Origin of the sequence: Sulfitobacter sp. 1A12056 (assembly GCF_043558125.1) — a bacterium.
Taxonomy (GTDB): Bacteria; Pseudomonadota; Alphaproteobacteria; order Rhodobacterales; family Rhodobacteraceae; genus Sulfitobacter; species Sulfitobacter faviae.
Genome location: NZ_JBIFFY010000002.1, coordinates 385,313 through 764,966, shown reverse-complemented (window position 1 = coordinate 764,966; position 379,654 = coordinate 385,313). Strand labels below are relative to the sequence as shown.

Below are 379,654 nucleotides of genomic sequence, written 5' to 3'. Positions count from 1 at the left end.
CCTCTAAAACCAGCTATAGATCGTAGACTTGGTAGGCCGTTACCCCACCAACTATCTAATCTAACGCGGGCCGATCCTTCTCCGATAAATCTTTCCCCCGAAGGGCGTATGCGGTATTACTCACCGTTTCCAGTGGCTATTCCGCAGAGAAGGGCACGTTCCCACGCGTTACTAACCCGTCCGCCGCTAGACCCGAAGGTCTCGCTCGACTTGCATGTGTTAGGCCTGCCGCCAGCGTTCGTTCTGAGCCAGGATCAAACTCTCAAGTTGAAACGCATTGCTGCGTATCCTTGACGTCGAACCTCTGCACATCGACCTACATCCATTACTGAAAGATGCAGACCATTCTCTGCTTGTTGTGCTTCAGCTACAAAGTAGCGAAAGCCGTCCAAACAGTGAAGCTGACACTCTATCATCGGGCCGAAACCCTAAGAGCGCGATATACAGACGTTGATCCATCGAATGAACCAAACCGCCCACATATCTCTTCAGATATCAAATTTTCAAACAGCGTTGAGACAAAAGAAACTGAGATGCGCCCTAACTTCTTGGCGCGCCCCGCCTCTAATACCTCGAATTCTTATCCGCCTCGTGATCCGAACCACCGCGTCTCCGCTGCCGTCCGCCCCGTCTGGCGCCCCAGCGGTGCGTCTCAGCGCCGCCGGTAGAGGGGGTTCTAAGGTGAGTGGGACAAAGCCGCAAGCCGTTTTTTGAAGTTTTGTGCAGTTTTTGTGAAAGCCTTATAAAAGCCCTTCAGAACAGTGATTTATGGCATGCGAGACACTGCAGAGGTTAACGTAACCCCCCCTAATATGCCGCCGTTATGTTAACGCCATCAGTTATCCACATGCCACAGCCCGGAATCGCGCGTTTCAGACGCGTGAATCACGACCCTTGTTGCCCCTTCCGAGTCGCCCATCCCCGCGGGCCTTTCTGCCAAAGGCCCCCAAACGGCAGCCGATAGATCAAAAGCCCCGCGACAAGGCCGGCATAGACCAACGGCTCCAGCTGAAACCCTTTCGCCAGCCATAGGAAATGTAGGGCTGCCAAGAGCGCTGCTACATAGGTCAGCCGGTGGAGCTTGCGCCAACGCGCCCCCAGCTTCCGCAGCGACCAGTTGTTGGATGTGGCCGCCAGCGGCACAAGGCAGAGGAACCCCGCCATGCCGATGGTGATATAGGGCCGTTTGAGAATATCCGCCCAGATACGCGACAGCCCTTGCACGTCGAGCAGCGCCCAGACAGTCAGATGCGCCAGCGCATAGACGAAGGTCATCACACCGAGCGCCCGGCGAAAGCGCAGCAGATTCACCCCAAACACCCGGCGCAACGGGGTGATCGCCAGACCGGCGATCAGCAGGCGCAGCGCCCATAGACCATAGAGGTGTTCGAGCCCCTTTACCGGATCGCGCCCCAGCCCGCCGGTGAGCCCTTGGTAAAAGAACCACGGGATGGGTAGGGCCAGCAAAAGATAGACCACCCAAACCGGAATGCGGCGGGTGGCCCTGTTCAGGGCATCGGCCAGGCGCGTCATGCTGCGGCCACGCCAGACTGAGGCGCTTGGGCGAAAGGACGGGGCATATATATCGCGGCAGGCATCAGAAGTTCGCCGTCAGGTCCATACCCTCGTAAAGCGACGCCACCTCTTCTTCGTAGCCGTTGAACATCAGCGTCGGCTGGCGCCGTGCGAAGAGCCCGCCGCCGATGGGGCGCTCATCGGCCTGCGACCAACGCGGATGGCTGACCTTGGGGTTCACGTTGCTGTAAAAACCATATTCTCGCGGCGCGGCCTTGTTCCAACTGGTGGGCGGCTGCGCGTCGGTGAGCGTGATGCGCACCACGGATTTGATGGATTTATACCCGTATTTCCACGGCACGACCAACCGCAGCGGCGCGCCGTTCTGGTTCGGGATGTCTTTGCCATAGATGCCGGTGGCCATGATCGTCAGCGGGTGCATCGCCTCATCCAGCCGCAGCCCTTCAACATAGGGCCAGTCAAGCACGGGGAAACGCAGGCCCGGCATCTCTTCGGGGCGGTAGGCGGTTTCAAAAGCCACGTATTTCGCGCCGGATTGCACCCCGGCCATATTGAGCAGATCGGCCAGTTCGAATCCGTTCCACGGCACCACCATCGACCACGCCTCGACACAGCGCAGCCGGTAGATGCGCTCTTCGATGGTCATCGCCTTCATGATATCCTCGAAAGCGTAGTCGCCGGGCTTGTCGACCATGCCCGCGATGGTCACGGTCCAAGGGGCGGTCGTCAGCGCGCCTGCGTATTTCGCGGGATCGTCCTTACCAGTGCCGAACTCGTAGTAATTGTTGTATTGGGTGATGTCTTCGTAGTTATTCGGGGTCAGCCCCTCTTGGGCCGCGGCCCCCTGCCCCAGCCCGGCAAGGCCCAGCCCCGCCATCGCACCGCCCATGATCTGCCGCCGGTTGAGGTATTGCGCCTCGTCGGTCACGTCACGGTCCGTCAGTCGATTGATCCAGCGATTGGCCATTTCAGCGCTCCCTACTATACTCATGCAAAGTTAGCGCCCGCCGGAAGCCATACCAAATCCTTTCGCCCGGATTTCAGCCAGCACACCGGAATGTCAGGCGCCGTTATTCAAAGGAGTGCCGCCATGATCCGTTTTCTTTTCGCCGCCGGTCTGATTTGGGCCAGCGCCGCCCAAGCGGATGAGATGGTCACCTATACCACCGACCAGAGCTTTGGTGATGTGACCTTCGGGGTGGAGAACGCGATCCTGAACCAAGGGCTCATCCCCGAGAACGTCAGCCATGTCGGTGAGATGCTCGACCGCACCCGCGCCGATGTCGGGTCGGACGTGGTGCTGTTCGAGGCGGCGGAGGTGTTCAGCTTTTGCTCGGCCGCGCTGTCGCGCAAGGTGATGGAGGCGGATGTGATGAACATCGGCTTTTGCCCCTACGACATTTTCGTCATGCAATTGCCCGAGAGTGACGAAGTGACCATCGGCTACCGCGCTTTCCCCGACGGCGCGATGCAAGAGGTGCAAAGCCTGCTGGACGAGATCGTGAAAGAGGCGATTGGAGAGTAGGTCCCCTTCCAGATTAAAAAAGGGCCGGAAAATCCGGCCCTTCTCTTCATCGCATAACGGTTAGTGCACCGTTGCGTCATCCGGCTTGGGCCGGTTTGATGCGGCCACTTGATCGCCGATGATCAACCCATCGGCCCCGGCGCGGACGGTGACGGTATCGCCATCCTTCACATCCCCGGCCAAGAGCATCTCGGCCAACGGATCCTGCACGGTGCGCTGGATCACCCGCTTCAAAGGACGCGCCCCGAAGACCGGGTCATAACCCTCATCCGCCAACCACTTGCGCGCGGCCTCATCCAGATCGAGCGTGATCTTCCGCCCGGCCAGCCGTTTGAGCAGCCGTGCCATCTGAATATCGACGATCCCGTCCATATCCGCACGGCCCAGACGGTCAAAGATGATCGTCTCGTCCAGACGGTTCAGGAACTCCGGCCGGAAATGCGCCCGGACCGCATCCATCACGTCACGCTTGGCCGCCGCCATATCGCCGCCCTCGGGCAGTTGGCTCAGCGCCTGCGCCCCGAGGTTGGAGGTCAGCACGATCAACGTCTGTTTGAAGTCAACCGTGCGGCCCTGACCATCGGTCAGCACACCATCGTCGAGCACCTGCAAGAGCACGTTGAAGACATCGGGATGCGCCTTTTCGACCTCATCGAAGAGCACGACCTGATAGGGCCGGCGCCGCACCGCTTCGGTCAGCACACCGCCTTCGTCATAGCCGACATAGCCCGGAGGGGCACCGATCAGACGGGCCACGGCATGTTTCTCCATAAACTCCGACATGTCGATGCGCACCATCGCATTGTCATCGTCAAAGAGGAACTCGGCCACGGCCTTGGTCAGCTCGGTCTTGCCCACACCGGTCGGCCCGAGGAAGAGGAAGCTGCCCAACGGGCGATTCTCATCGTTGAGCCCTGCCCGCGCGCGGCGCACCGCATTCGCCACGGCCTTCACGGCGGCGTTCTGCCCGATCACCCGATCATGCAACTGCTCTTCCATTCGCAGCAGCTTGTCGCGCTCACCCTCAAGCATTTTGCCCGCCGGGATGCCTGTCCAACGCTCGACGACGGAGGCAATCTGGTCGGGGCGCACGGCCTCTTCGACCATCATGTCATCCTCGCGGCCCTCGGCAGCTTCAAGGTCGCGTTCCAACTGCGGGATCACGCCATAAGATAGCTCGCCCGCGCGCGCGAGGTTGCCTTCGCGTTTCGCGATGTCGAGTTCGGCTCGCGCTTGGTCGAGCTTCTCCTTGATGTCACGCGCGCCGGCCAGCTTGTCACGCTCGGCCTGCCACTGCGCTGTCATCTCGGCGCTGCGGTCTTGCAGATCGCTCAGGTCTTTCTGCAAAGCCTCCAACCGATCCTTGGACGCGGCATCGTCTTCTTTCTTCAGCGCTTCGGCCTCGATCTGAAGTTGCAGGATCTGACGGTCCAGCGCATCCAGTTCTTCAGGCTTGCTATCGACCTCCATCCGCAGACGGCTTGCCGCCTCGTCCATCAGGTCGATCGCCTTGTCGGGCAGGAAACGGTCGGTGATGTAGCGATGGCTGAGCGTCGCCGCCGCGACCAGCGCGGTGTCGCTGATGCGCACGCCGTGGTGCAGCTCATACTTCTCTTTAATACCGCGCAGGATCGAGACAGTGTCTTCCACCGTCGGCTCCTGCACGATCACCGGCTGGAACCGCCGCGCGAGCGCCGCGTCCTTCTCGACATATTTGCGGTACTCTTCGAGCGTGGTGGCACCGACACAGTGCAGCTCACCCCGCGCCAGCGCAGGTTTCAGCAGGTTCGACGCATCCATCGCGCCATCGGCCTTACCGGCACCGACCAGCGTGTGCATCTCGTCGATGAAGAGGATCACCTCGCCCGCGGCTTCGGTCACCTCGGTTAGCACGGCTTTCAAACGCTCTTCGAACTCACCGCGGTATTTCGCGCCAGCGATCAGCGCGCCCATGTCGAGCGCGAGCAAACGCTTGTTGCGCAGGGATTCAGGCACGTCACCATGCACGATGCGCAGCGCCAAGCCTTCGGCGATGGCGGTCTTACCGACGCCGGGCTCACCGATCAGCACCGGGTTGTTCTTGGTGCGGCGGCTCAGCACCTGCATGGCGCGGCGGATCTCTTCGTCCCGGCCAATGATCGGGTCGATCTTGCCCTCTTCGGCCCGCGCGGTCAGGTCGAGGCTGTACTTCTCCAGCGCCTCATAGTTGTCTTCGGCAGTGGCGCTGTCGGCCTTGCGGCCCTTGCGCACATCATTGATGGCGGCATTAAGCCCTTGGGCGGTCACCTGCCCCGCTTCTAGCGCCGTCTTTGCGCCGGATTTCACCATGCAAAGCGCGGTCAGAATGCGCTCGACAGTGACGAAACTATCGCCTGCTTTCTTGGCAATCGCTTCGGCCTCGGCCAGCACCTTGGCGGTGGTGCCGTCCAGATAGACCTGCCCCGCATCGCCGGTGACTTTCGGGATCTTGCCAAGCGCCAGGTCAAGCGCCTGCACCACGCGCGCCCCGTCGCCGCCCGACGCGGCAATCAGATTCCGCGCAAGCCCTTGGTCGTCGTCCAGCAGTGCTTTGAGGACATGTTCCGGGGCGAGCCGCTGGTGGCTTTCCCGTGTTGCAATGGTCTGCGCCGCCTGAATGAAGCCGCGCGATCTTTCCGTGAACTTGCTTAAGTCCATGGGTCTCTCCTTTTCTACAAGCGCTCTAAAATGCCGCGCCCGATATGTGGCACGCGGCGGTCTGAGCCTCGGTATCAATTTGGGAAGCGGTGCTGCCGGTTCAAGACCATCCAGATGCAAAATACCGCCGAGAGCGGCGCCGCCAATAGGAAGAAATCAGCCAATAAGGCAAAAATACGGCAATTTTGAGACATAAAATACATCTCTATGTTACTGATATAAATACATTGTTAACCTTTATCCACAGAAGCTGTAACCATAATGAAACCATTTTGCCGCCTCTCGCGTTTACCCAGCAGAGGAGAGCAGGACGAAGCAGCCTGCCAAGGTTCAGAAGAACGCAAGAGGTGAAACGATGCAGACGCGCCCGATCCAGTTGACAGATGTCACCTATAATGCGGCCACTCAGTGTTTCGAAGCGCTGGTGACCGTCCAAGACGGGGAGCAGCTGCGCCGTTACGCCTGCGCCATCGATGCCCCGATCACCATGTCATACCACGATGCCGCCGACGGGCTGTCCCGTCAGGCGCTTCGCCGTCACGCACAAAAGCGTGGCCTGAGTTCCGATGTTCTGCGCCACGTCCCCGCACAGCGGGCCGGACGCCGCAGCTTCGACCCGCTGCGTTGGCTGGAAGAGGTCATGCACCTCCCCGGTCGCGACGCGGCTTGACCCCCTTCCGCGCGGCGCCTGCCTGCCGCGCGGCTGCCCGCGGACCTGCCGCCACCTCATCTGTCCCGATGTGGCGTTCCGCAAACCAGAGACCAGTGCCTGCCTGCTAAGTCTCTGATCACTTGGCCCGGACCCGCTCAGCGGTGTTCGGGCCTCTTTTTTGCGCCCTCCCCGCATGAATGATGGACTTGCCCCGCGCCGCGGCGTAGGTCAAAGCCGTTTGAAATTTGGCAGGAGCCCTCGCATGTCTGATGACCGTCTGATTGTCGCCCTTGATGTTCCCCATGCGGTCGCGGGGCTGGAACTGGCCGAAAAGCTCGGCGATGCCGTGGGCTTTTACAAAATCGGCCTGGGCATGCTGACCGGCGGCGGCTTGGCCTTGGCCAATGAGCTGAGGCAAGAGCATGGCAAGCGCATCTTCCTCGATATGAAACTCTTTGACATCGGCGCCACTGTAGAGGCGGCAGTGCGGGGCCTTGCGCAGTTCGATCTGGATTTCCTGACCGTCCACGGCGACCCGCATGTGGTGGCTGCGGCCAAACAGGGGGCCGCGGGCACCGATATGAAAATCCTAGCCGTCACCATCCTCACCTCGCTGGACCGCGCCGATCTTGACGCTGCGCTGATCCAGCCGGGCGATCTGGGCGATCTGGTGCTGACCCGCGCAGGCCGGGCGCTGGACGCGGGCGCGGATGGGGTCATCGCCTCCCCCCAAGAAGCCGCCGCGATCCGCGCCCTGCCCGAAGCGCGCGGCAAGCTGATCGTCACCCCCGGCGTGCGCCCCCAAGGGGCTTCATTGGGCGACCAGAAACGCGTCGCCACACCAGGGCAGGCCATCGCGGACGGGGCCGATCACATCGTGGTAGGCCGCCCGATCTGGCAGGCCGAAGACCCGGCCGCCGCCGCCCGCGCCGTGCTTCAGGAAATTTCCGAAGGTTAACAACGGGCTCGCCCCCGCCTGTAGCAAATCGACCACAGAGCGCTGACATGCGCCGCGAGCGCTTCCATCAACGTTAGGCGAAAACCGCCTCACATGTTATGTTGAACTCAGGTGATACTCCCCGACGAACTGGTTCTTCCTGATGTTCGTCACCTCCCCCCGCTCACGCAGGCGGGGGGCCTTTATTTGCCCGAAACCTTCGTGTCCGCAAGATAGACCCGCAAGCGGTCCTGAAAGGCGGGCACGGCGCGGGGATGGTTGAGAAACTCCGCCACGGTCATCAAGCGCCAGCGCTGCCCCTCGTCGCCAAAGACGATCTGGGCCTCTGCCTCGGCAGGCAAGCGCGCGACGAAGAACCATTTGATCCGCCCGCCCTCGTCAAAGCTGCCCTCCCAGATTACGGCATCTTCAGGCACCACGATCCCCAGTTCTTCGCGGCATTCGCGCAGGGCGCAGGCCAGCGGGGTCTCCTCCCCCTCGCGCCCCCCGCCGGGAAAATCCCAGTGATCGGCAAAGAGCAGCCCCGGCAGATCGTCGCGCAGGATCACGGCCAACTTCTCCCCAAGGTAGAGCGCGAGCTTTGCGCCATCAAAGACCATGTTCAATCCCTCGCGATCTGGTTAGAATCGTCGCCCGAACCCTGCCCTCCCGGTGTACCCATGGCTACCCTCTGTCGCGATTGTCTGACTGAAATCCCGCCGTCGCGGCGCTGTCCGCGCTGCGGCAGTCCGCGCGTGCTGTCCCACCCGGAACTCTTTGACCTCTCCATCGCCCATATGGATTGCGACGCCTTCTATGCCTCGGTCGAAAAACGGGACAATCCCGAACTCGCGGGCAAACCCGTCATCATCGGCGGGGGGCGGCGCGGGGTCGTGTCGACCGCCTGCTATGTCGCGCGCATTCGCGGCGTGCGCTCCGCCATGCCGATGTTTCAGGCGCTCAAGCTTTGCCCCGAGGCGGTGATCATCAAGCCGCGGATGGAAGTCTATGTCGAAGCCTCCCGCGCGATCCGCCAGATGATGGAAGAGATGACCCCGGCAATCGAGCCGCTGTCGCTGGACGAAGCCTTTCTCGATATGACCGGCACCGCGCGGCTGCATGGCCAGCCCCCGGCGATGATGCTGGCGCGGCTTGTGCGGCGGATGAAGACCGAACTGGGGCTGACCGGCTCCATCGGGCTGAGCCACAACAAGTTTCTGGCCAAAGTCGCCTCGGACCTCGACAAGCCGCATGGGTTTTCCGTCATCGGCGCGGGGGAAACGGCGGACTTTCTGCGCGACAAACCGGTGGGCATGATCTGGGGCGTCGGTGCCGCCACCCAGACCGCACTGGAAAAGGCCGGCATCCGCAGCTTTTCCGATCTCTTGCGGTGGGAACAGACCGATCTCATCGCGCGCTTTGGCAGCATGGGGGACCGGCTGTGGCATCTGGCACGGGGCCAAGACACCCGCCGCGTCTCTCGCCACCGCCCGGTGAAGTCGATCAGTAATGAAACGACATTCTCCGACGATACGGGCGATGCAGAGATTCTGGACGGCCATATCTGGCGTTTGGCAGAAAAGGTGGCGGACCGCGCCAAGGCGAAAGAGATGGCGGGCCGGGTGGTGACGCTCAAGCTCAAACGCGCCGATCATACCGTCCTGTCGCGCCGCCTCTCGCTGCATGATCCGACCCAATTGGCCGACCGGATTTACCGCACCGCCCGCGCCCTCTTCGACCAAGTCGATCACCAAAGCGCCTATCGGCTGATCGGCGTGGGCCTCTCCGAACTGTCGGGCGCCGAGGGGGCGGATATGGCGGGCGATCTGCTCGACCCCGGCGCGGCACAACGCAGCCGCGCGGAACGCGCCGCCGATAGCATCCGCAGCCGTTTTGGTGAAAAGGCCATCGTCAAAGGCCGCGCGCTGCGCTGAGCCTACTCCGCGGCGAGCGGAAGCCGCTCCTGCCCGATCTGGGCCACCTCGGCCACGACGCGTTGCAACGCCGCCTGTACCGCCTCGAAAGCGCCATTGGGGCGAATCAACCGCTCGTTCATGTAAAGCGCACGATCGATCTCGACCTGCACTGCATGTTGCCCGCGCGACGGGCGGCCATAGGCTTGGGTGATATAGGCCCCCGCGAAGGGCGAATTGCGCGTCACGACGAAGCCCGCATCGACGAAAGCCGCTTCGATCCGGTCGACCACCTCGCCCCCCGCCGCCGCGCCGAAACGGTCCCCCAGCACGACATCGGGCCGCCGCATCCCGCCGCGGGCCACGCCGTCCATCGCCTCATGCGGCATGGAATGGCAATCGACCAGCACCGCTTGGCCATGGCGGCGATGGGCCCCGCTCAGCAACTCCTGCAATTTGGCGTGATAGGGCCGCCAGTAGCTGTCGATTCGCAACTGCGCCTCTTCTTGGGTCAGTTTGCCGCGATAAATTGCCCGGCCATTGGCCACCACACGGGGAATCACCCCCAGCCCCGAAGCCACGCGCGGGTTGTGCCCCTGCCGCGGAATGCCTTCGATGACCGACGGATCGAGTTCCTCCGGCGCGCGGTTAAGGTCGATATAGGCCCGCGGTGCCCCTGCCTTGATAAAAGAAGCGCCATGCAGCGGTGCGCAGTCGAACAAGAGATCAACAAAGGCATCCTCGGACGACCGGATCGCATGTTCATCCAAAACCGACCGCCGCAGGAAAGACGCCGCATAATCCCGCCCCGAATGAGGCGACGCAAAGACCACGCAGGAGTGGTTTCGGTCCGGATGCAGTACTTCGTAAGCGGTCATCGGCATAATAAATTCCTCTAAGTCGAACATAGCGTGTTTATTCCGCGCCAAAAGCCCTTGATCCCGCCGCCGACTCCTTTTATAGGACCCCAACGGCGCGAAATTTCGCGCCCCATTTAGTTTTGGGGCCGATATGGAAACGCTGAAAAGTGGGTGATTAGCTCAGCGGTAGAGCACTTCGTTGACATCGAAGGGGTCACTGGTTCGATCCCAGTATCGCCCACCATTTATTCATCGACCCGCCCTTGGCGGGTTGCCCGCAACCCAGGCGCTGGCCCGCGCCACGACATGAGGAGACGACCATGAAGGTTCGCAATTCGCTCCGCTCGCTCAAGAATCGGCATCGCGATTGCCGTGTTGTGCGTCGCAAAGGCCGCGTTTACGTCATCAACAAGACGCAGCGCCGGTTCAAAGCCCGTCAGGGCTGAGCTTCGCAGCTTTGTAGAATTAAAGGCCGCTCCTTCCGGGGGCGGCCTTTTTCGTTGCGGATAACTGCTTGCAACCCCGGCTCAAAACCCCACCTTCAAGGCAGGCTTGAATAACAAGGAAAACCATCATGTCGGACACGCCCGAATATACGCCCCCCAAAGTTTGGAAATGGGAATCAGAGAGCGGCGGCAAATTCGCCAGCACCAATCGGCCCATCGCCGGCGCGACCCATGACAAGGAGCTGCCGGTCGGCGAACACCCCTTCCAGCTTTACTCCCTCGCCACGCCCAACGGGGTCAAAGTCACGGTGATGTTCGAAGAGCTGCTGGCGGCGGGCCACAAAGCGGCGGAATATGACGCCTGGTTGATTGATATCTCCGAGGGCGATCAGTTCGGCTCGGGCTTTGTTGAAGTGAATCCCAACTCGAAAATTCCCGCGCTGATGGACCGTTCCGGCGAGACCCCGCAGCGGGTCTTCGAATCGGGGGCGATCCTGCTCTATCTCGCCGAGAAGTTCGGCGCCTTCCTGCCCCAAGACCCCGCCCGTCGGACCGAGGCGCTCTCGTGGCTCTTCTGGCAGATGGGCAGCGCGCCCTACCTCGGCGGCGGCTTTGGCCATTTCTATGCCTATGCGCCTGAGAAGTTCGAATACCCCATCAACCGCTTCGCGATGGAGACCAAGCGCCAGCTTGACGTGATGGACAAGCATCTGGCCGAGCATGAATATTTCGCCGATGAATACTCCATCGCCGATATGGCGATCTGGAGCTGGTATGGGCAGCTGGTTCTCGGTCGGCTCTACGCCGCGGCGGAATTCCTCGATGTGACCTCTTACAAGAACGTCATGCGTTGGGCCGAGGCGATTGACGCGCGCCCTGCCGTGACGCGGGGCCGGATGGTCAACCGTGCCTTCGGCGATGACCTGTCGATGCAATTGCACGAGCGTCACGACGCCAGCGATTTCGACACCAAGACCCAAGACAAGATCGGCAGCAAAGACTGACCACGCAGCCCCCCGGCCCGGCTTGGCCGGGGGCTTTCCAACCAATTCTGGCGGAATTGGTTGCAGGAAAGGGTGAAATCTGTTTCTTACTGTTTCAGTCAAGTTATCCCAATGGAACAGGACCCTGATATGACCTTCTGCAAAACATCGACTGCCGCCGCCGCGCTGATGGCGCTGGCCCTTCCTGCGCTGGCCGATGGCGAGTTGAACCTCTACTCTTCGCGTCACTACGACACCGATGAGCGGCTCTACTCCGACTTTACCGAAGCGACCGGCATCACCATCAACCGCATCGAAGGCAAGGCCGACGAACTGCTGGCGCGCATTGAAGCCGAAGGCGCGAACTCCCCCGCCGACGTCCTGCTGACCGTGGACACCAGCCGCCTCAAGCGCGCCAAGGACTTGGGCCTGCTGCAAGCCGTCGAGAGCGAGACGCTGGAAGAGCGCATCCCCTCGAACCTGCAAGACGACGACAACCAGTGGTTCGGCCTGTCGCAGCGCGCGCGGATCATCTTCTTCAACAAAGAGACGATGGACAACCCGCCCAAGACCTACATGGACCTTGCCGATCCGGCGTACAAAGGTCAGGTCTGCATCCGGTCCTCGACCAACACCTACAACCAGACCCTGCTGGCCTCCATCGTGACCCATGAGGGCGAAGAAGCCGCGACCGAATGGGCGCAGGGCGTGGTCGACAACATGGCGCGCGCCCCGCAGGGCGGCGACACCGACCAGCTGCGCGGCATCGTTTCCGGTGAGTGCGACATCGCGGTCTCCAACAGCTACTATTTCGCCCGTGCGATCCGCACCGATGTCGATGGCGTCAGCGCCGATATCGGCAAGATCGGCGTGATCTGGCCGGATCAGGAAGGCAACGGCGCGCATATGAACCTCTCGGGCGGCGGTGTGGCCAAGAACGCGCCGAACCGTGAGAACGCGGTGAAATTCCTTGAGTATCTCGCCTCGGATCAGGCGCAGGTCTACTTCTCGGCGGGCAACGACGAATTCCCCACCGTGGAAGGCGTGGAACTGGCCGACAGCGTGAAACAGTTGGGTGAATTCAAAGCCGACGACGTGAACCTGTCGGACGTGGCCGAGAACATCGGCACCGCGCAGAAGATCTTTAATTCGGTCGGCTGGGAATAATCAGCACGACAATCGCGCAGGAGGCGGGCTTTCAGGCCCGCCTTTTTTTTGTTGGACAAAGCCTGCATCGAACGCCCCGCCCGGCGGCACGCCGGGCATCGCCCTCCCTCCCCCCCGGAGGGCGATTTTGCAACGCTGGGTCCTGACGCAGGGCCTGCGCCTTTGGCAATGACATTGCAGAAAGCAGGCCGATCATCGCCCCCCAGGGAGGGCGCTGCCCTCATCGTTCCCGGCCCGGAATCAAGCCGCAGGCGCCGGGCCATCGCCTGCCCGTCCCCACGGGGAGGCGATTTGGTGAGGCTCGATCCGACCTGGAGAGCTCACATCACGGCTGTGAGATAAAGTGGCACGAAGGCACGTTAGGATCGCCACCCCACGGGCAGGCGCTGGCCCTCGAATTCTACCGCTGCCGCCCCACCTGACGGCAGATCAGGATCACCGGCAGCAACCCCATCGCCACGATCACCAAGCTCGGCACCGCGGCCCCGTTCAACCGCTCATCACTCGCCAACCGATACGCCTGCACCGCAAGCGTGTCATAGTTGAACGGCCGCATGATCAGCGTCGCGGGCAGTTCCTTCATCACGTCGACGAAGACGATCAGCAGCGCGGTCAGCAGGCTGGGCGCGAGGATCGGCAGATGCACCCGGCGCAAAGTACCCAGGGGCGTCTGCCCCAGCGAGCGCGCAGCGGCGTCCATATTAGCATGCACCATGGACTGCCCGCCCTCGTAGGCGCCAAGCGCCGCGGCGAGGAAGCGCACCAGATAGGCCAGCACCAACAGCCAGATCGACCCGGTGATCAGAAGCCCGGTGGAAATGTCGAAGGTCTCACGCATCCAGGCGTCGAGCGCGTTGTCGAAGGCCGCGAAAGGCACCAGCAGTCCCACCGCGATCACCCCGCCCGGCACCGCGTAGCCAAGCCGCGCCACATAGGCCGCGCCCTGCGAGACCCGTCCCGGGCGCAGCCGCCGGTAGAACCCCACACTGATCGCCGCCAGCACCGTCAGCACCGCCGCGACCCCCGCAAGCGTCACCGAATTGCGCAGGAAACCGAGGTAGCGCGGGCTGAACAGGCTCTGCTCACTGTCGAGCCCCATGGTCACGAGGATCACCACCGGCAGCACCGCCCCGAAGAGCACCGGCACCCCGCAAAGCACGATCGCCGCCGCGGCCTGCCAGCCCTTCAACTCGGCCGGCGGCGCGGACTGGGTCCGGCGCGCGGGGTCGTGATACTTGGCCTTGCCCCGCTGTGCGCGCTCCAGCATCGCCAGCAGCAAGGCGAAACTCAGCAGGCAAAGCGCCAATTGCGCCGCCGCCGCGCGGTCGAACATCGAAAACCAGCTGGTGTAGATGCCGGTGGCGAAGGTCTGCACGCCGAAATAGGCCACGGTGCCGAAATCGGCGATGGTCTCCATCACCGCCAGCAGCACACCCCCGGCAATCGCGGGTCGGGCCAGCGGCAGGCTGACCTTGAAGAACGCGGCCCATGCGCTGGAGCCGAGCGCGCGGGCGGCCAGAAAGGTCGTCCCGCTCTGCTGCAGGAAGGCGGCGCGCGCCAGCAGATAAACATAGGGATAAAGCACCAACACAAGCATCGCCGCCGCCCCGCCGAGCGAGCGGATCTCAGGGAACCAGTAATCGCGCGGCCCCCAGCCGGTGACGTCGCGCAGCACCGTCTGGACGATGCCGGGATGGTCCAGCACATGGGTATAGGCATAGGCCAGCACATAGGCCGGGAAGGCCAGCGGCAGCACCAGCGCAATCTCCAGAAACTTCGCCCCCGGAAAACGCGTCATCGTGACCAGCCACGCGGCCCCCACACCGATGGCGAAGGTGCCTAGAGAGACCAGCAGCACCAAGAGCAATGTCGTCACCGTGTAGCGCCCCAGCACCGTGTCGATCAGGTGCTGCACCGTCTCCGTCCCGCCGCTGAGGGCGGCGATCAGCACCGCCAGCATCGGCAGCGCACAGAAAACGGCCACGGTCAGGGCAACGCCCGATAGCGCGCGCAGCCCGTCGCGGGCGCGGCGCAGATGGGGCGTCTCGGTGGAGGCGGCGTTCAGCGTCATGCGCCCTATTTCGACGATTTCACTCGGAAATGCCAGAGGGCGCGACGCCGCGCCTCAGTCGTAGCTGCGGGTATCCTCGATCACCAGCCCGTCGCGCGGCAGGCTGCCGGGGGCGACCAGTTCGACCCGGCCCTTGAGCTTGAGCAGATCGGCCACGGATTGGGCATAGGCGTCCTTATCCTCTCCGGCGGTCTCGATCTGCACCGTCATGACATCGGCCTCGCCTTCGCGGCTGGCGATGACGCGGGCCTTCTCGATCTCGTCGTGCTGGGCGACCAGCGCCGCCACCTGCTCGGGCCGGACGAACATGCCCTTGATCTTGGTGGTCTGATCGGCGCGGCCCATCCAGCCCTTGATCCGCATGTTGGTGCGCCCGCAGGGGCTTTCGCCCTCCAGCACGGCACTGAGATCGCCGGTGGCGAAACGGATAAGCGGGTAGTCGGGGTTCAACGTGGTGACCACGACCTCGCCGACCTCGCCGGGAGCCACGGGAATGCCGGTGCCGGGGGTGACGATCTCGACGATGACCTGTTCATCGACGATGAGCCCCTCCATCGCAGGGCTTTCATAGGCGATATTGCCCAGATCCGCCGTGGCATAGGATTGCAGGCAGGTGATGCCGCGCTCTTGATAAAAGGCGCGCAGGCTGGGGAACAGGGCCCCGCCGCCGACCGCCGCCTTGGTGATGTTCAGCGTCACCCCCATGGCATCGGCCTTCTCGAGAATCACCTTCAGGTAATCCGGCGTGCCGGCATAGGCGGTGGAGCCCACGTCCCGCGCGGCGGTGACCTGAAGTTCGGTCTGGCCGGTGCCCGCGGGCAGCACGGTGGCCCCCACGGCCCGCGCGCCGGACTCGAAGATCATGCCAGCGGGGGTCAGGTGGTAGCCAAAGCAATTGTGCACCACGTCGCCCGCGCCAATTCCGGCAGCATGCAAAAAGCGCCCCATGCGCCACCAGTCGGGATCGTTGCTCGACGGCTCATAAATCGGACCGGGCGACTGGAAGACATGGGAGAAGTCATGCACCGGCTTGGTGGTGAAGCCACCGAAGGGCGGCTGGCCCGCCTGCGCCTTGCCCAGTTCAGATTTGCGCAAAACCGGCAGATCGGCCAGCGCTTCGGCGGAGGTGATCTGCGCGGCATCAATCCCCTTTAGCGTGTCACCATAGCCCGGCAAGCTCTGCGCGCGGGCGATCTGCTGCGGCAGAGCCTGCGCCAGATCGGCCGCCCGTTGGCCGGCGCTGCGGGTTTCCAGATCGTCGAAATGGGGCTTGGTCAGCATCCCTGTCACTTTCCTGCTATGGCATCACTGGAGAGGGCATAGGCCCGCTCAGGTCTCGTCTTGGTCTTTCCTTCGGGTCCGGGGGGCCGGCTTAGCTGAGCCAGCGCTTGCGGCGGCGGTAGCTGCGCACGTCGCGGAAGCTTTTGCGGCCTTCGTCGGACATGCCGAGGTAGAATTCCTTCACGTCTTGGTTCTCGCGCAGGTCCTTGGCGGGGCCGTCCATCACCACGCGCCCGGATTCGAGGATGTAGCCGTAATGCGCGAAACGCAGGGCGACGTTGGTGTTCTGCTCGGCCAGCAGGAAGGTCACGCCCTCCTGTTCGTTCACCGATTTCACAATCTCGAAGATCTGCTCCACCAGTTGCGGCGCCAGACCCATCGACGGCTCGTCCAGCAGGATCGTCTCGGGCCGCGACATCAGCGCGCGGCCGATGGCGCACATCTGCTGCTCGCCGCCCGAGGTATATCCGGCCTGGCTACGGCGGCGCTCCTTCAGACGGGGGAAATAATTATAGACCATCTCAAGGTCCTGCTGGATCGCGGCATTGCCGTCGCTGCGCGTGTAAGCGCCGGTGAGCAGGTTTTCCTCGATGGTGAGGTGCTCAAAACAGTGCCGGCCTTCCATGACCTGTACGACCCCCTGTTTCACGATCTCGGCGGGGTCCTGATGCTGGATCGCGCCGCCGCGGTACTTGATCGAGCCCTTGGTAACCTCGCCACGTTCCGAGGCCAGCAGCCCCGAGATCGCCTTGAGCGTTGTCGTCTTGCCCGCGCCATTGCCGCCCAGAAGCGCGGTGATGCCGCCCTTGGGCACGTTCAGGCTGACGCCCTTCAGCACGAGGATGACGTGGTTGTAGATCACCTCGATATTGTTGACCTCGAGCAGGTTGTCGACTGCGACGTCATTGGTGTTGGCGGCATCCAGCATGGGCATGACCTTTCTTGGGGTTCGAAGATGTCCCCGGCCACCCCCAAGGTGGCCGGGAGCAGGGTTCTTAGCAGTTGCCCTCGATGGCGTTTTCCTCGGCATAGGCCGAGCTGTCGGCATCGATCAGCGGCTGGATCACTTCCTGATCCGACTGCATGAAGTCCGACACGAGGTTCCACTCCTTGGCCTCGGCATCCCATTGCGTCACGGCCACGAAGCCTTCGCCGCCGTGGTTCTCACAAGAGACGCTGAACTCAGGCCCGAAGTCCGGCAGGCCAAGCGCCGCCATCTTCTCTTCGGTGATCTCAAGCTGCTCCATCCCGTCGCGCATTTGGCCGCTGGTGATGTCGGTCACGCCGTGGATTTCCTGCGCGGTGCGCGCGGCCTCGGCCACCAGCATCGCGGCGTAGATGCCACGGTTGTACAGAACAGAGCCGACCTGATCGCCTGCGCCCGCGGCCTTGCCCGCATCGACAACGTATTCCTGAAGGTCGTCATAGAGCGGGTAATCGGAACCGACATTGTGGAAGGTCAGCGCCTTGTAGCCATCGGCCTTGGCGCCCGCGGCCAGCACGTCGTTCTCAGAGCCGGACCACCAGATGCCGATGAACTTGTCCATCGGAAAGCGGATGTTGGCGGCTTCCTGAACGGCAACTTGGTTCATCACGCCCCAGCCGTACATGATCACATAGTCGGGCTTGTCACGGCGGATTTGCAGCCACTGTGATTTCTGCTCCTGACCGGGGTGGTCAACGGGCACTTCCTTCAGCTCAAAACCATGTTTCTTGCTCAGTTCCTGCAGGGTGCGGATCGGCTCCTTGCCATAGGCGGAGTTGTGATAGACCAGCGCGATCTTCTTCCCCTCAAGGCTGCCGCCCTCCTGCTCCATGATGTGTTTCACCGCGACCGAAGCGCCGTCCCAGTAGTTGGCCGGGAAGTTGAAGACGTGGCTGAAGACATCACCGTTCTTGGCCGAGGTACGGCCCAAACCGGAGGTCAGCATCGAGATGTCATCGGCGGTGACTTTGGGGATCAACTGGTAAGTGATGCCGGTCGAGAGCGGCTGGTACACCAACGCGCCTTCACCCTTGGTGGATTCGTAGCATTCCACGCCCTTCTCGGTGTTATAGGCGGTCTCGCATTCCGGGACGCGGATAGGCTCGCCACCGATGCCGCCGTCACGCTCGTTGAGCAGGGTGAAGTAATCGGCATAGCCGTCGGCGAAGGGGATGCCGCCCGCGGCATAGGGCCCGGTGCGATAGCTCAGCGACGGAAAGACAAGGTCCGCCATCACGGGGCTTGCGGCCATCAGGCCAACTACGGCCAGAGTTCCCAGTTTGTATTTCATCGGTGTTTCCTCCCTTGGATTGTCCGACTTGGGTGTTTGGGCCGGGTTTCCTCCCTCCGGCCTCGCTTTTCATGGCTCCCGCCTAGTGCGGGAAGGGCCACAATCTCAGTTTTTCCTTGGCCACGCGCCACAACTGCGCCAGCCCGTGCGGCTCTGCGATCAGGAAGACCACGATCAGTCCGCCCACGATCACCAGCTGCAGATGCGCCACGATATCCGTGGGCCAGCCCAGCCAGTCGACGCCGACGATCTTGAGCAAGACAGGCAAGAGCACGAGGAACGCCGCCCCGGCAAAGCTACCGAAGATGCTGCCCAAGCCCCCGATGATGATCATGAAGAGCACGAGGAACGACTTGTTGATGCCAAAGGCTTCGCCCACTTCGACCGCGCCCAGATAGATCGAGAAGAAGAGCGCGCCGGAGATGCCGATGAAGAAGGAGCTGACCGCAAAGGCCGTGAGCTTGGCGCGCAACGGGTTCACCCCGATGATCTCGGCGGCGATGTCCATGTCGCGGATGGCCATCCACTTGCGGCCCACCGAGCCGCGCGTCAGGTTGCGTGCCACCAGCGCCGAGCCCACAGTGAAGATCAGGCAGAACATATAGGTCGCCCAGGCTTCGGTATTGGGGCCGGTGATCAGGATGCCAAAGGTGTCCCGCTCGGGCGCGCTGATCTGGCCGGAGGCGGAGTAGTTGTAGAACCACGGCACCCGGTTAAACAGCCACACAAGGAAGAACTGCGCCGCCAGAGTCGCCACGGCGAGGTAAAAGCCCTTGATCCGCAAGCTCGGCAGACCAAAGAGCGCTCCCACGGCGGCGGTGATGCCGCCCGCCAGCAGGATGTGGATGAACATGCTGACCTCGGGCATGGCCGTCATCAGCTTGTAGCAGGCATAGGCCCCCACCGCCATGAAGCCCCCGGTGCCGAGGCTCACCTGCCCGCAATAGCCCACGAGGATGTTCAGCCCGATCGCCGCGATGGCGTAGATCAGGAAGGGCAGGAACAGCGAGTTCACCCAGTAGTCGTTGACCACGAAGGGCACGACAAAAACCGCGATGAACAGCACCAGATAGTAGCGGTACCGGTCGAACCGGATCGGGAAGGTCTGCTGGTCCTGGGCGTAGGATGTGTTGAAATCGCCCGCTTCACGATAGAACATTAGACTGCTTTCCCTTCTGCGGTAGTCATTTGCACTGCACTTGCCTGCAATGCCGTGCCATAGGGTGCGCGCGCGCCGCGCACCAAGCCGTTATCAAACCCGTTCAATGATCTTCTCCCCGAACAGGCCCTGCGGGCGGAAGACAAGAAAGACCAGCGCCAGCATGTAAGCGAACCAGTTCTCGGTCGCGCCGCCAAGGAAGGGGGCGCCGATCAGGAACTCAAACAACTTCTCGCCCACGCCGATGATCAGACCGCCGACGATGGCGCCGGGGATCGAGGTGAAGCCGCCCAGCATCAGCACCGGCAGCGCCTTCAGCGCGATGAGCGAGAGCGAGAACTGCACGCCCGACTTGGCACCCCACATGATGCCTGCAACCAGCGCCACGAAACCCGCGAGCGACCAGACGAGGATCCAGATGAAGTTCAGCGAGACACCGACCGAAAGCGCGGCCTGATGGTCATCCGCCACGGCGCGCATGGCGCGGCCCTGCTTGGTGTATTGCGCGAACATCACCAGCCCGATCACGAGCACCGCCGCGACGATGGAGGCCACGATATCGAGGTTGTCGATGAAAAAGCCGTAGCCGGTGGCGTTATAGGTGAATTCGTCGATCCAGACGTTGATGCCCTGCGGCAGGCCGACGTCTAGCGTCTTGATCTCGGAACCCCACATCAGGTCGCCCACCCCTTCGAGGAAATAGGCCAGACCGATGGTCGCCATGAAAAGGATGATCGGCTCTTGCCCCACAAGGTAGCGAAAGACGAAACGCTGCACGCAATAGGCCAGCACGATCATCACGACCATGGTCAGCACGATGGCAAGGAACGCCGGAATGTGCCAGCCGAAGTGATGCACCTCGGTGCCAAGGATCGCGTTGATCAGATGGCCGAAAGGCACCTGCCCTTCCATGATCCCCACCAGCGTCAGCGCGGCGAAAAGCGCCATGACGCCTTGGGCGTAGTTGAAGATGCCAGAAGCCTTGTAGATCAGCACGAAGCCAAGCGCCACGAGCGCGTAAAGCACCCCGGCCATCAGCCCGTTGAGAAAGACCTCGATCGTAAACGCCAGTTGCTCAGGCATCATTGGCCCTCCCCAAAGTCAGAACGGCAGTGTCGTTGCGGGTGATCAAACGGGCCTCAGTCATGGGCCACCCCCAGATAGGCGTCGATCACCTCTTGGTTGTTGCGCACCTCGTCGGGCGAGCCGTCGCCGATCTTGCGGCCGTAATCCATCACGACCACGCGGTCGGACAGGTCCATGACCACGCCCATGTCGTGTTCGATCAGCGCGATGGTGGTGCCGAACTCGTCGTTCACGTCGAGGATGAAGCGGCTCATGTCCTCTTTCTCTTCGACGTTCATGCCGGCCATCGGCTCGTCCAGCAGCAGGATCGTGGGCTCAGCGGCCAGCGCGCGGGCCAGTTCGACCCGTTTTTTCAGACCGTAGGGCAGCCGCGCCACGGGTGTCTTGCGGATCGCCTGAATTTCCAGAAAGTCGATGACCTTTTCGGCGATTTCACGGTTCTCGATCTCTTCGCGCTCGGCTGCGCCTTTCCAGAAGGACTGCGCCAGCATCCCGGTCTTCATCTGCGTCAGACGCCCCGTCATCACGTTGTCGAGCACCGACATGCCCTCGAACAGCGCGATGTTCTGGAAGGTCCGGGCGATGCCCTGCTGGGCCACCTGATAGGGTTTCATCGGGGGCCGCTTGGCGCCCTTGTACCAGACCTCCCCCTCCTGCGGGACGTAGAAGCCGCTGATCACGTTCAGCATCGAGGACTTGCCCGCCCCGTTCGGCCCGATGATCGCGCGGATCTCGCCCTCGCGGATGTCGAAGGAAATATCCTTGATCGCCTCCACGCCACCGAAGCGCAGCGTAATGTTCTTCATCTCCATCACCGTCGGGCCGATGGTGCGGCCGTCGTCGGTGACATAGCTGTCAGCCTGATCTTTCACGCTGTCCCTTTCCATAGTTCCCGCCTGTCCGGCGCTGGCCGCGCTCATTCCGCTGCCATCCGGCGGCTGACCGGCTGCACCGCGGCGTCGCGAATTTCGAGCGTCGCCTTGATCGAACCCTTGCGCCCGTCCTCATAGGTCACTTCCGTCTCGGTGCTGACCTTGTCGGAGCCGTCATAGAGTGCGGTGATGATGTCGGCGTATTTCTCTTCGATGATCTTGCGGCGCACCTTGCGGGTCCGGGTCAGCTCGCCATCGTCGGCGTCGAGTTCCTTGTGCAGCACGACAAAGCGGTGCACCTGACAGCCCGAGAGCATCTCGTCCTCGGCGACCGAGCGGTTCACCTCCTCCACATGGGACTGGATCGTGTCCATCACCTGCGGATGCCGCGCCAGTTCCTGATAGGAGGCGTAGCCGATGTTGTTGCGCTCGGCCCAGTTGCCCACCGCCGTCAGGTCGATGTTGATAAAGGCGGTGCATTCGGTGCGCTGGTTGCCGAAGACCACGGCCTCAAGGATGTTGGGGAAGAACTTGAGTTTGTTTTCCACGTATTTCGGCGCGAACAGGCTGCCGTCGGCCATCTGGCCCACGTCCTTGGCGCGGTCGATGATGCGCAGATGGCCCGAGCTTTCCTCGATGAAACCCGCGTCGCCGGTGGCGACCCAGCCTTCCGGGTCCTTGGTGTCGGCGGTGCTTTCGGGGTTCTTGTAGTATTCCACGAAGACGCCCGGCGAACGGTAGAAGACTTCGCCATTGTCGGCGATCTTCAACTCCACCCCGGGGCAGGTCACGCCCACGGTATCGCTGCGCACTTCGCCATCGGGCTGCGCGGTGATGAAGACCGTCGCCTCGGTCTGGCCGTAGAGCTGCTTCAGGTTGATGCCGAGCGAGCGGTAGAAATCGAAGATTTCCGGCCCGATCGCTTCACCGGCGGTATAGCCGACGCGCACGCGGCTGAAGCCGAGCGTGTTCTTCAGCGGGCCATAGATCATCAACTCGCCCAACGCGTATTTCGCGCGGTCCCAAGCGGACACTTTCTTGCCGTCCAGAATGGCGGGGCCGACCTTGCGGGCATGGGCCATGAAGGTGTCGAAGAGCCACTTCTTGAACCGGCTCGCGTCCTCCATACGGATCATGACGGAGGTCAGCTGCGTCTCGAAGACACGCGGCGGGGCGAAGTAATAGGTCGGCCCGATTTCGCGCAGATCGACATGCATCGTGTCGGCGCTTTCGGGGCAGTTGGTGCAGAAACCCGTCCAGAGCGCCTGACCCACGGAGAAGATAAAGTCCCCCACCCATGCCATCGGCAGATAGGCAAGAATCTCGTCATTGCGCTTGAGGTCGTCGAACTCCGACGACGACTTCGCCGTCTCGATCACGTTGCGGTTGCTCAGCACGACGCCCTTGGGCTTGCCGGTGGTGCCCGAAGTATAGAGCATCACGCCGGTCGAATCGTAATCCAGCTTGGCCTGACGCGCCTCCAACTCGGCGATATGCTTTTCGCGGTTGGCGCGGCCCATCTCCTGCACGGCGGTATATTGGTCGAGCTTGGAATGGTCGTATTTGCGCAGGCCGCGCGGGTCGAGGTAGATCATCCGCTCGAAGTCGGGCAGTTGGTCCTGCACTTCGATGATCTTGTCGACCTGCTCCTGATCGCCCACCACGGCAAGGCGCGCGCCGCAGTGGCCCATGACATAGGCCATCTCTTCGGCATTGGCGTCCTGATAGAGCGGCACCGGCACGGCCCCGGCCATCTGCGCGGCCATCATCGCCCAGTAGAGATAGGGACGGTTGCGCCCAATGATGGCGACGAAATCGCCCTCGTTCAGCCCCAGTTCCAGAAACCCGAGGGCCAGCGCCTCGACCTCGTCGCGGGTCTGCGACCAGGTCCAGCTTTGCCAGATCCCGTATTCCTTCTCCCGGTAAGCGGGGGCGTTTGCGAATTCACTTGCGTTGCGGTGCAACAGCGCCGGCACGGACTGAGGTCCGTCGGCACGCGTCAGCGGCTTGGCCAAATTGTCTTCCTCCCATGCCCGCCCTCCCCGGCGGGTTCGATCACTTGTGCGATTCTATGATCCCACAAGTGACGTTCTCTTTTTTGTGGAGGTCAACTTTTTCCTGATCTTTTCCGAATTCTAACGAATTGTTACAGCGCCCCCGCGCCGCATTTTCCGCTAGTCGATCCCGTTGGCGCGCTGCACTTCGCGCACATAGGTCACGATGGATTCCACCTCTGCCGGGGTAATCCCTTCGACCGGGGGCATATTGCCGAAAGACCAGTGATGCTGGCGCACGCCATTGGTGGCCGCGACCATGAAAGATGCATCGCCGTGATGGCTGGGTTCATAGATCTTGTGGATCAGCGGCGGACCAACCCCCTCGCGCCCGGCAGCGTTGACCCCGTGGCAGGCGGCGCATTGCGCCTCGAACGCCCGCGCGCCGATCTGCGCGGGGCCGCTCAGGCTCTCCGGCACGGTGACCTTCACCATGGCCGCGCTGCTGGCAGCGGGGGCCGGGGCCTCTTCGGCCTGCCACCAGATATACCCGCCTGCCAAGACCAGTGCCGCCGCTGCGCCTGCTCCGATTTTCTTGTTCATGCTCTGCCTTTCCGGTTTCCATTCGGCGCGCTTCTCGGGGCCTCCAGCGCAAGAAGGTCAAGCGCGATTTACGCGCGGCTCTTTGCCTTTCGCCCGCGCGATGCTAGCCCTATGCGAAAGGATGCCGATGCAGATCACCGACGACCAAACCAAAGCGCTGACCAATGCCGGTCTAAACCTGATCGCTCAGGCGCTGACCATCTATGACAGCGACCTTCGGCTCGCGGTCTGCAACGCCCCGTTTCAATCCATGTTCGACCTGCCGGACCGGCTGGTGACCCCCGGCGCGCCCTTCGAGGATACGATCCGCCATCTGGCTGGCACCGGCGAGTATGGCGAGGTGGGGGATGTCGACGCCTTCGTGGCCGAACGGGTGGAACAGGCCCGCGCCTTCGTGCCGCATTACATGGAGCGGACCCGCTCGAACGGGCGCACCATCAGTGTCGAAGGCTCGCCCCTGCCACAGGGCGGCTGGGTCACCGTCTATACCGACATCACCAACACCAAGCGGCAAGAAGCGCTGTTGCGCGCACGGTCGGACGCGCTGAGCGATCAACTGCTGTCCCATGCCGAACAACTGGCCGCCACGAACCGCCAGTTGGAGGCGACGATTACCGCGCTGGAAGAGGCCAAGCGGCAGGTCACCGAAAGCGAGGCCCGCACCCGGCTCACGACCGAGATGATGCCCGCCCATATCGCCCATGTCGACGCGAGCGGACATTACATCTACTCCAACCGCCGGCTCAGCAGCGTGATGCCGGGGCGGCCCAGCAACATCTACGGGCTGCATATCAGTGACGCGCTTGGGGCGGCGGCCTATGCGCGGATCAAGCCCGCGCTGACCCAAGCCTATGCGGGCAGCCCGGCGGTGATCGAATTCACCCATGATGAATCCGCCCGCCGCATTCGCGGTGCCTTTACCCCCGATGGGCGCGGCGGGGTCTATATCCTGTCGATGGACATCACCGAAGAGACCCAGACCCGCGTCGCCCTGCAACAGACGCTGAAACGCGAGTTGGCCTCGCGGATGATCTCTGGGCTGGCGCATGACTTCTCAAACCTTTTGACGATCATCCTCGGCATGCAATCGAAACTCGCCCGGCTGCCCGACATGCCGCCACAAGCGGGCGAATTGGTCGAAGGCACCTTGGCCGCCGCACGGCGGGGCGGCACGCTGCTCAGCTCCATCGCTGATGTGACCGAACCCCGCGCCCTGCGCCCCGTGGCCACCGACCCCGCCGCTTTGCTGAGTGAGCTTTCGACCCTCGCCGCCCCCACCCTGCCGCCGAAATGCGCGCTGGTGGTGCACAATGACGTGCCCGAGGGCGCGGTGCTGCTCGACAAAGGCCGGGTGCAGGATGCGCTGTTGAACCTCATCCTCAACGCCCGTGATGCCTGCGGCGCGCGGGGCACCATCACGCTGACCCAACGGCTGGTGCATAACACATGGATCGAATGGGTGATCCACGACACCGGGCCGGGCTTTGCGCCCTCGGCGCTGGAACGCGGGGTCGAGCCCTTCTTTACCACCAAGGGCAGCGAGGGCTCCGGGCTGGGCCTGTCGATGGTCTATGATATGACCAAATCCTCAGGCGGCGATCTGCGGCTGAGCAATGCGCCCGAGGGCGGCGCGCAGATCAGCCTGCGCCTGCCCTACCGGGTCGCCGTGCCCGCCACCACCGGGCTGGTGCTGCTGGTCGAGGACACCACCGATATCCGTGCCGTGGTGCGCGACATGCTCATGGATCAGGGCCATTCGGTGATCGAGGCGACCAGCGCGGATGAGGCCACCGCCCTCATCGCCGATCTGCCTGACATCGCGCTGGTGCTGTCGGACATTCAGCTTTCGGGCGAGGGCACCGGGATCGACCTTGCCCGCCGCGTCGGCAGCAGCCTGCCGCTCTTGCTGATGACCTCCCTGCCCCCCGATCACCCGCTTTTCGTCGAGGCGCAGACCCTCGCGCCGGTGCTGCGCAAACCCTTTGAAAAAGACGATCTGCAAGCCTTGATCGCCCCATTGAAAGCCACCGCCCCATGAGCCGTGATACCGCCCCGCGCCCGCTGGTCACCATTCTGGATGACGAACCCGAGATCCGGCAGATGCTGTCGGACACGTTGCAGGAAGCGGGCTTCGACACGCTCAGCTTTGGCCGCGCGCGGGCCTTTGAGGCCGCATTGGCCAGCCATACGCCCGATGTCTGCCTTGTCGATCTGTCGCTGCCCGACACCGACGGGCTGACGCTGGTGCACCGTCTGGCGCTTGAGCAGGGCGCCATCGTGATAATCATCTCGGGCCGCGCGCAGGTGCAGGACCGTGTCACGGGGCTGGAACTTGGCGCCGACGACTACATCATCAAACCCTTCGACCCGGCCGAGGTCGTGGCCCGCATCCGCGCCCGCCTGCGCAGCGCCAAGCCGACGCCGCAGGCCGGCACCACGGCGCGGTTCAACGGCTGGACCGCGCATTTCGACCGCTATGTGCTACAGGACGCCTCGGGCGCCGAGGTCACCTTCTCCCATGCCGAGGGCGAGGTGCTGCGGCTCTTCCTCGACGCCCCGAAACGGCTGATCAGCCGCGCGCAGATGCAAGAAAGCCTCGGCGGCGTCGCCTCTGAAAGTTTCGACCGGGCGATGGACGTGCGCATCTCGCGGCTGCGCACGAAGCTTGGCGAAGACCCGAAGAACCCGCAGTTGATCAAGACGATCTACGGCGCGGGCTATATCTTCCTCGGCGATGTGGACTGGGACTGAGCGCGTTTAAAGCGCCGCCACCGCCCGCCCCAGCACCTCGACTGCCGCGACCAAATCGGCCTCATCCGTGTCTTCTTCGAAGGCATGGCTGATCCCGTTGATCGACGGCGCGAACAGCATCGCCACCGGCATCAGCCGCGCCACATTGGTCGCGTCATGCAGCGCACCCGAGGGCATCTTGCGCCATTTGCCGGGGGCCACGGCTTCAGCCGCCTCCGCCAGCGCATCGCGCAGCCGCGCGTCCATGGCAACCGGCTCCAGCCCCAGCATCGGGCCAAAGCTCAGGTCCATCCCGCGTGTCTGGGCCACCTCTTCGGCGGTCTCTCGGATGACCTTCTCCATCCGCCCCAGACGGTCACTGTCGCCATCGCGCCATTGCATGGAGAACACGGCCTTGCCCGGCACGATGGACGAAGCATTGGGGTGCAGGCTGACGTGGCCGATGGTCCAGACGGTGCTCGGCGTCACCACATTGCGCAGCCGGTCGTTCAACAGACTGTTAAACTCCGACACCGCCTGAAACGCATCGCGCCGCACCGCCATCGGAGTGGTGCCCGCGTGGTTCTGCTGGCCCTCAAAGGTCACCTTCATATCGCGGATGCCGACGATGTCGCTGACCACACCGATCTGCTCACCGCTGTCATCCAGCGTCGGCCCCTGTTCGATGTGCAACTCGATATAGCCGGTGAACTGCGCGGGATCGACGGGGCCGGTGACCATACCCGCCATCGCGCGGCGCGCCTCGGCCAAGCTGACCCCGGCGTCGTCGGTAAAGCCATCGGCCTCGGCCTGATCCAAAGCGCCGGACCAGACCGTCGAACCGGTGGTCACGCCAAAGCGCCCCTCTTCATCCTGAAAGGACACGACCGAGACCGCAGGCCCTCCGGCCTCACCCGCCGCGCGGGCGACTTCAAGCGCGGCGATCACGCCCAAAGCCCCATCAAGCCAGCCGCCTTCGGGCTGGCTGTCGGAATGCGACCCCAACAGGATCGACGGCCCCTCGGCCAAGCCAAAGAGGTTGCCCATCGCGTCGACCTCGACCTTCAGCCCCGCATCGCGCATCCGCCCAGCAAGCCATTCGCGCGCCTCCACATCGGCGGCGGAATAGGCCGGGCGCACCACGCCCTTGCCGACACCCGCAGCGCCGATGGCGCGCAGATCGTGCAGGTCTTTCAAAAATCGGGCGGCATCAATCTTCATTCTTCCAAACTTTCCTTACTCGGCGGCGACGGCCCCTTTCGCCGCCTCCACCCTGACGGCAGAGAACTTAAACTCCGGGATCTTGCCGTAGGGGTCAACTGCTGGATTTGTCAGGATATTCGCCGCCGCTTCGACATAGGCGAAGGGCAGGAAAACCATGTCGGGCGCCACGGCGCGATCCGCACGGGCCATGATCTCGATACTGCCGCGTTTGGTTGACAGCCGCACATGCTCCCCCGGGGTCACGCCAAGGCGGCGCAGGGTCGAGGGGTGGAGCGAGCAATTCGCCTCCGGCTCCAGTCCGTCGAGCACCTTGGAGCGCCGGGTCATCGAGCCGGTGTGCCAATGTTCCAACTGGCGCCCAGTGGTCAGGATCATCGGATAGGCGTCATCCGGCGCGTCATCCGGGGCCACGATCGCGGCGGGGGTGAATTTGGCGCGGCCTTCGGGCCGGGGGAACCCCTCGCTAAAGACAATGGCCTGCCCGGGATCGTTTTCGCTGAGCGACGGGTAGGTCACCGCATTTTCCTGCGCCAGCCGGTCCCATGTGATATTGTCGAGCGAGGCCATGTTGCACTTCATCTCGGCAAAGACCTCAGCCGGGCTTTCGTAGGACCAGCCCAGCCCCAGCCGCTTGGCCAGTTCCACTTCGATCCACCAATCCTCGCGCGCCTCGCCGGGTGGAGTCACGGCCGGGCGGCCCATCTGTACTTGCCGGTTGGTGTTGGTCACCGTGCCGGTTTTTTCCGCGAAGGCCGAGGCGGGCAGGATCACGTCGGCGTAGTTTGCCGTTTCGGTCAGGAAGATGTCCTGCACCACGAGGTGGTCGAGCTTGGCAAGGGCAGCGCGGGCATGCGCCACGTCCGGGTCCGACATGGCCGGGTTCTCGCCCAGCACATACATCGCCTTGATGTCGCCGTCATGCACCGCATCCATGATCTCGGTCACCGTGAGACCCTTCTCGGCGCTAAAATCGCCTGAGCCCCAAACTTCGGTGAAAGCCGAGCGCACCCCGTCGTCGCCGACGGGCTGGTAATCGGGCAGGAACATCGGGATGAGGCCCGCGTCCGAGGCGCCCTGCACGTTGTTCTGCCCGCGCAAAGGGTGCAGCCCGGTGCCGGGACGGCCGACATGGCCGGTCATCAGCGCCAGAGAAATCAGGCAACGCGAATTGTCGGTGCCGTGGATGTGCTGGCTCACCCCCATGCCCCAGAAAATCATCCCCGCCTTGGCCCCGGCAAAGATGCGCGCCACGTCGCGCAGCACCTCGGCCTCGATGCCGCAGACGGCGGCCATGGCCTCGGGCGGGAAGTCCTTCAGATGCGCCTTCTCGGCCTCCCAATTCTCGGTATAGGCTTTGATGTATTGCTCATCATAGAGACCTTCCTCCACGATCACATGCATGATCGCGTTCAGCATCGCCACGTCGGTACCGGGGCGGAATTGCAGCATATGCGACGCAAACCGGCGCAGGCCCTGCCCGCGCGGGTCCATGACGATGAGCTTGCCGCCGCGCTTGGTGAACTGCTTGAAATAGGTCGCAGCGACGGGGTGGTTCTCCACCGGGTTGGCACCGATCACGATGGCCACATCGGCGTTCTCAATCTCGTTGAAGGTGGCGGTGACCGCGCCGCTCCCGACATTCTCCATCAGCGCCGCGACTGAGGAGGCGTGACACAGCCGCGTGCAGTGGTCGACGTTGTTGTGGCCAAACCCCTGCCGGACCATCTTCTGGAACAGATAGGCTTCCTCATTGGTGCATTTGGCACTGCCGAAGCCCGCCACCTCGCGGCCGCGCCCTTTCAGGCCCTTGGCGGCAAAATCCAGCGCCTCGTCCCATGTCGCCTCGCGGAACACCTCGCCCCAGTTGCCCGGATCGACGTTCAGTTCCTTGGCGGGCGCGTCGTCGCGGCGGATCAGCGGCGTGGTCAGGCGGTGATCGTGGTGGATGTAGTCGAAGCCAAAGCGCCCCTTGACGCAGAGCCGCCCCTCGTTGGCCGGGCCGTTGATGCCTTCGACATATTTGACCTTGTTGTCCTTCACCTTGAGCGAGATCTGGCAGCCGACGCCGCAGAAGGGGCAGACGCTGGCGACCTCATTGTCAAAGTCGGCAGAGTCACCGACCTGCGCCTCGTCGACCACGCTTGCGGGCATCAGCGCCCCCGTCGGGCAAGCCTGCACGCATTCGCCGCAGGCCACGCAGGTCGAGGCACCCATGGGATCGTCGATGTCGAAGACCGGATAGGCGTCATGGCCGCGTCCCGCCATGCCGATCACGTCGTTGACCTGCACCTCACGGCAAGCGCGAACGCAAAGGTTGCACTGGATACAGGCGTCGAGGTTCACGCGCATGGCGACATGGCTGTCGTCCAAAAGCGGCACGCGGTCGCGCTCCAACTTGGGAAAACGGCTTTCCTCTACGCCATTCAGCGCCGCCATCTCGCGCATGTGGCTCGACTTGTCATGCGCCACGTCCTGCGCAGGCTGGTCCGCCAGCAGCAATTCCATCACCATCTTGCGCGCATTCTCGGCCCGGGCGTTGTTGGTGGTGACGACCATCCCCTCGGCAGGTTCGCGGATGCACGACGCCGCCAGCACACGCTCGCCCTCGATCTCAACCATACAGGCGCGGCAATTGCCATCGGGGCGGTAGCCGGGGGCGGGTTTGTGGCACAGATGCGGGATTTTCAAACCCCGACCGTTGGCGACCTCCCAAATGGTCATGCCGGCCTCGGCCTCGACGGTCTGCCCATCAAGCGTGAATGTGATCCTCTCGGCCATGGCTGCCCCCTCCCCTTGGCTATTGCCCAAACTATAGGCAAAATCCGGCGCTTGTCAGGGGCCAATCCCGACACCCCGTCACGGATAAACGCCGCGCCAGCGCATTGCGGCGCATTGCATTGTATGGCCCGACAAGCTGCCCTATCACTTGGGCGAACAGTGAAAGCCATTTGATGTCCCACATTACCCTGATCCGCCACGGCCAAGCCAATTCCATCGCCAAGGACGAGCTGAGCTATGATCAACTCAGCCCGCTTGGCCATGAGCAAGCCGCGTGGCTGGGCGACCATCTGCGCCAGAGCGAGACCTACCACACAAGGCTCTATACCGGCACGTTGACCCGCCATATCGAAACGGCGGAGGGGATGAACACCGGGCTTGAGCCGATCCGCGACGCGCGGTTGAACGAGCTGGAGTATTTCACCCTCGCCAACTTGATGGAGCAGCAGCACAAGGTGCCCTTCCCCCGTGAGGGCGAGTTCGTGCACCACCTGCCGCAGGTCTTTGACTATTGGAAAGCGGGCAAGCTTGCCGATACGCCAGAGACCTATGAAAGCTTCGAGACGCGGGTGCAATCCGTCCTCGCCGAGATCGCCGAGGGCGAAGGCCCGGCGCTGGTGGTGACCTCGGGCGGGCTGATCTCTCTAGCGATGGCGCAGGCGATGGGCGTCGGGATTCCGGCGATGGCGCGGCTGGCGCTGGCGATCATGCATACTTCGATGCACCGGCTCTTTCCCATCGGCGGGCATTGGTCGCCGGTGCTGTTCAACGCGGTGCCGCATCTTGACCGGCCCGACCGCCGCCTTGCACAAACGCATATGTAACCCCTCGCCCGCGAAAGGCTGACCCATGCTGAAACTTCACTACGCCCCCGGCACGATCTCGGTCGCCGTTGCTATCGCCCTCGAAGAAGCGGGGCTGCCCTATGAGCCGGTGAAGGTCGATTTCGCCAGCGCCGAACAGACCGCCGCACCCTATCTGGCGCTGAACCCCAAGGGCCGCGTGCCGACCCTCGTGACCGAACCGGGCAGCGCCCTGACCGAGACCGGCGCGCTTTTGGACTATGTCGCCGCCCGCGCGCCCGATGCGGGGCTGGTCCCTCCCGACCCTGAACGCGCGGCGCATATGCGCGGGGTGATGTACTACCTCGCCTCGACCATGCATGTGGCCCACGCGCATAAAATGCGCGGCCACCGCTGGGCCGATCAGCAATCGAGTTTTGACGATATGAAAGCCAAGGTGCCGCAGACCATGGCCGATTGCGCCGCCTATATCGAGAATCACGCCTTTAGGGGTGACTTCGTGGCGGGTGATGCCCTGTCGCTGGCCGATCCCTATCTCTTTGTCGTCTCGGGGTGGCTGGCCGGTGACGGGGTCGACCGTGCGGCCTACCCACGGCTCGACGCCTTCGCCGCCCGGATGGAAGACCGCGACAGCGTCAAGGCCATGCGCGCGAAAGGATTCTTGGCATGACCCACCTATGGCTCCGCGCCGAGCAGCGCGACAATGAGACCCGCACCGGGCTGACGCCCGAAGGGGCCGCCGCGCTGATCGCATCCGGCACGAAGGTGAGCATCGAAGACAGTGACAGCCGCGTGATCCCCACCGCCGCCTATGCGCGGGCGGGGTGCGAGATCGTTCCGGCCCATAGCTGGCCCGAGGCCCCGCGCGATGCGGTGATCTTTGGCCTCAAGGAACTGCCCGAAGACGGCACGCCCCTGCCGCATACGCACATCATGTTCGGCCATGCCTACAAGGGCCAATCCTCGGGCCGCAAACTACTAGAGCGGTTCAAGGCCGGCGGCGGCGCGCTGCTGGATTTGGAGTACCTGACCGATGACGATGGCCGCCGCGTTGCCGCCTTTGGCTATTGGGCGGGCTTTGCGGGGGCAGCCGTCTCGGTCAAATGCCGCATCGCGCAGCTGCGCGGAGAGACCTGCGGGCCGGTTGCGCCCTACGCTAACGCCGAAGCGCTGAAAGCCGCATTGAGCAAAGAACTCGCCCAAGTCGACGCGAGCGGCGACCGCGCGCTCGTGATCGGGGCCTTGGGCCGGGTGGGACGCGGGGCGAGCGATCTTTGCGCGGCACTTGGCATCCCCGTCACCGGTTGGGACATGGCAGAGACCGCCCACGGCGGACCCTTCCCCGAAATCCTCGACCACGCCTATTTCTTCAACTGCATCCTCGCAGGGCCAGACACCCCCGCCTTCGTCCGCCCCGATGCCCCTCAGGCCGAGCGCGCCCTGCGCGTGATCGGCGACATCGCCTGCGACCCCGACAGCGCCTTCAACCCGGTGCAGGTCTATGACCGCGCGACCACTTGGGCGGAGCCAGCGCTGCGCGTGCATGACGCGCCGCCGCTGGATGTCATGGCCATCGACAACCTGCCATCCATGCTGCCGCGCGAAAGCTCAGAGGATTTCGCGGGCCAGTTGCTGCCGACCCTGCAGGCGCTGTCAAAGACGGATCATGCCGTCTGGCAACGTGCGCGAGTTCTGTTCGATCAGCATGTCGCCGAGGTCTGACCTTCAGGAAAAGAACCGGTAATACAGCCAATCCGGCAGGAAGCGCCCCAAACGGAACAGCAGTGAGAAGCCGTAAGGGAAGTCCAGTTTAAAACTGTCCCTGTTCATATGCTCGAAGACACGGCGCGCGGCGTCATCGGGCTCCATCAAAAAGGGCATCTTGAAATCGTTCTTGTCGGTCAACTGGGTCTTGATAAAGCCCGGGTTGATCGCCTGCACCTGCACGCCGGTCTTGCGCAGATCGGCATGCATGCATTCCGCCAGCGACAGCGTCGCCGCCTTGGAGGCCGTATAACCGATGGAGCCGGGCAGCCCGCGATAGGCGGTCAGGCTGGAGGTGATGACGATATGCCCATGATCGCGGTCGACCATCTGCGGCACCACCTGCCCCAAGACACGCATCAAGCCGGTGAAGTTCACATCGGCCATCGTTACCCCATGTTTCGCGTCCCAATCCTGTGCGCCAAAGGGCCAATAGGCCCCCGCCAGATAGACCAGCCCGTCGATCGGCCCCACGTCCTTGGCGGCCTGTGCGACGTCTTCGTCATCGGTCACATCCATGACCCGCACCCGTGCCCGCCCCGGCAGCGCCTGCGCGAGTTCGGTCAGCTTATCTTCGGACCGGGCAGAAAGGATCACCTCGGCCCCGGTGCGGCTGAGTTGATGCGCCAGTGCCGCGCCAAGCCCGTCGCTCGCGCCCACCAGCCAATAGGTCTTGCCTTGCCAGTCTTTCATCTTTCCTCCGCCGGTCGCAGGGTGGCGACCAATTCTGCTACTTTGATCCCGAACTTCCGAAACTGGCTGCGATTGACGATGGTGCCATCGGGGGTGAGATACATCCAATCGACGGTTTTCAGCACATGGCTGCCCAGTTCCTCGGGCAGTTGGATACGATAGCGCAACTGCAATGTCGGACCAGCCTGAACGCCCTGCCCCACCCCGATCACATCCGGCGCAGTGCTGGTGAAACGTCCATTCTCGCCCAGTGTCACAGTCCATTCGCGCTGCTGACGCGAGCCATCGTTATAGCGAAAACTCTCGGCCACGGTGGCGACATCGCCCTCCCAAGACACGTCGAACTTGGCCGTGAAACTGCTGGTGACCCGACCAAGGGGGCCGAAAATCACGCCCTCGCAGATCATCTCATCGCGCAGATGCAAACGCAGGTCGAAGACGGGGAAGGAATCCACATAGTCGCTGGGCGATTGGCCGTGAAACTCCCCCAACCGGCGGCGCAGGAAGGTGAGCAATAGACCAAGGCCCAGCCCGACAGCGATAAAGATTAGCGGCTCTGTCACGATGTCTCCACGTCTTTTGCACCGGCGAGAAGAGCAATCGCCAGCAATTTCAGGGCGCAAGGTACACCGGCATAGAACCAGATCAACAGGGAGATGGATGTGTCGGAACTGGTCCCCGTTGCGGTCTGCAACCCTGCACTTTCTAAGGCGGGAAGTAGGGCCGCCGCCGCGAAAGCCAAGGTCAGTTTGGACACGAAAGACCAAAGGCCAAAGCCTTCGGCCGCCGAGGGAGAGATCTGCGCCATGCGGCTGGCGAACATGGCAGGCAGCAGAGTCAGGTCGGCTCCCAAGACCGCGCCGGAAGCCAGACAGACCAAGGCGAACAGCACTACATCCCCCGGACCCAGAAACAGCGCCCCGCCGAAAGCGGCGATGCCCAAGGCCATCGCTGCCAAGAGCACCCGGCGCGGGCCGTGGCGTTCGGCCAGCATCCCCCAAAGCGGTGCTGCCGCCGCCGCCGCGATGAAAAACAGCAGCAAGAGCGGCCCCTCCCATCCCGGTGCCTCAAGCGCCAGTTCGACGTAGAAGAGAAACAGGGTTGAGGTCACGGCGACCGGGGCGGCATTGACCAGTGCGATTAGCAACAGCCGCCGCGCCTGCGCGTCGCGCAAGACGGTGCCGAAACCGCCCGCGCTCGGCAGCCCCGCTGCCCGCCACTCCCCGCGCATCGCGACCGTGGCCCAAAGCGCCAAAACCGCGAAGCCCACCGCGAAACCGGCAAAGGGGCGATCCAGCGCCAAGCCCAACAGCAGGGGCGCAACCGAGGCCAGACAAACGCCCAAAAGTGCCCCGGTCTCGCGCCATCGGGCTAACGTCAAATGTCCGGCTCCCGGCAGGCTGTCGGCCTTGGCCACCCCTTGGGCATAGAAACAGATGGTCAGAAAGCTGAAGGCCGAGAAGACCAGCGTCAGCATCAGGGCGAACCACAGCACGGGCGCCATCGGCGCGGGCACCGCGAAAAGCCCCAGCATCGCCAGCGCCATCACCGCCCCCGCCACCGTCACCGCCAGCCCGCGTTTGTGGCGGAGTGCTTGTGCCAGCCACCCGAGTGCCGGGTCTTGCACCACGTCCAACAGCCGCAGACCAAAAAGGACAGAGCCAAGTGCCGTCAGCGAAACCCCGTATTCATCGACATAGAACTTCGGCGCGTGAATGTAGATCGGCAGCCCCGCCGCGGCGAGCAATGCGGCGAAAAGCGCATAGGCGGGCAGCCGGGCCGCGCGCGCCCTCATCGCCCGCCCGCGCCATGGGCCGCATCGCAGGAAACCTCGACCTGCGGTGCCTCGGGGCGGTTGCGGAACCCCGCCCCCTTGAGCCAGAGTTTCAGCGCCTGCCAATGGATCAACGCCAGCACCCGCCGCGCCCCAAAGGGGCGGCGCAGCAGCGACCAGAGGATACGGCCATTCGTCAGCGGCGCACGCGGCCCGGTCAACGTGGCGATCAACCCGTTCTCCCCATCCGTGAAATCGATCCAGATGCCGATCCGCTCAGCACTGATGTCAAAGCGAAAGACATAGCCGCCCGAGATGTCCTGAAAGGGCGAGACATGCATGAGCTTTGCGGCCCGCAAGCGATCCTCGGGCGCGATGGGGCGCAGATCGGGGTGATGGCAGAGATAGGAATGCCGGTCACCATAGGTATTCGTAACCTCGGCAATCACGGCGATCAGCGCATCATCGGCCCGACGGCAGAGCCAAAAGCTGACCGGGTTGAAGACATGGCCCAGCACCCGCGGCTGCGCCAAAAGTTCGATCTGTGCGACCCCGGTGATGTCATGCGCGGCCAGGACATCGCGCACCCAAGAGGCCCCGCGCCCCTGCCCCGGCGCGCCGCCGTGGTCGCTGTCGTGCAGGCTGGTCACATTTCCACCATTGCGGGCGAAAAGCGCAGGCGTCGCCAGCGCCTCGGCCTCGGCGTCGCAGATCACATAGTCGACCGAATAGCGGAAACGGTTCTCGACCGCGCCCTTGCGGCCATGGAAGGTCTGGCCGCGGATATGATCGACCTGTGCCGTCACTCCGCCGCCAAGGGCGCCGCCCGCGCGGCTTGCATCCGTTCGACCACATCCACCGCGCTGGCCAGCCCGTCTTCGTGGAAACCATTGCGCAGCCATGCCCCGCAGAACCATGTGTTATGGCTGCCGTTGAAGGCGCGTACCTCGTCCTGCGCGCCCAAGGCGGCAAGGTCATAGACCGGATGGCGCAGGGTCACTTGGTCATAGATCAACTCCTCGCGGATGGTGCGTTTGGTGTTGAGCGTGACAAAATGCGGGTCGTCCTGCGGGATCGGTTGCAGCGAGTTCATCCAATAGGTCAGGTCGATCCGGTCGGACTTCTGCTCGCGATCCTCGGTATAGACCCACGATGCCCAAGTGGAGCGCCGCTTGGGCATGATTTTGGCATCGGCATGCAGCACGATGTCATTGGGCTGGTAGCGGATGGCGCCGAGGGCGCGTTGTTCGGCCTCCGTCGGATCGGAAAGAATCGCCAGCGTGTCGTCGGAATGGGTGGCAAAGATCACCTCGTCGAAGGCCTCCCACTCCCCGCCATAGGCGCGGACCTCGGCCCCCTGCGCCGTGCGGCGCACCGCCTGCACAGGGCTGTCGGTACGCAGGTCGACACCTTTGGCGCGCAGGGCACTCTCCAACCGGTCGACATATTGGCGCGAGCCGCCCTTTACCGTGTACCACTGGTGCTGACCGGAATAATTCAGCAGCGCGTGGTTCTCGAAGAAATTGACCATGGCATGGGCGGGAAAATCCATGATCTTTTCCGTCGGCGTAGACCAGATCGCGCCCGACAGGGGCGACAGGTAGAAGTCGCGGAAATATGGCCCGGTGCCCAGCTGGTCGAGAAACTCCGCGATGGTCATCGACGGGTCACGCGATACGGCCAGCGCGTTCTTGTTAAAATGCAGAATGTCCCGCAGCATTCGCAGGAAAGGCGGGCTGAACATATTGCGTTTCTGAGCGAAGACCGCGTTGAAATTGGTCAGCGCATATTCCAGCCGCCCGCCATCGATCGACGCGCCAAAGCTCATGTTCGAGGGCACGACCGGCACGTCCAACTCCGCAAAGAGCGCCGCAAGATGCGGGTAGTTGGCATAGTTGAACACGATGAAACCGGTATCGACCGGCTGATCGCCATTCTTGCCCGCGATCACCGTCCGCGCATGGCCGCCGATCTTGGCCCCCGCCTCATAGAGGGTGACGCGGTCCGCAGGTGCCAGCATATGCGCCGCCCCCATGCCGGAAATCCCGCCGCCGATCACGGCGACACGCCGCCCAAGCGGCTGTGGGGGGAGGGTACTGTCGTTCAGAGCTTCGAAAGGCATAGGCGTCCTGCTTTGGTCCGGAACTTTGGATATGGGGCACCCACGGGTAAAGGGGAGTTAAAGTTGCAGCGCCCGATAGATTTTCTTGGAAAATGCACGCAGCACCGCGACCACGTTCAAAGGCCCTTGGAGGGCACTAGGACAGCAGGCTGTCGAGCGCCGCTTGCCCGCGGCTGAGTTGGCCCAAATAGCTGTCGGTGTCGATATTGGCCCCGCAGACGATCACGCCGACCCGCCGCCCTGACAGTTGCCCGCGCAGGGGGCCGAGCGCCCCCGCCATCGCGGCCCCGGCGGCAGGTTCCACCGCCAGTTTCGCCGCCTGTTGCAGCACCACCATCCCAGCACAGATCGCATCGTCGCTGACCGTGACCACATCATCGACATAGACCGCGCAAAGCGCATGGCCGAAAGGCAGCGCCATTGGCGGCCCAAGGCTGTCGGCGATCGTGTTGACCTGAGGAATGGTCACCGGCGCACCGGAGGCGAGGCTTTGCGACATGCTGTCGGCGCCCTCGGGCTCCACGCCATAGACCCGACAAGCGGGGTTGATCGCCTTGACCGCGGCGGCGACACCGCTGATCAGCCCGCCACCGCCGACCGAGACGACGACCGCGTCCAAATCCGCCACCTGCGTCATCAGTTCCAGCCCCACCCCGGCGGTGCCGAGCGAGGTGTGCAGCCCCTCGAAAGGATGGATAAAGAACCGCCCCTCTTCGCGCACCAACCGCTCGGCCTCGGCAAAGGTCTCTTGCCCGGCGGGTTTCAGGATGACCTCAGCCCCGGTGGCACGGGCGAGGGCGACGCGAAAGGGGTTGGCATTGTCCTGCATCACCACCTTGGCGCTGATGCCAAGCTTGGCCGCGGCCCAGCCTGCGGCAATGGCGTGGTTGCCCGCGCTGGCCGCGGTGATCCCGCGCCCGCGGGTGTCATCGTCAAGCTGTCGCGCCACCGACAGCGCGCCGCGGGCCTTGAAGGTGCCGGTATGCTGAAAACACTCCAGTTTGAGCGCGACCCGCGCGCCGCCCAGCACCTCGTCGACCATGGGAGAAGACAGCGTCACCACCGGCGTTTGCAAGATATCGCTGCGCAACGCAGCGGCCCGCGTCTGCATCGCCTCCAGCGTCATCCCGGTAATGTCTACGTCGTTCATTCAGCCGTTCCCTTCGGGTGTCCTTAGGGGAACAATAGCCTCGGTTTTGGCTTCTGCCAGCTCTTCGAAGTCGAAATTATGCAAGCGCCCCGCGCGTTTGGCGGCTTTTTCGCTGCTGACCTTGATCTCTTCCACGTCCCGTCGGGCTTGGGTGAAATGCCGATCAAGGTTGCCCACCCGCGTCGCCAGACGTTCGACATCCTTGTTCAGATTGCCCAACTCTTTGCGGATCGCGCCTGCCTGTTCGCGCATCCGCGCGTCCTTCAGGATCGCACGCATGGTGTTGAGCGTGGCCATGCAGGTGGTCGGGCTGACGATCCAGACGCGTTTCTCAAAGCCTTCGCGCACGAGTTCGGAAAAATTTGCGTGCAACTCGGCATAGACCGCCTCGGAGGGCAGGAACATCAAGGCGCCTTCCGCCGTCTCCCCCTCCAGAATGTATTTGTCGGCGATGGCATTGAGGTGCACCCGCACGGCGGTTTTCATCTGTTGAGCGGCGGCGCGGGTCTCGGCTTCGGTCTTGGCGCGGCGCAGGGCCTCATAGGCTTCCAACGGGAATTTACTGTCGATCACGATCGGGCCCGGAGGATTGGGCAGATGGATCAGGCAATCGGGCCGCTTGCCGTTGCTGAGCGTGGCTTGCAGCGAATAGCTGTCCGAGGGCAGGGCTTTCGACACGATATCGCGCAACTGGATTTCACCAAAGGATCCGCGCGTTTGCTTGTTGCTCAGAATGTCTTGCAGCGACAGCACGTCGCCCGACAGTTTGGTGATATTGTCCTGCGCCTTGTCGATGGAGGCGAGCCGCTCCTGCAATTGCGCAAGGCTGGAGGTGGTGCGTTTGGACGAGCCGTGCAGCGTCTCGGTCATGCGCTGCTGCATCTCGGCCAGCGAGCGGGCCGAGCGGGCGGCGTTGTCGGCCAGACGGTCCTGCATCTGCTGCTGCACATAGGCCAGCCGCGCTTCCATCGTCTGCATCATCTGCGCTTGGGTATTGCTTTGCGTGTCCGAGACCATTTGCAAGCCACCCCGCAACTGCTCCTGCCCCTGCCCCAACTGCTGCACATGGCCGCCAAGCACGCGCATCTGCTGTGCCAAGGGGGCGGCGACCCGGGCCGACCGACCCGCCGCGCGCACCGCCATGATCAGCAGGATGACGATGAGAAACAGCAGCCCCGCCCCCGCGAGCGCCGCGAGAGTCACAGGGTCAGACAGGGTCAAAGTCGCGCCGCCAAGCTCCATCAGGTGCGCCCGAAAAGCCGTTCGATGTCCGCCAGTTTAAGCTCGACATAGGTGGGCCGCCCGTGGTTGCACTGGCCGGAATGCGGCGTCGCCTCCATCTCGCGCAAAAGCGCGTTCATCTCTTCGGCGCGCATCCAGCGGCCCGAGCGGATCGAGCCGTGACAAGCCACCCGGCTCAGGATTGCTTCGATCTTGGCCTGAACGATGTTGCTGCTCTCGCCCTCAGCCAACTCATCGAGCACGTCGAGGATGAGCGCACGCGCGTTGACGGTGCCGAGGATCGCAGGCGTCTCGCGCACCGCGATGGCGCTGCCGCCGAAGGCTTCGATGCCAAGGCCGAGTTTCGCCAGTTCCTCCGCCAGTTCCAGCAGCCGCGCGCAGTCATTGGCGGACAGTTCGACGATCTCGGGGATCAGCAACGCTTGGGCCGCGACGCCGTTCTCGTTCATCTGCCGTTTGAGTTTCTCATAGACCAGCCGCTCATGCGCCGCATGCTGATCGACGATGACCATGCCATTGGCGGTCTGGGCGATGATGTAATTTTCGTGCACCTGCCCCCGCGCGGTGCCAAGCGGGTAATCGGGGGTGGGCGCGGCCTCTTCCGCTTCGGGGGCGGCGGCATGGCTCGGCGCGGGGGTCTCGGGCAGCGGCGTGCCCTCCACCCGGCCCCAAACGCCTGCGGTCTCGGCAAAGCCCGGGGCCTGCGCCTGATAGGCGGCCTCCCGCGCGGCGGGGCTGGGGCGGTCCATGCCGGCGCGGTCCATCTGGTAGACCCGCGCGCCCTGCGGCTCGGGTTGCATCGCGCCCAAGGTCGCCTGCGCCACGGTGGTCGAGGCACGGTGGCCCGCTTCAGCCAGCGCGTGGCGCAGGGCCGAGACGATCAGCCCGCGCGCCAACCCCGGATCGCGAAAGCGCACTTCGGATTTCGCGGGATGCACGTTCACATCGACCAGCGTCGGCGGGCATTCCACGAAAAGCGCCGCTGCCGGGTGACGGTCGCGGCTGAGGAAATCGAAATAGGCGCCGCGCAGGGCGCCCGTCAGCAGCTTATCCCGCACCGGGCGGCCATTCACGAAGAGATATTGCGCCACGGCAGAGCCGCGCGAGTAGGTCGGCAGGGCAGCGAAACCGGTCAGATGCAGCCCCTCGCGCATCGCATCAATAGGCAGGGCATTCTCGGCAAACTCGCGGCCCAGCACCTGCGCCAGACGCCCATGCAGCGCGTCGAAAAGATCGCCCTGCTCGGCCTCAGCACGGAACACATCGCGGCCTTTACCGTCGCCCGACACATCGCGCAGCACAAAACGCACAAAGGGCTCGGCCATGGCAAGGCGCTTGATGACATCGCCGATCGCCTGCGCCTCGGCCCGGTCGGTACGCAGGAATTTGAGCCGCGCAGGCGTGGCGAAGAACAGATCGCGCAGGGTGACGATGGTGCCGCCGTTCAACGCCGCCGGGCGCACCTCGCCCATGCGGCCGCCGTCGACGGTGATCTCGGCCCCGTCGAACCCAGCCGCGCGGCTGGTGATCGTGAGCCGTCCGACAGCGCCGAGCGACGGCAGCGCCTCGCCGCGGAAGCCGAAGGTGTGGATATCCAGCAGGTCGGAACCGTCGATTTTAGAGGTCGCATGACGCGACAGGGCCAGCGGCAAATCTTCGGGCGCGATGCCGCAGCCATCGTCCGTCACCCGGATCATCGTCTTGCCGCCATCGGCATATTCCACGGTGATGCGCCGCGCGCCCGCGTCGATGGCGTTCTCGACCAATTCCTTGACCGCCGAAGCGGGACGTTCGACCACCTCCCCCGCGGCAATCCGGTTGATCGCGGAATCGTCCAATTGACGGATGACGGGGCGATTTTCGCTTATATTGGGGGTCGGGCTGGGCATACCGCAAGACCTAGCATGGCGGCTTTTGATTCTGCCAGATGTGAATGCGTCTATCAGAGCCGGGTATCAGAGGTTCTGGGGAAAGTCAGCGGACCGCCGCCAAAGGTGGGGCGATCCGCTGCTGGGTCGGCTACTCGGCGCACTGGTGCTTTTGTTATTCCGGTCTTATCAGAGCGGCGGGCGACCCGGGTACAAGTCGTCTCCGGCGGAGCTTGCCACCTGTATAGACGCAGGACGAATCACAGGTCAAAGCAAAAGCGAATCAGTCGCCGATAAAACGAATCGTTGCGATTCGGTTAAGCGGCGGGCGCGGCGGCACCTCTATGCCGATGCGGCCCCATCACTGCCGCGGCGCCAAGGATCAGCCCTGAGACAGTCGCGATCATCCCCGCCGCCGAGACCGAATCCCGCAGCCCAATCCACAGCGGCCCGTAACCTGCCAAGACATAGCCCAAAATCGCGGCCACCGTGGCAAAACCCACCGACCATGCGATCTGATGCTCCAGCCGGTTGGTCATCATCCGCGCGGCAGCGGGCGGGCAGATGAACATGGCGATCACGATGATGCTGCCCACCGCGTCAAAGGCGGCCACGGCGGCAATGGCGGCAACGATCACCAGCCCGAGGCCCAAGGGGCCGGTCTTCATCCCGATGGTGCGGGCAAAGCCTTCGTCGAATGTGCTGATCTTGAGCGGACGCCAGAACACCGCCGTGAAAAGCGCCACGAAAAGAAACGTGATCGCCATGCGCGGCAGCTCCACCGGGATGGTCGCCAGCGCCTCGGGGTCGAGCAGCGACCCCCAGCCGGTCGCATCCAGCCAGATCAGGCTTTCGAGGTTGCCATAAAGCGCATGTTCCACGTCGAGATGCACGTTGCTGGTGTCGGATTGTTCCAGCAGCAGCACGCCGCCCGCGAACATCGCGGTAAAGACCACGCCCATGGCCGCGCCGGATTCGATCTTGCCCAAACGCCGCACGCCTTCGATGGCCAGCACGGCGACCAGCGCCGCGCCCGCCGCGCCCAGCAGCATCGGCCAAGTGCTGACCACACCGGTCAGCAGGAACGCCACGACGATCCCCGGCAGCACCACATGGCTGATCGCGTCACCGATCAGCGCTTGGCGGCGCAGGACAAGGAAGTTCCCCGGCAAGGCGCAGGCCACCGCCACGAAGATGCCCGTCAGCATCGGCACCAAGGACAGGGGGACGAATTCGGAACCGTTCATGCCATCACCCCGCCGCGCATGTCGATGCGGCTGTCGATTTCGCGGATTTGGTCGGCGGTCAGCACCGTCTCAATGGGGGTCAGACCGTCATATTGCTGGGCCGCCGCCTCGTAAGCTGGATCGCGGCGGATCAGTTGCCAGCGGGTTTCATCGCGCAGCGCCTTGGCCGCGCGGCCCCGGCCCGCCTTGGTGGCGACCCCATCGGGCAGGGCGTAGCCCTCGGCCCGCAGCAGGCGGAGGGTAAGTTGTTCGTAGATCGGCTGCCCATGGGCCAAGGCCAAGAGCCCCTGCCGCAGATGGACCCGACGCTGATAGCGCCGATGCCGCAGTAGCGCCGACAGCGCCCCGCGCCCCGGTGCCAACAGCAGCGACAGCGCAAAGAGCGCGAAGCCCACCAGAACGATGATCGGTCCCGTCGGCAGGTTCGGCTGCGCCGCCGACAGCGCCGCGCCGATATAGGCCGCGATGCCGCCGAGCGCGCCCGAGATCAGCACCACATGGTCGGTCCGCTCGCTCCAGAACCGGGCTGTCACGGGCGGGATGATCAGCAGCGCTACGATCAGGATCAGCCCCACGATCTTGAGCCCGACCACCGTCACGGCCAGCACCAGCCCCATCATCGCCAGATCCGTGCGCGGCACGTTCTGCCCGATGGCGGTGCCATATTCGGGATCGAAAGAGGCCAGCGTCAGCGGGCGGCGCAAGAGCAGCACCAGCGCCAGCGTCAGCGCCGCCGCCACGGCGATGATCAGCGCATCGCTGCGCAGCATCCCGGCGGTGGAGCCCAAAAGGAAATCCTCCAGCCCCGCCTGACGCCCCGCGCTCATGGTTTGGATCACCGTGAGCAGCACGATGCCAAGGCCAAAGAAAACCGACAGGACCGAACCGATGGCCGCATCCTCGGCCAGTCGCGTGCGGTTGCTGAGCCATGAGACCAAGAGCAGCCCCACCCCCGCCGACAGCGCAGCCCCCAGCAGCAGGCCGATCAGGTTGCGCCCATCGCCGCCCAAAGCGACCATCACCATGAAGGCCAGCGCCACGCCGGGCAGTGTCGCATGCGAAATCGCATCGCTCACCAACGCCCGTTTGCGCAGAAACAAAAAGGTGCCGCCGACGCCTGCCGCCATGCCCAAAAGCGTGGCCCCCAGCGTCACCAGCGTGGCGTTATAGCCCAGTTGCAGTGTCAGCGCGTCCCAGATCATGACAACTGCAAAGCATCCATCTGCGCGCCTGCCAAACGCCCGCCATAGGCGTCTTGCAGGTGGTTGGACTTGAAGACCTCAGCGACACTGCCTTCGGCGACGCGGTGGGTGTTGATCAGGAAGACATTGTCGAAATACTCAGGCACCGTGGACAGATCATGATGCACGGCGACGACCGTCTTGCCCGCATCCCGCAGGGATTTAAGCACCGCGATGATCGCCTTTTCCGTCGCCGCATCGACCCCGGCAAAGGGTTCGTCGAGCAGGTAGAGATCCGCATCCTGCGCCAAGGCCCGCGCAAGGAACACCCGCTGCTGCTGGCCGCCCGAGAGTTGGCCGATCTGGCGGGTGGCGAAATCCTCCATCCCGACGCGGGCCAGACAATCGGCGGCGCGGGCGCGGTGTACGGGGCGGATGCGGCCCAGAAGGCCCAGTTGCGGGTAAAGCCCCATCAGCACCACGTCGATCACGCGGGTTGGGAAGTCCCAATCCACGCTCGCACGCTGCGGCACATAGGCGATGCGGTGGCGCTGCTCGGCCACCGGCTTGCCATAGACGGTGGCGGTGCCCGCCAGCGGGGTAAGGATGCCCAAAGCGGCCTTGAGCAGCGTCGATTTCCCCGCCCCGTTCGGCCCGATGATCGCCGTCATCTTGCCCGGCGCGACGGTCATATCGACCGAAAAGACCGCAGGCTTCTGCCCGTAGGATACGGTCATCCCACGCACGGCGAGCGGGCTGTCGGCGCGGGCGGTCGGCGCGGTCTCACGCGTGCTGGCGATTTCGAGTGTCATGGATCAGCTTCCCTGTGCCAGCTTGCCGGTCATCCCGCCCGCATCCACCGGCGCGCCGAGCGCGCGGGCGATGGTGGTGACGTTGTGATCGATCATACCGATATAAGTGCCCTCATAGCTGCCGGGTTCCCCCATGGCGTCACTATAGAGCGACCCGCCGATCACGACCTCATGGCCGCGCGCCGCCGCGCCTTCGACCAGTGCGCGCATGTTACGGTCGGACACCGAGGTTTCGACGAAAACCGCGCCGATCTCGCGTTCGACAAGCTCATCGACGAGCGAAGAGATGCGATTGAGCCCTGCCTCGCTGTTGGTCGAGATGCCTTGAATGCCGATCACCTCGAAGCCGAAGGCGCGCCCGAAGTAGCTGAAAGCATCATGCGCCGTGACCAAGACGCGCTGGCCTTCGGGCACCTGCGCCACGGTCTCGGCGGCATAGGCGGCGAGTTGGTCCAGTTCCGCGCGGTAGGTCTTGGCATTCGCGGCAAAGGTCTCGACCCCCGCCGGATGTGCTTCGCTCAGCGCGCGGGTCACCTCATCCACCACGGCGGTCCAAGTGTTGGGGTCCATCCAGACATGCGGGTCATAGCGGCCCTCGTAATCCGGGTGGCTGAGCAGCCCCTCCCTGGGCAGGGCTTCGGCCACGGCGATCACGGCGCGTTTGCGGCCCAGATCCTCAAAGAACCGCTCCATCTGCGCTTCAAGGTAAAGGCCGTGCCAGAGCACCAGATCGGCCCGCGTCAGCGCCACGATGTCGCTGCGCGTCTGGCGGTAGCTGTGCGGATCGACGCCCGACCCCATGAGCGAGCGGACCTCCACCAGATCGCCACCAATCCGCCGGGCGGCGTCGGCGATCATGCCGGTGGTCGCAACGACGTTGAGCTTTGGAGCGGCAAAGGCGGCGGGCGCGGCCCCGAGCAGGGCAAATGCGCTCAGGCTGCCGATCAAAGCGGTGCGGCGGGACGGGCGAAACGGATCAGATGCATGTGTCATGGAGGTATTAGTGAGAACGATTCTCAATTAAGTCAACATTTGAGAATGGTTCTCATTAACAATTTCCGCATTTCGCCTGTTTTTCAGGCATTCGACCGGTGACGCGGGGTTAGCGTCGCTTGCTTTGGCCCCTGCCCCATGCCATTTTGCGCGCCAGACCAAACCGGAGAGACCCCGATGGCCACCCAGACGACCCCGCAGCACCGTGAGACAGAAACCGACGCGCCGGGCCATCTGCCCCAGGTCACCGAACCCCGCGTCGAACCGATGCCGCTTGATATGGATTGGCTGCGCTCGGTGCAGGCGAATACCTCGGCGATCGAACGCCGCGCCGCCGCCCTGCCCGCCCGCCGTTCGCTGAAAAAGGACCACCAAGCCGCGTGGCTGCTGCGCGCGGTGACCTGTATCGACCTGACGACCCTTTCGGGCGACGACACCGCACGCCGGGTCGAGCGGCTTTGCGCCAAGGCGCGCCAACCGATTGCGCCCGATCTGCTCGAGGCGCTTGGCATGGCGCCGATCACCACCGGCGCGGTCTGCGTCTATCACGAGATGATCCCCGCCGCGCGGCGCGCGCTGGAGGGCACGAACATTCCCATCGCCGCCGTCTCAACCGGCTTCCCAGCGGGGCTGTCGCCCTTGGAACTGCGCATTCGCGAGATCGAAATGAGCGTCGAGGCCGGGGCGAGCGAGATCGACATCGTGATCTCGCGCCGTCATGTGCTCTCAGGCGACTGGCAGGCGCTTTACGATGAGATGCGCGCCTTCCGCGAGGCCTGCGGCGAGGCCCATGTGAAGGCGATCCTCGCCACCGGCGAATTGGGCTCGCTGCGCAATGTGGCGCGGGCGTCGCTGGTTTGCATGATGGCCGGGGCCGATTTCATCAAGACCTCGACCGGCAAGGAAAGTGTTAACGCCACCCTGCCCGTGAGCCTCGTCATGATCCGCGCGATCCGCGAGTATTATGCGCGCACCGGCGTGCGCGTGGGCTACAAGCCCGCGGGCGGCATCTCGAAGGCCAAGGATGCGATCACCTATCTGGCACTGATGAAGGAAGAGCTGGGCGACCGTTGGTTGCAGCCTGACCTGTTCCGCTTTGGGGCGTCCTCGCTCTTGGGCGATATCGAGCGGCAGTTGGAGCATCACGTGACCGGCAATTATTCGGCGGCTTACCGCCACGCGACCGCCTGAGCCCGTTGCAGGCTGCGGGAAGGTATTTGGAAAAGGATGAAGGCATGAGCGTGTCCGACATATTCGAAAGCATGGAATACGGGCCAGCCCCGGAATCGGCGGCAGATGCGCTGGCGTGGATCGTCGATCAGGGCGGGCGGTTTGGCCATTTCATCGATGGCGCCTTCACTGCGCCGGCGGCGGGGTTTGACAGCACGAACCCGGCGACGGGTGAGGTCTTGGCCAGTCTAACGCAGGCGTCGCAGGGCGATGTGGATGCCGCCGTGAAGGCGGCGCGCAAGGCGCAGCCCAAGTGGGAGAAGCTTGGCGGCCATGGCCGGGCGCGGCATATCTATGCGCTGGCGCGGCTGTTGCAGAAACACGCGCGGTTGTTTGCGGTCTTGGAGGTCTTGGACAACGGCAAGCCCATTCGCGAGGCGCGCGATATCGACGTGCCCTTGGCGCAGCGGCATTTCTATTATCACGCGGGCATGGCGCAGTTGATGGAGAGCGAGTTGCCCGATGCGCAGGCGCTTGGGGTTTGCGGGCAGATCATCCCGTGGAACTTCCCCCTGCTGATGCTGGCGTGGAAGATCGCGCCCGCGCTTGCGATGGGCAATACCGTGGTGTTGAAACCTGCGGAATACACTTCGCTGACCGCGCTTTTGTTTGCCGATATCTGCCGTCAGGCTGGGCTGCCCAAGGGTGTGGTCAATATCGTGACGGGCGATGGCACCGTGGGCGAGATGATCGTCGGCCATGACGATATCGACAAGATTGCCTTTACCGGCTCCACCGCCGTAGGCCGCCGCATTCGCGAGGCGACGGCGGGGTCCGGCAAGGCGCTGACCTTGGAGTTGGGTGGCAAATCGCCTTACATCGTTTTCGACGATGCCGATTTGGACAGCGCCGTCGAAGGGCTGGTCGATGCGATCTGGTTCAATCAGGGGCAGGTCTGCTGTGCCGGGTCGCGCTTGCTGGTGCATGAGCCGGTCGCGGATCGGTTTTATGCCAAGCTGCGCGCGCGGATGGAGAAGCTGCGCGTTGGCGACCCCTTGGACAAAAGCATCGATGTGGGCGCGCTGGTCGACCCGGTGCAATACAAGCGCGTGAGCGAGATGGTCGAGGCCAATACCGCCGGTGAGCGTTTCGTGACGCCGGGGGAGATGCCGGAGAATGGCTGTTTCTATCCGCCGACGCTGATCACCGGGCTGAACCCGGCGGATCGGCTGATGCAGGAAGAGATTTTTGGGCCTGTGCTGGTCTCCACCACCTTCCGCACGCCCGGCGAGGCGGTGCAGCTGGCCAATAACACGCGCTACGGTCTGGCGGCGACGGTCTGGACCGAGAATGTGAACCTTGCCCTCGACATCGCGCCGAAGTTGGAGACCGGGATCGTTTGGGTCAATGGCACCAATATGATGGATGCCGCAGCCGGGTTCGGCGGCAAGCGTGAAAGCGGCTTTGGCCGCGAGGGCGGTTGGGAAGGTCTGGCGGGCTATACCAAGCCCAAGACGGCGCGGAAGCCTTTGAAGGAGATCGAAGCCTTCTCAGGTGAGGGTGTGCCGGAGGATGGGATCGACCGGACTGCGAAGCTCTATATCGGTGGCAAACAGGCGCGGCCCGATGGCGGCTATTCCGCGCCGGTTTGGGGCAAGTCGGGCGGTCTGTTGGGGCATGTGAGCCTCGCCAACCGCAAAGACCTGCGCAATGCGGTCGAGGCGGCGCATGCGGCGAAGGACTGGTCGAAAACCACCGGCCATCTGCGGGCGCAGATCCTGTACTACATTGCCGAGAACCTTTCCGCACGGGGGGATGAATTCGCAGCACGTCTGGATGCGATGCAGGGCACGAAGACGGGCCGTAGGGAGGTCGATGCGGCCATCGACCGGCTTTTCACCTATGCCGCTTGGGCCGATAAATACGACGGTCAGGTGCACAGCGTGCCGATCCGCGGCGTGGCGCTGGCGATGAAGGAACCCGTGGGTGTGATCGGCGCGCTTTGCCCTGCCGAGGCGCCTTTGCTGGGGCTGATCTCTTGCATGGCCCCCGCCATCGCCATGGGCAACCGGGTGATCCTCTCGGCGTCCGAGCCCTTCCCGCTGGCGGCGACGGACTTCGTTCAGGTGCTCGAAACCTCGGACGTGCCTGGGGGCGTGGTGAATATCCTGACCGGGCCGCAGGGGGATCTGGCCGAAGCGATGGCGCGTCATATGGATGTGGATGCGGTCTGGTCCTTCGGCGCCGCAGCGCTTTCCGGCATTGTCGAGAAAGGGGCCGCGGGCAACATCAAACGCAGCTGGGTCAACCATGGCATGGCGCGGGATTGGTTCGGGGCCGAGGGCGCGGGGCGCGACTTCCTGCAGGCCGCGACCGAGGTCAAGAATATCTGGGTGCCCTACGGCGAATAACGCCCACTGCCCGGCCTAAGCAGAAGCGCCGCCCCCTTTCGGGAGCGGCGTTTTTTTCATTCCTGCGCTGTGTCTGCGGCCTCTAGCCCTTCGGGCTGGCCGACGACAACGAAATGCAGGTTTTCGGGCTCCAACAGCTCGGCAGCGACGCGTTTGACGTCTTTGAGGGTGACCGCCTCGACCCTGTCGTTGCGGGTGGCGATATAGTCGGTCGGCAGGCCAAGCATCTGCATCCCGACGAGGATGTTGGCAATGGGCGTATTCCCATCGAAGCGCAGCGGATAGGCGCCGGTGATATAGGTTTTGGCGGCGTCCAATTCCTCTTGCGTGATGCCTTCGGCGGCGGCCTTGGCCCATTCGGCGCGGATCATCTCGATCGCTTCGGCGATGCGGTCATTGGCCGAACTGACGGAGCCGAGATAGGTCTCGGCCAGATCGCGTGGGGCGAGGTAGGAATAGACGCCGTAGGTCAGGCCACGTTTCTCGCGCACCTCGGTCATCAGCCGGGATTCGAAACCGCCGCCACCGAGGACGTGGTTCAGCACCGTCGCGGTGAACCAATCGGGATCGTCCTGCGCGAGGCCGGGCTGACCAAAGAGCGCGACGGATTGCGGCGTGGCGAAATCGACGACCGTGGTGCCACTGGGGATATCGACCTCGGCCCGGGGCGGCATCGGCGCGCCTTCGGCGGGCAGCCCCCCCAGCAGTCTGTCGAGCATTTGGCCCAATTCCTCGGGTGTGATGTCGCCCACCGCGCCGACGATGATGCGGTCCCGCGCCAGCACCGCGCGATGCGCGGCGAGCAGATCGTCACGGGTCAGGCCCGCGACGCTTTCCAATGTGCCGTTCAGCGAACTGCCATAGGGGTGATCCCCAAAGGCGATCCGGTCAAAGGTCTGTTGGGCGATTTTGTTGGGGTCTTTCTGGTTCGACTGGATGTTCGAAATCACTTGGCCGCGCACCCGCTCAATGGCGTCTTCGTCGAAACGCGGCTCCTGAAGGGCCGCGCGCAGAAGGTCGATCGAGGGCGCGCGGTTCTCGGTCAGGAAACGTGCGGACACGGAAAGCGCATCGTCAGAGACATCAAAGCTGAGGTTCGTGGCCAGCGCTTCGGTCGCGCGGCTGAAGGCGCGGGCGTCCATCTCGCCCGCCCCTTCTTCCAAGAGGCCGGTCATCAGGTTGATCGCGCCGCGTTTGCCGGGGGCATCGAGAGACGCGCCGCCACGGAAACGGATTTCGAGTGCCACGAAGGGGATCGAGTGTTCCTCGACCAGCCAAGCGGTGATGCCGCCGGGGCTGGTCACCTCCTGAATATCGATCTCGGCGCGGGCGGGGAGTGCGGCAATTACCGTCAGGATCAGGGCGTAGATCAGTCTCATTGCGCGTCCTCCTTCATCAGCCAGCCGGTGACCGATGCGCGTTTGTCGAACAGGTCGCGGGCGGCCTGCATGATGTCCTCGGCGGTGACGGCCTGAAGCACATCGGGCCAGACCTGCACGTCTTCGACCGTGAGGCCGATGGCGAGGGCCGAGCCATAACGATGCGCCACGCGGTCCGCGTCGTCGCGGGCGTAGATTTGATCGGCGCGCAACTGCGCCTTGAGACGATCAAGGTGTTCCGGGTCCACACCGGCCTCCATAAACTGCGCGAGCGCCTCGTCCAGCGCCTCTTCGGCCTGTTGCAGGCTGACGCCGGGCACGGGCAGCACGACGAGGTCAAAAGTCGTGTCGTCCAGCGTGTCGGCCTTGTAGAAGGCGCCGGTGTAATTGGCGATCTGCGCATCGAATTGCAGTTTCTCGGCAAGGTAGGACGTGGTGCCGCCGCCCAGCAATTCGCTGAGCAGCAAGAGCGCCGCCGCTTCCTCCTGTTCGCCGCTGTCACGTTCTTGGGCAAGATAGGAGCGGCGGACATAGGGCTGGGCCACGCGGGCGTCTTTGTAGATCAACCGGCGCTCCGCGATCTGGGGCGGCTCTTCGGTGCGCAGGCGTTCCGGCAAGGCGGGGTTGGCGGGGATTTGGCCATAGGTGGCCTCGGCCAGTTCGCGCACCTCTTCCGGCGTCACATCGCCCGAGACTACGAGGATGGCGTTATTGGGCGAGTAGTAGAGTTCATAGAACGACAGCGCATCTTCGAGGTCCAGCTCCTCCATCTCATGTTTCCAGCCGATGATCGGCACGCCGTAGCGGTGATTGAGATATTGCGCGGCGTTGATTTGTTCACTGAACAGCGCGGCGGGGTTGTTCTCGGTCCGCTGGTTGCGCTCTTCGAGGATCACATCGCGTTCGGTTTCGATGTTTTCGGGGGTCAAACGGATGTTCTTCATCCGGTCGGCCTCCATCTCCATCATCAGGCCAAGGCGGTCTGCCGCGACGCGCTGGTAATAGGCGGTGTAATCGTAGCTGGTGAAAGCGTTGTCGCGCCCGCCGTTGGCCGCCACCGTGGCGGAAAATTCGCCCGCTTCCAGCTTGTCGGTAGCTTTGAACAGCAGGTGTTCAAGGAAATGCGCCACGCCCGATGACCCTTTGGGTTCATCAGCCGAGCCTGCGCGGTACCAGACCATCTGCTGCACGACCGGGGCGCGGTGGTCTTCGACGACCACGACCTCCATGCCGTTATCAAGGGTGAAATGGGTGACCGCTTCGTTCTCGGTCTGCCCCGCCTGCGCGGCGGGAGCTGTGAAGAGCGTCGCCACCAGGGCCGCCATCATCGGCAGTCGGATCATTGCTTACCTCGAAATATATCGCCTCTCGCATTACCTACGCGGTCTGGCGCTACTTTCAAGAAGCCTAGCGAAAACGTGTGTCCTGCGGCGGGTAGGACGGCGTGCGTCCGCCTGCCTTGCGCCAGCGCTCCGCCTCGCTATGGGCGTCGAGGATCATGCGCTTGTAGGCTTGGCCGTAGCGGTCAACCGGCACGATACGGAATTGGGTGAAACGGCCCTTGCGCTTGCGGAATTCCGCGTCGGCCTCGGCCAAGCTCTCACGGATGCCGGGCTGCACGCCCATCCGGCCCGCATGTTGGACCAGCGCCGCATCCCCCGCCGGGATGCCAGCAGAGGTATCCAAACGCCCGCCGAATGCCGCCACCCCTTCGGCCACCGCCGAGCGGTCGGTCAGGTTCGCCTGCCCCGGCGCCGGCGTGGGCAGGGTGTTCAAGTTGTCGGGGCGTTCCAGCGGCTTGACCGGTTGGATCAGGAACTCATCGGGCCCTTCAGAAGTCGGCTGCAAATCGCGAAGGCCCTGATTGCTGCAGGCGGCGAGGGCCAGCGGGATCAAGCTGATGAGGGCAATGCGGCGCATGGTGTCTCCTTTCGGGGTCTGCTTGTTCAATATCGCAGGCAAGCGGGCAATGTCACTGACCTTTTTTGCCCCGGCGCTTGGGCGCGCTTTTCGGCTCTCCGGTAAAGAGGATCAGCCCCAAGGCCCCGGCAAAGATAAAGACATCCGCCAAGTTGTAGACGAAAGGGTTGTTGATGCCGCAGCAGGAGTTGTTCAGGAAATCGAGCACATAGCCGTAGATCAGCCGGTCCGCCACATTCGCCTGCGCCCCGCCGACCAGCAGGCCACCGCTGAGCTGCGCCCAACGCCCATGCGGGCTGCGCCAGAGCCATAGGGTGACGCCCGCGCAGATCACTAGCGCCACCACGATCAGCACCCATTGGCTCATGTCGCCGCCAAGGCCAAAGTTGATGCCCCGGTTTTCCCCGTAGCGGAAATTCAGCACCGGCGGCAGCACGTCGATGGAGCGGACACGCGCCAGTTCCATCATGTGAATGACCACGTATTTGCTGATCTGGTCGATCAGAAAGGCCACGAAGGCCGCGATGCCGAATGTCCGCATGGGACTCCCCTTCGTTTAGTGCCGGAAGTGGCGCATGCCGGTGAAGACCATGGCAAGCCCCGCCTCATCCGCCGCTGCGATCACCTCGTCATCGCGCATGGAGCCGCCGGGCTGGATCAGCGCCGTGGCACCGGCCTCAGCGGCGGTGATGAGGCCGTCCGCGAAGGGGAAGAAGGCATCAGAGGCCACGACCGAACCCTGCGTCAGGGGGGCGTCGATGTCCATCACCTCGGCCATGTCTTGGGCCTTGCGCGCGGCGATGCGGGTGCTGTCCACGCGGCTCATCTGGCCCGCGCCCACGCCCACGGTGGCGCCGTCCTTGACGTAGATGATGGCGTTAGACTTGACGTGTTTCGCCACGGTCCAGGCAAAGAGCATGTCATCGAGTTCTTGATCCGATGGCTTGCGCTTGGTCACGACTTTCAGATCATCGCGCGTGATGCGGCCTACGTCCTTGTCCTGCACAAGGAAGCCGCCCGAGACCTGCCGCACCGCCAGTTCGGCAGCGGTCGGATCGGCGAGGCCTTCGGTGGTCAGCAGGCGCAGGTTCTTTTTGGCGGCGAAGATGCGTTTGGCATCCTCATCCGCGCCGGGGGCGATGACGACCTCGGTGAAGATCGCGGCGATGGCCTCTGCTGTCGGCCCGTCCAGCGGCTGATTCAACGCGATGATGCCGCCGAAGGCCGAGGTGCGGTCACAGTCGAAGGCGCGTGTGTAGGCTTCCAGCAGCGTCTCGCCCCGGGCCACACCGCAGGGGTTGGCGTGTTTGATGATGGCGCAGGCGGGGCCGTCCTTGGGGTCGAACTCGCTAACCAGCGCAAAGGCCGCGTCGGTGTCGTTGATGTTGTTATAGGACAGCTCCTTGCCCTGATGCTGCACCGCGTTGGCCAGACCGGGGGCGTTCGAGCCATCGGTGTAGAAGGCCGCCTGCTGATGCGGGTTCTCGCCATAGCGCAGGGTCTGGGCCAACGTGCCGCCAAAGGTGCGGCGGCGCGGCGTGGCCTCGACCTGCGCGGCCATCCATGTGCTGACGGCGGTGTCATAGGCGGCGGTGCGGGCATAGGCGGTCTGCGCGAGACGCTGGCGCAGGGCGTAAGAGGTCTGGCCGTCGTTGGCCTCCAGCTCCGCGATGACCTCGGCGTAATCCTCGACATCCACCACCACATTGACGAAACCGTGGTTCTTCGCCGCCGAGCGGATCATCGCCGGGCCGCCAATGTCGATGTTCTCGATCACCTCGGCGTATTCCGCGCCCTTGGCGACGGTTTCCTCGAAGGGGTAGAGGTTCACCACCACCAGATCGATCGCGCCGATGTTGTGTTCGTTCATCGCGCCGACGTGTTCGTCATTGTCGCGCAGGGCCAACAGACCGCCGTGCACGACCGGATGCAGCGTTTTCACGCGCCCGTCCATCATTTCGGGAAAGCCGGTCACATCGGCTACATCCAGAACCTCCAGCCCCGCGTCGCGCAGCGCTTTCGCGGTGCCGCCGGTGCTGAGCAATTCGACGCCCCGCGCCGCCAAAGCCTTGCCAAGGTCCAAAAGACCGGTCTTGTCGGATACGGAAAGCAGGGCGCGTTTGATGGGATAGAGGTCGGGCATGGGGCTGGTTCCTTGGTCAGTCTTCATCAGCATAGGGATCGTCGATCGACAAATCTCGCACGCCAATCGCAGTTTCCTGCGCTTTTGACAACGACCAGCGCACCCGCGTGGCATAGTTCATGGCATAGCCCGAGAGCACGATCTGCTGCGCGGCGCGCGGTTTCAGACGGGTTGTCTCAAGGTAAACCCCCGGTTCCAAAGACAGATTATGCGTGCCGTCATGGCGAAACACCCAAATCTCCCCGCTTTTCAGCGCCATTGAGATCGCAGCCCCGCCAAGGTCCAACGTGGCATCCACATCCGGGTGCAGGTGAAACCGGATATCGAAGGCGACCCCCTTTGACTGGGCGGCGTTCAGCACTTTGTCAAAACGCCGCTTCTCCGCCCCCTCGATCGCCAGCAGCATATCCTCCCCCGAAAGGCCGCGCCCGTCTGCGGTCAGCTCAAGCCGCCGCGCATGGGTCAGCCCGTGGCTGCGCAGATAGGCGTCATGCGCGCCTTCGAAACGCAGCCCATCCGCCGCCTCTCCGATCTCGACGGGCACATGGCGCGGGCCCGCGATCAGCGCCTCCGCCCCGCTATGCGGATCAGGCTCCGCCAGTCGCGCGCTGGAATGGCCGACGAGCGACAGGGCCGAATGCGACGGCGTGGCCCGCCCCGCCCGCCGCCACTCTAGCCCGAAGGACGCGCCGGAGCCGCAATTCACCACCAAGGGCCGCCGCCCCGAGGTCAGCTCGAATGCCAATGTCGAGGCATGGGCGTTGGTCGAGGCCGCACCGCTTGGCGGGGCTGCCGCATCGACGATCACGCTGGTGCGGCCTGCGGACAGTCTTGCAAAGCCCATGGCCAGCCCATCGGGCTGCCGCGTCCTGACTTTGGCCGCCGCCAGCGCGTGGTCCAGCCAGCCCTCCATGCCGCGCCCGCCGCCGTGAAACCGCGCCAACGCCCCATCCGCATGGCGTAGGCTGCGCAGGGTCGGCGCGATGCGCTCGATCGCGGTCAGATGCTCTTTGGGCGCGCTGCGGCCCGCATCGCTCAGCGCGGCGGCGGCCCATGTCAGCAGGGTGAAGACCGCCAGCAGTTCCTCGGGATTGCGCGTGGGCAGCCCCCCCTCGGCATCGATCTGGCTGGCGCATTCCCGGGCGAGGGCCTTGACCGCCGGATCGGCCAGTTCGGCCAGCCCCTCCAGCGACAGGCTGGCATAGATCAGCCCGGCCAGCGCCTCAAAACGCGGCAGGCCAGGGGCCGCCCCGCGCCAGCGTTTCGACAGGAACCGGGTCTGCTGTTCAAGGGATCGGTAGAAGGCATCGCTCTGCTCGGTCTCCGTCCCCCGCAGCATGAAAAGCGCGTGATTGATCCACCGGATCAGCCGCCGCCCGGTTAGCGCCGGGGTCCAGCCCGGCCCCTGCCCGCGCCCGAAACGGTCTATCCAGCCCCAAAGCCACGCCTGCGCCGCCCCCCGCGCCCGCGCATCGCCCACGGCAGCGAGGTCATCGAGCCACGCAAAACCGTGCAGTTCCGCAGCAAATGCGGGGTCAGGCGGGCTAAGGTCCCACATGGCGGCTTGCGGCGCGGTCAGCAGGCTGCCGGCAAAGAGGTAATTGCCCGCCATCAACTGCCGCCCCCGCGCGAAAGAGCCGATGGTGCGCGGCTCGGGCGAGGAGGTGAACGCGACGACCCGCCCTCGGCCCCGGGTCGCACGCCAAGCGTGCCAGCGGTTCAGAAACCGCGCCCTGCGAGCCATGACGCTGGAAAGATTAATCATATCAAGCTGCCCCTGACGCTCTGCTGGCGTTTGGCGGCAGCATAACCGCGGCCCCACAATGAGTCACCGGATTTTCCCCGCGCGGCGGAGGATCGGCGGGGAACCGACGCTTGCCACCGCGCGGCGGCGCGGCCTAAACAGGAACACCCCAAGCGGAGCCGCCGATGATCGCCAGCCTGATGATGTACCTGCGCCCCGAGACCGCCGAGGCGACAGGGCGCTACTGGGCCATGATCCGTGACGCCCTGCGCGCGCAGGGCATCCCGGCCCCGGAAAGGCTGAGCAATGATGCCGAGGAATTCGCCGTCTGGACAGCGCCCGACCTCACCTTATCCCAGACCTGCGGGATGCCTTACCGCCTGTGGCTGCATGACCGTGTCACGCTGATCGGCACGCCGGACTTTGGCGTCGAAGGCTGCCCGCCGGGGTATTACAACAGCGTTTTCGTGGTCCGCGCCAATGATCCCCGTGAAACAATTTCCGATTTCCACGCGGCGCGCTTCACCTACAACCAGACGTTCTCGCAATCAGGCTATGCCGCCCCTTACGCGCATTGCCGGGCGCGGGGCTTTTGGTTTGCAAAGCGTAGCCAAAGCCACGGTCACCGCGCCTCGGCCAAGGCTGTGGCCGAGGGACGCGCGGATATCGCGGCGCTGGATGCGGTGTCTTGGCGGCTGATCGAAAGCCATGACGCTTTCGCGGGTGACCTGCGGGTGCTGGAACGCACGGCCCCGACCCCCGGCCTGCCCTATATTGCGGCGGCGGATGCCGATGCGGCGGCAATAACCGCGGCGGCGCGCGCGGCCATTGCCGGGCTCACGGCAGCAGATGCCGCCACGCTAGGGCTCCGCGGCCTCATAGACATCCCGAAAGCGGCCTATCTCGTCGTCCCCTCCCCGCCCGACGGGGCGTGAGGGTCAGCCCTTGCGCAGGCAGGCAATGTAGAACCCGTCCATCCCACCTTGATCGGCCCAGAAATCGGGGCGCAGCCGCAGCCCGCCCTCTTCGGTGTGCCAATCGGCCTCGACGCCGGGCACCTCCAGCGCAGCGGTGTCGACGGTCATATCGCCATGCCGCTCCAAGGCTTCGTCGACCTGCACTTCGCCCTCGTCCGGCAGCAGGCTACAGGTGCAGAACACCAGCCGCCCGCCGGGCTTGAGCAGGCTCCACGCGTGGTCGATCAACTCGGATTGCAACTCGATCAGATCACCGAATTCCGATCCGTCTTTGGCATAAGGCAGGTCCGGGTGGCGGCGGATGGTGCCGGTGGCGGAGCAGGGCGCGTCCAGCAGAATGGCGTCGAATGTGCCCTGCACGGCGCGCGCGTCTTTGGTCAGCGTCTTGGCCTTCAGCCCGACGCGGGCGAGGTTTTCCTTCACCCGCTGCATCCGGGGGTGCGACTGGTCAACGGCGGTGACGACCGCCCCCGCGGCGGCCAGTTGCATCGTCTTGCCGCCCGGCGCGGCGCAGAGGTCCAGCACCGTCTCGCCCTCCTTGGGCGCCAGCACCCGCACCGGGATCGCGGCGGCGGCATCTTGCACCCACCAATCGCCCTCGGCAAAACCCGGCATGGTTGAGACCTGCCCGGCATCTGTCACCCGGACGGAGCCTGTCGGCAGCAGTGTGCCCCCCACGGCCTCTGCCAAAGCGGCGGCGTCGCCCTTGGCGGTCAGATCAAGCGGTGCGCCCGCGAAATGCGCCTGTTCCATCGCGGCCATGGCATCGGTGCCCCAAGCTTCGGCCAGCGGTCCGCGCAGCCATTTCGGCAGGCGCGGCGCGCGCAGGGCATCCCACGCCTCGGGCCCCTGAGCGGCGATCTTGCGCAGCACGGCGTTGGTCAGCCCCTTGAGATGGCTCAGCGTGCGGTGTTGCGAGACGAGGTTCACCATCGCATTCACCACCCCATGCGCGGCCCCGCCCTGACAAAGCTCAACCGTGCCGACCCGCAGCACATTGCGCACGGTCAGCGGCGGTGCCTTTTGCAGGTGCTTTTGCAGCAACCGATCCGCCCGCTCCAACCCGCGCAGCGTGTCCTGCGCCAAACGCTGCGCCCGGGCCCGATCATCGGGGGGCAGCTTGTCCAGCGCGCCCGCGGCAAGAAGCTCGGACATCAGCCGCGGCTCATCGTCCAAAATCTGATCCAGCAGATAAACCGCGCTTCTGCGGGCCTGAACGCCTGTGTCTGCCATGGTCATATCCTATCTGGGTCTGGCTTGAGGGGTTGCCGGGTTGTCTGGGCCAGCGGGCGACGTATATCAAGGGAGAACTTGGCTCAAGAGGACCATGATGCCCGATCAACGCCCCATTCCCGACAGCAAACCCGGCCCTGATCCCACGCCCAGCCCCGCGCCGGACCTGCCCCCGCAACCCAAACCGGGGCCGAAACCGATCCCCGACACACCGCAAGACCCAACGCCGGCCCCCGGCCCCGATCTGCCTGCCGCCGCCCAGCGCGCCTTGGCCGAGGCTGCCGCCCGGCGTGAGGCGGCAGCCGCGCTCGACATGCCCACCGAACTTGGCGGGCGCGATGGGCCAGAGCCTGTGCGCTATGGCGATTGGGAGAAGAAGGGCATCGCTGTCGATTTCTAAGCGCTTCAGCGCAGGGTCAGCACTGCCGACTCCCCCGCGCCCCTGTCGGAGGTAAAGCGGAGTTTCGCGCCATCGCGGGCGACCAATTGGCAGTTATAGCCCAGCTCCTTGCCGCCCCAGACCAGCGTGCGGCAGAAATAACCGTCTTGCCACGACCACTTGCCGGTCACCTCCCAAACCGCACCCTTGCCGGAAATGACCCCGCCGGAGGTGACCCGCAGATCGACCAGCGGGCGGGTCAGGCGCTTGCCATTCACCGCCGCGACGAAGTCCGACTTGCTCTGGATACGGGCATATTCCGCCGCAGCGGGCAGACCGACTGACACCAGTATCGCTGTCACGGCCAGTGCAAAGGTAATCTTCATCGAAACCTCCCTTGGGGTGAGTTGCCTGAGGCACTCACGTAGCCAAGGAAGGTAAAGTTTCAGAAAATCTGTTTGCGCCTCAGCCCTTCAGGCCAAGCACGTCCAACATGTCATATTCCCCCGGCGCTTTGCCCTGCCCCCAAAGCGCGGCCTTGAGCGCCCCGCGGGCGAAAAGCGCACGGTCCGAGGCGACGTGGCGCAGGATGATCCGCTCTCCGGCGGCGGCGAACATCACGTCATGTTCGCCCACGATATCGCCGCCCCGGATCGCGGTGAACCCGATATCGCCCTTTTGCCGCGCGCCGGTGATCCCATCGCGGCCCCGGTCCGAAACATCCGCCAGTTTGACACCGCGCCCTTCGGCAGCGGCTTCGCCCAGCATCAATGCGGTGCCCGAGGGGGCATCGACTTTCTGATTGTGGTGCGATTCGATGATCTCAATGTCGTAATCCACGTCCAGCGCAGCGGCGACCTGCCGGGTGAGCTGCGTCAGCAGGTTCACGCCGAGGCTCATGTTCCCCGCACGGACGATGACGGCCCCCTGTTCGGCAGCGGGGGCAAGCTGGGCGATTTCATCTTCGGTCATGCCGGTGGTGCCGATGACATGGACGATCCCGCCCTTGGCGGCCTCACCGGCAAAAGCGATGGTGGCCTGCGGCGCGGTGAAGTCGATGACGGCCTGCACCTTGCCAAAAGCCTCTGCCGCATTGTCCGTCACGGTCACGCCCGAGGCCGTGCCGCCCATCGCCTCGCCCAGATCGCGGCCAATCCAATCATGGCCCGGACGCTCCAGCGCGGCGGCCAGATGCATTTTCTCGCTGGCGTTGATCTCACGGATCAACATTTGGCCCATGCGGCCAGAGGCGCCGGTGACGGCAATGCCGGGGGTCTGTGTCATACTCGGTCTCCTGCGGTTCTGGCCGTGACTGGCAGGGCCGGTTTAGCCCGTCGCGGAGCGCTTGGCAAAGTGCAACCGAAGCCTTAGATGGGGGGCATGGCAAAGAACAAGTTTCATGAGGGCCCCGGCCCGTCGCAACGACAACTCCGCGTGGGCGAAACCGTCCGCCGCGCCTTGTCAGATGTCCTCGCACGCGGGGATGTGCATGACACCGATCTCAATCGGATGTCGATCACCGTGGGCGAGGTGCGCATCTCTCCCGACCTCAAGATCGCCACGGCCTATGTGCTGCCCTTGGGCGGGGAGGGTCAGGATGAGGTTCTCAAACTGCTGGCCCGCAACAAAAGCGAATTGCGCCGTCAGGTCGCCAAGAAACTGACGCTCAAGTTCTCGCCCGATCTGCGCTTTCAGTTGGACCAGACCTTTGACCGGATGGACGACACCCGCCGCATGCTGAACCAAGAGGTGGTGCGCCGCGATGCGGATGCCCCCGATCACGATGATGCGGGCGACAGCGCCGACGGCGCGCCGGACCAGTGATCCGCGCGGGTCTGATCGCATTCGCGCTAATCGCGCTGAAAGGCACGCCTGCGGATGCTGCCGAATGTCGCAACATCACCTTCGACGGCAGTTCCTACACGATCTGCGAAGTCGATCTGGAGCGGGACGACCTGCGGCTTTTCCTCAACGACGAGGCGGGCGCGCCCTATGGGTTCTTCGGCTCGCTTGACGAGGCGCTGAAAGCGCAGGGGCTGCGGCTTGGCTTTGCCATGAACGCGGGCATGTACCACGAAGACCGCTCTCCGGTTGGGCATTACATCGAAGAAGGGGTCGAGACGCGCGGCGTGATCGACAACGCGGGCCCCGGCAATTTCGGCCTGCTGCCCAATGGTGTCTTCTGCCTACGCGAGGGCCGCGCCGATGTGATCGAGACCAAGCGCTATCTCAAGGCCAAGCCGAACTGCCGTTTCGCCACGCAATCCGGCCCGATGTTGGTGATAGACGGGGCGCTGCACCCGCGTTTCCTGCCCGACAGCACCTCGCGCTATATCCGAAACGGGGTTGGCACAACGGCAGATGGCAAACGCGCGGTTTTCGCGATTTCCAACGATGTGGTCACCTTTCACGAATTCGCCCGGCTCTACCGGGATGAATTGGACCTGCCTAACGCGCTGTATTTCGACGGCAATATCTCGCGGCTGCGCGCACCCGGTCTGCGTCGCAGCGGGGCGGGCTTTACCACCTTGGGGCCGATCGTGGGCATCGTGACGCCCGCAAAGTAAGCTTTTCCCCGCTTGGGGGCTGGGCAGGGCGGCGCGGCTCCGATAGAGGGCAGCACCACAAAAGCGAAGGGGCAAGACATGGCACGCAAACGCAAGGGTCGCGATATTTCTGGTTGGCTGGTGGTGGACAAACCCGCTGGCCCCACCTCGACCGCCGTGGTCAACAAGGTCCGTTGGGCGCTGGAGGCCAAGAAGGCGGGCCACGCAGGCACGCTCGACCCCGAAGCGACCGGCGTTCTGGCCATCGCCTTGGGCGAAGCGACCAAGACCGTGCCCTATATCACCGACGCGCTCAAAGCCTATGAGTTCACCGTACGTTTGGGGATCGCCACCAATACCGACGACGCCGAAGGCGAAGCCATCGGCACCTCTGACCTGCGCCCCGATGACGCCGCGATCAAGGATGCGCTGAACGGCTTTATCGGTGACATTCAGCAGGTGCCGCCGCAGTTCTCCGCCGTGAAGATCGACGGCCAACGCGCCTATAAACGCGCCCGCGACGGCGAAGAGATGGAGATCGCCGCCCGCCCCCTATGGGTGGAAAGCCTGCTGCTGGTCGACCGCCCCGATGCCGATCATGTCACGCTTGAAATGGTCTGCGGCAAGGGCGGCTATGTCCGCTCCATCGCGCGCGATCTGGGGCAGAAGCTTGGCTGTCTCGGCCACGTCCGCGAATTGCGCCGCACATGGTCCGGCCCGTTCGAGGCAGGCAACGCCCTGACGCTGGCGCAGGTGGACGAACTGGCCCGGACACCGGAACTCGACACCTATCTGTTGCCGCTGGCCGAAGGGCTCGCCGACCTGCCCGAGGTCAAAGCCACCCCCGAAGGCGCCACCCGCCTGCGCAACGGCAACCCCGGCATGGTCATCGCCCATGACGTGGAATATGGCGATGAATGCTGGGCCTCGCTCGACGGGCAGCCTGTCGCCGTGGGCCGCTTCAAGGCGGGGGAGCTGCACCCGAGCCGGGTGTTCAACCTGTCGTCGGACGCGAATGAGGGCTGAATGGCCCTAATTACCCGCAGCCACACCAAGGGCGACGCCCCTTCGACCGCGGTCTACTCGCCCTGCGAGCAATACCGCTACAGCCTTACCCGGTTCTGGGAGCCAGGCGCGCCGCGGGTGATGTTCGTGATGCTGAACCCTTCCACCGCGACCGAGGTGCAGAACGACCCGACGGTCGAGCGCTGCGAGCGTCGGGCGCGGGTGCTGGGGCTTTGGCGGCTTCCGGGTGACCAATATCTTCGCCTTCCGCGCCACCGACCCGCGCGACATGCGCGCAGCGGCCGATCCCATCGGCCCCGACAATGACGCCACGCTGGTCGAAGGGGCCGATTGGGCCGACCGCATCATCGCCGCTTGGGGCGTGCATGGCGCCCATCTCGACCGCGGTCTCGCCGTCGCGGCTCGGCTGGCTGAGGGGGCGAAACCGCTCTACCACCTCGGCCTCTCCAAAGCCGGGCATCCGCGCCATCCGCTTTACCTGCCCTACACCCAAGAGCCGGTTCTGTGGCAGCCCGAGCCCCCGGCGCGGGCAGGCATTCGTTAACCATTTCCCCGCTATTCCTTTGATTTTACAGCCACGACATGCCCTTTTGAAGCTGGGACGATGTGTGGGGCATCAAGCAATCAACGGGTGGAACTGCGGATGTTGTGGCTGGCTGGGGTAATGGGTCTGATGGCGGTCGGCGCCGTCACTTTCGTGGAAATCGAAACGCCGTCGGAGGACGAGCTGCCGGATGGGGACAGCCCGGGCGGTGGCGGCACCACCACGGTCGGAGATATCCTGTCGGGCAGCGATGACGGTGAGACGGTGGAGGGCGGCCCCGGCGACGACCATCTTGGCGGCTACGGCGGGGATGACCTGCTTCGTGGCGGCGGCGGGGATGATGACCTACACGGCCACGGCGGCAATGACACGCTCCAAGGTGGCGCGGGCGGCGACATCCTGCATGGCAATGACGGGGATGACGACCTTTTTGGCGGCGCGGGCAACGACAGCCTCTTTGGCCACAATGACGATGACTTTCTCTATGGCGGGGCGGGCGATGACGCGCTGCATGGCTCTGCCGGTGATGACCTGCTTGAGGGCGAGGCTGGTGATGACGCCCTTCAAGGCGGGCTTGGCGACGATGCGCTGCGCGGCGGCGCGGGCGTGGATACGCTCTTTGGCGGCTGGGGCGACGACACGCTCACCGGGGCCGATGACCAACAAAGCCCCGATTTCCTGAACGGCGGCGGCGGCGACGACCTGATCATCGCGGGCGCCGGGGATGTGGTGACCTCGGGCGACGGCACCGATCAAATCGCCTTGGGGGACTGGATCGGCCAAGGCGGGGCGGCGCAGATCACGGACTACCACGCGGCGGACGATTCGCTGCTCTTTGTCTGGGACGACAGCAGCGCGGGCGGGGCGGAGCCGCCGCTTTCCATCCTGCCCGACCCGGAGGATGCAGGCCAAACCCTCGTCCTGCTGGACGATATCATCGTCGCACGGGTGGCGGGGGACAGCGTCACGCTGGACGATATCGCGCTGATCCCGCTCTCTGCAGCCTTCGACCTCGGCCTCGCGGCCTAAGGCGGGGCGGAGCCCATGCGCAAATCACCCTTTGCCAAAGGCGAAAATTCCTCCTATACGCCCCCATCGCCTGCTGATTCCGTCAGCGGGTGATATCTCCATGGGCCTGCGCTGGACGACATCCCGGCCTGCGCCATCCATTTTAACTCTTTTCGAAAGGAGACCCCGATGTCGATCACTGCTGAAGAAAAAGCAAAAGTCATGAAAGAATTCGGCACCAAAGAAGGCGACACCGGTTCGCCCGAAGTTCAGGTTGCCATTCTGACCTCGCGCATCACCACGCTGACCGAGCACTTCAAGACCCACAAGAAAGACAACCACGGCCGCCGTGGTCTTTTGAAAATGGTCGCGACGCGCCGCAAGCTGCTGGATTACGTTAAGGCCAAAGACGAGTCCCGCTATCAGGACCTGATCAAACGCCTCGGCCTGCGCCGCTAATCGCGCGCAAGCCGCCGGAAGTTCCGGTGACAGGACGACCAAAACCTCCCGGCCCCGCCGGGAGGTTTTTTGTTGCGCGCAGACCGGGGCGCGCTGCGGCGGAGAGAACCCGCCGCTTATGGCCCCGAGGCGACAGAACACTTCCCATTTGCCATGAAAACATGTATGCCCGCGCAATCTGAAATCCGGCGCCCGGACTCCAGCGCCTGAAAAAGAAGATACCGGAGTCAGGGGCAATACGGCCCCTATGCAATGGCCAATGGGCCAAAAAGGAAACGTAGATGTTTAATGTAACGAAAAAATCGATCCAGTGGGGCGAAGAGACGCTGACACTGGAAACCGGTAAGGTTGCCCGTCAGGCGGACGGGTCGGTGATTGCCACGCTGGGTGAGACCAGCGTCATGGCCAACGTGACGTATGCACGTCAGCAAAAGCCCGGGCAGGACTTCTTCCCCCTGACCGTGCACTACCAAGAGAAATACTATGCCGCCGGTAAAGTACCGGGTGGCTTCTTCAAGCGTGAGGCCCGCCCCACCGAGAAGGAAACCCTGACCGCGCGTCTGATCGACCGTCCGATCCGCCCGCTCTTCGTCCCCGGCTTCAAAAACGAAGTTCTGGTGATGTGCACCGTGTTGAGCCACGATCTGGTCAACGACCCCGACATGGTCGCCATGATCGCCGCCTCCGCCGCGCTGACGCTCTCGGGCGCGCCCTTCATGGGTCCGATCGCGGGCTGCCGTGTGGGCTATGAGGGTGGCGACTATGTGTTGAACCCGACCATCGACGACATGCAAGACCTGCGCCTGAACCCCGACCAGCGCCTCGACCTCGTGGTCGCGGGCACCAAGGACGCGGTGATGATGGTCGAATCCGAAGCCTATGAGCTGTCGGAAGAGGAAATGCTGGGCGCCGTGAAATTCGCGCATGAGCAGATCCAGCCGGTCATCGACCTGATCATCGATCTGGCCGAAGAAGCCGCGAAAGAGCCTTTCGACTTCCAGCCCGACGACTATTCGGACCTGTCGGCAGCCGTGAAAGCCGCTGGCGAAGACGAAATGCGTGCCGCTTTCGCGATCGTAGACAAGCAAGAGCGCACCGCCGCCGTTGCCGCCGCCCGCGAAACCATTAAGAGCAAGCTCACCGAAGAGCAGCTTGAGGACAAGAACCTCAGCTCCGCGATGAAGGGCCTTGAGGCCAGCATCCTGCGCGGCGACGTGGTGAAAACCGGCAAGCGTATCGACGGTCGTCGCACCGACGAAATTCGTGACATCGTGGCCGAAACCGGCATCCTGCCACGGACCCACGGTTCGGCGCTGTTCACCCGTGGTGAAACGCAAGGTCTCGTCGTGACCACGCTCGGCACCGGCGACGATGAGCAGTTCATCGACGCGCTACACGGCAACTTCAAATCGAACTTCCTGCTGCACTATAACTTCCCGCCCTACTCGGTCGGCGAAGTGGGTCGCGTGGGCCCTCCCGGACGCCGCGAAGTCGGCCACGGCAAGCTCGCATGGCGCGCCCTGCAGGCGGTTCTGCCCGCGGCAACGGACTTCCCCTACACCATCCGTCTGGTCTCCGAGATCACCGAATCCAACGGCTCTTCTTCGATGGCATCGGTCTGCGGTGGCTCCCTGTCCATGATGGACGCGGGCGTGCCGCTGAAATCGGCCGTGGCCGGTGTGGCGATGGGTCTGATCCTCGAAGATGACGGCTCCTACGCGATCCTGTCGGACATCCTGGGTGACGAAGACCACCTCGGCGACATGGACTTCAAGGTCGCGGGCACCGAAGCCGGCATCACCTCGCTGCAGATGGACATCAAGGTCGCAGGCATCACGCCCGAGATCATGGAGAAAGCCCTGGCACAAGCCAAAGAAGGCCGTATCCACATCCTCGGCGAGATGAACAAGGCGATTTCGGGTGCCGCGGACTTCTCCGTTCACGCGCCGCGTATCGAGACCATGCAAATCCCGACCGATAAGATCCGCGAAGTGATCGGCTCGGGCGGTAAGGTGATCCGCGAGATCGTCGAGGTTTCCGGCGCCAAGGTCGACATCAACGACGAAGGCACCATCAAGATCGCCAGCCCCAACGGCGAAGCGATCAAGAAAGCCTATGACATGATCTATTCGATCGTGGCCGAGCCCGAAGAAGGTGCCATCTACACCGGCACCGTCGTGAAGATCGTCGATTTCGGCGCCTTCGTGAACTTCTTCGGCAAGCGCGACGGTCTGGTGCATGTCTCCCAGATCGAAAACCGCCGCCTGAACCACCCTTCGGACGTTCTGAAGGAAGGTCAGGAAGTGAAAGTCAAGCTTCTGGGCTTCGACGATCGCGGCAAGGTACGCCTGTCGATGAAAGTCGTCGATCAGGAGACCGGCGAAGAGATCACTGCCGAGAAGAAAGAAGCGGCAGAGGGTTAATCAAAACCTGCTGCGGACCCTCACCGGGGTCCGCAGTTTCCCCTCAGGGCAGTACGAGACATGCGCGCAGAAAATCTGGTCACGATTTGCATCACCATGGGGCTGCGCCCCGATGTCTTGCAACAAACGCTCGAAAGCCTCGGCCCCGAGCTGCGCAAGCTCCCGATCATTGGCATCAACGACTTCGGCGATGCCGAAACGAGCGCGGTCTTCGACCAGCTCTGCCCTCATGGGCAACGCATCGATCTGGGCAAACAGGTCGGCCACCACCCCGCCGTCGACGCCATGTATGCCAAGGTGCGCACGCCTTATGTCTTTCACATGGAAGACGATTGGGAATTCACCCGCCACGATTTTTTAGATGACGCCCTGCGCTTGCTAGAGGCCCATCCCGATGTCTCTTCGGTCTGTTTCCGCGACACCGATAACTTCTTCATCGAAGATGCGGCCCGCGCCCAGATCGTCACCGAAGAATGCGCCGGCATCCCCTATGCCCGGATGGATGCGCTCAGCCCCAAATGGTACGGCTATACCTTCAATCCGCATTTGGCCCCGCTTTCCCTTTGGAAAGAGGTCGGCGGCTTCAGCGGTTTCAAACGCGAAAGCCACATCTCGCGCCAATTGCGCAAACAGGGTAAATTCACCGCTTTCATGAAACCCGGCGCTTGCCAGCACATCGGGTTTGTCAGCGTCGCCCACAAACCGCCCTCCGCTTTCAAACGGTTCAAGAACTGGCTGCGCGGGCGGCCCACCCCCAAAGTTTAACCCGTATAAGCCTGTCATCGCCCCGCGCGCCGCAGGAATGAGGTCACATCGATGTCACAGCGCCCAAAGGGATTCGTCATCAATCTGGCCGCCTCCCCCCAGCGACTGGACAGTGCGAAGGCCGAACTGGACGCCGCACAGATCGAGGCGGTCCGCGTGGATGCCTTCGACGGGCGCGAGATCGATCTGGCCCAATTCGCCCCCTATGACGATCGCAAGGCCCGGCGTTTCATGGGCCGGTCGATGACCCAAGGCGAGGTCGGCTGCTACGTCTCGCACCAACGTGCCGCCGCCGCCTTCCTAGAGAGCGGGGATGAGCTTGGTTTCGTCTTCGAAGATGACATCGCCCTGGAACCCACGTTCAGAACCGTCGTGCCAGAGCTGATAGAATGGCTGCGCCCCCGCACCGATTGGCACTGCGTAAACCTGGGCGCGACCCGTTTGAAAATCACCACCCCCATGGCCGAAGTCGCCGGCATTCCGGTGCTCCGCGCTCATTACTTTCCGATGCTCGCCCACGCGCTGATCTGGAACCGTGCCGGGGCCGAGACGTTCCTCGCCGCCTCCGAACCTATCTTCTGCCCCGCCGATAACATGCTCAGACAGGTCCTCACGCGCTCCGACATGGGGCTGGCCACGGCCCAAAGCCTCGTCACAGCAGGCCGGTTCGACAGTGACATTTCCGCTCGCTCTGGAGGGAACAGAGGGCAATACCGGCGCTCCGCCCTCTATGGCCTGCGCAAACAGCGTAGGTTACTATATGAAAAAGCGATGGCTTTCGCCCATAAGCTCGGCCATCGCTAAGGGCACATCAGCCCGGCAGCTGCGCTTTGCGCAAATAGGGCAACACCGTCTTAAACGCCCCGAACTTCGCCTTGGCGTCCTCATCCGACACCGTCGCGGGGATGATCACATCCTCACCCACCTGCCAATCCGCAGGCGTGGCCACAGCGTTCTTCGCCGCCGTTTGCAACCCGTCCAACGCCCGCAGAACCTCGGCAAAATTCCGGCCCACGTTCATCGGATAGGTCATGCTCAGCTTCAACTGCTTATCCGGCCCGATGATGAAAACCGACCGCACCGTGGCGCTGTCATTGGGCGTGCGGCCATCGGGCAGATAGGCCTCCGCAGGCAGCATATCAAAGGCTTTCGACACTTCCAGCCCCGCATCCGCGATGATCGGGAAACCGGCCTCGGCGCCTGCAACCTTCTCGATATCGCCCTTCCACTTCTTATGCTCTTCAACACCGTCGACACTGACGCCGATCACCTTGGTGCCGCGCTTTTCCCATTCCTCGGAAAGCCGCGCCACGGCGCCGAACTCGGTGGTGCAAACAGGGGTGAAATCCTTGGGGTGGGAGAACAGGATCGCCCAATTGTCACCGACGAACTCATGCAGGGAAAATCTGCCCTGATCGGTTTCGACTGTAAGATCGGGAATAGTGTCGTTGATACGCAAGCCCATGATATCCTCCGGGTCAATCTGTGAACAGATAGGTCAGAGGTAATCGCAAACCCCGCCGGTTTCACCCCCCGATCGCCACAAAGCACAACTTCACCGCAGCGCCACGGCCCCCCTTCCCCTTCATCCTTTCTCAAATACCAATCCCGCCCCCACCTCACGGCGCAAGGCCGGGCACGGAGCGCAACTCAAAAAGGCGCCTTGGCCCGCACCTTCGTCGATGCGCCACCCTGCGGATGATTGAACCGCAATTCCTCGCTATGCAGCATCAACCGCGGAAAATCCCGCGCGGGCCCCGTGGCATAGAAAGGGTCGCCCAAAATCGGATGCCCAAGCGCCAGCATATGCACGCGCAGCTGATGGCTGCGCCCGGTCTTGGGGAACAGCCGGAGGCGCGCAGTCTCCCCATCGTTCTTGACCATCTTCCAATCGGTCTGCGCAGGCTTCCCGGTCTCATGGCAGACCATCTGCCGGGGGCGGTTGGGCCAATCGACGATCAGCGGCAGATCGACACCGCCGGATTTCTCCGCTGGCACCCCCCAGACCCGCGCGACATAGGTCTTGCGCGTCATACGCTTTTCGAACTGCAACCCAAGGTGACGCTGCGCATGGGGCGTCAGGGCAAAGATCATCACGCCCGAGGTGTCGCGATCCAGCCGGTGCACCAGCAGCGCTTGAGGAAAGACCGCCTGCACCCGCGTGATCAGGCAATCGGCCAGATGTTCGCCCTTGCCCGGCACGCTGAGCAGCCCCGAAGGTTTGTCGACCAGCAGAACTTCAGCATCTTCATGCAGAATGACCAACGGGTCCTGCGGCGGGTTATATTCGCTATCCATGGCTCCCCCTCGCAGATGCAGCCCCGCGGATCAAGCGGGGGCGATGCCGTCAGGCGACGGCGGCGAAACTATCCTTGAGGATCGCGCTCAGCGCATCGGCATCGGCTTGGGTGAAAGCGTTTGGCTGGTCGCTGTCGATGTCGAAAACGCCCAGCAACTCCCCCGCGCCGTTCCAGACCGGCAGCACCAATTCCGAACGTGTCGAGGAGGCGCAGGCGATATGGCCCGGGAAGGCGTCGACATCCTCGACCAATTGCACCTCGCCCGTGCGCGCCGCGGCCCCGCAGACCCCGCGCGAAAAGGGGATCACCAGACAGCCGTGCCCGCCTTGATAAGGGCCGATCTTCAGCAATTCGGGCGCGGTCACCCGGTAAAAGCCCGTCCAGTCAAAGCGGTCATCCGCGTGATGCACTTCGCAGGCGATGGTGGCCATCAGGGCCACGGCATCGTCTTCGCCCTCGGTCAGGGCGGCGATGGTCTTGGCGAGGGTTTGGTAGTCGACGGTCATGGGGATACTCATATTGCAGACGGGAAAAGGGAGGCGGACCGCCTCTCCCATAAATACTCTAGTTGGCCCGTAGGATCAGGGGCGTTCGATCGCAATCGCGGTGCCTTCGCCACCACCGATGCAGATCGCCGCGACACCACGCTTCAGCCCGCGCTTTTCCAGCGCGTTCAACAGGGTCACCATGATCCGCGCGCCCGAGGCACCGATGGGATGGCCAAGCGCGCAGGCGCCGCCGTTGACGTTTACGATGTCATGCGAGAGGTCCATTTCATGCATGAAAGCCAGCGGCACAACGGCGAAGGCTTCGTTGACCTCCCACAGATCGACGTCCTCTTTCTTCCAACCGATCCGCTCCAGCAGTTTCTGCGCCGCAGGGACAGGTGCCGTGGTGAACAGCCCCGGCGCTTGGGCGTGGCTGGCGTGGCCGACAATGCGGGCGCGGATGGTCTGGCCGCGGGTCTTGGCAGTCTCCTCATCCGCCAGCACCAGCGCCGCCGCCCCATCTGAAATCGACGAAGAATTCGCGGCCGTCACCGTGCCGCCCTCGCGGAAGGCCGGTTTTAGCTGGGGGATCTTCTCGGGCCGGGCGCTGGCGGGCTGTTCGTCGGCGCTGACCGTCGTGCTGCCGCGGCGCGAGGTGACCTCGACCGGGGCAATCTCATCCGCGAAGGCGCCGCTTTCCTGCGCCTCGATGGCGCGCGACAGAGAGGCCAGCGCATAGTCGTCCTGCGTCTCGCGGGTGAACTGGAAGCGTTCGGCGCAATCTTCGGCAAAGGTGCCCATCAGGCGGCCCTTGTCATAGGCGTCTTCCAACCCGTCGAGGAACATGTGGTCGATCACCTGACCGTGGCCGAGCCGCGCGCCGCCGCGCATCTTGGGCAGGACGTAGGGCGCGTTCGTCATGCTTTCCATGCCGCCCGCGACCATCACATCGGTATGACCAAGCGCGATCTGGTCAAAGGCCATCATCGCCGCCTTCATGCCCGAGCCGCACATCTTGTTCAGCGTCGTGGCGGGCACCTCTTCGCTCAGACCGGCTTTGAACCCGGCCTGACGCGCGGGGGCTTGGCCCTGGCCTGCGGGCAGCACGCAGCCCATCAGCACCTCTTGCACCTCGGCAGGATCCGTCTTGCCCAAGGCCGCCTTGATCGCGCTGCCGCCCAATTCCGCGGCGGTCAGCCCTTCAAAGGCCCCTTGGAAACCGCCCATCGGGGTTCTGGCTGCACCGGTTATCACGACATTGCGCATCACGTTCTCCTAGAGTTGCACCGCATACCAGTTGGTAAGGTTTTACGGTTAATCACGTCTCGAACTTCAAAGTCTTGGGGCATGTCTATGGAAGTTTCCGCCAAAACAGAAGACCGCTTTTGCGTGGTCAGCGTGCTGCATGACCGGATCGACGCCGCCGCGGCGCTGGAGTTCAAGGATGCGTTGCGCCGTGCCGCGGCCCATGCGCCGCCGGTGGTGATCCTTGATCTACACCGGGTCAATTTCATTGATTCCAGCGGGCTCGGCGCGATCGTGGCGGCGATGAAACATCTGGCGCCGCAGCGCGCGCTGGTGCTGGCCGGGCTGACCCCGGCGGTGGAAAAGGTCTTTACCCTCACCCGGATGGATAGGGTCTTTGGCATTTTCCACTCGCTTGACGCCGCCCTCACCGCGCATCGAGAATAGCGCGATGCGGCTCTCCGCCGCGCGGTCCGCGCTCTGCCCGTTCGAGATCACCGTTCACAGCGGCCCGCAGGCCGCGCGGGAGGCGCTCACGCTTTTGCTAGACGCGCTCAGCTGCCTTTCGCTCGGGGCCGAGGAGGTCTGCGTGGTGCGTTTGGTGGTCGCCGAAATGCTGAACAATATCGTCGAACACGCCTACCCCGACCCGCACCACCCCGGCCCCATCCATATCGCCTGCCATCACGCGCCCGACGGCCTGCACCTTGCCGTGTCGGACGAAGGGCTGCCGATGCCCGACCTGCAAGTGCCCTTGGGCCTGCCGCAGGAGATCGACCGCCCGGTTTGCGACCTGCCCGAAGGCGGCTTTGGCTGGTTCCTGATCCGCGATCTGGCGAAAGACCTGACGTATCGCCGCTTGGCCCAAGAGAACCGAATCGACCTGCGGCTCCCGGTTGGCTTACCGCCGCGTTAACATCTGCGGCAGCGCGTCCCGCATATTTCCCAAAACGGCCCCGCTGGGATCACAATTGCGCCTTGGTTGCCGGTCATAAACGGGGCTGTAGCTGCATATGGCTTCCCTCGGTGCCGTGTTTAATAGCCCCCACCCAGTACGCGGTGCCGAGGAACTTTCCCCCGCATTGGCAGAACCGAGATCTCCGTCTAGGGTCGCGCTGACGTAATTCAGCGAGGGGCAGCACATGCGCGATTTTCACCTTCCCGGCCGGTCACCGGTCTTGGCCACCAACGGCATCTGCGCCACATCGCATCCGCTGGCGGCGCGGGCGGCGGTCGATATCCTTGCGCGGGGCGGCAACGCGATGGACGCGGCCGTCGCCGGGGCGGTGTTGCTCGGCATTTGCGAGCCGCAGATGACCGGGATCGGCGGCGACTGTTTCGTGCTCTACTCCCCGGCGGGGAGCGAGGAGGTCCATGCCCTTAACGGGTCCGGCTGCGCGCCAGCGGCGCTGGATGCCGCGAAACTGCGGGACCGAGGCGAGCAGACGGTGCCACTGCGCTCGGCGGATGCCGTGACCATCCCCACAGCCATCGACGCCTTCTGCCAGCTCTCCGAAAGCGCCGGCAAACTGGGGTTGGACGCCCTGCTCGCCCCCGCAGTCCACTACGCCGAGGCGGGGGTGCCCGTCGCCCCGCGCGTCGCCTTTGACTGGGCCACCGATGGCGGCACCCTTCAGGGGCGCGCGCGGGATCACTTCCTCATCAACGGCAAAACGCCCCGCACCGGCGACATCTTCCGCGCGCCGGGACAGGCCGAAGTGCTGCGCCGCGTGGCCGCGCAGGGCCGCGATGCCTTCTACACCGGAGAGATCGCCGAGGACATGATCGCCACCTTGCAGGCCGCAGGCGGCAGCCACAGCGCCGCGGATTTCGCCAAGGCCCACGCCGAGGTCACGACGCCCGTGTCAGGCCAGTACAAAGACCTTGAAGTGGTCGAACATCCGCCCAACGGCCAAGGGGCGACCGCCCTGTTGCTGATGAATATCCTTAATCACTTCGACATCGCCGGGATGGACCCGCTGGGGGCCGAGCGGCTGCATATCGAAGCCGAGGCAACCAAACTGGCCTATGACGCGCGCAACCGCTTTCTGGCCGACCCGGACCACACCACCCGGCTTGACCACATGCTGGCGCCTGAAACCGCCCGCGCCCTTGCGGCCCTGATCGACCCCAAACGCGCCATGGCCGCCGCCGCCCCGATCAGCGAGGCGGTGCATAAAGACACGATCTATATCACCGTGGTCGACGGCGACGGCATGTCGGTCTCGCTCATCTATTCGATCTTCCACGGCTTCGGTTCTGGCATCGCCTCGGACAAGTTCGGCATCCTGCTGCAAAACCGTGGCGCGGGTTTCACATTGGAGGAAGGCCACCCGAATGAGCTGAAAGGCGGCAAACGCCCGATGCATACGATCATCCCCGGCATGATCCGCGAGAATGGCCGGGTGACCATGCCCTTTGGCGTGATGGGCGGGGCCTATCAGCCCTGCGGCCACGCGCGCTTTGCCTCGAACCTCACCGATTTCGACATGGACGTTCAAAGCGCCATCGACGCGCCGCGCGCCTTTGCCGATGGGCAGGTGATGAAGGTCGAACGCGGCTTTGGTGGCGATGTGCGCCAAACCTTGAGCGATCTGGGCCATAGGGTCGAAGTGCCCGAAACGGCGATCGGCGGGGCACAGGCGATCCGCATCCGCGAAGATGGCGTGCTGGAAGGTGCGAGCGATCCGCGCAAGGACGGCTGCGCCTTGGGCTATTGATGAAAACGTCTGGCGGGCTGGCAACGGCCCGCCTGGCTCAGTTCATCTGGAAGTGCAGCGGATAGGCACCGTCGGTGAAGGGGCCAAACAGATCGGGGATGTCGGGGTGATCTACAGGCTCCCCCGAATAATCGGCCACGAGGTTCTGCTCCGACACATAGGCCACATAGTAGCTCTGATCGTTCTCGGCCAAGAGATGATAGAACGGCTGATCTTTCACCGGCCGGTTCTCTTCGGGAATCGCCTCATACCATTCTTCGGTGTTGGCGAATTCCGGGTCGACGTCAAAAATCACGCCCCGAAAGGGATGCTTCTTGTGACGGACAATCTGCCCGAGGTGATATTTTGCGCGTGTTCGTATCATAACATGCTGCCCCTACCCCTCGACGGTAGCCCTTTCAAGGGGCTTTTGTCCAATCACAGCGGCTGTGCGCGGGGAAACAGACTGTGAACGCCGCGCCGACAGTGGGTTTCCGGCGGCATCATAGCTGGGGATCAACCGCTTTGCTGCATTTCCGCGAAATACCGCCTGCGCGGAGCCGCATGGTCAGCGCAATACCGCCCAGCAAACCGAGCATTTTCCCAATTTAGTGATGTGATGGAGGGGGTGAATCGGTTAAACTCCTCCGAAAAAACGACCCTAATAAAAAACGAGAGGCGAGAGGCAGATGACCAAGCATTTTTGCGCAATGATGATCGTACTGCTGGTGGCATCCTGCGGCGGCGGGCCTCAAACGGCCCCGCGTGATCTGGATAACGCCTGCACGATCCTGAAAGAGCACCCCGACTACCTGCGCGCATTCCGCGCGACCGAGCGGAAATGGGGTGTCCCCATCCACGTCCAAATGGCCACTATCCACCAAGAGAGCAAATTCGTGGCGGATGCCCGGACGCCGTTCAAATATGTGCTGGGCGTGATTCCGATGGGCCGCCAATCCAGCGCCTTTGGCTATTCGCAGGCTTTGGACGCGACATGGGATGAGTATCTGGAGTCCGAGGGCCGCTGGCGCGCCAAACGCGACCGGATTCGCGACGCGAGCGATTTCATGGGCTGGTACATGAACCTGACGCGGGAGCGGAACGGCGTCTCCCTGCATGACGCCCGCAACCAATACCTCGCCTATCACGAGGGCCACACCGGTTTTGCCCGCAAGAGCTATAACAGCAAGGCGTGGCTGGTCGGGGTCGCGGGCAAGGTCGATTCCCGCGCCAAACTCTATCAACGGCAGATCGCCGGTTGCCGTCTGGGCCGCTGGTAAACCCGCTTACTCCAATGCAAACCGCCCCGGCCTGATCAGCCGGGGCGTTTTTCGTTTCAATAGGGCCGCTTAGCGTCTGCCGCCTGCCCGTGCGCCCGCGGTGTCGAACAGGCTGTTAGAGATATTGCCCCCCACCTGCATGTCACCCAACACAACGGTCGTGGCGCTGCCGTTGCCATCGTTGATGATCCACTGACGCAGCTGCACCGGGTTGCCGGTAAACTTCATCTGGATGTTGCCATATTGCGGGTTGGCGGGGTCTTGGGCCGTGACCGTGGTGGCGGTGCCGTCATAGCTGTGCCCCGTCACCATCTTGGCGCGGCCCAAATTGACGTTGTCGGCCAAGATGATCGACAGCGGTGTTCGCGCCAGCGGATAGGTCTCAGCCGGTTGGTTCGACTTCTTGTCGTAGATCACGACCGTATTCGCCCCCGCGACGACCAGCCCGGAATCCGGCGCGTTATATTCGAAACGTACCTTGCCGGGGCGTTTGATATAGATCGTGCCCGTGCTGATCGACCCGTCATCGTTGATCTGGGTAAAGTCGCCCTTGGCGGTGCGAAGCTGGTTCAGATAGCCCGAAATCTCATTCAGCGACAGTTGCTGCGCCGCCGCCGCGAGGGGGGCTGATACGGCCAGTCCAACCGCCAGAATCGCAGAAGTAAGTTTACGCATGTTGTTCGTCCTGTGTTGCCTCACGTTCAGACATAGGGCGGGTGGCCGTGATATTCGATATCAGGGGGCGGTTTTTCGCTATCGCCCGCCCTGCCCCATAAAAAAAACACCGCCGGGAGGGTGGCCCGGCGGTGTTTCTGATTGTCGCCCCCAAGAGGGGGGGGGGGAGAGGTCGCCCTATGCCTGTTCCGGCACCAGAATCTCACGCTTGCCAACATGGTTCGCCGGTGAGACCAGCCCCTCTTCCTCCATCTGCTCGACCAGACGCGCGGCTTTGTTATAGCCGATCGCCAGTTTGCGCTGAATGTAAGAGGTGGAGCATTTGCGGTCTTTGATCACAACCTGCACGGCGGTGTCATAAAGCGCGTCTTCGCTATCGGTATTGCCGCCAAGGCCCAGCACCGCGTCGATGTTGCTTTCCTTTTCCTCGGACGGCCCTTCGACCACGCCCGAGACATAATCCGGCTCGCCGAATTGCTTGAGGTGGTTGACGATCTCTTCGACCTCTTCGTCGCTGACGAAGGGGCCGTGGCAGCGGGTGATCTTGGCACCGCCCGCCATATACAGCATGTCGCCCATGCCCAAGAGTTGCTCGGCCCCCATCTCGCCCAAGATAGTGCGGCTGTCGATTTTCGATGTCACTTGGAAGGAAATCCGCGTGGGGAAGTTCGCCTTGATCGTGCCCGTAATCACGTCGACCGAAGGGCGCTGTGTGGCCATGATCAGGTGGATGCCGGAGGCCCGCGCCATCTGTGCCAGACGCTGGATGCAGGCTTCGATCTCCTTGCCTGCGACCATCATCAGGTCGGCCATCTCGTCGACGATGACGACGATATAGGGCAGCGCCTCGGGGGTGTTTTCCTCGGTCTCAAAGATCGGCTCGCCGGTGTCCTCGTCGAAACCGGTCTGCACGGTGCGCGAGAACATCTCGCCCTTGGCCAGCGCTTCGCGGACGCGGCCGTTGTAGCCTTCGATGTTGCGCACGCCCATTTTGGACATCTTGCGATAGCGTTCTTCCATCTCGCCCACGACCCATTTCAGCGCCACGACGGCCTTCTTGGGGTCGGTGACGACCGGGCTCAGCAGATGCGGGATGCCGTCATAGACCGACAGTTCCAGCATCTTGGGGTCGATCATGATCATCCGGCATTCCTGCGGTGTCAGCTTGTAGAGCAGCGACAGGATCATCGTGTTGATCGCCACGGATTTACCAGAGCCGGTAGTACCGGCGATCAGCAGGTGGGGCATTTTCGCAAGGTTGGCGACGACCGGATCACCGCCGATGTCCTTGCCAAGCGCCAGCGGCAGGCGGTGGTTGCCATCGCCGAAATCGCGGCTTGAGAGGATCTCGCGCAGGATCACCTTCTCGCGGTTCTCGTTGGGCAGTTCGATGCCGATCACCGAGCGGCCCGGCACGGTGGAGACGCGCGCCGAAAGGGCGGCCATGGAGCGCGCGATGTCGTCTGCCAGACCGATCACGCGGCTGGCTTTGAGACCGGGCGCGGGTTCGAGTTCGTACATTGTGACGACGGGGCCGGGGCGCACGGCGACGATCTCACCTTTCACGCCGTAGTCGTCGAGCACGGTTTCCAGCATCCGCGCGTTTTCCTCCAACGCCTCGTCGCTGAGGTGCAGGCGCTGCACGCTTTCGGGGCTTTCCAGAAGGCTCAGCGGCGGCAGTTCAAACCCGGGGTGCGTGTCGTCGAAGGTCAGGGTGGGCTGCGCTTCGACCTGCGCCTGTTTCGAGGGCTGGACGGGTTTGCGGGCGGGCTGCTGCACCACTTTGCGCGGCTCCGCCACGGGGATCTTCATCGCCTCAGGCGCGGGCGCCTGCTGCAACGGCAGGGTCTCAGACGCCACAGTGTCTTCGTAGGGCGCGGCCATCGGCGCCTGCGCTGCCGGTTCCTGAACCATCGGCTCGGGCGCCGGGGCGGGTGCGGGTGCGGGCTGGGCCTGCGGCCTGCGCAGCAGCGGCTCGGGGCGCAGGGTGGCCGGTTCGGCGGTCAAGGGCGGCTCGGCACGCAGCCCGGCGGGCTGGGCGGCGGGCTGGCTGGTGTTCAGCACCAGCGGGTCCGGCCCACGGCCCCGGCCCTTGGTCAGCGGCGCGGTCGTCGGCGTGTGGATCGCATTGGCATGGCGCACGCGGTTCTTGATGACATCGGCGATCTTGCTTTTGATGCGCTCTTCGCCCGGTGTCTCATCCACGATGGCGTCGCTGTAGGTCTCGATCAGTTCCGGCTCGGGCATGTCGTCTTCGGGTTCGGGCCGTTTGATCAGCCCGGGCATCCGACCGAACAGGCTGCGCGGTTCGGCTTCCGGCTCGGCCACCGGGGCGTGCTGCGCGGCATAGCTCTGTTCGGCTTCCTGCGCGGCCCAGGCTTCGGCGTCTTCGGCTTCCTGACGGCGGCGCTCACGACGTTCGGCCTGACGGGCCGAGAGGTTCTGCGCGGCCACGACGGCCCCATTGGCGCCACGGCCCAGAAGCGTCATCAGCCCGGCATAGGCCATGATCAGACCGACCAGCAGGAACCGCGCGATGCGGAACAGCTCGGCCTTGGTAAAGCCCAAGACGAAGGCGCCCAACGCGAGAATTGCAACCCCCATCAAAAGCGACATCAGCTTGACCGTCAGGGTCGAGCCGATGGGCAGGATCGTCAGCAGCGCGCCCATGACGGTATCGCCAAACAGCCCGCCCAGACCAAAGCTATGGGTCAGCAGCCATTCCTGACCGGGGGCCAGTGTGGCTGCATAGATGGCCCCAAGGGCGACGGCGATGGGGGCAAAGATCAGCCGCCCGAGGGCGCGGTCATCGCCCTGATGCAGCGCGAAACGTCCGCCCCAGAACAGCAGGACGATGGCGATGCCCCAAGCGCCCCAACCGACAATCATGAACAGCGGCGCGGCGATGGAGGCACCGATCCGGCCCATCCAGTTCTGCACCGGCGCATCGGTTGAGACCATCCAGTTGGGATCGTCGGGCGTGTAGCTGCCGATCATCATGGCGGCCATGATGCCCAGCATGATCAGCGCCAGCCCCAGCAGTTCACGACCGCGCTTTTCGATTGCCTCGGCCATGTTGCTGTCTAGCAATGGATCGCGTCCCCGTGTCTGATATGCCATGTCGTCCCTCGCTTATGCCGAATACAGACAATCGCGGATCGCTTCCAATCCGCGCGTCGTTTCGTCTTTTGGGGCCACCAAGGCGACCCGAATGTAATTCTGCCCGGGGTTCCCCCCGGCGACGTTCTGCGCCAGATAGCTGCCGGGCAGCACCCGCACGCCGGTCTCGCGCCAGAGTTTCAGCGCCGCGGCCTCGTCATCCTCGACCGGAAGCCAGAGGAAGAACCCCGCCTCGGGGCTCACATAGCCCGGCACATTGCCAAAGATGCGGTCGGCGATGGCGTATTTCTCTTGGTAGAGCGCGCGGTTCTCTTCCACATGCGCCTCATCCGCCCAAACGGCGGCGGCGGCCTGCTGCAAGGGCAGCGGCAGCGGCGCGCCCGCGTAGTTGCGCAACTGTTTGATCTGGCGCATCGTCTCGGCCCCGCTGGCGGCAAAGCCCGACCGCAGCCCCGGCAGGTTCGAGCGTTTCGACAGCGAATGAAAGATCACCACGCGGTTGCGGCCGGTGCCCAATTCTTTGACCACCTCCAGTGCCCCGGTGGGTGGCGTGTCGCGGTAGATCTCGGAATAGCATTCATCGGCGAAGATCAGGAAATCATACTTCTCGGCCAGCGCGATCAGATCGGCCCAGTAATCGCGCGAGGCGACAACGCCCTGCGGATTGGCAGGGGAGCAGAGATAGGCCGCCGTAGTCCGGCGCAGCACCTCTTCAGGCAGGCTGGCGAAATCTGGCAAATGCCCGGTCTCGGCAGTGGCGGGCACCATGATCGGGTCCGCCTCACCGGAAATCGCGCCGATCATATAGACTTGGTAGAAGGGGTTCGGCATCAGGATGGCCGATTTCTCCCCATTCTTGGTGGGCGGACAAAGCGCGATGACGGCGTTATAGAGCCCCTCGCGCGTGCCGTTCAGGGCCATCACCTCGCTGTCGGGGTCCATTTCGACCCCGTAGCGTCGCGCGATCCATGCCGCGATGGCCGCGCGCAATTCGGGCGAACCGTCGTTCGGCGGGTATTTGTTGAACCCTGCGGCGTGTTTCGTGATCTCATCGGTCACCCAAGCCGGAAACGCATGTTTCGGCTCGCCGATGGTCATATGGATCGGCGTGCCGCCGCCCTCATGCCCGTCAAGCAATGCGCGCAGGCGCGGCCACACGTGGGCCGGAAGGTTCGAAAACCGCTCGGTATACATCATCAAAACTGCCTCGGATCGGGATCATTCGCGCCCCGTTTGCCCCAAGGTACCCAAGGGCGCCTCTCCCGTCCAGAAAAACCGGGGAGTTTTGCCGCCCTTGTGGCTTTTCGGTCGTGCGCTGTTATGCCTCGCGCAGGGCCGCTTCAGCCGCTGCACCAAGGCGCAAAAGCTGTTCCTCGGCATTCGGAGCAACCATCAAAGAAATGCCGCAAGACGGCGCGCCCGTGGGCAACGTAAGCGCGCAAAGCCCCATGAGATTCGCGACTCGCGTGTTGCGCAGGGACAGGAGATTCTGCGCGAGGTAATAGTCGTGATCGCTGTTCAGCCGCTCGATGTTCGGCGGCAGCATGGGTGCTGTCGGCACGAGCACCGCGTCATAGCCCGCCACGGCCCGGTCATAGCCTGCCCGCGCCAGATCGAGCTTGGCCCAAGCGGCGACGTAATCGGGGCCGGAGAATCCCTTACCCAACCGGAAACGCTCAAGAATTTCGCTGAACATCGCTTCCGGGTCGGCTTCGATCACATCGCGCCACAACCCATAGGCTTCGGTGGTGTAGAGACAGGAACTCAGCGGCATCGCCTCTTCGACTTCGGGCACGGCGATTTCATCTACCGTGGCACCGGCCTCTCGCAACCGCGCCACCGCCGCGTCAAAAGCGGCCTTGGGCTCATCGGAAAGCTCATCCATGACAACATTGGTCAGAACCGCGAAACGGCAGCCCTCTAACTCGCTCTCTTGCAGATCGGCAGACTTGCCCCCCTCCAAGGCGGCAAGCAGTAGCGCCGCATCTTCGACCGAACGGCAAAGCGGGCCAACCGTGTCGAACTTCGCCGCGAGCGGCACAGTCCCGGCAAGGGACACGCGGCCCGCGGTGGTCTTGAGCCCCACCAGATCGTTCCACGCCGCCGGGATGCGCACCGACCCGCCAGTATCCGACCCGATCGCCGCCGCCGCCAAGCCAAAGGCAACCGAGGCCGCCGCGCCTGAGGACGACCCGCCCGAGACGCTGTCCGGCTCGTTCACGCAGGGCGGTGTGGCGGTGCTGGGGTTGTGCCCAAGGCCCGAGAAGGCCAATTCGCTCATATGCGTCTTGCCCAAGCAGACCAGCCCCAAGGCCGTCGCGCTGGCGAGCACTTCGGCGTCGCTCTCTGGCACCCGGCCTTCCAGCAGTTTAGAGCCCGCCTCGGTGGCGGTTCCGGCGGTATCGAAGAGGTCTTTCCAAGAGATCGGCACCCCGTCGAGCGGCGACAGGCGCTGGCCGTCGCGGGCACGTTCAGCCGCGGCGGCGGCTTCGGCGCGGGCGCGGTCAGGGGTGACGCGGGCATAGATACGGTCGCGCATCGGATGTGCGTCGATGGCATCGAGATAGGCATCGCAAAGCGCCACCGGGTCGATATCGCCCGCCGCGATCCCGCGCCCCAAATCCGCCGCCGTCATATCCAACCATTCTTGCATGTCATGCCCCTTACCGCTGTTCTTGGCGAACCTAGCGACCGTTCGGCGCATGGACAATCCCCGCGCGCAGGTCATATCTAGGGCCATGGATTTTGACCACGATATCGCGATCATCGGCGGGGGGCTAAACGGCCCCTCCCTTGCCTTGGCCCTCAGCCGCGCGGGATTGCGCGTGGCCGTGATTGACGCCCAGCCCGCACAAACGTTTGAGAACGCCGCCTTCGATGGGCGCGCCTATGCGCTGGCGCTCACCTCGGTCAGGTTGATGGAAGGCATCGGCATCTGGCCCGACATCGCGGATGACGCCCAACCGATGCTTGAGATCAAGGTCACCGATGGGCGTGCCGGCACCGGCCCCTCGCCCATGTTCATGCATTTCGATCATGCCGAGATCGAAGAAGGCCCGATGGGTCAGATGGTCGAAGACCGCCACCTGCGCCGCGCGCTGCTGAAAGCGGCTGCCGCCGATCCGGCGATCACCATGATGAACGACACCCGCGTCACGGGTCAGACAGTAACGCCGACCGGCATCACCCTGACGCTTGAGGGCGGCAAGAGCCTGCGCGCGCGCTTGGCCGTAGGGGCCGATGGCCGCGGCAGCGGCACGGCGGAACGCGCGGGCATCAAGCGTGTCGCATGGTCCTATGGCCAGACGGCGCTGGTCTGCGTGGTGGATCATGAAAAGCCGCACCACGGCATCGCGCATCAATTCTTCATGCCCCCCGGCCCGCTGGCGATCCTGCCGCTGACCGGCAATCGCTCCCTCATCGTTTGGAGCGAAGCCAGCGCCAATGCCACCGCGATCAACGCCCTGCCGGATGCGCAATACCTTGAGGTGCTGCGCCCGCGCTTTGGCAGTTTTTTGGGGGAGCTTTCGCTGACCGGCCCGCGCTACAGCTATCCGCTGGGCTTGTCGCTGGCCCATTCCATGACCGCCCCGCGCGTGGCGCTTTTGGGCGACGCGGCCCATGGGGTGCATCCCATCGCCGGTCAGGGGTTGAACGCAGGTCTGCGCGATGTGGCGGCCTTGGCCGAGGTGATTGCCGATGCGGTTCGCCGGGGCGAAGACCCCGGAAACGACGCGGTCCTCGCGCGCTATCAGGAATGGCGGCGCTTCGACAATGCCAGCCTCGCGCTGGCGACCGACAGTTTCAACCGACTGTTTTCAAACGATAATGCGCTTTTGCGGTTGGCCCGCGATATGGGCATGGCCGCGATCAACGCCCTGCCCGGCCTGCGCCGAACCTTTATCCGCGAAGCCGCAGGGCTGACGGGCGAACTGCCCCGGTTGATGCGTGGCAAGCCCCTGTAACGGAGCGGCGGGGCGTTACAGCCTCCGCGCTTCGTCCGGCAGCATGACGGGAATGCCGTTGCGAATCGGATAGGCCAGACCGGCGGCTTTCGACACCAGCTCTTGCTTTTCCGCATCATAGGTCAGCGTCGTCTGGGTGCGCGGGCAAATCAATGCCTCCAGCATCCGGCGATCGAATTGAACGGTCGCATCCGTCATTGCATCAACCCCTCTTCCTGACCGCCACGCATCGCGAATTCGATCAATGTCACCAATGTCTCCCGCCGGGTCTCCAGCGAAGGCGCTTCCAGCAGCGCCTGTTTATCCTCGGCCTCGAATTCCAGCATCATCGACAGGGAGTTGATGAGCAACTCATCTTCGGCGTCTTTCAACGTGTCCCAATCGGCGGAAAGGCCGCGGCTGTCGAAATAGCGCCCCAGAAGGTCAAGAAATCGCGCCCGGTCAAAGCTGTCGTCGACCTCATCCTCGCCCAGATCGCGGTCAAAGCCCGACCAGTTCACATCGCAGCGGCGATAGGGGGAGAAACCCTCGATTTCCTCCACCACGCGAAAGCGCGAGACGCCGCCAAGGGTCACCATATAGCGGCCATCCTCGGTCTCGGAAAACTGGGTGATGCGGCCTGCGCAGCCGATCTGGTGCAGCCCGTGGCCGTCGCGGCCGGGCAATTCGTTGGGCTGGACCATGCCGATCAACCGCGTGTCGGTCTTGAGCGCGTCTTCGATCATCTGAAGATAGCGCGGCTCGAAGATATGCAGCGGCAGCCGTGAGCGGGGCAGCAGCAGCGCCCCTGCCAACGGAAAGATCGCAATAGTCTTGGGCAGTTCTGCTGGCTTGATCATGACAAGGGACTTAGCGCGACCGACGCCTCAGGCAAATATCATTGATGACAGTTTGCGACGGCCATTCAGCACCACCGGATCATTGGGCTTAAGTGCTTCGAAAATAGTGAAAAGTTGCGTCTTGGCAGCGCCTTCGTTCCACTCCCGATCGCGGCGGAAAAGCTCCAGCAGGTGGTCGACGGCAGCCTCGGCATTGTCATGGGCATAGAGCGCTTGGGCCAAATCGAAGCGCGCCTGATGGTCGTCGGGGTTGGCCTCGACCTTCTCGGTCAACTCGGCCACGGGGCCGGCATCGGCGGCCTGATGCGCCAGTTGCAACTGGGCATGGGCAGCTTCGAGTTCGGGGGCTTTGGAGATTTCGATCGGCGCGCCGTTCAGCAGGGCTTCGGCCTGATCCAATGCGCCCATGGCGATGTGAGACCGAACCATGCCGCCATAGGCAGGCGCGTTCATCGGGTCTTCTTCGAGAATCGCGGCAAAGGTCTGCACCGCGTCGGTGGCGGCCCCTTCGGACAGCATCTCTTCGGCGGCGGCGACGGCATCGGCCAGCGTGTCACCGGGCGCTTCGCCGCCCCCCGCTTTTACCACACGGTCGACGAAGGCCTTGATCTCGGACTGCGGCAGCGCGCCTTGGAAACCGTCGACCGGCTGACCTTTGTAGAAGGCATAGACCGTGGGAATGGACTGGATCTGCAACTGACCGGCGATGTTCTGGGCCTGATCGACATCGACCTTTACCATCTTCACCGCGCCCTTGGCCGCGCGGACGGCGTCCTCCAACATCGGGCCAAGCGTCTTGCAAGGGCCGCACCATGGCGCCCAAAAATCAACGATGACCGGCACCGTTTGCGAGGCGTCGACGACGTCGGCCATGAAGGTCGCTTCGGTCGTGTCCTTGATCAGATCGGCATCCGCGGGGGCGGCGGTGGAAAGGTTCAGGTCGGTCATATCGTTATCCTCGCTAATCGCGTTTGGCCTTATATGGACGTGCAGGGTCGCGATTCAAAGGTCAAAACTGGCAAAAACCGGCGCGTGGTCGCTGGGTTTCTCCCAACCGCGCGCGTCGCGGACGATATGGCTGGAGTGCCCGGCCTGCGCGATATCCGATGTGGCCCAGATATGATCGAGCCTGCGGCCCTTGTCGGCGGCATCCCAATCGGCGGCGCGGTAGGACCACCAGCTATAGAGTTTGCCCTCCGGCACATCCTGCCGCGTGATGTCGACCCAATTGCCCGCATCCTGCATCGCGCCAAGCGCTTCGACCTCGACCGGGGTGTGGCTGACGATCTTTAGCAGCTTCTTATGATCCCAAACGTCATCCTCACGCGGGGCGATGTTGAGGTCCCCCACAAGGATCGACTTTTCGGGCTTGTCGCCATGGAACCAGTCGCGCATCTCAGAGAGGTAATCGAGCTTTTGGCCAAACTTCTCATTGATCTCGCGGTCGGGTTTGTCGCCGCCTGCGGGGACGTAGAAGTTGTGGATCGTCGCGCCGTTCTCCAGCTTGGCCGCCACATGGCGGGCGTGGCCCAGCATGGCGAAATCCTGATCGCCCGCATCCACCAGCGGCAGCTTCGACAGGATCGCCACGCCGTTATAGCCCTTCTGCCCCCGAGCGACCATATGGGTGTAGCCCGCCGCCTTGAAGGCCTCGACCGGGATTTTATCCACGGGGCTTTTGCATTCCTGCAGGCACAGAACATCCGGACCGTGTTCGGCCAGCAGTTTCAGCACCAAAGGCTCGCGCAGGCGGACGGAGTTGATGTTCCAAGTGGCGAGGGTAAAGGACATGGGGGAGGCTCCGGTCTGGGGGTGGTTCGGCACAGTAACGCGGGCGGCGCGGGGGTGCCATGCGGAAATGGGGCTTCCTTGCGGTGAGGGCCATCGTCCACGGCTTGATTTCGGTCCGGGGTGACGATCTCCCCCCCCCACCCCTCAAAAAAAGACCGGGCACAAAGGCCCGGCCAGTCCAACAGGGAGGTATGTACCTTTACCCGGGTACAAAAGTCGGGCTTCAAACCGAGGTGCGGGTCATGAAAACCCCGCCTCTCAGGTATTCCAACCACGGGGGTCGGATTTGGTTCCCGGTTTTTATGCCATCAGGCGATAGCCACCGGATTCCGTCACCAGCAAACGGGCGTTCGAGGGGTCAGGCTCGATCTTCTGCCGCAGGCGGTAGATATGGGTTTCAAGCGTATGGGTCGTGACGCCTGCGTTATAGCCCCAAACCTCATGCAGCAGCACATCGCGCGGCACCACACCGTCATTGGAGCGGTAGAGGAACTTGAGGATATTGGTCTCTTTCTCGGTCAGACGCACCTTGCGGTCGTCCTCCGTGGTAAGCACCTTCATCGCGGGTTTGAACGTATAGGGCCCGAGCTGGAACACCGCATCTTCGGACTGTTCATGCTGGCGCAGCTGCGCGCGGATGCGGGCCAGAAGGACGGGAAATTTGAACGGTTTGGTGACATAGTCATTCGCCCCGGCATCAAGGCCGAGGATCGTGTCGGCATCGGTGTCATGGCCCGTCAGCATCAGGATCGGGCTTTTCACCCCCTGTTTGCGCATCAGGCGACACAACTCGCGGCCATCGGTATCGGGCAGGCCCACGTCAAGGATGATGAGATCGTAAAGCGCCTCTTTCGCCTTGGTCATCGCCTCGGTGCCATTGGCCGCTTCGAAGACGTCGAAATCCTCGGTCATGATCAACTGCTCGCTCAGCGCTTCGCGCAGGTCATCATCGTCATCGACAAGCAGGATTTTCTTAAGCTGGGCCATCTGTCTCTCCGTCTGTTGCCTCATACATGCGCCTTGGGCGGGGCCCGGACAAGGGATGTGACCACTGTCTCACAGCCTCGTGTCAACAAAGCGTGAAATGTTTCAATTCCTTGCAATATAACCTAGATAGACGGGGAAGCCTTTGCGGAGTTGCAACAAACCATGAGTTTCGCCCCGGACATCACCGAACAACTGGCGCGTGCGCGGGCCGATCTGCGCATGGGCGTGCCCGTGGTTCTGGCGGATGGGGCGCAGGCCGCCCTCGTGCTGGCAGCGGAGACGCTGACCGCGCAACGCCTTGCCGATGTGCTGGCCTTGGGCGGTGCGCCGGTGCTGGCGATCACGGCGCGGCGGGCCGAAACGCTCAAGGCGCGGGCCTATGATGGCCAGCTTGCCCGCGTGCTGCTGCCTGAGGGGGCGACACCTGCTTGGGTGCAAAGCATCGCCGATCCGGCGGATGACCTGCGCGCGCCGATGAAAGGGCCACTTCAGACCGCGCGGGGTGGCGATACGGCGGCCCATCGCGCCGCGATTGATTTGGTGAAAGCCGCGCGGATGCTGCCCGCCGCACTGGTGCTTGATCTGCCGCAGGGGGCCGATTTCGCGCGGACGCATGGTTTGACCTTGATCGACCTCACCGCCGCCGCCCCGATCCTTGCCGAGCGCAGCGCGCTGCATCCGGTGGTGAACGCGCGCCTGCCGATGGAGGTTTCCGAGGCCGGGCGCCTGCATATCTTCCGCCCCGAGGATGGCGGCGAGGAGCATTACGCCATCGAAATCGGCCGCCCTGTCCGCGACACGCCGGTGCTTTGCCGCCTGCATTCGGCCTGTTTCACCGGTGACCTGATGGGCAGCCTGAAATGCGACTGCGGCCCACAACTACGCGCCGCGCTGGCGCAGATGGGCGGCGAAGGGCATGGCGTGCTTTTGTACCTCAACCAAGAGGGCCGCGGCATCGGTCTTGCCAATAAGATGCGCGCCTATTCCTTGCAGGATCAGGGCTTTGACACGGTCGAAGCCAATCACCGGCTGGGGTTCGAGGATGACGAACGCGACTTCCGCCTCGGCGCCGACATCCTACGCTCGATGGGGTTCTCCGCCGTGCGCCTGCTGACCAACAACCCGCGCAAGGTGGGCATGATGGAGCAAAGCGGCATCGCCGTGAGCGAGCGTGTCCCGCTGGCCGTGGGCGAGAACCGCCACAACAGCGCCTATCTGGCCACCAAAGCCGCGAAATCGGGGCATCTGCTATGACCCCGAATGACATGGTTCTAACGCCCACGGGGCTGCGGTTTCAGGGGCGGCGCTATGCCTGTAGCATCGGCAAGGGTGGGCTGACCGATGACAAACGCGAGGGCGATGGCGCCACGCCACGCGGGGCGCATCGTCTGGTGGGGATGCTCTACCGGCCCGACCGCATCCCGGCGCCAAGCGCTTGGGCCCAGCCGATCGGTCCGGGCGATCTGTGGTCAGATGCCAGCGGCCAGCCCGACTACAACCATCGCGTCCGCGCCCCCTACCCCCATAGTCATGAGGCCCTGCGCCGCGCCGATCCGCTTTATGATCTGGTGATCCTGACCGATTGGAACTGGCCCGACGCCGCGGCAGGGCGCGGCTCCGCGATCTTTATCCATCAGTGGCGGCGGCCCGGCTATCCGACCGAAGGGTGCATCGCCTTTGCACGGAACGACCTACATGAAATCGCCGCGTGCGTGGGCCCGGCGACGCGGCTGATTATCCGCTAACCCTTTCGCCGAAGATGGCGGAGCCGACGCGCACATGGGTCGCCCCAAGTGCGATGGCCTGCTCAAAATCACCGCTCATGCCCATCGACAGGCCGCTCAGATCGTTGCGCGCAGCGATCTTGGCCAGCAAGGCGAAATGCAGGGACGGCGCCTCATCCACCGGCGGAATGCACATCAGCCCCTTGATCGGCAGGTCAAGCGCGCGACACTCGGCGATGAACGCATCCGCGTCGCGGGGCATCACGCCCGCCTTCTGCTCTTCCTCGCCCGTATTCACCTGAATAAAGAGGTCGGGACAGCGGCCAATCTCCTGCGCCAGCCGCGCGATGGTCTTGGCCAGTTTGGGGCGGTCGACCGTGTGGATCGCCTCGGCCAGTTCCACCGCCTGCCGGACCTTGTTGCTTTGCAATGGGCCGATGATGTGCAGGTCGATCCCGTCAAAATCCTCGCGAAAACCGGGCCATTTGGCCGCCGCCTCTTGCACGCGGTTCTCTCCGAAAGAGCGGTGCCCCTCTTCCAAGACCGCACGCACACGCGCATCGGGCTGAACCTTACTGACGGCGATCAGCTTGACCGATCCTGCCGCGCGGCTAGCTTCGGCCTCGGCTTTCGAGATGCGGTTTTGGATGTCGCTCAGACTCATTTTCGGCCCTCCATGTCAGGCGCGCAGAAAACAACAGCCTTGAGTAAAAGAAAAGGGGCAGACCGAAAGGCCTGCCCCAATATTCAGAGTATGTCGTTCAACTTAGAAGTTGAAGCGAACACCCATGTCGGCAACGGTGTCGCCGTCGAACTGCTTAACCACACCGCCGCGCAGCGAGGTGCCGCCGCCCAAGTCGTGGTTGAAGTCGATGCCGTAGCCGGTGTCGTCTTCTGTGCCGCCGTCGTTGTCAGCAACATAGACTTCGATGTCTGTTGCAGCGCCTACGTCGAAGCGGCCAGCCAGAACAACGCGGTCACCACCGGTGCCGTTATCAGCATAGGCGAGAGTTACGTCTGCGATGCCGAAGGAACCGCCAGCTGTCGCTGTCCACTCGGTGTCGCTTGCCGCGTCGGAGTCTTGGCCACCAACTGCGAAGGTCCAGCCGCTCCATGTGTAAGCAACGTAACCAGCAACGCGGTCGTTGATGTCGGAAGCCGACACGTGCACTGCCAGATCACCAGCGGAGTAAAGGACTTCAACGCCGTTGGAGCCAGCTGCACCGTTACCGCCAGAGGAATACTGGTCGCCACGGTCATCAAACGCAGTGTAGTCATAGCCCAGACCGGTCAGACCCATGTCGACGGGGTACTGACCCGGCATGGATTCCAGAGCGCCGAAGATGTTACCAACGCCAACTTCGAAGCCACCGGTGCGAGCGAAGAAACGCACACCGTTGATGCCTGTACCGGCAGGACCACCGCTTGTGGTCACGTCGTCAGCTGTACCGTAAACACCATCAGGGCCTTTGGCGACGTTCACGTTGTCGTCAGAGTTGTTCTGCTGGATGCGCATACGCGCACCGAAGACAACGCCAGCGTCGGACTCAGCTGTCGCGTCGATCTGCAGGCGCAGACGCGAAGTAACGTCTGTGTCGCTGTCGCCACCAGTGGAGTCGTTGTCGTTGTACATGATACCGAAACGGCCGTAGCCGCCGAATGTCACGTCTGCTGCTGCTACACCGGCGGTCGCAACCAGGGCTGTTGTAGCGAAGAGAACTTTTTTCATGAGTTTTCCCTCGGTTTGAATTCATATGCCCAGACCGGGGAATCCGGTAAGGGTATGCAGGCTGTTTGCCCCCAATCCCCTGCACTTGGCAAGGTTCACGGCCTCCCCACCCGCAATGTCGCCGGGGTTGGTGCAGCTATGCCACAGTTCCTTCACCCCAGGGCCGCGGCTTTGCCTATGGCGGCGCCCGATGCCGCGCAGCGCGCTCCTATGACATAGACCTTGCCGATAAGGGCCTGCTTGGATAGACCGGAGCGCAAACAGGCAAAGGAAAGCTGCAATGGCCCTTCGTACCGCTTGCAAGATGGCAATCTCCGTTCTGGCGCTCAGCGCGCTGACCGCCTGTGGCGGGAGCTTTGGCAGCCCGGCCACAGATCGGCCGGATCAATACACCAATCCGAACAACCCCAATAACATTGAGACCAACCCCGACAATACGATCTGGTCGATCTTTAACCGCAAGAACACAGACACCAGTGTTTCGGTGAACAAATACCTCTGGTCGGCCTCGCTCGAAGTGCTGAACTTCCTGCCTGTGCAATCGGTCGATCCTTTCACCGGGGTGATCGTCACAGGCTATGGCACCCCGCCGGGCGGTGGCCGCGCCTATCGCGCGACCGTTCTGATCGACGATCCGGCGCTTGATGCACGCTCGCTCAATGTGGCGCTGCAATCTTCGGGCGGCCAGCCCGTGGCACGGGCCACCACCCGCGCGGTCGAGGATGCGATCCTCAGCCGAGCGCGGGAGATGCGCGTGTCCGACAGCAAATTCTGAGCCCGCTTAACTCAACACCGTTCCAACGCCGGGCCTTGTGAAAACAGCAGCCCGGCGTTTTTCATGTCACGAAGGTCCCCTCATGCCCCGCTATACCCCCGCCGAGATCGAAGCCCGCTGGCAGCAAGCCTGGGAAAAGGACGGCATTTTTCAGGCCGTTCGCAACGCTGACAAGCCGAAATACTATGTGCTTGAGATGTTCCCCTACCCCTCGGGGCGCATCCACATGGGCCATGTGCGCAACTACACGATGGGCGACGTGATCGCGCGCTACAAGATCGCGACCGGGCATAACGTGCTGCACCCGATGGGCTGGGACGCCTTCGGCATGCCCGCCGAGAACGCCGCCATGGCCATCGGCGGCCACCCGGCGGATTGGACCTATGACAACATCGCCGAGATGAAGAAGCAGATGAAGCCCTTGGGCCTCAGCATCGACTGGAGCCGCGAGATCGCCACCTGCCATCCCGGCTACTACGGCCAGCAGCAGGCGCTGTTTTTGGACTTCCTCGAGAAGGGTCTGGTCTACCGCAAGAACGCCGTGGTGAACTGGGACCCGGTCGACATGACCGTGCTTGCCAACGAGCAGGTCGAGAACGGCTGCGGCTGGCGCTCCGGCGCGCCGGTGGAGCGGCGCGAGCTGACGCAGTGGTTCTTCAAGATCTCCGACCACTCCGAAGAGTTGCTCTCGGCACTCGACAGCCTCGACAACTGGCCTGCCAAGGTAAAGCTGATGCAGGCCAACTGGATCGGCAAGTCGCGCGGGTTGCAATTTGCCTTCTCGACCATCGAAGCGCCCGAGGGCTTTGACCGGATCGAGGTCTATACCACCCGCCCCGACACGCTGCTTGGCGCTTCCTTCGTCGGCATCTCGCCCGACCATCCGCTCGCCAAGACGCTGGAGCGCGACGACGAAGCGGTGGCCGCATTCTGCGCCGAATGCCGCAAGGGCGGCACCACCGAGGAAGCGATCGAGACCGCCGAGAAGCTCGGGATGGACACTGGCATCCGCGTCCGCCACCCCTTCGACACGGCCCATGAACTGCCCGTCTATATCGCCAACTTCATCCTGATGGACTATGGCACCGGCGCGATCTTCGGTTGCCCGGGCCATGACCCGCGCGACTTCGAGTTCGCCACGAAATACGACCTGCCGATCATCTCGACCTTCCTGCCGTCCGAGGATGCCGCGCCCGAGCTGGACGCCGCTTTCGTCCCGCCGAAGACCGAAAAGGTGTTCTACAACCGGGGCTTCGCGGGCGACCAGTGGCAAACCGGCGAAGAGGGTGTCGACGCCGCCATCGCCTTTTGCGAGGAAAACGGAATCGGCCACGGCGTCACCAAATACCGCCTGCGCGACTGGGGCCTCTCGCGCCAGCGCTACTGGGGCTGCCCGATTCCTGTGGTGCATTGCAACGACTGCGGCGTGGTGCCCGAAAAGAAAGAAAACCTGCCGATCGAGCTTCCTTACGACGTCAGCTTCGACACGCCGGGCAACCCGCTCGACCGCCACCCGACATGGCGCAACTGCGCCTGTCCCGCCTGCGGCAAGGACGCCCTGCGCGAGACCGACACGATGGACACTTTCGTCGACAGCTCGTGGTATTTCGCCCGTTTCACCGCGCCGCGTGCCGAGACGCCGACCGTCATGGAAGACGCGCAATACTGGATGAACGTCGATCAATATATCGGCGGCATCGAGCATGCGATTCTGCATCTGCTCTACTCGCGTTTCTTTGCCCGTGCGATGCAGATCACCGGCCACCTGCCCGAAAGCGCGGTGGAGCCGTTTGACGCGCTCTTCACCCAAGGCATGGTGACCCACGAGATCTACCAGACCCGCGACGATAATGGCCGCCCGGTCTATCACCTCCCCGAAGAGGTGACCGAGGGCAAATTGGTAGATGGCACCGAGGTTGAGATCATCCCCTCCGCCAAGATGTCGAAGTCCAAGAAGAACGTCGTCGACCCGCTGCACATCATTTCGAACTACGGTGCCGATACTGCGCGTTGGTTCGTGCTGAGCGATTCGCCCCCCGAGCGGGACGTGGAATGGACCGCCTCTGGCGCGGAAGCCGCCTATAAACATCTCTCGCGCGTGTGGAACATCTGTGACCGCGTGGCCGAGATGGACCGCGAGTCGGCGGGCTCGGGCGACGACGAGTTGCTGCGCGCCATGCATAAGACGATCCATGACGTGACCATGGGCATCGAATCCTTTGGCTTTAACGCCGCGATTGCCAAGCTCTATGCCTTCACCGCGACCTTGCAGAAGTCCAAGGCGGGCTACGCCGCGCAACGCGAAGCGATCATGACGCTGGCGCAGCTCATGTCGCCGATGACCCCGCACCTGTCGGAAGACATTTGGGCGCATCAGGGCGGCGAAGGGCTGATCGCCAAGGCCCCATGGCCCAAAGCGGATGAGAAGATGCTGGTCGACGACACCGTGACCCTGCCCATCCAGATCAACGGCAAACGCCGAGCCGAAATTCAGGTGCCCGCCGATATGCCGAAGGAAGAGGTTGAAAAAACCGCGCTGGCGCATGAAGCTGTCATTCGAACGCTGGACGGGGCCACGCCGAAAAAGGTCATCGTCGTGCCCGGACGGATTGTGAATGTCGTTGCCTAAGACCACCCATATGCGCCGCTGCTTCCTGCTGGCCCTGCCCCTACTGGCGCTTGCCGCCTGCGGGTTCGAGCCGGTCTATGGACCCGGCGGCGCGGGCACGGCATTGCAAAACCGCGTGCTGGTGGACGCGCCGGAAGACCGCTTTGGCTATTTTCTGGTGCGCGAGGTGGAAAGCCGCCTTGGCCGCGCCGCCACCCCCCGCTGGGGGCTCGCCCTGACCACCACCACGGTCGAAGACGGGCTGGCCATCGACAGCGAAGGCAACACACGGCGCTACAACCTCGTGGGCACAACCGCCTATGCGCTGCGTGACCTCGACAGCGGGCAGATCGTGACCTCGGGCAAGGTCGAAAGCTTCACCGGCTATTCCGCCACCGGCACCACCGTGGCGACCCGCGCGGCGGAACTGGACGCGCAGGAACGTCTGATGACCATCCTCGCGGACCTCGTGATTAGCCGCCTCTATGCGGCCGACCTGCCCCAATGAAACTGACCCCGCGCGAGGCGAAACCCTATTTCGCGCGGCCCGATCCCGCGCGCACGGGGCTGTTGATCTATGGCAGCGACGCGATGCGCGTGGCGCTGAAGCGGCAGGAATTCCTGAAAAACCTGCTCGGCCCCAATGCCGAAGAGGAAATGCGCCTCAGCCGGATGCCCGCGGGCGAATTGCGCCGCGACCCGGCGATGCTGCTGGATGCGATCAAGGCGGTGGGCTTCTTCCCCGGTCCGCGTGCCGCGTTGGTGGAAGAGGCGAATGACAATATCGCGAAAATCCTGCTCGACGCGCTCAAGGAATGGCAGCCGGGCGATGCGCAGATCGTGGTCACCGGGGGCGATCTCAAGAAGACCTCCAAAGTGCTGAAGGCGTTCGAGACCCACCCCAACGCCTTTGCCACCGCGATTTACGACAACCCGCCCGACCGGGCCGAGATCGAGCAGATGCTGAAGGACGCGAAGCTCACGCCTGAGGCCGACGCCATGGCCGCCCTGACCGATCTGGCCCGCACCCTCGACCCCGGCGATTTCCGGCAAACGCTGGAGAAGATCACGCTTTATAAACTGGGCGACAGCACTCCCATCGGCCTTGATGACATCGCCGCCTGCGCCCCCACCTCGACCGAGGCCGAGGTGGACGACATCCTGCATGTGGTGGCCGAGACCCGCGCCGCCGAGATCGGCCCGGTGATGAGCAAGCTGCAAGGCCAAGGCGTGAATCCGGTGACCCTGACCATCATGGCGACCCGGCATTTCCGCACCCTCTACCGCATCGCCGCCAACCCCGGCGCGCCGATCTACGGCGTGCGCGACCGCGACCGCGCCATGCGCCAAGCCCGCAACTGGGGCGCAGTGAAGTTGGAAACCGCGCTGGCGGTGCTGACCGAGACCGACCTAAAGCTGCGCTCCGCAGGCCAGCACGCCCCGGCGTTAGCGTTGGTCGAACGGGCCTTTATCCGTCTGGCGATGCTGGGCGCACAACGTTGATTTTGGGAGAGGAAATTCAATGTACACAGTCATCGGCGGCACCAAGACCCGCGCCTTTCGCGTCATGTGGATGCTCGAAGAATTGGGCCAGCCCTACGATTTGAACCCCGCCGCGCCCCGCTCGGAAGAGGCACGCAAATACAACCCTTCGGGCAAGATCCCGGCGCTGGTGGATGGCGATGAGGTGCTGACTGATTCCGTCGCGATCATGACCTATCTCGCCGACAAACATGGCGCGCTTACCGCCCCTGCCGGAACCCCCGCGCGGGCGCGGCAAGACGCGATGACCTTTTGGCTGATCGATGAGTTCGACGCGATACTTTGGGCCGCGGCAAAACACAGTTTCGTCTTTCCCGAGGAAGCCCGCGTACCCGCGATCAAGGACAGCCTAAAGGCCGAGTTCGAACGCGCGGCCAGCACCCTGTCGGGACGCCTTGAGGGGCCGTTCCTGATGGGCGATCAGATCACCCTGCCCGACCTTCTGGCCGTGCATTGCATCAATTGGTCGATCGGCGCGAAGTTTCCGCGGGTGGATGACAAGCTGAACCTATGGGCAAAAACCCTGCGCGAACGCCCGGCCTTCAACGCCGCGATGACCAAGGAAAACGGCTAACGCCCGGCCCAGTCCGCCGCATGGCGGCCCGCCCAATGGCCGGTCGCCAGACAACCGTTGATCAGATAGCCGCCCGTGGGCGCTTCCCAATCGAGCATTTCCCCGGCGGCAAAGACGCCCGGCACCTCGCGCAGCATCAGCCCTGCATCCAGCGCGTCGAGCCGTATCCCCCCCGCCGTCGAAATCGCCTCACCCATCGGGCGCAGCCCGGCGTGGGCGATGGGCAGGTCTTTCAGCAAGGCGGCCAGCGCCTCGGCCTCCTGCGGCAGCGGGCGCGCCATCTCTTGCAGCAGTGCGATCTGGGCGGGGCTGAGCTTCAGCCGTTTGCGCAGATGGTTGGCCTGACTGTCCTTGCAGCGCGGTTTTGCCAGACGCGCCGCCACCTCGCGGACCTGCAAGTCCGGCAGCAAATCAAGCGTCAGCGGATGCCCCTCGCGCAGCCCGCGCGAGACGCTGTAGATGCCGCCCCCCTCCAGCCCGCGAGCCGAGATCACCGCCTCCCCGCGCGAGCGGTAGGGGCCCGCGCGCCACGCCACCCCTTTCAGCGCCGCGCCGAAATGGCGGGTCATATGCGCGGACCAATCGACCAACAGCCCGACATTGGCCGGAGCAAAATCCTGAAGGGCCACGCCGCGCGCCGCCAGCAGGTGCGCCCATTCGCCGGTGGCGCCAAGCCGCCGCCAACTCGCGCCGCCAAGGGCCAGCACCGTCACATCGGCCTCGACCAATTCCCGCCCGGCGGGCGTATCGAAGGTGAATGCGTCCCCCTCCCAGCCCCGCCAGTGCCAGCGGGTGTTGATCGTCACCCCGCCTTCAGCCAGCCGCGCGAGCCATGCCCGCAGCAGCGGAGAGGCTTTCATCGCCCGGGGGAAAACCCGCCCGGTGGAGCCGGTAAAGACCTCCTGTCCCAGCCCTTCGGCCCAGTCCTGCACCGCTTGGGCATCGAAAGCCTCCAGCATCGGGCGCAAGGCAGGCTGCGCTTCTTCATAGGCGGCGAGGAAGGGGGCCAAGGGCTCGGACTTGGTCAGGTTCAACCCGGATTTGCCCGCCATCAAGAACTTGCGCCCGACCGAGGGTTTCGCCTCGCAAAGCGTGACCGACAGCCCCGCCTGTGCCATGACCTCTGCCGCCATCAGCCCCGCCGGGCCGCCCCCGATGACCAAGGCGCGGGTCACGCGGCGCGCCCTTGGGTCTGCTTGTCTGACGGGGAAGCCATGGGCCTGTCCTTGCCTTAGGGAGGATTTGACACATCCTCTTGCCTGCCGTGGCCCTGCAATGCAAGCGAAAGGGAGGACCGTGACCCAAGGCGAAACCGTGCCACATTGCCCGCTCTGCCACCGGCCCATCCCTGAGGACGTGCCGCAGAGCCTGCATCACCTGATCCCCAAGCTGCGCGGCGGCAAGGGCGGGCCGACGGTGCTGATGCATCACATCTGCCACCGAGAGGTGCACGCCGCCCTGACCGAGACCGAACTGGCGCGGCACTACAACACGCCCGAAGCGCTGCGCAGCCACCCGCGGCTCGCCAAATTCGCCGCATGGGTGGCGAAACGCCCGCCGGGCTTCCGCTCCAAAGTGCCCGGAGGCACGCGCAAACGTTAAGCGGGGCCGCACATCCGTTTGATTTCCTGCGCGACGTCCGGACTTGCCGCCACTGTGTCGGCGGCCAGCGCCTGCGCGTGTTCCTGCACCTCCTCCGCCGCGACGATGCGGTCGATCAGGCCAAAACGCAGCGCCTCCTCCGCCGTGATCTTCTGCCCGCCCATCAGCAAAAGCTTGGTCCGCGCAGGGCCGATCAGCGCCGCCATCCGCGCCGGGTCAGAGGGCTGCGGCAGGAAGCCCAGCTTCATCACCGGATAGAAGAACTTCGCCCCCGGCACCGCGATGCGCAGATCACAGGCCAGCGCCATGCCCATCGCACCGCCCGCCAACGTGCCGTTGAGCGCGGCGATGCTCAACCCCGGCAAGGCGGCCACCGCGCCCGACAGACGCTCCCAAACATCCGATTTCGCAAGGCCCGCGCGGGCTTCGTCCAGATCGGCCCCGGCGCTGAACACCTTGCCGCGCCCGGTCAGGATCACCGCGCGGGCGGCCTGCGCCTCTTCCATGATCTCGGCCAATTCGACCAGCATGGCATGGGTCAGGGAATTGGCCTTGTCGGGGCGGTTGATCGTGACGGTCCAGATGTCGCCCGCGCGGTCAAGCTCGATCATATCAGGCCCACCGCCTTGCGGATGCCTTCGTCGCGCAGGGAAATCTCATCACCCAAGAAACGATCCGCCTCCGGGCCGCACATCCACAGCAGCGCGCGGGCGGGCCAATCGGCGGGGATATGCACGTCCCAATCCAACTGGCTGACCGGGTTCACGCCGCTGTCCTTGATGTCGCGCTGCATGTCGGTGGCCACGGTGCCGGGAGACAGGCCGATGGCGCGGATGCCGTTCCCGCCCTCTTCGTGGTGCAGACACTGGGTCAGCATATTCGCCGCCGCCTTGGACGCGCAGTAATGGCTCCACGCCTCGACCGGGTTATGCGCCGCGCCCGAAGAGATCGTCAGCACCGTGCCGCCGCCGTTTTCCTTCATCAAGGGCAGCGCCGCGCGCATGCCGTGGAAGACCCCCGTGACATTGATGTTGATCGCCTTCGCCCAATCCGCGGGATCGGCCTCTCCCATGAGCGAAATCGGGTCGATCACGCCTGCGTTGTTGATCAGCACGTCGAGGCCACCAAAGGCCCGGCGCGTGGTCTCGACCGCCGAGGTCATCTCGTTATAGCGGGTCACGTCGCAGGGGATGGCGATGGCCTGTTTGCCCAACTCTCCGGCCAATTCGGCGATGGCATCCTGACTGCGCGCCAACAGGGCGACATTGCCGCCCGCCTCGGCGAACACACGCGCGGCGGCGGCGCCGATGCCCCGGCTGGCGCCGGTAATCATGATCGTCTTGCCTGTCATGTCCATGGGGGATCCTTCCGCTTGTTTTGTACATTGCTTGAGGGCTGTGGTAATCTGCCGATCAACCCGGGTCCAGCCTCGCATCGCTTGACCCTGCGCGGGGATTGGCAGACCCTATGCGTAACTCATTGCCGAAAAGGATTTTCCGATGTCTCGCATTTCCACCGCGTCGCTGTTCCTCGCCCTGCCGGTCACGCTGGCTTCGACGCCCCTCTGGGCCGATCTGACCCCTTCCGACGTCTGGGGCGATTGGCGCCAGTATATGGAGAGCATGGGCTATGAGGTCGAGGCAAGCGAAGCCTTCAACGGCGATGACCTGACCGTCAGCGATGTGACCCTGAAAATGGACATGGCCGAAGAGGGCGGCGATTTCTCCATGTCGCTCGGCACGCTGAGCTTTGCGCCCGAAGGTGACGGAGCGGTCAATATCCGCATGCCCACCGTCATGCCGATGACGATCAACGTCGCGCCCGAAACGGCGGAGGATGAACCGGTGTCGATGGTGTTGAACTACGCCCAGACCGCGCCGGTGATGCGCGCCAGCGGCAGCGCCGAGGCACTGCAATACGACTATGCCGCCGACAGCATCTCTCTCACGCTGGCCGGGCTCAAGGTGGGTGAGCAAAGCTATACCGAGGAAGAAGCCAAGTTCACGCTGATCGGCACCGGTGTCAGCAGCCGGACCGAGATGACCGGGACCGAGACGCGCCGCTATGACCAATCGGGCCGCATCGACAGCCTGCAATATGACGTGGTTATGAAAACCCCCGAAGACCCGGCCCGCGTTGCCGTCACGGGCGGGGTCGATCAGGTGGTCTTTGACGGCAGCGGCACGCTGCCGATGATCGACGCAGGCGCCGACGTGGCCGCGATGATGCGCGAAGGTCTTGCCTTCGACGGCAGCTTTACAGCAGGCGCGGGCCGCACCGACATGCAGGTTTCCGACCCCGAGAATGGGGAGTTTCAACTGATCTCAAGCTCGACCGGGGCAAAGCTCGGCGTAGCCATGGGGCCGGAGGGGCTTTCCTATGACGGCGGCCAGCAGGACATCGAGGTCAGCGTGACCGCCGCCGACATGCCCTTCCCGATCCAGTTCAGCATGGCAGAAAGCGCCTTTAACCTCAAAATGCCGGTATTGAAGTCCGAAGAGCCGCAGGATTTCGCTTTTGGCGTCACACTCGACCGTTTTGAGATGTCGGACATGATCTGGGGCATCTTCGACCCCACCGGCCAATTGCCCCGCGACCCGGCGACCTTGGTCGTGGACCTGTCGGGCAAGGCCAAACTGCTGTTCGAACTGATGGACCCCGAAGTCACCGCCACCATGGGCGATGAGGCACCGGGCGAGATTCACGCGCTGAACGTGAACGAAGTGTCGCTGGACGTGGCCGGGGCCGAGTTCGACGCCTCGGGCGCGATCACCTTTGACAATGACGATATGCAAACCGTGCCCGGCATGCCGAAACCCGTGGGCGCACTGGATCTGTCGCTGGTCGGCGGCGTGGCCCTGCTCGACAAACTGGTGGCGATGGGCCTCGTGCCGCAGGATCAGGCGATGGGCGCGCGGATGATGATGGGCCTCTTCACCGTACCGGGCGAGGGCGAAGATTCCCTGACCTCCAGAATTGAGTTCACCGAAGAGGGCGGCATCCTCGCCAACGGTCAGCAGATCAAATAACCGGCGGCGCGGCCCTGCGCCGCGCCTGCCTTATCTGGGAAAATAGAGCCCAGCCCTTGCCCCCTGCGGGGCGGGGGATTACCCCTTTTCCAACCCCAAAAGGAGCCAGACCATGCCAGACGCCCTTGATGCATTGACCAAGTCCCTCCTTCACGCGGCCACCAAGGCCGGGGCGGATGCGGCCGATGCCATGGCGATCACGGCAAGCTCTGTCTCGATCGAAGTGCGCGGCGGGGCGCTGGAACAGGCCGAACGCTCCGAAGGAACGGACATCGGGCTGCGGGTCTTCGTCGGCCAACGTTCGGCCAATGTCTCGGCCTCCGACACGTCCTCGCGCACGATCGAAGAGATGGCCGAACGCGCCGTCGCCATGGCCCGAGAAGCGCCCGAAGACCCTTATTCCGGGCTGGCCGATCCCGATCAACTCTCACCCCGCCGCGATGCCGACGGGCTGGAGCTTTGCGACCCCACGCCCGAACCCTCCCCCGAAGCCCTGCAAGAGGACGCCGCCCGCGCCGAAGCCGCCGCGCTGGCCGTCAAAGGGGTCAGCCAAGTGCAATCGGCGGGCGCGGGCTATGGCGCGCAAGAGATTTACCTTGCCGCGACAAACGGGTTCGAGGGCGGCTATGCCCGCAGCGAACGCGGGCTGTCCTGTGTCGCCATCGCAGGCAGCGGCACCGGGATGGAGCGGGACTACGACGGCGACAGCCGCATCTTTCAGGCCGATCTGCGCGACGCGCAGGAGATCGGCACACGCGCCGGCGAACGCGCGCTGGCGCGGCTCGACGCCCGCAAGCCCCCCACCGGCAGCTACCCGGTGCTGTTCGACGAACGCATCGCCGCCTCGCTGATCGGGCACCTCTTAGGGGCGATCAACGGTCAGGCGATTGCGCGCGGCGCGTCCTTCCTGCGCGATGCTAAGGGCGAGCAGGTGCTGCCCGAAGCCCTGTCCTTGATCGAAGACCCGACCCGCATCCGCGCCACCGGCTCGCGCCCCTTTGACGCCGAAGGGCTGCCGACCCAGCGGCGGGCCATCGTCGACAAAGGCATCTTGCAAGATTGGACGCTCGACCTCGCCACCGCCCGCAAGCTGGAACTCAGCCCCACCGGCAACGCCGCGCGCGGCCCCGGCTCTGGCCCGCAGCCGTCGAACTGGAACATCGCGCTGACCCAAGGGGAGGCCAGCCGCGACGATCTGATCGCCGAGATGGGTACGGGGCTATTGGTGACCTCCATGATCGGCAGCACGATCAACCCCAACACAGGCGACTATTCGCGCGGCGCCTCGGGCCTCTGGGTTGAGAAGGGTGAGATCACCCATGCGATCAACGAATGCACCATCGCGGGCAACCTGCGTGACATGCTGCGGGCGATGATCCCCGCTAATGACGCGCGGACGCATCTTAGCCGCGTCGTGCCTTCGCTGCTGGTGCCGGGAATGACCCTTGCCGGTGCCTGAGGACGATCTTTCCCTCCTGATCGACGCCGCCCGCAAGGCAGGTGCCGTGGCGCGCGGCTTTGTCGGGGCCACGGCGAAACGCTGGGACAAGCCCGATAACGCAGGCCCGGTGACCGAAGCCGATCTGGCGGTGAACGATCTGCTGCTGTCGGAGTTGCGCGGCGCGCGGCCCGACTATGGCTGGCTGTCTGAGGAGACGGAGGACAATACCGACCGGCTGAGGCATGAGCGGGTCTTCATCATCGACCCGATCGACGGCACCCGCAGCTTTGTCGAAGGGTCCGACACTTGGGCGCATTCGCTGGCGGTGGCCGAGGGCGGCACGGTGACGGCGGCGGTGGTCTATCTGCCGATGCGCGACATGCTCTATGCCGCGCACCGGGGCGGTGGGGCCACGTTGAACGGCGCGCCGATCCGCACCTCCGAGGTGGGCAGGCTGGCCGAGGCGACCGTGCTTGCCGCGCGGCCCGCGCTGGTGGCCGAACGCTGGCACGGCGGCGCGGCACCGGTGTTCAAACGCAGCTACCGCCCCTCGCTGGCCTACCGTATGGCGCTGGTGGCCGATGCCTCTTTCGACGCGATGATCACCCTGCGCCGCACATGGGAATGGGACATTGCCGCCGGCACGTTGATCGTGGCCGAAGCGGGCGGCAGTTGCACCACCGCCACGGGCGCGCCGCTTAGGTTCAACAACCCGGACCCGCGCGTCGATGGCATCGTGGCGGGTGGCCCCTCGGTGCAGCGCGCGCTGATCGACGCCCTTGCGTGACCGGCCTCATCTGCTAGGCACTATGCGCAGCACCGCAGCTTTGACAGATCAAAGGACAGCTCCATGACCCAACGCCTGCACCTTGTTTTCGGTGGCGAACTTGTCGATCCGACCAAGAACGCGTTCAAGAATGTCGACGACATCCATATCGTCGGGATCTTCCCTAATTACGCCAGCGCCTATGACGCATGGAAATCCGAAGCGCATCGCACCGTGGATAACGCGCATATGCGCTATTACATCGCCCATCTGCACCGCCTGCGCGACGAAGAGACATCGGCCTCGCCCACCGAAGAGCTGGAATAAACCACCATGGCGGCGCGGTCGCTGGGGCTTGCAGCCTATCGCGCCCTCGTGCGCCGGGGCGGGGCCGAAGACGCGCCGCCCTACGCCCCCCGCCCCGAGGGGGAGCTGGTCTGGATGCATGCCGCCGAAGCGGGCAACGTGCTGGCCGTGCTCGACCTCGCCAAACGGTTCATGGCGATGCGCGACCGGGCCGCGGTGCTGGTCACCCTCTCGGAAAGCGCGGCGGCCCAAGAGCTGCCCACGCCCGAGACGCGCGATCTGTTCATCCTCCCCGCCCCCAGCGAACACCCCGACAATGTGGCGCGCTTCCTTGGCCATTGGCGGCCCGATTTCTGCCTGTGGACATGGGGCGGGCTGAGGCCCAACCTCGTGTTGGAGACCGCAGGGCGCGGTTGCCCCATGATGATGATCGACGCCGACAGCGCCGGTTTCGATGGCCGCCGCGACCGCTGGCTGCCCGATGTGACGCGGCAGTTGCTGGCGGCTTTCGATCAGGTGCTGGCCCGTTCCCCCGCCGTGCTGCGCCGTCTCGTGCAACTGGGCCTGCCGCGCAATAAGGGGCAGGTGACCTCGCCGCTGTTGGCAGGCGGTCAGGCGCTGCGCTGCGCGGAATCGGATTTGGCGGATATGTCGGCCTGCCTTGTCGGGCGTCCGGTTTGGTATGCGACGCAGGTTTTGACCGAAGAGATACCCGTCATTCTCACTGCCCATCGCCAAGCGCTGCGCCTCTCGCATCGGTTGCTGCTTATCCTGCACACCCATGATTACCCGACCGCCGATATCGCCCATGAGCGCGCCCGCGCGCGGGGGTTCACCACGATGCGGTGGGGCGATGACCCCTACCCCGACGAGACGACGCAGGTCATGGTGGCGGACGATCCGGGCGACCGGGGGCTGTTCTTTCGGGTGGCGCCGGTGTCTTTCCTCGGATCTTCGCTGGTCTCGGGCCACGGCGGCTGCGACCCGTTCGAGGCCGCGGCACTTGGCTCGGCGGTGCTTTACGGCCCCAAGGTGCGCAACTTCCTGCCCTCTTACGGGCGGCTCGCCACGGCGGGGGCGGCGCGGATCGTGAATGACGCGGGCGCGCTCGGCAATGCGGTGTCGCGCTTGATCGCGCCGGATCAAGCGGCCACGATGGCCCATGCGGGCTGGGACGTGATCAGCGAAGGGGCCGAACTGGCCGATAGGGTGATTGAAATGGTGCAAGACCGGCTCGATGAACAAGCGGGAGCATCCGATGCGCGCGCCTGATTTCTGGCATCTGCCCCGCCCCGACTGGCGCGCGCGGTTGTTGCAACCTCTGGGCGCGCTTTATGCCACGGCCAGCGCGCGGCGGCTGGCGGGCGGCAGGCCGCTGCGGTTGGGGGTGCCGGTGATCTGCGTCGGCAACATCAACGCAGGCGGCACCGGCAAGACGCCCACGGTGATGGCGGTGCTGCAATATCTGCTGGAGCGCGGCCATCGCCCGCATGTCGTCTCTCGCGGCTATGGTGGCACGCTAGAGGGGCCGGTGCGGGTCGACCCCCTGCAGCACAGCGCCGAGGAGGTCGGGGACGAGCCACTGCTGCTCGCCGCCTTTGCGGATGTCTGGGTCGCCCGGGATCGCGCAGCGGGTGCGCAGGCCGCCGAAGCTGCGGGGGCCACGGTGGTGGTGCTGGATGACGGTTTTCAAAACCCCGCGCTGGTGCAGGACCTGAGCATCGTCGTGGTAGATGCGGTCAAAGGGTTCGGCAACGGCCTCTGCCTGCCTGCTGGCCCGTTGCGGGAGCCTGTCGCGGCGGGGCTGGCGCGGGCCGATCTCTTGCTCTCTATCGGGGATGAGGCGGCGCAGGCGCGCTTTGCGAAACGGCTGCCTAAGACGGACCTGCCCCATGCGCGCGCCGAACTCGCGCCGCTGCAAACCGGAATGGATTGGTCGGGTTCCCAAGTGCTCGCCTTTGCAGGCATCGGCCATCCCGAGAAGTTTTTCGCCACGCTGCGCGGGCTGGGGGCGACGATCCTCCACGCCGAGGCACTGGAGGATCACCAGCCGCTGACATCGCGGCTGATGTTGCGGCTGGAGGCCGAGGCCGCGATGCGCGGCGCACAGCTTGTCACCACCGAGAAAGACGCGGTGCGCCTGCCGATTGAGTTCCGCGCCAAGGTGCTGACCCTGCCGGTGCGCCTTTCCCTGCCCGAAGGCAACGCGCTGCATGCAGCGCTGGACAGGCTGCCACCGCCTTAGGCCTTGTTGTCTTCGCCCAGTTTCGGCGCGGGCCGGTGCAGCGAAAGCTCGGCCCCCGAAAAGGTGAAGGGCGAGCGCAGCCCCGGCACACCGTCCAGTTCAATCTGCATGCCCCGCGCCACGACCTGCGGATCGGCCATGACATCGGCCATGTCGTTGATCGGCCCGGCAGGCACGCCATGCGCCTCGCAGGCGGCAAGCAGATCATCACGGCTGCGCAGACGGGTGGCCCCGGTCAGGCGGCGGATCATCTCGGGCCGGTTGGCGACCCGGTCGGCGTTCTTGAGGTACTCCGGCGCGGTGGCCATGTCATCCAGCCCCAGCAACTGACACAGGCGTTGGTACTGCCCGTCATTGCCCGTGGCGATGATGAGATGGCCGTCGGAACACTCAAACACCTCATAGGGCGTCAGGTTGGGGTGGGCGTTGCCCATCCGCGTCGGCGCCTTGCCGGTGGTCAGATAGTTCATCGCCTGATTGCCGGTGATCGCCACGGCGCAATCAAGCAGGGCCATGTCGATATGCTGGCCCACGCCGGTTTGGTGGCGCTGGTGAACGGCGGCCAAAATCGCGGTGCTGGCATAGACCCCGGTAAAGATATCGGTGATCGCCATGCCGGATTTCTGCGGCTGGCCGTCCGGCTCTCCGGTGATCGACATCAGGCCGGACATGCCTTGGATGATGAAATCATAACCCGCGCGATGGGCATAAGGCCCGGTATGGCCGAACCCCGTGATCGAACAATAGATCAGTTTCGGGAACTGCGCAGACAGGCTGGCATAGTCCAACCCGTATTTCGCCAATCCCCCGGTCTTGAAATTTTCGATCAGGATATCCGCATCGGCCAAAAGCTCTTTGACCTGCGCCTGACCTTCCTCAGTGCGAAAATCCACGGTGACCGAGGCTTTGCCCCGGTTGGTTGAGTGGAAATAGGAAGCGGTGACATCCTCATCCCGGGTGACGAAGGGTGGCCCCCATTGGCGGGTGTCATCCCCCGCCGGGCTTTCCACTTTAATCACCTCGCATCCGAGGTCCGACAGTGTCTGACCGGCCCAAGGGCCAGCCAGAACACGCGCCAATTCGACGACTTTCAGTCCTGCAAGCGGTGCGGTCATTAGCCAGCCAGCGCTTCGTCGAGGATTTCCTTCATGTCTGCATAGGACATGTTGGAGTGTTTCTTGCCGTCGATGACAAAGCTCGGCGTGCTTGAGATGTCATCCTCTTTGGCGTTTGCGGTGTACCATGCCACCAGCGCCTCGGCCTTTTCGCCGTCTTTCAGGCATTCATCCAGCGTCTCGTTATCGAGCCCGGCCAGACGGCCAATCTTGCGCAGCTCATCGACGATGGCGGCAGGCTCGCCCGCGCGGGTCCATTCGCTTTGCGATTTGTAGATCAGGTCAGCGATGCCAAAGAACTTCTCCTGCCCGCCGCAGCGCGCCACCATGGAGGCCCAGAGACCGTAGCGATCGAAATAGACTTCGCGGTAGATGAACTTGACCTTGCCGCTGTCGATGTAACCGGCCTTCAGCTTTTTGAAGGTGTCGTTGTGGAAGGTCGCGCAATGCGGGCAGGTGAAAGAGGCGTATTCGACAACCGTCACCGGCGCGTTCTCATCACCCAAGACCATTTCGGTGATGCCGGAGGTGTCGACTTCGCCCTCGGTCGTTTGCGCGTTCGCAGCGCCGACGAAGGGGGTCAGCGCAGTGCTGCCGAGGGGGGCCGAGCCAAAGCTGCTGGCAGCGAACCAGCCGCCGACGCCGAGGGTGGCAAGACCGCCAAGGATTACGTTTCTGCGATTCATAGGATGTTCCTTCCGTTTGACCAGCTATCAGATCGTCAGCTTTGGTTCTTGTTCAATATGTTCTCGCCCAGACGTGCAAGGGCCTCGCGCAGCCCCTCATCGGCCACCGGCTTGGCGGCTTCGGCTGCTTTTTGTTGCAACGCGGGGTTGGGGCGGGGCTTCTCGCCCTTGGGCTTGTGATCGAAAGCGACGCGCCCCTCGGCAAAGCCGGTCGCCGCCGTTTGGGTGATCCGCACCCGCGCGATGGCGTTGTAGCCATAGACCGCGTTGACCCGCGCGCGCAGTTGCTCTTTCTGCATTTCCAGCATGGGCGCATTGGCCCCGGTGGTCAGCAGGGTCAGGGTGGCACCGATGCCCTCCTTGCGGCCATAGCTGACCTCGACAGGGCGCGAGATGGCGGCAGTGGCCTCGCCCGCGATCTCGGCCCAATGGGTCAGCAGACGCGATTGCGCAAAGCCGCGCGTCTCGCTCGCCTTGCGGATCTGTTGCGAGAGCAGGCTGTTGGTGCGTTTGAACCCTTTTGTAGTCGTACGACGTGGCGGCATGGCTTTGTTTCCCGAATGTGCTGACATACATAACCATTTGCCCCAGCGTCACCAGCCCCCGACCCGTCGAAAGGCCTAAACATTGCGTGAGAAAACCCGCGTCAGCGAGCTGCCGCCGATCCTGCTAGAGTGGTACGACACCCATGCCCGCGCCCTGCCATGGCGGGTGCCGCCACAGGACCGGATCGCCGGGGTCATGCCCGACCCCTACCGCATCTGGCTGAGCGAGGTCATGTTGCAGCAGACCACCGTGGCCGCGGTAAAGGATTACTTCGCACGGTTCACCGCCCGCTGGCCGGATGTCGCCGCCCTCGCCGCTGCCGAGGATGCCGATGTGATGGCCGAATGGGCCGGGCTTGGCTATTACGCGCGCGCCCGCAACCTGCTCAAATGCGCGCGGGTGGTGGTGGATGAGCATGGCGGTAATTTCCCCGCGGATCACGACGCGCTGCTGAAACTGCCGGGGATCGGGCCCTATACGGCGGCGGCGATTGCCTCTATCGCCTTCGATCTGCCCCATGCGGTGCTCGACGGCAATGTGGAGCGGGTGATGGCGCGGGTCTATGACATCCACACGCCCCTGCCCGCCGCCAAGCCCGAGCTGATGGCCCGGGCCGCCGCGCTGACCCCGGCGGCTCGCCCCGGCGACTATGCCCAAGCGGTGATGGATCTGGGCGCCACGATCTGCACCCCGAAATCCCCCGCCTGCGGCATCTGCCCTTGGCGCGATCCCTGCGCCGCGCGGGCGGAAGGCACGGCAGCGCTCTTGCCCAAGAAGACGCCGAAGAAACCGAAACCCATCCGTCACGGCACGGTCTATCTGGCAGAGCGCGAGGATGGTGCATGGCTACTAGAGACGCGGCCCGAAAAGGGGCTGCTTGGCGGTATGCTCGGCTGGCCCGGCTCCGACTGGGTCGACACGTCAGAGCCGCGCCCGGAAGGCACACCGCCCTTGGCCGCCGATTGGCGCGCCCTGCCCGGCGAGGTGCGCCACACCTTCACCCATTTCCATCTGATGCTGACGGTGCAGCACGCGCGGGTCGGCCATGACAGCCGTCCCGAAAGCGGTGAATTCATCGGCCAGAACCAGTTCCGCCCCAGCGATCTGCCCACCGTGATGCGCAAAGCCTTCGACCTCGCGCGCTAGCGCCGCGTCAGGCTTTGTGCATCGGGCAAACTGCGGTATATCTGGCGCGCAACTATGAGGTGCCCCATGGCCAACCGCATCATCGCCGCCCAAGACCTCGCCCGTCTGTCGCGCGCCCTGCCTTTCTGGATGTCCCTGCTGCTGATCCCGCTGGCGTGGTTCTGTGCGGTGCAGGGCGGCTGGACCATCGCACTGCTGCCGCTGGTGACATGGTATCTGTTTTCGATGCTCGACGCGGTGCTGGGGCTGAACCTCGACAACGCCGATCTGGAGGCGACGGAGGATGATCTTTATTGGTACCGCCTCGTCACCCTGCTCTGGACCCCGCTGCAATTCCTGACCGTCTTTGGCCTGATCTACTACGCCACACGCGCCGGGCATCTGGACACGGCAGAGCGGATCTTTCTGTTCTTCGGCGTCGGCGTCATCACCGGCACCATCGGGATCAACTACAGCCATGAGCTGATGCACCAACGCAACAAGACCGAACGGCGGCTGGCGGATATCCTGCTGGCCATGGTGCTTTATTCGCATTTCCGGTCAGAGCATCTGCTGGTGCACCACCGCCATGTCGGCACCCCGCGTGACACGGTGACGGCGCGCTACAACGAAGGGTTTCATCGTTTCTACCCCCGCGTGCTGCGCGAGTCGCTGACCTCGGCCTTCCAAGCGGAGAAGAACATGCTGGCCCGCAAGGGGCTGCCCTGGACCGATCCGGGCAATCCCTTTTTCAAGTACTGGGCGCTGCAAGCCACCTTTTTGCTGCTGGCGCTAATCTTGGGCGGTTGGAGCGGGCTGGGCCTGTTCCTTGTCCAAGCCGGGGTGGCGATCTGGCAATTGGAACTGGTCAATTACATCGAACACTACGGGCTGACGCGTAAACATCTAGGCGGCGGAAAATATGAACATGTCCAGCCACGCCATTCGTGGAACGCGGCGCATAAGGCCAGCAACTGGCTGCTGATCAACCTGCAACGCCATTCCGATCACCATTACAAACCCGACCGGCGTTTTCCGGTCTTGCAGACCTATGGCACGGGCGATGCGCCGCAGCTTCCTTACGGCTATCCGGTGATGACCATGGCCGCCATGGTGCCGCCGCTGTGGCGGCGCGTCATGAACCCGCGGGTGCGCAAATGGCGCGAGATGTATTACCCCGAGATCACCGATTGGAAAGCCTACAACAAGGCCAGCAATCCCCTGCCCCGGCTCTGAACACGGCAACGCAAAGTTAAACTTTGCCTGCCAGAAAAGCTGCGATTGTTACCAGTGGAGTGGTATTGATGCAGCACCAACAAACGCCCGCGCGGGCGGCCTATGATGGCACCTGTCTGATCGTCGAAGACAGTGAGTTTGACCGAGAAAGACTGCGCCGCGTTCTGGCCCGCGCCTATGGCGGGATGCAGGTCGAATTCGCCCCCAGCATCGAAGCGGCACGCCGGGCGCTCAGCGCCGGGGACAAGGCGCTGATCCTGCTCGACAACAACTTGCCCGATGGGCTGGGCGCGAATTTCGCGCTGGAACTGGCCTGTGATCATCGCCACGCCCAAACCCCCGTCATCATGCTCAGCGATTGGCCCTCTCCGGTCATGTGGGAGAAAGCCGCCTCTGCCGGGGTGCTTTATGTGGTGAATAAATGCGATTTCGATGCCAGCTACCTCGCCGCTGCGCTGCGCGCGCTTCAGGGCCGCAACCGGCAGATGCATTAGGCCAGCCTCACAGGCTGATTCAAAAAAAACCCCGCCATCGGGCGGGGTCAAGGTAGGCACCCGTGTGCATGCCCCTCACGCAGAGGGGCCACGGGTGCCGGCGGTGTTCGATTATCCGGGGTGGATCAGTTCGCCATCTCGGCTCTGATCTGCTGACGCAGAATGTCGATGGGGACATTCTTGCCGTCTTTCTTGTAGCACCAATAGGTCCAGCCGTTGCAGCTGGGGGCTTTCTCATAGGCGGCGCCCACCTGATGGATCGACCCTTTGACATCGCTGCCGATCAAGGTGCCATCGGCGCGGACCTTGGCCTTGTGGCGTCCATTCATGGAATAAAGGTTCTCGCCCGGGCGCAGCATGCCGCGCTCGACCAACTGCCCGAAGGGCACGCGCGGCTCGGCGCGTTTGGAGGTGGTGGTTTGCAGCGCTTCGTTGTCGAACTTGCGCACCATCGAGATCCGCTTTTCAGCAACCTTGCGATAGGCTTCCTCACGTTCGATGCCGATGAAATCGCGGCCCAGCATCTTGGCCACGGCGCCGGTGGTGCCGGTGCCGAAGAACGGGTCGAGGATCACGTCGCCGGGGTTGGTCGAACCGACAAGGATGCGGTGCAGCAGGCTTTCGGGTTTTTGCGTCGGATGCGCTTTCTCGCCTGCCTCATCCTTCAAACGCTCATGGCCGGTGCAGATCGGCAGCACCCAATCGCTGCGCATCTGGATGCCTTCGTTCAGCGCCTTCAGCGCCTCATAGTTAAAGGTGTATTTGCTGTTCTCGCTCTTGCCCGCCCAGATCATCGTCTCATGGGCATTGGTGAAACGCTTGCCACGGAAGTTCGGCATCGGGTTGGACTTGCGCCAGACCACGTCGTTAAGGATCCAGAAGCCTTGATCCTGAAGCGCGGCACCGACGCGGAAAATGTTGTGGTAGCTGCCGATCACCCAGATTGCGCCATCGGGCTTGAGCAGACGCCGCGCGGCTTTCAGCCAGGCGCGGGTGAATTCGTCATAGGCTTTGAAGCTGGCGAATTGGTCCCACTCGTCATCAACTGCATCGACCTTGGAGTTGTCGGGGCGATGCAAATCACCTCGCAACTGCAAGTTGTAGGGCGGATCCGCGAAGATCAGATCCACCGATTCTGCTGGGAGGGCGTTCATTGCCTCAATGCAATCGCCCGCAACAATAGTGTTCAAGGGAAGCGCCGCGGCGCCCTTTGTCATCGTTTTCATATCTCTGCCTCATTACCCGGCGCTTAAGCGCTCATTGGTTGTGGATAAAATGAGCCATCAGAGAATCGTGGTCAATTTCTTTTTTGAATCAATCGGTTAACAAATTGGCTTGATACAAGATATTGTGTACCGGTTTGAACAAACGTCTATGGTGTGGGGTGACACCAAGATCCTGCAGGGCGGCGATGTGGCTTTTCGAGCCATAGCCCATATTGGTTTCCCAGCCGTAACCCGGATGCTGTTGCGCCAAATCCACCATGAGGTTATCGCGCACGGTTTTCGCAACGATAGAAGCCGCCGAGATCGACAGACAGCGCGCATCGCCCTTCACCACAGGTTGCGCGGGCAGCGCCAAATCACGCGGAAGCATATTGCCGTCGATCAGCGCATAGTCCGCTTTGCAGGCCAAACCGGCCAAGGCGCGGGTCATGGCCAGATGGCTGGCACGCAAGATGTTGTGTTCCTCGATCTCTTCGACCGTGGCATGGGCCACGCAGACCACGGCGACCGACATGATCTCTTCATAGAGCCGCTCACGGGCGCGGGCGGTCAGTTTCTTGGAATCGTTCAGCCCCTCGGGGATCTCCCCTTCGGTAAAGACCACCGCGGCAGCTGTGACCGGCCCGGCCAAGGGGCCACGGCCTACTTCGTCGACTCCGGCGATGGTGCGAAAGCCGCGTGCAGCCGCGCCGCGTTCAAGATCATAGTCAGGTATCATGGGGCTGGTGAAACCGCATGCGCCCAAAAGGTGCAACAAAAAAGAGAAAGGGGAGGCGCCCGAACACCCCCCCTTTCAAAACCCGAGCGACAGGGACGTGCCGCTCGGTCAAGGCACGCCGGATTTACCGACGCGCCAAGCTGTAACCCGAGTCGCGCAGACAGCGGGCGTCATAGCCGTAGCGCGCGCCCTCGGCGGTACTGACGCGTTTGGCGCAGTAGCGGGGCAGGCGATCGGCATAGGAGTAATTCTTTTCAAGGCAAGGTTCGCCAAACATCATGACCTTGCCCTCATCGCCCTCATAGCTGCGGAAGCACTGCTGCGGCAGCAGTTTGCGGTCCACCCGGTCCGGCAGGGGGCGCACTTCGCGCTCAGGGTACGTGGTACGGTCGCGCTCAGGGCGGGACCAGTCGTCGCGGCGCGGCGCGGGGCGCGGATCGACATAGGGGCGCGGATGGGGCCGTTTGGAAACCGTGGGATAATAACGGGGCGCCTCATAGACCGGCGCGGCACGGCGGCGGGTGACCGTCTCACGCTCCTCGCGCTCTTTCTTGTTGTCGTAGATCATCTTGCCCACGATCGCGACACCGGCAATCGCGGCAAGCGTGCGCAGCACCTCTTTTTCATCGGCAGCAGCCGGGCGGGCGCCAAAGGCAGTGATGGCAACCGACAGGGCGGCGATGGTAGCAATGAACTTGCGGTACATGGGTCTGGTCCCTTCTCGTTATCGGCGCGTTTCGCTGCGCCCTTGATCCTCTGCGGCCATAACTCGGGGGCCGCGTATCGGTTCGTGTGTCTGTTGGTGCCACCAAATTGGGATGAGGGCCAAAGACAGGCAATAACAGGGGGTCGTTATCCAATAACAAGGCGCTCAAAACGCCTTGGTTATTGAATATCAGCGGGTGAAAGCGCATTAAAAACATATGAAAAACCCATGTCTCTCATTGCTGACCGCGCTGGCGGTCATTCTGGCCCTGCCCGCCGCGGCAACGGCTGGATGCTTTGCCGATTACAAGGCCAAGCAAGACAATCCGCTGCGCCTTCACTATGGTGTGGCGCAGATCTCCGGGGCCTGTGAGCCAGCCTCCGCCGAAACCGAACTCACGCCGCGTCTTGCAGCGGAGGGCTGGACATTGTTGAATGTGCTGTCTGTTTTCGGGGACGAAGGCTTGGATCAAAGGAAAGACAGTGCAGGAACATTCTACCTCCGCTTCTGACATGCGCAGATTTGGCGGGCGTTTCGTGATCGGTGGCATCGCCGCCGTGGTCGCCGTGCTTTTGGTCGGGGCGCTTGTGCTGCTCTGGGCGCTGCCGGATGCGAACGTCTTTAACGCCCGGGTTGAGCGGATCTTTATCGATAATGACGATCTGACCACCCAGGCCGAGATCAAGCTGCTGGAAATCCTCGCCCAGTCCGGCACCGCCTTTTCCGAGACCTTGGCCAGCTACCGTATCGTGATCGTGGTGCTCTTGGTCTTTGCCAGCGCCATGCTGGTCGCGGCGATGGTGTTTCTGTTTATGCTGATCGGCTTCAACCGTCGCATGGCCCAGATTGAGCGGACGGGCATTCAAGTGAACTCTCTGCTGATCAGCCGGGAAGAGAATACCGTCTATCTCAACAACCTCGGCTTCAAACTGACCACCGCCGCGATGGAGACGATGTCGGTCCTTGCCGAGGCGCGGATGGATGATGACGTGCTCTCAGGCTCCGAGATCGAAGGCATGATCTCGGGCCGCAGCCCTGCCGACTGTGATGAGGCCGCGGGCGCCACGCGGATCAAACGCCTGCGCGACACGCTTGGCAACCAGCTGGTGTCGGAACTGCTGGTCAAGAACATCGCCCGCCGCGGCTATATGCTGGCGATCAACAAGGACGTGATCAAGGTTCTCTGACCCCGGCAAAGCACCGCCCTGCCCCGCCCGCGCGCGGCTGGCCCTAGCCAATGCCCCGCAGGCACGTTAAATGGCGTCAAATTAAATTGGACAGACTGGAGTAATCAAATGGGTTATCGCGTCGCCGTCGTCGGTGCCACAGGCAATGTGGGCCGTGAAATGTTGAACATCCTTGCGGAGCGTCAGTTCCCCGTGGACGAGATCGTGGCCCTTGCCAGCCGCCGTTCACTCGGGACCGAGATCACCTTCGGGGACAAGACCCTTAAGACCAAAGACCTCGACACTTTCGATTTCACTGGCTGGGACATGGCGCTTTTCGCCGTGGGCTCTGAAGCGACCAAGAAATACGCGCCTGCCGCTGCCAAAGCGGGTTGCGTGGTGATCGATAACTCTTCGCTCTACCGCTACGACAACGAAGTGCCGCTGATCGTGCCGGAGGTGAACCCCGAAGACGTGCACGGTTATTCCAAGAAGAACATCATCGCCAACCCCAACTGCTCCACCGCGCAGATGGTCGTGGCGCTGAAGCCGCTGCATGACCGCGCCAAGATCAAGCGCGTCGTGGTCAGCACCTACCAGTCGGTTTCCGGCTCGGGCAAAGAGGCCATCGACGAGCTTTGGGACCAGACCAAATCGGTCTACAACCCGACCGACAATTACGAGGCCAAGGTCTATCCCAAGCAGATCGCCTTTAACGTGATTCCGCATATCGACGTCTTCCTCGAAGACGGTTCGACCAAGGAAGAATGGAAGATGGTCGCTGAGACCAAGAAGATCGTCGACCCGTCGATCAAGGTCACCGCGACCTGCGTGCGCGTGCCGGTTTTCGTGGGCCATGCGGAATCGATCAACATCGAATTCGAAGACCACCTCGATGAGGCCGAAGCCCGCGACATCCTGCGCGAAGCGCCGGGCATCATGGTGATCGACAAGCGCGAAGACGGCGGCTACGTCACGCCGGTGGAATGCGTCGGCGATTTCGCCACCTTCATCAGCCGCATCCGTCAGGACAGCACCATCGACAACGGCATCAACCTGTGGTGCGTCAGCGACAACCTGCGCAAGGGTGCCGCCCTGAACGCCGTGCAGATCGCCGAGCTGCTGGGCCGCGAAGTGCTGAAAAAGGGCTGAGGTTCAGCCCCAGCTTAGGAATAAGAAAGGGGGCCAAGCGGCCCCCTTTTTCGTCTCTGCCATCTGTCTGCGCAAGCGTCAGACCGGCTCGAATTTCTGCGCCTTGGCGTCATAATATTCCAAGCTGCCCTCGCCGATGTCGGTCCACAGGCCGTGCAGGCTCAGCGTGCCGTCTTCGACCTTTTCCTTGATCCACGGGAAGGTCATCAGGTTTTCGAGCGAGGTTAGCACCGCCTGACGCTCCAGCAAAAGCTGCTGCTCTGCCGGGTCTTCGACCTTTTCCACCGTCTCGTATTTCGGGCGCAGCAGGTCCATCCAGCGGCCCACGAAACTGTCTTGGTTCTCAAGCTCGGGCGCGTTGCCTTTGCACATTTCGATGCAGCCCGCCACGCCGCCGCAACTGGAATGGCCCAGCACGATCAGATGCGCGACCTTCAGCGCGTTGACGGCATATTCCACCGCCGCCGAGGTGCCGTGCTGCTTGCCATCCGGCTCATAGGGCGGGACAAGGTTGGCGATGTTGCGGTGGATAAAGAACTCCCCCTGATCCGCCCCGAAGATCGAGGTCACATGCACGCGGCTGTCGCAGCAGGAGATCACCATCGCACGCGGGCGCTGCCCCTCGGCGGCCAATCGGCGATACCATGTTTGGTTCTCGGCATAGCCGGTCGCCTTCCACCCCTGATAGCGTTGCAACAGATACGACGGCAGAGCCTTGGCCTTGTCCATGTGTAAACGTCCCCTAATGCGAAATGCGGTTTTAGCGCAGATAGCGCAAATGCCATACGAATTCGAGAGAAAAGGCACAATCATCGCAACCCTTTGCACACCTTCACGCGCCATATTGCCCCTGAGGCCGTGGGGGCGTTTGAAGGATGTTAGCAATGCAACTTATGCAAATTCGCCCGACCGAACAGGTCTGCGTCGATCAAGAGCGGCTGGCGCTGCTCTACACACAACTGGGTGAGGTGGGGGCCGAAGATGTTCTCTGCCGCGCGATGGAGGAATTGGCCCTGCGCCTGTCCCATTGCAAAAGGCTCCATGAGGGCCAAGATCGCGCCGGCCTGCGCAAAAGCGTGCACCGCCTGATCGCCATCGCCGATCAAATCGGCATGGCGCTCGTCGCCCGGGTGGCGGCGGATGTGATGGTCTGTATCGACGACGGGGATGACATCGCCACCGCGGCCACGCTCTCGCGGCTGCTGCGCAGCGGGGAACGGTCACTGACCGCAATATGGGACTTGCCCGAGATCACGATCTGATCGCTTGCGGGTGGCGAAGGAAAAGGTAGGCTGCGCGCAAATCCAGATTTGCAAAGGTTTGTCATGTCCGCCGAATTCGCCACCCCCTCCGCCAATGCCCTGCCGCTTCATGTCTTGAGCGAGACCGCGCTTGAAGGCTGGCTTGCCGATCAGCCCGGCGCGGTGCAGGCATGGGTAAAGGCCAGCGGCTTTGTGGGCGGCCTTGGTCAGGCGCTTGTCGTGCCGGGTGCCGAGGGCGCGCCGGTGATGGCACTGGCGGGCTACGGGTCCGAAGCTGCCCGCCGCAGGGGCCGGTTTCACCTCGCCGCCGCTGCAGCCAAGCTTCCTGGCGGGGACTACCGGATCGAAAGCGGCCTGCCCGATGATCAGGCGGCGACAGAGGCGCTTGGTTGGCTGCTGGCGGGCTATCGTTTCGACCGCTACCGCGACCAGCCTGCGCTGACCGCCCGCCTTGTCGCGCCCGAGGGGGTCGACGCCGAACAGATCACCGCGCTGGCCACGGGTGAGATGCTGACCCGCGACCTGATCAACACGCCCGCCTCCGACATGGGGCCGCCCGACCTTGAAGCCGCCGCGCGCAACCTGGCCGAGCGGCATGACGCGCAGATCGAGGTGACAACCGGCGATGCCCTGCTGGAAAACAACCTGCCGATGATCCACACCGTGGGCCGCGCCGCCGACCGCGCGCCGCGGCTGATCGACATGACATGGGGCAACGCTGGGCCAAAGCTGACGTTGGTGGGGAAAGGCGTCTGTTTCGACACCGGCGGGCTGAACCTGAAGCCCGGCGCCTCGATGGCGCTGATGAAAAAGGACATGGGCGGGGCCGCCGCCGTGCTGGGGCTGGCGCATATGATCATGGCCACCGGCATGGAGGTGCAGCTTCGCGTGCTGATCCCGGCGGTTGAGAACTCCGTCTCGGGCAATGCCTTCCGCCCCGGCGACATCCTGACCTCGCGCAAGGGGCTGACGGTTGAGATCAACAACACCGATGCCGAAGGGCGTTTGGTGCTGGCCGATGCGCTGGCGCTGGCGGATGAGGACAAGCCCGATCAGATTATCTCAATGGCGACGCTGACCGGGGCCGCGCGGGCGGCCGTGGGGCCGGACCTTGCGCCCTATTACAGTGACGACGCCGCCTTCGTCTCGGCCTTGGAAAGCGCCGCTGCCGGGTCAGCCGATCCGGTCTGGCGGATGCCATTCCACGACGCCTACGAGGCGCTGATCGAGCCCGGCATCGCCGACCTCGACAACGCGCCCAAGGGCGGCTTTGCCGGGTCGATCACCGCCGCGCTCTTCCTGCGCCGCTTTGTGACCGACAGCAAATACGCGCATTTCGACATCTACGGCTGGCAACCTGCCGACGCCCCCGCCCGCCCAAAAGGCGGCACCGGCCAAGGCACCCGCGCGATCTATGCCGCCCTGCCCGCCTTGCTGAAACCATGAGCGATCCGCGTCTCACCCCGGACCCGGCACTGGCGACCCAGAACCGCCCCGCGCAGGTGGCGGTGCCGGTGGCCGACCTCTGCCGCCGCCCTGACGGGCCACGCGACCGGCAGTTGTTGTTCGGCGAGCAGATGACCGTACTTCATGAGGCGTCGGGCTGGGCCTATGTGCAGGCCGAGAAGGACGGCTATTGCGGGCATGTTCTGCAAAGCACCCTCAGCACCCCGCGCAGCGCCACCCACCGCGTCTGCGTGCCTGCCACCCATGCCTATCGCGACGCCGATCTGAAATCGCCGGACCTGCTGAGCCTCAGCTACGGTGCGCGCGTCACCGTCACGGCAGAGACCAAGGATTTCGCCGAAACCCCGCAGGGGCACATTCCGCGGGGCCATCTTGCCCCCGTCGAGAGCCGAGAGGCCGACCCGGCGCAGATCGCGGCGCTGTTCATTGGCACGCCCTATCTCTGGGGCGGGAATAGCCGTTGGGGGATCGATTGTTCGGGCCTTGTTCAAGCGGCGCTGCTGGCCTGCGGCATCCCCTGCCCCGGTGACAGCGACCAGCAAGAAAAGACGGTGGGCGCCCCCGTCAGCGATGCCTATCAGCGCAATGATCTGTTGTTCTGGAAAGGCCATGTCGCGCTGGTGGTGGACGGCGAGACGATGATCCACGCCAATGCCCACGCCATGGCCGTGAGCTATGAAAACATCGTCGAGGCCATCGCCCGGATCAAAGCGGGCGGTGACGGCCCGGTGACGGCACATCGCCGGCCCGGCGTTTAATCTACTGCACGGATCAGCTTGCGCTCCAACACGCGCAGCACGGCCTTCAGGTCATGGCCCCGGCGCAGCACCTGCCCGCCGGTGCCCACCACCGCATACATCCCCTGCCGGTTGCGCAGCTTGGGCCGCTTTTCGATCCGGTAAAGCGGTATCTCAGCCGTGCGGCGAAAGACCGAAAAAACGGCCACGTCCTTAAGGTGCGAAATCCCATAGTCCCGCCACTCCCCCGCCGCGACCATACGCCCGTAGAGCGATAGGATCAGCGACAGTTCGGTGCGGTGGAAAGCGACCTGTTCGGCAGGGCGCTCGAAAGCCGTGATTGGCGATGGGGGCTCTATGCTCATGGCTTTACAGTTGACCCTGACGGGGGCCAAATCAAGCCCTGAGATGGCCGAAAGCGCGGCTCAAAATTTCTTGAAAGCGTTACAGAATTGTGCAACCAATCTTGAAACTGAAACACAAAGGCATGACGGAATGACCCCAGACGCCCGCGCCCGCAAATGTGCCGAGGTGATGTTCGCCCGAGATCCCGCCTCGGCCGGATTGGGCATGAGGATCGACGAGGTCACCCCCGGCGGCGCGGTTTTGTCGATGTCGGTGCGCCCGGAGATGCTGAACGGGCATGGGATTTGCCACGGCGGTTTCATCTTTACGCTGGCCGACAGCGCCTTTGCCTTTGCCTGCAACAGCTACAACCAGACCACTGTCGCCCAGCAGAACCAGATCACCTATCTCAGCCCCGGCCAGCCGGAGGAGCGGCTGACTGCCACCGCACGCGAAGTGTCGCGCAGCGGTCGGTCGGGCATCTATGACGTGACCGTCACGGGCGAGGATGACCGTGTCGTGGCCCTGTTTCGCGGGCTGTCCCGCAGCATTAAAGGCCAGCTATTTACCGAGGAGGAGCCGACCTGATGAAAGACCTGACCCCCGCGAAGGATACGCTCGACCCGATTGAGATCGCCAGCCGGGACGAGATCAGCGCCCTGCAATTGGACCGACTGAAATGGTCCCTGCGCCATGCCTATGACAACGTGCCCTTCTACAAGCAAAGCTTCGACGATGCGGGCGTGCATCCCGATGATCTGAAACAGCTTTCCGATCTTTCGCGCTTTCCCTTCACGGTGAAGACTGACCTGCGTGACAATTACCCCTTTGGCATGTTCGCCGTGCCGCGCGATCAAGTGGCGCGCATTCACGCGTCCTCCGGCACCACCGGGCAGCCGACCGTCGTGGGCTATACCAAGGACGATCTGGCGAACTGGGGGCAAGTCGTCGCCCGCTCCCTGCGCGCGGCGGGGATGCGCCCGGGCGACATGCTGCACAATGCCTATGGCTATGGGCTGTTCACCGGCGGCTTGGGCATCCACCTCGGCGCCGATGCGCTTGGCCTGTCGACCGTGCCGATCTCGGGCGGGATGACCCCGCGCCAAGTGCGCCTGATCGAAGATTTCCAGCCCAAGGGCATCACGGTCACCCCGTCCTATGCCCTGTCGATCCTCGATGAATACGCCAAACAAGGCATCGACCCGCGTCAATCCTCGCTTGAGGTCGGCATCTTCGGCGCAGAGCCCTGGACCAACGCCATGCGGTTGGAAATTGAACAGGCCTTTGACATGCATGCCGTCGATATCTACGGCCTCAGCGAAGTCATGGGGCCGGGCGTGTCGATGGAATGTGTGGAGACCAAAGACGGGCTGCACATCTGGGAGGATCACTTCTACCCCGAGATCATCAACCCCGAGACGGGCGCCCCGGTCGAGGATGGCGAAATGGGCGAGTTGGTCTTCACCTCGCTCACGAAACAGGCCTTCCCGATCATTCGCTACCGCACCCGCGACCTCACCCGTTTGCTGGCGGGCACCGCGCGTTCCATGCGGCGGATGGAAAAGGTGACCGGGCGCAGCGACGACATGATCATCCTGCGCGGCGTTAACGTCTTCCCCACCCAGATCGAAGAGGCGCTGATGGCCACGCCGGGCTTGGCTCCGCATTTCCAGATCGAACTCTCGCGCCCCGACCGGATGGATCAGATGCGCGTGCTGTGTGAATGCGCTGACGCCAGCGTCACGACCGATGCCCGGGCTGCTGCGATCAAAGCGCTGTCGGCACAGATCAAACAGACCGTCGGCATTTCGGTCACGGTTGAGGTGATGGATGTGGGCGGCGTTGCCCGGTCAGAGGGCAAAGCCGTGCGCATTCTCGACAATCGGCCAAAGGGCTAGGGGCACACCCTAGCCGCAGGTGACCTTGGCGATTTTCCCCTCCGCGTCCAACACGATGTTGGTGCGGTTGGGGTTGGCATCCATGGTCACCGGGTCGCCCTCGGTATAAACGCGCTTGGGCTCGGAAACGATGCTCGCCGCCGACTTCGGGCGGCCGATCAGCCCCCACCAACTGCCTTCTTTGCAGGTGTCGATCGGGCGCTCGGCGGCGGCAAGCTCTTCTTGCCCGTCATCTTCAGAGGGGCTGGAGCTGTCGTTCACCGCGTTCACGACCGACTCCGGCAGCGGTTTGGGCTTGGCCGGACTGCTGGGGGTTTCGGACCGCGCCGGGGCCTCGGGCTCCGGCGATGGCGGCGGCGGTGGGGGTGTGGTGGCCGCAGGCGCGGGGGCCGGGATCGGGTTCTGCACCGGCGCTGTCGACAATTCAGCGCATCCGGCCAGCACTAGGGGTGCCAAGAAAACTACTCTCATATTCCAAACCTCGTTCTTCGCGTGGCGTCCATCCCGCAACAGGTAGCGCCCTGACCCGCCCCGCCAAGGGCCGAGCGCTTTGCCCTTGCCGGAACCCGCCGATAGGACTGCTGGGGCGGCGAGATCACGGAGCCGCCCGGGGCGTTCCCGCTGGCCGCAACCCCATGAGCGCGCGGGTGACGTCGATCGGTTCAGCCAAGGCCCAAGCCCTTGCCCCATTGCACCCCAAGGGCGGGCTGGCTAATGCTTGACCCATGGTCGCGATCTTCCTGAAAACCCTGCCGTTCTTTGCGCTGATCGGCCTTGGCTACTGGGCCGGGCGCACGCGGTTTTTCTCTGCCGAAGCGACGGCCTATCTCACCAAATTCGTCTTCTACTTCGCCCTCTCGGCGATGCTGTTCCGTTTTTCCGCCAATCTGTCCTTGGCCGAGGTCTGGGACAGCCGCCTTGTTGCCGCCTACCTCTGGGGGACGGCCTTCGTCTATGCCATCGCCAGCCTCGTCGGTTTTTTGCGCGGGCTCGATGTGGCCACCAATGGGATCGAGGCGCAATGCGCCGTGATCGGCAACACCGGCTTTCTGGGCGTGCCGATGCTGACGCTGCTCTTAGGGCCGGATGCCATCGGCCCCGTGCTGCTGGCGCTGACCGTCGACATGATCATCTTTTCCAGCCTCATCGTGATCCTGATCACCGGCTCCCGCGAGGGGCAATTGCGGCTGGCGACACTCAAAACCGTCGGGATCGGCCTGCTGAAAAACCCGATGATCGTGGCCATCACGCTGGGGTTCCTCTGGTCCGGCTTCGGCATCCCGATCCCGGTGCCGCTGAACGAATTTCTGGCCATCCTCGGCGGCGCTGCCACCCCCGGTGCGCTGTTCGCCATTGGCGCCTCGCTGGCTTCAAAATCCGCCGAACGGATCGAGATCGCGGGCTGGCTGACTTTCTGCAAGCTGGTGCTGCACCCGCTCTTCGTGGCCTTTGGCGCGCTGTTTCTCTTCGGCGTCGACCCGTATAAAGCCGGGGTCATCATCGCCACGGCCTCCCTCCCGGTCGCGGGCAATGTCTATATGCTCGCCCAACACTACGGCGTCGCCCCTCAGCGGGTCTCTGCCGCCATTCTCGTTTCAACCACGGTCAGTATCGTGACCGTCAGCCTTGTCGTAGGCTGGGTCTCGGCCCTGTGACACACTCAAGTTCGAAAGGAACGCTGCCATGAAAACCATCTCGGAAAACGCCTGTTTCGGTGGCACGCAGGGGGTCTACTCCCAAGCCTCCGACTCCTGCGGCTGCGACATGACATTCGGCCTGTTTCTCCCTGCCGAGGCGCAGGACGGCCCGGTCCCGGTGCTGTGGTATCTCTCGGGCCTGACCTGCACCCATGAGAACGCCATGACCAAGGCCGGCGCGCAGGCTTGGGCCGCGGAACACGGCATCGCGCTGGTCTTCCCCGACACCTCCCCGCGGGGTGAAGCTGTGGCCGATGACGACGCTTACGACCTTGGCAAAGGCGCGGGGTTCTATGTGGACGCGACCCAAGACCCTTGGGCGGCGCACTACCAGATGTGGGATTATCTGGCCGAGGAGCTGCCCGCCCTGCTGGCCGAGAATTTCGCCCTCGATATGGAGCGTCAAGGCATCACCGGCCACTCCATGGGCGGGCACGGCGCGCTGACGCTGGCGATGAACCTGCCGGGGCGTTTCCTCTCGGTCTCGGCCTTCGCACCGATCACCCATCCGACGGCGAGCGACTGGGGCAAAAAGCAACTCACCGCCTATCTCGGGGCCGACGAGAGCACATGGACGAAACACGACAGTACGCTCCTGATGCGCGAAAAGGGCTTCGACGGGCCGGTGCTGATCGACCAAGGGGCGAGCGACCAGTTCCTCGACCTCTTGATGCCCGAAGCGCTGGCCGAGGCCATGGCGGCAAAACGTCAGCAGGGCAGCTTCCGCATGCAGCCGGGCTATGACCACAGCTATTTCTTCGTGGCGAGCTTCATGGAGGATCACGTCGCCTTCCATGCCGACGCGCTCTACGCGGGCTGAGCCATGACCGCGCTCTACATCGACGCCGACGCCTGCCCCGTGAAGGCCGAGGCCGAGCGGGTGGCGACCCGGCACAAGATCAAGATGTTCCTTGTCTCCAACGGCGGGCTGCGCCTGTCGCAGAATCCGCTGGTGGAGGTGGTGATCGTGCCCGACGGGCCCGATGTGGCCGACATGTGGATCGCCGAGCGTTGCGGGCCGGGCGACGTGGTGGTCACCGGGGACATCCCGTTGGCCGCCAAATGCGTCGAAGCGGGCGCAAGGGTGCTGAAACACAATGGCGAGGCGCTGACCGCGCGCAATATCGGCAACGTGCTGGCCACCCGCGACCTGATGGCCGACCTGCGCGCCGCCGACCCCTTTCGCCAAGGCGGCGGCAAGGGGTTTACAAAGGCCGACCGCTCCCGTTTCCTCGAAGCATTGGAGCGGGAACTGCGCGCGGCGGCGCGGGGGTAGCCCCGCGTTAAGCAATTGTTAGGGCAAGTGATATGACACCACAGGCGGTCGTTTTCGACATCGGCAACGTATTGATCGAATGGCAACCGGAGCGGTTTTACGACAGTGTCATCGGCGAAGATCGCCGCCGCGCCATGTTCGACGCCGTGGACCTGCACGGCATGAACGACCGCGTCGACAGCGGCGAGAATTTCCGCGACACGATCTATGCCATGGCCGAGGCGACGCCTGAGTGGGGCGATGAAATCCGCCTCTGGCACGACCGCTGGATCGAGATGGCCGCCCCGGTGATCGACCACTCCCTGCGGTTGAAGAATGCGCTGCAAGCGCGCGGCGTCCCGGTCTTCTCGCTCACCAACTTCGGCATCCAAAGCTATGATCTGGCCGCGACCCATTACCCTTTCCTGCGCGAGTTCGACCGTGATTTCATTTCCGGCCACCTCGGCATGATCAAACCCGCGCCCTCAATCTACGAGGCCGTGGAAAAGGGCAGCGACCTGCCGCCCGAGGCCCTGCTCTTCACCGACGACCGCGCCGACAACATCGCCGCCGCTGCTGCGCGGGGCTGGCAAACCCATCATTTTACCGGGCCGCAGGGCTGGGCCGACCGTCTGGTCGCCGCAGGCCTGCTGACCCGCGAGGAGGCCGCATGACCGACATCCCGAACATCTCCTTCGAGGCGGGGGAGGCGCTGCTGGATTGGATCGCGCTCACCGACGCGCTGGCCGCGGGCCACGACCTGCCGAAGGCCGAGATCGGCGACACCTTCCTCTATCGTGGCAAGGACACGCTTCTAAGCCGCGCGGCGTGGATCGACGGGCTGGGCATCGCCGTCAAATCCGCCACGATCTTCCCCGGCAACCCGGACCGCGAGGTGCCGATGGTCAACGGCGGCGTCTCGCTTTTCGATGATGTCACAGGCACACTCTCCGCCATCGTGGACTTCCACCTTGTCACCAAGTGGAAGACCGCGGGCGACAGCCTCTTGGCCGCGCGCCGCCTTGCCCGACCGGACAGCGAGAACATCCTGATCGTCGGCGCGGGCACTCAAGGTCGGGCGCTGCACGCCGCCTATTCCGCGGCCTTCCCGCAGGCGCGCTTCACGGTCTGGAACCGGACGCCCAAGAACGCCGAGGCGATGGCCGCAGAGCTCAAGATCAACGTGGCGACCGATCTGGAGCAGGCCGTGCGCGCCGCAGATATCGTCACCTCCGCCACCATGTCGACCGACCCGCTGATCGAGGGCGATTGGTTGCAGCCCGGCCAGCACCTCGATCTCATCGGCGCCTACCGCCCCGACATGCGCGAGGTGGACGACACGGCGCTGCTGCGCGCCCGCGTCTTCGTCGACAGTTTCGACACCACCATCGGCCATATCGGAGAGATCAACATCCCGCTTGAGGCAGGCACCATCACCCGCGATCACCTGATCGCGGATTATTACGATCTGGCTGCCTTCACCCGGCAGAGCGATGACGAAATCACCCTCTTCAAGAACGGTGGCGGCGCACATCTGGACCTGATGACCGCCAACCACATCCTCGAACGCTGGCGCGCGCGTTAAGCGGTCACCAGCCCCTCGAGCCGTTTCTCGCGGATCGGCAGATGCACCACGGCGCTAAACGCGCCCACGGCCACGCCAACCCACCAGACGGCGGTGTAGCTGCCGTAGATGTCGTACATCCGCCCGCCCAGCCAGACGCCGAGGAAACTGCCCAGCTGGTGGCTGAAAAAGACGATCCCGTAAAGCGTGCCCATGTAGCGCAGCCCGTAGATATGCGCGACGAGGCCGGAGGTCAGCGGCACCGTGGCGAGCCAGAGCGCGCCCATCCCCACAGAGAACAGGATCACCGTCATCGGCGTGATCGGGAACATGATGAAGGCCGCCGCGATCACCGTGCGCCCGACATAGATCCCCGCCAGCAGGTATTTCTTGGAATAACGCTTGCCCGCCCAACCCGCCAGCAGCGTGCCCGCGATATTGGCCAGTCCAATCAGCGAGATCGCCACCGCGCCAAGCGCCGAGGTGGTGGTGATGCCGATGTTGTGCAGCACGCCCCCGGCAAGGATCGGACCACACACCTCGGTCACGAAAGCCGGGAAATGCGCGGTGATGAAGGCGAGTTGGTAGCCGCAGGAAAAGAAGCCCAGAAAGATCAGCGTATAGGAGGGATCGCGGAAGGCCTTGCCGAGGATCTGGCCCATTGATTCCTCAAGCTCCGCGCGGCTTGCCATCGCGGGCGCGCGCATCATCGGCAAGGTGAGCAGCATCAACAGGATCACCCCCGCGAAGCTGACGAAGGTCATCTGCCATGATATGAAGCTTAGCATCCATTCCGCCACTGGCGCGCCGAAGACTTGGCCCGCGCTGCCCGCCGCCGTGGCGATGGCCAGCGCCATCGAGCGGTTCTCGTCAGACGCCGCGCGCCCCACCACGGCGAGGATCACGCCAAAGCCAGTACCCGCGATGCCGAAGCCCACGAGCCAGGCATAGGTCTGATGCTCGATCGGCGTTGCGGAGTTGGCCGACAGGAGCAGCCCCACGGCGTAGACCACCGCCCCGATGATAATCGCCCGCCTATCGCCAATCTTCTCGGCCAGCGCGCCAAAGATCGGCTGCCCGATGCCCCAGGCGAGGTTCTGGATCGCGATGGCGAGGGAGAATTCACTGCGCGCCCATGCGAATTCCTCGGCAATGGGGATCTGGAACACGCCGAAGGAGGCCCGCACGGCGAAGCTGACCATGATGATGATACATCCGACCATCAGGACCGGGGTGAACAGGGGCGCGCGGCTTTGCATGGAAGTGTTCCTTTCCGCGGCAGATTATGGGTTTCCCGGGCGTCGTCAATCGGACATCTCCAAAGACTGGCCAGCCCGCCCGCGCTGCCGTAAACCCTATTCAACAAAGCAAACGGGATCCCCCATGGACGAGATCGACAATAAGATCATCGCAGAACTGCGGCGCGACGCGCGCATGTCCTATTCCGCGCTGGCCGCCACCACCGGCCTGTCGCGGGTGACGGTGCGGGCGCGGGTGGAACGTCTGGTCAGCTCGGGCGCGATTTTGGGCTTCACGCTGATCTTGAAAGAGGACATGCGGCACAGCCCGATCCGCGGCCATACGCTCTTGGCCATCGAAGGGGCGGGCACCGACCGGATCAAACGCATTCTTGCGGGCATGCCCGCGGTGCAGGCAATCCATGCGACCAATGGCAAATGGGATTTGATTGTAGAGACGGGGACAGAGACCGTCGAAGAACTCGACAGCGTGTTGGGCCAAATTCGCCGGATTCAGGGGGTAAGCTCAAGCGAGACGAACCTGCTGCTGGCCACCCAGATGACGGTCACGACCTAGGCTATTGCACCGAGAGAACGACCACCTCGACCCGCCGGTTCTGTTCGCGCCCCGCTTCGGTCAGGTTGCTGTCGCGCGGCGCGAGATAGCCAGCGCCCTGCGCCTCCAGCCGGCCGGGGGCCACGTCATAGCGCTCAACCAACCGATCCCGCACCGCCTCTGCCCGCCTGCGCGACAAGGCGGTATTGGCGTCCAAACTGCCCACCGCATCAGTATGACCGACCAGCGCCACCCGCAGACCCGGCTCTGCCTTGAGCAATTCGGCAAGCCGCGCGAGGGTCGCAAAGGGGCCGGGGCCAAGCGCGGAGGTGCCGGTCTCGAACTCCAAACGGTTGAGCACCAGATGCCCCTCGGCCTTCAGCACCGCCGCGAAATCCTCCGTGGCGGTGGCAAGCGGCACCGCGCCGGTTGGGGCGGGCGTGACGGGGGGGGTGCCGTCTTCCGGCGCATCCCCGCTGCGGGCTTGGATGATCTGCACATAGGCCGAGGTCGCCGCCGTGCTGGCAAGGATGCTGATCGCCTCGGTCGGTGTGCCATCCTCATCTCGCCGCAGGGCGGTGATGAAGTGGAAGGCGCGCAGGTTCACATACATGTTCGGCCCCGGCAGCACCTCTATCGCAAAGCGGAAATCGAACCCACCGCACTCCCGCGCGGCGCAGTCGAGCACGATGTCAAAGCCCGCCCCTTCAAGTTGCCGCCGCAGGGGGCGCATCACTTGCAAGGCGGTCAGCCCCGGCGTGTCCATCCGCCAAGCGGCGCGGCGCACGTCGCCATCGACATGGACCCGCGCCACCTGCCCTTCGGCATAGACACCCACGGGCGCAGCGTAGCGATCCGGCGCGGTGTTGCGTTCCGCCGTCAGCCGCGCGGTGCTGGGCAGCGCCAGTTCAAGCGCCGCCGCCGGGGCCGCCAGCAGCATCCCGGCCAGAGCCGCCGCGACGCGCGCCCGGATCATCGCGCCTGCGCGTGGTAATCGTCGTTCGGGCGCATGTCGGTGGCGCTGGCCACCCGGTTGGTCATGTTAAAGAAACCCGCCACGCTGGCGATGTCAAAGATGTCACGGTCGGTGAAGCCTACGTCGCGCAGCGCCTGACGGTCGGCTTCTTCGACCTTGGCGCTGGCCTCGGTCAGCTTGACGGCGAAATCCAACATGGCGCGTTGTTTGGCGCTGATCTTGGCCACGCGGTAGTTCATCACCAGCGCCTCGCCCAACTGCGGATCGCCCGACATTTCGCGCACCGCCGCCCCATGGGCCACAAGGCAATAGTAGCATTTGTTGACCGAAGACACCGCCACCGCGATCATCTCACGCTCAAGCTTGCTGAGCGCGCTGTCGCCCAGCATCAGATCGTTATACATGCCGGTAAAGGCGTTCAGCTTGTCGATGTCAAAGGCATAGGCCCGCAGCACATTGGGCACCATCCCGAGCTTTTCCTGACAGACATCGAAATACTTCTGCGTCGCCTCGGGCAGCGGATCGACCATCGGCAGATCAAGGGCGGTGGGCATGTCGTTGGCCATGGGCTTATCCTTCACTCGGTGCTTTGACGGTAATGATAGTGCCCGACCGGGGCAAAGCCCAGCTTGGCATAGAGCGCCTGCGCGCGGGTATTGGTATCGACGCAGAGCACCGACAGCCGCGCGGCCCCCTGCGCCTGCCCCCAATGGGCGGCGGCCCGCATCAGCCAAGTCGCCACGCCTTGGCGTTGTTGATGGGGCAGCACCTCGACCGCGTGGACCATGCAGATGTCCTCGTGCACTCCAGCAAAGGCGACGCCCGCGGGTTTCTCGTTCCAGCGGGCAAGGATGCCGGTCTTGGTTGCGGCCCGGTCCATCACGGCAAGGCGCGCGGGGCCGACCCCGCCGGCGGCCCAGACCTCGGCCATGATCGCCAGCGGCTCCCAGATGCAAAAGGCGGTGACCGGGGGCATCGGTATATCGGTGAGGCGAGTGATCGGCAGGCTCAGCACTGTGACCGGATCGACCACGTCGTAGCCCCGTGCGGCTAACAGCGCGTCGAGGTCATCTTCCCCGGCGCGCACCATGAACAGCGGGCGCTGGTCCATCTCGCGCATCGCCGCTTCGGCGGTCGGAATGTCGGCGTCGGTTATCGCTCCGCGCGCCGTCGCCGCCGAGACGCGTTTGCCGCCGCCCTGCCCTTCGCGCAGTATCCATGGGCCGTGCTCAAAGCGCCGCGCAGCGGGCCATGTCGCGTCGCCCGCGTCGAAAAACGCCTGCGCCTCGCTCATGCGAAGGCGGCCTTGAGCTTGGCCATTGCGGCTTCGACCATCCCCGGATCGCTGCCCCGGATCACCACATGCGCGCCAAAGACACCGTCCTTTTGAAACGGGTAGCTGCCCATCGACAAATGCGGATATTCCTCGGCCAGCGCCCCCAGCGGCCCGGCGATATCGCCTTCGCCCCGGTCGATGCGCAGGGTCTCACTGATCAGCGGCTGGCCCCCGATCAGCCCCGGCAAGACACTGGCGACCATGGCTTGAAACACCGCAGGTACCCCGGCCATTACATGCACGTTTTCGACGATGAACCCCGGCGCGGCAGAGACCGGGTTCTCGATCAGCGCGGCGCCTTCAGGGATGCGCGCCATGCGCAGGCGCGCCGCGTTCATCTCGGTCCCCGCGCGGGCGTAATGTTCCGCCAAAATCTCGCGCGCATCGTCGCGCACGTCGATGTCGCGGTTAAAGGCGGCGGCGATGCAATCGGCGGTGATGTCATCATGGGTCGGCCCGATCCCGCCCGAGGTGAAGACATGGGTATAGGCCGACGACAGCGCCTGCACGGCGGCGATGATCGCCCCATGATCGTCCGAGACCACGCGCACTTCGCGCAGGTCGATCCCCACTTTCGTCAACTCCCCCGCAAGGTGATGCATATTGCTGTCACGGGTCCGGCCCGAGAGGATTTCGTCGCCGATCACGATCATCGCGGCGGTGGGGTTTGACATGGGGCGGCTCCTTGAGGATGGCGTCCCTTCGGTATAGGCCGCGCCCCATGCGCTTTCAAACCCAACTTGTCCCCGCCCGGCTGATCCGCCGCTACAAACGCTTTCTGGCCGATTGCAGGCTGGAGGAGACGGACGAAGAGGTGGTGGCCCATTGCGCCAACCCCGGCTCGATGATGGGGCTGGCGGAACCGGGCAGCCGCATCTGGCTGGAGCCGAACGACGATCCAAAGAAAAAGCTGAACTACGGCTGGCGGTTGGTGGACCATGAGAACGGCCATTTCACCGGCGTCGACACCGCCCTGCCGAACCGCGCGATGAAGGCGGCGTTGATCGCGGGTGAAGTCGCGCCACTTGCCGCCTATACCGAGGTGCGACCGGAGGTGAAATACGGCGAAAACTCCCGCATCGACTTCCTGCTCAGCGGCAATGGCCTGCCCGATGCCTATGTCGAGGTGAAATCCGTCACCCTGTCACGCGAAACCGGGCTGGCCGAATTCCCCGACAGCGTGACCGCCCGCGGGGCGAAACATCTGGGCGAGTTGGCGCGGATGGCGCAGGCCGGGCACCGCGCCGTGCTGCTCTATCTGGTGCAGCGCACCGATTGCTCGCAGATGCGCCTCGCTGCCGATATCGACCCGACCTATGCCGCCGCCTCCCAAGCCGCGCGGGCGGCGGGGCTGGAAATCTACGCCATCGGCACCCATATCACGCCCCAAGCCGTCACACTGGCGCAACCGATCCCCTTCGCGGGCTGAGCCGCTCTGGCCCTCGCCCGAAAGCCACGTTAAGTAGGAGCGAACACAAGCATGGAGAGAGCGGTGAACAACGCACACCGAGGCCGCCAGACGCGTGACGGCATTCGCATTTACGAGCCTTCCGATCATGCCGGGATGCAGGCAGCGGGCCGTCTCGCCGCCACCATCCTTGACGAGATCGCAGAGCATGTCTTCCCCGGTCAAACCACCGGAGAGTTGGACCGCCTGATCGAAGAGAAGGTCAACGCCGCCGGGGCGAAATCCGCCACCATTGGCTACAAGGGCTACAAACACGCCAGCTGCATCTCGGTGAACCATGTGGTCTGCCACGGGATCCCCAGCGACAAGAAGCTGAAAGACGGCGACATCCTGAACATCGACGTGACCGTCATCGTCGATGGCTGGTTCGGCGATACCAGCCGCATGTATGTGGCGGGCAAACTTTCGCGCAAGGCCGAGCGGCTGATCAACGTGACCCACGACAGCCTGATGCGCGGGATCGAAGCGGTGAAGCCGGGCAATACCTTTGGTGACATCGGCCACGCGATCCAGACATTCGTCGAAGGCCACCGCATGTCGGTCGTGACCGACTTCTGCGGCCATGGACTGGGGCAAGTCTTTCACGCGCCGCCCAACGTGCTGCACTATGGCCGCCCCGGCACCGGTGCTGTGCTTGAGCCAGGCATGTTCTTTACCATCGAGCCGATGGTGAACCTTGGCCGGGCCGAGACCAAGACCCTCGCCGACGATTGGACCGCCGTCACCCGCGACAAATCCCTCTCGGCACAGTTTGAACATTCGGTCGGCGTGACCGAAGACGGGGTGGAGATCTTCACCCTCTCGCCCGGTGGTTTGTTCCACCCGACCTACAAGACTGACTAAATGCGGCGGGGGCACGGCCCCCGCCCGCCTATGCGTCGATGGCAACCAAATGGTTGTCCCACGCGCGCTTGGCCGTGGTCAGCCGCGACAGCGTCGCCTCTTGCAGCGACAGGATACCGCCCAGCCCATCCGTAGCCACGAAGCCCCCGCGGCCCGGTGCCAGCCCGCAGACATCCGCGCGGCGATGGCTGGCGAGGAAAGAACCTTTGTTGTCAAAGACATGCAGCCGCCCGCCGCGCGGTGACGTGATCCCGACCGCCCCGCCATCGGCGGCAAATGCCACGCTGCCCGCGTAGCCCTGCATCGCGATTTGCTCGGCCAGATCGGCCTCGGCCAAGATCGGCTCTTCCCCGCGCCGATGCAGACCCAGCAGCGGCACGCCGTCGCCCGGTTCCCCCTGCCATTGCATCGCAAAGGCCACCTGCCCGTCCGGCGCCAAGGCCAGATGACGGATCGAATTTTTATGCAGGCCATCGGGCAGCGGAACCTGCTCCAGCACTTCGCCCGAGAGGCTGACATAAGACAGATTGGGCCGCATCACATCAATGTTCAACTTCTCCCGCCCGCTGTCGGGATGGGTGCGGATGCCGCCATTGGCCACGACCAGCACATCCTCGGCCCAGCGGCGGATTTCATGGGGGCCGACCCCGCCCGAGGCGATCTCTCCGATCCGGGCATAGCCCTTGTCGCGGGACCACAGGCCGATGCGCCCTTCGCCGCTGTCGATGTCATTCTCGCTGGTGGCGAGGATGGTCCCGCCTTGCAAAAATGCCCCATGCCCGTAGAAATGCCGCCCCTCTGGCGCGTCGAGCCGATGGGCCACACGGCCCTTCTCGCAGTCGATCACCAGCGCGAAACGTCCCGGGCGGCGGGCAAAGGCGACCGCCTCGGCCGCGGTGGGATGGGCGGCGGCGGCATGGCCCCGGTCGGGCAGCGGAATACGGAAAATGTCGTGGCCGGTCCCGTCCAGCCCGAAAAGCGCATAGGCCCCCGAAGGATCACGCGCGGCGGCAAGGTAGACGGGGCTCCCGGCGGCGGCCCAGCCCATCGCCGGCAGGCTCGACGCGGCGGCGATACCGGCGAGGAAATGGCGGCGCGAGGGCATCAATCCCCATCCGCCGAGTTGAACCCGACCGAGACGCCAAGCGCCGGGGCGATCTCTGCCCCCACCGCCTCGGAAATGGCGCGCACATCGTTTTGCAGCGCTTCGACCCGGATACGGCTGATCGGATCGGCCACCCCGGCAAAAACGGGGTCTTCCAATGCACGCGCGGCGCTCAATGCGCGGTCGAATGCGGCATCGGTCTTGGGGGTGGGCGCGTCCGACAGGGTGTCGGCCAGACCGTGCAGCGCTTCGAGGGACAGGACCACATTGCGCAGGCTACGACCCGAACGGCGGGCCTCCGCCACCTGCGGCTTGGGGGCGTCGAAGCTGCCCGTCGGGCGCCCCAAACGTTGGTCGGCGACGAAGTCCAGCCCGGTTGCCAAAGCCGTATAGAGCCCCTGAGACGCCTCGCGCGGGCTGAGGAAACGGCTGTTGTCCGCCTCTCCGGCGCTGCTCAGCGTGGCGGCGAAATCTTCACGCCATGCGGTGTCGACCTCCCGCGCCAGTTCCGCCAGATCGGCCGCCATCGCGCGGGCCAGTGCGCAGCTATAGCTGTCAGCCTCGTAGCCCGCGAAGTCATCGTCATAAAGCAGCCGTTCCAGCGCAAAGAGCCCACGCGCGGCGATGGAGACTTCGGCGTAATCACCGCTTGTCGCAATCGGGTCTTCTTCGGCCACCATCCGCGCCACGCTCCGCCCCACCATGCCGCGCGTGTCGGGCCAAAAGGCGATGGCCAGCCCGCGCCCGTCCTCTTCCAACGGTCCAAGGGTCAGATGCGCGATGCCCATCCATGCGTCGAAGGCCTCCTGATAGGCCGGGCGCAGGGCGGCATCGGTGCAATCGGCCTGCGCCGCCGTGTCGAGGTCCGCCGTGGCCGTGGCGAAACGGGCGGTGCCGGGCAACGCGTGATCTTGGATCACCTCCTCTACCCCGGCGAGGGCGGGGGCGGCGGTCAGAAGGAATGTGGCGGTCAGCAGGCTGCGCATCAGAGGCTCTCCAGATAGCGGATCAGGGCGTCACGGTCGGCTTTGGGCATGTCGACCACGGCATCGCGGGCGGGCTGGGCTTCGCCGCCGTGCCAGAGCACCGCTTCGAGCAGCGACCGCGCCCGCCCATCGTGCAGGAATTGGGTATGGCCGTTGACCTGTTCGGTCAAGCCGATGCCCCAGAGCGGCGCGGTGCGCCATTCGCGCCCGTTCGCGCGGCCCTCGGGGCGGTTGTCGGCCAGCCCTTCGCCCATGTCATGGAGCAAAAGATCGGTCATCGGCCAGATCAGCTGAAAGCTCTGCTCGGGCTGGTCCTCCAGCCGTTCGGTCACGAATTTCGGCTGGTGGCAGGAGGTGCAGCCGACCTCATGGAACACCGCCTTGCCGCGCAGCACCTCAGGCGCGCCGACATCGCGGCGGGCGGGCACGGCAAGGTTGCGGCTGTAGAAGGTCACCAGATCCAGCCCCTCGGCGTCGATCTCGGTGCCACGGTCGTCACCATCCCCATGGGGTGCCGCGCGGCAGGCGGTCTGCTCTGCCGTGCAATCGCCCCATGCCGCGTCGAAAATGGGGGAGGAAATGCCAATGTCGCCTGCAAAGGCGCTGGCGGACTGCTCGCGGATCGTCGGCGCCCCGGCTTTCCAGCCGAAACGGCCCAGCATCGGACGCGCATGTTCAAAGGACCAGACGATCTGCGCCCGGCCCGAGATGCCATCGCCATCGGCGTCCTCCGGGTCGGCCAGCGCCAAGATATCGGCCGCTGGGATCGCCTCCAACAGGCCCAAGCCGATCATCGGCGGGGCGACGCGGGGGCTGAGCATCGCGCCGTCGGCCAAGGGGCCATAGCCGAGGTCTTCGGCACTGTAGGTCGGGCGGCGCAAACTGGCGGTCTCCCCCTCCGAGAGCGCGACTTCCACCTCTTCATAACGCACGCCGAGACGGTACTCCGCCGGATGGCCCGCCACCCCGAAATCCTGCAATTGCCCACCATAGACCGGATCGGGCCGCGTGCGCGGGGTCTCATCCCCGACCGAGAGCAGGAAGGCTTCGATCTCGCTCATCGCCTCTTCGGGGGGCGTGGGAACCGAGATGCGCAGGAACATCGACACCGCGTCATCCTTGGCCCCCTCGGGCGGATGGCCGCGCCCGTCTTTCAGGTGGCAGCGCTGGCAGGAACGCGCGTTGAAAAGCGGCCCCAGCCCGTCAGAGGCCAGCGTCGACGAGGGCGAAGAGACCCAAAGCTTTTTGAACAGCCCATTGCCGACCTTGAAATCCAACTCCCGCTCGAAAGGAATGTTGCCCGAAGGCAGCGAAAACGCATCGGCATTGCCGCGCGGGCTGACCGTGGCGGCCCCTGCGGGGTTCGTCTCAAAGGGTTCGGGCTTGTCGAAATCGGTCGCGGGGGCGGTGACCTTGGCGATCCGGGCGGCCTCTTCCGCGGTGCGGGGGATCACCTTCAGATGCGGTTCCTCCAAGGCTTGCGGGGCGGCGGCGGCCATGCTCGCGGCGGCCACCGTGAGCATCGGAATAAGGAATCGCATGGGGAATGCCTTGGATAAGCGGCAGGCCCGAAACCGGGCCTGCCTGTCGCGGTTACTTGCTGTCGTCTGTCGGCTTGGCCTGAAGCTGACCATAGACGGCCTCGCCCAGTTCCGCCTGAAGCGCCAGTTGGGTTTCGAGGAAGTCGATATGCCCTTCCTCATCGGCGATCAATTCTTCGAACAGGTTCTTCGAGACATAATCGCCCACCTGATCGCAGTGATTGCGCGCTTCGATATAGAGGGTGCGGGCCTCATGCTCGGCGGCGAGATCGGCCTCCAGACATTCCTTGACCGTCTCACCGATACGCAGCGCGTCCAGCTTTTGCAGGTTGGGGTGCCCTTCGAGGAAGATGATCCGCTCGATCAGCTTGTCGGCGTGGTTCATCTCTTCGATGCTTTCCTCGCGCGATTTATCGGCAAGCCGACCATAGCCCCAGTCTTCTTGCAGGCGGTAATGCAGCCAATACTGGCTGACCGCCGTCAATTCGCTGCGCAATGCAGCGTTGAGATATTCGATGACCTTGTCGTCGCCCTTCATGAACCTGTCTCCTTGTTTGGTTTCGCCTGACGTAGAGTGGTTTTCAGCACAGGCACGGAAAAGTTGCCATTTCCGCGCATGGTAGACAAGAACAGAGGCATGCAGCCCCCACAATCGGCCGCTTTGCCCAAGGCGCGGTAGACTTTACCGGCCGTGATGACCGTGCGTGCGTCAGAGGCCCGCATCCAGTCGATGGCATTGTTGATGTCGCGATCGGTGATGTTCTGACAGTGACAAACAATCATGGTGTTGCGTATTCCTTGGCTGGCCCCGGGCCGCGACACGCGCGGCCCGGGGGAAAGTTTAGGATTACTGGAAGACGGCCTCCGGCGCGTCGAGGCTGTCGGAGCCTTCAAAGGCGATCTCGTCACCGCCCAGAGCCGTCACCGCGCGTTCAATGGCGCGGGTCTGGTTCACAAGCGCGTCGACCGCGCCCATGATCAGTGCCTCGCCCTCGGCATTGCCGCGCTCAAGCATCATGTCATAGCTGAAACCCGCTTCGGCGGCGGTCTTGATCTGGCCCAGCTCCACCATGGAAGCGTTCAGCTTGGCGCGCAGGTCTTCATCGACACCCGCGTCGGCGCTGGCCACCAGATCGGACAGCGACGCGCCCGAGACCACACGCCCATCGACGCGCAGGTATTCGCCCAGATAGACGTTCCGCACACCCAACCCGTCGTAGTAGTGGCTGTTGTGGGTGTTGTCCGAGAAGCAGTCGTGCTCTTCCTCGGGGTCGTTGAGCATGACGCCCAGCTTCATCCGCTCCCCGGCCTGTTCGCCGTAGGAGAGCGAGCCCATGCCGGTCAGGATCGCGTCGATCCCGGCGTCTTCGTCGGCCAGCACGGTGGCGCGTGCCTCACCGCCTTCGGCCCATTGACCGGCCATCCATTCCAGATCGCTGACCAAGAGATCGGTGGCGGCCTTGAGGTATTGCCCACGGCGGTCGCAATTGCCGCCGGTGCAGTCGTCGCCCGCTGCGTAATCGGTCCAAGGACGGTCACCCGCGCCGTGGTCGGTGCCGTTCAGGTCTTGGCCCCAAAGCAGGAATTCGATGGCATGGTAGCCGGTGGCGACATTGGCCTCGACCGCGCCCGCCTCCTGCAACTGCCCTTCGAGCAGTTCTGGCGTGATCTCGGTGGCGTCCACCTCTTCCCCGCCAAGCGTGAATGTCGGGTTGGCGATGACGTTCAGAACCGCCAGTTGGTTCTCATCCGTCTCACCGCCATAGGAGGCGTCGACATAGTCGATCAGACCTTCGTCCAGCGGCCATGCGTTTACCTTGCCTTCCCAGTCATCGACGATGGCATTGCCAAAGCGGAACACCTCGGTCTGCTGGTAGGGCACGCGGGCGGCCAGCCATGCGGTTTTCGCGGCCTGAAGCGCCTCCGCAGAGGGGGAGGCGATCAGCGTCTCGACGGCGGCTTGCAGGGTCTGCGCGGTGGTCAGGCTGTCTTCGTATCCGGCCTGCGCGATGTCGGCATAGGTGTCCAGCACCTCGGCCTTGCCTTGGGCGAATGCCGGGGCGGCGGCGAATGTGATCAGCGCAATGGCCGTGGACGCTTTGAGGCGCATCGGATGTCCTTCCTTGAAAATCACCATGGTCCCGACACAGGGCGTATCGGGCCTTCGGGCAATAGGTGACTTATTTTGTCGGAAAATACAAGGTACAACCTCACGCGGGCTGAACCTAGGGACCCCCGTTAGGTGGTGGCCCTTTCCAACAGGGTCACATGGGTATCGCCATATTTGCGCGTGTCGATCCCGGCGAATCCCTCAGGCGCCTGCATGGGGGCGCTTTCTTCCCAGACGACCATCGCCCCGGGGGCGAGCCAGCCACCTTCGGCCGCCGCGACAAGCGCCTTTTGCCCCATGGACTTGCCATAGGGCGGGTCGAGAAAGACTAGACCGAAAGCCGCCTGCGTCCACGGCCCCAGCCGCGTGGCATCGTGGCGCAGCAATTGGGTGTCTGCCGCCGCGTCCAGCTTGCGCATATTCTCCCCGATCAGCCGCTGCCCGCTGCGGCCATTCTCGACGAAACAAACCGACGCGGCCCCGCGCGACAGCGCCTCAAACCCAAGCGCGCCGGTGCCTGCAAAAAGGTCCAGCACCCGCGCGCCTTCGATTACGTCGTGATGGGTCAGCATCGAAAAAAGGCTCTCGCGCACCCGGTCCGAGGTCGGGCGCAGATGCGCCCCGGCGTCGCCCTTGCCAAGTGCCGCCAGCGGGCGGCCCCGGTATTTTCCAGCGATGATCCTCATGCCCGCAGCAGCGCCTTGAGGTCCGTCTCGGGGTCCGCGACCAAGGCGGGGTCGGGCGATTTGCCCGCCTCAATCAACCGTTTGCCGACCATATAGCCCCGTGGATCATTTGCGGCATCGACGGCCAGCAAAGTCTCACCGCGGTAATACCAGAAGGACGCACTGCCCTCGCCCCGGCGGGTGACGACGCGGTCATAGCCTGTGTTCAGCCCGGCGATTTGCAGTTTCACATCATATTGGTCAGACCAGAACCACGGTTTGGCGACATATTCCTTGCCCGCGCCGAGGATGTTTTCGGCCACGACCTCGGCCTGATCGATGGCGTTCGGCACGCTTTCTAGACGGATGCGCCCGCCGCGATAGGGGAATGAGGTGCAGTCCCCCGCCGCCCAGATGCCGGGCAGGTTCGCGCGCCCCTGCGCGTCAACCTTGATGCCGTTGTCGATCTCGACCCCCGCGCTGGCGGCCAGCGCGATGTCGGGCTCGATGCCGACGCCGGTGATGACGAAATCGGCGGCGATCTCTGTCCCGTCGCTCAGCCGTGCGCCGGTGACATGGCCCTCACCCAAAAGCCCCTCCAGCCCCACCCCTTCGCGCAGGCGTACGCCGTAGCTTTCGTGCAGGGCGCGGAAATAATCGCTGGTCTCCGGCGCCGCGACCCGTCGCAGGATCCGGTCGGCCATTTCCACCAGCGTGACCTCAAGCCCCAGCTTGGCCGCGACCGCCGCCGCCTCCAGCCCGATATAACCGCCGCCGACGATCAGCACCTTCGCGCCCTTGACGAAACGCGGGGCCATGGCATCGACATCCGCCAGATCGCGCACGGTAAAGACACCCTCCAGCGCCCCGCCGATCGCGGCGGGCAAGCGGCGCGGGATCGAGCCGGTGGCGAGCACCAGTTCGTCATAGGCGACAGCGCCGTCGGAGGTGCTCAGCACCCGCGCCTCAGGGTCAATCGCCGTGACGCGGCAGTCGGTTTTCAGCGTGATCCCTTGATCGGCGTAGAATGCCTCGGGCCGGAGCAAGAGACGCTCTTGGCTCATCTCCCCCAGCAGGTAGCCTTTGGACAGGGGCGGGCGTTGGTAAGGGGGGCACGGCTCGCCGCCGATGAGGGTGATTTTCCCCTCGAACCCGCCGCTCCGCAGTTTTGCCACGCATGACGCCCCCGCCTGCCCGGCTCCGATCACCACCACATGCTGCATCTGCCATCCCCCGATTGATCTGGTCTCGGTCGCGGTCAAAGCCTATATCTGGCCCCAAGACAACCGCAATGACAGGAGAGGCTATCCCATGACGATTTCTCAAGGTTCGACACTGCCGGACGCGAAACTGGTTCAGATGGGCGCCGACGGGCCCGAGCCGGTGCAGATGGCCGACAAGGTCAAAGGCCGCAAAGTGGTGATCTTTGCCGTGCCGGGCGCCTTCACGCCGACTTGCCACTCTGCCCATGTGCCCAGCTTCGTGCGCACCAAGGATCAGTTCGACGCCAAGGGCGTGGATGAGGTGATCTGCATCTCCTGCAATGATCCTTTCGTGATGAAGGCTTGGGGCGAGGCGACCGGCGCGACAGAGGCCGGGATCACCATGCTCGCCGATGCCAGCAGCGCGTTCACCCGCGCCATCGGCATGGAGTTCGACGCCGAGGGCGCCGGGCTGGTGGGCCGGTCCAAACGCTATGCGATGCTGGTCGAAGACGGTAAGGTCACGCTCTGGCAGCCCGAAGAAAGCGCAGGCACCTGCGAGATTTCCGGCGGTGAAGCGTTGCTGGATAATATGTAAAGTGAAGGGCAGCGACTGAGCGGATCAGGCGCTGCCCTTCCAACGATCCGCCCGGTGGCACACCGGGCATCGCCCGCCCTCCCCCCGGAGGGCGATTTTGCAAGGGTCTGGCAGACGGAACCTCAATTTAGGGTGAACCGGCCCGCCATACAGCGAGCCCCTCATCGCCCCGCAGGGAGGGCGATGCCCTTCTTTTCAGCAGGCAACGCCCTTCAGACGCCTTACTCCGCCGCCTGAACGATCGTGCGCGTGGGGAAGGGGATATCCACCCCGCCCTCATCCAGCGCCTCTTTAACCTTGCGGGTCATATCGGCCTTGAAGGCAAAGTAATCATCCGCGCTGCACCAGACCCGCACAAGGAAATCCACCGAACTGTCGTTGAGGTTGTTCACCTGAATGAAGGGCTCGGGGTCCGTATGCGCGCGCTCATCGGACATGATCGTGCTGCGGATGATATCCTCGGCGGTCTTGAGGTTCGCGCCATAGCCCACACCAAAGGTCCACTCCGCCCGGCGCGTCGGGTTGACGGAATAGTTGGTGATCACATTGCCCCAAACCTCGGAGTTCGGCACGATGACCTGCACGTTGCTGAGATCGGCGAGAACCGTGTAGTTCAGGTTGATCTGTTTGATCGTCCCCATCTCGCCCGCGATCACAACGAAATCGCCGATCTTGATGGGGCGGAACAGGATCAGCATGACCCCCGCGGCCACGTTCGACAGGGTGCCTTGCAGGGCCAGACCAATCGCCAGACCCGCGGCACCAATGACCGCCACGACCGAGGTCGTTTTGACCCCGAAAGTGTTGAGCACGAACAGAACAGTGAAGCCCAGCACCACATAGCGCACGATGGAAGCCAGAAATTCGAACAGCATCTCATCAAGGTGTTTGTGCCGCTTGCCAAGGTTCTCAACCCGGTGCTGCAGCCAACTGGAGATGATCCACCCCAGCAGCAGAATGGCAATCGCGGCGATCACCGACCCCGCCGCGCTGGCCAAGAACTCCAGCGTCAGCAGATCGGCAACTGTCTTGCCCTGCCACAACTCGGTTTCAAACAAATCTTGCATCCGGTCTCTCCGTCAGTCTTTACCGGCCCCAAAGAGACCATCCATCTTACGCGCCAGCTTCGCGTCGAGCGAGCTGAGCCCATCCACGTCATGGGTGATCAACGTTACCTCCACCCGGTTGTAAACGTTGCTCCATTCCGGATGGTGATTCCATTTTTCCGCCCAAATAGCCACCCTTGCCATCCAGCCAAAGGCATCGGCGAAATCACTGAACTTGAACGTCTTGTGGATCGCATCCCGGCCTTCCACCATCTCCCAGCCCGTGTTGAACAGCGGCTGAAGCAGGGTCTTGCGGGTTTCGATGCTCAATCTCTCGGTCATTCTTGTTCCTCGATCGTCGTCTTTTTGAAAGGTCCGTAGTCGGTCAGCACGCTGATCTCTTCGTCCACGGCGTCGCGTTCGGCCTGCAAATACTCCCCCACGGCGGCGGCAAAGCCCGGATCGCGCATCCAATGCAGCGACCATGTGGGCGAAGGCAAATAGCCCCGCGCGAGCTTGTGTTCGCCCTGCGCGCCTGCCTCGACACGGGCAAGCCCATGGGTAATGGCGAAATCCATGGCGCGATAATAGCACAGTTCGAAATGCAAAAAGGGGTGGTGTTCGGTACAGCCCCAGTAGCGGCCAAAGAGCGTCTCGCGCCCGATGAAGTTGAGCGCCCCGGCCACCCAACGCCCGTCACGTTCGGCCAGCACCAATGCAATATCGTCACGCAGGCTTTCCTGCGCATGGTCAAAAAATTCCCGCGTGAGATAGGGTGAGCCCCATTTCCGCGCGCCGGTGTCTTGGTAGAACTGCCAAAAGGCATCCCAATGTTCCGGCTCAATCCGATCTCCGGTGAACGTGTGGATCCTGCCGCCGAAATCCTGCGCCTGCGCGCGTTCCTTGCGGATGTTCTTGCGCTTGCGCGAGGACAGGCTGGCGAGGAACCCGTCGAAATCCGCATAGTCGCGGTTGTGCCAATGGAACTGCTGGCTTTTGCGGCTCATCAAGCCGAGTTCTTCGGCCCGCGCGACTTCGCCCTCGGTGCAAAAGGTCACATGCAGCGACGACAGCGCGTTGTTGTCGGTCAGCTGCACCGCGCCTTGAACCAGCGCGGCGGTGCCCGCCTCTTCGAACCCGGGCCGCAGCAGAAAACGCCGCCCGGTGGCGGGGGTATGCGGCACCGCGATCTGGAGTTTCGGGTAATAGCGCCCGCCCGCGCGTTCATAGGCATGGGCCCAGTTGTGGTCGAAGATATATTCGCCTTGGCTGTGCGATTTGGCATACATCGGCGCGACGGCGATCACTTGGCCTGCGATCCGCGCCACCAGATACTGCGGCTGCCAACCGGTGCCGGGGCCGACCGAGCCGCTGCGCTCAAGCGCCGAAAGGAAGCGATAGGTGGTGAAAGGATCGCGCGGACGGCCCCCATCCGCAGCCTCGGGACAGGCGCAGGCGTCCCAATCCTCTTGGCCGATCTGCGCCAATTCCGGCACCACGGTAATCTCGATTTCCTGCGCGTTCATCTGAGCCTTGCCTGCCTTGCGTCCTATGTGTGGCCTCGGCCTCGCGGATCAAGGGCGCGGGCGCGGCAGATAGTCCTCAAAGGTCACGTTCTGCGCCACCTGACGCGCGATTTCTTCCTCCGCTAGGCTGCGGATCGTCCAGCAGAGCACCGCCGCCCCTTCGGCCTTGAGTTCAGCCACACGCGGGCGGCTCAGATCGTCGGCCTCATGGCTGATGAAACTAGACCCGCTGTCGGCGTAATCGGGAATCTCGCGCAGCCGGTCGCAGGTCGCGGCGGGCAGCGGCCATTCATCGGGGCGATAGGCGCTGGTGGTCAGACCGCGCGGCACCTCGGGCAAAAGCCGGGCCAGCGCGCGCACCGAATGCGGGTTGAAGGACATGACCGCCAGATCACCGCGGTAGCGGCCAAGCAGTTCCGCCGCGGCGGCCTCAAGCGCACCAACATCGGGCCCCATGGCACCGTCCTGATCCTTGAACTCCACCAAGAGCGGCACGCGCCCGGCAACGAGGTCGAGGATGTCCTCAAGCGTCGGAATCCCCTCATCACCGCCCATCAGCGGGACCGCGGCGAGGGCGCTCGCATCGCGCAGCCGAACCGCGCCCTGCTCTGCCGTCAGCCGTTCCAACCCGTAATCGTGGAACACCATCGGCTTGCCATCGGCGCTGAGTTGCAGGTCGATCTCGATACCCAGCCCCGCATCGACAGCCGCGCATACGGCGGCGCGGCTGTTTTCGGGCCGTCCAGCGGCGAGGTCATGCAGCGCGCGATGCGCCAGCGGAATGTTCAAAAAGGCGGCAGAAAGGGTCATTCGATCTCAAAGATGCCTTCGATTTCGACGGCGACACCCAGCGGCAGCGACGCGGCAGAGACCGCCGAACGGGCGTGACGGCCCGCATCGCCCAACGCCTCGACCATGAAGTCAGAGGCGCCGTTGATCACCTTGGGCTGGTCAGTGAAATCGGCGGTGGAGTTCACGAAGCCGGTCAGTTTCACCACACGTTTGAGCCGGTCCAGATCGCCATCACAAGCGGCGCGGACCTGCGCCAGAAGGCTCAGCGCACAGCTGCGCGCGGCGGCGGCACCGGCGTCGACATCCATATCGGCGCCCAAACGCCCGGTGATCAACCCATCCGGCCCGCTGGAGATCTGGCCCGAGACATAGACGGTATTGCCGGTGACCACGAAGGGCACGTAGTTCGCGGCGGGTGCGGGCGCGTCGGGCAGGGTGATGCCGAGATCGGCAAGGCGGGCGGTCAGGGACATGACGGGCTTCCTTTGGTTGCGGTTCTGGGCGGACGCTAACCGCCAGCCGCGCCAAGGGAAAGCCCCTTTGCCACCTGCCCCGCCTCAGCTTTCGCGGAAGGCGCGGGCGAAATAGTCGGCCATCGGTTTCAGCAAATAGGCCATAGGAGAGCGCTCCCCGGTGCGGATGAAAGCCTCAACCGGCATGCCGGGGAGGAGGATGGTGCCTTCCTCCAGCTTATCCGTCTCACCGGGGTTCAGCGCGATCTCGGCCCGGTAATAGCTCTGACCGGTGGCGTCATCTTCGATGGAATCGGCAGAGACCTGCAAGACCTTGCCCACCAGTTCCGGCGTGGTGCGCTGGTTCAGCGCCGAAAGACGCAGGTTGACCTCTTGGCCCACGGCGACCTGATCGATGTGAATGGTCTGCACCTGCGAGGCGATGATCAGCGGACGGTCCTGCGGAACGAGATACATCAGCGGCTCCGCCGCGCGCACGACGGAACGCGGGGTTTGCACCTGCATGCCATAGATCACGCCGGATACCGGCGCGCGGATATCAAGGCGGTCGATCTCGGCCCTCAGCGCGCGGCGTTGCTCGGCCATCTCCAACTCACGGTAGCGCAGATCGCGCAGTTGGGTGATCGCCTCTTCCCGTCCGGCGGAGCGCAGTTTGAGCCGTTCGATGTCGATCTCGGTCACCCGCTCTTGCGACTGGGCCTTTTGCGCCGACAGCTCTCCGATCTGGCCGCGCAGGCGGGCCTGTTCGCGCATGAGGGTCAGCACGGCAGAAGCCTGCGTCAGACCCCGGTCCAGCAGCGATTGCTGATTGGCCAATTCCTCTTCAATCAGCTCCAACTGCCGCGAAAGCGCGGCCTCCTGCGCGTCGACCCCGCGGATTTGTGCGTTGATCTGCGCCCGGCGTTTGCCCAATTGCTCAAGCTCTTGCGCCACGCTGACGCGGCGCGCGTCAAAAAGGTTGCGCTGCCCGTCCACCAATTCCTGCACGTCAGGGTTCGTCGCCCCGGCTGATAGCAACTCTTCGTCAAATGTGACCGTCTCGACCTCGTCGCGCTGCGCCTCTAGCCGTCCCCGGCGGGCCATAAGCTCGTAAAGCTGCCCCTCGACGATGGCCAATTGCGAGGTCAACTGCTCCGCATCCAGCCGCAGCAGCACATCCCCGGCAGCGACGCTGTCGCCCTCATCTACAAGGATGTCGGCCACCACGCCGCCGGTCTCATGCTGGACGATCTGCCGGTTGCGGTCGACTTCGATCCTGCCCGAGGCCACGACCGCCCCGGCGATTTGGCTGGTCACCGCCCATGTGCCGAAACCACCGAAAAGCAGGAGCAGCCCGATGAACCCAAGGATCAGGGGCCGCCTCGCCGACCAGCGCTTGTCCTCGCGGGCGTTCATACCACGCCCCCCGAGCGCGCGGGCGCTTTCTGGATCTCGCGGTGGTTTTGCACCATCCCGGCCAGCACCTCATCCTTGGGGCCAAAGGCTTTGCGCATGCCGTTATCCAGCACCAGCAGCGTGTCGCATTCCTGAATGGCTGCCGGGCGATGCGCCATGATCAGCACGGACCGCCCGCTGGCCTTCATCTGCCGGATCGCGTGGTTCAGCGCCTGAGAGCCGGTATTGTCGAGGTTCGAGTTCGGCTCATCCAGCACGACGATCACCGGGTCATCATAAAGCGCCCGCGCCAGCCCGATCCGCTGCATCTGCCCGCCCGAAAGCCGCACCTGCCCCGCGCGGATGGGCGTGTCATAGCCTTGCGGGAATTCGAGGATCATCTCATGGGCCGCCGCCATCTTGGCCGCCTTGACCACTTTGGCGTCGTCAGGATTGGGGGAGAGCCGGGCGATATTCTCGGCAATGGTGCCATCGAACAGCTGAACGCGCTGCGGCAGATATCCGATATGCCGCCCCAAGGTCTCGCTCCCGTAATGCTCCAGCGCGGCCCCGTCGAGGCGGATAGACCCGCCCGCAGGCGGCCAGACCCCGGTGAGCGTGCGGGCCAAGGTCGATTTCCCCGCCCCCGAGGGGCCGATCACGCCAACCGCCTGCCCCGGCTCAACGGTGAAGTTGATCGACTTGAGCGCCGCCTGTTTCTCACCCGGTGCCACCACGGTCAGCGCCTTGGCGGCGAGTTTTGCCTTTGGCTGTGGTAGGGCGGTGCGCGCGGGCTCCTCGCCCACCGCACCCAGAAGCTGTGCCAGATTGGCCCAACCGGCCCGGCCCCGCTGCACCACCGGCCATTGGTTCAACGCCAGTTCCACCGGCGCCAGCGCCCGGCCCAAGAGGATTGAGCCTGCGATCATCGCGCCCGGCGTCATCTGGTTTTTCAAGACCAGCCAAGCGCCGAGGCCCAGCATGGCGGATTGCAGAAACAACCGCAGCGTCTTGGTCATCGCGGTAAAGGTGCCGCCCACGTCGGTCGATTTCACCTGCTGCGCCAGCGCCTGCCCCCGGGCCTGCTGCCAGCGGGTAAAGGCGGCATCGCGCATGCCCATGGCCTGCACCATCTCGGCCTCGACCCTGATCTGGCCCGACATGGCATCCGCCGCCTGCCCCGAGATGCCAGCCCGGGCTTGGCTTTCGCGCGACAGCATTTGATTGGCCACCGCGATTGCCACCAGCACGGCGGCACCGCCCAAGGCCAGCCAGCCCAACATCGGGTGGAACAAGAAGATCGCGGCAAAGAAGATCGGCGTCCATGGCGCGTCAAAGGCGGCCATCAGCACCGGGGAGGTCATGAGGCGCTGCACGGCTTCGAGATCGGCAAGGCCCGCGTTGGTTTTCACATCCGGGGTCACGGCGGATTTGCGCACCACCGCGTCGAACACCCGCCGGTCGAGATCGGATTGAAACCGCGCCCCCACCCGCGCCATGATCCGACCGCGCGTGTAATCCAAAAGCCCCATCACCGCATAGAGAAAGACGACGAGAACCGAGAGGGCGATCAGCGTTTCCTCTGACCCTGAGCCGAGCACGCGGTCATAGACCTGCAACATATAGAGCGGGCCGGTGAGCATGAGCATATTGGCAAAAAGGCTGAACAAGGCCACCGCCCAATAAAGCCCGCGGCTGCGCCTGCGCACGCGACGCAGCTCGGACAGCCCCCTGTTCACCACATCGCTTTGCATCAAACCCCTTCAACGCTGCCCGCCACGCGCGCAGCACCTTCCCGCCTTTGGGGAATTGATACTGAGTTTAACAACCCAATGCTATTGATTTTTCGGCCCGCCCCCGACCGTCTCAGCGGTCGAGGAAGTTCGGCGCGGGCGCGCTGGCCCCGCTGCCGCTGCTGCCGCCGCCAAAGATATCGCGCAGAACCCTGTCGATCACATTGTCCGCGCCGCCGCCTTGGCTGCCACCGCCTTGGGGTTGCGGCTGTGGCTGCGGTTCGGGCTGTGCCTCGCTCAGGTTGCTGGGCGGGGCGGGCGCCTGCATCGGCAACTCCTTGAGGGGCATCCCCTCATGCACGCGGCTCATGGTTTCGCGCCAGATCTCGGCGGGCAGGCCACCGCCCGTGACCCCGGTGAGCGGCGTGTTGTCGTCATAGCCCATCCAGACCCCGGCAACATAATCCGCCGAGAAGCCGACGAACCAAGCATCCTTGTTGGCCGAGGTGGTGCCGGTCTTGCCCGCCAATTGCCGCCCGCCAAACTTGGCGCGCTGGCCGGTCCCTTCAGAGATCACCTTTTCCATCATATAGACCAACTGGCGTGCGGCATCTTCTTGGATCACACGTTCGTTGATGCCGCCCCCGGTGCCCATCAGCGGCTCCGTCTCGCCCAGAAGGCGCAGGTCGACCAACCCATAGGGCGTCACCGATGAGCCGCCGTTGAGGATACCGGCATAGGCGCCGGTCATTTCAAGCAGGGTGCTCTCCGATGCGCCAAGCGCCAGTGCCGGGCCGGCGGCCAGATCGCTTTTGATGCCGAACTGCGTGGCGACCGAACTCACCGTTTCGCGGCCCACGCTTTCCGAGACTTTTACCGCCGGAATGTTCAGCGAGCTTTTCAGCGCCTCGGTCAGGGTCACCGGCCCCTTGAAACTCTTGGTGTAGTTCTTGGGGCACCATTGCCCCGAGCCGGGAATGTTCAGGCAATAGGGCTCATCCACGATGATGTCATTGGGCGAATAGCCCAGATCGAGCGCCGCGGCATAGATGAAGGGTTTGAAGGCCGAGCCGGTCTGACGCATCGCCTGCGTGGCGCGGTTGAAGGCGCCCGCGACCTTGGTCTTGCGTCCGCCCACAAGCGCACGCACCGCACCATCAGAAGACATCACCACGATCGCCGCCTGCGCCTTGGAGCCTTCGCGGACCTTGTTCTCAAACACCCATTTCAAACCTTCCTCGGCCGCGCGCTGGATGCGCTGATCGAGGGTGGTCTTGATGATCACGTCTTCTGTGGTGTTGCGGGTAAAGAATTCCGGCCCCGAGGACATGACCCAGTCGGCGAAATAACCGCCCGCCTCGGCCTCTGCCGCCTCGGACAATTGTGCGGGGTTGGCGATGGCCTCATCAGCCTCGGCGGCAGAGAGATAGCCCTGCTCTTCCATCAGGCGGATCACCGTGGCGGCGCGGCTTTGTGACCGGTCCAGATTGTTGGTGGGCGAAAGCGTCGTGGGCGCGGTCAAAAGACCGGCCAGCATCGCGCCTTCCGCGGGCGAGAGGGCGGCTGCGGGCTTGCCGAAGAACCGCTGCGCCGCGGCCTCTGCCCCAAAGGCACCGCCGCCCATATAGGCGCGGTTAAGGTAGATCGAGAGGATGTCGTTCTTGGTGTATTTCAGCTCCATCGCGATGGCAAAAAGCGCTTCCTTGGCCTTGCGACCCAAGGACGAACGACGGCATTCCGCCTCATATTCCTTTTCCGTCATGCCGCTGCTGGGGTCATAGGGCTCCCCCAGACAAAGCAGTTTGGCTGTCTGCTGGGTGATGGTCGAGCCGCCGTGGCCGGAAAGCGGCCCGCGCCCCTCGCTCAGGTTGATGCGCACAGCCGAGGCGATGCCCCGCGGGCTGACGCCCAGATGGCGATAGAATCGCTTGTCCTCGGTGGCGATGACCGCGTTTCTCAGATGTTTGGAGACCGATTCCGCCGAGACCACGCCGCCAAACTGGTCGCCGCGCCATGCAAAGACCTCTCCCTCACGGTCAAGCATCGTGACAGAGCCGCGCGCGCGGCCATCCAACAACGCTTCGAGGGGCGGGATCGTGGTGTAGATATAGCCAACGGCCAAGGCGAGGACGAGGAAGACCACAAGGCTGACACGCCATGTGATCGTCCAGATCAAGCGCCAGATCCAGCGGGCGAGGCCCGCAAAGAAACCGATGATACCGCCGCGCCGGGGGCGTTTGGGACGGGCGGCTTTGCGGCGGGCGGGCGCGGCCTTGCGCGTGGCCGGTTTGCCCCGCGCGGCGGTCTTGGCCTTGGGTTTGGCCTTACCGGGATACCGCTTGTCGGCCACCAAAGGGCGTTTGCGCTTGTTCTTGTCGGTCATAATATCGCCTGCTCGGCCCTATTTTTCGCCACTTTAGCCTGACTGCAGCGGTTTGTTTAGCGCTGCAAGGTCCAATCGGCGTCAAATGTCTGATTAATTTATAGGCAGATTCCAGCCTGCGCCCGCTTTTTAGGCGGCACTGCCACGCAATGGCGCAAATATGGCAGGCAAACCTGTCCAAGAGCGCCCGATATCCGGTTTTCTCATGCTGCACGGGCAGCCGCCCGCTTCGGTAAGCACGCATTCGGACCCGCAGACAGGAAACGACCATATGAAACCCATCTTAATACTTCCCCTTGCAGCGGCGGTCAGCGCCCTGCCCGGGCTGGCGCTGGCACAGGACGCGGAATACGCGACGCTGGCGGATACGACCTTCATCTTCAACACCCTGCTTTTCCTGATCGGCGGTTTCCTCGTCTTCTGGATGGCCGCGGGTTTCGCCATGCTGGAAGCCGGGCTTGTCCGCTCCAAGAACGTCACCACGCAGTTGACCAAGAACATGGGCCTCTTTGCGCTTGCCGCGGTCATGTATTGGCTGGTGGGCTATAACATCATGTATCCCGGTGACGGCAATTGGATCATGGAAGGCGTCTTTGGCACCTTCGCGACCAAGGACATCAAGACCGAGATCGACGCGGGCGGCTATTCCAATGCCTCCGACTTCTTCTTTCAGTTGATGTTCTGCGCCACCACCGCCTCCATCGTGTCGGGTGCGCTGGCCGAGCGGATCAAGCTTTGGCCCTTCCTGATCTTCGTGGTCGTGCTGACCGGCTTCATCTACCCGATCGAAGCGTCCTGGCAGTGGGGCGGCGGTTTCCTTTCCGCCATGGGCTTCAGCGACTTCGCCGGCTCGACCCTCGTGCACGCCGCTGGTGGCTTTGCCGCCCTCGCCGGGGCCATCGTCCTGGGGCCGCGTTTGGGTAAATACGGCAAGGATGGCCGCGTTGTGCCGATGCCGGGTTCCAACCTTGCCCTCGCCACTTTGGGCACGTTCATCCTGTGGATGGGCTGGTTCGGCTTTAACGGTGCGTCGCAGCTTGCCATGGGCACCATCGAAGACGTGGACGCCGTGGCGCAGATCTTTGCCAACACCAACATGGCCGCTGCCGCCGGTGCCGTCGCTGCGCTGATCCTGACGCAGGTGATGTACAAAAAGGTCGACCTGACCATGGTGCTGAACGGCGCGCTGGCGGGCCTTGTTTCGATCACCGCAGGGCCGCTTGACCCGACGCTGTTTGGTGCGCTTTGGATCGGTGCCGTGGGCGGTGTCATCGTGGTGCTGACCGTGCCGATGCTCGACAAGTTCAAGATCGACGATGTGGTCGGCGCGATCCCGGTTCACCTGATCGCCGGTTTCTGGGGCACGCTGGTCGTGCCGGTCTATACCGAAGGTACATCCTTCGTCACACAGATCATCGGCTTTGCCGCGGTTGGCCTCTTTGTCTTCATCGTCAGCTTCGTCGTCTGGCTGATCCTGAAAGCCGCCGGTGGCATCCGGGTCAGCGAAGAGGCCGAGATCACCGGTCTGGACATGTCGGAACTGGGCATGGAAGCCTACCCCGAGTTCGCCAAGGGCTAAGCCCCGGCGACATCGCCAAACAATCGACCGCCCGGCCCGCAATGGCCGGGCGGTTTGCGTTAGGCCACTAGAGGTAAAGAAATCGTAAAGGTCGTGCCGACACCCGGGGCGCTCACATAACGGATGCTGCCCCCGTGCCGGTCCAGAATCTGCCGGGTGATATGCATTCCCAGACCGCTGCCATAGGCGACCTTGGTGTCGGAGCCATCGACCTGCGAAAAAGGCGCAAAGACCTGCTCCTCCGCGCCCGGCGGGATGCCACAGCCGCTGTCGCTGACTTGCACCAGCGCCATGCCCTCGGATTGCTGAAGGCTGACCTCCACCTGACCGCCCGGGGCAGAGAATTTCACCGCGTTCGACAACACATTGCCAAAGACCTGCCCCAACCGCTCGGCATCGGCTTGGACCGTCAGCACCGTCTCGGGCATCTCGCAGCGGAAGCGTATATCCTTCTCCGGTTGCAGGCTCTCCGCCCGGGCCACAGCCTTTTGCACCAGCGGGGCGAGAGCGGCAGGGTGCAGGTCGATGCTGAACTCGGCACTGCTGAGGCTTTGGGTGTCGATCAAATCATTGACCAAGGTCGTCAGCGTCTCGGAGCTGCCCGTGGCCTTTGCCAGCAGACGCGCCTTTTGCGCATCGCTCATCTTGGCCCCACCCTGCGACAACAAGCCAAGCGCGCCGTTGATGACCGTCAGCGGGGTGCGCAGCTCATGGCTGACCGTGGCGAGGAACTGCGCCTGCATCTGCTCGGCGGCGATGGCCTTTTCGGCGGCAATCTTTTGCACGGTCACATCCAAAAGCGCCACGGCCCAGCCCACCTGTTTTTGCCCCGCCCCCAGAGAAATCGCATGGGCGCGCACGGCGAAATGGCGGTGGCCCAGTTGGATATCGGTCACATCGGGCAGGCTGCCATGGGCCGCGAGATAGCGGATGATCGGCCCCAACTCCCCAAAAGCGCTCAGCGGGGCCTCGGGGTCGGCCTCCCGACGCAAGAGGTCGGCGGCGGCTGGATTGGTCTCAATCGCGGCGCCGCTCGGGTCGACCACAAAAACCGGATCGGTGCTGTTGTAGAACAACAGCTCGCGCGCGATTGCGTTCACGTCGATCCAGCGGTTATCGGCCACCAGCCAGACCACCAGCGTCAGCGAAAGCGCGAATGAGAAAGGCGTCGGATCGGTATTGAACAGGGTGATGCCGCCCAAGATATAGGCCAGATTGGCCACCATGGGGATCAGCGTCGCGGCAAAAAGCTTGAGGAAAAAGCTGCGCACCGCCGGGTTGGCCGAACGCACCGCCCGCCCCGCCACGACCGCCGCCGCCATGATGACCATGTAAAGATAGGTGATCGCGATGAAGAACAGCGGGCCGTGGTCGGATTGGACATAGGCTCCGTCTTCGCTCAGCAACCACTTGGTTTCGGGGCCATAGAATGTCTCATGCCAACCGCTCGTCACCGCCGCGAGGGTGATGAGCGCAGGCGCAAGCCCCGCGCAGAGCGGCACCAGCCATCGCGGCACCTTGGCCCCAAGCGCATATTCATAGAGGAAGAAAGCCCAGAAGGTCGGCAGCAGCGCAAAGCCGATCCACGCCCAACGGCTGACCCCAAAGGCGCAGGCGGCAGAGGTGGCGGAAAGTTCGACCCCGACCGACAGAAGCCAGAGGTCCATGGCCAAAATGGCCAGCAAAAACCAATGCTTACCGGGTAGGCTGCTGTGCCCGCGCACCCAATAGCCCAACACGGTGACAAGCGTGGCTGTCACGATCACCAGCTCTACCGCTGGCAAGCTCACATCTAAGCGGATGCACTGTAGGAATGATTCTAAAATTGGCCCGACCCTGAGTTTTCACTCAAGCTATCCAAACATGCCATTTCGACCAAGTTTTGATTAAAAGAGGCCAGAATAGAGGCATAGGGCGATTGTTCCGCAACAATCGAAGGCTGACCGGGCCGCGACATGCGCGGCCCGGAGCGCGATTAGATACCGACGTCGATGATCGCACGAGCAAGGATCGGCACGCTGTTTTGGTTCAGCCCGGCAATGTTCATACGGCTGTCGCCGACCATATAGATGCCATGTTTCTCACGCAGCGCGTCGACCTTATCCGGCGTGGTGCCAAGGCGCGAGAACATGCCCCGATGCTGGGCGAGGAAGCCAAAGCGGTCCGATCCGGAGAGTTTCTGCAACTCACCCGCCAGTTGCTCACGCAGACCCAGCATGGCGTTGCGAACATCCTCAAGCTCGGCCATCCAATCGGCCTTGAGTTCGTCATCGGTCAGGATGGTCGACACGATCCGCGCGCCGTGATCAGGCGGGAAGCTGTAGTTCTGGCGGTTGAGGAAGGCCAAAGTGGCTTGGTTCAGCCCCTGGGCCGCCTCGACAGCCACCAGCATCAGGATGCCGGTCCGCTCGCGGTAGATGCCGAAGTTCTTAGAGCAGCTTGCCGCGATCAGGCATTCCGGCACCGAAGCGGCCACTTTGCGCGTCGCAGCGGCATCCGCTTCCAGCCCGTCGCCAAAGCCCTGATAGGCGATGTCGATCATCGGCACGGCACCGGTGCTTTGCAGCGCTTCGATCACCGCGTCCCATTCCGCGCTGTTGAGGTTCGCGCCCGTGGGGTTATGGCAGCAGCCGTGCAGCAGGACCACATCGCCTTTCTTGGCGGTCTTGAGGTCTTCGATCATGCCATCGAAGTTCACGCCGCCGGTCGCGCTGTCGAAATAGCGGTAGTTCACCACTTCCATGCTCAGATAGGACAGGATCGACAGGTGGTTCGGCCATGTTGGATCAGAGACGAAAACGCGCGCTTCGGGGTTGGCCATACGCACCAGTTCGAATGCCTGACGCACGGCACCTGTGCCCCCGGGGGTGGCGGCGGCGGCAATCGCGCCGCGCGGGACGGCATCGCCCAGAACGAGCGCAGCCATCGCATTGGTATAGGTCGGATCACCTGCAAGACCGGTGTAGACCTTGGTGTCTTGGTTTTCCCAGATGCGCTGCTCGGCGGCTTTGACGGCGCGCATCACCGGGGTGTTGCCGCTGGCGTCTTTGTAGACACCGACGCCGAGGTCGATCTTCGTGTCGCGCGGGTCTTCGCGGTAGGCCTGTACAAGGGCGAGGATCTTATCGGCGGGTTGCGCCTTGAGCGTCTCGAACATGGGGTTCTCCGGTTGGAAGGTAACGGTAAAGGATTAAGCCGCGCCGGTGGCCACGGGCACGGTGGGGAACATGCCCCATTCCGCCCATGAGCCATCGTAGAGCGACCATTTGCGGTGGCCCAGCCGCTCCAGCGCCAGCGCCAGCACGGCGGCGGTGATGCCCGACCCGCAGGAGGTGATGACGGGTTTCGACAGGTCCACGCCCGCCGCCTCGAAAATGGCGCGGGTCTCTTCGGGGGTTTTCATCGTCTTGTCGTCGTTGAGCAATTCGGTGAAGGGCACGTTGCGCGCGCCGGGAATATGGCCTGCGCGCAGCCCCTCGCGCGGTTCAGGCGCATCGCCGCGGAAACGTGCGGCGGCACGGGCGTCGACGATCTGCGGATCGCCGAGTTTGGAGGCATGGGCCACCTGTGTCACATCGCGCACCAATTGGTTCTGGAAACGCACGGTCATATGGCGGTCGCGCGGCACGGGGGGCATGTCTTCGGTCTCGCGACCCTCGGCCTGCCATTTCGGCAACCCGCCATCCAGCACGGCGACATTCTCTTGCCCCATCAGGCGGAACAGCCACCAGACCCGCGCGGCGGACATCAGCCCTGCGCCGTCATAGACCACCACCTGATGCCCGTCACCCACACCCATGGCGCGCAGCCGCGACATGAATTTCTCGATCGGCGGGGCCATATGCGGCAGGTCCGAACGCGCATCCGAGATATCGTCGATGTTAAAGAACCGCGCGCCGGGGATGTGCGCGGCATCATACTCCGCCTTCGGATCGCGCCCGGTGTCGGGCAGATACCACGAGGCATCAAGGATGCGCAGGTCCGGGTCTTTCAGATGCTGAGCCAACCAATCGGTTGAAACCAATGTCTTGGGATCGTCGGCCATGGGGGCCTCCTTCGTCGCGGGCGTTGCCCATGCCTATAACCGGCGGGGGATGCTGGCAAGTGGAAGGGGGGGATGAGAGGTGCAAGGAGGGCCATCCCCTGCCCGTGGGGTGAAGATGCTACGGGCTGTTGGCACCACTTTATGGTTCAGCTTTGATGTGTGCCGTCAAGGAGGCGCCCGCCTCACCAAATCGCCAGCCCGGTCGCACCAAAGGTGCGCCTAGTATATTCTGACACGCCTTTGGCGTGACGGGCGGGCAGGCGATGGCCCGGCGCCTACGGCTTGATTCCGGGCCTGCCCCGCGTCTTACCCGTGATCTTTCAGCAACCGCTGCTTCTGCCGCGACCAATCGCGCTTGGCCGCCGTCTCGCGCTTGTCGTGCAGCTTCTTACCCTTGGCCACGCCGATCTTGATCTTGGCCATGCCGCGATGGTTGAAATACATCACCAAAGGCACCAACGTCATGCCCTTGCGCTGCGTCGCGTTCCACAGATCGGCCAATTCCTTGCGGCTGACCAGCAGTTTGCGCCGGCGCCGTTCTTCATGCTGAAAGGTCTTGGCCTGTTTGTAGGGCGCCACATAGGAGTTCACCAACCACAGTTCGCCATCCTCTACGGCAGCGTAACTCTCGGCAATATTCGCCCCGCCTTCGCGTAGGGATTTCACCTCGGATCCCTCAAGGATAATACCGCATTCGATATCTTCTTCGATCGCGTAATCAAACCGCGCGCGGCGGTTTTCGGCGATCACCTTGTAATTCGGATCGGATTTGGAACTGGATTTGACCTGTGACATGCCAAAGCATGTAGAGCGCCCCCCGCCCCGGTGCAAGATGCTGCCGCTCAGTCACCGAGTTTGGCGTGCACCTCATCCAAATCGATCTCCCCTAGGGGTTGCTTATTGCCGGGGTTGTCGAAGTCATATTTGAACAGATCGAAGTCGCGCTTGTAGATCTCGCGCATCAGATGCATCGACAGATCGTCAAAGTAATCCTCGACCGGATGCGCCCGCTTGGGCCCATGGCCCTCGCTCTCGTTAAAGCGCGGGATCGCCGCCAGATCGACGGGGTGCGGCGTGTCCACGGCATCAAGCACCTGCTGCATCCCATCGTTGAACCGCTCGGTCCAGAAGATCTGGTCGTAGGTGCCGCCATTGACGATAAAGGTGCTGACATGGCCCGAGACCGCCGACCAGTGAATGTCCGGGTCCATTGGCCGCCGCCAACGAATGGTATCGCGGGCAAACAGCAGGAACCGCCGGAAGCTCGCAATCTGGTCGAACTCCTCCTTGCCGTCCTCACCGCCCACGTCGATCCCGTATTTCTGCACCAGCAGCGGCACCAGATTGCCGCGATAGCGCCGCCCGTTGCGCTGAATGCCGCAAATCTTGTCAAAGAAAGACGACAGAATCCGCGTGTAAGGGTTGCGCACACAGGTAAAGGCATAGGACTTGCACGCCGTCACATTCTCGGTGATCGGCCCCTGCGACCCATCCAAAGCCCATTTATGAATGCCTGATTTGGCATCATGGATGTCGCCGTCAAAAAATTCGCCATGATCGGAATAATACATGATCTGGCCGATGGTCGAACAGGCGCATTTTGGCACCACGCGGTACACCATGCTTTCACTTTCCGTCATCCATGTTCCGGGAAAACCCATGCGCGTCCTGCCTCCTGCTGGCGCTGGCTGTTTTAAGCAACAGTCAGACCTCGGTGCAAAAAAGCAAAGAAATGCTGTTTATTCAATCGGTCTTCAGGATTAACTAGGAAGGTGATCCACGACAAAAGGCCGATGCAAGCGGGCCGCGACAAGGACATTCGGTATCCTGCATGGCGAAAATTGCCTATATCCTGCTGTGCCACAAGGATCCGGAGGCCATTATCCGGCAAGCCGAGCGGCTGACCGCGGTGGGCGATTACATGGCGATCCATTTCGACGCCTCCGCCAGCGCCGAAGACTACGCCCAGATCACCGCGGCCCTGCGCGACAACCCCAACGTCGCCTTCCCGCACAAACGCACCCGCTGTGGCTGGGGCGAATGGTCACTGGTGCAAGCCACGCTCGACACGCTCACCGCCGCGATGGAAGCCTTCCCGCGCGCCACGCATTTCTACCTGCTCTCCGGCGATTGCATGGCGATCAAATCCGCCGAATACGCGCATCGGTTCCTTGATGAGACTGACGCGGATTTCATCGAAAGCGTGGATTACTTCGAAAGCGATTGGATCAAGACCGGCTGGAAAGAAGAGCGGCTGATCTATCGCCATTGGTTCAACGAACGCACGCAGCGCAAACGCTTCTACGCAATGTTCGAGGCGCAAAAGCGTCTTGGCCTGACCCGCAAGATCCCTGCCGACCTTCAGGTGCAGATCGGCAGCCAATGGTGGTGCCTGCGCCGCCGCACCGTCGAGGCGCTGATGGCATTCAGCCACGAACGCCCCGATGTCATCCGCTTTTTCCGCAGCACGTGGATCCCGGATGAGACCTTCTTTCAAACCCTCGTGCGCCACCTCGTCCCCGAAGGGGAAATCGCCAATCGCAGCCTGACCTTCCTGCTGTTTTCCGACTACGGCATGCCGGTCACCTTCTACAATGACCACTATGACCTGCTGCTCGGCCAGAACCACCTCTTCGCCCGCAAAATCAGCCCCGAGGCACTGGACCTCAAACGCCGCCTCGGCCTGCTCTACGCCGCCCAAGGGGTGCCTTTCCAGATCAGCGACGAAGGCCGCAACCTGTTCGAATTCCTCACCGCGCGGGGCCGCATTGGCCGCCGCTTCGCCCCCCGCTTTTGGGAGAGGGAATCCAGCCTTGGCCGCGAGCGTGAACTGCTGATCATCATCGCCAAGAAATGGCATGTGGCAAAACGGCTCGTGGGGCGGATACGCCAGCAAACCGGCCTCCCGGCGGTGGATTTCCTCTTCAACGAAGAAGACACCCCCCTGCCCGACCTCGGCGGCATTCAAACCACGCTGGAAAAACGCACCCGCCACCGCCGCGCCCTAATGCGGATGCTCTACGACTACTACGACAGCACGCGGCTGATCGTCTGCATCGACACGTCGAACCTCGACCTGCTGCGCGATTTCGCCTCGGACCGCGCGCAGGTGCGCATGCTCGAAGTCGAATGCAAACTGACCGACACCTATCTCAGCGGCCACGCCCGGCGCATCGGCCTGAGCGGCGCGCAAACATCGCAAGAAAACCTGTCCCGCCTGCTCCCCACGATCCGCGGGAACATGCTGCATGAGGTCGACCAAATCCGCGACGCCCAATTCGCAAACTACAGCCGCCTCTCCGAATACGCCAACCCCGAAACCAACGCCGCGACCCTCGCCCATTTCCTCAAGGTGACCGAAGACGAGGCCCGCGCGATCGTCCAGCCCGCAGGCCTCTTCGCAGATTAGCGCCGCCCGCCCCTACCGTCTGGAACGGCCCCCCGCGCCAAGCGTTGAACTAAGAACGCCGCCACGCGGCCCGACGCACCACAACGCAAGAGGTTTTTCCATGAAACGTAAGTTCACCGCCCTCGCCACATCGCTCCTGCTCGCCCCCGCAGCCCTCTTCGCGCAAGAGACCGCCCCCGAGGCCGAGCGGATCAGCATGTCCCAAGCCATTAAATCCGCGCAAAGCAGCATCGATGGCGGCGTGCTGGAAGCCGAGATCGAAACCGAAGGCGACGGGCTGGTCTATGAGATCGACCTCGTCCGCGGCGAATCCGTGTACGAAGTCACCGTCAACGCCGCCACCGGCGATGTGATGAAGCAGTCCGAAGAGCAGCTCACAAGCTTCCTCAGCGGCCTCTTCCAAGAGGATGAGTTGCGCGCCGCTGGCACGGCCCGCGATGTGCTGATGACCGCACTGACCGAGCTGGAAGGCCAAGACGGCACATGGATCGAGGAAGTCTCACTCGACGATGAAGATGACCGCATGGTTTATGAAGTCGAACTGACCGACGCCACCGGCGAACGCGAACTATTGATCGACGCCACCACCGGCGAAATCACCCCCGACGACTAACCCAGCCAAAGGTGCGGCCGCCTCTACCGGCCGCACCCCCCTATCTTCATCCTTTCTCAAATACCCTGCACCACACCGGCCCCAAACGCCTCACCAGCGTTTGACGCGCCGACCTAACCCCGCCCGCCCGAGATCAGATCCACAGGATCGATCCCGCGCTTCTCCGCACTGGCACGCACCGCCTCGCGCAAGGCCGCGCTTCGTTCCAGCAGGCGGCGGAACCGGTCCTCGTCCAGAACCAAAAGCGTGGTCGGCGCGATGGCGCGCACATCCACCCGACGGACGCGGTTCGTCAGGATGGCCATCTGGCCGAACATCTCCCCCCGCCCCAAACGCCAAGTCTGACCCGCGCTTTCCAATTCGACAGCACCTGAGGCGATGAAAAACACGCTGCGCGCGGGGCTTTCCTTGCGCAAAACAACGTCGCCGATATCGACATAGCGGGTCTTGAGCGCCCGGCTCAGCCGTTTGAGCGCGCCCTCCTGCAGATCCGCAAACAGCGGAAACTGCTCGATGAAAGCACCGCGCCGCACGGCGAGGTCAAGGCCCGGGCGCCCCTCTGCCGCGGTGCGCCGGGTCGCCAGTTCCTGCATCAAGGCGGTATAGACCTCGGCCCCAAAGAGACCGTCTTCGCGCATCAATGTATATTCGCGCTCTTCCAAACGCAGTGCCGTGCGGCGGATGAAACGCCGTTCCAACTCCTCAGCATAGCCGGGATACTGCAAGCGCAGCCCCTCCAGCGCGGTCTCAATCCCTTCGATGCGGCGCGCCAGAAGGTCGTGCAGCAATTCCGCCACCCGCCGCCCGTGGATGCGGCGAATGCGGCCATCGATGAAAGTGCCCAGATCCCGCAGGATCAACCGTTGCGACAGCAGCATTTCAAAGCGGTCCGCCGTCATCCGCGCCAGCGGCCCCGACACGCCGTAGCGCCCGTGCAGCACCGCCGCCGCGCGAAATGTGCGCCCATAGGCCACGCTGCGCCGCGCCGCGCGTTGATAGCCGCTGCGTCCTTGGGTCCGCGCCCCTTCGATCAGCCGGTCCGCATCCGAGAGCACCAGATCGGCCATCCGCGCCGAGATCGTCCGCTCGCGCACCCGCGCGAGGATCGTGTCACGCTCATGCCCCGCCAGCGCGATCAGCCCAAGCGCGATGCGGTCGCGGTCGAGGATATCGGTCGCTTCCTCCGCGGTCTTGACCGCTGTCTCAAGCCGTTCGCCAAACCGTTTCGCTTCGGAGCGCACGATGTCGCGGTTCAGGTCGTAATTCTCGGTCGTTTGGGCCACGTCCTCGCGCACGGTCTGCAGGGCCACGGCGATGACCTGACGCGACAGCGCGTGATCGATGGGCGAGAGTTGATCGAGCCCTAATCGTCCGATGATCCAACGCAGCGTCGTACCCTGGGCCAGCAGGGTGAAGAGCGTGAAGCCCGTGGCCAAGATACCCACGATCCGCTGAATATCATCCGGCACCCGCACGCTTTCCGTCACCGCCAGCGCCAGTGCCAGCGTGACCGCCCCGCGCAAGCCTCCCCAAAGGATCGCCACCCGGTAGGGCCGCTCGACCAAGGGCGAAAGCTTGGCCGCGGTCAGCAGGGGCAGCAGCCCGAAAAGGACCACCGCGCGGGCGAAAATGGCAGCCACCACCACGACGGCGATAAGAAAGAAATCTTCTAGCCGGACTTCTTCCAACAGCCGGGGGATCAGCAGTGCTGCGAGGATAAAGATCAGCGCCCCCGCCCAATGGGCCAGCACGTCCCAAAGCTCGCGCAGGTTGGTCAACGCCTGTGGCGGCAGCCGCCCCGGCGCGGTGAGGTTCAGCGTCAACCCCGCCGCCACCACGGCGATGACCCCCGAAGCGCCGACGCTTTGCTCGGCGACGATATAGGCCAGATAGGGCAGCGCGACCGAGATCGACTGTTGCGCCAATTCATGCCGCGCAAACAGCGCCATGACCCAAACCGCGATCCGCGCGCCGAGCCAGCCCACCAACGCCCCGCCTGCGATCAGCATCGGGAATTGCGCAAGCGCGCTGCCCAGTTCCGGGTCGGGAATGCCCAGCATGACATAGCCCATGAACAGACCGAAAAGCGCGATGGCGGCGGCATCGTTCAGCAGGCTTTCGCCTTCAATGATCCGCGCGAGCCGCCGCGGGGCCGAGATCGAGCGGAAGATCGAGACCACCGCCGAAGGGTCCGTGGTCGAGACAATCGCCCCGATCAGCAGGCAGGCCGCCAGCGGAATGGCACTCACCCAAAACAGCGCGTAGCCGATGCTGACGGTCGCCACCACCACGGCCACCACGGCCAACACCAGAATGGGCACCCAGTCGTCGACCATGCGCCGCAAGTTCATGCCCAATGTCGCCTGAAACAGCAGCGTCGGCAGGAAGACATAAAGAAAGACGTTCGACCGGATCGGCAGCCCCAGAATGGCCGCCGCCACCGGGTTCAACGCATCCGTCAAATCGGTGCGCAGAAAAAAGATCGCCGAAGCCCCGATGAGGATGCCAACGACCGCCAAGATCACGCTGAACGGCAGTCGCAATCGCGCGGCCAAAGGCTCGGCCAAGCCGATGACGACAAAGAGCGACGCGATGACCGTGGTGACGAGGATGATGTCCATATAGGATGGAATACCAGAATTTAGCTGAATGCGGGGCGCTTCTTGCCCCGCTCAGCGCCTGCAGTTCGTGGTGAGGTTATTTGCGCGCGCGCCGTTCGGCCCTCCAGCGGGCAAAGCGGCCCCGGCGCGCGGCGATGTCATCCTCGATCGCCTCGATCTTGGGGTCCAACCGCGCCCGGCGGAACCGCCGCCAGCGCACCCAGATCGCATAGAACAGCGCCGCGGAGAGGGTCAGCACGATGATGGTCACGAAGGGGATGCCCTTGCTCGCTTCCGGCCCCTCGACCGGGCGGAGCGAAATGGCATTGGGGTAGATCGACAACAGCTCACTGCGCCAGCCATAGTGTTTCAGCGCGTAATACTGCGGCGCGCCGGTGGTGCTGCGGGCATCGGCTGCCTCGGCCTGAAGGTTGGCGGTGTCGAACTTGAAATAGGGCGGCCAGCCCCAGCCGGTGTCTTCGTTGCGGTAGACCATGACATCGCCCTTGGCCCGGCGGGTCTGGATGAAAAAGACATCGCGGTTGACCGCCTGCCCCGCGCTATCGGTTGATGAGCCGGACCAGAAGATCGAATTGTTGCCGAAGTCGATCCGCTTTTCATAGGTGTCCGTGACGCGGACGATATCGGTCTGCGGCAGGGTATAGTGGAAGAATGCCCCCACCAGCACCCAGACGGTCACCCAGAACACCCATTTAACGATTCTCATCTTCGGCCCTTTCCATTAGGTCGCGCGGCCGGACAGGGGCCTTTGCCCTTCTGACATAGTGTTTCCGCGGCACTGCGGCAAATGCCTTACGCGCAATAAGGCGAGGCATTTGCCGCAAAATGCGGACCTTAGCTGCCCAACAGCGCTTTGGTCAGGTCGCTGTCCGGCTCTGACAGCGGATCGATCACGTCGAAATGGTGCTTGCCCTCGGCCACCACATGTTTCGCGCCCCAACTGCGGGCGAAATTCTCGGCCTGTTCGAGGAAGGCGGGCCGCTCCGCCGCGCCGACCCAAACGGTCACATCCACACCATGGGGCGGGGTCATCTTGATCGGGCTTTCAGCGGCGGCTTCGGCCTCATCCAGCCGCAGGGTGTCGTTCATTTCGGTTTGCAACAAGGGCGCCAGATCCGCCACGGGGGAGATCGGCACGATCCGCGTGATCCGGTCGCGCACCTCGGCTCCCAGCAGCAGCGGGTCGGTCATGCGGGCCACCAAATGCCCCCCCGCCGAATGGCCCGACAACACGATGGTGCCCTGCGTGCGGTTCGCCACTTCGGTCAGCGCCGCGGCGATCTGGGTGGAAATCTCGGAAATACGCACCTCGGGGCAAAGGTCATAGGACGGCACCGCCACGGCATAGCCCCGCGCCAAAGAACCGGCGGCCAGATGCGACCAATAGCTCTTATCGAAAGCCTTCCAATAGCCGCCATGCACGAAGACCGCCGTGCCGCGCGAGACACCCTCGGGCTGGAAGAAGTCGAACTTTTGACGGTCCGAAGGGCCATAGCGCACGTTAAGCTGCGCCCGCGCCCCCAATGACGCGCGGAATGCCTCTGCCTCCTTTTCCCAGCGGGGCGGAAAGCCGTCGGCCCCGTCGATATAGGCAGCGTTTGCATAGGCGTCATCTAGCATCATTTGGGTCTCCCACCCCGGATTTGATCAAACTCAACTGGACAATCATACTCGTTGTTGCTTTGGAGGCTATAGAGAATAGCGGAGAGATGACATGACTGATGCTAAGACGGATCTGAAATCACTGCTGAAAGACCCCAGCCTGCTTGAAACCCGCGCCTATATCGGCGGCCAATGGGTCGAAGGCGACGACGGTACATTTGACGTGACCAATCCCGCGCGGGGCGATGTCATCGCACAGGTCGCCGACCTCAGCCGCGCGCAGGTCGCGGGCGCGATTGCCCAAGCCGAGAAGGCGCAAAAAGACTGGGGCGCTTGGACTGGCAAGGAACGCGCCGCCGTGCTGCGCAAATGGTTCGACCTGATGATGGAGAACCAAGACGATCTGGGCACCATTCTCACCGCCGAACAGGGCAAGCCGGTGGCCGAAGCCAAGGGCGAGATCGCCTATGGCGCCTCCTTCATCGAATTCTTCGGCGAAGAGGCCAAGCGCGTCTACGGCGAGATGATCCCCGGCCACCAGCGTGACAAGCGCATCATGGTCATGAAACAGCCCATCGGCGTCGCGGCCTCGATCACCCCGTGGAACTTCCCCAACGCGATGATCACCCGCAAAGCCGCGCCAGCGCTGGCGGCGGGCTGTTCCTTTGTGGCGCGTCCGGCGGCAGAGACTCCGCTCTCGGCCATCGTCATGGGTGTGCTCGCGGAACGCGCAGGGATCCCGGCGGGCGTGTTCAACGTGGTGCCATCCTCCTCCTCCTCCGCCGTGGGCAAGGAGTTCTGCGAGAACCCCGCCGTGCGCAAGCTGACGTTCACCGGCTCGACCGAGGTGGGGCGCATCCTGCTGAAACAGGCCGCCGATCAGGTGATGAAATGTTCGATGGAACTGGGCGGCAATGCGCCCTTCATCGTCTTCGACGACGCCGATCTCGACGCGGCGGTCGAGGGCGCGATCATGTGCAAGTTCCGCAACAACGGCCAGACCTGCGTCTGCGCGAACCGGATCTATGTGCAGGCGGGCGTCTATGACGCCTTCGCGGCCAAGCTGAAGGACCGCGTGAGCCAGATGAAGGTCGGCGACGGGCTGGAAGAAGGCACCGATCTGGGCCCGCTCATCAACCCCGAGGCGTCGGATAAGGTGCAAGAGCATATCAAGGATGCAGTCGACAACGGCGCGGAAATCATTCTGGGCAACGCCAAGGACGACATGGGCGGGAACTTCTTCGGACCCACCATCGTGACCGGCGTGACGCAGGACATGAAGGTCGCCAAGGAAGAGACCTTCGGCCCCCTCGCGCCGCTCTTCAAGTTCGAGGATGTGGACGACGTGATCGCCATGGCCAACGACACGATCTTCGGCCTTGCCTCCTATTTCTATGCCAAGGACCTCAGCCGCGTCTACAAGGTGGCCGAGGCGCTGGAATATGGCATCGTCGGCGTCAACACCGGCATCATCTCGACCGAGCTTGCGCCCTTTGGCGGGGTCAAGCAATCCGGCCTTGGGCGCGAAGGATCGCACCACGGGATCGAAGACTATCTTGAGATGAAATACGTCTGCCTGTCGGTCTAAGCACCGGCGGAAGTTAAAGAAACGGGGCGTGCCATGGCGCGCCCCGTTTTGCCTCGGGCTATTGCGTCAGCCGGTCCTGTGCCAGCATCCGGCGCTCCGCCTGCGAAAGATGCGAGATCGCCTGCGCGACATCACCTTCGCAACGCTGCAACGCCCGACACCACAGCCGATGCGCCGAACGAGGCGACCACGGCAGCGCCGCCTGCGCCAGCCATGCCCGCAGGGGCGGCGGCAGTTGGTCAAAGGCTGCCATCGGGTTCCCCTGACGCCGCCGCTGTTTCAGCCCGCTGCGCAGGTTTCGCTTTTTGCCAGTCATGCCGCGGGCCGCCCTTAATGCGCCTGCATATCCGCCGCGATCTCAGACGCGCTCAGCTCGGCGGGGAAATAGGTCGGCCAGTTGGTCAACTCTTCCAAAACCTCGGCGCGGTCGTCGCCCCAGTAGAGGTGATAGTGATCGGCCTTTTGCGGCGCGATGATATGGTCGCTGAATTGGATATATTCCGGCGCTTCGGCATCGCCGCCCTCTTTGGCAAAGACATAGCGCACGCCGCGGTTGCCCTTCTTGTAGGTCAGCACCTCATAACCATCGCTGGCATAGCGCCCTTGCACCGGATCACCGTCCCGGAAGAAGGTCACGGCATTACCGTCGATGGTGATGCGGTCCACATCGGTGGCATAGCCAACCTCGTAATAGGCCTTGTACTCCGCCGCCGTCTTGTCGCCGTGTTCGGCCTTATCCTGCATCACCGCGTCCAGCGCGCCCTGCTGCAACAGCGGGTAGACCGATTGCCAGTCGCCCGCCCAATCCGACAAGGGCCGATCCTTGATCTGCGCGTCGTCAAAGTAGCCATTGTAGATGTCGTTCTGGTCGTGGGCGTGGTCATGCGCATGGGAATGATCGTGGTCATGCGATGCCTCTTTCGTCTCAGCCAAGACCGGGGCCGAAAGGGCAAGGCCCGCGCTCAGCGTCAGGAAGAATAGCGGGGATGCGGATGTTTGGGGCATGTCGTTCTCCGTGGTTTGGCCTGCGTCATGATTCGATATGTTATATCATAACCAACGCGGAGTAGCCCTGTCCCGGAGAGTTTGCAACCCGATGGCCGCCAGCCCGAACACGAAAAAGCCGACAGCACTTTCATGCTGCCGGCCTTCGGGCGGGGGAGAGATACGCCCTGGGGTGACCCGTCTTAGTTGGTCCGGGTCTGCGCCGCGCCGTCCGCATTCACTTGCTGGGACAGAGCCGCGGCGAATTCTTCGCCCGTCATGCCGATGAGCAGCTGGCCATCGGCGTCGACATCTTGGTCGATCTGCACGACCGCACGGTCGCTATCGGCGGCGAATTCCTCGGCCAGATCGATGGAATAGCGCATGGAACCGTCCGCTTGCGGCTCTGCGTTCGAGATGGTGCCGATGACCGTATCATCTGAGGCGACGGCCACGGTGCTGCCATCCAACGCGATATCGGCATCCGTATCAATGTCCGAGGTCGCGGTTTGGTCGATGGACTGTTCGGTGGTCAGGGTGCCATTCGCCTCGGCCCCGGCTGTGGTGTCCAATTCCGTGCCCGCCAGATCGGCGGTCGCATCGGTGCCGACACCCGCGTCCAGGGTCTGTGCGGCGACTGGGGCCGCCATAAGAGCGGCGACAGCCGTGGTCAGGGAAAGCTTGCGTAGGGAATTTGCATAGGTCGTCATGGTTCTTCCTTTCATTGCGCGTGCGGTACTCTGCACGCTGTTGTCCGGGCACGCCTGCCCGGTCCCCCACTCAACCCGACAGCTTTTGCTTGGTTTCACCCCGCCCCCCCGCGCAGCAGAAAGCCGCCGTTTTCGCCCCTAGGCTTCGGCAGATATTCACCCACGAACGGGTCGAGCTTGGGAGGCGACCGCCCACAAAAAAGGCCCGCCAAAAGCGGGCCTTCGCATAGCGCTTGAACGGTTGCGCTTAGTTCACGGATTTGGCGTCAACCACGTCCTTGTCGATCGCCTTCACCTCGGAAGAGATGGTGATCTGGCGCGGTTTCAGGGCCTCGGGCACCTGACGCTCAAGCTCGATATGCAGCATGCCATTGGCATGGGCCGCGCCGATGACCTGAACGTGGTCCGCCAGATGGAAGCGACGCTCAAAGGCGCGGGTGGCGATGCCACGGTGCAGATAGGTCTTGGCCTCATCCTCATCCGCCTTGCGGGCCGAAACGATCAGCGCCTTCTCACGCACTTCGACGCTCAGATCGCTATCCGAGAAACCGGCGACGGCGATCGAGATGCGATAGGCATCGTTGTCGAGCTTTTCGATATTGTAGGGGGGATAGCTGGGGGTGGCCCCATCATTTGTCAGAACCCGGTCCATCATGTTGGCGATCTGGTCGAAACCAACGCTGGAGCGGTAAAGGGGTGCGAAATCAAAGCTACGCATGTGTTCATCCTCATCAGTGAGCGATTGACATATCGGGCCTTCCACCATTGGACAGACCCGGTTTTTCAAGCGCCGAAGCCCTATTGAGGCACCTCGGCAAAGCTCATTTGGGAAAGGGGTTGCGCGCTTTCAAGTCCTGCCGCGCAGAATTACGGGCGGATGAATTTCGCCCCGGTGCCGCGCTCTTCGCCGACGCGGATGCGCTTGCCTGCGGGGTTGGAATCCAGAAACACGCCCTTGCCCGCCACCAGTTCCGCTTGCAGCAGCGCCAAAGGCGCGCCAAGCGCGGTGCCGAGCGAGACCTGCGCGCCCTCGACCTCGGCCTTGGCCGAAACGACAGAGACGATATGTGCCTCGCCTGCGACGAAGCTAAAGATCGGCGCGCCGCTAGAGCCGAAATCGACCGCGCAGGAGGTCACCAATACCCCCTCTTGCTGGGCCAGCACCTTGCAGACCTCCTGCAAAGACGGTGCCTCGGCCCGGTCGCGGGCATAGCTGACCACGCCTACACGGTCGCCGGGGCGCGGACGCGCGGCGGTGCCGAAGGGGCGGATGGTGGTGTTGCGGATCGGGCGGGAGAGTTCCAGAAGCGCTAGATCATTGCGCACCCGGCCCGAGGAGACCTCACCGTCATAGACGTAATCGGGATGCACCACGGCGCGGCGAATGTCGCGGTAGGCCCCGGCGCGGCCATTGCGCCAACCGGCGAGGAACTGCACCTCACCATGGTCGATCCGGGCCTTGGTTTCGCGGTCAAACAGGCAATGCGCGGCGGTCAGCACCAGACGCGGGGCGATCAGCGTGCCGGTGCAAAAGCCGGTCCCACCGATGTCGAGACGGCCCACCGCCTCCCAAGCGGCGGCATCCACACCGTTGTCGAGCGCTTTGAGCGCGCTGTCTTGGGCCAGCGCCGCCGTGGCAAGGGTAAAGACGCCGAAGATAGCCGCCAACAATTGTCGCAAAATGCACCTCAAAACCATGTTTACTTGGCGGATATAGGGGAGTTGCGGCGAAAATACGGCGCAGGCTTAACGCAAACGCGGCACCTGCGCAGGCGCGTCGGGATCACGGCTGAGCGCGGGTGGTTTTGGCCCACCGCAGGCCCAATCGAGCAGTTCGACGCTATGCACCACCGGCACCCCGCTGCCCGATCCGATCTGCATCATGCAGCCGATATTGCCCGCCGCGATCACATCCGGTGATTTAGCCTCCAAGGTCTTGATCTTGCGCTCTTTCAGCTTGGCCGAAATCTCGGGCTGCATCAGATTGTAGGTGCCCGCCGAGCCGCAGCAGAGGTGACTGTCCGCCGGTTCCACCACCGTGTATCCCGCCTGTTTCAGCAGGGTCTTCGGCGTGGCCTTGATCTGTTGCCCATGTTGCAGCGAGCAGGCCGCGTGATAGGCGACGACCATGCCCGGCGCTGCCGGTTCGGCGAAGGGCAAGTCGAGCTCCGCCAGCAGTTCCGTCACATCCTTCGCAAGGGCCGAGACACGCGCCGCATCCTCTGCCAGCGGGTCATTGCGGAACATATGGCCGTAATCCTTGACCGTGGTGCCGCAGCCCGAGGTGTTGATCACAATGGCATCTAAGCCCTTGCCGTCCATCTCGGCCCGCCATGCGCGGATGTTGCGGGCGGCGTGGGCGTGGCTCTCATCGGTCTTGCCCATGTGATGGGTCAGCGCGCCGCAACAGCCCGCCCCGTGGGCCACCACCACCTCGCAGCCCGCGCGGGTTAGCAGCCGGATCGTGGCGTCGTTAATATCGGTGTTCAGCGCCTTTTGGGCGCAGCCGGTCATCAGGGCCACCCGGCGCAGCGGCTTGCCCTTAGCCGGAAAGCTCTGCGGGTCGTCGTTGCGGCTGACCGGGGGGACCGTCTTGGGCGCCATCTCCAGCATGACGCGCAGCCGCGCGTCGGGCATCAGCCGGGCAAAAGGCCGCCCGATCTTGGCCCCGAGCAGCGCAAGCCGAAAGCGTGTGGGATAGGGCAGAATCCGCGCCAGCATCCAGCGCAGGGCGCGTTCGCCCATGGGGCGTTTGTAGCGTTCCTCGATATAAGCGCGGGCGTGATCGACCAGATGCATGTAATGCACCCCCGAGGGGCAGGTCGTCATACAAGCGAGGCAAGAGAGGCAGCGGTCGATATGCTGAACCGTCTTTGGATCCGGGTCGCGGTCGTTCTCCAGCATGTCCTTGATCAGGTAGATGCGTCCGCGCGGGCTGTCCAACTCATCGCCCAAGACCTGATAGGTCGGGCAGGTCGCCGTGCAAAAGCCGCAGTGCACACAGGCGCGCAGAATCTCATTGCTGCGCTGCGTGTAAGGATCCTGCAACTGCTCAGGGGTAAAGGTGGTTTGCATGGCGGCTCCGTTCCTATGTGCTGCGCATCAGATTGGCGAGGACGAGACCGAACCACGGCACCGTCGTGCCCACGGCCCCCAGCACCCCGCTCCACCGGCGCATCGCCGGGCGCGGATCGGCCCGGCGCAGCGCTTGGATCACCAGCGCAATCACCCCGATCCAAGCGGCCCAGAGCGCCAAGGCGATGGCCCCCAACAGCCAAGCGCTGTCGCTCCAATAGCGCGTCAGACCATAGCGCAGGGCAAGCGCGATCAGAAAGGTCGCTAGCACCATCGCCGCCAAGGCACGGATGGCCCTAAGCGAAGGCGGCACGGCGATCAGCGCCTTGAACAGAAACGGGCCAATCAGAAAGACGATGAGGAAGACCAGCACCAAAGTCATGCGCTGAGGGCCAAGGCTTCGGCGTTAAACAGGCCACGGGGGTCGAACTTGGCCCGGAGCCCCGCCGTCAACCGCGCCACCCCCGGCGCTTCGGGTTCCTGTCGTGGCAGCGCCCCCGCCGCCTCGGCCCGCAACAAGGTCGCGTGGCCGTCATATTGCCCCAAGCGCGCGCGCAGGTCCGTGCCGGGGGCCATGCGCAGCCATAGCAGCCCCCCGGCCCAATCATAGAGCCGCACCTCCGCTCCGGCTTTTGCCGCAAGCGCCGGGGCCTCGGTCGGGCGGCAGTGCAGGCGCCAGACATCGCCCGCCGCCCCATGGAAGGGCGCCACATCTCGCAGATCCCGCCAGAGGGTCTCTGAGCTACCTTCTGCAAGCACTTCAATCTCGCCCCCCGTGGCGGCGAGCAAATCCTTCAACCGCCCGATCCGGTAGCTGACCGAGGTCTCGAACCCCTCCAACCGCAGGACCGTCCGCCCCTGCGCCGGGTCATGGGCCGCGCCGGTCACCTCGAAGGGGCTGCGCATGGCCAGCGCCATCGCGGCGATGGCAGCGGGGTCGTCCAGCCCGGACAGCACGAGCGTCGCGCTGGTTTCAGGTTTCGGGAGCACCTTTAGCGAGACTTCGGTCAACGCGCCCAAGGTGCCCTGCGACCCGGCCATCAGCTTGACCAGATCATAGCCGGTGACGTTCTTCATCACCCGGCCCCCGTTCTTGATGATGGCCCCCTGCCCATCGACGAACCGCACCCCCAAAAGAAAATCCCGCGCGGCCCCAACGGCAAGCCGCCGCGGGCCACTGACATTGGCGGCAAAGACCCCGCCGATGGTCGGCGTGCCGCTGCGGCCCATGAGCGCGCGGTGGTCCATCGGTTCAAAGGCCAGCCGCTGGCCCTCGGCGGCCAAAGCGGCTTCGATCTCGGAGACCGGCGTGCCCGCCTGCGCGACCAGCGTCAGCGCGCCCGGCTCGTAAAGGGTGATCCCCCGCAAACCGGCAAGCGACAGTGCCGCACCCGGCCCCGCCATGCCGCGCGTATCCCCGCCGCGCAGGGAGAGGGGCGCATCAGCGGCACGGATCGCCTCGGCCAGTTCCGCCTCGGAAGTCACCGTCACGCCGCCACCGATGCGCCGCTGCCGCGCCGCCCTTCCGTCACGTCGAGGGGGAAGACCTTGGCCGGGTTCAGCAGCCATGCCGGGTCGAAGACATCCTTCACCATCAATTGCGCCTCTAGATCCGCGGGGGCGTATTGCTCATGCATCAGATCGCGCTTTTCGATCCCGACCCCATGCTCCCCGGTCAGGCAACCGCCCGCTTCGACGCAGAGCCGCAGGATGTCGGCGCCAAAGGCCTCGCATTTCTCCAGATCGCCGGGTTTGTTGGCGTCAAACAGGATCAGCGGGTGCATATTGCCGTCGCCCGCATGAAAAACATTGCCGACCTTGAGGCCATAGTCATCGGACATCTCACCGATGCGGCGCAGCACCATGGGCAGCTCATTCACCGGGATGGTGCCATCGAGGCACATGTAGTCGTTGATCTGCCCCATCGCGCCAAAGGCGGACTTGCGGCCCAGCCAGATCGCGGCGCTTTCCTCGGCGCTGGTGCTTTCGCGCAGTTCCACCGGGTTGTGGCGGCGGGCAATCTCGGTGATCAGGGTCAGCTGGTGGTCGATCTCTGCGTCGGAGCCTTCGACCTCGACGATCAGCAGCGCCTCGCACATCGGGTAGCCTGCATGGGCGAAAGCCTCCGTCGCCTCGATGCAGGGGCGGTCCATGAATTCGATCGCCACGGGCAAGACGCCGGCCTTGATGATGTCGCTGACGCAGGCCCCGGCGACGGCGTTGTCGTCGAAGCCCATGAGCACGGGCCGCGCGCCTTCGGGTTTGGGCAGGATGCGCAGGGTGGCTTCGGTCACCACGCCCAACTGCCCCTCGGAGCCGCAGATCACGCCCAAAAGGTCCAGCCCGCCCGCGTCCATATAACCGCCGCCGATCTCGACCACTTCGCCGTCCATCATGACCATGGTGACGCCCAAGAGGTTGTTGGTGGTGACCCCGTATTTCAGACAATGCGCCCCGCCCGAGTTCATCGCGATATTGCCCGCGATGGCACAGGCCAACTGGCTGGAGGGGTCGGGCGCGTAGAAGAAGCCGTCTTCCTCCACCGCGCCGGTGACGCTGAGGTTGGTGCGCCCGGTCTGCACGCGCATCAGACGGTTGTCGTAATCGACCTCAAGCACCTCGGCCATGCGCGCCACCCCCAGCACCACGCTATCAGCGGTGGGCAAGGCTCCTCCGGCAAGCGAGGTGCCCGAGCCGCGCGGCACCACCGGCACGCCCTCCTCATGGCAGATTGCCAGAATGGACGAGACTTCTTCGGTACTGGCAGGCAGGGTCACGGCCAGAGGAGGGCATTTATAGGCCGTCAGCGCGTCACATTCATAGGCGCGGGTCTCATGCGCATCGTCGATCACGGCATCGCGGGGCAGCGCCGCACGCAGCCGCGCCACGACACGCGCCTTGCGCGCAATGATCCCGGCATCGGGTGTTGGCATCTGCATTGCGGTCCCTCCTCTGGCCCGCAGCATAGAACCTATGGCGCGGGCTTGGCCAGTTTGCCGCGCGCTTGGTGCAATTGCACCACTAAATTGCGGCTTCAGGGTGAATTGCACCGGGCCCAACTTCCGCCTACCTTGGAACCTTTCCGAAATGCGCTATATTCAGTTCGTTGTTTTATTGGTGTCCCATGTTCAAACGTAGCCTCATTCTCGCCTTCTTGGCCTTTGCCGCGCCGGGTTTCGCCGATCCGCCCGCCATTCTGAATGTCACGGTCGATCGACAGGGCGATTTGTGGAAGTTTGACGTCACCATCCGGCACAACGACAGTGGCTGGGACCACTATGCCGACGCTTGGCGCATTCTGGACCCCGATGGGAAACCCTTGGGCACCCGCAATCTGGCACATCCGCATGTGAAAGAGCAGCCCTTCACCCGCTCGCTTTCTGGCGTGCGCATCCCCGAAGGGATGACAGAGGTCAGCATTCAGGCGCGCGACAGCGTCAGTGGCTGGTCTTCGGAATTGGTGACGATCCCGCTGCCCTGACCTGCGCCCTTTCAGACCCGGTGATAAGGCCCGCCCGAGAGGATCGCGGCGGCGCGGTAAAGCTGTTCGGCCAGCATGACCCGCACCAGCATATGCGGCCAGACCATCTTGCCAAAAGAGAGTGCATGATCCGCCTCTGCCCGCAGGCTGGGGTCGATGCCATCGGCGGCGCCGATGACAAAGGCCAAATCCCCCCGCCCGGCGTCACGCCAATTGCCAAGCCGTTCGGCGAATGCGGGGGAGGTTTCGACCTTGCCGCGTTCATCCAAGACGCAGATCACCGCCCCTTGGGGGATCGCGCGCCGTAGCAGCACGGCTTCGGCGGCCATGCCGCCGTTCTTCTTGTCTTCCATCTCGACCACGCGCGCGGGGCCAAGGCCCAGACCGCGCCCGGTCCGGTCGAACCGGGTCAGATAATCATCGACAAGGGTTTTTTCCGGACCGGCGCGAAGCCGGCCCATGGCACAGATGTGAACCCGCATGACCTAGGCCCGCAAAGCGGGATCAGTGCGGTGCCGCTGTGGCCGCGTCGTCGCCGCCCAGCCACATCTTTTCAAGCTGGTAGAATTCACGCACTTCGGGCCGGAAGACATGCACGACAACGTCGCCTGTGTCGATCAAGACCCAGTCGCCGGTTTCACGGCCTTCCATCTTGGACGTGCGTCCGGTGGCGTCTTTGACGGCCTGCGCCAGCTTTTCCGAGATCGCCGAAACCTGCCGCGTGGAGCGGCCCGAGCAGATCACCATATAGTCGCCGATGGCTGTCTTGCCGCGCAGATCGATCTGCACGATATCTTCGGCCTTGTCGTCATTCAGCGAGGAAAGGATAAGCGCCAGCAGGTCGTCGCTGGTTGCGATTTGCGAGGCGGCAGTCATTGCAGCCCCATGGTCAGCAGCCTGCGCTGCGTCAACGTTAAGAGACAGGACATTGTCCTCCTTCGTAAATAGCACCATCAATGCTGAACGCTTGCCCCGGTGCCGAGCAGCCCCAATTTAGCGACCCGGGGTTTATTTTTCAATGGATCGCGTAGCCATAGCGTTAACCACGGCGCAAATCCCCGCTCACTCAGGCATATCCCGCGATGCCGCGGCGCGCGACAGGGCCAGTTGACTGTCTTCGATGACTTTTACCTCGCGCTGCGGGAAGGGGATGGAGATGCCGTGTTCCTTGAAAGCATCCCAAAGCGCCAGATAGACATTGCCGCGAATATTGGTCAGCCCGCCGGTCGGATCCTTGATCCAGAAGCGCAGGATGTAATCCACCGACGAATCGCCAAAGCCCACGATATGGCAAACCGGGGCCTTGTAGCTCAGCACCCGGTCGACGCCCTTGGCCGCCTCCACCGCCAGTTTGCGCACCAGATGCGGATCGTCGGAATAGGCCGTGCCGAAATAGATATCGAGCCGCACAAAGTCATTGGAGTGGGACCAGTTCACCACCTGCCCGGTGATTAGGTCCTCGTTCGGGATCAGGTATTCCTTACCGTCCCGCGTCACCACAGATGCATAGCGCGCGCCGAGCGTTTGGATCCAGCCAAAGGTCTCGCCCAGACTGATCACATCGCCGGGCTTGATCGACTTGTCGAGCAGGATGATCACGCCCGAGACGAGGTTCGACACCACCTTTTGTAGACCGAAACCGAGGCCCACGCCGATCGCACCCGACAGCACCGCAAGACCAGTCAGGTCGATCCCCACCGCCCGCACACCGATGAAGAACGCGAGCCCGTAGAGCAGGATTTGAACCCCCTTCACGGCCAGCACCTGCATGGAGGGGCTGATGTCTTCGTTCTTGCGGATCGTCGCGGCGGTGGTCGTGCTGACCAGCCGCGCCATGGTCAAAAGCGCGCCGACAACCACCAGCGCGGTCAGAATGGTCAGCACCGAGAGGCGGAATTCGCCCACAGTCAGCGCGACCCCGTCCAGAAACAGGGCCACATCATCGGCGACGTTTAGCATGTAGAGCGTGGCATAGATCCACAGCCCCCATGTCACCATGCGCCGCAAGGGACGGTTGCGCACCAGACGCGCGGCGAAAGCGATGCCCACATAGATCGCCGCCAGCGTCGCCGCCAAACCGATGAGATAGGACCGTGACGGCCAAGTCACGTTTTGCATCACCTGATAAAGCAGCCCCGCCAGCAAAGCGAACCAGATCAACCCCAATCGTCGCTTGACCTGCACCACCACGCGCAATTGCCACTTGGACCAGCCTTCGCGGGAGCGGACCCAGTTTTGCAACATCACGCCGGTGACCCGGTGCAACACCCACGCCAACGCCACCAAGGCCAGCAGGATCAGGATTTGGTTTTGCCGCCAGCCGGGGCTCAGAATGCTTTCCCCAAAGCCGAGCACCCCATCGAACAAAGCCTGAAGCGACAGCAGGAAGTTCGAAAACGGGTGGCTTTCAGGGATCATGGTCGGCCTTCGCAGCTAGGGAGGATCACGGTCGCACAGGCTGTGCGCCGGGGCAAGATGACCCGCAGCCTACCCCCTGCCTCCAAGACGATCACGACACCTTGCGAGACTCGCTCAGGCTCTATATCCCTTGCCCCATGATACTGGTGTTTGATCTTTGCGACCGTGCGCGTCTGCGCGAACGCTTTTTCGGCGCGACGCATAGCGTTCTGGCGCGACTATAAGCCACCCCTCTCAGCCACACCCATAGCCATTCCAAACCACGGGAGAGGACCATCATGTCCCCCAAGACGCTTTACGATAAAATCTGGGACGCTCATGTCGTCCACGAAGCCGATGACGGCACTTGCTTGCTTTATATCGACCGTCACCTCGTCCACGAAGTGACCAGCCCACAGGCCTTTGAAGGGCTGCGCATGTCGGGCCGCACCGTGCGCGCCCCGGACAAGACCATCGCCGTGCCGGATCACAACGTGCCGACCACCGAGGGCCGCGAAGACCCCGAAGCGATGACCGAAGACAGCCGCATTCAGGTCTCGGCCCTCGACAAGAATGCGCGCGAGTTCGGCGTGCATTACTACCCGGTGTCGGACATCCGTCAGGGCATCGTGCATATCGTGGGCCCCGAGCAAGGCTGGACCCTGCCCGGCATGACCGTCGTCTGCGGCGACAGCCACACCGCGACCCACGGCGCCTTTGGCGCACTGGCCCACGGCATCGGCACCTCCGAGGTCGAGCACGTCCTTGCCACCCAGACGCTGATCCAGCGCAAGGGCAAGAACATGAAGGTCGAGATCACCGGCAAGCTGCGCCCCGGCGTCACGGCTAAGGACATCACCCTTTCCGTCATCGGCGCCACCGGCACCGCGGGCGGCACCGGCTACGTCATCGAATACTGCGGCGAAGCGATCCGCGATCTGTCGATGGAAGGCCGCATGACCGTCTGCAACATGGCGATCGAAGGCGGCGCACGCGCGGGCCTGATCGCGCCCGACGAAAAGACCTTCGAGTATTGCAAAGGCCGCCCCCACGCCCCGAAAGGCGCACAATGGGAAGCGGCGATGGACTGGTGGAAAACACTCTTCTCCGACGAAGACGCCCATTGGGACAAGGTCGTCACGCTGAAAGGCGAAGACATCGCACCTGTCGTCACATGGGGCACCTCGCCCGAAGACGTGCTGCCAATTGACGCCACCGTGCCCGCGCCCGAAGACTTCAAAGGCGGCAAGGTCGATGCGGTGAAACGTGCGCTGGAGTATATGGACCTGAAACCGGGTCAGAAACTCACCGATATCGAGATCGACACGGTCTTCATCGGTTCCTGCACCAATGGTCGCATTGAAGACCTGCGCGCCGCTGCCGAAGTGCTGAAAGGCAAGAAGATCAAGGACGGTCTGCGTGCGATGGTCGTGCCCGGCTCGGGTCTCGTCCGCGCACAGGCCGAGGAAGAAGGGCTGGCGGATATCTTCCGCGAGGCCGGTTTCGAATGGCGTCTGGCGGGTTGCTCCATGTGTCTGGCGATGAACCCCGACCAGCTTGCCCCCGGCGAACGCTGCGCGGCCACGTCGAACCGCAACTTCGAGGGGCGTCAGGGCTATAAGGGCCGCACGCATCTCGTGTCCCCCGGCATGGCCGCAGCCGCCGCACTCACCGGTCACCTGACCGACGTGCGCGAACTGGCGTGAGCGACCGGGGCATGGATACCGGGCGGGTTGCGCAGGGTTCAGTTGGCCGTGCGCAGCTCGCTGCCGGACTTCAGCACTTCGCTGCCGTCGTCCAGTTCGATCTTATAGGCCGGTTCTTCATCGCTCGCCTTGCGGGTCACCTCGCTGCCTTGCAGCTTCAGCGTGATCTCTTGCGTGTATTTCTTGACGATCTTGCCGGTCCCGGTGCCATTGCCCCAGTCCCATTCCACTTTCGTGCCGGTTTGGTACGACATGCCATGCCCTCCTGATACCCCATTTGCCTAGAACGCGCCGGTCGGCGGCGCGGTTCCCGCACTCTCCGAAGGATACCCCGATGGAAAAGTTTACAGAAATCACCGGCACCGCGGCCCCCATGCCGCTGGTGAACATCGACACCGACATGATCATCCCCAAGGTCTTTCTCAAGACGATCAAACGCTCCGGCCTTGGCGTGAACCTGTTCGACGAAATGCGCTATGACCGCGAAGGCAACGAGATCCCCGATTTCGTGCTGAACAAACCGCAATACCGCGACGCGCAGATCCTTGTCGCGGGCGACAACTTCGGCTGTGGCTCTTCGCGCGAACACGCGCCTTGGGCGATCAAAGACTTCGGCATCCGCTGCGTCATCGCGCCCAGCTTTGCCGACATTTTTTACAACAACTGCTTCAAGAACGGCATCCTGCCCATTGCCCTGCCGCAAGAGCAGGTCGACGTGCTGATGAAAGACGCCGAAAAGGGATCGAACGCGCGAATGACCATCGATCTGGAAGGCCAGACCGTGACCACCTCAGATGGTGAGACATTCCCCTTCGAAGTGGACGCCTTCAAAAAGCACTGCCTTCTCAACGGGCTGGACGACATCGGCCTTACGCTCGAAAAAGGTGCCGCGATCGACAGCTACGAGGATTCGCTGGGCCAAAGCCGCCCTTGGGTCTAACGCCCGGCCTGCATGATCAAACTTGTGGGCGCAAACCGCGCGCCCACAAGATGTTGCCGCCTGCCATCAAACCGCCACGGAATTGATGCAAGAAGGCACCACCCCCTCCCTCAAAATACCCCAGTATCCTGCTCTTCTCTCCGCGGAGCCTTGAGGCACGTGCGGAAAGAAGGCAAAAATTGGACCAGAATGAGGCACACCCCATCAACCGGGGGCATCAAGTTGGAACAAGCACGCGGCATCGTATCGCGGCTGGCCAGTTTGAAAGGGCAGAGCAGTGATCGGACGAATGACAGGCGCGGCGACGCGTGGCCTATTGGTGGCGCTATTGATTGCCATCCCGGCGCTTCTCTTGCCGGGGGCCGATGCGGAATCCAGCCAGATCACCGTGCTGCTCGCCTGTATCGCGGCGATCCTGACCTTCATGGAATACAACGCCCGCCAGCCCGGCATCGTCGAATTCCGCGACGCCCCGCCTTTCAATCGGCTGCGCTTCATCAGCCTGCTCTTCACGATCCTCGTGTTGTCGCTTATCGCGCGGGGTCAAACGGCCCCCACCCTGCTGACCGGCGCGCTCACCGCGCTTGGCACGATACTGGGCAATGCGCTTGATTTCCCCTATTCCCCGGTGCGTCTTGTGGTGCTGATGATGCCCGCCGACGCCCCTCTCGAGGCGGTCAACCTGATCCGCACAGCGGCGGGTCTGGCCTATCTGGTCTCGCTCATCGCATTGGCGACCTTCGTGGTGCTGGTGCGCGTCATGGGCTGGCCCGCGCGCCAAGGCGCCTTCAACGTCTGGGTGAATCTGCCGCTTTTCGATCCAACCGCTGGGGGCGATGTGCTCTACCGGCTGCAACGGGACGCGCGGATCAACATCGCGCTTGGCTTCCTTCTGCCCTTCTTCATCCCCGCAGTGGTCAAGGCCACCGCCGATCTGCTAGATCCGATCTCACTGAGCAATCATCAAACCATGATCTGGACAATAAGCGCATGGGCATTCCTTCCGGCCAGTATGATCATGCGCGGCATCGCCATGGGGCGGGTGGCCGAGATGATTCACGACAAACGCCGCCGCGCCTACGCCGAAGCGCATATGCAGGCCGCCTGATCCGCTTCCTGCTGGCGCTGCTCCTGCTGACCGGCACCGCGCAGGCCGAACCGCTGCGCATTGCCACCTTCAACACCGAATTGTCGCGCAAGGGGCCGGGCCTGCTCCTGCGCGACATCCTGCGCGGGAATGACCCTGCCGTCGCCTCCGTGATCGAAACCATCGCCAGCGCCGATCCCGATATCATCGCGCTACAAGGCATCGACTACGATCTCGAACAGGCCGCCCTCAATGCCCTCGCCGATGCGCTTACCGCCGCGGGCGCGCCCTATCCCCACCGCTTCGCCGCGCCGCCCAATGCAGGCCGCCAAAGCGGCGTCGACCTCGACGGTGACGGCAAGCTCGGCACCCCCCGTGACGCCCAAGGCTATGGCCGCTTCTTCGGCCAAGGCGCCATGGCGATCCTCTCACGCCACCCGATCCAAGAGGGCGGGTTCCAAGATTTCAGTACCCTCCTTTGGCGCGACCTCCCAGATACACTCTACCCGATGATCGACGGCGCCCCCTTCGCGGGGGTGGAGGCCCAGGCCACGCAGCGCCTCTCCTCCAACGGCCACTGGTCCCTGCCGATCCAAACCCCGGAGGGCCCCGTCACGCTGCTGACCTACCACGCCACCCCGCCGGTCTTCGACGGCCCCGAAGACCGCAATGGCCGCCGCAACCATGACGAAACCATCTTCTGGCTCCACCACCTCGCCGGAAAGATCGGTACGCCCCCGTCACCCCCCTTCGTCCTGCTGGGCGACGCCAATCTCGACCCGCAGCGCGGCGACGGGCGCGGAGAAGCCATTGCCGCCCTCCTCTCCCATCCTGCGCTGCAAGACCCCCTGCCGCACCGCCCCACGGTCAACTGGCCCCAAACCGGCCCGATGCGCGTCGACTACATCCTGCCCTCCCGCCACTGGGAAACCAGTGACGCTGGCCTCATCTGGCCCAAGGGCGAAAGCGCCAGCCGCCATGCCCTCGTCTGGGTCGACCTCACCCGCTGACGCCCCCTATCTTGACCCTCCGGAACCCGCAGGCTACCCAATCTCCAACCGTATTTTCAGGAGTTTCCAATGGCCAACCCATCCTTGCTCATCCTCCCCGGCGACGGCATCGGCCCCGAGGTCATGGCGCAGGTCACGCGCATCATCGACTGGTTCGGCGAAAAGCGCGATCTGGCCTTCGATGTAGAGCATGATCTGGTCGGCGGCGCGGCCTATGACAAACACGGCACCCCGCTACATGATGACACGATGGCCCGCGCCCTCGAAGTCGACGCCGTGCTGCTGGGCGCCGTGGGCGGCCCGAAATACGACGACCTCGACTTCTCCGTGAAACCAGAACGCGGCCTGCTCCGCCTGCGCAAGGAAATGGACCTCTTCTCCAACCTGCGCCCGGCACAATGCTTTGACGCGCTTGCCGATTTCTCCTCGCTGAAAAAAGACGTGGTCGCGGGCCTCGACATCATGATCGTGCGCGAACTCACCTCCGGCGTCTATTTCGGTGAGCCGCGCGGCATCTTCGAGGAAGGCAACGAACGCGTCGGCATCAACACGCAGCGCTACACCGAAAGCGAGATCGAGCGTGTCGCCCGCTCCGCTTTTGAGCTCGCCCGCCGCCGCGGCAACAAAGTCTGCTCCATGGAGAAAGCCAACGTCATGGAAAGCGGCATCCTGTGGCGCGAAGTCACCCAACGGGTGCGCGACGCCGAATACCCGGATGTCGAACTCAGCCACATGTATGCCGACAATGGCGCCATGCAGCTCGTGCGCGCACCCAAACAGTTCGACGTGATCGTCACCGACAACCTCTTCGGCGACATCCTCAGTGACTGCGCCGCCATGCTGACCGGCAGTCTGGGCATGCTGCCCTCGGCCAGCCTTGGCGCACCCAATGCCGATGGCCGCCCAAAGGCCCTCTACGAGCCCGTCCACGGCTCCGCCCCCGACATCGCGGGCCAAGGCAAAGCCAACCCGATCGCCTGTATCCTCAGTTTCGCCATGGCGCTGCGCTACTCCTTCGACCAAGGCGAAGAAGCCGCCCGTCTGGAAAAAGCCGTCGAACGCGCGCTGGCCGATGGCGCCCGCACCCCCGACTTGATGGGCCCCGAAGGCGGCACCCCCATCACGACCGAGGGAATGGGCGACGCCATCCTCAAAGCCCTCGACGCCAGCCTATAAGAAACTAAGGCGGGGTCTCACGCCCCGCCCCTTCCCCTTCATCCTTTCTCAAATACCCTCGGGGGAGCAGCCGCAGGCTGCGGGGGCAGCGCCCCCAATTCCCCCCGCTTCCCCCAAACGCCACGCAAAATCCCTGCAACTGACCAATTGCCAAACCCGCCAAGCTGCGCTATTGCGCTCCACATCGGTCGGGCTGTAGCGCAGCCTGGTAGCGCACCTGCTTCGGGAGCAGGGGGTCGGAGGTTCGAATCCTCTCAGCCCGACCAGATACCCCCCACACCTCCCTCGGCTCAAAACTCGGGTCACTGCGAACCGCTCAGCCGTAGACCTTGAGCAGCATCCAAACCCCCATGCCCAGCATCATGACGTTCTCGGTGAGCGAGACGAACCCAAGTGGGACATTGCTCGACCCGCCGACGCAGGCGCATTTCAGCTCGCGTTTGTCGACATAGACCGCCTTGATGACCGAAACCGCGCCAATTGCGCCGATCACGATCGCCACGGGGGCCGAGAGCCAGGTCAGCGCCCCGGCGGTCATCAGAATACCCGCCAGCGCCTCCCCGAATGGATAGACCTTGCCATAGGGCACCCACCGCTGGGCCAGCAGGTCGTAGTTCAGAAACATCGTCGAAAAGCTCTCAATATCCTGCAACTTTTGAACGGCGAGGAAACACATGGAGATCGAGATGAACCACTCGAAAGCCCGAAGTGTGAAGATGTTGCCGAATGCATACCAAGAGAGTCCCAGTGCCATCAGGAAGGCCACGCCGAAAATAGCGACAACGGGCTGATAGCTGGTGTCCGATTGCTCTTCCTTGGGCTTGTCCAAACCTAAATGCACGCGCAGATCGTCGTAACCGCCGATCCGCTCCCCCTCGATGAAAGTCTGCGGCGTGGTCTCCACACCCTCTTTCGCCATGAAGGCATCGGTCTCCTCGCGGGTCGTGAGGTGGTGATCTTCGACGTGGTAGCCCTGCCGCTTCAGCAGGTCTTTGGATTTCAACCCGAAGGGACAGAGGTGCTGTTCCATCACCATCCGGTAGAGTTTCGCGGTCTTGCCCTGTCCTTCGGCCATCCTAGCCTCCTTTTGCCTTTTCGAACGACATCTCAAAGGAGGAACAAGTTTCCAGCGCAGGAGAGTTCCGCAAAGGGGTGATTTAGGTCAACCGGCAACCCGGCGCAGCACCACAGGCGCGATGCCGCTCAGGCCAGTTTGCCCAGATGCGCGGCAGGGATCGTGACGGTCCAAGTCAGGGCGTTTTCGCTGGTCACCGTTTCCGCCGCGCCATTAACCATCGCGGGGGCCAATACGGAGAGAACCTTGCTCCCGAAACCGGTGGCTTTCTTGGCAGAGGGGTCAATGGTGATGCCGGTCTCGATCCACTGGAAACGCAGCCCGCCCTTTTCGGTATGGGACCAGTGGCATTGGATATCGCCGCAGCCGTCGCTCATCACCCCGTATTTCGTGGAATTCGTCGCCAGTTCATGCAGCGCCATGCCGATCAGTTGCAACGCCTGCGGTCCCAAAGCGACAGAGGGGCCATCCACATCCACCGCCTTGGCCTGCAAATGCAGGAACGGGTCCAACTGCGCGCGCACCAGTTCGGCCAGATCCACCGAAGACCAGCCGCCATCGACCAGCAAATCGGTGGACCGGGCCAGCGCCTGAATACGGGCCCCGAAGGACTTGTTGAACTCCGCGAGAGAGGCCGCCGAACTCGCCGTTTGACGCTGCATCGCTGTGACCAGAGAAAGCATGTTCTTGGCCCGGTGGATGACCTCACGCGAGACGAGATCGCGCACCTCTTCGGCCTTGCGCGTCGCAGTCACATCATGGTGGATGTTCGAGATCGAGACGATATCCCCCGAAAGCGTCCGAATGGGCGTGCAGGCGATGGTAACATGGCGCTCGGTGCCGTCCTTGGCCACGCGCACCGCATTGAATTGGCGCAGCTTGCCGGCCATGATCTGATCGCGATACTCAAGCACCCGCGTCGGCCAATCCGGCGGATACAAAAGCTCGACCGACTGGCCCAAAGCCTCCTCTTCCGTATAGCCGTAGAGCCGCTCGGCTGCCGGATTCCAGCTGATGATGCGGCCTTCCATGTCATAGGTCAGGATCGCTTCGGCCGTGGTGGCCACGAGGGCAGCAAAGGTTTCCGCCTGCACATGGGCACGTTCGATATCGTCATGGGCCATGCGGCGCGTCGTGACATTGCGGTGCTGCAACAGCAGGCAGGGCGCGCCTTGGATCGTCAGGCGGTTGGCGTTGAGTTGAAACCAGCGCCGCACCCCCGGCCCATCGCAGGGGTATTCCCCCTCAAAGGAAGTCCCGGTTTTCATCGCTTGGCGCAGCCCCTCCAGAACCGTTTCCGCCTGCACCACGGCACCCATGGCCGCCGCTTCGCAGATGTCAAAGTAATTGGCACCGACGTAATGCGTTCCGGTATCGCCGCCGTTCTCTTCGCAAAACAGTTTCCACGCCATATTGACCGCGACAATCTTGCCGGTGGCGTCAAGAATGACCACCTCATCGGTCATCGCCTCGATCAATTCATAATGGCTGGCGTCGAGCGTGACGCTTTGGGTGCTTTTCAACATAGCCCCACCATAGCGCGAATTCGGCATTGTCTAAAGTTAACTTAGGTTTAATCGTTAAGGCCAAAGTCCTTATTTTATCGGCTTTTGGCGGAAACCCTCCTGCCTCAGCGGCGGCTGCCCGCCCGCCAACGCGTCAGGCTTGCAATCCGCGCAAATTCTGAAATAAGCCCCGCCATCCGGTCGCAGCCTACCCGGACATCAAAACAAGGGCCCCAAAATGAAAACACTTGTCATCTGCTCAGGCGGACTCGATTCCGTGTCGCTTGCGCATATCACAGCCGAGGTGCACCACCTCACCCGGCTCGTCTCCTTCGACTATGGCCAGCGTCACCGCAAAGAGGTCGATTTCGCCCGGGCGGCGGCCGAACGATTGGGCGTGCCGTTTCACCTGATCGACATGCGCGGGATCGGTGCGGCGCTATCGGGCTCCGCCCTGACCGACGATATCGACGTGCCCGATGGGCTTTACGCCGAAGACACGATGAAGATCACAGTCGTGCCGAACCGCAATGCGATCATGCTGTCGATCGGCTTTGGCATTGCCGCCGCGCAGGGGGACGAGGCCGTGGCCACTGCCGTGCATGGCGGCGATCACTTCATCTATCCCGACTGCCGCCCCGGTTTCACCCGCGCCTTCGATGCGATGCAGCAGGCCGCGCTCGACGGCTATGCCGACGTGCGGCTGCACACGCCCTTCGTCGAGCACAGCAAGGCCGAGATCGTCCGCCAAGGCGCGCAGCACGGCACTCCCTTCGCTGAGACGTGGTCCTGCTACAAGGGCGGCACGGTCCATTGCGGGCGCTGCGGCACCTGTGTCGAACGGCGCGAAGCCTTTCATCTGGCCGAGGTCACAGACCCCACAGTCTACGCCGACCCCGACTATTGGACCACGGCCCTCGCCGCACGGGAGGAAGGCTGATGTTCCGCATTCGCAAGGAATTCCACTTCTCCGCCAGCCACCAGTTGAGCCACCTGCCAGACGATCATCAATGCGCGCGGCTGCATGGGCATAATTACATCGTCGTGGTCGAACTGACCGCCGAGACACTCAATGCCGATGGTTTCGTGCGCGATTACCACGACTTGAAACCGCTCAAGACCTATATCGACGATCACTTCGACCACCGGCATCTGAACGATGTGCTGGACGGCCCCTCCACCGCCGAGAACATGGCGAAACATTTCCACGACTGGTGCGCCGCCCGCTGGCCCGAGACCTCTGCCGTGCTGGTCAGCGAGACCCCGAAAACATGGGCGGAATACCGGCCATGACCCTGCGCATTGCCGAGATTTTCGGCCCCACCATTCAGGGCGAAGGAGCGCTGATCGGGGAGCCGACAGTATTCGTTCGCGCGGGCGGCTGTGACTATCGGTGCAGCTGGTGCGACAGCCTGCATGCCGTCGACAGCCAGTACCGCCATAGCTGGACCCTCATGTCGACCGAGGACATCTGGCGCCGGATCCGCAAGCTTTCCAAAGACCAGCCGCTGACCGTCTCCCTCTCGGGCGGCAATCCGGCGATACAGGATTTCGGCCCGCTGATCCGCATGGGCAAGGCCGCGGGCTATCGCTTCGCCTGTGAGACCCAAGGCTCCATCGCGCGGCCATGGTTTGCCGATCTCGATACGCTTGTGCTCTCCCCCAAGCCGCCATCAAGCGGTGAGCGTGTCGACTGGGACGCATTCGACGCCTGCCGGACCCTCGGCGCGCAGGCGCGGCAGCAGGTGATGAAGATCGTGATCTTTGACGAGATCGACTACCATTGGGCGCGCGAAGTGCATGCCCATCACCTCGATATCCCGCTCTACCTTCAACCCGGCAACCCCGAGGTCGATCCCGCCACGCCGGTGGACCCGCAGGCGCTGGCCGACCGTTTGGGCTGGCTAACCGAGCTTGCCATGACCGATCACTGGTTCGCCCCCCGTATCCTGCCGCAACTTCATGTCCTGATCTGGGGCAACAAGCGCGGCGTCTGACCGATGGAGACCCCATGTCCGACGACATCTACAGCAATCTTAAACAGCTCGGCGGCGAAACCCGCATCCCCGCCAGCCCCGAAGAGGCCGAGCTTGAGCGGGTGCCGAACCCGCAGGCCGATGTGGCCTATAACGTGCGCTTCACCGCGCCGGAGTTCACCTCGCTTTGCCCGATGACCGGCCAGCCCGACTTTGCCCATCTGGTGATCGACTATGTGCCCGGCCCGTGGCTGGTGGAATCGAAATCGCTCAAGCTGTTTCTGACCTCCTTCCGCAATCACGGCGCCTTTCATGAGGATTGCACCATCTCCATCGCCCGCCGCTTGGCTGAATTCCTTGCCCCGCAATGGCTGCGGATCGGCGGCTATTGGTATCCGCGCGGCGGCATTCCCATCGACGTCTTCTGGCAAACCGGCCCCCTGCCCGAGGGCGTCTGGATCCCCGATCAAGGGGTGCCGCCTTACCGCGGGCGCGGCTGAGGGGTGTCATCCACCGCATCGCAGTCGGGGCGCGCAGCCACCCACGCGCGCCCCTTTCCCGGTGAAAACCGTGTGTTTTAGATCACAATCTCTTCAGCAACTGCCTTCTTCCTTGAACCTCTAGCGGAGAAAGGCCGTTAGTCTCTCATACACGCATACGACCCTGCCCCGCGCAGAGAGGTCAACCACGGAGCGACCACATGCTGACAAGACGTCATTTCATTCAGACCACCACGGCGCTATTTTCCAGCGCGATTGCCACCCCCCTGATGGCCCGCACGCGCCCAAGCGCGGCAGAGAAGGCCGCATGGGATGCCCAGGTCACCCCGGCGGGCTTTGACCCGGCGACGAGCAACCCTTGGGGCGTCCACCCGCGCTTCTTGCCGCAGCGCGTCGTGGCGAATGACAACCTGCGCGTCGGTGACATCCACGTCGATGCGGTGGCACGCTATATCTATCATATTGAAGAGGGCGGCACCGCCATGCGCTACGGCGTGGCGATCGCGCGTGGCAATCTCTATGAGCCCGGCACCTATACGATCAAGCGCAAGGCGCAATGGCCGCATTGGACGCCCACCCAAAACATGATCAAGCGCGATCCCGAGCTTTACGCGGGCCTTGAAGACGGCGTGCCGCCCGGCCCGGAAAACCCCCTCGGCTCGCGGGCACTTTACCTCTTTGAAGGGAACCGCGACACCTATCTGCGCATCCACGGCACCCCGCAGCCACAAAGCATTGGGGGCCGGGCAAGCTCAGGCTGTGTGCGGATGATCATGGCGCATATCAACCAGCTCTACCCGAATGTGCAGACCGGCTCGACGGCCTATCTCTACTCGGCGGAAGAAAGCGTTGTTGCCAGCAGCTAAGCTGGAACGAATAACGGGGGCCGTTTGGCAGCCCCCGTTTCTATGTCAGGCTTGGCGTTTGGTGCAGATCGGATTGCCACCCACCGCCCGCAGCGGCACCAGCGTCGTCTCGACCGGGCCGTTGTGCTGATACCAATAGCAGCCATCCTCCGGCAGCAACCGCGCCGTCGACAGATCTTGGTTCGGCGCGGCAAGGCTCACCACCGCCTCTGGCAGATTGCCCACACGGGCCGAGCCGCCCTGCGGCCCACTCGCCGGTACCGTACACCCGGCAACGGCCAGCAAGGCCGCCCCGATCACGAAAGTTCCTGTTTTCATCAAAGCCTCTGCCATTCCTGATTATATCTGGGGCAATCTGACAGACCGGATGGGGATTTCAAGGCACAAGGGGGTAAGGATGGTCGACAGCCCCCTACGCGCCGAATGGCGACCCCGGCAGGATTCGAACCTGCAACCTGCCCCTTAGGAGGGGTTAAGAGTAACCAGTAACTACGAAGGAAATCAACCAGTTAACTATCAATAGGATAGTTATGCACGGATTTTACACGGGCTTAGAAGTCGTATTTCCCCAAAAGATAAATGGGCCCTATCGAGAACTTCAGATGATCCTCAAGTTCATCAACCGGAACTCCATTGCTTGCTTAGATACGTTAAAATCTTTGGCCATCTCCGAGACAAACGCATCCTTTGACAATCCAACCTTGCCGCTTGGTTTACGATGCTTATCGGCGAGTACCTTTGCGTACTGCCGCACCATCTCGCTCGGCATCAGCAGTTGAGCGGCGAACTGGTTAGCCTCACGCTCTTCTGCAGAAATCTTTCCATCGCGATAGAATTGTACCGGACCATCCCGAAACTCTTCTGCCTTCTCACGATCAGTGTAAGATGGTAGCATATGCTTGAACAAGTGTCCGAGCTCATGGCTAAGGGTGAAACGTCGGCGCTGCTCACTATCTAGAGGGTTGATCCAGATATCTGCAGTCGAACGATCTTTCGACCACAATATTGTGCCAGACAAACCCATCATATCGAAGTCAAAGTCCTCACGCACAGTGACCCCTAGGAAGTCCACTAACTTATCTAAGTTGACAGGAGGCTTCTCAATCCCCGCGTCCTTAAGAAGCTCACTGGGATGGTATGGGCGATCTCTATCAAATAGTTCCTGTCTCATCTGGTCCCCGGATTAATTCGGTGCTTCTTCAAACTGTAAAGGGCCGTGGCTGCTGTCGTTATCTTTACCACATTTTTCGGCTACCGTCCGATCTATAAGCTCTTCGAGGTTTTCTCTGAACTTAGGATTTTGCATTACAAAAGATATGTTATCGACTACATCTTCGTACAATAGTGAGTGAACAGTATCTTCGATCTCTTCAATAATGTTATTCTTTTCCCCGTTTGTCTCACTCGAACTAAGCTTTTTGACGAGGCGATCAGCTGTCTTACCTAGAATATCTTGTGTAACCCACCAAGTCGCGAACGAAGCTGCTAGACCTAGCACGGTGATCAAGATAGCTGAAGCGGACAAGTAAGACTGACTGGCATCAATCGCGGCTTCCGCTGCCGCTAAAGTGGCACTTGAGGCGTCTAAGTTTCGATCTGCCACGGCAAGGACATTGGAAATCTCCATCAGCGAGTCTGTAAGTTCGCGTTTCACAGCCTCGACTTCAGACCTTAACCCATCAAGTCTAGCGACCTCCACCTCGACTTGATGCAGCTCTTCGCGCAGAGCTTCGAGCTTCTCCGTAAGTCGTAGCTGTTCACTTGATGCTGAGACTTGCCCATCTAGACCTGTACCCCGCTCCAGAGGTCTTTCACCGATGTTTGCAGTTTGACCTAATGCGAATGTGCTTAAACTCAACAAGGTGGCCAAAGATGCCAGAATTCTAATCATATTAACTATCCGTCCAACAAGGTAGAATGACTGACTCGCCTTATGGGTGAGAAGGGAGTGCCGCGATTTCTCCCTGTTGGGCCGATTGGTGTCAACGTCGACCTCTCTAACCTAAACTACGCGACTTGCCCCAAGCCCAATTTTAGCCCGGACCCTCAGAAATTAGCCTGCCGTGTTCTAGCTCGACGAGATGTGTCGTGACCGGCCCCTATGTTGGGAACCGACCATGCTCCTATTTTCGAGTGTGAATATTGGGTAGTGGATGTAATGCGAGCAGGCGGAGACTTAAGTGACTGCACGGATTTTGCACGGATTTGCACAGAATGAGCTGCGAAATCATATTAAAATGCAGCAAATTCCATTAAAAGGTCACGGCCTCACAACTGCCGGGAACGCCGTTTTATCACTACAAATCAAACCCTTACTGGCGACCCCGGCAGGATTCGAACCTGCAACCTGCCCCTTAGGAGGGGGCTGCTCTATCCAGTTGAGCCACGGGGCCGACAGGCTTGGGTTTAGCGCAAGCGTCTGGCGATGTCATCGGCAGATTGGCAACCGAATGACTGCGCCTCGCAGCAGGGCTGCGGCAATGCTTGATCGCGCCTCCCGCTTCGCGCTACCTATGGGTGAGGCAAACAGGAAAACCAAATTGACCACACCCCCCAAACGTCCGTTGACCCTGCGTGATGTGTCCGATGCTTGCGGCGTTTCCGAGATGACGGTCAGCCGCGTCCTGCGCAAACGCGGCGACGTGTCGGAGGCCACCCGCAATCGCGTTCTCGCCGCCGCCAAGGCGCTTGGCTATGTGCCCAACCAGATCGCCGGATCGCTGGCCAGCCAGCGCGTGAACCTTGTGGCGGTCGTGATCCCTTCACTGGGCAATATGGTGTTCCCCGAAGTCCTGAACGGCATCAACCAAGTGCTCGAAGACACGCCGCTGCAGCCAGTCGTGGGGGTGACGGACTACTTGCCCGAGAAGGAAGAGCGGGTGCTTTATGAGATGCTCTCATGGCGGCCCTCGGGGGTGATCATCGCGGGGTTGGAGCATTCCGACGCCACCCGCGCCATGCTGCGCAATGCGGGCATTCCGGTGGTCGAGATCATGGACACCGACGGCAAACCCGTCGATGCGATGGTGGGGATTTCGCACCGCCGCGCCGGGCGCGAGATGGCGCAGGCGATCCTGCGCGAGGGCTATGAGCGCATTGGCTTCATGGGCACGAAAATGCCCCTCGACCACCGCGCGCGCAAACGGTTCGAGGGCTTTACCGAAGGGCTCGCCAAAGCGGGGGTCGAGATCGAAGACCGGGCCTTTTACTCCGGCGGCTCCGCGCTGGCCAAGGGGCGCGAGATGACGCAAGAGATGCTCGAACGCTCGCCCGACCTTGATTTCCTCTATTACTCCAACGACATGATCGGTGCGGGCGGGCTGCTGCATCTGATCGACCAAGGCATCGACATTCCCGGTCAGATCGGCCTTGCCGGGTTCAACAACGTCGAGCTGCTGCAAGGTCTGCCGCGTCAATTAGCGACGATGGACGCTTGCCGGAACGAGATCGGTCAGGCCGCGGCGCGGATCATCCTCAACCAGACCCAGCCCGAGCCGGACCCGGAAATGCAAACCCAGATCACCCTGACGCCAACACTGTCGCTGGGCGATACCCTCCGCCGCCGCCGTCAGGGGTGAGCCGTCCAAGGCTCGGCAATGCCGCCGCGCGGCGGTTGTTTCTGGCGCGTCACCTGCTGTCGGACCCGCCGCAGGGCCCGGCCAAGGGTGCGGCGTTGCTCAAGCTGATTCATGATCTGGGCTTTGTGCAACTCGACAGCATCAACACGGTGGCGCGGGCGCATGATCTGATCCTGTTCGCCCGCCGTCCGCGCTATCGCCCCGCTGCGCTCAAGCGGCTTTATGAAAAAGACCGGGCGCTGTTTGAGCATTGGACCCATGACGCCGCCGTCATCCCGATGGAATTCTACCCGCAATGGCATCTGCGCCGAACCCGCGATGCGGCCAAGCTGCTGGGCCGCTGGAAGGATTGGCAGCGGCACGACTTCGAAACACAGATGCAAAACGTGCTCGCGCAGGTCCGGGCCGAGGGCAGTGTCACCTCATCCGACGTGGGCCGCGACGAGCCGCGCAGCAGCGGGGGCTGGTGGCAATGGCATCCGTCGAAAACCGCGCTGGAGTATCTGTGGCGCAGCGGCGCGCTGGCTGTGACCGGGCGCGAGGGGTTTCGCAAGTGCTATGACCTGACCGAGCGGGTGGTCCCCGCCGCGCTGCGCGACCCGGCGCATGCCCCCGACATAGAGCAGACGATCGACTGGTGCTGCGATCAGGCGCTGGCGCGCTTGGGTTTTGCCACGGCAGGGGAATTGGCCGCCTTCTGGGCCCATATCTCCCCCGCCGAGGCGCGCGGCTGGTGCGCGGCAGAACAAGCCGCGGGGCGGCTGGAGGAGATCGACATTGAGGCCGCCGACGGCAGCCTGCGCCCCGCCTTTGCCCGCCCCGGCTGGGCCGATGACCCCGCCCTGACCCGCGAACCGCCCAAACGGCTCCGGGTGCTTAGCCCCTTCGACCCCGCCCTGCGCGACCGCAAACGCGCCGCCCGGCTTTTCGGTTTCGACTACCGGATCGAGGTCTTCGTGCCCGACGCGCAGCGCGAATACGGCTATTATGTCTTTCCGCTGCTACAGGGCGACAGGCTGGTGGGACGGGTCGATATGAAGGCGCATCGCGATCTGGACGTCTTGCGCGTCACCGCGCTCTGGCCCGAACGCGGGGTTCGCTGGGGCAAGGGGCGGCAAGCGGCCTTCGAGGCAGAGTTGCAACGCCTCCTCCCGCTGGCCGGGGTGCGCCAGGTCAGCTTCACCGACGGTTGGCTGCGCGTGCCGCATTAGTCGAAACGGGGTGGCAGCAGCCCTGCGTGAAACCAGTTGAGATAGCTGTGGATCGAATGCACGGGCCGCCCGGTCGCCGCCGCGATGTCGGAGGCATATGGCACCATATTCGTGCATTCCAAAAGGATCGCGCCGACATCCGCGTGGGCCTCCACCAACCGCTGCGCTGCCTGCACCATCTCGGCCCGCGCCTGCGCCACGTCGAGGTCGGGCAGATTGCCGAGGATCGTTCGGGCGAAGCCGCTGCCCTCCATCCCCACCACCGGGCTGCCCTCGGGCACCCCCGCCTTGCGCAGATGGGCGGGCGAAAGCGTTGCGGCGGAGATCGTCAAGATGCCCACCCTTTGCCCCGGCGGCAGGCAGGCGGCGATCTGCCCCGCCTGCTCCAACGCCGAGGCAGCAACAGGCACGCCCAGCGCTTCGGCGAGGCGAGGCCGGATCAGCGCCAAGAACCCGCAGGTGGTGGCAATGCCGGTGCAGCCTTCGGCGATCAAGTCGCGCCCCGCGGCGATGAAAGCCTGCACGAAGGGCTCGATATCGTCGCACACAATCGCTTCGGGCGTGGCCCCCGGCACCACGGCGTAGCGCACCGGGAAATCCCAGCTGCCCGCATGGCCGACATCCCCCAGAATGCGCGGAAACCGCGTGTCCAGCATGAGTATTCCCAGCCGCGCGCCCGTCTCGTTTGTCATATGCCCTCCGTTTGGGCGCAGGGTGCCTTTGCGGGCAGGGCGAGACAAGCGAAACCCTAACGATGACATTTTATCAGCATTTTGTTGACGTGGTGATTTTTTGTGTAAAAGATGCCCTAAAGGAAACAAGCCATGACCCAACGCGAAATCGAAAGCCGCCACCCATGAGCCAGCATGTCGTCGTTATCGGCGCCGGGATTGTCGGCGTCTCTGCTGCGATCTGGCTGCGCCGGGCCGGGGCGGAGGTGACACTGGTCGACCGGGCCGAGCCGGGGCGCGGCACCTCGCATGGCAATGGTGGCGTGCTGGCGGCGGCGGGCGTCGCGCCGGTGACCGGGCCGGGCCTGCTGCGCAAATCGCCGGGGATGCTGCGCGACCCCGAGTTTCCGCTGTTCCTGCGCTGGCCCTATCTGCCCCGCCTACTGCCATGGCTGCGCCGCTACATGGCCCACGCCAATGACCACGATACCCGCCGCATCTCTGCCGGGTTGGCTCCCATCGTGAGCGACAGCGTGGCGCAGCACAAAGCCCTCTGCGCCGATCTGGGGCTGGAGGACTGGGTCCGCGACAGCGACTACTGCTTTGCCTATACCAACCGCGCGGCCTTTGAGGCTGAAGCCTACACTTGGGCGCTGCGCCGCGAGGCGGGTTTCGAGCCGGAAATCATCGAAGGCGGCGCGGTCAGGGAATTCGACCCGGCCTATGGCCCGCAGATCACCTGCATCGCACGGCTGGCCGACCACGGCTTCATCGCCGACCCCGGCGGCTATGTCCGGGCTTTGGCCAAAGCCTTCGAGGGGATGGGCGGCACCATCCGACAGGCCGAGGTGCAGGACGTGGCGATCACCGACGAGGAGGTCACTTCGGTCCTCACCGATCAAGGCCCCCTGCCCTGCGATGACGTGCTGCTGGCCACAGGCGTCTGGTCGAAACCGCTCATGCGCAAACTGGGGATCAACGTGCCGCTGGAATCCGAACGCGGCTACCACATCGTCTTCAAGGATGCCGAAGGCGGCCCATCGCGCCCCACCATGATGGCGGCGGGCAAATTTGTCGCCACGCCCATGGCCGAAGGGCTGCGCTGTGCCGGGATCGTCGAGTTCGGCGGGTTAGAAGCGGGCGCGTCCAAAGCCCCACTGGCGCTGCTGCGCCGTCAGGCCAAGGCCGCCTTTCCACATCTCACCGCCACGGAAGAGATCGAATGGCTGGGGCACCGACCCGCCCCCAGCGACTCGCTGCCCCTGATCGGGCAGATCGGGACGAGCCGGGTCTACACTGCCTTCGGGCACCATCACATCGGGTTGACGGGCGGGCCGAAAACGGGCCGACTGATCGCCGGATTGATCACGGGGCAGACGCCAAACACGGATCTGACCCCGTATCACCCCCAACGCTTCGACGGATGACGCCAAGCGTGGGACTGCAACAACAAGGGAGAAACCATATGACACTGACAGCAAGACTGATGGCCGGCGCGGCGATGACCGCCCTGACGCTGGGCACCGCCATGCCCGCCTTCGCGGCCGAGAAATGGGACATGCCGATGGCCTATTCGGCCTCGAACTTCCACTCCGAGAACGGTGTGCAATTCGCCGAATGCGTGGGCGAGAAGACCGGCGGCGAGATCGAGATCACCGTGCATCCGGGCGGCGCCCTCTTTGCTGGCGCGGACATCAAGCGCGCGATCCAGACCGGGCAGGTCCAACTGGGCGAGCGTCTGCTCTCCGGTCACCAGAACGAGAACGCGGTCTTCGGCTTTGACTCCATCCCCTTCCTCGCGCCCTCTTTCGAGGCCAGCGCCCAGCTTTGGGAAGCCGCCAAGCCCAAGGTTGAATCCGTGTTGGAAGAGCAAAACCTCGTCCTGCTCTATAACGTGCCATGGCCGCCCCAAGGGCTCTACTTCAAGAAAGAAGTAGACTCGGTCGAGGACATGAAGGGCGTGAAATTCCGCTCTTACAACAACACCACCGCGCGTCTGGCGGAACTGACCGGCATGTCGCCCGTCACCATTGAGGCCGCCGAAGTCAGCCAAGCCTTCGCCACCGGTGTCGCGGAATCGATGATTTCTTCGGGTGCCACCGGCTATGACCAGAAGGTCTGGGAAAGCCTCACGCATTTCTACGAAGTCGACGCATGGCTGCCGCGCAACTATGTGATGATCAACGCCGATGTCTGGGCCGAAGTCTCGGACGCCAACAAAGAGGCGATCACCACCTGCGCGACCGAGGCCGAAGAGCGTGGCCTGCAAGCGTCGAAGGACTACACCCAGTTCACCTATGATGGGCTGCGCGAAGGCGGCATGAACGTGGAACCGGCCAGCGAAGAGCTGATGTCCGGCCTGCGCGAAGTGGGTGAGACCATGACGCAAGAATGGCTCGAAGCCGCGGGCGAAGACGGTCAGGCGATCGTCGACGACTACAAGGCGATGCAGTAATCACGAAACCTGCGGCGGCCCGTCACCCGGGCCGCCGTTCTCGTGCCCGGGCATGATTTGACGGAGGGAGAGCCGCATGAAGGCGCTGCGCAGACTATTGGACGGGCTATATACCGGGGCGGGGGCGCTTGCCGCGCTCTGTCTGGTGGCCATCCTTACCTTGATCGTGGCCCAGATGGTCGCCCGTTGGACCGGCAATGTCTTTCCGGGCGCTGCCAGCTATGCGGGCTATGCCATGGCCGGGGCCAGTTTCCTCGCCTTCGCCAATGCGCTCAACCGCGGCTCGCATATCCGCGTGTCGATCCTGCTTAACGCGCTGAGCGCGGGCGGAAAGCGGCTGCTGGATATCTGGTGTTTCGCCGTGGCGGCGGCGGTCGCGTGGTATTTCACCTATTACGCCTATTGGTTCGTCTACTGGTCGTGGAAGTTCAACGAGGTCAGCCAAGACCAAGACGCCACCGCACTCTGGATACCGCAATCCGTCATGGTCATCGGCGGCGGCATCCTTGCCATCGCACTGACCGACAATCTTCTGCATCTCATCTTCAAGGGCGACCACCGCGTCACCCGTGACCTAGTCGATCAAAGCTTCGGGGAATGACGCCATGACCGAGATCTATGCCATTACCCTGTTTTTGATCGTTCTCTTCTTCCTGCTCGGCACCGGTGTCTGGGTCGGGCTCGCCCTGATGGGCGTGGCTTGGGTCGGGATGGAGCTTTTCACCACCCGACCCGTGGGCGACGCCATGATCACCACGATCTGGGCCAGTTCCTCAAGCTGGACGCTGACCGCGCTGCCGCTCTTTGTCTGGATGGGCGAAATCCTCTACCGCACGCGGCTGTCGCAGGACATGTTCCGCGGGCTGTCGCCTTGGCTCGCGAAACTGCCGGGCGGGCTGGTGCATACCAATATCGTCGGCTGCACGGTCTTTGCCGCCGTCTCGGGCTCTTCCGCCGCGACGCTCACCACCGTAGGCAAGATGTCGATCCCCGAGCTGCGCGCGCGCAACTATCCTGAAAAGATGATCATCGGCACACTGGCGGGTGCGGCCACGCTGGGGCTGATGATCCCGCCGTCGCTGGCGCTGATCGTCTACGGCGTGACGGTGAACGAAAGCATCACCAAACTCTTCTTCGCGGGCGTCCTGCCCGGGCTACTGCTGGCGCTAATGTTCATGGGCTATGTCGCCGTCACCAGCATGCTGTCGAAGGATTGGAACCCCGATGCGGAGACCGGGATGAGCTTTGGCGAAAAGCTGCGCAATTCGCGCTTCCTGCTGCCGGTCTTTGCGCTGATCACGGTCGTGATCGGGTCCATGTACCTCGGCTTTGCCACGGCGACCGAAGCCGCCGCCATCGGGGTCATCGGCTCACTGACACTGGCGCTGTTCCAAGGTTCGCTGAACTGGCACAGCTTCCGCGAGAGCCTGATGGGGGCGATGCGCACCTCTGCGATGATCGCACTGATCCTTGCGGGCGCGGCCTTCCTGAAACTGTCGATGGGTTTCACCGGCCTGCCCCGCGCCCTGGCCGATGGGATCGCCGCGATGGAGCTGTCCCGTTTCGAGCTTCTGATGGCGCTCTTGGTCTTCTACATCGTGCTGGGCATGTTCCTCGACGGTATCTCCTCGGTCGTGCTGACCATGGCGGTGGTCGAGCCAATGGTGCGCAGCGCGGGCATCGATCTGATCTGGTTTGGCATCTTCGTGGTCGTGGTCGTTGAAATGGCGCAGATCACCCCCCCGATTGGCTTTAACCTCTTCGTGCTGCAAGGCATGACCAACCACGAGATGGGCTATATCACCAAGGCCGCGCTGCCGATGTTCGCGATCATGGTCTTCATGGTCTTCGTGCTGATCTGGTTCCCCGAAGTGGCCACATGGCTGCCCGAAAACCTGCGCAGCGCACCGGTTTAGCGGTGAAGGGCCATGCGCTATATGCTGAGACTGGCCTCGCGCCATGCGCGGGCCTGCCTGATCGTCGGGCTGCTGGCGGGGCTGGCCCTGCCCAGCCTTGCGGCGGCGCTGGCCGGGTGGTTGCCGCAGATGGTGGCGGCGCTGCTGACGATCACCGCGCTCAGGATCGGGCACCGCGCGGCCCTTGGTGCAGTGCGCGATCTCATCTGGGGGCTGGCCTCGGTGCTGGCCTTGCAGACGCTGCTGCCCCTGTTGCTGCTGGGGGGCTTCGTGCTGGTCGGGCTGGGGCAGACCCCTGCGGCACTGGCCGTGACCCTTGCCGCGGCGGCCCCGGCGCTGACGGGCAGCGTGAACCTCGCCCTGTTGATGCGGCTCGACGCGGGGCGGATGATGCAGCTGATGGTGTTGGGCACCGCCGCCTTTCCCCTGACCGTCTTGCCGGTGCTGGCGGCCCTGCCGCAACTCGGCCCGGCTTCGGAAATCGCGCTTGCCGCCCTGCGGCTCTTGGCGGTGATCCTTGGCGCGACGGGGCTGGGCTTTGCCCTGCGTCATGTCTTTCTGCTTCATCCCACCCCGCGCCAGACCGAGGCGCTGGATGGCGCGTCGGTGCTGGCCTTCTCGGTCATCGTGGTGGGATTGATGGCGGCGCTGAACCCCGCGCTGCGCAGCGATCCATGGGCCGTGGCGGGCTGGACGGGGCTGGCCTTCGCCCTGAGCTATCTGTTGCAGGCGGGCACGTTGCTGCTGACCCGGCGCGGCCCGCTGCGCGCCGTGGCCGGACCACTGGCGATCGGCGCGGGCAACCGCAATATCGCGCTGTTTCTCGTGGCGCTGCCTGCGGATGCCATCGCGCCGTTGATGATCTTTATCGGCTGCTGGCAACTGCCGATGTATCTGACCCCGGTGCTGCTGCCGCGCCTTTACGAAAGGATGCTTCGCAATGACTGACTGGCCCCGCATCCGCAGTGTCGGCCTCTCCGGCCTATTGGTCACCTTTGCCGAGAAGATGTCCGAACCCGCCAACCGCGCCGCCCTCGCCTTTCGCGCGGCGGTAGAGGAACAGGACTGGCCCGAGGTGAGCGAGACGAGCACCTCGCTGGTGTCGACCTTCGTGCAATTCGAGGTCTCCCAAGAGGCCATCACCACGATGACCGACCGCCTGCGCGGACTGCTCGAAACCCGCGACTGGTTCGCCGAAGCCCTCCCCGCCGGGCGCAGCCTGTGGCATGTGCCCACGGTCTATGGCACCGACCTCGCCCCGCAGTTGGAGGAGGCCGCCGAGGCCGCGGGCCTCGACCCCGACGCGGCCATTGCGGAACTGTCGCAGGCGCGGGTGCGGGTGCTGACCATCGGCTTCGCGCCCGGCCAGCCCTACATGGGCGAACTGCCCCCGCATTGGGACATCCCGCGCCAGCAGGGGCTGACGAAATCGGTGCCACCGGGGTCGCTCGTCGTAGCGATCCGGCAGTTGATCATCTTCACCAATGCCTCCCCCACCGGCTGGCGGCACATCGGCCAGACGGCTTTTCGCACCTTCCGCCCGGGCAGCGATATGCCCTTTCCGCTGTCGCCGGGCGATGAGCTGATATTCCCCTCCATCACCCGGCAAGAGTTCGACCGCATCGCCGATGACCCCACCGGCGGCGCGGAGCGGGAGGCGCTGACATGAGCGGCACGCTGACCATCCTTCAAGCCGGTCCGGCCATGACCATCCAAGACCTTGGTCGCCCCGGCTATCGCGCCGTTGGCCTGACCCACGGCGGCGCGGCGGACCCGACCGCCCTGCACGAAGGGGCCGCCCTGCTGGGGCAAGATCCGAACAGCGCGGCTCTGGAGATCGCCGGGAGCGGCGGCAGTTTCGAGGTCGATCAGGACACCCGCATCGCCCTGACCGGGGCGCAGATGCAGGTGAGCATCGACGGCGAGCCGGTCGCCTGGAACGCCAGCCACCTCCTGCCCGCAGGGGCGAAACTCACCATCGGCGGCGCGCGGGACGGGGCCTATGGCTACCTCCATGTCGGCGGCGGGCTTGACGTGGCGCCGGTGATGAACGCGCGCGCCAGCCATCTGGCCGCTGGCATCGGCGCGCTGCTGCAAAGTGGTGAGACTCTGCCGCTAGGGGTCGATAAGGGCGGTGAGGCGAACCTCACCCTGGCCCGCGACAGCCGGTTCGGGGCCGAGCGGGTGCGCATCGTCGCCTCCATGCAGACCGATGCCTTCGACGAGGCAACCCGCCAGCGGTTCACCGAAACGACCTTTCGCCGTGATCCGCGCGCCAACCGCATGGGCGCACGGATGGATCATGACGGCGAAGGTTTTGCCACCGGCGGGCAGTTGACCATCGTGTCCGAAGTCATCACCCCCGGCGACATCCAGATCACCGGCGACGGCGCGCCCTTCGTGCTGATGTGCGAATGCCAGACCACCGGCGGCTACCCCCGCATCGGCACGGTGATCCCCTGCGACCTGCCGATCGTCGCACAGGCGCAGCCGGGTGCTGCGCTGCACTTCGCGTTCGTCGACCTCGACGAAGCGCTGGCCGCCGAGACGCGCCACCGCGCTGACCTCGCTGCCCTGCCCAAGCGCCGCCAGCCGCTGTTGCGCGACCCGGCGCGGATTCGCGACCTTTTGGGCTATCAACTGATCTCCGGCGTGGTTTCAGCCACTGCCGACCCCTTCGAGAAGGAGCAGACATGACCACCGTCGATCTCAACGCAGACATGGGCGAAAGCTTTGGCCCTTGGAAAATGGGCGACGACGCGGCGCTTCTGCGCGTCGTGACCTCGGCCAATATCGCCTGTGGCGGGCATGCGGGCGACGCCGATGTCATGGCGGCGACGATGCGCATGGCGCATGAAAACGGCGTCGGCATCGGCGCGCATCCGGGGTTCATGGACCTCGCCGGTTTTGGCCGCAACCGCCTCTCGGTGCCGCGCGGCACCTTGCAGAATCAGATCCGCTATCAGGTCGCCGCGAGCGTCGGCATGGCCCGGAGCGTCGGCGCTGAGGTACGCCACCTGAAACTGCACGGCGCGCTGGCGAATATGGCGTCGGAGGATGAGGAACTGGCCCGCGACCTCTATGAGGCAGCGCTGAGCGTGGCACCCGACCTCATCGTCATGGTGCTGGCCGCCACGGCGCAGGAACGGGCGGTGCGCTCACTGGGCTGCAAATGGGCCGGGGAGATTTTCGCCGACCGCGCCTATAACGACGACGCGACGCTGGTCGACCGCAGCAAGCCCGGTGCGGTGATCCACGATGCGGAAGCGGCAGCGGCGCGGATGGTTGAAATGGTGAAGGCAGGCGCGATCATCACCGAGAGCGGCAAGCACATCCCCAGCCGGATCGACACGATCTGCCTGCATGGCGACACCGCAGAGGCCGTTCAAATCGCAACCGCCGTCCGCAAGGGTTTGCAGGACGGCGGCGTGACTTTGGCAAAGTTCAGCGGCAGCGTTTAACTGCGCACCAGCTTTTCATAGTCCAAGGCGATCTCACGGGTCAGCGCGCCGACCTCAAAGTTCCAGTCGCCGATCTGACCCACCGGGGTCACTTCGGCGGCGGTGCCGGTGAGCCAGCACTGCTCGAAACCTTCCAGTTCCTCGGGCATGATGTGGCGCTCGTGGACCTTGATGTTTTTCTCGCGCAGCATGTCGATCACGGTCTGCCGGGTGATGCCGTTGAGGAAGCAATCGGGCGTCGGCGTGTGCACTTCGCCATCCTTGACGAAGAAGATATTCGCGCCTGTCGCCTCGGCCACATAGCCGCGGTAGTCATACATCATCGCGTCCGAGCAGCCCTTCGCCTCGGCCGCATGTTTGGACATGGTGCAGATCATATAGAGACCCGCCGCTTTGGCATGGCTCGGGATCGTCTCGGGCGAGGGGCGCTTCCACTTGGAGATGTCGAGCTTGGCGCCCTTCATCTTGGCGTCACCGTAATAGGCCCCCCATTCCCAAGCCGCGATGGCCATGCGAACCGGGTTGCGGGCCGAGGCGACACCCATGTCTTCGCCCACACCGCGCCAAGCGACCGCACGCACATAGGCGTCTTCCAGACCCGAGGCGGCGAGGACTTCGGCCTTGGCAGCTTCGATCTCATCAATGGTGTAGGGGATCTCAAAGTCGATCATCTCAGCCGAGCGCTTGAGCCGCTCCGAATGCTCGCGGCTTTTGAAGATTTTGCCGTTATAGGCGCGCTCGCCCTCGAACACCGAAGACGCATAGTGCATCGCATGGGTCAGGATGTGGACATTGGCCTCACGCCAATCCACCATTTCGCCATCCATCCAGATGTGCCCATCCCGGTTGTCATATCCGCCTGCCATGGTGTTTCCCCTCCAAATGACGCGCTATCTTTTCAAAAATTGCGCAACAATCGGCAGATGCAGACATTTAATTGCGCAAAACACGAGATTCGATAGCCTTTCACTATTGGAATGTCAACAACGCTGACGTAAACTGATCCCCAACAGGCCCGAGAGAGAATGAGACATACTATGGCGGACGGGCGCATGATGGCCCCTAGCAGCGGCGACAGCCTGCTGTTTTTGACGGACGAACAACTGCGGCAGGGGATCGAGGCGATGTTCTTTGCCTATCGCGGTTTCACTGCCGATCCCGACCGGATTCTGGCCGATATGGCCTATGGCCGCGCGCATCACCGCGCCATCCACTTCATCAACCGCGCCCCTGGCACGACGGTGAACAACCTGCTCAATATCCTTGGGGTCACGAAACAATCGCTCAACCGTGTCTTGCGCACGTTGATCGCCGATGGTCTGGTGCAGAGCAAGGTTGGCCGCAATGACAAGCGCGAGCGGCACCTGTTCCTGACCGACGAGGGTCGCAAGCTGGAACAGGAGCTATCAGACGCTCAGCGCGCGCGCATGCGGTTGGCCTTTCGCACCGCCGGACCCGAAGCCGTGGCCGGTTTCAGAACGGTATTGGAGGCCATGATGGACCCCGAAATGCGCCAGAGCTTTGACCGGCTGCGCGAAAGCGCCCCATGAACGATCTCGACCCGCACCTGCTGGTCGTCGACGACGATGAGCGGATCCGCAGCCTGTTGAAGAAGTTCCTGATGCGGAACGGCTTTCTGGTCAGCACGGCCCGCGATGCGGCCCATGCACGGCGGGTGCTGGCGGGGTTGGAATTCGACCTCATCGTGCTTGACGTGATGATGCCCGGCGAAGACGGCATGGCGCTGACCTGCTCTTTGCGCGAAACCCTGCAAACGCCAATACTGTTACTGACTGCCAAGGGCGAGACCGACAACCGCATCGAAGGGTTGGAGGCCGGGGCGGATGATTACCTGCCCAAACCCTTCGAGCCCAAGGAACTGCTGCTGCGCATCAACGCGATCCTGCGCCGTATGCCAGACACCTCTGCCGCCGATGCCGCGCCAAAAGTGCTGTCGCTCGGCGTAATCCGCTATGACATGGAGCGGGGCGAGATGTGGCAGGGCGACGATCTGGTACGCCTCACCGCGACCGAAGTGCAGCTGATGAAGATTTTCGCCGCGCAGCCCGGTGTCGCGCTCAGCCGGTCCAAACTGGTTGAAGAATTGGGCCGCGACCGTGGGCAAGCGCAGGAACGCGCGGTGGACGTCCAGATCACCCGCCTGCGCCGCAAGATCGAGAGCGATCCGAAACAGCCGCAATATCTGCAAACCGTGCGCGGCGCGGGCTATATGCTGGCGCCGGACTGACCCGGCCCTTTCAGCGAAACACATAGGTAAAATTCATGGGGCCAGCCCGCTGGCAATGCGCGGCGCGAAGTTCTATTGTCGCGCGAAATTCCGAAAACGAGGCGCGCAATGTCCGACACACCCGTAGAAGAGATGAACTTTGAGACCGCCATGGCCGAGCTTGAGAAAGTCTTGGGCCAGCTTGAAAACGGCAATGTCGCATTGGACGAAAGCATCGCGCTTTACGAACGCGGGGCCAAGCTTAAGGCGCGCTGCGAGACCAAGCTGAAAGAAGCTGAAGAGAAGGTCGCCGCGATCACGCTTGACGGCGATGGCAACCCGAATGGGCTGAAACCCGTCGAAGGGCTTTGACCGCCCACATGCAAGAGACCACCCCCCATCCCTTGGCAGAGGCGCTTGCCCATGCCCGCGATCTGGCGCAAGCGCAGATCGACGCAGCACTCGGCGCGCATGACGGCCCGGTGGCCGAGGCGATGCGCTATGCCTGCGGCGGCGGCAAGGGGCTGCGCGGCTTTCTGGTGATCGAATCCGCCCGGCTGCATGGCATCGCCCCCGGCATGGCCGCCCCTGCGGCGGCAGCCATCGAGGCGCTGCACGCCTATTCGCTGGTGCATGACGACCTGCCCTGCATGGACGACGACGATCTGCGCCGGGGCCAGCCCACGGTGCACCGCAAATGGGACGAGGCCACCGCCGTTCTGGCCGGTGACGCGCTGCAAACGCTGGCCTTTGAACTGCTCGGCAAAGCGCCCTGCCCGGCGGAGGCACGTCTGACCTTGATGACCAGCCTCGCCCAAGCGGCAGGCGTCGGTGGCATGGTCGGGGGGCAAGCGCTGGACATCGCCGCCGAAACCGCCCCCGCCCCGCTGTCGCTGGCCGAGATCACGGCGCTTCAGGCGGGCAAGACCGGTGCCTTGATCGAATGGTCCGCCATGGCCGGGCCCCGGATGGCCGGTGCTGATGCCACCGCCCTTGGGACTTACGCCAAACACCTCGGCCTCGCCTTTCAGATCGCCGATGACATTCTCGATGTCGAAGGCGACGCTGAAACGGTGGGCAAGGCGGTCGGCAAGGACGACGCGGCGGGCAAGGCCACTTTCGTGTCCCACCTTGGGCTGGCCGGGGCCAAGACCCGCGCCGCCGAATTGGTGGACATGGCCTGCGACGCCCTATCTGAATATGGACCAGAGGCGCAGAGCTTGCGAGCCGCTGCCGCCTTCGTTATTGCCCGCGACAGCTAGCCGGGCGGCACATGCGCCAATGCGGCACCAGAGAGGCCCCGATGAGTGACAAACCCGCCACACCCCTGCTTGATCAGGTCACCCGCCCTGCGGACCTGAAACACCTGTCCGATGCCGAACTGACCCAAGTCGCCCGCGAACTGCGGGCCGAGACGATCTCGGCCGTGTCGGAAACCGGCGGGCATCTCGGCGCGGGACTGGGCGTGGTGGAACTGACCGTGGCGCTGCACGCGGTTTTCGACACCCCGCGCGACAAGATCATCTGGGACGTGAGCCACCAATGCTACCCGCATAAGATCCTCACCGAACGCCGCGACCGCATCCGCAGCCTGCGCATGAAGGACGGGCTATCGGGTTTCACCAAACGCAGCGAATCCCCCTACGACCCCTTTGGCGCGGCGCATAGCTCGACCTCGATCTCAGCCGCGCTCGGCTTTGCCGTGGGCCGCGATTTAGGCGGTGTGATCCCCGAAGGCTTGGGCGATGCGATTGCCGTGATCGGGGATGGCGCGATGAGCGCGGGCATGGCCTATGAGGCGCTCAACAACGCGGGTGATCTGAAAAAACGCCTGATCGTCATCCTCAACGACAACGAGATGTCCATCGCCCCGCCGGTGGGCGCGATGTCGAGCTACCTCAGCCGCCTCTACGCCGAAGCGCCGTTTCAGGACTTCAAAGCCGCCGCCAAAGGCGCGGTGAGCCTGCTGCCCGAGCCCTTCCGCGAGGGGGCCAAACGGGCCAAGGATATGCTCAAAGGCATGGCCGTGGGCGGCACGCTGTTTGAGAACCTCGGGTTTTCTTACCTCGGGCCGATCAACGGGCATGACATGGACCAGTTGCTGCCAGTGCTGCGCACCGTCCATCAACGCGCGACCGGGCCGATCCTGATCCACATCCAGACGCAAAAGGGCAAGGGCTACGGCCCCGCCGAAGCCGCGCGGGATCGCGGCCATGCCACGGCCAAGTTCAACGTGGTGACGGGCGAGCAAAAGAAAGCCCCCTCCAACGCGCCGAGCTACACCCGCGTTTTCGCCGACAGCCTGCTGGCCGAGGCCGCCGAGGACGACAAAATCTGCGCCGTGACTGCCGCCATGCCCGATGGCACCGGCCTTGACCTTTTCGCCGAACGCTACCCCAGCCGCTGCTTCGACGTGGGCATCGCCGAGCAGCATGGCGTGACCTTCTGCGCGGGTCTCGCCGCGGCGGGGATGAAACCCTTCTGCGCGATGTATTCCACCTTCCTCCAACGCGGCTACGACCAAGTCGTGCATGATGTGGCAATCCAGCGCCTGCCGGTGCGTTTCGCCATCGACCGCGCGGGGCTCGTGGGCGCCGACGGGCCGACCCATGCGGGCGCCTTCGACGTGGCCTTCCTCGCCAACCTGCCGGGTTTCGTGGTCATGGCCGCCGCCGATGAGGCCGAGTTGCGCCATATGGTCGCCACAGCCGCCGCCCATGACGACGGCCCCATCGCCTTCCGCTATCCGCGCGGCGAAGGGCGCGGGGTTGAGATGCCAGAGCGTGGCACCCCGCTGGAAATCGGCAAGGGCCGGATGATCCAAGAGGGCAGCAAGGTCGCGCTTTTGTCCTTCGGCACCCGTTTGGAAGAGGTCGAGAAGGCCGCCGAACAGCTTCGAGCCAAGGGCATCACCCCCACCATCGCCGATGCCCGCTTCGCCAAGCCGCTGGACCGTGAGATGATCCTCAAGCTCGCCCATGACCACGAGGCGCTGATCACCATCGAAGAGGGGGCAGTCGGCGGCTTCGGCAGCCATGTCGCACAGCTGCTGGCGGATGAGGCGGTGTTCGACAAGGGGCTCAAGTTCCGCTCCATGGTGCTGCCCGATACCTTCATCGATCAGGCCAGCCCGGCGGATATGTATGCCGTGGCGGGGATGAACGCCGAACAGATCACCGCCAAGGTGCTTGAGGTGTTGGGCATTGGCGACTTGGACGCGCAGCGCGCCTAACTTGCGGCGGTCAGCACCAGCAGGCCGCCCGCGACCAACGTAATCGCCACGCAGAGATAGCCCAAAAGCACGAAGAGCCCGTCGCGGGTGAATAGCCCGAAAGCCAACAGCGCCACGGTGCCCGCCCCGAGCGACGACATCATCGGCAGCACCTCCATGAAGGGCCAGCCGAGCGGGATGATCGTGACCACGACAAGTGTGATGAACCGCATCGGCCCGGTGGTGAGAAACTGAAGGCGCGGCTTGCAACGCCCGTCGACGAAAGCGCAAGGGCGGCGCAGAAAGCGCACGCAGCCGCTCAACCGATGGCCTGCCACCTCGCGCCGCAACAGAAATCGCGGCATCCATAGCCTGCGCCGCCCAGTCACCGCCTGCACGGCCAGCAGGATGATTGTCACCGCCGCAAGGGTCGAGACGCCGGGAATGCCCGACAGGGGTGAGACCAGCAGCAAGGCGACGATCAGGATCAGAGGGGTGATCGAACGGTCGCCGATCTCATGCAGCACGTCGTTGATCGACACCGCCTCCTTCTCTGCCGCGCGCTCCATGCTATCCAGCAGATAGGCCAACGTATGTTCGTCTTGACGCATTCAATGCCTCTGGCGGTGCCTCGGATTCAGTCTTCCGCCTCCAGCAGCGCGGCCAGACCAGAGCGGTAATCGGGATAGATCGGTTGCCAGCCCAACGCCGCCTTGGCGTGATCGTTCCGGACCTTCTTGCTCTCCGCGTAAAAGCTGCGAGCCATGGGGGTCATCTCGGCCTTGTCGAAGTCCACCGCCGGGGGCAAGGGCAGGCCCAAAAGCGCGGCGGCATGGCCGATCACATCCTGCGGCGGGGCGGGATCATCGTCACAAAGGTTATAGATCGCCCCCGGCTGCGGCTTGGCCAGCGACAGGTCCAAGGCTTGGGCGATATCCTCCACATGAATACGCGAGAAGACCTGCCCGGGCTTGATGATGCGCCGCGCCGTGCCTTTGCGCACCTTGGCGAATGGCCCGCGCCCGGGGCCGTAGATGCCCGCGAGCCGGAAGATATGCAGCGGCAAGCCGGGGATCGCGCCCCATGCCGCCTCGGCCTGCACCCGCGCCGCGCCGCGCCGGGTGGAGGGGGTGAGCGGTGTCGCCTCATCCACCCAATCGCCCCCGTGGTCGCCGTAGACGCCGGTGGTCGACAGATAGCCGACCCACCGCAAATGGGGGGCCGCTGCGGTGATTTCATCCTGCAAATCCAGCAGAACCGGATCCCCCTCCGGCCCCGGCCCGGCAGAGACCAATAGGTTGGGAACCTCTTGCAAAAGCGCAGACAGATCGCTGCCGGGCCAGAGCATGGGCTCCACCCCCGACGCTGCGATCTCATCCAGTTTTTCGCGGCTGCGGGTCGTGCCGATGATGCGCCAGCCCTGCGGGAGCAACCGGGCCGCCAAGGCCCGCGCGCTATAGCCATGGCCAAGGGAAAGAAGCGTTTTATCCATACCGCCAAAGTGGCCCGCTTGGGCCGCAACCACAAGCGGCAAGCGGTGGATTTACTCTTTCAGGAGGTAACAAAACCAATTCTTAGCACATACGCCCAGCGGCGTCTCCCCCGACGCCTGCAAACCTCAACCTCGGCTGAAGAAGTTCTGGACGGTTTGCAGCATCAGGGCAAAGTCAAAACAGATGCTTTGATGGCGCTGATAGATCAGATCAAGCTGGGCCTTGCGCGGGACGCAGGTGCGACAATAGACACGATCGGTCTCTGCCGCGGTCTCGCAGCGTGACAGCAGCCGTTCTTCATGTTTGTGAAAGCGGATCGTGGCCAGACCGGTCACGCCGGGCCGGGATTTCAGGACGTCGGCATAGACCTCGGGGAAACGCTCAACATATTCGCGCAGCGGCGGGCGGGGGCCGACAAAGCTCAGATCTCCGCGCAGGATGTTCCACAGCTGAGGAAACTCATCCAAGCGCCGTGCCCTGAGCCATGCGCCCGTGGGGGTGATCCGCGCGGTCTTGTTGCCGCCCGACACGCCCTGGTCCTCTTCTGCCACGGTCATCGTGCGCAGTTTCCAAAGCTTGAAACTCTCTTCCGGCGTTTTCATCCGTTCGGCCACATGGAAAAGTGGCCGCCCCTCTTTGACCAGCAGCCAGACCAGCAACCCCAGCAGGATCGGCCCCAAGATGATGACGAGCAGGCTGGCGAAGAACAGATCGAAAATGCGCTTGCGCCAAGTCATTGATGGGTCTTCATCGTTTATTCATATCCTGCTGCCATTCATGCACCAAACCGGCGGGCGTTTGAGTTTCTGGCGTGAAATCGACGTGGCGTTCAAGTGCATTCGTATCCAGCCGCACCTCGGGAATGGCAGCGGCAGGGGCGGGTTTGGGCTCCCACGCCAGCCCCGCCGCATCCAGCAACGCGCCCATTTCCACCGCGCCGGGGGCCGCGATGTTCAGAATGGGCGGCAGTTTGTCTGCTCGGTAGAGCGCGTGCAGCACCCGCGCCAAGGTCACCGGCCCGATGTAACTGCGGCTTGGTGTGCGACCATCGGGGAAGCGATCAATCTGCATGCCTGGTCGCCAGCCCCCGAGAATCGCATCCGCCCCCGCTACGTTGCCAATCCGCAGCGCGGTGACTGCGGTCTCGCTCTGCGCCTTATGCACCGCCCTTTCCATCGCAAGCTTCTGTCGGCCGTAGTCCGACAGCGGGGCACAGGACAGATCCTCCCACAGCGGGCCATTCTTTGCCCCATAAACCCTTGCCGATGAGGCGACGAGAAGCTGCGGGACCCCCGCCGTTTCTGCCAGTTTCAGCGCAGCTAAGGCGAGGGTCGCGTTATCTTCCAAGGCAGCACCCCCAGCCCCCGCCCGGGCTGGCGTCACACCCGCCAAAGAGATGATCGCTCTTGCCCCACGCGCGGCTGCGAGGGCCGCGTCGCTTGGGCTCTCTTCTGCATCTGGCAAATCGAAATCATAAAAACCGGGCCGCGGCTCTCTCGACTGGCTGCGCAGCGCCTCCGGCTCTGGCCAATGACGGCGCAGCATGCCGCCCAGCCGCCCCGTCGCGCCAAGCAAAAGCACATCGCCAGATGCCACCCCCCTGCCCGAAGCCGCATTGCCCATTGAAATCATTGACGCCATAGGTTCAGTCATTATCCTGCCGAATTAGAATTGTAATCATAGGCCGCGCAGGCAGCATTCTGCGAGACCCCTTATTTTACATTAGACATTGATCAAATACCCCGGTTTGCCGGCAAAACATTCGGAAGCGATGCGCATCTTATGAAGCACTTCAGCAAGCTGTTCCTCTCGATCCTGCTGGCATCCTCTCTTGCCGCCTGCGCGAGCCTTCCGCGCGGTGCCGCCATTCAGAAAGAGGTGACACGGGCGGCGGAGACTCCAGATGCGGATATCGCTGTCTATCCGGTGACCCATGCCTTTCTGCCCCATGTTGCCCAATGGCCCCGAACCGATAGTAAGCGCCATAGTTGGATCGGTGCCAGCCGGGGGTCAAATGCCCAAGTCATCCGCCCCGGCGATCGGCTGGACCTCTTGGTCTGGGACAGCGGCGATAACTCCTTGCTGACCTCTCCGGCTCAACAAGTCGCCACACTGCCCGGCATTCGCGTCTCGGAAAGCGGGACCATCTTCATGCCCTATATCGGCAAGGTCAAAGTCTCTGGCCGCACTCCGGATTCGGCCCGTCAATTGCTTCAACGGCAGCTTGAGGGGATCGTGCCCTCCGCACAGGTGCAACTGGCGATGACCGAAGGACGCGGCAATTCGGTGGACCTCGTGGGCGGGGTGAACAAGCCCGGCAACATCCTGATGCCGGACAACAACTTCACCGTTCTCGCCGCAATCTCGGCTGGCGGCGGCGTGCTCTCCAGTATCGAAAACCCGCAGGTCAAACTGCTGCGCGGCGCCAATATCTATACCACCTCGATCGACCGGCTTTACGAGAACCCAAGCCTTGATACCCGGCTGATCGGGGGCGATAAGCTGATCATCGAAGATGACCGCCGCTACTTCCTGTCGCTGGGTGCCGCCGGGCGGGAGGCACAGTTTCCCTTCAACCGCGACGAAGTCTCGGCGCTGGATGCATTGGCAATCATCGGCGGGGTGAACGAATCCCGCGCCGATCCCGAAGGCATCCTGATCCTGCGCGAATACCCCGCCAGCGCGGTGAGTGCGGGCGTGCGCGGCCCGCGCCGCAGGCGGGTGGTGTTCACGCTGGACCTGACCACATCCGACGGGCTGTTCTCGGCGCGGAATTTCCACATTCAATCCGGCGATCTGGTGCTCGCGACGGAAAGCCCGCTGTCGGACACCCGCACCATTCTGGGCCTTGTCGGTTCGGTCTTCGGGCTGGTGAATACCGCCGGAAACCTCAGCAACTGACCCTAGCCTATCCGCTTGCCCTCGGGCACCAATGCGTTGATCTGCGCAAGGTGTTCGGGCAGGCAGCGGGTCAGGAAATCATAATTCTCAACCACATGGGCTCGCGCCGCCGGGCCGAGATGGGCGTGATCCTGCGGACGGGCGAGCACCTCTACCACCTGCGCTGCCAGCGCATCGGGGTCGAAGAAATCCACCAGCAGGCCGGTTTCACCGTGGGTCACGGCCTCGCGCACCGGGGCCACATCAGAGGCGACGATCGTGGCCTGCATCGACATGGCTTCCAGCAAGGACCAAGACAGCACGAAGGGCATCGTCAGATAGATGTGACAGCGGCTGATCTGCACGAGCTTCTTGAAGTCGGGATAGGGCACTTTGCCCACGAAATGCACGCGGTCCCAATCGACCCGATCCTGCAACTCCGCCGCCATCTCTCCGCGCAGACCGCCGGGGTGATCGCTCTGTTTGCCGTAGGAGACCTCATTGCCGCCGACGATCACCACCCGTGCATTGGGCCGCTCAGCCAAGATACGCGGCAGGGCGCGCATCATCGTGTGAAAACCGCGGGTCTTTTCCAGATTGCGCGCGACATAGGTGATGATCTCATCCTCGCGCGTGACGGGCCGCGCCAAACGCCCCAGACGCAGGCTCACATCCGGGTCGGGCAAAAGCTGATCGGTGCGGATGCCGTCGTGACAGACATAGAGCTTGTGGTGAAAGCTCTCGGGAAAACGGTCGCGCTGCCAATAGGTCGGGCAATGGCCCAGATCGACGGTTTCGATATTGGCCAGCGGTACGATGTTGCGGGCATGGTTGAGGTAGGGCGCATGGGCCGAGATTTTCTCGGCAGGGTCAAAGCCCACCATGCCGCCGGTCATGTTATAGTAATACTCGAAATAACCGATGATCGGCACATCCGGCCAAAGCTGTTTGAAGAAACTCAACTCCCCCCAACCGACGTGGCCGATGATGATGTCGGGGCGAAACCCCTCTCGCGTTTCGATCTGCTGGGCGGCGTTGACGGCGCCGAACCCATTGCCTGAGGCTTCCTCCCAAATGCGCGAGAGACCATAGGCCTTCTCGTCGGGGCGGTGATGGGGGCGGTAGACACGGGTTTCGACCCCCGGCAACTGCGGCGCATTTTGACGTTGGGTCAGAAAATAAATGCGATGCCCGCCCGTCTGCGCCAGCCATTGTATCAATTCCCGGTATTGGCCGGGCATGTTCTGGTGCACAAAGAGAAAATTCATATAATCGTTCCGTAAAAGCCTTGCGCGCCAGTTAGCCGCAAGCGGCGCGCTCTGGCAACATCGCGCGCCCTTTCCGATGGCGTGATCGCTTGAACCTCCCCCGGCCCTATGTCACCTTTGGACATGACAGATAAAACGTTCCCCTCTTGGCCCGATGTGGCCGCGCAATTGGTCGAGGTCGCCGCCGGACGGCGCGCGGCCGACACGATCATCACCGGCGGCACATGGGTGAATGTGCACACCCGCGAATGCCTGCCCGACCATGACATCGCCATCGCCGCCGGGCGCATCGCCTTTGTCGGTCCCGACGCCGGCCATTGCCGGGGCGAGAGCACCCGCATCATCGAGGCCAAGGGCCGCTACATGGCCCCCGGCCTTTGCGACGGACATATGCATATCGAGAGCACCATGCTCACCCCCGCCGAGTTCGCCCGCGCCGTGATCCCGCATGGCACCACCTCGGCCTTCACCGACCCGCATGAGATCGCCAATGTGCTGGGCCTCGACGGCGTGCGCATGATGCATGATGAGGCGCTGATGCAGCCCATCAACATCTTCACGCAGATGCCCTCCTGCGCGCCCTCCGCCCCGGGGCTGGAGACCACGGGTTTTGAGATCACCGCCGAGGATGTGGCTGAGGCGATGACATGGCCCGGCATCGTGGGTCTGGGCGAGATGATGAACTTTCCGGGCGTCAGCAACGCCGATCCGCAGATGCTGGCCGAGATCGCCGCCACGCAACGCGCGAACAAGACCGTGGGCGGGCATTACGCCTCGCCCGACCTTGGCCCCGCCTTCGCCGCCTATGTGGCCGGTGGCCCGGCGGACGATCACGAGGGCACCTGCGAGGCCGACGCCGTGGCGCGGATGCGGCAGGGCATGCGCTCAATGATCCGGCTCGGCTCCGCGTGGTACGACGTAAAGACCCAGATCACCGCGATTACCGAGAAAGGGCTCGATCCGCGCAACATGATCCTGTGCACCGATGACAGCCACTCGGGCACCATCACCAACGAGGGCCACATGAACCGCGTGCTGCGCCATGCCATCGACTGCGGCTGCGACCCGCTGGTGGCGCTGCAGATGGCGACGCTCAACACCGCCACGCATTTCGGGCTGGAGCGCGAAATCGGCTCGCTCACCCCCGGTCGCCGCGCCGACGTGATCCTGACCTCGGACCTTGTCTCTTTCCCGGTCGAGACGGTGATCGCCCGCGGCGAGGTGGTGGCACAAGATGGCCAATGCCTAGTCGACTGCCCGCATTACGACTGGCCCGGCAGCGCGCGCAACACCGTGAACATGGCGCGCGACCTCGTGGCGGCGGACTTCGACATCCCCGCCCCCGAGGGCGCCAATGCCGTCACCGCCAATGTCATCGGCGTGGTCGAGAACCAGGCCCCGACCCGGGCGCTGAAGTTCGAACTGCCGGTGACCGAAGGCCGCGTACAGGGCACCGGCGAGGTCTGCCAGATCGCGCTGGTCGAGCGCCACCGCGCCACCGGCACGGTGACCAACGCCTTCGTCTCGGGCTTCGGCTACGAGGGGAGCATGGCGATGGCCTCGACCGTGGCGCATGACAGCCACCATATGATCGTCGTCGGCACCGATGCCGAGGAGATGGCCCGCGCCGCCAACCGCCTGCGTGAGGTGGGCGGTGGCATCACCATCTTCCGCGAAGGCGAAGAACTGGCGCTGGTCGCCCTGCCGATCGCCGGTCTGATGTCCGACCGCCCCGCCGCCGAGGTCGCCGCCGATGCCGAAGCCCTCGTTCAGGCGATGATCGACTGTGGCTGCAAGCTGAACAACGCCTATATGCAGCACTCGCTGCTGGCCCTCGTCGTGATCCCGGAGCTTCGGATCTCGGACCTCGGGCTGGTCGATGTGCAAAAATTTGAAATCATACCTTTGTTAGAGCCGCAAACATGACAACGATCCTGACCCCGGACACCCCGAACCCGGAAAGCTTCCGCGATGCGACCGCTGCCGTGGACCGTCTGACCGAACTCTATCAGCAGGCCACCACCTTCCTGCGGGAGTCTTTTGCCAAGGCGATGGAGAGCTCGGCCCCCGATGCCCGCGTCCGCGCCTTTTACCCTGAGCTGCGGTTTCGCACTTCCTCCTATGCGCATGTGGATACGCGGCTGTCTTTCGGGCATGTCTCCTCTCCCGGCACTTTTGCCGCGACGATCACCCGGCCCGATCTGTTTCGGAACTACCTGATCCAGCAAATCGGCCTGTTGATCGAAAACCACGACCAGCCGGTGATTGTCGGCCCTTCGACCACGCCGATCCCGGTGCATTTCGCCATGTCCGGCGACAACGCGCTGAACGTGCCGCAGGAGGGGGCGGCGGACTTCACCCTGCGCGATGTCTTTGACGTGCCGGATTTGTCGACCACCAATGACGATATCGTCAACGGCACCTATGTGCCCGAGGATGACGTGCGCCCGCTTGCACCCTTCACTGCGCAGCGGGTCGATTACTCCCTCGCGCGGCTGGCGCATTACACGGCCACGGATCCTGAGCATTTCCAGACCCATGTGCTGTTCACCAACTACCAGTTCTATGTGACGGAGTTCGAGCAATACGCCCGCGAGATGTTGCGCGACCCGGAAAGCGGCTATACCGCCTTCGTCTCGACCGGCAATGCCGAGATCACCGACCCCGATGCGCCCTTGGCCGAAACGCTGAAGACGCCGCAGATGCCGACCTATCACCTCAAGCGGGCGGATGGGTCGGGTATCACGCTGGTCAACATCGGCGTCGGGCCTTCTAACGCCAAGACCGCAACCGACCATATCGCCGTGCTGCGCCCCCATGCCTGGCTGATGGTCGGCCACTGCGCCGGTCTGCGCAACACGCAGGCTTTGGGTGATTTCGTGCTGGCGCATGGCTACCTGCGCGAGGATCACGTGCTGGATGACGACCTGCCGGTCTGGGTGCCGATCCCGGCGCTGGCCGAGATCCAGATCGCGCTGGAGCAATCGGTCGCGCAGGTCACCCAGCTTGAGGGCTATGAGCTGAAACGCATCATGCGCACCGGCACCGTCGCCACCATCGACAACCGCAATTGGGAACTGCGCGACCAGTCCGGCCCGGTGCAACGGCTGAGCCAGTCCCGCGCCGTGGCGCTGGATATGGAAAGCGCCACCATCGCCGCCAATGGCTATCGCTTCCGGGTGCCCTATGGCACGCTGCTATGCGTGTCGGACAAACCGCTGCATGGGGAGTTGAAACTGCCCGGCATGGCCTCGGACTTCTACAAAACCCAAGTCGCCCGCCATCTGATGATCGGCATCCGCGCCATGGAGTTGCTGCGCCGCATGCCGCTGGAGCGGATCCACAGCCGGAAACTTCGGTCCTTCGACGAAACGGCGTTCCTATAGGGCTGGAAACAGCGGAAAATCGCATGTTTTCGCGTTTATAGCGCCACAATTCGTTGTGTTATCCCACAACATACCGTTACATTCCGGCCATGAGGCCCTAAAAAGCGGGCAGTCTAAGGAGAATAAAATGGCAAAACCGATGACCAAGACCCAGCTCGTTGCTGCTCTGGCAGAAGAGATGGACACCGACAAGAAATCCGCAGGCGCAGCGCTCGACGCCGTTTGCAACCTGATCACCCGTGAAGTGTCCGCCGGCGGTGCCGTGACCCTGCCGGGCGTTGGCAAAATCTATTGCCGTGAGCGCCCCGAGCGGATGGTCCGCAACCCCGCCACTGGCGAACAGTTCAAGAAAGACGCCGACAAAGTGGTCAAGATGACCATCGCGAAGGCGCTGAAGGACAGCGTGAACGAGTAAGCCTTGGGCTGAGCGTTTACGAAAGGGTCGTCTTCGGGCGGCCCTTTTTTGTTGGGGGATTGATGGAGGGCCATCGCCTCCGGCTTGATTCCGGACCGGGTGGCATATCCCACCAAACCCACCTTGCCCTCCCCCTTCAAACCCGCCATTCCTTAGCAAGTTCAGCACAGGGGGCATTTTATGGACATCCGCGCAATTCTCATGGGGCTGGCCTTTGCCGTGATGTGGTCCTCGGCCTTCACCTCGGCCCGCATCATCGTGATGGACGCCTCGCCCCTGCTGGCCCTTTCCCTGCGCTACCTGATCTCGGGCCTGATCGGCGTTGGCATCGCGCTGGCCTTGGGGCAAAGCTGGCGCCTCACCCCCGCGCAATGGCGGGCGACGATCATCTTCGGCGTGCTGCAAAACGCGGTCTACCTCGGCCTGAACTTCATCGCCATGCAAACCATCGAGGCGTCCCTCGCCGCGATTATCGCCTCTACCATGCCGCTGCTCGTCGGCTTCGCCGCTTGGGCCTTCTTGGGTGAAAAACTGCGCCCTCTAGGCGTCGCAGGGCTGTTCGCCGGTGTCATCGGCGTCGCCATCATCATGGGCGCGCGCTTGGGCGGGCAAGTAGACCTCTATGGCCTCATCCTCTGCGCCATCGGCGTTGTGGCCCTCACTGCTGCCACCCTGCTGGTGCGCGGCGCGACCTCGGGCGGCAACTTCCTGATGGTCGTGGGCCTGCAAATGCTCGTCGGTTGCGTCGCCCTCTCCATCGCCACCGCGCTGTTCGAAACGCCCCGGATCGACCCCAGCCTGCGCCTGACGCTCGCCTTCGCCTATACCTGCCTCGTGCCCGGGCTTGCCGCCACCGTGGTCTGGTTCTGGCTGGTCAACCGCATCGGTGCCACAAGGGCGGCGACCTTTCACTTCCTCAACCCCTTCTTCGGCGTGGCCATCGCAGCCCTGCTGCTGGGCGAAACGCTGGGGCCGCGCGACATCCTTGGCGTCGCGATCATCGCGGGCGGCATCCTCGCCGTTCAAATCTCGCGCCAGCGCAGGGCATAACGCCAGTGTGAGCCGGACCCCCTTTGAATTTCACCGCCACACCCCATCTAATAGGCCAAGCCCATGAACGGAGGACGCCATGCCCCAATACGAGAAAACCAACGCCGCGATTGACGCGCTGAGCCCCGAAGAATTCCACGTCACGCAGCGCAACGGCACCGAACGCCCCGGCACCGGCAAGTACCTCGACAACAAGGAACCGGGCATCTACGTCGACATCGTTTCGGGCGAGCCGCTGTTTGCCTCCTCGGACAAATATGAAAGCGGCTGCGGCTGGCCGAGCTTCACCAAACCGATCGAGCCTGCCTACGTTGAAGAGTTGGAAGACGCCTCGCTCGGCATGGTCCGCACGGAAGTGCGCAGCAAACACGGCGACAGCCACCTCGGCCATGTCTTCCCCGATGGCCCGCCCGACCGGGGCGGGCTGCGCTATTGCATCAATTCCGCCTCCCTGCGCTTCATCCACCGTGACGACATGGAAGCCGAAGGCTATGGCGAATATCTCAACCAAGTGGAGAATGTGACATGACAACCGAACGCGCAGTATTGGCCGGAGGCTGCTTCTGGGGCATGCAGGACCTGATCCGCCGCCGCCCCGGTGTGGTCTCGACCCGCGTCGGCTATACCGGCGGCGACGTGCCTAATGCGACCTACCGCAACCACGGCACCCATGCCGAAGGGATTGAGATCATATTCGACCCCGAGAAGACCTCTTACCGCGAGTTGCTGGAGTTCTTCTTTCAGATCCACGACCCGACCACGGTGAACCGTCAGGGCAACGACATCGGGATGAGCTACCGTTCGGCGATCTACTATGTGAACGACGAACAGAAAGCCGTGGCCGAAGACACCATCGCCGATGTCGAAGCCTCCGGCCTCTGGCCCGGCAAGGTGGTGACCGAGGTTGAGCCGGTGGGCGACTTCTGGGAGGCCGAGCCCGAGCATCAGGACTATCTTGAGCGGCTGCCCAACGGCTATACCTGCCACTTCCCGCGCGCCGATTGGGTCCTGCCCAAACGCGACGCCGCAGAATGAACCGCAGCCCCCGGCCCCGCGCCGGGGGCTAGCCCACCGCCACCCGAGGGCGGCCCGAAGCTTCGACGGTCAGCGCGGCCTCGACTAACACTTCCCGCCCTTCGACATCCGCCAGACGAATATCCCGCGTCACATGGCACTCGATCTCTGCCGCTCCGGCTGACTGGGCGCGCGCACGAGCGGCTTCGGTCAAAGCGCGCTCCCCATGGGCCAAGGCCCGTTCAGCGGTCGGAAAATCCTGCGGCCCATCGGCAAGGTGAAGGCGAAACACCCCTTCGTTCGGAACGGTAATGGTTGCACTCTCGCGCATGATCACCCGCCCCACCACCGCGCCGATGGCATTGGCGACATGAGCGTTCGCGGGCAGGATCATCTCACTGCCCAGCCTTTCGCCCACCGCCGGGTAGTAGGTCGCCGCCGAGGCGCCCAGCCCCACCATAGGTAAGTTCAGCCCCGCATCGATCCGCAGCACGCCGCGATGGCCCGAGAGGCCGCGCTGCATCAGCACATGGCGCGCCAGAACCTCTGGCGGCAGGTCGAAACCGGGTGTTTCTTCGGCAAATGCGGTCTCTAACAGGGCCAAGGTCGTCTGGTCGGTCAATCGGTCGAGGATGATCTGAGCGAGGTCATCAGGATCAGGACAGAACCGCATCCCCGACCCGCCGCGCTTGCGCCCGAACAGGGTCAGCGCCTTGCGCGCGGCACCGGCATCCCATGCGCAAAGATGCCCCGCCACATGGCTCGCATCCGTGGGCGTCACCCCCGCCAGTTGCACCAGCCCCCGCGCCACCAGCCGCGCCAAAGCGCTTTGGTCGACCCGGTTCCGCAGCACATCGCCCAAGGGCCAAACGTCGCTGCCGATCCGGTCCAGCAGGACCAAGTCGCGCGGGGCCAGACCTTCGGCCCCCTGCCCCTCTACGGCACGGACAAAGCGACCGTCATGCTCTGACACCACGCTGCGGCGCAGCTGCGCGTCCAAGGCGTTATGCACCACCTCCGGCGCGTCGACCGCAATGAGAGAGATCGGCAGCAGGCGCTTCGGCCCAAGGGTCACGCCTGCGGTTAGACCCTGAGACGTGAAATGCACCTCGCTGTCGCCGCCCAGCCCGTGGGTGCGCATCGCGACCGCCTCGACCATGGTTCGATAGGGACCGACCTGCGCGCCTGCCGGGTCAATCGCTGGGCGACCGTCGCGCAATAGGGCCACATCGGTCGTCGTGCCGCCGATATCCGATACCAGTGCCGTCTCTGCCCCGGTCAACCAGCGTGCGCCCACCAGCGACGCCGCAGGGCCGCTGAGGATGGTCTCGATGGGCCGTTCGCGGGCCTGTGCGCTCGACATCAGGGCGCCATCGCCGCGCACCACCATCAAAGGCGCGTCGATGCCTAGACGGCGCAGCTCATCCTCTGCTCGCCCAATCAGCCGGTCGATCATGCCGATCAGCCGCGCGTTCAACAGCGCCGTAAGCGCCCGTTTCGGCCCGTTCAGCTTGGCCGAAAGACTGTGAGAGGCCGAGACGGGGCGCCCCGTAACCTTTGCGACCAGTTCTGCGACACGCTGCTCATGCGCGGGGTTGCGCGTGGCAAATTGGCTGGCCACGGCAAAGCCGCTGACCTCGGCCTTATGCGTCTCTAAAAAGGCGATCAGGGCCGGTTCGTCTAGCGGCGCCGCCTCTGCCCCCGCGTGATCATGCCCGCCGGAGAGCAGCAGACAAGGGTCGCCCCGCAGCGCCTCCGACAGCCCATGCGCTTCAAGATCCGCCGCACGAAACCCGACATAGATCAAGGCGACGCGCCCGCCCTGCCCCTCGACCAGCGCATTGGTCGCCAGCGTGGTAGAGAGGGAGGCCATGGCGATCTCTTCCGCCGCCACGCCGGATTGCGCCAAAACCGCGCTGACCGCCTTGCCGACGCCGACGGCCAGATCGGCACGGGTCGTCAGCGCCTTGGCGGTGGCGATCACCTCTGTCTCATCGCGGATCAGCACCGCATCCGTATAGGTGCCGCCCGTGTCGACGCCCAATAACACCGCCATGGGCGTGCCTCCTATGCCAAACGCGCTGCGGCCCAACGCGCGGCCTCGGCCACGGTGGGATCAGCGTCTTCGGTCAAAGATTGCGCCACAGGTCGCAGCCCCGCCAGCCCGGAATTGCCGATGGCATAGAGCACGTTGCGCACGAAACGATCCCGCCCGATCCGTTTGATCGGAGAGCCGGAATAGCGCGCGCGGAAAGCGGTATCGTCAAGGCCCGCAAGCTCGGCCAGATCGGCGGGCTGCACTGCCGGACCGTGATAGCGCATATCGCTGGCCGCCACGGCGAACTTGTTCCACGGGCAAGCGGCAAGGCAGTCATCACAGCCATAAATCCGGTTGCCCATCTTCTCGCGCAGGTCCAGATCGACCGGCCCTTTATGTTCGATCGTCAGATAGGAAATGCAACGCCGCGCGTCGAGTTGATAGGGCGCGGGGAAGGCATCCGTGGGACAAGCCTCAAGACAGGCCCGGCAAGAGCCGCAGTGGTCCACCTCCCGGGCGTCGGGCGGCAGATTGAGGGTGGTGAAAACAGAGCCTAAAAAAGCCCAATTGCCGAACTTCCGGCTAAGCAGGTTGGTGTGTTTGCCCTGCCAACCGAGCCCCGCCGCCTGCGCGAGCGCCTTTTCCGGCACCGGGGCGGTATCGACGAAGACCTTCACCTCCGGATCGAGCGCGCGGGCCTCTTCCATAAGCCAGCGGGCCAGCCGCTTCAGCCGTTTCTTGACGATATCGTGGTAATCGCGCCCCTGTGCGTAGACCGAAATCCCGCCCTTGTCGGGATGCTCCAACACCGCGCGGGGGTCATGTTCGGGGGTGTAGCTTTCGGCCAGCATGATGACGGACCGCGCCTCGGGCCAGAGGGCGGCGGGATTGCCGCGCCAATGCATCCGCTCTTCCATCCAGCCCATCTGCCCGTGAAACCCGGCCTCGACAAATCGGGCGAGCCGTTCGGGCACTTCGGGCACGTCTTGGGGGCGGCAAATGCGGCAGGCGACAAAGCCTTCCTCAAGCGCCCGGGCCACCACCCGCGCCTTCAGAGCCTCCGGCCCGATCTCGGCGCGGGGGCGGGCAGGCATCAGAAGTCGAGGTTGTTGTAATGCAGCGGAGGCGGGAAGCCCGGCAGTTGATCGGCGAGGATCGAGCGGAAAGCCGGGCGCGACTTGATCTTGGCGTACCAATCCTTGACCACGTCAGAGCGGTTCCAATCCACGTCTGAGATATAGTCGAGCGAGGACAGATGCGCGGCGGCGGCGAAATCGGCCAGCGTCATCACGTCGCCCGCCAGCCAGCGGCGGTGATCCAGCAGCCACGCCATGTAATCAAGGTGATATTTGATCGCCTTGGCGCCGGCTTTCACGTTCTTGCTGTCCGGGTAGCCCTGTTTGGTGACCTTCTTGTTGACCCGCTCATAGAGCAGTTTCGAGGTCACCTCGTCGTGGAATTTGTCGTCGAACCAACTGACCAGCCGACGCACTTCCAAACGCTGCACCGGGTCGCTGGGCAGCAAGGATGCCTCTGGACGGGTCTCTTCGATATATTCACAAATCGCGGCGCTTTCGGCCATCATGATCCCGTCGAGCCGCAGCACAGGCACCTTGCCCGCCGGGTTGCGACGCAGGAAATCGGGGTCTTGCTCCCAATAGCGCTCCTCGACCAGTTCCACCTCGATCTTCTTCTCCCCAAGGCTAAGCCGCACCTTGCGACAGAAGGGGGACAAAGGAACGTGAAACAAGCGAGCCGTCATATAAAGTCCGTGTGGTTAAAGGGATTGCACTCTTCCATGCCTGCTGGCGCGGGGATTTTCAACTCTCGAAACAGGCGGCGCGACCGTCCGCGCGGATGGTCGCCGCCCCGTCCATGATCTGGGCCGTGCGCTTGCGGGTAAAGTCACCGGGGCGCGAGGCGGAACGCTCTTTCGGGTCGGGTAGGATCGCGGCAAGGCGGGCGGCCTGCGTGGCGCTCAGGTCTGCCGCCGCGACGCCAAAGTAATGCGGCGCCGCCGCCCCGACGCCAAAGACACCTTCGTCGAACTCGGCCACATTCAGATAGACCTCGATGATCCGCCGCTTGGGCCAGAGGGTTTCGACCAGCGGGGTCATCCCGGCCTCAAGCGCTTTGCGCAGCCACGACCGGCCATGCCAGAGGTAGACGTTCTTGACCGTCTGCTGGCTGATCGTCGACGCCCCGCGGGCCGACCCGTTTTCGATCGCGGTCCGAATGGCCTGCATGTCAAAGCCCCAGTGATTGCAGAAATTCGCATCCTCCGCCGCCACGGCGGCGCGGGCCATCACGGGCGCGATCTGTTCCAGCGGCACCCAGTCCCGCTGCACCCCGCCCAGACGGCGCGATTCCGAGAACATGTAGAAACCCGTGGGTGGATTGACGAAGCGGAATAGCAGCACCAACAGCACCGCCAAGAGAAAGGCCAGCGCCAAGGCGCGCAAGGCCCAACGGCGCGCGCGTTTCTTGAGCGAGGGGCTACTCTTGCTCGATTTCTTACCCTTGGGGGCGGTCTTTTTCCGTGTCGCCATGGATCAGCTATAGGCCGTCTGCGGGATTTTGTGAACGGCTCTCACGCGCGGTGATCTCTTGGGCGAGGTAGGCCCCGATCCGGGCAGAGCCTCGGGCCGAGGGGTGCACATTGTCGCGAGCGAAGAGCCCGCGATCCCCCCGGTCGATCACATCTTCGGAATCGACGAAATGGACCCCGGGGCGGCGCGCAGCGAAGCGGGCGATGCGGGATTCGATTTCGACCAGATCATCACGGCAGCCCGCGAAGGCGCCCGAACCGGAGCCTGCGTAATACCCCATCCACATGACCTGCGCGCCGGTCTGAGCGCGGAGGCGTTGCAGGAAGGCAGGGATGCTACCGCTTTGACCATCCGGCGCGATCAACGCATCGACGGCGGCTCCGCAGGCGCCACAGCCGCAATCGGCGTTCAGGTCATTCGCGCTGCCATTGACCACCACCCAGTTCCAGCGCCCGCCGGGGAACTGCTGCTGGATGTCAAAGCCGACGGCGGAGGCCACGGTCGAGGCATTGTCGAACTGAGCACCCGGCACGGCGCGGCTGGTGACGTTGCGACCCGTTTGACTGGCGATGACATCAGGGATGGCCCGACCCCCGTTCCACGCCATGATGGAGTCGCCCAAGACGAGGATGTCACCCCCGCCGCGCGGGGCGGTGTCGGTGCAAGCGGCAAGGCCGGTGACTAAGGCGAGGGCGATCAGAATTTTATGCATGGAGTCCTCCGATGCGGAGGAGGTAGCGCATCCCGTTCCGTCTACCACCCCGGCCCGGAAGCAAGCCGATGGCCCTCCCCGCGCGACCGGAGCCGCGCGGGGCAAAGATTACTCCGCCGGAACCGCGGCTTCTTCCACGCTGAGCGGCGCGGGCAGATGCACCAACATCTCCTTCGGGCAAACCTGCAAGAAGTTGTGCTTCTCGGTCTCCCAATGCTGAAGGATATCGGCGGCCTTGCGGCTCTTGGTCTCGGCGACATGGCGTTCCAGCAGACCGTGCAACTGATCGAGCCAATGATCGACGCTGACTGGGCATGTCACGATGGTCTCGGCGTTCATCAACTTATGGGCCGAGCCTTCGGGATCATAGAGATAGGCCATCCCCCCGGTCATCCCGGCAGCGAAGTTCGCGCCGATTTCACCAAGGATCACCGCCACACCGCCGGTCATATATTCGCACCCGTTGCTGCCGCAGCCTTCGATCACCACATGCGCGCCCGAGTTGCGCACAGCAAAACGCTCGCCCGCCCGGCCCGCGGCAAAGAGATAGCCCGCCGTCGCACCATAAAGCACCGTGTTGCCGATGATCGTATTCTCCGACGCCACCACGGGGCTCGCCATCGAAGGCCGCACCACGATCGTGCCGCCCGACAGACCCTTGCCGACATAGTCATTGGCATCGCCCGAGACTTCGAGCTTGAGCCCGGGCGCCGCGAAGGCCCCCAGCGACTGCCCAGCCGAGCCGGTCAGCTTCACCGTCAGGTGGTCCGGTTGCAACGAATTGCGCATCCCGAAGCGCTTGACGATATGGCTCGACACCCGCGTGCCGACGGTCCGATGGGTGTTTTGGACGGCATAGGACAGTTGCATCTTCTCACCGTCCTCAAGGAAGCGCGCGGCATCGCGGACGATCTGCGCGTCCAGCGTGTCGAGCACGACCTGACGCGGCTTGTCGCGGTCATAGACGTTCTCATTCGCGCCATCGACGGTGATCAACAGCGGGTTCAGGTCGAGATCATCAAGGTGCGCCGAGCCTCGGCTAACCTGCGTCAGCAGGTCGGCGCGGCCGATCACTTCATCAAGGCTGCGCGCCCCGATGGAGGCGAGGATTTCCCGCACCTCCTGCGCGTAGAAGGTGATGAGGTTAACGACCTTATCCGCATTGCCGGTGAACTTGCCGCGCAGCGCTTCGTCCTGCGTGCAGACGCCGACGGGGCAGGTGTTGGACTGGCACTGGCGCACCATGATGCAGCCCATGGCGATGAGTGCGGCGGTGCCGATGCCATATTCCTCGGCCCCCATCATCGCCGCCATGACGATGTCGCGCCCGGTGCGCAGCCCGCCGTCGGTGCGCAGCGTCACCCGATCGCGCAGGTTGTTCATCGATAGAACCTGATGCGCCTCAGTGAGGCCCATCTCCCACGGCAGACCCGCATATTTGATCGAGGTCGCAGGCGATGCCCCGGTGCCGCCATTATGGCCCGAAATCAGGATGATGTCGGCCTTGGCCTTGGCGACGCCGGCAGCAATTGTACCAACACCACTCGAAGCGACGAGCTTAACGGTTACCTTGCAGCGCGGGTTGATCTGCTTGAGGTCGTAGATCAACTGCGCGAGGTCTTCGATCGAGTAGATATCATGGTGCGGCGGGGGCGAAATCAGGGTCACCCCCTTCGTCGAATGCCGCAGCCGTGCGATCAGGTCGGTGACCTTCATGCCCGGAAGCTGGCCGCCCTCACCGGGCTTGGCGCCCTGCGCGACCTTGATCTCCAACTCTTCGCACTGGTTCAGATACTCCGCCGTCACGCCGAAACGGCCCGAGGCGACCTGTTTGATCTTGGCCGAGGGGTTGTCACCATTGGCCTCCGGCACGAAATGCGCCGGATCTTCGCCGCCCTCGCCGCTGTCGGATTTGGCGCCGATGCGGTTCATCGCCACGTTCAGTGTCTTGTGCGCCTCGGGCGACAGCGCCCCCAGCGACATGCCCGGCGTTACGAAACGCTTGCGGATTGAGGTGATGCTTTCCACCTCCTCCAACGGCACCGGGTTGCCGCGCGGCTTGATGTCCAAAAGGTCGCGCAGATGGATCGGCGGATTGCTCTGCATCTTTTTCGAATACTGCTGCCACATCTGGTAGGACGCTTTGTTGCAGGCCATTTGCAGCATATGCATGCTGCTCGCCTCCCAAGCGTGTTTCTCACCCGAGCGGCGCAGCTTGTAGAAGCCACCGATGGGCATCACGACCCCGTCGCCCTGCCAGCCCTTGGCGTGGACTTCCTCGGCCTTGCGTTGGATACCGACGACACCGATGCCCGAGATGCGGCTGGTCATGCCGGGGAAGTATTCGGCACACATGGCACGGGACAGGCCCACTGCCTCGAAGTTCAGACCACCGCGATAGGACGAGATCACGGAAATCCCCATCTTCGCCATGATCTTGAGCAGACCTTGGTCAATCGCCTCACGGTATTTCTGCACCGCCTGCGTCAGGGTCATGTCCAGCAATCCGCGCTCAATCCGATCGGCGAGGGAATCCTCGGCCAGATAGGCGTTAACGACCGTGGCACCGCAGCCGACCAGCACGGCGAAGTAATGCGGATCGACACATTCCGCCGAACGCACGTTAAGCGAGGTAAAGGTCCGCAACCCCTTGCGCACGAGATGGCTGTGCACCGCGCTGGTGGCAAGGATCATCGGCATCGCCACGCGGTCAGCACCGCTGTGCTGATCGGTCAGCACCAGATGCCCCGCGCCCGAGCGCACGGCGTCTTCCGCCTCGGCCCGGATGCGCGCCAGACCGGCGCTCAGATTGCCGTTGCCGGGCTCGAAAGTGCAGTCGATGGTGACGGTATGCACCTTGAACTGGGCCATCAGCTCATCGAACTGCGCATTGCCCACAAAGGGGCTGTCGAGCACGATGATCTCGGTCTGGGAGCTGTCTTCGTCGAGCACGTTCTTGAGGTTGCCGAACCGTGTCTTGAGGCTCATCACCCGGAATTCGCGCAAGGAGTCGATTGGCGGATTGGTGACTTGGCTGAAGTTCTGGCGGAAGAAATGGCTCAGTGGGCGGTACTGGCCGCTGAGCACCGCCGAGGGCGTGTCGTCGCCCATCGAGGCCAGCGTTTCCTTGCCGTCCTCGGCCATCGGCGCGAGGATCTGTTCCAATTCTTCGATGGTATAGCCCGCGGCCACCTGACGGCGGCGCAACTCGGCCCCTTCGAACAGCGGTTTTTCGGTGACACCGGCAAGGACGCCATCCATCTCGGTGATCTTGCCGACCCATTCGCCGAAGGGCTGGTTGGCGGCCAGTTTGTTTTTGATTTCAGTGTCATGGAAGAGTTTGCCCTCTGCCATATCCACCGCGATAATCTGCCCGGGGCCAAGCGCGCCCTTGGCCACGACGCGCGCCTCGTCCAGCGGCACCATCCCGGCCTCGGACCCGGCGATCAACATGCCGTCCGAGGTTTCGACATAGCGCATCGGGCGCAGCCCGTTGCGGTCAAGCCCGGCACAGACCCAGCGGCCATCGGTCATCGCTAGGGCGGCGGGGCCGTCCCAAGGCTCCATGACGGAGTTGCAATAGGAATACATGTCGCGCCATGCCTGCGGCAGTTCCACGGCCTGTTTGGACCAGGATTCCGGCACCAACATCGTCTTGGCCATCGGCGCGGAGCGGCCCGCGCGCACCAGCACTTCGAAGACCGAGTCGAGTGCCGCGGAGTCGCTGGAGCCGGAGGCCACGATCGGCTTGATGTCCTCGGCCATCTCGCCAAAGGTCGCGCTCGCCATGCGGATCTCATGGCTCTTCATCCAGTTCATGTTGCCCTTGAGGGTGTTGATCTCACCGTTATGGGCCAACATGCGGAAGGGCTGCGCCAGCCACCACTGCGGGAAAGTGTTGGTGGAATAGCGCTGGTGATAGATCGCGAAAGCGCTGATGAATTTGTCGTCCTTTAGGTCGGGATAGAACTCCGCCACCTGTTCGGCCAGCATCATGCCCTTGTAGATGATCGAACGGCAGGACATCGAAGCGATATACATCTGCGGCACCTGCGCCGCGATGGCGGCTTTCTCGATGCGGCGGCGGATGACGTAGAGCTCACGCTCAAAAGTCTCTTCATCCACGCCCTTGGCGTTGGAGATCAGGATCTGCTCAATCTCGGGCCTGGTCGCATTGGCCTTTTCACCCAGCACCGAGATGTCGACCGGCACATGCCGCCAGCCATAGATGTAGTAACCCATGCGGAGAACTTCGGTCTCCACGATGGTCCGGCAGGTCTCTTGCGCGGCGAAATTGGTGCGCGGCAGGAAGACTTGGCCCACGGCGATCAACTCGTCCTCACGCGGGGTGTGGCCGGTGCGGCGGACTTGTTCATAGAAGAAGGGGACGGGGATCTGCACATGGATGCCCGCGCCATCGCCGGTCATGCCGTCGGCGTCGACCGCGCCGCGGTGCCAGATCGCCTTGAGCGCGTTGATCCCGTTGACCACAACCTCGCGGGTCTTTTCGCCATTGATGTTGACCACAAGGCCCACGCCGCAGGAGGAATGCTCTTCCTCGAAACTATACATGCCCTTTTCGGCCATCATCGCGCGTTTGGCTTCTTCGCGGGCCACCCAGGCGTCATCATATTTGGTCATGGCTTGGTTCCTTCCACAAACGCCGCAAATCCTGCTTTGACTTGGGCCTTGGTTTTATTCTCGTGCGCTGCGGCAAAGGCAGGGCCGTCGGGCGTCACGTCTATTTCACTCTTGGTCTCGGGCAGCGCCGCAGGGGGCGGGGCGGCAGGCCGCCCCGATACCATCACTCCGCCGCGATGCGCTGCGCGCCGTTGAAATCGTCAAGGATGGCCTGCGCGCAGTCGCGCCCGTCCTTGATCGCCCAAACCACAAGGCTCGCCCCGCGCACGATGTCGCCCACGGCATAGACCCCGTCGAGCGCGGTCGCCCCGGTGACGTAATCGGCCTTGATCGTGCCCCAGCGGTTGACCGGCAGCTCCGGCTCGTTCCAAAGCGTCGGCAGGTCTTCGGGCTCAAAGCCGAGGGCCATGATCACCATGTCGGCTTCTTCGACATAGTCGGCGCCTTCGATCACCTCAGGCGACTGGCGCCCGGTCACGTCAGGCGCGCCGAGGCGCATCTTTTGCACCATCACACCGGTCACCGGATCGCCGACGAAGCCTTTGGGCGCGCTCAGCCATTCAAAGATCACGCCCTCTTCCTCGGCGTTTTGCACCTCGCGCTGACTGCCCGGCATATTGGCCCGGTCACGGCGGTAGAGGCATTTGACGCTTTCCGCACCTTGTCGGATTGAGGTGCGCACACAGTCCATCGCGGTGTCGCCGCCGCCGATGACGACGACTTTCTTGCCCGCGGCATTCAGACGGCCATTCTCGAATTCTTCGACCGTGTCGCCAAAGCTCTTGCGGTTGGAGGCGGTGAGGAAGTCGATCGCCCGCTCCACGCCGAAACCACCCACGCCGGGGGCTTCGATCTCACGGGTTTTGTAGACGCCGGTGGCGATGATCACGGCGTCATGCTTGCCCCGGATCGCGCCAAAGCTGATGTCGACACCGACATCGCAGTTCAACTCAAAGGTCACGCCGCCTTCGGCCAACTGCGCATTGCGGCGCTCAACCACGTCTTTCTCAAGCTTGAAGCCGGGAATGCCATAGGTCAGCAAGCCGCCGGCCCGGTCGTAGCGGTCATAGATGGTGACCTGCACGCCCGCGCGGCGCAGCATATCCGCCGCCGCCAGACCGCCCGGGCCTGCGCCGATGATGCCGACACTTTCGGGCCGTTCTTCGCGCGGGGCGGCGGGTTTGACCCAGCCCTGCTCCCAAGCGGTATCGGTGATGTATTTCTCGATCGAGCCGATGGTGACGGTGCCATGGCCCGACTGTTCGATCACGCAGTTGCCTTCGCAGAGGCGGTCCTGCGGGCAGATACGGCCACAGATCTCGGGGAAGGTGTTGGTGGCCTGGCTGATCTCATAGGCTTCTTGCAGACGCCCCTCGGCGGTCAGGCGCAGCCAGTCGGGGATGTTGTTGTGCAGGGGGCAATGGGTCTGGCAATAGGGCACGCCGCATTGGCTGCACCGGCTCGACTGCTCTGCCGCTTTGGCATCCGCATATTCAGCGTAAATTTCATCGAAATCCGTCCGGCGCAAATCGGGCGGGCGTTTTTCGGGCATATCCCGCGCAACGTCTGTAAATTTTAGCATGACCTGCTTCGCCATATACCCGTTCCTTCGACAAATTCCGTCAGGAGGCTCGTATACGAGAGCGCCAAAGTAAATAAAAGACACCAATGCTGACCTATTTACTTCTTTCCGAGCAAATGGGAGGCTCGGCCATCATTTTTATGCATCATTTAAGGTCCGATGCGGACCTACCCACTAAAACCCAGCCCAAAGCGCGAGGATAACCACCCCGCCCACAAGGATTCGCCACCACCCGAAAAGCGCATAGCCATAGCGGCTGATGTAATCGAGCACCCAACGCACCACGAAAACGGCAGAGATAAAGGCCATGGCGAAGCCCACGGCAATCTCCCCCATGGCCGAGGCATCCAGCACATCGCGGTTCTTATAGATGTCATAGGCGAAAGCGCCCGCCATCGTCGGCATCGAAAGAAAGAAAGAGAACTCCGCCGCAGCACGTTTGCTGGCCCCCAACAACAAAGCCCCGACGATCGTCGCGCCCGACCGCGAAGTGCCCGGCACCATGGCGAGACATTGGATCACCCCAATCTTAAACGCCATGGAAAGCGGGAATTTGGTCGCGTCGGAATGGGTCGGCGCTGGTGCGATGCGGTCTACGATCAACAGCACCACCCCGCCCAGCACCAACATGACGGCAATCAGCAATGGCGTCTCGAAAAGGACCGTTTTGATAAAGTCATGCGCCAAAACGCCGATCACGACCGCTGGCAGGAAGGCCAACAGCACCGACCAGATAAACCGCCGCGCCTGCGGATCATGGGGTGCTGCCGAGAAGACCGCCCAAAGCCGCGCGGAATAGACCGTCAAGATCGCGAGCACCGCGCCCAATTGGATCACGACCTCAAAGGTTCGTCCGGCGCTTTCGAAACCCAGAAAATGACCGGCCAACAAAAGATGCCCGGTCGAAGATACGGGGATGAACTCTGTCAGCCCCTCCAGCAAACCCAGAAAGGCGGCGATCAGAGTGGTCGATTGTTCCATTATCCCTGCCGCAGGTTACGTGCCGATGCTTTGATGGCGTCATATTGCCCCGAGGGCCGGAACCGCCAGAGATAGTCGGGGAGCACCGCATCCATCGCGGTGGGGGTGATGTCAAGCTCGGCAAAGCCGCGCGCGTCTTCCGCTACGACATTGTCCTTGCGCAGGTTCTTGACCTGATCGCGGGTCAGCATCTTGTTGGTGAACAGCCCCAAGGTAGCCGTCTGCACCATATCGAACCCGAAGGCGACGATTTTGGCGAGGAACCACGGCATGTTGAGCACCAACCGACGGCGGTGAATCACCTTAAGCATGCGCTGCATCAACCCGCGGAAGGTATCCACATCGGGACCGCCGAGTTCATAGACGCCCGAAGCGACCTGCCCCTCCAGTGCTTTTTCCGCCGCCTTGGCCACGTCATCGACGAACACCGGCTGGAACCGGGTCGAGGCACCGGCGACCGGCAGGATCGGGCCGCTGCGGGTCATGCCTGCAAAACGGTTAAAGAATTCATCCTCTGGCCCGAACATGATCGAGGGTCGCAGGATCACGGCATGGGGCATATGTTTGAGAATGGCCGCCTCGCCCTCGCCTTTGGTGCGGGCATAGTCGCTCTCGGCCTCCATATCCGCGCCGATAGCAGAGACATGGACGAAATGACCGATCCCTTCGGCGGCGGCCATGCGGGCGATACGCTCGGCCCCTTCGGATTGCACGGCGTCAAAGCTGTTCTTGCCGGTCTCGACCAGAATGCCCACGCAGTTCACCACCGCATCCGCGCCGCGCAGCGCGTCGGCCACGGAGCCATCGTTGCGGATGTTGCACAAAACAGGTTCGACCTGGCCGACCACACCATAGGTCCGCACAAAGAGCGCCTCGTTGGGATGGCGCACCGCCACCCGCACCCGCCAACCAGCTCTGGCCATGCGATACGCGATATAGCGTCCGACAAACCCCGAACCGCCATAAATCGTGACCAGCTTAGACATTCTGCCGCTCCTGTAGATAAATTCTCTGACAGGATGTACCCGCGCGCCGCCCCTGTCACAAGGCCAAACCCCCGGTTGCAGCGCCTCGCGTGCAGGATTTTCCGATTTTCGCATAAATTGCGATTGACAGTCACCCGGCTGAGCCTTAGAGCACCCCACACGATACGTGCCCAGGTGGCGGAATGGTAGACGCGCTAGCTTCAGGTGCTAGTACTGGCAACGGTGTGGAGGTTCGAGTCCTCTCCTGGGCACCATAATTCCGAGATAAGCGATTGAAAAATATACGCGTCTTGTGCGCCATTGAAATCCAATCCACCCCCCAGTCCCCCTTGTGTAAGCTGGATACCTAGGCGCGACGAATTTTTTACATCTTGATATTTTCCGCTGAGAGCACGAGTTTGCACCCAATGGCGCAGAAACTCCCCCTCTTTGACCTTTATATCGATGACTCGGGAACACGGCATCCGGACCATGCCGAACCGACAAGCAAATCCGGCGATTGGTTCAGCTTGGGTGGAGTGCTACTTAAGAATGAAAAAGATGCGCAAGCGCGAAAGCTTCACGCTGAGTTCATGCGTAAATGGAAGCTGGAAGGGCCACTCCATTCCGTGAAAATCCGCCATCGCTCAGGGATCTTTTCTTGGCTATCCAACAGCACCCCAGCAGAAGTCTCTGAATTTTTCCATGATCTCGACCACTTGGTTACCAGTTTTCCCGGCGTCGGCATGGCTTGCGTAATAGATAGGCCGGGGTATCACGACCGGTACTATGAGAAACATGGTCGCCAACGCTGGCAGTTATGCAAAACCGCCTTCACCGTCATTTGCGAGCGGGCAGCGAAATACGCGGCACAAGAAGGTCGCAGAATTCGGCTATTTGTCGAAGAGACCGACAAAAAGTCTGATTATTTGATAAGGGAATACTTCAAAGGGCTGAAGACAGAAGGCATGCCATTCTCACCCCAAAGCTCGGAGAAGTACTCACCTCTGAGCGCAGAAGAACTCAACTTTCGCCTGCTAGACTTGAAGTTCAAACGAAAATCGTCTCCGCCAATGCAGATGGCCGACCTATACCTGTATCCCATCTGCCGCTCTGGATACGATCAGAAGTACCGCCCCTTCCACCTCATGAAAGAGAACCAAAAAGTCATAGACTGCCTGCTAAGCGAAGAAGAGCGCCTAACGCTCGGGATCAAATTCAGCTGCTTCCCAGAAAAGCAAAAAGGGCCCCAAAAGGACCCTTAAGCCAGCCTCCAATCGGAGACCTCCTAGGCACTGCCTGACTTGAAATATAGACTACGGAATCAGATAGTCAATCTTCATAGCGTGGGTTGACCGGAAAAATCTTCTAAAGTCAAGGGCTAACCTACATTCTGTATAGGTAGGCAAAGTGACAACTATATCTGTCGGGTTAGTAAGGCGAGATGCGAAACCCCGGGGGAACACAATGCCGTCCGCGTAGCTCGAGACGGTTTGGTGAGCCCGACCTAAGCGAGGCCACTACTTTATGACCACCAGCGATGATCAGCCTCGTCCTGACTGATTGGCCACTTGCGGAAGCCCTTCAGGCCCTAGCTTAGGTATCTTTTGGCTTGCCACCTAACAGGGACACTATGCCAGTAACAAAGTGCCCTATCCAGCTAGTTTCCGACCACTCACCGGTCAGCAAGACCCGCAAGAGCAACGCAATCACCATAATGCCAAAAATGAGAAGTAGTGTCGCGACAACTCCAAGCTCTATCAGCACAAATGACAAGCTAACTAAGGCTACGGTCGCCAGCATCAGGGCGGAGATCACGCCGAAACGATAGCTCCCGTGCTCGCGTTTGTCGAAACGGTCTTTTTGTTTAACTACTATTCTTGCTAACTCTGGGTCCGTTTGCGCAAGTCTGTTCAATGAATCTATTTCATTTGAATGAAGGTGTAGGGAATCGATGTTGAGGATGCGGGTATCATGACCCGAACCCTGACTGTTTCCCGAATTGCCTTGATCAACCGGCTCGCTTGACATGCCAGCTTGAGCCACCCTTGCGCTCAACTACAATCTTTTGGGTCTTTGACTTCGGAGTTTCAGTGGGGGATTTAGTTCGACCCACGGCGCCATTTGCAGCGTCGCGGAGAGGCTTCAGGGTTAGGACTTCCGTCACCCCACGCGAAAACGCGGATCGACTCACAGAGACCATCTCAGACATTTCGGTTCCTCTCTCTCACAGATGCTTTTGGCGCATCTACATTCTTGGACTCAATATAGTAAATAACGTATAAGCTTTCCAACAGTTCACAGAAATTTCATCACTAACTGTTGTAGTGTGGTCGGCGAGTTCCCTGCGTTTCTTCTTATATGATCACGGACGTTCGCCCGTGTCCATCTTTTCGAAGCCCAGATGACGAGAGCAAGCGACTACCAGCGGCGGCTCGGAAGGGAACGACCGAAGATCAAACCACTTGAAGCGCGTCCCATCCGCATTGCGCTGGTCGCCCATAACGATTTGCGGAGAGTTCACCCGGTTGCGGATGAGCGCGGCTCGGAACGCCCTCAGGTCGATCAGCCACCAAGCCTCTAAGCCCGTCTGGTCGGCGTTGGAATGTCCGTAGAACATCCAGTCGCCATTGCCGTTCACAATCTTGGAAAGCTCCGTCTGAGCACCAGATGCCACTGCCGAGCGTATGGTGAACTGGTAGGGGTAACGCTGTGCATAGCCGGGACGCCTTACCCGTGCCGCAACGCGCATGTCGCGGGCATCAAGCATCATGAGGTCGGTGGCTTGGATATGGTCAAATGGGTCGGTAGCGGTTTCCAACAGGTAGCTGCCGATCAGTTGCTTTATCTCAGGCAAGAACCTGTCGGACCAGTTCCGGTTGTTGGTGTAGCAGTTCATTTCTGACAGTCTCCAATGCGGCCCCCACCGCGTTGCCCACGCCCCGGCAGAGGGGCGCAGGCGGGTTCGTTAGGCCTTGGCCCGCAGGTATCTAATCACGGCCTTCTGAGCGCGCGGATACTGCTCACACAGCAATTCACCGGCGCAGTCCTCGACACACCATTCCAGCATGGCGGCGGCATCTGCGTCTGACTTCGGCTCAAAGCACGAAATGCGTTCAGCAAGCCATTCGATGTTTTGATCAAGCTCGGCCAGTTCGGCAGGTTCACCAGCCTCCCCGTCAGGTAGCTTTTGCATCAGCGCGTCTCTGGTGTGTTTGGCAGCCTTCCATTTATCCAGCAGCTGCACGGCACCTGTTCTCTGGCTGGCGTCCTGTTCTAGGCGCTCACCCCTCAGCTCAACCAGTTCAAGGGTACTGATTAGGTCGCCCACCATGTTTCCGGCCAGCTTGACCGTGTGCGCTGTTGCCTCTCCGTCTCCCGGTTGCTCGGGCGCGTTCCCTTCAAGGGAGCGCACACAAACGCGCAGAATGCTGCTGAGGTCGTATGCGTTGGAGATTGCGGCTGCGAGGTTCGTGTTCATTGGTTCGCCTCCAGTTGCGCTTTCCGTGCGTTAGGGGTGGCATCCACCAGACTGGACAAGTCAGCGGCCAAGCGCTCGCTCTTGCTGATCACCTCTTGTGCCAAGGCATGAGCGGCGTTTGATGCAGGGGATGACACGCTTTCGGATTCACTGACCAGAAGCTCGAGGCCCTGCAATAAGCCGTGCAAAAAGATTGCGTCGAATTCGACATCGGCCAGCAAGGGGGCTTTGGGCTTGCGATGGGTCGGACCATTCCCCAAGAGCGCCCAGTCGAGCGTCAGGTGGTGCTTGTCGCAGTAATCGATGATTTCCCGGCTTGGTGCGCCATCTGCGCTTAGGATCATTGAAGGCGCGGTATCCCCTGCACTCTCTGCGAATTGGTTGAGCCGGAAGCGGATTGTTTCAAGGTCGTTCATGGTAATCTCCTTTGGTTTCAACTGACGGGGGATCAGCCCCGCCAAGCTTGCGTGTTCAGGCGCGGTATTCGTGGACAACCCCATCAACCGCGATGCGTGAAATGGTCGCCAGATTGACGGAGCGTGGCGCGTGAGCCTTCGCATCCCATACCGGCAGCAGATGAGGGTGGCGGGCTTTGCGCGTCTGTACGGCCTGTTTCCCGGCCTCTGTGGCAGCATCGCCTTTGGCATGGCGCTGCAAGGTCGCGGGCTGGACCTGCATGGTGCGCTCTGTGCCGTCGGCTTTGGTGAATGTGACAGCGCAGAAGCGGCCACCGGCGGAGGCGATCAGGTCACGCTTGGCGGCGTAGTCTGGGGCAGCGGCCTCATGCTCCTGTGCGGCTCTCAGAGCAGCGCGTAGGACGCCAATGCGGGCATAGTCGGGCTGCTCCCAATGGGTCTTGCTTTCGAGGATGGCAATCTCGCTTTGAATGCGGGTGACTTCGGGCGATGCCTGCTCCTGCTTTTCCTGTCGCGCTTCCATTGCCCGTTCGTGCTTGGCATTGGCCCATGCAGCTTTCAGGGCGCGGCGCATGATCACCCGGAACCCGTAGAGAGCCACCTTAGCTTTGCGGACAATTTCCCAAGCGGCGATCATGATTGCTTTGCGATTGTATTGGGCTGCGGTTGTCATGTTTCAAATCCCTTGCCTTGCTTAACTGGATAGCCCATAATTAGGCTATTAGCATAGTGCTGTCAACCTATTATTAGGCTAATAGCACATTACACACAGGAGTATCCATGTCCGACAGCATCACGCCCTTGCAAATTAGACTCGCAAAAGCCGCTCTCGGCCTTTCGAATCCTGCATTGTCAGAAGCAACGGGTCTCAATCGGAACACTATTAACGCCGCCGAAAAGGTTGGGGGGAACCCGAGCCGCTCCACGCGAATCCAACTGCGGCAATATTTCGAAGGGCAGGGCGTTATATTTGTACCCAAAAACGGTGGGCCTGAAGGGATACGTTTTGCTGAGGAAGGTTTGGGGCCGGATACCAAGGGTAAAGGGAAGGACTGACATTGCCATCATCGACAGCCCGCTGAGCCAGTCGCTCATCGTGGAGGGGCATTACTTCGACATCAGGATTTATCGCGGGGAGGAAACCCTCTGGACGTTGGAGGTGGTCAACGCGAAGGCAACCAGCTTTGTATGGGACGAGCTATTTCCCACGGATGAGGATGCACTTGGTGCGGCACTGGCGGACTTTGAGACCAGCCCGGTAGAAGATTTCCTTGGCTGATGAAAACGGCCCCGGCAGCGGATTCATTGCTGAGAAAGTATGGTGATCAAACAGCCTGTGTGCGGAGGCCAATCAATAAATCAGTCGGCTTCTCCCCGTTACACCCGAGTTTGAGTACGACAAGACCGGAGGAATGTAACACAACACCGGAAGCGGGATTTCTCCAATGTTGCGATACTTTTCTGCGGTGTTTTGCTAACTAGTTTCCGGAAATGTGTTGCTGGCTCGAACAATGGATTCCGTCAGGAGCACCCATGGCATCACGGTAGGCATTAGAACCCGCCCGGCTAACCCAGTTTACTAACTTACTTGATCATGGCCGACTTAATCTGCGCGCCCAAAGTCATCGGATCGAACGGCTTTGCAATGATTTCTTTGGCTCCAGTAGCTAATAGCTCGGCGCAACTCCCCGAACTCACGCGGGCAGTCATGAAGATTGCAGGAACATCTTTGAGGCTCGGAATCGCCCAGAGCTTCTCCAAGGTTTCCGGACCAGTCCAACCCGGCATCATCACGTCGAGCAGAAAGACGTCCGGTATGAACTGCTCTATCGCGAGAAGCGCATCTTTTCCGGATGAACAGCTGACGACATCAAAATCATCAGAAAGCTCCAGAGACAGTTTGGTTAATTCGAGAATATCCGCCTCGTCATCAACGTGTAGGAGTTTGATCATAAGGCAGTCCAGTCTTTTGGTGGCGCGTCATGCTTCGCAGCCCCCTTCTATAGCCACTATCGTGCAAGTTGTGGAGGACATAGCCGGTATGATCTGAGAGGGTAGCAGCGCAATCGACTAGGTCAGGCTAGGTATTAGGCCGCTTCCTTCAACGACTGAGATGTTTCTCTCGGGAGTGACAGGGTGAATACACTGCCCACACCTACTTCACTGCTTACGTCGATGCTTCCATCTTCCAGCCGAGCGAGCTCTCTCGCGACCGATAGGCCGAGGCCGGTCCCGGCAGCACTGCGCGACGACGAAAGGTCGGCTTGATGGAATGCTTCAAAGATTCTCTCGAGTTCATGGTTTTCGATGCCCGAGCCGGTGTCCCGGACATCTATATGAACCTTCTCTTTTGACACGGTGACTGCCACTGACACTTTACCCGAATCGGTGAACTTGATCGCATTTCCCATCAAATTTATGATGATCTGTCGTGTGCGAGTCACATCCGCGACCATAAGACAGGAAGGAATTTCAGCCTCCAATTCCAATCCCTTTTGCTCGGTCAGAATTTTCATTTGGTCGATAACTGGGTCGAGAACCTCTTTTACGTCACAAATCTCTGGGTCGACCTCAAGCCGACCGGTCTCCATTTTAGCGTAGTCGAGCAACTGGTTGACCAAGAAGAGAAGATGTTCGCCAGACCTCGATATTTTTTCCATTCCAGTCGTTGCGGATTGCAGCAGTTCATCGACATTGCCTTTGACAAGCTCCGCATCAATATCCTGCTGTTGGAGAATGACATCCAGTCGCTTCGCAGGAGGCATCTGGCTCAGGTTTTTGCCGAGCCGTGCATAGCCCAAAATGACGGTCAAAGGCGTTCTTAACTCATGACTCACTATGCTCATGAAATTCACTTTAGCGCGATCCGCAGCTTCGGCTTCTCTCCTAGCCTGCTTAAGGGCTTGTATATCGATGAGTGCTTGCTGTTCACGGGCCTCTAGTTCACGAGACACCCGCAACAAGCGGCGGACAATCAACAGGAGGAAGATACCGCCAGTCAGTCCTACCGCCAACAGCATCGGCAATATCTTCGCAAACAGGTCTGCTGCTGGTCGCTCAGGGTTCCAGACGAGCCATGAAAGAACCTCGCCAGATGGTCCTTTCAAAGGCACACCCGCCAACTCTTCGGTCGGCGAGGCGGCTTTGAAGGCGATACCTTCAAGCTCTACGGGTAAGCCAATCTCCTGAGCAAGTGGCCCGTCGATGTAACGCACAGCCACATGCAGGTATTCAGTACCCGGAAGCTGCCTAATGTTGCCCGAGTCAGAGATGATAGGCACAACGCTGACGATGGCCACTTGGTCGTCGAACTTAAGCGGCGCAACAACGGCGACCTCAGCGAGCGCTTCATAAGGATTGTCCTGTCCTAGGCTGGCTTTCGCCATGACATCCTGAAGCCTTGCTACGAGTGGTACAATAAAATCGGCGCGTTTGGAAAAAGCTTCAGGTGCACGGATCTTTCCGGACACAGAGGCAAATAGAGCATCACCCCTGCTATTAAGCACATAATTTTCATGATGCCCGAAGTAGTCCTGCATCCAACCGCCCAGATTTTCATTCATCCACTTTTCGTCACGAGCAGCAACATTCTCCACGGCGTCATCCCAAACAGTTGCGCTCTGCTGTTGTTGCGGAATAGCAGCAATCGCCTCCGCAAGATTTCGAGAGGCAAAACGTTCTTCTCGAGCGAGAGCAGTGGCATCTCCTAACCTGATCGCGTTTGCTCCGACGAGAATAAGGCTCAGCAAGCCTGCACCGAATACGATGAAGAGGGCGCTAGCTATCTGCAATGAGAGTTTGTTTTGGTTGGTTGGCATGGAAATATATACTTACACGTGCGTTTAAATATTGATTTGCAAAAGCGGCGAGGCCGTTCCGGCAAACCAAATACCGGTGGATTGGCACTGGCGGCTCAGGGGCGCATAAATAGTAATTGTGACCAATTTGCGGCCATGAGTTCTAAGTGTCAGCTGGATCGTCGTTGATCTGCTCTGTAGGACGAAAGGTGCCTAGATTAGACACTTTCAGCGCTATCTCGCCAAGCGATAAGAGCACCCCGGAACCAAGGCACCCATTCGAAGTTCTAGCTCTACCCTGCCCGTATCCCTATGGGCAGAATGAAGGAGGAACCACTATGCAAATGAATATGAAATCCCTGATGTCCGTCCTAATGGCGACGACAGTTTCTACAGCGGCATTCGCTCAGACAGCTAGCACAGATGGGGCCGCTGATGTTGGTGCCAGCGTGGGAGCGGGCGCTGACGTTAGTGCAGGAACCAGCGGCAGCTCTGGCGCTGGCAGCAGTGTAGGCGCAGATGTTTCCACTAATGCGGCTGGTAATACAACAGCTTCAGCGCAGGGCAACTCAAATGGTCAGAGCCTGAACTATGGGCAGCTGATCTCCGCTCTCCAGACTTCCGACGTGTCTGCCGACGTTGTGTCCGGCCTTGACGCAGAAGCCGAGGCGACAATTACGCTGCTATCTGAGTTGAAAGGTGAAGCTGCCGAGAACGCAAGTGCTTTGGACAATGCTCTGAGCAAGCAAGAAGATGGCATTGCTGACCTGCGCACGGAAATTGAAGCGAACGCAGAGTTGATGTCCGCGCTGGAAGCCGAAGGATATTCGGTTGATCAAGTTGTCGCCGTGAACTCTGCCAACTCCGGTGAGATTACCTTGGTTGTAGACGACAGCCAGTAATGCTGGCTCCGTCCCCTCACTCCTAACAACCGAGGTATTGTTACGCCACGCTGCAATGTAGCGTGGCGTTTCCGCACCCTTGCTCAATAACAACAGATGCGAGGAAAACTCAGCTCAGGTAACAGCCGATCCGATAGCTGGTTAATTTTGCCCCTAGCGCTGTATTTCCCCTGTTATAACAGCAGTCAGCACCCGCTATTTCCCGTTAGAAAACGGTCGTTGGCAGCGCTCGAACTCGGATCGACATACCTTCTCCGCGTCGGCCAGCCCAGCTTGTAACTCAGCTATCATCGTATCGGGCCAATGGTCTGCCAGCGCGCCATAGACCGTCCATGCGATACAGCTTTGATAATCAGCAAAGCTTTCCGACTTCTTGGCGAGGTTTTTGCCCACTTCATCCAGCGCAACGGCCTGCACCGTCTGGCGTATCATTTCCACTCGGTCGGGGCGCATTGGGCGTTGGAAGGGTTCCTGTCCTTCATATCTCATTGCAGCTTATCCTTGCTTTGGAAGTGACGGCACCCCATGCTGGTGCCAACCAACGGAGGTCGTACCCATGAAACATTGGAACACCGAACTGACCGTTGGCATCGTCGGCTTGTGGGCCGTCGGTGCCGGTCTTTTATGGCCTGCGGCATGGCCTTACTTGGCGGGCTGCATAGGCGCTTCATGGATCTACGCTATTGTGGCTGTGCGGCGCTCTGGGCGAGCAAGGAAGAGATCATTGCACGTGTCTCGTCCTGACTAGTTCGCTTCTTGGCAACCGGCCCCCCGTTGCGGACCAAGCTACCCAAGTCAGAGACAGCGCGTTTTGTCGCTAGTTCAGCCCCTCCTTTCGCAGCCATCGCGGCAAGTGAAGGTATGGCTAGAAGGGGGTTTGCTGAACTCGCTGCGCCCGCAAGCATACCCCCGCCCGCCATTGCGGGGAGCGTACCCGAGGTGGGTGAGAACCGCCCCAGCATACGAAGTGCGTTCTGTGTTGTTGTACCGCGAACGATGCTTTCCATCGCCTTGATTTCTTCCGTGCTGTAGTTGCGCTTCTTGCGAGGATCATCAAGAATCTGCCGAATGTTCTGGCGGATTGCATTGACCTCATTGCCGCCCGTCCCACTGGTCGCCGCCCGGTTCTCAGCTTTGTATAGCCGCTGGTCAATGTCTTCGCTTTTCTTGATGCGTCGGGTCATGTCCCGACCTTCTCGCAGAGATGCCACCGCAGAAGTAGGGTCGCCGCCTGTCACGTCATCAGGCGAAAGATTGTCGAGGTATCGCGTAATCTCATCTTTCATGCCCATCCCGATGCTGCTTTCACTCGGGTCAATCGCCCCGGCAACATCGCGTCCGACAAGGCGGCGTGATTTCTCAACCTCCGCGATACGGGGCGTCATCATTTGTTTGATCTTATCAGCAGTACGGGATGCCTTAGGGGCAAGGTACGGGTCCATTCCATCGCGCGCGGAGCGTTCAGAAATGGTCTCCTGTAGGCGCTGGGTGGATTCCGGGGTCAACTGCGCCGGAGACGCCTCAACAGCCCTGTACGCGGCGCTCTGGCGCTCTTTGAGTTCATCTATGGTCGGGGCCTTGGCTCCGGGCCGCAGGCTGCGCGCTGCGCCGACAGGGGTAAGCCCACCAATTATGGACGCAATCATGTCTGCTGTTTCGTTGCCGGGGGCTACTTCCTGCACAGCTTGACCGGCTGCACCCGCGCCAACTGCGCTCGCCGCTTCTGTTGCCCCAAGCGCAAGGGGTGCCTTAGCTCCCCGCATAGCGGCACCGCCGGGAATTGCCATCGCACCTGCCTCCTGGCCAATGCGCCGACCAAACCGCTGTCCAGTAGTCTGTGGCTGCCTGTCGGAGATTGTGGGGGCCAAAAGGTTCAGGAATGTCTCGCTCCCACCAACTGGGCTTTCAATTCGGCTGCCTTGAGTGATTTGGGCGTTGGGGTCGGGCTCAGGAAAACCGTCCGGCCCTGCGACCATTTCAGGCGCGTATTGTGGCGTTGCGAACATACCATTGATGAGGCTAGTCGCTGCATCAACGGGAAAACCCAGCGCAGAACCGATGCCCTCGTTCACACCGCTCATGGACTGTTCAACCATGTTGGTTTGCGGGGCCGATGTCCTAGCGGCTCGCGCTGCCTCGATAAGAGAAGCCAAATCGCCGCCACCCTTCTGGCTGCGCTCCACAGCTTTCTGAGCAACGATTTCTTGTAGCGTCATGGTTTGCTCTTTGCTTCCTTGCGCCGCCATTGCCTCGGCCTCAAGGATTGCGATGATTTCTTCATCGGTCAAACCACCCTGTTGCCGTCTTGCCTGCTGTGCAAGCTCATTCATTTCGTTACCCATATCCGTGCCTTCCATTTGTTGCCAAATACCGCGCGACCCCGCACGGGCTTTCGTTAATCACGACCCCAGCCACCGCCAAAGAAGCTTGGGAAGGGGCTTTTCTGCTTATTCAGCCCGAACATACTGGATTGGCCGAAGTTGAATGGCCCGTCCCCTTGCGACGCTGTAGAAGATGCGCTTTCCGCAGCCCGGCTAAAAAGCGCGTTGCCGTCTTTTCTCGCCTTGCTCTCAAACTGATCCATCTTCCGTTTCTGCATGCCCGCGACTACACCCGTCGCCAACTGCCCAAACCCCTGCCCAACGCTTTGAGCCTGACCCATATTGCCAATCATCGACGCGATAAGTTTGCGCCTCTGATCGAGCATGTCCGGCGTGCTATTCGGATTGATGGAAAGGTCAAAAAAGCTCCTTCCGCTGTTATTATCGAACATGTTTGTCACCTCTTCCTTCTGTCTCGAAAATGCAGCTTAGACTCATGATTATATTATCAAAAATGGGATTCTGTGTCACTGTTTTTCACCTTGAACTTGCTCCTGCTCCAACAGATTCTCGACCCTCGCGCGGAACGCGTCGGCGCTTTCATCGGGGAGGCGCGAGACGTCATCGCGCACCTTACCCCTCAGGAGGATTGCAACCTGCGGATCGGGCAAAACTGCCGGGTCTTTGGACATGGCGCAGAGGTAGATGCAGTTCGGCTGCACCGCCGCGCTCAAGCCGCTCTCGTTTTCGATTTTCTTTAGTCGAGTCAGTAGCGTCATCTGCTTGCCTCCAATGCCGTTATCCGGCGCTCAATCTCTGTGGTTTCCAAGGTGCGGCGGAACTGCTCGACCACGGCCATGACGGTCGCAGCCTCCAGCGGTGTGACGTCACCCTCTGCGATTGCTTTGAGAATGGCTCTTGCGGCCTTCGCTGCGTCCTCTGCCGTTTCAATCTCCGGCAGGGCAAAAGATACCGGCGCATCCTTGCGGGCAGGCGCGATCCGGTCGAGACAGAGGCGCAGAGCCGTGACATCCCCTTCCAGCGCCTTGTCTATGGCTGCCTGCGTCAAGGCCTCCTGCTGACCCTCCAGCATCGCCTCAATGGCCTGTGTGACCTTGTGGCGTGATCCTTTGGGTTTGCCGGGATTACCGGGTGCGAATGTACCGTCAGCGTTCCGGCCTTCCGTTTTCGCGCCGCTGTTTCGGTTGTCGCTCTTACTCATAGTACATGCCCTTTCTGAGAATGTGTGCGGGGTCTGAACCCGGCGATTTGCTCCGCCACCTCAGGGAGACCACCAAGCGCTCCACCACCACCCTCCCCCCCTTTAGGGGGAGGGGTGGTGTAGCAGTGGTGCAGGGGGGTATTTGCTCCACCTCGCTCCACCACTGTTTTAGGGGTGGTGTAGCAGTTCATTCGGATGCCCATTCACCGACCTCCAAGCAGGGCCGAGTGCGTCTGTTTCCGTCGATGATCGGCGACTTGATGAGCGCCCCGGAATGCAGCCAAGCCTCGATCATTCTCCTGATCCGACGCCTGTCATTCGTAGCGTCCAGCCCCAGCACCTCGGCAACGATCACCCCGGCCCAATCCTTGCCCGACTGATCCGAGTAGCGCGGAAGCTTGCCCTCAATGGCATGCTGTACTGCCAGCAGGTCTTTGCTAGTGAAGCCGTCGAAGGTATCCGGCCATTCCCAGACTTCGGCCACACCGACGCTTTCCCCGTTTGCCAATTCGACAGAGGCCATGCGCCGCCATGTGCGCTTGCCCACGGGGGCGAGATTGGACTTGTCGCGGGTCACGGTGAAATAGGTGGTGAGGTCATCAGGCAGGATGCCCGCTTGCTCTCTCTCGTCCGCTGTCATGCGGTTGAGTACCCGCCCAGACCGTGCAGCCGCCAGAAGAGCAGAACCGCCCCTGCTGTCCTCTGTTGTCGCTTCTACGCCGTTGGTCTTGCGGGTATGATGAACCAGTTCAATTGCGCAGTTACACCGGTCCGCCAGACGCGCCCATTCCTTGGCGATGAGATCAATGGCGACATTGTCATTCTCACCCGCCTGATGAGACGACACGAACGGGTCAACAATCATCACGTCAATCTGCCGTTCAGCAATTTCCCGCGCTAGCTCCTCAATCTCAGGCTTTACGATTACGACGCCTTCACGGGTCTGCATGGCAGTGCAAAGCTCGCGCTCGCGACCGGTATCAACGAACAACCGCCCTTCGACCTCGTCAGGCTGCACATTATGGTGCTGCATGGCCGCTGTAATGCGCAGATTCATCTCATCGCGCGGGTCTTCGAGATTATAGAGCCAGACGTTCAAGCCTTTGGCGGTCCATTCCCCCAGCAGTTCCCGCTCAGAAACCATTGCCAGCCCCTCAACGATGGTCAGAGAGGACTTGCCCACCCCACCGGGGGCAACCGTCACGGCGACCTGTTTGCGCAGAAGGTGCCGCCCATAGACCCACGGGCGGCGGGGCAGGCTACTGGGGTCCTGCCAGATGTAAGGCGTCGGCAAGCGGTGAGTGCCGGACAGATGTTCAGACCGGTGCTGATCCAGTTGCACTGCCATTGCTGTGAAATCGCGCGTCAAGCTGCCAGCCTCCCCTGAACGAAGTCGAGGAAGGCCGCTTGGCGCTCGTAGGGCATCGCCTTGAAGCTGGCGAGGCAATAGGCCTCCCGCTCATCAGGTGCCGCCATATCAGCCCAGAATGCTGCCTCGTCCATGTGGTTGAACAGGGGGGCGATGGGTTGCCCCGCTGCCGAGGGAATAGCGCCTCCCAGCGCCGCTTCTGCGACAGCCTTCGCATCCTGTGGCAGCAAAGCTTTGAGCGCCACATAGGCCAACGCGGCCCGCTCTGTCGTGTTGAGACGGGCGCGCAGGATGGCGGAAAGGCCAAGCCACGCGTCGAGGTCATCCAGCAGGAGGCAGTATCCCAGCGACCGGGATACGCTATCGATACGGTAGGCGGTGCGGTTGACCGAGGCGCTATGGCCCCGGTCGTTCGCGGGCATATGCAACCCGTCCATCAAACGCCCTCCCCGTAGTGCAGGCCAGCCACGAGGCGGGCTTGGGTAGCGGTCAGGCCATAGAGGCGTTGCAAGCGGACAATCTGGATTTTAAGGGCCATAATCACGCTGCACCCCCATCGATCCGGCGCACGCTGCCGCTGAGAAAATACACCCCGAATTTGGCCCGGTCTGTCGCGGTATCGTTTGAGTACATCTCTTTCGTGATCGGCACCCCGTAGTCACGGCGCAGGATGCACACCCGGTCAGAGATGCGCACCGGGCTGGCGCAGTAAACAGGTTGCTGGATCAGCGCATCAAGGATGATCCGATTGCCCTTTGCCAACGTGAAGGTCTTTGTTGTCCCGTCTTCGGCCACGACCTCATAGCGGGCCGGAGCGGTGCCTTTGGGCATGTCGCTCCACTTCTCGACGCGCAGAGCGTTTGCGGGTGGGCGGTCGGTGCTGACACCGAAGTCTGTTTTGATGTTCATTGCCGTTTTCCTTTCTTGTTGAAAGGACCGGCCAAACGCGCTATCTCTTGTTCACCGCTGAAAAGAAATTTCGCCCCGGCTCGTCCTCGTACGGCTGGGGTTTTCTTTTAGGCGGCGTGCTGTTGGGCAGAGGCGATTGCGTCATCTACTGCGCTTTCAACCCAGTACAGGCGGCTGCCAATTTTGATCGGTGCGGGGATGCGTTTCTCATCGACGTCGCGATAGAGTGAGGACCGCGAGCGGCCACCCATCTTTTCGGAGAGTTGGTTCAGATTGAGATATTTCATGCTTCGCTCCATGATTACACATGGGCTAAGATGGCATACCGTCCCCTCAGGTATCAGGGTGGAGGCCGCAACTACGCACCCCCTGACTTCCTGTAAGCGTCCGCGTGATCTAAGTATTCAGCATTAAGAAGCGAAGGAATGTGCATCGTTTCAGGCGAAGCGAATTCCGGCGGAACACGCCAAGGGTTCCATGAGGTCTGTGGATCAAGATGGTCTGCGAGGAAACCCTGAATGCAGGCTGACATGGCTAAAAAATCGTTGAACCTTTCCGAACTTTCAAACATTCCGAGATACAAGTCAGGATACGCTATCATTGCCGCCCAGAAGTGGGAAACATTACCAAAATCCTTAAACGCTTCTCGGACTGATCGTTTTGATAGCGGAAGGCCATACTTGAACTCAGCGTCAGTGTCTCCAGCGAACTTTTCAATTAAGTGCATAGCTCGCGTCAAACTGACACGACGTTGATTCGCAAAGAGTTCCGTCATGGCCAAAGCAATATGACCAGATAGTTCAGCTTGCTTTTGTTTGTTGCGCGCGCTGTTTATGATCAATCTCGCGACAGCCGAGTGGTCCGTGAAATCGCCACTCTCTACACCAATCGCATCTTTACTGATTACGTGGGCAAAGTGGTGGGCGCTCCGGATATCTGATGGGAAGTTCATATATCCCAGCAAGATGAACTCCTGGCTGATGCTTCCCTGAAGAGAATAATTGCCAACGGGGAGATACCTCACCTCGCTTTTGCTTTCAGACTTGTTAGTCATGGCACCGCCCCTCGATCCAGCTATCCACAGCGCTTTGCCGCCAGCCGATGGCGCGAACGCCCAACTTGGTAGCCTTCGGGAAGTCGTCCCGATCCATCATCCGGTAAATCGTGGACCTGCTGAGACCTGTCACCTCCTGTACGTCCCGGCAGCGTAGAATTTTATCAGTCATCGTTATCTCTTTGTTAAATGAATGATGCCATTCATACCGGCACTTGGTTTCTACAAGATTTAAGATACGGGAATCAGGCAATTTTAATCACCTTGCTGGCGTTCTTGCCGGTAACTTGGTCCGCCCAGCGCGACATTAGCGGACGGCGGCGCTCCAGCAGGTCAGTACGGCGGTAGGACCGCTTGACCTTGTTGCCATCGACATGCGCCAATGACGTTTCAACAACCACTTCGGGTACGTCGGTGGTTTCTTCGCACCAAGTCTTGAAGCTTGATCGGAACCCATGCGGACGAGCCTCCAACCCCTGCCGCTCCATATGGCGGCTCATCGCTGCATCCGAAATTACTCCTTTCCGAGCACCGGGGAACAGGTATCCATCCCGCGCCAGCGGCTTCGCCAGTTCTATTACGGCGAGAGCCTCTTTCGATAGCGGCACTCGAAAATCGGTTACAGCACCCACCTGCCCTTTCATGTTATCTTCGGGTACGGTCCATACGTCGCCTTCAATTTGATCCAAATGACAAAAGCGAACTCCATATGACCGAACCGTTGTTAGGATCAGCAAGCGCAATGCAAGATGGGTGGGCGTCTGCTCAGCAAGGCTTTTGTAGAAGGCTGGCACCTCTGGCCAAGGCATGTAGGGAATGTTCTTCGCCTTGTGACGCGACTTCCCCAGCAGCGCTTTCGCCTTCATGATTGCCTGAAGATCCACATTGAGGCCCATCGCCGCCGCATGTTCTAGCGTGATGTTCAAGCGGTTCATTGCTTTGCGGGCTGTGTCCGCCTTCTCATGCCAGATGGGTTCTAGTGCGTTCTTGATATCCTGCTGGTCGATTTCCTCGACGGGAACCTTACCGATTTTAGGGAGCACATGCAGCTCAAGCGGTGAAAACCAGCGACCAGCCTTGCCGTCACCCTTCAGCTGCGACTTACGAGCTTCGAACGCCTCTTGAGCAACAGAGGCCAGCGTGTGATCTTGCCTCTCTGCCAAGCGCCGCTGCCGGTCACGCTCTTTAATCGGGTCTTTGCCCTCTCGGACCACCGCCCGCCACTTCTCTGCCGCCGCTCTCGCTTCTTTCAAGGAAACAGCCTGAAGGTTGCCGATACCCATCTCACGCCGTCGCCCATGAACAGTAACACGCAGCACCCACTGAGCGCCGCCATCTTCGCGCTTTACCAGCCAAAGCCCTCCCCCGTCTGAGTACTTGCCGGGAGAGGCGGTTCTGACCTTAGCCGAAGAAAGCTTGTTCAATGCCGCCAAATTCCTATCCCCCTCTCAATCCACCCCTATATGTAGCATAGCATGGGACCGGATGAAACAGGATGATACAACCAAACACAGTAAAAACAGCGGTTTGGAGATTTAGTGAAACGGGCTGACACTAGATGATACGTTAGTTCAATGCCTCTCCTGGGCACCATATTCCCCGACAGATGATTGACTAAAGATCAGGCCTTAAACGGCCCCGACGCACCATCCCTTCGGGGCGCTGCGACCCGCCGGTCACGCACGGCCCTATTGGGCGCGGACACCCGCGTTTTGCAGGCAAAGCTGTAGCCGCGTAGCAAGCTCGGCCAGGCTGAAAGGCTTTTTCAAACAATCGCTTGCCCCCGCCGCCAAAGCGCGGCGCAGCAGATCGGCGTCTTTCCGGGTCGAGATCATGACGACCGGTATGCCCCGATAGAACGGCAAGCCCCTGACATGGCTACAGAACTCAAGCCCATCCATCGCGGGCATCATGAAATCTGTGATGATCACATCCGTCGCGATCCGCTTCTGCGTCAGCGCGACCAGAGCTTGGGCGGGGCAGCCATAATCTGCCACGCAGGAAAACCCGACCTCGGCGAGGGACGCTTGGATGAACTGTCGCGCGATTTCAGAATCGTCGATAACGATTGCATTCCAGTTCATTACGCCCCGCCTTACACTTTAATCACGCCCCAAGGGTCACCCTAGTGGTGAGAGACTTAATATGACGTGAATGCTTAAATGCGTTTGCCGACGAACATCGCCGAGTCGGAACGCACGCAGGCGATCTCACCCCTTTGCCAGATAAGCTCCCCCTGCGCGGTCGCGTATTTGCCCATGCTGACGCAGGCGGTGATCGGGGTGATTTCGGTAACGGCTTGTGCGGCGTCGAAACTGTTGCTGAACTGAATGGACATGGCTTGTGCTCCTGAGTTGACTTGCCTCAACCTTCACACATCTCGCCGCGCAATGCCTGCTGACGTCGGGATAAGCGCCCTATTCTAAGGTATAGAGCGCCCCACCCCCGGCTGCGGTTAATGCCTGTTCAGCAGCTTTTGGTACTTCGATACAAAGAGATGCGCACCCTTCATCTTTTGCGTCACCCAATCGCCCGCGGTGAAGAGCATCAAAAAGCTATTGCCGCGCACCGGCCCCAAAGGCAGCAGAATCGGTGCCTCCGCGCCCCAAGGGCGATAGGTTTTCATATCCGCCAGCTTGCGGCCCGTGATCAGCCCGGTGAGGGTCTTTCTCAGCCAAGGCAACTGCCGGCTGACCGCGACGATGGTCATATTGTCCCCGGGGTCTGCCACATCCCCCGCGGCAAAGACATTGGGCAAGGTCGAGGGGCGCAGATAGCCGTCGGTCTTGATCCGCTCCGCGGCGGTGACCTCGGCCCCCGGCAGGTTCTTCAACAATTCAGAGGCGGCGCGCGCGCCCAAAACGGGGAAGATCAGATCGAAACTCCGCGCCGCCCCGCCATCGAGGGTGAGGCTGCCCGCATGCGGCTCTGTCATGGAGGCGAGCCCTTCGGCCTTCTTGCCGAGGATCAGTTCCACCCCGGCGCGTTTCAGCTTCCTGCCCAGCGACGCGCCGAGGCTGTCGGGCTTTCCTGCGAAAAGCTTGTCGTCTTTCGTGATCAGGGTGATCTTCTTGTCGGGCATGGCATGGGCGATCTCACCGGCAAGTTCGACCCCGACAGCACCCGCACCGATGATGCCCACCGTCTTGGCCGCGAGCAATTTCTCACGCGTCTCTTGGTTCGCGGCCCGCAGCCCGTCGATATCTGCGCCCTTGGGCTTGAACGGCGTCGCATAGTCCGAGCCGGTGGCGACGACGATGTAATCCGCCTCGACCCGCGTGCCGTCCTCCAGCGTGACACCCTCGCCATCGACACCAGTCGCCCGCGCCGCAACAACGCGGCCCCGTTTCAGCAACCGGTCATATGGGATCAGCGATTCCTCAACCAAACTGGGCTGCACCACGGCGCGGATCATCGCGGAGGCATGTACGAAATGGCTGCGCGGCTCGATCAAGGTCACCTCGGCGATCTGGTCCATCGCCTTGGCCAGTTCGGCCCCCAGATAGCCGCCCCCTACGATTGCGATACGCTTGCCCATCGGTGCCTCTCCTTTTGATCGGTTTCGCCTGCCGGACAGTCTGCCCGCGTGGTCAGCTTTCTACATAGGTGCTCTATCACCGATTTCTCGCCGAACGTGGCGAAAGCCGCCGATCTTGCCATCACCGGGGGCTAAATGCCCATGCGATAAGCGCCGGGAAGGGCGCGATTCTCTTAAATGGTGCAACATATTGTTTAGAATCATCGCACCTGTTTAACTCCCCCCAGCGACAGGGAGAGCCGCGACACAATGAAAGACACCAAAGCAGAGACTTTTCTGCGTTTCGATAACGTCAAGAAGAGCTACGATCAGGAAAATCTCGTCGTCAAAGGCTTCGACATGGATGTGCAGGAGGGGGAGTTCATCACCCTTCTTGGCCCCTCGGGCTCGGGCAAGACCACCGTATTGATGATGCTGGCGGGGTTTGAGAGCGTCACCTCAGGCGATATCGCGATCAATGGCCGGTCGATCAACAAGACCGCGCCGAACAAGCGCAACATCGGCATGGTGTTCCAGAACTACGCGCTGTTCCCGCATATGACCGTGGCCGAAAACCTCGCCTATCCGCTGAGCGTGCGGAAAATGCCCAAGGCGGATATCAAAGAGCGTGTGGCCGAGTATCTGTCGCTGGTCGAGCTTTCGGCCTTTGGCGACCGTCGCCCCGGGCAACTTTCGGGCGGGCAACGGCAGCGCGTGGCGCTGGCCCGCGCGATGATCTTCCAGCCGACGCTCATCCTGATGGACGAACCTCTGGGCGCGCTCGACAAGAACCTGCGCGAGCAGATGCAATTCGAGATCACTCGCCTGCACAAGCAGATCGGCTTTACCGTCATCTACGTGACCCACGACCAGACCGAAGCGCTGTCGATGTCCGACCGGATCGCCGTCTTCAACGACGGTGTGGTGCAGCAATGCGCCCCGCCCGCGGAATTGTACGAGCGCCCGGTGAATGCCTTCGTGGCCGAGTTCATCGGCGAGAACAACTTCGTGCAGGGCCGCGTCACCCGGATCGAGGGCGATGTCGCCAAGGTCGAGACCGATACCGGCACGATCACCACGCAAACTTCCGAAGGGCTGACCGAAGGCGCGCAATGCCGCGTCTCGATCCGTCCCGAGAAACTGTTCATTCACCCCACAACCCATGCCCATGACAACGCGCTGACGGCGACTTTCGTCACGCGCATCTATGTGGGCGATTTCATCCGCTATTATTTCCGCCTGCCGGACGGCACCGACATTATCGTCAAAGTGCTCAACGACCTGTCCGCGCCCGAGTTCGAAGAGGGCGCGACGGCGCAGCTGTTGTCCCTGACGAAAGACTGCATCGCCTTTGCCAATTAAGGGCGACCGGGGGCAAACCGGGGCCCCGCATAAAACCTGGACATGACAAGGAGAGACCGATGAAGAAGCATCTGAGTTATCTGGCCACCGCGGCGCTGATCGCCAGCCCCGCCTTGGCCGAGGATCTGACGGTGACGTCCTTTGGCGGGGCCTATGGCGCCGCACAGATGGAACATATGATCCAACCCTATATGGATAAATCCGGCACCAACATCCTGTTCGAAGACTACGGCGGCGGCGTGGCCGAGATGAAGGCGCAGGTCGAGGCGGGCAACATCCTGTGGGATGTCGTCGACATCGAAGTGATCGACCTCGAACGCGCCTGTGCCGAGGGCTATCTGGAAGTGATCGACCAATCGGTTCTGCCCGATGGCGACGATGGCACCCCGGCGGCGGATGACTTCATCGATGACGCGCTGGCCAATGAATGCGGCGTGGGCAATATCGTCTGGTCCGTCGTCTTCGCCGTGAACACCGAGAACGGCGAAGGCCCCAAAACCATCGAAGACTTCTTTGACACCGAGGCGTTCCCCGGCAAACGCGGTTTGCGCAAGCGGCCTCAGGTCAACATGGAATGGGCGTTGCTGGCCGATGGCGTCGCCCCGGAAGAGGTCTATGAGGTGTTGGCCACCGAAGAGGGGCAGAAACGCGCCTTTGCCAAGCTCGACACCATCAAGGACGACATCACTTGGTACGACAGCTGGTCGCAGGCCCCCGTGCTGCTGAACGACGGCGGGGCGACCATGGTGCAATCCGCCAATGGCCGCATCTTCGCCGCGATCAAGGACGATGGCGCGCCCTTCGAGATCGTCTGGGACAGCCACATCTATGACCTCGACGTTTGGGCCATCATGAAAGGCACAGAGAAGAAAGAAGAGGCGATGGAGTTCATCAAATTCGCCACTGGCACCGTGCCGCTCTCGGGCATGCAGGACGTGGCCTATGGCCCGACCCGCGCCTCTGCCCAAGCGCTGCTGCCCGAGGACGTGAAACAAGACCTGCCCACCGCGCATCTTGACGAAGGTGTCAAAGCCGATGGCATCTTCTGGGCCGACTATGGCGAGACGTTGGGCGAGAAGTTCAACGAATGGCTGCTGCAATAAGCCCCCCGCCCCGCGCCTGACCGGGCGCGGGGCACCCAACCCCTATAGATGAGTAACCGCGTGTCCAGTCTCACTTCCCAAGACGCCGCCAACGCCCGTCGCCAAATGCGCAGACGCCGCCTGCAGGCGTTTCTTTTCGTGGTGCCGCTGCTGCTCTTCATCCTTTTCGCCTTTGTCGCACCGATCACCACGATGCTGTTCCGCAGCGTCTACAACCCCACCGTGGCCGAACTGGTGCCCGAAACGCTGGAGATGCTCGAAGACTGGGAGGGCGAAAGCCTGCCCGACACGGCGGTCATCACCCAGATGGCCATCGACATGAAGCGCATGGCAAACAACCGCACCTCCGGCAGGTTCGCCGATGAGATCAACCGCGCCCTGCCGGGCATGTCGAGCGTCATCAAATCCACCGCCCGGGGCCTGCGCCGCGCCGAGGACGCCGAGCTTGCCGCCAATGGCGCCGAGATGCTGCTGGAAAAGAACGACCGTTGGGCCAAGCCCGCCACTTGGCGCGCGATCCGCAGCGCCGGGCAAGTCTATACGTCGAGCTACTACCTCACCGCTGTCGATATGGAATACGACTCCGAAGGGGACATCGTCCAACGCGACACACAGATCTACAAACAGCTCTACACCAAGACGCTGAAGATGGCGCTGATCATCACCGGGCTGACGATGCTGCTGGGCTATCCGCTGGCTTTCTACATGTCGCAGGCCAGCCCCGCGACGGCGAACTTCCTGATGGTCTTTGTCCTGCTGCCCTTTTGGACCTCGCTGCTGGTGCGCACCACCGCCTGGATCGCGCTGCTGCAGGCCGGGGGCGTGGTGAACTCCTCCCTCATCTGGGCGGGGCTGATCGATGAGCCGATCGAGCTGCTCTACAACGAATTCTCCACCATCCTCGCCATGACCCACATCCTGCTGCCCTTCATGGTGCTGCCGCTCTACGCGGTGATGCGCGGGATCGATTCGAGCTTCATGCGCGCGGCGATCTCGATGGGGTCGAACCCCATCGGCGCGTGGTACAAGATCTACCTACCGATGAGCCTGCCGGGCCTTTCTGCGGGGGCGCTCTTGGTCTTCATCATCTCGGTGGGCTACTACATCACCCCCGCGCTGGTTGGCGGCACCGATGGGCAGATGATCTCCAACATCATCGCCTTCCACATGCAGGTGTCCAACAACTGGGAGCTGGCGGCGGCCTTGGGTTCGCTCCTGCTAATCCTGATCCTCGTTCTCTACTGGCTGTTCGACCGTTTCGTCGGCACCGACAACCTCAAGCTAGGATGACGTCATGAGCCCATTGCCCGACTATTACACGATCTGGCACAAGGCAGGGCATTACGGCCTGCGCGTCATGGCCGCGCTGGTGCTCATCTTCCTGATGCTGCCGATCCTCGTGATCATGCCGTTGTCGTTCAACGCCGAGCCGTTCTTTACCTTCACGCAAGGCATGCTGTCGCTCGACCCCGACGCCTATTCGACGCGCTGGTATCAAGAGATCGTGGACGACCAGAAATGGCGAATCGCGATCCGCAACTCCTTTCTCGTGGGCATCGCGGCGGCCAGCATCGCCACGGTGCTCGGCACGCTGGCGGCGGTGGGCCTCGCCTCGCCATGGATGCCGTTCAAACGGGTGATCACAGCGCTGCTGCTTTCGCCGATGATCGTGCCGCTGATCATCATCGCGGCGGGCATGTTCTTCTTCTACACCCAGTTCAACCTCGTAGGCACATTCACTGGCCTCATCATCGCCCATGCCGCACTTGGCGTGCCCTTCGTGATCATCACCGTCACCGCCACACTCAGCGGCTTTGACCGCTCTCTCTTCGTTGCGGGGCTGAGCCTCGGTGCCTCTCCGATCAAGGTGTTCTGGGACGTGGTGATTCCGCTCATCCGCCCCGGCGTGATCTCGGGCGGGCTTTTTGCCTTCGTGACCTCCTTCGACGAGGTGGTGCTGGTGCTCTTCCTTGCAGGGCCAGAGCAGCGCACGATTCCACGGCAGATGTTCTCGGGCCTGCGCGAGCAGATCAACCCGACGATTCTGGCGGTGGCGACGCTGCTGGTGGTGCTCTCGGCGACGATGCTTTTTGTGCTGGAAGCCCTGCGCCGACGCTCGGCCCGGCTGCGCGGTCAGGAATAGGCGAAACCGCCTGGGGGGCGGCACCAAACACCTGATCCATAACCATTTAAGGAGGGGGTGAGTGGTGAGCCGTGATGGGTTCGAACCATCGACCTACTGATTAAAAGTCAGTTGCTCTACCAACTGAGCTAACGGCCCACTAGGCGGGTAACTAGAAATTACGGGCGGCAGGGTCAAGCCCTTAATTACGAAAATCTTGCGAGATGCTGGATTAGTTTTCATGCCGGGGTTATATGCGCCGAATGTACAGCGATCAGACCCCCGGATTGCCCTTCATGAAGATGCATGGGCTTGGCAATGATTTCGTCGTGTTCGATGCACGCGCGGAAGGAATCGAAGTGACCCCGGCGATGGCACAGGCCATCGGGCACCGGCAATTTGGCGTGGGATTCGATCAGCTTGCGGTGATCACGCGCGGGACGGGCGACGCGCATTTGACCTTTTACAACAGCGACGGCTCCCTTTCTGCCGCCTGCGGCAACGCCACCCGCTGCATCGCGCGCTATCTGATGGACGACACAGGCCGCGATTCGCTGCATCTGACTACAGCACGCGGCGATCTGGCAGCGAAAGACGCCGGGGGTGGCCTGACCTCCGTCAACATGAGCCACCCGCAGCTAAAGTGGGACGAGGTGCCGCTGGCGCGCGAGATGGACACGCTGCACCTGCCGATCGACGGCGATCCGACAGCGACCGGCATGGGCAACCCGCATTGCACCTTCTTCGTCGCGGATGCCGAGGCCGTGAACCTCTCCGACCTCGGCCCCCGCGCCGAGCATGACCCGCTCTACCCTGAGCGCACCAACGTGCAGGTCGCGCAGATCGTCGGGCCGGACCATATCCGCATGCGCGTCTGGGAGCGTGGCGTCGGCGTAACGCTGGCCTCGGGTTCCTCCTCCTGCGCCACCGCCGTAGCCGCCGCGCGCCGGGGCCTCACGGGCCGCGCCGTGCGCATCGACCTCGACGGGGGCACGCTGCATATCGACTGGCGCGAGGATGGCGTCTGGATGACCGGGCCGACGATGCATGTCTTTTCCGGCACCCTCACCCCCGCATTTCTGGAGAGTCTGACATGAGCGCCCCGATTTTCAGCACCATGGGCTGCCGCCTCAACGCCTATGAGACCGAGGCGATGAAAGAACTCGCCGAACAGGCGGGCCTTGAGAACGCCGTGGTGGTCAATACCTGCGCGGTCACGGCCGAGGCGGTCCGCAAGGCCCGTCAGGACATCCGCAAGCTGCGCAAGGCACATCCCGGGGCGCGGCTGATCGTGACCGGCTGCGCGGCCCAGACCGAGCCCGAGACCTTTAACGCCATGCCTGAGGTCGATGCCGTGATCGGCAACACCGAGAAGATGCAGGGTGCGACATGGCAGGGCATGGCCGCCGATTTCATCGGCGAGACTGAGACCGTACAGGTCGACGACATCATGTCGGTGACCGAAACCGCGGGCCATCTGATCGACGGGTTCGGCACCCGCAGCCGCGCCTATGTGCAGGTCCAGAACGGCTGCGATCACCGCTGTACCTTCTGCATCATTCCTTACGGCCGTGGCAATTCGCGCTCGGTGCCCGCGGGCGTGGTGGTGGACCAGATCAAGCGGCTGGTAGACAAGGGCTTTAACGAGGTTGTGCTGACCGGGGTCGATCTGACCTCTTGGGGCGCCGATTTGCCGGCGACGCCGAAGCTCGGCGACTTGGTGATGCGCATCCTGAAGCTGGTACCCGACCTGCCGCGTCTGCGGATTTCCTCGATCGATTCGATCGAGGTGGACGAGAACCTGATGCAGGCCATCGCCACCGAGCCGCGTTTGATGCCGCATCTGCACCTGTCGCTGCAGCATGGCGACGACATGATCCTCAAGCGCATGAAGCGCAGGCACCTGCGCGACGATGCGATCCGCTTTGCCCAAGAGGCCCGCGCGTTGCGCCCCGACATGACCTTCGGTGCGGACATCATCGCTGGCTTCCCGACCGAGACCGAGGCGATGTTCGAGAACTCGCTGAAACTGGTCGAGGAATGCGACCTGACATGGCTGCATGTCTTCCCCTACTCCGCCCGTCCCGGCACCCCTGCGGCGCGGATGCCCGCGGTGAATGGTGCGGCGATCAAGGAGCGTGCCGCACGGTTGCGGGCGGCTGGCGAGCGGCAGGTGCAACGGCATCTGGAGGCGCAGGTCGGGCGCACACATGACGTGTTGATGGAGAACCCCCACATGGGCCGCACGGCGCAGTTCACCGAGGTGAGCTTTGCCTCGCCGCAGGTTGAGGGGGAGATCGTGCAGGCCGAGATCACCGGGATTTCAGGCAATCAGCTGACCGCCTGAAAACGGCTGCTCTGCAGCGCGGAGGGCATTGCCCTCCCTGGGGGGCGATGGAACGAGACTGCGGTCGGAATGGCTGCCGTACTCGAAACGACTCCGCATCATGAAACCTCGCCAAATCGCCCTCCGGGGGGGGGGGGAGGGCGATGCCCGCTGTGCCACCGGGCGGAACCTGTTGAGAGGTTCTAGGTCCAATGGCCGCCATCATAACGCATGGCCACAAAAAAGGGCGCCGGTTTCCCGGCGCCCTTCTCATTTCCAAAAGCCGTGGCCCGATCAGCCGTCCTTGCGACGGTTCTTGACCGGTGCCCAGAGCTTTTTGTTGGTCAGGTACAGCAGCACCGACAGCAGACCCAGCAGCACGACCCCGGCAAAGCCAGCCTGCTTGCGCGCGCCCAGCTTGGGCTCGGCGGTCCACATCAGGAAGGCAGAGACATCTTCGGCCATGTGCTGCACGTCGTTGGCATGCTCATCCGCGAACTCGACCAGCTCATCCGACAACGGGGGCGCCATGGCGATCCAGCCGCCCGGGAAGACAGTGTTCTCATAAAGAACCGTGCCCGCTTGCTCTTTCTCTTCGCCTGTGTAGCCGGCCAGAAGTGCGGTGATATACTCCGGCCCGCCGATCCCTTTGAGGAACTGGTTGATGCCCAAACCGTAGGGGCCGTGGAACGCGGCGCGTTTCTTGGCCATCAGCGAGAGGTCAGGTGCGTTCGGCAGGTTGGAGCCGGGGAAGTGGTCAACCGGGGTGCCGGGGCGGGTGTCGTCCAGCTCGGCGTCATAGACGTCATAGCCTTTGGCGTATTCGATCACCTGCTCTTCGGGCATGTTCGGACCGGTTTCGTCCGACAATGTCCGCATCGCGACATACTCCAGACCGTGGCAGGCCGCGCAAACCTCGGTGTAGATCTGCAGACCGCGCTGGAGCTGGTTTACGTCGTAACCGCCGAACGGACCATCGAAAGAGAAATCGATGTTGTCGATATGCGGTGTGGCGTGGGAATCGTCACCCTGATCGTCGTCACCGGCGTGATCTTCAGCGGCAGTTTCCTCGCCGTGGTCTTCCGCTTCCATGACACCCACGTTGGGGTCATCACTATGCGCCTGACCGGCAACATCGTCTTCGGCGATCACTTCGTTTTCAGCGTTTTCCTCGGCTGTCGATTGCGCTTCGTCCGTGGCTTCGACTTCCTCGGCAGGCGCTTCTTCGGCGTCTTCGGCAGAAACCTCTTCGGGCGCTTCCTCGGTGGCAGCATCCTCAGTGGCGGTTTCTTCGGCCGGGGCCTCTTCCGCTACTGGTGCTTCCTCGGCAGGCGCCGTTTCAGCCGGAGCTTCTTCGGTTGTCGCCTCTTCAGTTGGTGCGTCATCAACCGGAGCCTCGGCAGCAGGTGCCTCTTCGGTTGCGGTGTCCTCAGCAGGGGCTGCCTCAACCGCGGGTTCGTCAGCCGGGGCCGCGTCGACCTCGGGTTCGGCTGCGGGCGCGTCAGTTTCAGCAGGTGCCTCTTCCGCCGCTGGCGCTTCAGCAGGCGCGGTTTCGGCTTCGGCCTCCGGCGTTTCCGCCGGAGTTGTTAGCAGTTCTTCTTCTGTCGCTGTGTCCTGCGCCAGCACCGCCGTCCCCGGCAGGGCAAGGCCCAGAGTTACCACGGCAGAAAGGAGGTTGGTCTTCATCATGGTCATGATCCTTATTCCGCCGGGTTCACAAGCGTCTTGGTGCCGCCTGCCTTCGGCGCGTAATGCGCGTCAAAGTCGGCTTCGATGGTTTCAGGCTGCGCCAGCGGCTTCTCGATCACGCCCAAGAGGGGCAGGATCACGAGGAAGTAGGCGAACCAATAGGCCGAAGCGATCAGTGAGAAGCTCGCATAGGGCTCTTCTGCGGGCATCGCACCCAGCCACATCAGGGCGAAGAAGTCGATCACCAGCAGAGCGAACCACCATTTGAACATCGGACGATACCGGCCCGAACGTACAGAGGATGTGTCCAGCCATGGCACCAGCGCCATCACGGCAATCGCACCGAACATCGCCAGCACGCCGAAGAACTTGGCGTCGATGATGCCACCGGTCACGAAGGACGCGATCTGCACAACCCAAACCTCAGAGGTGAAGGCCCGCAGGATCGCGTAGAAAGGCAGGAAGTACCATTCCGGCACGATGTGTGCAGGCGTCGCCAGAGCGTTGGCTTCGATGTAGTTGTCCGGGTGGCCCAGATAGTTCGGCATGAAGCCAACAACCGCGAAGAACAGCGTCAGGATCACGGCCAGCGCGAACAAGTCCTTGATCACGAAGTAGGGCCAGAACGGCAGCGTGTCTTTCTTGGCGTCTTCCTTCGAGGTGCGGCGCACTTCGACCCCGGTGGGGTTGTTATTGCCGGTCGTGTGGAAGGCCCAGATGTGGAGAACCACAAGGCCCGCAATTACGAAGGGCAGCAGATAGTGCAACGAGAAGAAGCGGTTCAGCGTCGCGTTATCAACGGCAGGTCCACCCAGCAGGAATGTCTGCAGTGTTTCACCGACGAAGGGCACCGCGCCAAAGAGGCCGGTAATCACGGTCGCGCCCCAGAAGGACATCTGACCCCAAGGCAGAACGTAGCCCATAAAGCCGGTGGCCATCATCAGCAGATAGATCAACATGCCGATGATCCATGTGATCTCACGCGGGGCTTTATAGGAGCCATAGTAGAGACCACGGAAAATATGCGCATAGACCGCGATAAAGAACAGCGACGCGCCGTTCATATGCAGATAGCGGATCATATAGCCGCCGTTCACGTTGCGCATGATGTGCTCAACCGACGAGAAGGCCAGATCGACATGCGGCGTGTAGTGCATCACCAGAACGATGCCGGTGATGATCTGCAGTGCCAGACAGAAAGTCAGCACGATGCCCCAGATCCACATCCAGTTCAGGTTCTTGGGCGTGGGGATCATCAATGTGTCGTACAACAGGCCAACGATGGGAAGGCGGCGGTGCAGCCACTTTTCGCCGTTCGAATTCGGCTCGTAATGGTCGTGAGGAATTCCAGACATCTCTCTTCCGCTCCCTTAACCCAGTTTGATCGTGGACTCGTCCACGAATTCGGCGACAGGCACCGGCAAGTTGCGCGGAGCCGGCCCTTTACGGATGCGGCCCGCGGTATCGTAGTGCGACCCGTGGCAGGGGCAGAACCAGCCGCCAAAGTCGCCAGCATCACCCAAGGGCACGCAGCCGAGGTGTGTGCAAACGCCCATCTGAACCAGCCACTCGCCGCTTTCGTCCAAGGCGCGGTTGGCATCCGTGGCGGGCACGTCGCCGCCCAGGTTGGCGTTCTGCGCGATGGGGTCAGGCAGGCTGGACACGTCAACAGCGCTTGCTTCTTCGATCTCGGCCTCGGTGCGGCGGCGAATGAACACGGGCTTGCCCAGCCATTTCACGGTCAGCTGCGTCCCGACTTCGACGCCGGACACGTCCACACGGATGGACGACAGCGCCTTTACGTCGGCAGAGGGGTTCATCTGGTTGACCAGCGGCCAGACGGCGGCACCAACGGCGACGGCACCTGTACCGGCTGTCGCGTAATACAGGAAATCCCTCCGGGTGCCTGCGTGTTCTTCTGCTTGGGACACGGGTTTACTCCAATTCTTGGCCGACTTTGGCCGACAGACATAGGGGTGGCGTCACCTTGCCACCTGACTTCTCGCCGCTATCTACCGGGATGGACCGCGCCCGTCCAGATGTCAAAGCCGCGCATCTTGGATCAACCGCGCCACAACGCGGCAAAAATACCGCGATTGTGGCAATATCATTACGGCGCGCTTACTGCGGCGGCGCGGTATGGGTCATCGCGGGGCGCGAATCAAAGGCATCGAACCATGCCGCCAGATCGGGGTTTCCGGCCCGCCAATCCCGCGCAGCATGGCGAAAATCGATATATCCCAAGGCGCAGCCAAGCGCGATTTGCCCCATGTCCAAAGGCCCGGCCAAATGTGCAGCCCATTGATTGTTAAGCGTCTTACAGGCCCGATCGACCTTGCCCCACTGGCCTTCGACCCATTCCGACATGCGTTTATCTTCGGGGCGCAGCTTGCCCTCATAGACCATGGCGAGCGCAGCATCGAGCATCCCATCCGCCGTGGCCTCCAGCGTCAAAGTGTCCCACCTGCTTGTGCCTTGGGGGTAAAGCCCCGCCCCGGCGCGGTCATCCAAATAGGCGCAGATCACCCGGCTGTCGTACAGCGTACAGCCGTCTGGCCGCTCCAGCGCGGGCACTTTGGTCAGCGGGTTGCGCGCGGCAAAGCCCTCCGCCGGGGCCAGCGGCGTGCCCGATGTCGGCTCCAGCGCGACATCGTCAAGCTGGCCGGTCTCATGCAGCAGCACCATGACCTTGCGGACATAGGGCGAGGTTGGAGAATAAAATAGTTTCACGTGAAGTCCCCCCTTGGTTGCCCGCACTATTCAACGGCGCCGCGCCAGACGCAACGGCGATCACGCCCCGCGCATCAGAGCCGCCATCACCGCCGGATCCGTGCCGAACCCATGCGCCGCCATCTGCTCCGCCGCCGCGAGACGCACGGCCTCATCCTTGTTCTGTCCCAGCTTCCATGTGCCGTCGACCCCGGTGACGCGGAACTGGCAAGGCACGATCATCCGCAGCATCTTGTCCCGCGCCTCGGGGGTCATCTTGTCCATCTTCCACGGGGTCTTCGGGGCCAGCCGCGCCTCATACACCGCCGATTGCCGCGCCAGCAGATCCGGCAGTTCCTCTGCCGGGCGCAGCACCAGCGTGCCGGTCAGATGCACGGCAACATAGTTCCATGTCGGCACCTGATCCTCGGTCCCGTACCAGTCGGGCGAGACATAGCTGTCGGCCCCCGTTACGGCCAAACGCACCGGCTGCGGGGTTTTCAGCGCCCGCGCGATGGGGTTCGAGCGCACCAAATGCAACTCGGCCAAATCCCCGGCGTCGTTCAGGATGAAGGGCACATGCGCCATCAACGGTCCCTCTGCCCCGTTGATCGCCAGAACGCCAAAACCGGTGTCACGAGCAAAGGCAAGGTTTCGGTCGCGGCCCTCTTTGCGGTAGATCGGATTGGGGTGCATGGTGCCTCCTATGCGTTTCTTTTGGTATTGCAGAGCCTTGCGCAACTTGGCAACCTGACATCATTCTCAGGGCGGGGCGAAATTCCCCACCGGCGGTAAGCGGTCCCCCGCAAGCCCGCGAGCGGCCTTTTCGAAGGTGTCAGCAGATCTGGTGCGACTCCAGAGCCGACGGTCACAGTCCGGATGAAAGAGAATGCGAACAAAGACGGGGGCGAAGCCCCGGTCGTTGCGCGTGATCGCCTTGGGTGGACGTGTCTGAACCTAAAGGAGATCACCATGACACAAGAACGTTCCGCCCGTTTCGCCTTTGTGCGTGCAAGCTGGCATGCGGATATCGTCGACCGCGCCTATGACGGGTTTACCGAAGTTATCGACGCCGCACAGGTCGACAGTTTTGCCGTTCCCGGGGCCTTTGAACTGCCGCTCATGGCGCAGCGTCTGGCCAAGACCGGGCACTACGACGCCGTGATCTGCGCGGCCTTCGTGGTGGATGGCGGCATTTACCGGCATGACTTCGTGGCGCAGACGGTGGTCGATGGGCTGATGCGCGTGGGGCTGGACTGTGACCTGCCGGTGCTGTCGGTCTCGCTCACACCGCACCACTATCAGGAAACGGATCATCACAACGCGATCTACCGCGATCATTTCGTCACCAAGGGGCGCGAGGCCGCGCAGGCCGCTCTTGGCATGACCCAAGCGCTGGAGACGTTTTCTTCAAATGAAAACGGCGCGGAAATTTCAAAAATTTCCGCCGCCTAGCCGAGATAGGCGCGCAAGGCCGGGGGCGGGTTGTCGAGCAATTCCGCCGCCGGTCCCGGCGCATGGGCGCGCCCGCCTTCGACAAAGATCACCTCATCCGCGATGCGGCGCACGTCATCGGGGGCATGGGTCACCATGATCAGCCCCGCGCCGGTCTCACGGGCGAGGTCTTGGACCAAATCCAGCATCTCCACCCGCAGCGCCGGGCCGAGCGCGGCGAAGGGCTCATCCAACAGCATCCATGGCCGCGCCTGTACCAGCACCCGCGCCAGCGCCACGCGGCTTTGCTGCCCGCCCGACAGCGCGCCCGGGCGTTTGGCGGCGTGATCGCTGAGCCCCACCCGCGCGAGGGCGGCATCGACCGCCTCCCGGTCCGCTGCTTTCAGCCGCAGGTCGGGGCGCAGGCCAAGGCCGACGTTCTGCCGCACGGTGAGATGTGGGAACAGGTTATTATCCTGAAACAGCATCGTCATGCCGCGCTGGCCGGGATGTTGATCCGTGATCTCCTCCCCCTCCTGCAGCAGCCGCCCCGCTGCCACCGGCACGAACCCACAGATTGCCGCCAGCAGGGTCGACTTGCCCGACCCGGAGGGGCCGATCACCGCGTAGTTGCGCCCCTGCGCCAGTGTCATATCGGCCACGAGGGAGAACTCGCCCCGCTCAATGCGCATGTCTTCAAGCGTCAGCATGCCAGCGCCCCCATTTGTCGCAGATGAAAAACACCGCCAGCGCCAAGACCAGCAAAAGCAGCGCTGCGCCCGCCGCGGCCTCCATCCGGTAGGCGCCCATCAGACGATACATCTGCAAGGGCAGCGTCGCACGCTCCTGATCGGCGAAAAGCGCGATCACGCCGAGATCCCCCACCGACAGCGCCCCCGTCAGCCCGGCGGCAAAGCCCAATTGCGGGCGCAGACGCGGCAGGACCAGCAACCGCCACAGCGCCCAACCCGTCATGCCGAGGATCTGGGTCAGGGGGCCATAATCCTTCAAGGTCTCGCGCAGGCGCGGCACCAGAATGCGCAGCACGAAAGGCAGCGCCATCAGCGCGTTGACCAAGGCGGTGACCGGCAGGCTCAGCCGTGCGGGGTCCAGCACCGGGTTGATCAGGATGAACCACCCCGTGCCAATCATCAGCGGAGAGGCCGCAAGCCCCATCAGGCCAATCGCCTCCACCCCGCCACGCCGCCGGGTAGCAATCCAGCCTGCCATCGGCAGCGCCAGCAGGGCCAGCACCGCCACGCTCAACCCCGCCACCAGAATGCTATTCCCGGAGGCCTGCCAGACCGAGGCAGGCAGTTCCGCGACCCCCGCCAGCCCGCGCAGCACCACGGCCCCCAGCGGCAGCAGCAAGAACAGCGCAGCGAGCGCGATCACCAGCCCGTCTAATGCCCGCTGCGCGCCGCCCCGCGCATCCCAGCGGCGCAGGGGGCGGTCCAACCCGCCGCCCAAGCTGATCGGCGGGATCAGCCAAAGCGCCGCCACCGCCGCCACACCCGCGACCACAAGCTGCACCACCGACAAAAGCGCCGCCCGCCCCAGGTCAAAATCAAACCGAAACGCCTGATAGATCGCCAATTCGATCGTCGTCGCCCGCGGCCCACCGCCCAGCGTCAAAGCCACGGCAAAACTGGTCAGGCAGATCACGAATATCAGCGCCGCCACGCCGGGCAGCACCTGCCGCAGCATTGGCCATTCCAGCGCCAGAAACAGCGCCCGCGGCGTCATCTGAAGCTGCCCCGCGAGCCGAAACCGCTCAGAAGGGATGCTCTGCCAGCCCTGCAGCAAAAGCCGCGTCGCCAGCGGCAGGTTGAAGAAGACATGCGCCAGAACCACGCCATGCAGCCCGTAGATCGACACCGGCGGCAGGCCAAGAGCCGCGCCAAATTGGTTCAGCACGCCCGACCGGCCAAAGACCGTCAGCAGCCCCAGCACCGCCACGATCACCGGCAGAATGAAAGGCGCGCCCAGCAACGTGATCAGCGCGCCGCGCCCCCAAAACCGCCGCCGCGCCAGCGCCCGCGCCACCGGCACGGCCAGCAGCACCGAAAGCACCGCCGACCAAACCGCCTGTGTCGCGGTAAACCGCACCGCCGCCCAATCCGCCGGGCCGAGCCCCGCACCCACATCGGCCGCCGCGAAGACGGCGACCAAAGCGGCAAGGATCAGCCCCGCGACTAGCGCGGCGGCGAAAAGCCCCGTCTTGCCGCTTAACGCGACAGCGCGGTCAGCCATTCGTCCAAAGCCTCCTCACGGAGCGCGGGGACCTCGTCGTTCGGCACTAACAGCGCCTTGTCGGGCTGGATCATGCCCTCGAACCCTGCGGGCAGACCGCCTTCGGGCGTCACGGCGGGATACATCCAGTTGGTCGTCGGCAGCACCGATTGCGCGGCATCAGAGACGAGGTATTGCAAGAACCGATCCGCCAGTTCCGGCTGATCCGACCCGGCAAGCTTCCCCGCCACTTCGATCTGCATGTAATGGCCCTCGTCGAACAGCGCCGCGGTCTTGCTGTCGTCCTCCTCCGCGATCAGGTGATAGGCCGGAGAGGTGGTGTAGCTCAGCACCATGTCGGCCTCGCCTTCGAGGAAGAGACCGTAGGCTTCGGACCACCCTTTGGTCACGGTCACGACATTGTCGGCCAGCCCCGCCCAAATCTCGGGCGCCTCATCGCCATAGGCCGCTTTGACCCACATCAGCAGCCCCAAACCGGGCGTCGAAGAGCGCGGGTCTTGGATCACGATTTTCAGATCGCTCTCGGTCAGCGCTTTGAAATTACCGGGCGCGTCCAGATCGGTGCCGTGGACAAAAGCGAAATAGCCCCAGTCATAGGGCACGAAAACTTCGTCTTCCCAAGTGATCGGCAGGTCATAGTCGGCCTGCAACCCGCTCGGCGCGAACAGTTCGGTCTCTTTCGCGGCGGCGACAAGGCTGGTGTCCAGCCCCAGCACGATATCCGCGTCGGACCGTGTGCCTTCAAGCTTGAGCCGCGCCAGCAAAGCCGCGCCATCGCCCATGCCGACGAATTTCAGATCGCAGCCGCATTCGGCCTCGAACCCCTCTTCGATGGCCGGGCCCGGCCCCCATTCGGTGACGAAACTGTCGTAGGTATAGACCGTCAATTCAGGCGTCTCGGCCCATGTGGCCGATGCGCCCATGACGCCCGCAGCAAGTGTAAGATACTTCATCGCATCCTCCTTTTGCGGCGAAAGGTAAAAGGTGGATGTCTGTCCTGACCTTCCCTCCGCCGGTGTTAACCGGTTCAGGTTCAACGGGTCCGCACAGCATGCGCATCTCAGCCCAAAGGCCCCCCGAGGTAGCGTCAGGGGTAGATCGGACCTGCACAATTGGCAAGGCAAATCCCCTTGAGGCAGGGCGCTGCCCCGGCTAAGGGTTTGACAACAGGAGGTCCGCCCATGTCGATCAACAGCTTTGGCCATCTTTACCGGGTCACCACATGGGGCGAGAGCCACGGGCCCGCCCTTGGGGCGACCATCGACGGCTGCCCACCCGGCGTGCCGATTGACGAAGGCATGATCCAGCAGTGGCTCGACAAGCGCAAACCGGGCCAGAACAAATACACCACGCAGCGGCGTGAGGCGGATGAGGTCCGGATCCTGTCGGGCACCTTCGAAGGGGTCACCACCGGCACGCCCGTGCAGCTGATGATCGAGAACACCGATCAACGCTCGAAAGACTACGGCGACATCAAGGACAAGTTCCGCCCCGGTCACGCCGACATCACCTATTTCCAGAAATACGGCATCCGCGACTATCGCGGGGGTGGCCGTTCCTCGGCCCGGGAGACCGCCGCGCGGGTGGCGGCGGGCGGTCTGGCGCGTGAGGCGATCAAGGCGCTGGCGCCGGAGCTTCAGATCACCGGCTACATGGTGCAAATGGGGCCGCATAAGATTGACCGCGATGCGTTCGATTGGGACCAAATCGACCAAAACCCCTTTTGGGTGCCGGATGCCAAGGCAGCGGCGGACTGGGCCGACTACCTCGACGGGCTGCGCAAATCGGGCAGCAGCGTCGGCGCGATCATCGAAGTGACGGCGCGCGGCGTGCCTGCGGGTCTCGGCGCGCCGGTCTATGGCAAGCTCGACACCGATCTGGCCGCCGCGATGATGAGCATCAATGCCGTCAAGGGCGTGGAGATCGGCGAGGGCATGTCGGCGGCGATGCTGACCGGCGAATTGAACGCCGATGAGATCACCATGGGGCCGGATGGGCCGGAATATTCCTCGAACCACGCGGGCGGCATCTTGGGCGGGATCAGCACCGGGCAGGATGTGGTGCTGCGCTTCGCGGTGAAGCCGACCTCCAGCATCCTGACCACGCGGCGCACAATCACGAAACAGGGCGAAGAGACCGAGATCATCACCAAGGGCCGCCACGATCCTTGCGTCGGCATCCGCGCGGTGCCGGTGGGCGAGGCGATGATGGCCTGCGTGCTGCTGGATCACCTGCTGCTGCATCGCGGACAGATTGGTCAGAACCGCGGCATAATTGGCCCCGAGGCGTGAGGATCAAAGCATGAAAGTCGATGATTTCTCCGCCCGCCCCGCCCTTGGTGTCGGACTGAAAATCACGGCGATCCTGCTTTTCACCTGCATGTCCGCGATCATCAAATCGCTGGCCGACGATGTCCCCGCCGGGGAGTCGGTCTTCTTCCGCTCCTTCTTTGCCATTCCAGTGATCCTGATCTGGCTGGCGCAGCGCGGCAAACTGAAAAGCGGGCTAAAGACGCAAAACCCGATGGGCCATGTCTGGCGCGGGCTCTTCGGCACCACGGCGATGGGGCTGACCTTTACCGGCCTCGGCCTGCTGCCCCTGCCCGAGGTCACGGCCATCGGCTTTGCCACACCGATTTTCACCGTCATCCTCGCTGCCGTGTTGCTGGGCGAGAAAATCCGGCTGATCCGCGTGAGTGCCGTGGCGATTGGGCTGGTGGGCGTAATGATCATCCTCTGGCCGCGCTTCACCAGCATCGGCACGATGGAGCAGACGGCCACCATCGGCGCGCTGCTGATCCTGATGGCGACCATGGTGCGCAGCCTTGTGCAGATCCACATTCGCCAGTTGGTGCAAAGCGAAGACACCGCAGCCATCGTGTTCTATTTCTCGGCCACCGCGTCGATTCTGGCGCTTTTCACCCTGCCCTTCGGCTGGGTCATCCCCGATCTGCAAACCTTTGGCCTGCTGGTCCTTGCCGGGTTGATCGGCGGGGTGGCGCAGATCCTGATCACCTCGGCCTACCGCTTTGGCTCAGCCTCGATGCTGGCGCCCTATGACTATACCTCGATGCTTTTCGCCATTCTGCTGGGCTATGTCTTCTTTGCCGAACTGCCCACGATGATGATGCTGGCGGGCGCGGCGCTGGTGATCAGCGCGGGCGCGTTGGTGATCTGGCGCGAGCGGCAGTTGGGGATGGAGCGGGGCAAGGCGCGGTCTGTCACCGATCCCAAAGCGTGATCGAATGCGGGCTTTCGCCTGACCAATCCTCTGCCTATGGTGCCCCGAAACCGGATAGAGGAGATGACCGATGAGCGACGCGGATCCGAAAGATCACAAGGAAAAGATGCAGCAGCGTCAGGCCGAACAGCGCGCCAAGGTGGCCGAGTTGCAAGACCCCGAGAAGGGTCTGGTGCTGGTCCATACCGGCCCGGGCAAGGGCAAATCCTCTTCCGCTTTCGGCGTGGTGGTGCGCGCGCTTGGCTGGAAGCAGCGCGTGGGTGTGGTGCAGTTCATCAAGGGCAAATGGAAAACTGGCGAACGATTGTTCTTTGAACGGTTGGACGAGGTGACATGGCACACGATGGGCGAAGGCTTCACTTGGGACACCCAAGACCGCAACCGCGACATCGCCGCCGCCGAAGCCGCATTTGGCAAGGCGCGCGAGATGATGGAGAGCGGGGAATATGACCTTGTGGTGATGGATGAGATCAACATCGCCATCCGCTATGAATACCTCAAGATCGAAGATGTGATCGCCGGGCTCGACGCGCGTGACAAGCGCACCGCCGTGGTGCTGACAGGCCGCGACGCCCGGCCCGAGCTTTGTGACTATGCCGATCTGGTGACCGAAATGTCCGAGGTCAAACACCCGTTCAAAGCGGGCATCAAAGCACAGCGCGGCGTCGACTACTGAAACGAAAAGGATCGCCCGCTTCGGGGCGATCCTCCCACTGTGCCATGCAGAGGGCGCTTAGATCGCCGCTCCCTTGGGGTCGAGCGTCACCGAGTAAAGCTCGGTATCGGCGCGGTCCATCAGACGCACTTTCATCTGCTGGGTCTTGGCGTCGATATCGACCAAGCCAAAAAATTGCAGACCGGCGGAGGGCGGCAGGTTCACCTGACCTTCTTCGGGCGCTTTGACGTATTTCAACTCAGGGCCAAAGGTGCCGTCCAATTCGTTCGGGCCGAAGGTGCCGGCGTGCAGCGGGCCCGAGACGAACTCCCAGAACGGGTCAAAGTCCTGAAACTGCGCCTTGTCGGGGTTGTAGTAATGCGCGGCGGTGTAATGCACATCCGCCGTGAACCAGACCACGTTGTCGATCTGCGCGGTCTTGATGAAACGCAGCAGCCCCGCGATCTCTTGCTCGCGGCCTTTGGCGGCACCATTGTCGCCATTGGCAACCGCCTCGGCCCCGCCACCGACGACCAGACCGATGGGCATGTCGCAGGCGATGACCTTCCATGTGGCCGCCGAATTGGTCAGCTCCCGCTTGAGCCATGCCATCTGCTCGGCCCCGAGGATATCGGTGGCCTGCGACATCTCGGTCTGCATGTTCTCGCTGTTCGGCCCCCGGTAGCTGCGCAGGTCGAGGAAGAAGACATCCAGCATCGGACCGTAGTTGATCTTGCGGTAGACCCGGCCCGGCTCGGCAGGAGTGATGCGCAGCGGGGTCATCTCATGGAAGGCCTGCGAAGCGCGCGCGGCGAGGACATGGATCGACTTCTCGCTATAGCGGTCGTCTTCCATCAGGCTGCGCGACGAGGACCAGTTGTTCACGACTTCATGGTCGTCCCATTGCATGAAGGTCGGCACATGGGCGTTCATCTCACGCACATGGTCGTCCATCAGGTTGTATTTCCACTGGCCGCGGTATTCGTCCAGCGTCTCGGCCACCTTGCGTTTCTCGTCGATGATGGTGGTGTTCTTCCACATCGTGCCATCGTCAAGCTGGACCTCATCCTCAAGCGGGCCATCGGCATAGATGGTGTCACCGGAATGCAGGAAGAAGTCGGGGCGGTGTTTGGCCATGGTCGCATAGGTGCGCATGCCCTCATCGTCGATGCCCCAGCCCTGACCGGCGGTGTCACCGGACCAAGCAAAGCGCACGTCGCGGCGCGCGGTGGGCGCGGTGCGGAACTGGCCGATGATCGGCTCGGAAGTGGCGTTGATGTCGCTCAGGTCCGCAGCGGTGAAGCGGTAAAAGATATCCTGATCCGAGGGCAGCCCTTCGACCAGACGTTTCACCGCCAGATCGTGGTTCGGCAGCGCGTTCATCGGTGCAAGCTGGCGCGCGTTGGCAAAGCTTTCGGTGGTGGAGATTTCGACCTGCACCCGCGCCGGGCGGTCAGTGCGGGTCCAGATCATGCCGGACTGCGTGTCGACATCGCCCGATTGCACCCCATGGGTAAACACCGGGCGCGAGGCCGCGCGGCTGAGGCTGGGCATGGCAAGGCTTGCGGCAAAGGCGGTGGAGCCCGCCAGCACAGCGCGACGGGTCGGGCGGATCAGTTTGGTCATCTTGAGCTTCCTCTGAGGGTGGCGATGGCGGCACAGAACCCCCGGCGCGTGACAGAGCGCCGACAGCGGCGTGACTCTTTGGCAAAGCTTTGGTGACAGGACGGTGACGTGTTACCAAAATCCGTACCCTATTTTCATTCCGTAACATTTTGATTGAACCGAATCGCCCCGATGTGTAGATTACGGTGCAACAACAGGAGACCCCCATGCAGGCATTCATCTGCGACGCGCAGCGCACCCCCATTGGCCGTTACGGCGGCGCCCTCTCTTCGGTTCGCGCCGATGATCTGGCCGCCGTGCCGCTGAAAGCGCTGATGGAGCGGAACCCTTCCGTCGATTGGGCGCGGGTCGATGACGTGATCATGGGCTGCGCCAATCAGGCAGGCGAAGACAACCGCAACGTGGCGCGTATGGCGTCGCTATTGGCTGGCCTGCCGGTGGACGTGCCGGGCGCCACGATCAACCGTCTCTGCGCCAGCGGGATGGACGCCGTGGGCGCTGCCGCTCGGGCGATCCGCGCGGGCGATATGGATCTGGCCATCGCCGGCGGGATCGAAAGCATGTCGCGCGCGCCCTTCGTGATGCCCAAGGCCGAGACCGCCTTTTCGCGCAGCAACGCCGTCTATGACACCACCATCGGCTGGCGCTTCGTAAACCCGAAGATGAAGGCACAGTTCGGCGTGGATTCCATGCCCGAGACCGCCGACAACGTCGCCGCCGATTATGACGTGTCGCGCGAAGATCAGGACGCCTTCGCCGCACGTAGCCAAGAACGCTATGCCGCCGCCGCCGAGAAGGGCATCTTCGCCGAAGAAATCGCCCCGGTCACCATCCCGCAGCGCAAGGGCGAGGACATCGTCGTCGACAGCGACGAACACCCCCGCCCTGGCACCACGCTGGAGAAACTGGGCAAGCTGCGCGGCATCAACGGCGCCGACCTGACCGTGACCGCCGGCAATGCCTCGGGCGTGAACGACGGTGCCGCGGCGATGCTGCTCGCCTCCGAGGCCGGCGTGAAGGACCACGGCCTTGCCCCCATCGCCCGCGTTGTGGCCATGTCCGCGGCGGGCGTCGAGCCGCGCGTCATGGGCATCGGCCCGATCCCGGCGGTGCGCAGGGTGCTGGACCGCGCGGGCCTCACGATTGAGCAGATGGACGTGATCGAGCTTAACGAAGCCTTCGCGAGCCAGGGCCTCGCCACCCTGCGCGCGCTTGGCGTGCCGGACGACGCAGCACATGTAAATGCCAACGGCGGCGCGATTGCCATCGGCCACCCTCTGGGCATGTCCGGCGCGCGTCTGGTGATGACGGCGGCGCTGCAGCTCAAGCGGACGGGCGGCAAATACGCGCTATGTACCATGTGTGTGGGCGTGGGACAGGGCGTTGCCCTGATCCTCGAAAACGCAGGCTGACACTTCTTTCCTCGAAAGGAACGGACCGATGTATGCACAGATGATCAAATCCACCGGCAAGGGCGTCAAATCCCTCGACGAGATGGACCCCGACGAGCGCGCCTTTCAGGAACGCATCGACGCGGGCGGCAAGATCGAGCCCAAGGACTGGATGCCCGACGGCTATCGCAAGAACCTGATCCGCCAGATCGGACAGCATGCGCATTCCGAGATCGTGGGCCAATTGCCGGAAGGCAACTGGATCACCCGCGCCCCGACGTTGGAGCGCAAGGCGATCCTTCTGGCCAAGGTGCAGGACGAGGCTGGCCACGGCCTCTACCTCTACTGCGCGGCGGAAACGCTGGGCGTGACCCGCGACCAGATGACCCGCGACCTCCTTTCCGGGAAGATGAAGTATTCCTCGATCTTCAACTATCCCACGCTGACATGGGCCGACATGGGCGCCGTGGGCTGGCTGGTCGATGGTGCCGCGATCATGAATCAGGTGCCGCTGCAGCGCACCTCCTATGGGCCCTACGCCCGCGCCATGGTCCGCATCTGCAAAGAAGAAAGCTTCCACCAGCGCCAGGGCTTCGACATCATGATGAAGATGGCCAATGGCACGCCCGCCCAGCGCAAGATGGCGCAGGACGCGCTCAACCGCTTCTGGTTCCCGGCGCTGATGATGTTCGGCCCCTCGGACAAGGACTCGGTCCATTCCGCGCAGTCGATGGCGTGGAAGATCAAGATGAACACCAATGACGAGCTGCGTCAGAAGTTCGTCGACGAGACCGTGCCGCAGGCCGAGTACCTCGGCCTCACGATCCCCGACGAGACGCTGAAGTTCAACGAAGAGACCGGCCACTACGACTTTGCCGAGCCGGATTGGGAAGAGTTCTTTCAGGTGCTCAAGGGCAATGGCCCCTGCAACACCGAACGGCTGGCGGCGCGCAACAAGGCCTGGGACGAAGGCCGTTGGGTGCGCGAGGGTCTTCTGGCCCATGCCGAGAAAAAGCGCAGCAGACAAATGGCAGCGGAGTAAGCGACATGAGCAGCCCTGAATCCAGCGAATACGAAGGCACCGAGACCGCCCCCCACGGCGACGCACGGCCCACCGAATGGCCCCTGTGGGAGATCTTCATCCGCGGCCAGCACGGGCTGAGCCACCGCCATGTCGGCAGCCTGCATGCGGCGGATGCGGAAATGGCGATCAAGAACGCCCGCGATGTCTACACCCGCCGCAACGAAGGCGTGAGCATCTGGGCGGTCGAGGCCAGCGCCATCGCTGCCTCCTCCCCCGAGGAGAAAGGCGCGCTTTATGAGCCTGCCAATGACAAGGTCTACCGCCACCCGACCTTCTACGACATTCCCGACGAAGTGGGGGCGATGTGAGCGGCAGCGATACCAAGTTCGAATTTCTCTGCCGGATGGGCGACAACGCGCTGGTGCTGGGCCATCGCGTCTCGGAATGGTGCGGCGTGGCGCCGGTGCTGGAAGAGGACATCGCGCTGGCCAATGTGGCGCTCGACCTGATCGGCCAGACCCAATTGTGGCTGGGTCTGGCGGGCGAGGTTGAGGGCGAAGGCCGCGACGCCGACAAGCTCGCCTTTCACCGCGATGTTTGGGATTTTCGCAATGTCCTGCTGGTCGAACAGCCCAACGGCGATTTCGGCCAGACCATGATGCGGCAGTTCCTGTTTGACGCTTGGCATCTGGCGCAGCTGACCGCGCTGATCGACTCCAGCGACAAGGAGATCGCCGCCATCGCCGAGAAATCAGCGAAAGAGGTGACTTATCATTTGGAGCGGTCCTCGGACACGGTAATCGGCCTTGGTGACGGGACCGAGGAAAGCCACCGCCGGATGCAGGCGGCGCTTGACCTGCTTTGGCCCTATGTGGGCGAAATGTTCATCAGCGATGATGTCGACGCCGCCATGGCCGAAGCCGGTATCGCCCCCGATCCGGCGAGCATGCGCAAAAGCTATGACCAACTGGTCGGCGACACGCTGGCGGCGGCGACCCTCAGTAAGCCCGAGGACGACTTTGCCCATAGGGGCGGGAAAAGCGGCGCGCGGCACAGCGAACATCTGGGCCATATGCTGACCCAGATGCAGTGGCTGCAACGCGCCTACCCGGACGCCACATGGTGAAACCCGCCCCCCACAGCCGGCCCGCCCCCGCGCCGGTGCCGGGGGTGGTGCGCGGGTCCCCCTCGCGCGGCCCCGCCAGCGGCGAGAAGCCGTCGGTCAAGACGGTCTGGGCGTGGCTCTCCGCGATCCCGGACCCCGAGATCCCGGCGATTTCGCTCACCGATCTGGGCATCATCCGCGATGTGGCATGGCAGGGCGACACGCTGGTCGTCACCATCACACCGACCTATTCGGGCTGCCCGGCTACCAGCATCATCAACCTCGACATCGAGACGGCGCTGCACGGCCACGGGATCGAAAAGCTGGAGTTGAAACGCCAGCTCTCCCCGCCTTGGACCACCGAATGGATGAGTGACACCGGCCGCGCCAAGCTTGAAGCCTACGGCATCGCGCCGCCGCGCCCCGCCGGCGGGCCGCAGCACTGCCCGCACTGCCAATCGAAAGCGGTGGAGCGGATCAGCCAGTTCGGCTCGACCCCCTGCAAGGCGCAATGGCGGTGCTTGGACTGCCTTGAACCCTTTGACTATTTCAAATGTATCTGAGGCCCCGATGAGCCAGTTCCACCCCCTCACCGTCACCGACATTCATCACACCATCCGCGATGCCGTGGTGCTGACGCTGAAGCCGGAAGACCCCGACGCCTTCGCCTTCACACAAGGCCAGTACCTGACCTTCAAGCAGGATTTCGACGGCACCGAGCTGCGCCGCAACTATTCGATCTGCGCAGGTCTGGACGATGGCGAGTTAAAGGTCGGGATCAAGCGCGTCGATGGCGGGGCCTTTTCGACCTATGCCAATACCGAGCTCAAGGTCGGCGACGTGCTGCACGCCATGCCGCCGCAGGGCAAGTTCTTCACCCCGATCGAACCGGAGGTTGCCAAGAACTACCTCGGCTTCGCGGGCGGCTCGGGCATCACCCCGGTACTGTCGATCCTGAAGACGGTGTTGAAACGCGAGCCGCAGTCGACCTTCACGCTGGTCTATGCCAACCGTGCGGTGAACACGATCATGTTCCGCGAGGAACTCGAAGACCTCAAGAACCGCTACATGGGCCGCCTGACGGTGATCCATATCCTCGAATCCGGGCAGGACATGGAGCTTTTCGAGGGCCGCGTCGATCAGGACAAATGCGACGCGCTGTTCAAGCACTGGATCCAGATCGACTCCATCGACACCGCCTTCATCTGCGGGCCGGAGCCGATGATGCTGGCCATCGCCGAGGCGCTGAAGACCAATGGGCTGACCGACGAGCAGATCAAGTTCGAACTCTTCAGCGAAAGCCAGCAGGGCCGTTTGGCGAAACAGGAAATGGCCAAACGCAGCGAGGGCCAGAAGGGCACCGAGATCACCGTCATCATCGACGGCGCGCGGCGCAGCTTCACCATGCAGAAGGGCCAGTCGGTCCTCGAAGCGGCGCTGGAGAACGGACAGGAGGCGCCGTTTTCCTGCAAGGCCGGGGTCTGTTCGACCTGCATGGGCAAGGTGCTGGAAGGCGAGGTCGAGATGATCTCGAACCACGCGCTGGAGGATTACGAGGTCGAACGCGGCTACGTGCTGACCTGCCAGTCCTACCCGCTGAGCGACAAACTCACCATCGACTACGACACCCACTGAAGGAGCCGACATGCGCGATATCCACAGTTACGCCGCCGGCGAATGGCTGGCCCCCGGGGCCGGCGCCCGCAACATCGCCAGCGCCATTACCGGCGAGGTGATCGCGCAGGCAGGCAACGACGCGCTGGACGCGGGCGCCATGCTGGGCTTCGCCCGCGAGCACGGCGGCCCCGCCTTGCGAGCCATGACCTTCCACGACCGCGCGCGCATGCTGAAGGCGCTGGCGCTGCACCTGATGGAGCACAAACAGGCGCTCTATGACCTGAGCTACGACACCGGCGCGACGCTGTCAGACCACAAGATCGACGTGGATGGCGGCATCGGCACCATGCTGGTCTTCGCTTCCAAGGGCCGGCGCGAGATGCCGGATGCGCATGTCTACCTCGACGGCGCGCCCGAACAACTGGGCCGCGAGGGGCAGTTCATGGGCCGCCACATCTGCACCCCGCTGCAGGGCGTCGCGGTGCATATCAACGCCTTCAACTTCCCCGTCTGGGGCATGTTGGAGAAGCTCGCCCCCACCCTGCTGGCCGGCGTGCCGGCGATCGTGAAACCGGCCACCGCCACCTGCTACGTGACCGAACATTGCGTGCGGCTGATGCTGGACAGCGGGCTGCTGCCGAAGGGTGCTTTGCAATTCGTGAGCGGCGGCTTGGGCGACATGCTCGACCTGCTTGGTTGTCAGGATGCCGTGGCCTTCACCGGCTCCGCCGACACCGCGCTGAAGCTGCGTGGCAATCCGAAGCTCATGGAAAATTCTGTGCGCTTCACCTCTGAACAAGACAGCCTCAACGCCTCCGTCCTCGGCCCTGATGCCGTGCCGGGGACGCCCGAATTCGACCTTTTCGTCAAGGAAGTGCAGCGCGAGATGACCGCCAAGGCGGGGCAGAAATGCACCGCCATCCGCCGCATCATGGTGCCGCAGGCGCAGGTCGACGCGGTGATCGCGGCGCTCTCCGAGCGTCTCGCCAAGACCACCATCGGCGATCCCCGCGCCGAGGACACGCGCATGGGCGCACTGGTCTCGGGCAGCCAGAAACGCGACGTGCTGGAAAAGGTCGGGCTGCTGAGCGCCGAGGCCGAGCGGGTCTTCGGCGACCCCGACAACTTCACCGTGAAGGGTGCCGACCGCGACAAGGGCGCCTTTCTGCCGCCGATGCTGTTCCACTGCGCCGATCCCGATGCCGCCGAGCGCGTGCATGACACCGAGGCTTTCGGCCCGGTTTCCACCCTCATGCCCTACCGCGATCTCGCCCATGCGAGCGCGCTTCTGAACCGCGGCCAAGGCTCGCTCGTTGCCTCCATCATCACCAACGATGGTGAAGTCGCGCGCGAGTTGACCATGGGCTCTGCAGCCTTTCACGGGCGGCTCTACTTCAACAACCGCAAGTCGATGGCCGAGGCCACGGGCCACGGCTCGCCGCTGCCGCATATGGTGCATGGCGGGCCGGGTCGCGCAGGCGGCGGCGAAGAACTGGGCGGCGTGCGCGGCGTGATGCATTACATGCAGCGCACCGCTGTGCAGGGCAGCCCCGACATCCTCACCGCCATCGGCAAGCAATGGGTGCCCGGCGCCGAGGAGATCAGCGACCGCGCCCACCCCTTCACTCGCCGCTTTACCGAGCTTGATCTGGGCGAGACTTTCCATTCGCCCAGCCGCGAAGTCACGCTCGAGGATATCGAGACCTTCGCCCATTTCACCGGCGATACCTTCTATGCCCACATGGATGACGAGGCCGCCGCCGCGAACCCCTTCTTCCCGGGGCGCGTGGCCCATGGCTACCTGCTGCTGAGCTATGCCGCGGGCCTCTTCGTGCAGCCCGACCCCGGTCCGGTGCTGGCCAACACCGGCCTCGACAACCTGCGCTTCCTTGAACCGGTCTCGGCGGGTGACAGCATCAAGGTGCGGCTCTCGGTCAAGCACAAGACGCCGCGCAACGAGGAATACGGCGAGGTCCGCTGGCATGTGACCCTCACCAACCAGCGTGCGGAGGCGGTAGCCGAATACGACCTGCTGACGATGAATGCCGTCTGACCACGCCCCCTCGGTCGTCGCGGCACTCGCTGGCCTTGGCGGTCAGCGGGTTTGGTCGCTGATGGTTAGCCTTTTCGGCGATCTGGCGCAGGGACAGGGTAATGCGATCGACGGACCGGTGCTGTCGCAAATCATGGCCGCGCTCGACGTGCGGCCCGAGGCAAGCCGCGTGGCGCTGCACCGGCTGCGCAATGATGGCTGGCTACAGTCGCACAAGGTGGGGCGGATCAGCCAGCACAGCCTGACCGCCCAAGGCCGCGCGGAAAGCGCAGCCGCCAGTCCGCGCATCTACGCCGCGCCCCCAGACCTGACGGAGCCTTGGCAGATGGTCGTGACCGAGGAGAACGCGCGCGAGACCGACAGCGCCTTGCGAGAGGCGGGGTTCATCGCCGCCCTGCCCCGCGCCTATGTCGGGCGGGCCGTGAGCGCGGCCCCCACGGGATCCCTTGCCCTGCCCGGCACGCCACCGCCCGAGTGGCTGCGCCGCGCAGTGGAACCCGCCGAGCTTGAGGCTGACTATGACGCACTCTTGGCCGCGCTCACGGCCTTGGATGCCGAGCTTCCCGCGCCAAAGCAACTCACCCCCTTGGACGTCGCGGTCTTGCGCTGCCTGATCGTGCACAACTGGCGGCGATTGGTGCTAAAGCATCCTGCTCTGCCCGGCGGGCTGATCCGCCCCGAGTGGCCCGGCTACCGCTGCCATCTGCTGGTCGACCGCCTTCTGCGCCGCTACCCGCGCCCCGCACTGCAGGATCTGGCCACCGCCTGACGCGGCGCAAAGCCCTGCTTTCCCATGCCGGACAAGCAGGATATAGACGTGCTCATGACAAATTTCCTCTATCAGAACGACCTGCCGAATGACCTCGACCTTGGGCCGATGGTCGCGATTGATTGCGAAACGATGGGGCTGCATCCGCATCGCGACCGGCTCTGTGTCGTGCAGCTTTCGGGCGGCGATGGTCACGCGCATCTGGTGCAGGTCGCCAAGGGCCAGACCGAGGCGCCGAACCTCTGCGCACTGCTGGAGAACCCTCATGTGCTGAAGCTGTTCCACTATGGCCGCTTCGACATTGCCGCGATGCTCAACACCTTTGGCGCCACCGCGACGCCGGTCTATTGCACCAAGATCGCCAGCCGATTGGTGCGCACCTATACCGACCGGCACGGGCTGGCGAAGCTTTGCCAAGAACTTCTGAGCGTCGATATCTCGAAACAGCAGCAATCCAGCGATTGGGGGGCCGAAGAGCTGACCCAAGCGCAGATCGACTATGCCGCCTCTGACGTGCTTTACCTGCACCGGCTGCGCGATGAACTTAACAAACGCCTGATACGCGAAGGCCGGATGGACATGGCGCAGGCCTGTTTCGATTTCCTGCCGATGCGCGCGCGGCTGGATCTGGAGGGATGGCCGGACACGGACATCTTCGCACACGCATGAACACACCTTTCCTCGACACCGCCCGCCGGGTGATCCGCTGCGAAGCCGACGCGCTGACGCTCTTGGCCGACAGCCTTGATGACCGCTTTCGCGCCGCGGTTGACCTGATGCGCACCTGCAAGGGCCGCGTGATCGTCACCGGCATCGGCAAATCGGGCCATATCGGCAACAAGATCGCGGCGACGCTGGCCTCCACCGGCACGCCCGCGCAATTCGTCCACCCGGCCGAAGCGAGCCACGGCGATCTGGGCATGATCACAGCCGCCGATGTGGTGCTGGCGATTTCCAACTCGGGCGAAGCGCCGGAGCTTGCCAACCTCATCGCCTATTCGCGTCGCTATGCCATTCCGCTCATCGGCATCACCAGCCGCCCCGAAAGCAGCCTTGGCCGCCATAGCGACGTGGTGCTCGAACTGCCCCGCACGGCAGAGGCTTGCGGCACCGGCGTGGTGCCCACCACCTCGACCACGCTGACGCTGGCGATGGGCGATGCCGTGGCCGTGGCGCTGATGGAGAACCGCGCCTTCACCGCCGAGCATTTCCGTGACTTCCACCCCGGCGGCAAGCTGGGCGCAAGGCTGAGCCGCGTGGCCGATCTGATGCATGTCGGCGATAAGCTGCCACTGGTCACCGCCGACGCCCCGATGCCCGAGGCGCTGAGCGAGATCAGCCGCAAGGGCTTTGGCGTGGTCTGCGTCACCGATGCGGAAGGCGCGCTGGCCGGGATCATTACCATGGGTGACCTCGCCCGGCATCTGGATGGCTTGATGACCATGACCGCCCGCGACGTCATGACCCCCGGGCCCGTGACCATCACCCCCGACGAATTGGCCGAAAAGGCCGTGGGCGTGATGAACAGCCGCAAGATCACCTGCCTTATCGTGACCGACCCCGCGCAGAACGACGGCAAATCGCCCATCGGGCTGCTGCATATCCACGACTGCCTGCGCGTCGGGCTGGGGTGACGCGGGATGAAGGGGGATCGCCACTCTCGCGTCGTGTCGTGGCTGAAAGTGCTCTTTCCGCTGATCGCGCTGGCGCTGCTATCGACCCTGTTCCTGCTGTCGCGCGCGATTGAACCGCAGGCCGTGATCCCTTTCGCGGACAAAGAGGTTCAAGAACGGCTGCGCGACCAGCAGATCACCGGCCCTTTCTATTCCGGCACCACGGCGGATGGCGATCTGATCTCTTTCTCTGCCGAAAAGCTGACCACCCCGGGCGGGGAGACCGGCACCAATGAGGCCGAAGAGATTGAGGCCACGCTGGACCTAGAAGGCGGCTCCAAAATCACGCTGCACTCCAACAGCGGGCGGTTCGACACTGGGGCTGAGGAGGCGGAACTGGCGGGCGATGTGCGGGTTAGCACCTCAACCGGCTACGAAATCCTGTCCGAGCGCATGATCTCGAACCTCACCACGCTGGACCTGCAATCGCCCGGTCCGGTGCGCGCCACCAGCCCCGCGGGCGAGATCACCGCCGGAAGCATGGCCATCACCAACCGGCAGAACAGCGCCGGATCGCAATTGCTTTTCACAAAGGGTGTGAAACTGATATACACGCCGCAAGCAACGAAAGAGTAACTGCCTTGAGACATTTGTTTATTTTGATGCTGCCGCTGTTTTTCGCGCTGCAGGCCGCCCCTGTCTCTGCACAATCTGCCAATGTCGCCTTCGGCGCGCTTGAGCAAGACACCAGCCAACCCGTCGAAGTGACCGCCGATAACCTGTCGGTCGACAATGCAACGGGCACCGCCGTCTTTACGGGCAATGTTTTGATTTCTCAGGGCGAAATGACCCTCTCCGCCGGGAAGGTCGAGGTCGTCTATCGCGCCTCGGATCAGGGCATCGCCAAGCTGGCGGCCACCGGCGGCGTGGTCTTGGTCGCGGGTGAGGACGCCGCTGAATCGCAGCGCGCCGACTACGACATCGACGCAGGCACCTTGGTAATGCGCGGCGATGTGCTGATGACCCAAGGCCCCAGTGCGCTGAGCGCGCAGGAAATGACGGTGAACCTGAACGACGGCACGGCGCAGATGTCGGGCGGCGTGAAGACCATTTTGCAGCCCGGCAGCGACAACTGATGCCGCCTGAACTGAAAGTCGCCGGGGGCGATTCCGGCCTGCGCATTCAGCATCTGCGCAAGTCTTACCGCAAGAAAGCGGTGATCCGCGACTTTTCGATGGCGCTTGACCGGGGGGAGGTCGTGGCGCTTTTGGGGCCGAACGGCTCGGGCAAGACGACCACTTTCTACGCGGTGGCCGGTCTGGTCACGCCCGAGGGCGGGCGCGTTACCGTGGACGGCAAAGATGTGACCACCCTGCCCATGTACCGCCGCGCGCAGCTTGGCATCGGCTATCTGCCGCAGGAGATGAGCATTTTTCGCGGGCTGTCGGTGCAAGACAACATCAGCGCGATCCTCGATATCCGGGTCAAACACCGCCACCAGCGCCGCGAACGGCTGGAAGAGTTGCTGACCGAATTTTCCATCGAACACCTCCGCCGCGCACCTGCCCTGGCGCTATCAGGCGGGGAGCGGCGCCGGGTGGAAATCGCCCGCTGTCTGGCCGCTAACCCGAACTATCTGCTGCTTGATGAACCCTTCGCCGGGGTCGATCCGATCTCGGTCGGGGACATTCGGCAACTGGTTGCCGACCTCAAGAAACGCGGCATCGGGGTGCTGATCACCGACCACAATGTGCGCGAAACCCTAGAGATCGTGGACCGCGCCTATATCCTGCATGAGGGCAAAGTTCTGATGTCCGGAACGCCCGAAGAAGTTGTGCAAAACGAGAATGTGCGCCGCGTCTACCTTGGCGATAATTTCCGTATTTCCTAAGACTTAGCGCGTTTTTCCGGGCCTGCCAGCCCTCGGCGAAGCCTTGCTCGCATGATGCGGAAAACCGCTCTGATTCTAGCGATAAAAGGATGGCGCGCGCATTGGCGCCATTGACTTTCAAACCGAAACGCGGCCTCATTGAGCTATGGTGACATCGCGTTCCTGTTTGATCCTGCATCGCCCTTCCCGCGAAGGAACGGTCAAAATCATCCTGGTCGCAGCGCCATTCCTCCATATCTGAAAGTTGTCGCGCTCCACGCATGTGGACCGTTTGGCAATGTTCGGAACAAGAAAGACAAGGAGACGATATGCGGTATCAGATCAGTGGCAAACAGATCGACATTGGCGACGCGCTTCGGACACATGTCCGGACCGAACTGGACGAGGCGGTCAGCAAATATGCCGAACGCCCGACAGATGCGATGGTGGTGTTTTCCAAAACGGGCCACGAATTTGCCTGCGAGGCGACCGTGCATCTTTCCACCGGTCTCAATGCGTCGGCCAAGGCCAAGGCGACAGAGATCTATGCCGCCTTCGACAGCTGCTGCGAAAAGATGGAAAAACAGCTGCGCCGCTATAAGCGCCGCCTGAAAGACCATCACAAAGAACGCGCCGAACCGGTTGAACTTCTGGGGGCGTCCTCCTATATCCTCGCGTCAGACAGCGATTCAGATGCGCAGGAACCTGATACCCTCCAACCCATGATCATTGCGGAGATGCAGACGAAGGTGCCAACTTTGTCTGTCGGCGAAGCGGTGATGCAAATGGAATTGTCAGGCGATCCGGTGCTATTGTTTCGCAAGGAAGGCCAGGAAGGGATGAATGTCGTGTACCGCCGCGAAGACGGCAACATCGGCTGGATCGACCCTTCGTAACCCACGGCGGTAACTTCCGCCACAGAGCAGGGCGAGCGGAATGGATTTCGGCAAACTCCTCAAGCCAGAGGCCGTGAAGGTTTTGACTTCGGCTTCGAGCAAGAAGCGTCTGATGCAGGATATCGGCGAACTCGCCCAGCAAGCCTATGGGCTGCCGGCCGGCCAAGTAGTAGATGCGCTGATGACGCGCGAAACCCTCGGGCCGACCGGTGTCGGCCATGGCGTTGCCCTGCCCCACGCGCGGATGGACGGGATCGACAAGGTCGTCGGTGCCTTCGTCTTGCTGGACAAGCCGATTGATTTCTCCTCGGTCGACCGGCAACCGGTCGACGTGGCCTTTGCCCTCTTCGCCCCCGAAGATGCGGGGGTGGAGCACCTCAAAGCGCTGGCACTGGTGGCCCGCACGCTGCGCGACACCAGCATCTGCACCAAGCTGCGGTCGAACCCCGACCCGGCCACGCTTTACACGATCCTGACCGAAGACAAGGCCGATAAGGCGGCTTGATTTTGGGCCGCTTGATCTTGGGCCGCCTGATCTTGCGCTAGACGGCGACCGGCTCCGGCGGGGTCGGCTCGGCGCGTTTCGCTTTCTTCTCTCCCAGCATCAACATCGCCGGTGTCACCACCAGCGTCAGCACGGTGGCGACCACCAGACCGCCCGCGATGGCCGAGCTCAGCTCGGTCCACCATTGGGTGGAAGGCGCGCCATAGACGATCTCGCGCGTGAAGAAGTTGATGTTGAGGCCGATCACCATGGGCATCAGGCCAAGCGCCGTGGTGACCGACGTCAGCACCACGGGCCGCAAACGCTGCGCCCCGGTGCGCAGCGCTGCCTCTAGCGGCGACAGCCCCAGTTTCTTGAGGTCGTTATAGGTGTCAATCAGAACGATATTGTTGTTCACCACGATCCCCGCCAGCGCGATCACCCCGATGCCGCCCATGACCACCCCGAAGGGCCGTCCGGTGATCAGCAGGCCAAAAAGCACCCCGGCGATCGAAAAGACAATGGCCGACATGACGACAAAGGCTTGGTAGAAGCTGTTGAACTGGATCACGAGGATCACGAACATCAGGAAAATCGCGGTGATGAAGGCGCCGACGAGGAAGATCATCGATTCCTGCTGGTCCTCCGCCTCCCCAGCGAAGGAGGCTTCGACACCCGGCGGCAAGTCCATCGCATCAATCGCGCTGCGCAGCGCGACGGTCTGGTCGTTCACCAAGACGCCCGGCGCGACATTGGCCTCGATCGTCACCACCCGCTCTTGATCCACCCGCGTGATCGTGCCGGTCCGCGGACTCGGCTCGAAAGTCACAAAGTTCGAGATCGGCACCAGCCCTGCGGAGGTCGGCACGCGCAGCGATTGCAACTCTTCCAGCGTGCGCTCATCGGAGGGGAAGCGCACGTTGATGTCGATGGAGCCTTCGGCATCGTCAGGCCGGTAATCCGCGACCGTGATGCCCCGTGTCAGTAGTTGCACCGCCTGCCCCAGGGTCGAGATATCGGCCCCGAACCGCGCGGCCTCGGACCGGTTCACGGCGATGCGCCATTCCACCCCCGGCAGAGGGCGCGAGTCGGTCACATCGGTGAAACCGCCGATATCGGCCATCTTCTCGCGAATCTGATCCACCACCTGCTGCTGCACCTGCGGGTCATGCGCCTCGATCCGCAAATTGACGGGTTTGCCCGCCGAGGGGCCGTTCGAGGCGGTCTGCACCTGCACGTCGATCCCCGGAATGGCCGCCATCTCGGTCCGGATTTCCTCGCCAATGATGGCGGCGGGGCGGCGTTCGTCCCATTCGGTGAACTCAACCTGAATGGTGCCGATCAAATCCGCGCTGTCGCGGTTGCTGCTGCCGGTGCGGGCATAGACGCTGGCGATCTCGTCATAAGCAAAGAGGCGCTGCTCGACCTGCCGCACCAGCGCGTCTTGTTCGTAAATCGAGAAATTGTCCCGCGCGCGCACCTGCACCTGCGCAAAATCAGGCTCTACATCGGGGAAAAAGGTGATGCCGTTGCCGAATTGCGCATAGGCCGTAAAGCCGCCCATCAGCATAGAGATGGCAAGGATCAGGGTCATCCACGGGCGCAGGATGGCGAATTGCAGCAGTTTGACATAGCCGCCGGTAAAGCCCTTCAGGTCACGCGGGTCGCCCTGTTCAGCGGCATGGAGCGTCGCCTTATCCTTGGCCGATTGCGGGGGCCGCTTGCCAATGATCCCGCCGACCACGGGGATAAAGACCAGCGCCATGAAAAGCGATGCGGTCAGGGTCAGGATCACCGTGATGGGCAGAAATTTCATGAACTCCCCCACCGTGCCGGTCCAGAACAGCAGCGGGAAGAACACGCTGAGCGTCGTCGCCGTGGAGGCGATGATCGGCCATGCCATGCGTTTGGCGGCATGGGCATAGGCGGCGCGGGGCGAATGCCCCTCTTGTAGGCGGCGGTCGGCCAGTTCGGTGGTCACGATGGCCCCGTCCACCAGCATCCCCACCACAAGGATCAGCGAAAACAACACGACGAGGTTCATCGTATAGCCCATGACCCAAAGCGCCGTGACCCCGGCCAAGAAGGCCCCCGGAATGGCCAAGCCCACCAGCAGGGCCGAGCGGACGCCCAAGGCCCAGACAATCACGATCATCACAAGGATGACCGCCGCGATGACATTGGCCTCAAGATCGCTGAGCATGTCTTGGACCTGCTCGGATTCGTCTTGGGTGTATTTGACGGTGATGCTGTCGGGCCATTCCGCGCGCATCTCGTCGATCAACTCCCGCACCGCCGCGACTGTCTCGATAATATTCGCGCCCGAGCGTTTCTTGATCTCAAGTGCCAGCGCGGGCTGGCCGTCGATCCGGGCGAAGCCGGTCGGGTCTTTGAAGGTTCGGCGGATCGTGGCGACATCGGCAAAGGTCACGACCGTATCGCCGCGCACCTTGATCGGCAGAGACATAACGTCTTCGACATTCTCGATCAGCCCCGGCACCTTGAGCACCAGCCGCCCCGCGCCGCTTTCAATCGCCCCCGCCGCGATCAGGCGGTTGTTGCGGTTGATCTGGCTGATCAGCTCTTCGAAAGAGATGTTATAGGTCTCAAAGACCGTAGGGTCGATCAGCACCTCCAAAAGCTCGGTCCGCTCCCCCCCGACATCGACTTCAAGCACGCCGGACAGCCCTTCGATCGCGTCCTTCAACTCTTCGGAAATGGAGTTGAGCGTCCGTTCCGGCACCGGGCCGGAGAGGATCGCGGTTAGGATCGGGAAAAGCGCCGTGTTGATCTCGGTCACGACCGGGTCGGTGGCGTCTTCGGGCAGGTCCGACTTGGCACGGTCCACGCCCTCGCGCACCTTGTCGAGCGCCTCATCGGAATCGAACCCCGGCTCGAACTCCAACTGCACCGAAGCATGGCCTTCGGCCCCGTTCGAGGTGATCTGCTTCAGCCCGGTGATGGCGCTAAGTTCGGTCTCAAGCGGTTCCACGAGCAGCCGCTCGCTGTCCTCGGGTGAGATTCCCTCAAGAGAGGTCGAGACATAAAGCGTCGGGATCGGAATTTCGGGCGAGCTTTCCTTGGGAATGCCGACATAGGCATAGGCCCCGACGGCCAAGATCATCACCAAGCTCAGGATCACCACGCGGGCGCGGCTGAAAGCGGCGTCGATCAGCGTGTTCATTCCACCTGCTCCGGCTGGGCGGCTTCGGCGCTACCGGTGATCTGGCCATCTCCGGTCGGTTGTTCTTCCAACTCGTCAATCTCTGGCACGCCCGCCATGGGCTGCGCTTGATCTTCGCTTTCGCCGCTGGTTTCGGGCTGCGGATTGACCGTCTCGCCATCATTCACGAAACCCTGCCCGATGGTGATGATCTGGGCCTCATCCGGCAGGCCCGCGATCCAGATACCATCGGTCTGGGCCCGCACAATGGCGATCTTGTTGAACACGACCTTATTGTCACCGTTCACCGTTTTGACGCCCAAGGTACCATTGGTGTCCAAGGACAGGATCGCCGGAGAGACGAAATGCGCGCGGGTCTCGCCCGTAGGGATGCGCACGCGGGCCGAAATGCCTGCGGGAATCGCCCCATCGGCGTTTTCGACCCTGACTTCGGCGGTAAAGGTCCGGGTTTCGGCGCTGGCACTGCTGGAGACGAACTGCACCTTGCCCTGCGCCTCTGTCCCGGTGATGAAGACGACCTCGGCATCTTGCCCTTCTTCGATGTCTTTGAGCGATTGCTGCGGCACCTGCACTTGGATCGTCAGTGGCGTGTTGTCGACCAGCCGCGCGATTTCCTCACCGGTCGACACGAACTCTCCGGCTGAGATGTCCAACATCTCCAACCGGCCGGGAAATGGGGCGCGGATTTCGGTGTTGTTCAGCGCCTCTTCGGCGGCAGTGACCGAGGCTTGAGCGGCGGCCAAGGTCGCGCGCGCTTGGCTCACGCGGTCCACGGTCGAGACGCCGCGGTCCAGCAGCGCTTGGGCATTGTCGTATTCGCGCTGTGCGCGGCTCAATTCCTCACGCGCGCGGGCCAGATCGGAATCGCGCGCCGTGGTGCTGAGCCGCGCGATCAACGCGCCCGCTTCGACCGCATCGCCCTTGGCGACCAGCACCTCGGCAATCTCCCCACCCGCTTCGGCGCGGACCATCGTATCGCGGTCCGGCAGGGCCTGCCCTTCGGCCACGAAGACCTGCGTCACGCTATCCGCCTGAGAGCCGCGCACGGCCACCGTCACCGCTTCGGGAGCAATGGGCGCAGGCGCGGCTTCTTCGGTCTCTTCGGAGGGGATAATATAGCCGCTGCCCATCCAAAGAGCGATCAACAGCGCGATCCCACCGGCGATGAACTTCGACCGTTTCGAGCCGGCATCGCTGTCGAATGAAAGCGTCTGGCGCTCTTGAGATGTGTCACTCATTGATCGAACTCCATCACCGCGACCCCGTGATCGGGCCGCGCGTCAATTCTTGGGCTTGCTCACCCGGGTTGCTACGTCATCAAGCGCGGCGCTGATCGTGTCATAGAAGGCGGCGAAAGTATCGAGCCTTTCGCGCACCCCTTCGGCCTCCTCGGGCAGCTTGCGGATCGTATCGTTAATCTCGGATTTGGCGTGGCGAGTCCCTGCCAGCGCGTATTTCGTCATTGCGGCATAGGCGTCATCGGCGAGTTGGAAGTAGTCCTGCCGGTCGCCGGTCTTGTTCACACGCCGGATCAACCCCCGCTCTTCGAGCAGGCGAATGGAAGTGCTGATTGTGGCGCGGCTGACGGAAAGGCGGCGCGACAGCGCGCCAAAGGCAATCGGCTCGCCCTCGAAAACCAACATCGCAAAGACCTGCCCTGCCATGCGCGGCAACCCCTCGCCCATGGCGACGACGCCCATGCGGGTGATGAAGTCATCGCGGACTTGGTCGATTTGGTCAGTGCTATCCATCATTCCCCGTCCACGGCAGGCGCGTTGACGGTAGATAGACAGGGCGGGGCACAAATCAAGACTATTCAGAATTTTCCGAACAGACGGAACAACGCGCGTCGCCGGTAGCCCCGGCGCTCGACCCTACTTCAACCCGTTCCGGGCGATATAGCGGGCCAGATCAAGGACGAGTTGCCCCCGCGCCGCGGCGATGGCGTTTGCGCCACCTTCGGGATTGAACGGCACGCTGAGGTCAAACAGGCCCGACCGCTCCCGCCGGTCATCGCGGACGGCCACGAAATACTGACCGGAGGCGCGGAACTCCCCCGCTTCGGTGGCCACCAGTTCGGCAAAGCGCACTTCGAGGCTGGCATCGGGGAAGGCTTCGAACGGCCAAGGCTCGGATGCGATGCGCCGCCCCGTCATCCGCGCAAGGTTCTGGCTAAGCTCCAGCGCCACGGCCCGTTCGGGCGCATCGGCCCAAAGCACATCGGTCGAACTGACCAGACGGCCATCGGCCAACTGCACCGAGATCTCTTCGGCGGCGGCGTAGGTCGGCAAAGACACGTCGCGCACTTCGACAGAGCTGAAGGCGATGGAGGTCTTCTCTGTCACCGCCGGGGTGCGGACGGGGAAACGTTCAGCCGTGCCGCCACAGGCTGCCAAGGCAGCCAGGAGGCCAACGGTGATCAAGGGTCTTGCAAATGTCATGCGTTACCGTCCCAGCAATAGAGAATTGGGGTTACGTTCGATGGTCCGCGCCAAAGATGCAAGGGCATCGGCGGCTTTCTGAATGTCGCGCAGGGTGCGTTCGGCGCTGCGGCTCAGCTGCTCACCCTGATTATAGCCTTCGATGGTGCGGCTGGCTTGGGCAAATAGCGCGGTCAAACGCTCGACCACCTGCGGCAGGTCTTGGGCCGAGAGGGCGATATTGTCCGCCGCGTTGCGGGCCGAGGCCAAGGTGCGGTTCACATTCTCGACCGCGCCGCCTTCGCGCAGCTCTTCCAATGTGGCGTTCAATTCGTCCAAGGCGCGTTTCAATGCGCCCGGCAGGGCCACCGCATCTTCGGTGCCGATCACCGCATCGGCGGATTCGGTCAGGTCGGTGAGTGCGACGACCAGTTCTTCGACCTCAAGCGTTTCGGCCTTGGCCGCCACCGCCTGAATGCGCTCCACCAACTCCGGCACGCCTTCGACCGAGGAGGACACCGCATTGGCCGCATCCGACGCGCCTTCGAGCGCGGCGGAAAGCCGTTCGGCAATCCGCTCTTCTTCAAGCTGGGCCACCAGTTCTTCGATCCGTACCAGCGTGCCGTTCAGGGCCACCGGCACGTTCTTGACCTCTTCGGAGGAGACCAGCCCGGTCAGTTCGCCCAGCAAGGTCCGCACATCCTGCGGGGTTTCGCGCAGATCCTCGTCCGAAACGAAAGCTTCTGCCGAGTTAAGAAAGGTAATCGCGCTGTTGAGCAATTCTTCAATCGGCAGGCTGTTGATGCGGGTAAAGACCCCTTCGACCGTGGCCGCGGCATCGGAGACATCGCTTTCCGTGGTCGGCATCAGCGCAAGGCCATTCTCCGTCTCGGCCAACGACGCTTCGGGTGCGTCTTCCACCCTCACGAATTCAACCTTCAAACCACCCGTCAGAAGGCTGGCCGAGGCCAGCCGCGCGCGCAGCCCGTCTTCCACACGTTCCTTCAGGAAGGCCAAAGCCGCTTCGGCGGTCACATCGTCCTGCATCCCTAAATGCGCCGGTTGGATCGACAGGATGGCGTTCAGCCGGACGCGGCTGTCGCCGAAACGTTCGAAATCCACCAGCCCCGAGAGGGTCTCGACCTCACCGATCTCCAGCCCGCTCATCTCAACCGGAGCGCCGACGATCAGACCCGAGATATTGTCGTCGAACACGACGCTCAGCTTCAGCGGATCGACCTCGGAGGCGTTGAAGACAGAGTTCCGCGCGGTTTCCTTGTCAGGGTAGATCTCAAACACCGTCCCGTCAGACACCTGCGCCCCGCCTGAGACGAAAGTGTCAAAGGTGATGCCGCCGCCGACGAGGGTCGCCAACGAGGAAAAGTCGATCTCGGCCCCCGCCGGGCCGATGTTGACGCTAAAGCCCGATGCATCCCAAAACCGGGTGGATTCATTGATCAGCTGGCGGTGCTCTTCGAAAATCAGTGCCTCGACAATGGCGTAGTTGCCGCGCGGGGCGATCTTGGCATAGCCGACGCGGCCCACTTCGATGCCCTTGTAAAGGATCGGCGCATTGTCGGTCAGATGCCCGTTCGCGGTGGAGCGGAAGGCAATCTCAAGCCCGCCTTGGCCACCGCGGATCAGCGGCTCGGTCGACGATCCCTGAAAGCGCTCTGCCGCGGGGCCGACCTGTTGGTCCCAAGACCCTTCGATATAGACACCGCTCAGCACCGTGCTGAGACCGGTGATGCCCTGTGCGGTGACCTCGGGCTGCACGACCCAGAAGACCGCGCCATTGTCGATATAAGGCGCCACGTCCTTGTCGACGCGGATATGCGCCGTCACCCGGTCCAAACCCGAGGTGAAGCCGACCTTCTCGACCACCCCGACCGTCACATCGCGAAAGCGCAATTCGGTCTCTCCGGCAGAGATACCCGCGCCCTCTTCGAATTCCACGACGATCACCGGGCCGCGCTCACTATAAGACCGATAGGCCACGAAAAGCGCCACGATCAGAGCGAGGATCGGGATGATCCAGATCACCGAGGCCCCGCTGAGAAACATCTTGCGGGTCGGGGAAATCGGTACGTCGGGAGGCGTCTTAGTCATTGGTTTTCAGGCCCTCGTCCTTGGTCTGAGCGTCCCAGATCATACGGGTGTCGAACGCTTGTGCCGCCAGCATGGTAAAGATCACGGAGAGGGCAAAAAAGATGCTCGCGGTACCGGGATTGATGGCGGCCAGTGTCTTGAGTTGCACCAGAGACGACAAAATCGCAACCACAAAGATATCGATCATCGACCAGCGTCCGATGTACTCAACCACTTCGTAAAGGTAATGCCGCTGGCGCTGCGAGGTGACAGAGCGCCGTTTGACGCTGATCGCAAGAAAGGCCACGGCCATGAATTTGGCCAACGGAATGGCGACAGAGGCGAAGAGGATGATCAGGGCGATCCCCCAGTTGCCATATTGCGCCAGTTCCACCGCGCCGCCGATGATCGTGCTTTCCTCGACCTGAAACAGCGTGCGGGTCTTGAGCATCGGATAGGTATTCGCGGGGATGTAACACATCAGCCCCACCGTCCAGAATGCCCAGACACGCTGAAGGCTCATCCGATCGCGCGAGACCAGCTTGCTGCCACAACGGCTGCAAATCTCCGTGCCCATCGGCGCGGGCTTGTTACAGCGGGTGCAGGCCACGATGCCCAACTCCCGTGCGCTCACGATGTCTTGGGATGTTCCAGAGAGTTCCATACGGACCATTTGCATAAGAATCTGTCCTGCGCGATGACGAGGATCACCAACGCGCCGAACATGTAAAACGCGGGGCCAAAGCCCACATCGGCCAGATCGGCCACTTTGACCAGCGCCACGGCACAGCCGATGGCAAAAACCTCGGCCATCGACCAAGGGCGCAGTTCCTCCGACAGGCGAAAGGCGGCGACGGCATGGCGCGCGGGCGGGCGATCCAGCACCACGGGGATCAGCACATAGAGCGTCAGCAGCACCCGCAAGAGCGGGATGAAAAAGATCAGCGCCGCCGTGGCCAGCGACAAGAGGATCATCGGCCCGCCGGAAAAGGCAAGCGCTGCATCCAGCACCGATACCGCGTTGCTGGCCCCCGCCGCGTCGATGGTGAGAAAAGGAAAGACCGCCGCCCCGATGATCAAGACCATGACCGCCACCGCCACGGCGATGATCTGCAACCCGGCGTTCCTGCGGGGCGTGATCAGGGCGGTATGGCACCGCTCACAACTCGCCCGCTCCCCGTGGGCGGGGCGGCGCAGCCGATAGACGGCGTCGCATTGCGGACAGACGATCAATTCGTCCATGGGCAATTCGGCAAGGGGGGTGTCGGGGCGATCCATTCTGAACGCATATATGATGCCGTCCTTTGACGTATCAACAAATATTCACCGCCCTGTGGCGCATCTGCACCGGCGGATCATCGCCCTCGCGCGAATGTGAGGGGAACAGGCGGCCATGCAGACCGTTGGTCTAGCAGAAATGACAAAGGAGAAAGCAATGACCGATATCACCAATGCAAAGATCCTGATCCTCGCCACCAATGGCTTTGAGCAGTCCGAACTGGAAAAACCCCTGAACGATCTGCGCGACCGCGGCGCCACCGTCCATGTGGCCACGCCCGACGGCAATGAGATCAAGGGTTGGGACGAAGATGACTGGGGCAACACCGTGCCCGCAGACCTCGCCCTTCAGGACGTGAATGTCGACGACTACCAAGGCATCGTGCTGCCCGGTGGCCAGATAAACCCCGACCTGCTGCGCGCCAACGAAGACGCAGTGGCTTTGATCCGCAAGTTCCACGACAGCGGCAAAACCGTCGCCGCCATCTGCCACGCCCCGTGGCTGCTGATCGAGGCGGGCATCATCAAGGGCCGCAAGGCGACCTCCTTCCCCTCCATCGCGACGGATGTGAAGAATGCCGGCGCGCATTACGAAGACAGCGAAGTGGTGGCCGACCAAGGCATCGTGACCAGCCGCTCGCCCAAGGATCTCGACGCTTTCGTCGCCAAGATCGTCGAGGAAATCGAAGAGGGCAAACACGACCGCAAAGCGGCCTGAGCCTTACTTTGGTTCTCGGATTTACCCCCGGTCTTATGGCCGGGGGTTTTTCATGCGCGGCCCAAACTTACACCGAGTTCGGCAAGTACCGCATCGGTATCCGCGCCGATGGCCCGTGGGGGGCTAGGCATCTGTGGCGCGGAACCGTCAAACCGCGGCGCTTGGCCTGATTGCAACACGCCATTCGCCCTCACCACATTGCCCCGCGCCGCCATCTGCGGATGATCCGGCGCTTCGGAAAAGCTCAGCACCGGGGCCACGCAGGCATCCGAGCCGTCAAAATGCGCCGCCCAGTCGTCCCGGGCGCGGGTAACAAAGATCGCGGAGAACTCAGCGATGCGCGCCTCCCATGTCGTCCTGTCGTTCTGGCTCTCGGCAAGCTCCGCAGGCAGGCCCAACTTCTCTAACAGGATCGCGTAGAACTGCGGCTCCAAAGCCCCGACCGAGATGAATTTCCCATCCGCACAGGTGTAGCAACGGTAAAACGGCGCAGCCCCGTCGAGCCAATTGGCGGCACGCTTTTCGGTCCACGCGCCTTGGGCCAGCATGCCATGGATCAGCCCCATCATCGCAGGCACCCCATCGACCATCGCGGCATCGACGACTTGGCCCTTACCGGTCACTCCGCGTTCGATGACGGCAGCAAGGATACCGAACAGCAAGAACATCGTCCCGCCGCCGTAATCCGCCACCATGTTCAGGGGCGGCACCGGGGGCGCATCGGCGCGGCCTATGGCATGAAGTGCCCCTGTTAGAGCCAGATAATTGATGTCATGCCCCGCCGTCTGCGCCCATGGGCCGGTCTGGCCCCAGCCGGTCATGCGGCCATAGATCAGAGCCTCGGGGCAGACGTCAGGGCCAAGGCCCAAACGTTCCATCACGCCGGGGCGAAACCCTTCGATCAGCACATCGGCAGAAGCGATCAGCGCCTTTGCCGCGGCGATCCCTTCGGCGGTTTTCAGGTTCAACACCACCGACCGCTTGCCGCGCCGGTTGATGTCCGACGGGTCCGCCGGGGCGGCGTTGCGGTCAATCGTGATTACATCCGCGCCTAGATCGGCCAGCAGTTGCCCCGCCAGCGGCGCGGGGCCAAGGCCGGAAAACTCCACCACCCTGAGCGAGGACAGCGGCCCTTTGCGCGCCGCCCCGCTCATGCCGCCCCCGGCACCAAGACCTGCCGCGCCCCTTCGGTGAAATCAGACAGCGACAGCGCCCATGTCGTGCCGGGCCAGCGCAATTCCATCTCGCGTTTGCGCGGACGGTAGACGGCGGTGTAAAGCGTGCCGAACCCGGCGTTGAAGGCCGTGGAATAAAGCGGCGGCTTGAGGAAGGCGCCGATGAACTTTTCCTCCGGGTCGCGGTGCAGACGCAGACGTTGCAACAGGTAGCGCTCCCGCTCGACCGTGGCGGTAAAGCGGGCGTGGCTGATCCACTCCACATTCTCTTGATGGTTGGTCGCCACCGCGGCGCGGGTGATGACAGCGGGACGATCGGGGGCCATCATGGCTGTCAGGTAACTGCGCTTTCGGTCGAGTACGGTGACGTTGTAGCTCATATGCGTGGGCACCCGCGCCAGCACCTCGCCCGCCTCCTGCGCGGTTTCGCAGGTCTGCAAGACATAGCGCAGGATCAGCGGCACGCCGAAGCCCTCGCCCACCACACGCCGCCCGCCAAAGGTCAGCGAGATCGACAGCCCTGCATCATTCACCCCGTCGACCAGCCCCCAAAGCCCGTCGGAGGTACCCATGACCTGCCGCCCCTGCCAGCCGGTGCGCAGCACCATCGCGTCAAAGGCATTGGGGTTATAGTCATAGTTGCGCACCATGACCGGCTCTTTCCCCGCCCAGATCGCCTGCGAACAGGCCGAGAGATAGGGCGGCGGGCAATAGAAACTAAGGAAGCGCGCCGCGTGATCGCCGCCGCCTGCTAGACTGCAAAGCTGGTCATATAGCGGAAGCATCTCAGGCATATGCTGGGCCAGCGCACGGCGGCATTGGGCATAGGTCGGGCGCGCGGCCTCCCCTTCCTTCAACCACCATGCGTGATAATCAGGCCAATAGGCCGCAAAGAGACCGGCCCATTTCGGGCCGGGCTGGTCTTCGGACAATGCGCGCCAGTACATCGCGGCCTTTCAACTCGTTACAGGATCTTGAACGCCGGATCAGAAAGCTCTGGACCGGCAGAGGCGGTGGGCAAGGGTTTGCCATCCACGCTGCGTTTGATCCCATGAATCCACTTTTTCGCGCGTTCGTTCAACTGGAAAGACTTGGTCATCGACCGACCCCGCGTCACGAGGATGCCAATATCCGCGCCCTCGTAGCGATAGTCACCCGGTTGCAGGATGCGCAGGAAGAAGGCCTCGTTCTCGCTCTCGACCGCGCGGCGGTGATAGTCGAAACGGTCAAAGACCACGCTGCCGTCTTCCTTCATCTTGTAAATCCCGGTTTCGGGCGCTTCGGTGCAGATGTCGACACTGTCTTCGGTGTGTTTGATGACCATCTGGCTCCAACCGTCGATATTGTCCGGATCGGCCCAGCGGGCGTTCAACTCATCCACGTCGAGGGTGAACTTCTTGCGGCTGAACTCCAGCAGGTGGAACAGGAACAGCGGCGCATCGGCATGGGCAAAGGCCGCGTGGTTGGTCATGGAACTCGCCCCGGTGATGCGCGGGTTCAACTCCCCCAACCACAGGTCGCCGGTCTTCTTATCGATCAGGAAGTCGAGCTCGAAATAGCCGCGATAGCCTTCTTTGCGCAGCTGCTCGCCGAACTTGAAGGTCAGATCGCGCGCCTTCTCACGAACCTTGGGCGGGAAGGCGGTGGCGAGGATCTCGTTGCCGCACCAGCCGCCGCGATAGGGGGTCAACTCCTTGAAGCCGACCAGTTCGGTCATCAGCGGCCCAACGATGGTGCCTTCCTTGGTGGCGCAGGCCTCAATCGCTGCGCCACGGCAGTCGATCCTCTTCATGATCTTGATCTCGCCCTCGCCCACGATCTCGCTCTCGTGGCGGCGGAAATCGGCCTCGGACTTGATGAAGAAGGTGGTATGCCCGCTGTCGCCATAGGCCGATTGCAGCACAAGATCGTGGCCGAGATCCGCCTTCTCGCAGATCTCGCGCAGATGGTCGTAGCTTTTCACCTCGCTCAGCGTATTAGGCACCGAAGGCACACCAGCCTTGTTGCCGATGCGCACGGTCTCGATCTTGTTGTCCATCGACTGGCGCAGCTTGGCTTTCGGGAACCAGACCTCGGCGCCCAGCTCCTTGCTCAGACGCTCGGTCTCTTCGTCGAACATCAGGAAGACGAACTTGGGCTTGCCGCCGCGGCGCTTGATGAAGTCGATGACCTCCTTGTGCTGCAGCAGGTAATTGTTGATGTCCTCAATGCTCTGGAACTCCGCATGGGGCTGTTCCGAGGGGCAAAACACGTTGGGATGCTTGCCGCCGTAGCAATCGATGTAGCAGATATATTTGAAATTCTTCACCCATTCGTCCAAGCCCAACAGGTTAAAGTTGGTGGCCGAGATGAAATAGACCGGGTCTTCGTTCCGGTGAAAGAACCGGCGGATTTCAGAGATATTCTTGAGAATTTTTGCCATGTCGTTGGTCCTTTTAATCAAACGGGTGAAGAGGAAAGGTCTTTGCCGCGCACGCGTTTCAATGCCTCCGCGGTAAAGACGCGCAGGCCCAGATCGGGCCGGTATCCGTGGATCTCGCTGACATCGAGCGCGCGCATGAAGTCGAGAATTTCCTGGCTGACGACCTGTCCGGGGACGAGAATCGGAAAACCGGGCGGATAGGGAATGATGAAGCTGGCCGAGACCACCGTGTCGCCCGCGTCCATCGCCTCTTGCAGCGAGCCGTTGAGGTCGAGGTAGTCGCAGTTCTTCTCATCATAGGCGAGGAAAAAGGCCGTGCGAATGTCGCCCTCGGGCGTGTCGGCGGCGCGGAAAGCGTCGTGGAAACAGCTGAAATCCGGCAGGGGCGGGTAGTCTTCCATCAGGTTCTTGACCCGCCGATCGAACGACAGTCGCTCCATCCGGCTGGCATCGTCCAGCAGATCGTCGAGCGACTTGGCGATCTCCACCAGCACTTCGATCAGATAGGCGACCGAAGAGCGCGTGGTGCCGATGTTGGTCATGAACAGCACGGTATTGCGCGAGGTCTTGTTGATCTGGATGCCGTATTTGTCCATCAGGATCTGGGTCTTGAAGGTATCGCCATCCCAGCCCGTGCCGCCCACGGCCAAGGTCACGCGGGTCGCGTCGAGCACGAATTCATCCTGCTCCCAGCAATCCCACATGTCGGTCCAGCCCTGCTCAACGTCATAGTAGCTGGTGACGCCGCTTTCGCGGTGCTGTTCGGGGATCATGTCCCCGGCGGAGAGCACTTTGAAATACTTGCGTAAGAGGGGGTGTTCGCTGATCGCGCGACGCATCGACATCGCCGCTTCGACCTGTCGTTGCACGAATTCAAACCCTTCGAGTTCGACCTGACGCCGCCCCACGTCGAGCGAGGCGATGATCTGATAGTTCGGCGAGGTCGAAGTGTGGGTCATATAGGCTTCGTGAAAACTCTGCTCGACCTCGCCTTTGAAGTCCTGATCGTTGACGTGAATCATCGAGCCCTGCCGCAGCGAGGTCAGCGTCTTGTGGGTCGATTGCGTGGCATAGGCCCGCACCCGCGCCCGCGGCGGGGGGATCAGCCGGGTGTTGAGCAGGGTCTCATCATCCGCGTCCTTCAGGGTCTTTTGCTGCGCCTCATAGGCGGCGGCATGGGCCTCTGACTTGAACTTCGCCCGCAAGGTATTGGCCGCGTTCATCGCGGTGCGCTGGCGATATGTGGGACTAAACCGGGCAAAAGCGAACCATGCCTCGTCCCAAAGGAAGATGAGGTCGGGCTTGATCGCCAGACATTCCTCCATCACCCGCTCGACGTTATAGACCAGCCCGTCGAAGGTGCAGTTGGTCAGCAAGAGCATCCGCACCCGGTCGAGCTTGCCCGCCGCCTTAAGCTCCAAGAGCCGCTCCTTGATCTCGCGCAGCGGCACCGCGCCGTACATCGAGTATTCGTTAAGCGGATAGCTGTCGAGATAGCTCACCTGCGCGCCGGCGAGCACCATGCCGTAGTGGTGGCTCTTGTGGCAGTCGCGGTCGACCAACACGATGTCGCCGGGCCGCACCAACGCCTGCACCACGATCTTGTTGCAGGTCGACGTGCCATTGGTGGCGAAAAACGTCTGTTTAGAGCCGAAGGCGCGGCTTGCCAATTCCTGCGCCTCCTTGATCGGACCGTGCGGCTCCAAGAGACTATCCAGCCCGCCGGAGGTGGCGGAAGTCTCTGCAAGGAAGATGTTGGGGCCGTAGAACGCCCCCATGTCCTGAATCCAGTGACTGCGGGTGATCGACTTGCCACGGCTGATCGGCATGGCGTGGAAGACGCCGGTGGGCTGTTTGGAATATTCCACCAGCGCAGTGAAGAAGGGCGACTTGTTGCGCGCCTGCACGCCGCGCAGGATGTTGAGGTGCAGCTCCATGAAGTCTTCTTGGTTGTAGAAGACGCGGCGACAAATCCCCAGATCGAGCCCGGCGATATCCTCGACCGAGCGTTCGGTGACCAGATAGGCATCAAGCTCGGGCCGGACCTTGGCAATCATGCGGCAAAGCTCTGGGCCATAGCTTTCGGGTTGCAGCGCGTCGATCTCATCCTGCCCGCCCGCGCGGGCGAGGTAGCGGGTCAGGATCTGTTGATCGACTTTCGATTTCAATGTGAGCCCGGGGCGGACGACGATGGCTTGGATATTGTGGTTGAACATCACTGCGATCAGCGCGTCTTCAAGGCTGGGCACCACGACGGCTTCGTAGATGAACGGGTCTTCGGTCCGGCGCATGCGGGAGACATTGCTGCGCAGCCAGCGTTCCTGCTGTTCGTTCACATTGTCGACGATCAGCACTTCGAAATAGGGTTTCGCCAGCGCCCGCGCCTCGGGCGGCAGCATCGCCTCGTCGTCATGCTCGTCCTGATCTAGACTGTCGCGTTCCAACGGGATGGTGCGGCGGCGATAGGCGCCGGTGGTCAGCGCCCGGGTTACCCGGTTCACGGCAAAGGCCAGATCCTCGAAATTGCCATGGGCGAACTGGCGGCGCATGTGGTCAAAGGCGGACATGCCCGGAAAGGCCCAATAGGGCTCAATCAGGGCCAGTGACTCAAACAGCGCCTCAATTTCCTTGCGCCCCTGCGCCGCGTTCTTGCCTTTCGGATCGCGTGACATGGCGGCGGCGGCGGCGCGCAGGGCGCTCCACCGATCCGACCGCAGTTGAATGGCCGAGGAATAGTCGTTCATAGAATGCATCAGTCGTCCTCTGCTGGAGGGCCGACCGATGCGTCAGGTAGCGCTTTGCGCGAACCTAACCCCGGCCTAGCCGCTGGTATTGTCGTTCTGCCCGGGCGTGTCGGGCGTTGTCTGTGGGTCGGGCGTGCCCGCAGCCGGGGCCACGGGCGCCGGTGTCTGGGCCACCTCGGGCGCCGTCCCGGCGGTGGGGCTGGCAAGCGGCTCAGGCGGGAAACCGTTCTTGCCCTTATAGGTCGGGATCTCGGCAGGCACCTGCTGGGCGGGCACATCGACATGCAGCCCCGCGCGGCTGCCCTGTTGCGGAATTTCAAGCGGGCCAAGGGTGTGCAGGAAGGCATCCGCGCCGCTGTCACGGTCATAGACCGGGAAGTCTGTCGGGCGGTCGCGGAAGGATTTGAGCAGTTGGCCCAGCCCCTTCATCCCCGTCTCACGCTGACGGCGCACCATGTTGAGGTCGATCTCAATCGGGAACATATCCTCTTGCCCCGCCGATTGGTGCAGCACCATCGAAGTCGGATCAACCACGCAGGACCGGCCCACGCCCCCGGCGCCGAGGCCATTCACGTCGAAGATATAGCACTGGAACTGCGCCGCCGTGGCGCGCGCGATGGCAAGTTCCGCATCGCGGTCGGTGGTGCCGGTCAGCACCGGGTGCAGCAGCACCTCAACCCCTTGCGAGGTCAACTGCCGCGTCGTTTCGGGGAACCACATGTCATAGCAGATCGACAGGCCAAAGCGGCCCACATCCGGCACATCGAAAATACAGAATTCATTGCCCGCCGCGATCCCGGCCTCATAGGGCCGGAAGGGGAACATCTTGGCATAGCGGCGCACCACTTCGCCTTCTGGGTTGATAACGACCGAAGTGTTATACACGCGGCCATCCTCGGGATGCTTGAGGAACATCGAACCGGGGATCAGCCAGACCCGATGCCGCCGCGCGGCGGCCTGAAACTGTTCGATCGTCTCATTCTCGGGCGGCAGGGCAAACCGGTCGAGCGGGCCGAAAGGTGCCAGTTCGGAGAACAGCACCATCTGCGTCCAAGGGAAACGCGCCATCAGAATGTCGAGCCGCTGGATCATGCCCTCGACATTGGGCTGCAAGGCATTGACGTACATCTGCACGCCGGCAATCGCGAAAGGGGTCATGCGTGAATACTCCGAACTACGCGGCGCAATGGACCATTTCCTTGCCTATCTCCGCGACGCACGTGTCTTACGCCCTCACGACCAGAACGGAAACAGGGGAACGACGCACAATGCGGTCGGCGTTGGAGCCGACGAGGAATTCGCGCAGGCTGTCGGGGTGCTCGGACCCCATGACCACCAGATCGGCGTTTGATTTCTTTATCGTTTTCAGCGCCTCACGGTGGATCTTGCCGAATTTCAGATGCTGCTTCACCTTTACGTCATCAGGCACCTCACGCTCGACCAGCTGTTCAAGCGCCTTGGCCGCGCGGCCTGTGGCCTGTTTTTCATAGTCCACGGGGAAGAACCCTTCGACCAGTGGCGTGCCCATGTCCGGCACGACCGAGAGGATATGCAGCGTACCCTTGGACAGGCGGATCATGTCGATCGCCTGTGGCAGCGCCTTTTCCCATGATTTCGGGTCGCTCAGATCAACGGTCAGCAGAATGTTATCGAACATGATGCGCCCTCCTCAGGCTGTCGCGGGCTTACGGGGGGCCTGCGCGGCACGGCCCCGTTGCAAGAACACCACCAGCGCCAGAAGTAGCAGGGCGGGGATGAACATCCAGTACTTGCTGGGTTGTGGCATCGGTTTCAGCACCCGCAGCACCTCTTGGTCCCAATCGAGGCCCGCGCCCTGGGCCGGGCTGTCGTAGAGGACATCGTCGATGATCATCTTGTCGCCATCCTCGCGGAACATGAGACCCGCGGCCTCCAACTTCTCGGCACCGGTCTCACCTTCGCCGATGGGCAGCAGCGCCACGAACTCCAGCGGATCGCCCAGATCGTTCACGCCCGAGATGCGCAGCCGCAGCCGTTCACCCGCAGGGGTTTCTTCGGCGGCCTGAACGATCTCGGTCGGGGCTTCCTCGCTATAGGGGGGATAGATCATGTCCATCCAAAAGCCCGGGCGGAACAGGGTAAAGGCGATAAGCAGCAGCGCGATGGTTTCATAGAAACGGTTGCGGGCCAGAAAGAAGCCTTGGGTCGCCGCCGCGAAAAGCAGCATGGCCACGGTGGCCACCACAAAGATGAACAGCCCCTGCCCCCATGTGACCCCGATCAGCAGCAGTTCCGTGTTGAAGATAAACAGGAACGGCAGCGCCGCGGTGCGCAGGGAGTAGAAGAAGGCGACCAGCCCGGTGCGGATCGGATCACCGCCCGAAACGGCGGCGGCGGCAAAGCTCGCCAGACCCACCGGCGGGGTCACATCGGCCATGATGCCGAAGTAGAAGACGAAGAGATGCACCGCGATCAGCGGCACGATCAGCCCGTTCTGCTGGCCCAGCGTCACGATCACCGGCGCTAGGAGCGCCGAGACGACGATATAGTTCGCCGTGGTGGGCAGGCCCATTCCAAGGATCAGCGACAGGACCGCGGTCAGGAACAGGATGGCAAGGATATTGCCGCCCGAGAGCACTTCGACCACATCCGCAAGCGCCGAGCCGACACCGGTCTGGCTGACCGCGCCGACGATGATGCCTGCTGTTGCCGTGGCGATGCCGATGCCGATCATGTTGCGCGCGCCGGTGACCAGACCGTCGATCAGGTCAAGGAACCCGGCTTTGACATCGTTGACGAACTGGCTCTCCCCCCGGAACATCGCCATGAGCGGGCGCTGCGTCAGCAGGATGAAGATCATATAGGCCGCGGCCCAAAAGGCCGAGAGGCCGGGCGACAGGCGGTCGACCATGAGCGCCCAGACCAGCACCACGACAGGCAGGATGAAATGCAGACCGGAACGCGCAGTGGGCCCCGGCATCGGCAGGGTCGTCACCTCGGCGTTGGGGTCTTCCATCTCAAGCGGTTCTTCCTGGCTCGCAACATAAAGTAGGCCAACATAGACCGCCGTGAGGAAGACAAAGATGATATAGCCCGCCGTTTCGGGGAAGGCCGGGCGAATCCAGCCCATCAGGTAGTAAACCGCAAAGGACAGCGCGCAGATCGCGATGATCGCAAAGGCGATACCGATAAGCTGCTGCACCAGCGGCTTGGGCGTATAGGCGCGCGGCAGGCCCTGCATCCCGGCCTTCATCGCCTCAAGATGCACGATGTACACGAGCGCGATGTAGGAAATCACCGCAGGCAAGAAGGCGTGTTTGACCACGTCGAAATAGGGAATGCCGACATATTCGACCATCAGGAAGGCCGCAGCCCCCATGACGGGCGGCATGATCTGCCCATTGACAGAAGAGGCCACCTCGACCGCGCCGGCCTTTTCTGAGTTGAAGCCCACCTTCTTCATCAGCGGGATGGTGAAGGTGCCCGTGGTCACCACGTTGGCGATGGATGAGCCCGAGATCAGGCCGGTCATGGCCGAGGCCACAACGGCAGCTTTGGCCGGACCGCCGCGCATGTGGCCCATGAGGCTGAAGGCGACTTGAATGAAGTAGTTACCCGCCCCCGCACGGTCCAACAGCGAGCCGAAAAGCACGAAGAGGAAGACGAAGGAGGTCGACACGCCAAGCGCGATGCCAAAGACACCTTCGGTCGTGATCCACTGGTGGTTCACGATCTCGGAAAGGCTGTTGCCCTTATGCGCGATGATGCTTGGCATATAGGGGCCAAGCACGGTGTAGAAAAGAAAGACGCTCGCCACGATCATCAGCGCAGGCCCAAGAGCGCGGCGGGTGGCTTCGAGCAGGATTAATAGACCGGTAACCCCTGCGATATAGTCTGGCAGGATCGGCGCGCCGACGCGGTTGGCGATGTCACGGTAAAAGATAAAGAGGTAGAGCGCGCAGAATGTACCGACGATGGCCAAGGCCCATTCCCAGATCGGAACGCGGTTCTTGGGCGAGCCGAGGAGTACTGTGGCAATAACGAAGAGCGCGGGGATCGGGATCCACCAGATGGCGGTCGAGTCCTTGGTGCTCACCATAAAAAGCGCGGCAAGAACGATGGGCACGATGACGCCAAGCGCCACCTGAAAACTCGTGCGCGTGGCTGGAAACACCATGATGCCAAGGAATACAGCAAAGCCAAGGTGAATGGAGCGGGCCAGCGTATCGTTGAAAAGACCAATGGGCGACGCGATGTAGAGCTGAAACAGGGACCATGCCAGCGCGACGAGCAGCAGCAATGTGCCCATCAAACCACCGACCGAACGCCCACCCGTATCAGAAGAAGCGACAAGTTCGTCCAGTTCCGCCTGGCTCAACCCCCCCCGGTCACCGGTCGCGGCGGTTTCGACAGCCGCCGCCTGTTGCTGGTCCTTCTCAGACATATCGTCCCCCTGTCGGCTCCACCTTGGGGTGGATGCGCATATTGTTTTTCGGGTCTCTGACGGCAGCGTACCGCCGCCAGAGCTATCATGTCACGGATAGATTACTCGAGCCAACCTTGCTCTTTGTAATACTTCTCGGCGCCGGGGTGCAGCGGCGCGGAAAGACCGCCCGAGATCATTTCCTCTTGGGTCAGGTTCTCAAAGGCAGGGTGCAGACGCTTGAAACGGTCGAAGTTGTCAAAGACCGCCTTGACCACCTGATAAACGACTTCGTCGTCAACATCGGCAGAGGTCACGAAGGTGGCTTTCACGCCGAAGGTTTTCACGTCTTCGTCGGTGCCCTTATACATGCCGCCCGGCACGGTGGCCTCGGCATAATAGGGATTGTCGTCGATCAGACCTTGGATCGCGTCACCGTCCACGGGGATCAGCTTGGCATCAACGGTCGACACGGCTTCTTGGATCGAACCGTTGGGGTGGCCCACGGTGTAGATGATCGCATCCACCTTGTTGTCGCCCAGAGCGGCGGCTTGCTCAGCCGGTTTCAGCTCGGAGGCCAGTGCGAAATCGTCCAGCGTCCAGCCTTTGGCGTCCATCACGACTTCCATGGTGGCGCGCTGACCGGAACCGGGGTTGCCGATGTTGACGCGCTTGCCTTTAAGGTCGTCGAAGGACTCGATGCCGCTGTCGGCACGGGCGATGACGTTGAAGGGCTCACCATGCACGGAGAAGACCGCGCGCAGGTTGTCGAACTTGTCACCCTCGAACTGGGAGGAGCCGTTGTAGGCGTGGAACTGCCAGTCGGACTGGGCCACGCCCATGTCCATGTCGCCCGCTTTGATCGCGTTGATGTTGGCGATCGACCCGCCGGTGGAGGGGGCGGTGCACTTCAGGTTGTGATCCGCGGTGCCGCGGTTCACCAGACGGCAGATCGACTGACCGACGACAAAGTAAACGCCCGTCTGACCACCGGTGCCGATGGTGATGAATTTTTCCTGCGCCATAGCCGCAGTGCCGGCCACCATGGCACCGGTCATCGCGAGCATTTTGAACATTTTCATAAGATGTCTCCCATTGTTATAATTGGCGGACCACCCTTTAGGCGGACACCATTGCATGCACAAGTAGAGCGCCGCAGCCTTCAGGCAATTGACTGGGCTAGGAAATTCTTCACACGCCATTCAGACCGCGAGCAGACATGCCCCTGTGGCGGGAATCCCCGATTTCACGTTAGGTCGGTTTTTCATCGCAATCAATGCGGCTGACACAAAGGGCCGCAAAGCCTAGCCGACGGGCTGGGGCAGGTCAGGCAGAACCGGCGCGGCGGCGATCAGCGATTTGGTATAGGCGTGCTGCGGCGCGTCAAAGACCTTCGCGGTCTCTCCCGCCTCGACGATCTTGCCGGACTGCATCACCAGCACGCGATCTGTCACCGTGCGCACCACCGACAGGTCATGCGAGATGAAGAGATAGGTCAGGTCATAATGGCTGCAAAGATCGGCCAGCAGATCAAGGATCTGCGCCCGGACCGAGACATCAAGCGCGCTGACCGCCTCATCGAAAAGGATCAACTCGGGCCGGATGATCAGCGCCCGGGCAATGGCGATCCGCTGGCGCTGCCCGCCGGAGAATTCGTGAATGTATTTCCGTGCATCCGCCGGGCGCAGTCCCACGGCGGTCAAGGCTTCGTCGATCGCGCGGGTTCGGTCGGCCCCCTGCAGCGGGGTGTCGAGCAGGTGGAAAGGCTCGGTCACCAAACGGTCGACCCGGTGGCGCGGGTTGAAGCTACCGAAAGGGTCTTGGAACACAACCTGCATCTTGCGGCGCACGGCGAGGTTCGGCTGCGTCCCGGTAAAGACCGGCTGGCCATCGACAGTGATACTGCCCTCTTGCACCGGCTCCAGCCCCAAAATCGCCCGGGTCAGGGTCGATTTCCCGCAACCGGATTCCCCGACCAGCCCCAAACGCTCCCCCCGGTTCAGGGTAAAGCTGAGGTTGTCCACCGCGCGGAACGTGCCGGGCGCGCCGAAGAGTTTCTTGCGCGGCAGATGGTAGTCGCGGCAGACGCCTTTGACCTCTAGCAGAGGCTCAGGCGCGGGCGGTGCGGGCAGGTTCACCTCATGGCGGGAGGCGTCGAAAAGCATTTTGGTATAGGGGTGCTGCATGTTGTGCAGCAGGGCCTGCGTATCCCCCTGTTCAACGATCTGCCCCTTGCGCATGACGATGATCCGGTCGGCCATATCCGCCACGACGGCAAGGTCATGAGTAATCATCAACAGCCCCATGCCGTCTTCGCGCGCCAAACGCGTCAGCAGGGCGAGGATCTGCGCCTGCGTGGTGACATCCAGCGCGGTGGTCGGCTCATCGGCGATCAGCAGACGGGGGCGCAGGGCGATGGCGATGGCGATCACCACCCGCTGGCGCTGCCCACCGCTCAGCTCATGCGGATAGCGCGACAGGGGGAAGCGGTCTTGGGGCAGGCCGACGCGGGTCAGCGTATCGGCGGCGCGGGCCTCGGCCTCGGCCCGGGAGACGCTCGGCTCATGCACGCGGATCGTTTCGGCGACTTGGCGGCCAATAGTCTGCACCGGATTCAGCGCGGTCATCGGCTCTTGAAACACCATGCCGATGTCATTGCCGCGCATATCGCAAAGCGCTGCCTCGTCCATCTGGGTCAGATCGTCCTCGCCCAGCATGATATGCCCGGTCGTCGTCGCGCCCTTGGGCAGCAGCTGCATCGCCGCCAGCGCGGTCATCGACTTGCCAGAGCCGCTTTCCCCGGTCACGGCCACGATCTCTCCCGGTGCGACGGAAAAGGTCACCCCGTCGAGGATGCGCAGCCCGTGGATAGAGAGCGAAAGGTTGGAGACAGAAAGAAGCGTCATGTGCGTGCCACCCTCAGGCGGGGATCAAGCAGGTCGCGCAGCCCGTCACCCATCAGGTTCAGCCCCAGCACCGTCAGGATGATTGCGAAACCCGGCATCAGGGCCATATGCGGCGCGATGCTGACCATGGTCTGCGCATCGGCCAGCATCCGGCCCCAAGAGGGTACCGGCGGCTGCGCACCGAGGCCCACATAGCTCAGCCCCGCCTCGGCGAGGATGCCAAGAGAGAATTGGATAGTCCCCTGCACGATCAGCAGGTTGGCGACATTGGGCAGGATATGCTCGAACGAGATACGCGCCGCGGATTTGCCTGCCACCCGTGCCGCCATGATGAACTCCCGCTGCCACAGCGACAGCGCCGCACCGCGGGTGATGCGCGCGAAAACGGGAATGTTGAAGATGCCGATGGCGATGATCGCATTGATCGCCCCGGCGCCAAAGACCGCCGTAATCAGAATGGCGATGACAATGGCCGGAAAGGCAAAGACCAGATCATTGCCGCGCATGATGACCTCATCCACAAGGCTGCCGCGCCGTGCCGCAGCCCAAAGCCCCAGCGGCACCCCCACGCCCATGCCAATGCCCACCGCCACCAGCGCCACGGCGATAGAGGTGCGCGCGCCGACCATGATCATGCTCAGAATATCGCGGCCAAAGTGATCCGTCCCCATCGGATGCGCCAACGACGGGCTGCGCAGCTTGTTCGCGATATCAAGCCCGGCATAGTCATAGGGTGTCCAGACAAAGGAGATCAGCGCGGCCAGCAGAAAGACCGAGGTCAGCACGGCCCCAAGGAACAGGTTGCGGTTCATGCGCGGGCCCTCAACCGGGGATCGACGGCGGCATAGGCCAGATCGACAAGGAAGTTCACCAAGATCACCGAAAAGACCAAAAGCATCACGACCGACTCGACCACGATCAGGTCTCGTGCCGAGATCGACTGAAACACCAACCGCCCGAGCCCCGGCAGGTAAAAGACCTGCTCAATAATGATCGACCCGGCCAGCAGGAAGGAGAACTGCAGCCCGATGATGGTCAGCACCGGGATCAGCGCATTGCGCAGCCCGTGCCGCCAAAGCGCCTGCCGCGCCGTCAGCCCCTTGGCCCGCGCGGTGCGCATGAAATCTTCGCCCAGCACATCCAGCAGGGCCGAGCGCATGACCCGTGCGAGGATCGCCGCCTGCGGCAAAGCCAGCGCGATGGCAGGTAGGGTCAGCGCGTGCAGCCCGGCGAAAAGCCCCTTGTCCCAACCGACGAAACCGCCTGCCGAAAACCAGCGCAGATTGATCGAAAAGATCAGCACGAGGATCATGGCGAACCAGAAGTTCGGCACCGCCACGCCCAATTGCGTCGCCCCCATCACGCCCACATCCCCCGCCCTACCGCGGCGCGAGGCGGCATAGATGCCCGCCGGAAAGGCCACGATGACAGAGAGGAAAAGCGCATAAAGCGCCAATGGCACAGAGACCCAAAGCCGGTCGCCGATCATCTCGGTCACCGGGGTGCGATAGGTGTAGGAGGTACCGAAATCCCCCTGCAACATGCCACCGACCCATTCCAGATAACGCTCTGGCCGGGACTGATCGAGCCCCAGTTCACTGCGCAGCGCGGCCAGCGTTTCGGGCTGGGCATTCAAGCCCAGCATAAAGGAGGCCGGATCGCCGGGGGCGACCTCGATCACCATGAAAATCACCAGCGACGCAACCGCGAGACTGATGAGCAAGGAGAGAAATCTTTTCAACGCATAGCGCAACATAGCGCGGAGGTTAGGCGGCACGCTCGGGAGGGTCCAGAGCCCGCGTGCAGTTTCCCCGGCAAGAAGGACAAAAATGCTGATTTTTTAAGTGCCGCTGTGATTTCCGCGCTGGACCGCTATCGAAAGAATCCAGCAATGACAGAGCCTTATACGCTCAGAACGCGGTTTTCCTGTGCCTTATTGCTATGCGCTGGAACCATATCCGTTATGCGGTGTTGTCTTCGGGAGAACAGACAAAACTGGAGAATGAAAATGAAAACGACTTTGAAAACACTTGCGATCGCCGGCCTTCTAGGCACCGTTTCCGCACCCGCCTTCGCCGCTGCTCACATGGATATGGCAACCATGACCTGCGCGCAGTACCAAGAACTCAGCGATGACGACAAAATGAAAGTCGCTTCCATGGCAATCGCCGAGTTGGAAGATGGCGGCCACGGTGGCTCCATGATCACCGAAACCAAGAGCGACGGTTCCGAGCCGAGCGACATCTCCGCTGAAGAAGCGACAGATTCCGAAGAGGCCGAAGATTCCCTGATCGACAACACCAAAGCCGTTGAAGATTCCGAAGACGCCGACGTGATGGCCGACACGGACATGCAGCAGGAAATGGAAGACTTCATGGTCGTCTGCAACCAGAACCCTGACGCGCTGGTAAGCGAAGCCGCTGCTGGCATGCGTGGCAAAGACTAATAGGTCTTCGCATATAATTACAAAGGGCGCGCCTCACGGCGCGCCCTTTTTTAGTGTCTCGACATGATCCTTTCAGATCACTCCGCCCAGCTGACACCAGTCAGATCGGTCGCCTGTGTCGGTGCGTTCACCCAAAGCCCTTCGACACCAGCCTTGGCAATCGTCGGGAAGGCGAGCTGGAACAAGTAACCGTTTACATAGTCTTCGGCGATGATACGCTGCGCCTTGGCCAGCATCTCGCTCCGCGCGGCGGGGTCGGCGGTCTTGTTGAACTCGGTCATCAGAGACTGGAATTCGGCATTGTCATACTGAAAGTAATAGTCCGGGTTGGCATAGATGTTGATGTCCATCGGCTCGGTGTGGCTGACAATCGACAGGCCGAAATCCTTACCCTTGAACACGGTTTCCAACCACTGCGCCCATTCGACATTGGTGATCTGCGCCTTGATGCCAACCTCGGCCAGCTGCGCGGCGATGATCTCACCCCCGCGGCGGGCGTAGGATGGGGGCGGCAGGTGCAATGTCGTCTCGAACCCATCGGGGAAACCGGCCTCGGCCAGCAGCGCTTTGGATTTCTCGGGATCGTAGCTGCTCATCTCCGTCAGGTCGGCGTAGTCCGGGTTATGCGGTGCGAAATGGGTGCCGATGGGCGTGCCATAGCCAAACATCGCGCCGTCGATGATCGCCTGCCGGTCGATGGCATGGGCCACGGCCTCGCGCACTTTGACGTTATCGAAAGGTTCGCGCTGATTGTTGATTGACAGGATCGTTTCCCCTTCGGTCGAGCCGATCAGAACCTGAAACCGCGGGTCGGCTTCGAACTGGGGGATATTCTCGGGCGCGGGGAAGCCAGTGAAAACATCGACATCCTCGGCCATGACGGAGGCGAAAGCCGCTGTCGGGTCCGAGATGAATTTGAACGTCGCGCTGGCCAGCGCAGGCGCTTCGCCCCAATAGTCTTCATTCCGGGTCAGGGTGATCTTGTCGCCTTGGTTCCAGTTCTCAAATTTGAAAGCGCCGGTGCCGATTGGGGTCTGTTTGATCGTCTCGACCGATTCCGGCGCCACGATCACCGCATCGCCCCAGGCGAGGTTGAAAAGCATGTTGCCGTTCGGCTCGCTCAGTTTGACCTCAACGGTCTGGGGATCGATGACATTCACCTCGGAGATTGCGGAATAAAGTGCCTTTTGCGCGTTGGCGCTGTCTTCGGCATTGATCCGGTCGAGGGTGAATTTCACATCCTCGGCATCCATCGTGGTGCCATCGTGAAAGGTGACCCCCTCGCGCAGCTTGAAGGTATAGGTCAGACCGTCTTCGGAAATCTCCCAAGATTCCGCCAGCCCGGGCACGACAGAGCCATTGCCCATGAAGCGGGTCAGCCCTTCGAAAACATTGGTATATAGCACCGAGTCGATGGCGCCCGCAGCGGCGGAGGTCGGATCGAGATGCGGCGGCTCAAGCTGCATGGCGACGGTGATGTCGTCCTTGGCAAGGGCCGTCGTGGCGGCAGCGACCAATGCGGCGCTGGCCACACCGGTCATCAAGCGGTTCAAACGGTTCATGAAAGTCTCCCATATTGGTGTATTTTTTTGCGAGGCTAGCCAAAAGCCACGCGGCACGCCAGCCTTCGTTGCCAAGCGCGCGCGAGAAGGGTATCGCGGGTGCTTTGCACGGGCGCGCCGCGCATCGGCCGACCGTGAAAAGGCATCAGGAGAACATCATGGCCACGCTGGGGATTGATTTCGGAACCTCCAACACCGCGGCGGGCATCGCCATCGGCGGCACCCCGCGACTGATCTCGCTGGAGGCCGAGGCACAGACCCTTCCGACGGCGGTCTTCTTTGATTTCGAGGCGCGGGAAATGCGGATCGGTGCCGCGGCATCCGACGCGCTGCTGGCCGGGGCAGAGGGCCGCTATATGCGCGGGTTGAAAAGCCTGCTTGGCACCCGGCTGATGCGCGAACGAAGGGTGCTTTTGGGCGAAAGGCTCGATTTTATCGACATCGTGGCGCGGTTTCTGGCACGGGTCAAAACGCAGGCCGAAGCCGCCACGGGAATGTACTTCGACAGTGCGCTCTCGGGGCGTCCGGTGCGCTTTCATTCCGCCGATGACGCCCGCGATGCACAAGCCCTGACAGACCTGCGCGAGGCATATGGCCGGGCGGGTTTCGATCACGTAGACTTCATGAACGAACCCGAAGCCGCCGCAATTGCCAATCGCGCGGCCTTGCGTCCCGGGGATCTGGGGCTGGTCATCGATATTGGCGGCGGCACCTCGGATTTCACGTTGTTCCGGCAGCGCGGGAATGATGAGATCGACATTCTGGAAAGCCACGGCATTCGGCTGGGCGGGACCGATTTCGACCGGTCCCTGTCGATCGGGCGGGTGATGCCGCAGCTTGGCATGGGCAGCGAAATTCGCCACGCTTTCGGGGGTGACACACATATCGCGCCCAATGCGATCTTTAACGATCTGGCCACTTGGGCGAAGATCCCGTTTCTCTATGGGCCGGAGACCCGTAAGGCGGCGGCGGAACTCCATAAGTTCGCCGAACATCCCAAACGTCTGGCTCGCTTGGTCAAAGTGCTTGATGAAGAGCTTGGTCATGACCTCGCCTTTGCTGTCGAAGCGGGGAAAATCCGTGCCAACGGGGCGGGCGACGCGGGGGATGCTGAACCGGTGATCGACCTGTCGATGCTCAAACCCCGCGCGACCTTGCCCCTGCCTCGCGATTGGATGCGCAAGCGGCTGTCGAAGCTCGCCGTCCAGATGGGGGACGCGGCAGAGGCGACGGCGCAGAAGGCAGGCCTCGCGCCCGAGGCAGTGGACCGGCTGATCTTTGTCGGCGGGTCGAGCCTGATGGCGGTGGTCGAAGAGGAGATGCGGGCGCGGTTTCCCCGGGCGGAACTGCATCGGGGGGCGGCGCTGACGGCGATTGTTGAGGGGTTGGCCTTGCGGGCCGGTGGGAATGAACACGGCTGATCCGGCTGGTTGAGAGTGCGGGATCGGTATTTGAGAAAGGATGAAGGTGAAGGGGGGAGGCTCGACAGGGCCGCTGGTGGTGCGGCATGGGGCTGCGGTCTTTTTACTGTGCAGATGGTCGGGGCGGGCTATGTTCATCATGTCCATGAATTTCAGGAAGAACGCGAATGGCCCCACTGATCCAGAAGAAACCCCCGACCTCTGCTGTGCAGGAGGAGGCGGAAGAACGCTCTGTCAGTGATGCGGCGGCGCTGTCGCCCAAGCTGATCTATGAGGTAATCCGGCGCGAGGGGCGCGACGAGTTGAATCGAACCAACCGTTCGCTGATCTGGTCGGGGATTTCCGCGGGGATGCTGATCAGTCTTTCTGTCTTGGGCGAGGCGATTTTCCGGACCTATCTGCCGGATGCGGAGTGGCGGTTTTTGCTAGAGAACCTTGGCTATTCCTTGGGTTTCATCGCGGTCATCATGGGCCGGATGCAGTTGTTTACCGAGAACACCATCACCACCGTCTTGCCGCTGATGCAGGAGCGTAGTTTGGGTGTTTTGTGCAGCCTGTTGCGGCTTTGGGGTGTTGTATTGGGGGCGAATGTCGTCGGGGCCTTTGCGGCGGCGGCGCTATTTATCTATACGCCTGCGATTCCAGAAAACATTCTGCCCGCCATTATCAGCCTTTCGGAACATGCCACCGGGATGGGGGTGTCGGAGGCTTTCTGGCGGGGCATTCCGGCGGGCGTGATCGTGGCGCTGATCGTTTGGATGCTTCCGCAGGCGGATGAGACCGCTTTTTTCCTGATCCTGACCTTCACTTGGCTGATTGCGGCGGGGGATTTCACGCATATCGTCGCGGGTTCGGTCGAGATGGCCGCGCTGATCCTGCATGGCGGCTTGGGGGTCGGTCAGGCGATCTTTGGCTTCTTCCTGCCGGTGCTTGTGGGCAACATCATCGGCGGCACGGTGGTCTTCACCCTTGTTGCTTGGGGCCAGGTCCGCGACGATGTGGAGGACAGTTGAGGCAAAGCGGTCCCGATCAATGGCGGGGCCGAATTGAGAGGAATGGCATTGGTGTTGCGCAGACCCCCGACCCGACCGGCGATCTATTGGGATGCTTTCAAGGCGAGCCTGAAACAGGCGGCGGAGGACAACCTTGCGCTGATCTCGGCCGGGGTGGCGTTTTTCGCCATGTTGTCGCTGTTTCCGGCGCTGGCCGCATTGATCGCGCTTTTGGGGTTGATTTCAGACCCTGTCGTCGTCGTCGCCCAATTGGAGGAAGTGCGCGGACTGCTGCCGGATGATGTCTATGACATCATCAATACGCAGGTGACCGGCTTGGTCACCGCGCGGGCCGATACATTGGGTTGGGCCGGTATCGTGTCATTGCTGGTGGCGCTTTGGTCCGCCCGGGCCGGGGTGGGGGCGATGGTGATCGGATTGAACGCCGTTTACAATGAGCGCAACCGCAATGCCGCGAAACACTACCTTCATGCCCTGCTTCTGACGGTGAGCCTTGTGGCGGTCGGCATCGTGGCGCTGCTGGCGGTAGTGATCGCGCCGATCATTCTGGCCTTCATCCCGCTTGGCCCCTTTGGCAATGCGGTGGCCGACCTTTTGCGTTGGACCGTGGCGACGGTGGTTTTGTTTGCTGGGGTTGGGGTGCTTTACCGCTTTGGGCCGAACCGGCGGGCGGCGCGGCTGCCTTGGCTCAGCAGCGGGGCGATTTTGGCGGTGCTGTCTTGGGCGGTGCTCTCCATCGGTTTTTCCTATTATGTGGCCAATTTCGGCAACTATAATCAGGTCTATGGCTCGATCGGGGCGGTGATCGCGATGTTAATCTGGCTTTGGATCAGCAGCTTTTTGATCTTGTTTGGGGCCGCATTGAACGCGCAGGTGGAGCGGCGGACGCGGCCTGACAGCACCGTCGGCCCGGCCAAACCGCGGGGTCAGCGCGGGGCGGAGGCGGCGGATACCTATATCGATCTGGCGCAGGACTGACGGTTAGAGCAGCGGGCGTTTTTGGCGGCTTTCCGGATCGGTCATCCCCTCTTTCGCCAAGGCGGCGAGATCGTTGATTTGCAGCACCCTGTCGGACCATGACAGCAATTGACGCTCCTTCAGGGCGCCGAGGGTCTTGTTGGTGTGCACCACCGAGAGGCCAAGCGCATCGGCCAGATCGCGTTGGGAATAGGGCAGCAGCATCTGGTTGTGGGTGACCATCCCGAGCGACTGGCCGCGTTCGAAAATCTTGACCATCGCCCAAGCGATGGCCTGCATCGCGGTGCGTTGGCCGATGGTGGCGAGGACTTCGCCCATGAAATGCTCTTCGATGGCGGCCAGCCAAGTGATGTCAAAAGCGCGTTCGGGGTGGGATTTGAAGAAGTTCCAGAACTCACTGCGGTTGAAAACGCAGAGCCGCATATGGGTGCGGGCTTCGACGGAATGGCCCATTTCGCCCATGATGCCTGCCTGTAGCCCGATGAAATCGCCGGGGAAGACAAAGCTGATGACCTGCCGGCTGCCGTTCTCTAGCGTCTTGTCGCGGATGCCCATTCCGGTGAGCGCCGTGTAAAGCTGGGGCGAGTTCGACCCTTCCAGCAGGATCGGCGTGCCCGGTTCGACGGTCAACTCACCCGACTTGAACTTCTCCATGAAGCTCACTTCTTCTTTCGACATCGGCAGGAAGGCATCCTTGCGCCGAAGGGGGCAATAGCGGCATTGTGTCGTCATTAGATAAAATTTGCCTTCATATGTCTTAGTTTAATGCGCGCGTTTTGCGCACCCCCTACACCGGCGACTTTGCTTACCCGGGGGAAGACCATGTCGATCTTGATCTACGAACCGGACCCATTGGTCTGTTCAGACATAAATGAAACGCTTTCTGCCGCGTTTCCGCAATCTCAAATTGAAGTATTGGAAAGCTTTGATCTCAGCGTCTTGGTGGACAACGTCAACGACACGGAATTCGCGGTCCTGTCGCTGCGGCGCGAACAGTTGCAGCAGCATCTGTCGGAACTGTCGAACTTGCAGGAGTGGTTTCCGATCATCTGCATCATGAACGATACGCCACGGCTGGCGAAGGTGGGCGAGCGGTTGAAATTCATCACCCGCCCGTTTTCCAGCAGCAACCTGCTGGCCGCTATTAACGGCGCGCTTTCTGACCCGCGGTTATGCCAGCCAGAAATGCCATGACCAGGTTCTTCAGGCCATCATGATCGGAAGCGGCGGGGTCTTCTTGCCGGGACGGCTGCGCCGCGGCCTCACCATCTGACCCGGCGATGGCGAGCAAGAGAAAGCCCATACCGAAATAAAACGCGCCGAGGATCAGCGCGGCGGTGAGCGCTGTGGTGACGGTGATGAGGTAAAGCCACGCCGCCAGCGTAAGAAACAGCAGGCCGATCAGCAAAAAAAGCACGGCCCCGGCGCTGAGCATGGCGGTACGCAGCGCCCGTCGCAGGGAGCCGCGCAGATGTTGCATCACCGAAGACAGCATTTAGCGGCGGGCCGTCACAAGACCGACGAGGAAACCGATGCCTGCGGCAATCCCCAAAGCGGTTCCGGGCTGGGCCTTGAGGAATTCCTCGGCCTGTTGCTGAACTTCCATCGCCTTGAGACGCCCCGTATCGGCGAAATCATTCGCCGCATTGCGGGCATTGTCCCGCATCTCTTCCGACTTGGCCTTGCCATAGTCGCCCAGGGTTTCGGTCAGCGATGCGATGTCTTTTTTAAGAAGTGCGATCTGATCCGACAGATCGTCAATCGTCACCTCTTTTGCGGCAGCGGTTGTGGTCTTGGCCATGCGGGCCTCCTGAATGTTTGGGTGATGTTAGGCGGCACGCGCTTTTAATGCAAAGGGTTCCCTGCGCGACGTTGCGCGCGGGGAACCCTGTTTTCGCGGCTCAGCTTCAGGCGTTGAGCGTTTCCGTGGAGGAAAAGAACATCGCTTGCGACACGGCCGAGACGACCTGATCAACCGAATAAGGTTTGGAAATCAGGAAGGCAGGCTCGGGCTTGTCGCCGGTCAGCAGACGCTCGGGGAAGGCGGTGATGAAGATCACCGGACGCATGCCCAGCTCGTTCAGCAGGTCGTTCACCGCGTCGATGCCCGATGAGTTGTCGGCCAGCTGGATATCGGCGAGGATCAGGTCCGGCACATCGGCCTTGCCCAGTTTCACCGCCTCTTCGCGGGTGCGGGCGATGCCGGTCACCCGGTGGCCCATCTCGGCCACGATGGATTCAATGTCCATCGCGATGATGGCTTCGTCTTCGATGATCATCACCGAACCCGAGGTGCTGTCGGCCATTTCGCGATGGGCGATCTGGATCAACTCGCCCGCTTCGGCCTCATCCACACCGATGATCTTGGCGATTTCCCCGTGAGAGAAGCCTTCGATCGTGTGCAGCAAAAGCGCTTCACGGCTGTTGTTCGTGAGGCTGGAAAGATGGCGCTGTGCCTTGGCCCGCGGGCCGCTTTCGCCCTCTTCGACCGGGGCACCTGCGCTGGCCCAAATACCGTACAAAACCTTGAAAAGACCCGTCTTTGTATCTACTCCATCGAGCACCGAGCGATCAACCAAGATGGCTTCGAGGGCTGCCGCGGCAAAGGTGTCGCCACTGGTCTGGCTGCCTGTCATCGCCCGCGCGAACCGGCGAAGGTAGGGGATGTTGGCTCCCAGTTCATCGCTGATGCTGGTCTTTTGTGTCGCATCGTTCATCTAGTCGAATCCTTTTTACTTTTCTTGGAACCAAACACGTCGACATTGTGTTTGGTTCCAGTATGCATGCATAATTATTCAAACGAGACGACGATGCCAGAGGTGATGTTAGTGAATTCAGGAAACAAGGACGAGCGCGAGCGCGTCATCGACGACAACCTCAAACGGGTCTTCGATGAGACGCTCGAAGAAGGCATCCCTGATCGTTTCAAGGATCTGCTTCAGAAGTTGAAGGAACAGGATTCAGAAAAAGGAACGTCATGATGACCCGTCCCGATCCGCGCGACGAGCTGGTAGAACATCTGCCGGCCATGCGGGCCTTTGCCATCAGCCTGACACGCAATGGTGCCACGGCAGACGACATGGTGCAGGATACCTTGGTCAAGGCGTGGACCAACATCGAAAAGTTCCAAGAAGGCACAAATATGCGTGCTTGGCTCTTCACGATCCTGCGCAACACCTACTATTCCTCGCGCCGCAAGGCGAAGCGCGAAGTCTCGGACGTGGATGGCGTGCTGACCGATGGGCTGGCCGAAAAGCCCGCGCACGATGGCCACATGCAGATGACCGACTTCCGCAAGGCACTGGCTCTTTTGAAGGACGAACAACGCGAAGCGCTGCTTCTTGTCGGGGCCTCCGGTTTCTCTTACGAAGAGGCCGCGGAAATGTGTGGGGTCGCTGTTGGCACCATCAAAAGCCGCACCAACCGGGCGCGTGCCCGCCTTGCCGAACTGCTGGGTCACCATGACGACGAGTCGCTTGAAATGACCGATGACGCAACAATGTCTGTCCTATCCGCATCTAAAGTTTCCTCTTTCTAAATATGACATCTGGCTTCTTCAGCGGTGATCTGATGCGTGGGCTGACGATCCGTATCCTGCTGTTCCTGTCTCTCGCGCTTTTGCCCATCGGGCTGATCGCGGTTGTACAGACACGGCAGATCGCGGATCAAAGTCGCCAAAGCGCGGAGCTATCGCTGATCGCCGTCACGGAACAAGCCTCCGCGGCGGAACGCCGGGTGATCCAAGAGGCCTTTGGCGCGGCAGAAGCGCTCACCGCCATCGTGCGGCTCAGGCGGGAAGATCCCGAGGAATGCACGGCCTTCCTTAGGGAATACAAACAGGCGTCAGACATTTATTCGCTTGTGGGTTTCATCGGGCTAGACGGACAAATGACCTGCTCCTCCACGGGGCAGGATCATGACTTTTCGCAGGATGAGAATTTCCAGACCCTGCTGGAAAACCCCGTCCGCCGCGCGATGCCAGTGTTGCAGGGGGCGGTCAGCAACCAAGTGGTCACGCTGATCAACGCGCCGGTCTACGAAGAGCGCGAGTTGATCGGCTTCATGGCGCTTAGCATCCCCGAGGATGCCATCAACGCGATCCGCGAGCCCAAGTCCAAACACAGCAGCGTTGCGATGATGACCCTCAATAAGATGGGTCATATCCTTACCACCGAAAACGGGCTTGAGGTGGCCAAGACGGAATATCCCAACGATGTCGCCCTGTCGCTGCTGACCACCAAAGAGCCCAATGTCTTTCTTTCGCAAAATTCCGACGGCCAAGAACGCGCCTATGTGATCGTGCCGATCGTGCCCGACACGGTCTTCGCGCTTAGCGTTTGGCCCAGCAACACCCCGTTTTTGGACACCGGCGTTTCGACCCGCCTCAGCGCGCTTTTGCCCATCGTCATGTGGCTGGCGAGCCTTATCGTGGCCTTCTGGGCGCTGAACCGTCTGGCGATCAACCATATCCGCAAGCTCGGGCGGCAGATGCGGCGCTTCGCGCTGAACCGCACCCTGCCGCGTGGGACACTCGGCCCCTCGGTTCCCACCGAATTGGTCGAGATGGAGTCTGCTTTTGTTGGCATGGCGGAATCCATCTTGCGGGACGAGGCGACGTTGGAAGACAGCCTTCGGCAGAAAAACATCCTGCTGAAAGAGGTGCATCACCGGGTTAAGAACAACCTGCAACTGATCTCTTCGATCATGAACATGCAGATCCGGCAGGCCAAAAGCGAAGATGCGCGTTTCGTGCTGCGCCGGTTGCAAGACCGTATCCTCAGCCTCGCCACGGTGCATAAGAACCTTTATCAGAATGACGATCTGGTCCGCGTCAATGCCAGCGAATTGCTGCGTGAGATTGTGGGCCAGATGCTCTCAGTCGGCTTGCCTTCCGGCTCTGGCGTGAAGGTCGAACAGTCCTTCGAGCCAATCAAGATCGACGCCGACGATGCCGCGCCGCTGACCCTGCTGGTCTCTGAGGCGCTGACCAATGCGCTTAAATACGTCTCGACAGTCGAACATGGCAAAGGCTTTATTTCGCTTAAACTGATCCAAACCGGGCCAGAGCAGGCGATGCTCGAAGTGCGCAACACCATCGGCAACCCCGAAGAGGTGAAGTCCGGCACCGGGCTAGGCTCGCGTCTGATCCTAGCCTTTACCCGCCAGTTGAACGGCCAGGTCGAGGTCGAAACCAACGACGACATCTATCAGATCAGGGTGAACTTCCACGTCCCGACCGACAGTAAAATGATCTACGATTACTGAGGCCCCAAAGCCCCAATGGAATCTGGCCCAAAACGTGGCGGACCGATCACAGACTCGTCATAGGCGAAAAATTTGTCGGAACCCTTTGGCCTGCGCGCGGTTGAGCACCTGAAACGCAGTGCTAAAGAGGAACACGGAGATGACCACGGAGCTTTTTCTCGGCGGTCTGACCATCCTGACCTTAGCGGCGGTCATCATCCTTGCCCTCACCACGGGCCGAAGGGAACTTCACCCGGATGAGGACCGCACCGGGCGCGAAAAACAGCAACCGGAGACCCAAAGGTCGAACTACCGGTCAGACTACTAAGACCTGACACCCCCTATCGACCGCCCCGAGCAGAATGCTCGGGGCGGTCGATATTTATGGGGCACCTTTTTTTAAAAACTGGGCGGGGTACAGGCGCTGACGATCTCGCAACTTTCGGACCCGGTGTTGCGGAACCGATGCGGCAGGCGGCTGTCGAACAGATATCCGTCCCCGGCATGAAGCAAGCTGACCGCGCCATCCACCGTTACTTCGATGCTCCCGCGCACCACGACCCCCGCCTCTTCGCCCTCATGGCTCAGAAACTCAGGTCCGGTATCGGCGCCGGGCTCATAGGTTTCATGCAAAACCTGAAGCGCGTGATGCGCGGCACTGCCCAGCTGACGCAGGGATACGCCGCCCTGATGACTTGGTGAAATCTCGGTCAACTCCTCCGCGCGGTAGAAGACTTTGGCGCTGTCGTCTTCTTCTAAAATCGCGAAAAATTCGGCCATGCTGATGGGAATCGCGTCCAACAGGCTTTTGAGCGACGCGACCGAGGGGCTGGTTCGGTTCTTTTCGATCAGCGATATCGTGCCATTGGTCAGCCCGGCCTTGGCCGCAAGCTCCCGTTGGGAGAGCCCGTGTTTCTTGCGGATCGCTCTGAGTTTATCGCCGACGTTCAATGGCTTGTCCTTTGTAGGCCCCCGCGCCGCCGCTACGGGGCACGGCCTTGGGTCAACCGGGGGGTCACGGGAATTGTTAGATAGAGGCTGCGATCGCGATTGACAATTATATTAAACGGAATATGGATTTTTTAAACGACACGTCACTGCCCCCTCTCTTTCGCAATAAGGTATCTGTTCCATGTCCAGCACCGTCAAGAAATCACCCCGGAAATCCGCGGCCAAAGCCAAAGCCGCGCCGCAGATCTCCGTGGTCGAAACCAACCCAGCGACCCAGCCCGACGGTCAGACCAACGCCGACCTCATCGCGCGCCGCGATGCCGCCGTGCCGCGCGGCGTCGCCTCCGCCGCGCCGATCTACGCGAAATATGCCGAGAACGCCGAGCTATGGGACGTGGAAGGCAACCGCTACATCGACTTCGTCGGCGGCATCGGCGTGCTGAACACCGGGCACCGTCACCCCAAGGTGGTCGAGGCCGCCAAGGCGCAGGAAGACCACTACACCCACACCAGCTTTCAGGTCGTGCCCTACGGGCCTTACGTCGAACTGGCCGAGAAGCTGAACGCGCTCGCCCCCGGTGACGCGCCCAAGAAGACGCTGCTGGTCACCACCGGCGCCGAAGCCGTTGAGAACGCCGTGAAAATCGCCCGCGCCGCCACCGGCCGCCCGGGCGTCATCGCCTTCACCGGCGGCTACCACGGCCGTACCCTGCTGACGCTTGGTATGACCGGCAAGGTCACGCCCTATAAGAAAGATGTCGGCCCCTTCCCCGCGGATGTCTTCCGCGCGCCTTTCCCCTCTGTCCGCGACGGGATCACCGTGCAGGACGCGCTGACCGGGCTGAAAAACCTCTTCCTCACCGATGCCCAGCCCGAACGTGTCGCCGCGATCATCATCGAGCCGGTGCTTGGCGAAGGCGGCTACACCCCCGTGCCCTTCGAAATGATGCAAGAGCTGCGCACGATCTGTGACCAGCATGGCATTCTCTTGATCGCTGACGAAGTGCAGGCGGGCTTTGGCCGCACCGGCACATGGTTCGCGATCGAGCATTCCGGCGTGGTGCCAGACCTGATCACCGTGGCGAAATCCATGGCAGGTGGCTATCCGCTGGCCGGTGTCATTGGCCGCGCCGATGTGATGGACGCTATGGACCCCGGCGGCTTGGGCGGCACCTATGGCGGCAACCCGGTGGCCTGCGCTGCGGCACTGGCAGCCATCGAGGCGATCGAAGACGAAGGTCTTCTGGCCCGCTCGACCGCGATGGGCGACACGCTCAAAGCCCGCTTTGCCGAGATTGGCAAGCGTTCCGCCCCCTTCCGGTTCTGGGACATCCGTGGCCTTGGGGCCATGGTCGCCGTTGAGTTCGTGACCGACTTCGACAGCGCCAAGCCCGATGCCGACTTCACCAAACGGGTCATCGCCCATGCGCTGAAGCGCGGCCTGCTGCTGCTGAGCTGTGGCATGTATGGCAACGCCGTGCGCGTGATGGTCCCGCTGACAGCCTCCGACGCCATCGTAGAAGAGGGGCTCGCCATCTTTGAAGAGGCCGTCGCCGCCGCTGTCGCCGAAGAGCAGAAGTAAACCAAGCGGTCACACCGGATGGATCGGGCGCGCGGGGCAACCTGCGCGCCCATTTTTATGGCGTCCCTCCGGCGGGGGCATCCTGTCCCACCTCGGCCCTTGGCATCCGCCGGGGAAGCGCGCAAACTCCGCCCGAAATCAACGCCGGAGTGACGATGCCCTTGTTTGCCCCCTGCCCCATGCGCACCCTTGCGGGGATGTTTCACGTGAAGAGCCTGCCATGAGCGCGCCAATGCGTCCCGGCCCGCGCAACCTGATCACCGATGTGGCAGGGCTGAAGGTGGGCAATGCGCAGGATGCGCGGCTGAAATCCGGCAGCACCGTGCTGATCGGCGACGCGCCCTTCACCGCCTCTGTCCACGTCATGGGCGGCGCGCCCGGCACGCGAGAGACAGACCTGCTGGCCCCCGACAAAACCGTCGCGGCGGTCGATGCGCTGGTGCTCTCGGGCGGCTCTGCTTATGGGCTGGATGCCTGTTCGGGGGTGGTGGATGCCCTACGCGCACAGGGCCGCGGCTTTCGCGTGGGGGACGCGCTGATCCCGCTGGTGCCCGGCGCGATCCTCTTCGATCTGCTGAACGGCGGCGATAAGGATTGGGCGCAGAACCCCTATGCCGATCTTGGCCGCCAAGCCTTGGAAGCGGCGGGCGAAGATTTTCAAATAGGCTCTGTCGGCGCGGGCACCGGCGCGCTGAGCGCGATGGTCAAAGGGGGCCTCGGCTCCGCCAGTTTGCAATTGCCCGATGGCAGCACGGTCGGCGCGCTTGTCGGGGCCAATCCGGTGGGCGCCGTCACCACCCCCGGCGACCGCTATTTCCACGCCGCCCCCTTTGAGATCGACGGAGAGTTCGGCGGGCTAGGCCCCGACCCATCCGCCGGGCTGGGGCTGAGCTTCGAGAGCCGCAAGATGGCGGCCATGTCGGCCCGCGCCAATACCACCATCGCCATCGTCGCCACCGACGCCACGCTGACCAAGGCCGAATGCCAGCGCGTCGCCGTGGCGGCCCATGACGGCATCGCCCGCGCCGTGGTGCCTGCGCATATGCCCAATGACGGCGATCTGGTCTTCTCCCTCTCCACCGCGGCGCGGCCTGCGGGGGATGTGGCGATGATCGGCCATGCCGCGGCCCTCTGCCTGTCGCGCGCCATCGCCCGCGCCATCTATGCGGCCACCCCCGCCGATGGGGATCTTTTGCCTTGTTGGAGCACGTTGAATGCCTGATCTGCCCCTCTCCGATATCTCACTTCACTACGAGGTCGACGGGCGCGGCCCGCCGCTTTTGATGCTAGCCGGGATGCTGAGCGACAGCGCGAGTTGGGGCGCACTGGACCCTTTGCTTTCCGATCACTTCACCCTGATCCGGCCCGACAACCGCAGCACCGGGCGCACGACCCCTTGGAACGCCGAAACCTCCGTCGCGCAGATGGCGCGGGATGCGCTGGCGCTGATGGATCACCTGAGGCATGACACCTTTCACGTTGTCGGCCATTCGATGGGCGGGCTGATGGCGATGGAGCTTTTTGGCCTCGCGCCGGGTCGCATTCGAGCGCTGAGCATCCTCGCCTCCGCCCCAGTTCGCGCACCCCGGACCATGGCAGTCTTCGATGCGTTGCTCGCCGTGCGCCGCGCGCCAGAAGGGGAGCAGCTTTGGCTGCGCGCGCTCTACCCTTGGATTTTCGCCCCCGGTTTCTTCACCGATCCTGACAATACCGAGGCCGCCCTCGCCGCAGCACTGGCCTATCCCCATGCACAGAGCGCAGATGCCATGGCCCATCAACTCGAAGCGCTGCGCGGTTTCCGCCCCACGGTACGGCCCGCTGAGCTGACCTGCCCGACCCAAGTGCTCCACGGGGCCGAAGACCTGCTGATCCCCCGCGCCGCCGCCGAGAAGGCTTTTGCAGAAATTCCCGATGTGACCCAGACCACCCTGCCCGAGGCGGGCCATTCGATCCATTGGGACGCCGCCGAGGCCGTCGCCCAACATCTGCGCCAATTCCACGACACCGCCGGAGACCCGAGATGACACAAGACCTTTACGGATTGGAAACCTCTACCGACCGCCCGGAAACCTTGCAGGCGATCAATGACTTCATCCACGGCTTCCTGTCCTACCAACCCAAGGCCGCGGGCATCATCGCCGCCGCCGATGCCGACCCCGATGGCCCGCTGGTCAATGCCTATGCGGCACTCTTGTGGATGTTCCTCGAACACCCCATCGCCCCTGAGAAGGCCCGCCCCTATCTGGACCGCGCCAAGGCAGCCCCCGGCGCCAATGCTCGCGAACAAGAAGTGATCCGCGCCGTTGGGCATTGGATCGACAGCGATGTGCCCGCCCTCGTCGCCGCCTGTGATGCCATCACCGATAAATGGCCGCGCGATCTGGCGATGCTGAAACTGGCGCAATACCACCTGTTCAACACCGGCGATGCCGCAGGCATGTTGCGCATGGCGTTGAAATCCCTGCCCGAGGCCGAAGACATTGCCTATACCCACGGCATGATCGCCTTTGGTTATGAGCAATGCCATCTGCTCGACCGGGCCGAGGCTGCTGCCCGCCGGGCGATGGAATTGCGCCATGATGAGCCTTGGGCGCACCACGCCCTTGCTCATGTGATGCTAACGCAAGGCCGCGTCGCCGAAGGGGCGCGTTTCATGGAAAGCGTGGCCGAGACGTGGAGCGATCTGAACTCCTTCATGCGGAGCCACAATTGGTGGCATCTGGCGCTGTTCTACCTGTCGCAGGGCCGTCACGACGATGTGCGCGCCGCCTATGACCAGCATATCTGGGGGCTGGAAAAGGACTATTCCCAAGACCAAGTCGGCGCCGTGTCCCTGCTGGCGCGGATGGAATTCGCGGGTGTCGATGTGGGCGACCGTTGGGGCGATGTGGCCGACCATGTGGCGGCCCGTGGGGCGGATACGGTGAGCCCCTTCCTGACGCTGCAATATCTCTATGCCCTTTGCCGCACCGGGCGGCCCGAGGCGGCAGAGATGCTCAGCGCGATCAATGCCCGCGCGAGTGAGACTGCCGCCCATGACCACGCCGCATGGGCCGAGGTCGCACTGCCCGCCGCCCGGGGCATCGCTGCCCATGCCAAGGGGGATTGGGCCACGGCGACCCGCGAGCTTGGCATGGCCCTGCCCCGCATGGCCGAATGCGGCGGCAGCCATGCGCAGCGTGACCTGTTCGAGCAAATCCACCTCGACGCGCTGGTGCGCGATGGACGGGCCTCTGCCGCGCAGCAGGTGCTTGAGATGCGCCGCACCTATGACCCCGATGGCGTGCCGCTGAACCTGATGCTGGGGGAGGTCTATGAAAAGACCGGCCTGCCGGATCTGGCGGCCCAAGCCCGCGCGCGGGCCGAACGCACGCTGGCCGGGGCCTAGACCGAACCGCGCGCTTTAGGCGCGCGGGCCGACGGTGACTTCGAACTCGGAGATGCCGTCGACCCCCCCGGTGATCACATCGCCGGGCTGCACCGCCGCGACACCGGCAGGCGTGCCGGTCATGATGATGTCACCCGGCGCCAAGGTCACGGCCTGCGACAGGGTGGCGGTATGCTCCCGCACCGACCAGATCATCTGCGACAGATCGGCCTCCTGCTTCATCTCGCCATTCACCGCGAGCCAAAGGCGGCCCTTCTCGACCGAGGGGACATCGGCCATGGGCAGGATCGGCGCGATGGGCGCGGAGTTGTCAAAGGCCTTGGACCAGTCCCACGGGCGGCCCATCTTCTTGGCCTGTGCTTGAAGATCGCGGCGGGTGAAATCAATGCCCACCGAGGCGCCCCAAATGTGATCCATCACATCGGCTTCCGCGATATTCGCGCCGCCCTTGCCGATGGCGATGACAAGCTCGGCCTCAAAGTGGAAATCCTCCGTCAGCGGCGGATAGGGCACGGTGCAGGGCGTATCCAGCGTGGCATCGGCGGGTTTGGTGAAAAAGAACGGCGGGTCGCGCATGTCATTGCCCATCTCAAGCACATGCGCCTCATAGTTGCGGCCCACGCAAAAGACACGGCGCACCGGAAAACGGTCGCTGGTGCCTTGAACGGCAAGGCTGCTTTGCTTGGGGGGATCAATCACATACATCACGGGTGTTCCTTTTGGCATAATGCCGCCAAGGAACACCCGCGCTTCGTAACAGTCAATGACCCCTTGCGCTTATAAGCCTTTGAGCGGCCACTCTTTCACAGTTCGCCGCCTTTGCGGATGGCCTCTTGCACCTCGGCGATCTCCTCGGCGCTGAGCCCATAGTCCGCCGCCGCAACCTCGGCGCTGATGTAACCGCGCAGAAGGTCGCGCTTGACCTGCGCCTTGGGGCGTTCCTCGGCAGGGCCGTAGCCGGCACCGCCGGGGAAGGCCATCAGCACCTTCGCCCCATGTGGCACGAACTGTTTGCCCTTGCCGCGCATCGGCGTGCCGTCGTCGCGGGCGATGGTGGTGGGCGCGCCGGGCTTGCCGCCCTGCCGCCCGCGTGCGGGGTGATCGACGCGGTCAAACATGGCCTGCATGTCGAACTCATGCCCCTCGCGCGCGCCGACTTCCATATATTGCCCCAGCCCGCCGCGCTGGCGCCCCGCGCCGCCGCTGTCGGGGCGCAACTCCTTGCGCCAGATGACGACGGGACCGGCATGTTCCGTGGCCTCCACCGGCATGGTCATCACGCCCGAGGGGAAGGCCGTGGCATTGAGCCCGTCGTGCTCGGGTCGCGCTCCCGAACCGCCGGAGTTGAAGGTCAGCACCTCGGCCCGGCGCGCGCCTGCGGGCGCTTGCGTATCGGTGCGGGGCCGCAGGCTGACCTGGAAGTTACACAGACACCCCGCCCCTTCGGCCGGGACGAGGTCCGGCAGGATCTGATCCAACGCCGCATAGACCGTATCTGGCACGAAGTGGCCCACGATATGCCGCAGGGCCACCGGTGCGGGGTGCACGGCGTTGACGATGGTATCCTCGGGCGCGGTGATCCGGAACGGCTCCAGCGAAGCGGCGTTGTTCGGAATCTCCGGCGCGATGGCGCATTTCAGCGCGTAGCAGGCATAGGCCTTGGTATAGACCAACGGACAGTTGATGCCCTTCTTATCGATCCCGCTGGTGCCTGCGAAATCCGACAAGATGTGATCCTCGGCAATGCTCACCGTGACCTTCAGCGTGATCGGCGTGTCGAAGCCGTCGATCGTCATCTCGCCAGTCGCCTGCTGCCGTGGCAGCGCCGCGATCCGCTCCAAGGTGGCACGGCGGGAATTGTCGAGGATGAAGGCGGCGATGCCGGTGAGATCGTCGAGGGCGAATTCCTCCATCATGTCGATGAGGCGGCGGTGACCGATCTCGTTGCAGGTGGTCAGCGCGTAGATGTCGCCAATCAGCTGATCCGGCTCGCGCACGTTGCCGCGGATGATCCGCACCAGCGTCTCATCGACCTTGCCCGCATCGGCGAACTTCATGATCGGCAGATAGAGCCCTTCCTCGTAGACGCTCGCCGCATCCGCGCCGAACCCGCGCCCGCCGATGTCGACGATATGCGCGGTGCAGGCGAAGAACCCCACGAGCTTGCCGCGGTGGAAGGAGGGCGTGACCATGGTGATGTCATGCAGGTGACCGGTCCCTTCCCAAGGATCGTTGGTAATATAGACGTCGCCTTCGAGGATGTTCTGCCGCCCAATACGCCGGATAAAATGCGCCACGGCGTCCGCCATGGCATTGACGTGGCCAGGGGTGCCGGTGACAGCCTGCGCCAACATCCGGCCTTCGGTGTCATAGACGCCCGCGGAAAGGTCCCCCGCCTCGCGCACCGAGGTCGAGAAGGCAGTGCGCACCAGTGCCTGCGCCTGCTCTTCGACCACCGAGATGAGGCGGTTCCACATGACCTGATAGGCGACGTTGGAATGTGTCTGTGCCATGGGCTTACCCTTTCACGGTGATGTCGATGCAGCCGTCGGGCTGGCAGATCGCCCGGCGCGAGGCGGGCAGGATGATTGTCGTCTCATCCTCGGTGATGGCGGCGGGGCCTTCGGCGGTCTGGCCCGGGGCCATCTGCCCGCGCAGCACGACGTCGGCCTTGCAGTACTCGGAAAGCGCCGGGTCGAAAATACGCCGTGTTAGAGCCACATTCGCCGCCGCACCCGGGGACTGCTCTGCGGTGCGGGCGACCGCCTCGGGCGGGGTGGTGGCATTGACCGACCAGACCGTGATCTCGATGTCCAAGCCCTCGACGGTGCGGCCGAAAAGCTTGGCGTAATCGGCTTCGAACAAAGCCTCGAAACGCGCGGCATCGGGGTTTAGCGCGTCCGCTTCGTCCAGCACGATGGGGATCTCCCAACCCTGCCCGCTGTAGCGCATGTAGACCTTGTATTCCGACAGGATCTTGGCCCCGGCATCGCAGTTGCGGACAAAGCCGGTGGCCTCGTCGCGCAGTTCCGCCAGCAGCGTCTTGATGCGGGTCGCGTCGAAGTCCGACAGCTTCATGTAGACCGAGCGGTTGGCCTCGAAGCTGAAAGGCGCGCGCAGGAAACCGATGGCTGAGCCGACCCCGGCACCGGGCGGCACCAGCAGGCGCTCGACGCCCAGTTTCTCGCACAGCCGCCCGGCATGCAGCGGGGCCGCGCCGCCGAAGGCGATCATCGTGTAGTCGCTGAGGTCCTCGCCGTTCTCCACCGCATGGACCCGCGCGGCGTTGGCCATGTTCTCGTCCACCACCTCGGCCAGACCGAAGGCGGTGGTGGCAGCGTCCATGTCGAGCTCCTGCCCGATGATCTGGCTCAGCGCCGTCTCGGAATTGGAGGTTTCGAGCCGGATCGAACCGCCCGCGAAATTGTCGGGGTCGAGCTTGCCCAGCACCAGATCGGCATCGGTCACCGCGGGCTTCTCCCCACCGCGCCCGTAACAGGCAGGCCCCGGCTCGGAGCCCGCGCTTTCCGGCCCCACCCGGATCTGCCGCATCGCATCCACATGGGCCAGCGAGCCACCGCCCGCACCAATCTCGACCATGTCGATCACCGGAATCGAGATCGGCATGCCGGAGCCTTTCTTGAAGCGATAGGTCCGCGCCACCTCAAAGCCCCGGCTGGTCTTGGGCGTCTGGTTCTTGATCAGACAGATCTTGGCCGTGGTGCCGCCCATGTCAAAGCTCAGCACCTTATCGAGCCCGTAGCGCGCGGCGATGTTGGCGGCGAAAACCGCGCCGCCTGCGGGGCCCGACTCCACCAGCCGCACGGGGAATTCAGCGGCGCTTTCAATCGAGATAATCCCGCCGCCGGAGTGCATCAGGAAGATGTTGCAGCCCACACCTTCGTCCTGCAGCCGCCCTTCGAGCCGTCCGAGGTAGCTCTTCATCAGCGGCTTGATATAGGCATTGGCAACCACGGTGTTGAACCGCTCATACTCGCGCATCTGCGGCGAGACCTCGGAGGAGATCGAGACCATGACGCCCGGCAGCTTCTCTTCCAGAACCTCGCGGACCATCCGCTCATGCGCATCGTTCAGGTAGGAATGGATCAGCCCCACCGCGACGCTTTCATAGCCCGCTTCGGCAATACGGTCGGCCAGCGCTTCGACCTCGGCGCGGTCAAGCGGGACCAGCACGGCGCCTGTCGCATCAACGCGCTCTTCCACCGTGTAGCGCATCTGGCGCGGCAGCAGCGGCTCGGGCAGGTTGAGGTTGAGGTCATATTGCTCAAACCGGCTTTCGGTGCGCATTTCGATCACGTCACGGAAGCCTTGGGTGGTGATCAGCGCGGTCTTGGCCCCGCGCCGTTCGATCAGCGCGTTGGTTGCCAGCGTGGTGCCGTGGATGATCTGCGTGAGGTCGGCGGGCGTGATCCCGGCCTTGGCGCAGACCTGATGCATCCCGTCGATGATCGCGTTCTCGGGCGCGGCATAGGTGGTCAGCACCTTGGTTGAGAAACTCTCGCCGCCCTTTTCCAGCACCACGTCGGTGAAGGTGCCGCCGATGTCTACGCCCAGTCGGATGGTTGATGCCATGTCTCACTCCTGTTTGGGCGCAGGATAGGGGTGGGCACAGCATCGGTGCAAATTATTATATTCTATGGGTGTGAAAGGTTTTTTCGATCCTCGACATCGAAGCTTCGGGCGCAGTCGCGGGCCAGTTCAGCGGCGCGGGCGACATAGGCGGGCGTGCGATCCGCGTGATAACGCGCGGCGACTTGCAGCGGGCGCGGGTGCCACGCGGCGGGTAGAATCCGCAGCGCCCCATCGGCCAGCGCGCCAGCCACCATGACACGCGGCATCACGGCGACGCCCATCCCGTCGAGCACCATGTTCATCGCCGCCGACAGGCTGCTGGAGGGCACCAAACGGGCCTTGGGGGCAGTCGAGCCATCGAAATGGCCGATCAGATCAGAATGAGCCTGCGTATGCCGCGCATGGCCCAGCACCGGATGGCGCAGCATGGCGTCGAAGTCGGGCGCGGGGCCGATCTGGGCGGCCAATTCCGGCGCGGCCACCCAGATGTAGTCATAGGTCGCCAGATCCAGCCGCCCGCTCGCCGGGGTCGAGAAGGGTGCGGTTTGCAGGGTCAGGTCGAGCGCATGAGCGGCAAGCTCCTGATCCAGATCGCGCGAGAGATCGACGGTAAGTTCGACAGTGAGATTGGGATAGGCATCGGCCAGCGCGCGCAGAAAGGGACGCAGCCATGTGCTGGCAACCACTTCGGTCACGCCAAGGCGGAGGCTGTCGTCGATCAGGTCGGGCCGCGCGGCGGTCTCGACCAGCGCTTCGGCCTCGCGCAGGACGCGGCGGGCTTGGGCCAGCAGTGCGGTGCCCTTTTCGGTGAGCCGGATCGACCCGGCATCGCGCTGCATCAGGGTGACGCCCAAGGTTGCCTCCAGCCCGGAAATCCGGGCTGAGATATTGGGCTGTGTCGTGTTCAGATGCGCGGCGGCGCGGCGGAAACTGCCTAGGTCTGCGACCCAGATCAGCGCTTCAAGCTGTTTCAGCGTGAAGAGATTGCCGATCATTCGCGCCAGTCAAAGAAACCCGGTCCGGCCTCGACCAGAAGCTTGCGGGCCATCGCCTCGCCCGCCTCGGCCCCGTCGGAAATGGCGCAGGTCACGTCATCGCCGATGGCGTCCGACCCGTCGGGGCGCAGCACTTGGCCGCGCAGGCGCATCTCGCTGCCGTTGAGTTCGGCCAGACCGGCGATGGGTGTCTCGCAAGACCCATCGAGGGTGGCGAGGAACGCGCGTTCGGCGGCAAGCTGTTCGCCAGTCTTGCGGTCATGGATCGCCGAGAGCATCTCGGCGGCGCGGCTGTCGTCCTCGCGCCGCTCAACCCCGATGGCGCCCTGCGCGATGGCAGGCAGCATGTCGTCGGGGTGCACGGCAGCCTGCGGCACGTCGTCCATTTGCAAGCGGTTCAGCCCGGCCATAGCGAGGAAGGTCGCCTCCGCCACACCGTCATCAAGTTTTTTCAAACGAGTCTGCAAGTTGCCACGAAACTCGACCACTTCCAGATCAGGCCGCCGCAGTTTCACTTGCGCGCGGCGGCGCAGGCTGGAGGTGCCGACGACCGCGCCTTCGGGCAACTCGCTAATGGATTTCAGATGCGGTGAGATGAAAGCGTCGCGGCAGTCCTCGCGCGGCAGATAGGTGTCGATCAACAGCCCCTCGGGTTGCAGCGTCGGCATGTCCTTCATCGAATGCACCGCGATGTCGATGGAGTCGTCGAGCAGCGCGGCCTCGATCTCGCGGGTGAACAGCCCCTTGCCGCCGATCTCTTTCAGCGGGCGGTCGATGATCTTGTCGCCCGTGGTCTTGATCACGACGATGGTGAAAGCCTCGAACGGCAGATCGAAGGCGGCGGCGAGCCGGTCGCGCACCTCATTCGCCTGCGCGAGCGCCAGAAGCGATCCGCGTGTGCCGATGTTGAGAGGCCGGGCCGGGGTGGGAAGCTGATACGTCATGACGCATCCCTACCCCCGTCGACATGAACTGACAACTGCTGTACCTGCGCTACCTACGGGTTTGCCACAAATAGGAACGCCATAATGACTGCGAATAAGACCATCCTGCGCGCCCTTGCGGGCGAAACCCTGCCGACGCCGCCGATCTGGATGATGCGGCAAGCCGGGCGCTACCTGCCCGAGTATCGCGCGACCCGGGCCGAGGCAGGCGATTTCCTGTCGCTGTGCTACAACCCGGAACTGGCCGCCGAGGTGACGTTGCAGCCGATCCGCCGCTATGGTTTCGACGCTTCGATCCTTTTCGCCGACATCCTGCTTGTGCCACAAGCGCTCGGCGCCGATCTGTGGTTCGTCACTGGCGAGGGCCCACGGCTGTCGACGATCACGACCAAGGCCGAGATGGAGGCGCTGAAGCCTGCTGATGCGATCCACGACCATCTCGCGCCGATCTACGAGACAGTGCGCATCCTGTCGCGCGAACTGCCCGAAGAGACGACGCTCATCGGTTTCGCAGGCGCGCCTTGGACGGTGGCGACCTATATGATCGCGGGCAAGGGCACGCCGGATCAGGGGCCAGCCCATGCGCTAAAGGACGAGAACCCCGAGGTGTTCGATGAGCTGATGGAGCGGATCACGCTGGCGACAATCGAATACCTCGACATGCAGATCAAGGCAGGAGCCGAGGTGGTAAAGCTCTTCGACAGCTGGGCCGGATCGCTGGAAGGCACGGATTTCGACCGCTATTCGACAGAGCCGCTGCGCCAGATCATCAGCGCGCTGAAGGCGCGTCATCCGGGCGTGCCCGTGATCGCCTTCCCGCGTGGAGCCGGGGCGCGTTTCGCCAATCTACATGCCGCCACCGGGGCCGATTGCATCGCCGTCGATGACGGGGTGAGCGCCGAGTGGGTGGCCGAACATGTGCAGCCGCATGGCTGTGTGCAGGGCAACCTGAAATCCTCGCATATGGTGACGGGTGGGGATGCGCTGGTGCAGGAGACGCGGGCGATTTGCGATGCGCTGTCGAAGGGGCCGCATATCTTCAACCTCGGGCATGGGATCACGCCGGATGCGGATCCGGAGAATGTGCAGTTGATGATTGATACCGTTCGCGGGACGCGGGGGTAACAAGCCAACGCCCAAAGTTTAGATCGAGGGCCATCGCCTGCCCGCGGGTGGGCGATCTGACGGCTGTTATAGCCACTTTATCTATCAGCCTTGAGTTGCGCCCTCGAGGTCACGCCAAGCCATACCAAATCGCCTACCCGGTGGGGCGGGCAGGCGATGGCCCGGCGCCTGCGGCTTGACTCCGGGCCGGGATGGTAACCGTCACCGAAGGGTCAGCGCCTGACCGCGGGTTGGCGTACCGAAGGCTGTCAAAGCCACTTTATGGGGCAAGCATGATGTGCGCTCGCGAGGTCACGCCCAGCATCACCAAATCGCCTACCCGTCCGGGCGGGCAGGCGATGGCCCGGCGCCTGCGGCTTGATTCCGGGCCGGGCTGGTTAGCTCAAACCCACTTCGCCATCGGCGGCAGGCTCATCAGCACAGCATCCGGATCATGCCCCGTCTCCAGACCAAACTTCGTCCCCCGGTCGTAGACAAGGTTATACTCGGCATAGATCCCCCGGTGGCGCAGCTGCACGTCCTTGTCGTCCATGTCCCACGGCATCTCGCGCCGTTTGTCGACCACGGGCACATAGGCGGGCAGGAACGCGCGACCCACATCCTGCGTCAGCGCAAAATCCGCCTCCCAGTCGCCGCTGTTGCGGTCATCGTAAAAGATGCCCCCCACACCCCGCGCGCGTTTGCGATGGGGGATGTAGAAATACTCATCCGCCCAAGCCTTCAACTCATCATAGAGCGTGGCCCCATGCGGGTCGCAGGCGGCCTTCATCTCGGCATGGAAATGGTCGGTGTCCTCGTCATACTCGATGCAAGGGTTCAGATCCGCGCCGCCGCCGAACCACCATGCATGCGGGGTCCAGAACATGCGGGTGTTCATATGCACCGCAGGCACATGTGGGTTTTGCATATGCGCGACCAGACTGATGCCCGAGGCCCAGAAACGCGGATCTTCGGCCATGCCGGGCAGCCCCCTGCGCGCGGCCATGGCGGCCTGCGCCCGCTCGCCCAACTCGCCGTAGACGGTGGAGATATTCACGCCCACCTTCTCGAACACACGGCCCCCGCGCATCACCGACATTTCACCGCCACCGGCGTCCGATCCATCGGGGGCAGTGCGGGTGGTGTTGCTGACCACGAAACGCCCGGCCTCTTCCTCGCCCACATGACGCGCTTCGATGTCGTGGAACGCCTGAACGATGTCATCGCGAAGCTTGCGGAACCAATCCGCCGCGCGTGTCTTTTGGTCTTGCATGTCGTCGGTCATCTCTGGCCCGCCTTTCTGTTATTCCATCGCCCCGCCGCCAAGGATCAGACCTTCGTGTTCGGCCATGTAAATCCGCAGCCAAGGCGTATATGCATCGGGGTGCTGCGCGAGGTCGGCATGTAGATCGCCAAGGGTGATCCAGCGCGTCGCCATCACTTCGTCAGGGTTTTCCATGATCGTCAGATCCGGCGCGGCATGGGCGAGATAGACCTCGACCACCTCATGTTCGATCAGCCCGCCGCCGACATCGGCGCGGTATTCGACCCGGCCCCGGTGCTGCAAGGCCAGCCCGGTGATCCCCAACTCTTCGTCCAAACGCCGCGCGGCGCAGTCCTCGGGCGGCTCGCCCCAATGCGGGTGTGTGCAGCAGGTGTTCGCCCAGAGACCGGGGGTGTGATATTTGCCAAGCGCGCGCTGCTGCATCAGCAGCTTGCCGTTGGAGATGACGAAAACGGAAACCGCCATATGCCGCAAACCGCGTTCATGCGCGGCGAGCTTTTCGACCGGTTGCAGGGTGCCGTCGACCCAGGCGGGGACCATGATCTCCATCAGATGCGGCTTACCATTGTGTTCATCTCACCCTCGGCGCAGAAGAAATTCACCGGCAGTTATCGGGGGATTTCTCCCTAGTCTCAACCGCTAACCGGTCCGCCCTGCGCCCGTGCTACCTTTTGGCGCAGTGAACATCCTTTACCCCTTCGCCCCAAACGCTAGTTTCAAGTCAGACTGACAAAGGAACTCACAATGAACATGCGTATCGCGTCGATCTTCGCCATCTGCCTCGGGGCCACCCCCCTTTGGGCGGAAAGCCATGCCTCCGGTGACGCCGAAGCCGGGGAAAAGGTCTTTCGTAAATGCAAAAGCTGCCACATGATCTCGGATGATGAGGGCAACGATATCCAAAAAGGGGGCCGTACGGGGCCGAACCTTTATGGGATCTACAACCGCGTGGCGGGTTCCGTCGAAGACTACCGCTATGGCGATTCCATCGTGGCTGCGGGCGAGGCCGGGCTGACATGGGACGAAGAGAGTTTCACAGGCTACGTCGCCGATCCCAAGGGGTTTCTGGCCGAGTATCTTGACACGAAACGGGCCAAGTCGAAAATGTCTTATCGTCTGAGAGACGAAGAAGACGCGAAAGACGTTTGGGCCTATCTGGTGTCCGTCGGGCCGGAAGTGGCCGAGGCCGGGGACGCCGCCGAAGCGACTGAATAAACCGCGCGCTCAGCGCAATGTGAAAGGGGGGCCATCTGGCCCCCCTTTTTGTTTCGGATCAAAAGCAGTCGCGCAGCAATTGCGTGACGTTCTCTTTGGTCAGTTCAATCGGGTTGCCGCCGCAGCTCGGGTCTTGCAGGGCCGAGGCCACCAGCGCGTCGATATCCGGGTCGGTGACGCCAAGGGCGGTCAGATCGGCGGGGATGTTCAACTCTTCGTTCAGCTTGCCGACGAAATCATAGAACCCGTCAAAACCGCCGACGATATCGAGATAGGCCGCCGCTTTGGCCAGACGCTCCTCAATCGCGGGGCGGTTCATGCGCAGCACCGGCTGCATGACCACCGCGTTGGTGGTGCCGTGATGCGTGTGATGCACCGCGCCGATCGGGTGGCTGATGGCATGGATGGCGCCCAGACCCTTTTGGAACGCCGTAGCGCCCATGGCGGCGGCGGACATCATATGGCCGCGCGCCTCAAGATCACTGCCATCGGCATAGGCGCGGGGCAGGTATTCCTTGACCAGACGCATCCCTTCCAGCGCCATGCCTTGGCTCATCGGGTGGTAATGCGGCGAGCAGAAGGCTTCCAGACAATGGGCGAACGCGTCCATCCCCGTGCCTGCAGTGATCATCGGCGGCATGCCGACGGTCAGTTCCGGGTCGCAGATCACGACGGCGGGGAGCATCTTGGGGTGGAAGATGATCTTCTTCTCATGGGTCTGGGAATTGGTGATGACGCTGGCGCGGCCCACTTCCGAGCCTGTGCCGGCGGTCGTCGGCACGGCCACGATGGGCGCGATGCCATCCGCGTCGGCGCGGGTCCACCAATCGCCGATATCCTCGAAATCCCACAGGGGGCGGGTTTGGCCCGCCATGAAGGCGATGACCTTGCCCAGATCGAGACCGGAGCCACCGCCAAAGGCGATCACACCGTCATGGCCGCCGTCGCGATAGACCTTGATGCCCGCCTCGGCGTTCATCTCGGTCGGGTTCGGGTCAACGTCCGAAAACATCGCGCGGCCCAGACCTTCGGCCTCCATCAGGTCGAGTGTGGACTGGGTGATGGGCAGATAGGCCAGCCCTTTGTCGGTGACCAGCAGCGGCTTCTTGATGCCCGCAGCGGCGCAGGCCTCGGCAATCTCTTTAATCCGGCCCGCGCCGAAGCGGATGGCGGTGGGGTAAGACCAATTGGCAGTCAGGGACATGTCTCAGGCTTTCTTGAGGTGGTAGGATTTGGGGCGTGTCAGCGCGTGATAGCCCAGTTCAGACAGGCCCGCGCCGCGCCCGGTTTGCTTGCAGCCGGTCCAGCACAGCGCCGGGTCCAGATAGTCGGCACGGTTCATGAAGACGGTGCCGGTTTCCAACCGCTGGCCGATGGCCTCGGCGGCATCGGCATCGGCGGTAAAGATCGCGGCGGTCAGACCGAATTGGCTGTCGTTCATCAACGCAATGGCTTCTTCATCGTCCTTGACCGGCATGATGCCGACCACGGGGCCGAAGCTTTCGTCACGCATGACGCGCATCTCATGGGTCACATCGGTGAGCACCTGCGGCGTCAGATAGGCACCGCCATCGTCGGCGGGCATTCTATCGATGTGCGCCTTGGCACCTGCCGCCACGGCCTCATCAATCTGCGCGCGGACCTCATTGGCGAAACGCACGTTGGCCATCGGGCCAAGCGTCGTGGCCTGATCCAGTGGATTGCCGAGGTTGAGGTTATTCACCCATGCCACGGCCTTCTCAACGAAAGCGTCATAGAGGCTTTCGTGCACATAGATCCGCTCGATCCCACAGCAGCACTGGCCCGCGTTGAACATCGCCCCGTCCATCACGCCGTCGACAGCCGCGTCGAGATTGGCATCGGCCCGGACATAGGCGGGGTCTTTGCCGCCCAACTCGGTCGCGACGCCGGTGAAAGTGCCCGCCGCCGCGCGCTCCATCGCCTGACCGCCGCCGACGGAGCCGGTGAAATTGACGAAATCAAAGGCGTTATCCGCGATCAACGCCGAAGTGGTGTCATGGCTCAGCACGACGTTCTGGAACACATCCTCCGGCACGCCCGCAGCGCGGTAAGCATCGGCAAGATGTTCACCGACCAGAATGGTCTGCGAGGCATGTTTCAGGATCACCGAATTGCCCGCGATCAGCGCAGGCGCGATGGTGTTGTTCGCGGTCATATAGGGGTAGTTCCACGGCGCGACGACGAAAACCACGCCATGCGGCTCACGCATAATTTTGCGGCTGAAGGCGGCGCTGTCCTCGATCACCTTGGGCGCCAGCGCATCGGCGGCGATCTTGGCCATGTGGCTGGTGCGTTCTTGCAAGCCACCGAATTCGCCACCATAACGCACCGGGCGGCCCATCTGATGGGCCAGCTCCTCGGTCATCCGGTCGGTGGAATTCTCAATCTCTTTCAGCGCGGCCATCACCAGATCGACACGCTCCTGCAAGGGCCGCGCGGCCCATGCCTTTTGCGCCTTACGCGCACGGGCGACAGCGTCCTGCGCTGCCTGCGTGCTCAGGGTTTCGCGCTCCGCATAGACCGAACCGTCAATCGGAGAGATACATTTTACCGTCGTCATTCTCAGGCCCTTTCAAAGCCGCGGGCGATTTCCCAATCGGTCACCACCCGGTCATATTCTTCCTGCTCCCATTCCGCCGCGCGGGTGTAATGGGTCACTACATCGTCGCCCAAGACCTCGCGCAGGAACGTCGAGCCGCGCAGGGTCTCGGTTGCTGCCCGCAGGGTCTGGGGGATATCGACAGCGTCGGACTCGCCATAAGCATCGCCGCGTGTGGGCGGGGCAAGCTCCATCTTGTCTTCGATCCCTTTGATTCCGGCAGCCAGCATGACCGTCTGCGCCAGATAAGGGTTTAGGTCCGATCCGCCAATACGGCATTCGACGCGCACGCCCTTTGTCCCTGCCCCGCAGAGGCGGAAACCGGCGGTGCGGTTGTCGACGGACCAGACGGTCTTGGTCGGGGCGAAGGTGCCTTTGGCGAAGCGTTTGTAGCTGTTCACATAGGGGGCGAGGAAATAGGTATATTCCGGCGCATAGGCGATCAGACCGGCCATATAGTGGCGCATCAGATCGGACATGCCCAACGCGCCCTCGCTGTCAAAGAAAGCCGCTTCGCCGTCTTTCCACAGCGACTGATGGACGTGGCTGGAAGAGCCGACGCGGTCCTTATGCCACTTGGGCAGAAAGCTTGCCGCATGGCCCTGCTGCCAAGCGATCTCCTTGACCGCATGTTTGGCAATCGTGTGATAATCGGCGCAATCAAGCGCCTCTGAATAGCGGATGTTGAGCTCTTCCTGACCGGCCTCGGCCTCGCCCTTGGAGTTCTCAATCGGCAGACCGGCGGCAAAGAGATGGTTGCGCAGCGGGCGCATCACGTTCTCTTCCTTGGTGGTCTGAAGGATGTTGTAGTCTTCGTTATAGCCGCTGATCGGCGTGAGGTCGCGGTAGCCGCCCTTGCGGATCGCGTCAAAGCTCTGCTCGAAAAGGAAGAACTCCAGCTCGGTCGCCATCATGGCATCGAAACCCAGTTCCTTCAGCCGCGCGATCTGTTTCTTGAGCATGGCGCGCGGGGAATGCGGCACCGGCTGGTGCGTGTCGTGATCCAGCACGTCGCAAAGCACCATCACCGTGCCCTCGAGCCACGGCACCGGGCGAATTGTGTCGACGTCGGGCTGCATCACATAGTCGCCGTAGCCCGTCTCCCACGAGGTGGAGGCAAAGCCCTCGGGCGTGGCCATCTCAAGGTCGGTGGCCAGCAGGTAGTTGCAGCAATGGGTTTCTTTATAAGAGGTCTCGACGAAGTTGACGGCATGGAAGCGCTTGCCCATCAACCGGCCTTGCATATCCACAAGGCACGCAAGAACCGTATCGACGGATCCTTCTTTGACCAGTTTTTTCAGCGCGTCGAATGTCAGTGTGCCGGGCATGTTCTGTCCACTTCAGGGGGTAAGGCGGGGGCGCAGGCAGCGCGCCCCCGGTTGTCGGTTCAGCCGTTGGTGTAGGGCGGACCGGCTTTGTTGATGACTTCGTTATAGTCGCGGAAGATCTGCACGATCTTGGCGTGCACTTCGCCTTCCTCGGCGATCTCTGTCCAGAAGTCCTTGGCCGCGTTTTCAACCTCGGCCCATTCGTCGGCAGGCACGGTGCTGAGCTTGAGCTTGTCGCCCTGCGCCCGCAGACGCGCCTCGCCGCCCCAGTACCACTGGTTGCGGTAGGTGTGGCCTGCTTCGATCCCCGCCATGACCAACTGCTTGAGGTGATCCGGCAGATCGGCCCACTGCTGCTGGTTCACGAAGAAAGAGCCGATCCAGGCGCCCGAAATGTTGTTGGTCAGGAAGTAGTCGGTCACATCCGCCCAGCCGACGGTGTAGTCTTCGGTGATGCCGGACCATGCCATGCCGTCGAGCTCGCCCGTCTGCACGGCCACTTCGGCGTCTTCGTAGGGAATGTTCACCGGCACCACGCCGAACTTCGACAGGAAGCGGCCCGCGGTCGGGAAGGTGTAGAGCTTCAGACCGTCGAGATCGTCGACAGACTTGATCTCCTTGGTGGTGTTAAAGTTGCAGGGGTCCTGACCGGCGGCCGAAAGCCACTGCACGCCGACCTTGGCATATTCATCGCGCCAGATGTCGGCCAGACCGTACTGGTTAAACAGCACCGGCACGTCGAGGATATGCTTGGTGGCAAAGGGGAAATAGCCGCCGAACTGCTGCAGCGGCGTGGGAGAGGCCATGGAATCGTCGTCCGAGTGCACCATGTCGATGGTGCCGCGCTGCATGGCTTGGAAAAGCTCACCGGTGGGGACGATCTGGTCGGCGTAGAAAAGCTCGATCTCCATCTCGCCGTTGGCGGCGGTGTTGATGTAATCGACGGCGGGTTTCGTCACCTGCTCACCCAGAGCGGCGCCGGCATAGGTCTGCATGCGCCATTTAATCGGCGCTTGGGCATGGACAATGGACGGCGCGGCCAATGCCGCGGGGGCGGCGACGGCGGCCCCGGATAGGAACTTTCTGCGTGTGGTCATCTCTCTCTCCTTTGTTGAAATCAGGCCGTCTTTGCGCGGCTCTCGTTGTTATTTGTCGTAGATGTAATCGGGCAGCCATGTCGCGATCTCGGGGAAGACCATGACCAGTATCAGCGCCAGGACCATCACCAGCACGAAGGGCGTGATCGAGGCATAGATGTCGCGCAGGGTAATCTCGGGCGGGGCCATGGCGCGCATCAAAAAGAGGTTATAGCCGAAGGGCGGTGTCATATAGGCGATCTGCGTGGTGATCGTGTAAAGGATACCATACCAGATCAGGTCGAAGCCCAGCGCGCCGACCAGCGGCACATAAAGCGGCGCCACGATCACCAGCATCGCCGTATCATCAAGGAAGGTGCCCATGATGATGAAGCTAAGCTGCATCATGATCAGGATCATCCAGGGGCTGAGGTTCATCTTCTCGGTGAACAGGCTCTCAATCGCCTTCACCGCGCCCAGCCCGTCAAAGACCGCGCCAAAGGCGAGGGCGGCGAGGATGATCCACATGAACATGCATGTGATGCCCAAGGTGTTGCGCAGGGAGTTCTCGAAAACTTCGCGGGTCATGCGGCCCTTGAGAACGGCAGCAAAGAACGCCGCCGCAGCCCCGATGGCCGAGCTTTCGACCAAGCTGGTCCAACCGTTGACGAAAGGCACCATCATCACCGCAAAGATCACCAGCGGCAGGATGCCCGCCCGCAGAAGGCGCAGTTTCTCGACACGGGGAATGTCGCGATCCTCGGCTGAGAGTATGGGACCAAGTTCGGGATTCATCCGGCAGCGGATGACGATATAGGCGATGAACATCGCTGCCATCATCAACCCCGGGATGACCCCTGCAAGCCACAACTGCCCCACCGGCTGCCGCGCGATCATGGCGTAAAGCACCAGCACCACCGAAGGCGGCACGAGGATGCCAAGGCTGGACCCTGCTTGGATCACCCCCGTAACCATCCTTTTGTCATAGCCACGTTTCAGCAGTTCCGGGAGCGCAATGGTCGAGCCAATCGCCATGCCCGCCACGCTGAGCCCATTCATCGCCGAGATCAGCACCATCAGGCCAATCGTGCCAATCGCCAGCCCGCCGCGCACGCCGCCCATCCAGACATGGAACATCTTGTAAAGGTCATCGGCGATGCGGCTTTCGCTCAGGACATAGCCCATGAAGATAAACATCGGCAGCGTCAGCAGCGGATACCATTTCATCAGCTTCATCGCGGCGGCGAAACCGATGTCATAGCCGCCCTTGTCACCCCAGAGCAGCAGCGCCGAAACCACGGCGATAAAGCCGATGGCGCCAAACACCCGCTGGCCGGTCAGTAGCATCAGCATCATTGACGAGAACATCAATGTCGCAATCATTTCATAGGACATCAGATGGCCTCACCCTTGAGCCGCAGCACGTCTTTCGCGAGCTCGGACAGACATTGCAGCAGCATCAGAAAGATGCCGACGATCATCACGACCTTGATCGGCCAGAGATAGGGACGCCATGCGGAACTGGATTGCTCCATATGGCCAACCTCTTCACTACCGGTGATCAGGCCACCGAAAAAGCTGAACGGCTCGGTCCCCCAGTAGCCCAGCGAATAGGCGGTAGAGCTTACCGCGCCATAGAGCAGCACGCAGAGATAGAAGATCAGGAAGAAGACGGTGAAGAGGTCAAACCACGCTTTGCGGCGCAGCGACCAATCGCCATAGAGCAGGTCCATCCGCACGTTCGACCCCAGTTGGATCGAATAGGGACCACCCAGAATGTAATAGCCCACCATGACGAACTGCGCCATTTCCAGCGTCCAAAGCGAGGGGACGAAGAAGGCTTTGCTGACGGTGGACCACAGCAGCACCCCCATCAGGACAAAGATGCCATACATCATGATCCGCCCGATCCGCCGGTTCATCGCGTCGATGCCCCGGATATAGCCCCGGATGAACCTCATGGTTTGACCTCCTCCATCTCGGGCCGAGCCATGGCGGCACGGAGCCAATTGCTGATCATCTCGGCCATCTGCCGCTGTTCTGCTTCGGTCGTAATGAGGTCATTACGGATCTCTAGCATGACATGCGGATGACCATGGGCCAGCCCATGTTCTTTCAGCGTATGGGTCACCCCGTCCTGCGGGCCGTAGGGCGCGTTGCGCTCGACATTGAGGTCCGTGAACTCCGACGCCACCGCGAGCATCGCATCGGCAAGACGCGTGTCGCTGTCGTGCAGAATGCCGATCTCAACGCTGCGCGGTTTGCCATGGTAGATCGGCGTGAAACTATGCACCGTGACGATCGCAGGCGCATCGACCCGTTTGATCGTCGCCGCCAAAGTCGCGCGGAAGGGCTCGTAATAGCGCGCCACCCGCTCGGCCCGGCCCGCGTCATCAAGCGAGGCATTGCCGGGGATCGCGAAAATCTCGCTCTGCGCTGGCATCGCGCCCGGGGCTTCGGGCGGGCGGTTGCAGTCATAGACCAGACGCGAGACGCGCCCCGCCACCAGCACCGCATCCAGATCCTGCGCCATGGCCCGGGCCACGCCCAAGGCACCGGGATCCCAAGCCACATGGCTTTCGCGGGCCGCGGCATCCAGCCCCAGACCGTCGTAGCAGGCCGGTATCTCACGCGCCGCATGTTCGCAGACCAATACCAGCGGGGCCTTGGCCCCGGCGTTGATCACCTCGACGGCTTCATTCGAAAGATCTGACTGTTCTGACACCCTGTCCCCCTCAGTTAGATCAAACCTCATTCGGGCGGGGGGCTTCTGTCAACAGAATAATGTCAAATTTATTACAACGCCATTCAGTTTGTGTTATTACTCGTCAAAAGAGGGGCATCCATGGCTGAACCGACGCTGACCATTTCCGACCGTATCCAGCAAGAGTTGGACCGGCTGACCCGTGCGGAACGGCAACTTGCCCATTCGATTCTGGAAAACTACCCCGCCTCCGGCCTCGGCCCGCTGACGGCGCTGGCGAAGGATGCCAATGTCTCGACCCCTACCGTGGCGCGGATGGTGCAAAAGCTGGGGTTCAAGGGCTACCCCGAGTTTCAGAACGAGCTGCGCGAAGAGCTAAAGGCCAAGGCCAAGAACCCCATCGCCAAACATGACAACTGGACCGAAGGCGCGCCCTCGGGCCATGTGTTGAACCGGTTCACCGATGCGGTGATCGACAACATCCGCCATACGTTGGGCCAGATCGAGCCTGCCACCTTCGACCGCGCCTGCGCGATGATCGCCGATACTGCGCATCCGCTCTATATCGTGGGCGGGCGCATCACCCATGTGATGGCCGAATATCTGTTCCTCCACGCCCAGATCATCCGCCCCCGGGTGACACATATCCAATCTACATCAAACGCTTGGCCGCATTACCTGCTGGACGTGGGCGAAGGCGATGTCTTTGTCATTTTCGACGTGCGGCGCTATGAGAACAACACGCTGAAGCTGGCGGAAATGGCCCATGCGCGGGGGGCCAAGATCATCCTCTTCACCGACCAGTGGCGCTCTCCTGTGCATAGCCTTGCCGATATCTGTTTCTCCAGCCGGATCGTCGCGCCCTCAGCTTGGGACAGCGCGGCGGCCACGCTGCTGCTGGTAGAGAGCGTGATTTCGGCCATGCAGGACATCAACTGGGAGGATACAAAGGACCGCGCCGAACGGCTGGAAGACATGTTCGACCAGACCCGTTTGTTCCGCAAATTTACCTAACGCCCTCAGCAAGCAACGCCTTGTCATAAAGGGTATTGGCTTGCCCAAACCCCGCCAGTCGTCTATGGCCAGCACGCCGGGTGTGGTGTCCAGCGCGGTGCCGTGACACGCGCCAAGGCCGGAGGGGGACCGACCATGCGTGATGAAATCTTTTCGCCCAGCGAGCTTGAGCGCCATTTTGACCTCGCGCCATCGCCAGCGCTGGCGGCTGAAATGGCCGATATCTACGCCAAGATGGATCGTGTCGTCTCGCCCCCCGATTGGGCCATTCATGCGCCCTATGTCGCCGCGATCAACAAGCTCAAGAAAGAGCGCAACGCGGTCATCCTCGCGCATAACTACATGACGCCCGACATCTACCATGGCATCGCGGATTTCGTCGGCGACAGCCTGCAACTGGCCATCAAGGCGACCGAGGTCGAGGCCGATGTCATCGTGCAATGCGGCGTGCATTTCATGGCCGAGACCTCGAAAATCCTGAACCCCGCAAAAACCGTGCTGATCCCCGACATGGAAGCGGGTTGTTCACTGGCCGAAAGCATCACCGCCGAGGGTGTCGCACAGATGCGCGCGCAATATCCCGGCGCGCCGGTGGTCACTTACGTCAACACCACGGCGGAGGTGAAGGCGGCGTCGGACATCTGCTGCACCTCGTCGAACGCGGCGCAGATCGTGGCTGCGCTTGAGGCCGACACAATCATCATGACGCCGGACAAATATCTGGCCCAGAACATCGCCAAACAGGTGCCGCAAAAGCGCATTGTCTGGTGGGACGGCGCCTGCATCGTGCACGAACGCTATACCGCCAAGGACATCGCGGATTACCGCGAGTGGAACCCTGACACCCGCATCATCGCGCATCCCGAATGCCCGCCCGACGTGGTGGCGGAGGCGGATTTCTCCGGCTCGACCAGCGGGATCCTTGACTATGTGCACCGCGAGAAACCCGCCAAGGCGATGCTGGTCACCGAATGCTCCATGGCGTCGAACATCGCCGATGAATTGCCCGAGGTCGATTTCGTCGGCCCTTGCAACATGTGCCCTTACATGAAGAAGATCACGCTGGAAAAGGTGCTCTGGTCGCTGCACACGATGTCCGGCGCCGTCGAAGTGGAGGCCGAGGTTGCCAGCAAGGCGCGGGTGGCCGTGCAACGGATGATCGACCTGTCCCGCGAACTCGGCCTCTGAAGGGCGCGCGCGTGGAGCAGATCACAACCGGCAGGATCATCATCGTTGGGGCCGGTCTGGGCGCGCTCTATGCCGCGCTTTGTCTTTCGCCGCGCCCAGTTTTGCTGATCTCGCCCGATCCTTTGGGGTCAGGGGCCAGTTCCGCTTGGGCGCAGGGCGGCGTGGCCGCCGCGATGGCGCAGGCCGACAGCCCCGAGGCCCATGCGCTCGACACCATCAAAGCCGGGGCGGGCACGGTCGAGCCGCGCGTCGCCGCCACCGTAACGGATGAGGCCCGGGCCCATATCCTCGCCCTGACCGATTTCGGCACCGCCTTCGATCGCAGCGCCGATGGTGGCTATGTCATGTCGCGCGAGGCGGCGCATAGCTTTGCCCGCGTCGTGCGCGTGCAAGGCGATCAAGCGGGGGCCGAGATCATGCGCGCGCTGATCGAAAAGGTGCGCGAAACACCCTCGATCCAGGTGCTCGAAGGGGTGCTGGCCCGCGGTTTGGAAAGTGACGGCACCAAGGTCTCCGGGGTCGAGGTTGAACTGGCCCGACCCGAAGGCTCCGCCCCCGTGATGCTGCGCGGCGCGGGGGTCTTGCTGGCGGGCGGCGGGTCTGGCGGGCTTTATGCGCTGACCACCAACCCGGCCCGCATTCGCGGGCAGGTGATCGGCATGGCCGCCCGGGCGGGCGCGCTCATTGCCGATGCGGAATTCGTGCAATTTCACCCCACCGCCATCGATTGCGGCGAAGACCCCGCGCCCTTGGCGACCGAAGCACTGCGCGGGGCCGGGGCGCATCTGATCAACCGCGAAGGCGCGCGCTTTATGGAGGTGGTTCACCCCCTTGCCGAGCTTGCCCCGCGCGATGTCGTGGCCCGCGCCATCTTTGCCCAGACCCAAGCGGGGCTACGCCCCATGCTCGACACCCGCGCGGTCTTGGGTGCGGCGGTGCTGACCGACTACCCCGCCGTCGCAGCCGCCTGCGCGCGCAATGGCATCGATCCGGTGACCCAGCCCATCCCAGTCGCCGCCGCGGCGCATTACCATATGGGCGGTGTCGCGACCGATGCGCATGGCCGCTCAAGCCTCGCCGGGCTCTGGGTCTGCGGAGAGGCGTCTTCGACCGGGCTGCACGGCGCGAACCGTTTGGCATCAAACGGGCTACTCGAAGCGCTGGTCTTTGCCCGCCGTGCAGCGCAGGACATGCTTGAGGAATGCGAGGCGGGCGACGATGACGCCGTACAGCTGCCGGAGTTATCTGCTGGCGAGACACCGAACGAGACCCTCGTCACCCGTCTGCGCCAAACCATGACCGCAGAGGTCGGCGTGCTGCGGGATGCGGCGGGCTTGCACCGCGCCTTAACGGCCATCGCCGAGATCGAAGCGGCGCAGCCCGATTGCGCCCAGTTGCAAAACATGACCGCCACCGCAACCCTGATCGCCGCCGCGGCCCTCGCCCGCCGCGAAAGCCGGGGCGCGCATTGCCGCACGGACTATCCCAAAACGCTCCCCGAAGCCGCCCGCAGCTTCATGACATTGGCCGAGGCCACCGCCCGCCGCTCCAACCCCGAGGACGCCTGAAGATGACCACCGCCCTGCCCGACCTGATCCTTGAGCCGCTGGTCCGCGCCGCGCTGATGGAAGACCTCGGCACCTATGGTGACGTCACGACGCGCAGCGTGATCCCCGAGGGCACGACCTATACCGCCCGGCTGCGCGCCCGCGCCGAGGGGGTCGTCTCTGGCATGCAAATCGCGCGGCTGGCCTTCCACCTTGTCGACCCTACGCTTGAGGTGCGCACGCTGAAAGAAGACGGCAGCAAAATCGCCAAAGGCGACACGCTGATGGAGGTCGAAGGCTCCGCCGCCGCGATCCTCTCGGCGGAACGCGTGGCGCTGAACTTTGCCGGGCGGCTCTCGGGCATTGCCACCCTCACCGCGGCCTGTGTGGCCGAGACGAAGGGGACCGAGACCCGGATCACCTGCACCCGCAAAACCACGCCGGGGCTGCGCATGGTCGAGAAACAGGCGGTACTGCATGGCGGTGGGTTCAACCACCGCTTCTCCCTCTCCGACGCGATCCTGATCAAGGACAACCACATCGCCGCCGCCGGGGGCATCCGGCCTGTGTTGCAGGCGGTCAAGGCCAATGCCTCGCATATGATCCGGGTCGAGATCGAGGTCGACACGCTGGCGCAGCTTCAAGAGGTCTTGGACGAAGGCGGCGCGGATGTGGTGCTGTTGGATAATATGGGTACGCCGACGCTCTCGCAGGCGGTCGAGATGGCACAGGGGCGCATCGTGCTGGAGGCTTCGGGCAACATGACCCTGCCGCGCTTGGCCGAGGTCGCGGCGACGGGGGTGCACTATATCTCTATGGGCGCGCTGACACATTCTGCGACAACGCTGGACCTTGGGCTGGATTTCTGAACCAACTGGGGCAAAGATCGCGCAGCCAGCGAAGGGAGCCCGCCATGTCCGACCTTACCATCCGAACCGTGAGAGACCATGACCGCGCCGATTGGGAGCGGCTTTATCAAGGCTATGCCGAATTCTATAAAGTCGAGCAGACCCCCGAGATGCGCGCGCGGGTCTGGTCTTGGTTGCATGATCCGCTGACCGAGGTAGAAGGGCTGGTCTGCGAAGACGGCGAAGGCCGGGTGATCGGCCTCACGCATTTTCGCCATTTTGCCCGCCCGCTCGCCGCCGCGACAGGCTGTTTCCTCGACGATCTTTTCGTGGCCCCCGAAGCCCGCGGCAGCGGGGCTGCCGATGCGCTGATCGGAGAGGTGAAAAAGATCGCCCAGAAGCGCGGCTGGAGCCTCGTGCGCTGGATCACGGCCGAGGATAACTACCGCGGCCGTGGTGTTTATGACAGGCTGGCCACCCGGACCAACTGGGTCACCTACGACATCAAGCTGTAGGGTCCGGCGCTTTCTTGGGCGTCTCGGGATCGGTCGGCTTTTCCGGTTCGGTCACCAGTTCCGCTTCTTCGATATCCTCCGTCCGCGTGGTCAATGCCCCTTCTGTTGGGGTCGTTTCCGGCGCGCCCACGATCAGCGGCAGCATCTGAACACCGCTCGGCATGGCCACCTCCGACAGCGGCGGCGTCTTCCATTCCAGCGTGTCGAAGCTCTTGCAGTTCTCGCAGATCGGCACCCATTCGGCATGGATGTGGTGGCAGTTCTCGCAAATCCACTGCGGCCCGCGTGAGACGTTCAGCGCGCGTGTCAGCCAGCCTTTGACCACGGTGTCCGGCGCGCCCTCGCCCCGCTCGATCGCCGCCATCAGGGTGACGGACCGGGCCGAAGGATCGGTCTCAACCAGATTGCCAAGCGCCCGGCGCGCTTCGGGGAAGTCTTCGTTGGCGATGTGCAATTCAGCCAGCAACATCTTGGTCTCGGGGTGGTCGGGCTGAGATTTGGTCAGCGCGCGGAACCGTTTGATCCGCTGGGGCGGTGTCTCATCCGGCTGAATCTCGGCAAAGGCGGCGGCAAGATCGGGGTGCGGCTGCACGCTCCACGCTTTTTGCAGCACTTTGGAAGCATTGCGCGGCTTGTCCTGCGCGATATAGCTGCGCGCAGCCATCACCGCGGCGGGCACCAGATCAGGCGACAGGCGGTTGGCTTCGATCGCGGCCTCACGGGCTTCGACACTGTTGCCCTCGTCGATGACCTCGCGCGCCTCGGAAAGCGCCAGAACCGCGTCGCGGCGCTTGTGCACATCGCGCGGCAGATGGCCGTTTTTATACTTGGCCTGCAGAGTGCCACGCGCACCGGTCCAATCATGTTTCTCGGCCTGCAACTTCAGGAGCGTGTCGCCGGTTTCCTCATGTTTCGGCTTCAGCGCGAAGGCTTTCTCGGCCAGTTTCAGCGCCGTTTCGGTATCTCCATCAGCCAGCTTCTGCTTCATGATACCGCGCACGCCGACGAAACGGGTCTTTTCGTCTTCGACCAGCTTGCGATAGGTCCGTTCGGCCTTGCGACGGTCCCCCGCCAGCTCCGCCGCCTGCGCGGTCAGCAGATTGGTCAGTGCCGGGCGTTTGAGATAGCGGTCGGCCTTGGCCGCCTTGGCCATCGCGACCTGTCCCTCGCCGCTGGCCAGCGCCATCAACCCGTCCGACAGCGCCTCATAGCCCTTACGCTCGCGGTTGCGGTCAAAGTAGCGCGACAGCGCCGTCTCATCGCCATTCAGGAAATGCCAGACTGCCGAGAGCAGCGACACGATCTTGAGCAACACCCAAACCGCAAGCATCAGCAGCAAAACGGCGATCACCGATTGCAGCGGCCCAAGGGTAAATTCCGTGCCCGCCACGGTCAGCTGAATGCCGCCTTCGCTTTCCAACAGGAAACCCGCGCCCCAAGCCAGAGCGGCGACCAGCACGACGAAAAGAACGATTTTAATAAGAGACCAGAGCATTTTTCGTTCCTCAGTTGGCCGTCAGGCGTTGGGAGAGTTCATTAGCGGCGGTTTCAGCCGCCTGACGCGCGCGCGCATCGGCGAGCCATTCCGCCATCGCATCCTGCGCGGGGGCTGGCAGCGTGTCGATCTCAGCCAGCGCATCGGTCAAACGGCCATCGCGCACCGCCGCTTCGGCGCGAGACAGGACAGCATCGGCATCCGTCCCTTCGCGCGGCGCAACCGAGCGGGCCCCGAGCTGGCGTTTCAGGAAGTTGCCAAAGCCGCCTTCGCCCTCTTCCGGTACGGCGGCACGGGCGGTGGCCAGCGCCTCCCGCGCGGCATCGGGATAGCGCGCTTGGAGATTGGCGAGGGTGACGACACCGCCCGCGGCGCTTTCACGCAGGGTTTCGGGTATGTCCTCGACCCCGGCCTGCTGCAACTCGGCCAGCGGCGCTTCGAAGGGGCGACCGGCGCTGATCGCGGCGTTCATCTGGGTCATCGCAGTCTGGGCACGGGCCGCTTCCGCCGCGGCGGCAGTAGCCTCTTCGGCGGTCTGGGCGTTTTCCAGCAGGCTCTCGATCTCGCTGCGCTGTTCGGCGACGGAGGCGCGCAGGGCTTCCATCTCACGCTCAAAGGCCGCGACCGCGACTTGGTTGTCACCGCCGGTGGCGGGTTGCTTTTCAACCGTGGTGAGGCGGCTGTCGATCTCGGCCAATTGGCTTTGCAGCGCCGAGAGGGCCTCGCGGCTGGCGGTCAGTTCCTCGCGCAGCGCATCGACCTGCGGCAGGCTTTCCGGCAGGGTGGCAGGCTCTTCGACGCGGGCTTCCAGTTCCGCGATGCGGGCCTGCTGCGCTTCCATCGCGCTCTGCAATTCTGCCGCGCTTTGTGCCCGGGTGCCCAAGACGTCATACTCCGATGCGGCAAAGCCGAGGCCCGCAGCGATGGCACCGCCGAGCAGCATGGGGAAGAACACGCTGCGCTTACGCTCTTTCGGGGCAGGCTCAGGGACCGAGGTCGATGCAGGTGGGGACGTCGGTTTGGACGTGGCAGCGCTTGGCTTTTCGGCCTTTTCCGGCGCGGGTTTGGATGAGCTACCGCTCGGCTTAGACGCAGCCGCCGAAGCGCGTGACGGCGCGGGATCAGCGGCCGGTTTGTCTTTGGGCACCGGTTTGTCCTTGGGTGCAGCGCTGGTGGCGCTTGTCTTGGGATCGTCCTTGGGCGAAGCCGTCTGGGGCTTCGTCGCTTTAGCCGGTGTGGCACTCTCGGGCTTGTCTTTAGCCTGCGTAGTGCTTTCGGGCTTGGCCGGGGCTTTGTCGTCCGGCTTGGCCGCAGCGGTGGGCTTCGCTGTCGTTTTATCCGTTGTGGGCGTGGTGCTGGGTGTTTTTGATGGGTCGGCCTTGCCCGTTTCGGTTTTCGGCGTATCAGCCTTGGCATCCTCGGTTTTCGGCGCGTCGGGTTTTCCCGTCTCCGCCCCCTTACCATCGGTCTGGCTGGGTTTCGCGGCCTCGGCCTTCTCTGCCGTGGTCGCCTTATCCGCCGCGGGAGGCGTCTGATCGGCTGTGGTCTTGTCCGCTTCGCTTTTGCTGACCGTCTTCTTGGGTTTTGCCACGCCTCACGCCTTTCGATTCTGAACCTGTCATTCACTCGCAATGGCGAGCTTACCCGGCATACCTATGCCCCTCAAGGCAAGGTGGTGCAGCGGAATAGTTTTTCAACGGCCTCTGCCATGGCTTCGCCGGTGGGTTCTGCGGCGACATCATGCGCATAGAGCGGCAGAGCTTCAAGCGCCTGAGCGGCGGCGCGGCTGATCGACAGGGCGATGACCCGTTCCGTCGAGCTTGCTTCGCGGGCGAAATGCTGCGCGCTGCGCGGAGAAAACAGCGGCACGATGACAGGGTTAGGGCTCTTTAGAAGGGTCTGCGCGGCGGTGGAGAGCGGCAGAAGTGTCTGGTCATAGACCGTGCCGGTTTCCACTTTCAGACCTGCGGCGCTTAAAATTCCGGCAATATCTGCCCGCCGGTGCCGCCCGGCAAGGTGCAAGAGCGGGCCGATCTGGGGGCGTTCCGACAGGGTCGCGATCAGCGCCTCGGCATCCAACCCGACCATCTGCGCCTGCCAGCCCGCTTTGCCCGCCGCCGCCGTGGTCTGCGGGCCGACACAATAGGCAGGCCGCCCCTCCCCCGGCGGCGCATGGGCCACGGCATTGGCCGAGGTAAAGATCACCCCGGCATAGGGCGAAAGATCGACAGGCTCATCCGTCGCGGTAATCTCGATCAGCGGAGAGATCACGGCCCCGTCGCGCAGCGCAGGCGAAAGCCGATCCAGAAACTGCGCGGCACCGGGCTGGGGACGTGTCAGAAGCAATCTTGGCTGCGGCATCGCAAGGCTCCGGCATTGTTTGCGCGTGAGAGCGGTGTTACCTGCGGTACAGGTGCCTTGCAACGGAAAGCCCCCATGCCCTCTACCCAGTCTCAGACCCGCTTGATCCTTGGTTTGGAAAGCAGTTGCGACGATACCGCCGCCGCCGTGGTGCGCATGGAGGAGGACGGGCGCGGCAAGGTACTGGCCTCGGTCGTGGCGGGCCAGACCGAGCTGCACGCCGACTTTGGCGGCGTCGTCCCCGAAATCGCCGCCCGCGCCCATGCCGAGAAATTGGACCACTGTGTCGAGGATGCCTTGGCCGAAGCAGGGATCGGCCTGCCGCAGATCGACGCCATCGCGGTGACCGCCGGGCCGGGGCTGATCGGCGGCGTGGTGTCGGGCGTGATGTGCGCCAAGGGGCTCTCGGCGGCGACGGGCAAACCGCTTTACGGGGTGAACCACCTCGCGGGTCACGCGCTGACCCCGCGGCTGACCGATGATGTGCCCTATCCCTATCTGATGCTTCTGGTCTCGGGCGGGCATTGTCAGTTTCTGCTGGTGCGCGGGCCGGAAAGTTTCGACCGTCTCGGCGGTACCATCGACGATGCCCCGGGTGAGGCCTTTGACAAGGTCGCGCGGCTGTTGGGCCTGCCCCAGCCGGGCGGGCCGTCGATCGAGAAATGCGCCCAAGAAGGCGATGCGCAACGCTTTGCCCTGCCGCGCCCTCTGCTGGATCGCGAGGGCTGCGACATGTCCTTCTCGGGCCTGAAAACCGCTGTGCTGCGCGCGCGCGACAAATGCGTGGCAGAGCGTGGCGGGCTGACGCGACAGGATCAGGCGGACCTCGCCGCGGGGTTCCAAGCTGCCGTGGTCGATGTGCTGGCCCATAAAACGCGCCGTGCTTTCGCGGAGTACCCCGCGACAGGCGCGCGGAGCCTTTGCGTGGCGGGGGGCGTGGCGGCAAACAAGTCCATCCGTGCCGCGTTAGAGACTGTTGCAGCAGCGCAAGAGGCCGCCTTCGTGGCGCCGCCGCTGGCGCTTTGCACTGACAACGCCGCGATGATCGCCTTCGCGGCGGGAGAGCAGGCCGCCCTGCGGGATGCCGATGACCTGACCCTCGCCGCGCGGCCCCGCTGGCCGCTGGATACCGCGCGCCCGTCGATGTTGGGCAGCGGCAAGAAGGGGGCCAAGGCATGAGCGTTTCCGTCCTCGGCGCAGGGGCATTCGGCACGGCGCTGGCCATTTCGCTTGCGGGCAAAGGGCCGGTAACACTCTGGGCGCGTGAAGCGGGGGACATGGCCGCGCGGCGAGAGAACGCCAAACGCCTGCCCGGCTGCCCTTACCCCGATAGGCTCAGCGTGACCGAAAGCCTTTACCAAGCGGCTGTCGGTGAGACCCTTTTGCTGGCCGTGCCGATGCAAAAGCTGCGCAGCGTGTTAAAGGAACATCGCGCGGCGCTTCACGGGAAACATTTGGTCGCCTGCTGCAAAGGCATCGAACTCAGCAGCGGCGTGGGGCCGGTCAGTGTGATCGAAGAGACCATTCCCCAAGCCACCGCCGCGATCCTGACGGGGCCCAGCTTTGCCGCCGATATCGCACGGGGCCTGCCCACCGCGCTCACCTTGGCCTGTGCAGACCCTGCGGCGGGCGAACAGCTGCAAGCGGAACTCACCACGGCGAACCTGCGGCTTTACCGCACCACGGATACCACCGGCGCGGAATTGGGAGGGGCGCTGAAAAATGTCGTCGCCATCGCCAGCGGGGCCGCGATAGGGGCCGGATTGGGCGAAAGCGCCCGCGCCGCGCTGATGACCCGCGGCTATGCCGAAATGCAACGCCTCGCCGCCCATCTGAAGGCCGAGCCGACAACGCTGGCCGGGCTTTCGGGCTTTGGTGATCTCACGCTGACCTGCACCTCCGAGCAATCGCGCAACTACCGTTTGGGGCAATCGCTGGGCCAAGGCACTCCCTTTGACCCATCGACCACGGTCGAAGGGGCCGCGACCGCCCGCGCTGTCGATGCGCTGGCGCGCGAAGCGGCGCTCGATATGCCGATCACCCGCGCGGTTGCCGGATTGCTCGACAACCAGTTAGATGTGGCTGGTGCCATGAAATCTTTGCTGACCCGCCCCCTAAAGGAAGAATGATATGTTTGTTGCCCTGATCGCCCATGACAAAGCCGATGGCCTACCGATCCGTCAGGAAAACCGGCCCGACCATCTGGCCTATCTGAAATCCAGCGATGCCGTGGCACAGGCTGGGCCGCTTTTGGATGCTGAAGGCGGTATGATCGGTTCGCTCATCATTCTGGACGTGCCCGATATGGCCGCAGCCGAGGATTGGGCCGCGAATGACCCCTACGCCAAGGCCGGCTTGTTCCAAAGCGTGACCCTGACCCATTGGAACCGGGTGATCGGCTGATGGCCTATTGGTTGTTCAAATCCGAACCCGCAACATGGAGCTGGGCCGACCAGAAAGCCAAAGGCGACGCGGGCGAGGAATGGGACGGTGTGCGCAACTATCAGGCCCGCAACTTCATGCGTGAGATGAAGGTCGGCGATCTCGGGTTCTTTTACCACTCGCAGAAAGATCGTGAGATCGTCGGCATCGTCGAAGTCTGCGCCGAGGCTCACCCCGACAGCAGCACCGATGACCCGCGTTGGGAATGTGTGGACATCAAAGCGGTGCGGTCGTTCAACCAGCCGGTCAATTTGGATACGATCAAAGCGGACCTAAGGCTGGAGGACATGGTTCTGGTAAAGAATTCGCGCCTATCCGTGCAGCCTGTGACCGATGCGGAATGGCAGCTTATTTGCGCCTTGGGCAAGACCGCGCCCTAATACCGGCGCGGCCATCGGAAAAACGAAAAAGGGTTCCGGCACCCCGCCAGAACCCTTCTCACCCCATGTGCTCCCATAACCACCACACATGTTCGTAACTCTTACCAGCCGATCTGGCCGATATAAGAGAGATAGCAGAAACCGGTGATTTACTCAACTTTCGACTGTGTCAAAGCCCGCGCAAAAACGAAACGCGCGCTTAACCAAGCGCGCGTCTCAGGTAAGGTTTTGGTAGGGTTTCCCACCGCCCTTCAGGCGTAGACAGACTCTTTGCCGAAGTGTTTGACCAGCATGTAATAGACCACAGCGCGGTACTTGTTCCGCTCGGACCGGCCATAGGTCTCGACCACTTTTTGAATGCCGCCCATAAGATGCTCATCATCCGGCAGGCCGAGTTTCTTGATCAGGAAGTTGTCCTTTACGGTGTTCAACTCAGCCGTATCGCTGGAAGACACCGTCTGCGCGTCGGCGTTATAGATCGACGGTCCGCAGCCGATGGTCACCTTGGTCAAAAGGTCCATATCCGGCTCCATGCCGCATTTGTTCTTCAGGTCTTCGGCGTATTTGGCGATCCATTCGTCACGCTTGCCCATAAAATCTCTCCCAATAGTGTCTTCGGCCCGTCAGGGGTTCCTGAGACCGGAGCCTAAGGCCATATCCCTGTATTGCAAAAGATTTATTTCGGGCGCGGCGGGCTGACCCCGGAGCCGCCAGAAAAAGAGGCGCCCGAATTGGGCGCCTCTCAGTCAGGATATCGGCTGTCGCTTAGGAGGCGTCGTCAAGGCGGACGTCGTCTTCCAGACCTTCGATGTTGTCTTCATCGACTTCCGGCTGGGCTTCCAGCTCGGCTTTGGTCCAAGAGCTCAGCTTCAGGTCGTTCTCGGCTGCCATGGAGATTTCCTCAAGCGGTACGGCGACGGTGTGTTCGCCAAGGCCGAGGAAGCCGCCCACGCCAACAACGGCGGCATAGCCATCGTCGGTCTTGATGACATAGTCGACGTCACCAATGCTGTCGCCATCGGCTTCGACGACGGTCAGGCCGACCAGATCACCCACCACCATGCCGGAGAATGCGTTGCTCATGCCGGTGTCGGTGCGTGTCACGTCTGTTTCCATGTCCGCTTCGGTGTTGGAAGCGACATTCTCATCCAGATCGGTTTCGGCTTCGCCTTCGATCTCGGCTGTGGTTTCATTGTCGAAATCGGCATCTTCGTCGGCGGCCAGATCGGTGTCAGTCTCGGTGGTGACGGTGCCGCTGGTGTCGGTGCTCAGGGTCGAATTCGACTCTGAATCGGCGTTTCCGGCCAGATCCGCTTCGGCATCGGTTGTCGGCGTCACGCCATCGGTCTCGGCGGTCAGTTCCGCTTCGTTGTCGACTTCGGTATCACCTTCGAACTCTGCGCCCTGTGTCGGAGCGGTCAAGATTTCGTCGGTGGTGTTGGGGTCGTTGGTCCCCTCGTAGTCGTCGGAATTCTCGCGCGACATCTCAGCGGTGCGCTCGGCCTGTTGCTCGACAGTGGCGGTCAGATCGTTGGCCGTGTTGGTGACGCTCTCGCCCGAGATGGTGGTCTCGGCTTCCGCGGCGGCACCGGCTTCGGTGTCGGCGGTCTGAGCGAATGCAGTGCCCGCGGTCAGAGCGAGGGCGGCGACGGTGGACTTCAGGAATGTACGTTTCATCTTCGATACTCCTTTTGAATGGTCTGGGGATGAAACACCGCCCGATTGACTATGTTCCGCCCGTCCTCCGCCCCTGGCAGATATGTGCTTGAATCCGCCGATTGATCTGATTTTCCTATATATCGTAGTCGCTTGACATAAGAACGCCGCCCCGGTGATCTCCGGGACGGCGCTGAAACATGCTGAAAGAGGAAACTCTTCGCGGCTTAGTAGCGGTAATGCTCGGGCTTAAACGGCCCCTCGGGCGTCACGCCGATATAGGCCGCCTGCTCTGGGTTCAGCTTCGAAAGTTTCACGCCGATCCGGTCGAGGTGCAGACGGGCAACTTTTTCATCCAGATGCTTGGGCAGGATGTAGACGTCATTCTCGTATTTGTCGGTGTTTTCCCACAGTTCGATCTGCGCCAGCACTTGGTTGGTAAAGGATGCAGACATCACGAAAGACGGGTGGCCGGTGGCGTTGCCAAGGTTCAGCAGACGGCCTTCGGAAAGCAGGATCAGACGATTGCCATTCGGCATCTCGATCATGTCCACCTGCTCTTTGATGTTGGTCCACTTGTGGTTCTTCAGCGCGGCGACTTGGATTTCATTGTCGAAGTGGCCGATGTTGCCGACGATCGCCATGTCCTTCATCTCGCGCATATGCTCGATGCGGATCACGTCCTTGTTGCCGGTGGTGGTGATAAAGATATCGGCGGTCGCGACCACGTCTTCCAGCAGCACGACCTCGAAACCGTCCATCGCGGCTTGCAGCGCGCAGATCGGGTCAACTTCGGTGACTTTCACGCGGGCACCAGCGCCACGAAGCGAGGCGGCAGAGCCTTTGCCTACATCGCCATAACCCATGACGACAGCAACCTTGCCCGCCATCATCGTGTCGGTCGCGCGGCGGATACCGTCAACAAGGCTCTCTTTACAGCCGTATTTATTGTCGAACTTCGACTTGGTGACAGAGTCGTTCACATTGATCGCGGGGAAGGGCAGTTGGCCCTGTTTCACGAGATCATAGAGACGGTGCACGCCGGTGGTGGTCTCCTCAGACACACCCTTGATCTGGTCGCGCATCTTTGTGAACCAACCGGGGCTTTCGGCCATACGCTTCTTGATCTGGGCGAAGATCGCCTCTTCCTCTTCGGACTTCGGCACAGCGATCAGTTCGTCTTCGCCATTTTCCACACGCGCGCCAAGAAGGATATAGAGCGTCGCATCGCCGCCATCGTCGAGGATCAGGTTCGGCCCTTCGGGGAACATGAAGGATTTGTCGAGGTAATCCCAATGCTCGACCAACGACTGGCCTTTGATGGCGAAGACCGGCACGCCCGCTTCGGCGATGGCTGCGGCCGCGTGGTCTTGGGTCGAGAAGATGTTGCAGGATGCCCAACGCACATCCGCGCCAAGGGCGACCAGCGTTTCGATCAGAACGGCGGTCTGGATGGTCATGTGCAAAGAGCCGACGATCCGCGCGCCTTTCAGCGGTTTGCTATCACCGTATTCTTCGCGCAGCGCCATCAGGCCCGGCATTTCGGTCTCGGCGATGTCCAGCTCTTTACGCCCGTAGGCCGCCAGATTGATATCCTTAACAATATAGTCGTGGGCCATGCGGCGCTCCTGTTTGAAGTGTTGCAGGGCGGTTAGCACCTTCGCCGCGAATTCTCAACGTGAATGGGGGAAAGCCGCGCCGGATCAGTCCAGAAGAGCGGCCAGTTGCTTATCACCCGACAGGCCCGCCATCCAATCATCGCCTTGAGCCAGCACGCAGGCATTGCCATCGGCCAAAGTCTTGACCAAGGTCCATGTCCCCGACTGATCCGATGCCCAAAGCTGGTTGTTGTCCTCACGCTGACCCGGCACCGGCTCTTCGCCGTACCAATCAATCAAGGCAGATTTCATTTCCTTGGCGGGCATGCAGACTTCTTCTGCCTGTGCAGCACCGGCGAGGGTGGCCAAGGTAACTGCAACTATCGTACCGGAAAAAACGGGTTTCATGATCATCTCCTTCGTGGGATGAACAGGTTTGACAGGGATTTGTTCCCAAGGCTCACGAGGTAAGGACCCCCGCGAATGGCGCAGAAACCACGCGCATGGCAAAGGATGCTGTCAGGTCGGCGGCTCGACCTGCTCGACCCCACGCCGGTCGATGTCGAGATCGAAGACATCGCCCATGGTCTGGCCTTTGTCGCACGCTGGAACGGGCAGACACGGGGCGACTATGCCTATTCGGTGGCCGAACATTCGCTGCTGGTGGAAACGATTTTCGCCCGCATCGCCCCGCGTGCGCCTGCGAAATGGCGCCTCGCCGCGTTGCTGCATGATGCGCCGGAATATGTGATCGGCGACATGATCTCACCCGTAAAGGCCGCCGTCGGGCCGGATTATCGCGCTTTGGATGAACGGTTGACCACTGCCGTGCATGTCCGCTTCGGCCTCCCCGCCAGCTTGCCCGTGCGGGTCAAGCAGCAGATCAAGAAGGCCGACCGCGTCAGCGCTTGGATGGAGGCTAGCCAGATCGCAGGCTTTTCCGAGGCCGAGGCGACCCGTTTCTTTGGCCGCCCCGATGCGGCGCTGATGGAGGGGCTAAGCATCCTGCTGCGCCCGCCGGTCGAGGTACGGGCCGAGTTCACCGAACGGCACGCGGCGCTGCTGCGCGAAATGGCGTGATCCACATCCGCCGCGCCGGGGCGCTCGATACCCGCGCCTTGGCCGAATTGCTGAACGCGATCATCGCCAAGGGCGGCACCACCGCCATGGTCAGCCCCGTCACCCCGCGCGAGTTGCAAGGTTGGATGGCCGCGCCCGACAGCGCGTGGCATCTGGCGGAAGATGGGCGCGGTGAGATCAAAGGCTTTCAGTACATCGAACCCCACCCTGACCTGCCCGAAGGCGGTGTGGATCTCGCAACTTTCGTACGGTTGGGAGAGACGGGGTTCGGCATCGGCTCGGCCCTGTTCGAACAGACCAAACAGGCCGCGCGTGACTTGGGCTATGCCCATATCCATGCCATCATCCGCGCCGACAATCAGGGCGGGCTGGCCTATTACCAAAGCCGCGGCTTCGAGGATTTCAAACGGCTGCCAAACTGCACATTGGCGGATGGCACCCGCGTTGATAAAATCTGGAAACGGTTCGAGCTTTAGCGCGGCGAGCGTTTTGCCAAGATGCGCTGCAAGGTCCGCCGGTGCATGTTCAGCCGCCGCGCGGTTTCCGAGACGTTGCGATCACAGAGTTCATAGACCCGCTGGATATGCTCCCACCGCACGCGATCCGCGCTCATCGGGTTTTCCGGCGGTTCGGGCAGATCCCCTCCGGTGGCCAAAAGCGCATTCACAATGTCATTGGCGTCAGCGGGTTTAGACAGGTAATCCGTCGCCCCGGATTTCACCGCCGCCACTGCCGTGGCAATCGCACCATAGCCCGTCAGCACGACGACCCGCGCATCGGCGCGTTTGTCGCGCAGCACTTCGACCACGTCGAGCCCATTGCCGTCCTGAAGCCGCAGATCCACCACGGCAAAGGCCGGGGGGCGCGCTGTGGCGATGGCTTTGCCCGCCGCGACAGAACCTGCGGTTTCCACCTCAAAGCCGCGTTTCTCCATCGCCTTGGCCAAGCGGCGCAGAAACGGCTCATCGTCATCGACCAAAAGCAAGCTGCGGTCCGCGCCTAAGTCAGAAATATCCTGCATCAACATCCCCTCTCAAAGGCTAATATGGGGCGGCCAAGGCGGCGGGTCAATTTCAGCGTTGATCCAGAAAACAACCGATGCTGTCGGCCATCTCTTCGGGGCGTACTTCGCGGCGGAAAAAGTCGACAACGCCTTCTTCGGGCATGACCAGATAGCTGAAGGTCGAGTGATCGACGAGGTATTCGCCATTCTCATCTTCGGGGTGCACCTTGTAATAGGTGCGATACGCTTGGCTGGCGGCTTTGACCTGCTCGGGCGAGCCGGTCAGCCCGACCATGCGCGGGTGCATCACCTCGGCAAAATCACCGACCACTTCGGGCGTGTCGCGCGCAGGGTCAACGGTGATGAAGACCGGCGTGATGCTCTGGCCGCGCTCATCCAGAATTTCGGTCGCTGCCGCGTTGCGGTCCACGTCCAGCGGGCAGACATCGGGGCAGGAAGTATAGCCGAAATAAAGCAAGGCTGGCTCTTTGATGACATCGGCATCGGTCACGGTTTCGCCCGCGCTGTTGACCAGCTCGAACGGCCCGCCGATGTCACCGCCCGCCACTTGGCTTGACCGGCAGGTGGCATAGGGATCGTCCTCGCCCCGCAGCACCATGAAAGCCGTCCCGGCCAGAAATACCGCCGCGACCCCTGCCGCCCCAAATGCAATCATTCGTTTCATGTCAGTCCTCCGCCATGCTGGCCGGTCTTGATCGTGTTTCGCCGCAGACCTACGCTAGATGGCAGGTGATGCAATACGAAATAAAGTGATGGGGCTAAGATGACGCAGGCAAATATCCGGCCCCTCGATGGGCGCACCCGTGCCAGTTGGATCCGCCTGCGCACGATGATCCTGCTACGCTGGTTCGCCATCGCCGGACAGTTGACCGCCGTCACCGTGGCGCAATGGGCGCTTGGGCTGCAACTGGCCTTTGGCCTATGTTACCTGACGATCGGGGCCTCGGTGGTGGGCAACCTTGTCGCGGCCTTCGTCTTTCCGCAGAACAAACGCCTGTCGGAGCGCGAGAACCTCGCCATGGTGCTCTTCGATCTGCTGCAACTGACCGCGCTTCTGGCGCTGACCGGCGGGCTGCACAATCCCTTTGCACTTCTGCTGCTGGCCCCGGTGACGATCTCGGCCACCGCGCTCAGCTTGCGCTCGACACTGGTTCTGGGCGGCACCGCGATTATCGCGGCCTCGGTACTGGCGCTGTGGCATCTGCCGTTGGTGACGCAATCGGGCGATGTGCTGCGACAGCCCGGCATCTTCGTCTTTGGCCATTGGGCGGCGCTGCTGATCGCCATCGTCTTTACCAGTGCCTATTCCCGGCGCGTCACGACCGAAGTCCACTCCATGGCCGACGCGCTCTCGGCCACGCAGATGGTGCTGGCCCGGGAGCAGAAACTGTCGGATCTCAGCGGCGTCGTTGCCGCCGCCGCCCATGAATTGGGAACGCCGCTTGCCACGATCAAACTGGCCAGCACCGAACTGCTGGGCGATCTGGAAGACCGCCCTGATCTGGCTGAAGACGCCGCGCTGATCCGCGATCAGGCCGACCGCTGCCGGGATATCCTGCGCGACATGGGCCGCATCGGGAAAGACGATCTGCACATGCAGCGCGCGCAGCTGACCGCCGTGGTGAAAGAGGCCGCCGAGCCGCATCTGGAGCGCGGCAAGACGGTGATGTTTTCCGACAATCCGATGGCCCGGGACCCGGCCCGCGCCCCGACGATTCCGCGCAAGCCCGAGATCATCCACGGGCTGCGCAATCTGGTGCAGAACGCCGTGGATTTTGCCGAAACCACGGTTTGGATCGAAACCGAATGGTCCGCCGAGGATATCTCGGTGCGGATCATCGACAACGGGCCGGGCTTCCCGCCGCAGCATCTGGGCCGGATCGGCGACCCGTTTTTGCGCCGCCGAGGAGGTGCGTCGAACGAGGCGGCGCGGCCTGAATATGAGGGCATGGGGCTGGGGCTGTTCATCGCCAAAACCTTCCTCGAACGCTCGGGCGCGCGGCTGCGCTTTGCCAATGGATCGGACAGCGGTTGGCTGCGCGGGCTGCCCCCCGCTGGCAGCGGTGCTGTGGTCGAAGTCGTCTGGCCACGCCGCCTGCTGGACCTTGGCCCCGATGACAGCGTGATGGGCGAGAACCAGCGTCTGACGGCTTGAGGGCGGGATTGGCGCGTTTGTTAACCCACCGTTAACCATTGGGGCTCAAAATAGGGCGTCGCATTTGCCGAAAGGGGTCTCCGTCATGGCATTGCCGGATGTCATCATCGTGCTTGCCGCCGCCTCCGTCACCGCGCTGGCCGCTCTTTGGTGGCTCGGCGCGGCTGCGGGGCGACCGGCGGCGGCACCCCCCGGCATCGACGACATGAGCCTGCTGTTCGAAGAGGGCCAGTTGGTCCATGGCTCCGACAATGCGCTGACCCGCTTTGCCCTCGCCCCCGGCTACCACCAGTGGGAAGATATTCGCGATGCGCTGCTGTCACGGTTTCCCGAATTCCCCCGCACGCCCCGGCATGGGGCCACCGGCAAGTTGACCCTCAGGGCAGAGGATGGCGACAGCCCGTCGGAGCTGCGCATCACATGGCGCGACGCGCTCTGTTGGTTGCACCTGCCCCAGACCCGCGCGACCGAAGAGATCACGGAAGAGACGTTTCAGAAACTCGCCGCCCTGCGCCGGGCCAGCGAAACCAGCCCGAACCCCGCGTGGCAGACCGACGCGGCCGGGCGTATCATCTGGCACAACCGGGCCTATGGGGCCCTGAAGCGCAAGGCCCAACCTGACCCGGACTGTGGCGGCGCCGCCCTGTTCAGCACCCCCTCGCCCGACCACCCCAACCGCGTCTGCTTGCGGCGCAGTGATGGGGAAAAGCCCGATTGGTACGCGCTGACCACCACGACCGAGGATAATGTGCAGGTCTACCACGCCACATGCATCAATGCCGTGGTCGCCGCCGAAGAGGCCCAGCGCAACTTTGTCCAAACCCTTGCCAAAACCTTTGCGCATCTGTCCATCGGGCTCGCGATTTTTGACCGCAACGGGCAATTGGCCCTGTTCAACCCCGCGCTGGTGGACCTGACCGATCTGCCTGCCCCATTTCTCAGCGCCCGGCCTACGATTGTCTCTTTCTTCGACCAATTGCGCGAAAGCCGCCGCATGCCGGAGCCGAAGAATTACAAGAATTGGCGTCACGAAATCGCCGAAGTTATCGCCGCCGCAACCGATGGCCGCTATCAAGAGACTTGGTCGCTGGAGAACGGCCAGACCTACAGCATCCGGGGCCGGCCCCACCCCGATGGCGCCACCGCTTTCCTGATCGAAGACATCACCGCCGAGGTGACCCTAACCCGCAATTTCCGGGCCGAGCTTGAACAAAGCCAAAGCCTGCTCGATACGCTCGAAGATGGTTTCGCCGTTTTCTCTGCCTCCGGCGTGCTGACCTTCTGCAATGCCGCCTATCGCGCCCGGTGGAAACAAGACCCGGACAAAAGCTTTGCCGAGATCACCATCGACGATGCGATCCGGGTCTGGCAGGAAATGTCGGCGGCCAATCCGCTCTGGCCCGATGTTGTGGATTTCGTCATGGGCAGGGGCGACCGCGCGGGCTGGAACATGCCCATCTACCCGCATCAGGGCGCGCCGCTTTCTTGCGAGGTCTCGGCCATCGCATCGGGTGCCACGCTCATACGCTTTCGTCCGATCCCCGTCGGCGCGGGCCGGTCGGAGCCTTCCAACGCTCCTTCGGCGGGCGACCGGCGGCAACCCTCCAACTAGGTCGCTCCCAGCCGCTTTAATCTTGCGGCTGCGCGTCCGGACGCTAAGCATGGGGCATGTCCGACGATACCCTTTCCCTCCTGCTCAGCGGCCCCGATGACACCGCTGAGCGCGCCCGGCAACTGGCCCGCCGCCTGTCTCCCGGCGATATCATCCTGCTCAGCGGCGATGTCGGCGCGGGCAAGACCCATTTCGCCCGCGCGCTGATCACCGAATTGCTCGACCACCCCGAGGATATCCCCTCGCCCACCTTCACCTTGGTGCAGACCTATGACACGGCAAGCAGCGCGATCTGGCACGCCGATCTCTACCGGCTGACCTCCACTCATGAGATTGAGGAGCTCGGGCTGATCGGCGCCTTTCACGATGCGATCTGTCTGGTGGAATGGCCGGATCGGCTGGGCCCGCTCGCCCCAGCCGATGCCCTAGAGATCAGCCTTAGCCCCGGCACCGAAGAAGACAGCCGCAGGCTGACCGCAGAATGGTCCGGCGGCGATTGGGCCGAGAAGCTAGCCGCGTGGCGCAAATGACCGAACGCGCCGCATTGATCGAAGGTTTTTTGCAAACCGCGGGCTGGGCCGAAGCCTCCCGCAAGCTGCTGGCGGGCGATGCCTCCAACCGGCGCTATGACCGGTTGCGCAAAGCGAATGGAGCGCGCGCCATCTTGATGGACGCCCCACCGGAACGCGGTGAAGACGTGCGACCCTTTCGTCATGTCGCGGCGCATCTGGCAGGCTGTGGCCTCAGCGCGCCCGAGATTTACCATGCGGACAATGACAACGGTCTGCTGCTGATCGAAGACCTTGGCGATGACCTCTTTGCGCGGCTCATGGCGGCGGATCCGGCTCGGGAACTCCCCCTCTACCGCGCGGCTGCTGACGTTTTGGTCAAACTGCACGCGGCCCCCCTGCCGGAACTGCCGATTTGCGATGCCGATTGGCTGACCGATATGGCCTCCCCCGCCTTCGACTTTTACGCCCCCACAGGCGGGCAGAGCGCAAACGCCGCTTTCGCGCAGGCTTTCCGCCCCCTCGCCGCAGCGTTGGATGACAGCCCGAAGGTCGTGATCCTGCGCGATTATCACGCCGAGAACCTGCTTTGGCTGCCAGAGCGCGAAGGGGCGGCGCGGGTCGGTTTGCTGGATTTTCAAGACGCGCTGCTCGGCCACCCGGCCTATGATCTCGTCTCGATCCTGCAAGACGCCCGCCGCGATGTGCCCCGGGCGGTGGAGGCGCAGATCATCGACGATTACCTTGCCCAAACCGGACAGGCGGAAACCCCCTTCCGCCGCGCCTATGCGCTACTCGGCGCCCAGCGCAATCTGCGCATCTTGGGGATCTTTGCGCGCCTCTCTCTGCGCGATGGCAAACCGCATTACGTCGATCTGATCCCCCGCGTCTGGCAGCATCTGCAACATAACCTGCGCCATCCCGCGCTTGCCGATGTGGCGGAGGCAATCGCAGGCGTGCTGCCCCCGCCGACCCCCGAATTTCTGGAGCAACTGAAAAGCCAATGCGCGACAATCCCGACGCCATCATGATGTTCGCGGCCGGGTTCGGCACACGTATGAAACATCTCACCCAGAACCAACCCAAGCCCATGGTGCCAGTCGCGGGCCGCCCCTTGATTGACCATGCGCTCGACCTTGCCCGCGGGATATCCCCTGCGCGGATCGTGGCGAACCTGCACTACCTCCCCGACCAGCTAAAGGCACATCTGAAAGCGCAGGATGTGCAAACGGTGATCGAAGCGCCCCAGATCCTCGACACCGGCGGCGGGCTGCGCAACGCGTTGCCGCTGCTGGGGTCGGGACCGGTTTTCACCATGAACAGTGACGCAATTTGGGCTGGGGCGAACCCGCTCGAAATGCTCCGCAACGCATGGGATCCGGCACGGATGGACGCGCTTTTGATGACCGTGCCGTTGGAGAACACCCTTGGCCATGGCGGCACGGGCGACTTTACCCGCGCCGCGGATGGCCGCCTGCAACGGGGGCCGGGCGAGGTCTATGGCGGGGTGCAGATCATCAAGACCGATCTGCTGGCCGATATCGAAGCCGAGGCATTCTCGCTCAACCTGTTGTGGGACATGATGCTGGCACGCGGGACGCTGTTTGGCCTGCCCTATAGCGGGCGCTGGTGCGATGTGGGGCACCCCGGCGGCATTCCCCTTGCCGAAAGCCTTTTGGCAGGTGCCGATGTTTGAGCCGCAGGACAGCCCCCGCGTCTTTGGCCTTGCCCCCGGTGTCGATTTCCCGCGCGGATTGGTGCGCGGGCTGTGCGACCGGTTGGAGAATGGCCCGCCCGAGGCGATGGCCCGTGTCGAGTTGCTGGTCAACACCAACCGCATGGCGCGTCGGCTACGCCATGATTTCGACGCGGGTCCGGCAGGATTTCTGCCGCGCATCCGGCTGATCACCGACCTTGATGCATTGGCCCCCGGCATTGCGCTGCCCGCCCCGACACCGCCGCTGCAACGGCGGCTGGAACTCATTCAACTCGTGTCGCGCCTGCTGGATGCCGCACCCGATCTCGCGCCGCGCGCCTCGCTCTATGCGCTGTCGGACAGTCTGGCGGGGCTGATCGACGAAATGCAGGGCGAAGGCGTCTCGCCCGAGACCGTGGCCGGGCTAGACGTCGGCAACCTCTCTGCCCATTGGGAGCGGGCGCAGCGGTTCCTCGCCATCGCGCATGACTATCTGGGCCAAACCACCACCCGCCCGGATGCCGAGGCACGGCGACGGCAGCTGGTCGCCCGGATCATCGCCCGCTGGCAAGACGCGCCACCGCAGCACCCGGTGATCCTTGCCGGGTCCACCGGCTCGCGCGGGACCACCGCGTTGTTGATGGAGGCCGTGGCCCGCCTGCCGCAGGGCGCGATCATCCTGCCGGGGTTCGATTTCGAGATGCCAACCGCCGTTTGGAACGAGTTGGATCAGGCGCTTCTGGCCGAGGATCACCCGCAATACCGCTTCCGCAAGCTGATGAATATGCTCGACGTGGCGCGTGGCGCGGTCGCGCCGTGGTGCGAGATGCCTCCGGTATCCGCCGCCCGTAACAAGCTGGTGTCGCTCTCGCTTCGGCCTGCGCCCGTCACCCATGCTTGGCTGAACGAAGGGCCCAAGCTGGAAAACCTGCAAGGTGCCACCGCCGACATTACCCTAATCGAAGCGCCCACCCCCCGGGTCGAGGCTTTGGCCATCGCGCTGCGCCTGCGCCAAGCTGCCGAGGATGGTGTGAAGGCCGCCTTGATCACCCCCGACCGGATGCTCACCCGGCAGGTCACCGCAGCGCTCGACCGGTGGAACATTCTGCCCGACGACAGCGCCGGGATGCCGCTGCAACTCTCCCCGCCGGGGCGGTTCTTGCGCCATGTGGCGGCGCTGTTCGTCCGAAAATTGGATGCCGAAGCGCTGCTGACCCTGCTGAAACACCCGCTGACCCACAGCGGCGCGGGGCGGAATTTCCACCAGCTTTATACCCAGCGCTTGGAGGCTGAGATCCGCCGCCATGGGCTGCCCTACCCCGACGCCGAAGGCTTGGCCGAGATTGCAGAGCGCGCCGCGAAACGGATGGAAGACCCCAGCGGGTTCCGCGATTGGGTCGCTTGGCTGGGTGAGGTTTTTCCCGGCCATGCCACCCCCGGAGAGCGGCCCCTGCCCGAATGCGTCGCCGCACATCTGGCGCTGGCCGAAAGGATCGCCGCCGGGCAACCCGCCGATCCCGACCACCTGCTTTGGCAGCAGGGCGCAGGCATCGCGGCCGAGGCGGTGATGGCGAACCTCACGGAACATGCAGCCCACGGCGGGGCGATGAACGCCGCCGATTATGCCGATCTCTTGGGCGCGCTCTTGGCGCAAGAAGAGGTGCGCGAGGCCGATACCCCGCATCCCGATATCATGATCTGGGGCACGATGGAGGCGCGGGTGCAGGGGGCCGAGCTGGTCATCCTTGGCGGCTTGAACGAAGGCACATGGCCCGAAGCGCCGCCGCCCGATCCATGGCTCAACCGTCAGATGCGCGAGAAAGCCGGGCTGCTGCTCCCCGAACGGCGCATCGGCCTGTCGGCGCATGACTATCAACAGGCCTTCGCCAGCCCCGAGGTTTGGATCACCCGCGCGATCCGCTCGGACGAGGCCGAGATGGTGCCGTCACGCTGGCTGAACCGCTTGGGCAATCTGCTGGGCGGCTTGGGCGACACCGGCGGGCCGGAGGCGTGGAAGGCCATGCAGCAGCGTGGCAACCGCTGGCTGGATCAGGTGCGTGCTTTGGAAGCGGTAGAGCGGACCGCCCCGGCCACGCGCCCCTCGCCCCGCCCGCCGCGCGCGGCGCGCCCCCGCAAGCTGTCAGTGACCGAGATCAAGACGCTGATCCGCGATTCTTACGCGATCTATGCCAAACACAGCCTGAAACTGCGCCCGATCAACCCGCTGGTGCAATCGCCCGACGCGCCGGTGCGCGGCATCGTCCTGCACCGCATCATGGAGGATTTCGTCAAACTGGTGGCCCGCGATCCTGCGCGGTTGACCCGCGACACGCTGATGCAAGTGGCCGCCGAGGTGCTGGAGGAAGAAGCCCCCTGGCCCGCCGCCCGCGCCATGTGGCTGGCCCGCATCGACCGGATCGCCGATTGGTTCATCGCCCGCGAAAGCCAACGCGCCGAGTTCTCCAGCCCCGTCGCTTTTGAACAGGGCGCGCGGGGCAGCTACACCTTTGCCGACCTCGGCTTTACCCTCAGCGGCTTTGCCGACCGGATCGACCAGACCGATGACGGCGATGTGCTGATTTACGACTACAAAACCGGCACGCCGCCCGGCAAAAAAGAGCAGCGGCTGTTTGACAAACAACTCTTGATCGAAGCGGCGATGGTCGAACGGGGCGGTTTTCCCGAGGTGGGCGTGGCCCATGTGGCCCATGCCGCCTTTATCGGTCTAGGGTCGAAACCGGTCGAAGTCCCCGCCCCGCTGGAGGAGGAAAACCCGCAAGAGGTGCTGGCCGGTCTGCACGCGCTGCTCTCGCGCTACCTCGATGAGGGGCAGGGCTTTACCGCGCGGCGGATGGTACAAAGCGATGCCTTTGCCGGAAACTTTGACCAACTGGCGCGGTTCGGGGAATGGGATGGCACCAGCCCCGCCCGACCGGAGGATCTGGAATGATGCGTGATTTCAACGATGCCACCCGCGCCCAGATCGAAGCGGCCCGGCCCGATGCCTCCACTTGGCTGACCGCGAATGCGGGCTCAGGCAAGACCCGCGTGCTGACCGACCGCGTGGCGCGGCTGCTGCTCGACGACGTGGAGCCGCAACACATCCTTTGCCTGACCTATACCAAGGCGGCGGCCTCGGAGATGCAGAACCGCCTCTTCAAACGCTTGGGCGAATGGGCCATGCTGAAAGACGCGGCACTGCGCAGCGCCTTGGCCGATCTTGGCGTGCAGGGCGAATTGGCGCCCGAGCAACTGCGCGATGCCCGCACCCTTTTTGCCCGCGCGATTGAAACGCCCGGCGGGCTGAAAATTCAGACCATCCACTCTTTCTGCGCGGCCCTTCTGCGCCGCTTCCCGCTGGAGGCGCAGGTCAGCCCGCAATTCACCGAGATCGAAGACCGCGCCGCCGATCTGCTGCGGGCCGAGATCGTCGATGAGATGGCCGAAGGCGAAGACGCCCCGCTGGTCGCCGAGATCGCGCGGCACTACACGGGCGAAGATTTCGCCAGCCTTACCCGCAGCATCGTGGGCCAACGCGATGCCTTCACCACGCCCCGCTCTTGGGCCGAGATCCTAGCGCTTTTCGCCCAGCCCGAAGACCTGACCGAAGACAAAATCGCGGCTTCAGTCTTCCTTGGCAGCGAAGCGGCGATGATGGCCGAGATCATCCCCCATCTGCTGGCCAAAGGCGGCAATGACGGCAAGGCGGGCGCGGCGCTGCAAGAGATCGACCGCTATGATCTGTCCGCCCTGCCCCAGCTTGAAAACATCCTTCTGACCGGCAGCGGCGCCAAGGCGCCCTTCACCGCCAAAATCGGCAGTTTCCCGACCAAGCCGACGCAAAAGGTCATTGCCGAACAGATGCCGCAGCTTGAGCAATTGATGCAGCGCGTCGAAGACGCCCGCGAAGCGCGGCTGGCGCTGAAGGCGGCGCGCAAATCCTATGTGCTCCACCGTTTCGCGGCCCGCTTTCTTGAACGCTACGCGGATGAGAAACAAAAACGCGGCTGGCTCGACTTTGACGATCTGATCCTCAAAGCCCGCGCCTTGCTGACCGACAAGGCCGTGGCCGCTTGGGTGTTGTTCCGCATCGACGGCGGCATCGACCATATCCTTGTCGACGAGGCGCAGGACACCTCGCCCCGGCAATGGGACGTGATCGAACGGCTGACAGATGAATTTTACTCCGGCGCCGGGGCGCGTAACGAGGTCGATCGCACGCTCTTCGTCGTGGGCGATAAGAAGCAGTCGATCTACTCTTTCCAAGGCGCGGACCCCGAAGAGCTGGACCGCAAAGGCACGACATTCGAACAGAAGATCGGTGAGGCGGGCCAGTTTTTCCAGCGCCGCAGTCTTGCCTATTCCTTCCGCTCCTCTTCGGCGATTTTGCAAGCGGTCGATGGGGTTTTCGACCCCGCGATCCAGACCGGCTTTACCAATGACGGCCATATGGCCTTCAAAGATCGCCTGCCCGGCCGCGTCGATCTTTGGCCTTTCATCGAAAAGGCTGGCCCTGGCGAGGAGGGCGATTGGACCGATCCCGTCGACCGCCGCAGCGCGCGGCATCACACGGTGCAACTGGCCGAACGCATCGCACGGCGCATCAAGGAGTTGACGACCGAGGAACATTACCTCCCCGATGACAGCAAGGGCGGCTTGGCCCGGCGGCGCATCCAACCGGGGGATTTTCTGATCCTCGTGCAGCGCCGCTCGGCCCTGTTTTCCGAGATCATCCGCGCCTGCAAGGCGGCGGAACTGCCCATCGCCGGGGCCGACAGGCTCAAGGTTGGGGCCGAACTGGCGGTGCGCGATCTGGCGGCGATCCTGTCGTTCCTCGCCACGCCGGACGACGATCTATCGCTTGCCACCGCGCTGAAATCGCCACTTTTCGGCTGGTCGGAACAAGAGCTTTTCACCCTCGCCCATTACCGTAAGGAGGATCACCTCTGGCAAGCGCTGCGCAACCAGACCGAGGCCCACGCCGCCACCCTCGCCGTGCTGCGCGACCTGCGCGGGCAGGTCGATTACCTGCGCCCCTACGATCTGATCGAACGCATTCTCACCCGCCACGATGGGCGCCGCAAACTGCTCGCGCGGCTGGGGCCAGAGGCCGAGGATGGGATCAACGCGATGTTGAGCCAAGCGCTGTCTTACGAGCGCGGCACGGTGCCCAGCCTGACCGGGTTCCTGCAATGGATGCAGACCGATGATCTGGAAATCAAACGTCAGATCGACAGCGCGTCGAACCAGATCCGGGTGATGACGGTGCATGGTGCCAAGGGTCTGGAAGCGCCAATCGTGATCCTGCCCGACACCGGGCGGCGCGATGTGACGATCAAGGATGAGATCATCACCGTTGACGGCACCCCCGTCTGGAAAGCCCCGGCAGATGATATGCCCCAGCCCATGCGCGCGCGGCTAGACGAGATGAAAGAGGCCGCGCTGCAAGAGCGGCTTCGCCTGTTCTATGTCGCCATGACGCGGGCCGAGAAATGGCTGATCGTGGCCGCGGCAGGGGAATTGTCGAAAGATGAATCCTCTTGGTATCAGATCACCGCAGCCGCTCTGGCCAGGCTCCGGGCCGAGCCTTTGGGCGACGATGGCACGCTGCGCTATCAACAGGGCGATTGGGATGCGCTCGACATCATAGAGACGCCTGAGAAAACCGTAACAACGCCCACGTTAGACCCTGTTTTCACCCGCTCCGCCCCCTCCCCCAAGGGGGAGGACAAGACCCTGTCGCCCTCGGATCTCGGCGGAGCCAAGGCGCTCGCGGGTGAGGCCGGGCTCGATATGGACACCGCGTTGAGCTATGGCACGCTGGTCCATGAACTGCTGGAACATCTGCCACTGATGGGGCCGGATGCACGGGAGATCTTTCTGGAGCGGTTGGCCCGCACACACCCCGCCGAGATGATCGCCCGCGCGGAAGATGAGGCGGAAGCGGTGCTGAACACCCCTGCCCTCGCCCCGCTGTTCGCTGAGACAACCCTCGCCGAAGTGCCCGTGACCGGCAGCCTCGGAGACCAGCGCCTGCATGGCACGATCGACCGTTTGGTGATCGCCGAGGATCGCATCCTTGCTGTCGATTTCAAGACCAACCGCGTGGTCCCCGGCACGGCTGAGGCCTGCCCCGACGGGCTGCTGCGCCAGATGGGGGCCTATGCCCATATGCTGCGCCAGATCTACCCGGATCGGCGGATCGAGACGGCCATTCTATGGACTGCCACCCCCGCGCTTATGGTGTTACCCAACGATATCGTGACAAATGCCCTGCGTGCCCTGCCATATCTTGACGCCACTGCCGCGCATTCATAGGTTCAGGCCTCAACCCATTCCTGTCAGGAGAGCATCATGGCAACCGTCGCAGTCACCGACGACACTTTCGACGCCGAAGTCAAAAATTCGGACATTCCGGTTCTGGTCGATTTCTGGGCCGAATGGTGCGGCCCGTGCAAACAGATCGGCCCTTCGCTGGAAGAGCTGTCGGATGAAATGAACGGTCGCGTGAAGATCGTCAAAGTCAACGTCGACGAGAACCCGAACTCGCCCGCCCAAGTCGGCGTGCGCGGTATCCCGGCGCTGTTCATCTTCAAGGACGGGCAGGTCGTGTCCAACCTCGCCGGTGCGCGCCCAAAAGCGGCCCTGCAAAGCTGGATCGAAGAATCCATCTAAGGCCAACGCCTTAGGCATTGAGTTACGAAAACGGGCGTCCTTCGGGGCGCCCTTTTCATTTGGGCAAAGCCGCTGGCCACTGCACCGCAAGCGTGCCCCTGCCTCATAAGCGTCGCCTCTGCTTCGCGCGCAACCGGCGCTGCCCTTGTCCTGCCCTGCCACGGGGGCCATATAGAGCGCCAAGCGACAGGAGGCCCCATGGCACAGAACGACGATTTCCCCGGTTGGCACGGGACCACGATCATTGGCGTCAAAAAAGGCGGCGAAGTGGTGATTGCCGGTGACGGACAGGTCAGCCTTGGCCAGACCGTGATCAAAGGCACCGCGCGCAAGGTGCGCAAGCTCAGCCCCGGCGGCTATGACGTGGTGGCGGGGTTTGCGGGCTCCACCGCGGATGCCTTTACCCTGCTGGAACGGCTGGAGGCCAAATTGGAAGCGACACCGGGTCAATTGGCCCGTGCCAGTGTCGAATTGGCCAAGGACTGGCGCACCGATAAATACCTGCAAAAGCTCGAAGCGATGCTGATCGTGAGCGACGGCAAAGACCTGTTGGTCATCACCGGCGCGGGCGATGTGCTGGAGCCGGAGCATGAGGTCGCCGCCATCGGATCGGGCGGGAACTATGCCCTCGCCGCCGCGCGCGGCATGATGGACAGCGACCGGGACGCCGAAACCATTGCCCGTGATGCCATGGCGATCGCCGCCGACATCTGCGTCTACACCAACGGCAAACTCACCGTGGAGAAAATCACCGCATGACCGACCTGACCCCCCGCGAGATCGTATCCGAACTGGACCGCTATATCATCGGCCAGAACGACGCCAAACGCGCCGTGGCCGTGGCCCTGCGCAACCGCTGGCGCCGCAAACAGCTGAGCGATGACCTGCGCGATGAAGTCTACCCAAAGAACATCCTGATGATCGGCCCCACCGGCGTCGGCAAGACCGAGATCAGCCGCCGCTTGGCGAAGCTCGCCCGCGCGCCCTTCATTAAAATTGAGGCGACGAAATTCACGGAAGTCGGCTATGTCGGCCGCGACGTGGAACAGATCATCCGCGATCTCGTGGACAGCTCTATCGCCATGACCCGCGAGTTCATGCGCGAAGACGTTAAAGCCAAGGCCGAACAGGCCGCCGAGGACCGTGTCATCGACGCCATCGCCGGCACCGATGCCCGCGACGGCACGCGCGAGATGTTCCGCAAGAAACTACGCGCAGGCGAACTTGATGACACGATGATCGAGCTTGAGGTCGCCGATACCTCCAGCACCTTCCCGATGATGGACATTCCCGGCCAGCAAGGCATGGGGATGATGAACCTCGGCGATATTTTCGGTAAAGCCATGGGCGGGCGCACCACCAAGAAACGCATGGCCGTGGCCGATAGCTATGACGTGCTGGTGGGCGAAGAGGCAGACAAGCTGCTCGACGACGAAGCCGTGAACCGCGCCGCCATTGAAGCGGTCGAGCAGAACGGCATCGTCTTCCTTGATGAGATCGACAAGGTCTGCGCCCGTTCTGACGCGCGCGGTGGCGATGTTTCCCGCGAGGGGGTGCAGCGCGACCTGCTGCCGCTGATCGAAGGCACTGTGGTCTCGACGAAATATGGCCCGGTGAAGACCGACCACATCCTCTTCATCGCCTCAGGCGCGTTCCATATCGCCAAGCCTTCGGACCTTTTGCCCGAATTGCAGGGCCGTCTGCCGATCCGCGTCGAACTGCGGGCGCTGACCGAGGATGATTTCGTCCGCATCCTGACCGAGACCGACAATGCGCTTACCCGGCAGTACACCGCCCTGATGGGGACCGAGGAACTGACCGTGACCTTCACCGAAGAGGGCATCGCGGCGCTGGCCAAGATCGCGGCAGAGGTCAACACCTCGGTTGAGAACATCGGTGCGCGGCGGCTTTATACGGTGATGGAACGGGTCTTCGAAGAAGTCTCCTTCGACGCGCCTGATCGCTCGGGGCAAGAGATCACCGTCGATGCGGATTTCGTTGAAAAGAACCTTGGCGAATTGACCCGCTCCACCGATCTCAGCCGCTACGTTCTTTAGGGCTTTCCTTTCCTCCATGCCCCGGCGAAGAAAGGGGCATGGAATACCTCTCATTTCTGCGGCGCAACTGGCTGTTTCTGCTGGCCGGTTTCCTGCTGACCTTCACCTCGTCCTATGGGCAAACCTATTTTATCTCGCTCTTTGCGGGGGCGGTGAAAGGCGACTTTGGCCTCAGCGACGGCCAGTGGGGCGGCATCTATACCATCGGCACGACGTTGTCGGCCATCACCATGGTCTGGGCCGGGGTGCTGACGGACCGCTTTCGCGTGCGGGTGCTGGCCCTTGGCGTGATGCTGGCGCTGGCGGGCGCCTGTTTGGCGATGGCGGCGGTGCCGAATTGGATTGCGCTGATCTTTGTCATCTACGCATTGCGGCTGACCGGGCAGGGGATGATGTCTCAGCTTGGGCAGGTCGCCATGGTGCGCTGGTTTGAGGCCTCGCGTGGCAAGGCGCTTTCGCTATCCTCAATGGGTTTCGCCGCTGGTCAGGCATTTTTGCCGGTGATCTTCGTGGCGCTTTTCGCCAGCTTTCACTGGCGCAGCCTTTGGGTGCTGGCCGCGGTGCTGGTGCTGCTGACGATCCCGGTGATCCAAATGCTGCTGCGGCAAGAGCGCACCCCGCAAAGCATGGCCGATCAGGCGCAGCGCGCGGGTATGAGAGGGCGGCATTGGACCCGGGCCGAGATGTTCCGCTCGGGTCTCTTCTGGATGATCATCCCGCTGGCCATCGGCCCCGCGGCATGGGGCACGGCCCTGTTCTTTCAGCAGGTGCATCTGACCCAAGTGAAGGGATGGGCCTTGGTCGAATTCGTGGCTTTGATGCCGGTCTATACAATCTCGGCGGTGGCCTCGACCTTCCTCTCGGGCTGGGCAATCGACCGTTTCGGCGTCAGCCGCGTTGTGCCGGTGATGATGTTGCCCTTTGCCCTGTCATTCGCGGTGCTCGCCTATGCCGACACGCTCTGGATGGCCGGGATCGGCTTGCTTATTTTTGGCATGGGGCAGGGGATGCAATCCACCGCGCCCGCAACCTTTTGGGCCGAGTATTTCGGCACCCGCCACGTCGGGTCGATCAAGGCGGTGGCGGCGGCGCTGATGGTCTTTGGTTCGGCCATCGGGCCGGGGGTGACGGGGCTGTTCATCGACCTCGGCGTCGATTTCCCGCAGCAGATGCTGCCCATCGCGCTTTACTATCTGATTGCCGCAGGCTTGGCCGCATGGGCGATTGCGCGCTACAAACCGCTGCTGCACAGCTAGCGGTTGCGCCGTAGGTAGACGTAATAGGCCCCGCCGCCGCCGTGGCTGACGTGGGCCTGCGCGACCTGTAGCACGAGACTGCTGAGCGGTGGCATAGACAGCCACTGGGGCACCTGATGGCGCAGCACCCCATCGCGCACGGGGATCGGGCCACCGTCGTCGCGGCGTTTGCCCTTGCCGGTGATGACCAGCACCAACCGCTTGCCGCGCGCATGGGCATCCATAATGAAGCCGTTCAGGGCAGGATGCGCCCGATCAAGCGTCATGCCATGCAAATCGATCCGGCCTTCGGGGCGCAGTTTGCCGCGTTTGAGCTTGCCATAGGCCTTGTTGTCCATCTGAACCGGCGCGGCCTTCATCTGCTCGGCCAATGTCGGGCGCAGGTCGTTGCCCCGCTTTTTCATGGATGGCTGCGGTTTGTTGCCCTGCAAGGCGATCTTGGCCCGCCGAACTTGTGGCGGGGCAGGGGGGGGCGCGTCGATCTCGGGCGTGAAAAGCTTGTTCAGCTCCAGCTCCTCGGTCCGCTCGGTCACCCGGCGCCAAAGTTCGAGATCGTCTTCGTTCAAGCGGCGCCGTTTCATATCGCGCTCTCCGGCAGGAAAGCATAGGCGCGTTGGATTGGCATCAAGACCACCATCCGCCCCGGATCGCGCAGACGTCCCGCCGCGCGGCCCGCTTTGTCGCCAGTGCCAAAGAACACATCCGCACGCTGCGCGCCCTTGATAGCCGAGCCTGTATCCTGCGCGACCATCAGACGGCGCAGAGGTTTATTCCCGTCTTTCTCAATCCAGACCGGCGCGCCGAGCGGCACATGCGACGGGTCAACCGCGATGCTGCGCATGGCGGTGATAGACCGGTTCATCGCCCCCAGCGGCCCCTTATCGGCGGGCACGCGGCTGACTTCGCGGAAAAAGACGTAAGACGGGTTGTGATAGAGCAATTCGCGGCCATCTTCGGGGTTGCGGCGCACCCAGTTCTTGATGACATCGGCGCTGACCTGATGCGCCTCATAGACCCCGCGCCGCACCAATTCGACCCCGACCGAGCGGTAATCATGGCCATTCGCGCCGCGGTAACCCACCCGCAGATAGCTGCCATCGGGCAGGCGAATACGGCCAGAGCCCTGAATTTGCAGAAAGAAAAGCTCAACCGGGTCATCGACCCAAGCGATCTCAAGCCCGCGGTCGCGCATCACGTCGCCATCTAGGATCTCGCGCCTGGTGAGCCAGGGGCGGATCTGCTCGGCCTCGGGGGGCATGGCGTAGATGGGGTATTGAAACCGGGCAGAGGGGTAGAGATCGCCGTCCAACTCAGGTTCGAAATACCCGGTGAAAAGCGCGTCTTTGCCGTCTTCCATCAGAACGGGGCGAAAGAACAATTCGAAAAACTGCCGCGGGTCGGGTCCATCCTTTGCCAGCTTACAGAGCGCGCGCCAATCGACATCTTTCATGTCGCCGCAGGTGCTGGTGAAAACCTCGAAGGCGGAGGCGTGGTCATCTTCGGCCCAGCCCTCAAGCTGGTCGAAATCCATGACAGTATAATGCACCTCTGCTGCTGACGGCGTGTTCATCGACACACCGCCCAACAGCGCCAGTGCGCCAAGCGCACGCGCTACCCGTCTGTGGAAACCAACAGCCAATTCGGATCGTCCGAGCCCATGACACGGGCGAAGACCCATGTATCTTTTTGGCGTTTGATTTCGGTGCTGCTGCCCTCGACAATCTCGCCCTCGCGGTTGCGAACCTCCGAGGTCAGCTCGCCGACGAAGCGGATGGTGAGTTCGGCTTCTTTCGTGGTCTCGTCCATCTTGGCGTCGATCAGTTCCATCTCACGCACGCCGATGAAAGTCGCCTCAATCGTCAGACCTTGGTCCTCCCGCGCGGCGACGCCGTCAACAAAGCTTTCATAGACGTCATCGGCCAGAAACGGCTGAATTTCGCCCAAATCGCCCCGCTCATAGCCCATGACGATCATCTCATAAGCGCCGCGCGCGCCTTGCAGGAAATCGCTAACGCCAAAGGACGGCTCGACCCGCTTCATCTCGGCCAAGGCCTTGCCCGAGGGGCTGTCTTCGGGAACGTGATCGGTGATATCGAGATCCGGGCCACCTTCGATCACTTCAAACGCGGGGCCGCTGCGCGGGCTTGGCGTTTGATCGGTC

The 379,654-nt window shown here is 62.9% G+C and carries 376 protein-coding genes, 5 tRNA genes, 1 rRNA gene, 1 pseudogene and 2 riboswitches (1 of these 385 only partly in view); of the genes and pseudogenes, 171 read left to right on the top strand and 212 right to left on the bottom strand.

Annotated elements, in window-relative coordinates; translation table 11 throughout:
• The 3 genes from ACGYLD_RS08120 to msrP all read right to left on the bottom strand — a co-directional run.
• Positions 1–270, bottom strand: a 16S ribosomal RNA gene (locus ACGYLD_RS08120); the annotation flags it as partial.
• Between the two features lie 615 nt (positions 271–885).
• Positions 886–1,533, bottom strand: a complete 648-nt coding sequence (gene msrQ / locus ACGYLD_RS08115) for a protein-methionine-sulfoxide reductase heme-binding subunit MsrQ (protein WP_271692958.1) — start codon at positions 1,531–1,533, stop codon at positions 886–888.
• A 64-nt stretch (positions 1,534–1,597) separates the two neighbouring features.
• Positions 1,598–2,503 (bottom strand): protein-methionine-sulfoxide reductase catalytic subunit MsrP, encoded by a 906-nt coding sequence (msrP, locus tag ACGYLD_RS08110; protein ID WP_271692957.1) that lies wholly within the window; start codon positions 2,501–2,503, stop codon positions 1,598–1,600.
• A 123-nt stretch (positions 2,504–2,626) separates the two neighbouring features.
• Between msrP and ACGYLD_RS08105 the strand changes: the two genes are divergently transcribed.
• Positions 2,627–3,061: a DUF302 domain-containing protein gene (locus ACGYLD_RS08105; RefSeq protein WP_271692956.1), complete on the top strand. Its 435-nt coding sequence runs from the start codon at positions 2,627–2,629 to the stop codon at positions 3,059–3,061.
• 60 nt (positions 3,062–3,121) lie between these two features.
• Here ACGYLD_RS08105 and clpB read toward each other — a convergent pair whose 3' ends face one another.
• On the bottom strand, positions 3,122–5,737 hold the full coding sequence (gene clpB / locus ACGYLD_RS08100; protein WP_271692955.1) for an ATP-dependent chaperone ClpB: 2,616 nt from the start codon (positions 5,735–5,737) through the stop codon (positions 3,122–3,124).
• Positions 5,738–6,092: 355 nt separating this feature from the next.
• Between clpB and ACGYLD_RS08095 the strand changes: the two genes are divergently transcribed.
• Complete coding sequence (locus tag ACGYLD_RS08095) at positions 6,093–6,407, top strand: orotidine 5-phosphate decarboxylase (RefSeq protein WP_271692954.1); 315 nt, start codon at positions 6,093–6,095, stop codon at positions 6,405–6,407.
• Between the two features lie 244 nt (positions 6,408–6,651).
• On the top strand, positions 6,652–7,347 hold the full coding sequence (gene pyrF, locus ACGYLD_RS08090; RefSeq protein WP_271692953.1) for an orotidine-5'-phosphate decarboxylase: 696 nt from the start codon (positions 6,652–6,654) through the stop codon (positions 7,345–7,347).
• Between the two features lie 182 nt (positions 7,348–7,529).
• Here the strand turns inward: pyrF and ACGYLD_RS08085 are convergent, their stop codons facing one another.
• Positions 7,530–7,946: an NUDIX hydrolase gene (locus tag ACGYLD_RS08085; RefSeq protein ID WP_271692952.1), complete on the bottom strand. Its 417-nt coding sequence runs from the start codon at positions 7,944–7,946 to the stop codon at positions 7,530–7,532.
• Between the two features lie 60 nt (positions 7,947–8,006).
• Here ACGYLD_RS08085 and ACGYLD_RS08080 point away from each other — a divergent pair, with 60 nt between their 5' ends.
• Positions 8,007–9,260, top strand: a complete 1,254-nt coding sequence (locus ACGYLD_RS08080; protein ID WP_271692951.1) for a DNA polymerase IV — start codon at positions 8,007–8,009, stop codon at positions 9,258–9,260.
• A 2-nt stretch (positions 9,261–9,262) separates the two neighbouring features.
• Here the strand turns inward: ACGYLD_RS08080 and ACGYLD_RS08075 are convergent, their stop codons facing one another.
• Entirely contained in the window at positions 9,263–10,123 is an 861-nt protein-coding gene (locus ACGYLD_RS08075) for an N-formylglutamate amidohydrolase (protein ID WP_271692950.1), read from the bottom strand.
• 145 nt (positions 10,124–10,268) lie between these two features.
• On the opposite strand from ACGYLD_RS08075, the gene ACGYLD_RS08070 reads away from it, so the two are divergent.
• The 4 genes from ACGYLD_RS08070 (at position 10,269) to ACGYLD_RS08055 (ending at position 12,695) form a co-directional block, all read left to right on the top strand.
• A tRNA-Val gene (locus ACGYLD_RS08070) sits at positions 10,269–10,343 on the top strand.
• A 76-nt stretch (positions 10,344–10,419) separates the two neighbouring features.
• Positions 10,420–10,545: a type B 50S ribosomal protein L36 gene (ykgO, locus tag ACGYLD_RS08065; protein ID WP_005850168.1), complete on the top strand. Its 126-nt coding sequence runs from the start codon at positions 10,420–10,422 to the stop codon at positions 10,543–10,545.
• Positions 10,546–10,673: 128 nt separating this feature from the next.
• The gene (gene yghU / locus ACGYLD_RS08060) at positions 10,674–11,549 is read left to right on the top strand and encodes a glutathione-dependent disulfide-bond oxidoreductase (RefSeq protein ID WP_394402029.1); all 876 of its coding nucleotides are present in this window, start codon (positions 10,674–10,676) and stop codon (positions 11,547–11,549) included.
• 129 nt (positions 11,550–11,678) lie between these two features.
• On the top strand, positions 11,679–12,695 hold the full coding sequence (locus tag ACGYLD_RS08055; protein WP_394402026.1) for a Fe(3+) ABC transporter substrate-binding protein: 1,017 nt from the start codon (positions 11,679–11,681) through the stop codon (positions 12,693–12,695).
• Positions 12,696–13,095: 400 nt separating this feature from the next.
• On the opposite strand, the gene ACGYLD_RS08050 is transcribed toward ACGYLD_RS08055, so the two are convergent.
• The 9 genes from ACGYLD_RS08050 to ACGYLD_RS08010 form a co-directional block, all read right to left on the bottom strand.
• Entirely contained in the window at positions 13,096–14,766 is a 1,671-nt protein-coding gene (locus tag ACGYLD_RS08050; protein WP_394402023.1) for an ABC transporter permease, read from the bottom strand.
• A gap of 54 nt (positions 14,767–14,820) precedes the next feature.
• Positions 14,821–16,047 (bottom strand): phenylacetate--CoA ligase family protein, encoded by a 1,227-nt coding sequence (locus tag ACGYLD_RS08045; protein ID WP_394402021.1) that lies wholly within the window; start codon positions 16,045–16,047, stop codon positions 14,821–14,823.
• Positions 16,048–16,138: 91 nt separating this feature from the next.
• The gene (locus ACGYLD_RS08040) at positions 16,139–16,975 is read right to left on the bottom strand and encodes an ABC transporter ATP-binding protein (protein WP_067267747.1); all 837 of its coding nucleotides are present in this window, start codon (positions 16,973–16,975) and stop codon (positions 16,139–16,141) included.
• Positions 16,976–17,042: 67 nt separating this feature from the next.
• On the bottom strand, positions 17,043–18,323 hold the full coding sequence (locus tag ACGYLD_RS08035; RefSeq protein ID WP_271692946.1) for an ABC transporter substrate-binding protein: 1,281 nt from the start codon (positions 18,321–18,323) through the stop codon (positions 17,043–17,045).
• 82 nt (positions 18,324–18,405) lie between these two features.
• Positions 18,406–19,482: a branched-chain amino acid ABC transporter permease gene (locus ACGYLD_RS08030; RefSeq protein ID WP_067267750.1), complete on the bottom strand. Its 1,077-nt coding sequence runs from the start codon at positions 19,480–19,482 to the stop codon at positions 18,406–18,408.
• Positions 19,483–19,575: 93 nt separating this feature from the next.
• Positions 19,576–20,565, bottom strand: a complete 990-nt coding sequence (locus ACGYLD_RS08025; protein ID WP_271688894.1) for a branched-chain amino acid ABC transporter permease — start codon at positions 20,563–20,565, stop codon at positions 19,576–19,578.
• Positions 20,566–20,621: 56 nt separating this feature from the next.
• Entirely contained in the window at positions 20,622–21,440 is an 819-nt protein-coding gene (locus ACGYLD_RS08020) for an ABC transporter ATP-binding protein (RefSeq protein WP_209218595.1), read from the bottom strand.
• A 44-nt stretch (positions 21,441–21,484) separates the two neighbouring features.
• The gene (locus ACGYLD_RS08015) at positions 21,485–23,455 is read right to left on the bottom strand and encodes an AMP-binding protein (protein ID WP_271692945.1); all 1,971 of its coding nucleotides are present in this window, start codon (positions 23,453–23,455) and stop codon (positions 21,485–21,487) included.
• 159 nt (positions 23,456–23,614) lie between these two features.
• Positions 23,615–24,037 (bottom strand): cytochrome c, encoded by a 423-nt coding sequence (locus ACGYLD_RS08010; RefSeq protein ID WP_271692943.1) that lies wholly within the window; start codon positions 24,035–24,037, stop codon positions 23,615–23,617.
• A 127-nt stretch (positions 24,038–24,164) separates the two neighbouring features.
• On the opposite strand from ACGYLD_RS08010, the gene ACGYLD_RS08005 reads away from it, so the two are divergent.
• Both ACGYLD_RS08005 and ACGYLD_RS08000 read left to right on the top strand, forming a co-directional pair.
• Positions 24,165–26,075, top strand: coding sequence for a PAS-domain containing protein (locus ACGYLD_RS08005; RefSeq protein ID WP_271692942.1), 1,911 nt, complete (start codon positions 24,165–24,167; stop codon positions 26,073–26,075).
• Positions 26,072–26,788, top strand: a complete 717-nt coding sequence (locus ACGYLD_RS08000) for a response regulator transcription factor (RefSeq protein WP_271688890.1) — start codon at positions 26,072–26,074, stop codon at positions 26,786–26,788. Before ACGYLD_RS08005 ends, ACGYLD_RS08000 begins: the two co-directional genes overlap by 4 nt.
• Before the next feature lie 6 nt (positions 26,789–26,794).
• Here ACGYLD_RS08000 and ACGYLD_RS07995 read toward each other — a convergent pair whose 3' ends face one another.
• Both ACGYLD_RS07995 and fdhF read right to left on the bottom strand, forming a co-directional pair.
• Positions 26,795–27,988 carry a Zn-dependent hydrolase gene (locus ACGYLD_RS07995; protein ID WP_271692941.1) on the bottom strand — a complete coding sequence of 398 codons (1,194 nt, stop codon included), beginning with the start codon at positions 27,986–27,988 and terminating at the stop codon, positions 26,795–26,797.
• 15 nt (positions 27,989–28,003) lie between these two features.
• Positions 28,004–30,769, bottom strand: coding sequence for a formate dehydrogenase subunit alpha (fdhF, locus tag ACGYLD_RS07990; RefSeq protein WP_271692940.1), 2,766 nt, complete (start codon positions 30,767–30,769; stop codon positions 28,004–28,006).
• Between the two features lie 173 nt (positions 30,770–30,942).
• Here fdhF and ACGYLD_RS07985 point away from each other — a divergent pair, with 173 nt between their 5' ends.
• From ACGYLD_RS07985 to ACGYLD_RS07975, 3 genes are read left to right on the top strand one after another with little or no spacing between them, the layout of a single operon-like run.
• Positions 30,943–31,593 carry a histidine phosphatase family protein gene (locus ACGYLD_RS07985; protein ID WP_271692939.1) on the top strand — a complete coding sequence of 217 codons (651 nt, stop codon included), beginning with the start codon at positions 30,943–30,945 and terminating at the stop codon, positions 31,591–31,593.
• A 25-nt stretch (positions 31,594–31,618) separates the two neighbouring features.
• Complete coding sequence (locus tag ACGYLD_RS07980; protein ID WP_271692938.1) at positions 31,619–32,242, top strand: glutathione S-transferase family protein; 624 nt, start codon at positions 31,619–31,621, stop codon at positions 32,240–32,242.
• Entirely contained in the window at positions 32,239–33,294 is a 1,056-nt protein-coding gene (locus ACGYLD_RS07975; RefSeq protein WP_394402013.1) for a saccharopine dehydrogenase, read from the top strand. The genes ACGYLD_RS07980 and ACGYLD_RS07975 overlap by 4 nt, the downstream gene beginning before the upstream one ends.
• A gap of 3 nt (positions 33,295–33,297) precedes the next feature.
• Here the strand turns inward: ACGYLD_RS07975 and ACGYLD_RS07970 are convergent, their stop codons facing one another.
• From ACGYLD_RS07970 to ACGYLD_RS07915, 12 genes are all read right to left on the bottom strand, one after another.
• The gene (locus ACGYLD_RS07970; RefSeq protein ID WP_394402010.1) at positions 33,298–34,029 is read right to left on the bottom strand and encodes an SDR family NAD(P)-dependent oxidoreductase; all 732 of its coding nucleotides are present in this window, start codon (positions 34,027–34,029) and stop codon (positions 33,298–33,300) included.
• A complete protein-coding gene (locus ACGYLD_RS07965; RefSeq protein WP_209218426.1) occupies positions 34,026–34,592 on the bottom strand; it encodes a DUF3833 family protein in 567 nt (188 codons plus the stop codon). The genes ACGYLD_RS07970 and ACGYLD_RS07965 overlap by 4 nt, the downstream gene beginning before the upstream one ends.
• Entirely contained in the window at positions 34,589–35,824 is a 1,236-nt protein-coding gene (locus ACGYLD_RS07960; RefSeq protein WP_394402007.1) for an MFS transporter, read from the bottom strand. The genes ACGYLD_RS07965 and ACGYLD_RS07960 overlap by 4 nt, the downstream gene beginning before the upstream one ends.
• Positions 35,821–36,609, bottom strand: coding sequence for a DUF1365 domain-containing protein (locus ACGYLD_RS07955; RefSeq protein WP_394402004.1), 789 nt, complete (start codon positions 36,607–36,609; stop codon positions 35,821–35,823). The genes ACGYLD_RS07960 and ACGYLD_RS07955 overlap by 4 nt, the downstream gene beginning before the upstream one ends.
• Positions 36,606–37,925, bottom strand: coding sequence for an NAD(P)/FAD-dependent oxidoreductase (locus tag ACGYLD_RS07950; protein WP_394402001.1), 1,320 nt, complete (start codon positions 37,923–37,925; stop codon positions 36,606–36,608). The genes ACGYLD_RS07955 and ACGYLD_RS07950 overlap by 4 nt, the downstream gene beginning before the upstream one ends.
• Before the next feature lie 136 nt (positions 37,926–38,061).
• Positions 38,062–39,075 carry a pyridoxal-phosphate dependent enzyme gene (locus ACGYLD_RS07945; RefSeq protein WP_271692931.1) on the bottom strand — a complete coding sequence of 338 codons (1,014 nt, stop codon included), beginning with the start codon at positions 39,073–39,075 and terminating at the stop codon, positions 38,062–38,064.
• On the bottom strand, positions 39,076–40,320 hold the full coding sequence (locus tag ACGYLD_RS07940; RefSeq protein ID WP_271693782.1) for a DNA recombination protein RmuC: 1,245 nt from the start codon (positions 40,318–40,320) through the stop codon (positions 39,076–39,078).
• Entirely contained in the window at positions 40,317–42,206 is a 1,890-nt protein-coding gene (gene mutL, locus ACGYLD_RS07935; protein ID WP_271692930.1) for a DNA mismatch repair endonuclease MutL, read from the bottom strand. Before mutL ends, ACGYLD_RS07940 begins: the two co-directional genes overlap by 4 nt.
• 296 nt (positions 42,207–42,502) lie before the next feature.
• The gene (locus tag ACGYLD_RS07930) at positions 42,503–43,432 is read right to left on the bottom strand and encodes a metal ABC transporter permease (protein WP_271692929.1); all 930 of its coding nucleotides are present in this window, start codon (positions 43,430–43,432) and stop codon (positions 42,503–42,505) included.
• Positions 43,429–44,634 (bottom strand): metal ABC transporter permease, encoded by a 1,206-nt coding sequence (locus tag ACGYLD_RS07925; protein WP_067266713.1) that lies wholly within the window; start codon positions 44,632–44,634, stop codon positions 43,429–43,431. The genes ACGYLD_RS07930 and ACGYLD_RS07925 overlap by 4 nt, the downstream gene beginning before the upstream one ends.
• Positions 44,631–45,425, bottom strand: coding sequence for a metal ABC transporter ATP-binding protein (locus tag ACGYLD_RS07920; protein WP_271692928.1), 795 nt, complete (start codon positions 45,423–45,425; stop codon positions 44,631–44,633). Before ACGYLD_RS07920 ends, ACGYLD_RS07925 begins: the two co-directional genes overlap by 4 nt.
• A gap of 3 nt (positions 45,426–45,428) precedes the next feature.
• Positions 45,429–46,418, bottom strand: coding sequence for a metal ABC transporter solute-binding protein, Zn/Mn family (locus tag ACGYLD_RS07915; RefSeq protein ID WP_394401995.1), 990 nt, complete (start codon positions 46,416–46,418; stop codon positions 45,429–45,431).
• Between the two features lie 177 nt (positions 46,419–46,595).
• Here ACGYLD_RS07915 and deoC point away from each other — a divergent pair, with 177 nt between their 5' ends.
• On the top strand, positions 46,596–47,609 hold the full coding sequence (deoC, locus tag ACGYLD_RS07910) for a deoxyribose-phosphate aldolase (protein WP_209218436.1): 1,014 nt from the start codon (positions 46,596–46,598) through the stop codon (positions 47,607–47,609).
• A gap of 44 nt (positions 47,610–47,653) precedes the next feature.
• Positions 47,654–49,999 carry an aldehyde dehydrogenase family protein gene (locus ACGYLD_RS07905; protein ID WP_271692926.1) on the top strand — a complete coding sequence of 782 codons (2,346 nt, stop codon included), beginning with the start codon at positions 47,654–47,656 and terminating at the stop codon, positions 49,997–49,999.
• Between the two features lie 56 nt (positions 50,000–50,055).
• On the opposite strand, the gene ACGYLD_RS07900 is transcribed toward ACGYLD_RS07905, so the two are convergent.
• The 6 genes from ACGYLD_RS07900 to ACGYLD_RS07875 all read right to left on the bottom strand — a co-directional run bounded on the left by ACGYLD_RS07900 (position 50,056) and on the right by ACGYLD_RS07875 (position 57,206).
• Entirely contained in the window at positions 50,056–51,378 is a 1,323-nt protein-coding gene (locus ACGYLD_RS07900; RefSeq protein WP_271692925.1) for a pitrilysin family protein, read from the bottom strand.
• Positions 51,375–52,721 carry a pitrilysin family protein gene (locus ACGYLD_RS07895; protein ID WP_271692924.1) on the bottom strand — a complete coding sequence of 449 codons (1,347 nt, stop codon included), beginning with the start codon at positions 52,719–52,721 and terminating at the stop codon, positions 51,375–51,377. Before ACGYLD_RS07895 ends, ACGYLD_RS07900 begins: the two co-directional genes overlap by 4 nt.
• Positions 52,722–52,785: 64 nt before the next feature.
• A complete protein-coding gene (locus ACGYLD_RS07890; protein WP_271692923.1) occupies positions 52,786–53,298 on the bottom strand; it encodes a DUF3035 domain-containing protein in 513 nt (170 codons plus the stop codon).
• Between the two features lie 52 nt (positions 53,299–53,350).
• A complete protein-coding gene (gene lspA, locus ACGYLD_RS07885; protein ID WP_394401990.1) occupies positions 53,351–53,839 on the bottom strand; it encodes a signal peptidase II in 489 nt (162 codons plus the stop codon).
• Between the two features lie 15 nt (positions 53,840–53,854).
• The gene (gene purH, locus ACGYLD_RS07880) at positions 53,855–55,441 is read right to left on the bottom strand and encodes a bifunctional phosphoribosylaminoimidazolecarboxamide formyltransferase/IMP cyclohydrolase (RefSeq protein WP_271692922.1); all 1,587 of its coding nucleotides are present in this window, start codon (positions 55,439–55,441) and stop codon (positions 53,855–53,857) included.
• Between the two features lie 16 nt (positions 55,442–55,457).
• Positions 55,458–57,206, bottom strand: coding sequence for a heparinase II/III family protein (locus ACGYLD_RS07875; protein ID WP_276153827.1), 1,749 nt, complete (start codon positions 57,204–57,206; stop codon positions 55,458–55,460).
• A 164-nt stretch (positions 57,207–57,370) separates the two neighbouring features.
• Between ACGYLD_RS07875 and ACGYLD_RS07870 the strand changes: the two genes are divergently transcribed.
• Complete coding sequence (locus ACGYLD_RS07870; RefSeq protein ID WP_394401987.1) at positions 57,371–58,120, top strand: phosphate/phosphite/phosphonate ABC transporter substrate-binding protein; 750 nt, start codon at positions 57,371–57,373, stop codon at positions 58,118–58,120.
• A 3-nt stretch (positions 58,121–58,123) separates the two neighbouring features.
• Here the strand turns inward: ACGYLD_RS07870 and ACGYLD_RS07865 are convergent, their stop codons facing one another.
• A complete protein-coding gene (locus ACGYLD_RS07865; protein WP_271692919.1) occupies positions 58,124–59,395 on the bottom strand; it encodes an RsmB/NOP family class I SAM-dependent RNA methyltransferase in 1,272 nt (423 codons plus the stop codon).
• Positions 59,396–59,594: 199 nt separating this feature from the next.
• On the opposite strand from ACGYLD_RS07865, the gene ACGYLD_RS07860 reads away from it, so the two are divergent.
• Complete coding sequence (locus ACGYLD_RS07860; protein ID WP_271689916.1) at positions 59,595–59,795, top strand: DUF1674 domain-containing protein; 201 nt, start codon at positions 59,595–59,597, stop codon at positions 59,793–59,795.
• Between the two features lie 5 nt (positions 59,796–59,800).
• On the opposite strand, the gene ACGYLD_RS07855 is transcribed toward ACGYLD_RS07860, so the two are convergent.
• Both ACGYLD_RS07855 and dapB read right to left on the bottom strand, forming a co-directional pair.
• On the bottom strand, positions 59,801–60,160 hold the full coding sequence (locus ACGYLD_RS07855; RefSeq protein ID WP_271692918.1) for a dihydrodipicolinate reductase: 360 nt from the start codon (positions 60,158–60,160) through the stop codon (positions 59,801–59,803).
• A 79-nt stretch (positions 60,161–60,239) separates the two neighbouring features.
• On the bottom strand, positions 60,240–61,058 hold the full coding sequence (gene dapB, locus ACGYLD_RS07850) for a 4-hydroxy-tetrahydrodipicolinate reductase (protein WP_271692917.1): 819 nt from the start codon (positions 61,056–61,058) through the stop codon (positions 60,240–60,242).
• 96 nt (positions 61,059–61,154) lie between these two features.
• Here dapB and rbfA point away from each other — a divergent pair, with 96 nt between their 5' ends.
• The 9 genes and pseudogenes from rbfA to ACGYLD_RS07805 all read left to right on the top strand — a co-directional run bounded on the left by rbfA (position 61,155) and on the right by ACGYLD_RS07805 (position 69,349).
• Complete coding sequence (rbfA, locus tag ACGYLD_RS07845) at positions 61,155–61,598, top strand: 30S ribosome-binding factor RbfA (RefSeq protein WP_271692916.1); 444 nt, start codon at positions 61,155–61,157, stop codon at positions 61,596–61,598.
• A complete protein-coding gene (locus ACGYLD_RS07840; RefSeq protein WP_271692915.1) occupies positions 61,595–62,341 on the top strand; it encodes a phosphodiester glycosidase family protein in 747 nt (248 codons plus the stop codon). Before rbfA ends, ACGYLD_RS07840 begins: the two co-directional genes overlap by 4 nt.
• Positions 62,342–62,419: 78 nt before the next feature.
• Entirely contained in the window at positions 62,420–63,346 is a 927-nt protein-coding gene (truB, locus tag ACGYLD_RS07835; protein ID WP_271692914.1) for a tRNA pseudouridine(55) synthase TruB, read from the top strand.
• Positions 63,347–63,890, top strand: a pseudogene (locus ACGYLD_RS07830) (DUF1643 domain-containing protein).
• Positions 63,891–63,950: 60 nt separating this feature from the next.
• Complete coding sequence (locus tag ACGYLD_RS07825; protein WP_333909705.1) at positions 63,951–64,919, top strand: calcium-binding protein; 969 nt, start codon at positions 63,951–63,953, stop codon at positions 64,917–64,919.
• Positions 64,920–65,087: 168 nt separating this feature from the next.
• A complete protein-coding gene (gene rpsO, locus ACGYLD_RS07820) occupies positions 65,088–65,357 on the top strand; it encodes a 30S ribosomal protein S15 (protein ID WP_067266742.1) in 270 nt (89 codons plus the stop codon).
• 281 nt (positions 65,358–65,638) lie between these two features.
• The gene (pnp, locus tag ACGYLD_RS07815; protein WP_271692912.1) at positions 65,639–67,780 is read left to right on the top strand and encodes a polyribonucleotide nucleotidyltransferase; all 2,142 of its coding nucleotides are present in this window, start codon (positions 65,639–65,641) and stop codon (positions 67,778–67,780) included.
• A 60-nt stretch (positions 67,781–67,840) separates the two neighbouring features.
• Positions 67,841–68,545, top strand: coding sequence for a glycosyltransferase (locus tag ACGYLD_RS07810; RefSeq protein WP_271692911.1), 705 nt, complete (start codon positions 67,841–67,843; stop codon positions 68,543–68,545).
• A gap of 51 nt (positions 68,546–68,596) precedes the next feature.
• Positions 68,597–69,349, top strand: a complete 753-nt coding sequence (locus ACGYLD_RS07805) for a glycosyltransferase family 25 protein (protein WP_271692910.1) — start codon at positions 68,597–68,599, stop codon at positions 69,347–69,349.
• A gap of 7 nt (positions 69,350–69,356) precedes the next feature.
• Here the strand turns inward: ACGYLD_RS07805 and ACGYLD_RS07800 are convergent, their stop codons facing one another.
• The 4 genes from ACGYLD_RS07800 to ACGYLD_RS07785 all read right to left on the bottom strand — a co-directional run bounded on the left by ACGYLD_RS07800 (position 69,357) and on the right by ACGYLD_RS07785 (position 72,599).
• Entirely contained in the window at positions 69,357–70,010 is a 654-nt protein-coding gene (locus ACGYLD_RS07800) for a peroxiredoxin (protein ID WP_271692909.1), read from the bottom strand.
• Between the two features lie 185 nt (positions 70,011–70,195).
• Positions 70,196–70,843: a pseudouridine synthase gene (locus tag ACGYLD_RS07795; RefSeq protein ID WP_271692908.1), complete on the bottom strand. Its 648-nt coding sequence runs from the start codon at positions 70,841–70,843 to the stop codon at positions 70,196–70,198.
• A gap of 49 nt (positions 70,844–70,892) precedes the next feature.
• Positions 70,893–71,351, bottom strand: a complete 459-nt coding sequence (locus ACGYLD_RS07790) for a GAF domain-containing protein (RefSeq protein WP_209218454.1) — start codon at positions 71,349–71,351, stop codon at positions 70,893–70,895.
• A gap of 75 nt (positions 71,352–71,426) precedes the next feature.
• Positions 71,427–72,599, bottom strand: a complete 1,173-nt coding sequence (locus ACGYLD_RS07785) for an acetyl-CoA C-acyltransferase (RefSeq protein ID WP_271692907.1) — start codon at positions 72,597–72,599, stop codon at positions 71,427–71,429.
• An 87-nt stretch (positions 72,600–72,686) separates the two neighbouring features.
• Between ACGYLD_RS07785 and ACGYLD_RS07780 the strand changes: the two genes are divergently transcribed.
• From ACGYLD_RS07780 to ACGYLD_RS07770, 3 genes are all read left to right on the top strand, one after another.
• Positions 72,687–73,025: an STAS domain-containing protein gene (locus ACGYLD_RS07780; RefSeq protein ID WP_271693780.1), complete on the top strand. Its 339-nt coding sequence runs from the start codon at positions 72,687–72,689 to the stop codon at positions 73,023–73,025.
• Positions 73,026–73,029: 4 nt separating this feature from the next.
• On the top strand, positions 73,030–73,494 hold the full coding sequence (locus ACGYLD_RS07775; protein WP_271692905.1) for an ATP-binding protein: 465 nt from the start codon (positions 73,030–73,032) through the stop codon (positions 73,492–73,494).
• 226 nt (positions 73,495–73,720) lie between these two features.
• The gene (locus ACGYLD_RS07770; protein WP_271692903.1) at positions 73,721–75,298 is read left to right on the top strand and encodes a gamma-glutamyltransferase family protein; all 1,578 of its coding nucleotides are present in this window, start codon (positions 73,721–73,723) and stop codon (positions 75,296–75,298) included.
• Between the two features lie 37 nt (positions 75,299–75,335).
• Here the strand turns inward: ACGYLD_RS07770 and hspQ are convergent, their stop codons facing one another.
• Positions 75,336–75,662 (bottom strand): heat shock protein HspQ, encoded by a 327-nt coding sequence (hspQ, locus tag ACGYLD_RS07765; protein ID WP_067261750.1) that lies wholly within the window; start codon positions 75,660–75,662, stop codon positions 75,336–75,338.
• A gap of 304 nt (positions 75,663–75,966) precedes the next feature.
• Between hspQ and ACGYLD_RS07760 the strand changes: the two genes are divergently transcribed.
• Positions 75,967–76,557 carry a lytic transglycosylase gene (locus ACGYLD_RS07760; RefSeq protein ID WP_271692902.1) on the top strand — a complete coding sequence of 197 codons (591 nt, stop codon included), beginning with the start codon at positions 75,967–75,969 and terminating at the stop codon, positions 76,555–76,557.
• Between the two features lie 69 nt (positions 76,558–76,626).
• Here the strand turns inward: ACGYLD_RS07760 and ACGYLD_RS07755 are convergent, their stop codons facing one another.
• The 4 genes from ACGYLD_RS07755 to ACGYLD_RS07740 all read right to left on the bottom strand — a co-directional run bounded on the left by ACGYLD_RS07755 (position 76,627) and on the right by ACGYLD_RS07740 (position 83,005).
• The gene (locus ACGYLD_RS07755) at positions 76,627–77,232 is read right to left on the bottom strand and encodes an outer membrane lipoprotein carrier protein LolA (RefSeq protein ID WP_271692900.1); all 606 of its coding nucleotides are present in this window, start codon (positions 77,230–77,232) and stop codon (positions 76,627–76,629) included.
• Positions 77,233–77,409: 177 nt separating this feature from the next.
• Positions 77,410–80,352 carry a DNA translocase FtsK gene (locus ACGYLD_RS07750; RefSeq protein WP_394401976.1) on the bottom strand — a complete coding sequence of 981 codons (2,943 nt, stop codon included), beginning with the start codon at positions 80,350–80,352 and terminating at the stop codon, positions 77,410–77,412.
• 12 nt (positions 80,353–80,364) lie between these two features.
• Positions 80,365–81,549, bottom strand: coding sequence for an aminotransferase class I/II-fold pyridoxal phosphate-dependent enzyme (locus tag ACGYLD_RS07745; protein ID WP_394401973.1), 1,185 nt, complete (start codon positions 81,547–81,549; stop codon positions 80,365–80,367).
• Positions 81,550–81,670: 121 nt separating this feature from the next.
• On the bottom strand, positions 81,671–83,005 hold the full coding sequence (locus tag ACGYLD_RS07740) for an amidase (RefSeq protein ID WP_394401970.1): 1,335 nt from the start codon (positions 83,003–83,005) through the stop codon (positions 81,671–81,673).
• A gap of 85 nt (positions 83,006–83,090) precedes the next feature.
• Here ACGYLD_RS07740 and ACGYLD_RS07735 point away from each other — a divergent pair, with 85 nt between their 5' ends.
• Entirely contained in the window at positions 83,091–84,317 is a 1,227-nt protein-coding gene (locus ACGYLD_RS07735; protein ID WP_394401967.1) for an FAD-dependent oxidoreductase, read from the top strand.
• 15 nt (positions 84,318–84,332) lie between these two features.
• On the opposite strand, the gene ACGYLD_RS07730 is transcribed toward ACGYLD_RS07735, so the two are convergent.
• From ACGYLD_RS07730 to ACGYLD_RS07710, 5 genes are all read right to left on the bottom strand, one after another.
• Positions 84,333–84,515 (bottom strand): Trm112 family protein, encoded by a 183-nt coding sequence (locus tag ACGYLD_RS07730; protein ID WP_271692896.1) that lies wholly within the window; start codon positions 84,513–84,515, stop codon positions 84,333–84,335.
• Complete coding sequence (locus ACGYLD_RS07725) at positions 84,512–85,156, bottom strand: LON peptidase substrate-binding domain-containing protein (RefSeq protein WP_067261736.1); 645 nt, start codon at positions 85,154–85,156, stop codon at positions 84,512–84,514. The genes ACGYLD_RS07730 and ACGYLD_RS07725 overlap by 4 nt, the downstream gene beginning before the upstream one ends.
• 27 nt (positions 85,157–85,183) lie before the next feature.
• Positions 85,184–86,104 (bottom strand): thioredoxin, encoded by a 921-nt coding sequence (trxA, locus tag ACGYLD_RS07720; RefSeq protein WP_394401964.1) that lies wholly within the window; start codon positions 86,102–86,104, stop codon positions 85,184–85,186.
• Between the two features lie 54 nt (positions 86,105–86,158).
• Positions 86,159–86,947, bottom strand: coding sequence for an exodeoxyribonuclease III (locus ACGYLD_RS07715; RefSeq protein ID WP_394401961.1), 789 nt, complete (start codon positions 86,945–86,947; stop codon positions 86,159–86,161).
• Positions 86,948–87,247: 300 nt separating this feature from the next.
• Positions 87,248–87,934: a response regulator transcription factor gene (locus ACGYLD_RS07710; RefSeq protein WP_067261731.1), complete on the bottom strand. Its 687-nt coding sequence runs from the start codon at positions 87,932–87,934 to the stop codon at positions 87,248–87,250.
• A gap of 162 nt (positions 87,935–88,096) precedes the next feature.
• Between ACGYLD_RS07710 and ribA the strand changes: the two genes are divergently transcribed.
• Positions 88,097–89,188 carry a GTP cyclohydrolase II gene (ribA, locus tag ACGYLD_RS07705; protein WP_394401958.1) on the top strand — a complete coding sequence of 364 codons (1,092 nt, stop codon included), beginning with the start codon at positions 88,097–88,099 and terminating at the stop codon, positions 89,186–89,188.
• Complete coding sequence (locus ACGYLD_RS07700; protein ID WP_271688840.1) at positions 89,185–89,679, top strand: L,D-transpeptidase; 495 nt, start codon at positions 89,185–89,187, stop codon at positions 89,677–89,679. The genes ribA and ACGYLD_RS07700 overlap by 4 nt, the downstream gene beginning before the upstream one ends.
• Here the strand turns inward: ACGYLD_RS07700 and ACGYLD_RS07695 are convergent.
• Together ACGYLD_RS07695 and ACGYLD_RS07690 are read right to left on the bottom strand one after the other, a co-directional pair.
• Positions 89,669–90,322, bottom strand: a complete 654-nt coding sequence (locus tag ACGYLD_RS07695; protein ID WP_271688839.1) for a YggS family pyridoxal phosphate-dependent enzyme — start codon at positions 90,320–90,322, stop codon at positions 89,669–89,671. The genes ACGYLD_RS07700 and ACGYLD_RS07695 overlap by 11 nt on opposite strands.
• A 102-nt stretch (positions 90,323–90,424) precedes the next feature.
• Positions 90,425–91,387 carry a porin gene (locus ACGYLD_RS07690; RefSeq protein ID WP_271688838.1) on the bottom strand — a complete coding sequence of 321 codons (963 nt, stop codon included), beginning with the start codon at positions 91,385–91,387 and terminating at the stop codon, positions 90,425–90,427.
• Positions 91,388–91,667: 280 nt separating this feature from the next.
• Here ACGYLD_RS07690 and ACGYLD_RS07685 point away from each other — a divergent pair, with 280 nt between their 5' ends.
• From ACGYLD_RS07685 to ACGYLD_RS07665, 5 genes are all read left to right on the top strand, one after another.
• Positions 91,668–92,162 carry a DUF3576 domain-containing protein gene (locus ACGYLD_RS07685; protein ID WP_067261722.1) on the top strand — a complete coding sequence of 165 codons (495 nt, stop codon included), beginning with the start codon at positions 91,668–91,670 and terminating at the stop codon, positions 92,160–92,162.
• An 82-nt stretch (positions 92,163–92,244) separates the two neighbouring features.
• Positions 92,245–94,791: a leucine--tRNA ligase gene (leuS, locus tag ACGYLD_RS07680; RefSeq protein WP_271692889.1), complete on the top strand. Its 2,547-nt coding sequence runs from the start codon at positions 92,245–92,247 to the stop codon at positions 94,789–94,791.
• Complete coding sequence (lptE, locus tag ACGYLD_RS07675; protein ID WP_271692888.1) at positions 94,778–95,278, top strand: LPS assembly lipoprotein LptE; 501 nt, start codon at positions 94,778–94,780, stop codon at positions 95,276–95,278. Before leuS ends, lptE begins: the two co-directional genes overlap by 14 nt.
• Entirely contained in the window at positions 95,275–96,273 is a 999-nt protein-coding gene (holA, locus tag ACGYLD_RS07670; protein ID WP_271692887.1) for a DNA polymerase III subunit delta, read from the top strand. Before lptE ends, holA begins: the two co-directional genes overlap by 4 nt.
• A 19-nt stretch (positions 96,274–96,292) precedes the next feature.
• Entirely contained in the window at positions 96,293–96,886 is a 594-nt protein-coding gene (locus ACGYLD_RS07665) for a glutathione S-transferase family protein (RefSeq protein ID WP_271692886.1), read from the top strand.
• On the opposite strand, the gene ACGYLD_RS07660 is transcribed toward ACGYLD_RS07665, so the two are convergent.
• Entirely contained in the window at positions 96,883–98,061 is a 1,179-nt protein-coding gene (locus ACGYLD_RS07660) for a TIGR03862 family flavoprotein (RefSeq protein WP_394401953.1), read from the bottom strand. The two genes, ACGYLD_RS07665 and ACGYLD_RS07660, sit on opposite strands and share 4 nt — an antisense overlap.
• Before the next feature lie 121 nt (positions 98,062–98,182).
• Between ACGYLD_RS07660 and ACGYLD_RS07655 the strand changes: the two genes are divergently transcribed.
• Positions 98,183–98,488 carry an HNH endonuclease gene (locus ACGYLD_RS07655; RefSeq protein WP_231886283.1) on the top strand — a complete coding sequence of 102 codons (306 nt, stop codon included), beginning with the start codon at positions 98,183–98,185 and terminating at the stop codon, positions 98,486–98,488.
• On the opposite strand, the gene ACGYLD_RS07650 is transcribed toward ACGYLD_RS07655, so the two are convergent.
• Both ACGYLD_RS07650 and ACGYLD_RS07645 read right to left on the bottom strand, forming a co-directional pair.
• The gene (locus tag ACGYLD_RS07650; protein WP_271692884.1) at positions 98,485–99,099 is read right to left on the bottom strand and encodes an enoyl-CoA hydratase/isomerase family protein; all 615 of its coding nucleotides are present in this window, start codon (positions 99,097–99,099) and stop codon (positions 98,485–98,487) included. The two genes, ACGYLD_RS07655 and ACGYLD_RS07650, sit on opposite strands and share 4 nt — an antisense overlap.
• On the bottom strand, positions 99,096–99,845 hold the full coding sequence (locus tag ACGYLD_RS07645) for an SDR family oxidoreductase (protein WP_067261708.1): 750 nt from the start codon (positions 99,843–99,845) through the stop codon (positions 99,096–99,098). Before ACGYLD_RS07645 ends, ACGYLD_RS07650 begins: the two co-directional genes overlap by 4 nt.
• A gap of 142 nt (positions 99,846–99,987) precedes the next feature.
• Between ACGYLD_RS07645 and ACGYLD_RS07640 the strand changes: the two genes are divergently transcribed.
• The 6 genes from ACGYLD_RS07640 to lpxK all read left to right on the top strand — a co-directional run bounded on the left by ACGYLD_RS07640 (position 99,988) and on the right by lpxK (position 106,275).
• Positions 99,988–101,517 (top strand): DUF2125 domain-containing protein, encoded by a 1,530-nt coding sequence (locus tag ACGYLD_RS07640; protein ID WP_394401950.1) that lies wholly within the window; start codon positions 99,988–99,990, stop codon positions 101,515–101,517.
• Between the two features lie 112 nt (positions 101,518–101,629).
• Entirely contained in the window at positions 101,630–102,976 is a 1,347-nt protein-coding gene (locus ACGYLD_RS07635) for a TldD/PmbA family protein (protein WP_271692881.1), read from the top strand.
• Positions 102,969–103,745 carry a 3'(2'),5'-bisphosphate nucleotidase CysQ gene (locus tag ACGYLD_RS07630; RefSeq protein ID WP_271692880.1) on the top strand — a complete coding sequence of 259 codons (777 nt, stop codon included), beginning with the start codon at positions 102,969–102,971 and terminating at the stop codon, positions 103,743–103,745. Before ACGYLD_RS07635 ends, ACGYLD_RS07630 begins: the two co-directional genes overlap by 8 nt.
• A gap of 63 nt (positions 103,746–103,808) precedes the next feature.
• Positions 103,809–104,051, top strand: coding sequence for a DUF4170 domain-containing protein (locus ACGYLD_RS07625; protein WP_067262181.1), 243 nt, complete (start codon positions 103,809–103,811; stop codon positions 104,049–104,051).
• A 6-nt stretch (positions 104,052–104,057) separates the two neighbouring features.
• Positions 104,058–105,302 carry a 3-deoxy-D-manno-octulosonic acid transferase gene (locus ACGYLD_RS07620; protein ID WP_271692879.1) on the top strand — a complete coding sequence of 415 codons (1,245 nt, stop codon included), beginning with the start codon at positions 104,058–104,060 and terminating at the stop codon, positions 105,300–105,302.
• A complete protein-coding gene (gene lpxK / locus ACGYLD_RS07615) occupies positions 105,289–106,275 on the top strand; it encodes a tetraacyldisaccharide 4'-kinase (protein WP_394402053.1) in 987 nt (328 codons plus the stop codon). The genes ACGYLD_RS07620 and lpxK overlap by 14 nt, the downstream gene beginning before the upstream one ends.
• Here lpxK and ACGYLD_RS07610 read toward each other — a convergent pair.
• Genes ACGYLD_RS07610 through ACGYLD_RS07600 form a run of 3 tightly spaced genes read right to left on the bottom strand, consistent with a single transcriptional unit; the run spans position 106,272 to position 108,621 of the window.
• On the bottom strand, positions 106,272–107,390 hold the full coding sequence (locus tag ACGYLD_RS07610) for a CaiB/BaiF CoA-transferase family protein (protein ID WP_067624451.1): 1,119 nt from the start codon (positions 107,388–107,390) through the stop codon (positions 106,272–106,274). The two genes, lpxK and ACGYLD_RS07610, sit on opposite strands and share 4 nt — an antisense overlap.
• Entirely contained in the window at positions 107,390–108,076 is a 687-nt protein-coding gene (locus ACGYLD_RS07605; protein WP_394401945.1) for a DsbA family protein, read from the bottom strand. Before ACGYLD_RS07605 ends, ACGYLD_RS07610 begins: the two co-directional genes overlap by 1 nt.
• 35 nt (positions 108,077–108,111) lie before the next feature.
• Complete coding sequence (locus tag ACGYLD_RS07600; protein ID WP_271688827.1) at positions 108,112–108,621, bottom strand: DUF721 domain-containing protein; 510 nt, start codon at positions 108,619–108,621, stop codon at positions 108,112–108,114.
• An 82-nt stretch (positions 108,622–108,703) separates the two neighbouring features.
• Here ACGYLD_RS07600 and mutY point away from each other — a divergent pair, with 82 nt between their 5' ends.
• From mutY to ACGYLD_RS07585, 3 genes are all read left to right on the top strand, one after another.
• Positions 108,704–109,768 carry an A/G-specific adenine glycosylase gene (gene mutY, locus ACGYLD_RS07595; RefSeq protein WP_394401942.1) on the top strand — a complete coding sequence of 355 codons (1,065 nt, stop codon included), beginning with the start codon at positions 108,704–108,706 and terminating at the stop codon, positions 109,766–109,768.
• A 66-nt stretch (positions 109,769–109,834) separates the two neighbouring features.
• A complete protein-coding gene (locus ACGYLD_RS07590; RefSeq protein ID WP_394401939.1) occupies positions 109,835–110,983 on the top strand; it encodes an alkane 1-monooxygenase in 1,149 nt (382 codons plus the stop codon).
• Between the two features lie 68 nt (positions 110,984–111,051).
• Positions 111,052–111,477: a response regulator gene (locus tag ACGYLD_RS07585; protein WP_394401936.1), complete on the top strand. Its 426-nt coding sequence runs from the start codon at positions 111,052–111,054 to the stop codon at positions 111,475–111,477.
• 125 nt (positions 111,478–111,602) lie between these two features.
• On the opposite strand, the gene ACGYLD_RS07580 is transcribed toward ACGYLD_RS07585, so the two are convergent.
• The 3 genes from ACGYLD_RS07580 to ACGYLD_RS07570 all read right to left on the bottom strand — a co-directional run bounded on the left by ACGYLD_RS07580 (position 111,603) and on the right by ACGYLD_RS07570 (position 114,127).
• Positions 111,603–112,703: a site-specific DNA-methyltransferase gene (locus tag ACGYLD_RS07580; RefSeq protein ID WP_136720258.1), complete on the bottom strand. Its 1,101-nt coding sequence runs from the start codon at positions 112,701–112,703 to the stop codon at positions 111,603–111,605.
• Between the two features lie 88 nt (positions 112,704–112,791).
• On the bottom strand, positions 112,792–113,421 hold the full coding sequence (locus tag ACGYLD_RS07575; protein WP_271692873.1) for a ribonuclease HII: 630 nt from the start codon (positions 113,419–113,421) through the stop codon (positions 112,792–112,794).
• Between the two features lie 124 nt (positions 113,422–113,545).
• Positions 113,546–114,127, bottom strand: a complete 582-nt coding sequence (locus ACGYLD_RS07570; RefSeq protein ID WP_271692872.1) for a hypothetical protein — start codon at positions 114,125–114,127, stop codon at positions 113,546–113,548.
• A gap of 217 nt (positions 114,128–114,344) precedes the next feature.
• Here ACGYLD_RS07570 and ACGYLD_RS07565 point away from each other — a divergent pair, with 217 nt between their 5' ends.
• The 3 genes from ACGYLD_RS07565 (at position 114,345) to ACGYLD_RS07555 (ending at position 116,445) form a co-directional block, all read left to right on the top strand.
• Positions 114,345–114,638, top strand: a complete 294-nt coding sequence (locus ACGYLD_RS07565; RefSeq protein WP_067265999.1) for a hypothetical protein — start codon at positions 114,345–114,347, stop codon at positions 114,636–114,638.
• 1 nt (position 114,639) lies between these two features.
• Positions 114,640–115,314, top strand: coding sequence for a hypothetical protein (locus tag ACGYLD_RS07560; RefSeq protein ID WP_271692871.1), 675 nt, complete (start codon positions 114,640–114,642; stop codon positions 115,312–115,314).
• A gap of 108 nt (positions 115,315–115,422) precedes the next feature.
• Positions 115,423–116,445, top strand: coding sequence for an aspartate-semialdehyde dehydrogenase (locus ACGYLD_RS07555; protein ID WP_067266005.1), 1,023 nt, complete (start codon positions 115,423–115,425; stop codon positions 116,443–116,445).
• Positions 116,446–116,523: 78 nt separating this feature from the next.
• Here ACGYLD_RS07555 and ACGYLD_RS07550 read toward each other — a convergent pair whose 3' ends face one another.
• Positions 116,524–117,174: a carbonic anhydrase gene (locus tag ACGYLD_RS07550; protein WP_209218489.1), complete on the bottom strand. Its 651-nt coding sequence runs from the start codon at positions 117,172–117,174 to the stop codon at positions 116,524–116,526.
• 155 nt (positions 117,175–117,329) lie between these two features.
• On the opposite strand from ACGYLD_RS07550, the gene ACGYLD_RS07545 reads away from it, so the two are divergent.
• The 3 genes from ACGYLD_RS07545 to ACGYLD_RS07535 all read left to right on the top strand — a co-directional run bounded on the left by ACGYLD_RS07545 (position 117,330) and on the right by ACGYLD_RS07535 (position 119,932).
• A complete protein-coding gene (locus ACGYLD_RS07545; protein ID WP_271692870.1) occupies positions 117,330–117,707 on the top strand; it encodes a hypothetical protein in 378 nt (125 codons plus the stop codon).
• Positions 117,708–117,770: 63 nt separating this feature from the next.
• Entirely contained in the window at positions 117,771–119,153 is a 1,383-nt protein-coding gene (locus tag ACGYLD_RS07540) for a leucyl aminopeptidase family protein (RefSeq protein WP_394401932.1), read from the top strand.
• A complete protein-coding gene (locus ACGYLD_RS07535) occupies positions 119,150–119,932 on the top strand; it encodes a C40 family peptidase (RefSeq protein ID WP_394401929.1) in 783 nt (260 codons plus the stop codon). The genes ACGYLD_RS07540 and ACGYLD_RS07535 overlap by 4 nt, the downstream gene beginning before the upstream one ends.
• Here ACGYLD_RS07535 and ACGYLD_RS07530 read toward each other — a convergent pair.
• Positions 119,929–120,276 carry a DUF2794 domain-containing protein gene (locus tag ACGYLD_RS07530; RefSeq protein WP_209218493.1) on the bottom strand — a complete coding sequence of 116 codons (348 nt, stop codon included), beginning with the start codon at positions 120,274–120,276 and terminating at the stop codon, positions 119,929–119,931. The genes ACGYLD_RS07535 and ACGYLD_RS07530 overlap by 4 nt on opposite strands.
• 130 nt (positions 120,277–120,406) lie before the next feature.
• Between ACGYLD_RS07530 and paaI the strand changes: the two genes are divergently transcribed.
• Positions 120,407–120,844, top strand: a complete 438-nt coding sequence (paaI, locus tag ACGYLD_RS07525; protein ID WP_271692867.1) for a hydroxyphenylacetyl-CoA thioesterase PaaI — start codon at positions 120,407–120,409, stop codon at positions 120,842–120,844.
• A complete protein-coding gene (gene paaK, locus ACGYLD_RS07520) occupies positions 120,844–122,154 on the top strand; it encodes a phenylacetate--CoA ligase PaaK (protein WP_271692866.1) in 1,311 nt (436 codons plus the stop codon). The genes paaI and paaK overlap by 1 nt, the downstream gene beginning before the upstream one ends.
• 9 nt (positions 122,155–122,163) lie before the next feature.
• On the opposite strand, the gene ACGYLD_RS07515 is transcribed toward paaK, so the two are convergent.
• Positions 122,164–122,598 (bottom strand): I78 family peptidase inhibitor, encoded by a 435-nt coding sequence (locus ACGYLD_RS07515; RefSeq protein ID WP_394401924.1) that lies wholly within the window; start codon positions 122,596–122,598, stop codon positions 122,164–122,166.
• Between the two features lie 281 nt (positions 122,599–122,879).
• On the opposite strand from ACGYLD_RS07515, the gene ACGYLD_RS07510 reads away from it, so the two are divergent.
• From ACGYLD_RS07510 to ACGYLD_RS07490, 5 genes are read left to right on the top strand one after another with little or no spacing between them, the layout of a single operon-like run.
• Complete coding sequence (locus ACGYLD_RS07510; RefSeq protein WP_271688814.1) at positions 122,880–123,809, top strand: AEC family transporter; 930 nt, start codon at positions 122,880–122,882, stop codon at positions 123,807–123,809.
• Positions 123,810–123,837: 28 nt separating this feature from the next.
• The gene (fghA, locus tag ACGYLD_RS07505; RefSeq protein ID WP_394401921.1) at positions 123,838–124,671 is read left to right on the top strand and encodes an S-formylglutathione hydrolase; all 834 of its coding nucleotides are present in this window, start codon (positions 123,838–123,840) and stop codon (positions 124,669–124,671) included.
• Positions 124,672–124,674: 3 nt separating this feature from the next.
• Entirely contained in the window at positions 124,675–125,127 is a 453-nt protein-coding gene (locus tag ACGYLD_RS07500) for a YaiI/YqxD family protein (RefSeq protein ID WP_209218498.1), read from the top strand.
• A 32-nt stretch (positions 125,128–125,159) separates the two neighbouring features.
• Positions 125,160–125,780 carry an HAD-IA family hydrolase gene (locus ACGYLD_RS07495; protein WP_271692863.1) on the top strand — a complete coding sequence of 207 codons (621 nt, stop codon included), beginning with the start codon at positions 125,160–125,162 and terminating at the stop codon, positions 125,778–125,780.
• Positions 125,777–126,691 (top strand): ornithine cyclodeaminase family protein, encoded by a 915-nt coding sequence (locus tag ACGYLD_RS07490; RefSeq protein WP_271692862.1) that lies wholly within the window; start codon positions 125,777–125,779, stop codon positions 126,689–126,691. Before ACGYLD_RS07495 ends, ACGYLD_RS07490 begins: the two co-directional genes overlap by 4 nt.
• Here ACGYLD_RS07490 and ACGYLD_RS07485 read toward each other — a convergent pair.
• Positions 126,688–127,929: an MFS transporter gene (locus ACGYLD_RS07485; RefSeq protein WP_271692861.1), complete on the bottom strand. Its 1,242-nt coding sequence runs from the start codon at positions 127,927–127,929 to the stop codon at positions 126,688–126,690. The two genes, ACGYLD_RS07490 and ACGYLD_RS07485, sit on opposite strands and share 4 nt — an antisense overlap.
• A gap of 124 nt (positions 127,930–128,053) precedes the next feature.
• On the opposite strand from ACGYLD_RS07485, the gene ACGYLD_RS07480 reads away from it, so the two are divergent.
• On the top strand, positions 128,054–128,485 hold the full coding sequence (locus ACGYLD_RS07480) for an Lrp/AsnC family transcriptional regulator (protein ID WP_067262523.1): 432 nt from the start codon (positions 128,054–128,056) through the stop codon (positions 128,483–128,485).
• A 1-nt stretch (position 128,486) separates the two neighbouring features.
• Here the strand turns inward: ACGYLD_RS07480 and ACGYLD_RS07475 are convergent, their stop codons facing one another.
• Genes ACGYLD_RS07475 through ACGYLD_RS07460 form a run of 4 tightly spaced genes read right to left on the bottom strand, consistent with a single transcriptional unit; the run spans position 128,487 to position 131,450 of the window.
• The gene (locus ACGYLD_RS07475) at positions 128,487–129,440 is read right to left on the bottom strand and encodes an OmpA family protein (RefSeq protein WP_271692860.1); all 954 of its coding nucleotides are present in this window, start codon (positions 129,438–129,440) and stop codon (positions 128,487–128,489) included.
• Positions 129,437–130,006 (bottom strand): peroxidase-related enzyme, encoded by a 570-nt coding sequence (locus ACGYLD_RS07470; protein ID WP_209218503.1) that lies wholly within the window; start codon positions 130,004–130,006, stop codon positions 129,437–129,439. Before ACGYLD_RS07470 ends, ACGYLD_RS07475 begins: the two co-directional genes overlap by 4 nt.
• Positions 130,007–130,017: 11 nt before the next feature.
• Positions 130,018–130,734 carry a GNAT family N-acetyltransferase gene (locus ACGYLD_RS07465; protein ID WP_271692859.1) on the bottom strand — a complete coding sequence of 239 codons (717 nt, stop codon included), beginning with the start codon at positions 130,732–130,734 and terminating at the stop codon, positions 130,018–130,020.
• Positions 130,731–131,450, bottom strand: a complete 720-nt coding sequence (locus ACGYLD_RS07460; protein WP_271692858.1) for a molybdopterin-binding protein — start codon at positions 131,448–131,450, stop codon at positions 130,731–130,733. Before ACGYLD_RS07460 ends, ACGYLD_RS07465 begins: the two co-directional genes overlap by 4 nt.
• 47 nt (positions 131,451–131,497) lie before the next feature.
• On the opposite strand from ACGYLD_RS07460, the gene sfsA reads away from it, so the two are divergent.
• Positions 131,498–132,205: a DNA/RNA nuclease SfsA gene (gene sfsA / locus ACGYLD_RS07455; protein ID WP_271692857.1), complete on the top strand. Its 708-nt coding sequence runs from the start codon at positions 131,498–131,500 to the stop codon at positions 132,203–132,205.
• Positions 132,206–132,256: 51 nt separating this feature from the next.
• A complete protein-coding gene (gene map / locus ACGYLD_RS07450) occupies positions 132,257–133,087 on the top strand; it encodes a type I methionyl aminopeptidase (protein WP_271688803.1) in 831 nt (276 codons plus the stop codon).
• Positions 133,088–133,115: 28 nt separating this feature from the next.
• Here the strand turns inward: map and ACGYLD_RS07445 are convergent, their stop codons facing one another.
• The 8 genes from ACGYLD_RS07445 to ACGYLD_RS07410 all read right to left on the bottom strand — a co-directional run bounded on the left by ACGYLD_RS07445 (position 133,116) and on the right by ACGYLD_RS07410 (position 140,717).
• Positions 133,116–134,192 carry a DUF1513 domain-containing protein gene (locus ACGYLD_RS07445; protein ID WP_271692856.1) on the bottom strand — a complete coding sequence of 359 codons (1,077 nt, stop codon included), beginning with the start codon at positions 134,190–134,192 and terminating at the stop codon, positions 133,116–133,118.
• The gene (locus ACGYLD_RS07440; protein ID WP_271692855.1) at positions 134,192–135,178 is read right to left on the bottom strand and encodes an imelysin family protein; all 987 of its coding nucleotides are present in this window, start codon (positions 135,176–135,178) and stop codon (positions 134,192–134,194) included. Before ACGYLD_RS07440 ends, ACGYLD_RS07445 begins: the two co-directional genes overlap by 1 nt.
• Entirely contained in the window at positions 135,178–136,719 is a 1,542-nt protein-coding gene (locus ACGYLD_RS07435) for a di-heme oxidoredictase family protein (protein WP_394401912.1), read from the bottom strand. Before ACGYLD_RS07435 ends, ACGYLD_RS07440 begins: the two co-directional genes overlap by 1 nt.
• A 52-nt stretch (positions 136,720–136,771) precedes the next feature.
• Complete coding sequence (gene bfr / locus ACGYLD_RS07430; protein WP_136720255.1) at positions 136,772–137,257, bottom strand: bacterioferritin; 486 nt, start codon at positions 137,255–137,257, stop codon at positions 136,772–136,774.
• Positions 137,254–137,502 (bottom strand): bacterioferritin-associated ferredoxin, encoded by a 249-nt coding sequence (locus ACGYLD_RS07425; protein WP_271692854.1) that lies wholly within the window; start codon positions 137,500–137,502, stop codon positions 137,254–137,256. Before ACGYLD_RS07425 ends, bfr begins: the two co-directional genes overlap by 4 nt.
• Before the next feature lie 64 nt (positions 137,503–137,566).
• Complete coding sequence (locus ACGYLD_RS07420; RefSeq protein ID WP_271693773.1) at positions 137,567–138,829, bottom strand: imelysin family protein; 1,263 nt, start codon at positions 138,827–138,829, stop codon at positions 137,567–137,569.
• A 128-nt stretch (positions 138,830–138,957) separates the two neighbouring features.
• Complete coding sequence (rsmD, locus tag ACGYLD_RS07415) at positions 138,958–139,515, bottom strand: 16S rRNA (guanine(966)-N(2))-methyltransferase RsmD (protein WP_271692853.1); 558 nt, start codon at positions 139,513–139,515, stop codon at positions 138,958–138,960.
• Positions 139,512–140,717 carry an NAD(P)/FAD-dependent oxidoreductase gene (locus ACGYLD_RS07410; RefSeq protein ID WP_271692852.1) on the bottom strand — a complete coding sequence of 402 codons (1,206 nt, stop codon included), beginning with the start codon at positions 140,715–140,717 and terminating at the stop codon, positions 139,512–139,514. Before ACGYLD_RS07410 ends, rsmD begins: the two co-directional genes overlap by 4 nt.
• Positions 140,718–140,805: 88 nt before the next feature.
• On the opposite strand from ACGYLD_RS07410, the gene ACGYLD_RS07405 reads away from it, so the two are divergent.
• Positions 140,806–141,294 (top strand): peroxiredoxin, encoded by a 489-nt coding sequence (locus ACGYLD_RS07405; protein ID WP_209218513.1) that lies wholly within the window; start codon positions 140,806–140,808, stop codon positions 141,292–141,294.
• Positions 141,295–141,515: 221 nt separating this feature from the next.
• Here ACGYLD_RS07405 and ACGYLD_RS07400 read toward each other — a convergent pair whose 3' ends face one another.
• The 8 genes from ACGYLD_RS07400 to ACGYLD_RS07365 form a co-directional block, all read right to left on the bottom strand.
• Positions 141,516–142,361, bottom strand: a complete 846-nt coding sequence (locus tag ACGYLD_RS07400; protein WP_394401907.1) for a mechanosensitive ion channel family protein — start codon at positions 142,359–142,361, stop codon at positions 141,516–141,518.
• A gap of 12 nt (positions 142,362–142,373) precedes the next feature.
• Positions 142,374–142,682 (bottom strand): 4a-hydroxytetrahydrobiopterin dehydratase, encoded by a 309-nt coding sequence (locus ACGYLD_RS07395; protein WP_394401904.1) that lies wholly within the window; start codon positions 142,680–142,682, stop codon positions 142,374–142,376.
• A complete protein-coding gene (locus tag ACGYLD_RS07390; RefSeq protein WP_394401901.1) occupies positions 142,679–143,866 on the bottom strand; it encodes a GNAT family N-acetyltransferase in 1,188 nt (395 codons plus the stop codon). The genes ACGYLD_RS07395 and ACGYLD_RS07390 overlap by 4 nt, the downstream gene beginning before the upstream one ends.
• A gap of 48 nt (positions 143,867–143,914) precedes the next feature.
• On the bottom strand, positions 143,915–144,676 hold the full coding sequence (locus ACGYLD_RS07385) for a glycerophosphodiester phosphodiesterase family protein (RefSeq protein ID WP_271692848.1): 762 nt from the start codon (positions 144,674–144,676) through the stop codon (positions 143,915–143,917).
• On the bottom strand, positions 144,673–145,131 hold the full coding sequence (locus ACGYLD_RS07380) for a RidA family protein (RefSeq protein ID WP_271692847.1): 459 nt from the start codon (positions 145,129–145,131) through the stop codon (positions 144,673–144,675). The genes ACGYLD_RS07385 and ACGYLD_RS07380 overlap by 4 nt, the downstream gene beginning before the upstream one ends.
• An 84-nt stretch (positions 145,132–145,215) precedes the next feature.
• Positions 145,216–146,526, bottom strand: coding sequence for an HlyD family type I secretion periplasmic adaptor subunit (locus tag ACGYLD_RS07375; protein ID WP_394401897.1), 1,311 nt, complete (start codon positions 146,524–146,526; stop codon positions 145,216–145,218).
• A complete protein-coding gene (locus ACGYLD_RS07370; protein ID WP_271692845.1) occupies positions 146,523–148,259 on the bottom strand; it encodes a type I secretion system permease/ATPase in 1,737 nt (578 codons plus the stop codon). The genes ACGYLD_RS07375 and ACGYLD_RS07370 overlap by 4 nt, the downstream gene beginning before the upstream one ends.
• Positions 148,260–148,371: 112 nt before the next feature.
• Positions 148,372–150,621, bottom strand: a complete 2,250-nt coding sequence (locus ACGYLD_RS07365) for a transglycosylase domain-containing protein (protein ID WP_271692844.1) — start codon at positions 150,619–150,621, stop codon at positions 148,372–148,374.
• A gap of 271 nt (positions 150,622–150,892) precedes the next feature.
• Between ACGYLD_RS07365 and ACGYLD_RS07360 the strand changes: the two genes are divergently transcribed.
• Entirely contained in the window at positions 150,893–152,200 is a 1,308-nt protein-coding gene (locus ACGYLD_RS07360; protein ID WP_067266825.1) for an ammonium transporter, read from the top strand.
• Between the two features lie 59 nt (positions 152,201–152,259).
• On the opposite strand, the gene ACGYLD_RS07355 is transcribed toward ACGYLD_RS07360, so the two are convergent.
• The 5 genes from ACGYLD_RS07355 to ACGYLD_RS07335 all read right to left on the bottom strand — a co-directional run bounded on the left by ACGYLD_RS07355 (position 152,260) and on the right by ACGYLD_RS07335 (position 157,906).
• The gene (locus ACGYLD_RS07355) at positions 152,260–153,990 is read right to left on the bottom strand and encodes a histidine kinase N-terminal 7TM domain-containing protein (protein WP_271692843.1); all 1,731 of its coding nucleotides are present in this window, start codon (positions 153,988–153,990) and stop codon (positions 152,260–152,262) included.
• A gap of 185 nt (positions 153,991–154,175) precedes the next feature.
• Positions 154,176–155,357 (bottom strand): amino acid aminotransferase, encoded by a 1,182-nt coding sequence (locus ACGYLD_RS07350; RefSeq protein WP_271692842.1) that lies wholly within the window; start codon positions 155,355–155,357, stop codon positions 154,176–154,178.
• A 33-nt stretch (positions 155,358–155,390) separates the two neighbouring features.
• Positions 155,391–156,245, bottom strand: a complete 855-nt coding sequence (gene sseA / locus ACGYLD_RS07345; protein WP_271692841.1) for a 3-mercaptopyruvate sulfurtransferase — start codon at positions 156,243–156,245, stop codon at positions 155,391–155,393.
• 306 nt (positions 156,246–156,551) lie between these two features.
• On the bottom strand, positions 156,552–157,040 hold the full coding sequence (smpB, locus tag ACGYLD_RS07340) for an SsrA-binding protein SmpB (RefSeq protein ID WP_209218524.1): 489 nt from the start codon (positions 157,038–157,040) through the stop codon (positions 156,552–156,554).
• Between the two features lie 47 nt (positions 157,041–157,087).
• Positions 157,088–157,906, bottom strand: coding sequence for a sulfotransferase family protein (locus tag ACGYLD_RS07335; RefSeq protein ID WP_271692840.1), 819 nt, complete (start codon positions 157,904–157,906; stop codon positions 157,088–157,090).
• Positions 157,907–158,076: 170 nt separating this feature from the next.
• On the opposite strand from ACGYLD_RS07335, the gene ACGYLD_RS07330 reads away from it, so the two are divergent.
• Together ACGYLD_RS07330 and ACGYLD_RS07325 are read left to right on the top strand one after the other, a co-directional pair.
• Complete coding sequence (locus tag ACGYLD_RS07330; protein ID WP_276153820.1) at positions 158,077–159,654, top strand: DUF5928 domain-containing protein; 1,578 nt, start codon at positions 158,077–158,079, stop codon at positions 159,652–159,654.
• A 100-nt stretch (positions 159,655–159,754) separates the two neighbouring features.
• Entirely contained in the window at positions 159,755–160,267 is a 513-nt protein-coding gene (locus ACGYLD_RS07325) for a PepSY domain-containing protein (RefSeq protein ID WP_271692838.1), read from the top strand.
• Between the two features lie 113 nt (positions 160,268–160,380).
• Here ACGYLD_RS07325 and ACGYLD_RS07320 read toward each other — a convergent pair whose 3' ends face one another.
• The 3 genes from ACGYLD_RS07320 to ACGYLD_RS07310 form a co-directional block, all read right to left on the bottom strand.
• A complete protein-coding gene (locus tag ACGYLD_RS07320; RefSeq protein WP_271692837.1) occupies positions 160,381–162,888 on the bottom strand; it encodes a cation:proton antiporter in 2,508 nt (835 codons plus the stop codon).
• Positions 162,889–162,964: 76 nt separating this feature from the next.
• The gene (locus ACGYLD_RS07315; RefSeq protein ID WP_271692836.1) at positions 162,965–163,594 is read right to left on the bottom strand and encodes a DUF1523 family protein; all 630 of its coding nucleotides are present in this window, start codon (positions 163,592–163,594) and stop codon (positions 162,965–162,967) included.
• A gap of 128 nt (positions 163,595–163,722) precedes the next feature.
• Complete coding sequence (locus ACGYLD_RS07310) at positions 163,723–164,511, bottom strand: alpha/beta hydrolase (RefSeq protein WP_271692835.1); 789 nt, start codon at positions 164,509–164,511, stop codon at positions 163,723–163,725.
• Between the two features lie 91 nt (positions 164,512–164,602).
• Here ACGYLD_RS07310 and ACGYLD_RS07305 point away from each other — a divergent pair, with 91 nt between their 5' ends.
• Entirely contained in the window at positions 164,603–166,078 is a 1,476-nt protein-coding gene (locus ACGYLD_RS07305; RefSeq protein ID WP_271692834.1) for an NAD-dependent succinate-semialdehyde dehydrogenase, read from the top strand.
• A 58-nt stretch (positions 166,079–166,136) separates the two neighbouring features.
• On the opposite strand, the gene ACGYLD_RS07300 is transcribed toward ACGYLD_RS07305, so the two are convergent.
• The 9 genes from ACGYLD_RS07300 to ACGYLD_RS07260 all read right to left on the bottom strand — a co-directional run bounded on the left by ACGYLD_RS07300 (position 166,137) and on the right by ACGYLD_RS07260 (position 173,786).
• Positions 166,137–166,394, bottom strand: a complete 258-nt coding sequence (locus ACGYLD_RS07300) for a DUF6525 family protein (RefSeq protein WP_209218531.1) — start codon at positions 166,392–166,394, stop codon at positions 166,137–166,139.
• Positions 166,395–166,408: 14 nt separating this feature from the next.
• Positions 166,409–167,083, bottom strand: coding sequence for a metal-binding protein ZinT (locus tag ACGYLD_RS07295; RefSeq protein WP_271692833.1), 675 nt, complete (start codon positions 167,081–167,083; stop codon positions 166,409–166,411).
• 182 nt (positions 167,084–167,265) lie between these two features.
• Entirely contained in the window at positions 167,266–167,772 is a 507-nt protein-coding gene (locus tag ACGYLD_RS07290; RefSeq protein WP_271692832.1) for a hypothetical protein, read from the bottom strand.
• Between the two features lie 247 nt (positions 167,773–168,019).
• On the bottom strand, positions 168,020–168,490 hold the full coding sequence (locus tag ACGYLD_RS07285; protein WP_067268529.1) for an Hsp20 family protein: 471 nt from the start codon (positions 168,488–168,490) through the stop codon (positions 168,020–168,022).
• A gap of 149 nt (positions 168,491–168,639) precedes the next feature.
• Complete coding sequence (locus ACGYLD_RS07280) at positions 168,640–169,470, bottom strand: serine protease (RefSeq protein WP_271692831.1); 831 nt, start codon at positions 169,468–169,470, stop codon at positions 168,640–168,642.
• 48 nt (positions 169,471–169,518) lie between these two features.
• Positions 169,519–170,847, bottom strand: a complete 1,329-nt coding sequence (gene glcF / locus ACGYLD_RS07275; protein WP_271692830.1) for a glycolate oxidase subunit GlcF — start codon at positions 170,845–170,847, stop codon at positions 169,519–169,521.
• A 13-nt stretch (positions 170,848–170,860) separates the two neighbouring features.
• Complete coding sequence (locus ACGYLD_RS07270) at positions 170,861–171,229, bottom strand: hypothetical protein (RefSeq protein WP_271692829.1); 369 nt, start codon at positions 171,227–171,229, stop codon at positions 170,861–170,863.
• Positions 171,226–172,338, bottom strand: coding sequence for an FAD-binding protein (locus ACGYLD_RS07265; RefSeq protein WP_276153818.1), 1,113 nt, complete (start codon positions 172,336–172,338; stop codon positions 171,226–171,228). The genes ACGYLD_RS07270 and ACGYLD_RS07265 overlap by 4 nt, the downstream gene beginning before the upstream one ends.
• Positions 172,335–173,786, bottom strand: a complete 1,452-nt coding sequence (locus tag ACGYLD_RS07260) for an FAD-linked oxidase C-terminal domain-containing protein (protein WP_271692827.1) — start codon at positions 173,784–173,786, stop codon at positions 172,335–172,337. Before ACGYLD_RS07260 ends, ACGYLD_RS07265 begins: the two co-directional genes overlap by 4 nt.
• Positions 173,787–173,971: 185 nt before the next feature.
• On the opposite strand from ACGYLD_RS07260, the gene ACGYLD_RS07255 reads away from it, so the two are divergent.
• Positions 173,972–174,328, top strand: a complete 357-nt coding sequence (locus ACGYLD_RS07255) for a hypothetical protein (protein ID WP_271692826.1) — start codon at positions 173,972–173,974, stop codon at positions 174,326–174,328.
• Between the two features lie 11 nt (positions 174,329–174,339).
• On the opposite strand, the gene rlmH is transcribed toward ACGYLD_RS07255, so the two are convergent.
• From rlmH to ACGYLD_RS07240, 3 genes are all read right to left on the bottom strand, one after another.
• Positions 174,340–174,810, bottom strand: coding sequence for a 23S rRNA (pseudouridine(1915)-N(3))-methyltransferase RlmH (rlmH, locus tag ACGYLD_RS07250; RefSeq protein ID WP_271692825.1), 471 nt, complete (start codon positions 174,808–174,810; stop codon positions 174,340–174,342).
• A gap of 22 nt (positions 174,811–174,832) precedes the next feature.
• Complete coding sequence (gene rsfS, locus ACGYLD_RS07245; RefSeq protein ID WP_067268516.1) at positions 174,833–175,204, bottom strand: ribosome silencing factor; 372 nt, start codon at positions 175,202–175,204, stop codon at positions 174,833–174,835.
• A 186-nt stretch (positions 175,205–175,390) separates the two neighbouring features.
• On the bottom strand, positions 175,391–176,746 hold the full coding sequence (locus ACGYLD_RS07240; protein ID WP_067268515.1) for a mechanosensitive ion channel family protein: 1,356 nt from the start codon (positions 176,744–176,746) through the stop codon (positions 175,391–175,393).
• A gap of 278 nt (positions 176,747–177,024) precedes the next feature.
• Here ACGYLD_RS07240 and leuC point away from each other — a divergent pair, with 278 nt between their 5' ends.
• Positions 177,025–178,431: a 3-isopropylmalate dehydratase large subunit gene (gene leuC / locus ACGYLD_RS07235; protein WP_271692824.1), complete on the top strand. Its 1,407-nt coding sequence runs from the start codon at positions 177,025–177,027 to the stop codon at positions 178,429–178,431.
• Between the two features lie 38 nt (positions 178,432–178,469).
• Here leuC and ACGYLD_RS07230 read toward each other — a convergent pair whose 3' ends face one another.
• Positions 178,470–178,685 carry a DUF2945 domain-containing protein gene (locus tag ACGYLD_RS07230; protein ID WP_271692823.1) on the bottom strand — a complete coding sequence of 72 codons (216 nt, stop codon included), beginning with the start codon at positions 178,683–178,685 and terminating at the stop codon, positions 178,470–178,472.
• 80 nt (positions 178,686–178,765) lie between these two features.
• Between ACGYLD_RS07230 and leuD the strand changes: the two genes are divergently transcribed.
• From leuD to ACGYLD_RS07205, 5 genes are all read left to right on the top strand, one after another.
• On the top strand, positions 178,766–179,371 hold the full coding sequence (gene leuD, locus ACGYLD_RS07225) for a 3-isopropylmalate dehydratase small subunit (protein ID WP_271692822.1): 606 nt from the start codon (positions 178,766–178,768) through the stop codon (positions 179,369–179,371).
• A 277-nt stretch (positions 179,372–179,648) separates the two neighbouring features.
• Positions 179,649–180,479 (top strand): hypothetical protein, encoded by an 831-nt coding sequence (locus tag ACGYLD_RS07220; RefSeq protein WP_271688770.1) that lies wholly within the window; start codon positions 179,649–179,651, stop codon positions 180,477–180,479.
• Positions 180,362–181,468: an endonuclease/exonuclease/phosphatase family protein gene (locus tag ACGYLD_RS07215; RefSeq protein WP_346428851.1), complete on the top strand. Its 1,107-nt coding sequence runs from the start codon at positions 180,362–180,364 to the stop codon at positions 181,466–181,468. Before ACGYLD_RS07220 ends, ACGYLD_RS07215 begins: the two co-directional genes overlap by 118 nt.
• A gap of 69 nt (positions 181,469–181,537) precedes the next feature.
• Positions 181,538–182,644, top strand: a complete 1,107-nt coding sequence (leuB, locus tag ACGYLD_RS07210) for a 3-isopropylmalate dehydrogenase (protein WP_271692821.1) — start codon at positions 181,538–181,540, stop codon at positions 182,642–182,644.
• 189 nt (positions 182,645–182,833) lie between these two features.
• Positions 182,834–182,910, top strand: a tRNA-Pro gene (locus ACGYLD_RS07205).
• 50 nt (positions 182,911–182,960) lie between these two features.
• On the opposite strand, the gene ACGYLD_RS07200 is transcribed toward ACGYLD_RS07205, so the two are convergent.
• On the bottom strand, positions 182,961–183,719 hold the full coding sequence (locus ACGYLD_RS07200; RefSeq protein ID WP_271692820.1) for a glutaredoxin: 759 nt from the start codon (positions 183,717–183,719) through the stop codon (positions 182,961–182,963).
• 128 nt (positions 183,720–183,847) lie between these two features.
• Positions 183,848–185,245, bottom strand: coding sequence for a sensor histidine kinase (locus ACGYLD_RS07195; protein ID WP_394401880.1), 1,398 nt, complete (start codon positions 185,243–185,245; stop codon positions 183,848–183,850).
• A gap of 217 nt (positions 185,246–185,462) precedes the next feature.
• Between ACGYLD_RS07195 and queC the strand changes: the two genes are divergently transcribed.
• The 5 genes from queC (at position 185,463) to ACGYLD_RS07170 (ending at position 188,566) form a co-directional block, all read left to right on the top strand.
• The gene (gene queC / locus ACGYLD_RS07190; protein ID WP_271692818.1) at positions 185,463–186,164 is read left to right on the top strand and encodes a 7-cyano-7-deazaguanine synthase QueC; all 702 of its coding nucleotides are present in this window, start codon (positions 185,463–185,465) and stop codon (positions 186,162–186,164) included.
• On the top strand, positions 186,164–186,517 hold the full coding sequence (gene queD, locus ACGYLD_RS07185; protein WP_271692817.1) for a 6-carboxytetrahydropterin synthase QueD: 354 nt from the start codon (positions 186,164–186,166) through the stop codon (positions 186,515–186,517). The genes queC and queD overlap by 1 nt, the downstream gene beginning before the upstream one ends.
• Entirely contained in the window at positions 186,514–187,221 is a 708-nt protein-coding gene (gene queE, locus ACGYLD_RS07180) for a 7-carboxy-7-deazaguanine synthase QueE (protein ID WP_271692816.1), read from the top strand. The genes queD and queE overlap by 4 nt, the downstream gene beginning before the upstream one ends.
• A gap of 14 nt (positions 187,222–187,235) precedes the next feature.
• Entirely contained in the window at positions 187,236–187,700 is a 465-nt protein-coding gene (queF, locus tag ACGYLD_RS07175; RefSeq protein ID WP_271692815.1) for a preQ(1) synthase, read from the top strand.
• Positions 187,701–187,900: 200 nt separating this feature from the next.
• Positions 187,901–188,566: a L,D-transpeptidase gene (locus tag ACGYLD_RS07170; protein WP_271692814.1), complete on the top strand. Its 666-nt coding sequence runs from the start codon at positions 187,901–187,903 to the stop codon at positions 188,564–188,566.
• 45 nt (positions 188,567–188,611) lie between these two features.
• Here the strand turns inward: ACGYLD_RS07170 and ACGYLD_RS07165 are convergent, their stop codons facing one another.
• From ACGYLD_RS07165 to ACGYLD_RS07150, 4 genes are all read right to left on the bottom strand, one after another.
• Complete coding sequence (locus tag ACGYLD_RS07165; protein WP_067268532.1) at positions 188,612–188,884, bottom strand: hypothetical protein; 273 nt, start codon at positions 188,882–188,884, stop codon at positions 188,612–188,614.
• A gap of 280 nt (positions 188,885–189,164) precedes the next feature.
• Entirely contained in the window at positions 189,165–189,737 is a 573-nt protein-coding gene (locus ACGYLD_RS07160; protein ID WP_394401873.1) for an ImmA/IrrE family metallo-endopeptidase, read from the bottom strand.
• 12 nt (positions 189,738–189,749) lie between these two features.
• The gene (locus tag ACGYLD_RS07155) at positions 189,750–190,457 is read right to left on the bottom strand and encodes a hypothetical protein (protein ID WP_394401870.1); all 708 of its coding nucleotides are present in this window, start codon (positions 190,455–190,457) and stop codon (positions 189,750–189,752) included.
• A gap of 425 nt (positions 190,458–190,882) precedes the next feature.
• Positions 190,883–190,959: transfer RNA gene (locus ACGYLD_RS07150), tRNA-Arg, on the bottom strand.
• Between the two features lie 147 nt (positions 190,960–191,106).
• Here ACGYLD_RS07150 and ACGYLD_RS07145 point away from each other — a divergent pair.
• Together ACGYLD_RS07145 and ACGYLD_RS07140 are read left to right on the top strand one after the other, a co-directional pair.
• Positions 191,107–192,144, top strand: a complete 1,038-nt coding sequence (locus ACGYLD_RS07145) for a LacI family DNA-binding transcriptional regulator (RefSeq protein WP_120349930.1) — start codon at positions 191,107–191,109, stop codon at positions 192,142–192,144.
• Positions 192,141–193,355: a winged helix-turn-helix domain-containing protein gene (locus ACGYLD_RS07140; protein WP_271692799.1), complete on the top strand. Its 1,215-nt coding sequence runs from the start codon at positions 192,141–192,143 to the stop codon at positions 193,353–193,355. The genes ACGYLD_RS07145 and ACGYLD_RS07140 overlap by 4 nt, the downstream gene beginning before the upstream one ends.
• Here the strand turns inward: ACGYLD_RS07140 and ACGYLD_RS07135 are convergent.
• Positions 193,352–194,047, bottom strand: a complete 696-nt coding sequence (locus tag ACGYLD_RS07135; RefSeq protein ID WP_394401867.1) for an aspartate/glutamate racemase family protein — start codon at positions 194,045–194,047, stop codon at positions 193,352–193,354. The two genes, ACGYLD_RS07140 and ACGYLD_RS07135, sit on opposite strands and share 4 nt — an antisense overlap.
• Before the next feature lie 164 nt (positions 194,048–194,211).
• Here ACGYLD_RS07135 and ACGYLD_RS07130 point away from each other — a divergent pair, with 164 nt between their 5' ends.
• The 8 genes from ACGYLD_RS07130 (at position 194,212) to ACGYLD_RS07095 (ending at position 201,858) form a co-directional block, all read left to right on the top strand.
• Positions 194,212–195,453, top strand: coding sequence for an NAD(P)/FAD-dependent oxidoreductase (locus tag ACGYLD_RS07130; RefSeq protein ID WP_394401865.1), 1,242 nt, complete (start codon positions 194,212–194,214; stop codon positions 195,451–195,453).
• Positions 195,454–195,491: 38 nt separating this feature from the next.
• The gene (locus tag ACGYLD_RS07125; protein ID WP_271688759.1) at positions 195,492–196,481 is read left to right on the top strand and encodes a TRAP transporter substrate-binding protein; all 990 of its coding nucleotides are present in this window, start codon (positions 195,492–195,494) and stop codon (positions 196,479–196,481) included.
• A gap of 76 nt (positions 196,482–196,557) precedes the next feature.
• Positions 196,558–197,082: a TRAP transporter small permease gene (locus tag ACGYLD_RS07120; protein WP_276153815.1), complete on the top strand. Its 525-nt coding sequence runs from the start codon at positions 196,558–196,560 to the stop codon at positions 197,080–197,082.
• Positions 197,083–197,086: 4 nt separating this feature from the next.
• Positions 197,087–198,397, top strand: coding sequence for a TRAP transporter large permease (locus ACGYLD_RS07115; RefSeq protein WP_271688758.1), 1,311 nt, complete (start codon positions 197,087–197,089; stop codon positions 198,395–198,397).
• Between the two features lie 12 nt (positions 198,398–198,409).
• Complete coding sequence (locus ACGYLD_RS07110; RefSeq protein WP_394401862.1) at positions 198,410–199,345, top strand: hypothetical protein; 936 nt, start codon at positions 198,410–198,412, stop codon at positions 199,343–199,345.
• Positions 199,338–200,066 (top strand): allophanate hydrolase subunit 1, encoded by a 729-nt coding sequence (locus tag ACGYLD_RS07105; protein ID WP_394401859.1) that lies wholly within the window; start codon positions 199,338–199,340, stop codon positions 200,064–200,066. Before ACGYLD_RS07110 ends, ACGYLD_RS07105 begins: the two co-directional genes overlap by 8 nt.
• Entirely contained in the window at positions 200,063–201,094 is a 1,032-nt protein-coding gene (locus ACGYLD_RS07100; protein WP_271692793.1) for a biotin-dependent carboxyltransferase family protein, read from the top strand. The genes ACGYLD_RS07105 and ACGYLD_RS07100 overlap by 4 nt, the downstream gene beginning before the upstream one ends.
• Positions 201,091–201,858 (top strand): LamB/YcsF family protein, encoded by a 768-nt coding sequence (locus tag ACGYLD_RS07095; protein WP_271692792.1) that lies wholly within the window; start codon positions 201,091–201,093, stop codon positions 201,856–201,858. Before ACGYLD_RS07100 ends, ACGYLD_RS07095 begins: the two co-directional genes overlap by 4 nt.
• On the opposite strand, the gene ACGYLD_RS07090 is transcribed toward ACGYLD_RS07095, so the two are convergent.
• Complete coding sequence (locus ACGYLD_RS07090; RefSeq protein ID WP_271692791.1) at positions 201,855–202,724, bottom strand: branched-chain amino acid aminotransferase; 870 nt, start codon at positions 202,722–202,724, stop codon at positions 201,855–201,857. The genes ACGYLD_RS07095 and ACGYLD_RS07090 overlap by 4 nt on opposite strands.
• A 171-nt stretch (positions 202,725–202,895) precedes the next feature.
• Between ACGYLD_RS07090 and ACGYLD_RS07085 the strand changes: the two genes are divergently transcribed.
• From ACGYLD_RS07085 to dxs, 5 genes are all read left to right on the top strand, one after another.
• Positions 202,896–203,408, top strand: a complete 513-nt coding sequence (locus tag ACGYLD_RS07085) for a MarR family winged helix-turn-helix transcriptional regulator (protein ID WP_067264985.1) — start codon at positions 202,896–202,898, stop codon at positions 203,406–203,408.
• Positions 203,405–204,106 carry a response regulator gene (locus ACGYLD_RS07080; protein ID WP_271692790.1) on the top strand — a complete coding sequence of 234 codons (702 nt, stop codon included), beginning with the start codon at positions 203,405–203,407 and terminating at the stop codon, positions 204,104–204,106. The genes ACGYLD_RS07085 and ACGYLD_RS07080 overlap by 4 nt, the downstream gene beginning before the upstream one ends.
• A 108-nt stretch (positions 204,107–204,214) precedes the next feature.
• Positions 204,215–204,457, top strand: a complete 243-nt coding sequence (locus ACGYLD_RS07075) for an exodeoxyribonuclease VII small subunit (protein WP_067264990.1) — start codon at positions 204,215–204,217, stop codon at positions 204,455–204,457.
• Positions 204,458–204,465: 8 nt separating this feature from the next.
• Entirely contained in the window at positions 204,466–205,347 is an 882-nt protein-coding gene (locus ACGYLD_RS07070) for a polyprenyl synthetase family protein (RefSeq protein WP_271692789.1), read from the top strand.
• A gap of 41 nt (positions 205,348–205,388) precedes the next feature.
• A complete protein-coding gene (gene dxs, locus ACGYLD_RS07065) occupies positions 205,389–207,317 on the top strand; it encodes a 1-deoxy-D-xylulose-5-phosphate synthase (protein WP_168613002.1) in 1,929 nt (642 codons plus the stop codon).
• Here the strand turns inward: dxs and ACGYLD_RS07060 are convergent.
• From ACGYLD_RS07060 to ACGYLD_RS07045, 4 genes are all read right to left on the bottom strand, one after another.
• Positions 207,314–207,907: an exopolysaccharide biosynthesis protein gene (locus ACGYLD_RS07060; protein ID WP_271692787.1), complete on the bottom strand. Its 594-nt coding sequence runs from the start codon at positions 207,905–207,907 to the stop codon at positions 207,314–207,316. The genes dxs and ACGYLD_RS07060 overlap by 4 nt on opposite strands.
• A gap of 26 nt (positions 207,908–207,933) precedes the next feature.
• The gene (locus ACGYLD_RS07055; protein ID WP_271692786.1) at positions 207,934–208,788 is read right to left on the bottom strand and encodes an SDR family oxidoreductase; all 855 of its coding nucleotides are present in this window, start codon (positions 208,786–208,788) and stop codon (positions 207,934–207,936) included.
• A gap of 126 nt (positions 208,789–208,914) precedes the next feature.
• Positions 208,915–209,526, bottom strand: a complete 612-nt coding sequence (locus ACGYLD_RS07050; RefSeq protein ID WP_271692785.1) for a sugar transferase — start codon at positions 209,524–209,526, stop codon at positions 208,915–208,917.
• Positions 209,527–209,536: 10 nt separating this feature from the next.
• Entirely contained in the window at positions 209,537–210,430 is an 894-nt protein-coding gene (locus ACGYLD_RS07045; RefSeq protein WP_271692784.1) for an NAD(P)-dependent oxidoreductase, read from the bottom strand.
• Positions 210,431–210,571: 141 nt separating this feature from the next.
• On the opposite strand from ACGYLD_RS07045, the gene ACGYLD_RS07040 reads away from it, so the two are divergent.
• The gene (locus ACGYLD_RS07040) at positions 210,572–211,690 is read left to right on the top strand and encodes a polysaccharide biosynthesis/export family protein (RefSeq protein WP_271692783.1); all 1,119 of its coding nucleotides are present in this window, start codon (positions 210,572–210,574) and stop codon (positions 211,688–211,690) included.
• Positions 211,691–211,692: 2 nt separating this feature from the next.
• Here the strand turns inward: ACGYLD_RS07040 and ACGYLD_RS07035 are convergent, their stop codons facing one another.
• On the bottom strand, positions 211,693–212,937 hold the full coding sequence (locus tag ACGYLD_RS07035; RefSeq protein ID WP_271692782.1) for a glycosyltransferase family 4 protein: 1,245 nt from the start codon (positions 212,935–212,937) through the stop codon (positions 211,693–211,695).
• A gap of 123 nt (positions 212,938–213,060) precedes the next feature.
• Between ACGYLD_RS07035 and ade the strand changes: the two genes are divergently transcribed.
• The 6 genes from ade (at position 213,061) to msrA (ending at position 218,823) form a co-directional block, all read left to right on the top strand.
• Complete coding sequence (gene ade / locus ACGYLD_RS07030) at positions 213,061–214,863, top strand: adenine deaminase (RefSeq protein WP_394401849.1); 1,803 nt, start codon at positions 213,061–213,063, stop codon at positions 214,861–214,863.
• Complete coding sequence (locus tag ACGYLD_RS07025) at positions 214,860–216,323, top strand: AMP nucleosidase (RefSeq protein ID WP_067262140.1); 1,464 nt, start codon at positions 214,860–214,862, stop codon at positions 216,321–216,323. Before ade ends, ACGYLD_RS07025 begins: the two co-directional genes overlap by 4 nt.
• A gap of 127 nt (positions 216,324–216,450) precedes the next feature.
• On the top strand, positions 216,451–216,738 hold the full coding sequence (locus ACGYLD_RS07020) for an HU family DNA-binding protein (protein WP_007118569.1): 288 nt from the start codon (positions 216,451–216,453) through the stop codon (positions 216,736–216,738).
• Between the two features lie 180 nt (positions 216,739–216,918).
• On the top strand, positions 216,919–217,788 hold the full coding sequence (locus tag ACGYLD_RS07015; protein ID WP_394401847.1) for a DMT family transporter: 870 nt from the start codon (positions 216,919–216,921) through the stop codon (positions 217,786–217,788).
• 79 nt (positions 217,789–217,867) lie between these two features.
• Positions 217,868–218,317 (top strand): peptide-methionine (R)-S-oxide reductase MsrB, encoded by a 450-nt coding sequence (msrB, locus tag ACGYLD_RS07010; RefSeq protein ID WP_271692779.1) that lies wholly within the window; start codon positions 217,868–217,870, stop codon positions 218,315–218,317.
• Positions 218,314–218,823 (top strand): peptide-methionine (S)-S-oxide reductase MsrA, encoded by a 510-nt coding sequence (msrA, locus tag ACGYLD_RS07005; RefSeq protein WP_271692778.1) that lies wholly within the window; start codon positions 218,314–218,316, stop codon positions 218,821–218,823. Before msrB ends, msrA begins: the two co-directional genes overlap by 4 nt.
• A gap of 28 nt (positions 218,824–218,851) precedes the next feature.
• Here msrA and ACGYLD_RS07000 read toward each other — a convergent pair whose 3' ends face one another.
• From ACGYLD_RS07000 to ACGYLD_RS06960, 9 genes are all read right to left on the bottom strand, one after another.
• The gene (locus ACGYLD_RS07000) at positions 218,852–220,858 is read right to left on the bottom strand and encodes a hydantoinase/oxoprolinase family protein (protein WP_271692777.1); all 2,007 of its coding nucleotides are present in this window, start codon (positions 220,856–220,858) and stop codon (positions 218,852–218,854) included.
• An 11-nt stretch (positions 220,859–220,869) separates the two neighbouring features.
• Positions 220,870–221,934: a tRNA epoxyqueuosine(34) reductase QueG gene (queG, locus tag ACGYLD_RS06995; protein WP_271692776.1), complete on the bottom strand. Its 1,065-nt coding sequence runs from the start codon at positions 221,932–221,934 to the stop codon at positions 220,870–220,872.
• Positions 221,934–222,602 (bottom strand): glutathione S-transferase family protein, encoded by a 669-nt coding sequence (locus ACGYLD_RS06990; RefSeq protein WP_067263858.1) that lies wholly within the window; start codon positions 222,600–222,602, stop codon positions 221,934–221,936. Before ACGYLD_RS06990 ends, queG begins: the two co-directional genes overlap by 1 nt.
• A gap of 58 nt (positions 222,603–222,660) precedes the next feature.
• Positions 222,661–223,389: a monofunctional biosynthetic peptidoglycan transglycosylase gene (gene mtgA, locus ACGYLD_RS06985; protein ID WP_168612441.1), complete on the bottom strand. Its 729-nt coding sequence runs from the start codon at positions 223,387–223,389 to the stop codon at positions 222,661–222,663.
• Between the two features lie 7 nt (positions 223,390–223,396).
• Positions 223,397–224,101, bottom strand: a complete 705-nt coding sequence (locus tag ACGYLD_RS06980; protein WP_271692775.1) for an SGNH/GDSL hydrolase family protein — start codon at positions 224,099–224,101, stop codon at positions 223,397–223,399.
• Between the two features lie 108 nt (positions 224,102–224,209).
• The gene (gltB, locus tag ACGYLD_RS06975; RefSeq protein WP_276153810.1) at positions 224,210–228,742 is read right to left on the bottom strand and encodes a glutamate synthase large subunit; all 4,533 of its coding nucleotides are present in this window, start codon (positions 228,740–228,742) and stop codon (positions 224,210–224,212) included.
• 163 nt (positions 228,743–228,905) lie between these two features.
• Positions 228,906–230,339 (bottom strand): NAD(P)-dependent oxidoreductase, encoded by a 1,434-nt coding sequence (locus tag ACGYLD_RS06970; protein WP_271688733.1) that lies wholly within the window; start codon positions 230,337–230,339, stop codon positions 228,906–228,908.
• Between the two features lie 159 nt (positions 230,340–230,498).
• Positions 230,499–231,305 carry an undecaprenyl-diphosphate phosphatase gene (locus ACGYLD_RS06965; RefSeq protein WP_271692772.1) on the bottom strand — a complete coding sequence of 269 codons (807 nt, stop codon included), beginning with the start codon at positions 231,303–231,305 and terminating at the stop codon, positions 230,499–230,501.
• On the bottom strand, positions 231,305–232,291 hold the full coding sequence (locus tag ACGYLD_RS06960) for a complex I NDUFA9 subunit family protein (protein ID WP_271692771.1): 987 nt from the start codon (positions 232,289–232,291) through the stop codon (positions 231,305–231,307). The genes ACGYLD_RS06965 and ACGYLD_RS06960 overlap by 1 nt, the downstream gene beginning before the upstream one ends.
• Before the next feature lie 168 nt (positions 232,292–232,459).
• Between ACGYLD_RS06960 and ACGYLD_RS06955 the strand changes: the two genes are divergently transcribed.
• Positions 232,460–232,545 (top strand) — tRNA-Leu (locus tag ACGYLD_RS06955).
• 153 nt (positions 232,546–232,698) lie between these two features.
• The gene (locus ACGYLD_RS06950; RefSeq protein ID WP_394401839.1) at positions 232,699–233,535 is read left to right on the top strand and encodes a DUF3800 domain-containing protein; all 837 of its coding nucleotides are present in this window, start codon (positions 232,699–232,701) and stop codon (positions 233,533–233,535) included.
• A gap of 331 nt (positions 233,536–233,866) precedes the next feature.
• Here ACGYLD_RS06950 and ACGYLD_RS06945 read toward each other — a convergent pair whose 3' ends face one another.
• The 5 genes from ACGYLD_RS06945 to ACGYLD_RS06925 all read right to left on the bottom strand — a co-directional run bounded on the left by ACGYLD_RS06945 (position 233,867) and on the right by ACGYLD_RS06925 (position 236,840).
• Positions 233,867–234,301, bottom strand: coding sequence for a hypothetical protein (locus ACGYLD_RS06945; RefSeq protein WP_394401836.1), 435 nt, complete (start codon positions 234,299–234,301; stop codon positions 233,867–233,869).
• A 334-nt stretch (positions 234,302–234,635) separates the two neighbouring features.
• Positions 234,636–235,169, bottom strand: a complete 534-nt coding sequence (locus ACGYLD_RS06940; RefSeq protein WP_394401833.1) for a hypothetical protein — start codon at positions 235,167–235,169, stop codon at positions 234,636–234,638.
• Between the two features lie 69 nt (positions 235,170–235,238).
• The gene (locus tag ACGYLD_RS06935) at positions 235,239–235,751 is read right to left on the bottom strand and encodes a hypothetical protein (RefSeq protein ID WP_394401830.1); all 513 of its coding nucleotides are present in this window, start codon (positions 235,749–235,751) and stop codon (positions 235,239–235,241) included.
• A complete protein-coding gene (locus ACGYLD_RS06930) occupies positions 235,748–236,167 on the bottom strand; it encodes a hypothetical protein (protein ID WP_067263889.1) in 420 nt (139 codons plus the stop codon). Before ACGYLD_RS06930 ends, ACGYLD_RS06935 begins: the two co-directional genes overlap by 4 nt.
• Before the next feature lie 55 nt (positions 236,168–236,222).
• Positions 236,223–236,840 carry a hypothetical protein gene (locus ACGYLD_RS06925; protein WP_394401827.1) on the bottom strand — a complete coding sequence of 206 codons (618 nt, stop codon included), beginning with the start codon at positions 236,838–236,840 and terminating at the stop codon, positions 236,223–236,225.
• A 107-nt stretch (positions 236,841–236,947) separates the two neighbouring features.
• Between ACGYLD_RS06925 and ACGYLD_RS06920 the strand changes: the two genes are divergently transcribed.
• Positions 236,948–237,223, top strand: coding sequence for a helix-turn-helix domain-containing protein (locus ACGYLD_RS06920; protein ID WP_394401824.1), 276 nt, complete (start codon positions 236,948–236,950; stop codon positions 237,221–237,223).
• Between the two features lie 40 nt (positions 237,224–237,263).
• Positions 237,264–237,446 (top strand): hypothetical protein, encoded by a 183-nt coding sequence (locus ACGYLD_RS06915; RefSeq protein ID WP_394401821.1) that lies wholly within the window; start codon positions 237,264–237,266, stop codon positions 237,444–237,446.
• A 305-nt stretch (positions 237,447–237,751) separates the two neighbouring features.
• Here ACGYLD_RS06915 and ACGYLD_RS06910 read toward each other — a convergent pair whose 3' ends face one another.
• Positions 237,752–238,120: a response regulator gene (locus tag ACGYLD_RS06910; RefSeq protein ID WP_394401818.1), complete on the bottom strand. Its 369-nt coding sequence runs from the start codon at positions 238,118–238,120 to the stop codon at positions 237,752–237,754.
• A gap of 134 nt (positions 238,121–238,254) precedes the next feature.
• On the bottom strand, positions 238,255–239,985 hold the full coding sequence (locus tag ACGYLD_RS06905) for an ATP-binding protein (protein ID WP_394401815.1): 1,731 nt from the start codon (positions 239,983–239,985) through the stop codon (positions 238,255–238,257).
• 317 nt (positions 239,986–240,302) lie between these two features.
• Between ACGYLD_RS06905 and ACGYLD_RS06900 the strand changes: the two genes are divergently transcribed.
• Complete coding sequence (locus ACGYLD_RS06900) at positions 240,303–240,866, top strand: nicotinate phosphoribosyltransferase (RefSeq protein ID WP_394401812.1); 564 nt, start codon at positions 240,303–240,305, stop codon at positions 240,864–240,866.
• Between the two features lie 195 nt (positions 240,867–241,061).
• On the opposite strand, the gene ACGYLD_RS06895 is transcribed toward ACGYLD_RS06900, so the two are convergent.
• The 15 genes from ACGYLD_RS06895 to ACGYLD_RS06825 all read right to left on the bottom strand — a co-directional run bounded on the left by ACGYLD_RS06895 (position 241,062) and on the right by ACGYLD_RS06825 (position 251,279).
• Entirely contained in the window at positions 241,062–241,355 is a 294-nt protein-coding gene (locus ACGYLD_RS06895) for a hypothetical protein (RefSeq protein ID WP_394401809.1), read from the bottom strand.
• A gap of 191 nt (positions 241,356–241,546) precedes the next feature.
• Complete coding sequence (locus ACGYLD_RS06890; RefSeq protein WP_394401807.1) at positions 241,547–243,208, bottom strand: hypothetical protein; 1,662 nt, start codon at positions 243,206–243,208, stop codon at positions 241,547–241,549.
• A gap of 53 nt (positions 243,209–243,261) precedes the next feature.
• On the bottom strand, positions 243,262–243,639 hold the full coding sequence (locus ACGYLD_RS06885; protein ID WP_394401804.1) for a hypothetical protein: 378 nt from the start codon (positions 243,637–243,639) through the stop codon (positions 243,262–243,264).
• A gap of 75 nt (positions 243,640–243,714) precedes the next feature.
• The gene (locus ACGYLD_RS06880) at positions 243,715–243,966 is read right to left on the bottom strand and encodes a hypothetical protein (protein ID WP_394401801.1); all 252 of its coding nucleotides are present in this window, start codon (positions 243,964–243,966) and stop codon (positions 243,715–243,717) included.
• Entirely contained in the window at positions 243,963–244,409 is a 447-nt protein-coding gene (locus tag ACGYLD_RS06875; RefSeq protein WP_394401798.1) for a DUF5681 domain-containing protein, read from the bottom strand. The genes ACGYLD_RS06880 and ACGYLD_RS06875 overlap by 4 nt, the downstream gene beginning before the upstream one ends.
• A gap of 187 nt (positions 244,410–244,596) precedes the next feature.
• Entirely contained in the window at positions 244,597–245,778 is a 1,182-nt protein-coding gene (locus tag ACGYLD_RS06870; protein ID WP_394401795.1) for an AAA family ATPase, read from the bottom strand.
• Positions 245,775–246,215, bottom strand: a complete 441-nt coding sequence (locus ACGYLD_RS06865; protein ID WP_394401792.1) for a hypothetical protein — start codon at positions 246,213–246,215, stop codon at positions 245,775–245,777. The genes ACGYLD_RS06870 and ACGYLD_RS06865 overlap by 4 nt, the downstream gene beginning before the upstream one ends.
• Before the next feature lie 103 nt (positions 246,216–246,318).
• Complete coding sequence (locus tag ACGYLD_RS06860) at positions 246,319–246,687, bottom strand: hypothetical protein (protein ID WP_394401789.1); 369 nt, start codon at positions 246,685–246,687, stop codon at positions 246,319–246,321.
• A 107-nt stretch (positions 246,688–246,794) separates the two neighbouring features.
• On the bottom strand, positions 246,795–246,974 hold the full coding sequence (locus ACGYLD_RS06855; protein ID WP_394401786.1) for a helix-turn-helix transcriptional regulator: 180 nt from the start codon (positions 246,972–246,974) through the stop codon (positions 246,795–246,797).
• A gap of 71 nt (positions 246,975–247,045) precedes the next feature.
• Positions 247,046–247,741, bottom strand: coding sequence for a hypothetical protein (locus tag ACGYLD_RS06850; protein WP_394401783.1), 696 nt, complete (start codon positions 247,739–247,741; stop codon positions 247,046–247,048).
• Positions 247,734–247,913 (bottom strand): helix-turn-helix transcriptional regulator, encoded by a 180-nt coding sequence (locus tag ACGYLD_RS06845; protein ID WP_394401780.1) that lies wholly within the window; start codon positions 247,911–247,913, stop codon positions 247,734–247,736. Before ACGYLD_RS06845 ends, ACGYLD_RS06850 begins: the two co-directional genes overlap by 8 nt.
• Positions 247,914–247,986: 73 nt before the next feature.
• On the bottom strand, positions 247,987–249,174 hold the full coding sequence (locus tag ACGYLD_RS06840) for a tyrosine-type recombinase/integrase (RefSeq protein WP_394401777.1): 1,188 nt from the start codon (positions 249,172–249,174) through the stop codon (positions 247,987–247,989).
• 255 nt (positions 249,175–249,429) lie between these two features.
• The gene (locus ACGYLD_RS06835) at positions 249,430–249,825 is read right to left on the bottom strand and encodes a PleD family two-component system response regulator (protein ID WP_271692770.1); all 396 of its coding nucleotides are present in this window, start codon (positions 249,823–249,825) and stop codon (positions 249,430–249,432) included.
• Positions 249,826–249,899: 74 nt separating this feature from the next.
• Positions 249,900–250,079, bottom strand: a complete 180-nt coding sequence (locus ACGYLD_RS06830; protein WP_168613435.1) for a hypothetical protein — start codon at positions 250,077–250,079, stop codon at positions 249,900–249,902.
• A gap of 117 nt (positions 250,080–250,196) precedes the next feature.
• Positions 250,197–251,279, bottom strand: coding sequence for an NAD(P)/FAD-dependent oxidoreductase (locus ACGYLD_RS06825; protein WP_271692768.1), 1,083 nt, complete (start codon positions 251,277–251,279; stop codon positions 250,197–250,199).
• A 249-nt stretch (positions 251,280–251,528) separates the two neighbouring features.
• On the opposite strand from ACGYLD_RS06825, the gene ACGYLD_RS06820 reads away from it, so the two are divergent.
• From ACGYLD_RS06820 to ACGYLD_RS06805, 4 genes are read left to right on the top strand one after another with little or no spacing between them, the layout of a single operon-like run.
• A complete protein-coding gene (locus ACGYLD_RS06820) occupies positions 251,529–252,620 on the top strand; it encodes an ABC transporter ATP-binding protein (RefSeq protein WP_271692766.1) in 1,092 nt (363 codons plus the stop codon).
• A 59-nt stretch (positions 252,621–252,679) separates the two neighbouring features.
• Positions 252,680–253,723, top strand: coding sequence for an ABC transporter substrate-binding protein (locus tag ACGYLD_RS06815; RefSeq protein WP_067265759.1), 1,044 nt, complete (start codon positions 252,680–252,682; stop codon positions 253,721–253,723).
• Positions 253,724–253,783: 60 nt separating this feature from the next.
• The gene (locus ACGYLD_RS06810; RefSeq protein ID WP_271692765.1) at positions 253,784–255,013 is read left to right on the top strand and encodes an ABC transporter permease; all 1,230 of its coding nucleotides are present in this window, start codon (positions 253,784–253,786) and stop codon (positions 255,011–255,013) included.
• A gap of 4 nt (positions 255,014–255,017) precedes the next feature.
• Entirely contained in the window at positions 255,018–255,866 is an 849-nt protein-coding gene (locus tag ACGYLD_RS06805) for an ABC transporter permease (RefSeq protein ID WP_120349888.1), read from the top strand.
• A gap of 62 nt (positions 255,867–255,928) precedes the next feature.
• On the opposite strand, the gene ACGYLD_RS06800 is transcribed toward ACGYLD_RS06805, so the two are convergent.
• A tRNA-Lys gene (locus tag ACGYLD_RS06800) sits at positions 255,929–256,004 on the bottom strand.
• A gap of 104 nt (positions 256,005–256,108) precedes the next feature.
• Here ACGYLD_RS06800 and dapF point away from each other — a divergent pair.
• Together dapF and mtaB are read left to right on the top strand one after the other, a co-directional pair.
• Positions 256,109–256,942: a diaminopimelate epimerase gene (gene dapF / locus ACGYLD_RS06795; protein ID WP_271693771.1), complete on the top strand. Its 834-nt coding sequence runs from the start codon at positions 256,109–256,111 to the stop codon at positions 256,940–256,942.
• The gene (gene mtaB / locus ACGYLD_RS06790; protein ID WP_394401771.1) at positions 256,939–258,192 is read left to right on the top strand and encodes a tRNA (N(6)-L-threonylcarbamoyladenosine(37)-C(2))-methylthiotransferase MtaB; all 1,254 of its coding nucleotides are present in this window, start codon (positions 256,939–256,941) and stop codon (positions 258,190–258,192) included. Before dapF ends, mtaB begins: the two co-directional genes overlap by 4 nt.
• 273 nt (positions 258,193–258,465) lie before the next feature.
• Here the strand turns inward: mtaB and ACGYLD_RS06785 are convergent, their stop codons facing one another.
• The 5 genes from ACGYLD_RS06785 to ACGYLD_RS06765 form a co-directional block, all read right to left on the bottom strand.
• Positions 258,466–259,860, bottom strand: coding sequence for a cytochrome c1 (locus ACGYLD_RS06785; protein ID WP_271688724.1), 1,395 nt, complete (start codon positions 259,858–259,860; stop codon positions 258,466–258,468).
• An 11-nt stretch (positions 259,861–259,871) separates the two neighbouring features.
• Positions 259,872–261,215: a cytochrome b gene (gene petB, locus ACGYLD_RS06780; RefSeq protein ID WP_067265773.1), complete on the bottom strand. Its 1,344-nt coding sequence runs from the start codon at positions 261,213–261,215 to the stop codon at positions 259,872–259,874.
• Between the two features lie 15 nt (positions 261,216–261,230).
• Positions 261,231–261,791 (bottom strand): ubiquinol-cytochrome c reductase iron-sulfur subunit, encoded by a 561-nt coding sequence (petA, locus tag ACGYLD_RS06775; protein WP_271688723.1) that lies wholly within the window; start codon positions 261,789–261,791, stop codon positions 261,231–261,233.
• 190 nt (positions 261,792–261,981) lie between these two features.
• Complete coding sequence (locus tag ACGYLD_RS06770; RefSeq protein WP_271688722.1) at positions 261,982–262,590, bottom strand: glutathione S-transferase; 609 nt, start codon at positions 262,588–262,590, stop codon at positions 261,982–261,984.
• Between the two features lie 60 nt (positions 262,591–262,650).
• Positions 262,651–263,265 (bottom strand): FMN-binding negative transcriptional regulator, encoded by a 615-nt coding sequence (locus ACGYLD_RS06765; RefSeq protein ID WP_394401768.1) that lies wholly within the window; start codon positions 263,263–263,265, stop codon positions 262,651–262,653.
• 58 nt (positions 263,266–263,323) lie between these two features.
• A riboswitch (FMN riboswitch) is annotated at positions 263,324–263,464 on the top strand.
• Between the two features lie 77 nt (positions 263,465–263,541).
• On the opposite strand from ACGYLD_RS06765, the gene ACGYLD_RS06760 reads away from it, so the two are divergent.
• Positions 263,542–264,024 carry a 6,7-dimethyl-8-ribityllumazine synthase gene (locus ACGYLD_RS06760; RefSeq protein WP_271692762.1) on the top strand — a complete coding sequence of 161 codons (483 nt, stop codon included), beginning with the start codon at positions 263,542–263,544 and terminating at the stop codon, positions 264,022–264,024.
• Here ACGYLD_RS06760 and ACGYLD_RS06755 read toward each other — a convergent pair.
• From ACGYLD_RS06755 to thiB, 3 genes are read right to left on the bottom strand one after another with little or no spacing between them, the layout of a single operon-like run.
• Complete coding sequence (locus ACGYLD_RS06755; protein ID WP_271692761.1) at positions 264,021–264,713, bottom strand: ATP-binding cassette domain-containing protein; 693 nt, start codon at positions 264,711–264,713, stop codon at positions 264,021–264,023. The two genes, ACGYLD_RS06760 and ACGYLD_RS06755, sit on opposite strands and share 4 nt — an antisense overlap.
• Positions 264,700–266,256: a thiamine/thiamine pyrophosphate ABC transporter permease ThiP gene (locus ACGYLD_RS06750; RefSeq protein ID WP_271692760.1), complete on the bottom strand. Its 1,557-nt coding sequence runs from the start codon at positions 266,254–266,256 to the stop codon at positions 264,700–264,702. Before ACGYLD_RS06750 ends, ACGYLD_RS06755 begins: the two co-directional genes overlap by 14 nt.
• Positions 266,232–267,209 carry a thiamine ABC transporter substrate binding subunit gene (gene thiB, locus ACGYLD_RS06745; protein ID WP_271692759.1) on the bottom strand — a complete coding sequence of 326 codons (978 nt, stop codon included), beginning with the start codon at positions 267,207–267,209 and terminating at the stop codon, positions 266,232–266,234. The genes ACGYLD_RS06750 and thiB overlap by 25 nt, the downstream gene beginning before the upstream one ends.
• Before the next feature lie 34 nt (positions 267,210–267,243).
• Positions 267,244–267,345: riboswitch (TPP riboswitch) on the bottom strand.
• A gap of 92 nt (positions 267,346–267,437) precedes the next feature.
• Between thiB and aroC the strand changes: the two genes are divergently transcribed.
• From aroC to cobO, 3 genes are all read left to right on the top strand, one after another.
• Positions 267,438–268,547 (top strand): chorismate synthase, encoded by a 1,110-nt coding sequence (gene aroC, locus ACGYLD_RS06740; protein ID WP_271692758.1) that lies wholly within the window; start codon positions 267,438–267,440, stop codon positions 268,545–268,547.
• Between the two features lie 10 nt (positions 268,548–268,557).
• Positions 268,558–269,496 carry a DMT family transporter gene (locus ACGYLD_RS06735; protein ID WP_271692757.1) on the top strand — a complete coding sequence of 313 codons (939 nt, stop codon included), beginning with the start codon at positions 268,558–268,560 and terminating at the stop codon, positions 269,494–269,496.
• 70 nt (positions 269,497–269,566) lie between these two features.
• Positions 269,567–270,172, top strand: coding sequence for a cob(I)yrinic acid a,c-diamide adenosyltransferase (gene cobO / locus ACGYLD_RS06730; protein ID WP_271692756.1), 606 nt, complete (start codon positions 269,567–269,569; stop codon positions 270,170–270,172).
• A gap of 57 nt (positions 270,173–270,229) precedes the next feature.
• Here cobO and ACGYLD_RS06725 read toward each other — a convergent pair whose 3' ends face one another.
• Entirely contained in the window at positions 270,230–271,777 is a 1,548-nt protein-coding gene (locus ACGYLD_RS06725; RefSeq protein WP_394401761.1) for an alkaline phosphatase D family protein, read from the bottom strand.
• A 206-nt stretch (positions 271,778–271,983) separates the two neighbouring features.
• On the opposite strand from ACGYLD_RS06725, the gene pcaF reads away from it, so the two are divergent.
• The 15 genes from pcaF (at position 271,984) to ACGYLD_RS06650 (ending at position 284,620) form a co-directional block, all read left to right on the top strand.
• Positions 271,984–273,189 (top strand): 3-oxoadipyl-CoA thiolase, encoded by a 1,206-nt coding sequence (pcaF, locus tag ACGYLD_RS06720; protein ID WP_271692753.1) that lies wholly within the window; start codon positions 271,984–271,986, stop codon positions 273,187–273,189.
• Between the two features lie 28 nt (positions 273,190–273,217).
• Positions 273,218–274,210 carry a 1,2-phenylacetyl-CoA epoxidase subunit PaaA gene (gene paaA, locus ACGYLD_RS06715; protein ID WP_271688712.1) on the top strand — a complete coding sequence of 331 codons (993 nt, stop codon included), beginning with the start codon at positions 273,218–273,220 and terminating at the stop codon, positions 274,208–274,210.
• Between the two features lie 5 nt (positions 274,211–274,215).
• Entirely contained in the window at positions 274,216–274,560 is a 345-nt protein-coding gene (gene paaB / locus ACGYLD_RS06710; RefSeq protein WP_271692752.1) for a 1,2-phenylacetyl-CoA epoxidase subunit PaaB, read from the top strand.
• Positions 274,561–274,595: 35 nt separating this feature from the next.
• A complete protein-coding gene (paaC, locus tag ACGYLD_RS06705; RefSeq protein WP_271693874.1) occupies positions 274,596–275,318 on the top strand; it encodes a 1,2-phenylacetyl-CoA epoxidase subunit PaaC in 723 nt (240 codons plus the stop codon).
• Positions 275,312–275,860 carry a 1,2-phenylacetyl-CoA epoxidase subunit PaaD gene (paaD, locus tag ACGYLD_RS06700; protein ID WP_271692751.1) on the top strand — a complete coding sequence of 183 codons (549 nt, stop codon included), beginning with the start codon at positions 275,312–275,314 and terminating at the stop codon, positions 275,858–275,860. The genes paaC and paaD overlap by 7 nt, the downstream gene beginning before the upstream one ends.
• A gap of 7 nt (positions 275,861–275,867) precedes the next feature.
• The gene (locus ACGYLD_RS06695) at positions 275,868–276,932 is read left to right on the top strand and encodes a 2Fe-2S iron-sulfur cluster-binding protein (protein ID WP_271692750.1); all 1,065 of its coding nucleotides are present in this window, start codon (positions 275,868–275,870) and stop codon (positions 276,930–276,932) included.
• Between the two features lie 10 nt (positions 276,933–276,942).
• Positions 276,943–278,967, top strand: coding sequence for a phenylacetic acid degradation bifunctional protein PaaZ (gene paaZ / locus ACGYLD_RS06690; RefSeq protein ID WP_394401756.1), 2,025 nt, complete (start codon positions 276,943–276,945; stop codon positions 278,965–278,967).
• Positions 278,957–279,736, top strand: a complete 780-nt coding sequence (locus ACGYLD_RS06685) for a PaaX family transcriptional regulator C-terminal domain-containing protein (protein ID WP_394401753.1) — start codon at positions 278,957–278,959, stop codon at positions 279,734–279,736. The genes paaZ and ACGYLD_RS06685 overlap by 11 nt, the downstream gene beginning before the upstream one ends.
• A 54-nt stretch (positions 279,737–279,790) precedes the next feature.
• Positions 279,791–280,405 carry a ribonuclease D gene (locus ACGYLD_RS06680; protein ID WP_394401750.1) on the top strand — a complete coding sequence of 205 codons (615 nt, stop codon included), beginning with the start codon at positions 279,791–279,793 and terminating at the stop codon, positions 280,403–280,405.
• Positions 280,402–281,370, top strand: a complete 969-nt coding sequence (locus ACGYLD_RS06675; protein WP_394401747.1) for an SIS domain-containing protein — start codon at positions 280,402–280,404, stop codon at positions 281,368–281,370. The genes ACGYLD_RS06680 and ACGYLD_RS06675 overlap by 4 nt, the downstream gene beginning before the upstream one ends.
• Before the next feature lie 6 nt (positions 281,371–281,376).
• Positions 281,377–281,985 carry an LPS export ABC transporter periplasmic protein LptC gene (lptC, locus tag ACGYLD_RS06670; protein WP_209216978.1) on the top strand — a complete coding sequence of 203 codons (609 nt, stop codon included), beginning with the start codon at positions 281,377–281,379 and terminating at the stop codon, positions 281,983–281,985.
• A 5-nt stretch (positions 281,986–281,990) separates the two neighbouring features.
• Positions 281,991–282,485, top strand: coding sequence for a lipopolysaccharide transport periplasmic protein LptA (gene lptA / locus ACGYLD_RS06665; RefSeq protein ID WP_271692745.1), 495 nt, complete (start codon positions 281,991–281,993; stop codon positions 282,483–282,485).
• Positions 282,482–283,240 (top strand): LPS export ABC transporter ATP-binding protein, encoded by a 759-nt coding sequence (gene lptB / locus ACGYLD_RS06660; protein ID WP_136720275.1) that lies wholly within the window; start codon positions 282,482–282,484, stop codon positions 283,238–283,240. The genes lptA and lptB overlap by 4 nt, the downstream gene beginning before the upstream one ends.
• Before the next feature lie 308 nt (positions 283,241–283,548).
• The gene (gene hpf / locus ACGYLD_RS06655; protein WP_067267651.1) at positions 283,549–284,115 is read left to right on the top strand and encodes a ribosome hibernation-promoting factor, HPF/YfiA family; all 567 of its coding nucleotides are present in this window, start codon (positions 283,549–283,551) and stop codon (positions 284,113–284,115) included.
• A gap of 40 nt (positions 284,116–284,155) precedes the next feature.
• Positions 284,156–284,620 carry a PTS sugar transporter subunit IIA gene (locus ACGYLD_RS06650; RefSeq protein ID WP_067630567.1) on the top strand — a complete coding sequence of 155 codons (465 nt, stop codon included), beginning with the start codon at positions 284,156–284,158 and terminating at the stop codon, positions 284,618–284,620.
• A gap of 37 nt (positions 284,621–284,657) precedes the next feature.
• On the opposite strand, the gene ACGYLD_RS06645 is transcribed toward ACGYLD_RS06650, so the two are convergent.
• From ACGYLD_RS06645 to ACGYLD_RS06615, 7 genes are all read right to left on the bottom strand, one after another.
• Positions 284,658–287,783: an efflux RND transporter permease subunit gene (locus ACGYLD_RS06645; RefSeq protein ID WP_394401743.1), complete on the bottom strand. Its 3,126-nt coding sequence runs from the start codon at positions 287,781–287,783 to the stop codon at positions 284,658–284,660.
• Positions 287,780–289,021: an efflux RND transporter periplasmic adaptor subunit gene (locus ACGYLD_RS06640; protein WP_271692743.1), complete on the bottom strand. Its 1,242-nt coding sequence runs from the start codon at positions 289,019–289,021 to the stop codon at positions 287,780–287,782. The genes ACGYLD_RS06645 and ACGYLD_RS06640 overlap by 4 nt, the downstream gene beginning before the upstream one ends.
• Before the next feature lie 42 nt (positions 289,022–289,063).
• Positions 289,064–289,534 (bottom strand): GbsR/MarR family transcriptional regulator, encoded by a 471-nt coding sequence (locus tag ACGYLD_RS06635; RefSeq protein ID WP_394401740.1) that lies wholly within the window; start codon positions 289,532–289,534, stop codon positions 289,064–289,066.
• Between the two features lie 123 nt (positions 289,535–289,657).
• Positions 289,658–290,224: a membrane integrity-associated transporter subunit PqiC gene (locus ACGYLD_RS06630; RefSeq protein WP_394401737.1), complete on the bottom strand. Its 567-nt coding sequence runs from the start codon at positions 290,222–290,224 to the stop codon at positions 289,658–289,660.
• A gap of 3 nt (positions 290,225–290,227) precedes the next feature.
• On the bottom strand, positions 290,228–292,312 hold the full coding sequence (locus ACGYLD_RS06625; protein ID WP_394401734.1) for an MlaD family protein: 2,085 nt from the start codon (positions 292,310–292,312) through the stop codon (positions 290,228–290,230).
• Positions 292,305–292,964 (bottom strand): paraquat-inducible protein A, encoded by a 660-nt coding sequence (locus ACGYLD_RS06620; RefSeq protein ID WP_394402048.1) that lies wholly within the window; start codon positions 292,962–292,964, stop codon positions 292,305–292,307. Before ACGYLD_RS06620 ends, ACGYLD_RS06625 begins: the two co-directional genes overlap by 8 nt.
• Entirely contained in the window at positions 292,922–293,569 is a 648-nt protein-coding gene (locus ACGYLD_RS06615) for a paraquat-inducible protein A (protein ID WP_067268191.1), read from the bottom strand. Before ACGYLD_RS06615 ends, ACGYLD_RS06620 begins: the two co-directional genes overlap by 43 nt.
• Before the next feature lie 157 nt (positions 293,570–293,726).
• On the opposite strand from ACGYLD_RS06615, the gene ACGYLD_RS06610 reads away from it, so the two are divergent.
• A complete protein-coding gene (locus ACGYLD_RS06610; protein WP_271692739.1) occupies positions 293,727–294,287 on the top strand; it encodes a type 1 glutamine amidotransferase domain-containing protein in 561 nt (186 codons plus the stop codon).
• 50 nt (positions 294,288–294,337) lie between these two features.
• Here the strand turns inward: ACGYLD_RS06610 and ACGYLD_RS06605 are convergent, their stop codons facing one another.
• From ACGYLD_RS06605 to ACGYLD_RS06555, 11 genes are all read right to left on the bottom strand, one after another.
• Positions 294,338–295,441, bottom strand: coding sequence for a CaiB/BaiF CoA-transferase family protein (locus ACGYLD_RS06605; protein ID WP_276153779.1), 1,104 nt, complete (start codon positions 295,439–295,441; stop codon positions 294,338–294,340).
• Positions 295,438–296,409 (bottom strand): C45 family autoproteolytic acyltransferase/hydolase, encoded by a 972-nt coding sequence (locus ACGYLD_RS06600; RefSeq protein WP_209216969.1) that lies wholly within the window; start codon positions 296,407–296,409, stop codon positions 295,438–295,440. Before ACGYLD_RS06600 ends, ACGYLD_RS06605 begins: the two co-directional genes overlap by 4 nt.
• 17 nt (positions 296,410–296,426) lie before the next feature.
• Positions 296,427–297,884, bottom strand: a complete 1,458-nt coding sequence (locus ACGYLD_RS06595; RefSeq protein WP_271692737.1) for a biotin carboxylase — start codon at positions 297,882–297,884, stop codon at positions 296,427–296,429.
• Positions 297,885–297,901: 17 nt separating this feature from the next.
• Positions 297,902–300,637, bottom strand: coding sequence for an aminotransferase class I/II-fold pyridoxal phosphate-dependent enzyme (locus tag ACGYLD_RS06590; RefSeq protein WP_271692736.1), 2,736 nt, complete (start codon positions 300,635–300,637; stop codon positions 297,902–297,904).
• Between the two features lie 66 nt (positions 300,638–300,703).
• The gene (locus ACGYLD_RS06585; protein ID WP_136720276.1) at positions 300,704–301,786 is read right to left on the bottom strand and encodes a carbon-nitrogen hydrolase family protein; all 1,083 of its coding nucleotides are present in this window, start codon (positions 301,784–301,786) and stop codon (positions 300,704–300,706) included.
• Positions 301,787–301,853: 67 nt separating this feature from the next.
• Entirely contained in the window at positions 301,854–302,285 is a 432-nt protein-coding gene (locus tag ACGYLD_RS06580; RefSeq protein ID WP_271692735.1) for a universal stress protein, read from the bottom strand.
• A 12-nt stretch (positions 302,286–302,297) separates the two neighbouring features.
• Complete coding sequence (locus ACGYLD_RS06575) at positions 302,298–305,051, bottom strand: TRAP transporter permease (RefSeq protein WP_394401728.1); 2,754 nt, start codon at positions 305,049–305,051, stop codon at positions 302,298–302,300.
• A 101-nt stretch (positions 305,052–305,152) separates the two neighbouring features.
• On the bottom strand, positions 305,153–306,112 hold the full coding sequence (locus ACGYLD_RS06570; RefSeq protein ID WP_067268205.1) for a TAXI family TRAP transporter solute-binding subunit: 960 nt from the start codon (positions 306,110–306,112) through the stop codon (positions 305,153–305,155).
• 222 nt (positions 306,113–306,334) lie between these two features.
• The gene (locus tag ACGYLD_RS06565) at positions 306,335–307,936 is read right to left on the bottom strand and encodes an ABC transporter ATP-binding protein (RefSeq protein ID WP_271692733.1); all 1,602 of its coding nucleotides are present in this window, start codon (positions 307,934–307,936) and stop codon (positions 306,335–306,337) included.
• Entirely contained in the window at positions 307,933–308,748 is an 816-nt protein-coding gene (locus ACGYLD_RS06560; RefSeq protein WP_067268208.1) for an ABC transporter permease, read from the bottom strand. The genes ACGYLD_RS06565 and ACGYLD_RS06560 overlap by 4 nt, the downstream gene beginning before the upstream one ends.
• The gene (locus ACGYLD_RS06555) at positions 308,745–309,692 is read right to left on the bottom strand and encodes an ABC transporter permease (RefSeq protein WP_271692732.1); all 948 of its coding nucleotides are present in this window, start codon (positions 309,690–309,692) and stop codon (positions 308,745–308,747) included. Before ACGYLD_RS06555 ends, ACGYLD_RS06560 begins: the two co-directional genes overlap by 4 nt.
• A gap of 246 nt (positions 309,693–309,938) precedes the next feature.
• Here ACGYLD_RS06555 and ACGYLD_RS06550 point away from each other — a divergent pair, with 246 nt between their 5' ends.
• Complete coding sequence (locus ACGYLD_RS06550) at positions 309,939–310,382, top strand: HdeA/HdeB family chaperone (RefSeq protein WP_271692731.1); 444 nt, start codon at positions 309,939–309,941, stop codon at positions 310,380–310,382.
• 77 nt (positions 310,383–310,459) lie between these two features.
• Here ACGYLD_RS06550 and ACGYLD_RS06545 read toward each other — a convergent pair whose 3' ends face one another.
• Complete coding sequence (locus ACGYLD_RS06545; RefSeq protein WP_271692730.1) at positions 310,460–311,944, bottom strand: ABC transporter substrate-binding protein; 1,485 nt, start codon at positions 311,942–311,944, stop codon at positions 310,460–310,462.
• 158 nt (positions 311,945–312,102) lie between these two features.
• Here ACGYLD_RS06545 and ACGYLD_RS06540 point away from each other — a divergent pair, with 158 nt between their 5' ends.
• The 3 genes from ACGYLD_RS06540 (at position 312,103) to ACGYLD_RS06530 (ending at position 315,356) form a co-directional block, all read left to right on the top strand.
• Positions 312,103–313,365, top strand: coding sequence for an Hsp70 family protein (locus tag ACGYLD_RS06540; RefSeq protein WP_271692729.1), 1,263 nt, complete (start codon positions 312,103–312,105; stop codon positions 313,363–313,365).
• A gap of 167 nt (positions 313,366–313,532) precedes the next feature.
• Entirely contained in the window at positions 313,533–314,378 is an 846-nt protein-coding gene (locus ACGYLD_RS06535; protein WP_168612603.1) for a formate/nitrite transporter family protein, read from the top strand.
• A 42-nt stretch (positions 314,379–314,420) separates the two neighbouring features.
• Positions 314,421–315,356 (top strand): YihY/virulence factor BrkB family protein, encoded by a 936-nt coding sequence (locus ACGYLD_RS06530; RefSeq protein WP_394401723.1) that lies wholly within the window; start codon positions 314,421–314,423, stop codon positions 315,354–315,356.
• 3 nt (positions 315,357–315,359) lie between these two features.
• Here the strand turns inward: ACGYLD_RS06530 and ACGYLD_RS06525 are convergent, their stop codons facing one another.
• Positions 315,360–316,088 (bottom strand): Crp/Fnr family transcriptional regulator, encoded by a 729-nt coding sequence (locus ACGYLD_RS06525; protein ID WP_271692727.1) that lies wholly within the window; start codon positions 316,086–316,088, stop codon positions 315,360–315,362.
• A gap of 90 nt (positions 316,089–316,178) precedes the next feature.
• Between ACGYLD_RS06525 and ACGYLD_RS06520 the strand changes: the two genes are divergently transcribed.
• Positions 316,179–316,550: a hypothetical protein gene (locus tag ACGYLD_RS06520; RefSeq protein WP_271692726.1), complete on the top strand. Its 372-nt coding sequence runs from the start codon at positions 316,179–316,181 to the stop codon at positions 316,548–316,550.
• Here ACGYLD_RS06520 and ACGYLD_RS06515 read toward each other — a convergent pair.
• From ACGYLD_RS06515 to ACGYLD_RS06505, 3 genes are all read right to left on the bottom strand, one after another.
• On the bottom strand, positions 316,501–316,836 hold the full coding sequence (locus tag ACGYLD_RS06515) for a phage holin family protein (RefSeq protein WP_271692725.1): 336 nt from the start codon (positions 316,834–316,836) through the stop codon (positions 316,501–316,503). The two genes, ACGYLD_RS06520 and ACGYLD_RS06515, sit on opposite strands and share 50 nt — an antisense overlap.
• A gap of 15 nt (positions 316,837–316,851) precedes the next feature.
• Positions 316,852–317,157, bottom strand: coding sequence for a YqjD family protein (locus ACGYLD_RS06510; protein ID WP_067264153.1), 306 nt, complete (start codon positions 317,155–317,157; stop codon positions 316,852–316,854).
• Between the two features lie 106 nt (positions 317,158–317,263).
• Complete coding sequence (locus tag ACGYLD_RS06505) at positions 317,264–318,073, bottom strand: response regulator (protein WP_067264155.1); 810 nt, start codon at positions 318,071–318,073, stop codon at positions 317,264–317,266.
• A gap of 93 nt (positions 318,074–318,166) precedes the next feature.
• Here ACGYLD_RS06505 and ACGYLD_RS06500 point away from each other — a divergent pair, with 93 nt between their 5' ends.
• From ACGYLD_RS06500 to ACGYLD_RS06485, 4 genes are all read left to right on the top strand, one after another.
• Positions 318,167–318,337 (top strand): NepR family anti-sigma factor, encoded by a 171-nt coding sequence (locus ACGYLD_RS06500; protein ID WP_197470876.1) that lies wholly within the window; start codon positions 318,167–318,169, stop codon positions 318,335–318,337.
• Positions 318,337–318,894, top strand: coding sequence for an RNA polymerase sigma factor (locus tag ACGYLD_RS06495; RefSeq protein WP_067264157.1), 558 nt, complete (start codon positions 318,337–318,339; stop codon positions 318,892–318,894). Before ACGYLD_RS06500 ends, ACGYLD_RS06495 begins: the two co-directional genes overlap by 1 nt.
• A 2-nt stretch (positions 318,895–318,896) precedes the next feature.
• Complete coding sequence (locus tag ACGYLD_RS06490; RefSeq protein WP_271692724.1) at positions 318,897–320,621, top strand: sensor histidine kinase; 1,725 nt, start codon at positions 318,897–318,899, stop codon at positions 320,619–320,621.
• A gap of 139 nt (positions 320,622–320,760) precedes the next feature.
• Positions 320,761–320,928 (top strand): hypothetical protein, encoded by a 168-nt coding sequence (locus ACGYLD_RS06485; protein WP_271688683.1) that lies wholly within the window; start codon positions 320,761–320,763, stop codon positions 320,926–320,928.
• Positions 320,929–320,999: 71 nt separating this feature from the next.
• Here ACGYLD_RS06485 and ACGYLD_RS06480 read toward each other — a convergent pair whose 3' ends face one another.
• Positions 321,000–321,551 carry a cupin domain-containing protein gene (locus tag ACGYLD_RS06480; RefSeq protein ID WP_209216952.1) on the bottom strand — a complete coding sequence of 184 codons (552 nt, stop codon included), beginning with the start codon at positions 321,549–321,551 and terminating at the stop codon, positions 321,000–321,002.
• Between the two features lie 181 nt (positions 321,552–321,732).
• Between ACGYLD_RS06480 and gabT the strand changes: the two genes are divergently transcribed.
• The 4 genes from gabT to ACGYLD_RS06460 all read left to right on the top strand — a co-directional run bounded on the left by gabT (position 321,733) and on the right by ACGYLD_RS06460 (position 326,521).
• Complete coding sequence (gene gabT, locus ACGYLD_RS06475; protein ID WP_271692723.1) at positions 321,733–323,133, top strand: 4-aminobutyrate--2-oxoglutarate transaminase; 1,401 nt, start codon at positions 321,733–321,735, stop codon at positions 323,131–323,133.
• Positions 323,134–323,365: 232 nt separating this feature from the next.
• Positions 323,366–324,355: a P1 family peptidase gene (locus ACGYLD_RS06470; RefSeq protein WP_271693872.1), complete on the top strand. Its 990-nt coding sequence runs from the start codon at positions 323,366–323,368 to the stop codon at positions 324,353–324,355.
• Positions 324,348–325,157 (top strand): alpha/beta fold hydrolase, encoded by an 810-nt coding sequence (locus tag ACGYLD_RS06465; RefSeq protein ID WP_394401718.1) that lies wholly within the window; start codon positions 324,348–324,350, stop codon positions 325,155–325,157. Before ACGYLD_RS06470 ends, ACGYLD_RS06465 begins: the two co-directional genes overlap by 8 nt.
• Positions 325,154–326,521, top strand: a complete 1,368-nt coding sequence (locus tag ACGYLD_RS06460; RefSeq protein WP_271692721.1) for a tetratricopeptide repeat protein — start codon at positions 325,154–325,156, stop codon at positions 326,519–326,521. Before ACGYLD_RS06465 ends, ACGYLD_RS06460 begins: the two co-directional genes overlap by 4 nt.
• A gap of 15 nt (positions 326,522–326,536) precedes the next feature.
• Here the strand turns inward: ACGYLD_RS06460 and ACGYLD_RS06455 are convergent, their stop codons facing one another.
• The 5 genes from ACGYLD_RS06455 to hemC form a co-directional block, all read right to left on the bottom strand.
• Positions 326,537–327,226, bottom strand: coding sequence for a fumarylacetoacetate hydrolase family protein (locus ACGYLD_RS06455; protein WP_067262780.1), 690 nt, complete (start codon positions 327,224–327,226; stop codon positions 326,537–326,539).
• Between the two features lie 98 nt (positions 327,227–327,324).
• Positions 327,325–329,034 carry a hydantoinase B/oxoprolinase family protein gene (locus tag ACGYLD_RS06450; RefSeq protein ID WP_271692720.1) on the bottom strand — a complete coding sequence of 570 codons (1,710 nt, stop codon included), beginning with the start codon at positions 329,032–329,034 and terminating at the stop codon, positions 327,325–327,327.
• 4 nt (positions 329,035–329,038) lie between these two features.
• Positions 329,039–331,114, bottom strand: coding sequence for a hydantoinase/oxoprolinase family protein (locus ACGYLD_RS06445; protein WP_271692719.1), 2,076 nt, complete (start codon positions 331,112–331,114; stop codon positions 329,039–329,041).
• Between the two features lie 62 nt (positions 331,115–331,176).
• Positions 331,177–332,109 carry a LysR family transcriptional regulator gene (locus tag ACGYLD_RS06440; RefSeq protein WP_271692718.1) on the bottom strand — a complete coding sequence of 311 codons (933 nt, stop codon included), beginning with the start codon at positions 332,107–332,109 and terminating at the stop codon, positions 331,177–331,179.
• The gene (gene hemC, locus ACGYLD_RS06435) at positions 332,106–333,053 is read right to left on the bottom strand and encodes a hydroxymethylbilane synthase (protein ID WP_271692717.1); all 948 of its coding nucleotides are present in this window, start codon (positions 333,051–333,053) and stop codon (positions 332,106–332,108) included. Before hemC ends, ACGYLD_RS06440 begins: the two co-directional genes overlap by 4 nt.
• Before the next feature lie 84 nt (positions 333,054–333,137).
• On the opposite strand from hemC, the gene hemE reads away from it, so the two are divergent.
• On the top strand, positions 333,138–334,178 hold the full coding sequence (gene hemE, locus ACGYLD_RS06430; RefSeq protein ID WP_271692716.1) for a uroporphyrinogen decarboxylase: 1,041 nt from the start codon (positions 333,138–333,140) through the stop codon (positions 334,176–334,178).
• 382 nt (positions 334,179–334,560) lie between these two features.
• On the opposite strand, the gene hemF is transcribed toward hemE, so the two are convergent.
• A complete protein-coding gene (hemF, locus tag ACGYLD_RS06425; protein WP_271692715.1) occupies positions 334,561–335,442 on the bottom strand; it encodes an oxygen-dependent coproporphyrinogen oxidase in 882 nt (293 codons plus the stop codon).
• Between the two features lie 18 nt (positions 335,443–335,460).
• Complete coding sequence (gene idi, locus ACGYLD_RS06420) at positions 335,461–335,991, bottom strand: isopentenyl-diphosphate Delta-isomerase (RefSeq protein WP_271692714.1); 531 nt, start codon at positions 335,989–335,991, stop codon at positions 335,461–335,463.
• Positions 335,992–336,186: 195 nt separating this feature from the next.
• On the opposite strand from idi, the gene ACGYLD_RS06415 reads away from it, so the two are divergent.
• On the top strand, positions 336,187–336,657 hold the full coding sequence (locus tag ACGYLD_RS06415; RefSeq protein WP_271692713.1) for a cytochrome c family protein: 471 nt from the start codon (positions 336,187–336,189) through the stop codon (positions 336,655–336,657).
• A gap of 58 nt (positions 336,658–336,715) precedes the next feature.
• Here the strand turns inward: ACGYLD_RS06415 and ACGYLD_RS06410 are convergent, their stop codons facing one another.
• From ACGYLD_RS06410 to ACGYLD_RS06380, 7 genes are read right to left on the bottom strand one after another with little or no spacing between them, the layout of a single operon-like run.
• A complete protein-coding gene (locus tag ACGYLD_RS06410; RefSeq protein ID WP_271692712.1) occupies positions 336,716–337,861 on the bottom strand; it encodes an iron-containing alcohol dehydrogenase in 1,146 nt (381 codons plus the stop codon).
• A 3-nt stretch (positions 337,862–337,864) separates the two neighbouring features.
• The gene (locus ACGYLD_RS06405; RefSeq protein ID WP_271692711.1) at positions 337,865–339,238 is read right to left on the bottom strand and encodes an aldehyde dehydrogenase family protein; all 1,374 of its coding nucleotides are present in this window, start codon (positions 339,236–339,238) and stop codon (positions 337,865–337,867) included.
• Positions 339,239–339,240: 2 nt separating this feature from the next.
• The gene (locus ACGYLD_RS06400; protein WP_276153773.1) at positions 339,241–340,605 is read right to left on the bottom strand and encodes a glutamine synthetase family protein; all 1,365 of its coding nucleotides are present in this window, start codon (positions 340,603–340,605) and stop codon (positions 339,241–339,243) included.
• A 59-nt stretch (positions 340,606–340,664) separates the two neighbouring features.
• The gene (locus ACGYLD_RS06395) at positions 340,665–341,702 is read right to left on the bottom strand and encodes a TRAP transporter substrate-binding protein (RefSeq protein ID WP_271692709.1); all 1,038 of its coding nucleotides are present in this window, start codon (positions 341,700–341,702) and stop codon (positions 340,665–340,667) included.
• Between the two features lie 48 nt (positions 341,703–341,750).
• Complete coding sequence (locus ACGYLD_RS06390; RefSeq protein WP_271692708.1) at positions 341,751–343,076, bottom strand: TRAP transporter large permease subunit; 1,326 nt, start codon at positions 343,074–343,076, stop codon at positions 341,751–341,753.
• On the bottom strand, positions 343,076–343,642 hold the full coding sequence (locus ACGYLD_RS06385) for a TRAP transporter small permease subunit (protein WP_067268278.1): 567 nt from the start codon (positions 343,640–343,642) through the stop codon (positions 343,076–343,078). Before ACGYLD_RS06385 ends, ACGYLD_RS06390 begins: the two co-directional genes overlap by 1 nt.
• Complete coding sequence (locus ACGYLD_RS06380; RefSeq protein WP_271692707.1) at positions 343,639–344,406, bottom strand: N-formylglutamate amidohydrolase; 768 nt, start codon at positions 344,404–344,406, stop codon at positions 343,639–343,641. Before ACGYLD_RS06380 ends, ACGYLD_RS06385 begins: the two co-directional genes overlap by 4 nt.
• Before the next feature lie 120 nt (positions 344,407–344,526).
• On the opposite strand from ACGYLD_RS06380, the gene ACGYLD_RS06375 reads away from it, so the two are divergent.
• The 5 genes from ACGYLD_RS06375 to ACGYLD_RS06355 all read left to right on the top strand — a co-directional run bounded on the left by ACGYLD_RS06375 (position 344,527) and on the right by ACGYLD_RS06355 (position 349,497).
• Positions 344,527–345,399 carry a MurR/RpiR family transcriptional regulator gene (locus ACGYLD_RS06375; RefSeq protein ID WP_271692706.1) on the top strand — a complete coding sequence of 291 codons (873 nt, stop codon included), beginning with the start codon at positions 344,527–344,529 and terminating at the stop codon, positions 345,397–345,399.
• A 135-nt stretch (positions 345,400–345,534) separates the two neighbouring features.
• Positions 345,535–346,587, top strand: coding sequence for a quinolinate synthase NadA (gene nadA, locus ACGYLD_RS06370; RefSeq protein WP_271692705.1), 1,053 nt, complete (start codon positions 345,535–345,537; stop codon positions 346,585–346,587).
• 11 nt (positions 346,588–346,598) lie between these two features.
• Positions 346,599–348,155 (top strand): L-aspartate oxidase, encoded by a 1,557-nt coding sequence (locus tag ACGYLD_RS06365; protein WP_394401705.1) that lies wholly within the window; start codon positions 346,599–346,601, stop codon positions 348,153–348,155.
• A 2-nt stretch (positions 348,156–348,157) separates the two neighbouring features.
• A complete protein-coding gene (gene nadC, locus ACGYLD_RS06360; RefSeq protein ID WP_271692703.1) occupies positions 348,158–349,003 on the top strand; it encodes a carboxylating nicotinate-nucleotide diphosphorylase in 846 nt (281 codons plus the stop codon).
• A gap of 44 nt (positions 349,004–349,047) precedes the next feature.
• Positions 349,048–349,497: a GNAT family N-acetyltransferase gene (locus ACGYLD_RS06355; RefSeq protein ID WP_271692702.1), complete on the top strand. Its 450-nt coding sequence runs from the start codon at positions 349,048–349,050 to the stop codon at positions 349,495–349,497.
• Here the strand turns inward: ACGYLD_RS06355 and ACGYLD_RS06350 are convergent.
• The 3 genes from ACGYLD_RS06350 to ACGYLD_RS06340 form a co-directional block, all read right to left on the bottom strand.
• Positions 349,487–350,992, bottom strand: a complete 1,506-nt coding sequence (locus ACGYLD_RS06350) for a heme biosynthesis protein HemY (RefSeq protein WP_394401701.1) — start codon at positions 350,990–350,992, stop codon at positions 349,487–349,489. The genes ACGYLD_RS06355 and ACGYLD_RS06350 overlap by 11 nt on opposite strands.
• Positions 350,993–351,002: 10 nt before the next feature.
• Complete coding sequence (locus ACGYLD_RS06345; protein WP_276153771.1) at positions 351,003–352,583, bottom strand: hypothetical protein; 1,581 nt, start codon at positions 352,581–352,583, stop codon at positions 351,003–351,005.
• Positions 352,584–352,654: 71 nt separating this feature from the next.
• Complete coding sequence (locus ACGYLD_RS06340) at positions 352,655–353,338, bottom strand: uroporphyrinogen-III synthase (protein ID WP_271692699.1); 684 nt, start codon at positions 353,336–353,338, stop codon at positions 352,655–352,657.
• Positions 353,339–353,428: 90 nt separating this feature from the next.
• Here ACGYLD_RS06340 and tsaD point away from each other — a divergent pair, with 90 nt between their 5' ends.
• From tsaD to ACGYLD_RS06320, 4 genes are read left to right on the top strand one after another with little or no spacing between them, the layout of a single operon-like run.
• A complete protein-coding gene (gene tsaD, locus ACGYLD_RS06335) occupies positions 353,429–354,532 on the top strand; it encodes a tRNA (adenosine(37)-N6)-threonylcarbamoyltransferase complex transferase subunit TsaD (RefSeq protein WP_271692698.1) in 1,104 nt (367 codons plus the stop codon).
• Positions 354,529–355,482 carry an NAD(P)H-dependent glycerol-3-phosphate dehydrogenase gene (locus ACGYLD_RS06330; RefSeq protein WP_271692697.1) on the top strand — a complete coding sequence of 318 codons (954 nt, stop codon included), beginning with the start codon at positions 354,529–354,531 and terminating at the stop codon, positions 355,480–355,482. The genes tsaD and ACGYLD_RS06330 overlap by 4 nt, the downstream gene beginning before the upstream one ends.
• A 1-nt stretch (position 355,483) precedes the next feature.
• The gene (locus ACGYLD_RS06325) at positions 355,484–355,756 is read left to right on the top strand and encodes a YciI family protein (RefSeq protein ID WP_067268301.1); all 273 of its coding nucleotides are present in this window, start codon (positions 355,484–355,486) and stop codon (positions 355,754–355,756) included.
• Positions 355,756–356,175 carry an EVE domain-containing protein gene (locus ACGYLD_RS06320; protein WP_271692696.1) on the top strand — a complete coding sequence of 140 codons (420 nt, stop codon included), beginning with the start codon at positions 355,756–355,758 and terminating at the stop codon, positions 356,173–356,175. The genes ACGYLD_RS06325 and ACGYLD_RS06320 overlap by 1 nt, the downstream gene beginning before the upstream one ends.
• A 251-nt stretch (positions 356,176–356,426) precedes the next feature.
• On the opposite strand, the gene ACGYLD_RS06315 is transcribed toward ACGYLD_RS06320, so the two are convergent.
• From ACGYLD_RS06315 to ACGYLD_RS06300, 4 genes are all read right to left on the bottom strand, one after another.
• Complete coding sequence (locus tag ACGYLD_RS06315; protein ID WP_271692695.1) at positions 356,427–356,768, bottom strand: DUF2853 family protein; 342 nt, start codon at positions 356,766–356,768, stop codon at positions 356,427–356,429.
• Between the two features lie 172 nt (positions 356,769–356,940).
• Complete coding sequence (locus ACGYLD_RS06310; RefSeq protein ID WP_271692694.1) at positions 356,941–357,852, bottom strand: PRC-barrel domain-containing protein; 912 nt, start codon at positions 357,850–357,852, stop codon at positions 356,941–356,943.
• 206 nt (positions 357,853–358,058) lie between these two features.
• Positions 358,059–359,450: an adenosylhomocysteinase gene (gene ahcY, locus ACGYLD_RS06305; protein ID WP_271692693.1), complete on the bottom strand. Its 1,392-nt coding sequence runs from the start codon at positions 359,448–359,450 to the stop codon at positions 358,059–358,061.
• An 84-nt stretch (positions 359,451–359,534) separates the two neighbouring features.
• Positions 359,535–359,837 carry an S-adenosyl-L-homocysteine hydrolase gene (locus ACGYLD_RS06300; RefSeq protein ID WP_271692692.1) on the bottom strand — a complete coding sequence of 101 codons (303 nt, stop codon included), beginning with the start codon at positions 359,835–359,837 and terminating at the stop codon, positions 359,535–359,537.
• Between the two features lie 75 nt (positions 359,838–359,912).
• Here ACGYLD_RS06300 and ACGYLD_RS06295 point away from each other — a divergent pair, with 75 nt between their 5' ends.
• Positions 359,913–360,509: an HD family hydrolase gene (locus ACGYLD_RS06295; protein ID WP_067268313.1), complete on the top strand. Its 597-nt coding sequence runs from the start codon at positions 359,913–359,915 to the stop codon at positions 360,507–360,509.
• Positions 360,506–360,985: a GNAT family N-acetyltransferase gene (locus ACGYLD_RS06290; RefSeq protein ID WP_271692691.1), complete on the top strand. Its 480-nt coding sequence runs from the start codon at positions 360,506–360,508 to the stop codon at positions 360,983–360,985. The genes ACGYLD_RS06295 and ACGYLD_RS06290 overlap by 4 nt, the downstream gene beginning before the upstream one ends.
• Here ACGYLD_RS06290 and ACGYLD_RS06285 read toward each other — a convergent pair.
• Together ACGYLD_RS06285 and ACGYLD_RS06280 are read right to left on the bottom strand one after the other, a co-directional pair.
• Positions 360,982–361,536 (bottom strand): ActR/PrrA/RegA family redox response regulator transcription factor, encoded by a 555-nt coding sequence (locus ACGYLD_RS06285; protein ID WP_067268317.1) that lies wholly within the window; start codon positions 361,534–361,536, stop codon positions 360,982–360,984. The two genes, ACGYLD_RS06290 and ACGYLD_RS06285, sit on opposite strands and share 4 nt — an antisense overlap.
• Before the next feature lie 46 nt (positions 361,537–361,582).
• On the bottom strand, positions 361,583–362,197 hold the full coding sequence (locus ACGYLD_RS06280; RefSeq protein ID WP_271692690.1) for an SCO family protein: 615 nt from the start codon (positions 362,195–362,197) through the stop codon (positions 361,583–361,585).
• 99 nt (positions 362,198–362,296) lie between these two features.
• Here ACGYLD_RS06280 and regB point away from each other — a divergent pair, with 99 nt between their 5' ends.
• From regB to ACGYLD_RS06225, 11 genes are all read left to right on the top strand, one after another.
• On the top strand, positions 362,297–363,688 hold the full coding sequence (gene regB / locus ACGYLD_RS06275; protein WP_276153768.1) for a sensor histidine kinase RegB: 1,392 nt from the start codon (positions 362,297–362,299) through the stop codon (positions 363,686–363,688).
• An 85-nt stretch (positions 363,689–363,773) separates the two neighbouring features.
• Positions 363,774–365,300 carry a PAS-domain containing protein gene (locus tag ACGYLD_RS06270; RefSeq protein ID WP_271692688.1) on the top strand — a complete coding sequence of 509 codons (1,527 nt, stop codon included), beginning with the start codon at positions 363,774–363,776 and terminating at the stop codon, positions 365,298–365,300.
• Positions 365,301–365,356: 56 nt separating this feature from the next.
• Positions 365,357–365,830, top strand: coding sequence for a tRNA (adenosine(37)-N6)-threonylcarbamoyltransferase complex ATPase subunit type 1 TsaE (gene tsaE, locus ACGYLD_RS06265; protein ID WP_271692687.1), 474 nt, complete (start codon positions 365,357–365,359; stop codon positions 365,828–365,830).
• Complete coding sequence (locus tag ACGYLD_RS06260; RefSeq protein ID WP_271692686.1) at positions 365,827–366,840, top strand: aminoglycoside phosphotransferase family protein; 1,014 nt, start codon at positions 365,827–365,829, stop codon at positions 366,838–366,840. Before tsaE ends, ACGYLD_RS06260 begins: the two co-directional genes overlap by 4 nt.
• Complete coding sequence (locus ACGYLD_RS06255; RefSeq protein ID WP_271692685.1) at positions 366,813–367,505, top strand: nucleotidyltransferase family protein; 693 nt, start codon at positions 366,813–366,815, stop codon at positions 367,503–367,505. The genes ACGYLD_RS06260 and ACGYLD_RS06255 overlap by 28 nt, the downstream gene beginning before the upstream one ends.
• Positions 367,498–370,455, top strand: a complete 2,958-nt coding sequence (gene addB / locus ACGYLD_RS06250; RefSeq protein WP_271693871.1) for a double-strand break repair protein AddB — start codon at positions 367,498–367,500, stop codon at positions 370,453–370,455. Before ACGYLD_RS06255 ends, addB begins: the two co-directional genes overlap by 8 nt.
• Positions 370,452–373,823 (top strand): double-strand break repair helicase AddA, encoded by a 3,372-nt coding sequence (addA, locus tag ACGYLD_RS06245; protein WP_394401688.1) that lies wholly within the window; start codon positions 370,452–370,454, stop codon positions 373,821–373,823. The genes addB and addA overlap by 4 nt, the downstream gene beginning before the upstream one ends.
• Before the next feature lie 36 nt (positions 373,824–373,859).
• Positions 373,860–374,180 carry a thioredoxin gene (gene trxA, locus ACGYLD_RS06240; protein WP_007118424.1) on the top strand — a complete coding sequence of 107 codons (321 nt, stop codon included), beginning with the start codon at positions 373,860–373,862 and terminating at the stop codon, positions 374,178–374,180.
• A gap of 198 nt (positions 374,181–374,378) precedes the next feature.
• Positions 374,379–374,939, top strand: coding sequence for an ATP-dependent protease subunit HslV (hslV, locus tag ACGYLD_RS06235; protein WP_271692683.1), 561 nt, complete (start codon positions 374,379–374,381; stop codon positions 374,937–374,939).
• Positions 374,936–376,237 carry an ATP-dependent protease ATPase subunit HslU gene (gene hslU, locus ACGYLD_RS06230; RefSeq protein ID WP_271692682.1) on the top strand — a complete coding sequence of 434 codons (1,302 nt, stop codon included), beginning with the start codon at positions 374,936–374,938 and terminating at the stop codon, positions 376,235–376,237. Before hslV ends, hslU begins: the two co-directional genes overlap by 4 nt.
• A 38-nt stretch (positions 376,238–376,275) precedes the next feature.
• Positions 376,276–377,493 (top strand): MFS transporter, encoded by a 1,218-nt coding sequence (locus ACGYLD_RS06225; protein WP_394401684.1) that lies wholly within the window; start codon positions 376,276–376,278, stop codon positions 377,491–377,493.
• Here the strand turns inward: ACGYLD_RS06225 and ACGYLD_RS06220 are convergent.
• The 3 genes in view from ACGYLD_RS06220 to ACGYLD_RS06210 are tightly spaced (at most 41 nt apart) and all read right to left on the bottom strand, a layout consistent with a single transcriptional unit that may run on beyond the window.
• Complete coding sequence (locus tag ACGYLD_RS06220) at positions 377,490–378,074, bottom strand: Smr/MutS family protein (protein ID WP_271692680.1); 585 nt, start codon at positions 378,072–378,074, stop codon at positions 377,490–377,492. The genes ACGYLD_RS06225 and ACGYLD_RS06220 overlap by 4 nt on opposite strands.
• Positions 378,071–379,063, bottom strand: a complete 993-nt coding sequence (locus ACGYLD_RS06215; RefSeq protein ID WP_271692679.1) for a murein transglycosylase A — start codon at positions 379,061–379,063, stop codon at positions 378,071–378,073. Before ACGYLD_RS06215 ends, ACGYLD_RS06220 begins: the two co-directional genes overlap by 4 nt.
• Before the next feature lie 41 nt (positions 379,064–379,104).
• Positions 379,105–379,654: the 3' portion of a Tim44/TimA family putative adaptor protein gene (locus tag ACGYLD_RS06210; protein WP_394401681.1), read on the bottom strand. Its footprint extends 110 nt past the window's final position; the window shows 550 of its 660 coding nt (coding positions 111–660); its start codon lies off the right edge, out of view; its stop codon occupies positions 379,105–379,107.

Excerpts from the sequence above, each read along its gene's own strand:
- msrQ (WP_271692958.1), bottom strand. The coding sequence starts at position 1,533 with ATGACGCGCCTGGCCGATGCCCTGAACAGGGCCACCCGCCGCATTCCG.
- msrP (WP_271692957.1), bottom strand. The coding sequence starts at position 2,503 with ATGGCCAATCGCTGGATCAATCGACTGACGGACCGTGACGTGACCGAC.
- ACGYLD_RS08105 (WP_271692956.1), top strand. The coding sequence starts at position 2,627 with ATGATCCGTTTTCTTTTCGCCGCCGGTCTGATTTGGGCCAGCGCCGCC.
- clpB (WP_271692955.1), bottom strand. The coding sequence starts at position 5,737 with ATGGACTTAAGCAAGTTCACGGAAAGATCGCGCGGCTTCATTCAGGCG.
- ACGYLD_RS08095 (WP_271692954.1), top strand. The coding sequence starts at position 6,093 with ATGCAGACGCGCCCGATCCAGTTGACAGATGTCACCTATAATGCGGCC.
- pyrF (WP_271692953.1), top strand. The coding sequence starts at position 6,652 with ATGTCTGATGACCGTCTGATTGTCGCCCTTGATGTTCCCCATGCGGTC.
- ACGYLD_RS08085 (WP_271692952.1), bottom strand. The coding sequence starts at position 7,946 with ATGGTCTTTGATGGCGCAAAGCTCGCGCTCTACCTTGGGGAGAAGTTG.
- ACGYLD_RS08080 (WP_271692951.1), top strand. The coding sequence starts at position 8,007 with ATGGCTACCCTCTGTCGCGATTGTCTGACTGAAATCCCGCCGTCGCGG.
- ACGYLD_RS08075 (WP_271692950.1), bottom strand. The coding sequence starts at position 10,123 with ATGCCGATGACCGCTTACGAAGTACTGCATCCGGACCGAAACCACTCC.
- ykgO (WP_005850168.1), top strand. The coding sequence starts at position 10,420 with ATGAAGGTTCGCAATTCGCTCCGCTCGCTCAAGAATCGGCATCGCGAT.
- yghU (WP_394402029.1), top strand. The coding sequence starts at position 10,674 with ATGTCGGACACGCCCGAATATACGCCCCCCAAAGTTTGGAAATGGGAA.
- ACGYLD_RS08055 (WP_394402026.1), top strand. The coding sequence starts at position 11,679 with ATGACCTTCTGCAAAACATCGACTGCCGCCGCCGCGCTGATGGCGCTG.
- ACGYLD_RS08050 (WP_394402023.1), bottom strand. The coding sequence starts at position 14,766 with ATGACGCTGAACGCCGCCTCCACCGAGACGCCCCATCTGCGCCGCGCC.
- ACGYLD_RS08045 (WP_394402021.1), bottom strand. The coding sequence starts at position 16,047 with ATGCTGACCAAGCCCCATTTCGACGATCTGGAAACCCGCAGCGCCGGC.
- ACGYLD_RS08040 (WP_067267747.1), bottom strand. The coding sequence starts at position 16,975 with ATGCTGGATGCCGCCAACACCAATGACGTCGCAGTCGACAACCTGCTC.
- ACGYLD_RS08035 (WP_271692946.1), bottom strand. The coding sequence starts at position 18,323 with ATGAAATACAAACTGGGAACTCTGGCCGTAGTTGGCCTGATGGCCGCA.
- ACGYLD_RS08030 (WP_067267750.1), bottom strand. The coding sequence starts at position 19,482 with ATGTTCTATCGTGAAGCGGGCGATTTCAACACATCCTACGCCCAGGAC.
- ACGYLD_RS08025 (WP_271688894.1), bottom strand. The coding sequence starts at position 20,565 with ATGCCTGAGCAACTGGCGTTTACGATCGAGGTCTTTCTCAACGGGCTG.
- ACGYLD_RS08010 (WP_271692943.1), bottom strand. The coding sequence starts at position 24,037 with ATGAACAAGAAAATCGGAGCAGGCGCAGCGGCGGCACTGGTCTTGGCA.
- ACGYLD_RS08005 (WP_271692942.1), top strand. The coding sequence starts at position 24,165 with ATGCAGATCACCGACGACCAAACCAAAGCGCTGACCAATGCCGGTCTA.
- ACGYLD_RS08000 (WP_271688890.1), top strand. The coding sequence starts at position 26,072 with ATGAGCCGTGATACCGCCCCGCGCCCGCTGGTCACCATTCTGGATGAC.
- ACGYLD_RS07995 (WP_271692941.1), bottom strand. The coding sequence starts at position 27,988 with ATGAAGATTGATGCCGCCCGATTTTTGAAAGACCTGCACGATCTGCGC.
- fdhF (WP_271692940.1), bottom strand. The coding sequence starts at position 30,769 with ATGGCCGAGAGGATCACATTCACGCTTGATGGGCAGACCGTCGAGGCC.
- ACGYLD_RS07985 (WP_271692939.1), top strand. The coding sequence starts at position 30,943 with ATGTCCCACATTACCCTGATCCGCCACGGCCAAGCCAATTCCATCGCC.
- ACGYLD_RS07980 (WP_271692938.1), top strand. The coding sequence starts at position 31,619 with ATGCTGAAACTTCACTACGCCCCCGGCACGATCTCGGTCGCCGTTGCT.
- ACGYLD_RS07975 (WP_394402013.1), top strand. The coding sequence starts at position 32,239 with ATGACCCACCTATGGCTCCGCGCCGAGCAGCGCGACAATGAGACCCGC.
- ACGYLD_RS07970 (WP_394402010.1), bottom strand. The coding sequence starts at position 34,029 with ATGAAAGACTGGCAAGGCAAGACCTATTGGCTGGTGGGCGCGAGCGAC.
- ACGYLD_RS07960 (WP_394402007.1), bottom strand. The coding sequence starts at position 35,824 with ATGAGGGCGCGCGCGGCCCGGCTGCCCGCCTATGCGCTTTTCGCCGCA.
- ACGYLD_RS07950 (WP_394402001.1), bottom strand. The coding sequence starts at position 37,925 with ATGCCTTTCGAAGCTCTGAACGACAGTACCCTCCCCCCACAGCCGCTT.
- ACGYLD_RS07945 (WP_271692931.1), bottom strand. The coding sequence starts at position 39,075 with ATGAACGACGTAGACATTACCGGGATGACGCTGGAGGCGATGCAGACG.
- mutL (WP_271692930.1), bottom strand. The coding sequence starts at position 42,206 with ATGCCCAGCCCGACCCCCAATATAAGCGAAAATCGCCCCGTCATCCGT.
- ACGYLD_RS07930 (WP_271692929.1), bottom strand. The coding sequence starts at position 43,432 with ATGAACGGTTCCGAATTCGTCCCCCTGTCCTTGGTGCCGATGCTGACG.
- ACGYLD_RS07925 (WP_067266713.1), bottom strand. The coding sequence starts at position 44,634 with ATGATCTGGGACGCGCTGACACTGCAACTGGGCTATAACGCCACGCTG.
- ACGYLD_RS07920 (WP_271692928.1), bottom strand. The coding sequence starts at position 45,425 with ATGACACTCGAAATCGCCAGCACGCGTGAGACCGCGCCGACCGCCCGC.
- ACGYLD_RS07915 (WP_394401995.1), bottom strand. The coding sequence starts at position 46,418 with ATGACACATGCATCTGATCCGTTTCGCCCGTCCCGCCGCACCGCTTTG.
- deoC (WP_209218436.1), top strand. The coding sequence starts at position 46,596 with ATGGCCACCCAGACGACCCCGCAGCACCGTGAGACAGAAACCGACGCG.
- ACGYLD_RS07905 (WP_271692926.1), top strand. The coding sequence starts at position 47,654 with ATGAGCGTGTCCGACATATTCGAAAGCATGGAATACGGGCCAGCCCCG.
- ACGYLD_RS07900 (WP_271692925.1), bottom strand. The coding sequence starts at position 51,378 with ATGAGACTGATCTACGCCCTGATCCTGACGGTAATTGCCGCACTCCCC.
- ACGYLD_RS07895 (WP_271692924.1), bottom strand. The coding sequence starts at position 52,721 with ATGATCCGACTGCCGATGATGGCGGCCCTGGTGGCGACGCTCTTCACA.
- ACGYLD_RS07890 (WP_271692923.1), bottom strand. The coding sequence starts at position 53,298 with ATGCGCCGCATTGCCCTCATCAGCTTGATCCCGCTGGCCCTCGCCGCC.
- lspA (WP_394401990.1), bottom strand. The coding sequence starts at position 53,839 with ATGCGGACATTCGGCATCGCGGCCTTCGTGGCCTTTCTGATCGACCAG.
- purH (WP_271692922.1), bottom strand. The coding sequence starts at position 55,441 with ATGCCCGACCTCTATCCCATCAAACGCGCCCTGCTTTCCGTATCCGAC.
- ACGYLD_RS07875 (WP_276153827.1), bottom strand. The coding sequence starts at position 57,206 with ATGATTAATCTTTCCAGCGTCATGGCTCGCAGGGCGCGGTTTCTGAAC.
- ACGYLD_RS07870 (WP_394401987.1), top strand. The coding sequence starts at position 57,371 with ATGATCGCCAGCCTGATGATGTACCTGCGCCCCGAGACCGCCGAGGCG.
- ACGYLD_RS07865 (WP_271692919.1), bottom strand. The coding sequence starts at position 59,395 with ATGGCAGACACAGGCGTTCAGGCCCGCAGAAGCGCGGTTTATCTGCTG.
- ACGYLD_RS07855 (WP_271692918.1), bottom strand. The coding sequence starts at position 60,160 with ATGAAGATTACCTTTGCACTGGCCGTGACAGCGATACTGGTGTCAGTC.
- dapB (WP_271692917.1), bottom strand. The coding sequence starts at position 61,058 with ATGACACAGACCCCCGGCATTGCCGTCACCGGCGCCTCTGGCCGCATG.
- rbfA (WP_271692916.1), top strand. The coding sequence starts at position 61,155 with ATGGCAAAGAACAAGTTTCATGAGGGCCCCGGCCCGTCGCAACGACAA.
- truB (WP_271692914.1), top strand. The coding sequence starts at position 62,420 with ATGGCACGCAAACGCAAGGGTCGCGATATTTCTGGTTGGCTGGTGGTG.
- ACGYLD_RS07825 (WP_333909705.1), top strand. The coding sequence starts at position 63,951 with ATGTGTGGGGCATCAAGCAATCAACGGGTGGAACTGCGGATGTTGTGG.
- rpsO (WP_067266742.1), top strand. The coding sequence starts at position 65,088 with ATGTCGATCACTGCTGAAGAAAAAGCAAAAGTCATGAAAGAATTCGGC.
- pnp (WP_271692912.1), top strand. The coding sequence starts at position 65,639 with ATGTTTAATGTAACGAAAAAATCGATCCAGTGGGGCGAAGAGACGCTG.
- ACGYLD_RS07810 (WP_271692911.1), top strand. The coding sequence starts at position 67,841 with ATGCGCGCAGAAAATCTGGTCACGATTTGCATCACCATGGGGCTGCGC.
- ACGYLD_RS07805 (WP_271692910.1), top strand. The coding sequence starts at position 68,597 with ATGTCACAGCGCCCAAAGGGATTCGTCATCAATCTGGCCGCCTCCCCC.
- ACGYLD_RS07800 (WP_271692909.1), bottom strand. The coding sequence starts at position 70,010 with ATGGGCTTGCGTATCAACGACACTATTCCCGATCTTACAGTCGAAACC.
- ACGYLD_RS07795 (WP_271692908.1), bottom strand. The coding sequence starts at position 70,843 with ATGGATAGCGAATATAACCCGCCGCAGGACCCGTTGGTCATTCTGCAT.
- ACGYLD_RS07790 (WP_209218454.1), bottom strand. The coding sequence starts at position 71,351 with ATGACCGTCGACTACCAAACCCTCGCCAAGACCATCGCCGCCCTGACC.
- ACGYLD_RS07785 (WP_271692907.1), bottom strand. The coding sequence starts at position 72,599 with ATGCGCAATGTCGTGATAACCGGTGCAGCCAGAACCCCGATGGGCGGT.
- ACGYLD_RS07780 (WP_271693780.1), top strand. The coding sequence starts at position 72,687 with ATGGAAGTTTCCGCCAAAACAGAAGACCGCTTTTGCGTGGTCAGCGTG.
- ACGYLD_RS07775 (WP_271692905.1), top strand. The coding sequence starts at position 73,030 with ATGCGGCTCTCCGCCGCGCGGTCCGCGCTCTGCCCGTTCGAGATCACC.
- ACGYLD_RS07770 (WP_271692903.1), top strand. The coding sequence starts at position 73,721 with ATGCGCGATTTTCACCTTCCCGGCCGGTCACCGGTCTTGGCCACCAAC.
- hspQ (WP_067261750.1), bottom strand. The coding sequence starts at position 75,662 with ATGATACGAACACGCGCAAAATATCACCTCGGGCAGATTGTCCGTCAC.
- ACGYLD_RS07760 (WP_271692902.1), top strand. The coding sequence starts at position 75,967 with ATGACCAAGCATTTTTGCGCAATGATGATCGTACTGCTGGTGGCATCC.
- ACGYLD_RS07755 (WP_271692900.1), bottom strand. The coding sequence starts at position 77,232 with ATGCGTAAACTTACTTCTGCGATTCTGGCGGTTGGACTGGCCGTATCA.
- ACGYLD_RS07750 (WP_394401976.1), bottom strand. The coding sequence starts at position 80,352 with ATGGCATATCAGACACGGGGACGCGATCCATTGCTAGACAGCAACATG.
- ACGYLD_RS07745 (WP_394401973.1), bottom strand. The coding sequence starts at position 81,549 with ATGATGTATACCGAGCGGTTTTCGAACCTTCCGGCCCACGTGTGGCCG.
- ACGYLD_RS07740 (WP_394401970.1), bottom strand. The coding sequence starts at position 83,005 with ATGCAAGAATGGTTGGATATGACGGCGGCGGATTTGGGGCGCGGGATC.
- ACGYLD_RS07735 (WP_394401967.1), top strand. The coding sequence starts at position 83,091 with ATGGATTTTGACCACGATATCGCGATCATCGGCGGGGGGCTAAACGGC.
- ACGYLD_RS07730 (WP_271692896.1), bottom strand. The coding sequence starts at position 84,515 with ATGACGGATGCGACCGTTCAATTCGATCGCCGGATGCTGGAGGCATTG.
- ACGYLD_RS07725 (WP_067261736.1), bottom strand. The coding sequence starts at position 85,156 with ATGATCAAGCCAGCAGAACTGCCCAAGACTATTGCGATCTTTCCGTTG.
- trxA (WP_394401964.1), bottom strand. The coding sequence starts at position 86,104 with ATGACCGACCTGAACCTTTCCACCGCCGCCCCCGCGGATGCCGATCTG.
- ACGYLD_RS07715 (WP_394401961.1), bottom strand. The coding sequence starts at position 86,947 with ATGTCCTTTACCCTCGCCACTTGGAACATCAACTCCGTCCGCCTGCGC.
- ACGYLD_RS07710 (WP_067261731.1), bottom strand. The coding sequence starts at position 87,934 with ATGGCCCAGCTTAAGAAAATCCTGCTTGTCGATGACGATGATGACCTG.
- ribA (WP_394401958.1), top strand. The coding sequence starts at position 88,097 with ATGAGTTTCGCCCCGGACATCACCGAACAACTGGCGCGTGCGCGGGCC.
- ACGYLD_RS07700 (WP_271688840.1), top strand. The coding sequence starts at position 89,185 with ATGACCCCGAATGACATGGTTCTAACGCCCACGGGGCTGCGGTTTCAG.
- ACGYLD_RS07695 (WP_271688839.1), bottom strand. The coding sequence starts at position 90,322 with ATGAGTCTGAGCGACATCCAAAACCGCATCTCGAAAGCCGAGGCCGAA.
- ACGYLD_RS07690 (WP_271688838.1), bottom strand. The coding sequence starts at position 91,387 with ATGAAAAAAGTTCTCTTCGCTACAACAGCCCTGGTTGCGACCGCCGGT.
- ACGYLD_RS07685 (WP_067261722.1), top strand. The coding sequence starts at position 91,668 with ATGGCCCTTCGTACCGCTTGCAAGATGGCAATCTCCGTTCTGGCGCTC.
- leuS (WP_271692889.1), top strand. The coding sequence starts at position 92,245 with ATGCCCCGCTATACCCCCGCCGAGATCGAAGCCCGCTGGCAGCAAGCC.
- lptE (WP_271692888.1), top strand. The coding sequence starts at position 94,778 with ATGTCGTTGCCTAAGACCACCCATATGCGCCGCTGCTTCCTGCTGGCC.
- holA (WP_271692887.1), top strand. The coding sequence starts at position 95,275 with ATGAAACTGACCCCGCGCGAGGCGAAACCCTATTTCGCGCGGCCCGAT.
- ACGYLD_RS07665 (WP_271692886.1), top strand. The coding sequence starts at position 96,293 with ATGTACACAGTCATCGGCGGCACCAAGACCCGCGCCTTTCGCGTCATG.
- ACGYLD_RS07650 (WP_271692884.1), bottom strand. The coding sequence starts at position 99,099 with ATGATCGAGCTTGACCGCGCGGGCGACATCTGGACCGTCACGATCAAC.
- ACGYLD_RS07645 (WP_067261708.1), bottom strand. The coding sequence starts at position 99,845 with ATGGACATGACAGGCAAGACGATCATGATTACCGGCGCCAGCCGGGGC.
- ACGYLD_RS07640 (WP_394401950.1), top strand. The coding sequence starts at position 99,988 with ATGTCTCGCATTTCCACCGCGTCGCTGTTCCTCGCCCTGCCGGTCACG.
- ACGYLD_RS07635 (WP_271692881.1), top strand. The coding sequence starts at position 101,630 with ATGCCAGACGCCCTTGATGCATTGACCAAGTCCCTCCTTCACGCGGCC.
- ACGYLD_RS07625 (WP_067262181.1), top strand. The coding sequence starts at position 103,809 with ATGACCCAACGCCTGCACCTTGTTTTCGGTGGCGAACTTGTCGATCCG.
- ACGYLD_RS07620 (WP_271692879.1), top strand. The coding sequence starts at position 104,058 with ATGGCGGCGCGGTCGCTGGGGCTTGCAGCCTATCGCGCCCTCGTGCGC.
- lpxK (WP_394402053.1), top strand. The coding sequence starts at position 105,289 with ATGCGCGCGCCTGATTTCTGGCATCTGCCCCGCCCCGACTGGCGCGCG.
- ACGYLD_RS07610 (WP_067624451.1), bottom strand. The coding sequence starts at position 107,390 with ATGACCGCACCGCTTGCAGGACTGAAAGTCGTCGAATTGGCGCGTGTT.
- ACGYLD_RS07605 (WP_394401945.1), bottom strand. The coding sequence starts at position 108,076 with ATGAATCGCAGAAACGTAATCCTTGGCGGTCTTGCCACCCTCGGCGTC.
- ACGYLD_RS07600 (WP_271688827.1), bottom strand. The coding sequence starts at position 108,621 with ATGCCGCCACGTCGTACGACTACAAAAGGGTTCAAACGCACCAACAGC.
- ACGYLD_RS07590 (WP_394401939.1), top strand. The coding sequence starts at position 109,835 with ATGGCCAACCGCATCATCGCCGCCCAAGACCTCGCCCGTCTGTCGCGC.
- ACGYLD_RS07585 (WP_394401936.1), top strand. The coding sequence starts at position 111,052 with ATGCAGCACCAACAAACGCCCGCGCGGGCGGCCTATGATGGCACCTGT.
- ACGYLD_RS07580 (WP_136720258.1), bottom strand. The coding sequence starts at position 112,703 with ATGAAAACGATGACAAAGGGCGCCGCGGCGCTTCCCTTGAACACTATT.
- ACGYLD_RS07575 (WP_271692873.1), bottom strand. The coding sequence starts at position 113,421 with ATGATACCTGACTATGATCTTGAACGCGGCGCGGCTGCACGCGGCTTT.
- ACGYLD_RS07570 (WP_271692872.1), bottom strand. The coding sequence starts at position 114,127 with ATGTACCGCAAGTTCATTGCTACCATCGCCGCCCTGTCGGTTGCCATC.
- ACGYLD_RS07565 (WP_067265999.1), top strand. The coding sequence starts at position 114,345 with ATGAAAAACCCATGTCTCTCATTGCTGACCGCGCTGGCGGTCATTCTG.
- ACGYLD_RS07560 (WP_271692871.1), top strand. The coding sequence starts at position 114,640 with ATGCGCAGATTTGGCGGGCGTTTCGTGATCGGTGGCATCGCCGCCGTG.
- ACGYLD_RS07555 (WP_067266005.1), top strand. The coding sequence starts at position 115,423 with ATGGGTTATCGCGTCGCCGTCGTCGGTGCCACAGGCAATGTGGGCCGT.
- ACGYLD_RS07550 (WP_209218489.1), bottom strand. The coding sequence starts at position 117,174 with ATGGACAAGGCCAAGGCTCTGCCGTCGTATCTGTTGCAACGCTATCAG.
- ACGYLD_RS07545 (WP_271692870.1), top strand. The coding sequence starts at position 117,330 with ATGCAACTTATGCAAATTCGCCCGACCGAACAGGTCTGCGTCGATCAA.
- ACGYLD_RS07540 (WP_394401932.1), top strand. The coding sequence starts at position 117,771 with ATGTCCGCCGAATTCGCCACCCCCTCCGCCAATGCCCTGCCGCTTCAT.
- ACGYLD_RS07535 (WP_394401929.1), top strand. The coding sequence starts at position 119,150 with ATGAGCGATCCGCGTCTCACCCCGGACCCGGCACTGGCGACCCAGAAC.
- ACGYLD_RS07530 (WP_209218493.1), bottom strand. The coding sequence starts at position 120,276 with ATGAGCATAGAGCCCCCATCGCCAATCACGGCTTTCGAGCGCCCTGCC.
- paaI (WP_271692867.1), top strand. The coding sequence starts at position 120,407 with ATGACCCCAGACGCCCGCGCCCGCAAATGTGCCGAGGTGATGTTCGCC.
- paaK (WP_271692866.1), top strand. The coding sequence starts at position 120,844 with ATGAAAGACCTGACCCCCGCGAAGGATACGCTCGACCCGATTGAGATC.
- ACGYLD_RS07510 (WP_271688814.1), top strand. The coding sequence starts at position 122,880 with ATGGTCGCGATCTTCCTGAAAACCCTGCCGTTCTTTGCGCTGATCGGC.
- fghA (WP_394401921.1), top strand. The coding sequence starts at position 123,838 with ATGAAAACCATCTCGGAAAACGCCTGTTTCGGTGGCACGCAGGGGGTC.
- ACGYLD_RS07500 (WP_209218498.1), top strand. The coding sequence starts at position 124,675 with ATGACCGCGCTCTACATCGACGCCGACGCCTGCCCCGTGAAGGCCGAG.
- ACGYLD_RS07495 (WP_271692863.1), top strand. The coding sequence starts at position 125,160 with ATGACACCACAGGCGGTCGTTTTCGACATCGGCAACGTATTGATCGAA.
- ACGYLD_RS07490 (WP_271692862.1), top strand. The coding sequence starts at position 125,777 with ATGACCGACATCCCGAACATCTCCTTCGAGGCGGGGGAGGCGCTGCTG.
- ACGYLD_RS07485 (WP_271692861.1), bottom strand. The coding sequence starts at position 127,929 with ATGCAAAGCCGCGCGCCCCTGTTCACCCCGGTCCTGATGGTCGGATGT.
- ACGYLD_RS07480 (WP_067262523.1), top strand. The coding sequence starts at position 128,054 with ATGGACGAGATCGACAATAAGATCATCGCAGAACTGCGGCGCGACGCG.
- ACGYLD_RS07475 (WP_271692860.1), bottom strand. The coding sequence starts at position 129,440 with ATGATCCGGGCGCGCGTCGCGGCGGCTCTGGCCGGGATGCTGCTGGCG.
- ACGYLD_RS07470 (WP_209218503.1), bottom strand. The coding sequence starts at position 130,006 with ATGGCCAACGACATGCCCACCGCCCTTGATCTGCCGATGGTCGATCCG.
- ACGYLD_RS07465 (WP_271692859.1), bottom strand. The coding sequence starts at position 130,734 with ATGAGCGAGGCGCAGGCGTTTTTCGACGCGGGCGACGCGACATGGCCC.
- ACGYLD_RS07460 (WP_271692858.1), bottom strand. The coding sequence starts at position 131,450 with ATGTCAAACCCCACCGCCGCGATGATCGTGATCGGCGACGAAATCCTC.
- sfsA (WP_271692857.1), top strand. The coding sequence starts at position 131,498 with ATGCGCTTTCAAACCCAACTTGTCCCCGCCCGGCTGATCCGCCGCTAC.
- map (WP_271688803.1), top strand. The coding sequence starts at position 132,257 with ATGGAGAGAGCGGTGAACAACGCACACCGAGGCCGCCAGACGCGTGAC.
- ACGYLD_RS07445 (WP_271692856.1), bottom strand. The coding sequence starts at position 134,192 with ATGCCCTCGCGCCGCCATTTCCTCGCCGGTATCGCCGCCGCGTCGAGC.
- ACGYLD_RS07440 (WP_271692855.1), bottom strand. The coding sequence starts at position 135,178 with ATGCGCAGCCTGCTGACCGCCACATTCCTTCTGACCGCCGCCCCCGCC.
- ACGYLD_RS07435 (WP_394401912.1), bottom strand. The coding sequence starts at position 136,719 with ATGCGATTCCTTATTCCGATGCTCACGGTGGCCGCCGCGAGCATGGCC.
- bfr (WP_136720255.1), bottom strand. The coding sequence starts at position 137,257 with ATGAAGGGCGACGACAAGGTCATCGAATATCTCAACGCTGCATTGCGC.
- ACGYLD_RS07425 (WP_271692854.1), bottom strand. The coding sequence starts at position 137,502 with ATGATTGTTTGTCACTGTCAGAACATCACCGATCGCGACATCAACAAT.
- ACGYLD_RS07420 (WP_271693773.1), bottom strand. The coding sequence starts at position 138,829 with ATGCGCCTCAAAGCGTCCACGGCCATTGCGCTGATCACATTCGCCGCC.
- rsmD (WP_271692853.1), bottom strand. The coding sequence starts at position 139,515 with ATGAGGATCATCGCTGGAAAATACCGGGGCCGCCCGCTGGCGGCACTT.
- ACGYLD_RS07410 (WP_271692852.1), bottom strand. The coding sequence starts at position 140,717 with ATGCAGCATGTGGTGGTGATCGGAGCCGGGCAGGCGGGGGCGTCATGC.
- ACGYLD_RS07405 (WP_209218513.1), top strand. The coding sequence starts at position 140,806 with ATGACGATTTCTCAAGGTTCGACACTGCCGGACGCGAAACTGGTTCAG.
- ACGYLD_RS07400 (WP_394401907.1), bottom strand. The coding sequence starts at position 142,361 with ATGCAAGATTTGTTTGAAACCGAGTTGTGGCAGGGCAAGACAGTTGCC.
- ACGYLD_RS07395 (WP_394401904.1), bottom strand. The coding sequence starts at position 142,682 with ATGACCGAGAGATTGAGCATCGAAACCCGCAAGACCCTGCTTCAGCCG.
- ACGYLD_RS07390 (WP_394401901.1), bottom strand. The coding sequence starts at position 143,866 with ATGAACGCGCAGGAAATCGAGATTACCGTGGTGCCGGAATTGGCGCAG.
- ACGYLD_RS07385 (WP_271692848.1), bottom strand. The coding sequence starts at position 144,676 with ATGACCCTTTCTGCCGCCTTTTTGAACATTCCGCTGGCGCATCGCGCG.
- ACGYLD_RS07380 (WP_271692847.1), bottom strand. The coding sequence starts at position 145,131 with ATGTCCCTGACCGCCCGCCTTGCCGATCTCGGCATCACCCTGCCCGAC.
- ACGYLD_RS07375 (WP_394401897.1), bottom strand. The coding sequence starts at position 146,526 with ATGAACGCCCGCGAGGACAAGCGCTGGTCGGCGAGGCGGCCCCTGATC.
- ACGYLD_RS07370 (WP_271692845.1), bottom strand. The coding sequence starts at position 148,259 with ATGCAAAGCGATGTGGTGAACAGGGGGCTGTCCGAGCTGCGTCGCGTG.
- ACGYLD_RS07365 (WP_271692844.1), bottom strand. The coding sequence starts at position 150,621 with ATGACCGACAAGAACAAGCGCAAACGCCCTTTGGTGGCCGACAAGCGG.
- ACGYLD_RS07360 (WP_067266825.1), top strand. The coding sequence starts at position 150,893 with ATGAAACCCATCTTAATACTTCCCCTTGCAGCGGCGGTCAGCGCCCTG.
- ACGYLD_RS07350 (WP_271692842.1), bottom strand. The coding sequence starts at position 155,357 with ATGTTCGAGACGCTCAAGGCGCAACCCGCCGATAAGATCCTCGCCCTT.
- sseA (WP_271692841.1), bottom strand. The coding sequence starts at position 156,245 with ATGGCCGACGATCCCAAGACATTGGTTTCAACCGATTGGTTGGCTCAG.
- smpB (WP_209218524.1), bottom strand. The coding sequence starts at position 157,040 with ATGTCACAGGTCAAATCCAGTTCCAAATCCGATCCGAATTACAAGGTG.
- ACGYLD_RS07335 (WP_271692840.1), bottom strand. The coding sequence starts at position 157,906 with ATGGGTTTTCCCGGAACATGGATGACGGAAAGTGAAAGCATGGTGTAC.
- ACGYLD_RS07330 (WP_276153820.1), top strand. The coding sequence starts at position 158,077 with ATGGCGAAAATTGCCTATATCCTGCTGTGCCACAAGGATCCGGAGGCC.
- ACGYLD_RS07325 (WP_271692838.1), top strand. The coding sequence starts at position 159,755 with ATGAAACGTAAGTTCACCGCCCTCGCCACATCGCTCCTGCTCGCCCCC.
- ACGYLD_RS07320 (WP_271692837.1), bottom strand. The coding sequence starts at position 162,888 with ATGGACATCATCCTCGTCACCACGGTCATCGCGTCGCTCTTTGTCGTC.
- ACGYLD_RS07315 (WP_271692836.1), bottom strand. The coding sequence starts at position 163,594 with ATGAGAATCGTTAAATGGGTGTTCTGGGTGACCGTCTGGGTGCTGGTG.
- ACGYLD_RS07310 (WP_271692835.1), bottom strand. The coding sequence starts at position 164,511 with ATGATGCTAGATGACGCCTATGCAAACGCTGCCTATATCGACGGGGCC.
- ACGYLD_RS07305 (WP_271692834.1), top strand. The coding sequence starts at position 164,603 with ATGACTGATGCTAAGACGGATCTGAAATCACTGCTGAAAGACCCCAGC.
- ACGYLD_RS07300 (WP_209218531.1), bottom strand. The coding sequence starts at position 166,394 with ATGACTGGCAAAAAGCGAAACCTGCGCAGCGGGCTGAAACAGCGGCGG.
- ACGYLD_RS07295 (WP_271692833.1), bottom strand. The coding sequence starts at position 167,083 with ATGCCCCAAACATCCGCATCCCCGCTATTCTTCCTGACGCTGAGCGCG.
- ACGYLD_RS07290 (WP_271692832.1), bottom strand. The coding sequence starts at position 167,772 with ATGACGACCTATGCAAATTCCCTACGCAAGCTTTCCCTGACCACGGCT.
- ACGYLD_RS07285 (WP_067268529.1), bottom strand. The coding sequence starts at position 168,490 with ATGCGTAGCTTTGATTTCGCACCCCTTTACCGCTCCAGCGTTGGTTTC.
- ACGYLD_RS07280 (WP_271692831.1), bottom strand. The coding sequence starts at position 169,470 with ATGGTTTTGAGGTGCATTTTGCGACAATTGTTGGCGGCTATCTTCGGC.
- glcF (WP_271692830.1), bottom strand. The coding sequence starts at position 170,847 with ATGCAAACCACCTTTACCCCTGAGCAGTTGCAGGATCCTTACACGCAG.
- ACGYLD_RS07270 (WP_271692829.1), bottom strand. The coding sequence starts at position 171,229 with ATGACTTTGGTGCTGGTCTTCCTCATCGTCTTTCTGATTGGCCCGTTT.
- ACGYLD_RS07260 (WP_271692827.1), bottom strand. The coding sequence starts at position 173,786 with ATGCAGATGCCAACACCCGATGCCGGGATCATTGCGCGCAAGGCGCGT.
- ACGYLD_RS07255 (WP_271692826.1), top strand. The coding sequence starts at position 173,972 with ATGTTCAAACGTAGCCTCATTCTCGCCTTCTTGGCCTTTGCCGCGCCG.
- rlmH (WP_271692825.1), bottom strand. The coding sequence starts at position 174,810 with ATGCGGGTTCACATCTGTGCCATGGGCCGGCTTCGCGCCGGTCCGGAA.
- rsfS (WP_067268516.1), bottom strand. The coding sequence starts at position 175,204 with ATGACTGCCGCCTCGCAAATCGCAACCAGCGACGACCTGCTGGCGCTT.
- ACGYLD_RS07240 (WP_067268515.1), bottom strand. The coding sequence starts at position 176,746 with ATGATCCCTGAAAGCCACCCGTTTTCGAACTTCCTGCTGTCGCTTCAG.
- leuC (WP_271692824.1), top strand. The coding sequence starts at position 177,025 with ATGTCCCCCAAGACGCTTTACGATAAAATCTGGGACGCTCATGTCGTC.
- ACGYLD_RS07230 (WP_271692823.1), bottom strand. The coding sequence starts at position 178,685 with ATGTCGTACCAAACCGGCACGAAAGTGGAATGGGACTGGGGCAATGGC.
- leuD (WP_271692822.1), top strand. The coding sequence starts at position 178,766 with ATGGAAAAGTTTACAGAAATCACCGGCACCGCGGCCCCCATGCCGCTG.
- ACGYLD_RS07215 (WP_346428851.1), top strand. The coding sequence starts at position 180,362 with ATGGGCATTCCTTCCGGCCAGTATGATCATGCGCGGCATCGCCATGGG.
- leuB (WP_271692821.1), top strand. The coding sequence starts at position 181,538 with ATGGCCAACCCATCCTTGCTCATCCTCCCCGGCGACGGCATCGGCCCC.
- ACGYLD_RS07200 (WP_271692820.1), bottom strand. The coding sequence starts at position 183,719 with ATGGCCGAAGGACAGGGCAAGACCGCGAAACTCTACCGGATGGTGATG.
- ACGYLD_RS07195 (WP_394401880.1), bottom strand. The coding sequence starts at position 185,245 with ATGTTGAAAAGCACCCAAAGCGTCACGCTCGACGCCAGCCATTATGAA.
- queC (WP_271692818.1), top strand. The coding sequence starts at position 185,463 with ATGAAAACACTTGTCATCTGCTCAGGCGGACTCGATTCCGTGTCGCTT.
- queD (WP_271692817.1), top strand. The coding sequence starts at position 186,164 with ATGTTCCGCATTCGCAAGGAATTCCACTTCTCCGCCAGCCACCAGTTG.
- queE (WP_271692816.1), top strand. The coding sequence starts at position 186,514 with ATGACCCTGCGCATTGCCGAGATTTTCGGCCCCACCATTCAGGGCGAA.
- queF (WP_271692815.1), top strand. The coding sequence starts at position 187,236 with ATGTCCGACGACATCTACAGCAATCTTAAACAGCTCGGCGGCGAAACC.
- ACGYLD_RS07170 (WP_271692814.1), top strand. The coding sequence starts at position 187,901 with ATGCTGACAAGACGTCATTTCATTCAGACCACCACGGCGCTATTTTCC.
- ACGYLD_RS07165 (WP_067268532.1), bottom strand. The coding sequence starts at position 188,884 with ATGAAAACAGGAACTTTCGTGATCGGGGCGGCCTTGCTGGCCGTTGCC.
- ACGYLD_RS07160 (WP_394401873.1), bottom strand. The coding sequence starts at position 189,737 with ATGAGACAGGAACTATTTGATAGAGATCGCCCATACCATCCCAGTGAG.
- ACGYLD_RS07155 (WP_394401870.1), bottom strand. The coding sequence starts at position 190,457 with ATGATTAGAATTCTGGCATCTTTGGCCACCTTGTTGAGTTTAAGCACA.
- ACGYLD_RS07135 (WP_394401867.1), bottom strand. The coding sequence starts at position 194,047 with ATGACAAACGAGACGGGCGCGCGGCTGGGAATACTCATGCTGGACACG.
- ACGYLD_RS07130 (WP_394401865.1), top strand. The coding sequence starts at position 194,212 with ATGAGCCAGCATGTCGTCGTTATCGGCGCCGGGATTGTCGGCGTCTCT.
- ACGYLD_RS07125 (WP_271688759.1), top strand. The coding sequence starts at position 195,492 with ATGACACTGACAGCAAGACTGATGGCCGGCGCGGCGATGACCGCCCTG.
- ACGYLD_RS07120 (WP_276153815.1), top strand. The coding sequence starts at position 196,558 with ATGAAGGCGCTGCGCAGACTATTGGACGGGCTATATACCGGGGCGGGG.
- ACGYLD_RS07115 (WP_271688758.1), top strand. The coding sequence starts at position 197,087 with ATGACCGAGATCTATGCCATTACCCTGTTTTTGATCGTTCTCTTCTTC.
- ACGYLD_RS07110 (WP_394401862.1), top strand. The coding sequence starts at position 198,410 with ATGCGCTATATGCTGAGACTGGCCTCGCGCCATGCGCGGGCCTGCCTG.
- ACGYLD_RS07105 (WP_394401859.1), top strand. The coding sequence starts at position 199,338 with ATGACTGACTGGCCCCGCATCCGCAGTGTCGGCCTCTCCGGCCTATTG.
- ACGYLD_RS07100 (WP_271692793.1), top strand. The coding sequence starts at position 200,063 with ATGAGCGGCACGCTGACCATCCTTCAAGCCGGTCCGGCCATGACCATC.
- ACGYLD_RS07095 (WP_271692792.1), top strand. The coding sequence starts at position 201,091 with ATGACCACCGTCGATCTCAACGCAGACATGGGCGAAAGCTTTGGCCCT.
- ACGYLD_RS07090 (WP_271692791.1), bottom strand. The coding sequence starts at position 202,724 with ATGGCAGGCGGATATGACAACCGGGATGGGCACATCTGGATGGATGGC.
- ACGYLD_RS07085 (WP_067264985.1), top strand. The coding sequence starts at position 202,896 with ATGGCGGACGGGCGCATGATGGCCCCTAGCAGCGGCGACAGCCTGCTG.
- ACGYLD_RS07080 (WP_271692790.1), top strand. The coding sequence starts at position 203,405 with ATGAACGATCTCGACCCGCACCTGCTGGTCGTCGACGACGATGAGCGG.
- ACGYLD_RS07075 (WP_067264990.1), top strand. The coding sequence starts at position 204,215 with ATGTCCGACACACCCGTAGAAGAGATGAACTTTGAGACCGCCATGGCC.
- ACGYLD_RS07070 (WP_271692789.1), top strand. The coding sequence starts at position 204,466 with ATGCAAGAGACCACCCCCCATCCCTTGGCAGAGGCGCTTGCCCATGCC.
- dxs (WP_168613002.1), top strand. The coding sequence starts at position 205,389 with ATGAGTGACAAACCCGCCACACCCCTGCTTGATCAGGTCACCCGCCCT.
- ACGYLD_RS07060 (WP_271692787.1), bottom strand. The coding sequence starts at position 207,907 with ATGCGTCAAGACGAACATACGTTGGCCTATCTGCTGGATAGCATGGAG.
- ACGYLD_RS07055 (WP_271692786.1), bottom strand. The coding sequence starts at position 208,788 with ATGGATAAAACGCTTCTTTCCCTTGGCCATGGCTATAGCGCGCGGGCC.
- ACGYLD_RS07050 (WP_271692785.1), bottom strand. The coding sequence starts at position 209,526 with ATGACTTGGCGCAAGCGCATTTTCGATCTGTTCTTCGCCAGCCTGCTC.
- ACGYLD_RS07045 (WP_271692784.1), bottom strand. The coding sequence starts at position 210,430 with ATGGCGTCAATGATTTCAATGGGCAATGCGGCTTCGGGCAGGGGGGTG.
- ACGYLD_RS07040 (WP_271692783.1), top strand. The coding sequence starts at position 210,572 with ATGAAGCACTTCAGCAAGCTGTTCCTCTCGATCCTGCTGGCATCCTCT.
- ACGYLD_RS07035 (WP_271692782.1), bottom strand. The coding sequence starts at position 212,937 with ATGAATTTTCTCTTTGTGCACCAGAACATGCCCGGCCAATACCGGGAA.
- ade (WP_394401849.1), top strand. The coding sequence starts at position 213,061 with ATGACAGATAAAACGTTCCCCTCTTGGCCCGATGTGGCCGCGCAATTG.
- ACGYLD_RS07025 (WP_067262140.1), top strand. The coding sequence starts at position 214,860 with ATGACAACGATCCTGACCCCGGACACCCCGAACCCGGAAAGCTTCCGC.
- ACGYLD_RS07020 (WP_007118569.1), top strand. The coding sequence starts at position 216,451 with ATGGCAAAACCGATGACCAAGACCCAGCTCGTTGCTGCTCTGGCAGAA.
- ACGYLD_RS07015 (WP_394401847.1), top strand. The coding sequence starts at position 216,919 with ATGGACATCCGCGCAATTCTCATGGGGCTGGCCTTTGCCGTGATGTGG.
- msrB (WP_271692779.1), top strand. The coding sequence starts at position 217,868 with ATGCCCCAATACGAGAAAACCAACGCCGCGATTGACGCGCTGAGCCCC.
- msrA (WP_271692778.1), top strand. The coding sequence starts at position 218,314 with ATGACAACCGAACGCGCAGTATTGGCCGGAGGCTGCTTCTGGGGCATG.
- ACGYLD_RS07000 (WP_271692777.1), bottom strand. The coding sequence starts at position 220,858 with ATGGCGGTGTTATTGGGCGTCGACACGGGCGGCACCTATACGGATGCG.
- queG (WP_271692776.1), bottom strand. The coding sequence starts at position 221,934 with ATGCCTGCCCGCCCCCGCGCCGAGATCGGGCCGGAGGCTCTGAAGGCG.
- ACGYLD_RS06990 (WP_067263858.1), bottom strand. The coding sequence starts at position 222,602 with ATGACGGCTCGCTTGTTTCACGTTCCTTTGTCCCCCTTCTGTCGCAAG.
- mtgA (WP_168612441.1), bottom strand. The coding sequence starts at position 223,389 with ATGGCGACACGGAAAAAGACCGCCCCCAAGGGTAAGAAATCGAGCAAG.
- ACGYLD_RS06980 (WP_271692775.1), bottom strand. The coding sequence starts at position 224,101 with ATGCATAAAATTCTGATCGCCCTCGCCTTAGTCACCGGCCTTGCCGCT.
- gltB (WP_276153810.1), bottom strand. The coding sequence starts at position 228,742 with ATGACCAAATATGATGACGCCTGGGTGGCCCGCGAAGAAGCCAAACGC.
- ACGYLD_RS06970 (WP_271688733.1), bottom strand. The coding sequence starts at position 230,339 with ATGGCGAAGCAGGTCATGCTAAAATTTACAGACGTTGCGCGGGATATG.
- ACGYLD_RS06965 (WP_271692772.1), bottom strand. The coding sequence starts at position 231,305 with ATGGAACAATCGACCACTCTGATCGCCGCCTTTCTGGGTTTGCTGGAG.
- ACGYLD_RS06960 (WP_271692771.1), bottom strand. The coding sequence starts at position 232,291 with ATGTCTAAGCTGGTCACGATTTATGGCGGTTCGGGGTTTGTCGGACGC.
- ACGYLD_RS06950 (WP_394401839.1), top strand. The coding sequence starts at position 232,699 with ATGGCGCAGAAACTCCCCCTCTTTGACCTTTATATCGATGACTCGGGA.
- ACGYLD_RS06945 (WP_394401836.1), bottom strand. The coding sequence starts at position 234,301 with ATGTCAAGCGAGCCGGTTGATCAAGGCAATTCGGGAAACAGTCAGGGT.
- ACGYLD_RS06940 (WP_394401833.1), bottom strand. The coding sequence starts at position 235,169 with ATGAACTGCTACACCAACAACCGGAACTGGTCCGACAGGTTCTTGCCT.
- ACGYLD_RS06935 (WP_394401830.1), bottom strand. The coding sequence starts at position 235,751 with ATGAACACGAACCTCGCAGCCGCAATCTCCAACGCATACGACCTCAGC.
- ACGYLD_RS06930 (WP_067263889.1), bottom strand. The coding sequence starts at position 236,167 with ATGAACGACCTTGAAACAATCCGCTTCCGGCTCAACCAATTCGCAGAG.
- ACGYLD_RS06925 (WP_394401827.1), bottom strand. The coding sequence starts at position 236,840 with ATGACAACCGCAGCCCAATACAATCGCAAAGCAATCATGATCGCCGCT.
- ACGYLD_RS06920 (WP_394401824.1), top strand. The coding sequence starts at position 236,948 with ATGTCCGACAGCATCACGCCCTTGCAAATTAGACTCGCAAAAGCCGCT.
- ACGYLD_RS06910 (WP_394401818.1), bottom strand. The coding sequence starts at position 238,120 with ATGATCAAACTCCTACACGTTGATGACGAGGCGGATATTCTCGAATTA.
- ACGYLD_RS06905 (WP_394401815.1), bottom strand. The coding sequence starts at position 239,985 with ATGCCAACCAACCAAAACAAACTCTCATTGCAGATAGCTAGCGCCCTC.
- ACGYLD_RS06900 (WP_394401812.1), top strand. The coding sequence starts at position 240,303 with ATGCAAATGAATATGAAATCCCTGATGTCCGTCCTAATGGCGACGACA.
- ACGYLD_RS06895 (WP_394401809.1), bottom strand. The coding sequence starts at position 241,355 with ATGAGATATGAAGGACAGGAACCCTTCCAACGCCCAATGCGCCCCGAC.
- ACGYLD_RS06890 (WP_394401807.1), bottom strand. The coding sequence starts at position 243,208 with ATGGGTAACGAAATGAATGAGCTTGCACAGCAGGCAAGACGGCAACAG.
- ACGYLD_RS06885 (WP_394401804.1), bottom strand. The coding sequence starts at position 243,639 with ATGTTCGATAATAACAGCGGAAGGAGCTTTTTTGACCTTTCCATCAAT.
- ACGYLD_RS06880 (WP_394401801.1), bottom strand. The coding sequence starts at position 243,966 with ATGACGCTACTGACTCGACTAAAGAAAATCGAAAACGAGAGCGGCTTG.
- ACGYLD_RS06875 (WP_394401798.1), bottom strand. The coding sequence starts at position 244,409 with ATGAGTAAGAGCGACAACCGAAACAGCGGCGCGAAAACGGAAGGCCGG.
- ACGYLD_RS06865 (WP_394401792.1), bottom strand. The coding sequence starts at position 246,215 with ATGGACGGGTTGCATATGCCCGCGAACGACCGGGGCCATAGCGCCTCG.
- ACGYLD_RS06860 (WP_394401789.1), bottom strand. The coding sequence starts at position 246,687 with ATGAACATCAAAACAGACTTCGGTGTCAGCACCGACCGCCCACCCGCA.
- ACGYLD_RS06855 (WP_394401786.1), bottom strand. The coding sequence starts at position 246,974 with ATGAAATATCTCAATCTGAACCAACTCTCCGAAAAGATGGGTGGCCGC.
- ACGYLD_RS06850 (WP_394401783.1), bottom strand. The coding sequence starts at position 247,741 with ATGACTAACAAGTCTGAAAGCAAAAGCGAGGTGAGGTATCTCCCCGTT.
- ACGYLD_RS06845 (WP_394401780.1), bottom strand. The coding sequence starts at position 247,913 with ATGACTGATAAAATTCTACGCTGCCGGGACGTACAGGAGGTGACAGGT.
- ACGYLD_RS06835 (WP_271692770.1), bottom strand. The coding sequence starts at position 249,825 with ATGAACTGGAATGCAATCGTTATCGACGATTCTGAAATCGCGCGACAG.
- ACGYLD_RS06830 (WP_168613435.1), bottom strand. The coding sequence starts at position 250,079 with ATGTCCATTCAGTTCAGCAACAGTTTCGACGCCGCACAAGCCGTTACC.
- ACGYLD_RS06825 (WP_271692768.1), bottom strand. The coding sequence starts at position 251,279 with ATGGGCAAGCGTATCGCAATCGTAGGGGGCGGCTATCTGGGGGCCGAA.
- ACGYLD_RS06820 (WP_271692766.1), top strand. The coding sequence starts at position 251,529 with ATGAAAGACACCAAAGCAGAGACTTTTCTGCGTTTCGATAACGTCAAG.
- ACGYLD_RS06815 (WP_067265759.1), top strand. The coding sequence starts at position 252,680 with ATGAAGAAGCATCTGAGTTATCTGGCCACCGCGGCGCTGATCGCCAGC.
- ACGYLD_RS06805 (WP_120349888.1), top strand. The coding sequence starts at position 255,018 with ATGAGCCCATTGCCCGACTATTACACGATCTGGCACAAGGCAGGGCAT.
- dapF (WP_271693771.1), top strand. The coding sequence starts at position 256,109 with ATGTACAGCGATCAGACCCCCGGATTGCCCTTCATGAAGATGCATGGG.
- mtaB (WP_394401771.1), top strand. The coding sequence starts at position 256,939 with ATGAGCGCCCCGATTTTCAGCACCATGGGCTGCCGCCTCAACGCCTAT.
- ACGYLD_RS06785 (WP_271688724.1), bottom strand. The coding sequence starts at position 259,860 with ATGATGAAGACCAACCTCCTTTCTGCCGTGGTAACTCTGGGCCTTGCC.
- petB (WP_067265773.1), bottom strand. The coding sequence starts at position 261,215 with ATGTCTGGAATTCCTCACGACCATTACGAGCCGAATTCGAACGGCGAA.
- ACGYLD_RS06765 (WP_394401768.1), bottom strand. The coding sequence starts at position 263,265 with ATGCACCCCAATCCGATCTACCGCAAAGAGGGCCGCGACCGAAACCTT.
- ACGYLD_RS06760 (WP_271692762.1), top strand. The coding sequence starts at position 263,542 with ATGACACAAGAACGTTCCGCCCGTTTCGCCTTTGTGCGTGCAAGCTGG.
- ACGYLD_RS06755 (WP_271692761.1), bottom strand. The coding sequence starts at position 264,713 with ATGCTGACGCTTGAAGACATGCGCATTGAGCGGGGCGAGTTCTCCCTC.
- ACGYLD_RS06750 (WP_271692760.1), bottom strand. The coding sequence starts at position 266,256 with ATGGCTGACCGCGCTGTCGCGTTAAGCGGCAAGACGGGGCTTTTCGCC.
- thiB (WP_271692759.1), bottom strand. The coding sequence starts at position 267,209 with ATGAAGTATCTTACACTTGCTGCGGGCGTCATGGGCGCATCGGCCACA.
- aroC (WP_271692758.1), top strand. The coding sequence starts at position 267,438 with ATGTCGATCAACAGCTTTGGCCATCTTTACCGGGTCACCACATGGGGC.
- ACGYLD_RS06735 (WP_271692757.1), top strand. The coding sequence starts at position 268,558 with ATGAAAGTCGATGATTTCTCCGCCCGCCCCGCCCTTGGTGTCGGACTG.
- cobO (WP_271692756.1), top strand. The coding sequence starts at position 269,567 with ATGAGCGACGCGGATCCGAAAGATCACAAGGAAAAGATGCAGCAGCGT.
- ACGYLD_RS06725 (WP_394401761.1), bottom strand. The coding sequence starts at position 271,777 with ATGACCAAACTGATCCGCCCGACCCGTCGCGCTGTGCTGGCGGGCTCC.
- pcaF (WP_271692753.1), top strand. The coding sequence starts at position 271,984 with ATGCAGGCATTCATCTGCGACGCGCAGCGCACCCCCATTGGCCGTTAC.
- paaA (WP_271688712.1), top strand. The coding sequence starts at position 273,218 with ATGTATGCACAGATGATCAAATCCACCGGCAAGGGCGTCAAATCCCTC.
- paaB (WP_271692752.1), top strand. The coding sequence starts at position 274,216 with ATGAGCAGCCCTGAATCCAGCGAATACGAAGGCACCGAGACCGCCCCC.
- paaC (WP_271693874.1), top strand. The coding sequence starts at position 274,596 with ATGGGCGACAACGCGCTGGTGCTGGGCCATCGCGTCTCGGAATGGTGC.
- paaD (WP_271692751.1), top strand. The coding sequence starts at position 275,312 with ATGGTGAAACCCGCCCCCCACAGCCGGCCCGCCCCCGCGCCGGTGCCG.
- ACGYLD_RS06695 (WP_271692750.1), top strand. The coding sequence starts at position 275,868 with ATGAGCCAGTTCCACCCCCTCACCGTCACCGACATTCATCACACCATC.
- paaZ (WP_394401756.1), top strand. The coding sequence starts at position 276,943 with ATGCGCGATATCCACAGTTACGCCGCCGGCGAATGGCTGGCCCCCGGG.
- ACGYLD_RS06685 (WP_394401753.1), top strand. The coding sequence starts at position 278,957 with ATGCCGTCTGACCACGCCCCCTCGGTCGTCGCGGCACTCGCTGGCCTT.
- ACGYLD_RS06680 (WP_394401750.1), top strand. The coding sequence starts at position 279,791 with ATGACAAATTTCCTCTATCAGAACGACCTGCCGAATGACCTCGACCTT.
- ACGYLD_RS06675 (WP_394401747.1), top strand. The coding sequence starts at position 280,402 with ATGAACACACCTTTCCTCGACACCGCCCGCCGGGTGATCCGCTGCGAA.
- lptC (WP_209216978.1), top strand. The coding sequence starts at position 281,377 with ATGAAGGGGGATCGCCACTCTCGCGTCGTGTCGTGGCTGAAAGTGCTC.
- hpf (WP_067267651.1), top strand. The coding sequence starts at position 283,549 with ATGCGGTATCAGATCAGTGGCAAACAGATCGACATTGGCGACGCGCTT.
- ACGYLD_RS06650 (WP_067630567.1), top strand. The coding sequence starts at position 284,156 with ATGGATTTCGGCAAACTCCTCAAGCCAGAGGCCGTGAAGGTTTTGACT.
- ACGYLD_RS06645 (WP_394401743.1), bottom strand. The coding sequence starts at position 287,783 with ATGAACACGCTGATCGACGCCGCTTTCAGCCGCGCCCGCGTGGTGATC.
- ACGYLD_RS06640 (WP_271692743.1), bottom strand. The coding sequence starts at position 289,021 with ATGAGTGACACATCTCAAGAGCGCCAGACGCTTTCATTCGACAGCGAT.
- ACGYLD_RS06635 (WP_394401740.1), bottom strand. The coding sequence starts at position 289,534 with ATGGATAGCACTGACCAAATCGACCAAGTCCGCGATGACTTCATCACC.
- ACGYLD_RS06630 (WP_394401737.1), bottom strand. The coding sequence starts at position 290,224 with ATGACATTTGCAAGACCCTTGATCACCGTTGGCCTCCTGGCTGCCTTG.
- ACGYLD_RS06625 (WP_394401734.1), bottom strand. The coding sequence starts at position 292,312 with ATGACTAAGACGCCTCCCGACGTACCGATTTCCCCGACCCGCAAGATG.
- ACGYLD_RS06620 (WP_394402048.1), bottom strand. The coding sequence starts at position 292,964 with ATGGTCCGTATGGAACTCTCTGGAACATCCCAAGACATCGTGAGCGCA.
- ACGYLD_RS06615 (WP_067268191.1), bottom strand. The coding sequence starts at position 293,569 with ATGGATCGCCCCGACACCCCCCTTGCCGAATTGCCCATGGACGAATTG.
- ACGYLD_RS06610 (WP_271692739.1), top strand. The coding sequence starts at position 293,727 with ATGACCGATATCACCAATGCAAAGATCCTGATCCTCGCCACCAATGGC.
- ACGYLD_RS06605 (WP_276153779.1), bottom strand. The coding sequence starts at position 295,441 with ATGAGCGGGGCGGCGCGCAAAGGGCCGCTGTCCTCGCTCAGGGTGGTG.
- ACGYLD_RS06600 (WP_209216969.1), bottom strand. The coding sequence starts at position 296,409 with ATGTACTGGCGCGCATTGTCCGAAGACCAGCCCGGCCCGAAATGGGCC.
- ACGYLD_RS06595 (WP_271692737.1), bottom strand. The coding sequence starts at position 297,884 with ATGGCAAAAATTCTCAAGAATATCTCTGAAATCCGCCGGTTCTTTCAC.
- ACGYLD_RS06590 (WP_271692736.1), bottom strand. The coding sequence starts at position 300,637 with ATGCATTCTATGAACGACTATTCCTCGGCCATTCAACTGCGGTCGGAT.
- ACGYLD_RS06585 (WP_136720276.1), bottom strand. The coding sequence starts at position 301,786 with ATGACCCCTTTCGCGATTGCCGGCGTGCAGATGTACGTCAATGCCTTG.
- ACGYLD_RS06580 (WP_271692735.1), bottom strand. The coding sequence starts at position 302,285 with ATGTTCGATAACATTCTGCTGACCGTTGATCTGAGCGACCCGAAATCA.
- ACGYLD_RS06575 (WP_394401728.1), bottom strand. The coding sequence starts at position 305,051 with ATGTCTGAGAAGGACCAGCAACAGGCGGCGGCTGTCGAAACCGCCGCG.
- ACGYLD_RS06570 (WP_067268205.1), bottom strand. The coding sequence starts at position 306,112 with ATGAAAATGTTCAAAATGCTCGCGATGACCGGTGCCATGGTGGCCGGC.
- ACGYLD_RS06565 (WP_271692733.1), bottom strand. The coding sequence starts at position 307,936 with ATGACGCTTCTTTCTGTCTCCAACCTTTCGCTCTCTATCCACGGGCTG.
- ACGYLD_RS06560 (WP_067268208.1), bottom strand. The coding sequence starts at position 308,748 with ATGAACCGCAACCTGTTCCTTGGGGCCGTGCTGACCTCGGTCTTTCTG.
- ACGYLD_RS06555 (WP_271692732.1), bottom strand. The coding sequence starts at position 309,692 with ATGTTGCGCTATGCGTTGAAAAGATTTCTCTCCTTGCTCATCAGTCTC.
- ACGYLD_RS06550 (WP_271692731.1), top strand. The coding sequence starts at position 309,939 with ATGAAAATGAAAACGACTTTGAAAACACTTGCGATCGCCGGCCTTCTA.
- ACGYLD_RS06545 (WP_271692730.1), bottom strand. The coding sequence starts at position 311,944 with ATGAACCGTTTGAACCGCTTGATGACCGGTGTGGCCAGCGCCGCATTG.
- ACGYLD_RS06540 (WP_271692729.1), top strand. The coding sequence starts at position 312,103 with ATGGCCACGCTGGGGATTGATTTCGGAACCTCCAACACCGCGGCGGGC.
- ACGYLD_RS06535 (WP_168612603.1), top strand. The coding sequence starts at position 313,533 with ATGGCCCCACTGATCCAGAAGAAACCCCCGACCTCTGCTGTGCAGGAG.
- ACGYLD_RS06530 (WP_394401723.1), top strand. The coding sequence starts at position 314,421 with ATGGCATTGGTGTTGCGCAGACCCCCGACCCGACCGGCGATCTATTGG.
- ACGYLD_RS06525 (WP_271692727.1), bottom strand. The coding sequence starts at position 316,088 with ATGACGACACAATGCCGCTATTGCCCCCTTCGGCGCAAGGATGCCTTC.
- ACGYLD_RS06520 (WP_271692726.1), top strand. The coding sequence starts at position 316,179 with ATGTCGATCTTGATCTACGAACCGGACCCATTGGTCTGTTCAGACATA.
- ACGYLD_RS06515 (WP_271692725.1), bottom strand. The coding sequence starts at position 316,836 with ATGCAACATCTGCGCGGCTCCCTGCGACGGGCGCTGCGTACCGCCATG.
- ACGYLD_RS06510 (WP_067264153.1), bottom strand. The coding sequence starts at position 317,157 with ATGGCCAAGACCACAACCGCTGCCGCAAAAGAGGTGACGATTGACGAT.
- ACGYLD_RS06505 (WP_067264155.1), bottom strand. The coding sequence starts at position 318,073 with ATGAACGATGCGACACAAAAGACCAGCATCAGCGATGAACTGGGAGCC.
- ACGYLD_RS06500 (WP_197470876.1), top strand. The coding sequence starts at position 318,167 with ATGCCAGAGGTGATGTTAGTGAATTCAGGAAACAAGGACGAGCGCGAG.
- ACGYLD_RS06495 (WP_067264157.1), top strand. The coding sequence starts at position 318,337 with ATGACCCGTCCCGATCCGCGCGACGAGCTGGTAGAACATCTGCCGGCC.
- ACGYLD_RS06490 (WP_271692724.1), top strand. The coding sequence starts at position 318,897 with ATGACATCTGGCTTCTTCAGCGGTGATCTGATGCGTGGGCTGACGATC.
- ACGYLD_RS06485 (WP_271688683.1), top strand. The coding sequence starts at position 320,761 with ATGACCACGGAGCTTTTTCTCGGCGGTCTGACCATCCTGACCTTAGCG.
- gabT (WP_271692723.1), top strand. The coding sequence starts at position 321,733 with ATGTCCAGCACCGTCAAGAAATCACCCCGGAAATCCGCGGCCAAAGCC.
- ACGYLD_RS06470 (WP_271693872.1), top strand. The coding sequence starts at position 323,366 with ATGCGTCCCGGCCCGCGCAACCTGATCACCGATGTGGCAGGGCTGAAG.
- ACGYLD_RS06465 (WP_394401718.1), top strand. The coding sequence starts at position 324,348 with ATGCCTGATCTGCCCCTCTCCGATATCTCACTTCACTACGAGGTCGAC.
- ACGYLD_RS06460 (WP_271692721.1), top strand. The coding sequence starts at position 325,154 with ATGACACAAGACCTTTACGGATTGGAAACCTCTACCGACCGCCCGGAA.
- ACGYLD_RS06455 (WP_067262780.1), bottom strand. The coding sequence starts at position 327,226 with ATGTATGTGATTGATCCCCCCAAGCAAAGCAGCCTTGCCGTTCAAGGC.
- ACGYLD_RS06450 (WP_271692720.1), bottom strand. The coding sequence starts at position 329,034 with ATGGCACAGACACATTCCAACGTCGCCTATCAGGTCATGTGGAACCGC.
- ACGYLD_RS06445 (WP_271692719.1), bottom strand. The coding sequence starts at position 331,114 with ATGGCATCAACCATCCGACTGGGCGTAGACATCGGCGGCACCTTCACC.
- ACGYLD_RS06440 (WP_271692718.1), bottom strand. The coding sequence starts at position 332,109 with ATGATCGGCAATCTCTTCACGCTGAAACAGCTTGAAGCGCTGATCTGG.
- hemC (WP_271692717.1), bottom strand. The coding sequence starts at position 333,053 with ATGACGTATCAGCTTCCCACCCCGGCCCGGCCTCTCAACATCGGCACA.
- hemE (WP_271692716.1), top strand. The coding sequence starts at position 333,138 with ATGACTGCGAATAAGACCATCCTGCGCGCCCTTGCGGGCGAAACCCTG.
- hemF (WP_271692715.1), bottom strand. The coding sequence starts at position 335,442 with ATGACCGACGACATGCAAGACCAAAAGACACGCGCGGCGGATTGGTTC.
- idi (WP_271692714.1), bottom strand. The coding sequence starts at position 335,991 with ATGGAGATCATGGTCCCCGCCTGGGTCGACGGCACCCTGCAACCGGTC.
- ACGYLD_RS06415 (WP_271692713.1), top strand. The coding sequence starts at position 336,187 with ATGAACATGCGTATCGCGTCGATCTTCGCCATCTGCCTCGGGGCCACC.
- ACGYLD_RS06410 (WP_271692712.1), bottom strand. The coding sequence starts at position 337,861 with ATGTCCCTGACTGCCAATTGGTCTTACCCCACCGCCATCCGCTTCGGC.
- ACGYLD_RS06405 (WP_271692711.1), bottom strand. The coding sequence starts at position 339,238 with ATGACGACGGTAAAATGTATCTCTCCGATTGACGGTTCGGTCTATGCG.
- ACGYLD_RS06400 (WP_276153773.1), bottom strand. The coding sequence starts at position 340,605 with ATGCCCGGCACACTGACATTCGACGCGCTGAAAAAACTGGTCAAAGAA.
- ACGYLD_RS06395 (WP_271692709.1), bottom strand. The coding sequence starts at position 341,702 with ATGACCACACGCAGAAAGTTCCTATCCGGGGCCGCCGTCGCCGCCCCC.
- ACGYLD_RS06390 (WP_271692708.1), bottom strand. The coding sequence starts at position 343,076 with ATGTCCTATGAAATGATTGCGACATTGATGTTCTCGTCAATGATGCTG.
- ACGYLD_RS06385 (WP_067268278.1), bottom strand. The coding sequence starts at position 343,642 with ATGAGGTTCATCCGGGGCTATATCCGGGGCATCGACGCGATGAACCGG.
- ACGYLD_RS06375 (WP_271692706.1), top strand. The coding sequence starts at position 344,527 with ATGGCTGAACCGACGCTGACCATTTCCGACCGTATCCAGCAAGAGTTG.
- nadA (WP_271692705.1), top strand. The coding sequence starts at position 345,535 with ATGCGTGATGAAATCTTTTCGCCCAGCGAGCTTGAGCGCCATTTTGAC.
- nadC (WP_271692703.1), top strand. The coding sequence starts at position 348,158 with ATGACCACCGCCCTGCCCGACCTGATCCTTGAGCCGCTGGTCCGCGCC.
- ACGYLD_RS06355 (WP_271692702.1), top strand. The coding sequence starts at position 349,048 with ATGTCCGACCTTACCATCCGAACCGTGAGAGACCATGACCGCGCCGAT.
- ACGYLD_RS06350 (WP_394401701.1), bottom strand. The coding sequence starts at position 350,992 with ATGCTCTGGTCTCTTATTAAAATCGTTCTTTTCGTCGTGCTGGTCGCC.
- tsaD (WP_271692698.1), top strand. The coding sequence starts at position 353,429 with ATGCCCTCTACCCAGTCTCAGACCCGCTTGATCCTTGGTTTGGAAAGC.
- ACGYLD_RS06330 (WP_271692697.1), top strand. The coding sequence starts at position 354,529 with ATGAGCGTTTCCGTCCTCGGCGCAGGGGCATTCGGCACGGCGCTGGCC.
- ACGYLD_RS06325 (WP_067268301.1), top strand. The coding sequence starts at position 355,484 with ATGTTTGTTGCCCTGATCGCCCATGACAAAGCCGATGGCCTACCGATC.
- ACGYLD_RS06320 (WP_271692696.1), top strand. The coding sequence starts at position 355,756 with ATGGCCTATTGGTTGTTCAAATCCGAACCCGCAACATGGAGCTGGGCC.
- ACGYLD_RS06315 (WP_271692695.1), bottom strand. The coding sequence starts at position 356,768 with ATGGGCAAGCGTGACGAATGGATCGCCAAATACGCCGAAGACCTGAAG.
- ACGYLD_RS06310 (WP_271692694.1), bottom strand. The coding sequence starts at position 357,852 with ATGAAACGTACATTCCTGAAGTCCACCGTCGCCGCCCTCGCTCTGACC.
- ahcY (WP_271692693.1), bottom strand. The coding sequence starts at position 359,450 with ATGGCCCACGACTATATTGTTAAGGATATCAATCTGGCGGCCTACGGG.
- ACGYLD_RS06300 (WP_271692692.1), bottom strand. The coding sequence starts at position 359,837 with ATGAAACCCGTTTTTTCCGGTACGATAGTTGCAGTTACCTTGGCCACC.
- ACGYLD_RS06295 (WP_067268313.1), top strand. The coding sequence starts at position 359,913 with ATGGCGCAGAAACCACGCGCATGGCAAAGGATGCTGTCAGGTCGGCGG.
- ACGYLD_RS06285 (WP_067268317.1), bottom strand. The coding sequence starts at position 361,536 with ATGTTGATGCAGGATATTTCTGACTTAGGCGCGGACCGCAGCTTGCTT.
- ACGYLD_RS06280 (WP_271692690.1), bottom strand. The coding sequence starts at position 362,197 with ATGAAACGAATGATTGCATTTGGGGCGGCAGGGGTCGCGGCGGTATTT.
- regB (WP_276153768.1), top strand. The coding sequence starts at position 362,297 with ATGACGCAGGCAAATATCCGGCCCCTCGATGGGCGCACCCGTGCCAGT.
- ACGYLD_RS06270 (WP_271692688.1), top strand. The coding sequence starts at position 363,774 with ATGGCATTGCCGGATGTCATCATCGTGCTTGCCGCCGCCTCCGTCACC.
- tsaE (WP_271692687.1), top strand. The coding sequence starts at position 365,357 with ATGTCCGACGATACCCTTTCCCTCCTGCTCAGCGGCCCCGATGACACC.
- ACGYLD_RS06260 (WP_271692686.1), top strand. The coding sequence starts at position 365,827 with ATGACCGAACGCGCCGCATTGATCGAAGGTTTTTTGCAAACCGCGGGC.
- ACGYLD_RS06255 (WP_271692685.1), top strand. The coding sequence starts at position 366,813 with ATGCGCGACAATCCCGACGCCATCATGATGTTCGCGGCCGGGTTCGGC.
- addB (WP_271693871.1), top strand. The coding sequence starts at position 367,498 with ATGTTTGAGCCGCAGGACAGCCCCCGCGTCTTTGGCCTTGCCCCCGGT.
- addA (WP_394401688.1), top strand. The coding sequence starts at position 370,452 with ATGATGCGTGATTTCAACGATGCCACCCGCGCCCAGATCGAAGCGGCC.
- trxA (WP_007118424.1), top strand. The coding sequence starts at position 373,860 with ATGGCAACCGTCGCAGTCACCGACGACACTTTCGACGCCGAAGTCAAA.
- hslV (WP_271692683.1), top strand. The coding sequence starts at position 374,379 with ATGGCACAGAACGACGATTTCCCCGGTTGGCACGGGACCACGATCATT.
- hslU (WP_271692682.1), top strand. The coding sequence starts at position 374,936 with ATGACCGACCTGACCCCCCGCGAGATCGTATCCGAACTGGACCGCTAT.
- ACGYLD_RS06225 (WP_394401684.1), top strand. The coding sequence starts at position 376,276 with ATGGAATACCTCTCATTTCTGCGGCGCAACTGGCTGTTTCTGCTGGCC.
- ACGYLD_RS06220 (WP_271692680.1), bottom strand. The coding sequence starts at position 378,074 with ATGAAACGGCGCCGCTTGAACGAAGACGATCTCGAACTTTGGCGCCGG.
- ACGYLD_RS06215 (WP_271692679.1), bottom strand. The coding sequence starts at position 379,063 with ATGAACACGCCGTCAGCAGCAGAGGTGCATTATACTGTCATGGATTTC.